Origin of the sequence: Clostridium folliculivorans (assembly GCF_024341905.1) — a bacterium.
Lineage (GTDB): Bacteria > Bacillota > Clostridia > Clostridiales > Clostridiaceae > Clostridium_AR > Clostridium_AR folliculivorans.
Map to the genome: position 1 here is coordinate 445,370 of NZ_BQXY01000001.1, position 461,373 is coordinate 906,742.

Here is a 461,373-nt window from a genome sequence, read left to right on the forward strand (position 1 = left end):
ACTTCAGGATTAGCGGCACAGACATTGGGCATAGCTGGTACATTTACTGGTACTGATGCAAGTGTATCTATTAAGGCTCCTGGTGAAGTAAATTTTACTCAAGTGACTAAGGGGTCAAATAGCTTTACTTTAGATAACATTACTTACAATTTGCAAAATGCTACAGCAGGAGATACTGTAAATCTTTCTGTTAAAGCAGATGCTTCGTCAGCAGTAGATAAATTTAAGAAGTTCATAGATAAGTATAATACCTTAATAGATAAAATAAATACTAGCATAACTCAAAAGAAAAACTATGATTATAAGCCTTTAACAGATACACAAAAGTCTTCAATGACTGCAGATCAAATAACTGCTTGGGAGACTAAGGCTAAGGAAGGTATATTAAGAAGAGATGATACATTAAGTAATCTGGTTTCAACTATGAGACAAGCGGTTTATGATACAGTTAATGGCGCAGGGTTAAATATAACTGATATTGGTATAACAACTACCTCTAATTACATGGATGGTGGTAAATTAACAATAGATGAAACTAAACTAAAGACTGCTATCGAGCAAAAAGGTGATTTAGTTAAAAACTTGTTTACTAAATCCGGTACAGCTAATACCGATAAAGGTATATTCGTAAGATTTAAAGATGCTTTAAATAATGTGGTAGGTACTGATGGTACTTTAATTAAAAAAGCTGGTTATATAAATTCTAGATGGGTAAGCGAAAATGATTTAACTAAGAGTATAGCTGAAAAAACTCAAAAGATTAAAGATATGCAGGATGCTATGAAAACAAAACAGCAACAGCTTTATAATATGTACTCTACTCTTGAGACTAATATGAATAAATTAAATTCTCAAAGCAGTTGGCTTTCATCGGCAATGAGCGGTTAAAACTTAGAAGATACTAAAGTATCTTCTTTTTTTTGTACTGTTAAGACACCGTGTTGAAATTAAGTGGCTATACATCCGACGATTTAATGAGCTTTCGCAAAGGATTAAATAAGTTTCTATAAAAAACTATAAAGTATTGTTTTATGATAACGATTACTATAGTATGAAGATAAAAAATATTAATAGACAGAAGTTGTTAATTAATGTAATTGTCTGAATTTTTATAAGATGTATAAAACCTTATAAAAATATTTTAAAAAGTAGTAAAGTACTACAGAAGAACAACGATAATATAGTATAAAGATAAAACATATTAACGAACAAGTATTGTTAGTTGGTGTAATTATCTGAAATTTTATAAGAAGCACAAAATCTTATAAAAATATTTTAAAAAAGCAGTAAAGTACCACAGAAATGAAACGATAATATAGTATGAAGATAAAACATATTAATGAACAAGGATTGTTAATTAATATAATTATCTGAAATTTTATAAGAAGTAACAAAATCTTATAAAAATATTTAAAAAAAGTAGTAAAGTATCACAAAAATTTAACGATAATAAAGTATAAGGGTGATAAAACACTACTTAAAAAATCTTAATAAGGTAGTAAGTTCAAAGAACTTAACTATAAATAAATTATTGGACATGGATGTCCGTTAAAAATCAGGGAGGGTTTTATAATGATAATCAATCACAATTTAGCAGCAAACAATGCAATTAGACAAATGAATACTAACTCAACAAATGCTAGCAAGGCTATGCAAAAACTTTCTTCAGGTCTTAGAATCAACAGTGCATCAGATGATGCTGCAGGATTAGCAATATCTGAAAAGATGAGAGGCCAAATAAGAGGTCTTGATCAAGCTTCAAGCAATGCTCAAGATGGTATATCACTAGTACAAACAGCTGAAGGTGCGTTAAATGAAACTACATCAATTCTTCAAAGAATGAGAGAGTTATCAACTCAAGCATCAAATGATACAAACACTGCTGATGACAGGGGTGCTATACAAAAAGAAGTATCACAATTAAATTCTGAAATAGACAGAATAGCAAACACAACTGAGTTTAATACTAAAAAGTTATTAACAGGAAATCTTGGTGTTTCAACTAATGATGGACAAAACATAACTAAAGCAGCTATGACTACTGATACTCAAGCCGGAACATTAAACTTAAGTGCTAACGGTACTTTAGCAACAGTTGCTAGTGCAACTTTAGCAACAGCAGCTGGTAAAACTACAGTTGCAACTTCTGATTCACTAACAGTTGTAGCTAACGGAAAGACATTTAACGTAGCAACTAGTGCTGGACAAACATATGATGATTTAGCAACTCAAATGTCTTCAATCACTGGATTAGATGTAAGTTTTAAATCAGGAACAGGATTTACATTTGCAACTAAGGATGCAAATGCTGACCAATCAGTATCTATTAAAGAAACTACTGCAAACGCATTAGATGGAGCTACTGACTTTACAACTGCAACTACTGGTGCAGGAACAAATGCAACTGGTTTAGCTGGTACAGGAAGCGATGGAGCAGCTGCATCATTCTCATACCAAGGAAACCAAGTTACAGTTACATCTGGAAGCCAAAAAGGTTTAACATTTACTTTAGCTGCTGACCAAGGAAGCACAACTACAGCTACAGTTTCTGGTAAGTCAATAACTGCAAGTGGACAATTACAATTACACATTGGTGCAAACCAAGGTCAAACAATGTCAGTAAGCATAAATGCAATGGATTCAAAGAATCTTGGAGTATCTGGTGTTGACGTAACAACTCAAAACGGAGCTGAAAATGCAATAACAAGTGTAGATAATGCTATACAAACAGTTTCAGCAGAAAGAGCTAAGCTTGGTGCTTACTCAAACAGATTAGAACATACAATCAATAACTTAGGAACTTCAAGTGAAAACTTAACATCAGCTGAATCAAGAATCAGAGATGTTGATATGGCTAAAGAAATGTCTACATTCTCTAAGAACAACATTCTTAGCCAGGCTGCTCAAGCTATGCTTGCTCAAGCTAACCAACAACCACAACAGGTTCTTCAATTATTAAGATAATAGAGTAAAGTATTTAGTTAGTTGTATATTTAAGAGTCAGAGATTTAGGTCTCTGACTCTATATTAAAAAAATATAAAAAACTTTAAAAAATTTTAAAAAAAGTATAAAGTTTATATTTAAGTGTACGAATAGATAAATATAAAGTAAAAATTGCATAAATACAATTAATAATCATGGATGATTAATAGACTTATCTCATTTTGCAGGAGGCAAAGGGTAGATAGGTATATTAATCATCCACTTTTTTGCGATTTCAAGGAGGAAGAATATGTTAGTATTAGGCAGGAAGCCAGGGGAATATGTAGTGATAGGTGATAACATCACTGTAAAGGTAGTAAAAAGTGAAAATGGAGATTTAAGACTTGCGATTGATGCTCCTAGAGATGTAAAGATCACAAGAGGTGAGGTTTGGGAACAGGAACATAAACAAGGACAAGCCATTTAGTTTTTAAAACTTAATAAATGTAAACTCAGGAGGAGTAATTTTTTTCTTATAAATCAGCAGGATGCTGGTGTCATAAGAAGAGATTACTCCTTTTTATTTTTTAAAATGTTAATAAATGATCTAGGTAGTAATGCCATAAAGGCTTTAACTATAAATAAATACAGTGGAAAAGGAAGTCCACTTTAAAAATCAGGGAGGGAATTTACTATGATAATTAATCACAATTTAGCAGCTAATAATGCTATCAGAAACATGAACACAAATTCAACAAATGCTAGTAAGTCAATGCAAAAACTTTCATCAGGTCTTAGAATCAACAGCGCATCAGATGATGCTGCAGGATTAGCAATATCTGAAAAGATGAGAGGCCAAATAAGAGGTCTTGATCAAGCATCAAGCAATGCTCAAGATGGTATATCATTAATTCAAACAGCTGAAGGTGCATTAAACGAAACTACATCAATTCTTCAAAGAATGAGAGAACTTTCTGTTCAAGGTTCAAATGACACAGCTACAGATGATGATAGAAAAGCAATGCAATCAGAAGTTGGACAATTAAAAGACGAAATAAATAGAATATCATCTACAACTGAATTCAATACAAAGAAATTGTTAAATGGAGATTTAGCTGCAGGACAAAATACTGCTTTAGCTACTAATCTAAATTCAGTAAAGTTAGAGACTACTGCTACTCAAGGTACTTCTACTGGTAAGAATGCTTTAGCAGCTCCAGTAAGTATTGTTACAGGAACAAATGATACATTTAAAATAGCTTTAGATGGTGGAGCAGCACAATCAGTAACGATAGCAGCTGGAACATATAACAATACTCAATTAGTTTCTGCAGTAAATACTGCTTTAGGAGCAGCATCAATAACAGGTGTAACAGCTCAGTTAACTACTGATGGAAAACTATCATTTGTAAGTTCAGCTGCAAATGCAACAAGTGCAGTTAATATTACATCTGGAGCTACTGATGCATTAGGAAGTTTAGGATATGATACAACACCTGCAAATAATGTTGAAACAACAGGTACTGCAGCAGCAACTAGCGTTGCTACTACAACTAACCTTATAGCTTTAGGTGATTCAAATGGTAATAATGTAGGCTTATCAGTTGGAAATCAAATTAACCTAAGTGCTATAGTTGGAGGACAACAAAAGACAGCTACATTAGCAGTATCAGCAAATACAACTGTTGCTGATTTAACATCTGCTGTACAAAGCATGATTGGTGGAACTGCACAAGTAACTCTTGATACTACAAATAATGAATTGAAAATAGTTGGACAAACTGGTTCTGCATATGAAATTTCAAACTTAAAATTAAGTGCTCAAAAATCAAGCACTGATTCTACTGTTGTAGCAAACAACTTTAATAACCAATTTAGTTCATTTACAGAAACTCAAGCTGCTAAGGATGTTAAAGCTGATGGTTCTTTAGCTTTCCAAATTGGTGCAAACCAAAACCAAACAATGAAAGTTGATATCAGTGACATGAGCGTACAAGCATTAGCTCTATCTTCAGTTGATGTGTCAACACAACAAGGAGCAGAAAGTGCTACAACTGTTATAGACAATGCTACTAAGGCTGTTTCAGCTGAAAGAGCAAAACTTGGTGCATTCCAAAACAGATTAGAACACACAATCAACAACTTAGGTACTTCATCTGAAAACTTAACTTCAGCTGAATCAAGAATCAGAGACGTTGATATGGCTAAAGAAATGTCTACATTCTCTAAGAACAACATTCTTAGCCAGGCTGCTCAAGCTATGCTTGCTCAAGCTAACCAACAACCACAACAAGTTCTTCAATTATTAAGATAATTGATAAACTTATAATAAGTAATTAAGAGTCAGAGTGAAAACTCTGGCTCTTTTTACTTATTGCAAAAGTTTATATGGTAATTAAAGCTAAAGTAATAATTTAAGAGGACGATAAAATACCATAGAATGATTGCATAGTAATAAAATGGATTGTGAGATGTTTGCTACTTGAATGTAGGCATTTAATATATTATATAATTTAAATGAAGTAGAGGTGAGCCCTATGTACAATGATGAATATATTGTTTTAAGAAAAGATGATGTTGAAAAAATAAAAAATAAACTCAATATATTGAAGCTTCTAGTAGAAGACCCTTATGAAAAAGAAAAGGTTGAAGAGGTGCTTCATATTATAAATACGGATCACACAAAGGGTGAAAATGAATCAATAGAGGAAGTTATTTATAATAAAATGAAAGAAACCAAAAGTACTAATCCAGAATTGAGTGCTGACTTATATATGATATATAGAAAGCTTCAACAGAAGAAGATAGATCCGGCAGAAGCGATACAATTATATAAAATCTACATAAGTGATTAGAGGATCTATAGAATTTTGAACATATATATTAGGAATATTAAATTTATGCTAAAGTAATCTAATAACTTAGACGATATAAAGATATATTAGTTTCGATAAAAGTATATTTAGTGATAGTTTGTAAATCGATTTTTAAGTATATGTTGACAAGTTTGTTATGATGAGGCATATTTTAAATAATTATAAAAAATAAGTACGGAGTGATGAAGATGAGGTTATATCATAATTTGGCGTCTTTAGATTTATACAGGAATTACAAGAAAAACTTAGTGGACCAAAATGCTGCTATGGGAAAAATATCTTCTGGTTCAAAACTAAATTCATCTAGAGAAAATCCTAATTCTATCGGCAGAAGTGAGCTTATTAGAATGCAGATAAGAGGTGCTGATGCAGCTAGTAAGAATGTACAGGACGGGGTGTCCATAATGCAGACGGTAGATGGTGCACTTGGTTCAGTTAGTGACTCTTTAGCTAGAATGAAAGAACTAACAGTGCAAGGTAGCAATGGAACTTTAAGCAACGAAGATAAACAGTCAATACAGAAAGAGATAGAACAGCTTAAACAACATATTAATGAAGTAGGTACTAATACTGAATTTAATGGATTGAAGATGCTTGGTAATAACTTTGTGACTGACAACAATAAGCCTTATATGCAGACAATGATGTCTGGTGCCAACGTAGGAGATAATATTGATATTCCGATGTATAATATAAGAGTTGATTTGCTTAAAAGCAGTAACGGAAGCGACATAAGTCAACTAGATGTTACTGACCCACTTAAAAGCAAAACCAATTTACAAACAATTGATGATGCTATTAATGAAGTTAATAGTATGAGAAGTAAGTACGGTGCACTACAAAACAGATTTGAAACTGCAGCAGATAATTTAAGCGGTAGCAGTGAAGTTTTGCAAAGAGCAGATAGCCAACTTAGAGATACAGATATAGCTCAAGAGATGATGGAGTTTTCGAAGAGCGGTATATTAGTTCAATCAGCTACAGCACTTATGGCTCAAACAAATAAGTTCCCACAAGATGTATTAAATATACTAAGCAGAGTAAAGTAGATACTACGAACAATGTAGTATCTACTTTTTCTTTAATTTAATTTAAGTATGGTAAGAAAATCTAAATTACTCAATAAAATTATAAATTATTTATGATGACAAAATTCGATATTTTATATATAATCAATTCATGGTGACGAACAATTCAAATTAGCTTGAATATTCTGAAAATTATAGCTAAGGTGTATCTTGTAAAAATTTAAATGCACAAATTTAATTATTTTTTACATTTAGTTAAAATTTAATCTAGAAAAATATGAGAAATTGAGATATAATTTTTAACATAAGTTGTTTTTTTACAAAAAAGCTTAGTTTATTACAAAAAAGTATAAAAAAAATACTTTATTTTTAAAATGTTAATAGTAAAATATAAATAAATAGAAAATGTTTTTAGAATTACAGTAAAAAATGTTCGAATGGTGGTGGAATATAATGACAATTAGTAGAGTTGATTCAGATAATTATACTTATAATCTTATTAAGAGAGGTTTAGATGTTTCTTCATTAAGATCTAAGGTAATCGCTAATAACATGGCAAATATAAATACTGCAGGATACAAAAGAAGTACAGTTTCTTTTGAAGATACACTTAAAGATGCATCAAGTGATATAGAAAATACAGGATACACTAATGTTGATGAAAATAGTTATGGACAAGTTAAATTGGACAAAGATACTTCTTCAAGTATGAGAACAGATGGAAACAATGTAGATTTAGAATCAGAAAAAGTAAATCAAGCAGCTAATACACTGCTTTACAATGCGTTGATAACTCAAGCTAATAATAAACTTAGTACGACTAGATATGTTATTACTGGTGGTGGGAGGTAATAGGTAATGGGAAGTTTGTTCAGTGCTCTAAGAATAAGTGCAAGTGGTTTATCTGCAGAAAGATTAAGATTAGATACAATATCTTCTAATATAGCTAATGCAAATACTACAAGAGGTGAAAATGGTAAGCCTTATGTTAGAAAAGTAGCTGTATTTCAAGAAAACTTAGACGGTGCATTAGGTATGAACGGGGTAAAGGCTGTTGGTATAGAAGAGGACAAGTCACCTCTAAAAAAAGAGTATGATCCTACTAATCCTGAAGCAGATAAAGATGGATACGTAACTATGCCAAACGTAAATATATTAAATGAAATGGCAGATATGATCGCAGCATCAAGATCATATGAAGCTAATGTTGATACTTTAAACGCAGGAAAAAGTATGTTTATGAAAGCTTTAGAAATAGGTAAATAAGGAGAATAAAATATGAGAATAAATAGTTTTGTACCAGATACAAAGGTCTTTGAAAAAGATATAACACAAAATACTCAAGACAATACTGCAAATGGTGGAGTAAGTTTTCTGGATACATTAAAAGAGAAGTTAAATGAGGTAAATGATCAACAGATACAAGCAAATGATCTAACTGATAAATTAGTAAAAGGCGACAATGTAGATGTACATCAAGTAATGTTATCTACTGAAGAAGCTAAAATGAGTTTAGAATTAGCAGTACAAGTTAGAAATAAGTTGTTAGATGCTTATCAAGAAATAAATAGAATGCAGTTGTAATAGATAGGAGTGCTACTAATGAATAAGCTATTAGAGAGCCTTAAAGGTTTTATGGAAAAAATTAAAGCTATGAGTAAAGGTAAAAAGATAGCTTTAGGTATCTCTCTTTTAGCTGTGGTGATCGCAATCATAAGTTATACTATTATATCCGGTAATAATAAGTACGGAATACTATTTTCTAATTTGGCTGCAGATGATGCTCAAGTTGTTACAACAAAGCTAAAGGCAGACAAAGTTGATATGAAGATATCAGGAAGTAGTATTCTCGTGCCTAAAACTCAAATCGATGAGTTGAGACTGGAACTTGCGCCACAGCTAACAGATGGGAGTAAAGGATACGAACTAATGGATAGTGGTAGCTCCTTCGGTATGACTGATGAGGAGTTTCAATTAAAGAAGTTAAGAATGCAGCAAGGAGAGCTAGAAAAGACAATCAAGAGCTTTAGTGAAATTGAAAGTGCAAGAGTACATATAACCCCTGCTGAAGATTCGGTTTTTGTAAAAGATAAGACACCAGGTAAGGCTGCTGTATATTTAAAACTTAAATCAGGAGCTAAATTATCAAATGATCAAGTTAAAGCTATGGTCTCTTTAGTGTCAGGTGCTACTGAAAACATACCTAAAGAAAACATAGAAGTTGTAGATGATAAAATGAACCTTTTATCAAAAGGATTATACGATACAAATGGTGATGAAGTATCGTCATCAAGCATTGAACAAAGACAAGGTTTACAAGCAGATTATGAAAAGAATCTAGAGAAGAATATAGTAGAACTTTTAGAACCTGTAATAGGTAAGGACAAGGTTAAGGCTAAAGTAAGTGCTACTTTAGATTTAGATTCAAAACAAAAGACTGTTATTACATATGACCCAAATAAAGTTGTAAATAAAGAACAAACAACTAAGCAAACAGGAACCGATAGTAATGGAACTACTTCACAAAGTCCAGTTGATAACAATTCCTCTAATACTATAGCTGCAACTACTGGAGGACAAAATATTAGTTCAAATGAATCTCAAAATGTTGAGTATTCAGTTGGAAGCACTGAAGAAAAAACAATAAGTGCTCCAGGAGAAGTTAAAAGAGTAACAGCATCTGTAATAGTTGATGGGAAAATGGATTCTGCAACACAAGACGCAATAAAAAATATAGTTTCAAGTGCTATTGGATTTGATCAAAATAGAGGAGATTCAATAAATGTCCTTGGAATGAGCTTTGATCCAACTGATAAGGCAGCAATTCAGAAAGAGATAGATCAAATGAATGCTGATGCAGCTAATGAAAAGAAAATGGCCCTTTATAAGACTTTAGGGGTAGCTGGAGCAGCAGCTTTAGTATTAATAGTTGGTATTATATTAGTAATTAGAAGGTTTAGAAAACCAGCTGAGGAAGAAAGACAACATATACTAGATGTAGTTGTGAATGATAGAATAGATCCAAAGGATATAGAGAGATTTGAACCAATTAACTTTGATGTTAATAATGAAAAGACTCATATGGAAAACGAAATCAAAAAATATGCTACTGATAAACCTGAACAAGTAGCTGAGATAATTAAGTCGTGGTTAGCAGAGAATGAGAGGGGATAGGTAATGCCAAGAGAAGGTACTAAATTAACTGGAATGCAAAAAGCAGCTATACTTTTTATCACTCTTGGTCCTGAAGCTTCTGCAGGAATCATTAAGAAGTTACCAGAGAGTGAGATACAAAAGATTACGTATGAGATAGCTAACATCACTTCAGTTAGTGCAGAACAAAGAGAAGAAATATTAAATGAATTTCTTGAAATGAATAAAGCAAGAGACTATATAGTTGAGGGTGGAATGGATTATGCAAGAGTCTTGTTATCAAAGGCTCTTGGACAGCAGAGAGCAGCAGAAATATTAGAGAAGGTGTCAGAAGTAACTCAGCAGTATAGACCGTTTTCTATTGCTAGAAAAGCTGATGCACATCAATTACTTAATGTTATTTCAAATGAACACCCTCAAACTATTGCCTTGATTTTATGTTATCTTCAAGCAGAAAAAGCAGCTCAAGTTATAGCAGAATTACCTGAGGAGCTTCAAAGTGATGTTGCATTTAGAATTGCAAGCATGAACAACACCTCACCTATGGTAATAAAAGAAATTGAGAAGGTTTTAGAAAGTAAATTATCATCTATAGTTAGAACAGAAGTAACCAGCTTAGGTGGAGTTGATACTTTAGTTGATATATTAAATCAAGTTGACAGAACAACTGAAAAGAATATAACTGAAAGCTTAGAAAGAGAAGATGCAGATCTTGCTGAAAAGATTAAGAGTAGTATGTTTGTATTTGAAGATATCATCACTCTTGATGATGTATCAATTCAAAGAATACTTAGAGAAACAGATGCTAAGGAATTGGCACTGGCACTTAAGGGATGTTCTGAAGAAGTGGCAAATGCTATATTTAAAAATCAATCTAAGAGAGCCGCTGCTTCATTAAAAGAAGATATGGAATTCTTAGGACCAGTAAGACTTATGGATGTTGAAAAAGCGCAACAAAAGATTGTTTCTATAATTAGAAGATTAGATGAAGCTGGAGAAATAATTCTAGCAAGAGGTGGAGAAGATGCAATCATCCTTTAGTGTTATTAAAAGTAATATTGTAACTTCAGGAAATAGTAAAAAGATAAATACTGATTATGAACAAAAGAGCCTTATGGAAGAGATGCTTTTAAACGATCCTGAAGAAGCTGCAAGAATGGTTGAGAGTTACAAAAATATTGGTGAAAATATAATAAAAAATGCCCAAAGACAAAAAGATGCAATGCTAGAAGCTGCGTATGTACAAGCTCAGGAATTAGAGCGAGAAGCCTATGAAAAAGGTTATAGGCAAGGTACTGAAAATGGCTATGAAGATGGCTATAAAGAAGCTTATGAAAAAAATATAGAATTAGCTAAAAATGAAGCTAATTCTATCATAAGCAATGCTAACAATATGCTGTTTTCTGCAAAGCAAGAATATGAAGCATATCTAGAAGACAAAAAGGAACAGATCATAAGATTATCAGTGGAAATGACTGAAAAGATATTAAAAGAGAAATTGGGAACAGAGCATGGTCTGGACTCTATAGTTGAGGATGTTATAGCTGAATCTAAAGGCACAAAAACTTTCGTTATTAAATGTAATTCTATACATATCGAATCTGTTAAGGCACAACTTGAACTATGGAAGAGTAGGTTTATTATACAAGGTGAGATTTTTGTTATAGAAGATTCTTCACTTAATCCAGGTAATGCAGTGATAGAGAAGGAAAATGGAACTGTAAAAGTAGGTATTGATATATCAATGGAAAAGTTAAGAGAGGCTCTTCTATAGATGTACCACTTCGAACCGAAATGTATTTTTAAAACTATCACGGCTTCTGGTGAGAGAATTTAAAAATAATAAGTTTTATTACGAAGTGGTACATCCTTATAACAGGAGGTATATGATGATCTCGATTGATTTTGAAGCAATAATCAATAATTTAGATGAAGTAAACTTCAATCATTATGAAGGTAGAGTCAAGAAGGTAATAGGTCTTACTATTGAAGTAGAGGGAATCAGGGCCTTTGTAGGAGAACTTTGTACCATATATAATGAAAGAAATAAACCAATAAAATGTGAAGTTGTAGGTTTTAGAGATGATTCAGTAATACTAATGCCCTTAGGTGAGCTCATAGGTATTTCACCAGGATGTAAGGTGGTACCTGAAGGCAGACCTTTAAGTGTTAGATGCAGTGATGAGCTTCTTGGTAAAATGTTAGACGGACTGGGAATGCCTTTTGATGGCAAAGAAATAAATAGTGGAGAATACTATCAGCTTGATAATTCGCCTCCTGATCCTATGAGAAGAAGAAGAATTAAGGATGTACTTCCAACTGGAGTAAGAGCAATTGATGGATTTTTAACTTGTGGTGATGGACAAAGAATTGGGATATTTGCAGGTAGTGGAGTTGGTAAAAGTACAACTTTAGGAATGATTGCAAGAGAAGCTGAAGCAGACGTAAATGTAATTGCATTGATAGGGGAAAGAGGAAGAGAAGTTCTAGACTTTATTGAAAAAGATCTTGGCCCTGAAGGTATGAAAAGATCAGTAGTAATATGTGCTACATCAGACCAGCCAGCTCTTGTAAGATTAAAAGGAGCCTTAACAGCAACTGCAATAGCTGAGTATTTTAGAGATAAAGGAAAAAAAGTTATTCTTATGATGGACTCGGTAACTAGATTTGCAATGGCACAAAGAGAAGTTGGTCTAGCGATTGGAGAGCCACCAGCTACTAAGGGATATACACCTTCTGTTTTCGCAATGCTACCTAAATTGATGGAACGTGCAGGTACCTCAGATAAAGGATCAATAACAGCTTTCTATACTGTACTTGTTGATGGTGATGATTTTAATGAACCAATTGCCGATGCTGTGAGAGGTATACTTGATGGACATATAGTGCTTTCTAGAGCATTAGCTCATAAAAACCACTATCCTGCTATAGATGTACTAAACTCCGTATCAAGACTTATGCCTACTATAGCTGAAGATGTTCATAAGGAAGTAAGTTCTTTTGCGAGAGATCTTTTAGCTACATATAAAGAATCAGAGGATTTGATAAATATAGGAGCTTACGTAAGAGGTAGTAACAGAAAAGTGGATATGGCAATTGATTATCATGACTTCATAATAAACTTTTTAAAACAAGGAATAGATGAAAAATCTACATACGAAGAAAGTAAAAATAGACTTATTTCAATGTTTAAAGGGTAGGATATCATGGCAAATGGATTTAAGTTTAGTCTTCAAAAGGTTCTAGATATTAGAGTAGAAAAAGAGGAAGAAAGTAAAAGACTTTTTCAAAATACTCAAAGAGAAAAGATAATAATTGAACAAAATATTAAAGAGATGAATGAAAGTTTTGAACAATATAAAAGCATAAAAAGTGGTGAATCAGCAGCTTATCAGAAGATAAAGAGAAATTACTTAAATGCTTTAAGTGTAGGAATACAAAATAAAGAAAAAGAACTTGCGAATAAAGACAAAGAATTGAACTACAGAAGAGAAGATCTTAAGAAGAAACAGATAGATAAGAAAACTGTTGAAATACTTAAGGAGAAAAGATATGAAGCTTTCATCAAAGAGCTTGATAGACAAGAGCAGATTACAAATGATGAATTTGCTTTATATGCTCACCTTAGGAACATTGAAAGGAGGTGAATAAAGTGAATATAAGTGGAATTAGTAATGTACTTGATTTAATGCAGGTTAGTTCAAGCAATCAAAGTAACCAAGCTGTAAATAGTAAAAATAATAGTAATCAAAGCGATTCAAAGTTTTCTTCAATTTTATCTAAAACAGCAGCAAATAAGACTGATGTAGATAATAAGGATTTAGATGATAAATCGGATGATAGCAAACTAGACAATACATTATCACAGCTTAAGCAAATTAAAGAACAGTTGGATAGCAAGGGCGATAGTCTACAAAAACAAGTATCTGAGATTTTTCCTGAGGAAAAACCTGAAGTAATAGCTTCGATAGTTGATTCTATAAAGCAGATTATTAAAGAAGCCTCTGCAGGAGATAAAGATATAAATAGTTTACTAGGGGCAGCTGTTAATACAACGCAAGATAAAACCGATGTAGATAATAGTAATTTCCAAGGAAATAATAAATCTGATAAAGATAATAAAGGAAATGATGTAGATAAACTTGTGGCAATTTTGGCTATGTTCTTGATGGGTAATAATGCTCAAGTAAATAATGAAACTACCACAGCAGATGCTGCTAATAATAAAGGTTCTGATTCTGAAGGCTTGTTATCAATAAAAGAAGCATTAAGCAATGTAAAACTTATGGATTTAGCTGTTAAGGATTTTGTGAGCAACAATGGTCAAAATATTGATTCTACTGCAAGTGCACAGACAAAATCATCAAGCATAGTTGCAGAAATTATGAATTTACTTGGAAAAGTTGATGATTCACAAACTCAAGGGACCTTACAATTAGATGATAAAACAAAGGAAAATTTACAAAATCTAATTGAAACTGTTGTAAATGACAAACCACAAGATGATAATTCATTAAAATCAAGTGCAGATACAAAAGATATTAAACAAGCTATTCTTGACTTAATTAATATGAAAAATGGTGTTAAGGAAAGTGATTTACAGCAAGATGGTACAAGTAAAGACAAAACATCAGCAAATGTAAATAACTTGTATGTAGCTACTAGCAGATTCAGATCAAATGAAAATAATGTATCTGTTGATAGTTCAGCAAAGAAGATAACTTCTGATTCTAATGATGGTGATAAATTACTTAAATCTATTATTGGTGATAAGGATAGCAATGTTCAGAGTAAGTTTTCGATGATGGTTGATCAGATGAAAAATAATACTCAAGCTGTTGCAACTCCAAATGAACAACCTGTTATTAATAGAAATACGATGATAAATGATATAGTTAAATCAATTAAGTACATGGAAAAGTTAGATGTAAAGGAATTAACTTTAAAAACTAACCCAGGAAATTTAGGAGAAATAACTATAAAACTAACTTTAGATACAAATAGTATGAAAGCTACATTAACAGCCAACACAAAAGAAGCATTTAGTCTTTTGAATGATAATCTGAAGGAACTACAAAAGAGTTTAAGCTCTAATGGGATAAAGATACCTGAAGTTGCTATCGAGCTTAGAAATGATAATTACAATAATCCAAACAGAGATCCAAACTCTCAAGCAGCGAACTTTGGATTTGGAAGTGAACAAAAAGAAAATAGAAATCAAGGAAATAGCAGTAGAGATGGCAGCAATATAGCAGAAGATGATATAAGTATTGAAGAAAATAGTAGACAGGCTACCTTAAATAACAATCTTAATTATTTAGTATAGGAGGTGTAATAATGGCAACTGATATAAATTCAACTAGCTCTGTGCAAAATTATGACGGATCAAGAGCTACTTCAAGAGGTACAACAATAATACAACCTGGTAAGGATATGGACAAGAATTCGTTTTTAAAGATTTTATCTGCAGAGTTGTCAAACCAAGATCCAGATAACGCAAAGGACAGTACACAGTACATATCACAGATGGCACAGTTCACTTCAATGGAACAAATGGCAAATTTAAATACTACAATGAGTTCTTTTGCATCTAATTCACTAGTGGGTAAAGGTGTTACTATGAAAGACCTTGACGAAACCGGAACTCCATATACAGGAGTAGTAAAGGCTGTAAGTACTAAGAATGGGGAAACTACAATCAGCGTAGCTGTAAATGTAAATGGACAAAATCAGTATAAAGATTTCTCGATGAGTAATATTGAATCTGTTTTGGATGTACCAGACAGTACTATAGCACCAATAACAAATATCAATGGAAATATGTCTTTCTTATCAGCTGCATCACTAATTGGTAAGCAAGCAGAATTCTCAGATAAAGATAGTGCTGGTAATGCTTACAAGGGAATTGTAAAGGGTGTATCAAAGGAAAATGGAGTTATAAACTTATCAGTTAAGGTTGATGGACAGGATACTCTAAAGACGTTCACTTACGATAAGCTTACAAAAGTAAATGCTGTAGAATAGGGTGGTAGGTGTGAGTTATAGGATAGTAAATGGTAAACCGTATTTAGTTGGTAACCTAACTGCACCTTTAGAAACAAAAAAAGAGAATACTGATGCTAGTAAGAAAAGCTTTAAAGATATATTAGATGAGAAAATAAGCTTAAAAGAATATGGATATAAGATTTCTAATCATGCATCGGAAAGATTAAAGGATATAAAATTCTCAAAAGCAGATTACATGGAAATTCAAAGAGGATTTGATTTAGCCAAGGAGAAGGGTGCAAAGAATACGGTCATGGTATACAAGGATGTGGCTTTGATTGCAAGTGTAGAGAATAATACAATCATAACTGCGGTAGAGAAGAATAGAGCTCAGGAAAATGTATTCACAAACGTAGATAGCGTAGTGATTTTATAAACAAGAGGCTGGACCTAAGATGGGGGCCTCACCTTGTGGAAGGATAGAAGCAAGGTATTTTAAATTAAAATTTTGGGAGGTCAATATATATGTTAAGATCAATGTATTCAGGAATTAGTGGAATGAAAGCAAACCAAACTAAGCTAGATGTTATAGGTAATAATATAGCCAACGTTGGAACTACAGGATTTAAATCTTCAACTGCAAGATTTCAAGATATGCTTAGCCAAAGTGTTAAGGATTCTATGGCACCAAATGCAAACCAAGGTGGTGTAAACTCAGCACAAGTTGGTCTTGGAGTTAAACTTGCGAGTATAGATTCAGTAATGAAGCAAGGTAACTTACAACCTACAGGAAGAGCTTTAGATATGGCTATCGATGGAGATGGATTCTTCATGGTTAGTAAAGGTTCAGCAGTATTTGGGGACAATCAGTTAGAAGTAAACCAAAGATCTGGTGCACATAATATAACTGCTCAATCAATGACAAATTCAGGTGCTCAACTTATGTATACAAGAGATGGAGCTTTTAGCTTGGATGAACAAGGAAATCTAATAACAGCAGATGGATACAGAGTTATGGGATATGCATTAAGTAATGATGATACATCAGTTGCTCCAAGTAGTCAAGCACCAAACAAAGTTAATTTAGATGGTTTAGATATTAAGTTTGGTCCTGGATCTGCTTTAAATGGCTATAAGGTTGTTGCTGGTCAAATAGGACCACAGACAGTTACGTCAGCTGTAGTAGACTCGGCAAATAAGCAAATTGTAGTTAATGGAGATTTTGCAACTACTGGAGCTCTAACAGGAGCACAGGTAGAATCTGCTATTAACAAGGCACTTGACTCAGCTGGAATAGCTCAGAGTGTAACAGTTGCAGGTAAAGCAGATGTAATTCCTAAGTTATCATCTGAAAAAGCTTTAGGAGGTCTAGATGATGCTGCACCAGGTAATGTAACTGCTGGAGGATTAACTTTCCAATTTGGTAATGGAAGTCAATTAGAAGGATATACTATAGAACTTGGTAAAATCGGAGCTAATACAACAACTGATGCTCACATCCAGACTACAGCTCCAAAGAAAATTATAGTAGATGTAGATATGGTAAATGGAAATGTAAGTAATGATGATATAAAGAATATCATAAATCAAAGATTAGGTGAGCAAAAGATTACTCAAACTGTAGACAAGATAACAGGATCACTTGCAAGCTTATCACAATCAAATGTTGCTACTGATAATCTTGGTTCTTATAAAGCTCAACCAGGAACTGTAGATGCAACAACTGGAGCTGCAAAAGCTAATATCGGCGGCTTAGCGTTTAATTTCACTAATGGTGGAAAACTAAATGGGTATACAATAAAATATGGTGATACAACTCCTACTTCAGCTGTTGGTGTAACTGTAGATAAATCAAACATGGTTATCACAATCACAGGAGATTATACTACAGCAGGAACTTTAGGTGCAAATCTTACTTCTTTACAAACTGCATTTAATAATGAATTAAGTAAGAATGGTATAAGTGCTCCACAATTAAGCAGCGTAACAGGAAGTGTAACAACTTCACCAGTAACAGACTTAGGAAAGATAGATAATGGTAGCGATGACAGCAAGCCATCAGATATTACAGTTGCAAACTTAAAGTTATCTTTCCCTGTGGGATCAGCTTACAATGGATATAGGTTCCAAATAGCTGACGTAGCACCAGCTACTCCAGGAGTAACTGCACAATGTGATGCTACAAATAAGATTATAACAATCTCAGGAGATTTCTTGAATCCAAATGGAGTAAGTTCAACACAATTACAGAATGCAATAAAATCTGCAATATTAAGTGCTTCTCCAGCAGTACAAACAAATGTTGCTACTGATCCAGTAGTAAATGCTGCAAATTATGATACTAACTATGCTATTACAGTAGGAAGCGGAACAGGAAAGACTTACACAAGCCTTGTATCAGACAATATCTCTGGAGGTTCAGATAAGCAAGCTCCTCAAATCAAAGGTGAAGTTTTAGGCTTAACTTTTGCAGCAGGTCCAGGAGCAGCCTTAAATGGATATACAGTACAAGTTGGTAAGGTTACCCAAGGAACTGATACAACAGTTGATGTTGATACTGTTAATAAAAAAATAATAATAAATGGAGATTTTGTAACACCAGGTATTGCTATAGATAGATTAAATAGAAAGTTAAATGATGCTTTAAGTAGTGCTCAAATAAATCAGACTCTTTCAGTACCAACTACTTCAACTGTAAGGAAATTAAGTGATTCACAAGCCTTTTCTGATATTTCAGATGGAGGTACTCCAGTTGAAAGCTTAGATGGTAATGGAGACGTTGCTTTTGTTGATGGAACTAAGGTTGTAAAGGCATATGACGGAGCTTTAAAAACTCTAAGAATACCAGAAAAGGTTAAAATACCTGGAACAGATACAGAACTTAGAATAAAAAGCTATACAATAGATAAAAATGGTATAATAAACGGAGTTCTTGAAGATGGAAAGGTAGCAGCACTTGGACAGGTAGCAATGGCTGGCTTTAAGAATGCATCAGGACTTACTAAACTTGGTGGTAACCTTTATTCTCAATCAGTAAACTCTGGAGAAGCTACTATAAAGAGTGGATCAAACACTAGAGATGATGATAATAGTAAGGGATTCGGAGATGCACTTCAAGGTATGCTTGAAATGTCAAATGTTGACCTTGCAGAACAATTTACTGATATGATAACTGCTACTAGAGCTTTCCAAGCAAGTAGTAAGATGATCAATACTGGTGATGAAATACTTCAAGATATAATCAACTTAAAGAGATAGTAAAAAATATATGGGACATCTAAATGATGTCCCATACAACTAATAGGAGGCTTTAATGATTAATGTTACTGGCATGAATAATCAGGAATTTGTTTTAAATGCTGAACATATAGAAAAAATTGAAGAAGTTCCAGAAACTATAATTACTCTTACTAATGGTAAGAAATATATTGTATTAGAAACTGTTGAAGAAGTAGTGGATAAAGTAATAAGATACAAGAATAAGATATTCACTCTAAAGTAATAGGAGGTAAGCTATGAAGAAGTTTGATTCGCTTACTGTAATAGGGTTAATAGCTGGAATAATCATGTTGGTTTTTGGTATGCACAATAGTGCAGGGTTTAAAATATTTTTTGATTTCCCGTCTATATTGATAGCAGTAGGGGGATCACTTTGTGCATTAATGGTAAATTATTCTTTAGATGAAATTAAGAATATTGGTAAAGTATTCATTTCAGCAACAAAGGATACTGAGATTTCAGGAAGTGAAATTGTGACTCAGTTCACCGATATATCAAAGAAAGCAAGAAGAGATGGACTACTTTCATTAGAAGATTATATAAACACCATGGAAGATGAATTTCTCAAGAACGGCTTAAGAATGGTTGTTGATGGAACAGAGCCAGAAATGATTAAGGAAATAATGGAACTAGAAATAGATGAAATGATAAATAGACATACTAAAGGAGCAAACATATTTAGGTCTTGGGGCAACTATGCGCCAGCTTTTGGTATGATAGGTACTTTAATTGGAATTATACAAATGCTTTCTAACTTAAATGATTCAGGTTCTTTAGCTTCAGGGATGGCAAAAGCCCTTGTAGCAACTCTTTATGGGGTTATATTAGCTAATGTAATACTTAATCCTGTTGCAGCTAATTTAGGAGTTAAAAATGACAAAGAAGTTGCAATTAGAGAGATGATAGTTGAAGGAGTTCTTTCAATACAATCTGGAGTAAACCCTAGAATAATAGAACAAAAACTTGTTAATTATCTTTCACCTCAAGAAAGATTGGAGTATTTAAAAAATACAAGCAGTCTAAAAGGGGCTGTATATAATGGCTAGAAGAAGGGTAAAGCAAGAACAAGTTAAAAATGACCAATGGCTAATACCTTTCTCAAGTACTACATTGGTTCTTTTGATACTTTTTATATTATTATATTCTTTTTCAACTATGGATGAGCAAAGTTTGTCTTCAATACCAACATCGCTACAGGGCATATTAACAGGACAAGGTGCAAAGGTTAAAGCACAGAGTACGGTTACTGTGGAGAATACTGCAAGCGACTTAGAAAAAAAGGCAAATATTAATGAAATATATGAGAAGTCTAAGAAATTTATAGAAGATAATAAACTTGGAGCATCAGTTGAATTAAAACAAGATGATAGAGGAGTTATACTACAGCTTAGAGATAGTGTGTTGTTTGAATCAGGCAAAGCTGATTTAATTCCAAATAGTAAAAATTTACTTGATAAACTTGGAAGTCTAATTAAAACTGTTCCCAATAATATAATTGTCGAAGGGCATACTGATAATGTGCCTATAAATACATATAGATTTCAGAGCAATTGGGATCTTTCTGCTTCGAGAGCAGTTAATGTTGTTAAATTTTTTATTGATCAAGAAAATGTGAATGCTGCTAGATTTACCGCTGCAGGATTTGGAGAATATAAACCTATAGTTGATAACTCCACAGCTGAAAATAGAGCTAAAAATAGAAGAATAAATATCTTGATAGTTGCAATAGAAAGGGAGAAGAAGTAATGGCTGAGAAGAAAGAAAAAAAAGAAAAAAAAGAGAAGGCAGAGAAAACCGGAGGGGGAAAGAGTAATCTTATCATAATAGTTTTACTTGTCTTAATCCTAGCTGGTATGGGCTTTTTTGGAGGATACTACGTTCTTTATGTAAAGGGAAAAGACAGTTCAAGTACCTCTAGTTCAAAAGTAGTTGCTAAAGTTTCAGAAGCTTATTTGGAGCTTGGAGAATACACAGTAAATCTTAACGATGATAAAGAAAAACATTATCTTAAAGCGAAGGTATCAGTTGGTTACGATAAAACTAATAAAAAACTTACAACAGAAACAACTGACGATTTAATTGCACTTCAATCAACAGCACTTGAATTTTTGCAATCAAAAAAAGCAGCTGATTTTAAATCAGAGAATTTAGAACAAGTTAAAAAAGAGTTAATTGATACATTAAATAAAAGAGTTACACAAGGTCAGTTTATAGAGGCATATTTTCAAGAACTTATAGTACAGTAAGGGATGATTAAATTATGGATTTATTTTTTCTAATTATAAAGTTAGTGTTTAGTTTTCTACTTATTCTATGTTTGGCACTAATTTCACTAAAACTTACTGGAAACAAGTATAATAGTCTCCAAAAAGGTAGATATATAAAAGTAATAGAAAAGATTCAGTTATCTAAAGAAATATCTATAGTGCTTCTTCAGATTGGCAGTAAAGGTGTTGTGATGAGTTGTTCTCAGAACAGCACAGAAAAACTTGAAGAAATTGATGAAGAGACTTTGAAAAACATATTAGAAAGTAAGGATCAGTTTCAACAGGATATGATGAAGAAGTACTCGGATATTATCGGAAATATTAAGGTAAAAGGATTTAAAGGAAAAATAAGATGAAATTGAAAAAGAAATACATATTTATTTTAATATTAGCTTTTGTCTTAATAGGACTTACTACATATAAAGCACAAGCGGCTCCACAGGACACCCCTGTACCTAATGTTAATATTACTGTGGGAAATACAACTAATCCTAAAGATTATGTGTCAAATATAAAACTATTGGTAATGTTAACACTAATTTCAGTACTACCATCCTTTCTGATCATGATGACCAGTTTTACTAGGATTGTAGTAGTTTTCTCTTTCCTTAAAAATGCAATAGGGGCACAACAGTCCATACCGAACCAAGTTTTGATTGGGTTGGCATTATTTTTGACTATATTTATTATGCAGCCAGTGTATAATGATATTAACGCCAATGCGCTGCAACCTTATATGGATAACAAAATAACTCAGCAGCAGGCGATTGATGTTGGTTCAAAGCCATTAAGGCAATTTATGTTGAAACAGACAAGACAAAAAGACTTAAAGCTTTTCATTGAAGCAGCAAAATTGGATGCAACTAAAATAGATCAAAATACAGTTCCTCTATATGTTGTGATTCCGGCTTTTGCAATTAGTGAATTAAAAACAGCTTTTCAAATTGGCTTTTTGATTTTTTTGCCTTTTTTGATAATAGATATGGTAGTTTCCAGTGTTCTAATGTCTATGGGTATGTTTATGTTACCGCCAGCTATGATTTCTCTACCATTTAAACTTCTTTTGTTTGTTTTGGTAGATGGATGGTACTTACTAGTGAAATCGTTAATTATGAGTTTTTCTTGAGGTGAGTTAATATGAGTGAACAATTAGTTATAGGAATAATAAAAGATGCATTAACAACTGCATTATATCTTTCAGCACCTTTTTTGGTGATTTCACTAGTGCTTGGTTTATTAATAAGTATTTTTCAGGCGTCTACTCAGATACAAGAGCAGACACTTACTTTTGTCCCAAAACTCATAGCAGTTGCAGCTGTTGGATTATTATTAGGTAGTTGGATGTTGACACAACTTATGTCTTTCACTGAGCGAATATTTCAAATGATCTCTAATATAGTACGTTAAAGGTGATAGACTTGATTGATACAGCGTACTTTCTAGCGATATTTTTTATCTTTTTAAGACTCATAACATTCTTTACAATAATACCTAATTTTTTTCCTTCAGGAACACCTGCAGCCTTTAAGATATCTCTAAATCTTATATTATCAATGATACTAGTAGGAACCATAGACATAAGTACGATTCAAAATATTCAAAGCAATTATACAATAATAATTTATGCATTTAATGAGGTTATGACAGGAATAACCTTGGGTTTCGTAACTTCTATTATATTCTATGTTATAGAAATGGCAGGAAGCCTTATGGATCAGCAGATAGGACTTGGTATGATATCTATGTTTGATCCAAACACAAAGTCTAACTCAAGTTTATTATCTAGACTTTTATATTGGGTAGCTATATTGATTTTCTTCATAGTAGATGGGCACCATATGCTCATCAAAGAGCTTTCTAGCAGTTATAAGATTGTAGGTATAGGTAAAAGCATTATATTTCAAAGCAGTATAATGACGATACTTAATTCTTTTACACAGTATTTTATAATAGGTTTGAAAATTGCAATACCAATAGTATTGATAATAATAATAACTGATTTAACTATGGGACTTATATCCAGAACAGTGCCACAGCTAAATATAATGATACTTGGAATGCCTATCAAGATGTTAGTTGGAATAGCTTCATTTATGATAGCACTTCCTATGATAATTAAAGCAATGGTAGCAGCTTTCAGTTATCTGCCAGATGTATATCAAAATATTTATAAGGCCTTACCCCTAGTATTCATATTCGCCTCAGAAGACAAAACAGAAGAGGCAACTCCTAAGAAAAAATCTGAAGCGAGAAAGAAAGGTCAAATACCTCGTAGTAAGGATGTAAACCTTGCAATGACTTTAGTGGCTTGCACACTTGTAATAGCTGCACTAGGTGGATATATAGGTAGTGATCTAAAATATAATCTTATATATTTCTTATCAAATAACTTTCACCAAGAAATCAATTTAGGTTATCTAAGTGGATTATCTTTAATGGTGACTTATAGGGTAATGAAGGATTTAATACCTATAGTGGTACCTATAATGGTTATTGGCATCGTATCTTCAGTTGCACAAAGTGGTTTCTTGTTTACAAGTGAACCGCTGAAACCATCCTTAGGAAAACTTAATCCACTAAAAGGAATAAAGAATATGTTCTCTAAGAAAAATTTCGTCGACTTAGGGAAAAACTTTATAGTAGTTTGCGTATTGTCATATATTGGCTATGACTTTGTAAAATCAAATTATTCAGACATTATAAATATTGGAAATGTTTATTTACCATCCTTAGGGGCAGAGTTCAAAAGATTATTACTTAACATCTTTATGAAAATTACTCTAGTGTTGGTGGTAATAGCTGCAGCAGATTATTTTATGCAGAGAAGAATGTTTAATAAAGAAATGAGGATGTCTAAACAAGAAGTAAAAGAAGAATTTAAGCAAATGGAAGGAGATCCTCAGATTAAAAATAGAATAAAACAAAGACAAAGAGAAATGGCAACTAAAAGAATGATGCAAGCTGTCCCAGATGCAACAGTAGTAATAACAAATCCTACTCATCTTGCGATAGCGATTAAATATCAAGAAGGAAATATGGAAGCACCAAAGGTAACTGCAAAGGGTGCTGATAATGTAGCCCTTCGAATAAAAGAGATAGCAAAGGAAAATGATATTCCGATATTAGAAAACAAACCTTTAGCAAGACTTATATATGAGCAGGTAGACGTAGATAGAGAGATACCAGCAGATATGTATCAAGCGGTAGCTGAGATACTAGCAATAGTTTTTAAGATGAAGAAAAAGTAGGAAAGGGATGAGATTAATTTATGGAAGGTAGCAGAAAGATAAGCTTGAAAAAGAATCTAGACGTAGTTGTTGCGTTAGGTGTAATAGGCATAATATTAATGATAATAATACCTTTCCCGGCAGCTATGCTAGATATACTAATAGCACTGAATATAACCTTATCAGTGGTTATAGCACTTATAACTATGTTTACAACTAATGTATTGCAATTATCTGTTTTTCCAACCTTATTGTTGGTTACAACGCTGTTTAGACTTGGACTTAACATATCTTCCACAAGACTTGTATTAACTGGTGGATATGCGGGGCAAGTAATAGATGCCTTTGGTGAGTTTGTTATCAGGGGTAACTATGTAGTAGGTATTATAATATTCTTAATCATAATGGTTGTTCAGTTCGTTGTAATAACTAACGGTTCTGGAAGAGTATCAGAAGTATCAGCTAGATTTACACTAGATGCGTTGCCAGGTAAACAAATGAGTATTGATGCTGATTTAAATGCAGGACTTATAGATGAAATGGGTGCTAAGAAAAGAAGAGCGGACCTACAGGCTGAGGTTGATTTCTATGGAGCCATGGATGGTGCTTCTAAGTTCGTTAAAGGAGATGCAATTGCAGCTATTATTATTACTTTAATAAATGCACTTGGAGGCATAATAATTGGTAGTGTTATGATGGGACTTCCTATAGCAGAAGCTGCACAAAAGTTTGTAAGACTTTCTATAGGTGATGGATTAGTGAGCCAGGTTCCAGCACTATTAATATCTACAGCTTCAGGTATATTGGTAACAAGATCTGGTAGTGCAGAGAACTTTGGTTCAATTGTATCAAAACAGCTTACAGGTTTCCCAATAGTTTTAGGACTTGCTTCAGTATTAATGTTATTCTTAGCGTTAATACCTGCAATGCCAAAGGTACCGTTCTTAATAATGGCTGTAGGCTTTGGAGCAGGAGCATATGCATTATATAAAGATGAACAAGAAAAGATTGTACGAGAGATTGTTCAAGAGGAAGAAGCCATTGCTGAAGTAGAAAGAAAAGAACCTGAAAATGTAATGACTCTTATACAGGTTGAGCCTATGGAAGTAGAAATAGGTTATGGACTTATTCCACTAGCTGATGAAAGTAATGGTGGAGATTTACTACAAAGAATTGCTTCAGTAAGAAGACAATGTGCTATAGAAATGGGAATAGTGGTTCAACCTATAAGAATTAGGGACAACCTTCAACTTAAAACAAATGAATATGTTATAAAGATTAGAGGAACAGTAGTAACAAGTTCAGAAATGATGCCAAACATGCTTTTATGTATGGATCCATCTGGTGAAAATGCAGATATACCAGGTATTAGAACAATAGAGCCGACCTTTGGACTTCCTGCTATGTGGATAAACAAGGATCAAAGAGAGGAAGCTGAAATTAAGGGGTTAACAGTTGTAGATCCAACTACTGTAATGGTTACTCATTTAACTGAAACAATAAAAGCACATTCTTATGAATTATTAGGAAGACAAGAAGTTAAACTAATAGTGGATAATACTAAAGAAAAATATGGTGCGGTTGTAGAGGAACTTATACCAGACTTAATGACAATCGGAGAATTACAAAAAGTATTACAAAGCTTATTAAGGGAGAAGGTTCCAATAAAAGATATGGTAACTATTATGGAATCTTTAGCAGATAACTCAAGAAATACGAAAGATATTGAGCTTCTCACTGAGTATGTTAGATTTGCATTATCAAGAACTATATGTAATCAGATAATTGATGAAAATAGAAGAGTATCTGTTGTAACATTGGATCCACAAATTGAGGAAGTGATAGTAAGCAACATCCAAAAGTCTATCAATGGTTCTTTCCCAGCAGTTGATCCAGATACTACTACTATAATATTTAATTCAATAAAGAACACTTTAGATTCTGTTTACTTTTTCAATAATCAAGCAGTTATTTTAGTATCACCAAATGTGAGAGCTCCTTTCAGAAAGCTAATTGAGATGGTATTTCCTCATGTTATGGTAATATCTCTAAATGAGATTCCTAATGATGTAGAGATTAGAACTGAAGGAGTAGTGACGTTTTAATGATTATTAAAAGATACATGGTTAAAAACATGAATGAGGCAATGACAAGAATCAGATATGAGCTTGGAAAAGATGCCGTTATAATAAGTCAAAGAAAAGTAAAGAAACCTGGATTCATTGGCATCTTTTCACCTAAAATGATAGAGGTAACAGCTGCGGTAGAAAATGCATCAAAAAAAGACGGAGCTGATAATAGAAAGAAAGAAGATACTTTGGAAGACTCCATTGAGAGTATAAAAAAGTTAATGAATGATCAGATATCTAGTAGCAAAAGTGGTATAAATTACAAAACAGATAGAGAAGATGATGGAAGTTCTACAGTCAGAGCAAGCTCTAACAGACTGATGAATGAGACATTAAAGGATTCTTATTCTCCAAATAATACACAAGACTATATAGTAAAAGAAATGAGAGAAATGAAAAGTTTAATTTCTAAGGTTATATCTGGTGAAGATGCTAAAGAAAAACCCTATGAAAATATCCGAAAAAGCCTTATAAATAATGATATAGAAGAAAATTTAGCGGAAACTTTAATTAAAGATATACCTTTATCTGCAGAGCATGATGATGAGGCTTTAGAAAATGTTATAGAAAAAAGAATTAAAGTCGAAAATGTAGATTTAAAAGGACCGGTTGTATTAGTAGGGCCCACCGGTGTCGGTAAAACAACTACAATAGCAAAGCTTGCAGGTAGAATGGCATTAATCGAAAAGAAAAAAGTAGGGCTTATAACAGTAGATACATATAGGATTGGCGCTGTAGATCAATTAAAGACATATGCAGAAATCATGAATTTAGAATTTAAAGTTGTTATAACAATCAAAGAGATGGAAGATGCAGTAAACTCTATGAAAGATTGTGATGTAATCCTTATAGATACTACAGGAAGAAGCAGTAAAAACTCAATGCAAATATCTGAACTAAGAGCCTTTGTACAAAAAGTTAATTCAGATAACATACATTTAGTTATAAGTGCTACTACAAAAAATCGTGATATAAAGTCAATAGTAGAGGGGTTTAAGATATTAAATTACAATCACGTGATAATAACCAAACTAGATGAGACTTCCGTATATGGATCCATTTTAAACATATTGCAATTGGCAGATAAACCAATAAGCTTTATGACAACAGGTCAAACAGTTCCGGATGACATAACTATTTTTACAAAAGAACAGATAGCTAAGCTCATTATGGGGGAGGATAATATATGTTAGATCAAGCTGAGAGCCTTAGAAAGCTTGCGCAGAGTAGCAATCCTTCTTTAACAAAAAAAGGGAAGATAATAACTATAACCTCAGGTAAAGGTGGAGTTGGAAAAAGCAACTTTGTAGTAAATCTAGGGATTCATTTGCAAAAGATGGGTAAAAAAGTATTAATCTTCGATGCTGACATAGGAATGGCGAATGATGATGTTTTAATGGGGATCTCTTCGAGGTATAATATATTTGATGTAATAAATAATAATAAAAATTTAAATGATGTTTTAGCGACAGGACCATTCGGTATAAAACTATTGCCAGGAGGCTCAGGGCTTAACAAGGTAGAAGATTTATCCGATGAAGAGCGAGAAGTGTTCTTAAGTAAAATTTCTGAGATAGAAGATTTCGATTATATATTTATGGATACTGGAGCAGGTATCAATAGAACTGTATTAGCATTTATATCTTGCTGTGATGAGCTTATCGTTATAACTACACCAGAACCTACTTCTTTGACAGATGCTTATAGTCTTCTGAAGGCTACAAGTCATTTTAAGATAAAAGATAGGGCAAATGTAGTAGTAAATAAAGCTCTTTCATATAAAGAAGGAGAAGAAACGTTTTCTAAATTTGAAAACGTAGTAAATAAGTTTTTAAGCATGAACTTAAAATACTATGGATGTGTGTTAGATGATAAGAAATTAGTTCAAGCTGTTAGAGAACAGATGCCTTTTATAGTAAGATATCCAGGCTCAGATGCTGCAGAATGTATTCAAAATATAGGAAATCATTTACTTGGGTCAGCTGAAAAAGAAAATGGAACTGGAGTTCAGGGATTGTTTAAAAAGATATTTAAGATATTTTCGTAGGAGTGAATTAGATGGGCAATTTAACTTTATTAGTAAACAACAGACTAGATGTATTGTTTGAAGAAAGAATATATAGATGTCAAATTCAAGACATAGGAGAAAATTTCTTTAACATAAATTTACCTGCAAGCGAGGGTCAATACCTAACTGTTCCAAGGGGATTAGATTTAGAATTTATGAGCTTTTGTGATGATGGAGATGTTTTCAAGTTTAAATCCACAATAATTTCTAGATCACAAGAGAATAATATACCTATGTATGTTATGACTAATCCATATGACATAGTAAAAATACAAAGAAGAGATTATGTAAGAGTTAAAGTTGCTCAAATAATAAGTTATATTACTGGGGATTATGCAGTAGAGGCTATAGAAAAGCTTAAACTTAATACTGCAATATTGCTAGATTTAAGTGGTGGAGGAATGAGAGTAAAACTTAAGGAAAAGTTATCAAAGGGTGATAGCATTATCTCTGAACTTAAATATAGTAATCAACAAGTATTAGTTAAGGGAATTATCGTAAGAGTAGAAACTACTGAAGATAAGCAGTGGGTCTATGGTGTGAATTTTGACAACATAGATGAAAGAACTAGAGATAAGATCATAAGAATGGTGTTTGATATAATGAGAAAACAAAGAGAATTACTCTAAGGGAGGAATTTATATGGCAGTACAAGGTGCTTTAGCGTATAGAGACAAAATAGTAGAAAAATACATACCATTAGTTAAGTATATAGCATCTAGAGTTATTCTTGGCAAAAGTAAATATGTTGAGTACGATGATCTAGTTGGTTATGGTATGGTTGGTCTCATGGACGCAATGAACAAGTTTGACGAGAGTAAAGGAATGAAGTTTTCGACTTATGCTTCTATAAGAATAAAAGGTGCAATGATTGATGAAATAAGAAGAAATAGCCCTATATCAAAAGGGGCTATGGATAAACTTAATAGATACAATGAAGTAATAGACTCTCTTCAAAAAAGCTTAGGTAAAGAACCAAGCAATGAGGAAATAGCTAAAGCACTTAATATGTCATTAGAGAGTGTAGGTGAAATTGAAAACTACATAAACTACATATCCATAGTATCATTAGAAAATATTATATTTTCAGATGATGATGATATTTCTATCATGGGCATAATAGAAGATAAGAACAGTCCTAGTCCTGAAAAAACCTTAGAAGAAAAAGAAGAGGTTGAGATGTTAAGTAAGGCTTTAGGATTATTGAATGAAAAAGATGGAATAGTATTAAGCTTATATTACTATGAAGGTCTTACACTTAAAGAAATAGGTAAGGTATTAGAAGTATCAGAGTCAAGAGTATGTCAATTACATAGTAGAGCAATAAGAAATCTAAGAGCAGCTATGAAGAAGCTTCATTACATATAAAGAGGTAGTTAAAATGCCATTTGTACTTATTATTATTGGAGTATTGCTTATTACAATAAATTATAGAGCTTTAAAAAAAGAAGACGGTTCCTTTGAGAAAATCCTTGAGCAAAGAGGAGAAAGAGTAGAGGAGCATGATATAGAAATTGGTAATCTAAGAAGAGAGTTCAGTGAGACTATATTAGAGCTTCAGTTAGAAATAGAAAGACTAAAAGCTATTAAGAATAGTGAAGAATCTGACGATAATAAAAGTGGTGCTATTGATTATCGTATAGATGACGAGGTTCCATATGAAGAGCCTGTTTCTGTGACTAAAAACTCAAACAAAAATATGATTTCTGATAAAGCAAGATCGGTGAAGGAACTTTTAGATAAGGGCTTCACTGATGACCAAATTTGTGAGGAACTTGCTATTGGAAAGGGGGAAGTACTATTAATAAAAGGATTATACAAAAAGTAAGAGAAATATTTCTATTTCTAGCTGATAAAAAAATATTACTTGGTATTGGTATAGGAATTTTAATAGGTACTTTCTGCATGTTTGGTTATCAATACAATGTAAGTATGTCAAGAGAAAGAATCGAAGAAAAAGCTAGAGGCTATGGAATGATATATCAGGATGAGAGTAAAGTAATATTTGATAAGGATGTGAAAAAGTGATTAGAGGTTTATATACAGCTGTAAATGCTATGGTGACTTTAGAAGCAAAGCAAGATGTTATCACGAACAATATGGCTAATGCTAATACTAATGGATATAAAGCTGACGATTTAAGGGTAAAAAAGTTTCAAGATGTGTTGATACAAAACAAAGATAAAGTTGTTGGCGGTCAAAACGTAAAAAACACAATAGGAAGTTTGAGTCTTGGAGCGAGTATTGATGGTACAGACGTAGAATTTACTCAAGGTACGCTTACAAGTACTGAGAATGATACAGATATGGCTATCGATGGAAGAGGTTTCTTTTCTGTAAAAAGAGGAGACAAAACATATTTCACAAGGGATGGCCAGTTTAGGATTAATACAGCTGGATATTTAGTAACTAGTGAAGGTGACAGTGTAATGGGACAAAATATAAAGACTGGTGCCTCTGAACCTATTTATGTTGGAAATGGTAAACTGACTGTTGATAATAATAACAATGTTATCGTAAATAATGTGCCTCAATACAAAATGCAGGTTGCTGATTTTAATGATTATAAAAATCTAAAAAAACTTGGAGATAATTTGTACCAATCAAGCGAGACTCCTAATTACAATGGACAAGTTTATGTGAAACAAAAGACACTTGAAAAATCAAATGTTAATATAGTAAATGAGATGGTAAATATGATGACTGTCATGAGAAGCTTTGAAACAACTCAAAAAGTAGTACAAACTATGGATGAGACTTTATCAAAAGCAGCTAATGAAATTGGATCAGTTAGATAATAGGAGGTAAGCATGTTTAGAGTTTTATGGAATGGAAAAAGCGCAATGCTTGCAAACCAAGAAAAGTTAGATTCAATATCTAATAACCTAGCAAATGTCGGCACCACAGGATATAAAAGAGTAGATGTATCCTTTAAAGATTTAATGCAGGAAAGTTTAGATAAGCAAGGATATCCTGTTAATGATAAAACTGCTTATACCGGTACAGGGGTAAGAACATCTTCATGGGTTAGAGATGACTCTCAGGGTCAATTGCAGGAAACAAAAAAATCATCTGATCTAGCTTTGGATGGTGAAGGATACTTTAGAGTTAAACAGGCAGATGGATCTGTAGCTTATAGTAGGGATGGGTCCTTTAAAGTTGACACAAATGGAAATTTAGTTGACTCTCAGGGAAACTTTTTAGATGTTGAATATGCAGCTGGATATAATAAGGATACTGTAGCATTACAGGATAAAATAAGTAGTGACAACTTCGCAATAGATAAACAAGGAACTATAACTTTAAAAGATAGTAATAAAGTTGTAGGACAAGTACCCGTATACACTGCTGTAGGAAATGATGCATTTACTTCCGTAGGTGACAATTTGTATGTTCCAAAGGCTGGTGCTCAAGTGGTAAAGAGTACTAATGTTGATGTCCTTCAAGGCTATGTAGAAAATGCAAATGTTGATATGGGTAAAGAATTTGCAGATATGATAGTAACGCAAAGAGCATTCCAATTAGGCTCAAAAGCAATAACTACTGCTGATGAGATGTGGGGAATGATAAATAACTTAAAATCAAGGTAAAGACTCGTCTTTACCTTGATTTTTTTATATTAAAGTTATATTAATTCTTTGCAAAGCTCATTAAAGTATTTGATGTAGGAATGCCTTAATTTAATCGGCTAAAATAACAAAAATCCAGCTAGAAGCTCTAGCTGGATTTTTGTTATAGATTTGATATTGCATTTGTTATAGGTGGAATAACTTGCTTCTTTCTTGAAAGAACACCAGGAAGATAAGCTGTGTTTTCACTTAAAGTTACTTTAAATGCTCTTTCAGCAATTTCAGGAAGTTTTCCTGCAACTAAAAGTTGAGAACCTTCATTTATAATGTCTGTTAAAAGAAGCATTACTACTTTTAAGCCTGATTCTTCAGCTTTTCTTTCCATGTATGCAAGCATTTTATCTTTTAGTGGCATAAAGCCTTCTATGTCCATTGTATTAACTTGTGCTACACCAACCTTTATTCCTTCTATAGTAAAAGGCTTAAAGTCTTGATTGAATATTTGTTCAACAGTCTTTCCTTTTAAAGATGTACCTGCTTTAAACATTTCCTTTGCATAAGATTCTGCATCAATACCAGCTATTTCAGCAAGCTTTAAGCAGATTTCTTTATCTACTGGAGTACAAGTTGGAGATCTAAATAGAAGAGTATCTGAAATTATTGCACTAGCAAGTAATCCAGCAGCTTCTTTAGAAGGAGTAAGTCCATTCTCAAAGAATCTCTTAGCTACTATAGTAGAGGTACTTCCAAGAGGCTCGTTTCTAAAGTAAATTGGATTTCCAGTTTGGATATCTGCAACTCTATGATGGTCTATTATTTCTAAAATTTCAGCATCTTCAAGACCATTTACTGATTGACCTCTCTCATTATGGTCTACTTGAATTACCTTTTTCTTATGGTTTGAAATCAAGTGGTATCTTGATATACTACCAACAACTTTATTTTCAGCATCCACTACTGGATAACTTCTGTATCTAGTTTCTGCCATAACGTGTTTTATATCATCAGATAATTCATCAGTTGAAAATGAAACTAAGTTTTCTGTAGCCATAACATATTCAACAGGAATTGATTGAACTATAAATCTTGAAGCAGTAAAGGAATCATAAGGAGTAGATATTACTGTAACTCCAGTAGTCTTCGCCTTTTCAAGTAGATCAGCATTCATTTTATGAGAACCAGTGATGATTATAAGTGAAGCTTTTAAATCTATAAGAGCTTCTTGAGTTTCAGCTCTATCACCGACTATAGCAATATCTCCAGCTGCAACAACTTGTTTCATGGAATCAGGTTGCATAGCTGCAACAACAATTTTACCAGCATAAGTAGTATTAGTAGGATTTATGTATAGTGCTTCACCAGAAAGTGCATCTAATATATTTTCGATAGGAGTATTGCTTTTTCCTAATATGCAATTATCCCATATATCCATATAGCTTGAAGTTAAGTTTGCTGTTGAAAGAATTCCTATTAAATGCTTATGGGAATCTACTACAGGTATAGACTTAACATTATTATCTTTCATAATATGCCAAGCTTGCTTTAATGAAATCTCAGGTGTAACTGACTCAATTCTATCAAATTCTAAATCCTCTACCTTTAATTTAACTGTTTCTAGGAATTTAGGCTTTTCTACTCCAAAATAGTTTAGTACAAATTGAGTTTCTTGGTTAGGCTCACCAAGTCTAACAGGTATAGCAGGAATGTCTCCGCTTTTGTTTTTAAATTCTGCGTATCCTATTGCAGCACATATTGAGTCTGAATCAGGATTTTTGTGACCAGTAACATATATAATGTCTTTCACTGAACGAATCCTCCTTTGTGATAATTTATTATACTAATATATTCTAATAGTTAGGATGTAAATTGTAAAGATTGTTACTGTAAACTTGTATAAACAAAATACAATGTTCTAACTAATAGCCTGTCTACATATATTATTATAGATGTTACAGAGAAAAGGGGGAACTAGAGTGATACAGGAAAAGGAACTTATAAGAGGGCTTTCTTCTTCAGAAGCAGAAAGAAGAACTAAGAATTTTGGCTTAAATGAGTTAAGTCATAAAAAGAGCATCTCTCCTGTGATATTATTCCTATCCCAATTCAATGATTTTATGGTTTGGGTTCTTATGGGAGCTACCATTGTATCAGGATTAATGGGAGAAAAGGCAGACGCAATCACTATATTAATAATTGTGATAATAAATGCCATATTAGGATTTGTTCAGGAGTTTAGAACAGAAAAGTCTTTAGAAGCGCTCAAATCTTTAGCTGCACCTACGTGTAAGGCGTATAGAGATGGAAATATAAAAGTTATTAATGCCAGATTTCTTACCCTTGGAGATATCGTAGTATTGGAATCAGGTGATAGGATTCCGGCTGATGGTGAAGTAGTAGAAAGTACAGCTTTGATGGTGGACGAGTCTCTTCTTACAGGAGAGTCAGTAGGAGTAAACAAAAGCATAAATAAAAAAGATTGTAATGTTTATATGGGTACAAATGTATTAAAAGGAAAAGCTTTTATTAAGGTAACTCAAATTGGTATGAACACTGAAATGGGTAAGATAGCTAATCTTCTTCAAAACATTGAGGAAGAAAAATCACCTTTAAAAGAACGATTAGAATCACTGGGAAGAGTATTAGTTATTTTATGTTTAGTAATATGTGCAGTAGTTACTGTAATGGGAATAATAAGAGGAAATGACTTAACTGAAATGTTCTTACTAGGAATAAGTTTAGCAGTAGCAGCTATACCTGAAGGTTTACCAGCTATTGTAACAGTTGCTCTTGCTTTAGGCGTATCTAGAATGCTAAAGAGAAATGCTTTAGTTAGAAAACTACCAGCAGTAGAAACTCTGGGATGTACGTCTATAATATGTAGTGATAAAACAGGTACCTTGACTCAAAATAACATGACTGTAAAAGAAGTATATATGAATGGAAAAATATACAGCTTAAATGAGGAGAAACTCCCTCCAAATCCAATGCTCACTAGATCATTTGTATTCTGCAATGACTGCAATTATAATTTTAGCGAGAAATATGTGGACAAGGCTCTTCATGGGGATCCAACAGAAACCGCACTTATAAAGCTTTATTTTAAAGAAGTTGGCGCTTTAAAGGGATTTTTGGCAGGTGGACATAGAATATTTGATATTCCTTTTGATTCTACAAGGAAAATGATGAGCGTAATAATGAAGGAAAATGGAAAAGAAATATGTTATGTAAAAGGGGCACCTGAAAGATTATTAGAGAGGTGTAACTATATTTATGAAGAAGGTAAAGTAAAACCTCTAACATATCAAAGAAAAAAGCAGATTGGAACTTTTGTTGATTCTATGTCAAACAAAGCTTTAAGATGTATTGGAGCTGCCTACAAGGATACCAATATTCAAAGAGATGACTCACTTGAGAGTAATTTGATATTCTTAGGAATTGCAGGCATAATAGATCCGCCAAGACTAGAAGTAAAAGATGCTGTATTAAGATGTAGATTAGCTGGTATAAAGCCTGTAATGATAACTGGTGACCACCAGAACACAGCTTTTGCTATAGCAAAAGATCTTAATATATGTTCAACTCCAGATCAAGTAATTACTGGAGAAGATATTGAAAAAATGACTGATAAAGAACTATATGAAAAAGTTCAGAAAATAAGAGTTTTTGCTAGAGTAAGTCCAAATCATAAATTAAGAATAGTAAAAGCATTCAAAAAGAATGGAAATATAGTAGCAATGACTGGAGATGGAGTAAATGATGCCCCTGCTATAAAGGAAGCAGATATAGGTATATCTATGGGTATATCAGGAACTGACGTTACAAAGGAAGCATCTTCTATGATATTAATGGATGACAATTTTGCAACTATCGTAGCTGCCGTAGAAGAGGGAAGAGTTATATATTCCAATATCAGAAAGTTCATAAGATATCTATTGTCTTGTAATATAGGTGAAGTATTAACTATGCTTCTAGCATCAATTTTTTATCTTCCAACTCCACTGGCACCAATCCAGATATTGTTTGTAAACTTGGCCACAGATGGACTTCCAGCCATAGCATTAGGAGTTGATCCAGCAGATAAAGATATAATGAAGCAAAGGCCTAGAGAAAAAAATGAAAGTGTTTTTTCAAGAGGTCTTACTGAAAAGATAGTTGTTAGAGGTACCCTTATAGGTATCTGTACATTGTTCTCATTTATGGTAGGGATATATTATGGATGGGATCTTAATACAAGTAGAACTCTAGCTTTAAGTACTTTAGTAATGTCACAGCTAATTCACGTTTTTGAGTGTAGATCAGAAAGACATTCTATATTTGAAATAAAGTTTTTGACAAACCCATATTTGGTTGGAGCGGTAAGTATTTCGGTAACAATGCTGTTATCCATACTTTATATACCTTTCTTACAGAGTATATTCCATACTACACCACTGACCATAGGACAATGGCTTATAGTATTGTTCTTCTCAGGAGTAATAGCATTTATAAACAGTGTTTACCTATATATAAAAGTAAAATAGTAAGTTTTTGTTTAATTTAAAGATTGAAATTTAGGTGTTCCTACAAGAGATACTATATTAATTCTTTTCGATGCTTATTAAAGTATCGGATGTAGGAATGCCTAAATTTCATAAATTACATTAAGGCTAAAACAAAAAAAGAATTGCGAGGATTCGCAATTCTTCTATTTTGTTCTAGTAACTTGTTGTTGTTTAGCTTTCTTTATTTGTGAATGATCAACTGGGAATAAATCCTTCTTCGTAGTGAAGTTTATAACATTCATTATCTGAATTACATCACCGGATGATTTAGATTTCTTATCACTCTTTAAACCTTGGATCATAACACTGTGACCTTGATTAACTGCTATAAATTCTGGCTTTTTAAACCATCTATTCTTTTTGTAAGAACATTTAATAACTGCCTTACTTCTTTCAGGTCTTATTATTAGGGTAGCTGCTATTGTATGAAATATCCAAAGAATAGTTTTTTCTTCAACCTTAGCTGAGATAACCGTTCCTTGAAATTGAGCCATTCTATCACCATACTTTTTTATGTATGAGTCAGTATAATATTTTGATAGTTTTTCCTTAAAACCCATAGTTAAAACTCCTTTTCATATTCAAATATTATAAGTCCATTTTAGTATTTTAACTTAAACAATTAACTAAGACTAGCTAATTTTTTATCCTAAATCTAATTCAATTTTTAAATCACTGTATATTAAGAACTGTGGTTGATATATAGACAAAAACCAATATTCACACACTAATCTCAATAAATGGGATGTATATAAATCTATAAAAAGCATATGTATATTTCAATTAATATTTATAATTTATTTAGTTTACAAAAAAATAATTAATTTCACATAATGCCAATTATATTTTTAAATAAAATAAGGATATGAATTAGAAATTCATCAAATAAAAAAGCACATCTGTCTATAGTTAAGTTTCAGTATAAAAACCTATAAAACATAATAAACAACTAGTATTATAGCATACAATTGATGTTAATAAAATAGCAAAGTAGAAAATCAACCTTATACTTTATTATAAGCAAAAACTTAACTAATAATCATAAATATAATTAACAACATTGTTACAATTTATTAATTGATATTATGGTGAATAAATAATACAATTATTATATGATATTTAATAACCCTTTAAGGGATAAGTAGGACTTAGAAAGAGGTAAAATTATGGACAACATAATTAAAAAGAATGTGGATTTAATGATAAATAATTATATAAAAAGTAAAAATAAATTGAAGTATGATGGAGATTTATTAAATCATTTTGCGGCACTAATACTTACAAACTCAGCAAAAGAATTAAATTATGAGAAAATAAGAGCTATAAGAAAATTTATAAAAGAGAGTACAAGCTGGTTTTCTACCTTTAGAGGAAACAATCTATACGTTATTTCAATATTATTATCTCTTGAAGAAGAGTGGCAGAAAAGATTTAGAAGAATACAGAAATGGGAAGAACATTTAAAAGATGCTGGTTTTGTTGAAAGCCCATATTTATCCATAGGTATATGGATTTTAACGGAGAATTTTAAGGATGAAGAGATGTATACGGTGTCAAAAAAAATGAGAGAAATATTTTTATTAATGAAAGAAGAATATTATAATGTAACATCTTCAGATGACTATATTATATGTGCGATTTTGGTAACACAAGGTTTGAGCAGTCATACATATATGGATATAACTAACAAAGCCTACGATGAGATAACTAATCATGATTTTACTACTAACAATGGTGCTCAAACTTTGGCAACAATATTATGTACTAATCCAAGTGAATGGAATAATAATTTAGAAAAAGCCATTGATATATGTAAATTAGTAAAGAGTAGTGTTGGAAGTATACAGCCTCAATATGTAGGGGTTATTGGTGTTGCGTCCACTGTTATAAAAGATGCTGATAGCTTTATAAGAGAAGTTTATAGTGTGGAAAAATACTTAAATGGACTTCCTGATTATCAATTTTTTATGGATAGAGGCTTTAGATTGATGATTTCTATGTTTATGGTTATACTTAGTAAGAAGAAACTCAAAACTAATTATTTAAATTCAATAATGGCTCTTATAATAAACTATAGTTTAGTGAGTCAGCAACAGGCAATAATATCTAGGGCTAACTAAGAGATAGATTACCTTTATTAATTTTAGAATATAATAATGTTTATATAATTTAAGAAGTATAAATTTGTTAAGAGGTGGTATACATAAGGTGTACCACTTTAACAGGGAGTAAAGATGAAAAATAATTTAAAGAATTATAGAGTAGTTTTCTTAACTATTCTCTTTTTGGAATGTTTTTTTATGAGTGGTGTTTATTTTTATAAACAGCTGAGTATACCAGTTTTATCAGCTATTATACCAACTGAAAGCCAAACTATAGTACTAAGTGCACTGTATGTTATAAAACTTATATTGCTTATCTTCGTAATATTTAAGATTAAAAGTACATATAAAATCTTTATATTAATAAGTATAATAATAGGTGTTTCCACTATATTATATGAGAAAATGAATCTGCTTTTCATCTTAGTTGAAGGAGTACTTTGCATAATAGGTATATTAAGTATATTATGCTCATTTGAAAAAATTAAAGTTCGTAAATAAAGGATTCCTATATTGAAACTTATGTTATACTTGTTCCATAATCTCGGCTTATGGGCTCATCAGATACGTATGACTTTATAGGTGAAGCTGGAATCATATAATTATTTGAGAATATAACATTTTTATATTTGTAGACTAAAAATATATATAAGATTATAATAAGTATGTGTTTCGAGATTTACTTCAATATTATATTTAAGCTGTACTAAGAATATACAACTTATAAAATAATTGTTGAAGTTAAAACTATGTGAAAAACTATGAAACATAAATTTCTTTTTATATTATAAAAATTTATTAAGACTTTTAATAAATAGGAGGAAGAGATGAATAAAGAACAATTAGCTAGAATGATCGATCATACTTTACTTAAACCAGAGGCTACAAAAGCTGGTGTTGAAAAACTTTGTAAGGAAGCACTTGAGTATAATTTTGCATCAGTATGTGTAAACCCTACCAATGTAGAATTGGCAGCAAAGTTACTAAGCGGAAGTGAAGTTAAGGTTTGTACTGTAATAGGATTTCCTTTAGGAGCTAATACCAAAGAGGTTAAAGCTTTTGAGACTAGTGATGCAATACTTAAAGGTGCAAATGAAGTAGATATGGTTATAAATATAGGGAAATTAAAAGATAAAGATTATGATTATGTAAAAGAAGATATAAAAGCAGTTGTAGATGCTGCTAAAGGGAAAGCGCTTACAAAGGTTATAATAGAAACTTGCTTATTAACTGATGAAGAGAAAGTAATTGCCTGCAAACTTTCTAAGGAAGTAGGAGCAGATTTTGTTAAAACTTCAACAGGTTTCTCAACTGGCGGAGCAACAGAAGCTGATATCAAGTTAATGAGAGAAACAGTTGGACCAGATTTAGGTGTTAAGGCTTCTGGTGGAGTTAGAAGTCAAGAAGGCGCTTTAAAAATGATTGAAAATGGTGCTACAAGAATTGGTGCATCAGCTTCTATAGAAATATGCGAAGGTAAGAAATCAGACTCTACTTATTAAGATATAGCTATATAACTTTAAAACTAAAGCTATTTTTAAAATTCTGCTTAAGTATAATCAGAGTATTAAAAAATAAATCTAATTATAAAATTGATTAAAAGGTATAGATTATGTGCAATAGTCTATACCTTTTTCGCATTTTGATGAAACTTGATGAAATATATTTAAAAATTTTATACCTAAAATTAAAAAAATAGAATATTAATATAGTAAATTACTTTATAGAGGAGGGAACTGCTCTAATAAATTGGGGAAAGATTAACTTTTGCAATTTTTGAGTGGGACGTTATGAAGAGAGAGTTAACTCCACAAGAGGTCGTTTATAATGTAGATTTTAATCGATTATCTAGAACAGAGGATAAGAAGTTTATACCAGAATATACTGAGGTCTATAAGAATATAGAAGCTGCTTTACACATCGAGAAAGAGGGATTTAACGTTTATCTTATAGATCTATTTTCTAAAGAAAAACTTGAAAATATAATTAGTTTTATTGAAGATAGCTTTAGTAGTAGGTCTTGTCCAAAGGATATTTGTTATGTAACACTAGAGGATCCTAGATATCCTGCTCCATTGTTTATCGCTAATGGTAAAGGAAAGAAATTTAAAGAGAGATTAGATGCAATCAAAAACTTTTATCTAGAGAAAATATTTAATTTTTATAACTCATCATCAAATAAGGAAAAAGAAACAATAATAGAGGAAATACAGAGAAAGAGAACTGATTATATTGAAGATCTTGTTCAAATGGCTAAGAATGAAGGATTCGATGTAAAAGCCACAACCAATGGATTTGCATTTATACCTCTAAAAGAGGGAGAAGCCATGACAGAAAAAGAATATGATGGGTTAGAACAAAATTCAAAGGAACAAATTGTAACAAAGGCAAGTAAACTTAAAACTGGAGCAGAAGATGTCTTGGAGCAGTTAAAGGATATTGAATTAAACTCTATAGATAAAATAAAGAGAATATTTAAAGGTTATTTGGATGAAGAGTCAAAAGATATAAAGGAAGATATATTTAAAGAGTTTATAGAAGAAAAGGAAGCTTTAGAATATTTAAATAATGTTTGCAGTTTAGTAGAAGAGGAAACTATTGAAAATTACTCCATGAACTATGAAGAGGATATGGAAAAGATAGAGGAAATAGTAAATAGAAATAATATCAATCTTCTAGTTGATAATAAGGATGTAAAGTATCCTAAAGTTATATTTGAAGAGGATCCAAGTGTAAATAACTTGATTGGAAGCATTGATTATGAAAATCATAATGGAGTATATTCAACAGATGTATCTCTTATCACAGCAGGTTCATTATTAAATGCCAATGAAGGGTGTTTAATAGTCAGAGCAAGTTCACTTCTAAATAATGCCGGAAGTTATTATTATCTTAGAAAAGCTCTCATGAGTAATAAAGTAAGCTATGATTATAATAGAGGCTATTTGGAATTTCTAGCTCTAAATGGTATGAAGCCAATACCAATTGATATAAATTTGAAGATTATAATAATAGGAGATAGTGAAACTTATGATACCTTATACACCTATGATGAAGATTTTAAGAATCTTTTCAAAATAAAAGCAGAGTATAACCCTTATGTAGTCATAAATGAAGAAGTGAAAAGTTCCTTATTTACTATGATTGATGAAATTAAAACAAAAAATAGCTTGCTAAATATAAGTAGTGAAGCAATTAATGAAATAGGAAAATTTCTATCAAGAAAAGCTCAAGATAAGCATAAGATATTTATCGATGATGAAGAGATAGGAAGAATACTTATACTAGCAAATAACTTTGCAAAGAAAATTGATAAAAGAGTAATAGGGCGTAAAGAAATAATTGCAGTAGCTTATAATGAACAATTGATAGAAAAAGATATTATTGAAATGTTTAAAGAAAGAAAAATGCTAATTGATGTAAAGTCAAAGGTAGTTGGAAGTATAAATGGGTTGTCGGTTTTAGATACGGGCTATTACAGTTTTGGTAAGCCTACTAGGATAACTTGTATATGTTATAAAGGTGTAGGAAGAATTGTAGATGTGCATAGAGAAAGCAATCTAAGCGGTAATATACATGCTAAATCTATTGATATTTTAAGAGGTCTATTGAATACTCTTATAGATCCTTATTCCAGAATTCCTGTTGATTTTCATGTGAGCTTTGAACAAACCTATGGCATGCTTGAAGGTGACAGTGCATCTATCGCTGAGTTAGTCTGCATGATTTCAGCTATTAGTAAAATTCCTATAAAACAATATATAGCTGTAACAGGCTCCTTAAACCAATTTGGAGAAGTACAGCCTATAGGTGGAGTTAATGAAAAGATAGAAGGATTTTATAAGGTATGTAAAAATATTGATACGGTTTTTGGTAAAGGGGTAATTATACCAGCATCTAATGTAAATGATATTATACTAAACAGTGAAGTGGAAAAGTCTATAGAAGATGGGGAATTTCACCTTTATGCCATAAATAATATAAATGATGCAATTCAAATTCTTATGGCTGATGATACTTGTACTTTAGAAGATATTTTGAGTTCAATAAAAAGTGAAATAGCATTGTATAATAAAGCTAAATAGCGATATATAATAAGTAAAAAAAGAGAGGTGAATTGCCTCTCTTTTTTTACTGTATAGAAAATATAAAGTTATTATTACCGTTAAACCTAGATATTTCAGTGATTTTAGAAAAATTTTATAGATATATAGTAAAAAGATAAGACTTATTCACCTGTTATATTTTTTACATGTACATTCAGAAAGTAGGGTACACAAAAAATTGCATTAATTAATTACTTATGTCTCCCAGTAGTGTAATTTATAGATACATTCACATTAAAAATACCATAATATAGAAATATATGATAAATATGTTTGACTTATTACAAATTTTTATGATAGAATTATGGAAAAAGAAGGAAACTAAATTGGCAAAATAGCTAAGGAGGTGAATTACTCTATTTTAGAGTAATATTTATGGATTTAAATTTTAAAAAAGTTGAAGATAATTTGATAGTGGCACTGACAGGTGAATTGGATCATCATAGTGCAGAGGAAATAAGAGTGAAAGTTGATGATAGAATTGATAGAGATGGAGTGAAAAGTCTTGTCTTTGATTTTTCTAGGGTGACTTTTATGGATAGTTCAGGAATAGGAATGGTTATAGGAAGATATAAAAGACTTTTAATGAGAAATGGTAAAGTAAGTGTAGTGGCAGCAAATAAAAATGTAAAGAGAGTATTTGAATTATCGGGTATGTTCAAAATTATTAATTCTTACGAAAGCATAGACGATGCTATTAAATGCATTTAACAAGGGGGAATTAACGTGGAAGGAAATAAAATGAAGATAGAATTTTTAAGTAAATCTCAAAATGAGGGTTTTGCAAGAGTTGCTGTAGCTGCCTTTATATCTCAACTTGACCCGACAATAGAAGAATTAAGTGATGTCAAAACTGCTGTATCAGAAGCTGTAACCAATTCAATAATTCATGGCTATGAAGAAAAGGAAGATGGAATAGTCAGCATAGAAACTATATTGGAGGGGAGTGAAGCTACCATCATAATTGAAGATAATGGAACTGGAATTAAAGACCTAAATGTGGCAATGCAACCACTGTATACTTCTAGACCTGATTTAGAAAGATCAGGTATGGGATTTACTGTTATGGAGACTTTTATGGACTCTTTAGAGGTGTTTAGCAATGGAGTAAAAGGAACTAAGATAGTAATGAAAAAGAAATTCAATTCTGTAGGTTAGGTGATAATCTATGGAGTATAATACTTTTAAAAGAGAAGAGTTCAATTATGATGACAATACAGAACTTATAAGGCAGGCAAAAAAAGGCAGCACAGAAGCGATGAATAGACTTATTGAGATTAATATGCCTTTAGTTTCATCTATAAGCAGAAAATTTCTTAATAGAGGCTATGATTATGAAGATATATTTCAGATAGGATCTATAGGGCTTGTAAAGGCTATCAATAATTTTGATGATTCCTTCAATGTAAAATTCTCAACATATGCTGTACCGATGATTATGGGAGAAATAAAGAGATTCTTAAGAGACGATGGTTTTATAAAAGTATCTAGAAATACAAAAACCTTGGCAAGAAAACTTCACTTCAGTAGGGAAGAGCTTTCGAAGAAGTTGGACAGAGAACCTACTATTGAAGAATTAGCAGAGTATTCAGGGGTAGAAAAGGAAGAAATTGTGTTTGCTTTAGAATCCGCTAATAGTATGCAATATCTGTATGATACAATACACCAAGATGATGGATCACCAGTATTACTAATCGATAAGATAGCTGAAAATGGTGAAGAAGATGAAGAAATGGTAGACAGGTTAGCTTTAAAGGAAGCCTTAAAGAGTTTAGAGCCGAAATCAAGGCAGATAATACTTCTTAGATATTTTAAAGATAAGACTCAGATACAGGTAGCAAAAATGCTTGGGATTAGTCAAGTACAAGTTTCGAGGATTGAGAAGAAAGTACTTCAGCAAATGCGAAAAAAATTATCTGAATTTTAAAAAACGGATGGATAACCACCGTTTTTTTTTGTTTAAATGATTTCAAAGTACTGTAATTAAATTAAATGGTTAATCATCCAATGTTTTAATAAGCTTGCGCAAAGAATTAATATGATTTTCTCATATTCCGTGGCTAAAACTGTAAACTCACTACGTTCGAACAGTACAGTTTATTAACGCCACTTCATCTGAAAAAATCATTTAATTCTAACTAGCTCGCTTATATAACATCTCCTGCTTAACCATTTAATTTAAAAAATAGATTTAATCATAAGCTTTTGCTTATATACTTTATTAATGATAAGCAAACTTGATACTGAAAGATCGCTAATGGAAATTGGCGGTTTTTATTTTTTGCATTTTTTAGAAACTAAATTTTGGTGCTTATAAATATTCCATAACTCCACAAAATATAACCATAATAATTGAGATTTGGTTTTAAAGTTAACATAACAATAAGTACATCATTATAAGGTTAAAGTTGATAGAAATATGTATCCAAAGTTAAAAAATATTTTTACAAGGAAGAAGGGGACATATGGAATCAAAAGAAGCACATATAAAGAAAAAATTTAATCAATTATCTAAAGAATCTGAACCTAAGCCAAAATTATTAAGAAACTGTATAAATGCTTTTATTGTAGGTGGTATTATTTGTGATATAGGTGAATTTTTTTCTAACACACTTACATCTTGGGGGGTTCCAAAAGATGATACAGCTACTTGGGTTGCTATAATAATGGTCTTTATAGGAGCACTGTTAACTGGTGTAGGAATATATGACAAAATAGCAGCATTTGCAGGAGCTGGCACTGTGGTTCCTATAACAGGATTCGCCAATTCTATAGTATCTCCAGCTATTGAATTTAAGAAAGAAGGTTTTATTTTCGGTCTTGCAGCAAAAATGTTTACTATAGCTGGTCCAGTACTAGTGTATGGAATAGGTACCTCTGTAATAGTAGGAATAGTCTACTATGTAATTGATTTGTTTTATTGAAAAATTAAACCTTTATAATCTAAGGGTTAAAGTCATAAAAAGTGAGGGATAGCTATGAAAAATGCACATAAGAAGGTAGGAAAGCAGACAGTAAAACTCGATAATCCACCTAAGATAATATGTACTACAAGTATTGTTGGACCTAAAGAAGGAGATGGACCATTAAAAGATTATTTTGACATAATACTCAGTGATGATACCAATGGTATGGAAACTTTTGAAAAGGCTGAAACATCGATGATGTACACTGCTATAAAAGAAACTATAGAAAAAGCGGGGTTAAAAGAAGAGGATATTGATTATCTTTTTGCAGGAGACCTACTTAATCAATTAGCCTCATCAAGTTTTGCAGCAAGAGATATAAATATCCCTTTTGTAGGATTGTATGGAGCTTGCTCAACAATGGCTGAATCTATTGGACTTGCATCACTAATTATGGATGGAGGATATGCAGAAAACGTAGTTGCAGCTACCTCTTCACATTTTAGTGCTGCAGAACGACAATTTAGATTTCCTCTTGAATATGGCTCACAAAGATCAGAGTTAGCACAATGGACTGTTACAGGTGCAGGAGCTATGTTACTATCCCACAGTGGAAACAAACCTGCAGTGACATATGTGACTACTGGATTAGTTAAGGATTACGGAATAAAAGATGCTTCAAATATGGGCGCTGCTATGGCACCAGCAGCAGTTGATACAATTTATAGACATTTTCAAGATACTGGACGCGCCCCTGAAGACTATGACATAATTGCTACTGGTGATTTAGGTCTTGTAGGCAAGGAAATAACAAGTAAACTATTACTAGAATATGGTTATGATATAAGCAATGTTTATGTGGATTGCGGATCTGTTATATATGATAATGAAAGACAAAAAACTAACTCTGGAGCTAGTGGATGTGGGTGTTCTGCAGTAGTAACCTGTGGATACTTTTATAAAAAGATGCTTAAAGGAGAAATAAAAAGGTTGCTGTTGGTTTCAACTGGAGCCCTTATGAGTACAACAACTTCCCTTCAGGGAGAGTCAATTCCAGGAATAGCTCATGCAGTAGCCATTGAGTATGACGATAAGCTACCTTGTGACAGTAATTAGGAGGAGATATAGCAATGAGTGAGTATATATATGCATTTGTAATTGGAGGAGCTATGTGTGTAATAGCTCAGATATTAATGGATAAGACAAAACTTACACCTGCGAGAATATTGGTAGCATTTGTTACTATTGGAGCTATACTAGGAGCGTTTAATGTGTATGACAAACTTATAGATATAGGAGGAGCTGGTGCGACTGTACCTTTACCAGGCTTTGGAAACTCACTATCTAAAGCTGCTATTAAAGAAGTTAAAGAAAAAGGAATAATAGGTGCTTTTACCGGAGGAATAAAAGGAACAGCTGGCGGAATAACTGCAGCAATATTCTTTGGTTATATAATGGGACTTATATTTAATCCTAAAACAAAATCTTAGTGATGAATCTAAGAAAAAATAAGTATGTTCACTAGAAATACTATCTCTGCTATAATGCTTATATAAACTGATTTGTTAATAAATTATTTACTATTATTACATATAGGTAATAAAGTGTCATAGTCTATTAAACGAAAATTAACTAGTAAATAAATGTGACAGGAGCAAAAATTGTGGAGAGATGGTATAACATACCTTGGAGTAAGGTGATTGATAAATTAGAAAGTGATTTAAATAAAGGATTAAGTATTGATGAAGTAAATAAGAGAAGAGAATTAAATGGAACAAACATAATGCCTATTTCAGTAGAGCAAACTTCAAGAACTATACTTCTAAAATTGCTGTTTAGACCGTGGTTTTTTATAATGTTGGCTACAACAGCAATTTTTATCTTTTTTCATTTCTTTCTACAAGCAGGTGTGATAATTTTATTAGCCATGGCAACAATGTCTATAAGATATTATGAAGTTATAAAAAGTAGGAAAGAACTAAATGTATTGAATGGATTAGATTATACATCGACTCGTGTTTTAAGAAATGGCATAAGGGGAGATATAAAATCTGAAGAATTAGTGGTTGGGGATATTGTGGTTCTTAAAAAGAATCAATTGGTACCAGCAGATATAAGAGTGATAGAAAGTGAAGAATTAAAAGTTAACGAGAAAAATATCACTGGAGAAGATTTTATAAGTGAAAAGTATGAGACTATGATAGAGGGCGCTGTTAACTCTTTATCTGAAATGAAGAATATAGTATTCAAAGGAAGTACAGTTGTTCATGGGGATGGATTAGGTATAGTTGTTGCTACAGGGGCTACTACACAACTAGGAAAAAATATGGCTTTACTAAACAGCTCTGGTATAAGAAAAAATACCTTAGGAATAGAATTGGAACAAAAACTTAACTCAATTACAATTTATGCTACATTAATCGCTGGAACTAGTGCTTTGCTTATTAATGCAATTTCTGGAAAGCGTCTGGATATTGATTTATTAATTTCTGAATTATATTCTGTTCAAACATTAGGATATGTAGTTATAGTAATACTTTTCATATATTTATATAAAAAATATCTAAAACAAGACGGAATTGAGGTAATAAACCTCTCAGTTTTAAGTGATCAAAAGAAGATAGATATAATATTTCTAGAAAAAATAGGAGCAATATCTATTAATAAGATGATCGTAAAGAAAATGTACACAGATGAAAAAGTCTATAACGAAGATGAAGGGGATAACAATGATATAAATCTACAAAGAATGATAAATATAGGGTTGCTAACTAACAATGCCATATACAATGTTAATGATGATACTGGTAAAGGTGATATAACAGAAATTGCTCTTCTAAGAATTGGGGCTAGCAGGGGAATTTATAAAGGTATGCTTATGACTAAGCAAAGAAGAATTTTTGAAATTCCATTTGATCTAGAAAGAAGAATGGTAACTACTCTAAATAAAGTAGAAAAAAATTATAGAGCTAATCTAAGAGGCGCTTTAGATGAAGTTTTAAGTAGATGTACTCATATCATGAAAGAAGGCGTAGAAAAGGAAATAACGGAAGAAGATATAGAAAATATAAAGAACTGTGATTATAACTTTTCTAATGAAGGTCTTATAACAATGGGATTTGCTTATCGAAGCTTTGGATATCAACCAACACCAGACGAAAATATTGAAAGTAACTTAGTTTTTGTAGGGACAATGGCATTTCTTAATCCAGTGGTTGATGAAAGTGATGATATAATAAAAACTTTGAAGAGAAACAACATTGCTCCTATGATTATAACAGAAGATAATAAAATAGCTGCGGCAAAGACTGCAAGTGATATATCTTTAATTAATAGTATAGATGAAGTTATATCAGGAGTTGAGCTAGATTCTCTTAGCGATGAAGAGATGATAAGTGTGCTTTCTAAAGTAAAAGTATTTTCAAGAATATCCTATGAAATGAAAAATAGAATAATAAATATGTTTATAAATGATGGATATAACGTGGCTGTAGTTGGAGATAATTTAACAGATCTTCCATCATTAAGTGCAGCTCAATTAGGAATATCTTATGGTGATAAGTGCTCTAGTTTGGTGAAGAAGTTATCCGATGTATATATAAAAGAAGAATGTTTACATAAGTTTTTAGAGCTAAAAAAGAAGCTTACTATATTGAGAAGAAATATATATATTGGTAGTAGCTTGCTAAAATATTTAATAGTATTGCAAATTTCATCAATAATAATCCCTGAAATATTAAATCTTAACTTTACAAAAGATATTTATTTGATAGCTGCAGAAAATCTAATAACAATTCCACTTTTAGCCGTTGGCCTTTTATTTAATGATAAGTATATAAAAAGAGAACCTAGTTCAACTTATCTAGTTGCTACAGCTTTAGGGGAAACATTCTTAATCGGGGTTATATGTAAGCTGGTAGCTGGTATGGATTATGGGCTTATGATAACAATTTGTTTCTACTTACTTTTACTTATAAAAGCAGTGTTTACTTTTGATATTAAGCTAAAAACATCTGAAAGAGTGAAAAGATTATTACTTTCAAGCCTTAGTATCTACATAGGAATAACTGCGGCAGCATTATTAATATCATATAAAGTAGATGTAAAAGGTATAGTAGTGTCAATTATATTTATAGCTTTATGTGTTATTGGTGAAATTTTTTCAAATAAGTGGAAAGAATATATGGTATAGCACTTATGTTATAAATTGACTGATTTGAAAGGAACAAGTATTATACATAGTTAAAATAGATTGGGTGATTTTTAGGTACGGGTACTTAAAACAAATAGAATTTTAATATTTAAGCTATTATATATAATACTTTTATTTGCAATGATAACTAAATTTATAAACAATGTAGAGATAAGTAGACCGGCAGTTAATATATTAATTTCTTGTATAGCAGGTATTATAACTTTCAATCTTATTCAAAAAAATATCTATGGTGCAGTGTTAGTTACTGCATCATTTTTTTTATTACATTTTATTATATACGGAAAAAAGTTCATGGTGGTTATTTGCATATTTTTTATAGCTTCATATATAAATTGCTTAATATACTATTCATTAGAAACTGAATATAAAACTGTATTCAAAGTCGTTGCAGTTAATCCTAAAAATAAAATTGTAGAGATAGGTAGGCAAAGTTTTAAAATTGATGGGATTAAAACTGAGCTTAAAGATGGAAGTAAGTATTTGATATATGGGAGTTTTAGGCGTGAAGCAGATATTGAAAAAGGTGTAGTAGGAACTATAAAGGTTGAAAAATATAATTTTTTAGAATATGGATTTAGCGGGATTGTTAATTCTAAGCAGGATTATTTTTATAATACCTTGAAAAAGTATGTAGGGGAAGAGGGCTCGGCATTAGTTTGTTCTGCAGCATTTGGATACACAAAATATATTAAAAATGAGCAAAATGTGCTTATGAGTAAATATGGAATCATCCATGTAGTGTCTGTTTCAGGCTTTCATATTGCAGTAATATATTCTATTATAGAAAAACTACTTGGCTTCAAATTTGCTTTAGTGTTTAGCTTTATATACACCTTATTTAGTGGCGGAAAGTCTTCAACTTGGAGAGCTTTTTTAATGATATTTATTCTTAAACTATCAAAGAAGTTGTATAGAAAGTATGATTCAATATCTGCACTAAGCTTTTCGGCTATACTGTTGTTGATTTATAAACCATACTTCATATATGATATAGGTTTTAATCTATCGTACCTGTCTACCCTGGGGATATTATTGTTTTATAATAAGTTGAAAATAAAGTTTTACAAATTACCACAAATACTAAGTGATACCTTCTGTATTTCAATAGCAGCACAAGTTTTCTCCTTTCCAGTAGCCACGTTAGCTTTAAATAACTTTTCTCCCAACTTTATATGGGGAAATCTTTTTCTATTACCTTTATTCACGCCTATCGTAATTTTAGGAAATATAGCCTTTATGCTAATGTGGAATGGAATGCTTCTTAAAATTACAGCTTATATAATAAAAATATTTATAATAGCCTTGCAAGGAGGCATAGCAGTTGTTGATAAATTTTCTTTGAATATAACCACAATAAATTCTAGTATTGTATATGGATATGTGTTGATGCTTATATGCTTTTACATGTACCAAAATGGTTATAAAAAAGCTAAACATGTTTTATGGATGGTTGTTTTTACTGTTATTTTATCAATGTACAAATTTGAAACTAAGGTAACTATTATAACAGATGGAAAAACAAAGGGAATACTTATGGAACAAGGTTTTCGTAGGGTATTAATCACAGAGGCTTTGTTAGGATATAATTATAATATCTTGAATAAAAACTACTATCCTACTGAAAGTATAGAATGGAAGAATAGAAAGTTGTATTCATATAACGGTATAACAATAATTCCTAATGATGAAGAAAAGGAAATAGTAATAGTAAGTAGCAAAAATAGTTATATTTTAACTATTAATAATCAACCTTATGTTTGTAATCAATCCTATGATATAATAAAAATTGATGAAAATAAAAGCTTTATATTAGATCAAAAGAATACTAGAGCTTTAAATGATAATATATTAGACTCTGAAGGTGATAACAGTGATTGATTTAGATGGATTAGATAACTCTATAAAAAAAGGAAAATTAGAAGGCTCATATGTTTTTGTTGGATTAGACGAAATGATAATAAATGAAAACATAGATAAAATAATTGATAAAACTGTGGATGGTCAATTCAAAGACTTAAATTATATAAAATTAGATGGGATGAAAGTAACTTTTGATGAAATGATGAATGCCTGTGAGACTCTGCCTTTCTTTAGTGAGAAAAAGGTAGTTGTAGTATTTAGAGCAAATTTTTTAAGAGATAAGACTGATGCTGCAGGAACTAAAGTTTATAGTCAGCTGGTGGAATATTTGAAAAATCCACCACCTCACTGTATATTAGTTCTTTATTATCTGCAAAACGATAAAAGAGAAAATCCTAATAGGAATAAGAAGTTAACCGCTTTAGAAAAAAGTGCTACTGTTGTGAAAGTAGATAAATTAAAAGGTGAAAAGTTATATAAAAAGGTTAACTCAATCTTTGAGGAAAAAGGTAAGATAATAGGTAAAGTAGAATTAAGATACTTTTGTGAAGCGGTAGAAAACAATTTTAATATAATTGAGAGAGAAATTGATAAACTAATAAGCTATACAGAAGGAAGAGATATTACACGGGAAGATATAATAAAGATGCTTCCTCATAAAAGTGAAGACGATGTTTTTGATTTAGTTGATTTTATAAGTCAAAAGAAATCAGAAAAATCTATAGATATAATGAATGAGCTTATAAATAAAGGTGAAAATTTAATGTTGATATTATCTCTTATACAAACTCAGTTTACCATGCTTTACAAAATAAAACTTGGAATAGATAAAGGCAAAAATAAGGATGATCTAGCAAAAGAAATAAGAAGACCAGCTTTTATTTGTGAAAAACTTATGTCCCAAAGTAGGAAGTTTTCATATAAGCAACTGTATAATTGTATGAAACTGTGCATAGATACAGAAAAAAAATTGAAAAGCACTGGGTTTGATAAAAAAACTGAGATGGAAATCATGATAATGAGTACCTTGATGGTTTAATAAAAAGTATTGTGTTAAAATTTAATGGTTATCCATCCAATGCTTTAATTTCAGTTGCTCGCTCATATAGCATCTCCTGTATAACCATTAAATTTTAATAATATTTTTTTTATATAACCTAAAATAAAAAAGAAGTTAGCATATACTAACTTCTTTTTTTGTTTGAGAACCAGCTTTTAACTATTAATTTATGGATGCTCGAAAACAATAACGTTGTTATTTTTGAACATGCATAAATTAAGTTTTTATTCTGGAACTAAAAAATAGATATTGAGAGAAATAAATAACCGGTCTTTAGACCGGTTTACAAGCTTATTATGCTATAGTGTTTAACTTAGCAGCTAATCTTGATTTCTTTCTAGCAGCCATATTCTTATGGATTACTCCTTTAGCAGCAGCCATATCTAAAGCTCTTGCCGCGTCCTTATAAGTAACCTTAGCTTCTTCAACATTGTTAGCGCCAGCAGCTACTTCAAACTTCTTTATAGCTGTTTTAAGAGCAGATTTTATAATCTTATTTCTTAAAGTCTTAGTTTCAATAACTTTAATTCTCTTTTTTGCTGATTTAATATTTGCCATTCATGTTCACCCCCTTCAATTTTATAGGGTCTCTGCAGTTTTGGGGAAATCTGCGTACGAGTTCATATTCAACAAGTGATATTATAGCATTGATAAATGGCTAATTCAAGTACTATTTTATTTTTTTAAGCCAACCAATCTAGTTTATTCCAGTTAATATTATACAAAAACTAATATTACGTATGTTATTTATTACATATTATTTGTTGTCAAAAAACATTAAAATTATACAAAAATTTTAAAATCAATTTATTAAACATACATTTATACTATTTTTAATGTAAAGTAATACAGAATCAGTTTTGATATATATAAAATTAATAATTATCACTTTTATGGGATAAAATATGTATAAAATATTTTGTATAGAGGTGACTATATGATAAACGTAAGAACAGATTTAGCTGTAGAAGCACGAGAGTTATATAAGCAAATAAATAAGAGAGAAGCTGACGGGATTATTTCTGAAGAAGAAGAAATAGATAATATAAAAGTAACAACTGTTACTATAGTGAATGAAGATGGTGCGGCTAAGATTGGAAAGCCTATAGGTACTTATATTACTATAGATATACCAGAATTCACCCATTATGATGGAGAAATAATGGATGATGTATCTGAAGTTTTAAACAATAGCATGCAAAAATTAATAGGTGTAAACACATCTAAGACTGCATTAGTTGTTGGACTTGGAAATTGGAACGTTACTCCCGATGCTTTAGGTCCAAAGGTTGTAGAAAAACTAATGATTACAAGACATCTAAAAGCTGTAATGCCAGACTCTATTGACGAATCAGTAAGACCAGTATGTGCCCTGGCTCCAGGAGTTCTAGGTATAACTGGTATAGAAACTGGTGAAATAATTAAAGCAGTAGCAGATAAAATAAAACCAGATATGGTTATATGCATAGATGCATTGGCGTCTAGAAGTATAAGAAGAGTTAACAGAACTATACAAATTGCCAATACTGGAATTTCTCCAGGAGCTGGAATTGGCAACAAGAGAATGGAGATTAATGAGGAAAACTTAGGTATTCCGGTTATTGCAATAGGTGTGCCTACCGTAGTTGATGCCGCTACAATAGTGAACGATGCTATGGATTTAGTTTTAGATGAAATGGTAAGTCAATCTACTGAAGGTGGAGAGTTTTATAAAATGCTTAGTAACATTGACAAAAATGAAAAGAGCCATTTAATAAAATCCTTATTAAATCCATATGTTGGAGATTTAATGGTTACTCCGAAAGAAGTTGATGTAGTTATAGATTCAGTTTCAAAAATAATATCAAATGGATTAAATATGGCATTACAATCTAATCTAGATATGGATGATATAAATAAATTCATGAGTTAATAAATTAGGACCTAGGTGAAATTAAATGGTTAGCATCTCCTGCATAACCATTTAATTTCAATAATACTTTTAAACGTAGCCTAAAGTTAAGTGATACAGTTATAACTAAAATCATATTTAAATTGTAAGTTAGGTTAACATAATCTATAGACTTGTCTCATATAAATATTTAATATGAGGAGGGGATATAGTGTATTATAATAGGAGGAGAGTAAAAGAGCATAATTCATTAAAAACTATGTTGCTTATGTGTGTCTGCTTAGTGATTGCTGTTGCTATGTTATTTACTAATGTAAGAACATCATTACTTAAGAATTCATATCTATATATCAAGGCCATTGAAACATCTATACCGTATTTTGGCGCAAGTGTACAAGCTGATAATAGTAGTTTTAAAAACATATCTTTGAGAGATAGTATTTATGACAAGATTAGCTCTGATCTAGTAAGTCCGTCTAAATTATTATCTGCTGAAATACCATTCTTAAATATTGGTAGTGATGAAAAAGAATATGAAGAGAATTTTGCTACAATAAATCCTTTTAATCTTTCAGATGCTGCTGTGGCTAAAATTAATCCAGAAGAGCTTCAGCAACAACAAGGACAACAGCCGAATAATCAAACTCCAGTGAAAGTATCGGCAGCATTTAACCCAAGTTTGAAAAAACAGCTAAATGAATCTAAGCCGGAAATCTTAATATATCATACTCATACAACTGAGGCATATAAGCCTGCCGGGGCTGATTCTACTGAGGAACAGTATAGTGTTGTAGGTGTTGGAACTCAATTAGAAAAAGAACTTGAGAATTATGGGATATCAGTTATCCATGATAAGACAATGCATAGCATGGTATATAATGATAGCTATTTAAGATCCGCTGAAACTGTAAAAAAATATCTCAATAAATATGGTAATAATTTTAAATTGATTATAGATCTTCATAGAGATTCTGCAGAAAGTAAAAGTGCAAGTACTATAAACTTAAATGGTGAAAATATATCAAAGATGATGTTCGTAACCGCGCAAAATACACCTTACTATGAGCAAAATAATGCTATAACTGAGAGTTTGAATGAAACAGCTAGAAAGCTTTTTCCTGGATTTTCGAAAGGAATACTATCGTATAAGAGAGGGATGAATTCCTTTAACCAAAATCTTAGTAATCACTCAATTTTAATAGAAATTGGTTCAGATATTAATTCAAGTCAAGAATCTCAAGGCTCTGCAAAGTATGTTGCTAGAGTTATTGCAGAATATTTAAATGGTAAAAAGTAATGTGAATTGGTATAAGTGAATATTTTTTCCAAAAAATGAACATCCTTATAGATATAAATCATATCTTGGGGGTGTTTTTTTGAGAAAGATAGCAAATATTATTATCGTAATGATGGTTATTTCCTTCGTACTGTGGGGAATTATAAATATAAATATTATAAATACAGCTTCTCTGAGTAAAAGTACTGATGGCGTAAGTTCCATATCACAGAATGATTATAAAGAGTTAAAAGATGAATTTGGACAGGATTTCTTAGGGCTTTTAGAAGATGACTGTGAGGTTAAGATTCATGATGAAGATGGAAGCTACAAGTTGGAGTTCAATGGTAAGTACTACAATATAGATTCCATAGGATCAAAACTGCAATCACTTGGCATAATAAAAGAAAAAGGAAATTGGGTTTTTAATAAAATTAGCAATGGTGTAGAATATTTTTATGAAAAAATTAGTAATAAGATTAGTGGTTAAATAACATAATTTTATAGTTATTGACAATCAAGCTGGATACTATGATATAATTTAACAAGATTTAATCTACATGGGGGTGAAAACTGTTCCAAGGATATTCCTTGAGGATGGGTTTATGAATATGCAAAGTAATAGACAGAAACACATAAGAAACTTTTCAATAGTTGCACATATCGATCATGGTAAGTCTACTTTAGCAGATAGACTTCTTGAAACAACAGGGACCTTAACACGAAGAGAAATGGAAGAACAAGTTTTAGATAATATGGAGCTTGAAAGAGAAAGAGGCATTACAATAAAGTCTCAGGCTGCAAGACTTGTTTATAGAAGAGAAGATGGAGAAGAGTTTATACTAAACTTGATAGATACTCCTGGGCACGTAGACTTTAATTACGAAGTATCTAGGAGTTTGGCTGCTTGTGAGGGTGCTGTTCTAGTAGTAGATGCAACACAAGGAATACAAGCGCAGACACTAGCAAACTGTTATTTAGCTTTAGATAATAATTTGGAAATTGTTCCAGTAATAAATAAGATTGACCTTCCTAGTGCGAGACCGGAAGAAATAAAGCAAGAGATAGAAGATGTTATAGGAATTGAATCTCATGATGCACCTCTTATATCAGCAAAAACTGGGCTTAACATAATTGATGTATTAAATTCAGTAATTGAAAAGGTTCCAGCACCAAGTGGAGATGAAGAGGCTCCTCTGCAAGCTCTTATATTTGACTCGTTTTATGATAGTTATAAGGGCGTAGTTTCCTATGTAAGAGTTAAAGAAGGTTCTGTTAAGGTTGGAACTAAAATAAAACTAATGGCTACAAACAAAGTTTATGAAGTTACAGAGGTAGGTGTATTTACTCCAGGATTTATGCCGATTTCAGAACTTAGAGCTGGTGATGTTGGATATGTTACTGGTTCGATAAAAAATGTTAGAGATGCTAGAGTAGGTGATACCATCACTGAAGCAGATCGTCCAACTAGCACTGCACTTCCAGGATACAAACCTGCTGTTCCTATGGTTTTCTCAGGTATATATCCTGTAGATGGAGCTAAGTATGAGGAACTTAAAGAAGCTTTAGAAAAGCTTCAAATAAATGATGCAGCACTTTCTTTTGAACCAGAAACTTCAGTTGCATTAGGTTTTGGATTTAGATGTGGATTCCTAGGGCTATTACATATGGAAATAATACAGGAAAGAATTGAAAGAGAATTCAATCTAGATATTATAACTACAGCACCATCCGTTATATATAAAGTTATAAAGACAGATGGTGAATTAATAGAACTTACAAATCCAACAAATCTTCCAGAGCCAACTGAAATTGACTATATGGAAGAACCTATAGTTAAGGCTTCTATAATAAGCCCAACAGAATATGTTGGACCAATAATGGACCTTTGCCAAGAGAGAAGAGGAAAATATATTGATATGGAATACATTGAGACAACAAGAGTTGTTATCAACTATGAGATTCCTCTTAATGAAATAGTTTATGATTTCTTTGATGCGCTAAAGTCAAGAACTAAGGGCTATGCATCGCTTGATTATGAACTAAAAGGCTATGAAACTTCAGAACTTGTTAAGTTAGATATTCTTCTAAATGGAGATACTGTTGACGCATTGTCAATGATAGTTCCTAAAGAAAGAGCATATCATAAGGGTAGGGGAATAGCCGAAAAGTTAAAGGAAATAATTCCAAGACAGTTATTTGAAATTCCAATACAGGCAGCAGTAGGATCTAAAATTATTGCAAGAGAAACAGTAAAGGCAATGAGAAAAGACGTACTTGCAAAATGTTATGGTGGAGATATATCCAGAAAGAAGAAACTTTTAGAAAAGCAAAAAGAAGGAAAGAAGAGGATGAGACAGGTTGGTTCTGTTGAAGTTCCACAAGAAGCATTTATGTCTGTTTTAAAAGTTGATTAAAGAGTTCCTATATCGAAACCTTAATTTTATACTTGTTTTAAAATCACTCCTTCAGGGGATTTTTAGGCAAGTATAAATTAATAGTTGAGTTAGGAACTCTATAAGGATAAAATAATTCAATCCTATGACTCAAAATAAAGATTTCGATGAATCTACGGATTTTTATTTTCATAAGTTTAAGTATGAATTAGTTCATTTAAAGATAGATTTGATTGGAGGTAACAGTATGGAAAAAATAGCGCTTTATGTGCATATACCATTCTGTAAACAAAAGTGTTTTTACTGTGATTTTCATTCATTTCAAGGTATGGAAGAAGCTATGGAGAGATATACTAAGGCTCTTATAGAAGAAATAAAAAGAAAAGCTCAAAAATATGAAATTACAAGTGTTTTTATAGGTGGGGGAACTCCCACCTATTTGTATTTACCTCTATTTGAAGAACTTTTAAAGTGTATAGGAAGCTTAAATCTTTCAAAAGACATTGAATACACTGTTGAATGTAATCCAGGAACCTTGAATGATGAAATCTTAGAAGTTATGAAAAAAAATAAAGTTAATAGACTTTCACTTGGGCTACAGGCATGTCAAGATAATCTGTTAACTGTGATTGGCAGAATACACAATTATAAGGAATTTGAAGAGAACTTTTATCTAGCTAGAAGCAAGGGATTTGATAACATAAATGTGGATCTTATGTACGGGCTTCCTGGTCAGAAGGTTGATCAATGGAAAGAAAGTCTAAGCAAGATAATAAAATTGAGTCCAGAGCATATATCGGCTTATAGCCTCATAGTAGAGGAAGATACGATTTTTTATAGATGGTATGAGCAGAATAAGCTTAATCTTCCAACAGAAGATCAAGAAAGAGAAATGAATGATTTGACTCATTCGTTATTAAAAGATAGTGGATACAATAGGTATGAGATTTCTAATTACGCTAAGGAAGGAAAAGAATGCAAGCACAACTTAGTATATTGGAATTTAGAAGACTATATAGCCTGCGGTACAGGAGCATCTGCATATATTGGTGGAGTAAGATATAAAAATCTATTAAATATGAACAAATATATGGAAGCAATTGAAAAGAGCTTGGAAGAATATGAAGAAGTAATAAAGAATTCATCGGAAGATAATATGGAAGAATTTATGTTTATGGGCCTAAGAAAATTAGAAGGAATATCAGAGGATAATTTTAAGAAAAGATTCAAAGTTTCCATAGATGATATTTTTAAGGCTGTCATAGATAAACATGTGAAAGATAGGCTTTTAGTAAGAGAAAATGGTATGATTTTCTTGAGTGAAAAAGGAATAGAATTATCAAACTATGTTATGAGTGATTTTATGTTGACTTAGATAAAAAATATAAAAGAATGTATGAATTCATATGCTAAATAAATTCATGCATTCTTTTGAATTTTGTGGAGAAAAGATGGGGAAACTAATTTAATTAGGAGTAGATAAGTTTTTATATTTAAGCAATACAATAGTAATTATATAAAAAATATAGACTAAAAGGTAAGAAGAGATTATATAAAAAATATCATTGATTTGTATAAAAAAAGGATTTAGAAGGAATCAAGAGAAATTGTGAGAATGTAAGAGAAAATTTATAAAAAATAGCTTAAATTAATTTAATCTATAGATTTATTAACTTAAATCAAATTGACAAAAAATTATATAAATAATATATTTAAATCGTAGTCATTAGCACTCAAGTTAAGTGAGTGCTAACAAAAGAGGTGATATTAGTGATAGATGAAAGAAAAATTAAAATTCTTCAGGCAATAATAAATGACTATATAATGACTGGAGAGCCAGTAGGATCAAGAACTATCGCTAAAAAATATGATTTAGGAATAAGTTCAGCTACAATCAGAAATGAAATGTCTGACTTAGAAGAGTTAGGATATCTTGAGCAACCTCACGCATCTGCTGGCAGAGTTCCATCAAGCAAAGGATACAGATTGTATGTAGATAAACTAATGGAATTTCAAGGTGTTAGTTTGGAAGAGGAACTTCTAATAAAAAAATATCTTATAGATTCTGCGCTTTTTGAAGTAGATAGAATGATAAAACAGGCAAGTACTCTTTTATCACAATTAACAAAGCTTACTTGTGTAGTAAATGCACCTTCTGTTAAGAAAAGTGTTATAAAGTCTATACAACTTATGATTGTAGATCAATTTAACCTTCTTTGTGTTATTGTTACTGATAGTGGAGCTATAAAAAACAGTCTTATTAAAGTAACTAACATACCAACATTAGAAACATTATCAAAGATAAATGATATATTGAACATAAGACTTAAAGATCTAACAATAGAACAAATAAATTTGGTTACTATAAACAAGTTAAAGAAAGATCTTTTGGGTTTTGATGAAATATTTAATGCATTGATACCAGCATTGTATGAAACCTTAAATACATCAGAAGGTGAAGTATTTATGGAGGGTACAACTAACATATTTAACTACCCTGAGTACAATGATATAGAAAAAGCTAAGGAGATATTATCTCTTCTTTATGATAAGGACAATGTTTCTAAATTGATAGTAAGTGAAGATAATATTTCTATAAGAATAGGTGATGAAAATTATCTTCCTGAGGCCAAAGATTGCAGCGTAATTTCTGCTGTGTATACCTTAGGTGGTAAAAATACTGGGACTATTGCTTTAATTGGTCCTACAAGAATCAACTATCCTAAAGTATTATCCATTATGGCTGAAGTTATGAAGGAACTTAATGAGTCACTTAAGAATCAGCGCTTGAAATAAATATAAATAATTATATTTTTATAGTATAAAGTAAAGAATAGCAAGGGGTTTCATATATTTAAAAAACCCTATTTCATAAAAAAGAGATGAGGTGTAGTAACAAGATATGAAAGAAGTGAATAACGAAAATATCAATGAAAAAGAAGAAGTAAATACTTCAGAAGTTGAAAATGAAAATTTGGAAGAAAAAGATAATCTAGAAGAAGTTTTAGAAGGTGAAATTTTAGAAGATATTGAATTTGAAAGTAGTAATGATAATGTTACATCTTTTAAAGATGAAATAACTAAACTTAAGAATGAAAACTCAAAATTAAATAATGAATTAGATACATTAAAAGAAAGAATTTTAAGATTAAATGCAGAGTATGACAACTTTAGAAAGAGAACTTCTAAAGAAAAGGAAGGTATTTATACTGAAGCTTGTGAGGACGTACTTAAAGAAATATTCCCAGTATTAGATAATCTTGAAAGAGCTGTAACTGTTGATGGAAGTGTCGATGACCTTAAAAAAGGAGTAGATATGACTATAAGACAGTTCAAAAATGCTTTTGAAAAAATAGGAGTAGAGGAAATAGAAGCTAACGGTGAATTTGACCCGAATTTACATCAAGCAGTAATGCATATAGAAGATGAAAATTTAGGTAACAACACCATAGCAGAGGTCTTTCAAAAAGGCTATAAAAAAGGTAGCAAAGTTCTTAGGTTCACTATGGTTAAAGTAGCAAACTAGTAAAAATACTTTTATTTGAATAAATTAATTAAATTCGTGATTAATGAGGAGGAAATAGCAAATGTCAAAGGTTATAGGTATCGATTTAGGAACAACCAATTCTTGTGTAGCTGTTATGGAAGGAGGAGAACCTGTAGTTATAGCAAACTCAGAAGGTGCAAGAACAACTCCATCAGTAGTATCTTTCCAAGCTAACGGAGAAAGATTAGTTGGTCAAGTAGCTAAAAGACAAGCGATTACAAATCCAGATAAAACAATAATATCAATAAAGAGACATATGGGAACTAACCATAAGACTACTATTGATGGTAAGGACTATACTCCACAAGAAATATCAGCTATGGTTCTTCAAAAGATAAAGGCTGATGCTGAAGCATACTTAGGAGAAACTGTAACTCAAGCAGTTATAACAGTTCCAGCATATTTCAATGACTCACAAAGACAAGCGACTAAAGATGCAGGTAAGATAGCTGGTCTTGAAGTTTTAAGAATAATAAACGAACCAACTGCAGCATCATTAGCTTATGGTCTTGATAAGACAGATCATAGCCATAAAATATTCGTTTATGACTTAGGTGGTGGTACTTTCGACGTATCAATACTTGAACTTGGAGATGGAGTATTTGAAGTTAAGGCAACAAACGGAGATACTCGCCTTGGTGGAGATGACTTTGACCAAAAGATTATAGATTATATAGCAGCTGATTTTAAATCACAACATGGAATTGATTTAAGAAATGATAAGATGGCTTTACAAAGACTTAAAGAAGCAGCTGAAAAAGCTAAGATAGAGCTTTCGTCTTCAACTCAGACTATAATAAATCTTCCATTTATAACAGCTGATGCTACAGGTCCAAAGCATATTGAATTAACTCTTACAAGAGCTAAATTCAATGAAATAACTAATGACTTAGTTGAAAGAACAATAGAGCCAATGAGAAAAGCGCTAGCTGACTCAGGATTAAGCTTAAATGATATAGATAAAATAGTTTTAGTTGGTGGTTCAACAAGAATTCCAGCGGTTCAAGAAGCTGTTAAGAAGTTCACAGGAAAAGAACCTTCAAAGGGAGTTAACCCAGATGAATGTGTTGCAGTAGGTGCTGCTATACAAGCTGGTGTATTAACTGGAGATGTTAAGGATGTATTACTTCTAGACGTAACTCCATTAAGTCTTGGTATAGAAACATTAGGAGGAGTAGCAACTCCATTAATAGAAAGAAATACAACTATACCTACAAGAAAGAGTCAAGTATTCTCAACTGCAGCAGATAATCAAACATCAGTTGAAATACATGTTGTTCAAGGTGAAAGACAAATGGCAGCTGACAACAAGACTCTTGGTAGATTCACACTATCAGGAATACTTCCAGCTAGAAGAGGAGTTCCTCAAATAGAAGTTACTTTTGATATAGATGCTAATGGTATCGTAAAGGTATCTGCGGTTGATAAAGGAACTGGAAAAGAAGCTAATATAACTATAACAGCTTCAACTAACTTAAGTGATGATGAAATTGATAAGGCAGTTAAGGAAGCTGAAAGATTTGCAGAAGAAGATAAGAAGAGAAAAGAATCAATAGAAGTTAAAAACAATGCAGATCAAGTTGTGTATCAAACAGAACAAACTTTAACTGAATTAGGTGATAAAGTTTCTGCTGAAGATAAGGCTAAGATACAAGCTAAACTTGAAGATGTTAAGAAGGTTAAAGATGGAGAAGATATAGAAGCTATAAAGAAAGCTACAGAAGAATTAACTCAAGAGTTCTATGCAATCTCATCAAAGATATATGGTGATGCAAACGCACAAGGTGGTGCTGGATTTGATCCAAATGCTGCTAATGCAGGCGGAGCAAACACAGGAGCTGCTCATGATGACAATGTAGTAGATGCTGACTTCAAGGTTGATGAAGATAAATAGTTGTAACAAAGCGAGTATTTAATATATAATATGACAGGGAAGGCAACTCGTCTTCCCTTTAATATTATAACTTAGGTGGTGGAAATAATTGGCAGGCAAAGACTTTTACAGTGTACTTGGACTTGAAAAAGGTGCAAGTGATGATGAAATAAAAAAAGCATTTAGAAAGCAAGCCCTAAAATATCATCCAGATAGAAACCCTGGTGATCATGAGGCTGAAGAAAAATTTAAAGAATTAAATGAAGCTTACCAAGTTTTAAGTGATCCTCAGAAGAAAGCTCAGTATGACCAATTTGGAACAACAGACTTTAATGCTGGTGGTGGCGCATCAGGTTTTGATGGATTTGATTTTGGTGGTGGATTTGGTGATATATTTGAAAGCATCTTTGGTGGAGGTTTTGGCGGTGGCGGTGGAGCCAGAAGAAACGGTCCGCAAAGAGGTAATGACATAGAATATACTCTTAATCTTTCTTTTGAAGAAGCCGTTTTTGGCATGGAAAAAGAGATATCTATAACTAGAAGTGAAAATTGTGAAACTTGTAGAGGTTCAGGAGCAAAACCAGGAACATCACCAAAGACATGTTCTAAATGTGGTGGTACTGGTCAAATAAGAGCACAAAGACAAACTCCTTTTGGTAACTTTGTTTCTCAATCAGCTTGTGACAAGTGTGGAGGAAAAGGTCATGTGATTGAAGATCCATGTCCAGAATGTAGAGGAAAAGGCAAAGTTAGAAAAACAAGAAAGATTAAAGTTAATGTTCCAGCAGGGGTTGATACAGGTAATGTAATGCCGCTAAGAGGACAAGGAGAACATGGTGATAACAATGGGGCTCCAGGAGATTTGTATTTAAGAATCAACGTAGCTCCTTCTAAAGTGTTCAAAAGACAAGGCTTTGATATTTACTTAGATTATCACTTAGATATGATAAGAGCAACAATGGGAACAGAAATAAAGGTGCCTACTGTTGACGGGGATGTTAAGTACACAGTACCAGCTGGTACACAGCCTGGAACTTTGTTTAGACTTAGAGGTAAAGGGGTTCCTAGAGTTAATTCATCAGGAAGAGGAGATCAATACGTTAATGTAATTGTTGATATTCCTAAAAACCTTAATGATAGGCAAAAAGAGGCTCTAAATATGTTCTTAGAAGCTTCTGGAGAAAAGATTCAGCAGGATTCTAATGAGAATAAAGATCATAAAGATCACAAAGACAAAGATAAAAAAGGTTTTATGGGAAAGATATTCGGATAAACAGCCTTTTGAAAAGCCAAGAATACAATTGAGTATTCTTGGCTTTTAGATTTTGGCTCTGGTAAAGTGTGTGTTGAAATTAAGTGGTCAGCTATCCGATGCTCCTACCTAACCACTTAATTTTAATAATATTTTTAAACATAGACTAAGATTTTAATGCAGTTATTTGAATAAGAAATAATTTGAACAATTAGTTTTAGAAATACTATGGGGATTATTATAAACTTATAGAAGAATAGTAGTATTTAATTCAGTTACTTCTAATTGATGCTTTAGTTTTAAGAATTCCATTTCTAAAACATCGATGTTTTTTTCGTATCTATCTTTATCAGCTGGATTTTTAGCATTAGCTAATAATTTTCCTAAATCAGACATCTTTGAATCAATTTCAATTATTCTTTTCATTGCTTCATAACAGTTCATGTTATCTACCACCTATTACTAAATATTTATTTGTTATGATATGCAAAAAGTTATATAAATGTGATTTGTTTTCTGGGGATATTTCGTTACGAAAAGGTTTAAATATGTGCTATTTCGTAACGAAACATATTTTGAAACCTCAAGTAATCTGGTTCCGAAATTATAAATATAAATTTGAATATGAAGTGGTTTATCAGTTTAGAGGAATAGATACCTCATTTTCACCATTTAAAAACATACCAATAATCTATTTAACTATTAATACTATTTTACTTGAAAAATACATTTTATTTGGAATTGGTATATCTATATATATATATTTACAGAAAGTATGGTAAAGTGTAAAATATATTAGTTGTGATAAGATAATATTTTGTATTAAAATATTACATGTGTTTTAATTGGACGGTATATGTTCAAGATTATAGTATAAGTATTTATTTAAGTAATACTTGTTGAATATTCTATATTTTAAGTACATTGTGTGTATTTTTAGGATAGAAAATATATTAACCAAAGCAAGAAAGGATTGAGTTGTATGAACGGAACATGGATAGAAATAAAGGTAATAAGCAAAAGTGAGGCTTTAGAGCCAGTTTCAGGTATATTCTATGGATTAGACTGCAAAGGAGTTGCTATTGAGGATCCGAATGACATATTAACAAGAGAGCAAGGACCTCTTACTTGGGATTTTGCAGATATAAATATATTAGAACACAAGGGTAAGGCAGCTGTAGTTAAAGGATATTTCTCTGACGAAGACAATATTGAAGACGTGGTTACATATATTAAAGAGAAACTTGTAGAACTTAAAGAGTCTGGAATAGATATTGGTGAGGGTGAAGTTATAGCAACTGAAATGAAAGAAGAAGACTGGGCTAATAACTGGAAACAATATTATAAGCCTACTAAAATAGGTGATAGAATAGTAATAAAGCCTATATGGGAACAGTATGAAAATACTGGTAATGACCTTGTGGTTGAAATAGATCCAGGAATGGCGTTCGGTACAGGAACGCATGAAACTACAAGAATGTGTGTTGAAGCACTTGAAAAGAATGTAAAGGAAAACTCAGTGGTTTTTGATATAGGTACAGGATCAGGAATACTTGCTATAGTTGCATCTATGCTTGGTGCAAAGCATGTTGTAGGTGTGGATCTCGATCCTGTAGCAGTAGACTCTGCAAAAGAAAATATTGGTTTTAATAGTTTAAATAATATTGAAATATTAGAAGGAAATCTTTTAGATGTAGTAAGCGGAAAAGCTGATATAGTTGTAGCAAACATAATAGCAGAGATAATATGTATACTTGTTGATGACGTTAAAAAAGCAATGAATCAAGGTGGATTATTTATAACTTCAGGAATAATCCATGATAGAAGACAAATGGTTATAGATAAATTAGAAGCCTCAGGTTTTGAAGTCGTTGAGGTGAATAAAGACGGAGAATGGAACTGTATTGTAGCTAGAGTAAAATAGACTTTTAAGGAGAATGTGGAATGCATAAATTTTTCACACCAAAGGAGACCTTTACTGATACACATGCTATTATTTCTGGAGATGATGTAAAACATATTTATAGAGTTTTGAGATTAGAAAACGGAGAAAAGGTATCTATAAATAATTTAGAAGGTAAAGAGTATCTTGGAGAAATTGAAGAGATCACAAAACAATACGTTAAAGTTAAAATCATTGAAGAATTAGGTTGTAATAATGAAAGTAATATAAATATCACATTGTTTCAAGGGTTACCCAAATCAACAAAGATGGATTTGATAGTTCAAAAGTGCACAGAATTAGGTGTAATAAAAATTACTCCTTTGATTACTAATAGAGTAGATGTAAAGTTGAAGGGCGAATTTAAAAAGCTTGATAGACTGCATAGAATCGCATTAGAGGCTTCTAAGCAATCTAAGAGAACAATTATACCTGATATAGATGAACCAGTTGAATTTGGACGGATGATTGATATGTTAAGTAGCATAGATATGATAGTAGTACCTTATGAGAATGCTACAGGCTATGGAATAAGAAATGCTATAAATGAAATAGGTGATAGGACTATTAAGAATATAGCTATTGTTATAGGGCCTGAAGGTGGATTTGAAGAATATGAAATAGATAATCTTAAGAAAAGTGGAGCTCATATTGTAACTTTAGGACCAAGAATCTTAAGAACAGAGACTGCTGGATTTACGGCAGTATCTCTGTTGCAATATGAACTTGGAGATATAGGAGGAAATAATCAATGAAGGTAGCTTTTTCTACATTAGGTTGTAGAGTAAATCAATATGAATCAGAAGCTATGGCAGAAAAGTTTATAAGAGAAGGATACGAAGTTGTTGATTTTGACACATTTGCTGACGTATATGTAATAAATACATGTACTGTTACTAATATGGGGGATAAAAAGTCAAGGCAGATAATAGGTAGAGCTAGACGTGAAAATGAAGCTGCTACAATTGCAGTTGTTGGTTGTTACTCTCAAATCGCTCCTAATGAAGTTGGAAATATAGAAGGGGTAGATGTCGTTCTTGGTACAAGAAACAAAGGAGAGATAGTTTACTGGGTAAATAAAGCTATTGATGAAGGTAAACAACAAGTTCAAGTTACGCCTGTACTAAAGAACAATGTGTTTGAGGATTTAGATATAGAAGAATACCAAGATAAAACTAGAGCATTTTTAAAAATACAAGATGGCTGTAATAGATTTTGTTCTTACTGCTTGATTCCATATGCAAGAGGGGCTGTTTGTTCTAAGGATCCTGAAAAAATAAAGGAAGAAGTACAAAAGCTTTCAGAGCATGGTTTTAAGGAAATAATACTATCAGGGATACACACTGCCTCATACGGAGTTGACCTAGAAGAAAAGGTTACTTTAATGGATATATTAGAGGTTATAGAAGCTATAGATGGTATTGAAAGAGTAAGAATAGGTTCGATAGACCCTACATTCTTTACTGAAGAAGTAGTAGCTCGTATATCAAAGCTAAAAAAACTATGCCATCATTTCCATCTATCATTACAAAGTGGTTCAGATGAAACTTTAAGAAGAATGAATAGAAAGTATACAGCTAAAGACTATAAGGATATAGTTAATATATTAAGAAATTCGTTTGCTGATGTATCTATAACTACAGATGTAATTGTTGGTTTCCCAGGTGAATCTGAGGAAGAGTTTAAAGAAACTTATGAATTCCTAAAAGATATTAAGCTAACAAAAACTCATGTATTCAAATACAGCCCAAGAAAAGGTACAAGGGCTGCAACAATGGAGAAACAAGTTGACGGAAATATCAAAGAAGAAAGAAGTAAACTTCTAATTGATTTAAATGAATATAACGAAGGTAAATTTACTGAAGGCTTAATAGGAACAGAGCAAAAGGTATTGTTTGAACAGGCAGTTCAATCGATGGAGGGCTATTATGAAGGATATACTGAAAATTATGTAAAAGTAATTGCAAAATTTGATTGTGATTCTGTAATAGGTAAGATAATGCCAACAAAGCTTTTAGAAAGTAAGAATGATTATGCTATCGGAGAAATAATATAGTTTTTATTTAGAATATTATGGTTAAATTACTGTTTTTAGTGGTAAGATATATATAGAATAGATATTTTGCTCTCAACAAAATTACTTTGAGATTGAATTTGAGTATAACTTAAAGTTAATTAAATTTAGTCGAATGAATCAAGTTAGAGAGTAAAAAGGAAATATGTTCGCCTGCCAGAATTTCTTTACATAAGTTTGGAAATGGCAGATACACAAAGAATTACAGATAGTAAATGTATTTGTGATTTTTAAAAGGAGGTGAACTATTATGGAAAATTGTATCTTTTGTAAAATAGCAAAAGGTGAGATACCTTCAAAAAAAATATACGAAGACGAAGATGTGATAGCTTTCAATGACATTAGTCCTGAGGCTCCAATTCACTTTCTAGTTATTCCTAAAAAACATATAGAAAGTGTTAACCATATTGATGATGAAAGCACTAAAGTGATTGCACATATATTCGGTGTTATTAATAAACTAGTAAGAGAGCTTAACATAGCAGATTCTGGATATAGAATTGTTAATAACTGTGGTAAGGATGGAGGACAAACAGTTAATCACATGCATTTTCATGTGTTAGGTGGAAGAGAATTAAAATGGCCTCCAGGTTAAAAAGTAGGTAAAATTAGCGATGAAATTCTTGACAGTATTGAAAGCTCTATTGTATAATATAGCGTGTGTTGTTAAGCCCACAGCTGTGATATATTAAAACAGTATATAGCTAGCGGAGGGAGGGAAAAAAGGAATGTCAGAAATTAGAGTTAGAGAAAACGAATCATTAGATCAAGCACTTAGAAGATTTAAAAGACAATGTGCTAGAGCGGGTGTTCTTTCTGAAGTTAGAAAAAGAGAACACTATGAAAAGCCAAGTGTAAAGAGAAAGAAGAAGTCAGAAGCTGCTAGAAAAAGAAAGTTTAAGTAAGAATTTCTTTGGAAGAAGGTAGAATGATGCCAACAATAAAAGAAAGACTTCAAGAAGACTGGAAGCAAGCCTTAAAGGCGAGAGATAAATTTAAAGCTGAAACATTAAGCACTGCTAGGTCTGCAGTACTTTTAGTTGAAAAAACTGAAGTAGTACAGCTTGAGGACGAACGAGTTATAGAAATTCTATCTAGAGAAGTCAAGCAAAGAAGAGAGTCTATGCTTGAATTCGAAAAGGGAAATAGACAAGATCTTGTAGACAAAGTAAATGCTGAAATCCAGATTTTGTTAAATTACCTTCCTCAGCAGTTAAGTGAAGACGAAATTTTAGAAATCATCAGAGAAGCAGCTATCGAAGTGGGCGCGAATAACATGAAAGACATGGGTAAGGTTATGTCAGCGGTAAGACCTAAAATAGTAGGTAGAGCTGATGGTAAACTTGTTAGTCAAATGGTAAAAGATTATTTAAATAAATAAGAAAGAACTCAATTTGAGTTCTTTTTTGTTTTTTATTCTTTTAAAATTATAATTAAATGAAATCTGTGATAAATATGCTTAACAGACTTAAAGTGAGATTTTTTATCTTTAAACTTTAAATAGTAATAGCATTTTATAAATTATATATGAGATGACTCCTAAGTATCTATATGCTAATAAACTAAATTTAATAATATTAAATAGTAATTAACACTTAACTAAACTCTATACCTTTTGATTATATTAGAGTAATCAAAAGGTATAGAGTTTTTTGACTTAGCATACATTTTAAAATCCAATATATAAAATTAGCATTTATGAAGCTTTTAACTCATAAACTAATATGAAAGTAATTATCGGGAGTTTTATGAATGGAGAGTAAAATAGATAAAGTTAAAGAAGGACTGGCAGAAAGGTTAGATTTGCCGCGTGATATCGTGCTTAATATTCCTAAGATAGTAATAACTGGTGATAATGAGATTATTATTGAAAATCACAAAGGGATAATATCCTTTGACAGTAGTGAAATAAAAATAAATTCTAAAGTAGGAACAATTACACTAGATGGAGTTAATCTAGAAATCTTATTTATAGGAGGGAATACAATAACTATAAGTGGTAAATTTAAATCTTTAATATATGAGGGGTTATGATGATATGGATTTTAAAAAGTACAGTAAAGGTATAGTGAAACTTGAGGTTAAGGTTTTATATCCTGAGAAATTTATAAATCTTCTATGGAAAAATGGTATACTTGCGAAAAATATTCAAAAGATAGATATTTCAACTATAACTATCGAGGTAGAATTGAATGATTATAATGCAGTTATAGAATGTGCAAAAAAAGTGAAGGCACGAGTTAAGGTAATAGGTAGAAAAGGAATTACATTTTTACTTTTAAGGATGAAAAAGAGAAGTACATTGATGGCGGGGGCAGTTCTATTTTTGGCAATATTGTTTTACCTTTCAACATACATATGGAGTATTCAAGTCGATACTGGTAAGTATTTATCGCCTTATGAAATAAGACAACAGTTGGCAAGGCTTGGCATTAAACCAGGGGTAAGGAAGTCTCTAGTAGATTTTAGAGATTTGGAAAAGAAACTTGAAGATGGAAATGGGGAGATAATGTGGGTGAGAGCCAGAATAGAAGGATCGACTTTGAAGGTTAAAGTTGAAGAAAAGATAAATCCTCCAGAGTTAGTGAAAAACGTTAATGAAAATGATGTCGTAGCAAAAATGGATGGAGAAGTGGTTAGAGTTTATACAACCTCTGGTACTGCAGCGGTTAATCAAGGAGAATTAGTAAAAAAGGGACAAGTTCTTATTAAGGGTATACAAGGAAAAGAAGGTGCCGAATATAAGGTAAATGCTGATGGAAAGGTTCTTGCAAACACTTTCTATGAGAAAATAATTGAGCTACAGGTAAGTGGAAATGTAGAAGAAAGAACAGGTAATAAACAGGAAGCTCTATATATTGAATTGTTCGGCAAGAAAATTTATATAAAAAAACCTACAAAAGAATTTAGTGACTATGATAAAATAGAAAATAAGGGTAAAATATTAAATAAAGTAGTATATTATGAAAAAAGTTCTAAACCAATAGGTGAAGACAAAGATAGTATAATAGAAAAAGCGTCAAATACACTATATGATGCTATAATGAAGGATATTGATAAGCAAGGTAAATTTGTAAAAAAACTAGTAAATACAGAGGATATTGGAGAGGGAAAGATTAGACTTAAAGTAGCTGTAGTCATTGAACAGAACATAGCTATGAAACCATAAACTAAAAAAGGATGTAAAGTGGTTAACTGAAAATAAGCCTAATAAGAAGGTGTGATTTTGAGCAGAGAAAGAAAATTTATTATTAAATTTATAAAAAACCCTAAAAGAATAATTATGTTTATATTAACCTTTATAATAGTATATCTATGCACTATATCTTCTCTTGTAACCAAAAAATATGATTTAAGAGAGGGCGATATTTCAAAAGTAGATATAAAAGCCCCAAGGGAGATAGTTGATCAAGATGCAACTGCAAAGAGGCAGCAAGCAGAGGCTGATAAGTATGGACAACAGTATACCTTAAAGACGGATATACAGAAAGATGCTGAAGATAATGTAAGGACTTTTTTTAATAAAATGAGTACGTTAAAAGATTCTGCTATACCTGATGCAGAAAAGATAAATCAAGTAAGTAAATTAACAGTCATTAAGCTTGATAATGATGAAATAGGTAGCTTAATAGCTTTACCTAAAGAAAATATAAAGTCAATATCTGATTTGGTAATATCAGGATTAGAGAAAGCTTATGAGAAGAATATACAAGAGGATCAGCCTTCAGACTTGCAGAATGCAAGGGGTATATTTGACAATGAAATATCAAATTCTAATTACAATAGAAATATAAAGGATATCTTGAAAAATATAGGTTATTATCAAATCAAAGCAAATTTGTTCTTTGACAAGGATAAGACTGAAGAGAAAAAAAAGGAAGCAATTAAAGAAGTTGCGCCTATTGTTATAAAAAAGAATCAGACTATCATAAAAGAAGGAGAGCCGGCAACAGAAGATCAGATAAAGATATTAGATTCGCTTGGTTTACTTAACAACTCAGGCATAAATATAATTATATATCTTTCTACAGCAGTATTTGTTGCAGCTATACTGTCTCTACAATATAGATATTTAAACAAATACTACAAAAATATATATGAGGATAATAGTAAGTTATTGCTTATTAATATAGTTAATATAACGTCGTTGATATTAGCTAGAACTTTAGCTATAATATCACCGTTTTTGATACCATTAGCTTGTGCTCCAATACTACTGACTTTACTTATAAACTATAAAGTATCCTTAGTATTAAGCTTGTTTAATTGTATACTTATAGCTGGAGCCGTGAACTTTAATCCAGAAGTTATAGTGTTAGCGGCTTTAAATTCAATTATTGGAGCTACATCCTTGAGAAAGATAGAACAAAGAAATGATATATTATATTCAACGTTATTCTTGTCAATTATTGTTGCTATAGTTTGCTTTACCCAAGGAATGATACTTTCAAATAATATATTAGATGTGTTATTAAAATCAGGTTTTGTTATAATAGGGTGCTTATTTTCAGGAGTTATGGCAGTTGGATTGTTACCTTTCTTTGAAAGTACTTTTGATGTAGTGACTACAGTTAAGCTTTTAGAACTTTCAAACCCTAACAATCCTCTCTTAAAGAAATTGCTTATGGAAGCTCCGGGAACGTACCATCATAGTATGATGGTTGCCAACTTATCTGAAGTAGCAGCAGAAGAGGTTGGTGGTAATCCTGTATTAGCTAGAATTGGGTCCTACTATCATGATGTAGGAAAAACAAGAAGACCGTATTTCTTTAAAGAGAATCAAATTGGTAAGGAAAATCCTCATGACAAAATAACTCCCAATTTGAGTACACTCATAATAATCTCGCATGTAAAGGATGGATTAGAGCTTGCGCGAGAATATAACCTTCCGCAGGTCATAAAGGATATAATTGAACAACATCATGGTACAACTTTAGTTAAATATTTTTATGTAACTATGAAAAATAATGCTGAAAACCCTGATGAAATAAAAGAAGAAGATTTTAGGTATCCAGGGCCCAAACCAGAGAGTAAGGAAGCGGGAATAATAATGCTTGCAGATAGTGTTGAAGCATCAGTTAGATCAATAGGTGACCCTACAAAGGGCAAGATAGAAGAAATGGTAAATAAGATAGTAAAAGATAAACTATACTCTGGAGAATTAGACAATTGTGATCTTACCCTTAAAGATATCAATAAGATTTCTAAGTGCTTTTTAAAAGTACTAAATGGAATATATCATCAGAGAATAGAATATCCAACAGAGAAAGATAAGCTTTAAGATACTATTAACTACGATATTGAAATTGAGGTGTCACTCCTCCGATACTTGGATGAGCTTCGCAAAGAATTAATATGATTTTGGTAGGATTACATAGCTAAAACTGCATAACTCACTACGTCCGAACAATGCAGTTTATTAACGCTATTCCACCTACAAAAATCATTTAATTCTAATAGTTTGCTCACATAGTATCTTCCGTAGTAAAACCTCAATTTCAATAGAAGCTTTAACTTAATATATTTAATATATGAAAAAGAATAAATAACTAGACTTAATATAAAGTGATTTACGGAGTGATAATATGATTTTTATAGATGATAGACAAGATAAGATGTCAGTAGACAGTGATTTTGAAAAAACAATTGAGGAAGTAATACTAACAGCTCTTAAAGAGGAATTGGTAGATAAAGCTTGTGAGATAAGCGTGATTTTTGTAGATAATGATTCTATTAAAGAAATAAACAAGGAAACTAGAGATATAGATAGAGAAACTGATGTACTTTCTTTTCCGATGTTAGATTATCCTAAGGGGAAAGTATACAAGGATGTTTACTTAAATTATAACTTTGATGCATCTTTTTTTAATGAAGGAGACCTAGTTTTAGGCGATGTGGTACTGTCTTTGGAGAAGGCAAAGGAACAAAGCGAAGATTTTAATCACTCCTTTACAAGAGAATGCTGCTATTTAGTAGTTCATTCTATTTTGCATCTTTTGGGATATGATCATATGGAAGAAGATGAAAAGAAGATTATGAGAGAAAGAGAAGAAAGCATACTTGGAAAATTAAATATAACTAGAGAGGTTTAATAGGGGAAAAGATGAAAGTAAGAAAATTGGTTGATAGCTTCAATTATGCAATTAACGGTATTATACATTCAGTAAGGACCCAAAGGAATATGAGGATTCATATAGCAGTAGCCCTTGTGGTTCTTACTGCTTGTTTTATATACGATATTAAGAAGTTTGAGTTCCTTGTTTTGGCCATAACAATAACTATGGTTATTGCAGCAGAGCTTATGAATACAGCCATAGAACATGTTGTTGATATGACGACAAATTATTACCATCCATTAGCGAAGTTGGCAAAAAATGCAGCTGCAGGTGGAGTGTTAGTTACGGCAATAAATGCTATTTTGGTCGGCTATGTGATATTCTGGGATAAACTTACCAATGTGACATATCATACAATCGGAATGATAAGGCAGTCGGAACCATACACTATTTTTATTGTTTTAGTAATAGTATGCCTAATGACAATAGCTGCTAAGGCATTTTTTGGAGAAGGTACTCCTCTTAAGGGAGGAATGCCTAGTGGGCATAGTGCATTGGCATTTTCCTTAGCAACTGCTATAGCATTAATAACTGAAGAACCTCTATGCATTATGCTAAGCTACTTAATGGCTTTTATAACTGCTCAAAGCAGAGTAGATTCAGAAGTTCATAGTATATGGGAAGTAATTGTGGGAGCAATATTTGGTACTTTTCTAACTTTAATTGTATTTAAACTTTTTAATTAAATTCCTGTAAGGAAATCAGCTAGCTTGTAAATAATATTAATAGTGCTATAATTTATTTTGCACCAAATAACAATTGGGGGTAATAAAAAATGTATGAAGAACTTATAAAAGCAGCTATAAATGCGAGAAGTAAGGCTTATGCGCCTTATTCAAACTTCCCAGTGGGAGCAGCTATAATGAGTGATGGGAAAATCTTTGAAGGATGCAATATTGAGAACGCTTCTTTTGGAGCTACTAACTGTGCTGAAAGAACTGCTATATTTAAGGCGGTTTCTGAAGGACATAAGATAATAGAGGCTGTGGCAGTTATTGGAGATGTAAATGCTTTTACATATCCTTGTGGAATATGCAGACAGGTTATTGCTGAATTTGCAAAAGATAAAGAAATCCCTATTATAATAATCAAAAATGAGAAAGAATATATAGTGAAGACTTTAGAGGACATACTACCAGGTATATTTTCAAAAGAAGACTTAAATAAATAACTAGGAGGACAAATGTTTAAATCAGGATATATAACTATAGTAGGTAGACCAAATGTGGGGAAATCTACGCTTTTAAATCACCTAATGGGGGAAAAATTATCAATAGTCTCCAATAAACCGCAAACAACTAGAAATAATATTAAGACTATATTAACAGCAGAGGATTATCAGATGATATTCGTTGATACTCCTGGAATGCATAAACCTAAACATAAGTTAGGTGAATATATGATGACTTCAGCTAAGGAATCTTTAAATGAGGTTGATTTAGTTTTATTTTTAATCACTCCAGATGTAGAAATTGGCAGAGGAGATTCATATATTATTGAAGGCTTGAAGGATATAAAGGCACCAGTTATTCTAGTTGTAAATAAGGTGGATGAAAACACAAAAGAAAGAGTTGCAGAGACTCTAAAAAATTATTCAGAAACAATGAGTTTTGCAGAGATAATACCAATATCAGCTCTTAAAGGAAAAAATACAAGTACGCTTTTGGATTTAATTGTAAAATACCTTCCTGAAGGACCTAAATTCTATCCAGAAGATATGATAACTGATGTACAAGAAAGATTTGTAATTTCTGAAATAGTTAGAGAAAAGGCACTTAGAACTTTAAATGAAGAAGTTCCACATGGTATAGCTGTTGATATAATACAAATGAAACAAAATGAACGAGGTTTGTATAATATAGAGGTTGACTTAATCTGCGAAAAAGATTCCCATAAAGGAATAATTATAGGCAAAAATGGTCAAACGCTAAAAAGAATAGGTGAAAGTGCTAGATACGAAATTGAGAAATTTTTAAGAGAAAGAGTAAACTTAAAGATTTGGGTTAAGGTAAGAAAAGAATGGAGAGATAACCCTTTATTTTTGAGAGAACTTGGATATAAGAAAAAATAAGTAGGAGATGAGGATTTCTGTCTATTTTTGAAACAAACGGCGTAGTAATTAAAGCTCAAGATTTTAAAGAAAATGATAAATTGATATGGTTATATACAGAAAAGTTAGGTAAGATAGCAGTTATCGCTAAAGGTGCAAAAAAAAGTAAAAGTAGACATTTATCTCTTACTCTCCCATTATGCTACGGTGAATTTGTAGTTTTTAAAGGGAAAAATCTGTACACTCTCTCAGAAGGGAGAATAACCAACTCTTTTCAAGGATTACTAAATAATTTAGAAAAACTTACATATTCAACATACATTTGTGAACTGATAGATATATGCGTAACGGATGAAGAGGATAACGGGAAGTTATTTAAGGATTTTGTTACCTGCCTATATTTATTAAATACTGATGCTCTTGACTATGAGCTTTTAATTAGGAGTTTTGAACTTAAAATATTAAAGGCTACAGGATATGGATTAAATCTAGATAATTGTGCATACTGTAAAAAAAGTATAAACTCTGCTGCATACATAAACATGTCTTTTTATGGAGGTGTGTGCGAAGAATGTCCAAAAGAATATGGCATATCTTTATCTAAAGGTGCATACAGTGCATTAAAGTATTTAAACACTGCACCAATGGATAAAATATATAGACTTAATATTAATAAGACAGTAAAAGATGAAATTGCAAAAATTACAGCATACATTATTAATTCTAATTATTCTAAAAAACCAAAAAGTTTAGAAATGCTAAATTATATTAAGGAGTGATAAAAATGAGTGAAGTTACTTTAGAAAAAGTTGACCAAGTAAGACAAAGAACAGGTGTTAGTTATGCTGAAGCAAAAAATGCTTTAGAAGTAAATAATGGAGAAGTTCTTGATGCTTTAATTTATATTGAAGAAGTAAAGAGTCATGATAAGAATGCTGAAAGTCAGTGGAAATCAGAAAAAGAAGAAGGCTCACAAAAGTACGAAACAATAGAAGAATTTAAAGCTTGGTTATCTGAATTAATTAAAAAGGGAAATGTATCTAGAATTAAAATAAAAAAAGATGAAAAAGTATTAATAGATGTACCGGTTAATGCTGGAATTGCTGCTGGAGTTATTGCTTTAGTATTACCGCAGTTATTAGCTATAGGTATAATTACAGCTATTGCTACTAAGATTACAATAGAGATAACTAAAGAAGATGGTTCAGTTGAAGTTGTAAATAAGGTGGTAAAAGAGACTGTTTCTGATGTAAAAGATATGGCTACTGATCTAAAGGATAAAGCAACAGATTTGGCTGAAAACTTAAAAGATAAGTTTAATTCAGTAAAAAATGAGAAGGCTACTAACAAAAATATTCATGTAGATAATGATTCACCAGTTTATACCTATACAGTTAAATTTGATGAAGTGGATAAAGAATAAGGAATTTAAAGAAAAATAAGAAAATTCAGATGAAATAAGAGGCAAATGAGGAATATTCAAAGAATTTGAAAGATTATTCAGAAAATTTGGCATAGTCAAACTTCGATATAGTGATATAATAGGTTATGTAAAACGTATACGGTTCTGAATAATCAGAATATTCCTCTATTAAAACGAAAGAGGGGAAGGACATTGAAGTTATCACCGCGTCAGGAAGAGATAATAAAGCTTGTAAAAGAGGGACAGCCTATTACCTCAGAAGCGCTGGCTTCAAAGCTTGGGGTTACGAGAGCAGCATTAAGGCCAGATTTAGCAGTACTTACTATGATTGGTGCCTTAGATGCAAGACCTAAGGTAGGTTATGTTTATACTGAAAAGCCAATGAATAACCTCTTGTATGATTACATCACCAATATAAAGGTTAAAGATATAATGTCTAAACCTGCATTTGTAAACGAAGAGACTATGGTATATGATGCGATAGTTAATCTTTTTCTAACAGATGTGGGAACATTATTTGTTGAAAGTGATGGATTTTTAATAGGTGCAGTTTCAAGAAAAGATTTCTTGAAGATAGCTATAGGCGGAACAGATATACATAAAGTTCCTGTAGGAGTCATAATGACTAGAATGCCTAATATAATATTTATAAGCAAAGAAGAAAGCGCATATACTGCAGCAAAGAAGATAATAGAGCATGAAATAGATTCTATTCCGGTGGTTGAAAAAGTTCTTGATGAGGAACAAAAGGATCAATATAAGATAATTGGAAAGATATCTAAAACAAATATAACAAAATTGTTTGTAAAAATGGGAAATGGTCAATAATTAAGGGTAAGTAATTCAGTCTATGGTTCACAGTTCAATTCGTCAGCTTTCGGAGCATTAGCTCTGTTAAGTATATATATATAAACATATTAATATAAATAGTATTGAACGGAGGAGTATTGAGATGGAGATCAAAAAATATGTTTACCTCTTCAAAGAAGGTAAGGCATCAATGAAAAATTTACTGGGAGGTAAAGGTGCTAATTTAGCTGAAATGACAACTTTGGGTATACCTGTTCCACAAGGATTTATAGTAACTACTGAAGCTTGTAATAAATACTATGAAGATGGAAGAAAGATTTCGCCAGAAATAATCAACCAAATTCATGAAAAATTAGCTCAGTTAGAAGAAATAACAGGTAAAAAGTTTGGTGATTTAAATAAACCTCTTTTAGTTTCAGTAAGATCTGGAGCAAGAGTTTCAATGCCAGGTATGATGGATACAATATTAAATCTTGGTTTAAATGATGCTGCTGTTGAAGCAATGGCAAGTCTTACAAACAATCCAAGATTTGCATATGATTCATATAGAAGATTTATTCAAATGTTCTCAGATGTTGTTATGGGGATTGAAAAGAGATTATTTGAAGCTAAAATCGATGAGATGAAAGAAGAAAAGGGTGTACATTTCGATACAGAGTTAACTGCTGATGATCTTAAAGAATTAGTTGTAAGATTTAAGGCACTTTATAAGAAAGAAAAAGGTGAGGACTTCCCACAAGATCCTAAAGATCAGCTTATAGAATCAATCACTGCTGTATTTAGATCATGGGATAACCCAAGAGCTATAGTTTATAGAAGACTTAATGATATACCTGGAGATTGGGGAACTGCTGTAAACGTTCAAGAGATGGTTTTCGGTAACAAAGGAGAAACATCAGGTACAGGAGTTGCGTTCTCAAGAGACCCATCCACAGGAGAAAATGCTATATATGGTGAGTACTTAATGAATGCTCAAGGTGAGGATGTTGTTGCTGGTATAAGAACTCCTCAACCAATTGCTAAATTACAGGAACAAAATCCTGAAATTTATAAGCAATTTGAAGACATAGTTAATACTTTAGAAAAACATTATAGAGATATGCAAGATATGGAGTTCACAATAGAAGAAGGAACTTTATATTTCTTACAAACTAGAAATGGTAAAAGAACTGCTCAATCAGCATTAAAGATTGCTGTAGATCTAGTTGAAGAAGGAATGCTTACAAAGGAAGAAGCACTTTTAAAAGTTGATCCAAAGCAATTAGATTCATTACTTCATCCAACTTTTGATCCTGCTGAAATGAAAAAGGTTGAAGTTGTAGCTAAGGGGTTACCAGCTTCACCAGGTGCTGCATGCGGAAAGATAGCATTCTCAGCTGAAGAAGCTAAAGAAAGAGCAGCAAATGGAGAAACTGTAGTTTTAGTAAGACTTGAAACATCTCCAGAAGATATAGAAGGTATGATAGCTGCAAGAGGTATCTTAACTGTAAGAGGTGGTATGACATCACATGCTGCAGTTGTTGCTAGAGGTATGGGAACTTGCTGTGTAGCGGGTTGTGGAGAATTAAAGGTTAGTGAAGCTAATAAGACATTAGAAGTTGCAGGTAAGACTTTAACTGCTAATGATTGGATATCAATAGATGGTTCAACTGGTAATATATATGCTCAAGCTATAAAGACAGTTTCACCTGAAATAAGCGGATATTTCGCAACATTTATGGGATGGGCTGATGAAACAAGAAAATTAAAGGTTAGAACAAACGCTGATACACCTAGAGATACAGTTCAAGCAGTAGAATTTGGTGCAGAAGGTATTGGACTATGTAGAACAGAGCATATGTTCTTTGCAGAAGACAGAATTGCTGCTGTTAGAGAAATGATAGTTGCTAAGACTGTAGAGCAAAGAAGAAAGGCTTTAGATAAACTTCTTCCAATGCAAAGAGGCGATTTTGCATCTATGTACGAGGCACTAGAAGGAAGACCAGCTACTATAAGATTCTTAGATCCACCACTACATGAATTCTTACCTCAAGCTGAAGAAGATATCATAGCTTTAGCTAAGGAGATGGATATAACTTATGAGGAGCTTAAAGCAACTTGTGAGGAATTGCATGAATTCAACCCAATGATGGGTCATAGAGGATGCCGTTTGGCTGTTTCATACCCAGAAATAGCTGAAATGCAAACAAGAGCTGTCATCGAAGCTGCTATTGAAGTTAGAAACAATAAAGGCTATGATGTAGTTCCTGAAATAATGATTCCATTAGTTGGAGAAATAAAAGAATTAAAGTATGTTAAAGATATAGTAGTAGAAACTGCTAAGACAGTTATGAGTGAAAAAGGTGTAGAAATACCTTTCAAAGTAGGTACAATGATAGAAATTCCTAGAGCTGCTTTAACTGCAGATACTATAGCTAAAGAAGCTGAATTCTTCTCATTTGGTACTAATGACTTAACTCAAATGACTTTTGGATTCTCAAGAGATGATGCTGCTAAGTTCTTAAAAGACTACTATGAAAAGAAGATCTACGAACAAGATCCATTTGCTAAGATTGACCAAACAGGTGTTGGTGAATTGATGAAGATAGCAGTTGAAAAAGGTAGATCCGAAAGAGCTGATATCAAACTTGGTATCTGTGGAGAACACGGTGGAGATCCTTCTTCAGTTGAATTCTGCCATGCATTAGGATTAGACTATGTATCATGTTCACCATTTAGAGTTCCAATAGCTAGATTAGCTGCTGCTCAAGCTCAAATTAAGAATCCAAGATAGTATTTAAATAAAAAGAAACCTAATGAAATTTAGGTTTCTTTTTTACTTCATAAAAAAACATAAAATTTTCAAGTTAGCTAAACCAGTCTATTTCAATGTGTTTAGAAGCTTTTATGGATATACAGTAAAAAATAAAACCCACAAATATATAGAAATGTAAATTTCAATATATTTGTGGGTTAGTTCATAGAAATAGATATTCGTTTCCATGATTTAAAAATATACCAATAATTATTTTATCTATTAATGGTAATTTCCCTGATAAATAGATTTCCGATTGAAGTGTGTCATCTTTATATATCTAATGAATAATGCTTTCTTAAATGATCAGTTAATTCGGAAATAAAATTAAGTTGGTAATCAGTTTTTTTAACTGTTTTTTCTAATAAGTTACAGAAGGAGTTCTTGTTGCATTTCTTTATGTTATTATAGTAATCTTTAGAAATTCTCCAGTATTTTTGAGGGAAGGATAAATATACTAAAATATATTTAATATCATCAATAGTTAGTTTGTTTATCTCGTTATAATTTTTTATACAATTAATAGCTATTTCTACATCCCATTTTGTATTGTCTCTTTTTAATAGTCGTCTTAGATAATAAGAAATATCATGTGCAATATAGTCATATGAGCACTTATCAAAGTCTATAATCCAAATTTCTTTTGACTTATCAAAGATAATATTCTTATTTACATAATCACCATGACACAGAGAGGATGTAAGATTATCATTATTAATTGTAGATGCAGTTTCTAATGCGAATTTTGCTAGATCTATGTTTTTATCAAAGCTATCCAAGAACATTTTAGAAAACTTATCTTTATACAGGTATGCAGAGTTTGAACATATCAAAAGTTTTTGAAAATGTTTATTGATGGATATGTATAAGTCATCATATCCTTTCTTTATTTTACTACCTGGTATAGGAAAAAAGTCTTTTGACGAATAATGCATTTTTGCTAAGTATTTTGAAGTTTCAACTATGTTATCTATGTCGTCATAATTACATTTTTCTCCATCAACCCATGGAGTAAGTACGAAAAGCATATCATTATAATTTACAAATCTACTTTTATTTACTGTGGGTAAAAATCTTGGGACATTAATACCATTCCTATAAAGCCATTCCATAGCAGAATAGACAAAGAGTAACTCTGATTCTGTATAATAAACTTTTTTTAAACAATAAGTTTTGTTGTTATAATCAATTTTATAAACAGCTCTCTGCTTTTCTGTGTTCTTCAACTTTATTTGCTCTATGGAGGCTTCGTTCAAATTGTAGTAAGGTAAGACGTGCTTTCCTACATTTGATTCAGATAATAAGCTGGCAGCAGTTGCATGCAATTCCTTTGGCATAAATACCTCCTTCACATAAAAATTCATATTATATTAATATTATGAAAATTATTACATTATACGTATGTTTTACAATTTTATTTTAATTGTTTGATTAGATGATGTTTCAGTAGTTTATATATACATGGAATAAACTGAGGTTGAAGGAGAATTGCTTTGTACTGCAATTAATTTAAAAAAAATCTTAATTTGAATAATAATTTTATATTAATAATTATAAAATTGTAATAGTTTGAAAAAAAATGCAAATGATAAATAGTAGCATAAATTTGAAGGATTTTAAGAAAATATATAGAATATCTATAAAAGGAGGTGATTATATGACTATAAGGGAAAAAATTGAGGGTTTTGAAAGTTTGACACTGATTAAAGAGGCTTCTTTTTCTAACAAAACGAAAGGAAGAGAAAAAAGTGAAGAACAAGATCATATAAGAACCTGTTATATGGTTGATAGAGACAGGATACTACATTGTAAATCTTTTAGAAGACTAAAGCATAAAACTCAAGTTTTTATAAAGACTTCTTCAGATCACTATAGAACTAGACTTACCCATACTTTAGAAGTTTCTCAAATAGCTAGGACAATAGCTGTTGGTATAGGACTAAATGAATATCTAGTTGAAGCAATAACACTTGGCCATGATTTAGGGCATGTAGCATTTGCACATATGGGTGAAGAAGTTTTAAATGAATTTTTAAAGAATGGTTTTAGGCATAACGAACAAAGCGTTAGAGTGGTGAAAAGGCTTGAAAAAGAAGGAAGAGGCTTAAATCTGTGCTTCGAAGTTATAGATGGTATAGAACATCACAGTGGCTTTACGAACGGTATTGCTAAGGCAGCAACCTTAGAAGGTCAAGTGGTGAGATATAGTGATAAGATGGCATATTTAAACCATGATATAGATGATTCTGTAAGAGCAGGGCTTCTTAGAGAGGATGAGGTTCCTAAAGATATAATTGATATATTAGGAAAAACTAATTCTGAAAGGATAAATATATTGGTAACGGATTGTATTGAAAATACACTTAACAACATAAAGAAAGGTGATATAAAGGTTTCTTTAAGTGACGAAGTAGGAGATGCAATGACCAAATTAAGAAGCTTTATGTTTAAAAAAGTGTATCTTGGGGATATATTAAAGATTGAAAGAGATAAAGCTAAGTTTGTATTAAGACATGTGATTGAATATTTTATGAAGCACCCTGAAGAGATGCCTAACATATATCAAGAAATTTCAGAACAAGAAGGTTTAGAAAGAGCTGTCGCTGATTATGCAGCTGGTATGAGTGATGATTATTGTCTTAATATGTTTAATAAAATATATGTACCTAAATTTGTGATTTATTAATAAATTAAGGACTAAAAGTTATATAATCATAAAAAGATGATAGTTATTTATATATAAGAAGGAAAATTAAAGAAAATAACGAATAATAAATATTACTTGAAATTATAAAGTTTAATAATAAATTTGAAAAAACGTAAAACAAAAAGAAGGATTTTATCAACTTATGTCGAATATTATAAAACTTGCAAAGAAATAAATTTATTTTAAGGTGGTTATGCTCCTTGAAAATATCAGAAGAACTTTTAGAAAAGATAAAAGAACAAAATGATATTGTGGATGTAATCTCAGAATCAGTTAGGCTTAAAAGGGCTGGAAGAAACTATACAGGACTATGTCCTTTTCATAGTGAAAAAACTCCATCTTTTTCAGTTACACAAGAAAAGCAGATATATAAGTGTTTTGGTTGTGGGGAAGCTGGTAATGTGATTACCTTCGTAATGAAAACTAGAAATTTATCTTACTTTGATGCAGCTAGATTTTTAGCAGAAAGAGCTAATATACCTCTAGAAAGTGAAAGTCCAGGTAATAGTAAGATAAATTGGAAGAAAGATTTACTTCATAAGATTAATACCGAAGCTGCAAGATATTTCTTTTCTAATCTTCAAAACGTCAAAATGCCAAAAGAGTATTTCCTACGAAGAGGTATTACTGAAAATACAATAAAAAAATTTGGATTGGGATACTCAGCGGATAGTTGGAATTCTTTGCTTAACTTCCTGAAAAGGAAGGGATATAAAGAAGATGTAATAATTGAATCTGGGCTAGCTGTAAAAAGTGAAAAAGGAAGAGTTTACGATAGATTTAGAAATAGAGTAATGTTCCCAGTATTTGATTATAAAGGAAAAGTTATAGGGTTTGGTGGAAGAGTGCTTGATGATTCTAAACCTAAGTATTTAAACTCTCCAGAAACCTTAGTATTTCAAAAGGGTACTAATTTATATGGTCTAAACTTTGCTATAAAAAAGGGAATACCAGAAAGATATTTTATTATGGTAGAGGGATATATGGACTGTATTTCACTTCACCAGTATGGGATAACAAATGTAGTGGCATCGCTAGGAACTGCATTAACTACAGGTCAGGCAAGACTTTTAAAAAGATATGCTGACAGAGTAATAATATCTTATGATGCAGATATAGCAGGTCAAAATGCTACTATAAGAGGATTGGAAATACTGAGAAGTGCTGGGTTTGATGTTAGAGTTCTGACAGTTCCTCAAGGAAAAGATCCAGATGAATACATAAGAAGCAATGGAAGAGAGGCATTTTTAAGGTTAATTGATTCATCACAGCCTCTAATAGAATATAGATTGTTTAGAGCTAGAGAAGGAATAAACTTTAATGATAATGAAGAGATTATAAAATATGGAGAAAGAGTTACAGAGATAATAGCAGACTTAAATCCTGTGGAAAAGGATGTGTATGTAAAAAAAATCGCTGAAGAAACAGGACTCCGTGAACAGTCATTGTACGACTTATTATCGAAAAAAATGACAAAAAACAATGAATCTTCTCTTAACATGAATAATAAGGAAGAATTTGGAACAAAATTATATGTAGAGCCAGCTTATATTAAGTCTGAAAGAAGTTTGCTTAAAATTATGTCAAATAAAGAATTCTATCAATATATAATTGGGCATATATCTAGAGAGGACTTAATTTTAGATTCTCATAAAAAAATATTTTCAATAATAACATCTCTATTTGAAGAAGGTAAAGAAGACATACATTCCCTAATAGAATTCAGATGTGATGATGGTGAAAGTTTAAAAGAGTGGATACTTATAAGAGAAATTGAGACGATGATTACAGAAAGTAATATGGAGAAAATCATCAATGATTATATAAAAGAAATCAAAAAGCAAAGTTTAGAAAATCACAAGAAGGAAATCTTGCATAAGCTGAAACTAAGTGATGAAAAAGGATTGTTTCGAGAAGCCATTGAGCTAGCAAGAGAAGCTAAAGAAGTAGACGAGAAACTTAAAAGATTAGAAAGGGGTTAAGTACGGATATGGCGGAAGGAGGTATTAACATGGAAACTATTGAAAAGGCAAATAAAGCGAAACCAACAAAGGATAAAGCAGTAGCCGCTAAAGTTGACACTAAAGATAAAAATGCTAAAATGGGGATTGTTAAGAAACTCATAGAAAAAGGTAAGAAGAGTGGTACTTTAACATATAAAGAAATTATGGATGAATTAGATGAAATAGATCTAAGTCCAGATCAAATAGAAAAAATCTATGAAGTTTTAGAATCCATGGGAATAGAAGTAATAGGTGAAATTGGTGAATCAGAGAATGTCGAAGAAGAACTAGATCTTTCTATACCAGAAGGGATAGCAATAGATGACCCTGTTAGAATGTATCTTAAAGAGATAGGTAAGGTTCCTTTGTTATCATCAGATGAAGAAATCAGACTTGCTGAAAGAATCGAAGAGGGAGATCAGTATGCAAAGAAAAAGCTTGCTGAGGCTAACTTAAGACTGGTTGTAAGTATAGCAAAAAGATATGTCGGAAGAGGAATGCTTTTCCTAGATCTTATCCAAGAAGGAAATTTGGGATTAATAAAAGCTGTTGAAAAGTTTGATTATAGAAAAGGCTTTAAATTCTCAACTTATGCTACTTGGTGGATAAGACAGGCGATTACTAGAGCCATAGCAGATCAGGCTAGAACTATAAGAATACCAGTTCATATGGTAGAAACTATAAATAAATTGATAAGAGTTCAAAGACAATTACTTCAAGAGCTTGGAAGAGATCCATTGCCTGAAGAGTTATCAAAGCATATGGATATGCCTGTTGATAAAGTAAGAGAAATATTGAAGATTGCTCAAGAGCCAGTTTCATTAGAAACACCTATCGGTGAAGAGGAAGATAGTCATTTAGGTGATTTTATACCAGATGATGAAGCACCAGCACCAGCAGAAGCAGCGGCATTTACTATGTTAAAAGAACAACTTATCAATGTGCTTGATACATTAACTCCAAGAGAAGAAAAAGTATTAAGACTTAGATTTGGTTTAGATGACGGAAGAGCAAGAACTCTTGAAGAAGTAGGTAAAGAGTTTAATGTAACTAGAGAAAGAATAAGACAAATAGAAGCTAAAGCATTAAGAAAGCTTAGACATCCAAGCAGAAGCAAAAAGCTAAAGGATTATCTAGACTAAAAGCACCTACACATGGTGCTTTTAATTTTAGATAGATTAAAATTTTTAACAATTTATAAACAATACCAAAATTTGGTGTTAACATTGTTAGGAAAGCTATAGATTTATGATATAATGACTTTGAGGTGGTAGGTTTGGAAAGTTATAAACCCCGTAGAGGGATTGCCATATATGAGCTGTTGTTTTTTATAATAGCTGTAAATACAATAATATATTTTGGAGTGCAATTTTTTAATACATATACAGAGGTAAGTCTTGTTAAGATTTTTTCTGTTGCCTTCTCCATATATTGTTTATTTTATGTACTACAAACAGTTACTCTAAGATACAAAGTACACTCAAATGGTATTGAAATAAATGCTCTTTGGGGTATAAAGAAAATTTTTATACCATATGAAAAAGTAGACGGATATAATGTTCAAACAGGAGCTATAAAGGGCATGAATCTTTCTGGAGTTGGTAGAACTATGTACAACTACGGAAGATCAGTAATAGAGGATGTTGGAACAAGCCATATGTTTGTTACTTCTAGCAAACAGGTATTATATATTCATACAGATGAAATAAGTTACGGTATTTCACCAAATGATATAGATTCATTTTTAGCTAAGTTCAAAGAAAAAGATATCAAGCCAAAAAAGTTTGAAATTAAATACAATAAAAACAGGGATTTGTTTAAAGAAAAAAGCTTTCTTTTCCCGTTTATGCTTGTAGCACTTATAATTGTATATATGACGCTTAACCCTTTTGTCCTTTATCTGATGAATAAGCTTCCGGATAATATGCCTCTATTTTTTGATGCAACCTTTAGACCGGTAGTGGAGGGAACAGGGAAACAGTTTGCTTTTAGACAAATGACCTATGGTGCGCTAAACATGATAATACTATTCTGTATGCATTATGCAGCATATTTTTGTGCTAAATATGACAAGAGATCTGCTTATAAATATATTTATATAGCTTTGCTGATTTCTTCAGTATTTTTAGCTATACAAATTAGAATACTACACTTATATCTATAATAAAAAAACTTGAAGTAGTATGTCTATATAGATGTACCACTTCAATACGAAAATTATTTTCAAAACTCATCTGGGTTCATTGAGAAGAATTTGAAAATATAAATTTAATTATGAAGTGGTATACCAATATATGAGATATAGTAGAAATTTTCATAAGCAAATGATAGATTTATAGAAAGGTGAACTTGATGGAACTTAGTAAAAGGTTACAAACCATAGTTAATAATATTGATAAATGTGACAGCATAGCTGATATTGGTACAGATCATGGATATGTACCAATTTATTGCGTAAAAAATGAAATTTGCAGTAAAGCTATAGCGTCTGATATAAATAAAGGACCTATTGAGAAAGCAAAATTCAATGTGGCGATGGATGGACTAGAGAAGAGCATAGAGTGTAGACTTGGACCAGGGCTTTCTACTTTAAAGGTAAATGAAGTAGAAGCAATAGTCATAGCAGGGATGGGAGGGAACTTAACTAGAGATATATTATTAGAAGATATAGACAAGATTAAGAAGTGCTCATTCATTATACTTCAGCCAGCTCAAAACCCTGAAGTGTTAAGAGAGTTTTTGTATACCAGTAAATTTGAAGTTCTTGATGAAGATATCTGCCTTGATGAAGGAAAATATTATGAATTGTTTAAAGTCAGGTTTAATGAACATAATAAACCTTTAGAGTTTGATGATTCTATATATTTTGAGATAAGCCCAGTAATTTTGAAAAAGAATAATGAAACTTTCATGAGTTTTATAAATTCAAAAATATCTAAATATGAAAGCATATTGAGTTTTATAAAAGAAGATACTATTCATGCAAAACAGAAGAGAACTGAGCTAGAAGTTAAAATTTCTAAACTTAAGGAGATATTGTAGTATGAAAGTATTTGAGATATCAAAAATAGTAGAAGAACTTGCACCTAAAGCCTTAAAAGAAGATTTTGACAATGTTGGGCTTATGGTTGGAGATAATAATGCAGAAGTTTCTACTATATTAGTTGCTTTAGATTGTACCCTAAGTGTAATAGAAGAGGCAAAGAAAATTGGTGCACAAATGATATTAACACATCACCCAATACTTTTCCTAAAGCCAAAGACAATTACAAAGGATACGTTATTAGGTAAAAAGCTTATAGAACTAATAAAAAGTGATATAAATGTGTACAGTGCTCATACTAACTTAGATTCTGCTAAAGAGGGTATGAATGATACTATAGTGAAAATATTAGGTTTTAATAGTGACAAAATCCTTGAAGTTTCTAATAACTCAAAGAATGGAGATGCTGGTATTGGTAGATTAGTGTCTTTAGATACTCCTATGGAATTATCAGAGTTAATAGATACAATAAAGAAGAAACTATCAATTCAAAACTTAAGATTTAGTGGTAGTTTAAATAAGAAAGTAAAGAAAATCGCTATAATAAATGGAAGCGGGCAGGATTTCTTTGCAATTTCTAAAAGATATGGTGCAGATTGTATCATAACAGGAGATACCACTTATCATTATGTAAGTGACTATACAGAAGAAGGAATTTCAATTTTAGATATAGGACATTTTGGCTCAGAATGGCCATTGTTTATAGATATATGTAATAGATTAACAGAAAAGTTTCTTTCTGCTGATAAAGATGTAAAAGTTGTGGTTTCAAAAACAAATAGAGATCCATATAATTTTATTTAATTTTAGATTTAGGCGCTGTTAAAGGACCGTGTTGAAATTAATTGGTTAATCATCCGACACTTTAATAAGCTTACGTAAAGAATTAATATGATTTTTTCATTTCCATGGCTAAAACTGTGATTGTAGAGTATGTGTAGCTTGAGTTTACATATAGGAAACCCATAAAACAGCTTAATAAAAATTAGGCTGTTTTTTCATTTACCGAAAGACAAAACTTGCTGACTAAGTGGTATAAAAATATATCCTCATAATAAATAATTCTGCATATGGAACAATAAATATATAAAGTAGCTACTATATTTTTAACATTAACTTATAAATAACTTAAAATTTTCTTAAGTTACTAAAAATATATTTTATTTGCACAAATTTTCAAATAGAATATTATTATAAACATATAAGGAGTGATTTTATTGTATTCACATGAAATAGACTACAAGATCTATGGAGATGATATGCAGTTCGTAGAAATAGAATTAGATCCAAATGAAACTGTATTTGCAGAAGCAGGTGCGATGATGATGATGGATCAAACTATGAAGATGGAAACAATCTTTGGTGACGGAACAAATGCAGGCAGTGGATTAATGGGTAAGTTGTTTTCAGCAGGAAAAAGAGTTGTAACTGGTGAAAGTTTATTTATGACTGCATTCACTAACACAGGTTATGGAAAGGCACAAGTTTCCTTTGCAGCTCCTTATCCTGGTAAGATAATACCTATGGATTTATCAAAACTAGGCGGAAAGCTTATCTGCCAAAAAGATGCTTTCTTATGTGCAGCAAAAGGAGTATCTATTGGAATTGACTTTAGAAGAAAATTAAGTGTAGGCTTCTTTGGTGGAGAAGGATTCATACTTGAAAAGCTTGAAGGAGATGGATTAGCTTTTGTTCATGCAGGTGGAACTATTACAAGGAAAGATCTTATGCCAGGTCAAACCTTAAAGATAGATACTGGATGTCTTGTAGCAATGACAAGAGATGTTCACTATGATATCGAATTTGTAGGAGGAATAAAGAATACTTTATTTGGTGGAGAAGGATTATTCTTAGCTACGTTAACAGGACCAGGCTCTGTATGGGTTCAAAGTTTACCATTCTCAAGATTAGCCTCTAGAGTATTTGCAGCTTCAGGGATGCATGGTGGCGGAAGAAAAGATGAAGGAAGTATATTAGGTTCATTAGGTAACTTTTTAGATGGTGATGGTTTCTAACAATTTTTGGGGTTGAGAGGTGTGTCAAAAAAGAAGAGTTATAAGCACTATGACTTTAATAGTACTGGCAAAAGTTATGATGATATAGGCGAAGATTTTAAAAAACTAGGTACTGATATTAAGAACATATATAAAAAGGTTGATTACAAAGTACCTATGAAATTCAAAAAAAGCACAAATCTATTAAAGTATCTTATAATATCAGCTATTATTGTATTACTTGTATTTACAAGAATAGGTATACCAATAGCGATACTAATGCTTATCGCTGCTTTGTATATGAGCAATAAGCATTAGAAGTTAAAGCTAATTATTAGAAATATATAAGCATATAATAAAGCTTTAAAGAATTAAAGTTGATATGGAATCTAAAAAAGATGACTCTTGCATTAAGCAGAGTCATTTTTTAGTTTAAAAATAATTTTTACATAAAAGATTGAAATAGTAGGTCTGTTGAGTTGAATAGATAACTAAGTTCCATAAATTTAAAATACATTAGAAGCGATTTTAACTATTAATGGTATCTTACTTGAAACTGATATATCTATAAGCTATTTATAGTCTATATAACCTTTCTTTTTGCTCTGCAGTAATAATAAAAAGTTTATAGTATAAAACCCAGTAAGCCCTAATATAACAAATATATTTTCAAGATTAAGCACAATTATTAAAAATCCATAGGCAATAAGATATATAGTATTTATAATAGCAAAGTTAAATTGTAAAGCTAAAAATTCATTTGATTTTACAACCTTTATTTTTGATCTTCGACTATAATAATTAAGCTTGTTTTTAAATAAAACAGAATATATTAAGTAGATTACTCCCATAAATACAGGTATTAAACCAATGAAATTCATTTCGATCCTTCCTTTCTGACTTAGAATAGAATCAAGTTGTTATATGTTTAATTATAACATAGACTACATTATTTGGGATTATAGTGCTTTAAATTTTTTGGTGATTTTAAAGTACCATGTTGAAATTAACTAGTTATCAATGTAACGCTTTAATGGAGATTAATATAAAAAGATTATTTGATTTTTAATAAGATGTTTATTATGCTTAAATAGTTACACATTATAAAAGTATTTAAGTTTTATAATGTATATAGAGTTATTAGCTCAACCATTAATTTATACATGCTAAAAGTCATAGGTGCGTGACTTTCGAACAAGTATAAATTAAGTTTCGATATAGGAAATCTTTAGTAGGAGTAGATATGGAAATTCGTCAATTGAAGTTTTTTATAAAAGTAGCAGAGCATAAAAATTTTACTATAGCAGCAGAAGAACTTTGTATATCTCAATCTGCCTTATCAAAACACATTAAGGCCTTGGAAAATGAACTAGGGGTAAGGCTTTTCGATAGGAGCAAGAGAAGGGTAAAGCTTACTGAAGCAGGTATAGAACTTTTAGATTATGCTAATATAATGATAAATACATATAATGAGATGCATATAGCAATGAATGAATATAAGGGAAGTAATAGAAATACTTTGACAATAGGTACGATTCCAGTTATGACTCAATATGGAATCCAATCACTAATTGCAAGCTTTGCTAAGAAGAACAATGATATTGATATCAACATTACTGAGGGCACTGGCCCAGAGGTCTTATCATTTCTTGATAATTCAAAAATAGATTTGGCATTAATTCGTACAGTTTCATTGTCAGAAGATATTTATAAAATAAATCCACTGATAGATGATGATTTAGTAATGATTGTTTCAAAGAATCACCAGTTTGCAAAAAAAGCTTCTGTTGATTTAGCTAAGGCATCTAAAGAAAATTTTATATTTTTAGATTCTGGGGTAGGGGTGTATAATATTAGCTTAAAAGCATGTAGAGAGTCAGGATTTGAACCTAAAGTTATATATAACTATAGCAGAATAGAAACCATAATTGGAATTGTAGCTGAGGGGATAGGCATATCATTATTAATGAGAAAAGTAGTAGAGTTTTTCAATAATAAGGATGTAGTAATGATTGAGTTAGACCAAAGAGTTACTACTACTTTGGCTTTAGTTGCCCAAACTCAGAAAAAGTCAACTGAAGCTATGAATAAGTTCTATTCCTATACAGATGAATGGCTTAAAGAGAATAAAGTGCAGAGGATAAATAAATAAGAGAACTTAAATAGTTAATAATCAAAGTAGAATTATTTTTAGAAGAATAGGATATTAGTTGGTTGAGGCGTATTAATATAGATTCTATTTAGAACTGGTTTATCTATAGATGTACCACTTCGAACCGAAATCTATTTTTAAAACTCTCACGGGTTCTGGTGAGAGGATTTAAAAATAATAAGTTTCATTACGAAGTGGTACATCCATATAGAAGATATATTCCAAATTGGAATATATCTTTTCTAATTCTGAATTGCTTAATAGTAATGGCCTAAATTATAATGAAATAAGACTTGGGCTAGAAGGTGTTTTGAATCCTTTTTAGTTATGAATTATATAAGTTAGTTAATGGAGGAGAATTAAAATGCCAATTGGAATAATAGTTAATGCATGTACAGTACTTTTTGGAGGGATAATAGGTGCAATTTTAGGTGAGAAAATACCAGTAAGATTAAGACGAGCTTTACCATTAACTTTTGGGGTAGCATCAATGGGAATGGGCGTGAATTATATAGTAAAAGTACACACTCTTCCTGCAGTAATACTAGCCTTAATACTTGGAAGCGCTATTGGTGAATTGATTAAGTTAGAGGAGATAATAGGAAAATGGGCTAAAAAAGCTAAAGAGCCTATTGAAAGATTATTTTATAGTAATAAAAACGATGTTTATGAAGAAGTTGCAGTCACATTAGAAAATCAAGATGCTTTTATGGAGAAGTTTGTTGGAATATTGATTTTATTTTGTGCCAGTGGAACTGGTATATTTGGTGCATTAAATGAGGGAATGACAGGAGATCATTCAATATTGATTACAAAGTCAATTCTAGACCTTTTTACTGCAGGAATATTTGCAGCTAGTCTTGGAATATTAGTAGGATTTATTTTTATTCCACAAATAATTATATTACTTACATTGTTCTTTGGAGCAACCTTTATATTGCCAATGACTACACCGAATATGATTGCTGATTTTACTGCATGTGGTGGCATAATAATGTTAGGAACAGGTTTTCGTATAAGTGAGATTAAGAATTTTCCAGTAGCCAATATGATACCAGCACTTATCTTAGTAATGCCTATATCGCATTTATGGGCTGTATTTATCCATTAATGTATGATTATTACTAAGTATGGATAGCTCTAAAGCTAAAAATATCTTTTTTAAATTTTTAAGTACTGATAAACGGTTTTTTTTATATAGTTTTGATTGTAGAGTTGACTATATGTAATGCAAATTTAATAAAGTTATAAACTGATAATAGAAAAATTTAGCCATATTATATTAAATATCCTATGAAAAATTATTTGCTTTATGTCGATTAGTATGATAAGATAAATCTTGCGAGTAAGCCAGACAATCGCTGCTGACGACAGTCAGGAGAGGAAAGTCCGAGCTCCGCAGGGCAGGGTGCTGGATAACGTCCAGTCGAGGCGACCCGAAGGAAAGTGCAACAGAGATATACCGCCAGAATTCTTTTTAAGAATGAGTATGATATTTATATCATCTGGTAAGGGTGGAAAGGCGAGGTAAGAGCTCACCAGCGTGATGGCGACTTCACGGCTCTGTAAACCCCACCTGGAGCAAGATCGAATAGAGAGGCATTATGGGATTGCCCGTCCCGCCTCTGGGTGTATCGCTGGAGCCCATCGGCAACGATGGGCCTAGATAGATGATTGTCAAATACAGAACTCGGCTTACAGACTTATCTCGCGCATTGAAAACACTAGGTTTTACCTAAGTGTTTTTTTATTTTGCCACCGATTTGCCACCGAGAATATTATTTAATTTTTCAGTAGCTTCTTTCTGCATTTCTTTATCTACATGAGAGTATATATTTGCTGTTGTAGACATCTCTCTATGGCCTAATCTTTCTTAAACGACTTTCATTGATACGCCTTGCTTCAGGAGTAGGGTTGCGTTGGTGTGTCTTAAATCATGGAATCTAATATTTTTTTCTATATTTGCAGCTTTAGTTAATTTCTTTAACTTATTCAAATAGTACATAGGATGAATAAACTTCCCAGTATCCCACAACATAATCAAGTCATAGCTTTTATCATTCCAGCTATTAGTTATATAAAATTCACCATATTGTAATTTACTTTTCTATTTACTTTTACATAACTTTCTAACCAATCAAGACTAAATTCAGTAATGGATCTTTAAGTTCAATACTTCAGATAAGACAACTGGACCTGTCAAGGTTTTGTAGACATGAAGTTAAGAGAATTTTATGAATTTTGTTTCTCAAATTGGGATGGAGAGAGATATCCCAATGAAGAATGTATTCTTTTCGTGTTGTAATATAATTCAATGTATTTAAAGATTTCTTTTTGAGCTTGTTCAGGTGTCGCATAGTGTGCTCCTTGAATGAGCTCTCTTTTTATTGTCCTGTAAAAAGACTCCATTACTGCATTATCATAAGGATTTCCTTTTCGACTATTGCTGTGTTTAGCTCCATGCTTTGAGAGAATAGCTCTAAAATTGCCGCCAGTATACTGAGAACCTTGATCGGTATGGACAATCAGTCCAGTCTCGGGGCGCTCCTTTCCATAAGCTTGTAAAAATGCCTCAATTACTAAATTATCTTTCATTCTGTTACCCATTGACCACCCAACAACTTTTCTAGAGAATAGGTCTACAAATACAGAAAGATATAGAGTACCTTTCTTAGTAGGAATATATGTAATGTCCCCAACCCAGATCTTGTTTTTGGCATCGGTTAAAAACATCTGATTTAACAAGTTAGGCCGTTCTTCGCCTCTATTTTTGAGATTATATTTTTTATAGTTATACCTGGTACCTTTCGGGCATAAATTCATTTCACGCATTAGTCTGGATATCCGTTTCCTGTTAGCATAAATTCCGCGCTCATTAAGAACTTTTCCAATGCGTATAGAACCGTAACGTCCTTTATGCTCATCGAATATTTCTTTAATAATTTCTTTCAAAGCTGCATTCTCAAGATCACGCTGGGAAGGTTTGTGATCTAGGTATTTATAGTAGCCTGATCTTGAAACTCCCAATGCTTTGCAGGCCTTCTTGATGTTTATATGATCTTGATTGTCTTTTATGAATTGGAATCTTATTTGTTCTTTCGCTTCAAGAAGGCCTGGTATTTTTTTAGCATATCTAATTCCTTTTTAAGTCCCTCATTCTCTTGTCTAAGCTTTTTTATCTCGTACTGACAAGAATAGAGTGCAGTCCCGTGACCTGGGAATGCACTCTCTCCATATTCTTCGTATTCATTGATCCAACGGTAGAGGGAGTTGTAGTGGATGTTTAAAGCTACGGCTGCCTCAGCGACAGACATGTCGTCATCCAAAACTAATTTTACCGCTGCAATCTTAAATTGTTTATCATATGAACGTCTCATAAAGTAGCCACCTTTCACTATTTTTTCTTAACTCTGTGTCTACTTTATTGTACCATGTCCAAATTTTTATTTTTTAATCTGTCTACTTTAAGGGGAGCATATCAAGTTTATATGGCTTTTATGGGGCAAGAAGAATAGTTAACTAAATTAAAGACCTAGAAGGAATATCCTTCTAGATCTTTTTTCTATTAGTTAATTTAAATGAACCAATAGAAAATTCTAAGTTAGAGATTTTTTGCAAGTTATTTTCTGATTGTATCGAGAAAGTTACATTGTTAGTATAACTTTTCCAATATTCCATTACATAAATCTTAATTGTACCATCTTTCTCTTCTTGAGGTTCAGAAATATCATATCCTATAAAATCTGATAAATTATTTCTATTATATGTATCGTCAATAGACCATTTCTTGCTTAAGAGATCCTTAGAAAGAATGTTTGAACTAAAGTATTTATCTGTAAATAAAGAAATATATTTTTCGGGATTTTTGTTTTTAATTCTGTAATCATAATAATTACTTATTAAATCAATAGACTTTAAATGAAGTGAATCATGCTTTTTTGATGAGTCAAATGCGTTATACTCTTCCATTTTTTTTGCATCATATATTTCAATAAAATCTATTTTATCTTTCGGTATATTTACTAATCTATTTGGAGCCGTAGTGAACCCGATAAAAAAGTCATTATTGTTATCTAAGTAATAATAGTCAGTAGAAACACCTTGGGAATGCACAATAGCCTTTTTCATTGTCCCATCTTTATCGTTCAATTTATTTAATTTAGTTTGAAACGAAAATGCACCGAACATATACGTTGAAAACGAAACATATATTATTAAAACAATACATAGGCAAGTTGCTTTTACAAAACTATCCCTAATTGTGTAAATATTATATAGTATGAATATAATAATAAATATATAGGAAGAGTAATATAAAGTCATAAATATGGTACCAACTTTATAAGTTAGTGGATTGGAAACACCTATAAATGTAAAATGCAATAGCAAACAAGCCAAGATTGAAAAGTACAGTTTATAAAAAAAATAATTACTGGTTCCATAAAACTTAAAAATTTTTAAGATTTCAACTTTAAAATCCTTTATTGTACGAATAACGGATTTTAAAGGCTGTATTTTTATATTAACAATAGAAGTTTTTATACACGCGAGGAAATTTTTTAATCTAGTAATTTTGGATAATTTAAATCTAATTCTAGCTAAAACTCTAATAAAAGGTTTAAATATAAATAATCCTAACAATATTATGCACATATCAATAAGAATACTTGGGAGTGAACTAAATAGATAGTTTAAGCCGTTTAATAAATATAATTCTTTTGAAAACATGGTAAAACCTAAGTAGCCACTTAAGAAGTTATTTAATGGTCCATCACTGGAGTTAAATGCCAATGTCAATCCGCTAGTGAATAGAAAACCAAGGTAAAACACTAATATCGGAAGCGCAACGGTATACTCTAATAAAGTCGAATATTTCATTAATTTGCTTACTGGACTTTCAGCTTTTTTAAATTTTTCATTACTGTTATACATAATTGCTCCTTTTTAAAAAACTTTATTCCTTAACATTTTTGCAAAATTTGTACATGTTGTAAAGAAAAGTCTAATTCAAAATAATAAGATTCATATATTGATTATAGAGTTCTTATATATTTGTAAAATGCTAGACTAGTATGGTTAATTATAAAAGAACAGTGGAGAGTTTATGGGGAAAAATAAATTATTAATAATATGTTGATTAACTGTATTTATAGGTGGCACTACTCTGCTATTGGAAAAATAAAAAGAGGTATACACTTTAGCTGCTGGATTGTTGGGGGTGGATACTTTTATGATTTGTTTAGAATCTCTACAAATGATAATATTATGGATTTGATAAATAAGAATGAGGAACAAAATAAAATTAAATCACAGGAGAGGAAAGAACTAGGGAAAAGATTAACTACAGGAAAATATGAAAGATTAGCACAATATAGGAGAGAAGGAATTCCATATTGTCCTAAGTGTCATTCTACAAGTTTATCAGCAAATCAAAAAGGATATGGATATGGTAAGGGATTTGTTGGAGCAGCAGTTGTTGGGCCAATAGGAGCATTTGCTGGAGGCATAGGTAGTAAGAAAGTAATGATAATTTGTTTAAATTGTGGCATAAGTTTAAACAAAAGAAAAGATTGTTTTAGTTATTAACCAGTAGACTAGAGGGAGAAACCCTTCTAGTTTTTTTATTTCTAATATATATTCTATATAAATAATTTATGAAAAGAAGAATAATGGCACATAAGAAAGCTATCTTCCTTATGTGCCATTACATATTTATAGTATATTTTTATCTTTTAGATGTTTAACTGCACTTATTATTGCATATTTTATTACAAAAAATAAAACTATAGGAAATATTATAATCCCAGCAAAAGCTTCAAATAATTGACTTGTTATTAAAAAAAAGTTATCCATAATATATTTATATCCTTAATATTAGCGCTTTGTCATGAACATATAGTATTTTGTTTCAAATACATTAAGCTCAAGAGTATATCCGCTAGTTTTTGTATAAAGACCACCAGCGCTAGACACTTGAGTCATTGAAGCATATGCAAGTGCTGGTTGTGTACCAGTTTGGACTGCACGAACTATTGTTGGTTGATTATATGTCCAAGTGCCATAACCCCAACCAGTAGTATCGTGTGCGTTATATATTGTAGAACCGCCGCCTCTATATTCAGTGAAAGAGGTTACAAATCCTGCATGGGATGTTCCGTAATTTCCTTCAATAAATTCGTCAACGTACTCAGTTGAATAATTGCTAGTGTACACATAATTAGGAGTTATCAAATTTTTATTTGCTATTGGTAAAGTTTTTTTAGCTATAGGCTTTGATGTTAATTTTATATAAGATCCATCTGGAAACTTGTACATTTTAGTTTTAGATGCTAGCAGTGCTTGTTTGCTAGTAGGTTTAGTAAAAGCAAAGAATTCCTTAGGAACTTTTGCTAGCTTTTCTGGGGTCTCAGCATCTAATACTTGTCCGTTTTTAAGCTTAGTTATACATCTTTCTATACTTGTATTGTCTAAACCATCTTTAGCAAATTGTTCTCTTATAAGCTTTTCCTCTTGATAAGTAATTAGAGATTTTGAATTGAAATAATTAGAATTAATTGATTGGCTTGTCTTAGGAGCATCTAAAGTTTTAGCATGTGCAATTGATGGTGTGAAAACTCCTATTGTTAAGCTTAATGATAATAATAATGCATAAATTTTTGTTCTTTTTTTCATGTAGAGCCTCCTTTAAATTACAATAAATTATTTTATATGTTATAATTTGTAAAGTGTTATCATTATAAGTTGCATAAGTTATATTGTCAACCAATATTTTGTAAAAAATAATATAAAATTCCAAGTAAATGTTTGATGAATTTATTGAAAGATGTTAAATTATTAAAGTTTGATATATCTAAGAGATACAAAAGAAGTGATTTGAAGTAAATTAGATATGGGATAAAGTATTTTTATTGGGGACATGAAATTTAATAGGGTAACTAAGAGGGGGAAAGCGAGATGTATAGCTACTACAAGAAAATTGATGTAGAAGAACAAATGCTATTTGATAGTGAAATAGCAAGGTTATTTAAAATATATTCAGTTGCTAACAAGAAAGATTTTGGTGAGGTTATAGGAAAACCACATTATGCTCTAGTTAAAGTTATCCTAGATGAATACATAAAAGAAAATAACATAGAGCTAGAGGAACTTTACTATCCAACTTATCTTGGAATGGGACAAGTTTATCCAGAGAGTGTATATAATCCTGCTATAGAAAGGTTCTTAGAAGAGCATTACTGGTATGACTTAACACAAACTTATACCAGCAAGGACGGAAAAGAATACAAATTTGTATGGGTTAAGAATCGAATTTAAGAGAGCAATTAAGCTCTCTTTTTATATTACTCTAATAATTATATATAATAAGTCAAAATAAGAAAATCAATGCTTTTAAATAATTACAAAAGGTTTTAATCACTCTAAAATTAAATTGATTGTTCACTCTTATCAATTAATGATGATCTATATAAAGTTTATTACTTATTATGTTGGTAATAATCAACAGATAGAGGTGATTATTATAGAAACAAATTATGATAAACTTAGAGAAATAATAAAAGAAGCTATTGAAGATTCTTTTATTAATATGTCAATAAATATATCTAAATCAAAACCTAATATTAGAGAAAGTATTACTACAAATAGTAATGAATTAAATAGTTTAGGTAGTTATAATAAGTTAACATTAACTATAGCTGAGGCAGCAGAACTTACTGGCATAGGGAAGGGGAAACTAATGGAGTTAGCACATAGTAAAAATTCAGATTTTCCTGTTTTTCGTGTTGGTTCAAAATTTTTAATTAATAGAGATAAGCTAATTGAATGGCTAAACAAGTTAAGTATTGAGCGTAGAATACTTTAATAATAGAATGGGTGGCAAAATATAAAAATGCCACCCATTTGCCACCGTAACTACAAAGTTTTTATTTTTATATATTTTTATACAATTATATATAACTCTACGTAAGTATAGTAATATCAATATGTTTAGAGTTTTTATTTGTATTTATTTATATATAAATTTACCGCTTGTTTCAAATACAGAACTCGGCTTACAGACTTATCTCGCGCATTGAAAACACTAGGTTTGACCTAAGTGTTTTTTTATTTGCATTCTAAAATTCTATTTACTTTTAAATAGCTTTCTAGTCACTGAAGACTAAATTCAGTTATTCTAATTTTTTAAATGTTTATTAAGTTAAGAACTTATAGCTAATTATAGGAAAAGATATTGTCTAGCAAATTTATTTAATAGAGTTAGATTATATGATATATTTTAAAATCATAGCTTATTTTAATAAAAAATATAACTGAAAAAAAGGGGTATAAATTATGATAAAACCAATTGTAAAAGATATATTGTTTTTAGGACAAAAATCAGAAGAGGCAACTAAAAATGATATAGCAGTAATTGATGATTTAATAGATACATTGAGAGCAAACTTAGAAAATTGTGTTGGATTGGCTGGTAATATGATTGGAGTTAAAAAGCGTATATTAGTATTTACTGCTGGCAACCTTATTGTGCCTATGATAAATCCAGTTATATTAAAGAAAGAAAAGCTTTATGAAACAGAAGAGAGTTGTTTATCTTTAATTGGCTTTAGAAAAACAAAGAGATATGAAATGATAGAGGTAGAATATCTTGATAGAAATTTTAAGAAGCAAAAGCAAGTGTTTACTGGATTTATAGCACAAATAATTCAACATGAAATGGATCATTTTGAAGGTGTAATAATCTAATTGAAAAACCTTCAAAGGATATTTTAAAAGAAGATAATCCTACTGATCGAAAGCAAAATATAGAAGCTGTTGTAAATCTTCTGATAAAAGGACTTAAAAATCCTAATAAATGAATCGTGTAAGAGATGGAAGCAAGCCCAGCCATCTAGCATTAGAGATAGAACTAGAATTTTCATAAGGGCTTACAAAACTCCAAATATCATGAGCTAAAGTTTTTAGCCCTTGACTTTCCTAATAGGATTGTTGAGGGCTTTATTTATATTCCAAGACCCTGACTAGGCTTAAAAAAGCATGGCTAAACTGAAAGTTGGAAGAACATTTTTCTATAAAATTTATTACAGGTTACATATTTTATGTATTGTAATCTGTAATAAGTCGTTGTATTATTAATATTATCAGTTACAGATTATAATAAGTGTAACTAATAATGTTAGTTCAGAACTTTTAAGGAGGATTTTTTTATGCGTGTTTTTGTAACAGGAGCAACAGGTTATATCGGTTCTGAGGTTGTCCGGGAACTCATTGATGCTGGACATGAAGTCATTGGTTTAACACGCTCAGATAATGGTGCATTAAAATTAAAAGCAGCTGGAGCCGAAGTGCACCAAGGCTCACTTGATGACCTAGATAGCCTTCGCAGTGGTGCTGCTATTGCAGATGGCGTTATTCATCTGGCATTTAAGCACGATTTCTCGGATTTTGCAGGTTCACTTGCTACAGATTTACAAGCAATCGAGGCGATAGGGGAAGTGCTTGAGGGAACTGGTAAACCATTTTTGACCACAGCTCATGCAAATGGTACAGCATCAGATGACGCAACTTTGGCGCTTGCAAAGCGTGGTGTAAGGGCGTCAGTCGTGTCGCTTTCAACATCTGTGCATGGGGATGGCGATAAGGGGTTTATTCCACGATTAATCAATATTGCCCGTGAAAAAGGTTTCTCTGCATACATCGGCGACGGGTCTAACCGATGGCCGGCTGTACATCGTTTAGATGCGGCACGACTTTTTCGTTTGGCTTTGGAATCTGCCCCAGCAGGATCAAAACTGGATGGGGTTGGAGATGAGGGTATACCGTTCCGTGATATAGCAGATGTAATCGGTAGCCAGCTGAACTTACCAGTAGTCAGTATTACAAGGGAGGAGGCAGAGGCTCACTTCGGTTTTCTAGGTCCTATTGCAGCTCTTGAGATCCCAAGATCCAGTACACCGACTCAAGAGCTCTTGAACTGGAGGCCAGTGCATCCTACTCTGATATCAGATCTCGAACAAGGGGATTACTTTAAAAAATGATCTAGTGCCAAATGCAACTACTGATGACCAACAAATTAAGTGGAATCTGAAGTAAGTCAGCAGCAAAGCTTTAGACTGAAGAACAGAAATTAAATATGATGCATATGCCTGTAGGTAGGTCTATAATAAATTTTAGGAGCTATAAAAGTCTATATGATTTTTATAGCTTTTTAGTTTAGAAAGAATTATGCTGAAAATTTGAATTTAAAAATAAGATTAAATATAATATATAAGAGGGAAATTTTGTTTTATGATGCAATGAACCTTATCATAAGTAACGGAGGTTTTCTTGTAGATAATGATTATATTAAAGTAATAACTCCGTTTCAAAGTTTAAGGGTGCTAAGTATAAATCCCTAGTTACTTGATGATATCATCAATAGGTATTAAAATTAAGGAATAACTAAAAAAATATAAGTGGGATGAGATAAGAAATGAAGATTCGAGTACCAGATTATTTTAAAGAATTCAAATGCATAGCCTCAGAGTGTGAAGATACATGCTGCGCTGGGTGGGAGATCGTAATTGATGATGAGACATATAATAAATATCAAAAGGTAGATGGAGAGTTTGGAAAAAGACTACATGATAAGATAGTGAATCGTGATGGAGAAAATATATTTGTATTAAAAGGTAATGACTGTGCATTTCTAAATGAAAACAAAATGTGTGATATATATACTGAGCTTGGGGCTGATACTCTTTGCTATACCTGCAGGCAGTATCCAAGATACACTGAAGAGTTTGGTGGCTTACGTGAAATAGGGCTATCACTGTCCTGTCCAGAAGCAGCAAGAATAATATTAAGAGGCAATAAAAAAGTAGAATTTGAAGTAAGTGAAATTGAAGAAGAAATAACTTCATATAATGATATTAATGCTATGCTTTTTATTTATCTTTTGCAAAGCAGAAAAATAGTTTTTGATATTCTTCAAAACAGTGATATTGTGCTAGAGGATAGAGTTTCTTTAATTCTCAAATTTACTAGTGAAGTTCAAGCGGTAATAGATGAAAATAATATAATGGGAATAAAAGCCGTTAATGAAAAATACGTAAACAATGACGTTAGAAATGAAATTGTTAATAGTTTTGATAAATATAAAGGTAATGGAATCATCAAATATAATAATATGCATGAGTTTTTTAAAGTGTTCAAAGAATTAAAACATATAAACTCAAATGATCCGTTAGGATTACATAAGGTATTAAACTATTTTTGGCAGTGTGATAGTGATGCAGAACTTTATTTAGATAAACATAAACAATTTAATGAGTATTATAAAGAAAAGATGTACAAGTTTGAAAATCTGCTAGTTTACTTTGTATTTAGATATTTTATGAAAGCTGTTTTTGATTATGATGTAGCGGCAAAAGTGAAAACAGCGGTGGTTAGTTACTTAATGATTAAGGAATTATTTTTATTTAGATGGATAGAAAGCGGACAACTTACAGATAAAGATGCAGTTGATATAATGCACATGTATTCTAAAGACGTTGAGCATTTAGAGGAAAATATAGAGAATTTAGCAGAGATATTTGAAACTAACAAGGTGTTTAACTTAAATGGATTTTTAAGCATATTGATGAACTAATAGCTTTATGATATCAACAGGTTGGTACAATAGTGGTTAGGTTTGATCTAGGCGTGACCACGTATTTGATGATGAAAATAGAAAAGAGTAACAATAAGTGGCTTTCATTGGAGTGTTAAAGTACTAAGTATAAGTGCAGGCCCATGAGTTATGAGTTGTTGTACAAAAGACTTACTGTAATAAAGCAAGTCTTTTATACATCAATTAATAAATTCAGGTCTGGAGTTGTCCATACTTAGTGCGTGACAAAAGTATAACTGTAAATATAATACATGCTGTTCCTAACCACTGAAGCATACCCAAAGGAGTATGTAGCCAAAATACAGATAAAAGAGCTGCAGATAAACGTTCAACATAGGATATTTCAATAATCAATAATGTTAAAAGATCGTGGTGCTAGTAAAAAAGTCATATCAGAAGTCAGGAATTTCAAATCAGAAAATGATTGGAAAACCTGGCTCTTTTTCATATTCTGATATCTGGAGACAAGGTGAAATTATTAAGTATAAAGAAATAATGAAGAGTGTTGACTAATGGAATTCGTAAAGATAGTGATACTTAAGTAAAAAAAATACAAACAATTTCAATACTTTCAGTTCTTATAAGAAAGCTCTCTTAGAATCAGCAAAATAACACAATTTAAAGTTTCTATTTTGTATTAATTATTTGCTATATATAATTTATATTTATATGTGTGTGTTTACAATAGTTTCACATGCATTCAATATACATAATAAATAGAATAGAAGCTAAATGGTAAACGTTATCTTTACAGTATTATTCTACTGGCTTCATTTCTATAATGCTGATTGTTATTCCTAATAGAACTATATATTGAGTATCCCAATAGGTTATTTAGAAAAAGTAATAGTCATTTTAGACTTTAATCAAAAGGAGGATTAAATACAAACGTAAGTTTCTTGAATTTGCAATAGTAAGGGGGGAGAAGTGATATTCTTATGAATTTAAATTTATAATGGCAGAAGTAATATATTAATTTAAGAAAACTTGTTGAAAATACTTATTATAATGGAGGGGGAAAATGATTAAAAGAGTGATTTCAAAAAAGGTTTCTCTGGCAGTAAGTGTATGCTTATTGCTTTCAACAGTTTTGCAAAATGGGATGATATATGCAGATGAGAAAGGTACAACCCTTGCTATAGAACAAAATCAAGTAAACGGCGAGGGTACTATTGACCTTACTAAGGATGGAAATGTTGACTGGATGCATTTAAAGGGAGATGGTTCTGGTAATATTACACAAATTAAGAAGGCAAGTACCCCCAGTGCTATTTCCTTTAATACATTATCAAACACAGGCACTGAGGGAAAAGTGGATAAGGGTGGAGACTCAGACTATCTATCATATAGCTGGAAAGATGGTATGTCAGGATATGAAACAGGTTCTAAGGATACAGGTTTTGGCGTTTTCTTCCCAAAAGATACAAGAAGTGCTGGTACCTGTAGTGGTAATGTTGGATGGAACTTTAATGTAGCAGCACAGCAAAAGGAAACCACTGTAGTATTTGGTTTGGGAGTTTGGCAGGCAAAAGTAGATGTAAAATTCTATATAGAAGGCGAAGCTACACCTGTTGAAATAAAATCAATACAGGCTGGTGGGACCTCTCAGGTATATAAGTTTCAAGTAACCATACCTGCAAATAAGGAACTAAAGGTTGAGGGTATGCAAACGGAGACATTATCGCAGTGGGGAAATTTTTCACTCTCAGGTATAGCAGTAGGATCTAACAAATTAAATATTGTACAAACACAAGTTAACGGTGTGTATACTTTTGACCTATCACAGGTTGGAAATGTTGATTGGATGCATTTAAAGGGCGATGGCTCAAATGGTATTATACAGATTAAGAAGGGAGCTTCACAAAATGCTATTTCCTTTGGCGCACTTCCCAATACTGTAACCGAAGGCAAAGAAACTAATGGTGATGCCAACCATGTAGCTAGCACCTGGAATAATGGCATGGCAGGATATGAAAAAGGTACTAACGATACTGGCTTTGGTGTTTTTTTACCATTAGCAGAGGATAGAGAAGCTGGTACCTGTAAAGATAATGTAGGTTGGAATTTTTCAGTAGCCTCACAACCTACCCCAACAACTGTAGTATTTACTGCTGGTCTTTGGCAGGCAAAGGTAGATGTGAATTTTTATTTAGATGATGTATATGTTGGTAAAAAGAGTATGGATGCAGGGGATACAGCTCAAATATACAAATATCAAGTGGATATACCTGCTAATACGGTGTTAAAGGTTAAGGGTGTACAGACATATAAAAATGCCCATGATGGTAATTCATCAGTATCAAGTATAGCAGTAAGCAATGGTGAAATTATTAATAAGCAACCTTTGCAAGATCTTTACAATGACTTTATGGGTATAACTCAAAGCTTTTTTACTGATGACTCTTGGAAGAAATTTGAGGATTCTAGAGCTGCTGCAAAAACAGTACTAGATAAAGTTGATGCTACACAAGCAGAGGTAGATAATGCAAAATCCGCCCTTGAGCAGGCTCAAAAAAATCTTGTAAGAAAAGATACAAATATAATGATCGACTATACGAGCAATCAAAAAGGGTTAAGTTATGCATTGGGGCATCTTACAGATCAACAGGATAGATATCAAACCTTTACATCTAATGTAAACTTTAATATGGGATATGTCCAAGTGGAACTAACAAAAGCATCAGATGATGGAAGTGATTTAGTAGTAAAGCTATATGCAACAGATAGTAATGGACTACCTAAGGGAGCTGCACTAACTCAAACTACCGTAAGTAAAAAGGACGTTGTAAGTGGTGGATTAACTACAGTTAAGCTTGGTTATGAAATAGTAGCTAATACAAGGTATGCAATTGATGTGACTCAGAGTACCCTTCAAAATAATGTATATTGCTGGACAGTTATGCCTAAGAATTATTATACGAAAGATGAAATTTTCGGTAAAACTGTTTCAGGAAGCTTTGTGCCTGAAGGACAACTTGGCACTGGAATACTAAAAGTTATAAAAGAAGTAAGTGTGAATAGAAGCATTCTAGAGGGTTTGGTATCGGAAGTAAGTGATTATAATAAGAATATATATACCGTTGAATCTTGGTTATCACTATGCGATGCTTTAACATCAGCAAAAAATTGTCTAAACAACTTTGATGCTACACAGGATGAAATTAATGTGGAAGTAAGCAAGCTTCAAGCTGCGAAGAACAAGTTAGTTATAAATATTGATATTGAAAAATTTGATAAAGTTATTAATAGTCTTGATAAAGTAGCAGTTAAAGGATATACTGACGCTTCTGTAGCCATATTGAATGATGCTATTGCAAAGGCAAAGTTATTAGGCAGAAGAGCTTCAGACAATGAGAAGCTACAGGCATATGCAGCTATCCTAAATGCTATTTCAAAGCTTCAGGTATCTGGAAAATATACATCTGAAACAGATGGTGGACTTACAGGTTCATTTGGTTTTGAAGGTGATATGAACGCTCCGATTGCATTTATTGATGGTTCCTTTAAGATAGTAAGTAGAGGAAATCTGATGGTTAGATTTGGTGTGACAGGCATCAAACAGAAAGGAGCTTCAATTCAGTGGTACAATAGAGACGGCTATTTGCCTTGCTATGTTAGCGAATATACAGTAGATGATGTTAACTATAAGATTGAAGAGTTTGCTAATAAGCATATAATTGATGGGAACCCAGTAGAAGTTGCTTATGTAAAAATGACTGCAACGAACCTCTCCCATGAAAAACGATTGCTTCCTGTTGTATCACAAGAATTATTGCCACTAAATGATGAAGCTGAATCTTCTTTAGTGATTAATAAAGGAGAAACAGTTGTAAGAGAATACGCAATTAAAACAGATAGATTTGAAAATGAGGGACATTCAGGTAACGGATATGATATATCACCTAAAGTTGAGTTCCCAACTGATCAGAAGATTATCGAAGCTGCAAAATCAACTGATAGAAAATGTAAATCTAGTGTGTTTGAAAATAACTATAAAGTCATGAGAACATATTGGGATAATAGACTTGCTGGAATAATTGATATAAGTCTGCCTAATAGTAAGGAAGCAAACGATAAGGATAGCTTGGTAAATGCTTATAAGGCAGGGTATATATATACCCTTATCATAAAAGATAACAAGTTTTTACATGTTGGTGAAAATGGTTATGATAGATTATTTTCACATGATACAATCGGAATTTTACAGTCACTTATTACAGCTGGTGATTTTAAGGATGCAAAAAACTATCTTGTAAGTGTGCCAATGACTGGTGGTATAAATATTGAAAACGGTAAAATAGATTCTGATTTGTATTGGGATGCAAACTGGAAACTACCATGGGCATACTCTGTGTACTTGAGCAAAACTGGAGATCTTGAATTTATAAAAGAAAAGTTTGAAAATGTTATAAAAACAACGGCACATTCAATTCATGATGATCGTACAGGCGCAGCACATGATGGTATCATGAAAAACACTTTGGCCATAGACGCCTATGGGCAATGGACTGTTGATGACCAAGCAGCATTAATGGGTCTTACAGCGTATAAATATATTTGTAGTGAATTGGCTAATAAGGAAAGTATTCAAAGTACTAAAGATTATTATTTATCAGAAGTTCAGTGGGCTAAAGCTGAGTATGACAGCTTGTTGAAAGTTGTTACGGATACACTTGAAAAGACCATTAGTAGCAATAACTTAAACTATATGCCAGCTTCACTTGTTGAGCCTAATACTAAAAACAGATGTGGTGATATTAGAGATGCAAACTGGGCATCAGCATTGTTGTTTGGTGGCTTTACTTGGGATGGATATCTATATGGTGCAGATCAAAGTAAAGCAGGAGCCAATATTAGCATGATAGACCAGACTTACGCATATGGAATTGATAGGCGTAAAAACTTACCAGAAGCATCTCCTTATAATTTTGGAGGATATCCTCATGGATGGTATTCCAGTGCATACAATGCAGGATATGGCATTGCGGCACTTCGTGGTAAAGACTATAGAGATATAGGAATAAAAGCTTATGAATATTCAATAAACAGTACTATGAGCTCGCCTTTTGGTTGGTGGGAAGGTATTGGACCAACAAATTATCCAGAACAAGATCCAACTTCTCCAGTATGGAAACACGATAATGCAGCATCCGGTGGAGGATCCAATCAGCATATGTGGGGACAGGCAACAGCCTCAAAAGTTCTATATGATTCACTTATAGCTGAAAAAATTTATAATGATAACAAAAACGTTGATTTTATTATAGGACGCGGTATTCCAAATGAATGGGTAGAACATGCCACAGCTGATAATAAAGTTATTGCTAGCGTGAAAAACTATCCTGTACTTCAAGGAGGCCGGGCAGGTTACAAAATCGAGAGAAAAGGTAATAAACTGAAAGTAACCTTTGATTTAAATAAAGAAAATTCAAAAGTTGCGAAAGGTACAAAAGAACAATGGAGTGTTCAACTCCCAATAATGGTAAACAATATAGTAGGCACAACTGTAGGTACAATTGATAACGCGAATGGTGTTGTGGAAGTTCCAGTTAATACCACTGAAGTAACAATTACACTAGGCAAAATAGGTTCTTCTGTAAGTGTAAATAGATGAGTATGGATAAAAAGATATTGTCCTTTCCAGTTGGTGGAATGAATTTGTGATTCAAAGGCTACATTTGAGCTTGTAGGTGTATAAAAAGTAATAAAGGTTACCTAATGTAGATATACTTAGGTAACCTTTTCTATTATAATATTATGATTTTTACTAAAATCTAGATTCCGTTGTTGGAGGCTAGAAATAGGCTATTAGAGAAATAAACTTGCTCTATATTCCTTTGGACTTACGCCAGTATACTTTATAAAAACATGAGTAAAATAAGCAGCATCTTCAATTCCTACAGAAAAAGCTACCTCAAAAATTTTTTTTGTAGGATCTTTTAATAGTTCCTTTGCTTTTTCTATTCTAAGCTTGTTTAAGGAATCTATTATTGACTCTCCAGTTTCTTTTTTGTAGAGTCTGCTAAGATAGCAACTATTAATGTGTATATTTTCGGCTATAGCTTTGAGATTTATATCTTTATTGTAATTTTTGCGAATGAATTTAATTGTTTCACTAATTAAATAATTATGCTGCTTTTCATTATTTGATAACAGCTCAGTTACTAGTTTTATAAACTTTGAAATTAATATATATAAACTATTTATCGTTTTACTAGATTGAATTTTTTTGTAGATATAATCTTCGTTTTCTAGTGAATTACTTAAGTTCAAGTTGTTATTGATAAGCATCCTAAAGCATAATGAAACTAAAAAGATACTTGAGACTTTTACGTACTCCACTGGCTCATTATCTTTCTTATATACCTCAAAAAGGTTAGATACAAGTAGCATAGCATCTTCATAATCACCACTATAAATTTTGCTAATAATATCATTATTGTATTTTTCAACTAGATTATAATTTTGTGTTTTACGTTTGTTTAAAGAGTAAGAATAAATATATACTTCGTTTAAATTATAGAAATTCATTGCAAGTGCATCTAAAGATTCATTATAGGCAGTGGTTATATGAGAAACATTATGAAGACAACTTATGCCTATAGAAACCCTCAGTTTCATAAAATTTTCTACCATAGCTAATATTTCATTACAGATTTTAAGTAATGATTGTATGCATTGTGAATAATCACTATTTTCAAAAGAAATAATTGTGCAGGCTAAATTACGGTTCATTAGGACATTGTAACTATGCTGATTTTTATAAGCAAGTTCTAAAAAATCTCTAAAAGCAAAAAAATATTTACTTTGGTCTTCAGTGTTAATATCTATCCCTTCATTATCAATAAAGTTAAATTCATAGGATATAACAAAGAAGTTACTTGGAGAGATTCCTATTTCTTGCAACTTAGTAGAAATAAACTCTTTCTCTGAAATAATACCGTTTAAGATATTTCGTACAAATGAATCATTTATTTCTAAAGAATTGTCTTTAATTTTTTTTTCAAGGAATTCTAATTTACTTTCTTTTTCATTTTCCAATCTTATTAGTTCCTTAACTTTATTTATAGCTTCAGGAATCTTTTCTGTAGGGTTATTTTTGGTAATATAATCAGCAACATTATATTTAATTGCGGATTGAGCATATGAAAAATCTGAGAAGGCAGTTAATAGTATAACTTTAACCTTATTAAAGTTTTCATAGATATATTTAGATAATTCAATTCCATCCATGCCTGGCATTTTTACATCACATATAACTATATGAACCTTATTCAATTGTAGGTATTGTTTTGCTTCAATGCCATTATTAGCTTCACAAACAACTTCACAGTTAAGGGAAGCCCAATCTATAAAGCATTTAAGTCCTTTTCTTATTGTAGGTTCATCATCAACAATCATTACATTATACATTTGTAAGTCCCCCTCTATCAATTGGAATATGAAGAGTTACGGTTGTCCCCTCATCTTTTTCAGATTTAATAGAAATCCCATATTGTTCTCCATACAATAGTTTAAGCCTTTTATCAGTATTAGAAAGACCGATACTATTATGATTTCTACTGGCTGATGGTGGCTCTGTATTATTTTGAAGAATATTTTTTGAGTCAAAGCCAACTCCATCATCTATGACCTCAAAGTAAATTGAGTCCTCTATACTTTTGATATTTATTGTAACATTTCCACTTCCAATTTTATTTTCTAAACCGTGAACCACAGCATTTTCCACTATTGGTTCTAAAGAAAGCTTTGGTAAGTAACAATCTAATAAAAAATCATCAGATATATTTATTGTATATGTTAACCTATCTTCAAAACGGGTCTTCTGAAGATACAGGTAGAACTCTACATATTGAAGTTCTTTACTGATTGGTATTTCAGTTTTACTATTAGAATAGATACTTGCTTGCAATAGTTCACTTAAAGATGTAATCATTTTATATATAGATTCATCTCCAGACATTCGGGACTTCCAACTAATAGTAGCTAAAACATTAAACAGAAAATGCGGATTCATTTGAGATTGAAGGAACTTCAATTCTGTGGACTTTAAAAGAAGTTGCTTCTCATACACCTGATTTATAAGATATTGTATTTCAGAGGTCATAGCATTGAAGGTAATACTTACTTGATTAAGCTCATGATCTTCGTAAATTGGTAACTTAGCAGTATAGTCTCCTTGATTTACTAACTTAACTGCATTCAAAAAGTCACTAACAATTTTAATGAACTTTTTATATATAAAAATACTTGCCAATATAGATAAACCAAATATAAATAGAACTATGATCAAAAAGTTATTTATACTTTTTGATAAGTTTAGTAAAATCTGATTTTGAGGAACTAAAATAGTAAAAGTAAGATTGGTGTTATCAATTTTTTTGGATGCAATAAAATATTTTTGTTTGGCATAGTATGTTACATTCATTTTTGCAGTTTTAACAAGATTAAGAAACTGAGCATCCATAGGCTTGCCTAAAAGTTTTTTATCAAGCGCGGAAAATATGACACCGTTTTCATCATAAATAAATGCTTTGGTTTCAGGGTATATCAAAATTGAGTTATAATCTTGAGATAATATATTTTCATCAATTGCTAATATCAATCTATAATATACTTTATTGTTATTTATATCAAAAATGTTTCTAAAACAATATATGGAATTATCATTATTTTGCGGTGGAATTAGTATTTTATCTTTTCCATTATAATATGAATAGCGATTATAGATATTTATATTATCTGAATTGACAGTTTGAATATTTTTTTTAGATCGTGAAACTGAGTAATAAAGTACACTATTGTCAAATAAATAAATTGAGTTTATTAAACCGTGATCCCAGGCCGGGTTAATGAGCAAGGTATATTTAAATGAGGATTGGAGATCATCGGGGCTTAATGCCGGCGAATAGAAGTTTGGGAAAGCATAAGAATTCATTGTATTTTTTAATACTATAGGATTAGAAACTAACTGTGATGTAGTAGTGTCAATACTATCAAAGGAAGCTTCTATATTTCTATTTGCGTCTTGTACGGCTTTAAGAAGTGCATCATTAGCAACTTTATTTAATACAGACGAAAAGCTTTCATAAAAATATACCACTGAAATAAGTAATGGTAACAGTGTTATTAGTATAATTACTATAAAAATTTTACGTTTGATAGATAACATATCATATAAAAATAGCTTACGTAGCTTACGCATTTGTTTACTCCTTTACTATTATACTAACATTCCATTGTGGGCAGAAATTAAAAAGCTTAATATTAAGTAACAGATATTTCAAATAATCAATTCTACATAATATTAGAAAATTCCTTTTTATATTTTATTAAGTGTTAAAAACATAACAAAAGTATAAAAAATACAATAAATTAGCTTGTGGTTTTATTAAAAGAAAAACAACCTTTAATTTTAGAAAAGAAACCACAAATTCAAGTATGTATTTTGCATTATCAATTATAAATTTTAATTATATAATTAACACATAAATTGAAAGATTTCAAAAATTAGGGGGGTCTCAAGAATGAAAAAAAATTTTGTGAAAAGTCTTATATTAGTGTCAATTATTACTGTAGTTTCATCCATAGGTGGATGTAGCAATTCAAGTACCAATACATCTTCAACAGCATCTAAAGAGCCAGTAACTATTACATTTCCGAATTTCTTTACAGGTACAAATGTAGGTGCTCCAGCTTTTCAGAAGAAGCTTGCAGCATTTAATGCAAAATATGGATCAGAAATTAAAGTTGAAATCGAAGATATACCTAGTGACGACGCTTATGTTAATAAAATAAAGTTACTTATGACTTCTGGACAAACACCTGACATTATCAATGGTAAGCAAGGATTATATGACCTAGCAGTTAAAAGTGGGATTGCCGTAGATTTGACTCCTTATATAGATGCTGATAAAGATTGGAAGGCTTCTATGACTGATGAGGCATTAGCAGCAAGAACTGTAAATGGAAAGCTTTATTCTATACCAGATTCAGTGGACGTTGTAGGTTATTTTTATAATAAAGATATGTTCGAAAAGGCTGGAATTACACCAGCAAAAACCTGGGATGAATGGTTCTCAAACTGTGATAAATTAAAGTCAAAGGGATTTACACCTTTAGCAATGATGACTGGTGAAAATTCATGGACAACTAATCTAATTCTTGCTTCCTTGATTGGAACAAGTGGAGACGCTGGTAATAAGTTTATGAACACAATGCATCCAAAAAACTATAATACACCTGAAGTAATCGATTCCTTAAAGCAAATTCAAAAAATGTTGCAAAACTATACTACTAGTGATGCTATAGGAGCAAAATATGCAGATGCAGCCAATAGCTTTACTAGTGAAAAAGCTGCAATTATTGCTAATGGCCCATGGATGATCTCAGACTTTTCAAATAAAGAGAAGTCTACAGCAGGTTTTGATAAAAAGGTTGGTTGTGCCGCTTATCCTAAATCAGGATTAATAACTTCTTTTAGAGAAGGATACTTAATCTGCTCAAAGGATAAGGCTCACCAGGATGCAGCAGCTAAATTTATTAAGTTTTTAACTGATAATACATCACAGCAAACTGATTTAGAAATGCTATCACAATTACCAATCTCAAAAAATGTAAAGATCTCTGATGATTTTAAAAATGCAAATCCTGTATTAAGTGACCTTGTAAATGCTAATTTTGACTCAAAGGTTAGATACCAATCACTAGATACAATTAATTATGCAAATGTAACTTCAGCTTTTTCTAATTTATATTCACAATTAGCTGCAAATAAGATAACTCCTGAGGAAATGGCAAAGAGCTTAAGTGATATTGCAGCGAAGAATGCAGATTAAGTAAGTAATTGATAAAAAGTTAATTATTCTCTTCTGAAGTTTAGTATTTCAGAAGAGAATAGTTTTAGGAGTTGATTATATGAAAAATAATAAATTAGGCATATTCTTGTTCTTGTTGCCTGTAATAATTTTATTTGCGTTAATATATGGGTGGTCAATTATATCACTTGTTTCAACATCATTTACAGATTGGCATCTTGTATCAAAATTAAAGTTTAACGGGTTAACGAACTACATAAATATGTTTAAGGATTTAGATTTTATTAAAGCTTTTACAAATACTGTAATATGGACCATTCTTCAAGGTGTTATACATGTTTCTATAGGAGTAACTGTAGCATTAATATTATCTAAAAAGGAGTTTTATTGGAAATTTGCTAGAACTGCTTATATGATACCAAATATTATATCTGCAGCAGCACTTGGAATGGTTTATTTATTCGTTTTTAATCCGAAATTCGGAGCATTGAATGCCTCTATTAGATTATTTGGAGTAAAGGATTTCACTCGAAATTGGTTTTTTGATTATAGTACATCTTTTCTTACCGTTACAATGACTTGGCTACCTTTTGCAGCACTTGTAACTATCCTAATTTTATCAGAGATATCTACAATTCCCAAATCAGTTTTTGAATCAGCGCAAATAGACGGAGCTACAGAACTACAAAAAAACTTTTACATTGTGCTTCCACTGTTAAGAAATATTATCGGTACATGTGTTATAGTTGCAGCAACCAGTATGTTGAAAAATTTTGATCTGATTTTTATGACAACCAATGGAGGCCCAGGGAATAACACATTAAATTTACCTCTTTATATTTACAAGACCTCAATGCTAGATAACAACTTTGGATACGCCAATGCAATAGGAACCGTGCTTATATTATTAGGTGTAGTGATTATTGTTGCAACTACTAAAGTTTTTAAAATGGGAAAGTCGGATTTATAAAATAAGAAGGAGGGGAAAATATGAAGTCAATGAAATATATACTAAATATAATGAAATATATCTTCTTGATAGTAATTGTGATTATATCTGTAATACCAATATTATGGGTCTTTGTGTCTTCGTTTAAAACAAATAGTGAAATATTAACGTCTGCATTTTCTTTACCTAAGTCTTTTAACTTAAGCAACTACTATTTTGCTTTTAAAACTTCGCCACTAGTAACTTTTTATTTAAATAGTGTAATAGTTAGTTGCGCGGCGACGATTTTAAATTTGATCATTATAGGTATGGCAGCATATGTATTAGCAAGATGGCAATTCAAGGGTAGTAATATTTTAATGCTATTACTTTCTGTCACACTTATGATACCTAACACAGCACTTTTGTTACCTTTATATCGTACGATTACAAAGATTGGATTATACAATAATATATTTGGACTTATTTTGGTATACACTGGATTTGGTATACCGATCACACTTTATGTGATGAGGAGTTATTTCTTAACTATTCCTAAAGAACTTGAAGAATCAGCGATGTTGGATGGAGCAAGTATGATAAGGACTTATATACAGATAATAGTACCTATTGCGAAACCGGCATTTTCTACAGCTGGCATTCTTCAATTTATAGCTTGTTGGAATGAATTTCAGTTTGCTATGGTACTGACTAGCGGCAATAAAAGTAGAACACTCCCAGTTGCATTAAATTATTTTACTTCCCAATTAGCTACAAATTATGGTGCGCTGTTTGCAGCTACTATGGTGATTTGTATCCCTACTATAGTTATATATTGTTTATTACAAGAGCAAGTTGTGTCTGGTTTAGCTGATGGAGCAGTTAAAGGATAATATTTACTTTTATAGAGCTCCTAGCTCAACTATTAATTTATACATGCTAAAATTCATAGGTGCGTGATTTTCGAACAAGTATAAATTAAGTTTCATAATAGGAACTCTTTAGTTATGTAGGAGGTTAAAATGAAATTTAATAAATTTGATAAATTATGGTGTATAAAAGAAGATCAATTTAATGTGAATAATAATAAGTATTATGAAGGTATTTTCACCCAAGGTAATGGGTTTATGTCCATTAGAGGTAGCTTTGAAGAGGGTATTAATGATGCACCTCAAGATGAAGAGTATATAAGAATGCCAGCTAATGTTACGCTAGAGACGGCAAGAAATCCAAGATCCAAATGGGGGACTTACGTTCCTGGAATAGTAGGAATACACCCTTTATTAAAGGAAGAGATAATAAACCTTCCATGTTTTTTGGAAGTGATACTATGTTTTGAAGATGAAAAACTTGATACGGAAAGATGTGAAATAGAAGAATATACAAGATGGTTAGACTTGAGAGATGCAACATTAAATAGAATTTTTATATGGAATACAAAATGTGGAGCAAAACTTGAATTAAAGTATAGTCGTTTTATAAGTTTAAATGACAAGAATATTTGTGCTCAACAGATAAAAATAAAGTTACTAAAAGGAAATGGTAAACTTAAAATCAATTCAGGTATCAATGGTAATGTGAGAACAAATGGGTATAACCACTTAAACAATATAGAAATGAGTTTTACTGATGAAAAAGATGTTTTAGTTAAGACAACTACAGACAAAGGAGATAGCATTACACAAATTTCTTCCACTCAGTCCATGAATGGTGAAGCATGGGATGAAAAACTAGGAACAAATGTAGCGTTTTTAGAAAGTAATGTTCCAATGAATGAAAATGAAGAAATCACTATAAATAAATATAATATTTTAATTACCGATAGAGACACTGAAAAAGATTTAATGTTAACTAAAGGAATGGAACTGTTAAAAAGGGCCAAAGAAAGCGGATTTGATAAACTTTATGAAGTTCATAAATTGAAGTGGGATGAAAAATGGGAAAATAGTGATATAAAAATAGGTGGTAATGATAATTTACAAATAGCAATTCGTATGTCAATATATCATCTTATAAGAAGTAATGCTGAAAAAGATTCTCGTGTAGCTATTTGTGCAAAAGGGTATGCTGGTGAAGCTTATTTTGGAAGGTATTTCTGGGATACAGAAATTTATATGCTTCCATATTATATATATACCAACCCTGAAGCAGCAAGAAACTTAATTCTATTTAGATACAATACATTAGAAGGTGCCAAAAAGAATGCTAAACACTATGGTTATAATGGTGCACGTTATCCATGGGAGTCATCAGTTACAGGAGAAGAACAGTGTCCACTTTGGCAGTATGCAGATCATGAGATACATGTGACTGCAGACATAGCTTATGCAATTTGGCATTATTATATGGCAACAAATGACGAGGAGTTTATGCAGAACTATGGCATAGATATACTTGTTGAGACATCTAGATATTGGATAGATAGAGTGGATAAAAATGAAAAAGGCTACTACGAACTTTTGGGAGTTATGGGACCAGATGAATACCTCCCACTAACGAGAAACAACTCTTATACAAACAGAATGGTTAAGTTTAACTTATCAAAGACAATAGAGTATATAGATAAAATAAAAAAATCTAACGTAGATTTTTATATAAGTATAGCACAAAGACTAAATTTGAGAGAATCAGAGATTGAGAATTTTAGTGAAGTGCAAGCAAAGTTAGTATTGTGCTATGATAAAGATACTGAAATTGTTCCTCAGTCAGAGGATTTTTATAAATATGCAGATTTAGACTTTTTGACAATATGGAAAGACAGGTCCAAGCCTTTTGGCCATTTTATATCTCAGGAAAAAAATTATCGTTCAAAGGCTCTGAAACAGGCAGATGTGTTGGAACTAATGGTTCTATTCCAAAAGGAATTTTCAAGGGAACAAATAATTAAAGCATATGAGTATTATGAACCTATAACTACTCATGATTCCTCGCTTTCAGCAGCAATACATAGTATTATCTGTTGTTGGATTGGTAAGGAGGAAGATACAGAAAAGTTTCTTAATAAAGCTATTGATATAGACATGTCTTTAGAAAAAAAAGGTGCAGAGGAAGGAATCCATATCGCAAACTGTGGAGGCCTTTGGCAACTAGTTGTATTTGGATTTGCTGGACTAAAAAGTCCAATGGATAGTGAAGAATTAAAATTTGAACCAAAGCTACCTAAAAGTATAAACAGTATGGATTTTTCGATTATATGGCATAACAAAAGTTATAATGTAAGTATTAATAAGGATGGCTATGAGGTAAAAGCAAAATAGAAATAATAAATGAGTTCAACCACACATGTACCACTTGTAAAGCATGAAGGAAATGCAGGATAAAGCCTGAATCTTCATGCTTTTTTCTTTTCAATCACCATAAGAATACATAGATACAAATACAATAATACACAAAAAAACATATGGATTTTTTGTGTATTATTGTACTTATTTGATTATAAACACCATGTTTTGTGAATTGATATAGCTTCTTTTATTCCTTGATTAAATCCTGCTTGTGCAGAAAATGGAGTGCGACTAGGATCATAAGGATTTTTTCCTATTGCTAAAATACTATCGTTATCAGGGATAATAAGAGATACAGCTGCTGTTTTTTGCATTTCTTCAGCATCTTCTTTAACACTAGGAACTAATCCATACTTTTGTGGCATAGGAGACAAAATTACCACTTTGTCATAAGAATCTGCCAAAAATGCATTGGTACTTGAAATCATACCACCATCAATCCAATCTCTATCATTAAAAGTTACGAAAGGCCATAGGCCTGGAACAGCGCCACTAGCATTCACTGCATTTACAAGTGAAGTACCTGAATCTTTATCAAATACATGCAGATCTCCTGTTTTCGCATCTACTGCAGTGACTTTCAATTTTGATGGCCAAATAGTTGTAGTAAGTCTTGATTCTACAATTGACTGACGTTCTTCTTTTGAGATTTTGGAAGGATACTTCTTTGCGATATCTCCAAACATCTTTCCAATATTCTTTTTATCATCTTTTCCATATATAAAGGCTTCAGCCCATAATTTCATAACTTCAGAGCTTACTGATACATTGACTTCTGATTTATTTGGGATGAATTGGGAATCGTAAAGTTTTTTCATATCATATCCACTTGCAAGTGCAGTGCCAACAAATGAACCTGCAGAGGTTCCAATAATTACATCAGCGTCTGATAAATCAATGCCTTCCTGTAACAAAGCTGTAATTATCCCAATCTCCCAAGCTATGCCAGTTACACCTCCACCGCCTAATACCACTGCTTTTGTTTTTTTATTTATGTTTTCCATTATAATCCTCTCCATTCTTTTAGTATTTGACTAATGAATTGCTCAAAATGTATTATAAACTATGAAGTAAGGTTTATAGTCAAGAAAAATTAGCGAGGTTTTTTATGAAAATAAATGAAGTAGCAAAAAAAGCAGGATTATCTATATCTACTATTAGATTTTACGAAAAACAAGATTTGATTCCTGAAAAATATGTTAGTAGAGACTCAAATAATTATCGTAATTATTCTGAAGATATAATAGAATACCTTTTAATGATAAAAACAGTTCATTCCGTAGGATTCTCTTTAGGAGAGATTAGAGAGATTCAAAAAAGCAATTCGGATCTAATTTCAATTGATACAAAGATTGAACTTTTACATAGAAAGATAGAAGAAGTGAAAATACAAAAAGAGAATCTAGATAAAACTGAGGCAATATTAGAAAAAATGCTTAAAAATAAATTAAATTCTAAGAATCATACTTACTAAGTTTTTTAATAGAAATCATGTTTAGCTTATATATTAAAAAATTGATAAATGATTTGCAAATAGATATAATTAATGCATGTGCTAGCTATGTTATTTTGTTATTTATACTATGAAAAAAAGTATTAACGAAGGATGTGAAAAAATGAGTAACGGATCAATTTTACTCAAGAATCTTACAGTTAAAGGATTCACTTTTGAGAACAGATATGCTTGTGCCCCTTTTGATATTGCAATGGCAACGGAGGATGGATTGATTACAGAGGAGCTATTATCAATCTACAAAAAGCGCACAGGGCCATCACTTATAGTTGTTGAACAGGCAGCTGTAGCGAGTGCCGGCCAGTATAGAGAGAAGCTTATATATGTTGATAGAGATGAATGTATCGAAGGATTAGCAAAGCTTGCAGATATTATACATAAAAATAACCAAGTTGGAATTGTTCAGATAAATCATGCAGGAAGTGCTGCTAACGTTGAACTCACAGGAATGGAAGCTGTGGCCCCATCAGCTGTAATAAACCCTGCCTTCAAACGCACAATGCCAAAGGCTTTGACTATTGAGGAGATTCAGCAAATAAAAGAAGATTTTGTAAAGGCTGCGATTAGAATTAAAAAGGCAGGCTTTGATGGTGTAGAAATACATAATTGCCACGGATTCTTATTGACTCAATTTTTGTCTCCCATAACTAATTTAAGAACTGATGAATACGGCGGAAGCCTGGAAAATAGAAGTCGTTTTCTTTTAGAGATAACAACAGAGGTGAGAAAGGCCATAGGTGATGACTTACTATTGCTCGTTCGTCTTGGACTAGATGACCTTCTTACAGGAGGACTAACCCTTGAAGAAGGATGTCAGGTAGCAGAAAAGCTCGTTGAAGCGGGAATAGATATTCTTGATACTTCATCAGGTATGCTTCCACCGCTTGTATTAAAAGGACCAGCAATGCTAAGAGATATGATTAAAACCGTAAAGTCAAGAGTTACAGTTCCTGTTATTGGTGCTGGCGATTTGGAAGATATTGAAATAGCTGCGGATATGGTTGAAAAGGGTGAGGTTGATTTTATAGCGCTTGGAAGGCCTATATTAAAACAGCCAAACTTTGTAGAAGGCTTATTGGAAAAGATAAAGAGTGAAGCATAATTAACAAAAATAAGGATTATTCTTAGCATTGATAAGAACAATCCTTATTTTAAATTTTAATGTTTTCTTAGATTTATTACATTGCCATGAATTAAATTTAGAGTAACTTAATTAGCTCTTCTAATTCTTCAGATAAAACTTTTGCAAGTTCAAAATCAGTAGCTTTTAAAGCCAATTCTATTTTTGTTTCAAGTAATTTTTTATTTTGTTCAATTTCTAAATAGTCTTTGCCGAAATGATTAGCATAAATCATTTTTTTAAATTTCCGCATATTCATTTTCCTAATAGTCTTATCTTCAATTATTAAAATAGAATCCATACAGTTTACTATAGTATAGAAATCATGAGAAATCATGAGAATCGAACCATTATAGTTTTTTATGGCTTTTTCTAAGGCTATTTGTGAATAGGTATCTAAATGACTTGTTGGTTCATCAAGAAGCAACAGATTTGCGTCACTAGCAGAAAGTTTAGCCAATTGAAGCATATTTTTTTCGCCACCAGATAAAGTTCCTATCTTTCTATTAATCATTTCTTCTTCAAAACCATAGTCTAAAATATGTGATTTAATATCTTCATAAGTTTTAAAACCAGCATCATAGAACTCTTGAAGGATAGTATTAGAAGCATTTAGTGTCTTATTTTGGATCTGAGATAAATAAGCTACTTTAGCTTTTTCATTTAGCTCAATAGAATCATGATTATTTTCAAAGATTTCTTGAAGTAAAGTGGTTTTTCCTGTACCATTTGAACCGATAATTGCTACCTTTTCAGTAGCTTTAACCTCAAAGTTAACATTTTCTAGAAGTACATCATCAAAGGAAACACTATAATTATTAACTTTTAAAGCAATGTCTTCTTTGATTTTATTACCTGTAACTAAACCGATATCCACTTCCTTAATATCTACAAAAGGTGCTTTAATTCTACGTTTTTCTAATCTTTCTTGAATTTTAACTCTAGCATTTAGAGTTCTCCCTCTAAAAGCTTCAGCGTTCTCAGTAGCAATAATTCTTAGTTTATTTATTAATATCTCGTTTCTCTCAATTTCTTCAGTATCAGCAGCAGCTAGTTCTTGTAATTCAATTTTAGTTTGAAGTAATGAGAAGTTATAATCAATATAGCTTCCATCAAATTCTTGGAGCTCCATGTTTTCAAGGTGAATAATTTTGTTGAAACAATGATTCAATAGATATCTATTGTGGGTAATAATTAACATTGTTCCTTTGTGTGAATTAATTAAATCTTTAAGAGAATTAAGGTTTCCGAAGTCTAAAAACACATCAGGTTCATCCATAATAATTAAGTCTGGATTATTTAGCATTGCTTTTATTACTTGGATAAGCTTGAATTCTCCACCACTAAGTTCAGATATCATTAAATCTTTATAACTCATTAAATTTGCAAGATTTAAATTTTTATTAATAGTGTCTTCGAAAAAATCCCCATCAATTGCATTAAATGCATCTAGAGCTTGTTGATATTTTTCTAGTAGAGTATCAATATCAGAAGATGTTTCCATTTCAGTACAAATAGCTGTTATTTCATTTTGTAGTTTAATAAAATCTTCTCCTATATATTCAAAAACTGTAGTGTCTTTTATCTTGTCCAGCTCTGAGAATTGACTTACATACCCAATTCTAGAATTTGGATACATCTCTAAGGTACCATCGAACATATATTTTTCTGGATCCCTAATTATATCTATTAGCGTACTTTTTCCACTGCCATTTGTTCCTATAAAAGCGCAATGTTGACCATATTCTAATGTGAATGAAATATTTTTATATAGATCCTTCTCCGGAAATGAGTAGGACAAATTATCGATTTTTAGCATAGTATACCTCGCTTTATAATTAAAAAAGAGCCTATAAAATAGGCGCCTTAATATGTATTTTAGTAATTGAAATTTTACATTTGATTTTTATCTAATAAATGCATTTTACTAAGTTTAATATTGAAAGCATAACATCTTTTTCGATTAAGTTCAATGATTTCTAGGGTTCCAACTTCAATTGGTAATTTATACATGTACAAAAATACTTAGATGTCAGGATTTTTGAGAAAGTATGGATTAAATTTCTTTAGAGGAATCCTATAATATAAGTAACAACAAATTGGAAAAACACCTTTAACTTCAAATACATCTTTAGTTAGTGCGGTATCCATAAGACTATTTACTTCATCTATTGGTACAAGATATTTTTCTAAAGAGAGTAATCCTGATAAAGAATTTTCAATAACAATGTTTACATATATAAACCCATCCTATTATATGTTACAATGTATTGATTGGTATTTAGGAAAAGGAGGGTTCAAATGCAAAATTATAAGATGATGATAGCCTATGACGGTAGAAAATATATAGGGTATAATAAATCCAAAGATAACGCGGAAAAGAGTATTGAAGGTAAGTTAGAATTGATATTATCAAAACTCTATGAAAAAGATATAGAGGTTATTGGTGCGGTTAATACTGATGCTGGGGTACATGCTAAAGGGCAAATTGTTAATTTTATAGCACCAGATAGTAGGTTAAGCGAAAAAGAAATTTTTGAGTATTTCGAAAAATATTTAACTGATGATATTATTGTATTATCGGTAGAAACTGTTGATGAAAGATTTCATAGTAGGTATTTAATGAAAAGTGCAACTTACGAATATCGATTATGGAAGAAAGATGCTCCTAATCGTCCGTTGTTTGAAAGACACTATGTTAATTTAATGAATCAAACAATAAATGTAGCTAAAAGTAGAGAAGCTGCAAAGTACATTTTAGGTGAACATGATTTCTTAGCTTTTACTACTAATAAGAAAGCAAAGAAATCAATTAAAAATATACTTTCTCTTGACGTAAAAGAAACTACAAATGAAATTATTATTACTATGACAGCAAATGGATTTTTATTAAATATGGAAAGACTAATTGTAGGTACATTAATCCAAGTGGGACTTGGTCAATTACCTATGAGTACAATTGAGAAAGCCTTTAAGTCTAGGGATATGAATGATGTAGGCCATAAAGCTAGTGCAGATGCGCTTTGTTTATTAAGTGTTCAATATTAGTACATATATTTTCTTAAGTTTATATTATATATGTTCGCTGCCTCATACCATAAATGCTATAGATTTGTTGTAATGAGAGCTATCACTGTTAAATTAGCTAAGGGTTATTATAATATAGCTGAATTAATAATTAGTGGATTTTAAAGAGCGTGCTTCGTCTCCATTATACATATTAAACCCTCTACAGAAATGTAGAGGGTTTTTACCTTTCTGTACTTGTTATAGAATTGTTGAAGATGAAATATATCATAACTTAAAAGGGCTTTCTGCTTTGAAATTTAAACATGTCTCAGAAATATTCTTATTATCAATCAGTGCTTTCAGTAAAATTCATATGAGGCTATAATTGTAGCATTAATGACTTATTAAAATAAAAAGACTGAAGTATATATTATTTATATTATTTGTAGTTAATGGAGTAGTGGCTATAGCAAGTTTATATACAGGCTGGTTTTTCTATATAAATAATGATAATTTATACTCTAGGGGAAGCATTTACTTGATACATATTATTTATTGTTATAGTTTATTGATATGCTCTATGTACTATGTATACAAATATAGGGAAAGGTTAGAAAAAAGACATTATTATTCAATGCTAGTATTCATATTACCCATAACAGTTGGAGCAACGATTCAAATATTATTTTTTGGGTGGGCGGTTGCTTGGTCTGGTATGGCAGTATCGCTTTTAATAATCTATTTTAATATACAAGACCGTAGTTTGACTACGGATTATCTTACAGGGTTATTCAATAGGAGACAGTTAGATAACTACCTAAGAATAAAGATTAAAGGTAGCACTGAGATTAAGTCATTTTCTGCAATGCTAATAGATTTAGATGGCTTTAAGAAAATCAACGATACTTATGGTCATGATGTTGGAGATGAAGCAATAAAAGATGCTGTGTATATAATAAAATGTTCTTTAGGAAAAGATGATTTTGTAGCAAGATATGGTGGAGATGAATTTTTTATAATATTTGACAGTGGAGATAAAGATATACTTGAAGCTGCAGTTGCAAGATTGAAAATCAATGTAGATAAATTCAATAGAGATACTGAAAAAGAATATAAGTTAAGTTTTGCAATATGTTATGATGTATATGATTATAACTCAAGCATGAAGTCAGATGAATTTTTTAAACATATAGATGCATTAATGTATAGTAATAAAGTGGGGAAACAGGAGACACAGGAAATGCCTCAATAATAGGCACACACAGGGGAATGGAGAAAGTCCCTGTTAGCTTAAAAGCTGATACAAATGGAAATGTTGAAGGATAAAAGTGAGTTACCGAAATAAATATAGAAAGTCTTAATTTTAAAATTAGTTCACTTTATTTTACGATTATCCATGACTTGTTGTAAAATTAAATTAAACTAATAAAAAATTCATAGTGGATTTGGCTGAATGTACTTTACACCAACCATAAACCTCTGAGCCCGCATTAATACTATATATTTATATAATTAAATAATTATTTGATTATAAAGTTTTATAATTATTTGATTTTTTAATCATATAAATTTTCAATTATCTCTTTATATGAATATGAGCTAAGCTGCTCATTACTGGAGAATTAAGTTATAAAAGATTGTGAAAGCTGCTCCTTAAAATATATGCTCATTTTTTACATATGGCTATAAGAGGTATCTTCATTTCCTGCTCAGTCATCCCAGCATGATTGGAGATAAATTGCTTTGATTTTTGAGAATATACAATCCCTTTGTCACTAATTGCTATTGCTAAATAATCTCCTATGAATTCTTCAAACTTAGGATGCATTTTTCCGAAACCAAAAATACTCTTTTCGATAACCTCTTCCTTTGAATACAATAAAAAGTCGTTGCCAAAATTATTATGGAATTCAATGGGAAAGTCATTCAAATATTCATCTTTTACATAGAAAGCTATGGCCCTTGTTTCCATAGAAGTTGGACGTTTTAACATAGTAATTAACTTAGGATAATCACTCAAAACATAGTGATTCAAATTACAATGTCCATGGTCTGCAGTAACTATAACCAATGTATTTGATAGTCTATTGCACATATCTGATACTTTTTCTTCTAGTTCTTTTATATTCTCGGTAATCAGACTGTTATAGCAACCAAACTCATGCATTAAGCTATCAGGATTTTCCCAATATCCATAAATGTATTTTTTCTCAGGAGTAGCACACAGCCGTTCCACTTCATGAGTTAATTCATCAAAGGTTTTTATTTTATTACTTCCGAATTTGGACACACTATATGCGTCAGCAATTCCGGCAACTCTTATTTTTCCATAAATACTTTTATACGGTATAAATTCGCTGGCAACATGATAATCCGCAGCCTGAATTTCTGTGTCTTTTTCCGTATTAATAAATGCGTTTACAATTTTATTTATTTCACTAAAATACAAACTCCATCCTAACCACCCATGTTCCAAAGGGGTTAAACCACTTTCAATAGAAGTCGTTGCTGATGTAGTGGTTGGAGGAAACACAGATGAATATTCCTTAATCATATTCTTTCGAAAAAAATCATTTTCTGATAAATGATATTGTAATGCATCAACGCCTAATCCATCTAATAGTAAGATAACTACGTTTTTATATTGATAGTCCAAAAGCTCATCCACTTCTTTTAGTGTACTATGTTCACTCTCAGCACCAAAATATTCTAAGATAGAGCAAGCAAGATTTACTATACTATTATTATAATCAACAAACATATTTTCCCCCTACTTTTATAAATTTTAGAACCAGAAGTGTAAAAGTTTATTTAAAAGCAAAACAATTAAAAGTAAAAAACTAGTATTAAAATAGTGCAACAAACTATAAGAATATAATTAGCCTTATTTTGTGTTTGTGGTTTTATATAATTTTCTTTGAATAATAGGATTATTATACCATATCTTTATATGATGTTTAAGAACGTTGACGCACTGCGCCAAGAATTAAGTTGGATTCACTACAGACTATTGATTAAAGTTGAAGAAAAAAGAGACTTTTAAATAGATGAAGGAGATATTACATTACAGTTTGTCTGTGATAATTGCGAAATTGCTTAAACTTAGGATGTTTTAGATGAAACAGAGGAGTAAATTTAATATATTAAATTGAAACTATGTGGCAGTTCTAAAAATGCTTATAAAAAAAGCAAAAGAATCTCAATAATCATTCTTTTGCATTTTTATAGGTTTCGTATGCATTGTCAAGCGCTTGAGCTGCCTGTTCCGCAGGCATATTTTTTAATAAAGATGCACACTTATTGCAAAGTACATTTCCTTTACCATTAAGAACATCATTACTTCTTATATCACTACATGGGTTGCGGAATATTGGTACATTGCATAGCTCGCATCTTTGATGTTTTTCATACTTGCCATGTGTTGCAGTACTACTTTGATCATTCATAAAATTACCTCCATAAAACTTAAGTCTATTATATATTATGCAAAATTAGATTTAATAATCTGGAAAAATACAACAAGTTAAGTAAAAATAAAAAACATTAAGACACAATACAAGAATATTGTTCATTAGCTATTTAATATTACTTTGTAAAAATAATGATTATTTTTATTAATGAAGAAGTTGCCATCCAAGCAATTCATATTATAAGATACTTGTTTCTTACTAATCTATTTTCTTTAGATAGATACTCTTCATCACTTAACTACTTGTAATTATACCATAAAAAAAGCCGATTAAACTCTTTATATACAATATAAATATCTAATTCGCCCATTAAATCATCTACACTAAGGCTAAAGGAACCCTCAAGAATTATGGCATCATTAGTTTGTTGATAAAAAGCATAACAAGACCTGTTGACTTCAGGTCTTGAGATTTATGGAATGGGGGCACAGAGTTGACCTGAGGCACTTGCTGAGTGTAGCAACCAAGTATGGGATATGATAAAACAAGGTAAATTAAGCATGGACATTATAAAGCTTTCACTTAAAGACATCGAAAAGGCCTGGGAACTTGAAGAACATGGAAAAAGGATAGTTATTACCCCATAGGGTGCATAATAAAAGGGGTTTTGTAATAAACAATTTAGCAAACCAACTTATACTTCTCGGCATGCTTAATTTTCACATTCTTTTTGTGTGGGTCATATTGTTGAACATGCAATAAAGATATTCAGAGCTTCAAGCTAACTATGAATAATAAATATAATAGAGCAGGTAATCCTACTATATCAGATAGTATTGTGACTAAAGTGACTATAAATTTTTATTGTTATTGTGGGGAGATAGAAGGAAAGATGATAACCTTTAAGTATGTTGAGTATGATCTTGATAAGCAGAAAGCATAAAAAAAAGAAGGCAAAGAGTATAAAGTCAGCCTCTACAAATCAACATGTTTTGTTTATTGTTTTAGAAGTTTTAGGAGTGGCTTCTTTAGTGTTTTTTAGCTTATACCTTATATTGGATGCATTTAAATCTTTGGTATCAAAAGACGAGAGCAAATAAATACAATTAATTGCTGGAAAAACAAATTAACTGGTTCATCTATATGTTTTTCCTACGATAATTATAATAGAAATACTTAATTAAACATCCAAGGAAGGAGTTTTATGTATGGCTGATGAAAAGAAAGTAGAAAGTATTATTTCAGTATCTAAAGTCCGTGTCATACAGAAAGAGTACAAGTTTAGGAATGTTCTTCTTAAAAAGAAGAAACAGTGGCGTAACAAGGATGGTAAAGCTACTGAGAGTAAAGATGAAGAGGACTATATGGCTCATAAGAGTTATGTAGAGGAAGTAAAGACAGCTTTAATGTATGGTGATGTTGGGCACGGTCTTCTATTAGATAAAAAAGTCTAGTAAGAGGAACATCATGTCAGGGCAGTTTGAAAAATACTAAGTATCTAAGCTGGTTTCTGTTTTAATGGAAACCAGTTTTTTTATGTATAGGAAAATGTGAAATTTTCAAGCTAGGTAAACCTAGTGATTTTAAATGTTTACCTTGATACTGAACCTACTTTATGATAATTTATTAAAGGTTGGGTTTATCCAATTTTATATTTAATTATGCTAAATTATCTTATAGAAAGTAGGTTTATACTAATGAAACTTGGCTACATTACGTCTATACTTTCAGCCATTTTATTTGGACTTGCAGGGATTCTTATTAAGCTCATATTTTCCTTTAATATAGATTCTATTGATCTTATAATCTTACAATATACATTTGTTGTGATTTTACTGTTTATCCCGTTATCAATATTCAATATTAAAATATTAAAAGTAGGAAGGACAGATTTTTTTAGGCTTATGATACTTGGTGTATTAGGTGACTGCTTTATGACCGTGTTTTATTATAAGTCGTTCTACTATCTTCCCGTAGGCATAGCTACAGTTCTTTTGTATACATCACCAATTTTTATTTATCTATATTCGGTGTTTTTTGAAAAGAATAAGTTTACTATTAAGAGCTTTATTTTACTTATTGCAATATTTATTGGATGTACAATGGTTATTGGGATTTTGCCTTTTTCATATTCAACCACAGGTATAGTTTACGGTATTTTAGCAGCAGTATGTTTCGGATTTATGAATGTATATTCCTCTAAAAAGCTTAAGGATATTAATTCAATAAGTTTAACATTTTATTCTATGTTATTTTCTTTGGTTTTTCTTTGTATATATAGACTGCCTACTAAGGGCTTAGAATTAAATCTGCCGATAAAGGCTTATGTTTATATAATGATATTATCTTTATTATGTGCTTTTTTACCTCTTATGCTATTTTATTATTCTATAAAACGTATTGGATCTTTTAATACCTCTGTCATCGGTAACTTAGAAGTGCCTACGGCTATTGTATCTGGGTTCCTTATCTTCAATGAGGAAATAGGAGTGATTCAATTGATAGGTACTTTTATAATATTACTAGGTGTGTACAATATAGAAAAACACAGTATCATTGAATAGGTGTATATCATATCGTTATATTAACGTATATTATTGATAGTGAGACTAAGTTTAGTAGGTGGTTAATAAAAATAACATATAAGTTAGACTATCTCCTATATTAATTTAGTTTTATGTGTTGACATTAGTTTCCTGTTGTGGTAATTTTAATACAACCTAAAATTAAAAAGCTATGATGAGAGAGAGTAGATATAAGCTGAAGTTACAGAGAGAAGAGGTAGGTGGAAATCTTCACGAAGGCTATATTGAAGCAGTCTCTGAGCTGTGGACCGAAAAGAGATATCTTAGTAGGCTTCTTCGGATTTTCTACCGTTAAAAGGAAACTAGTATCAGGTTGCATTTTAGCACCTCGTACTTGCAGAGTGCAGAGTTAATCTCTGAATTTAGGTGGTAACACGGATTGTATAGTTCGCCCTAGGCTGAAAGTTTATTCAGCTTAGGGCTTTTTGCATTTTTAAAAGTAAAGGAGAATTAAAATGAAAGCAAATGAATTAAGAAGAATGTATGTAGAGTTTTTTGAAAAGAGGGGGCACAAAGAAATAGGGTCAGCTTCCTTGTTTCCTGAAAATGATCCAAGTGTGCTTTTTACTACAGCAGGGATGCATCCACTTGTTCCATACCTGTTAGGAGAAAAACACCCACAGGGAAAGCGATTAGTTGATGTTCAAAAATGTGTTCGAACGGGTGACATTGATGAGGTAGGAGATGATACTCATCTAACCTTTTTTGAGATGCTTGGCAATTGGTCTCTAGGAGATTATTTTAAGAAAGAGTCTATTACAATGAGCTATTTATTTCTTACAGAGTATTTAAATATACCGGTAGAAAGACTTGCAGTCACTGTATTTGAAGGTGATTCTCTAGTGCCGAGGGATACAGAAGCAGCAGAAATATGGATTAAGAATGGAATAAAGGAAGAACAGATTTATTTTTATGGTAGAGATGAAAACTGGTGGGGGCCGGCAGGAAAAACTGGGCCATGTGGTCCTGATACAGAAATCTTCTATGATATGGGCAAAGAAAAATGTGGAGAAGATTGTGGACCTGCATGTAGCTGTGGAAAGTATGTGGAGATTTGGAATAATGTTTTTATGGAATACAATAAAAATGAAGATGGCACTTATTCAGAGCTTCTACAGAAAAATGTAGATACTGGAATGGGATTGGAGCGTATACTAACGATTTTTAATGGTTATAACAACGTGTATGGAACTGAACTATTTCAACCTATTATAGAAAATATAGAAAGTCTTACAGGTATAAAATATACAGAAGACAACAAAAAGACTTTCCGTATAATCAGCGATCATATGAGAGCAGCAACTTTTATCTTAGGAGACCCAAGGGGAGTCACTCCATCAAATTCTGAACAAGGATATATACTAAGAAGACTTATAAGGCGTACCATCAGGTTAGTAAAAAAATTTGGAGTAGATAGCAATATTATTTGTAGAATTGCTGAAGTAATTATTGAAAACTATGGGGAGATATATTCTGAATTAGTTAAAAATAAAGATTTTGTTTTACAGCAACTTGAAAAGGAATATGTATTATTTTCAAAAACTCTCGATAGTGGCTTGAAGATGGCTGAGAGATATTTTTCTAAATTAGAGGAGGGCAATAGCTTAAGTGGAGATTTGGCTTTCAAATTATATGATACCTTTGGTTTTCCAATTGAATTTACGGTTGAACTTGCCTCAGAACGAAAGATAAATGTAGATATGTTTGCATTTGAAGAAAAGTTTAGGGAACATCAAGAAAAGTCTAGAAAAGGTGCTGCTGAAAAGTTCAAAGGTGGACTTGCAGATAATAGTGAGAGAACAACTAAGCTTCATACAGCTACGCATCTATTAAATGCTGCACTTCGAAAAGTGCTAGGGGATAGTGTATACCAAAGGGGAAGCAATATTAATTCAGAGAGGCTGAGATTTGATTTTTCCTTTGACAGAAAGCTGACTAAGGAAGAGTTAGAGAAGGTACAAAAAATAGTGAATGAGGCTATAGAAAAAGGAATAGATGTTGTGTGCACTGAACAAACCTTAGAAGAAGCAAAGGCAGATGGAGCTATTGGAGTTTTTGAAAGCAAGTATGGTGAGATTGTAAAGGTGTATACCATTCGTGGATACTCGAAAGAGATATGTGGAGGACCACATGCTTCAAATACTGCTGAACTAAAGAGTTTCAAAATATTGAAGGAAGAAAGTTCGTCTTCTGGAGTAAGAAGAATTAAGGCTACTATAGGATAATGAAACACTGCTTAGTTTAAAAAAGTGAGATAAGTTTGAGACTATAAAAATAAAACAACCTCTATCTAAATTTTATAATTTTTCATAGAGGTTGTTTTTACTTTGCTTTAGCTTATTCTACTATTCCATGGGCTTCCAAGAAAACAGCAATGCCGTCATTGTCATTATCAGCAGTAATAAAATCAGCAACGGATTTAGATTTTTCACTTCCATTGGACATAACCACGCCGATGCCTGCATTTTCAATCATATCAGCATCATTATCTGCGTCTCCGAAAACAAGAAGATTGTCCAAGGTAATTCCGTGCAAGTTCATAACTTCTTTAAGACCATTTGTTTTGGTTACTCTTGGATCCATATATTCATAAAGAATACTTGCAGTTTTTAAACTTGCACATTTATAGTTTGGATTACTAAAAGTTTTGCTACGTTCTATTACCTTGTCCATATATTCAGGATTACAAATTATCATAACTTTACCCTGTGGAGTCTTTAACAGTTCATGAAAATCTACAACTTCATAAGGGAGTTTATCTAGCTTTGATAGTAATTTTATATATTCATCATCCTTATATCCAATCAAAATTCCATCCTTAGGTATACAAAAATTTAAATCCATATCCTCATAATGCTTGATGATTTCCCAAATCAATTCTCCATCGAGTGGAAAACTAGACTTTTGTATTCCAAGAGACATATCGTCAATTTCACTGCCACCCATTCCTACAATGCAGTCTACCAGCCCTTCGATATTCCATTCTTTCAATAAGTTTTGACAAGAGACAGCATCCCTGCCTGTTGAAAGACCAAAAAGGATTCCTTTTTCTTTAATTTGTTTAATTGCTTTTACTGTTTTTTCTGTTACATAACCTTCACTGCATAAAAGTGTTCCATCTACATCTGCCATAATTGCTTTAACTTTATCCATCCCCATATTGTTTCCTCCTATTTGAAATACTTAATTTATTTTATATTAATTTTGGTATTTGCTAAGCTTAGGTTGCTAGGAGCAAGCTTATTATGATTCAATCTGTTAATTAGATAGTTTTTTATTCAACCTTCAAACCTTTATAATAATAGATTTTGTCATCGTCATTAATTTCACGTAGTACTTTGCAAGGGTTCCCTGCAGCTATAGAATTAGCGGGTATATCCTTTGTTACTACACTTCCTGCCCCTATAACTGAATTTTTTCCAATAGTTACTCCAGGACAAATAATTGCGCCACTTCCAATCCAGACAAAATCTTCAATAGTTATTGGAAAGGCATACATTTCACCATTTTGACGGAGATCTGGATGTACAGGATGGCCTGTTACTGCTATGGTTACGTTTGGTGCAATAAGTACATTATTTCCAATGGTGATTTTATAATCATCTATAAGAGACAAATTGAAATTAGCATAAAAGTTATTTCCAATAGACACATTTTTTCCGTAACATAAATTAATAGGTGGTTCAATCCAGCAATTATTGCCTAAAGATCCGAACATTTCATTTATTAATTTGATTCGTTTCTCTATTTCTGAAGGCCTTGTATGATTAAATTCATAAGCTAACTCTTTTGCTTGCAATCTCTCTTCTGGTAAACCTTCACACATATCGGTAAAAAGCTTTCCTGTTACAATATTTTCTCTCTCACTCAATTGAAAGTCCTCCCTTTTAATGTATATGATAGCTATCCTGTTGCTATTTATAAATCTTCACTTATATTAATAATGCTGTAATTATAGTGCAAGGTAGATGTTTAATCTATAAGATTGCTCTATAAAAATATAACAATAGTATTTTTGTAGATTAAGTTCAACTAAGTTTTTTCTTTCTGTATTGAATTGGTGTAAAGCCGAAATTTTTATGGAATATTTCCGTAAAATAGCTGGAGCCGTTAAAGCCACATTGAAGTGCTATTTCAGTAACTGAAAGTGAAGGAATATTTAAAAGCTCGATGCTTTTTTCTAGTCTATATTCTGTTAGATAAGAGATTGGAGTCTTATGTAAAATTAATTGAAAAATCTCACAGCAACTACTACGGCATACATTTCCAGATGCAGCAATCTCATTTAGAGATATTTTTCTCTGATAATTCTTCTGTATAAAACCTATCATGTTATGCATAGCTTCCAGTTTTTTATTATCAGTATTTTCATTAGTAGATATATTGTTTTTCATATCTTGATAAAGTCTATAACATAATGAATGGAAAAGGCTCATCAGCTGTAGCTCAAAACCATCTTGTTCCTCATCACATAATTTATATATTTGTTCTAGCATGTCTATCAAGTTTCTTTGCCAAGATATTTCTTGAGTCAATATGAAAAATGGATGTGAAGCATCTGTACATATTGGAAGTACATAAGCGTCCCTAATTCTTTCAATAGTAGAAATCAGGTATGGGTGTATCAGTATGCAGATAAAATCACAGTCAGAACCATCTGCAGAAAAGCCATAATGCATCTGCTCGGAATTTACAAAAATACATTGACCCTCTTGAATTTCGTAGACTTTTCCGTTTACGTAATAAGACATTTTTCCTTTTAAAACTAGAGTGAATTCCCAATCCTTATGCCAATGATTTGCAGCAGTCATATTTGGGTAGTCTGAAAGTAAGGCTTGCTTTGCACGAATAGGAAAGTCAGTGAAATTATATGAAACAATTTCTGAATTATCACTTAATAATTGTATTTCCAACATAGATTTTCCTCCAAAGTTATAAGGTTTTAGGACGTGTTTAAAAATTTGCACTGTCCATTAGAACCTAAGCGGTATATCATTAATAGTTATACATCAATTTTAACTCATTGTATTAGTATAAATCTATATACGATTGTTATAAAAGTTAAAACTATTTTTATATAATTATCAAAGATTACAGAATATTATTATATTATGAGTTGAATATGAAAAAAAATTAAAGTATTTTGCTTGGGAGGTAGATTATTATTAAAAATAATAATATAAATATAAGAAAATATCGTTATGATGATAAACCTTATCTAAGGATTATATGTAAGGAAACTGCATGGGATGATTATAAGATAAATGACAACAAACTTGAGGGTGTATGTATTATGTTCAATGATTATTTCACAGAACAGGAGCCAGATCATATATGGGTGGCAGCTGATAAAGAGGATAAACCAGTAGGATATGTAATCTGCAATACGGATTATATACGATATAAACAAATGATGCATCAAATATACTATCCAAGACTAAAGGAGTTATCAGCAGAGGATATTCAGTTTTTTGAAAGCTTTTTATCTGATTTGGATAAAGTAGCATATAATCATCCAGCACATTTTCATATTGATATACTACCTGGCCATCAGAGGCAGGGGATTGGACACAAGCTATTAGACGCATTAGGTAAACAACTTATAAACGAAGAATTTGAAACAATGATGCTATATGCAAGTTCTAGAAATTCTGTGGGGTATCATTTTTATTTAAAATATGGATTTAAAGAAATTTATGATTATAAAAATGATGCAGTAGCATTAGTATACTATTTATAAAATAAGCAGATGAAGAAGGAGATGTTAAAGATGAGTTATATAGATTTGCACATGCATTCTTATTATAGTGATGATGGAGAATTTAAGCCTCAGATGCTAGTGGATTTTTGCTTAGATAAAAACATAAAATATTTTTCAATTGCAGACCATAACTCTGTAAGAGCAATAAAAGAAGCAAAAGAGTATTGCGCTAACAAAGATATTGAAGTTATTCCTGCCATAGAACTAGATTGTACTATTGATAAGGTCAACTTACATGTTTTAGGATATGGTATAGATTATAATAAAAAAATATTCCATAAAATTGAAGAAAGCATTATTACCCAAGAACAAATTGCTTCAAAAGAGCGCATGAGATTGGTTAGAGAACTGGGAATAGATTTTTCAGATGAAGTGATTGCTTCATTATCCAGAAATGGCGTGGTCAATGGTGAAATGATTGCTGAAGCTGCTATGATGTTTGATGAGAATCATGATAAACAACTCCTTAAGCCTTATTATGAGAATGGATCTAGAAGTGATAATCCATATGTGAATTTTTATTGGGATTACTGTGCGCAAGGTAAGCCTGCTTATGTTGAAGTAAAGTTCATAAGCTTGCAGGAAGCAATTAAAGTTATTGAGGAAAGTGGAGGCATACCAGTTTTAGCTCACCCGGGGAATAATGTTAAGGAAAAAGTAAATCTCTTAGCAGACATTATTGGTTGTGGGATTAAGGGAATAGAAGTTTATAGCAGTTATCATAATAAAGAACAAGTAGCTTTTTATAAAGAATTTGCATTGAAACATAAATTGCTTTTAACCTGTGGAAGTGATTTTCATGGGAAAACTAAACCTAGTATAGCTATTGGTGGAACAGATTGTGAAGATAACGAAGAGAAGATAATATCAGAATTAAAGACTGGTATTAATTTAAATTCATAAGGTAATTGGAATTAGTATTATATACTACACCTAAATCAGAAATGAAGAAATTTGTAAATAGATACAAAAGGAAATTGCATAATAACAGTAGAATTAATGAAAAAGAGCTGTACGAATACGGAGTAGATCACGTTGTTAAATTACAAGTTACTAAAAATAAGAGTATACTGGCAGAAAAGGAGAACTAAAAAATGAACCAAAAAGAAAGAATGTTAGCAGGATTGCCATATAAAGCTTGGTTAGATGGACTTTCAGAAGAAAGAATGGAAAATAAGCTGAAAATACATGAGTACAATTTATTGAGTCCAGATGAGAAAGATAAAATAGAGAAATTAATTAAAGACATACTAGGGAAAACTGGGGAGAACATTGTTGTAGAACAGCCATTTCACTGCGATTATGGTAAAAATATTGAGGTTGGTAATAACTTTTTTGCTAATTATAATCTAACAATATTAGATGTTGGTAAGGTAGTAATAGGGAAAAATGCACAATTTGCACCAAATGTTTCTCTATATACAGCAGGGCATCCAATACATCCTGATTCACGAAATTCAGGATATGAGTATGGTATAGGTATAACAATAGGAGATAATGTTTGGCTTGGAGGAAATGTTGTTGTAAATCCTGGAGTTAATATAGGAAATAATGTGGTTATTGGTTCAGGAAGTGTGGTGACAAAGGATATACCTGACAATGTTATTGCAGTAGGAAATCCATGTAAGGTTATTCGTGAGATTACAGAGGAAGATCGTAAATATTATTATAAAAATCATGAATTTGATGTTGAGGATTATAACGAGTAACTTGGTTTATAGATAAGCTAATTAATATTAAAATCTGTCCGAATAAGGATTCGTCTAACCATCGAAATCTTTATTTGGAGTTTAGGGGTTGAAGTAGTATACCTATAGTCTAGATACTTTGAAAATTGGGGATGTTTCTTAAAAAATAAGGTGTTCTAATGGACATCTTATTTTTATTTGTTTACATAAAACTTACAAAAAGAATCTAATAAATTAATTAGCAATATCAGATTTGACATAATAGTAAAATATTGTTATTGTAGTTGAAGAGAAAAGTTATTGTAAAATTTTAACAAATTTTATTTAGATATGGATAAATCAATTTCTATGTTATATGAGTATATTAAGTGAGGAGAGAACCAATATGAATAAAAGTATAATAAGAACAAGAGCGATTATTTCTATTCTAATTTGTATGATGATATTCACTGCTTATGGATGCAGTGCGAAAGATTCAAAAAAGAGCACTTCTTCTAATAGTAGTACAAGCCAGAATGATAAGGCAGCAGAAACGAAAGCGGATAATAAAACAGATACTACAACAGATACTAAAGCTAATAATACAACAGACACTAAAGTAAATGCGCCAACAGCACCTAAAGTAAATACTACCACTGGAACTAGTGATGCAGAAGATTTAATTAAAGTGCCAGATAAGATAGTGTATTTTAATAAAGGAAAACAGACAGTTATAGATAAAAAGAACAAGAAGTTTGATAAGATCGTAAAGCTAGTAAGAGCAAGGGTTACTAGTGCAAATGATATTTATAAAACTTCTATGACTAGTAGAGAAATAGAAAAACAGGAAAAAAGCAATAATGTTGTAGAATTTATATATACCAGTAAGGTAACAATGAACTGGAAGTATGGAAAAGACAATAAATCTGATTGTAAATTAGTATATAACTCTATAGTATTTCCTTTAGACGGTCAATATAGCAAGATGGCCATTTTTACTCCTACTTCAGCTGGTCCAATAGGACCTTTGAAAGATCCAAAAGAATTATTAAATTATATTAAAAATTAGAAGAGTGCTCTAAAATGGTAGATTTTAATATACTTTACTCATATGTATCTGTAAAGTCAGATAAGCAAAAAGCCGCTAAAGAATGTCACTTTAGCAGCTTTCGCACTGTAATTTATATATTTTTATATAAGAATGAATCATAGAATTATTTTTCAGTTTTAGAAACTTCATTATGAATTTTAAAGTAGAGGTTGTTATTATCAGTGCCTTTATCTCTAGCTATATTCATAGCATAATTTCTAAAAAAGCTGTCTGGTAAGTTTGACAATAACTTAAAGCCTTCCGACCCTATTACATCTTTTGAATTTAAGTTTTCAGTTCCTGCAAAATATCTTAGGTTCAAGGTTTTCATGGTCTCAGACATCAATTTCAGATCGTTGTCTGAGTAACTTTCTTGTAGTTCAAGCCTTTTTGAAATCATATCATAACCAAATTTACCAAAATAGTCTTCTGAGTACTTAGCAAAGTTATTAAGGTTTTTATCTTTTATTCCGTTACTCTTTGACCATCCATCCACATCTACTTTAGCAGTACTATATGTAAAACTTTTATCCTTAGATGAATATTTAAGCATTCCATATTGGTGAGGATATGCAGCTAAAGAGTTTGTGGCAATATCATAAAGTTCTGGATTATCCTTGTTGTCAGAAGCTATGTCCTGAATATGAATATGACCGCTTAGAACTAAATCTAATTTATTTTCCTTAAATATCTTAAGAGCTTCCTCATTGTTATCTAAAGTAAATCCTTTACGTACAACCTCGCTATGATCTAGTATATTATGGTGCATTACTGTTATTATATGAGCTCCTTTTTCTTTAGCAAAGTCACTACATTTCTTTATCCAATCTAAGGTTTTTTGAGAGAGCTCGCCACCTAATTGTGGAGCACCTAAGCTAATATTACTCTTATATTTATTAGTATCGAGCATTAAAAGCCACACATCTTCAGTTGGTGTAGCAAGATAACTCAATGTACCCTCATCTTTTGATATTGCCTCAGAATATCCAAAGTCGGCATAGATTTTGCTAAAATCTTTATCACTTATATTGTCGGTGACAAACTGTTTATCATCTTTAAAGCCTCTAGCATAAGGATTTAAAATATCATGATTGCCAGGTATTACGTATACGGAAGTACCATTCTCTTCGATAGTTTTTAATTTTTTTGCCAAATCAAGATGACTTTGCTTTTCACCGTTAGTGGTCAAATCTCCGCTAATGATAAGTACGTTCGGTTTTTTAGCTTTAACATTAGATGTAAATGCCTCTGTTATAGCATCAATGTACTGAAGATCCTTACCGTCACCAGAAGAAACAAATTTACTGAAAGCTTCTCCATTATCTGTGAGGCTTTTGGATAAATAGTGTAAGTCAGTAGTAACATAAAAGTTTATATCATGACCTGATTTTATTTTATAGTCCTCTTTTAGTTTTATTGAGGAACTGCTACAACCGACTAAAACAAGCATAAACGAAATTGATATTACTGCCTTGTATATTTTTGAGATACGCATTTGGTTTCCATCCTCATTTATATAATTTTAATAAAATTCTCGTATTTACATAGTTAGTTTTAGTGATAAATAGTATTTAAGGTTGCTTGTTCACTAATATACTACGGAACTCATTATATAGTTGCAATTAACAAAAATCAAATGAATTTATAAGGATTTTTATGCAAAGTCTAATATTCAATGTTCTAAAAGCACGCTATATTGTAATTGCGTTTTTTCTATACTTTTTTCATATACATTGATATACTGACATAAAAAGATGTATATTTATGGATAGAAAGGAGCTTAAAAAGCATGATATATTTATTTGCTTTTCTAATTTTATTATGTATAGCTATAGCATTATTTGTAAACCTAAATCCGGTTTTTGGCGGAAGACCGAATAAAGAACTTTACAAGCATTTTGATAATTATGTTAATGGAAAATTCGTTAATGAGAGTGAAATAAAAATGAGCATGAGATTGCCTGACATCTTTTCGATGCTTAGAGATTCTATAAAAGATAACAATGAACGGAATCCTGCTAATGAAATTCCTGTATCTGCTATTGATTGGGAGAAGATTAAAAGTGAAAAAGATAGCCTAACTTGGTTTGGTCATTCAGCTTTTTTACTTAGCATAGATAATAAAAAGTTGCTTTTGGATCCTATGCTAGGTCAAGTTGCTTCTCCAGTTTCTTTCGCTGGGAGTAAGAGATATAGATATAGTGAAAAAATGTCCAGTATCTTTGACGAAATGCCATTTATTGATGCTGTTTTTATTACTCATGATCATTACGATCATTTGGATTACCAGTCTATAATTAAATTAAAGAATAAGGTTGAACATTTTTTTGTACCTTTAGGGGTGGGCGCTCATTTGGTAAGATGGGGAGTTCAGAAAGAAAAAATTACGGAGCTTAATTGGTGGCAGGAAGCAAGATTCAAAGATATACCGGTGGCATTAATCCCTTCTAAACACTTTTCTGGTAGAGGGATTTTTAATAGAGACACCACATTGTGGGGAGGCTGGGCTATTTTTGGAACACATACAAGTTTTTATACTAGCGGGGATGGTGGATATGGTGAGCATTTTAAGAAAATAGGAGAAAAATACGGCCCTTTTGATATTACATTAATAGAAGGAGCTCAATATGACAGGCGGTGGTCTTCGGTACATATGATACCAGAAGAAGCTGTTCAAGCTCATGTAAATGTAAAGGGCAAAAATATGATGCTGATGCATTGGGGAGCTTTTACATTAGCATTTCATGGTTGGAAAGAACCAGTTGAGCGGGCAGTAGAAGAGGCGAAAAGATCTGGTGTAAATTTAATAGCCCCTAAAATTGGTGAAACTGTAATATTAGAATCAGATTTAAATAATCCATTTTCTTCATGGTGGGATTATTAAGTAGGGAGTTTTTTGATTTTTAGGAATTTATAGTTCAACTATATCTTTAGATAAATATGAGTAACGACTTAAAACATAATGTGATTTCAAACAATAAAAAAAGAAGAATATGTCGCCTGAAAGGTTTTCCTCATATGCATTGGGAGAGGCAGATGTGTTAAAAAAGCTCGCTGAAGAAGGTAGCTTCAGCGACTTTTTAGAGTTGCAATTTTTTTCCCATATAATAAAAATAAAACTTAACGGTTACTATATTTGGCAGAGTGATAAAAAGTCATATTCCTTAGTTATCTAAACTGCTCTTTTTTCTTTGTTTATCCTTGTACATATTTTTATCAGCAATAGTAATAAAGTCTCTTATAACCCCTATGGAAGTACCTGAAAAAGAATAGCCTATTGAAACTTTTACTTGAAAATCTATACTGTACTTATTTTGTTGTTCTATTGATTCACATAACTGGATATATAACTCTTTTACTTTATCAATAGAGGTGTTTTTTATAATTATTATAAATTCATCTCCACCTGCTCTAGCGATAACAGAGTTTTTTGTAAAAATTTCATTTAAAATATTGAAAGTTCTTTCTATTAATTTATCGCCCAAAGCATGACCGTAACTATCATTGGTTATTTTTAAATTATCGAGGTCACAGAATATAATTCCGATTGAAGTATCAGTCTCTGTATTCAAGATATGTATCTCTTTCTCAAGATAATGCTTATTGTAAGCGCCGGTTAAGCCGTCATGATAACTTAATCTTTCTAGTTTTTCTTCTAATTGCTTTTTATCAGTAATATTTCTACTAAAGCCTTCTATTGCTATAAGTGTACCATTATCATCATATATAGGTATGCAATAGTCATCTAGCCAGACGTAATGCCCATCTCTATGTTTATATCTAATAGCTAACGGTTTAGTAAAATCGATAGTATTAGTTAATTTTTTTGTAAGGATATGATAATCATCAGGATGAACAATCTCAAAAGGAATATTGGAATTTATTAAATGTTCTTCAGCAGTATATCCTAGTATTTCTTTTATTGAAGGGCTAATGTATGTAAATTTAAAATTTGGAATTAAGTCTGCTCTATAAATGATATCTTTGGAACGCTCAAACATCTTGTTGAGAGTCTTTTCACTTTCATCAAACTTTACGTATTGTGATATATCAATCAATGAAAATCTAAAGCCGATCATTTCATTATTTTCATTAAGTAATGGAGATCCTGCTAAATCTATTGGAATCAAGGGACCGGTTTTTGTTTTGGCAGATATCTTTATATTAGTAAATGGCTTATGGTTTTGAGGTGTTTTTGAAAGTATATCACTGATGCTTTTACCCAGTAGTTCTTGCACTGTATAGCCTAATAGACTAAAGCAGTTCGGACTAACAAAGGTTGTTATATAGTTATTATCAATTTCAATATAAACCTCTCTTAGAAAATTTGCTGCAATATTATAATGTGAAGAATTCATTTAATTTCTCCTTTGTAAAGTTATAAAAGTTTATCCATTTAATAATCTCATATTTTTTTTATAAAAGAAAGTACATGCCATCAGCTATTTATTAAATCCTAGTTATTAAGGCGAGTATTTAGCAAGAGTGTTGCAATTTCTTCCCTGTGTTATTAGAATAATACTTAACAGTTACTTTTGTTAAGTATGTATTATCAGAATGGGGAACAAATCAGTTTAAGAAGAGGTGTAAGAAATGTTAAAGGACAAAATAGTTTTTATAAGTGGAGCTAGCAGCGGTATAGGTGAAGCTGCAGCAATAAAATTTGCAAAAGAAGGAGCGATTCTTGTTCTTTGTGCAAGGAATGTAGAGAAACTTGATAATTTAAAAGATCAATTAGTGAAAGAGTATCAAACTGAGGTTCACACATATAAGTTAGATGTTCGTGATAAAAAGGCTATTGATAGTGTTTTTGAAAGTATGCCTGAAAATTTAAGAAATATAGATATATTAGTTAACAACGCTGGTCTTGCTCAAGGTCTTGAAAAGGTTCATGAAGAAAGCGTCGACGATTTTGATATTATGATAGACACTAATATAAAAGGTCTTCTTTATCTTACAAGAAAAATAGTTCCAATCATGATTGAGAATGGAAGAGGTCACGTAATAAATATAGGATCTACTGCTGGAATAGTTGCATATCCAGGAGGCACTGTTTATTGTGCTACAAAGGCTGCAGTAAAATTCATCAGTGACGGCTTAAGAATGGATGTAGTTGATACACCTATAAAAGTAACAAACATACAACCTGGTATGGTAGAGACAAACTTTAGTGTAATTAGATTCCATGGAGATCAGGAAAAAGCAGATGCTGTTTATAAAGGTATTAAACCATTAACAGCTGAAGATATAGCAGATGTAATACTTTATACTGCTTCTGTGCCTGCACATGTACAAATATGTGAAGTGACAGTAACACCAACTCATCAAGCTACTGCTGGAGTGGTTCATAAAGAGAAGGTATAATAATATTAATAAAATACTAACAGTTTGTTATTAGAAAAAGGCTTAGTGGATATCACTAGGCCTTTTTATTGTAGAAAATACAAAAAAATATTGACCAGTGACAGGTTGTCATTTATAATAAAAACATAAGTGACAACTTGTCATTTTGATTTTATTAATTATATTTTTCGATAAGTATAAAAGGAGTTAAGTATGCCTAAACAGTTGTTTTTTTCCTTATCAAGCGAAAAACAAAATAAAATAAAGGATTCAGCACTGGCTGAATTCTCTGAAAACCAATTCCATGAAGCATCAATCAATCAAATAATAAAGATAGCGGGTATTTCTAGAGGAAGTTTTTATCAGTACTTTGAGGATAAAGAGGATCTGTACTTTTATTTAATAAAGGATTTCTTGGAATCCAAATTAAGTGAATTCTCTAAAAGTTATGTAAAGGGTGAGTATAATAATGTATTTACAGTTTACAGGCAAATATTTTTATCCATGCTTTCAACAATTTCAGATGAAAAATATCAACCTTTTTTTAAAAACATGTTCTTATCTTTGAATTATGATCTTGAAAAAAAGCTTAGAGAGATTGTTGAGAAAATGCAAGAAGCGATACTATCAAATACATTTAAGAAAGCTATGATCAATATAGGTGATGAATTACCATATCTTAAAGAACTTTTACAAATTATTAGACTTATCAGCAATGATCTTTTTACACGAAAAGTCATAGAAAATCTTGATAATAAGCAAATAATAGAAATTTACGACATGAGAATGGAATTGCTTCGTAGCGTAAGAGAGATTAAGCAAATGAAATTAATGGGGGATTTGAAATGAGATTTTTTACTAAGTTTTCAATGAAAAATACTTTTGTAATATTATTAGCAGTTGTTCTTATAGCTGTAGGCGGAATATATTCTGGTGCAGGTATAAAAGAAGAGGCTATGCCAAATATTTCAATACCTGTAGTAACAATTTTTACTGTATATCCAGGTGCAGCACCAAACGATGTAGCGACCGAAATTACAAGACCAATTCAAAAATCAATGTCAGGAATACAAGGAATAACTGACATCAAAGGAATATCTAATGAGAATGTTTCTATTGTTGTAGCTGAATTCGATTATTCTGCAGATATTGATAAAGGTCTAAGGGATATTCAAGACTCCTTGAGTAAAGTGAATTTGCCTCAAAGTGCTCAAAAACCAAGTGTTTCAAAGGTGACTATGGGAAGCTTTGCTGCTATGACCTATTCTATAGAAAGTAGTAAAAGCATAAATGACTTAACACAGTTTGTAAATTCTAAACTTGAACCAGAGCTTAGCGGAGTATCTGGAGTCTCAAGCGTAGATGTAAAAGGGCTAAGAAGTAATGATGTTTACATAAAGTTAGACGAGCAAAAAATGAAGGATAATAATTTAAACTTCCAATCTGTTCAAAACTTTATAAATGCAAATAATATAGCTTATCCGGTAGGAGATACGGAAATAAATCAGAAAGACTTGGCTATAAGAGTTTCAAATCAATTAAAGACTATAGATGATATAAAGTCTATTCCAATAATTGTAGCACCAAATACATCACAGATATTGGCAGATAGCTCAAGTAAAATCACTGATGGTATGAATCAAATGGGTCAAGCTATCAATGAATTAGGTAAATCAATGGGAGAAATTGGGCAGTCGATGGGGCAGCTTGCACAGGGTGTAGGTTCAACAAGTAAATCTATGGGTGAAATGATAGGGAATAATACGCAAAGCATTGCTATATTAAGTGTCATACAACAGCAAGAGGGAATTATTCTTAAACAGCAGGCTGTGCTTACAAATCCTAAGGCAACTGCTGAGGAAAAAGCCAAGGCTAATGCTGATATCAGTCAAGCTAATGCTGTTATTCAAAGTTCTGCAAGTTCACTTCAACAGCTTTTACTTGACCAACAGAAAAAAGGGGAGGCATTAAGTCAAAGTGCATCAATTCCTCAAGCAAATTCAGATAATAAAAAAGCAAGTGCAAGCTCTAAGTCAGTTTCTTCAACTACAAGTAAATCTCCAAATGCTGACACCCAATTAAAAGTACTCTTCTTAAAGGATATTGCAGATATTAGTTCTGGTGAAGAAGGTGCCAAGTATTTTGCAAGATCTAATTACAAAGAAGGAATGGTACTTAATATTTACAAGACTGATGACTCCAATATGGTCCAATTAGCAAAGGATGTAGAAGAGAAAATAACTAATATTACAAAAGATAATAAAGACATAAAGTTAAATAAAATAAATGATTCGTCAATAACTGTAAAAGATTCGGTTACTGGTATGATGAATGAAGGAATAATTGGAGCAATTTTTGCTATGGTAGTAATAGCTTTATTTCTTAGAAATCTAAAATCTACTATTATTGCAGTTGTCTCCATACCTGTTTCAGTGCTTATAGCACTTATATTGCTTCCGAGGTTTAATATTACTTTAAACACAATGTCTTTAGGTGGAATTGCCATCGCCGTTGGAAGAATTGTTGATGATTCAATTGTTGTAATAGAAAATATATATAGAAGACTTAGCCTTTCAGATAGTTTAGGAGTGAATAAGACTGAATTGATTGAGGAAGCAACTCATGAAGTCGGTTCGGCTATAGCTGCATCAACTATAACAACAGTTGGAGTGTTTTTACCTTTAAGCTTTATCTCTGGTCTAATCGGAAAGGTATTTATTCCGTTTGCATATACTGTGGTAATATGTATACTTGCTTCACTTTTGGTGGCATTAACTGTTGTACCAGTTATGAGTAGATTTATGCTGTCAAGTAAGAAGGTGAAACATGTTGAGGAAGAAGGGATTCTTTCAAAAGGCTACAAAAAAATATTACATGTAGTCTTAAATCATAGAATTATAGTTTTAGGTTTATGTATAGTGACTTTATTAGTATCTTTAGGATTGCTAAGAAAAATAGGTATACAATTTATGCCTTCCTCAAATAGCAATATAATTAATGTAAAACTTACAATGCCTGTAGGAACTTCAACTGGTAAAACAAATGAAGAAGCGTTGAAGTTTGAGAACTATTTAAAGAATAGAAAAGATGTTCTAAACGTAGCTAGTATTATTGGTGATACAAGTAGCAGCGGTGGCAGTGCTATGTCAAACCAAAGCTCAAATGTTGGAGCTTTCACAGTAGTAATGAAGGATGATAAAAATTTAAATAAAGCTATTGATGAACTTAGAGAGGAAGCTAAAACCTTTAATAATGAAGGTGAATATATGACTATAACGCCTCAAAGCGTTACCGGTACACAATCGGATAATGTTCAGGTCATCATAAACGGGAATAATTTAGATGATATTACAAAAGCAGCTGGATTAATTACTGATAAACTTAAAACTATGGACACTTTAAGCAACGTAACAAACAACATTTCTGCAAGAAGACCTGAAATATCGATAAATGTTGATCCGCTAAAGGCTGCAAATGAGGGAATAACGCCTGCTACAGCTGCAGCAGTTGTGAAAAATTATCTAGGTTTTAATAAGATTACAACAATAGATAGTGGAGATGAAAATAATGACAGTTCAATTGATGTAATGATTGGATATAATGAGGATACTATTAATAGTTTAGATAAAATTAAAAATCTTGAATTGCAAGGGGCACAAAATACAGTTAAGCTTGGAGATATAGCTGTAGTTCAACAAATAGACGGTCCAGCAACAATATCAGAGCTTGATGGAAAGCAGTATGCATCTGTTAGTGCAGACATAAAAATAAGGGATACTAGTAAGGTTACAAAGGAAGCCCGAAGTGAAATAGATAGCTTAAAACAGTCAATGCCAATAGGTGTAACTTATGAGCTTCAAGGAAGTAATAAAAATATCAGTGAAGGCTTTTCTCAGATGGAAATGGCAATTGGAGTAGCTGTAGCACTGGTATATATTATAATGGTAATTACTTTTGGAGAACCGATAACTCCATTTGCGATTTTATTTTCACTACCTTTCGCTGTTGTTGGAGCTATTACAGCACTATTTATTGCAAATCAGCCTCTAACAGTATCAGGCATGATAGGCATACTTATGCTAATAGGTATAGTTGTTACTAATGCGATAGTGCTTCTTGATAGAGTAAAAACAAACAGATCAAAGGGAATGAACGTTAGAGAAGCTCTTATAGAAGCAGGCTCTGTAAGATTGAGGCCAATACTAATGACAGCTATTTCTACAGTTATGGCACTAGTACCATTAGCACTAGGATTCTCACATGGAAGTCTTATATCTCAAGGGCTTGGAATTGCAGTTATAGGAGGACTTGTATTCTCAACTATATTAACATTAATAATAGTGCCTGTTATGTATAGTTTATTGAATCATAGTAAATAGAAAAAGTATAAAACTGGTAGTAGCATCTAGCTACAACCAGTTTTTTTGTAACGTGTACTATACACTGCAATTTTATGAGAATACATTCGCCTCCTTTAGAGATAATATTATTGTTGTAATACAACTTTCATATTGGAGGACAATGTTATGGAAAAGAAAAAACAAGGATTGTCTGTAGGGCATCTTACTATGATGGCATTAGGGACTGTTATAGGAGGTTCATTTTTTCTTGGTTCAGCCGTAGCGATTAATGCTGCAGGACCTTCTATTGTAATATCTTATATATTGGCAGGAATATTAGTTTATTTTATACTTTATGCTTTATCTGAAATAACTGTAGCTAGTCCGCATTCTGGATCTTTTCATACCTTTGCAGGGAAGGTCTTAAGTCCTGGAGTTGGGTTCGTTGTTGGATGGATGTATTGGACTGGAATGATTTTGTCTATGTCCAGTGAGGCTACTGCTGTTTCAATCTTACTTAGCGAGTGGTTTCCTAATATATCTGTTTTATTCTTGGGGAGTTTTATAATAATAGCTGTTACACTTATTAATCTATTAGGTGCAGATAGATTAAGCAAAGTGGCAAGCGGCCTTTCAGCGATAAAATTGTTGGCTATAGTTTCATTTATTATTATGTCGGTATTACTAATATTAGGTGGAATTACTAAGATATCACCGGTGGGAGTAGGAGAGCTTAAAAGAGAGGCCTTTGCACCAGGTGGAATAAAGGGGATAGCAGGCAGTATGCTAATAGTTATGTTTGCTTATGCTGGTTTTGAAATAATTGGGTTGGCTGCTTCAGAAACCGCTGATCCTGGAAAAACAATTCCTAAGGCAATTAGAAATACAGTGTTTGGGCTGGTTGGACTATATGTATTATATACACTTGCACTTCTTCCACTGATTCCGACATCTGAGCTAAGTGAAAAAATCAGTCCTATGGTAGCTTCCCTTAATAGGTTTGGAATGGGCTGGGCTGGTTCTGTTATGAATTTAGTTCTTATTACAGCTATATTGTCAGCCTCTCTAGCAGCTATGTTTGGAATTGGTAGAATGATGAGATCTCTCGTAGATGAAGGGCAAGCACCAAAGTGGCTAAAGGATAAAACAGATGTACCATACCGTGCAATATTAATCTCAGGATTTTCAATGTTATTAGCATTGTGGCTGGGGCTTTTATTTCCGAGAATGTACTTGTTTTTGATAAGCTCAAGCAGCTTTGCACTTCTAGTTACTTATGTAGTAATTTTGGGTATCCAAATAAAGTTACGTGGAATCCATGGTTGTCCGCCAGAAGGAAAGTGCCAGATGCCTGGATATCCTTATACCTCTTGGATTACCTTAGTTAGTATGATTATTATCATCCTAAGCATGCCTTTTATCTCAGGGCAGGGATCCGGTCTTGTTGCTGGAATTGTAATGCTTATAATATATTCCGCTGCATATTTTGTAATAAAGTTTACTAGAAGTTCTGGAGTAGGAAAGGCAGAGGATGATAACATGAATATTAAAGCATATAGTAGAAAGGTTAGTGCAGAGTTAGGTGAAGAGTTGATAGAAGATAATGATTGTAAGGATGAAAATAGCACTGATTAGTAATTTTAAATATATAAAAATAGAGCAAAGGAGTCTTCTAAAATAGGTGAGAATTCTTTTGCTCTATATAAAGAATACTGTTTTTTTTGTTCTAGATTGAAGTGTTTTTGTGTACTAGCCCTGTTTATTATTCATGCTATGTTTTATGAATGTTACTGAAACTTAGTGCCAATAAAGCGTTAATGGATAAACATTTAATTTAAATATAAGGCTTTAACAGATTCGCTATTTAAGTTTATCAACAGCAGCTCTTTCGATAGGAAGTCCATTGGTGTAACGCTTCATGAACTCATCAAAGCCTTTTACATCATTAGCATCTGGATACATCTTGGTAACAACTTCTCCTGCAAATACTTTCTGCGATAGATAATCATCTAGGGTCTCGCTTTCAGCTTTGTTAAGCATATAGCCTGCAAGTACTGCAATTCCCCATGCTCCACCTTCTCCAGCGGTTTCCATGACAGATACAGGAGCATTTATAGCAGCAGCCATAATCTTTTGCCCAACACCTTTAGTCTTAAACAATCCGCCGTGACCAAGCATCTCATCAACCTTGACACCTTCTTCTTTAAGAAGAATATCTAGGCCTGTCTTTAGTGCGCCTAAAGAAGTAAATAAATGTACACGCATGAAGTTAGCTAAATTAAACTTACTTTCTGGAGTACGTACAAATAATGGACGACCTTCTTCAAAATTAGTTATATGTTCACCTGAAAAATAGTTATATGCAAGTAGACCACCACAGTCTGAATCTCCTTCAAGGGCTTTGTTATATAAGGTTGCAAACAGTTTATCCATGTTAACTTCCATACCCATTGCCTCAGAATATTCTTTAAATAATCCAACCCAGGCATTAAGATCTGATGTGCAGTTGTTACAGTGAACCATAGCTACTAGATTACCTGTAGGAGTTGTAACTAAATCTATCTCCTCATATGCCTTTGATAAATCTTTCTCCAGTACAATCATTGCAAAAACAGAAGTGCCTGCTGAAACATTACCCGTACGCTGTGCGATGCTGTTAGTCGCAACCATACCTGTTCCTGCATCGCCTTCTGGAGGACAAAGTGGAATGCCTGGTTTTAAGTTGCCAGTTACGTCTAAAAGTTTTGCGCCTTCTTCAGTAAGAACACCAGCATTTTCACCAGCTAATAAAACTTTTGGGAAAATATCTTTGAATTTCCATGAGAAATTTTTATGAGCAATTAATTCATCAAATTGTTCAACCATTTTTCCGTTGTAGTTCTTAGTTTCTATATCAATAGGGAACATTCCTGAAGCTTCTCCAATACCTATAACCTTTTCGCCTGTAAGTTTCCAATGTACATAGCCTTCTAAGGTTGTTTGGAAGGCTATATCAGCCACATGTTCTTCACCATTTAAGATGGCTTGATAAAGATGAGCTATACTCCATCTTTGAGGGATATGGTAGTTGAAGACTTTAGTCAACTCTTCTGAAGCTTTTTCAGTAATAGTGTTACGCCACGTACGGAAGGGCACTAAAAGGTCTCCTTTTTTATTGAAAACCATGTAACCATGCATCATGGCACTAAAACCAATTGCACCAATAGTTTGAAGTGGTACTCCATATTGCTCTTTTACGTTGTTAGCCATCTTTTGATAACTGTCCTGTAGACCTGTCCAAACTTCATCTAAGCTGTAGGTCCAGACGTTGTTTATATAACTGTTTTCCCAATCATGACTACCAGATGCTATTGGTGTGTTATTTTCGCCAAGTAAAACTGCTTTAATTCTAGTAGAACCAAGTTCAATGCCAAGTACTGTTTTTCCGTTGATAATGGAATTTTTAATATCATTCTTTGTAATACTCAATTTTTATTCCTCCATTAAAATATTGTAATATTAATATTTAAATAATTTGCAGTGGAAACTTCTTGAAGGGTACCTTTAAGAAATTCATCTTAAATCGTATACATAATGTACGTACAATTGTAGATGAAATTTTAGGATTAACATAATTTTTTATAGTGATAAATCATGTGCAATATTATCTAGTACTATATTAGTTATTTAGAATAAGGCTTAGTACATATGGTGCTGTAATTAAATAACATTCATACAAAAAAGACTTTTTGTACGTACAATTTATAGCATTATTGTACTATTAAAAAAACATTTAATCAATATGATTTTGGAAAGAATTAAAATTTTAATTCTTTAAGAGTATTGTTAAATTATAGATTAAGGCGAGTGGTTTTTTGTATGTCTGCAATTCTGTCAGAGGTGTAGGAACAAATTATAATATTCTTCTTTTTGATAGATTTAAGGAAGAGTTATCAGAAAGATACTCTATAGATTAGGCCATAGTAAATACTTATAAAGCAGCTGGTAAAACTATTATTTTCAGTATACTTACAGGGTTTATAGCACTTTGCATTATAATGCTTCCTGTATTTTTACCAGCGATGATCAGTCTTCCAAGTGCTATATGAAATTTATTCTTAAGAAATAAAAAAGAGATTGGCAAAGTTGATAAAGTAGCATAAGGATATTTATCATATTTAAACCATAAAATAGAAGCCTCTGCATCATGGATTTAATAATTCTATGTGTAGAAGCTTTTTGCATCTTAAATTTAATTTCTTTTGAAAGATGATTTAAGGTTATATAAATAACCGCACACTAACAATATTAGGTGTGCGGTTAAAATATTTTTAACAATAAGTTATATAATCTAGATTTAGATACTCTCAGTTAATTTTTAGAAATACATTTTTTAGGACAAGCAAGCTGACATGCGCCACAGTCAACACACCCAGACTGGTCAATTGATCTCTTTCTATCATCACCTTGAGTTATGCATCCAACGATACATACTCTTTGACATGTACCACAACCTACACATTCTGATTTGTCAATTTTTCTTGGCATAATAATGCCCCCTCTTGGTTATGTATTCTCTATAAAGTTTGTTTACAAGAGTCAACTGTTATTTCTAAAACTCTTGTTAAGAACGGATATTTTTCTTTCATCATATCGAAGTGTTCGCCGCTTTTTAAATATTTAGCAGCTCCTTCAAGTAAGAATCCAGTTCCCATATAGTTATAGCCCATTACCTCTTTTGATCCCATAGTTAATTTAACCTTAGGGTTGATATTAATATTTTCTTCTGTTTTGATCATTGCAGCTGCAGGTATCAATATTTTATTTCCCTCTACAACAACTAAATAGCTGTTCCAAGTATTACAAACATGAGCGTCATTATTTGCCCAAGATACTATAGATACTACACCTTCGTGATTTATTACTTCTAAAAACTTTTCTGTTAACATATTTGTTCCTCCTCTAATTACGGATAAGAATTATCGTCGACACATGTTGTCTATAATTAATATACAATAAGTTTTTCCTTTAGTCAACAGAGAAATTATGATTAATTTGTGTTATGAAACGAGTGTCTTGATTGAGAAGAAATAATAAGCTATCATAATAGGATATTAGAATATATTAAAGGAGAAGGAATGGAATGAAGTTTTCAGTAGGTGTTGAATATGCGTTGCATTGTTTATTATATATGGTAAATTTAGAGGAAGGCACATCAGTAGGAATAAGAGATTTGGCTACATTTCAAGGTGTTTCAGAAACTTATTTATCAAAGGTGTATGCCAGATTAAGTAAAGCAGGAATTATAAAATCTGTTCCTGGTGTAAAGGGCGGATATGCACTTGCACGTAAGGCAGATGAAATAACATTTTGGGATGTTGTTGAGGCTGTAGAAGGAAGCGAGCCGTTTTTTCAGTGTGCAGAAATAAGGCAAAATAATATATTGCTGGATAAAGATAATCTACCAGATACACATACAAAATGCCCTTGCTTAATAAAGGTAGTAATGTTGGATGCAGAAAATGAAATGAAGAGATATTTAACTAATAAGACCTTAGCATGGTTATATAACGAAGTATACGATAAGAAGCTTCCAAAAGAGGTAGAAAAGGAAACTATAGAATGGTTTGAAAATGCTAGAAAGAAGTAAAAAGCTATTTTACAATATAATTTAAAAGCATTATGGAAATTTGGCCGAAATGTTTCCTTTGGGTCTTAAAATTTGTCAGTTTGAGTGAAAATAATACATATGAAAGATTATAGCCACAGGTCATGCCTGTGGCTAATTTAATCGCAATTATTGATGCATTGATATATAATTATATTAATTTATTACTTAATAAGGTGTGACTCAAATTGAAGCGATACACCGTTATATAATCTACTAGAATAGGAGCAATTCCAATGAATATAGATGATTTAATTATATACAATAAAACCATACCTAAAAGAGAAGCAAAGTATGCAGATTTTCCAAGTAACTTATCACAGGAACTTTGTGGATATCTTTCTGAAAAAGGAATTGATAAACTATATTGTCATCAGGCAGAAATGTTTGAAAAGTCAATGGAACGAAACAATATTGTAATAACAACATCAACAGCAAGTGGAAAAACTCTTAGTTTTTTGCTGCCAGTTATTAATGAGATTTTATCAAATCCTCTTGCAAGAGCGGTTTTTATATATCCTACAAAAGCTCTAGCAAGTGATCAATACCGTGCCATCCTGCCTTACTTAGAATATTTCGGAGATAACAGGATTTCAGCAGGAGTATATGATGGAGATACCACTGTAAATGAAAGAAGCAGAATCAGAAAAAATGCCAACATTATATTAACAAATCCGGAAATGATAAATGCTGCATTTCTACCGAACCACAGTAAGTTTGGATTTGATTTTATATTTTCTAATCTAAAGTATGTAGTAATTGATGAACTTCATACATATAGAGGTGCCTTTGGATCACATGTTGCCAATGTATTTCGAAGACTAGGAAGAATATGCAGATATTATAATTCATCACCACAATATCTATGTAGTTCGGCAACTATAGCTAATCCTGTTGAACTGGCAGAAGAAATCTGCGGGCAAAAATTTATTAGAGTAGATAAGGATGGTTCACCAGCTGCAAAAAGGAAATATATGCTTGTACAACCGCCAAAGATTATGGGCAATGATAAAAAATATTATGGGCAAGTTCAGACAACTACAGTTGCTGCTGATTTAATACCTGACTTAGTAGAAAATGATAATAGTTTTATTGCCTTTGCGAAGTCAAGAAGAAACGTGGAAGTTGTATTAAAAGAATCAAGAGATAAATTAGAAACGGAAAATTTTTTTGGAGCGTCCTTAGCAGATAAGATATCTGGATATAGGGGAGGTTATACACCATTAGAGCGAAAAGAAATTGAAAACAAAATGATCACCGGAGTTTTACGAGGATTAATATCTACTAATGCTCTAGAACTAGGTATAGATATTGGGAAGATTGATACTACAGTGATTGTAGGATATCCGGGAACAAGAGCATCTTTCTGGCAGCAGACAGGGAGAGCTGGTAGAAGTGGAAGTGAATGCACCAATTATTTGATTCTTGATGGTCTACCTTTTGATCAGTACATAGGTGTTAATCCAGATTGGCTTTTTAAAAGCGGAAGTGAAAATGCAGTGATTGATAAAAATAATCTTCTGATAGAGTTAGCACACATACGTGCTGCGGCGGCTGAAATACCATTAACCTTGGATGATATTTCGATTTTTCCTGATCTCGGAGAAACAATTCCAGTTTTAATAAGAGCAAAGGAGTTGATAAATCAGAGTGGAAAGTTTGCATGGAGCGGTAATTCCTTCCCTGCAGGAGATTTTAGTTTAAGAAACATTGATAAGTTTCGATACAAACTTATTAATAAAGAAAATAATAAAGAAGTTACTGAAATGGATGAAATGCAGGCCTTTCGTGAAATTCATAATGGAGCGATTTACATGCATGATGGTATTCAGTATCAGGTTATCAAACTTGATTTGGAAAGTAAAACTGCATTTTGTATACCTTTTAATGGAAACTATTATACAATGCCAGGAGCCAATACAGATATCAGGATTATTCAAGGCAATAAGGAAATGGAGTATAGCCGTGTAAAGGTTGCTTTTGGTGATGTAAATGTTAATGAAGTAGTTTATATGTATAAGAAATTGCAGTTTCACAATCATCAGAACTTAGGTTTTGAACATTTAGAAAAACCATTATCTAAGGACTTTGATACGGAAAGTACTTGGATAAGAATTCCGGATAATGTTGTTATGGTGTATAGAAGATTGCTTCAGGAGAGTCAAAATGGCATGATCATAAGAAATAATCATTTTGAGGGTTTGTGTTATGCTGTTAAAAATGCAGCAATGATGTCTACTATGACAGAACAGGAAGATATGGGTGTTGTAATGTCTAACAATGCCATAGAAATAAGTGAAAATTTTAATGATGAAGTATATATGTTTGTTTATGATAAATATATAGGTGGACTAGGGTATGCGGAAAAAGTATTTGATTTAACTGCGCAGATTGTTGAAGCTGCAATTAAGATGGTGGGTGGATGCAAGTGTGAAGGTGGTTGCGCTGCGTGCATCGGTGATTATAAATTGGATAAAGCCATGGTTCTGTGGGGATTAAAGAATTTATTAGAAGAAATTGAAGCTCCGAAGGGTATTAAGCTGATTGAATACGCTCCATCAACATTTATTAAAAAACAATTTCAATTTAATGAGCTTAAGGAAAAATGGCAAGAGTTCTGTGAATATATGCAGGAAAATGGAGACTCATTTGCGAAGTTCTTAAGCACAATTACTGAGGTGGAGATAGATAATCGCACTTTAACTTTAGTTTTGCAGAATGCTTTTTATAAAGAATGGGCAATGGAAGAAACTAATAGAAAAAGTATAATAAACATTATCTCCTTTCATACAGATGCTCCCTCGGGCCTTCAATTAAAAGTAAGACTTGAAGACACAGCCGATGATAGAAAAAATGTAAAGAATAAATTGCAAAGAAGATATGAAGATCTTGTGGAATAGGAGGCTTTCATGCATTACCAAAAAGAAATAGATAGATTAAATGAATATCAAAAAGAAGCGGTTTTAGATGAAAGTGATGCATGTATTGTAAATGCAAACGTAGGAAGCGGAAAAACAACAGTACTTATTTCAAAGATTGTATATCTTCACTATGCAAAAAATATCAGTTATAAAGACATGATTGTATTAACCTTTACCAATAAAGCTGCAAATGAAATAAAAGAAAGGCTACTCGCTTTAGACGATAGTATTCAATTAGATGAATTAAAGGGATTTGGAACCTTTCATAGTGTTGCTCTTCATTTACTTAAAGACAGATTATCTGTTGAAAAGATAGGATATACAAAGGGTTTTTTAGTAATAGAGCCTGAAGAAGAGTTAGATATTGCTATGGAAATCATACAGGAAGAAAAGCTAACAATTAAGTATAAAAACAGACTGAAAAAACGATTGGAACAGGCAAATGCTATAGAGAGGGAAGAAGAAAAAATCTCTAAGTATAGCGACGATATATTTAAGCTGGTTCAGCTATTGATAGAAGAAAAAATAAAACAAAACAAAATGTCCTTTTCAGATATATTGGAAAGTGTAAATATTTTATTGGAGGATACTATAATAACTCCAAAGTGGATTATTATTGATGAGGTTCAAGACAGCGATAATAAGCAGCTTGAGTTTATTGATAGATTAAAAGGTTCAGATGCTAAATTGTTTGCAGTAGGTGACCCTAATCAGGTTATTTATAGTTGGCGCGGAAGTACGCTTAATGTATTTTATACATTAAAACATAGATATAAAGCTAAAGAACTATCTCTTCCAATTAATTACCGATCTAGTAGTTCTATCTTAGAAGCGGCTAGATGTTTTCTTCTAGATGGAAGTGAATTAAAAGGAATACGTGAATCGGGAAATAAGATCATAGTGAAAAATCAGTATAATTCATTTAATGAAGCTTGTTACCTTGTTGATAGAATTAAGGAAATACATAACTCTGGTGTAAGGTATAGTGACATTGCTATTTTTTACAGATTGCAGAATCAGTCTCAGGTTTTTGAAGGTGTGTTTTCGAAAAATAATATTCCTTATGAAGTATCTATGAAGAAAAATATACGTGATATTCCAGTACTTAACTGGATGATTAAACTATTTCGTTTTGCGGTAAATCCTAATGATTCATCATCTGGAGTATATGTTCTTAGCAATAAAGATTATGGTGAACGAATAAAAGAAGCTACAGCGAGAAAAATTGTGAGAGAGCAGAATATAGAAAAATCAGAACTATATATGAAAATGTATAAATTTCTTAACGAATGCTCGGAAATAATCAAATCTGAAGAGATATATGACTATTTTGAATTTGATAAATATATAAGGCCAACGGCTTCCACTTATAAAGAAGATAAAGAAGCTATTTGTACTTTGCTTAATATTATTATGACATATGTGCAAGAAAAGCAAATGAAATTTCTTGATGGACTTAGAGATTTCGTAAACTCTTCTGCTTTATATGGTGTTAATATACTGCAGAAGGATATAAGTAGTGATACGGATTCAATTAAGCTTATGACTTTGCATGCCTCTAAGGGGCTAGAGTTTTCGTATGTATTTATTACAGGTGTAAATTATGGATTGATTCCATTGAGTACAAGGGATATTGAAGAAGAAGAGGAAATGAGGTTGTTTTTTGTTGGTATTACGAGAGCAAAGGATTATCTAGAACTTTCCTATTATACAAATCCAGATTATCAAAGGGTAGCTTCAGGAGAAAGTAGATATATTCATATGATACCATCTAAACTTATAGAGAGTGAAGATGTTAAAAGTTCTAATGTTAATTTGAAAGAGCTTAAAAAGCAGATTCAGGAAGCAAAAAATGAATACAAGAAAGAAGAAGCAGCAAATGAAGCAGTAGTTCGAGAAGTAATGGAAGTAACTGAATCGGAAATTGAGGCGGCAGTTGGGATAGATATTGAAACAGTAAATGAAGAAGAAGTAAAACTTGCGCGTCATAAAAAATATGGCACAGGAAAAGTACTTAAAGAAGATGATATGATGATCGAAGTAGAGTTTGAGAATTACGGAGTGAAAGAATTTATAAAAGCTTTTAGTGAACTTGAATTTTTGTAAATATATTAAAACCTCAGCTTTCTAATGAGAGCAGGTTTTGAACATATAAGCTTTATTGTTATATACCGATTTTCTTAAATTATAATTACCTTAATTAAGGTCTCTGAAGAAGGTTGTTTCAGAGACCCTTTTATTGAATTATATGATTAGGAAAAATACAAAATATAATGTACTTACATAGATTTGCTGAATATTTTCAATAATCGTAAATAATGGTTTGCTTCACGCAATGTATGATCCGCAAGTAGTGGTATTATAATAGATTTAATTTTACATTCTAATAATCCATTGGTTCCTTGAGCTTTGAATTTACTAATTTCTAAAGTTGCATTAAGACTATCCTCTGTTACTTTTGCAATTGGAATTGTTTGTTCCATAGCCTCTTTTGCCTCAGAGGTCAATTGGTCAAACTCTTCTCCGAAGTTTTCTGCAGTTTTAATAAGTTCCTTTTCTGTTGGATCAAGAAGTCCGTGGATAAATTTAGAGTGTTCAGCCATAATTCTGTTCCAGAAAGTCTCTTGTATATAAGCTTCTTTTTCTAGATCAATTTCTTCGTGATTCTGTAGTTTTTGAATAATGTTAGAATAAAATTTGGCTTCTCTTAAAATATGGTCTATAAGTAAAGGATAATTACCTGTGAATATTTTGCAGGATAAGATGTCTGATAGTAGCATAGTTTTAAATTGTATTAAAGAATTTACTAAGGTCATAATTCTGTGATTAAGCGAGAATACTCTTTGTTCAAGAATGGAACTATCAATTTTGAAAGTGTCTCCTACTAAGTTGCCTTCTGCTTCAGTTAAGTTGACAGCGATATTTACTCCGGTGTAATATGCTGAGGCCCTTTCAGCTTTTAACGTAAATGGTGTGATTACTTCTCCAGAGCGTAATACTTCAGAGCTAACAACGCCATTAGACAATGAAATGGCTTCTGCTAGAAGTCTGTCAAATTCCATACGAAAGTTATCAGCGTGCATCAAATAATTAGAATCTTTTTGGGTGAAATTGATTTGCAAAAAGAATGAGTGTTCTTTCATGATACGTGTGAAAAAAAGATGTAACTCTAGTGATTGTCTTATGAAATCACCACGTGATAGCATATTAAAATCTCCTCTAATAATTTGCTTCAATATTATATTATTAAAGAATGATTAATATGATACTCCAAATAGAGGCTTTTTAAAGATATGAAAAAGTTATTCATTATATAATGTTGTAAGATAATTAAATTGTAAATAAATAACCGCACACTTCTTTATTTTGGTGTGCGGTTAAAATGATATGCTATAAATTGCATTGTGATATATTTGTGTTTTTATAAAGTATATTTTTTAGTATCATTACTTTCAAAGGATTTTACAAGGCCGTAGATTAAATTATCTTGCTCGATTCCTTCAAGATGCAATACATCTAAAACTTCTACAACCATACAATTGGTCGCATCATCTATCAATATTGCAGAATCGTTAACTGTATAGTTGATATTTGCGAATTTATCTGCATCATCAGAATGACTATTGCCAAGTGCATCAACTACATCTTGTTGGTTTTCATTTAATGCACTAACCCCAATGATATCGCCCTTGCTGATATTCTTTCCAGTTACACTTTGAGCACCTAGCAGCATTAGAACTTTATCGTAATCTGCCTGCATTGACCATGCACATATCATACCGTATTTCTTTTCATTTTTTATAAAGCTAATAGCATTAGCTCCGTAATTAAAAGCACTAAGATTCATTTTTTAGCTCCTTACAATTTTTTATTTATTATAATTATACCAATTTATATGGAAAAATACACATTGAGGTTTACTTATGGCGTTAAAGCTTCTTTTGATTTTAACACGTTGCTAGTCGATAGTGGTGCAAAGAAAGTTATGGATATCAGCAAAAAGCATATTATAAATCAGAATAAATTTGAATTTTCTATTAACTAGTAGAAGTCTTAAATAAGACTTGTTATACTTATATTTAAACATACCAAAAAATATGGAATAAAGTTAAAAATGTGAAATAAATACCTTGATTTTCCAATAAATTAAATATATAATAAAGGTGTAATAAAACATAAATATTGTAATAAAGTATTTTGTTTGATGTTGCATACACGGAAGGGAAGATAAATCAATGAGTAAGATTGTAGATTTGGATTTAGAAAGAAGCGATGAGTTGTACAACATAGCTAAAGCTTTAGCTTCTGAAGTTAGATTAGAAATAATAAAACTTTTGAATTATAACAGTCATAATGTAAACGAAATTGCTGAAAAGCTTAATATACCTACTTCAACTGCTGCACTAAATGTAAAAATTCTTGAGGATGCTGGTATTATTAATACAGAACTGCAACCTGGAGTAAGGGGATCTATGAAAGTATGCAGCAGGAAAATGGATAAAATAAACATACAACTTGATACCGTGAATCTGCATTCGCAAGATAATTCTTTCTATATTAATATGCCGCTTGGAAACTTTGTTGATTGTGAAGTTAGTCCTACATGTGGTATGGTGAATGAAAATGGATTTATAGATTCAGAAGACGATCCTAGAAGATTCTATAATCCAATGAGAACAACAGCTCAACTTATTTGGTTCTACAAAGGTTATATAGAATACCGTTTTCCGAATAATGTTCTTCAGCTAGGAAAAGAAAAATTATTTGAAGTATCCATGGAAATATGTTCTGAAGCGCCTAATTATAGAAACAACTGGCCTTCGGATATAACAATGTGGGTAAATGGAATAGAAGTCGGAACTTGGACTAGTCCAGGGGATTTTGGTGGTCGAAGAGGAAGATTAAATCCTGTATGGTGGTCTGATGGTTGTACTCAGTACGGAATGTTGAAAACCTGGAGAGTTAACAAGGAAGGATCTTTCATAGATGAAACTAGAATATCAAGTGTTAAAATTGAGGATTTAAAGCTTAAAGATGATAAATTTATAACTGTTCGAATTGGAATAAAGGAAGATGCTGAACATGTAGGTGGAGTAAATATCTTTGGTGAAAAGTTTGGCGATTACGAACAGAATATAGTTATGAGAATAGATTACAGTATGTAGGATATAGACGATATTTGAAAGTTTTTTAAGCTCTCACCATTTTTTGGTGAGAGTGGCAGAACTAGTATATTTAATTCAAAGTGGTACATGCGGAGAGAGGTTTGAGTAATAAAATGTAGTATTTTTTTACTTAATCCTACATAAAAATTATTATATTACAATAAATATGGTTTATATTGCTGTTTTTATGAAAAGTATATAGTAGGTAAACTTATAAAAACAATTTTAATGAAAACGATGTCAAAAGCTGATGGAGATAACGTTGATTGTGTTAAATTTACCAAGTTATAAAAACAAGAGGTGTACGATGGAAAGAAATTTTTCAATAGATATATTTAAAGGACTTCTGGTTATTGGGATGGTTTTGGTGCATATAATGCAATTTTTTTCAGATCCATCTATATCACCCTCGGTAGAATATGTAATTAATATAGGAAATGTAATCACTTTTTCTGGGTTTGTATTTTGCTTTGGGTATGTTGCTGAAATTTCTTATTTGGAAAAAGATTTGAAGAATGTATATAAAAAAATAATAAAAAACAGTATAAAAACATTAATAGCATTTTATGTTTCTGGCAGTGCATTTCAGTTATTTGTGGCAGGTAATCCAATTGAATGGAATACTTTTAAGGAAATCCTTCTATTAAATACTATGCCAGGATGGTCAGAATTTTTAGCTTCTTTTGCTTATTTTAGTTTTGTGACCTTAATACTTTTTGTTCCTTTTAAAAAAGTTCTAAGTAACAAAATTTTATTTTGGATAATTTTCTTTAGCTTATTTTCAACTTGTTTTATACCATATGAAAAGGTAACAATTAATCAATTAGGCGTACTTATTGGAACTAATAAATTTGCTGCTTTCCCTGTGCTGCAGTATATGCCTTTTTATATGTTAGGAATGTACTTTGAAAAATATGACATAAAGTTCAATTTAGCCTTTGCAGGAGGCGCGCTATTATTAAGTGTGTACCCTCTATACGAGATAATTGTTTTAAAAGCACCTCCTTGCAGATTCCCCCCTTCAGTATCATGGATAGTAGCACCTATGTTTATATTATATTTGTACTATCTGGCAGCTATCATGCTTGAAAGATTTGCTCTATATTTAAGTCCTATTATAGCTTTTGGACAAAATGTACTCTTTTGTTTAGTAGTAAGCAACATATTCATTTTCACTCTAGATTCAAAGTTCAATAAATTAACACTGAAGCCTTTACAATGCATATATATGGAGTTGATTTTTTTAGCTGTAGTATATTACTTAGTATCAATAGTATCAAAGGTAAAGAAATCATATGGTAATATTATTAAAACGTCTTAGTGGACAAGACTCTAACTAATTAGTAAATACAAATTTTTTTGCTTGTATACGTAAACCTTATCATAGATTTACGTTTAAATATACAATACATTATTTTTGGAGGAGATATTATGAATCGTAAAATTAAAACAATCCTTAGCGTTGTGCTTTCGACCTTAACTATTACCTCGTTATTTGCTGGATGCGGTAAAGGAGGCAGTTCTGCCACTTCAGCATCTACATCAAAGAATGAAATCGTACTTTGGACACCACTTACAGGCCCAGATGGTGACACAATGACTTCAATAATAGCTGAGTATAATAAGACAAATCCAAAATATAAAGTTAAACACGTACCTATAGAAGCAAATGATATGTATACAAAGATACCTAGTGTTGTAAGCTCAGGTAAAAATGTTCCTGATTTAACTATTGTACATGCTGAAAGAATTCCTTTATTTGTGAAAAATGATATGTTAGTTTCTTATGATGATGCTATATCTAAGGATGGAAATAACATTAAAGAAGAGAATTATCTAAAAGAGGGATGGAGAGTTGGAACTATAGATAACAAGAGATATGGTGTTCCACTAGATGTTCACTCATATATTACTTACTACAATCCAGATTTATTAGCTAAATATGGCCCTCATGTACTTGACGACGGAGTTATAACAATGGATGAAGTTAAAGAAGTAGGAGAAGCTGCTAAGAAGGATAAAATTGCAGCAATAGGCGTTGACTGGATGAGAGTTATGACATTAGCTTGGATAAAGCAATTAGGTGGAGATATAACTTCTGATGGAACAAAGCCAACTGTTAATACTCCTCAAGCTGAGAAAGCATTAACAACAATGAAGAGCTTTGTTACAGATAAGATTGCAACACAAGATGGTGATGATCCGCAACAATTATTTATGAATGGAAAATTAGTTTTCTGGCCAGAAGGAATTTGGATGCGTAATGGGTTAAAAGATGCAAAAGCACCTTGGAAAATGACTAATTTTATAACTTTTGACAAGAACAAGCTTGTTAACTGGTCATCTTCTCACAACTTTGTAATGTTTAAAAATCCAGCAAGAGATGCAGATAAGACACAGGGAATTTTAGACTTCTTAAAATGGCTACAAGCTAATTCATTAAAATGGGCTACTGATGCAGGTCAAAACCCAGCTTCAATGGCAGTTCAAACAAGTGCTGAATTTGCAAAGGAGCCACAAGCTTTCTTAGCTAAAGAACCAGAGGCTCTTCATGTATTCAACTATCAATACTACGGATATGTAGCTGAGTCCCTTGATAAGATTGTATTAGATACAGTTTTTGGCAAGATGGATATTAAGAAAGGACTAGAACAAGCGCAAAAGGAAACAGAAGACAGAATAGCTAGCGGCAAGTAGTTATAGTACTTAGTGAGTGTGTTGAAATTAAGGTATTCTCTTCTGTAGAACTATCTTAATTTCAACAATATTATTATAGATGTACCAGTTCGAACCGAAATCAATTTTTAAAACTTTCACGAGTTCTGGTGAGAGAATTTTAAAATATAAGTTTTATTACGAAGTGGTGCATCCATGAATAATATTTTTGGCTAGAAATATATTTTAAAAACTTCTTAAATACAACTCTATATTAGGTGAGGTGAAACAATGTAATGGAGAAAAGGAAGTACACACCATATGTGTTTATAGCGCCGCATTTGATTCTATTTATAGTTTTTTTTGGCATTCCAGCTATATTCGGAATATTAATTTCTTTTACTCAATGGAATCTTATGGGTACTCCTCAGTGGGTAGGACTTAAAAATTATGCTGAAATATTAGCTAATTCTAAGTCAACATTTTATACTCAATTTCATAATGGATTAAAGAACACTCTTACTTTTACTTTGTTCAGTGTGCCTTTTTGTGTAATAGTTCCGTTATTGTTGGCTGCAGCTCTTAATGCAAAGCCTAAGGGACATAAAATATTCCAATCTATATTTTACCTTCCAACCCTTTTTTCAATTTCATCAGTGATATTGGCTTGGGGATTTTTGTTTAATAAAAATTTTGGACCAATAAATAAGATTTTAGGTCAGTCCATCAATTGGGGTGGAATCCAACCATATGTATGGATTGCTATTATAACTATCACTGTTTGGTGGTATATAGGTGGAAATATGGTTATATATCAAGCAGCCATAGCAGGTGTACCGGCAGATTTATATGAAGCCGCGTCGCTTGATGGAGCTGGAGCTGTGATGAAGTTCCTAAAAATCACGTTACCTTCAATAAAAAATCAACTTGCGTATACTCTTGTTATGACAACTATAGCTCAGCTTAATATATATGGACAGCCTCTAATGTTCAGTAAGGGAGGACCTGCAGGTTCAACCTCTGTACTTTTGATGTATATAAGACAAACAGCATTTGGTACTGGTGAATCAATCGCTGGTATAGCATCTGCCATGGCAGTTATGCTTGGATTATGTATAGTTTTTGTCGCATCACTGCAATTCTACTTTCTTAGAGATAAAGATTAATTAAAGAGGTGATGAAGAATGATATGGATTAAAAAGAAGGGGCCAAAAGTTGCCGCGTTTATATTCCTTTTTGCAATGGCACTTATTTGGATACTTCCAGTCTTATATGCAGTATTATCTTCGTTTAAATCAAACGTGGAAATCAATTCAATAGGTTACAAATTACTTCCTCAGCAGTGGATTGTGGAAAACTATGTTAAGGTGTTAACTAATTTTGATAGTGCGCCTATAGTTAGATGGTTTTTGAACTCCTTACTTATAGCAGTATCTCAAACTGTTTTAGTTTTAATAATAGCTTCTTCTGCAGCTTATGCATACTCAAGGCTTAAGTTCAAAGGAAGGGATTTTATATTCTGGATTCTCTTAAGTACTATGATGTTTCCAAGTATAGTAAATCTTATTCCATTATACAAAATAGTAAGCATGTTTAACTGGATAGACACACCTCTTGCTATTATAGTTCCAGGTGTCTCAGGTGTATTTAACATATTTTTAATAAAGCAGTTTATGGTAAGCATACCTAAAGAATACGATGAATCAGCAAGAATAGATGGTGCTAGTGATTTTCAAATATATTTTAAAGTAATATTACCACTTATAAGACCTGTATTAACAGTGGTAGCGTTATTTACTTTTACTGGAGCTTGGAATGACTTTTTATGGCCATCAATTGTATACAATAATATTGAAAACTTGCCATTAACCCCTGCTTTACAGCTTTTTCAGGGGATGTATGTAACAGATTATGGTCGTCTAACTACTTCAGCAGTTATAGCCATAATACCAACATTTATCTTATATTTATTTACTCAAAAGTATTTCTTAGAAGGACTTAATTTATCATCTGGTATCAAGGGATAGAATAAAAACAAAACAACAATAGGAGGAACCGATATGGCAATAAATAATGTTAGAAATGAACATCCACGTCCAAGCTTTGAAAGGAAAACTTGGTTAAATTTAAATGGAGATTGGGATTTCGAATATGATGATAATGATTTAGGGTTAAAAAGTAAATGGTACCAAAATAAATCTTTTAGTAAAAAAATAGTGGTACCTTATGTGTTCCAAAGTGAGCTTTCTGGTATAAATGAACAAGCGGTTCATGACATTGTATGGTACTCAAGAGAGCTTAATATACCAGAAGAACTAAAAAATAAGAGAATAAATCTTCATTTTGGTGCTGTTGATTATAAAGCAGATGTGTGGGTAAATGGAAATCATGTTATAACTCACGAAGGAGGACATGTTCCTTTTTCTGTAGAAATTACTGATCTACTTAAAGATAGTGGAAATAAATTAGTGGTTAGGGTAGAAGATTATACTTATGATTTAGAACTTCCTAGAGGTAAGCAATACTGGAAAGAAAAATCAGAAGGAATATTTTATACTAGAACAACAGGAATATGGCAAACTGTATGGCTTGAGGCTGTTTCAGAAAATTATTTAAAGAATACGTGGATTACTCCGGACCTTGATAATAAAAAGGTGCATGTAGAGTATGAGTTAGATAGGGGTTCCAGTAACACATGTTTAGAGGTTACAATAACATTAAGAGGAAAAATTATTGTTCAAGATAGAATAAGTATAATAAATGGAAGAGGAAAAAGAGATTTCTGGCTAGATCAGAATATTACTATAGATTGGAATCATCAAGAATCCTGGGCTTGGACCCCTGAAAATCCAGTGCTTTTCGATATCAATTTCAAGGTTATAGTTGATGATGAATGTATTGATGAGGTTACATCTTACTTTGGACTCCGAAAAGTTTCTATAGTCTCAGGAAAGTTTATGTTAAATAATAGACCTTATTTTCAAAAGATGTTATTAGATCAAGGCTATTGGGAAAAGTCATTGTTGACTGCGCCTAGTGATGAAGATTTTGTGAAAGATATAAAGCTAAGCAAGGCTATGGGTTTTAACGGTGTTAGAAAACATCAGAAAATTGAAGATCCTAGATACCTTTATTGGGCAGATAAACTTGGTTTTCTTGTTTGGGGTGAGATAGCTAGTGCATATAATTATTCGAGAATATATGTTGAACGTATCACTAAAGAATGGATGGAAATGATAAAACGCGATTATAATCATCCTTGCATAGTGGCGTGGACTCCTTTAAATGAATCGTGGGGAGTTGAGGGGATAATGAATAATAAAGCTGAACAGGCTCATTCGGCATCTATGTATTGGTTAACCAAATCATTAGACCAAACAAGGCCAGTTATATCAAACGATGGATGGGATCATACCAAAACTGATCTTCTTACAATCCATGATTACGAATGGAAAAACGAAGTTTTGAAAGATAGGTATTCATCTTTAGATAGTATAATTAATTCTACACCATCAGGAAGGACTATACTTGCTCAAGGATGGGAATATGAAGGACAGCCAATTATCGTATCTGAAATGGGTGGAATATCTTATCAAAAGAGTGATTGGAAGGGATGGGGATACTCATCAGCATCTTCTGATGAAGATTATATTAAGAGATACTATGATGTCATATCTCCGCTACTTGAGTCTCCATTAGTGCAAGGATTTGTATATACCCAAATAACAGATGTAGAACAGGAGATAAATGGATTACTTACTTATAAAAGAGAGCCTAAGGTGGATGTAGATATAATAAAATCTATAAATGAAGGAAAATGGAAACCTAATTAATATTCCTTTGGTGCTGTAAAAGCACCGTGTTGAATTAAGTGGTTATACATCCGATGCTTTAATGAGCCTTAGCAGAGAATTAATATGATTTTGTCATATTCCATGGCTAAAACTGTAAACTCACTTCGTTCGAACAGTACAGTTTCTTAACGCCATCACATCTGAAAAAAACATTTAATTCTAATAGCTCGCTCATATAGCATCTCCTTTATAACTACTTAATTCCAACAATACTCTTAAACATAGCCCCAGTATAAGCATGGCCATCAATAAATCTTAAGCAGTAATCTATAAGGATATATGTAGATTGCTGCTTATGTACATATTGAAAATTGGAGGAGTATGTCTGTGGATAGAAAATTTGAAAAGATACTAGCTTATGTAGGTGGTTCATGGCAGATAATATCAGGATTAATCACTATAATTCCATACTCAACTATGATAAAAAGGCAAGGGTTTAATGTAACAGATGGTTCACAGTTATCTATAAATGCAACTCAGTCTGTTATTGATAGCATATATTCCTTCAGTACAACCATAGGAATATTGTTTGTTGGAATAGGACTGCTTAATTTATATCTATCAAAAAGATTAAAAAGCAGGGAAGTTGAAAAGAAGATTCCTACTTGGTTTATATGTTGCGGAATAATATCTTTATTTGTGATGGATTTCATAAGTTGTGTAGTTTTTGTTGCATCAGGTTTAGTTGCCATGGCTAGGAATAAGTCTATTAGAATAATAAACAATTAGAATGTAGAAAAAAATCATGATAGTCAATGAATAAATAATGTTTATAATCTCTTTAATAAAAATACCCCAAAACAGCGTTAGTACTATATGTGGAATATAGTACTAACGCTGTTTTGGGGTATAAATATTTTATATAATATAGTAAAAGTGAAAATATTTAATATTTAGGATAGGGCTGAAATAAACTTTGAAATAAGATATATGAGCATACCCCATTAAAGGAAAAAGTATTTTCGTATATATCAGCAAAAGAGTTTAGGTGAATATTTAATGTTTAGGATAGGAATAAAGTGAATTTTGAAATAACTATATAAACCTACCCCCTTAAATGGAAAAACGTTTTCGTATATATTAGCAAAAGAGTGTAGGAGAGGATGATATGAAAGGAAAAGTTATTGCATTATTAATAAGTACAGCATTCTTGTTAGTTGGATGTGGCAGTAAAGGGACTTCAAATAATGTTGTACAGGGAAACAAGGCTAGCAGTGCACAATCAAGCACTACTGAAAATAATAAAACCCAGTCAAGTTCAGCGCAAGCAAGTACTGCAACGCAAAACGGCACAAATGGACAAGTCGGATCTAGTGTTACTACAGATTCTAACTCTGCTAAGACTAAAAATGTAAAAGCTTTGACTCAAGATCAAAAATCAGCGGTAAATCAAAAAGTTGGAACAGCGATGAATAATATAAATGATGCATTACAATCAATACAAAATTTACCTGATGTAGATATAAGTGAAGCAAATAAATAGAAAAACAAAAATAGGAGGAATAAATTTATGAAAACAAATAAGGTAGTATCTTTAATTATTGCAGGATTAATGCTTATGCCAAGCACAATGGTGTATGCAAAAGGAAATGACCACCAATCACACGGAAAAAGTTCTCAAGTAAAGCAACAAGTTACTCAAGTTCAAGCTACACAAAGTGATTCCGCTGAAGTAACCCATGGAAAAGGAAATTCTCAATCACAAGATTCAAACGAAAATAGCTTGGGAGCTAGTAAAAAAGAAGAAGCACAATCTAATAGAGACAATAAGAAACAAGAAATAGCAGCATTTAAATCACAAATAAAATCATTACATACACAGATGACAGCTTTGAGACAGCAAATAATCCCTTTACAAAAGGAAGTAGGTCAAAAGAAAGAGCAACTACAGACAATATTACAACAATTGGAGTCTGGAGAAAAAACTTTACCTGCAGATATGTTAAATACTTTAATAACTGAATCTCAAAAGCTTCTTGGTGACGGAAAAGATTTAAAGGCTACTTCTGGAGTTACAAGCGATGCTACTGAGTCTGAAAATAACTTAAAAGGCGGCAAGTTTGGTAATGCTGTTACTTCATTGAACAATGTAATTGCAAAGTTTCAGGCAAGACTTACTGCACTTAAGCAACTTAATATAGACCTTGATGCAATGCTTGCAATAGCTAATCAAGCTACAACTCCAGCACCAACAGACTCAACACAACCATCTACATCAACTGGAGATACTTCAAATGCAACAACTACACAGCCTACAGATAGTACCACTACACAACCTGTAGATAACACAGCTACATCTACTACAGCTAATTAGTAATATAACCCAGTGAAAACAGGTAGATGATTTTTGTATAATATCAAAATATTATAGGTAGAAAAAAAGCAGTTAAGGATAATTAGTAGTTATTCTTAGCTGCTTTTTCATTATATGGGTTAATCCTGCTTGGGTGTACCTGAAGGAGCCTCAATAGGCTTTTTAAGATTAATAGGTTCGCCAAATTTAGGATAATCATTTTCCCAGGTGAATTTTTGAGCTCTAATACTTCGGCCATCCCATCCGCCATTAGCTGCTTCGCAAGCATGATACACAATCCAATCTTCACTGCCATCAGGTGATTTTACAAAGGATGCATGACCTGGACCATATGCAGTTTCGGTTTTAGAAAAAACAGGCCCTGATTTTTTCCAAGAAGAGGGGTTGAGTACATCTCCATCCGTATTAGTTAAAAGACCAAGGCAGTAATCTTCAGTCCAACTTCCGCTGGCAGAGTAAACTATATGGATGGTATTGCCTTTTTTTAATATCTCTGGACCTTCATTTACATAAGGTTGTCCGATTGTCTCCCAAGGTTCTTCAGGCTTAGATAGAAGTATTCTTTTTCCGGATATTGTATATGGATTGCTCATTTCTGCGATATATAAATTTTGGCTTACGTTTGTATCACCGTCCCATCCAGACCAAATAAAATACAATTTACCTTTGTTCTCTAGCACAGTTCCGTCTATGGCCCATTTGTTTGTATCGTCTCCTACTTTACCTTTAAAAATATATTCTCCTTGTGGCTCTTCAGTTTTGCTCTCCAATACATACATTCTATGATTTTCATTTTTTCCACCATCTGCTGCAAAATAGATATACCATTTATTATTTATTAAATGTAATTCAGGTGCCCAAGTTTCTTTTGAATACTCTTTGCCTAAAGGTGATGTCCAAACGTTTACAGGTGTTTCAACATCGATATCTTGAAGTCTCTTAGTTTTAGTTACAAAGATTTTATTGTTTCCATTTGAATAGCAGTAATAGTAATATCCATCTTTTTGTACAACCCAAGGGTCAGCACTTGGAGCAGATCTAATTGGATTTGTAAAAGTTTCTTTCATCTCTTTTTTACCTCCTGCGAAATTATAGGCTAATGTAATTGCTGAGATTAATAACACAGCAAAAATTAACATAAATGCAAACAGTCTAGATTTTTTCATAAAACACCTCCTTCGATACAGTTATATTATAATACATTCTATGGTAAAATATAACATAAATATTACATTAAAACCATAAATTTGGATGTATTTACATTATTAAATTAAAAAAGAGATTTGCATCGATATTGTTATAAAAAATATACGTTAAATGGCTTAATGGTTCAGTTTATATGCTGAATAAAATTGTTCTTTTGTCTAATATTTGAGCATAGAATTGTAGAAGAGCATAAGATTAAAAACTTAGTTTAATGTCCATTTTGAACAATAAATATGTAAATAAACATTTTTTAATTCTAACCAATAACTCATATAACATCTTTTGTGAAAACGCTTAATTTCAATAGTTTATTATTTATATAATCAGACAGTAATTTTTAAATAATGAAAGGAAGAGAGTTATGTATTTTGCTATTGAGAGAATAAAGAGGATTTTATCAGAACTTAAGGATTACATCTGCATTAATAGATTAGACATTGATAACTACAAAATGAAGTCTTGTGGATATAATGAATTTTCACTTCTAAATGAAGAGACAGATCAATGGGATGCTTTTGGAAAAGGACAATTATGGGGAGGTAGGAACAAACACTTTTGGTTTAAAAAAAAGATTATTATACCTAAAGAATATGAAGGGAAAACAGTTGTTTACGAGGTAACTACAGGTAAAGAGGGGGAGTGGGATGCTACAAATCCTCAATTTTTAGTATATGTAAATGGAAGCTTAGCTCAAGGCTTGGATGTTAATCACAGGCAGATTTTGCTGACTGACAATGCAAAGGCAGATGAAAGCTACGAGATTGCATTATATGCATATTCAGGAATGTTAGAAAGTTTAGTGGAGCTAAATACGTTTATTGCCATCCTTGAAAAAGAGACAGAGAAATTATACTATAACATAAAAGTACCGATAGAAGTAGCAGAACTGTTAGAGGAGGATGATAAAAGAAGGATCAATATATTGAGCTTTATGACAGAAGCTGTAAATATGTTGGATATCAGAATAGCTCTAAATGAAAGCTACTATAAGTCTATAGAAGAAGCCAATAAATATTTAGACGAAGAATTCTATAGCAAGTATTGTGGAAATGATGATGTTGTTGAAGTATGCGTTGGACACACTCATATTGATGTAGCTTGGTTGTGGACCTTAGCTCAAACAAGGGAAAAGGCAGCGAGAAGTTTTTCTACAGTTTTAAGATTAATGGAAAAATACCCAGAATATATTTTCATGTCCAGTCAACCTCAGCTATATAAGTTTGTTAAAGAAGATCATCCAGAAATATATGAACACATAAAAGACAAGGTTAAGGAAGGTCGCTGGGAGGTTGAAGGAGCCATGTGGTTGGAAGCTGATTGCAACTTAACCTCTGGAGAATCTTTGGTCAGGCAGATAATCCATGGTAAGAACTTTTTTAAGTGTGAGTTTGGAATAGATAGTAAGCTTTTATGGTTGCCGGATGTTTTTGGATATAGTGCAGCTCTCCCTCAAATTCTACAAAAGAGTGGAGTAAATTACTTTATGACAACAAAGATAAGCTGGAATGAATACAATAAGATGCCATATGATACTTTTACTTGGAGAGGAATAGATGGTTCAGAGGTTTTGACTCATTTTATATCTACAACTGATTATAAAAAAGATGGAAGACCTGGGACGGGCACTACCTACAATGGTAATACTAATGCGTCGCAGATTATGGGCTGCTATCAGAGATATCAGCAGAAGGAGATAAATAGTGAGGTTTTAAATTGCTTTGGATATGGAGATGGTGGTGGAGGTGCAACAAAGGAAATGCTAGAAATGGCAAAGCGTTTCGAAAAAGGTATACCAGGTGCTCCTAAGGTTAAGATGGGAAAAGCTTTAGATTTTTTTAATAACTTAAATGAAAATGTTAAAGAAAATAATAAGCTTCCTAAATGGGTAGGAGAGCTTTATCTTGAATATCATAGAGGAACCTATACTTCAATGGCCAGAAATAAGAGGTATAATAGAAAAACTGAATTCTTAAATTTAGAAGCAGAGATGCTTTCAACCTTGAGTAGTATTGAAGTTGGAACTAAATATCCTACTGATGAACTGAAAGGATGCTGGGAAACTACACTATTAAATCAGTTTCACGATATAATTCCAGGATCATCAATTAAGGAAGTATATGAGGATTCTAAAACACAATATGAAAAAATAAATGAAACCGCAAAGAGAATTATAAATACAGCAGTAGCTAATATCGCTTCAAAACTGGAACTATCAGAAACCTCTGTTGTAGTATTTAACCATTTAGGCTTTTCAAGAAATGATATAGCTGAGTTTGAACTTCCTAGAGGATGGAACAATGCTAAGGTATTTGATGGAGAGAGTCTTATTGAATCCCAGAAAATAGATGATAATAAGATTGTGTTTTATGCACAAAATATACCAGCAAAGGGGTACAAAACCTTTAGCATTAGGAAAACACAGGAAGTAGAGATTGAGGACTCTTTCATTAAAATTGGAACTAAAAACATAGAAACAGAGTTTTTCAAAATACAATTAGATGAGAAGGCCCATTTTATTTCAATATATGACAAGTTAAATGAAAGAGAAGTATTACAAGAAGGGCAAAGAGGAAATGTGATACAGGCTTTTGAAGATAAACCACATAACTGGGATGCTTGGGATATTAATATCTACTATCAAGAGAAGATGTGGGAGATAGATGATGTTTCTAGTATTAAGGTTATAGAAAAGGGAAATGTAAGGTCTTGTTTAGAGATTAGTAGAAAGTTCTTAAATTCCACATTGATTCAAAAGATTTATATATATAAAGACGTTCCAAGGATAGACTTTGAAAATGAAATAGATTGGAAGGAAAGACACATACTTTTGAAAGTAGCTTTTCCAGTAGATGTCCATGCAGATAAGGCCACCTATGAGATACAGTATGGAAATGTAGAAAGGCCTACTCATTGGAATACCAGCTGGGATTATGCTCGTTTTGAAGTATGCGCACACAAATGGGCTGATTTATCTGAGGGAGGATACGGTGTGAGTCTTTTGAACGATTGTAAGTATGGTCATGATATAAAAGATTCTGTGATGAGATTGTCACTTTTGAAATCTCCTTCATATCCTAATATTGATGCAGATAGAGAAATACACAAGTTTACCTACTCTCTTTATCCACATAGTGGAGACTTTAAGGAAGCTGGCACAGCTCAAATGGCATATAATCTTAATAGTCCTCTTACTACAAAAGTGGAGGAAGCTCATAGTGGGAAGTTACCGCTACAAATGTCACTTTTCAGTGTTGATAAAGAAAATGTAATTGTAGAGGTAGCAAAGCAAGCTGAGGGAAGCGAAGATGTTATAGTAAGAATGTACGAGTATCAAAATAAGAGGACAAAAGTAAAGTGTAGTACTTTAAATGTATTTAAAAGTATATTTGAGTGCGACTTGATGGAAAATGACCTTGAAGAAATTGGTATTGAGGATGGAAAGTTTAGTTTTGAAATAAAACCTTATGAGATAAAGACATTCAAGCTTAAGTAGAGAATATAAATTTAATTTACTTTATAGTAAGTACTTGGATGTCAGAATTTGATTGGATGTATTAATAAGGTATAGTTTTAAAAGTTATGCCAGCATCGATTAACGTTGATGCTGGTATGTTTTTTTACAAAAAGCTATAAATAATGATTGACGATATTACTAATTAGTAATATAATTCATAGCATGGATAAAAAAAAGATATCATATGGTAAACTCAATGACTTAAATTTAAAGGTTGTAATCGCGCTAAACAGAGCAACTCAACATGTACATAAAAAAGAACTAAAAATAATCAAAGAGGGAGGACTAACATTTTCTCAATTTGGTGTTCTTGAGCTCTTGTATCATAAAGGTGATTTAAGAATTTCTGAAATTCTTGAAAAAATTCTAGCTACTGGAGGTAATATGACTGTTGTCATAGATAATTTAGCTAAGGATGGACTTGTTACGAGATGTAGTGACCCAAATGACAGACGAGTTAATTTGATTAGTATTACAGAAAAAGGAAAGAAGCTTATGAGAGATCTTTTTCCTAAACATGTAGAAAATATAAATGAGATATTAAGTGAATTATCTCAAAGTGAAAAAGAAACTTTAATTAGTATATTAAAGAAATTGCAAGGTGTATAACAAGATACACCTTTTATTCTGAAGATATACTACTAATTAGTAATATACTATATAGTAACACTAAAAGCTTAATATACATAAGCATAATCGTTTTTATAACAAACTGAAACTATAAAAATTATAGAAGTTTAAAAAGAAACATTATTATAAGATATAAATTTAAATTTATATATAGCCAAATAGTACATTAAATTATTTTAAACATGGGAGATAAAACAATGATAAAATCATTAATTTCAAAATTCTTTAAATCTAAAGGGGAAGATAAAATGGAAAACAAAGTAGTGTGTGGATGTTATAACGTTACTGTACAAGATTTGAATAATGCAATTAAAAATGGAGCTAAATCCTTTGAAGAAGTACAAGACATTACAAAGGTAGGTACTGGTTGTGGTAAGTGTATTAATGGTAATAAAGAATTGGTAAATGAATTAATAATTAAAAAGAAAATAGATGAGAACCAAATTGTATGCGGATGCTTTAAGGTTACTGCACAAGATATAGTTGCGGCTGTAAAGAATGGTGCAAAATCTTTTGAAGAAGTACAAGCTGTTACTAAGATAGGTACTGGCTGTGGAGGATGTATTGAAGGTAATAAAGCATTAGTAAGTTATTTACTAAAAAAGTAATATTCTAAATTTATATAATATTAGAGACTATGATTGCGTCTAGCGGTTATAGTCTCTAATAAATTGTGAAGTTTAAGTAAATATTGGTTGAAGAAATTTTTATGTAAATAAGGTAACGCAAAGAAGGGGAATATAATATGGATTATTTAAATAATGTTGAAAAAAGTGTTAAAGAAATATGTAATGATTGCTGTCATAATGGAACTGACAAGTGTAACTATAGAATGTGTAATATTGGCTTTGTTGAGTATGTAGCAAAGAAAAGTAAAGATAATTCTATATATGCCACACCTGATGGAGAAAACTTAATACCTAAAAATGATTTCAAGTATTATGATGAAAAAGTCATTGCTAGTAGCATTGCTAATACATGTAGATTATGCAAGAATTGCAATGAAAATCACAATGAAAGTTGTGTTATATCCCTAATCAGACGTTCCTTGGAATATACAAAATTAGAAAATAAGGTTGTATATCCAGGTAATGTAATAATGTATTTAGCTGGAGTATCAAAGCAAAAGCCAGAGTTTGCTGAATTAATAAAAGAAGAATATATGAGAATTGGGTAATCTTAATGAAAAATTTTGAGCAAATATGCAAGGATAGAAGTTCAATTAGAAAATTTATTGACAAAGAGATAGAAAAAGAAAAACTTTATCAAGTATTAAATATCATTAAAACTGCACCTTCAGCTGGAAATTTGCAGGCTTATGAGGTGATAGTAATAAAATCTAGTGATTTAAAAGAAAAGCTGTGTGAGGCAGCCCTTAATCAAGATTTTATAACAAAGGCTCCAATAGTACTTGTATTTGTTGCAAAGAAAGCTGAATCTTTTATAAGATATGGGGAAAGAGGAAAAGTGCTTTATAGTATTCAAGATGCTACCATAGCGTGTACTTATGCAATGCTAGCTTGCGAAGCTATAGGAATCTCTTCAACTTGGGTTGGTGCATTCGATGAAGAGAAAGTAATAAAACTTCTTAATTGTAAAGAAGAAGAGACGCCGATTGCACTGCTCCCTATAGGATATACATTAGCTCCAAAAATTCCTCTTACGAGAAGAAAAGAGAGTAATGAACTATTTAGAGAGATATAATTTCTAAGAGGGGAAGACAATGGATAAAGAAATGAAAGACAAATTTAATAAACTTATCAAAATGGTTCCATACTTTGATGATGAATATTGGACTTACTTTGGATATGGGGAGAGTTGGGGAAACAAGTGCTCTAGATGTTATATTAAAACAAAATCATATAATTCTCCTAATATTGAATGTATAAACTGCTGGAAGTTTGAGATATGGGAAGATAACCTGACCAGTTTAGATGATGCTATATTATTTCTTCTGGAAGAAGCAGAGAAGGATCATAATCTTAGTGGAAAGGTGATGAAAAATAAAGCTTTAACTTATGAAGAAAAGGGAAAAAGGTTAGGATCTGGAATTAGTCATTCAATACCAGACAGTGCTAAACCTGATCGTTATTTAAGTGGTGAAATAACTTGTGACAGAGTAATATTGATATATAACCAGTCGATTGAAGAGAGAGATATGAGAATGGATAGAATACTATTAGGACTAAAAGAGAGCGGAATCTATAAAAAGGATAGTTTTCCTTATAGGAGAGGATGTATAGAGCCTCACGAAAAATTTTTTGGCCCTTGGGAGAATTGGTTTGAAATGAATAAAGACTACAAATAATATGAATTACTAAAGAAATTTAAATATAGCATGAAAATGGTAGCGTTAGCAAAAGAGTGAGGGTGTTCGTAAGAGCATCTTTTTTACTGTATAGGAAAATATAAAATTTTTTGGTAACTAAAACTAGCAATATCAAGAGGTTAGAACAGCTATTTAGGGTAAACAGTAAAAAATAAGATTATGTCGCCTGCCAGATTTTCCTCATATACATTCGGAAAGGCAGATGCGCAAAAAACTCACTGAAGAAGGTCACTTCAGCAACTTTTTTATTGTATAGAAAATTATATAACAATAACTAGGGGATGGGGGATAGAAGGATGAAAGGTATTTTTTAGATGTTAAAGTGTATAAAGAATTTTGAATAGTAAATAATAAAGTGGTGAAATATAGGAGAAAACATTAAAGGACGACTTATTACTTAGGAAATTAATAATATTAAAAAGGAGCTATAAATATGGAAAATGCAATGTTTTGTTACCAATGCGAGCAAACCTTTGGCGGTAAAGGATGTACTAAAAGTGGAGTATGCGGAAAAACACCAGAAATAGCAAACTTACAGGATTTACTTATTTATCAGATAAAAGGAATTTCTTGTTATGCAAAGCCTTTGATTGAACAAGGAAAGATTATAGATAAGGAAATAGTTAAGTTTGTAGAAAATGGACTTTTTACAACACTAACAAATGTAAATTTTGATGCAGAGGTGCACGTTAGATTGTTAAAGGAGTCACAAAAAATCAAAGAAGCGATGAGGGATGAGGCACCTGAAGGAAAATATCCAGATCAAGCTACATACAATCTTAGTGACACAAAAGAGGAAATGTTAAGGGACTCAGTGAAAGCTGGAATAATGTACGACAAGGACCTTGATGAAGATGTACGCTCTTTAAGATCAACAATTTTATATGGTTTGAAAGGTGTAAGTGCATATGGACATCAAGCAAGATTTATTGGATATAATAGTCAGCAAGTAGATAATATTTATTTTTTAGGATTAGAAGCTACTACAAATGACAATTTGACTGTTGAAGAGCTTATTCGTATGACTATGAGGGTAGGGGATATGAGTGTAGAGGTGATGAAAACTTTAGATGATGCCAATACCACTAGGTATAGTAATCCCTCACCTCATAAAGTTAATGTCAATATCGTAAAAGGACCATTTATTATAGTATCTGGACATGATTTAAGAGACTTAGAAATGCTTTTAGAGCAAACAGAAGGTAAAGGTATTAATATTTATACTCATGGTGAAATGCTTCCTTCACATGGATATAAAGAATTAAAAAAATATAAGCATTTAGTTGGTAATTATGGTTCTGCATGGCAAAATCAACAGAAAGAGTTTGATGGAATTCCTGGATGTATTCTAATGACTACTAATTGTTTGATGAGACCAAGAGAAACCTATAAAGATAGAATATTTAGCACAAGTGTTGTAGGTTGGGATGGAATAAAGCATATAGATATGAAAGAAGATGGAACTAAGGATTTCAGTGAAATAATAAATAAAGCATTGGAGCTTGGAGGCTTTAAAGAAAGTGAGGAAGAGAAACAAATACTTGTAGGCTTTGGTCATCATGCTACTTTATCACACGCTGAAACTATTGTTAATGCAGTTAAGGAAGGAAAGATAAGACATTTCTTCTTAATAGGTGGATGTGATGGAGCAAGACCAGGAAGAAACTATTATACTGAATTTGCAAAAATGGTTCCAGAAGATTGTGTGATACTTACATTAGCTTGCGGTAAATATAGATTTAATAAATTGGATTTTGGAACAGTAGCAGGGTTGCCTAGGTTATTAGATGTAGGGCAATGTAATGATGCATATTCAGCTGTTAAAATTGCTACAGCTTTAGCAGATGCGTTCGATACTAGTGTAAATTCACTACCTTTAACAATTGTACTTTCTTGGTATGAGCAAAAAGCTGTTGCTGATTTGTTAGCTTTATTATCACTTGGAATTAAAGGCATGTACTTAGGACCTAGTTTACCTGCATTTATATCTCCAAATGTATTGCAGTATTTAGTAGACACCTTTAACATAAAACCGATAAGCACGCCAGAAGATGATTTACATACTTCATTAAAGCAAGCTATGTGCTAGAAATATATATAATGATGTGCATTATATAAAGTAATGTTATTAACCTACATTTGTGTCTTGAATTTATTTACTTAGCTAGATAATCTAGCTAAGTTTTTTTACTGTGAAGGAAAGTGTGAAGTTTTTATGGCTACTAAAAATATAAATTTCAATGGCTATAGAAGGCAGCTTAATAGATTTTTTTATTTTGCAGAGAATGATAATAAATTAAAACCTACTAATAACCTTGTACAGGCTATATTGAAAATGTAATTCTGTGAAATTTAAAAATATAAAAAATAAATATTTATTGTAATCGTATTCCTTCCATAAATCTATCTTGACTACAATATACATGGTGATATAATTGTTTCGTGTACGAATTAATCGGTTCCGAATAATTACAATGCGAATTAATTCGTCTTAGAAATTGGGGGGAGGAAAATGTCTTTTAGCGATACAAACAGAGATATAACAAGGCTTTTTTTTGAAGTTAGTAAAACTATTCAACAAACCATGCGTAAGAATTTTGAAAAAGGCGAAGTAACTATGCCTCAGGGGATGGTTCTTCATATTTTATGTGAATATGGTGAAATGAAAATTAGTGATTTAAGCGATAAGGTACATCTATCTAAGAGTACTGTTTCTGGCATAGTTGATAGATTAGAAAATCATGGACTAGTTGAAAGAACAAGAAACTTAGAAGATAGAAGAACTGTTTACGTAAAAGTAACTAAGAAGTTTGAAGAACAGCATAAGGGGATACATAAAAAGGCAGAAGAAAGCTTTGAGGACTTACTTAGTTCTGCAACTCCCGAAGATAAGGAGAAAATAATTGATGGACTCAATACTCTGAAGAGAGTATTAATGGATAGAAAGGAGAGGTAGCTTTATGTTAAGACTTTATAAATTTTTAAAACCATTTACTGCTATGGTAATAGGAGTAGTGATTTTTGTAGCTTGCCAAGCTATCGGAGATCTTTATCTTCCTACTTTAATGTCAGACATAATAAATGATGGCGTTATGCAAGGAGATACAAGCAAGATTTTTCACATTGGAGGTGTAATGCTTCTAGTTGCTTTAGGAGGTGTTATTTGCTCAGTTTTAGCTAGTTTATTATCATCTAAATCTGCAGCAGGCCTTGGAGAAATAATTAGAAGCAAGGTATTCAGAAAAGTTGAAAGCTTTTCACTTCATGAATTTGATAAAATAGGTACAGCTACACTTATTACTAGAACAACAAATGATATAACTCAAATTCAAACAGTTACAGTTATGATAATGCGTATGATGATCAATGCGCCGATTATGTGTATTGGTGGTATCATAATGGCTTATAGAAAAGATGGATCTCTTACATGGGTATTAGGAGTTTCTATACCAGCACTTATAATTGTTATAGCAATACTAGCGACTAGAATGATGCCGCTTTTCAAGTTAGTACAAGTAAAGATTGATAGAATTAATCTTGTTCTACGTGAGAAACTTACAGGAATAAGAGTTATACGTGCTTTTAATACTGTAGATAGAGAAACAAAGCGTTTTAATGAAGCTAATGTTGATCTTACTGAAAACTATATTAAGGTAAATAAGATTATGGCATTCATGATGCCTTCAATCATGCTTATAATGAACTTTACTTCTTTATCAATTCTTTGGTTTGGTGGACTACGTATCAGTGAAGGAAGCATGGATTTAGGAGCGTTATCTGCATTTACTCAATATGCTATGCAAATCATGTTCTCAATGATTATGCTTGCAATGATGTTTATTATGGTTCCACGTGCTCAAGCTGCAGCAGTAAGAATCAACGAAGTACTTGATACTGTTCCAGAAATTACAGATAAAGAAACAGTGAGAGAAGATTTTGAAGGTAAAGGATATGTTGAGTTTAAGGATGTAAGCTTTAGCTATCATGGAGCTGAAGAACCAGCACTTAGAAACATTTCATTTGCAGCAAAACCAGGTGAAATTACAGCTATAATAGGAAGTACAGGGTCTGGTAAGTCTACATTAATAAACTTAATCACAAGATTCTATGATGTGCAGAGTGGAAATGTGCTAGTTGATGGTGTAGATGTTAGAGAAATTTCACAAGAAGCTCTTAGAAGTAAGATAGGTTTTGTTCCACAAAAGGCAGTATTATTCTCTGGAACAATAGCTGAAAATATTAAATTTGGAAATGATAAAGCAACTGATGAAGAGATTAGACATGCTGCTGAAGTTGCGCAGGCTGCTGACTTTATAGCTACTATGGATGGAGGCTATGATCACGAAATTGCTCAAGGTGGTACAAACGTATCTGGTGGTCAAAAGCAAAGACTTTCTATAGCAAGAGCTTTAGTAAGAAGACCTGAAGTATATATTTTCGATGATAGTTTCTCAGCACTAGACTTTAAGACAGATGCAAAACTTAGAGCTGCTCTTAAGAAAGAAACAAAGGAATCAACCGTAATTTTAGTTGCACAAAGAGTTGGTACAGTTATGGATGCAGATAGAATAATAGTTCTAGATGAAGGCTCTGTTGTAGGAATGGGAAATCATAAAGAATTATTACAAACATGTAATGTTTATCGTGAAATTGTATCCTCACAACTTTCAGAGGAGGAGTTAGCATGAGTGAAAACAGAGGAAATAGACCCGCTGGAGGCAGAAGAGGCGGCCCAATGGGCGGCATGGGAAGACCAGTAGAAAAAGCAAAAGACTTTAAAGGCTCACTTAAAAGACTTTTAAGATATTTAAAACCACATAGAATAAATTTAATAGTTGTTCTTATATTTGCTATTTTGAGTACATCCTTTACAATAGCAGCACCAAAAATAACAAGTAAAGCAATGAATAAATTGCAAAATGCATATATGGCTCGTAAGATGCTTTCCGAGATGTCAAAGGGTCAAAATGAAGCTATGGATCAAATGAACAGTAAAATGGGAGATGTCCAAACAGAGGTTTCAGGCAAAATTATTGACAAAATGGCTGATGGACAAAAAACTGCTGTAGATAAGATAACTACAAGTATGGGTGACGCTCAAGCTAAGGCTGTTGATGAAATCTATAAGAATGTAGCAATACAAATGTATCAAGGTATAGCTACAGGACAAAAGACTGCAGTTGATAAAATTACTGCTCAAATGGCTACAGCTCAAAAGACAATGGTAGCTCAAGTTCAACAACAAATGCAGCAAATGCAAAAGATGCAACAACAAGCGGCACAACAAGCAGCTCAAGGTGGAACAACAACTCAAAGCACAACTCAAGCTACACAAAGTGCAGCTCAACCGGATGCTCAAACTTTAGCTGCAATTCAAAGTTTAATGAAGCTTCCAATGATTGATGCAACAACAGATAGAGCAACAAGAGTTAAAACTACTCTTGATTTTATCAATATTCTTAAGGCTATGCCAGCTAATGGACAAATAGATAAAAATTCTTTAGCTACATTAGAAGAATTATTAAATATTCCAATGCTTGATAAAGCTAAGATTGGAAATGATAAAGTTAATGTAATGAAGAAATTCATGAGTGTTGCTAAGAAATTGCCTGGAGGCAGTTCATCATCAAGTTCAATGAGTCTTGATACAGCACAAATGAATGAAGTCTATAACAGAATAGCTAAGATGACAGACTTTACTGCAAAAGCTTCAAGTTCAACTACAAAGATGGATCAAAAAGCTACAGATGCAGTTCAAAAATTACTGAAGCTTCCATTAATAAATGATATTAAAGATGCTACAGAAAAGAAGAATAATTTAACTCAGCTTATTGATATATTTAAAGACATGCCAGATATGTCAAGTGACAGTAGTTCAACTTCTGGAACTCAAATAAATAAGTCAGATTTAGATACTGTTAAAGAGTTACTAGCTGCAGCTGATATAAGCACTATTAAAGATTCAAAAGAAAAGACTGCTGCTGCAGTAAAACTAGTTGATATATTCAGTAAAATGCCAAAAACTGATAGTACTACAACTACAGATACAATGAATCCAGATCAACTTAATAGTGTAAAGCAGTTATTAGCTTTGCCAGTGTTGAATTCAATAACTGACACTAACGAAAGAACTAAAGTTATAAGTCAGATGTTAGATATATTCAATAGTATGCCTGACATGGGAACAACTACCGATACAGATTCAAAAAACAAGATAGATACTAAGAGTATAAAATCAATTCAGAAGTTTATAGCTCTTCCTAAATTAGATACTTTAACAGATGCAAATCAAAGAGCAGAAGTATCTAGACAAATTATAGATTTAGGTAGTGAATTATCAAAGACAATGGACAATGCTCCTACAAGTCCTAAAGATAATGTAAAGTTTACTGATGATCAAATTAATTCAGTAATTACAGCAATAAAGGAAACAAATGGAGAATATGACTTTAAGTACATCGGAAACATAGCTCTAGTTCTTATTGGAATGTATATAATCAGTGCAATTTTCAGTTTAACAATGGGGCTTGTAATGTCAGGAGTTGCTCAGAAGACAGTTCGTGACTTAAGAAAAGAAGTTGATGAAAAGCTTTCAAGATTACCACTTAAGTATTTTGATATGCATTCTCATGGAGATATACTAAGTCGTGTTACTAATGATGTTGATACTATAGCAACTACATTACAGCAAAGTTTAACTCAGATAATTACATCTATTATAACTATAGTTGGTTATATAATAATGATGCTTACAATTAGTCCTATTTTAACACTTATTGTAATAGCAACATTACCTCTATACGTTATAGCTACTGCTACAATTGCAAAGAAATCTCAAAAGTACTTTGCAGCTCAACAAAAGGAAATTGGTTTATTGAGTGGACATGTAGAAGAAATGTATACTGGTCATAAGATAGTTAAAGCTTTTGGTCATGAAAAAGATTCTATAGAAGAATTTGAAGCTATTAACGGAAGACTTAAAAGTTCTGGATGGAAGGCTCAATTTGTTTCTGGTATAATGTTCCCTCTTATGAACTTTATAAGTAACTTAGGTTATGTTGGAATCAGTATGGTTGGTGGTATTTGGATCACAAAGAGTCTGTTAGGTCTAGGTGATATACTTGCCTTCATTCAGTACTCAAGATCATTTACTATGCCAATCGTTCAAACTGCAAATATAGCAAATGTTATTCAGTCAACTATAGCTTGTGCTGAACGTGTATTCCAAGTACTTGATGAAGAAGAAGAAATTCCAGACAGTGCTGATGCAATAGTATTAGAAAATGCTAAGGGAGAAGTTACTTTCGAACATGTTGATTTTAGATATGTAGAAGATGTACCTCTAATAGAAGATATGAACCTTGATGTTAAGCAAGGACATACTGTTGCTATTGTTGGACCTACTGGTGCAGGTAAGACAACACTTGTTAATCTTTTAATGCGTTTCTATGAAATAAATGCAGGTAAGATAAAAATTGATGGTGTTGATATAAATGACATTAAACGTAGTGAATTACGTAAGATGTTTGGTATGGTTCTTCAAGATACATGGCTATATAACGGATCTATTAAAGATAATATAGCATATGGAAAAGAAGATGCTACAATGGAAGAGATTGTTCGTGCAGCAAAAGCAGCACATGCTGACCACTTCATAAGAACACTGCCAGAAGGTTATGATACAGTTCTTAATGAAGAAGGAACAAATATTTCACAAGGTCAAAAACAACTTCTAACTATTGCCCGTGCAATACTTGCTGATCCTGCAATCTTGATTCTTGATGAAGCTACAAGTAGTGTTGATACAAGAACAGAAGTATTAATACAAAAGGCTATGAACAACTTAATGAATGGAAGAACAAGCTTTGTAATTGCTCACAGACTTTCTACTATTCGTGATGCTGAGTTAATATTAGTTATGAATAAAGGAACAATCATAGAAATGGGCAATCACAAGCAATTACTAGATAAAGGCGGCTTCTATGCTGATCTTTACAACAGTCAATTCTCAGGCGCAGACTTGGAAGTTGAGACTGTATAGTATAATATCAATTTTATAAAGAATTTTAAGTAGCCATATGTGGGAGGAATATTTACTCACATATGGCTATTTTTTACTGTATAAGGAAGTATAAAGTTTTTATGTGTAATAAAACTAGATATTTCAAGAGGGTTAGAAGTTTGTTACTGTAAAGGGACTTTACGATTTTTTTATCCAAGAACATAATTAAACATTAATGACATATGATCGAACATATACTGTAGTAAACGAAAAAAATTTAAAACCCATAATAATTACAGCAATATTATTTGTTGATTAAATAATATTTAGAAGAATATCAAGAATAAAAATAGAAGGGGTGGAACCTATGTCAAAGACAGAAAATATACTTATAGCTTACTTTTCATATTCAGAAAATAGTAGGAGGGTTGCTGAATTAATTCAAGAAAAGACAGGGGGAGATATTTTTAGGATAGAGACCGTAAATCCTTATCCAACTGATTATAATGCAGTTGTTGATCAGGCTAAAAGGGAGCAGGAATATGACTATAGACCGAAACTTGCAGCACAGGTTGATGATATGGTGGCATACGATGTAGTCTTTGTTGGTTATCCTAACTGGTGGATAACAATGCCTATGCCTGTATTTACTTTTTTTGAGCAATATGATTTTTCTGGAAAGATGGTTATACCTTTTTGCACACATAGGGGCACTGGATTAGGTCAAAGTGTAGACGATATCATGGAGCTCTGTCCAAATTCAACAATTATTGATGGACTAGAAATCATGGATGACGAAGAAGTTGATCAACAAATTGATATGTGGTTAGATAGAATACCTATTTCTAGTAGATTAAGTATAAACAATTCAAATTAATTTTATATATAAGGTCATTATAGGGATCGTTTAAAAATAGAGCCAGCTCAAATGAAGTGCGACCATTTGAGCTGGCTCTTGTTGTACTTTAAATTTCATTGGCTGTACCAATCTTTTTGATACAGCCAATGTATACTCTGATGTAACCAGTGAAGAAATTGTAGGAAGAGCTTTAAAGGATTACGCTAAAATTTATACATTTTGCCTTCTATAATTGTTAGGTGATATATTAAATAACTTTTTAAAGGCTTTGCTATAGTGAAATTCATCATAGAAGCCGAACATAATGGCTATTTCCTTTAATTTCATATGAGGATAAGAGATTAAAAAGTATTTTGAATTATTAAGTTTAAGTTCTAAATAATAGTCATGAATACTTTTTCCAGTACTAGTTTTAAAATGTTTTTGTAAAGTTCTAGGAGCAAAGTTTAGTGATTTAGATAAATCTTCAATAGTAATTTTATCTTGAAGATTTTCCTCTAATATTGAAATTATGTCTTTAGTAAGTTGATTATATTGAAGGTGGTCAGTTATATTAAATTGTAAATCAATTTCTGATAATATTCGAGAAAGAATAGAACTAGCTAATTTTGAATTTGATTCATTTCCCATATTACATAGTAAAGATAATTCATTGAAATAATAAAGCGATTTATGATTATCTCTCAAATTTAACTTTGATGGAATACAGTAATAAGATTCTATTATGTTATCTGGTTTTTTAAAAATAACATAATCTTTAATATCACAAGAAAAATGTATGTAATAACAGGAAGAATTTTTAAGATTATTGGAGTTAGGGTAATGGTGTTTATGGGCAGGTAAAAACATAATATCGCCTTCACGACTTTCTATTAGTTCATTTTCAACAATTACATTAAAACCTCCGCTTATAACATAAACTAAGTCATGAAAAGGTAAGGTCCTATCTGGATGGGCAATATTATCATTAAATGCTAGTTTACTGCACATATCAATTTTTCTAAAACAATTTGAATTTAAATTTGTATATAACATGTGCATTATTTTACATGAGGTCGTCATTTAAGTCAATGGATTGAACAAGTGGAATAAAGTTATAATCAACTTGTACCCGTGATATTACAAAATAATGATAAAAAGGAGGAGAATTTATGAGTAATAAAATTACTAAGGTTTTAACAAATAATATAAAGTTTAATAATGTTAACATTACAGATAGATTTTTTGGATACTATCAAAATTTAATAATTAATGAGGTTATACCATATCAATGGAAAGTATTAAATGATGAATTAGAAGATGTTGTAAAGAGTTCAGCTATAAAAAACTTTAAGATTGCAGCAAAAGAGGCAAAAGGTAACTTTTATGGGTTTGTTTTTCAAGATAGTGATGTCTATAAATGGTTAGAAGCAGTGGCTTATAGCTTACATTTAAAACAAAATAAAGAGTTAGAAAAATGTGCTGATGAAGTTATTGAGTTAATAGGAAGAGCTCAACAAGATGATGGATATCTTCATACTTATTTTATAATAGAAAGACCGGATATGAAGTTTAAGGACCTATGGGAATGTCATGAATTATATTGTGCAGGACACTTTTTTGAGGCTGCAACTGCCTATTATAATGCAACTGGTAAAGTAAAAGTAATTGAAATAGCAAAGAAGCTTGCGGATTGTATATATAATAATTTTGGCTATGAGGATGGCAAAATAAAGGGATATGATGGACATGAGGAAGTAGAGTTAGGTCTTATGGCTTTATATAGTGTAACAAAGGAAGAAAGGTATTTGCACTTAGCTAAGTTCTTTATTGATGAGAGAGGTCAGTCTCCACATTTCTTTGAAGTTGAATGGGAAGCAAGAGGGAAAACTAGCTATTGGAGTGGATGGAAGCAGTGTGAGTCGCCCAATGCTTCAAAAGAGTTTATTTCCTTCATAGGAGCTGAGTATAATCAGACGCATAAACCGGTAAGAAAACAAGATGAAGCTGTTGGACATGCAGTTAGAGTTGTTTATATGTTATGTGGAATGATTGATGTTGCAAAGGAATCAGGGGATGATAGTTTATTAGAGGCTTGCCAAAAGTTATGGGATAATATAGTGAATAAAAAGATGTATATAACAGGAGCAATAGGTTCAACGCATGTTGGAGAAGCATTTACAGGAAATTATGATTTGCCAAATGATTCTTTATATGGAGAGACTTGCGCTTCCATAGGGCTTGCTATGGCTGCTAAGAGAATGTTAAATACAGAAATTAATTCTAAGTATAGCGATATAATAGAAAAAGAAATATATAATGGAATAATTTCAGGGATCGCTATGGATGGAAAGTCTTTCTTTTACGTGAATCCGTTAGAAGTATACCCTAAGAACCATACTAACCCTGTTTTAGAACAAGTAAAGATTGAAAGACAAAAATGGTATCCTTGTGCATGCTGTCCACCAAATATATCTAGATTTTTGCTTAATATAGGAGATTATATATATTCTACTAATAATGATACAGTGTATATTCATCAATATATTGCAAATAATTCTAATTTTAATATTGGAGATTCCTATATAAGTTTAGAGATAGATTGTGATTTATTAAAATCCCAGGAGATACGAATTAAATTAAATTTTAGTGATTTATCGGATAATAAAGTAGCGTTAAGATTACCTAGTTGGAGCAAAGGATATTTAATAAATATATCTGATGATAAAGCAAAGTGCAGAGTTATTGATGGGTATATTTATTTAGATAATATTTCACAAAAAAAGATAGTTATAGATTTAACTCTTAAAGCTGAATTAATACTTATGAAGGCAGATAGAAGAGTAAGGTATGATGCAGGTAAGGCGGCTATAACATATGGACCGATAGTGTATTGTGCAGAAGAAATAGATAATGGTAGTATGTTATATAATTTATTCATTAAAGATTCAAAGAGCTTTAAAAGAGAACCATTTATGCATAAAGATTTGGAGTTATTTAAAGTAACTATTAATGGATACAAAGAGATAGATGATGATGACAGTTTATATCATGAAAACAATGTTCAGCTAGAAAATAAAGAAATAATTTTAGTTCCATATCACTATTGGGGCAATAGGGGATTGGGAGAAATGCAAGTTTGGGTTAGAGTTAAATAAAGTTTGATAATAAAAAATAGTTTATTATATCTTTATAGAGTAGAGAAATAATCTTAACTATATAAGTTTTGCAGGGGATGCAACTGCTTTTTTCCGTATGGTTGTTTTAGAGAAAACAAATTTATCCTCAGAAGAACTTGTAAAACTGGGATTGGTGATTGAAAAAAAATATGGTATTATATAAGTCTGTAAAAACTCTAATATATATTTTGGGTGGATTTTAAGTTTACGACTGCTAGTTGAAAATAGTTGTAAAGCTATCCATCTATTTAAGAATTAATAACAACAAATGGAGGAAATAAACTAATGAATAATTTGCCGAATTGTCCAAAATGTAATTCAGAATATACTTATGAAGATGGAGAGGTTCTAATTTGTCCAGAATGTTCTCATGAATGGGCTGAAGGATCAGCAAGTCAAAGTAATGAAGATGTTAAAGTTGTTAAAGACTCAAATGGAAATATCTTAAGCGATGGTGATTCTGTAACAATAATTAAAGATCTTAAAGTGAAGGGTGCTTCATCAGCATTAAAGAAAGGTACCAAAGTAAAAAATATACGTTTAGTTGATGGAGATCATAATATTGATTGTAAAATTGATGGATTTGGAGCTATGAGTTTAAAATCTGAATTCGTTAAAAAGATATAAAGAGAATTTAATGATTTATTTAAGTATTGAGGAGGACTAAGTCTAAAATAGATGAAGTTCTCCTTTTTTTACTTTTAAGCGGCTATTTTAATGACTTTTATTGGATTCAAAAAGCAAAACAAGTTATAATTGATAGTTCAATATTTGCGATATTTTTAAAAGAATATAACAAGAAATAGTTAAAATTAAAATGTATAATTAGTATATCAAAAGAAAAGATAATGAATTTTAGGAGGAATTGTATAATGAATATATTAAAAAGTTTTTCACTAGAAGATAAAATTGCATTTATTACAGGTGCATCATATGGTATAGGATTCGGTATTGCAAAGGCTTATGCAGAGGCTGGAGCAACAATAGTTTTTAATGATATTAATCAAGAATTAGTGGATAAAGGAATAAAAGCTTATGAAGCAGAAGGCATAAAAGCTTTTGGTTATGTATGTGATGTTACAGATGAAAATATGGTAAATGAGACAGTTGAGAAGATAGAAAAAGAGGTTGGAGTAATCGATATTCTTGTAAATAATGCTGGAATAATTAAGAGGATTCCAATGATTGAAATGAAAGCTGAAGATTTTAGAAAGGTTATAGATGTTGACTTAAATGCACCGTTTATAGTTTCTAAAGCTGTAATTCCTGGAATGATCAAGAAGGGACATGGAAAGATAATAAATATATGTTCAATGATGAGTGAATTAGGAAGAGAAACAGTTTCTGCTTATGCAGCTGCAAAAGGTGGACTTAAGATGTTAACTAAGAATATTGCTTCTGAATACGGTGAATACAATATTCAATGTAACGGACTTGGACCTGGATATATAGCAACACCTCAAACTGAACCGCTAAGAACAGAAGGACATCCTTTCAATAGCTTTATTATAGCTAAAACTCCTGCTGCACGTTGGGGAACACCAGAAGATTTAACTGGACCAGCTATATTCTTAGCATCTGATGCTTCGGATTTTGTAAATGGACATATTTTATATGTAGATGGAGGAATCTTAGCTTACATCGGAAAACAACCAGAATAGAAAGCATATAATTAAACCCACAAAAATCTAGAATTTAGATTTTTGTGGGTTATTTTAATATTACAAGTAAATAATAGCAAGGAATTGACTGTTAAATTGTAGAGTACAAATAGTATAGCTAATTGAAGTACAGTTTAATGTATTAAATATAAAAATAATACAATACTGGTAGAGACTTTTAGTAAATATTTAGTATAATATGTAATTGGGGTGATATTTTTGAAGGTTAATATTTTGTTTAGTTTTGTGTTAGTGGTATCAGCAATTGCACTTCTTTATGTGGGATACTTTTCCTGGAGAAGAGATAAAATATATGTTTCCATAGCGTTACTTCCAGTATCAATTTATTCGTTTGGATATGCTTTTGAAATATTATGTACAAGCGTTGAAAGGGTAAGTTTTTGGATTAAGGTGGAATATCTAGGGATAGCATTTCTACCTGTAGTTTGGTTATTATTTGCGCTTAAGTTTAATGGACATAAGGAGAAAATAAAAAAAAGTACAGTAGTACTATTATTTATCATCCCTGTTATAACACTGATACTAAATTATACAAATGATTTTCATCACCTTTTTTATAAAGAATTATACATGAACAATAATGGTATCTTTCCTATTGTAAATATTGTACGTGGCCCATGGTATTGGGTTAATATTATTTATACCTATTTATTAATGTTTATAGGTCTAATAATTTTTATATTTGCTTATTTTAAAGCAGTTTCCATTATAAGAAAACAAATCTTATTTTTAATAATAGCTTGGATAATTCCATGGATTTTAGATATTGCTTATATGCTGAGAGTGTTTCGCTTTGAGTTGGATTTATGTCCCCTTGCCTTTTCTGTTTCAGGAATAATTTCTAGTTATGCTATATTCAAATTTAAATTATTAAAAATTACTCCAATAGCGATAGAAAAAGTTTTTTCAAATATGCTGGATGGAGTTATAATACTAGATTCGGAAAATAATATAGTCAATTTTAATAATGCCTCAAAAAATATTATTTCGGAATTAAAGTATACAGAGGCCGGAGATAAAAAAATTGATGAGGTATTTAAGGAACACAAGACATTGCTAAAAGCTATAAATAACAAGTCTTATAATGAAAATTTAATTAGCATAAATGATAAGGGACAATCAAGATATTATAAGCTCAATATTAATAATATATATGAAACTTCAGGTGAAAGTATCGGTAAAATACTAACTTTAAATGATGTTACTGAATTTGAGTTACAGAGAGAAAAGTTATATAATAATTTGAATTTTGTTGAAACACTAATGGATGCTATTCCAAATCCTATATATTCTAAGGATGAATACGGTGTATATAATCATTGTAATAATGCATTTACAGAGTATTTAGGGATTACTAAAGAAGACCTTATTGGAAATACTGCATATGCGATATTTGAAGAAAAATTAGCGGAAGTCTATGATAAAGCAGATATGAGCTTGATGAAAGAAGAAGGAACTCAAGTTTATGAATCAAAACTTATACATAAAGATGGAACGGAACATGATGTGATTTTTAGTAAATCAGTTGTCGTAAATGAACAAGGGAATGACAAAGGAGTAGTTGGAGTTATATTAGATATTACAGAACAAAAAAGGAATAGGGCAAAAATAAATAAATTATCAACATTAAAAGAAGCTATGCTAAATATTGGTTATTCTATAAATGAAATATCAGATATTAATGATTTACTTCAATTAATACTAGATAAAGTTATTAATTGTGTTGACGAAAGAAACTGTGGTTCTATATTGCTTTTGGATGAGCATGAAAATTTAAAAATAGCTGTAGCAAAAGGCTATAATTTAGAAGAAATTAAGAAATTCTCAATTAAATTAGAAGATGCCTGGTTTAAGGATGGAGAAATTATAGATAAAACAGTGATTTTTAATGATATTGATAAGATGAATATTGCAAGTATGCTAGATACAGAAGAAGGGATAAAAATAAAATCGTTTATTAGCTCGCCAATTCTTATAGATGGTAAGTGCTATGGATTTTTAAATATTGATAGTATATTTAATAATATCTTTGACGAAGTAGATATAGAATTGATGGAATATATGACCAGTCAAACTTCCATAGCTATTACCAAGCATAAGCTTTACGAAGAAACTATATATTTGTCTAGATATGATAAATTAACCAATGTATATAATAGAAGTTATTTTGAACAATTACTTCACAATAATATATATAATGAAAATACAGATAAAAAAGAGTTTCTTACAGCTATTTTTGATTTAAATGGACTGAAATTTGTTAATGATAATTATGGACATTTAGCTGGAGATGAACTAATAAGAATATTTGCAAAAGGGCTAAAAAGTTTAGGCGGAGGTTCTGATATTATAGGAAGATTTGGAGGAGACGAATTTGTTGGAGTCTTTTTCAACGTTAATCTCCAAGAGTTAATTAATAAATTTGAACAATTGAGTGAACAGTTTAAAAGTAACCCGATAATCTTTGGGGAAAACAAAATAATTTGTAGCTATAGTTATGGAGTTGTAAATTTCCCAAGTGATGGAGTGGAGTTTGATCAACTTATAAAAATTGCTGATAAACGCATGTATGAATATAAAAATAAAGCGAAAAATAAAATTCATAGCTAATAAATAGATTTGTTAAGGTTTTAATTATATTATTGTGTGTAAAAGTATGGAGTTCCTTGACTTTTAAGGCAGTAAGTAGCATTATGTAGACATATGAAATAATGAATTACTGCCTTTAAAGTTAGATGACTTTAAACATACAATTATTTTCACCAACAAGAGGGTAATAAAATGGATTATATGCATTTAAATTATTTTACGAAAGATACTGACTTTCCTTTCTTTATACAAACAGGTGAGCATGATATGGGGATGCCTATACATTATCATGCTGATTTTTCTGAGTTAGTGATTGTATTAAACGGTACAGCTACTCATGTTGTAAACTCGGAAAAGTATTTTATAAAAAAAGGAGATGTATTTGTTATAAATGAAGATACCTCTCATGGATATGAAGAAACTTACAATCTTAAAATTTGCAACATTATGTATAAGTCAGAACATTTGCACCAGGTTGGTAATGACCTAAGAAAATCTTCAGGCTATGAGGCACTTTTTGTTATTGAGCCATTTTTAGCAAGAGAATACAGATTTAAGAGCAAACTTAAACTAACTCTTTCTGATTATGAGAAAGTAAAAGAAGTTATATTTGAGATGCTTAATGAATATCAAAATAAATATCAAGGATATCAGACTATGATATATTCTCGCTTTATGGAACTGGTGGTGTTTTTATCTAGGCAGTATGATATTATCAGTTTAGAATTTAAAGATAATGTGATAAATATAGCGAAAGCAGTATCCTATATGGAAAGTCATTTTAGAGAACATATCAATTTAAAGGATTTGGCTGACAAAGCAGAGCTTTCAGTTAGACATTTTAATAGAATTTTTAAAGAAAATTATAAGACAACCCCTATAAAGTATGTACTTAGGTTACGTATTCAGTATGCATGCCTACTATTAAGGAAGAGTAAGTTTACGATTTCAGATATAGCTTATGAAAGTGGATTTGATGATAGCAATTATTTCACAAGACAGTTCAAAAAAGTTATGGGTACGTCACCAAAAGAATACCGTTCCTATAGTGAAAAATTGTAGTTTTATATTGAAACACAATAAAAACCACCATGGTTGAATATGGTGGTTTTTGTATATCTGGATAGTATACTTTAATTTATTAGTTATTATATAGTGAGAAAGTTTCTGGCTCACCAGTAAAGGAAGAAATAGTAGCAGTTCCTTTAGTAAAGTATAAAACTGCGAAAATTCCATCTTCAATGCTGTACATTGATTTTAAGGATGGAATAGTTTCAAGCGCAAGTTCTTTTACTTCACGTCTATCATCATGTGCTACTTCTCCAGCTAAACGAATCCATTTTCCTTTATTCATAGCAGAGATTTCTACTTTAGGATTTTCTAACATTTGTTTAAAACATTCTTTTTTGTTATTTGTAACAATGTATAGCTTTCCCTCGTATTCAAAAACTGCGCCGAAAGGTCTCACTCTAGGTTGATCACCTTCAGTAGTTGCTAAATAAAAAGTACGACTTTCTTGTAAGAATTCTAATGCTTTTTTCATAATTATTGCTCCTCTCCATTATTCAGACTAAAATTGATGACATAGTAATAATATCATGTACAACTTAAATGACAAGTACGATTTTTATGTATTGTTAGGATAAAAAGTATATCATAGAAGGAGCTAATATGGAGAATAATATTGATATTTTTAGAATATATCCTTATTCTGAACTTAAAGTTTTTTTAGCAAAATGATATATATTGATTATGTATCATTTGAATGACGGAACACTACGTTACGGAGAGCTCCAAAGAAGAATTGGGGATAGCATACAAGCAACATTAACAAAATAACTGAGAATATTGAAAGATTATGCGTTGAAAAGTGAGAACATTGCACAAAAGTGTAGTGTTTTTTATTTTACAATAAATAAAGCTAAAAAATTTTCGCATAATAAATTTATATATATAGCTTAAAAATTAGAGAAAACGTTGTAAACACAACAATAACAAGAATAATTTTAAAGAATAATGATTGGCTGACACAAAAAAAACTTATATCAGTCTCTAGTAACTTTAAAAATTAAACTTTTGTAGATAGCTGCGATAGATTGAAAATCAGAAAAGTAAAGAGAGCTAGAAGGTATTAGTTTCTTATAATTAACTGTGACCATGCCAAAAAAAATTATACATCGCTTTTTGGCGATTTTTGTTTTTCATAAGAAGGGGACTATAATGAACCTACAAAGAATAGATAAGGATTTTAGGGGGAACTACACATGGGAAAAGATATTATTTTTATTGTTTTAATGATGGGTTTGTATTGCTCATTTAACTTACTAATAAGATTTTGTGATAATGCAATTACTTCAAATCAAATTGATGAATAACTGATAACAAAAAAAAGAAAATATAAGCTTATGCAATATTTAAATGCAATCAGGAGGTTAAGGTATGATCTTTTTAGGAATTTTAGTGGTAGCACTGTTTATTTATCTTGGGTATGCACTTCTTAATCCTGAGAAATTTTAAAAATGAAAGATTAAAAGTAATTTTGGAGGTTTATCATGGACATTTTACAAATAGTAATAACTTTAGTTTTATTTATACTATTAATTTTGCCAATGAGCAGATACTTATACAAGGTAGCAACTGGTGAAAAATCTTTTGTTGATCCTGTTTTGGACAAAGTAGATAATTTTATTTTCAAAATAACTGGCGTAAATAAAGAGGAGATGAATTGGAAAAAGTATGCGGCTACATTATTAATAAGTAATGGAATAATGGTTGCTATAGGATATGTAATTTTGAGAGTGCAGGGAATTGGACTTTTGAATCCTAATAAAATAGGAGGAATGGAACAAAGTCTCAGTTTCAATACTGCAATAAGTTTTATAACAAATACAAATCTTCAGGACTATAGTGGAGAGTCAGGACTTTCGTATCTTAGTCAAATGATTGTAATAATATTTTTGATGTTTACTTCTGCTGCTACAGGGTTTGCGGCTGCCTTAGCTTTTATAAGAGGACTTACAGGTAGAACAAAAACCGTTGGTAATTTCTTTGTGGATATTGTAAGAATAATAACAAGAGTTTTTATTCCACTTTCAATAGTAGTCTCAATTATTTTAATGTGGCAAGGGGTTCCTCAAACCTTATCACCTAACATCACGGTGAACACTATTGAAGGCAAATTGCAGGATATTGCTGTTGGTCCGGTTGCGGCGTTAGAAGCAATAAAACATATTGGGACAAACGGAGGAGGTTTTTTTGGAGCAAATTCAGCTCATCCTTTTGAGAATCCAACTCCAATAACAAATTTGATCGAAATTCTTTCAATGATGCTTTTACCTGGTTCTTTAGTACTGACCTTTGGACTAATGCTTAAGAATAAAAAACAGGGATGGACAATATTTGCTGCAATGTCATTATTATTTATTATTGTACTTCCAGTAGCTTATTTTGCTGAAAAGGCGGGAAATCCTGCACTTGCACATATTGGGTTATCGCAAGCTTTAGGAAATATGGAAGGAAAAGAAGTTAGATTTGGAATAGCTCAATCCTCATTATTCACTACGGTAACTACTGCTTTCACCACAGGAACAGTAAATAATATGCATGATTCACTTACTCCGCTAGGAGGTATGGTAGCACTTTGGAATATGATGATTAATGTAGTCTTTGGCGGTAAGGGTGTTGGCCTTATGGGTATGATAATGTATGCTATTTTGTCGGTATTCTTGTGTGGACTTATGATCGGAAGAACACCTGAATTTCTTAGAAAAAAAATTGAAGGAAAAGAAATGAAGCTAATCGCATTAGCAATAATAGTTCATCCCTTAATAATATTAATACCAACTGGATTAGCACTTGTAACTAAAAGTGGGCTTGCTGGCATCACCAATCCTGGGTATCATGGATTATCGCAAGTACTTTATCAATTTACATCTTCAGCAGCTAATAATGGTTCTGGATTTGAAGGCTTAGCGGATAATACAGTATTTTGGAATTCTATAACCGGATTTGTTATGCTTTTCGGAAGATATGTTTCAATGATATTACTATTAGCAGTTGCGGGTTCACTAGCACAAAAGCAACTCTTGCCAGAAAACGAAGCTTCTTTTAAGACAGATAATAAGATGTTCGTGTTTATATTAGTAGCGATAGTAATTATAATAGGTGCTTTAACATTCCTTCCAGCACTTGCTCTCGGACCTGTATCAGAGCATTTAACTCTAGGAAGGTAGGAATATCCTACTTAAGGTTACTTCATATATAGAATAAAGGAGTTAATTAAAATGAGTAAGAATGAAGGTAAAAAATTTATAAGTAAAGAAATAGCATTAAATGCTTTTAAAGATTCCTTTAAAAAATTAAATCCTAAGAGCATGGCAAAAAATCCAGTAATGTTTATTGTAGAGATAGGATTTATAATTTCTTTAATACTCACTGTATTTCCAGATGCCTTTGGAAAAAGTGGTGGAAATTTAAGGGTTTATAACGGTATTGTTTGTTTTGTACTATTTATCACTGTGTTATTTGCTAATTTTGCTGAAGCTGTAGCAGAGGGAAGAGGAAAAGCACAAGCAGAAACCTTAAAAAAGACTAGAAAAGATACAAAAGCAAAACTTTTGAGTAAAAATGGAGAAATAACTGAAATTAGTGCAAGTGATTTAAAAAAGGGAGACATCGTGCTAGTTGAAACTGGTGACCTAATTCCAAATGACGGTGTTGTAATTGAAGGTCTTGCATCAGTAGATGAATCTGCAATTACTGGTGAATCTGCTCCAGTGTTAAAGGAAGCTGGTGGTGATTTTAGTTCAGTAACAGGAGGCACTAAAGTTCAGAGTGACTGGCTTAAAGTCGAAATATCAGCATCTCCAGGTGAATCCTTTTTAGATAAGATGATAAGTTTGGTTGAAGGCGCATCAAGGCAAAAGAGTCCAAATGAAATTGCATTAAGTACAGTTCTTGTTAGTTTAACAATAATATTTTTAATTGTTATTGTTTCACTTTTACCTATGGCTAAATATTCAAAAGTTGATATTCCTATGTCTACACTTATAGCACTTTTGGTTTGTTTAATACCTACTACAATAGGGGGACTTTTATCTGCAATAGGAATTGCTGGAATGGATAGAGTTACAAGGTTTAATGTTATTGCAATGTCAGGTAAAGCAGTAGAAGCTTGTGGTGATGTAGATACAATGATCTTAGATAAGACAGGAACCATAACCTTTGGAAACAGAATGGCGGCTGAGTTTGTAGCTGTTGGTAAGCATACAGTAGAAGAAGTTACAAGATTTGCAGCACTTTCCTCAGTGAAGGATGGAACTCCTGAAGGAAGATCAATAGTAGAACTAGCAAAAAAGAATAATGTAATAATTGAGGAAAAAGAGTATAAAGATAGCGAGTTTATTGAGTTTACTGCTCAAACAAGAATGAGCGGAATGGATATAAGCGGAGGAGTAAAAATTAGAAAAGGAGCTACTGATGCAATTAAAGGTTTTGTTAAAGAATATGGTGGAGAAATTCCTGAAGAATTAGATAGTATAACAGAAAGAATTTCAAAGCTTGGAGGTACACCTTTAGTAGTTGCAGTTGATAAGCATATAGTTGGTGTTATATATCTAAAAGATACGGTAAAACCAGGTTTAGTTGAAAGATTTGCAAGGCTTAGAGAAATGGGAATAAAGACAGTAATGTGTACTGGAGATAACCCACTTACTGCTGCTACTATAGCAAAAGAAGCTGGAGTAGATGACTTTATAGCAGAATGTAAACCAGAAGATAAGATTTTTGTGATAAAGAAAGAACAATCACAAGGTAAAATTGTAGCAATGACTGGTGATGGTACAAATGATGCTCCTGCTTTAGCTCAAGCTGATGTTGGGCTAGCCATGAATAGTGGAACTCAATCAGCAAAAGAAGCTGCAAATATGGTTGATTTAGATTCAGATCCTACGAAAATTTTAGAAGTTGTAGAAATAGGAAAGCAGCTGCTTATAACAAGAGGTGCATTAACCACATTCAGTATAGCAAATGATATAGCTAAATATTTCGCAATAATCCCTGCTATATTTGCAGTTGCTATACCTGAAATGAATAAAATAAATATAATGGGACTTGCGACACCAACTAGTGCAGTTCTGTCAGCATTGATATTTAATGCAATTATAATACCGCTGCTAATACCTATAGCAATGAAAGGCGTAAAGTATAAGCCTATGAAAACTGAAAGAATGTTACTTAAAAATATAATGATTTATGGAGTAGGTGGAGTGATTGTACCCTTTGTAGGAATCAAATTAATTGATATATTAGTTTCACCACTTCTTAGAACACTAGGTATATAGCTATTGGAGGATATAAAATATGAAAAGTATAATAAAAAGTTCTTTATTGATGACTTTAGTGTTAATTGTGATATGTGGAGTTGCATATCCACTTCTTGTAACAGGTATAGGGCAAGTAGCCTTTAAAGATAAAGCTAATGGAAGTATAATTGAGTTTAATGGAAAGGCAACTGGTTCAAAGCTAATTGGTCAAAGCTTTACAGATCCAAGATTTTTTCAAGGAAGAGTATCAGCAGTTAACTATAATACCTATACTGAAGATGATAAAAAATTAGATAATAGCGGAAAAGCAGCTTATACTGGAGTAGCATCAGGTTCAGCGAATTTAGCACCTTCAAATCCAGCATTGACTGAAAGAGTAAAGAAAGATCTGGAAGCTTTCTTAAAAAGTCATCCAACTATTAAGCAAGAGGATATACCAGCGGATTTACTTACTAGCTCAGGCTCAGGTCTAGATCCAGAGATAAGCCCTCAAGCTGCAAGAATACAAATTGATGCGGTTTCAAAAGCTTCAGGCATTGATAAGAAGACATTAGAAGATATAGTAGTAAAGCATACAGAAGGAAGAAGTCTAGGAGTATTTGGAGATGAAAGAGTTAACGTATTGCTTATTAATCTAGATATTGCAGATATTTTAAAAGGTGAAGGAAAGCTGTAGGTTAAAATAGTTGATGATTTAAAAAGATATATTTAAAAATATAAATTTTATTACGAAATGGTACATCCATAAATATACCACTTCAGCGCTAAATATTCTTTAGGAGAGGAATATTTGGAAAGAGGTGGTGTGTTTTATATATTTATATCAAATTAGAGCATAAATTGGGTATTAATAAGCATTGAGAGGTGATTAGATGCTTTCAGAAGATTATTCAAAAGTAATTGGATTAAGTGAGTTTAAAGCAGAACCTTTGATGATTTTAGATAATAGATATAAAGTAAAGTATATAAACGATTCTTTCAAACAATATTTCAAGGTTGATGAGGGAAAGGCAATAGGTGAACATTTATTTAATATAATAAAAAATGTAGATTTCTATAATTTTATTTTTGATTCAGTAAAATATAATTTGGACAGAATTTATCAAATAAGTGTTATATTTAATAAAAGACTATATTACTTTAACGTATCAGTAAAATCAATAGTGGATGATAAATCTTTTATAATGGTGCTATTTACCAGATTAAATGAAACTGAGATAATTAATATTATAAATAAAGAAACGGTTAAATGTATTTATGAAGATTTAATTGAACCAGTAGCATCCCTAACATTAGCAGCGGATATACTTAATAATATGTTAGAAGGATTAACGGATAAACAAATTCAAGCAACTAATGTAATATGGGAAGAAGTTGAGAAGATAAATTGTATCATTAAAGGTTACGTTTGATTTTAGTTGAGGTGAAGGATTTGAAAACTATTAAAGGTAAATTGACGGTAGTGTATATTGCTTTAATAATGATTATATTAGTTGTCGGAGCGGTTTCAGTTTTAAATGTATATACTCTTGGTAAATCAATAGATGGATTGATTACAGATAATTATAAAAGTATAGATGCAGTAGATAAGATGAGAAGAGCTATTGATGCACAAGACAGGGGAATACTAAAATATCTTCAAGGTGAAAAAGAAGAGGCAGTAGAACTGTTTTATCAAAACAATGATCAATTTAATACGTGGTATTATTTTGAAAAATACAACATTACTGAAAATGGCGAAGAAGATATGGTTAAAAAAGTGAATACAAAATATGTTCAATTTAATAAAATGTTGTCTGAGCTTCAGGAAAAAGATAATGTGTCAGCTAATGATTTTTATAAAAAAGATATAACTCCTACACTTAATGAATTAAAAACAGATTTAGATGCATTGTCGGAATTAAATGAAAAAGCTATGTTTGATAAAAAACAACTTACAAGTAGCAGCGCTGAACATTCTATTTATATAATTTTTATAGTTTCTATAAGTGCAGCGGCAGTTGGACTTTTCTTATCTGTAATCTTTACTAATAAATTTATTAGACCTATATATCTTTTAATAAATGCAGTTAAGTCGGTTAAAGAAGGAGAAGTAAATAAGCAGGCGGCTATTGTGTATGATGATGAGATAGGTCTTTTAGCTAGAGAATTTAATAATATGACCTATCGATTATATGAATTTGAAAAAAGTACTAAAGGAACACTTTTAGCAGAAAAAAATAGATCTACAAGCATCATAAAAAGCATATCTGACCCATTGATGGTTCTTGATTCTAGCTTTAAGATTAAATTTGTAAATGATGCGTGTGAAAGTTTTTTTGGTATTGACGAAGAAAGTATTTTTAATAAACACTTTCTTCAAGTTGTTAAAAGAGTAGATTTATATGATTATGTATTTAAGGTAGTTAGTGAAGGCAATGAAGATGAGGGCGAAATAATTGATATAAAAAGAAATAATAAAACCTACTTTTTTAATGTTACTACTAGACCGATTAAAGATAAGGATCTAAAAATTGATGGTGTAATAGTATTGTTTAAAAATGTAACCGAATTAAAGCAACTAGAGATGTTAAAAACAGATTTTATTGGAACTGTTTCGCATGAATTAAAAACTCCACTTACATCTATAATGATGGGTGTAGGACTGTTAAAAAACAATAAAGTAGGAAGTTTAAACGAAAAGCAATTAAGAATAATTGAGACCTTTCAGGAAGATGTAGAAAAACTTAATGAATTAGTTTCGAATCTCTTAAAAATATCTAAATTAGAAACTGATAGAGCGGTTTTTGATATAGAACCATGTAATATATTAGATGTAATCAATAAATCAGTAGAAGGATATACAGAGCTACTACAAGAAAAACGATTGTCTGTTTATTATGAGTTATCAGAAAACTTGCCGAATGTAATGGCTGATCATGAGAAGGTAACTTGGGTTTTAAATAATATAATTTCAAATGCTATAAGATATACTGAAAAAGGTTATATAACTATAGGAGCTTATAGTGATGAAAATAAAGTATATATTTACGTTAAAGATACAGGAAGAGGAATACCATTTAAGTATCTAGAAAAAATATTTGATAAATTTGTTAGAGTTGAAGGTGTTCAGATAATGCCTGAAAGTACTGGACTTGGTCTCTCTATCGCAAAAGAAATAGTCGAAGCTCATGGAGGAGAAATATGGTGTGAAAGTAACGTTAATGAAGGTAGCAAATTTACTTTTACTTTACCAATAGAGAGTAGGGTTAATCAATAGAAGTTATACCAAATGATTACTTATGTAGTAATTCTCTCGGACATAATAAGCTGATTAATAATTCTATAAATATGCCAAATTAAAAGTGCTATTATCAGACATATGAAAGGAGTTTGTATGAAAAAGGTATTAATTATAGACGACACCAAGAATATTAGATCAATGCTAACAACTTGCCTTGAGATACGAGATTATGAGGTTATGGCAGCAGAAAACGGTATTGTAGCTCTAGAGATTCTAGATAAGCTTGGAAAAGAAATAGATTTGATTTTTTTAGATATTAGAATGCCAGGACTAAGTGGAACAGAAGTGTTGAAGATATTGAGAGAAAAAAATATAAATAGTGCAGTTATTATAATGACAGCTTTTGCAACAGTAAAAAATGCTATAGATTGCACAAAGCTTGGAGCTTTTGCATATCTTCAAAAACCTTTCTCACCAGATAGAGTTAATGCAATTATAGATGAAGTTGAAAATACGTATACTCCTAGTGAAGCAAAAGAGGAAAACTATAAAGAAAAAGCTTGTAATGATGAAACATATATAATTGAAGCAATGGAAAATATTGAATTAAACAAATACAAGGAAGCTTTTGAAGTCTTGAAAAAAGCTTTAGCTAGTAATCCTTATAATAAAGACGTTTATAAGCTGATTGGGAAGGTAAACGAATTAGAAGGAAACGAAGAAGAAGCAAACAGATTTTATGCAATTTCGGGATTGTTTTCGTGAGCATGAATTTGCTCATGTATAAAAATTAAATTTTATATGAGGTAAAGAGGTAAATATGAGTAATGAAACTGAAAGGGGAAAGCTTAAGATATTTTTAGGCTATGCACCTGGAGTTGGTAAAACTTATACAATGCTTAGAGAAGCAAATGAGATGCATGAAAATGGTGAGGATGTTGTTATCGGCTATCTAGAGACTCATGGAAGAGCTGAAACGGAACAGCAAATAGGCAATTTATTTATTGTGCCTAGAAAAGAAATAGAGTATAAAGGGAGAAGGCTTGAAGAACTTGATAAAGAAGCAGTATTAAAACTCTATCCTAAATTTGTTCTTATTGATGAATTGGCGCACACTAATATACCTGAATGTAAAAATACAAAAAGATACGAGGATGTAGTAGAGATATTAGAAGCGGGCATAAATGTAATATCTACATTAAACATTCAACATCTAGAGAGTATAAATGATGTTGTAGAGCGAATAACAGAAGTAAAAATTAGAGAAACAATTCCTGATAGTGTGTTAAGCTTGGCTGATGAGATAGTATTGGTTGACTTAACACCGGATGCGTTAATAAATAGGCTTTTAAGAGGCAAGATATATAAAAAAGACGTAATCACCAATGCATTAGAAAATTTTTTTAGAAAAGGAAATTTAACAGCTCTAAGAGAGATTGCTTTAATGGAAATGTCACTAGGAGCAAGCAAATTAGTACAAAATGTGGATGATGATTTTAATGTTACTCAATTTAGAGAAAATGAGTTCATTGTAGTTTGCGTTAGTTCAAATCCACTTGGGATAAATTTAATCAGAAGAGGATCAAGAATAGCTAAAACATATAAATGTAATTGGGTAGTAGTGGCTGTAGATTGTACTCATAGATTTGCTCCAACACCTTCAGAAAATGATAATAAGATTTTAGAAGGGCATAAAAAATTGGCATTATCTCTTGGGGGAGAATTTACAATGCTTAAAGGTAAAAGTATTTCTGGAGAACTTAGTAAATTTATAAAAACAAGTAATGCTACTCAAGTAATAATTGGAAAAAGCAGACGGACTAAATTACAAACTTTAGTAAGAGGATCAACTATATCCAAACTTTTAAAATTTACTAGAAATGTAGAGTATCACATAATTCCTTATTAAAGATGTATCATTCCTATGTGAAATTAATAAATTAAACACATTTTATTTTAATGAGGTAGTATAATGTCAAATAAATTCACAAGAACAAGTCCAGAGATGGCATTAAGAATAGCTTCTAAAGAAAAAAGAGGTAAGTTGAAGATTTTCTTAGGTTATGCACCTGGAGTTGGAAAAACTTATTCTATGCTCAATGAAGCTAAAAGAAGAATCAAATATGGGCAAAACGTGGTGATTGGTTATATAGAACCTCACTATAGAAAAGATACTGAAAAAAATAAGCAAGGTATAAAAGAAATCCCTTTAAAAGAGATAGCTTATAAAGGAAAGATATTCTATGAGCCGGATATCGAAAAAATCATAGAATATATGCCAGAAACAGTTCTCATAGATGAATTAGCACATTCTAATGCTCCAACTAGTAAAAATTATAAAAGATATGAAGATGTATTAGAAATATTATCAAAAGGTATTAATGTACTAACTACCCTAAATATTCAGCATATAGAGACCTTAAATTTCCTAGCTTATAACATAACTAGAGTTGATGTTTCTGAAATAGTACCTTACGAAGTAGTAGATAATGCTGATGAAGTAATAGTAGTTGATGTTTCTCCAGAAGAGTTAATAAAGAGATTACAGGAGGGTAAGATTTTTAACAATAATTATAAAAATGCAACGGAAAATTATTTTCAAAAAAATACTTTAAACGCCTTAAGATCTATTTGTTTAAAAGCTACAGCAGATGAGGTTGAGGATGATCTTTTTTCTTACATGCAACAAAAAAATATAACATTAAACTGGCATGTAGCTGAAAGGATAATGATATTTGTGGATTCAGAAGTTTCTTCCCAAAAATTAATAATAAGAGGAGAAAGGATGGCAAAGAAATTTAATTCTGATCTTTTTGTTGTTTACTTAAAAAGAGAAAGTTTTTTTGATTTTACAAATAGCCAAAATACATCAATCGAAGAACGGTTAAAAGAAGTCTCTGAGAGCCTTGGAGCTAAATATTTCGTTATTCAAGAAAAAGAATATATAAAAACTTTATACAATTTTATGAAGGCAAATTATATAACCTTTGTCCTTATAGGAAACAGCGAATCTATAAAGGGAAAATTCAAAAATTTCATTAAAATGTCTATGATAACAAAGCTGATTAAAAAGACCGATGGAGTAGAGTTTCATATTGTTCCTATTTAAAGCAATTATGAAATTACATTATGATATGGTATTTGTTTTGAATTTTCATCATTAAAAATTGCAGAGCTATGGATGTACCACTTCGTAATAAAACTTATTATTTTTAAATTCTCTCACCAGAAGCCGTGAGAGTTTTAAAAATAGATTTCGGTACGAAGTGGTACATCTATAAATAGAGAGGGTAATCTACGGTCCAATGAATTAAAAGACGAGTATGTATAAATAATAATTAATATACATACTCGTCTTTTGTTATACATATTAATTATTTAATGAAAATAAGTATTATTTGACAATTAAATACTAATCGATTATTATTATCAATAGATATTTTGTTGCGATTAAGTAATGCTAAAAAAGAAGGGCTATTTAATATTTATTAGTTGATAAAGGAAGGTTTTATATGAGTACAGTTTCTACTAAGACAGCTATCTGCGAGTCTCATAGTAAGTTGATTTTAGTTGGCGAGCATGCAGTTGTTTACGGCAAGCCTGCTATAGCTATTCCATTTCCGTTAAAGGTAAAGGTTATGATTCAGAAAGTAGTTGGCTTAATTATGATCGAATCTCCAATTTATACTGGTTCTATTGATGGCATACCACCTAAAATGGAAGGAATAAAGGCTTGTATAGAGGAAGCATTGAGATGCATAAATCAGCCTTTTGCAAATTTACGAATTAAAGTTGACTCATCTATACCACTAGGTCGTGGACTAGGGTCTAGTGCAGCAATTGCAATTGCTATTACAAGGAGCATATTTTCATTATTTGGGCAAAAACTTTCAGAGGAACATTTATTTTCTCTTGTTCAAATTGCTGAGACCTATGCACATGGAAAACCAAGTGGAATTGATACGGCTACAGAAATAAGCGAACACCCAATATGGTTTCAGAAGGAAAAACAGATAGTTCCTCTTGTTATAAGAAGACCTTTATATATAGTTGTTGCTGATACTGGCAGAAATGGTGATACACATACTGCTGTTGATAATGTCAGAAAGATGTACGGGTCTGAAACTGTAAAAGTTCAAAATTCATTGGATGAGATAGCGAGAATTTCAGAATTAGCAAGGGAAGCACTTCTTAAGGGGGATATTTATTTACTTGGAACCTTGCTTTATCGTAATCATGAAGAACTTAAAATTCTTGGTGTCAGTGATGATGAATTAAATCATTTAGTGGAGATAGCTAGAAATGCAGGTGCTTTGGGTGCAAAGCTTACAGGAGGAGGTCTAGGTGGATGTATGCTGGCTCTTGGGGAAAGTTTAGGGCATGCCAAAATTATAGCAACACAATTGATGAGTTCAGGAGCTTCTAATGTGTGGTATTTTTCAACTGAAGAAAATAGCTTGTATAATCCAGAGAAGTAAAAGGAGTGATTATGATGAAAGCTACGGCTGTAGCAAATACAAATATTGCACTAATTAAATATTGGGGAAAACGGGATGAAACACTTTTTTTACCTATGAATAGTAGTCTATCTATAACCTTAGATCGCTTTTTTACTTTAACAACTGTTGAGTTCAACGAAAGTTTTAATAAGGATATATTTTTTCTTAATAACATTCCAGCAAGTGAAAAAGAAGAAAATAAAGTTTTTAACTTCCTTAATAAAGTAAGGCAATTTGCGGGGACTAGCTTATATGCTAGGATTTACTCTGAAAATAGAGTCCCAACAGCAGCTGGTTTCGCTTCCTCTGCATCAGGCTTCGCAGCATTAGCGGCAGCATCAACAAGAGCTCTTGACTTACAATTAAGTGAAAAGGAGTTATCAACGATTGCACGTCAGGGCTCAGGCTCTGCTTGTAGGTCAATTTATGGAGGATTTGTGGAGTGGCAAATGGGGATGCAAATTGATGGAAGTGACTCATTTGCAAAACAGATTCTAAGTGAAGAAGCTTGGGATATTAGTGTCCTTTCTGTATTATTGGCTACGGAACAAAAAAAAGTATCAAGTACAGAAGGGATGAAACGAACTGTCGAAACTTCGCCTTTTTATCCTGGATGGCTTAGTACTGTTGAAAAAGATCTTATTGAAGTGAAAGAGGCAATAAGATATAGAGATTTTGAAAGGTTAGGAATTGTAGTCGAGTCAAATTCAATGAAAATGCATGCAACTATGCTCGGAGCAAATCCGCCAATTTTATATTGGCAAAGCGGAACCATTGATGTTATTCATCATATTCATAAGCTTAGATTATCAGGAACTTATGCTTACTTTACAATTGATGCAGGACCAAATGTTAAAGTTCTATGCTTACCTAAAGATGAAAAAAAAGTGTACGAATCACTGTTAAGCTTGGCAGATGTTCAAGAGGTTATCATATGCCATCCTGGTTCGGGTATTAAGTATTTAGAATAAAGTACATTTTCACTAGTTTATTGATTTTGAGTTAAAAGTGAATTATAGATTTTGTTTATATAAATTCAATAGGATATTAGTGATAAAGAAAATAGTTTGTATAAATTTGAGAAAGGATGTCCTAAAAATAAACTAAACTTATAAGCATTAAAAAAAGTATATAAAAGACTATAATCCTAATGTGTTTAGATTTAAGTATAGGATATTTAATATAGGAGTTGAGTATAATGGATAATTTTAATAAAAAAATAAAGAAATCATCTAATAATGATGATTCAAAAACTAATATTGAAGTGTGGGAGGATCTTGTTTCTATAAAAGAACTTGCTCTATCGCTTATTATTTGTAGTGTTACTGCATTTGGGGCATACTTTATCGCACCTAAAGAACGACCTAAACAATTATTATTAGGCTTAATTGGAGCAATAGTTGGATTTGTGATTTGTAGCATTATAATAAAGCCGAAAAGAACATTTATAGAAGCAACTCAGGAGGATTAGTATGACTATTACTTTAATTTTGCAAATGATTTTAGCGGCTGTTATTGCAGCGATTATATACACTATTATTGGTGCAGCACCAGGGACGGATGAAACTGCAACTATTGCGCCAGTAACGCTTGTATTGGTCTTATCAGGGCTACAGCCTGTAGTAATATTATCTTTCTTTATCTCGGCAATAGTAGCAAGTAAATTAACTGATGCCATACCAGTTTCTATAGCAGGAATCCCAGCAGGAGTTATGTCTACTCCAATGATTGAACATGCAATGGTGCTTAAGAAGTTTGGGCTAACTGATACAAGTATTAGAAAGATGGCTTCAGGTTCTATTATTGGTACAATTGTTTCAGTACCAGTTAGTTTATTACTTGCTCATGCATTAATCCCATTCGCCACTGTAATAAAGCAGTATGGAGATCCAGTTTTCTTTGTTGGAGCAATATTTTTAGCGTTGATGAGTAAAAATAAATGGGGAGCACTTGTGGCTATAGTACCATTTGCGTTGCTAATTCAGGGACTTCGTCATCTTTATTGGGGGATGGGTGTAGTTCCTAAAGGGACTAATGTATCTATTTCTTTTTTCTTAGGAATAACAATAGGACCTGTGATTTTAACTCTATTTGAACTTTTAAATAAAAATAAAAGAGATAGTCTTGAAAGATTTGATAAGAAGAAAATTTATTTCAAGAAGGCTGAAAAGATCAAAACAGTCCCTAATCCATTTAAGATTCTAACAAAAAAAGAGACTATTTATAGCGCTATAACCTCCATAATTGGCTCATTGACCTTTATATTAAGTCCTGTTGGATTAACAACTTTCTTAGGGGAGCTATTCTCTAGTCGAACTAAGGATCCGGTTGAAAAGGCTTCTCTTGCTATTTCCTGCATGGAGGCTTTAGCACATGCAACCTATATTTCAGGAACATTGATACCGCTTATTGCGCTGGGAATACCTCTATCGCCAATGTCACTTGGACCGGCAAATCCACTTTTTAATGCTCCACCAGTTTATACATTAAAGAATAATATGCACCACTTATTGTCTAATTCGGATTATGTATGGGCAACTCTTATCGGTGCTATAGTGGCATTATCAATCACATATTATATTACAGTAAAGTATTCTGAGAATATTTGTAGGTTTGTATTTACAAAAATACCACATGAGGCAATGTTAGGTCTATTCTTTAGTCTAGTATTATTGCTAGCTTATATGGATGCAGGTTTTATAAATGTTGCAGGAGTTCTATTAATAGGGATAGTTGGAGGTGTTCTATATCGACTAGGAATTAATTATGGGGTTCAATTTATGGTACTATACTCAGCACCATGGATCATAACTAAATTAGCAGGTATTTAGTAATAATATATTAAAAATGCATAACCTTAAACTAAAACTATGGTTAAAATCATGCTAGATTTTAAGCAGAGGATTTAAAAATATAAATTATAAATTTATTTATCTATATTTTAAGGGAGGAATTAAAAATGTCTTACCTAAGCTATAAAGTAAGAGTACCAGGTAAGCTTATGATTGCAGGTGAATATGCTGTACTGGAACCAAATCAGAAGTCTGTGGTAATTGCAGTCGATAGGTATGTAACAGCTTACATTGAACCATCTAAGCAAAACAAAATATCCCTGCCAAAACTAGGGTTAGAAGATATTGCTTGGGAAATAAATGAAGAGAAGGTTCGATTCAGTATTGCAGATCCACGGCTAAACTTTATAGAAAATTCAATCTCCGTAGTGAATCAATTTTTAGAGGAGAAATCAATTGAAATTATTCCATTTAAATTACAGATTAAAAGTGAGCTTGATGACCCTTTAACAGGTACAAAGTATGGGCTAGGTTCAAGTGCGGCAGTTGTAGTTGCTGCAATTTCAGCCATGTTAGCTCTACATAGTGATGGAAAAGAGCAGCCTTCGCTTTATCAAATCTTTAAACTTTCAGCAATAGCTCATCTAAAATCACAAAAGAGTGGTTCGGGAGCTGATATTGCTGCTGCTGTTTACGGAGGCTGGCTTGAATATTCAGCATTTATGGGAAAATGGGTATTAAGTCAATTAGATGAAGGGACAAAACTAACAGAAATAGTACAAAGGGATTGGCCAAACTTATCTATTAGAAAATTAACTCCTCCAACTTCTATTAAGTTGGCTGTTGGGTGGACAAAATCGGCAGTAGCAACAGCTCCTATGATTAAAAATATCCAAAGTTTTCGTGAGCATAATTTAGATGCTTATAACCAGTTTCTCATGGAAAGCTCTATTGGGGTGGAAAGAATAATAAAAGGGTTTGAGATGAATGATTGCGAAGAAGCAATTATTGGTCTTAAACAAAACCGTAAAGCACTTCAAAAGCTAGGTGAAAGGGCTGGAGTAGATATCGAAACAGAAAAACTAAAGGCTTTGTGTACAATTGCAGAAGAATATGGAAGTGGTAAATCATCGGGTGCAGGAGGAGGAGACTGCGGAATTGCTTTTCTAAAAGATGATTCCTATGTGAAAGCCTTGTATGAAGGATGGAAAGATATTGGGATTAGTCCTTTAGACTTAAAGGTATCTCAAGTGGGAGTTTTGTCCAGAATAAATGACACTGGATTGGGTTTATAGTTATGATATATATATAAGTTAAGACCATGAATATAACAGAAGTTTTTTCTGTTAATGCATGGTCTTTAACTTTGCAATACTTTAATTCACTTTAAATAATCTATTTAGTACATACAGTGTGAATATTATAAAAAACAAATTCATTATTGAAAGTAGTTAGAGAATTAAATATCTACATATTTAGAAGAAAAAGCTCATATTGTGAAGTGTTGTCTTTTGCATAAGTTATATTTAAACAAATTGGATATATTCCTTAAAATGTAAGTAATGATAATAATATTATTAAAATAATAATAAAAAAATAGAAAGAATACAAATAAATGCATGAAAAATAAATAAAATTGTCGAAAAATATCAAAAAACTATGTATTGCCCTCTAAACTATCTGAATAAATTACGATAATTAGATTAGGGAATAAAATAGATTAACGATTTTTTATTGAAGGGAGATTTTTATGAATACAACACAAAAGAAAAGCAAGAGTTCTATCAAGATAAAGTTACTTGCAATTATTATTCCACTTATGGCTATAGCTGTATCATTGCTCATTATTATATCATATACAAAATCTAAAACGATTATCACAAATTCAGCAAATGATCTTTTAGAGACGTCTAGCAAGAAGCAAGTCAATCAAATTGATTCTTGGCTAAATGAAAATTTAGCATCATTTAGTTCTATTAAGGCTTCAATTGAGAATACGCAACTAAATGACAGCCAATTACAAGGTTTATTAAATAATTCTTATGGATATAACAGCAATTATCCAGAAGGAATTTACATTGCTGATGAAAATGGAAAGTTATTAAAAGCGGCAAAGTCTACTAAGTCTGATAAAAATGTTTTAGATTCAACTTGGTACATACAGGGGCTTACAAGAATTAACATGGCGTTTGGTAAACCTTATAAGAATGCAGAAGGCAAAAATATTATTAGTGCGTCAGGTATATTGAATGATAAATCAGGTAAGATAAAGGTTCTTTCAGTAGATCTTTCTTTAGACAAGATATCAATAATAGTAAATTCATTGACTGATATGAAAAATTCAGAATCCTTATTGGTAGATAAAAATGATAAAACAATATTGGCGTATGGTGATAGTGCACTTATCTCAACTAAACTTGATTCAAATAATGATAATAAGTTTTTAAAGGAAGTTGCAGAAAAGCTAGAAAAAAGAGAATACAATTCGGTGGAACTAGAAAATAATATGGTTGCGTTTAACCAAGTGGAAGGAACTAACTGGGTACTTGTGTCTTATGTTCCAACAAAATCTATTTTAGCAGAGCTCTTAAAACTTCGTACTTTTATGATAATAATCGCTATTATATCTATAATAATATTAGCAGTTCTAGTTGAAAGAGTAGTACAGATTGTAATAAAACCAATTAAGAAACTTACAGATACTATTATTGCAATGACCCATGGTGATTTTACAGTTGATGTAGAGTTAAAGGGCAATGATGAAATTTCTGTTATGTTAGAAAGTGTAAAAGAATTTATAAAAGTTATGAGAGGTATGATAAATAACATTGGTATTATGTCGGCTGATTTAAGTGTGCAAGCTGAAGGAAGTAATGCGATTTCTAAAGAATTATATGATTCATCAAAGATTCAATCTCAGTCTATGGAGAGCTTAAATCTTACTGTAGAGCAATTAGCAACCTCGGTGAGTGAAGTAGCACAAAATACAACTACATTAGCTAATGTTGTATCTACAACAAGAGATGACAGTATTAATGTGGATGAAAAGATGAAGGAAACAATTGCTGTTTCAGAAAAAGGGCGACAAGATATGGAGAAGGTAAATGTAGCTATGGCAAACATAAGAGATTCAATAAGGTCGCTTGAAGGTGCTATAGGTAATGTAGGAAAATCTTCAAATGAAATAACTAATATTGTTAATGTCATCGGAAGCATTGCAGAGCAGACAAATTTATTATCATTAAATGCATCTATAGAGGCTGCGAGAGCAGGAGAAGCAGGAAAAGGTTTTGCAGTTGTTGCCATGGAAATTGGGAAATTAGCAAAAACAAGTTCAGATTCAGTTAAAGATATATCAGAGCTTGTAAGTGGGATAAATAAACTTGTTTCAGATACTGTAAGCCAAGCTCGTGAAAGTACAGATCATATAGCTGAGAGCAGTTATTTAATAAGTGGTACTGTAGATACCTTTGATAGTATTTTCGATATGATTAATGAAACAAATAAGTTAATCCAAGGTATGATTGATAAAATAGGAAATTTAGATGAAGTTGCTGCATCAGTAGCAGCTATAGCTGAAGAACAAGCAGCAAGTTCAGAAGAAATTTTGGCTACTTCAGAAGTAATGGTTACTCAGGCAAATAGTACTACTCAAAATAGTGAAAAGGTAGCAGCTGATGCCGAAATGTTAGCAGCTACAGCTGATAAGCTTGGTAAGCAAGTTAAGATATTTAAATTGTAAGAGTCAAAGATTGGTTGAAAAAGCCTGCATAATAAAATCAGGAGGAAAACATATGAGAAAAAAGATATCTTTAATGTTAATTATAATTATTAGTTTAGTTATATTTTCAGGTTGCAGCTCAAAGAATAATGCAGTTTCGAATAAGAAAGTTAAAATTTTATTCACCGTTTCAGATGCTTCAGATGCATATCGTAAGCTTCTAGTAGATGGTGCTAAGAGTTATGCTGAAAGTAAAGGAATTGACTTAGATGTCAAGGATGCAGCTGGAGTAATAGAAACTCAAGTAGCTCAAGTAAAAGAGGCCGTTTCTGGTGGCTATGATGTAATTATATGTGCTCCAGTAGATCCAACCACGGCGTTAGAGATTGAAAGAGTGGCTAAAGGAATACCTATAGTTTTTATGAATAGTGAACCAGATGGGAAGCTGTTAGAAAAGAATAAATATGTTTATGTTTCTTCAAATGAAGAAGTTGCTGGTCAGTATGAAGCTGAATATATCCTAAATTACTTGAACAATAAAAAGGATATTAAAGTTGTCTTATTAAAGGGAGAGAAAGGACATAGAGCTACAAAAGGGCGTACAGATGCAGTTAAGCAAACTTTTGCTGATAAAGGTATAAATGCTGAGTATGTATTTGAAGATAATGCGGATTGGAGCAGGGAAAAAGCTAAAGAAATGATTAAAGTATTTTTAACTACAGGAAAGAAGTTTGATTGCATAATTGCTAATAATGATAACATGGCACTTGGAGCTATGGATGCTTTAAGAGAGAGTAATATTAATCCTTCAACAGTTCCTATTTTAGGTGTTGATGCCACGATTGATGCATGTAAAGCTATAAAAGATGGAAGTATTAAGCTTTCAGTATACCAATCTGCAAAAGGACAAAGTATAAGTGCAGTAGAAGCTGCAGTTAGACTAGGAACAGGAAATAATTTATCTGGAATAGAAAACTTAACTAGTGATGGTAAATATATATGGATACCATTTGAAAAAGTTGATAAAACCAATGTTGATAAATATATGAATTAAAAAGTCAAACTATATTTTTTATTCTTTAGGAATTCATAACTCAGTTATATCTGTGTATAAATATGAGTAAGCACTTAAAAAATAATGTGATTTAAACAATAAAAAAATACAAATGTGTCGCCTGTAAGTTTCCAAATATACATTCGGAAAGGTAGATGCGTGAAAAAAAGCTCACTGAAGAAGGCCGCTTCTGCGACTTTTTTATACAATGAATATTACCCTTTCAAAAGGAAAAGCTATTTTTTGAAAGGAGTGAATGTTTATGGTTAAGTCTAAAGGCAATTTTAAAGAACAAAACAAGCAAAATACTAATACAGGAACTAAGAGAACTGAAAGTAGTGAAAGACAAGAAAAGAAAAACAAACCAAAGGGATAAGTAAGTAATTAATATATAATTTAGCGATAGAGTTTTAGTAGCAGTAATTATATGATTTTATTTTCTAAATAGACTATTGAAAAATTCAGAAAAGCCCTTTAGGTAAACAAAAGCCGTGCATAAAAGGTAAAAGAAAATTCCTTATATGCACGGCTGTTATTTATGAAAATCAATAAAAATTCGTATGCTTTGAAATAGTACCTTTAATGTAAGCTTAGAAGTCTTATAGATTTGCCTTTATTGCATCAATTATCTCTGCGTATTCTTTATCACTAAGCTTAAGATTATTTGCAAGATTCATTTCGAAAGTTCCGCCCCAGCTATAGCCGTCTTTATACTTTGGTACAACGTGGAAGTGAAGATGTGGAAGCTTGTCTGAGTAAGCTCCAAGATTCATCTTGTCAGCACCAAATGCTGTCTTAATTGCTTTTGCAGCAGTTGCAACGTCTTTCATAAATAGTGCAAGTTCACTTTCACTTATTTCAAATAATTCATTTACGTGATTATCATAAGCAACAACACATCTGCCTTTATATGTTTGTTCTTTGAATAAATATAGAGTTGAAACATTAAGTTTTGTAACCTTTAACATCAAGTTATCTAATCTTTCATCTTTTTCACAATAAAAACAAGTCTCTTTTTCCATCACTAACACCTCATTAAGTTTATTTGCACACGTGTGCAATTTTATGTATATTATAACTCTTTTTATATACGTTTACAACATCTTAATATAAAGATAATAATTGAGTTTATATTTTTTGTATTGAAACCTAGTTATGTATAAATTAATAATTAAAGTTGGAAATGTATATTATGATTTTAAAGTTCGTTAAAGGTTTATAAATGCGTAAACAAAATAAAAGCTCATATAGGAACTTTTTAAACAAAATGTTCCTATAAATAAGCTAATATTAATAGGTTGAATTTAGCTATATATTTATTCTGCTGATTATAAAGGGATTAATATCCTATAACTATAGAAGATTCATGGTTAAATATAATAACCAATAGTTAAATTAATATTTTTTTGTTACTAATGCGTAGTATTTATAACAAAGTAAAAGCGGAAAAGAATATGATAGAAGTGAAAAAAATATATTCCAATTATTAAAGTAAATAACTCTTCCTATCAATACACCGAAACCTTCAGCTGAAGTTAATAATAATGCACCTACTAGCATAGTTAAATAGGGATTAAAATTATATTTTTTACATATGTATATACAAGTACAAGGAAATGTACAAAATAAGCCTATATTAAATGGTGTGCCAGCAAGGTCTGATAATTCAAATGGATAGAAGTTCCAAAATAAATAAAAGCCAAAATCGTTAATAAGAAAAGCTAGCATGCTGGCGAATGGGGCTATAGTATAAATAATTTTTCGATCTTTAACAATAATCAATGTTACTATCCATGGTATGATAAAACCTAAAAAAATATTTATAAAAATAAAAATCACCTCTCAAATTAACTTTCAACAAGTTAACATTTATTATTAAGTGATGTATTTTAATTGATATATGTTTCTATAGTGTATCCAATTTAGGTAGTTAAAAATTGCTAAGAAGATTAATTAAATTGAATGCATGGTTTGGTATTCATTTAGTAAAAATAAGTAACATGTAAAATAACTTACTTATTGAATTATTCACTAGTATAAAAAATCTCATGATACTATTTTGTTTATAAAAAAAAGATATTATTCATTAATTTAATGTTTATAATGAATCATTAAATTAAGTTTAAGGAATATACTTTTTATGCACTGTTATTGAAATAGAGTTGCTGAGAGAAGTAATAATGACAATAGAATTTATATATTATTTTACTTATAATAAATGAAAAGGAGAGGTTTCCCTCTCCACAAATTACTAAGTCAATGGACTTTCAATTAATGTGGTAAATATAAATTTGTGACGATGACCATCATTAGTTGTTGTATATCCAGTAACTAAATGAACATGCTTACCATTTCCAACATCGATTGCCGGTCCAGTAGTCATGCTGATCACATGGAAATGATCGAAAAAGTCAGTGTTTACATACAATCTATGAACATGTGATCTTCCACATGGTATAGCTTGTCCTGTAACTCCGGCGAAACGATGATTGTGTCTTTCATCATTTTCTTCAGCAAGTCGTGTGCTCCCTAAGAATTCATGATCATGAAGTTGTTTGGTAGATGGATCAACATATATATTATTATTATAGTCATCAAGGTCAGTATAGTCATCATAAGGTCCTTTTGAGTGTTCATATGCCATATGAATCTCTCCTTTATCTTTAGTATCACTATATTATATGCAATAGATATTAAAGTGTTCATTTAACTTATTAGAATTATCTAGTAGTCTAGATAATTGAAAGAATTATTAATGAAATAATCATCAATACTAATAAAGCGTTAATCTGTATAAATACATACTATGTTTCAGCTTAGATTATTACGGAGGTAGAATAATGGCAGAATTAGAAGACTTATTAAAAGATATTGATAAATTAAGAGAAAGCCTACAGTCTCTAATTGAAAAGAAGCAGTGGAATTTAGTTGATGCCGAAGTTGTGGCAGCTAGTAAAGCTTTAAATTTTGCTTTAAATCAGTATAATAAATTTTTACAAGAAAAGATTGGTGAATAGTAGTATCAAACATAAACTGATAAAATATAATATAGTATAACAAAGGATTTAAATACTAATACAGCTTAATGTCATAAGATACAATGGTGTTGCAGATAATTTGAACTTCTGTACACTTTTTTTTTGAATATATAGGAGGGGTATAATGATTATTGGGCTTGTTAAAGAGATAAAAAATAATGAGAATAGAGTAGGACTTACACCTAGTGGGGTTTCAGTACTAGTAAAACGAGGGCATAAAGTTTTGGTTGAAAAATCAGCAGGAATAGGCAGTGGTTTTGAAGATGAGCAGTATGAAAAGGTTGGCGCAGATTTAATTCATGAAAAAGCTTCTGTATTTAATAATTCTGATGTGATTGTAAAAGTTAAGGAGCCGCTAGAAGAGGAATATGATCTATTCAAGGAAGGGCAAACGTTATATACCTACTTACATCTTGCAGCAAACTTAGAGCTTACTAGAGCCTTGTTAAAGAAAAAGGTGATAGGAATTGGATATGAAACTGTACAGTTGAAAAACGGAAGACTTCCGTTACTTATACCAATGAGTGAAATAGCTGGAAGAATGTCAGTGCAAATTGGAGCAAATCTACTTCAAAAGTATAATGGCGGATCTGGTATATTACTAGGAGGGGTTCCTGGTGTAATACCTGGTGAAGTAGTTATAATTGGTGGAGGTATAGTTGGAACAAATGCAGCTAAGATAGCTTGTGGATTAGGTGCAAAGGTAACTATACTTGATATTAATAGTGAAAGATTAGCTTATCTTGATGATATATTTTTTGGACGAGTTACTACTTTAACCTGTAATGAATATAATGTTGCTAAATCTGTAGAAAAAGCAGATTTGCTGATAGGAGCAGTTTTAGTTGCTGGAGCAAGTACACCTAAAATTGTTACGAAAGAAATGGTTAAATCAATGAAAAAAGGATCAGTCATTGTAGATGTAGCCATAGATCAAGGTGGCTCTATTGAGACTATCGATAGAGTTACAACACATGATAATCCATGTTATGATAAATATGGAGTTGTTCATTATTCTGTAGCAAATATGCCTGGTGCAGTTCCAAGAACTTCAACATTGGCTTTGGAAGCAGCTACGTTACCTTATTTAATAGAGTTAGTAGATAATGGCGTAAGAGAGGCTATGCTAAAGGATGAAGCACTTTTGCTTGGACTTAATACGTATCTAGGCTCAATAACTTGTGAAGCAGTTGCAGAAAGTTTAGAGCTTCCATATACAAATCCAGAAATTTTATTGAAATAAAGTCACAAAAATAGCATAATAAATGAAAATAGGAGTGATAATTTCATTATGAATTATCACTCCTATTTTATTTTAGAGATTTTATTTATTATATAATTAATTTCTAGATGAACCACTTTATAATTAAATTTATATTTTCAAATTCTCCTCTCAGAAACCAGAGGAGTTTTGAAAATAGATTTTTGATTGAAGTGATTCATCTTTAGCAGAGATGTTACCACTCATTAGGATAAGCTACTATATTAACAGTAATGCCTCTTCTTCCCCAAGAATTACATTCAGCTTCAGAATTAAAATATAAATCTACTATATTTCCTTGAATGGCACCTCCAGTATCTGCAGCAATAGCAGTACCGTATCCTGGAATAAATAATTTTGAACCAAGTGGTATTACTGAAGGATCCACTGCTACTGTACTAATACCTGAAGGCGAACGAAGTGGTTTTAATCCAATTGCAGTAACATAACCACCAGTATATGCAGTAGAACTCATACTGAATGTAGCTTTATATTGATCATTTGAGCCTCTTGATATAACTGTGTCAGAAGTAGACTTGCTAGCTATAATCGCTGATAACTTATCTTTGGCAATACTTAAGTATTTTTGTGCCTTAGACTTAACAGAGGAAGTACTTATTTGAGGTATCAAACCACTTAATGTACTGATAGCATTTCTTACATCTGTTTCTGACGAACTGTCAGAGTCTATTGCAGCTATGGAATGAGATATTAATTTTGTCTCATTAGCTTCAATTACTGCAGCTAAAGCCTCTTTTTGCAGTGAAAATTGTTTTGCTAACTGTTGTTGTTGCTGTTTTTTATCATCTAATGTTTTTAAACTTGCCTCAGTTTCCTTTTTCAATTCTTTAAGCTGCTGATTTTTCTTATTTAAATCTTCCATTGACTGATTTACAGTTTCTTTCTCAGAGTTAAGCTGATTTATTAATTGCTTATCCAATGAGATGATTTTTTCTACTGCAGATAATTTTGAAAAGAAATCGCCGAGGTCGGTAGAACTTAAAAGGATTGAAAGATAGTTGTTATCTAAACCACTCTTATACATACCTCTCAGTCTATTTCCCAAAGTGTTTTTATTTGCCTCGATTTCTTTCTTATATTGCTCTAATTTATTTTCAGTTAATTTTATTTCTTTTTCTGTTTGGGCTATATTCTGATTATCATCACTAAGTTTTTTATTTAGCTTGTCCATTTCTGAGTTAATTCCTGCCATTTCAGCATTAAGCTCTTTAATCTTGTCATCTAGTTGCTGAAAACTTTTTTTGCTCTCTGCTATGGTTTGCTCTGTATTATCTGAAGCTAGTACGTTAATACCGCAACTTAATGTAATAACAAATGCTAAAACCATATAAAAAATCTTTTTACACATAGCAAAATTCTCCTTTTATAATTACAGCGGCTTATTGATATTATAACATAATTTTTGAATATTCCAAATTTGTGTAATACAAACTTTGGGTATCATACTATAAACTACATTTATAAATTTATGTATTTAATACACAAAAACATTCAAGTTTTTTAAAAAATTTTTTATTAAATATAATTTTAATAGATTCCATAATAACTCGACACATTTTTATATACGTAAATAGTTATGTAAATTGAGTGGTACCAAGATGTATTATTATTTTAATAAATACTAAAAGATATAAGTGCTTAAATGCAAATCGAATTTTTCATCATATGCCTTCGAAAAAGCAGATGCGCAAAAAAATCACTGAAGTCAACACTTCAGTGATTTTCTTATATTCTTTTAAAGTATTGAGCCTAATAAAAACCAAGGTAATGGATTAAAACCAGGATTATAATAATATGGATTGTAGTATGGATATTTGTATCCATAATTATATCCGTAATGATAAGGATGACCATAACCGTGTCCGTACATATTATATGGTCTAGCAATTACTTGTTGTGAAGCATCTGATGTATCAGTCATTTCATTTGGGGAAGTACTTTGATTAGTTTGAGCGCCTATATTAGTTTGCCCCATTGAAGGCATAGGAGACATAGAGCTAGGGTTCATTTGTCCCATAGGAGTCATCTGTCCCATAGGAGCCATTGGAGACATAGAACCAGGAGCCATCTGTCCCATAGGAGCCATAGGTGACATAGAACCAGGAGCCATCTGTCCCATAGGAGTCATAGGAGACATAGAACCAGGAGCCATCTGTCCCATAGGAGTCATAGGAGACATAGAACCAGGAGCCATCTGTCCCATAGGAGTCATAGGAGACATAGAACCAGGAGTCATCTGTCCCATATGAGCCATATGATCCATAGAACCATGCATCATTTGTCCCATCATTCCATTTAGCTGAACATTTCCTTGATAGTATGGATTAGGTAAAAAAGGTAAGTTACATAAGTTGTTACTCCAATTAGTATAATCAGTTCCTGGTACTGTACCTTGCATTGAACCTTGATAGGTATAATTTGGTGTAGTTCCTTGAACATTAGAATTCATTTGAGATTCATCATTTCTTAATTCTTCATTTATTTCATATTGCTCGGTGTACATTGTTTCCTCCAAAAGAATATATCTTACACTTAATGTTATATGAAATACAATCCATTTTGTTCTTATTAATAACAAAAATTACCACAAATATATCTGAACTAGATAATGTTTTGATAAAAGTAATAAAGATGTACCGCTTTATTATGAAAGTTATTTATAAAATTGCGATAGATTTTGAGACGAGAATTTGAAAATAGTAATTTTAAAGTGAGGCGTTACATCTTTGTAGGATTTAGAACAATTAAATTGAAATTATTATTAATGAAAATATAATTTCAATAGAAAATCACTGATTAATAAGACTATAAGACCTATAATAACAGTTATTGTTACTTCTGGTGGTATAAGGCTTTTTATCTTCATATAGTTCACCTCTTCAATTTAATTATCACTTCCAAAATAAACAGGAAACATAGAAAAACGAATTTATCGCCTGCCAAATTGTTCTTATATGTATTCGGAAAGGCAGATGCGCTAAAAAAAGTTCGCTTCAGCGACTTTTTTATAAGGATTTCGAAAATAAAAAGTGGGAATAGGAAGTGCTTACTATTAGTATTGTCACTCTATAGCTAATTAATCTATTTAATATTATTTTGGAAATAAATATTTATTTTAATGAATAAAGTAGGGTTATATGGCGAACGATGTCGTAAAAAATATGTAATAAATTGGCAAGCAAAAAAAGGGAAATCATACTGATTATAGAATAATATAATTAATAATTTAGTTGCTTATAGAGGAGATGATTAATATATGGTAAGGAACAGCCAGCAGTTGTTAAGCCACTGGAATAGTAAGAATAATTCAGAAATGCTCCACGATTCGTTAAGCTATTTTATGAGGAACAATAAATTCTATGTTGATTTATTAGATGGGTTATTAGAAGCGGTTGTAATTCACAGAAATAATAAGATTGTCTTTGCCAACAGATTTGCATTAAAGATGTTTTCTATAAGCGCTTTTGATAAAATCATAGATAAAAACTTTACAGAATTCGTAGACAATTACTTCATTTCATATAGTGATTCAACTGAGGAGAATCAAGAAAGTAGTAATTATAACGCTAAGTTACTTGATGGTGGCTTTGAACGTGACGTAAAGATAAAAAATTCTAATATTACATTTGATTATGAGGAATATAATATTACATATATTCAACCAAGCTTTAAAATGCCGAACAATGATTCTAAACAACAGATTTTTCATAAAGAGATAGAAGAAAAAGGCAATTATGCTAATAATATAATGGAAGTAGTTGACGATGAAGAAAGTAATTGGGAGATAATTAATAAGTTAAAAAAGGGTATAGCTGTCTATAGAAGCTATAATAAGGGTAAAGATTTTTCAATAGTATTTATGAATGTAGTAGCGGAGGAATTGATAGATATCAAATATTCTGACTACATTAACAAAAATATAATTGAAGTATTTCCGAACTTAGTTAATAGTCGGTTCTTAAGAGTAATTAAGAGAGTATATACTACTGGAAATAATGAGAATGCATCATTTAAACTATATAAAGATAATAAGTATAAACTTTTTAATGGTAATTATTTTTTTAAATTGAAAAACGGAGATGTTGTTTCTGTATTTGAAAACATCAAGGAAGAGATGTTTTATGATTCAAAGTATAGAATGCTTTCTATGTTATTTGATAAATCGAAAGACATGATATTCTTCATAGGTAACGATGGAGAGATATTGGATGCAAATAAAGCTGCACTAAAACTTTATGGGTATACGAAAAGGGAAATTTTAAATAAAACAATATTCGATATATCGGCCTCAAAAGCAAAGGGAATAATAAATAAGCATATACAATTAGCTTCAAGAGGTGGAATTTTATACAATACAGTTCATAAGGATAAAGATGGTAGAGAATTTATTGTTGAAATAAGCTCCGTGGGAATAATGATTAATGAAAAGAAAGTAGTTTGTAGCATAATTAGAAATATTTCTAGTAGAAATACATCCTATATTGATATGGATGTGATAAGACAAAATGAGATAAATCAAAATAGATATGAAGATTATATTTCAAAGCTTATACCAATTTTAGCACATGAACTTAGAACTCCACTTAATGTACTAATGTGCTCGCTACAAGTATTAAATCTTTATATGAAGGATTCAAATACAATAGAAAATAATTTGTCGAAAATAAATTATAATTCCTCCGTAATGCAGCAAAGTAGTTATAGATTATTAAAGCTTATTAATAATATAATCGATTCAACTATAATCGATTCAAATGGGTTTAGACTCAATTATAAGCTATATGACATTGTAGAAATTATAGAGGATACAGTTTTCATTGTAAGCAATTATGTAAATGAGAATGTTAAGAGCAAAAATATTGAGATTAACTTTTTTACTAGTTTAAATTCTAAATATATATATCTAGATTTAGAAAGAGTTCAGAATATTTTGCTAAAAATATTATCAAATTCAGTTAAGTTTTCAGAAGATAAAAATAAAATATACATTTCTATAGGTGAAGATATGTCTGAGAACTTAGAAATAGTGATTTATAACATGGGAGCAACTATGGATGGTGAAGAGATTCAACATATATTTGATAAGTTCTCCTTCAATAAAAATAAGTTGGCAAAGAGTCATGAAGGCATGGGACTCGGATTATTTATAGTGAGAAATATTGTAGAATTACATGGGTGGAGTATTGAGGCTCGTAATTGTGTAGATATGTCTGGTAGTAAATTTGTATTAAAAATACCATATAATAAACATATGAAAATGGATGAGTTAGATAGACGGACTCAATACGATATTTTAGAAGAAGAATTAATTCAAAAGATAAGAATCGAATTTTCAGATATATAGCTTCATTTTTAACAATTTGATCATATACTAAGTGTATGATTGAATTGTTTTTTATTTATTAACATATTATTAATATTTTTATCATTTTAAGATTGAAGTATATAAAAAAACGTTTACTGGAAAGGGTTATTTATTAATTTATCAAAAACATAGCGCTTTATGTATATATTATATAATTTATAAACGTGAATTATGGATAATTATTAAAAAAATATGAAATTTGTTATTGATTTTTCATTGATTAATTGTTAATATAAATAAAAAGACATGTATAAAAAAGCGATGTATAAAAAGGGGGACTCAATTATGAAAAAGAAGATACTTGTAGCAACATTAGCAGTAGCTATGGTTGCTAGCTTATTTGTAGGTTGTAGCAGCAAAAAGGATGGAGAAGCAGGAACAAGTGGAGATGTTATTAAGATTGGTTCTATAGCACCACTTACTGGTAAAGTTGCAACTTATGGACAATCAGTTAAGGAAGGGGTTCAATTAGCTGAAAAGGAGATTAATGATAAGGGCGGTATCAACGGTAAGAAAGTCCAAGTTGTTTTTGAAGATGACCAAGCAGATCAAAATGCAGCAATTAATGCTTTCAATAAATTAGTTGATGACGAAAAAGTTTCAGCAGTAATCGGGGCGGTTACATCTGGAGCTACTCTAGCAGTTGCACCAAATGCAACTCAAGCTAAGATTCCTCTAATAACACCAACTGCAACTGAACCAACGATCACAAAGGTTGGAGGAGAGTATGTTTTTAGAAGTTGTTATGTTGATTCATACCAAGGTCAAGTTATGGCTAATTATGCAGCAACTGATCTTTCTAAGAAAACTGCAGCAGTCCTTTACAACGTTGGATCCGATTATTCAAAGGGTATAGCTGAAGCTTTCAAAAAACAATTTGAAGCAAAAGGTGGAAAAGTTGTCGAGTTCTCAACATACAACAATGATGATAAAGATTTTAATGCACAATTAACTAAGATAAAGGGAGCAAATCCAGATGTATTACTTTTACCAGACTACTACAATGTTGTTGGTCTTATAGCTAAGCAAGCTAAGGCAGTAGGAATAAGTTCTCAACTACTAGGGGTAGATGGATGGGATTCAGCAGACTTATATAAGATAGGTGGAGATGCGGTTAAGGGTGCTTTATTTATAAATCATTACTTCCCAGGTGATACAGCTAAAGAAGTTCAAGACTTTGTTGCGGCATATAAGAAAGACTACAATAAAGAACCGGATGCACTTGCTGCTCTAGGTTACGATGGAGCAAAATTATTGTTTAAGGCTATAGAAAATGCTAAGAGTACTGATGGAGATAAAATTAAAGATGCTCTTGCTAAGGTTGAATACACAGGAGTTACAGGAAAGTTACAATTTAACTCAGAGAGAACAGCTGTAAAAGGTGCTGCTATATTAAAGGTTGAGGGAGATAAGAATTCACTTGTAACAAAAGTTGATCCTGTTAAGTAAAAGATAATTAAGGATTAAAGATATATAGGGGGACTACTATGGAGTTACTACAGCAATTGATTAATGGACTATCACTTGGAAGCATATATGCTCTTCTAGCGTTAGGATATACTATGGTATATGGTATAATCCAGCTTATAAACTTTGCACACGGAGACATATATATGATTGGTGCCTTTGCAGGCTTCTTCGTGGCTACAAAGCTTAACCTATCATTCCTACCAACTTTGATAATAGCAATGATCGTATCAGCAGTTTTAGGAATAGTTATAGAAAAGGTAGCATACAAACCACTTAGAAAATCACCTAGAATTACGCTTCTAATCACAGCTATAGGTGTATCGTTATTACTAGAAAATGGAATGAGATTTATAGTGGGACCTTCTCCTCAGAGTTTCCCAAGTCTAATCGAATCTTCAAAAATTAATATAGGTTCCCTTCAAGTAACCAACATACAACTTATAACTTTAGGTGTTTCATTGCTCTTAGTTGTATTGCTCCAGTTTATAGTATATAGAACCAAAGTTGGTAAGGCTATGAGAGCAGCTTCTTTTGATATAGAAGCTGCATCCCTAATGGGAATAAACGTAAATAATACAATATCATTTACCTTTGCTTTAGGATCTGCACTTGCAGGTGCAGCTGGTGTTTTAGTAGCACTTGCTTGGACAACAATAGATCCTTATATGGGAATGATGCCTGGAATAAAAGCCTTCGTGGCAGCTGTACTTGGTGGAATAGGAGTTATTCCAGGAGCACTTATCGGTGGATTATTTATGGGAGTAGCTGAAACTTTAACTAAGGCATATATATCCACAAGACTTTCAGATGCAATAGCATTTTCAATATTAATTATAGTCCTACTTATCAAGCCTTCAGGTCTTTTAGGCAAGATAACTAGAGAGAAAGTGTAGGTGACAGCATGAAGAAGATAGTGAATTACTTAATATACGCAGTTCTAATAGTAGGCATTTTCTTTTTGCTTAATTATTTATTGCAAGAAAGAATTATAAACAGATTTTATGGTGGACTTATTACCTTAGTATGTATAAATATAATACTAGCAGTTTCCTTGAATCTTATAACTGGTTTTACAGGACAATTATGTTTAGGACATGCGGGATTTATGTCAATAGGTGCATATACCGCAGCTATCCTTACAGCAAAACTTCAGTATAACTTTCCAGTTGCACTAATTGTAGGTGGTCTACTTGCAGCAGTTGTGGCTTTAATTGTAGGTTTACCTACTCTTAAACTAAAAGGTGACTATTTTGCAATAACTACTTTAGGTGTAGGTGAAATTATAAGAGTTATTCTTACTAACATTGATTATACTGGCGGACCAAGAGGATTTACGGGTATACCTCCAAAGACAACTTTTACTTGGGCATATTTCGTAATGGTTGCTGTAGTTATAATTGTATTTAATATAATACACTCAGCTCAAGGTAGAAGTATGATAGCAGTAAGAGAAAATGAAATTGCAGCAGAAGCAATGGGAGTTAATACTGCAAGATACAAAGTAACTGCATTTGTAATAGCTGCATTTTTAGCTGGAGTTGGTGGTGGACTTTATGCCCATTACTCTAGGTTCCTAATACCAAGCTACTTTGACTTTATGAAGTCAATAGAAGTTTTAACTTTCGTAGTTTTTGGTGGTATGGGTTCTTTAACAGGATCGATAATAGCAAGTGGTATATTAACTTTCTTACCAGAACTATTAAGACCAATAAAGGATTTCAGAATGATTATATACTCAATTGCATTAATAGTTCTTATGATCTTTAGACCACAAGGATTACTTGGAACTAAAGAAATAAGCTTAAGTATATTCAGTAAGTTTTTAAAAAAGGAAAGTAAGGAAGGAGGGGTAGTGTAATGTTAAAAGTTGAAAACTTAACGATTCAATTTGGTGGACTTAAAGCAGTATCTGAGTTTGCACTAGAGATAAATGAAAGAGAAGTTGTGGGGCTTATAGGACCGAATGGGGCTGGAAAGACTACGGTATTTAATATGCTTACAGGAGTTTACTCTCCAACTGAAGGGTCAATATCTTATAAGGGTGAGAAGATACATGGATTAAAGCCATATTGCATTACTCAAAAGAAGATAGCAAGAACCTTCCAGAATATAAGACTTTTCAAAAGCCTTACTGTTTTAGATAATGTAAAAATATCTTTTGGTTACAGTGTTAAATATAATTTATTTCATGCAATTTTTAGGACTCCTAAGTTCTTTAAGATTGAAAAAGAGATTGAAGAAAAGTGTCTTGAACTTTTAGAGGCTTTTGGACTCCGAGATAAAGCTTTCGATTTAGCTAGCAACCTTTCCTATGGAGAGCAAAGAAGACTAGAGATAGCTAGAGCTTTAGCTGCTGGCCCAGAATTATTGCTTCTGGATGAGCCTGCAGCAGGAATGAATCCTCAAGAAACACAGGATTTAATGAGAATGATAAATTGGATTAAAGATAAATACGGAGTATCAGTACTTCTAATTGAACATGATATGAAATTAGTTATGGGTATTTGTGAAAAGATTGCCGTATTAGATTATGGTAAGAAAATTGCAGAAGGAACACCAGAACAAATTAAGAATAACCCAAGAGTTATTGAAGCTTATTTAGGTGAAGCTTATACAAGTGAGGAGGCTATATAGAATGCTTAAGGTTAACAATTTGAATGTTTACTACGATGGAATACACGCCCTTAAGGATATAAATATAGAAGTTAATGAAGGTGAAATAGTCACACTAATTGGAGCTAACGGAGCAGGAAAGACGTCTACACTTAGAGCTGTTTCTGGACTTACTCCTTACAAAACTGGTGATATTCAGTTCAATAATAAGACTATAAAGAGTGTTCAACCTCACAAGTTAGTAGGTTATGGAATAGGTCATGTACCAGAAGGAAGAAAGATTTTTGCGAATCTTTCAGTTAAGGAAAATCTTGAACTTGGTGCTTATCTTCGTAACGATAAAGATGGAATCAAAAAAGATTATGAAATGATATATGAGAAATTTCCTAGACTTAAAGAAAGAATTAACCAACTAGCTGGTACTCTTTCTGGTGGTGAGCAGCAAATGCTTGCTATAGGTAGAGCTCTTATGAATAGGCCAAAACTATTGCTTTTAGATGAGCCATCCATGGGACTTGCACCTATTGTAGTAAAGAATATTTTTGATACAATACAGGAAATAAATAAAGGCGGAACTACCATATTATTAGTTGAACAAAACGCTCATATGGCTTTATCTATTGCAAACAGGGCATATGTTTTAGAGACAGGAAACGTAGTTCTAAGTGGAAATGCTGATGCAGTTCTTAAAGATGAAAAGGTAAGAAGTGCATATCTAGGCGAATAGAAAGCTTAAGAATATCTCAATACTTTGAAACATGCTGTAGGCTAATAGTATATAGTAGAGAAGTAAAAAGTATTTTAATTGTATGATTAAGATACTTTTTTTGCTGTAAAAAAATATAAAATTTTTATGGCAATTAAACATATATGTTTCAATGGTTTTAGAAGTTTTTTATTTCATTATGTATTTTTGCGGTGTTGGTATATAAAAATATTACTTTTAGAGAAACATAATAATAAATACTAAGGGAGATGATAAAGTGATCTTAAGACTAGGCTATGTGGCTATTGCTTTAAAGTTGCCTAAGACAACATCATCAAGTACAGTTACTTACGCAACTTATAGTAAACTTACTAATGAAGAGAGTAAGATGAATAAGCTAAAAGCAACCACACTTTCAAACTTAGATAATCTATATAAAATACTTCAGTACAATGTTGAAAACCAGTTGCATTTTTATAGAATAACCTCTGCGTTGATACCGCTTGCTACTCATCCGGAAGTTATGTGGAAATATAGAGAGATGTTTTCTAAAGATTTTAAAAGAATCGGAGATTTAGTTAGAAAAAATCAAATGAGAGTAGATACTCACCCAGATGAATTTAATGTTATTAATTCTCTTAGAGAGGATGTAGTGGTTGCAACAGAAAGAAATTTATGGCCTCATGTACATCTGTTTGAAGATATGAACTACCCAGAAGGAAAGATGGTGCTTCATGTTGGAAGTAGTGCAGGTGGAAAAGAAGAGGCGCTAGAGCGGTTTAAAGTTAACTTTAAAAGGTTTCCTAAGGAAATAACTTCAAGGCTTATGATAGAAAATGATGATAAAACCTTTAATGTAAGAGAAGTGCTTTCGCTGTGCAAGGATATAAATGCACCAATGGTATTAGATGCTCATCACCATCTGTGCAATAATGATGGAGAAGAACTTAAAGATTACATAAGTGATATTTTTGATACATGGGAAGAGCAGAGTCTTCCTGCAAAGTTTCATTTTTCTTCTCCAAAAGAAAGTGAAAGAGATAGAAAACATGCTGATTTCATCGATCCTCAAGCTTTTATAAGATTTATCGAATTATGTAGAGACGTAAATAAGGATATGGACGTTATGCTTGAAGCAAAACAAAAAGACCTTGCAGTATATCAGCTAGCTGATGATATAGAAAAAATAAAACCAGAATGGAAAAGAATTGATGTTAGTACCTTTGAGATAAAATAAAGGAATTGTCATATAACCGTTGTGAAATTAATTGGTTAGTCATCCGATGCTTTAATGAGCACACAAAAAGAATTAATTTCAATGATACGCTTAAACATACCCTAATATAAAATAAATATATTGTTATTTGTCACTGCGGATTTTATAATATAAATAAAGTATATGGAAAAAGGTGATGTTATGGCAAGTAACTATATTAAGTTTTATACCTTTTTTGACATCTTAAGTAAGCACAGTGATAATAAGAATATGTTATCTATGAAAAAAATACTACAAGTAATGGAAGAACGAACTGGAGATAAAATTGACAGAAGGACTATATATGAGTACATAAAAAATTTAAAGGAACTAGGTTTTGACATAAGTGACTATTCAGAAAACAAGAGAGGGTATTTTTTGAAACCGGTGGCGGTTAGTTCAAACAATACTGCTAATAAATTCACTAATTATAAAAGCCAAACTAAAACAGATATCACAATTGAATTTGATAATGACCTGAAGCATGAACTTATGAGTGAATTTAAAGAAAATATTAATTTAATGAGAGAAATGGATACAACCTTTCTAGCCGTAGTTCATATGGTGTACGATAAGTCTGTTATTGGATGGATCCTAAGCTTTGGTAGCAAAGCAAAAGTTGTGGAACCACCTGAATTAAAATATGAAATCAAGGAAGAAATTAATAAATTAAATGAAATATATTGCTAGGAAAGTATAAAGCACTATCAGAGATTAAGATTTAATTACTATGATAGTGCTTTTATTATTTGATGCTGTTATAGTTTTGTGCTGAAATTATTCATAATATTACAGTGCTATAAAAATAAAATACCTACACCAACTATTGTTATTAAAGCACCTATCACTTCTTTTACAGTAGTCTTTTCTTTGAAAATTACAATTGAAGCAGGTATAATCAATATTCTTGAAATTGATGTTATGGTAGAAGAAATTCCTGTTGTAGTATATTGTACTGATAAAAGCGATAGTGAGACTCCTAAGAATGGGCCGAATAATGAACCTATTGTTATGTTTTTCATGGCATTAGCATCCTTGCAAGCTTTAAAAAGGTTCTTCCATCCTTTAGCAAAGGTTATAACTATGCCAAAACCTATTAGGGCAGCAATTATACGTATTTGAGTAGCTGCAAAAGGGTCATAGTTTCCCATTCCGAATTTGCTGAAAATCAAACCAAATGCTTGTCCAAAAGCTCCTATTAGTGCGTATATTAATCCTTTTATAGGATGAGAAAGCTTTATCTTTTTCTCTCCTGAATCTTTAACTAATATAACTAAAGCTATACCACCTAAAGTTATGAACATACCAAACAAATCTTTTAAAGACAAAGTTTCACCTAAAATTAGAAAACCTGCTAAAGCTGAGATTGGTGGGACAGTAGCCATAATTAAAGTTGATAATCTAGATCCTATTTCTACATAAGCTTGAAATAAGAAAAGATCACCTATAACAAATCCTATAAGTCCAGAAATAAAAAGCCATGTCCAATTCTGCATTGAAGCATCAAAAGGAAGAAACATACCTCTTGTTACTAAAGTATAAATACCAATAAAAATGAACGCCAATATCAATCTTATGTAATTTACAGATAGAGAACCTACCTTTTTGCCAGCTGTTTCAAAAGCTATTGGTGAAACAGTCCAACATACAGCTGTGGCTAAAGCTGCTATTTCTCCTATGTTTGAATGAAACAATTTGTCCACCTCCGAAGTTGATAAAAAAATTTTCACGTACAATTTATATTAACACAGTATAGTATTAAATTACTACATCAATTTATAAATTTGTGTCACTGAGAGGTGAAAAACATAAGCTAATATAGAGAAATATTAAGGAGAACGAAATGAATAAATTTCATAGAGCTTTAAACCGTTTATTCAAGAGACAAACTCAACCAAAGATAGTGGAGGTAAACTACAAATGGGCAACTCCATTGCAATTTACAATGAAGCCTCAAATGTTAGTGTATCATCATACTGTAGAGATTGGTAAAACTCCTCAGGAAATACATCAACTTCATGTCAATAGAGGGTGGGCTGGAATAGGGTATCACTTCTATATAAGAAAAGATGGAACAATTTATAGAGGAAGACCTGAAAATGCAGTTGGGTCTCATGCACCAGGATTTAATAATATAGCTTTAGGAATAGCTCTTGAAGGAAACTTTATGGTAGAAAAACCAACACAACAGCAACTAGACTCGGCTATAATACTATCTAAATACTTAGTAAAGAAGTACGGAATAAAAGATCTTAGAAGGCATAAAGATGTAAAACCAACTACTGAGTGCCCAGGAATTAACTTCCCGTTTGATTATATTAAATCACAGGTTATAGGGGGAGGCAGTAGAGCCTTATAGATATATGTAGATTTGTGTGAAGTATAGGTACTGTATACAAATTTAATAAACTATATCATTGAAGCAGTGTTCAGTGATATAGTTTTATTTTTTTCAGTAATTAAGGTCGCTTCAGCGATTTTTTGACATAAGAGCAATAGACTACTTTTTCTTTTGGCCTAGATTTTTAGGTGTAGATTTTTTCTTTTTATTAGGACTAGACTGATAATTATCATGCTTAAGATCTTTTGCTTCATCTAACTCCAATATTTCTCCCTTATAGATGTCTTTTTGTGCCATCTTAATATTGAATGTGTTTTCAAATTTATGTATTGTTGGTAGTTCTCTATCAGTAACTATTGATATAGCTGTTCCACTTTGACCAGCTCTACCAGTTCTACCTACTCTATGCAAATATTCTTTAGGATCCTCTGGGAGGTCTAAATTAAAGATATGAGTAATACCCTTTACATCAAGTCCTCTAGCAGCAATATCTGATGCTACTAATACTTGATATTTACCATTTCTAAAGCCTTCTAAAGCTTTCTTTCTTTCTTCCTTAGTACTAGTGCCATATATTCCATAAGCTTTTACTTTGTGGTACTGAAGCTTTAGTGTAGTGTCTTCTGTTTCTTCGCTTTTATTTATAAAGACAATTGCTTTTTTTGTACCGGAAGCATGGATTAATTTTCTCAGTACTTCCATTTTGTCTCTACGTTCAGTTACAACAAATAGATGATCTATAGTTGAACTTACGCTATTATCTTCATCTAACTTAATTAATATAGGCTCCTTCATTATTTCCTTTGCTGCCTTTTCACTTTCTGGAGTTATGGTAGCAGAGAAAATCATTATTTGCCTATCTCTAAGCGTAGACTTAATTATATCTTTTACTGGAGCAATATTCTTATCATTTAATAATCTGTCACCTTCATCAATAACGATGGTTTTAACAGTATGTGCGCTAATTTTTTTTAGCTTAATTAATTCTAATACTCTGCCAGGGGTACCTACAACTATATGTGGTTTCACTTTCAAATTTTCTATCTGTCTTTTTATATTAACTTCACCAATTATAGAAGTTGAGTTTACTGGTAAGGTGGAATTCGTAGCTAGAAGTTTTATCTCTCTATCTATCTGCATTACTAGTTCATGAGTAGGGGCCAATATAATTGCCTGCATTTCTCTTTTTGAAGAATCTATTTTGTTAAAGATAGGTAGTAAGTAAGCTAAGGTTTTTCCGCTTCCAGTCTGGGATTTACCTATAATATCTTTATTTTCTAATGCAATTGGAATAACCTTTTCTTGAATTTCAGTAGGGGTTGATATTTGTGACTTCGCTAATCCCTCAATAAGAGTTACAGGAAGTGATAGTTTTTCGAATGAGCTCACAATAATAATCTCCTTTATTATACGATTTAAGTATGAATCATAACTAATATTATTTACAAGATATAAAATGATGTACAACAAATTAAATTATGGTTGCTAAAAAGTTGTGTACATATGCCTTTAAGTATACACTAAGTTGATATTTAAGGTTACAATCTTATATTGAAATATTAATTTAATTATTTAATTATTTATCATAGATATACAGTTAATAAGTATAGTAAAAAAACTCACATAAGTCTACACATAGTATAGTAATTTGCCAAATATAACTTTTTTTATTCTTTAGGGATTTATAATACAATATGATCTGTGGATAAGTGTGCGTAGCAAACTTAAAATATAGGAGCTGCTGAAACATCGTGTTAAAAATAGCCAAAGCATAATAGAAGTTAAAGTATAAAAACCACTGGCAGTATTAAGATATCTGTCCAGTGGTTTATATTATAAATAATTATTTTAGTTCTTGAAGCTATGGATAGGTGCAGGCATTCTACCGCCTCTTTTTATAAAAGCTTCAGAAGAATATTTGCTTACAGCCATTATTGGAGCAGTTCCTAGAAGTCCTCCAAATTCAACTTCATCACCTAAAGTTTTTCCGTATACAGGGATGATTCTTACTCCAGTAGTCTTGTTATTTATAACTCCTATAGCAGCTTCATCAGCTATTATGCCTGAAATTGTAGAAGCTGGAGTGTCACCTGGTATAGCAACCATGTCAAGACCAACAGAACATACACAAGTCATTGCTTCCAATTTATCTATGCTTAAAGAACCATTCTTTACTGCTGCTATCATCCCTTCATCTTCGCTTATAGGAATGAAAGCACCACTTAATCCACCTACATGATAAGAAGCCATTACGCCTCCTTTTTTTACTGCATCATTTAGCATTGCTAGTGCAGCAGTTGTTCCGTGACAACCGCAGCTCTCTAAGCCCATCTCTTCTAATATTCTTGCAACTGAATCACCAACAGCTGGAGTAGGAGCTAAAGATAAATCGATGATACCAAAAGGAGTATCTAGTCTTCTTGAAGCTTCATGAGCTATAAGCTGACCGGCTCTTGTGATCTTAAAAGCAGTTTTCTTAATTGTTTCTGCCAAAACATCAAAGGATTCGCCCCTAACTGATTCTAAAGCTGCTTTAACAACTCCAGGACCACTGATACCTAAATTTATTATTGCTTCTGCTTCACCTACACCGTGATATGCTCCTGCCATAAATGGATTGTCATCAACTGCATTTGCAAACACAACTAGTTTAGCGCATCCAATAGAGTCTCTATCTCTTGTTAAATAAGCAGCTTGCTTTATTATTTCTCCCATGTGGGCAACTGCATCCATATTTATTCCTGATTTAGTGCAACCAACATTTATAGAAGCACATACTTTGTCAGTAACAGCTAGTGCTTCCGGTATTGAATCAATTAGTATTCTATCACCCTTAGAATATCCTTTTTGAACTAGAGCAGAAAAACCGCCGATAAAGTTGACACCAACTTCTTTTGCAGCTTTATCAAGAATTTTAGCGTATTCAACATAATTAGTATCACTAGAACTTTGAGCTATCAAAGATATAGGTGTAACTGCTATTCTCTTATTTATAATAGGAATACCGAACTCAGCCTCAAGCTGATTTCCTACCTTAACAAGATTTTCAGCTCTTTTAGTGATCTTATCATATATAAGTTGTCTTGATATCTTTCCATCGCTATGACAACAATCTAAAAGAGAAATTCCCATAGTTATAGTTCTAATATCAAGTTTTTCTTTTTCAATCATGTTAATGGTTTCAAGTATGTTTTGAGTATTTATCAAAATTAATTCCTCCAGTATGATGATATTTAGATTTGTTAGATAGTGTGCATTGAGTTGAAAAGAGCTTCTTGTTGAATTCTTATTGATACATCCAAATTAGTTCCTAAAGTATCCAAAGCTTTCTTTAGTTCTGAAAAATCCATAGTTGCTTTTGAAAGATCTGCAAGCATTACCATTGTAAAGAATCCATCAAGCAAAGTTTGAGTTATATCTAAAACATTAACATTACTTTCTTTTAATACAGAAGTAACCTCATATATTATTCCTACTTTATCCTTTCCTATAACAGTTATTAGTGATCTCATTGAATCATCTCTCCTTAATAAATTTATTTTGTATTAATTACAGGTTTTATGTACGAAAGGCAGATGTATAAACTTTGCGTCTTTACTGTACAACTTAAAAAGTTAGAAAAGTAATTAAATTTGGTAAATTTAAAACGTAAAAGAGTTATCTACTTTTCTATATAGTAAAAAAGAGCCTAATATTAGTATTAGCCTCTGAAGATCGAATATTAAAAAGGATTATACACAAAAAAAGTGCATAAACTTTCCTAATGCTCTGTCCTTTTACCTGAGAGTTTCACCATAAAAATGGTTTTCCCCTTCGGTGCTCAAAAAAGAGTCTCTCCAGAGTTCCGTCCAATAGCGGTTTAAAATATATCCCGCTACCTTCTACCGGAATTATTAAATTAATAAAATTATATCATAAATATTTATATTTTCAATAAGTAAAACTAATTTATATTAATTATTGACTAAATACTGCCTAAAGTGCTACGATTTATGTGATTTTCTGCTTTATATTATGCATAGCCAATTATAGGTAGACCAGCTCCAAATAAGTAATTTAGTATTCATTAATAATTAATAGAATCAGCAATTAAATTTTGTAGAGTAGAACTGGGTATATATGTATAATTATAATATTGGCGTTGTATGTCATTATGAAGCTAAGATTAGGAATTCATTAAATAATCATAATAAGAATAAGGAAGTACAGTTTATGGTAAGTATATGTATAGCATTAATAGTTGATTTTATTTTAGGAGATCCATACTGGTTTCCCCATCCGGTAAGACTTATAGGTAAGTACATAAGCATGTTTCAAAACTTAATAAAGAAGATGGAACTAAAGGATATGACTTTAAAGTTTGCAGGTATTGTTTTAACTTTTACAACAGTGATGTTATGCTTTGGAGTAACCTACTTTATACTTGAAATTAGTAAAAGCGTTTCGATTTATTTATATATAGTAGTCAATATTTTTATAATGTGGACAACTATCGCAGCAAAATGTTTGGCAAGTGAAGGTCTTAAAATATACAGGATACTAAAGCAAGGAAACATAGTTGAAGCAAGGAAACAACTTTCTTATATAGTTGGAAGAGATACGGAAAATCTAAACGAGAAACAGATTGCAAAGGCAGTTATAGAGACAATCTCAGAAAACTGCTCGGATGGTATAATAGCTCCTTTATTTTATCTGTTTATAGGTGGAGCACCTTTGGCAATGGCCTATAAGGCTGTAAATACTTTGGATTCAATGGTTGGATATAAAGAAGGAATGTTTTTAAATTTTGGATGGGCATCTGCCAAATTTGATGATATTGTGAATTTTATACCGGCTAGAATAACAGGAATAATGATGGTGGCTGCTGCATTTATATTAAGATATGATTATAAAAACAGTGCGATTATTTTTATGAAAGATAGAAAAAAGCACTCAAGTCCCAATTCAGCTCACCCAGAAGCTGCTGTAGCTGGAGCCTTAGGAATTGAACTAGGGGGAACTAACTATTATTTTGGGAAACCAGTGGAGAAGCCTACTATTGGATTCAACAAAGAGGACTTACAAGTTGATTATATAAAAGATTCAATTAAACTAATGTATGGATCTTATATATTATCAACTGCAGCATTTTTTGTAATAAAAGGAGTGATTATAAGTGGAATATCATGGTGGTAATATATATGAATATAATAAAGCTATAATTGATTTTAGCAGCAATATAAATCCGTTAGGGGTGCCTCAGTGTTTTAAACGTGCATTGCTTGAAGGCATTGCAGATTTTTCAGTTTATCCAGATAGAGAGTATAAAAAGTTAAGACAAAATATTGTAAGGTATATTGGTAATGTATCTATTGAAAATATAATTCCAGGTAATGGTGCAGTGGATATAATATATAGAGCCTTGGAAGCAATTGAATACAACAACTTATATATATCAACGCCAACCTTCTCTGAATATAAGAGAGCAGGGGAAAAGGTAAAAATGGAAGTACAAGAAATTGACTTATATAAGCATGAGTATGAAGGGATAAACTTAGGATGTTTAATAGAAAATATTAAGGAACAATCTGTTGTTTTACTATGCAACCCCAATAATCCAACTGGTACTTTAATAAAAAAATCAGAGTTTTTAGAACTACTGAAAAATCTTCAAGAAGCTAAGTCGTTTCTCATAATAGATGAAGCTTTTATAGAGTTTGCACCTAAGTTTAAAGATGCATCTATGGTCGAATATATAAGCCAATATGATAATTTACTTATAATAAGAGCAGCTACAAAGTTTTTTGGTATGCCAGGAATTAGACTTGGATATGGAATCACAAGCAATGCTGAGCTCATAAAGAGTATTGAAAGAAATATGGAACCGTGGAGTGTAAATACAGCTGCTGAAATAGCTGCTAGTTGTATTTTTGATGATCATGAGTATATAAAAGCAACCTTGGATTGGATAAATTCAGAAAGAAGTTATTTATTTGAAAAGCTTAGTGAACTAAATGGATTAAAGGTCTATAATTCAAGTTCAAACTTTCTATTTTTAGAGCTTTTAGATGAAAAGATGGATGCTTATGAGTTGCAGAAAAAGCTTCTTGAATATAATATTTTGATAAGACTTCCAAAGGGTTTTAACGGAGTAAGTAGATATAACTTCAGAATTGCTATAAAAGATAGGATAAATAATGATATTTTAATTAGTTCATTAAAAAAAATAATAGAAATAAATAAAATATAAGTTACTTTATTATAGTAGATTGTATAAAAATATTTGCTTTACTTTTGTACAGAAAGAGATATAATAGATTATATGAATAAATTGCTACTATATACCAAACAATAGTTAAGTATACAGTTTAATTTAGTGTTTATAAAACTATAGTACAAGTTAAAGAGCAATTTTTATGAAATTATATAGTATTTAGGAGGCAAATAAAATGAGTGAGGCAATAAAAGTTTTATTAAACAGAAGAAGTACAAGAGTTTTTAAAGATGAGCAAATCAAAGATGAAGAATTAGAAACAATATTAGAAGCTGGAAAGTTCGCACCAAGCGCTATAAACCAACAATCATGGCATTTTACTGTAATTCAAAATAAGGAAGTTATAGATTTACTTGCTGAAACATTTAAGGAAGTACTTTTAAACTCAAATCAAGAAGCTATGGTTAAGAGAGCTCAAAGTGCAAACTTTAAGCCATACTATAATGCGCCAACACTTATAATAGTTTCAGGTGATAAGAGTGCTGTAGCTCCAAAGGCTGATTGTGGTGCTGCTACTGAAAACTTACTGCTTGCAGCAGAAGCAATAGGAATAGGGTCTTGCTGGCTTGGAAGCTCAGATTACATATTCAATTCCCCTAAAGCAGCTGAACTTAAAGAAAAATTAGGAATACCTGAAACACATGAACCATTATATTCAGCTATTTTTGGATATAAGGCTAATGACAATGCTAAAGCAGCTCCAAGAAAAGAAAATACAGTTAACTATATAAGATAACAACAAGCTATTATTTTAAGAATATTGAAAGAGACATATAAACCCATTTTTTCATGGATTTATATGTCTTTTGCTTTTTTAACTTGGATTACTGTTAATTACGATATAGTGATTAATTATACTGTTAGTAAAAACATTATGATATAAAGAATAAAGTCACTTCAGAGATACAAGCATTTGTAGTAAGTTGAATTCTGATAGATTATACGGGTATAATCAAAGATGTAACAATTCAATGAGAAATCTATTATTAAAACTTTAGAACCTTTTCACAAGAAGATTTGATGATATAAATTTAGTTGGGATTGATACAATTAAGTATTAATAATAAGATGTATAATTTTTATATGACTGAGGGTGATTAATTGAATAAGACAATTGGACTATTGGCTCATGTTGATGCAGGAAAAACAACTTTTGCAGAGCAGGTACTGTTTACGACTAATAGTATAAAGAATAAAGGAAGAGTGGATTATAAGAATTCCTTTTTAGACAACCATAGCATAGAAAGGGAAAGAGGTATAACCATATTTTCTGAACAAGCGAATTTTCAATACAATGGATCAAAGTATTATTTAATAGATACTCCAGGGCATATAGATTTTTCTCCTGAGATGGAAAGAGCTTTAAAAGTCATGGATTATGCTATACTTATAATTAGTGCCGTGGAAGGAATTCAAGCCTACACAGAGACTTTGTGGCATTTACTAAGAATGCATAACATACCAACATTTATTTTCATAAATAAAATAGATAGGGTTGGCTCTGATTTAGAAAAATTGATACTTGAAATTAGAAAACAGTTTACAGTAGACATATTTTATGTTGATGATGTACTAAGAACTGAAGGCTTAAGGGAGCATCAGATAGAATTTATTGCTGATAGAGATGAAAATATACTGGAAGCTTACTTTAATGGTACATATACAGTTGAAGGGTGTGTTGATTCATTAAGATTCTTGATAAAGCAAAATAAGCTGTTTCCGATATTTAGTGGATCTGCCCTGCAAGATATTGGAGTTAAGGCGTTTTTAGATAACTTAGACTATCTAACGTATACTGATTATTCTGAGATAGATGAGTTTAGTGGTAGAGTGTATAAAGTTAAATATGATGAGCGAGGGAGCCGAATAAGTTATATCAAAGCTACAGCTGGTGTCTTAAAGGTTAAAGATCAAATTAAAGTTTCTGATGAAGAGGATGCAGTTGAAAAGATAAATCAAATAAGAATTTATAATGGAAATAAATATATAACAACTGATAAAGTTGTTGCTGGTGAAATATTTGGAGTCACTGGATTAACAAGATTTAATGCCGGTGATGTGATAGGAGAAGTCGGTGAAAAATCCACTTATGACATGGTGCCTACTCTTAAATCGAAGGTGATTTTTGACAAGCTGCTAAATGAGAAAGAAGTATTAAGTTATTTTAAAATACTTGAAGATGAAGATCCTTCGTTGAATGTAGTATGGGATGATAGCTTAAAAGAGATACAAATACATGTTATGGGGACTATTCAGTTAGAAGTATTAAAAAAGGTAGTGGAAGAGAGATTTAAAATAGATATAGAGTTTGGGCCGTGTGAAATTTTATATAAAGAAACTATTCAATCAGAAACTGTTGGATATGGCCACTTTGAACCATTAAAGCATTATGCGGAAGTACACATAAAACTAGAGCCAGGAGAAAGGAATCAAGGAATTAAGTTTGAAAACTTATGTCATGTAGATGACTTGATAGTAGGGCATCAAAATTTAATAAAGGCTCATATTTTTGAAAAAGATCATAAGGGGATACTTATTGGGGCACCGATTACTGATATAAAAATTTCATTGCTTAATGGGCGTGCTCATAACAAGCATACTAGTGGAGGAGATTTTAGAGAAGCTACACTAAGAGCACTAAGACAAGGGCTTGAAAAAGCAAACAGCAGAATACTAGAGCCTTATTATAGATTTAGGATAGAAGTTCAACTTGAACAAATGGGAAGAATAATTTCTGATATGGAAAAGCTAAGTTCGCAATGTGAGCCCCCTATAATTGAGGGAGATAAAGTAATTATATTTGGTAGAGGTCCTGTATCTAAACTTATGAATTATGGAATGGAATTTATCAATATAAGCAATGGAAGAGGTCGAATTAACTTTATTTTTGATGGATATGATCTCTGTCATAACGAAGAAGAAGTAATATCTAAAAGTGCATATGATAAAAAAGCTGATATTGAGTATACTTCTTCATCGGTATTTTGTTCCAAGGGACAGAGTTTCATAGTTGATGGAAGTAAAGCAGAGAGTTATATGCACTGCTTACACTAACAAATTAAGAAACTAAAAACCTAAAGCTTAGTTTAGCGTGTAGTTACTCTATAAAAGGCTATAGAAAGGTTTATTAATGTAAATGAGAATAAACATGATTCTAATATGTAAGTGCACAATAGGCTGCTGACTTTATGTCAGTAGCTTTTTGTAATAAACATAACTTATGAACTTATGCTATAACTGAATTAATTAAGTTAGATGCCTCTGCTTCAGTTATATTTTTGATTAAAGATATTTCACCAACTAAAAGTTTTTTTGCGGTGTTTAACATTTGTTTTTCACTAGAATTAAGCGGCTTCTTACTATTTAATAGTAGTAAATCACGAACTACTTCTGAACCTTCTTTCAAATCACCACTTTTAACTTTTCTTAAGTTTGTTTGATATCTCTCTTTATAGTTAAGAGCATCACCTAATTGTGCATCATCAGTACTAAAACTTTGTAATACTAGCTCAAGTGTTTCTTCATCTGATACAGGTCTTATACCGGAAGTTGATATTTTATCTTGAGGAATCATAACCTGCATAGTGTTGTTTACCATATTTATTATAAAATAGTTACACTTAACTTGAGAAATTTCTTTTTCCTCAACTCTGTCTATTATACCTGCACCTTGCATAGGATAAATAATTTTATCACCAATTTTAAACAATAGAACACCTCCATGTGAATAGTCTGCTTAATTCATTATAATATATTAATGAAAAAATAGCAAATTTTAATGATATCACAAGAGATGTCCACATGTCAATAATTTCCCTAAGGAAATATTTTAAAAGAAAAATTAAGTATAAATTTATAGAAGAAGCCTATAAGCTCACAAGCTTATAGGCTTCTTCTATAAATTTGATTAACTAATAATCAATCTATTTATTTAGCAGTTTTTGGAGAAAGAATTATAAACATATTTCTTCCTTCGAATTGAGCAGATTTTTCTACTACACCTAAATCACCAATTTTGTTAATAAAAATCTCAAGAATCTTAGAGCCGATGCCAGTAGTGTTATTTTGTCTTCCTCTAAACCTAACTGATACTTTTACTTTATTCCCACTAGATAAAAACTTTTTAGCATTATTACATTTTATATCTATGTCATGCTCTTCGATAGTAGGACTTAATCTTACTTCTTTTAGTTCTACTACTTTCTGATTCTTTTTAGCTTCTTTTTGTTTTTTTGATTGCTCATATAAATGCTTGCTGTAATCCATTATTCTGCATACAGGTGGAACAGCAGTGGGAGAAATCATAACCAAATCAAGATTTTGTTCTCTTGCTAATCTTAAAGCATCTTCGGTTTTCATAATCTGACTATTCTCACCAGACAATCTTATTTCCTTACTTCTTATATTTTCATTTAAATCTAAATTTTTATTAATATACAACACCTCCAAAATAATAAGCATTTAGCTCATTATTTAATAGTATAACGTTAATCCATTTTATGCAAGAATTAAATTGATTTCTTACATTATTTTTTCATTTATTTCTATTAATATTCAGTTTATATCACTCTAAAAAATATATTTTCTGAAAATAAGATCATTTTCAAGTTAAATATGGTCAAGAATACAATAAAACATCCGATAAATACAATAATATTATTTAGATTAGGAGTGTTTATTTATGGCAAAAACAAAAATTGTTATAGTTGACGATTCACCATTTTCTATTGCTATTATTAGAGATATGCTTACCGATAATGGTTTTGAAGTTGTTGGAGAGGCTGGGTCATTAGAAGAAACTATTGAAGTTGTTGGGAAGGTGAAACCTGATCTTGTAACCATGGATATGACTATTCCTGGAACAGATGGATTAGAGTGTACTAGAGCTATTCACGATATTGATGCTAATATAAAAGTTATTATAATAAGCTCTATGATGGATGAAGAAATTGTAAGAAAAGCAAAGAAAGCTAAAGTATCAGGTTATATACAAAAGCCTGCAGATCCAGAGGAAGTCACTTTACTTATTAATAGAATAATGGCCAGTGAAGAACTTTATGGTGAACTTTTGAATTTGTACTATCCATGCTATAAAGAAGCATTTATGGATACTTTTAATAAAGTTGCCAAGACTATTCCTGATTTCAAAAAAGAATATAATGAAAATATTGAACAGATATCCAAAGGAATTTCAGTTGTAATAGGAATAATTGGTAAGTACTCTGGAAGAATAATATTTGATATGTCTCATGAAACAGCAGAAAATATTGCAAAAACAGTGTTGAAGAGAGAACCTAAAGGTTTAGAAGAAGTAATAAATATGATGAGTGAGTTAAATAATATAATATCTGGACAAGGATGCTCTATGATTAATAGAAAAAACAAGCTGTTTGGATTGAGAGTGGCACCACCGGCTATATTCCATGGGGAATCAATAAATATATCTAAATCGGAACTTGATACAGTTACCTCGTCTATGGTAGATACTATATTTGGAGAAATTTATATGAGTGTTGGTTTTAAAAAGGAGGATGGAGAATGGATGTCAAATATATAAATCCTTTTCTTGATGCATTTTCTAACATATTTCCTCAATTAGGAATTAATGAAATAAGGAAAGGGGCCGTAAGCATAAAAGAAGCCTCTGTAGAAAGTCCAGGAGTAATAATTATTTTAGGCATAATAGGTGACGTTAAGGGCAATGTTATATATACTACAACAATAGAAGCAGCAAAAAATATTGCGCAGATTATGATGATGGGAATGCCTGTGCCTGAACTAAATGAAATGGCGCAAAGCGCTATATCAGAACTTACCAATATGCTTACAGCTAATGCATGTATGAGCTTTGAACGTGAAGGAATTAATATAGATATATCAACTCCTACATTAATGTATGGAAAGTTCACAGCCAAGGCTAGCTCTAACAAGGTATTGTGTATTGAAATGTTTGTTAATAATATGCCTTTTGAAGTAAATATAGCCTTAGATAAAATATTATAAAATCAAAATGAAGTAAATTGGAAAACGTAGATGCGCAAAAGAATCGCTAAAAAGATAAATTTAGCGGTTCTTTTATTCTTTAAGAAAATATAAAAATTAAATATTTCAGCAATATTTTGATATATTACTTATTTTTGTCCTAATTACTTATGTGTTGTTTATCTATAAAATTAATTTGATATGTAAATAATAAAAATGATATAATTTATTCAATAATCTATAACATAAGAGAATGGAGTGCTTAAGATGAAAGTAGAATATATTAATCCTATCGTAGAAGCAGGTAAAAATGTTATAAATCAAATTACTGGATTTAATCCTAGTTTAGGTCAAATCTACAAAAAGACCGTTCCATATTCAGTTGATTCTGTTGTGGTACTCATAGGACTAACAGGACAGATTCAAGGGAGTGTTAACGTTTCACTAAGTAAAAATTTAGCATTGAAAATTGTATCTGCTATGATGGGTGGTATGGAAGTAAAAGAGTTAGATGAGATAGCAAAGAGCGCCATATCTGAGTTGTGCAATATGATGCTAGGTAATGCAGCAACAATATTCTACTCAAACAATATAAGCATTGATATAACTCCTCCTATCATAATGACAGGCACAAATATAGAACTTAGTCAGGCAAATTCAGTTGTAATAAGTATTCCATTAATTTTTGACAATGGAGATAAGTTAGAATTAGATATTTCTTATAAAGAAAAGTAATTTTGCTATTTAGGGATTAGGAGTGAAGTAATGACAAAAGAAATGAAGGCAGATCTATATCTTATAACAGTTACGGCCTTTTGGGGGCTTAGTTTTCCAATAATGAGCGTAGCTCTTAAAACAATTCCTCCATATAGTTATATTGCTATAAGGTATACATTAGGAGCAGTAATTTTAACAGCTTTTTTTCATAAAAAGTTTAAAACCATAAAACCAAGAGATTTAAAAATAGCGGCTTTAATAGGAGTGGCACTCCTAATAGGTATTATATTTCAAGTAGTTGGGCTTACATATACAACTTCAAGCAAATCTGCCTTTATTACAGGTTTGAACGTAGTCTTTGTGCCAATTATGTTGGCAGTTATTTATAAAAAGATTCCTGATATAAAAACAATTATAGGAATTATACTATCCTTAATAGGACTTTACATATTATCTGCAAAAGGAGCTTCAGGAATTAATTTTGGAGACTTTTTGACCCTTTTAGGGTCAATCGCTTTTGCTGCTCAAATAATACTTGTGGACAAGTATGCAAGAGAAGTAGATTCTGGGCTTTTAACATCTTTAGAACTTTTTATAGTTGGGATATTTAGTTTTATACCAGCTATTGGAATTGAAAAGCTACACTTTGAGTTTACAAGGACTGTAGTCATAGCACTCTTAGTAACAACAATACTTTGTACTGTTATAGCAATGTGGGTTCAAAATGAAATGCAACCATATACTAATCCTACTCATGCAGCTATAATTTATTTAGGAGAACCTGTTTTTGGCGCTATATTCTCTATATTTATTGGGGACAAACTAACTGGCAATAGTCTTGTTGGGTCGCTGTTAATTTTAATTGGGATGATCGCAATAAACTTAAATATAGGAACTACACAACAGAAGAGTGAAGAGTTCTAATCTACCTGTTAGAAATGGAAGAAGTCGGTATATAGAGTAGTAATGCATCAGTGAATATTCACTGATGCATTACTACTCTTAAAACCTTGTTGGCTTTTTAGTTAAGGCTTAAAAATTTAATTATAAAGTGATAATTGTTAAAGTTCTATTACATATGTATTAGTGCTGAGTTTTCTATATAAAAATAATGGTGTATTATATAATTAACTATTAATGCTAATAGACTACTTCAATCCTTAAACTAGGGATAAAGATTTCGATGGTTCTACGAATCTTTATTTGCATAGATTTCAATAGAAAGTAGTTTGTTTATATAAATATAGATGAAAGGAAGAGTTAAAGATGATTAAAGATAAGGATGTTCTAAATAAGGAAATCATAAATGATATAAATCTGATAGGGATGTTTTTAGCCAAAAGAGATTTAAATCAGCTAAGTTGTGATGAATTACATAACAAGTACGGAATTATGAAAGCTGATATAATTCTTCTCCTCGGAAACAGTATAACTAATACTATTGAAGTAGTTCAAAGAACTTTTAAGGATGGTATAGCCAATAAAATTATGGTAGTAGGGGGAATAGGCCATTCTACTTCATACCTAATAAACAATGTTAAAAATAATAATAAATATAAAGCTATAGAAACTAAAGACAAAGCAGAAGCAGAGATTATAAATGAAATACTTATTAATATATATGGAATAAGTGATGATGATATAATTATAGAAAATCAATCAACTAATTGTGGAGATAATGCATATAAGGCCTTTGACATGTTAAGAGAGTTGAATATAGAAGCTAGATCGATTATATTGATTCAGGATCCTACAATGCAACTTAGAAGTGATGCATCTTTTAGAAAAGTATGGAGTGATGAGGATAAAGTGAAATTTATAAACTATGCACCATTTTTGCCTAAAGTAAAACTTTTTAAGAATCAGATTAAGTTTGAGAATACAAACATAGAGGGAATATGGGAAGTAGATAGATACTTATCACTAATAATGGGGGAAATACCGAGACTAAAAGATGACGAGTATGGGTATGGACCAAAAGGAAAGTACTTTATAGAACATGTTGATATACCAGAAGTAATAATTGAAGCATATTTAAGAATTGAACCTATACTTAAGAAATATTTGGATATGAGAAAAATAGTGTGATATAGAAAATTAAATAACATATTTAGATTGGAAAGCCATTTTATTGGGATATTAGTAATTTTTAAAAAACCAGTAGATTGGTTTTTATTTAGTATTTATGGTTGACTAGTCAACTATGTGGTGTTAGTATAATATTTGGCTAAAAAAACTATACACAAATTATTTCATAAATAAAATGTGTATTTTTGATTTAGTATATTAAAGGCAGGAGAATTTCAAGAGGAATCTTGTAGATTAAAATAATATATCTTAATATGTGTAGTTTATCAATATAATGCATATTTACAGATTGCATAAAAAAATAAAAGATTTTTAAAAGAAGGTGAAGCAGATGGATGATGGTAGAACTAGCCTGATTAAACTTGTAAGCAAATTATACAGACTTACCCAGGCTCAATTAGATGTTTCTTTAGAAAGATTTAATCTTACAAGTGGAATGTATCCTTATATCTTAATTCTTTATAATCATGAGGGAATAAGTCAAAACTGTATAAGTAAAAAGCTTAATGTTGATAAAGCAATGTCTGCTAGAACTATAAAGAGGCTTATAGAACTTGATTACATAAGGAAAGAAGCTGATCAAGAAGATTCAAGAGCATATAGGTTATTTTTGACTGAAAAGTCAAGAAAGATCATTCCTGAAATAAAACAGGAAATCCAGAATTGGATTGATATAATTTCCTTAGGATCACATGATCAAGATATAGATAAAGTGATTCTTTTTTTGAATAATGCATTAGAGAATGCAAAAAACTATAAGATGAGTACAGAAGAGGGGGACAAAAATAATGGAGAATATAAATGATAGGATCTATAAAAACAGATGGCTTATATTATTTAATGTTGTACTGATGACTTTTATGTCATGCTTAGATAGCAGTATTGTAAATGTAGCGCTTCCTGTAATGTCAAAAAAGCTTAATGTTAATATGGCTTCAATAGAGTGGGTAGTAACAAGCTATTTGATAACTATTTCATCTATAATTCTTATATTTGGAAGATTGGGTGACATAAAAGGTAAAACTAAGGTGTTTAGCTTTGGAATAATTATGTTTACTTTAGGATCATTGATGTGTGGATTATCTAATTCATTATGGTTTTTAGTAGCTGCTAGAATTATACAAGCAATTGGTGCTTCTGCCACTATGTCAACAAGCCAAGGGATAATAACAAGTGTTTTTCCACCAAATGAAAGAGGAAAAGCTTTGGGAATGTCAGGTACAGCAGTAGCTTTAGGTACTATGGTTGGACCGCCATTAGGAGGATTTATAGTTTATTTAGTAAGTTGGAAGTATATATTCTTGATAAATGTTCCTATAGGATTAATAACCTTTGTAATGTCATATAAGATTCTTCCTAAGTCTAAGGGAAATATATCAAATGAAAGGCTTGATTTAAAAGGAGCTGTTTTATTTACTATAGCTATTGTGATGATGTTTGTATCTATTATGAAAGGACAACAATTGGGATATGGAAATCCAATTATTTTAGGTAGCTTACTAATCGCTATAATATCATTCACAGCTTTCATTTATGTTGAAAAAAGAGTTAAGGAGCCTATGTTAGAGCTTTCGATATTTAAGAATAAGTTATTTTCTCTCAGTGTTTTTTGTGGGTTTATATCTTTTGTTGCCATCAGTTGCTCTAATATAATTCAGCCATTTTATCTACAGGATGTTATGAAGCTATCATCTTCAGTTACAGGACTATTTATGATGGTTTCACCTTTGATATTAGCGTTCATAGCGCCGATAAGTGGTCATATGTCAGATAAAATTGGATCAGAAGTACTAACTTTTATAGGTCTTATAGCTTCAAGCTTTGGATTAATGTTAATGTCAACTTTGAATCAAACTTCTTCAATGATAATTTTAATTGCATTTATGGCGGTACTATCGATAGGGAATGGAATGTTTCAATCACCTAATAATTCTCTAATAATGTCAACTGTCCCTAAGAGTAAATTAGGTATAGCAGGAAGTGTCAATGCATTAGTTAGAAATCTAGGTATGAATTTTGGTATCTCTTTATCAACTGCTCTATTATATAATAGAATGAGTTATAAGATTGGATATCAAGTTGCTAACTTCATTCCAGGTAGAGAGGATGTATTTGTATATGGAATGAGATACTCATACTTAGCGGCTAGCCTTATATGTGCAATAGGGGCTATATTAACAGCAATGAGATTGTATACTAGAAAGAAATCGCAAAAAAGAGTTGAAGATATAGTTGAAAAAATAAGTTAGAGATATAAAGCTGTACCTATAGGTGAAAATCTGTTAGGTATAGCTTTTTTGCTGTATGAGATAGTAAAAAAATTTAAGCTAGATAAGACTAGTAATTTTAACTGTTTTGAACATATTTAGGAGTTTGAAAATTAAGAATAGTATAGTGATACTATAGCAGTGTTTTATATAATATTTCATAGGAAGTTGACTAAGAATAGTTTTGTCTATAGAATTAGATAATGTAAAAGTGGAAACATAATTAAGTAGCATTAACTTGGTAAATCTAATAACATAAAAACAATAAATTATATTAATAAAATAAAGTTTTACAAAACTTAATATATCTATGTATTTTTTAAGTATTAAGCGAAGAATAAAATTACTTATAGATTAAGGAAAAAGTTTACGGAAAGGATGAAGCTTATGAAGAATTCAAAGGATAATAGCAAAAAGGCGGATCTTTACGAAAGTAGTTTGAAAAAAGAAATAGGGTTACCTGAAGCAATAACAATGGTGATAGGAATAGTTATAGGGTCAGGTATTTTCTTTAAAGCAACGATAGTATTTGGTAATGCAGGAAGTTCATTGTTAGGCATATGCGCATGGATAGCTGGAGGTATAATAACAATGGCATCTGCTTTGACTGTTGCGGAAATAGCAGCAGTTATACCTAAAACTGGAGGAGTATTTGCTTATTTGAGGGAGCTATATGGAGAACAGTGGGCCTTTTTATTTGGATGGGTTCAAACTGTTATATATGTACCAGGAGTAGTAGCTGCATTATCTATAGTTTTTGCAACACAAGCTACATATTTTGTAGATATATCTAAAACAGGGCAAAAGATACTTGGAATCTTTATTATATTATTTATTATGACTATTAATATATTATCGACAAAACTAGGTAGTAAGGTTCAGTTTGTTGCTACACTTGCTAAACTTATTCCTATTATAGTAATAATAGGTTTTGGTTTGATAAACGGTGGAGAACATAACTTTATTAATTCAAATGTAGTAAAAGGCGGCTCTTCAGGATTAGCTGGCTTTGGCGCAGCTATCTTAGGGACTTTATGGGCATATGACGGATGGATAAGTGTTGGTAATATGGCAGGTGAACTAAAAAAACCAAAAAAGGACCTGCCTAGATCGATAATTATAGGTCTTACTATAATTATTGCCGTATATATTTTAGTAAATATAGCGTTATTAAAAGTTATGCCTTTAGGGGATATAATTGCATCCAATAAGCCAGCATCTGATGCAGCAGTAATACTGTTTGGAAATAATGGGGCTGCTTTAATTGCAGGTGGTATAATGATATCTATTTTTGGAGCCCTTAATGGTTATTTGATGACTGGAGTTAGAATTCCATATGCTATGGCTCAAGAAAAATTAATGCCTTTTTCAAAATTCTTCGGTAAAGTTGACGAGAGATTTAACACACCTATGAATGCATTTATATTTGAAGTGTTTTTGGCTATATTGTATGTAATTTCAGGATCTTTCGATACACTTACAAACTTAGCTGTTTTCGTAATGTGGATATTCTTTGTAATGACGGTAGCGGGTATATTTATATTAAGAACAAAACATAAAGATATAAAAAGGGAATATTCAGTTCCGTTGTATCCAGTTATTCCTCTAATAGGAATAGTTGGAGGGGCATACATCATAATAAGTACAATGATAACTGATAAGTATAATGCTTTATATGGGGTTTGCATAACTCTAATAGGAATTCCGATATATCTATATATTAAAAGAAAAAATAATTATCATTAGACCAATAAAAAAATAAAAGCTATACTTAAATTTTGCGATTTAAGTATAGCTTAATTTATTCATTATCAAAATTTATAAAAGTCTGATTTTATAGAAAATCAGAATAAGCAACACATCTAATTAGTTCTTTGAGTAAAATTCTATTATCTTTGGGAATTTTACATCTACAGGGATGTCTTCTATGTTTGGCATGTTTTTTATAGTACCACTTAAGGATTCAAGATCCTTTTCTATATAGTTTACAGAAGGTAATATAGAATTAAAGTTTTCAACAAACATATCAGTCTTCTTGGAAGCTTCTTTAAGTGAAATTACGTCACCTACTTTTAGCTTATAAGAAGGGATGTCCACTTTTTGACCATTAACTCTTATGTGTCCATGAGTTACCATTTGTCTTGATTGTCTTAAGGTTGAACCAAAGCCCATTCTGTAGACTATATTATCTAATCTCATTTCTAATCTTTGGATTAGAACTATTTCAGATTTTTCTTTTGAACTCATTGCCTCAAATACATATCTTCTAAACTGTTTTTCTAGTACACCATAATATGCCTTTAGTTTTTGTTTTTCTAAAAGTTGTTCTCCATATTCGGATAACTTTTGTTTCTTTATACCCCTATTTAATGCTTTAGGGTGATTAAATACATTTACACCAAGTCGTCTTGCAACCTTAAATCTTGGTCCCATTGATCTTGCCATTTGAATCCTCCAATAAAATATATTTTCGCGGTTTCAAATTTTTTACCAGACAGCCAAGAAGAATTATATCATAGTTGAAGAAGAATGTAAATGATATTCATTATCTTTTGTATTCCTTTTATGGAATATTTTATTCTTTATGGATTTTAGATTTAATAATTTCTGTAGTTATGAATGCGTAACGGGTTTAGAATGTAATATAAAGTAAAAGAGTAAAAAAATAAAATTTATTCTCCTGCCAGATTTTCCTCATATACATTCGGAAAGGCAGATGCGTAAAAAAAATTCACTGAAGAAAATCGCTTCAGTGAATTTTTTATTAAACTAATAATTCTGATATCCTAGTTTTTAACTCAGATATTTTGCTTTCATAATCTATAACTGTTATTTCATATAAAGCTTTTACATCTTTAAAAAAGTTAAGGAAAGAAGTTTGTTTACCTTCATTGATGTTAAATGTATTAGCAATTTTAGATAAAAATGCAGTTTCTTCTTCGGAGTACAAGCCGTCTACAAGAGCAAGTCCAACTAATTCAAAATATATTATATTTTGAATTCTTGAAGTAGAAGAAGTTAAAGCCTTTAGGGTTTCATCAAAGGGTAATGAATCTACCTCTGAGCTGTTTAAAGAAAGTTCTTCTAAATAATCAGATATTAATTGTTCCTCTTTTTCTGAAAATACTTTGTCTACATTTGCTAGATTCTTAACTAGGTTAATAAATAGTATTGATTCTTTCTTTGATAATTCGTTTAAAAACATTATATTACCTCCCAAATTAAATGATTTATATATTTATTGAAAACTTAATAGCAATTAGTTTGTCATACATGAATATATAAAAATAATTGTATAATTATAATCATATGATTATATTTTAATTTGTTTGTATATAATTCTTAAAATTATTAATTTAATAGTACAACTTAACAGAATACTTGTAAATATATGCCTGGAATTAAACAAGTGTATTTTAGAAATTATAATTAGAAATTCAGTATATACTATTTAATTAAAATGTGATTTAGAAACGTGTATCTTCATATCAGTTAAGATAAAAAATAAAAAATGAGAGGTAATTAAAATGTTAGATGTAGCATTTTTAGGATGTGGCGGAACTATGCCTATGCCTGAACGTTTTCTGGCTTCAATGTTGCTAAAATATAACGGCAGAAAGATACTTGTTGATTGTGGTGAAGGAACTCAGGTATCAATGAGAAGGCTAGGATGGGGATTTAAATCAATAGATATAATTTGTATAACTCATTTTCATGGAGATCATATACTTGGATTACCAGGACTTTTAGCAACTATAAGTAATAGTGGTAGAGAAGAACCTATTTATATAATAGGGCCTGAAGGTTTATATGAAGTTATGAATGGATTAAAAGTAGTTATCCCTTACTTAGCTTTTGAAATTTTCATAATTGAAAATCCTAAAGGTTCTATACTAGTAGATTTTGAAAAAGATAAAGCAGTTCTATTTGAAAATTATATAAATACATTAGCAGAAGGAAAACAAGAACTTAAAGCACAACTAGAAATAAGTACATCGGAACTAGATCATTCCAGTCCATGTATTGGTTATAGTTTTTATATTCGAAGATCTCCTAAGTTTGCTGTAGAGAAGGCAATTAAAAATCAAGTCCCTAAAGTACTATGGAGTAAATTACAAAAAAATGAGGTTCAAGATTTTGAAGGAAAGACATATACCCCTTCTATGGTTTTAGCGGAAGAGAGGAAAGGGTTAAAGATAAGCTATATAACAGATACAAGACCAATAGAAAGCATAAGAGAATTTGTAGAAGGTAGTGACTTATTAGTATGTGAAGGTACTTACGGAGCTGATGAGGATATAGAAAAAGCTATGAAAAATAAACACATGACCTTTAGAGAAAGCGCAACTATTGCCAAGGAAGCCAATGTTGATGAGCTTATTATAACTCATTATAGTCCTGCTATGATGAATCCAGGAGAATATATTGAGAATGCTGCTAATGTTTTTAAGAATACATCATTGGCTTATGATGGAGCAGTAAAAACAATAAACTTTAAAGAAAATTGAAGCTATAGCCTATTTATAAGGATAATCTGCCAATTTATATTTGTTAAAATAGCGAAGTAGGTTGTATAATTATAGTAGATTATAATTAGTAATTGTTTAGGCGGTGTATTTATGAAAAGTTTAAAATGGGCTATATTAGGACCAGGGCTTATTGCAAAGGACTTTGCAGCAGCAATAAAAGAAGTTAATGGAGAAATATATGCAGTAGGTTCTCGTTCCTATGATAGAGCTGAAGCCTTTGCTAATCAATATGGAATAAGCAAGGCGTATGGAAATTATGAAGAGATGTTAAGGGATGAATCTATAGATGTAGTTTATATATCTACTCCACATAGCAATCATTATGAATATATCATGATGGCTTTACAATATAATAAACATGTACTTTGTGAGAAGGCAATAGTACTAAATGGAAATCAGTTGGACAACATTATTGCTTTAGCAAATGAGAAAAATCTAGTTGTAGCAGAAGCTATGACCATATATCATATGCCTATATTCAGAAAATTAAAAAGTTTAATAAATGAAGGCGCAATTGGTCAATTAAAGATGATAAATGTCTCATTTGGAAGCTGTAAGGAATATGATGTTACAAATAGATTTTTTAATAAGGAATTGGCTGGCGGAGCTTTATTTGATATTGGAAGTTATGCATTATCACTTACAAGAATGTTTTTATCAGTACAACCTGATGAGGTGATGACAACAGTTAAAAAATTTGAGACTGGTGTAGATGAACAGTCCGGGATAATTTTAAAGAATCCAAATGATGAGATGGCTGTAGTTACGCTGACAATGAGAGCTAAGTTACCTAAGAGAGCAATTATTGCGGGTGATCTAGGATATATAGCAGTCGAGGATTATCCAAGAGCTGATGAAGCTGTTATAACATATCTAAATGGAACTGTAGAGAAGATAAGTTGCGGTGATAAGAATAAAGCATTATTATATGAAGTAGAAGATATGAATAATAGTATTTTAAATTTAAATAAGGCTGATGATTTAAATAGCTTAAATCTTTCTAAGGATGTTATGAGTATAATGGATGAAATCAGGAAACAATGGGGTATATCCTATGGTAAATCAGATGAAGTTTAAGATATCATACATATTTATAGAATAATTAGTATTTTTAAGACAATCATGGTGTTATGTAGACATCAGAGGAGGATACCAATGATACAGTTCAAAACATTAGAGCTTAGTGATAAGGATATATTTCAGAAATATTTAAAAGATTATAAGTTTTCAACTTATGAATATTCGTATTTGACATTATATTTATGGAAAAATCTATTTAAAGTTGAATTTGGTTTTTTCGATGGAGCATTGATCATAAAGAAGACTGAGAAACATACGGGCACATATTTTATGGAGCCTATTGGTTATACAAATGATAACCTGAGGTCTATAATAAATGAATTAATAAATATAAAGAAAGAAGATTCTAATATTAAGACTCTTTTTAGAGATATTGAGGAAAACTTTCTAATAAAATTGAAAGAATTATATGGTGAAGAGCTCAATATAGAAGAAGATGAGGATAATTTTGACTATATATATGAAACTGAAAAGTTAGCTACCTTATCAGGAAAAAAACTTCATAGCAAAAAAAACAAATATAATCAATTTATAAAAAGTTATAGCTATGAAATAAGAGATATAAGAGATGAGAAGGTAGTCGAAGATTGCATAGCCTTTGAAACAAATTGGAATATAGAAAAAGATCAATTAGACGAGCAGTTAGTAATAGAAGAACAAGGAGTTAAAGAGGTACTAGAAAATCTTGAATCCTTAAACGCTATAGGGATAGCTGCATATGTTGATAATGTTATTGCTGGATTTACTATTGGAGAGATAGTAAATGATGATATGGCAATAATACACATAGAAAAAGGTAATATAGATTATCAAGGGATTTACGCTTTTATAAATAGATCTTTTGTGAATGAGTATTTAGGTAATATAAAATATATAAACAGGGAAGAAGATAGAGGTATTGAAGGACTTAGAAAGGCAAAGCTAGCTTATCAACCAATAAGACTTGAAAGGAAATATATTGTTAATATATAGAGGTGCTATCTTATGAAAGTGCTACTTAAAGGTGAAAATGTAAAGCTTGGGTCAATTAAAGATGAGGATTTTGCTTGTATTAATTCATGGTATGATGATTCGGATTTCTTGAGATATTACGACATGGTTCCGGCAATTCCAAAGGGACAAAAAGAGGTCCAGGAAGTATTTGAAGAATTTAAAGAAACACAGGAGCGAATGATATTCGCAATAAGGGACGTTTCTTCAAACGAGATAATTGGTGTGATAGGCTTTGATGATATACTATGGAGTAATAGAGTGGCAACACTGTTTATAGGTATAGGAAATATGAAATATAGAAATAAAGGTCTTGGAAAAGAAGCTATAAGGCTTTTAATAGATTTTGGATTTGCAGAGCTTAATCTTCATAGGATTCAATTAGATGTATTGGCTTACAATACTAGTGCCATAAAGTTATATGAATCTGTTGGGTTTAAGAGAGAGGGAGAATATAGAGAGTTTATACTAAGAGATTACAAAAGATACTCTATGTACCTATACGGTTTATTAAAAGATGAGTGGATAGAGAAAATTAAAGTTTAATAATAAGAAGTAAACACTGAATCTATCAATATTCCATTGATAGATTCAGTGTTTTTTACTGTCCAAGAATCACTGATGAAGGTTGCTTCAGCAACTTTTTTGTATGTCTATTTGTTGTCATGTTATTATGTGGAATAAAAAAGCTTATAGATGTATATAGATAGAGTACAGAAAAAAACTGGAAATAGCTGTTATTTAATCTTGACAGTGAAACTTAAGCCACGTGAATGCTGATTGATAATTAGCAATATTAACAAAAATATAAGTAAACTTAACAAAAAGATCATTTACATATAAAATAATATATAGTATTATATTATATAAAGAGTTATTTAATACTGTTTAATATGGAGGGCGTTATGAATTCGTTAATTGCAGATAGAACTAACTTAATGATCGATAATTTTCATAAATTAAAGCACGGGTTTAGATGGGAATCTAACTTAGTTAAGCACTTCATAGCAATGTCGCTTGCTATAGACAATAGAAAATCTGAAATGGACAATTTACTAATGATAAGAGATTGTATAAGGACACATACTAGCTGGGGATCATATTTTAGAGGTACAAATGAACTGATTTTTGTAAACTTATTATCGAGTGAAGAAAATTATGCAGATACGTTCAGCAATGTTCAGTCTGTATATGAACTTATGAAACATAGTGGTTTTAGAAGTAGTCCATATCTGCCTATGGCAGCTTATACAATTGCGTCTAGTTCTGAGAAAACTCAGTGGAACAAAAGTATTGAAAGAATGGGAAGATTTTATGATGGAATGAAGAAAAACCACTTTTGGATAACATCGTCTGATGACTATGTTTATGCTGCAATATTAGCAACTACAGACTTTGATATTGAAGAGACTTTAAATAAAATAGAAAAGTATTATGATGTGTTGAGTAAGGATGGATTTTACAAAGGAAATGCCTTGCAGACATTATCTCATATACTTGCCTTAAGTGAAGGTGACGTACAAGAAAACTGCAGGAGAACTGTGGCTTTATATGAAAAACTAAAAGGTGAAAAGTGTAAGCTTAGATATGATGCGTTAGCAACTTTAGGGCTTCTTGCATTATTGTCTACTGATGTTGATACACTAGTCTCTGAAATAAAAGAGGTTTACGAATATATACATTCGGTAGATGGATATGGATTTTGGAGCTTGGATACATCAAATAGAACTATGATTGCAGCAAGTATAGTATCAAGTTATTATATAGATAATATAAAGAATGGTATTTTACAGATATCAATAGGAAATAGTATACATGCTATATTGATAGCTCAGCAACAAGCAGCAGCTGCTGCAGCTTGCGCAGCCGCAGCTAGTGCATCAGCAGCATCTAGCTAAATATACTAAATAACTACATTAAAAAAGTTTTTGTAGGAGCGTAGACTAAATGGACTATGCTCTTTTTACTGTAAATGAAAGATTATAATAAATTCTACTTTAAAGAATCTATTTAAGTGATTTTGTGTAAACTATTATTTCAAGAATATTAAAAAAACTCTTTACAATTATGAAGATTAGAAATAAAATTTAAAAAAGACTAGAAAAATATGGTGAGCAAAACTATAGATAATTTTTAAGTTGTGATTAATTATCTTAATGAAATTAAACATAGCTTAGTTATCGAGGGTTGTAAATATAACTATCATAAAGATAGTGATTATAGAAGGATGTAGGAGGCAACGAGATGATGAGCTTAAGTGATGTAACAGTAGAAAGGTTGAGTATTAATGGTCATATATGCGGTGAATATGTAGAGTTCACATTATCTCAATCATTTAAGAATAATACTGGAAAAACAATAGACGGAGAATACGCTTTTCCAATGACAGAAACCGGTGTGTTAACTGGATTAGAAGTTAGAATAGGGGATAGAATTTTAGAGTCAGTTGTTGAAGGAAAAGCTGATGTAGAGAAAATTTATAGTGATGCACTTCTGGATGGGATTAACCCCCTCAAATTAGAGAGTTATGAGAATAATTTATATAAACTAACTATAAAAGATATATTACCGAGTGAACTTGTGAAAATAAAGGTATCTTATATGGATCATATGCCATATGAGGATGATGGGTATAGCTTAGTGCTTCCTAAAATAATAACCAATGGAGTAATCCCTAATAAGTTTTATTTTAGTATCATAGTTAAATCCATGGGGGAGATGCTTATAGAATCGTCTTCACATAAGATAAATATAGAGAGAGAAGATGAAACTTTATGTAAGATAACTCTTGAAGATGGAGAACTCTTAGATAGAGATTTTGTACTTGATCTAACAGAAAAATGTCCTATAGAAGCAAGTGGTATGTATTATACGGTTGATGAAGAAAAAGAAGAGTCAATACTTTACTTAAGTATTTTTCCAAAGTTGGATGAAGAAATAAATGATAGTGGAAATAATTATATGTTTATTTTAGATAAATCAAACTCTATGATGGGAGAAAAGCTTGAGCAAGGAAAGAATGCCCTTCAGCTTTGCTTAAGAAATCTAGATGACAATGATACCTTTAATATTATAGCATTTGATGAGGAAATTTTGATTTTTTCAGAACAAGGGAAAGTACCATACACTCAGGGAAACTTAATAAAAGCTAGTGAATTTATTAATTCCCTTTCACCAAGCAGCGAGGAAGAAAACCTGATTGAAGCTTTAAAGATAGCTTTAAAAGAGAAAAATAAGCAAGGTGATTCTACGATTCTGTTATTTACAGATGATAATGTAGAGGATGAAGAAGAAGATATCATCTTAAATTATGTAAAAGAAAATATTGGTGATAACAGAATATTCCCATTTGGTATGGACACATCAGTAAATAGTTACTTTATAAACAAAATTGCTGAGATAGGGTATGGAAAGCCAGAATTTATTTATTATGATGAAAAAATTGAAGATTTGGTAGTAAGACAATTTAGTAGAATCAATAGTCCTCAGATAGATGTATTAAAAATTGATTGGGGAAATTTAGAGGTTTTAAGAACTTATCCAAGAAGTATTGAGTATCTATACGATAGAGAACAATTTTCTATATTCGCACTTGTTAAGGGAGCTATTGAAGGTAATATAAGCATAATAGGGAAAGTTGGAGAAGAGGATTATAGCGTTACTATTAATATGGACTCTTTTGACTTAGAAGAAAACGTAGATCTTATCAGAAAAGCTTGGAGTAGAATGCGTATAGAATCTATAAGTGAGAGAATGAGAGGCGAGCGTGGAGAAATTGCTGAGTCCATGAAGAACAAGATAATAGAAATATCTAAAGAGAGCGGAATATTAAGTGAAGAGACGGAACTTCTTATGGTAGAAAGCTTCCAAGAACCAGTTTTAGGGGCAACAATTACGAAAACAGTTCCTCTTATAGTTTCTGAAGAAGCTCTGAAAGATTTTGCAAGTGGATATTTCATAGATTCACCACGATTCCTTTATAATACATCTGAAAAGTTGAATAAAAATAAACCTAAATTAGAAGCAAATAAAGAAGTTTCAAGAGATCAGCTTTTAAAACTTATAGCTAGAAATCAATTTGCAGAGGGTTCATTTGACAATTCAGAGGAAAGTACCTTATATGATAGAATAGAAAATACTTGTTTGTCATTGATTGCTTTTGGATTAGGCAAGGAAGATTTAAATCTTTATAACAAGCAGATTGATAAAGGTATAAGATATGTAGCTAGAACCTTAACTGATGTTGAAGAGTTATTAGATGAGAATCTTTGTATTCTTACATTATGTACCTTTAAGGCTGTTGAGAAAAAAGGATTATTAAGATCAAAGACAGAACAAGATGTAGTTGAAGCTATTAACGTAATCAAGGATGTCATAAAATATAACGAGTATGCTGCATTAGAGGGATTAATGATGCTAAATAGGTTTGATATAATTACCGAAATAGCAATAAAATTTATAAAATCAGAGGCTATTGATAATCAGCACTTGCTTGAAAACATGCAATATGATTTAAAAGGAAATATAAGAGATGCGGCTAAATATGCCATATTAAAGTTAATGTAAGATTTTATAAATGCTTGTAAAAGATATCTTTTACAAGCATTTATAAGTTATATAGTAGTAGGAATTATTTGTATTAATTTATATAAAAGAGTATAATTTTAGGCAAAGAATCTTACTGGAGGTAATCATCTTGAGTATAAAAATAATAACAGACAGTACCTCATATATACCTGAGGACTTAATTAAAAAATATGATATTTCTGTATGTCCATTAAATGTAATATTTCAAGGTCAAAGTTATAATGAAACGACTATGGATAGGGAGGCTTTTTATGAAGAAATATTAATATCTAATGAAATACCAACATCTTCTCAACCAGGGTTGGAAGATCTTTATAAAATTTTTGAAAAAGAAGTTTTGAAGAAGAACTCGGTAGTAGGTGTATTTTTATCAGCTGAGATGAGTGGTACATATTCAAGTGCTAATCTTGTGAAAGAAATGATATTGGACAAATATCCTGATGGTAAAATAGAGATCATAGATTCTGAGTCAAATTGTATGCAGATGGGATATGCAGTACTTGCGGCAGCAAAAGCTTCTCATGAGGGAAAATCAATAGAGGAGATAGTAGCTGCAGTAGAGAATATGAAGCGCAGAAGTAGATTTTTATTTGTTCCTAATACCTTAGATTATCTAAAAAAAGGTGGCAGAATAGGTGGAGCATCTGCGTTAATAGGAGCTTTTTTGAAGATACGTCCTATACTTACTGTTGAGCATGGAAAAACTTCAATATTCGCAAAAGTAAGGACAAAGAAGAGAGCTATAGATACCATTGTTGAAGCCTTTAAAAAAGATATTGATAAAAATAATTTAGGTGAGGTAGTTGTTCATCATATAAATTCAGAAGTAGAAGGAAAAGAGCTGGCAAAAATCATAGAAGAAATAGTAAAAACAAAAGTACAGTTATGCGATATAGGTCCGGTAATAGGATTACATGTAGGTCCAGCAACAGTAGGGCTGGCTTATTATACTGAGAATCCTCTTAGATAAATTAGTTTAAATAAAAATACTATATAAAGATGTACCACTTCGTAATAAAATTTCTATTTTTAAATTATCTCACCAGGAAATGTGAGATAATTTAAAAATAGATTTCGTCGCGAACTGGTACATCTTTATCTATTAAGTAAACTTTACTTGTACTTATTTGAAAATCGTGAGTTTTGGAGGAGGGATGTATGAATTATTGGTTTAATCTGGAGAGTATAACAATGTAACATTTTGAGTAAAAAGCCATGGATTTTTTCACAATGTATTTGCTGATTAAAGATAAGATTGAGAAGAATTTTCTAATATAATGAAAATTTCACGTAAAGTGAGTTAAAAAAATAACAAAGTTTTCTGTTGACAATTCCGACAATATTGCTAAACTTTAACTAAGTGAAGTCGTTGCGTTAATTTTCCAATTTTCAGACTAATTAAATCGTTAAAAAAACATAGGTTTTTTTGATAAAAATAAAAATTTTTCATAATAGAGCATCTGTAAACGTTTTTATGAGAAAAAAATAAATTTAATTTAAAATATTACATAGGATTTTCTTTAACAATCTGCTAAAATATAAATGCACATTATGATTTTGATTATAAGAAGTACAAGATGTAGGGGGAAGCCTTACTAAAGTCGCATTTATTGAAATGATATTTTAATCAGAGGTGAAAGAATGAAAAATATAATATTAAACGGTAATGCTGTACAAGTAAATGAAGATATGACAATCCTAAAACTTGCTAGAGATAACGGAATAGATGTATCAACACTTTGCTTTTTAAAAGATTGTAACGATGTTGGTAATTGTGGAGTATGTGTAGTTGAAATCGAAGGAAGAGATGAACTAGCAACTTCTTGTAATACATATGTAGAAGACGGAATGGTTATAACAACTAATTCTGAAAGGGTTCAAAACCACATAAAAGAAAGAGTATCAACTATGCTTGATAGACATGAATTCAAGTGTGGACCATGTAAGAGAAGAGAAAACTGTGAGTTTTTAAAGTTAGTAATCAAGACTAAAGCAAAAGCATCTAAGCCATTCGTAGTGGCTGATAAGTCAGAATACGTTGATGATAGAAGTGCTTCACTTGTAATTGACAGAACTAAATGTGTACTTTGCGGTAGATGTGTTGCTAAGTGTGAAAAGAAGACTGGAACAAGCTCAATAAAGTTTGTTGAAAAAGATGGACAAAAGGTTATAGGAAATGAAAGCGGTAAATGCTTTGATGACACTAACTGCTTATTATGTGGACAATGTATTATAGCTTGCCCAGTAGATGCATTATCAGAAAAACTTCATATTGATAGAGTTAAAGAAGCTTTAGCTGATCCAGAAAAGCACGTTATAGTTGCTATGGCTCCATCTGTAAGAACTTCTTTAGGTGAGTTGTTCAATATGGGATTTGGTGTAGATGTAACAGGAAAAGCTTATACAGCTTTAAGAAACTTAGGTTTTGATAAAGTATTTGATATCAATTTTGGAGCTGACATGACTATCATGGAAGAAGCTACAGAATTAATTCAAAGAATAGAAGCTAACGGTCCATTCCCAATGTTTACTTCTTGCTGCCCAGGTTGGGTTAGACAAGTTGAGAACTATTTCCCAGAAATGCTTGGAAATCTTTCATCAGCTAAGTCACCACAACAAATTTTTGGTACAGCAACTAAGACATATTATCCAGAAATAGCAGGCTTAGATCCTAAGAATATATTTACTGTAACTGTTATGCCATGTACATCAAAGAAAGCTGAAGCTGATAGACCAGAAATGGAAATCAACGGTCTTAGACAAATAGATGCAGTTTTAACTGTAAGAGAAATTGCTAAGATGATAAAAGAAGTTAAGATGAACTTCGCAGCACTTGAAGATGGCATAGCTGATCCAGCTATGGGAGAATACACTGGTGCTGGTACTATATTCGGAGCAACAGGCGGAGTTATGGAAGCAGCATTAAGAACTGCTAAGGACTTTGTTGAAAAGAAAGATCTTGAAAATGTTGATTACGAAATGGTAAGAGGCTTAAAGGGAATAAAAGAAGCTACTGTTGAAATAGGCGGAAACAACTATAATGTTGCTGTTGTAAATGGAGCTGCTAATTTATTTGAATTTATGAACTCTAACAGAATGAAAGAAAAAGAATACCACTTCATCGAAGTTATGGCATGTGAAGGTGGTTGTGTAAATGGTGGTGGACAACCTCACGTTAACTCAGCTACATTAGAAACAGTTGATATAAAGGCTGTAAGAGCATCTGTACTTTACAATGAAGATAAGGGAATGAAGAAGAGAAAGTCTCATGAAAATGCTGCATTATTAAAGATGTATGAAACTTACATGGGAACTCCAGGTGAAGGTAGAGCACATCATTTACTTCACCACAAATATACACCTAAAACAAAGTAAAATAATTAAAAGAGTTTGAGATTTCTCGAACTCTTTTTTGCTATATAAGAAATTATAAAGTTTTCAAGCTAACTAAACTTAGATATTGCAATGGGCTTGCAAGTCTTTTGTGGCTATGCAGTGAAAAAATAAAAATTGTTTGACTGTAAGTTTAATAGTGATTTTTAAGTGAATTTTTAAATTTAAATATTTATAAAATCATAAAATCATAAAATCATATAATTATAAAATCATAAAATTATATAAATATATAGTGTTTTCAAGGGTTTCAGCCTATACTATATGGATGTAGCACTTCGTAATAAAACTTATTATTTTTAAATTCTCTCACTAGAACCGGTGAGAGTTTTAAAAATAGATTTCGGTTTGAAGTGGTACAACCGCATAAAGTAAATTGAGAATTGAAATATTATATCTCTTTATCGAGAATATCTTGAGGTAAAGAAGCTAATGCATCTCTTAATAGAATACTTTTAGTTCCTAGTGAAGGAGTTGAAAGCAATCTCTTCCACAAAGAGCTTCCAGGCTGATTTTGAAATAGACCTAAAGTATGCGATAAGGCCAGGTGTGCATTTTCACCCTTGCTTTCCAAATCCTCAATATAAGGGAGCAAATCTTCAATAATTGTCCTTCTAGTTAATGTCATAGAGTCTTGTGGGTTATATAATGAATCAAATCTAGCCATAAAAGCAGGGTTTGAATATGCTTCTCTCCCAATCATAACACTATCTACATGTGTTAAATGCTCATGTATCTCGTCTAAGGTTTTGATTCCTCCATTTATCTCAATAATAGAATTCGGGAACTGCTTTTTTAGATTATATACCATGTCGTAGTCTAGAGGGGGAATGTCTCTATTTTCCTTAGGACTTAGTCCTTCTAAAATAGCGATTCTAGCATGAATTATATTTCTATCTGGTGCTGCTTTATTTATTATGATCATGAAGTCTGAAAGATGTCCCAAATCATTAAAGAATCCGTAAGGCATAAATGAAGAAGTTACTTTAGAACTACTAATTCCTATTCGATGCTTTACTGTAACAGGCTTTTTAGTAGCGCTTTTCATTGAAGAAATCATTTCGGCTATTAACTCTGGATAAGCCATAAGTGATGCACCCATCATGTTTCCTGAAACTCTATCTGAAGGACAACCTGCGTTTAAGTTTATCTCATCGTAATTCCAATCCTCTGCAATTTTAACTGCTTTGTATAGCTCATCAGGATTAGATGCGGCTATTTGAAGAGCTACTGGATTTTCAGTAGGATTAAAATCTAAAAGTTTTTTTCTATCCCCATGAATTATTGCCTGAGATGTAATCATTTCAGTATATAGTAAAGTCTTTTTTGTTAATAGTCTAGCAAAGTATCTAAAATGCCTATCGGTCTTATCTACCATTGGCGCAATACTTATCATATGGTTAAAAGAATTGTTCATATATATTCTCCTTAATTGGGTAATAATAATTAATTAATAATTATTATAAATAATAGTGAGCAAAAAATGCAATCTAAATCTTTTGTAAATTAACCATCAAGTGGTAGTGTTAGAATGATTTATTATAAGACTTAACAGATTAAGATGCAATTAATAGAAGGATAATGAATAAATATACTTTTTATATACATTGCACATAAATATATTTAATGAGAAAGATATTTTAATATGTTTAATTTAGGTATTGAAAAGTGTTTAATAATATGTTAGCATAAAGTGAACTTAATATTATCTAAAGAAACCTAGGGTAGAGGTGCTGGATGTTAAAAGTACTCATGAGTAGCTGGCAAGCGATGATTCATGAAGAAAGGAACAACAGCCGAAGAGAGTGTACAGCGAATATATTCTCTGGCTATGCGTATAAGATATGTATAGTTGTCACTTGAATTTATAAGTGGAGAGCTACAAGGTGACACGAGATGCGTATTTAATATATTTGTATTTTTATGCAGCTAAGGTGTACCTTGGCTGCATTTATTTTTTGTTTTTTATTACTCAATATTTATTTAACTTTTAATTCTTTATCTAACTTGTAAAAATAAAGCGTATTTCTATGACAAAATATCTACATAGGTTCAGAAATGGCAGATGGGCAGAAAAGGTTACTAATGAAATCTGCATTAGCAAATTTCATTATAAGGGAAAAGGGGGCTTCTAGATGAAGACAGTAGTACAAAAATATGGTGGAAGTTCAGTGGCTACAGCTGAAAAAATACAAAGAGTAGCAGATACACTTATTAAGAAGAAAAATGAAGGGAATAACGTAGTTGCAGTTGTATCAGCTATGGGGGATACAACTGATGACCTAATCAATCTTGCAATGTCAGTTAGCGAAAATCCTGACAAGAGAGAGATGGATGCGTTAATTTCTACAGGTGAAATTATATCGGCTTCACTTTTAGCAATGGCGCTAAAGAATAAAGGGTATGATGCTATAAGCTATACAGCATATCAAATCGGAATAAAGACTTCGGGTATTTATGGAAAGTCTCTAATTGATGATATTGACGTAAAGAAGATAAAAAGTAGTCTTAACGAAGGAAAGATCGTTATTGTTGCAGGATTTCAAGGAGTAAATGAAATTGGGGACATTACAACCCTTGGAAGAGGTGGGTCTGACACTTCTGCAGTGGCACTGGCGGTAAAGCTTAAAGGAGAATGTGAAATATATACTGATGTAGATGGTATATATAGCTGTGATCCAAGAAAGTTTAATGAAGCTAAGAAACTTGATTTTATAGATTATGAAGAGATGCTTGAACTTGCCAGTCTTGGAGCTCAGGTAATGCACTCTAGAAGTGTAGAACTCGCACAAAAATATGATATTCCTATATATGTAGGACTTAGTTGTAGTGATATTAAAGGAACAGTAATTAAGGGGGTAAAGGATATGAATTTAGAGAGTAAACCAGTAACAGGTCTTGCAACTAGCGATGAGGATGTTTCAGTAACAGTACAAAATTTATCTTCTAATATAAATATTTTATCAGATTTATTTGAGGCTATTGCAAATAGAAAAATTAATATAGATATGATTTCTCAAACAGCTCCTATGGATAACTTAGTAAATGTATCATTCACAATACCTAAGAATGAAATAAGTGAGTGCATGGAAATATTAACTGATTTTTCAAATAAGGATAATATACTAATAGACGAAGATATAACAAAATTTTCATTAGTAGGGTTAGGAATGAAAAATACCACTGGGGTTGCTGCAAGACTATTCAAAGTATTTTCAGATGCAAATATAGAAGTTAAAATGATTACAACGTCAGAAATCAGAATCACCTGTGCAATAAAGCAAGAATATAAGATTAAAGCAATTGAAACGGCGGCTAAGCATTTTAACTTGTAATAAAAAGTCAGCTTACAGAATACTTGTAAGCTGACCTTTTTTTACTATATAGAAAATGATAAAATTCAATATCCAGCTAAACCTAGATATTTCAATGGGTTTGTAAGTTTTATATGGCTATGGAGTAAAAAATAAAACTTATTCGCCTGCCATATTTTCCTCATATACATTCGGAAAGGCAGATGCGCAAAAAAATCACTGAAGAAAGTCTCTTCAGCGATTTTTTAACAGATTTATCTTGAGCTCTACAGCTTTCTTAATGAATTAATAGAAAGCTATAGAGCTTGTTTTCTAAATTAGATAGTAATAAAAGTATTTAATTAGGCAAAAAAGGAATATATCATAGGTATTATTATGGCAGGAAGTAGGTTCGCTACCTTAATTTTAGTAATACCTAGCATATTAAAGCTTAAACCAATAATGAGCAAGCTTCCCACTGCTGTCATACTGTTTATTACTGTAGTTGTTAAGATTCCCTGGATCAGCGTAGCAAGTAGCGTTATTGATCCTTGATATATCAATACTGCAAAGGCAGAAAATATAACGCCAATACCAAGTGATGAAGCAAAAACTATAGATGAAATACCATCTAAAATAGATTTGTTAAACAAAACCGTATGATTTCCCTCTAGACCACTTTGTAGGGAACCAACTATTGCCATAGCTCCAACACAAAATAATAAAGATGAAGTAACGAATCCCTCAGCAATAGGAGAATTCTTAGTAATTTTCTTAAACTTTTCCTCGATAAATACCCCGAATTTGCTTAGTAAGTTATCAATATCAATAAGTTCACCAATTAATGCTCCTACTGCAATTGATATAATTATTAATAATGGATTATCTCCTTTTAAGGCACCAGATATACCAATATACAAAACACACAAAGCAAGACCATTCATAATAGTTTTGCTTAATCTTTCTGGAATGCCTCCTTTTAGGAGTAATCCCAATATGCCTCCAATGACAATAGCCCCAAAGTTTACTAAAGTACCTAACAAAACTTTTCCCCCCAATAAAAAATAAAATTTGATTACGCGTTTAAAACATAGTTTACAAGAGTATATATACCATAATATAATGCTTCGAATGATCCATCAAAGTTGGGTGAATGTAGTGGTGATTCACCTTTAGAACCATCAGATATACCAAGCCTAAAATGTACTGATGGAACTTTCTCACAATAGAAAGAAAAATCCTCTGCTGTAAAAGTTTTTTCCAGTGGTCTAACATTATTTTCACCTAGTGCTTTTTTACTGATCTTAGTAAATTTCTCTGTCAAAGCTTCATCGCTTATAACAGGTGGATAATATACATTGTAATGGGATGATACTGAACAATTATACTTTTTGCCTATATCTTCAGCTTCCGCTAAAATTTGATTTTGAAGCTTCTTCTTAAAAGCCATATCAAAGGTTCTTACAGTTCCTTTTACCACTGATTCCTCGGCTATAACATTACCGACTGTACCACATTGCAAAGTAGTGAATGTAAGAATGTGAGGATCTAATGGATTGTTTTCTATTTTTGTTTTTATAGTCATAGTATTTATAAAATCCATTGCTGGGTATAATGGATTTATACAAATATAAGGCATTGCTGCATGACCACCTTTTCCTTTAAAGGTAATGATAAAATCATCAACTGAAGCCATAGATGGGCCAGGTGAAACTTCAATAGTTCCTACAGGAACCTTTGGCCATACATGAAAGCCAATCATTTCAGTTACTTCAGGATTTTTTAGAACACCTTCCTCAATCATAACTTTTGCGCCACCAATTGCTTCTTCGGCTGGCTGAAATAAGAATTTAACTGTCTTTTTCACACCTAATTTCTTTAAAACTAGAGCAGTGCCTAGTACTGTTGACATATGAAAATCGTGTCCGCAGGAGTGACGAGGACCTGCTACGTTTATGGCATCTATATCTGTCCTTATGCCAATTGCTTTGGAATCATCTCCTAGTACAGCAACTAATCCAGTTTTAGCAATCTTCTTACTCTCATAGCCCATAGAATTCAAAAACTCAAGAAGCAGTTCTTGTGTTTTATATTCCTCGAATGAAAGTTCAGGAGTAGCATGAAGCTTATGCCACATACTAATTACTTCGTCTAAGTTTTCTTGTACTACTTTTTTTATAATATCCATATAATCAACCCTCTTTTCTAAAATAAAATTAGTATTTATTATAAGGATATGAAAATAAGAGACTTATGTCAATTAAATATAAAAAAGTGTCCAAATTGAGCGTAAATGAATTTTTACAGTGATGTAAGGAAATGTTTTACTGTGCTATAATTTTATAGTTGAAAATGTAAGAGAATTATTAAGTGAACTCATACTTATATTTATTCGAAAATCCTAGAATTATAGGATTTTTCTGCTTTAATATAGATATGCTACTTCTTATTGGAATTTATCGAAATATATACCAACAATCATTTTAATTATTGTAGGTATTTTACTTGATAAATAGACTTTATTTGAAAGTGGTACATCCATATAAATCAATAATTGAAGTTTTAACATAATAATAAAACGGAGGAATAACATGACTAAGAAATTAAATCTAATAGTAGCTTTATTTCTAATTATTAGTTTGTCATTATTCGGATGCAGTAAGAGTAATGATAACAATAAAACTAATAAGGAGGATATATTAAATCAATTAAATAAGGTTTATTCCGAAAAGAAGTATCCGGAGTCAGTATCAAAATATGCTGAATTTATATCTGCCGGAGGAGATGTGAAAGAATTTGGTAAGTTAGATGAACTTATGATGAACTTTATAAAAGAAAAGTTTGCTAAAGATAAATCTTGGACAACCATCGCGGATATGAATAAAGATGGATATGCTTTTGGTGATTTGGATAATGACAAGATTCCTGAAATATATATTATTCCATATAATAGCAAGGGAGAGAAAAAATCTCCTGTGAAGGTTTATCTATATAGTAAAGACAAATATCATGACTCAAGTGATAGTGTAGGTCCTTCTAACACTGCTTTTCCAGGTGAGTTAGTAGTAGGCAAGATAAATGATGGAACTTACGGATTAATAGATAACTCAGAGGTATCTAAAGATTCAAATATCGATGTATATATAATGAATAAAGGTAAGCTTGAAAGACTTATAAATAGCACTGTAAGCGGCTTAAAGAAATATGCACAGGATATTGATGGAGATGGTATCTTAGAAATACCGCAGTTAAATGATGATAAGAAACTTACATGGTATAAGTTTGATAAGGATTTAAAACCCATAGCGGTTAAAGAAGAGAAAATAAATACAAGTGATAATTCACAAGTTGCAACAAAGCAAAATAAGGACACAGAAAATAATATTGCTTCAAATGACACAAAAAAGCCAGTTGATAATACTGCAATTGTAAAATCTTTAAAAGATGATGAGATTCTAAGCAAGCTAATAGTAGGGAGAAATTTCGAGATTAGCAGACTGATGGGATTAGGAGATAGTAATCAAACCATTACGATAGATAGTTTAAGTTATGCAGTTATAAAAGATCAGAATACAAATGTAGAGAATGAAATTAAATCATTTAATCAATATTTTTCCAAAGCTTTCGTTAATAATCACGTTAGAAACTTTTTTAAAGAAAGTGATGGAAAGAAGTATGTTCTTTTTGGTCAAGGATTAAGCAATGGGGAAACTTTTACGAAAGTAATAAGTAGTGATCAGGGGTCGAATAAGATTAATGCAAGAGTTGAGTATGTAGACGGAGATGTTTCAGATGTTTGTAATGTAGAGCTAGTATATGAAGATAATGCTTGGAAGATTAACGATGGAACATTATTAATAAAATAAAACATAAAAAGAATAATATATAGACTGCCAGAATTTCCGCATATGCATTCCGAAAGGCAGACGCGTTAAAAAAGCTCACTGAAATTACGTTCTCAGTGAGCTTTTTTATAAGCTAAGGCAGCTAAAAGTATATGTGAAAGTTTTTTGAGGTATTAGACTACTAATAATAATTGAAAGATAGTTTAAAAAAACAAAATAAATTTTAGAAATATATCCACAAATTATAAAATAAAAGCATAAATTAGATAAAAGTGACTTAAACTTCCTAATAAGACGAAAATATGAAACAATTCATGGAATCCAAATTTGGAAGATATATTTGGGGCTTTTAATGCATATATTACTCCTCCAATGGTATATAATACTCCGCCGATTATGAGCCAAATGAAACCAGGCATTAGCAGTGTTCTATATAAAGGTGCGCTGAAGGTTAAGGCTAACCAACCCATTATTATGTAAAATGCGGTATATAGCCATCTTGGACAATCGAACCAAAATATCTTTAGAAAGATTCCTGCGATTGCTAAAGTCCATACAGTGGATAAAACAAATACTTTTAAAAATCCGTTTAAAACGCCTAGACATATTGGTGTATAAGTACCTGCAATGAGAACAAAAATCATTGCATGATCTAATTTTCTTAGAATAAGCAGTTTATTTGCAGATGACCTTGACCAATGATATATAGAACTTGCACTATATAGAAAAATTAACGATAGCCCAAAGATAATGGCTCCTGTAAGTCTTGAAGGTAAAGAGTCATTTACATCAATTGCTTTCAAGATCATAAAAACTAATCCGACTAAGGATGCTATAGCACCAAAAAAGTGAGTTAAACTATTAACTGGTTCTCTTATATATTTTATCATAACATCAACTCCTATAAATATTATGTGAAGTAGTTAACGTAACTACTTGTTATCTTTATTACAGTATACGACATAGTGGATTGTTTATGCAATATTTATTATAAATGAAATTTCAATATTTATTCATCATAACTATAAAATTCTTGTATTATCTAGTATTTTCTATTAATATTAAAATAAGTGGTTTTAAAAACTACTTATTGTTTTTGAAAACTAGGGAGGAAGATATGAATAACGCAGATTTAGAATTAGATTTAAATAACCTTAAAATGATCTTTGAAGATTTACATTTTGACAATGAAATACAACCTGAGCAAATACCTAATTTGGATTTATATATGGACCAAGTAATAACACTATTTGAAAGTAATCTATTTGAAACCAAAAGAAGTGTGGAAGATAAATTACTTACTAAAACAATGATAAATAATTATACTAAAGATAAATTACTTATGGCAGCAAAGAAAAAGAAGTATACTAGAGATCATGTAATTCTTATGATTATAATCTACAATTTAAAGCAAAGCTTAGCCATTAATGATATTAAGAATATATTAAAGCCTATAGTTGAAAAGATAGAGAACGATGAAAAAGTGGATATAAATTCATTATATAATAAGTACTTGCTAATAAAAACTAATAATTCTGAAGAAATAAAAGCTTCAGCTGAGCAAAAGCTAAAAGAAGTTAAGGACGAAGATGGGGATGTTTTGTTATATATTCTTTCTATAATTGATATGGCAAATGGATATAGAAAAATTGCAGAAAAGCTAATTGATAAGTTTTTTTTGGATACGAATGAAAAATAATAATACAATCATGTTTATGGAGGGATTCCATGAAAAGTTTTTTAGGTAATGATTTTTCAGATATAAACTTTAATATGGTTAAAAGAGAGTTTTACTTTGTTGCAGATCAGATGAGTAGAATTGTATATATAGAAGAGGGAATTGAAACCTTATTAGAACATAAATCTGAAGAATTGATTGGTAAGAATCTCTCAGATATTATAGGAGAGCAAAAGGTACTAATACAATTTAAAGAAGTGGCTGATAGAGAAAATACTATTGCTATTCCAGTTTTGACGAAGAGTAAAGTCATTACACATATAAATATATTATATAGATCTCATTATGTTGATGGAATACATAAAGGATATTATGGCTCTATTATAAATATTACAAAAGAAAAAGACCTAGAATACAGGCATCAGTTATTAACAAGGATACTGGATAACTCAAAAGATGTAATATACTATTTTAGAGTAGAACCTAAGGGGTTTGAATACATAAGTAGATCAATTGAAAAGGTACTTGGATATACTCCAGAAGATTATTATAATGACCCGGAATTAGTTTTTAGTACTGCACATCCAGATTATCTTCAAGAATTAATAGATAAAGCAGAAGGAAATGCAGATTATTCAAAACCTATTGTAACAAGGTGGAGAGATAGGGATGATGTGTATCATTGTATTGAAGATTATTCAATACCTGAATACAATATGTTTGGAGAGCTTATTGGAGTTTTTGGAGTTTGTAGAGACGTAACTAATAATTTAAAATAATAAATTTTAGAATTCCTTTATAAGATGAAGCATACATTTACAGTAAAACGATAAAAGAGGGTTAATATGGAGGATATAAGAGCACAATCATTTTATCAACATATGAGTTTTACTGGTAGAAAAAATGTAGAAGATTTAATAAAATCACTTAAATTATCAAAGGATATGAAAAAAATTAGAGGAGTTATGTATTCAGCTATAGTACTTGTAGGGACAGTAGAATTGTATTTGAATTTTAAAGAATCTATAAATATGGTGTTTATACCTTTGGCTACTTTATTAGGTATTGAAGTTGTAGAAAAGATTACAGCTTCACCAATAAAAAAGCCTGAAGATATAAGAAAATCTATTATGGCTAGTCTGAAAAATCATTGTTTTGCTTGCGATGGTAAGTGTGATTGCGATGAGGAATTTAAAGAATATATGCTCCTCAAACATAAGGTTAAGTTATTCTAGCAAATAAAAGGCAGGAGTTCATTAATGGATTCCTGTCTTTCTATTTGAAAAATTTACATGTAAATAGAGTTAAGAAGTTTCTTGCCAGAACAGGTTTTGAAAATCTTTTCTTCTATTACAGCAATATTATCTTTAGGTATTTCATCTTCATATATGTTAACTAAAAAATCAGCTTCCACTAAAATTTGAAAGTCCACAGAATCTATTTTATCGTAACTATGATGATTGCCTATAAGATAACAAACTCTATCAACTATAGATGCATCTAGATTGAAACTACTTAATAGTTCTTTTGCTACAGGGGGACCCTCTATTTCTTGATACTTGCCATTTGATGAATTATATTTTTGTTCACTTATCTTAATACCTATATCATGCAATATTGCGGAAATTTCTATAATAAAAAGTTCGTCTTTAGCCACTTGTTCTAGTTCACCAATAATTTTTGCAAAGGAATATACCTTTAATGCATGATTTATTCTTTTGATGTCTCCATCAAAGTATTTGATCATTATATTTGTAATATTAGAAATTATCATATATAAGCCTCCTATTTTTAAAATTAATATACGTGAAAAGATGAAATGCATCAATCTGATAATCTAAAGAAATTTCATATTGATTAATCAATACCATAAGTTTTGTTTTTGGAACTTGATATTAATTGAAAGAGATTGTTGTAGGTGATTTATAAATAGTATAACTAAGTATTAAGTTTTTTTCTATACTGACAAATATTAAAGTTTAGTTATACATTCAGTTTTAGAAGGCTATGTCATATTTTTTAAAACTAGAATATTCCTGTACACATATTGAGAATAATAAGAACAAAATTACGTCTATATAGTGATAAAAAGGCGGATGAGGCTTAGTATTGCGTAAATAAAAGGAGGAATATGAATGAAAGTAACCAATTCGGAAGAATTGAGCCAAAGAATATCTAAAGTAAGGGAAGCACAAAGGATTTACTCAACTTATACTCAAGAGCAGGTTGATGAAATATTTAGGCAGGCAGCTATGGCGGCGAACAATTCTAGAATAGCTCTTGCAAAGTTAGCTGCTGAAGAAACTGGTATGGGGGTAGTGGAAGACAAGGTTATAAAAAATCACTTTGCATCTGAATACATTTATAATAAATATAAAAATGATAGAACCTGTGGATTATTAGATTACGATGAATCCTTTGGTATAGCAAGAGTGGCAGAACCAATCGGAGTAGTAGCAGCTATAATCCCTACAACTAATCCAACTTCAACGGCTATCTTTAAGGCACTTATATCACTTAAAACAAGAAATGGAATAATATTTTCACCGCATCCAAGAGCAAAGGCTTCAACTATAGCAGCTGCAAAGATAGTGTTAGATGCGGCAGTTAAAGCCGGAGCACCTGAAGATATAATAGGATGGATAGATGAGCCATCAGTTGAGCTATCACAGATGGTTATGAGAGAGGCAGACATAATACTTGCTACTGGTGGACCAGCGATGGTAAAAGCGGCTTATTCGTCAGGAAAACCAGCTTTAGGAGTGGGGTCAGGTAATACTCCAGTAATTATTGATGAAACCGCTCATATAAAGACAGCGGTAAGTTCAATACTTTTATCAAAGACTTTCGATAATGGAATGATATGTGCATCAGAGCAAGCTTTAGTTGTGCTAGAAGAAATATATGATGAGGTTAGAAAAGAACTTCATGACAGAGGTGCTTATATACTAAATGAAGAAGAGAGAGAAAAGGTAAGGAAGATTATACTAAATAATAAAGGCGGACTAAACTCAGACATAGTAGGTCAGTCAGCATATAAGATAGCAGAATTGGCAGGTGTTGAGGTGCCAAGATATTCAAAGGTATTAGTTGGAGAGGTAGAGTCAGTTGAGCTAGAAGAACCGTTCTCTCATGAAAAACTTTCACCGGTATTAGCGATGTATCAAGTTAAAACTTTTGATGAAGCTTTGATCAAAGCTTCAAGACTAGTTGAATTAGGGGGATTTGGGCATACATCGGTATTATACACAGATCAGTCAAAAAGTGCAGATAGAATAGGGAAGTTTGGTGCAGCTATGAAGACTGCTAGGACAATAGTAAATATGCCTGCATCACAAGGAGCAATTGGAGATATCTATAATTTTAAACTTGCTCCATCTCTAACTTTAGGCTGTGGATCTTGGGGAGGAAACTCTGTATCTGAAAATGTTGGTCCAAAACATTTGTTGAATATAAAGAATGTTGCAGAGAGGAGAGAAAATATGCTTTGGTTCAGAGTACCGGAGAAAATATACTTTAAGTATGGATCTCTTGCTGTAGCGTTAAGAGAGCTAGTAGACATGGGCAAAAAGAGAGCGTTTATTGTAACTGATAAAGTTTTATATGATTTAGGTTATGCAGATATGGCTATAAAGGTCTTGGAAGAAGGGCATGTTGACTTTAGAGTGTTTTATGATGTAGAACCAGACCCAACTTTAGCTACTGCTAAAAATGGAGCAGATCAAATGGATAAGTTTAATCCAGATGTAATAATAGCGTTAGGTGGTGGGTCACCTATGGACTGCGCTAAAATAATGTGGGTTATGTATGAACATCCAGAGGTAAGGTTTGAAGATTTAGCAATGAGATTTATGGATATAAGGAAGAGAGTATATACATTCCCAGAGCTAGGACAAAAAGCTATGATGGTATCTATACCAACATCAGCAGGAACTGGTTCTGAGGTAACTCCATTTGCTGTAATTACAGACGAAAAAACAGGAATAAAATATCCTTTAGCAGATTATGAGCTTACTCCAGACATGGCAATAATCGATGCTGAACTTATGATGAATATGCCGAAAAGCTTAACTGCAGCATCTGGAATAGATGCCTTAACTCATGCAATTGAAGCTTATGTGTCAGTCTTGGCGTCAGAATACACAAATGGCTTAGCATTAGAAGCGATAAGACTTATATTTAAATATCTACCACAGGCTTACGATGAAGGCACTACTAATATAAAAGCCAGAGAAAAAATGGCGCATGCAGCTACAATAGCAGGAATGTCCTTTGCAAATGCATTTTTAGGAGTATGTCATTCAATGGCACATAAGTTAGGCTCAATGCATCATGTACCTCATGGAGTAGCAAATGCGTTGTTAATAGATGAAGTTATAAGATTTAATGCAGTAGATGATCCAAGAAAACAGACAGCATTTCCTCAATATAGGTATCCGAATGCAAAATGGAGGTATACAGTTATTGCTGACTATCTAAAGCTTGGAGGAAGCACTGAGGAAGAAAAGATTGAAAACCTTATAAAAGCTATAGATGATTTGAAGGCTAGAGTTGGAATGCCAAGAACTATAGCAGAATGGGGTGTTTCTAAAGAAAAGTTCTATTCTTCATTAGATGAAATGGTAGAGCAAGCTTTTGATGATCAATGTACTGGAGCAAATCCAAGATATCCACTTATGGGAGAGATTAGACAGATGTATATAAACGCCTTTGAGGGACATAATGTAGGAGTTTGAATTTAGTGAATATAAATTAAAATAAAAAACATTTTTATAGGAAAAAAACATCACTAATATTTGCTAATATTAGTGATGTTTTTTACTTGTCAATGTTAAATTGCATGGTTGAAATTAAGTGGTTATCCATACGATGCTTTAATGAGCTTACGCAAAGAATTAATATGATTTCGTCATATTAATTCTAATAGCTCGCTCATATAGCATCTCCGGTATAACCACTTAATTTCAAATCATTATAACTTAGAGATTTTCCTAAATAATTCTATAGTTTATGCAATAACACTCTTAGTGTAATTAAGAAATTTATCATAACTAGCCACTTCTTCTTCAAAATCTTTATTGTCTGTAAGCGATGTTAACTTCAATGAATCACTAAGGTTTGCTGAAGAGGAGTATACATATGAACCATTGCCTATAAATCTTATCTTGTAATTGTTTTTATCATCTTTATTAACATATATCTTTATCATACCACCATCATTATATATGTTAAGTTCTTTACAGTATAAATTAGGATTGTTTAAGCAATAGGCAGCACTAGAAGCAGTCATACCTGTACCGCAGGATTTTGTTAGACCTACACCACGTTCATAAGTAGTAACATATATACTGTTTTCCTCAAGAACTTTCACGAAATTAGCATTTACACCTTGTGGGAAAACAGATTTATTTGTATTACCTTCTTTACCTATTCTAATTATTTCATCTCTGCTTAACTGATTAATAAATGTAACTATATGTGGGTTTGTTATACTTACAGCAGTAAAAAGTAAGTTGTCAGATAAAGCAGGGATTTTTTCATTTATTAAGGTATCTTTTGAATGGTTTAAAGGAAGAGAATTCACGTTAAAATTAACTGTATCTATTTCTATTTCAACTGTTCTAACTCCCTCAAAGATTTCTGAAACAGCCTTTACATCATATTTAGCTTTCATTGTTTCCACAGTAATAAAATCTTTTTTAAGAACATCAATTAAATATCTTCCTACACACCTTAAACCATTTCCGCACATCTCAGGCTCTGTGCCATCAGCATTAAATATTCTCATTTTTCCATCACAGAAAGAACTGTTTTGAACAAATAATATTCCATCAGCCCCTATTTTTCCAGTTCTATCGCATAGTTCAATGGCTAAGCTTTTTCTATTTTCTTCGGTTAAATTAAGAGACTTATTTAACTCATCTATTAATATGAAGTCATTACCTGAACCATGGCATTTTATAAAGTCTATTTTCATTTATATTCCCCCAATACAATATATATGGATATATCATTTTTAGAAAAAGCACCATTAATAGTTAAAATGATTAGTCGTATATTTTTAAATCATAGAAATGACATATCTATTCATCTGAACAGATAAACTACTTCACATTGAAATTTCTGCATTTAAAGCTTTAATGAAAAATATATTAGAACTTTAAGCGATATATCTTAGATTGAAGCAATTCATCTTATTTAATTACTCTATTATAGCAAAGTGATTATATTGTAGCAACCATATCTTGCTGTCTAGGAAAGTATAAAAACTTTTGATATCTAAACCTAGCAATATCAAGGAGTTAGAACAGCTATTTAGGGTGAACAGTAAAAAATAAAATTATGTATTCTGTAAGATTCTTCATATACGTTTAGAAAAGGAAGATAGGTACTATTTATTGAAAATAAATGGTAAATTGCTATTGTATAACTATTTTATTTTATCGTATAATACTATAGATAAATTACATTGCAAATCAAATTTTTAAAACCTAATTAGGAAGTTTTTTATTTTGCGCTTAATATAAGATATTTTATGCTTTTGTATGTAAAATATCTCGTAGATGTTGATATAATTGGTATAATATAGTTATAACAATTATTTATATTTAATATTTGAGTGAATTTTGCTTTCTATAGATAGATCAGATCTAAAAAAATAACTAAGTAGTTTTCATTAACAGTTACTATAATCAGTAACTAAGTCTTGCACACTAGAACTTGAGTGTCTATAGTAAAGTATTATAAAGAAGGAAGTGTACTTATGGGTGACTTAACAGTTAATGATATAATAGCAGATAGACCTTGTGGCAGTATTACTCCATTAGTAGTTGGGCTTGAGGATACGTTATATCCAATTATTATAATAAAGGAAATGAAAGAGGATCTATTGAGTATTGGCGTAGATACACCCATGGGAGTAAAAAGTACATCTATTGGTGATAAAAAAGCTAATGTATATGCCATAATATTAAAATTTGGCGAGAATTTTGAAAATATATATGATATTTGGTTTAATTATGGAGATGAAAATCATCAAGATTTTTTAAAGCTGCTAAGAGATCAACATAGGATTGTGATTGATTTTAGAGATGAAAATAACGAGAGATATTTAACTTTAGAGTTTGAAAATACTGTAAGAGAACATATAGATGATTATATTGAAAAATGTTCTGAAAAGATGCTTGTTAGAAGTGAAAAAGACAATAATTTAATTAAATTAGATTCACTAGAAAAGTATAATGTGTGGAATGATGATGATATTGATAACTTGATGGATAAAATATTTACTGACTATCCATCAATAGAAGAATTATGGGAAGATTTATAAAAGGGTGGAAGTTCTTTCTTTGTTAATATGTTGCAGGTATAGGCTATAAAAAAGTACTAATACTAATATCGTGTAGATTAGTATTACTATAGTAGTTTTAAGGAGTGATATACCTATGTCTCATAAAAATAATAAGAACAGCAAAAATAACAAAAAGTCTAATCCTAAAACAAAGAAAGAATTAGAGAAAATGAAAATAGAAACTGCAAATGAGATTGGATACTCAAAGGAATCAAGAAAGTTAGGGAAAAATAAGCCTAGACCAGTGCAGACTGATACTAATGAATAGACTGTTTTTAACAGTCTATTTTTTTCGGCTAGAATATGTGTAAATAGCGAAATCTATTGACAAATTTTTAAAATATGATATATTTTATTTGTACTTAATATTAATAAACTCTTGGTTTAGTAAAAGTAAACTTTATTAAACCAAGAGTTTAGTTGAGGTTAGAGGATAAAAAGGTAAATATTTATATTAAATTTTAATATTTGAATATTAGTTTTTTTAATATTAGGAGGGGTTATAATGAAAATTGAGCAACTTGGAAGACATATATTGGTAGAGTATTACAATTGTGACAAGGATATAATAAGTAATCATAGCTTAATTGAAGAGTATATGAATGAAGCAGCAAGAAGATCAGGTGCAACTATAGTTACAAGTTGTTTTCATACCTTTAATCCATGGGGAGTTAGCGGAGCTGTAATTATACAAGAATCACATTTAACAATTCACACATGGCCTGAATATGGGTATGCTTCTGTTGACTTATATACTTGTGGTGATAGTGTTAATCCATGGAAAGCATTTAACTATTTAGAGGATATGCTTAAGGCTGAAAGAAGTGAATCAACTGAGGTATCAAGAGGAATAATTGAAAAGATAAAGAACTATTCTGATGGTCAATATGATAATATAGATGTTACACATAAACCAATGAATGAATAGTGTTTGGAGGAATAGAAATGGAATTGTGGTATACAGAAAATCAGACGCCTAACGTAAAGTTTTCAATGAAGGTAAAGAGTCATCTCTATGCGGAAAAGAGTCCGTTCCAAGAGATAGAAGTAATTGATACTTATGAATTTGGAAGAGTCTTGGTAATAGATGGTTGGACTATGGTTACTGAAAAAGATGAGTTCATTTATCATGAAATGATTACTCACGTGGCACTTTCTACAAACCCTGATATAAAAAGAGTTTTAGTAATAGGTGCTGGTGATGGTGGAACTGTAAGAGAATTAACTAGATATGAGACTATAGAAAAGATAGACATGGTAGAAATAGATGAAGTAGTTGTTAAAGCTTCTAAAGAATTTTTACCTTTCACTGCATGTAAACTTGATGATCCAAGAGTTAATCTGTACTTTGAAGATGGAATAAAGTTTGTTGAAGGAAAGATAGCTGAGTATGACCTTATAATAGTTGACTCTACAGATCCTATCGGACCAGGAGAAGGATTATTTACAGTAGATTTCTATAACAACTGCTTTAAGGCTCTTACTGACAAAGGAATATTAGTTAACCAAGGTGAAAGTCCTTATTATCCTAATAATTCAAGAGAAATGAAAAGAGCATACTCGAAGCTTAAGAAGATATTCCCAATATGTGAGGCATATCAATACCATATGCCGACTTATGCATCTGGACATTGGTTATTTGGGTTTGCATCAAAGGCACTTCATCCTATAAAGGACTTTAAAGAAGCGAACTTTGAGAAACGTGGATTAAAAACTAAGTACTATAACAAGAACATACATGTAGGTGCTTTTGCACTTCCGAATTATGTTATAGAAGAGCTTAATTCGGAAGAATAGTTATAACTTATAATTGCGTCATGATATAATAGCTGTTAACTTATGACGTAACTAAACTTGTAAAAAAGTAATAATGTTAGATATTTAAAAAAGTATAGTCCTTGCCTTATTGTAAATAGGCAAAGACTATACTTTTTGTGCTCTAAACAATCCTAAAAGATTTTTCTTTTTCAAGTGAAGGAAGTTCTTCTACCTTACATTCAATAACTCTTGAAAATCCATTTCCTCTCTTAACCCTAGCTAAAAAAGCGTCTACGTGTTCGTTATCACCCTGAGCAAAAATCTCTACATCGCCATTGTCAAGATTTGTGGCAGTACCAGTTATGTTAAGTAAAGAGGCTGTATATTGAACGAAGTATCTAAACCCTACTCCTTGAACCCTTCCCTGGACAATGATATGATATCTTATCATACTCATTCCTCCTCAAGATTTATTTAATAGAATTATAACAGATTTTTGTGAACCTTAACAATTGAAAATATAACCTAAAGATTGATGTGGTATAATGTTATTTATATTATCGTAAAAATTATAATTATATTTATGTTTATTTTTTATGAAAATGAGCAAAAATTACAATGGTGGAGTAATTTTAAAAATATTTACAATACAGTCTTTGGTAAGTATAATAAGGTTAGAAAACATTTACAGGAGGTGAAGGTAATGGATATAGAAAAAAGTTTGGTTCTTATAAAGCCTGATGCAGTAGAGCGACACGTAACAGGAAAAATAATCGATCTATACGAAAGTAATGGGCTCAGGGTAATTGCACTTAAAATGGTTAAAATTAATGAAGAATTGGCCAGGGTACATTATGCAGAGCATGACGGTAAAGTATTTTTTGATGAATTATTAAAATATATTACAAGAAGCCCATTAGTTGCTATGATACTGGAAGGACAAGGGGCTATAGAAAAGGTAAGAAAGATAAACGGTAACACAAATCCTGAAATGGCTGAGTATGGAACTATAAGAAAAAAGTTTGGTGTAAACAAAACTGAAAACTCAGTGCATGCCTCTGACTGTAGTGAAAGTGCTCAAAAAGAAATCAATCTATGGTTTCCTGAATTTGAACAATAAAAAAAGCCTATAAAGGCTTTTTTTAGTTTGATTTAACTTGTAACCAAGCGTCATCATATTTTTTTAGATTTTCTCCAAGATCAACGAAAACTTCACACTTCTTCAGAATATCTTCAGAAGGATAAGCTGTAGGATCACTCTTTATTTTATCATCTAATAGTTCTAAAGCAGCTTTATTTGGAGTAGAGTAACCAATGTACTCTGTGTTTTGTTTGGATACTTCAGGGTCTAGTAGGAAGTTTATAAATTGCTCCGCTTCAGCTTTATGTTTAGCATTCTTTGGTATGCATAAAGTATCAAACCATTTATTGCTTCCTTCCTTTGGAATAACATACTGTAGGTTTGCGTTTTTTTGTTTCATTGTTACAGCATCACCTGAATAAACTACTGCAAGAGCAGCCTCTTCTGCAACCATTCTATCTTTTACTTCATCATTTACGTATGCAAGGACTAGTGGTTTTTGTTTTATCAATTCTTCTTTAGCTTTATTTATCTCGTCATCCTTAGTTGTGTTAAGTGAATAACCTAATCTTCGAAGGGACACTCCTATAGAATCTCTTATAGATTCTATCATAAAAATTTGTCCTTTATACTTTGGGTTCCAAAGTATGTTCCAACTATCCACTGGATCTTTAACTAATTTTTTGTTGTATATAATTCCGTAAGTTCCCCACATATAAGGAACAGAGTATTCATTTTTTGGATCATAAGAAAGATTTTTAAACTTTTCATCTATATTCTTGTAGTTTTCAACTTTAGTAAAGTCTATTTTCTCAAGCATATCTTCCTTGATCATTTTTTCAACCATGTAATCAGAAGGAACAACTATATCATAACTAGAGTTTCCTCCTTTTAATTTCTGATACATAATTTCGTTTGTATCATAGGTCTCATAATTAACCTTTATTCCGGTTTTATCTTCAAATTGCTTTAATAAATCCTCATCTATGTAATCACCAACATTATATACATTTAATACTTTTTTACCTGATTCGTTAGATTTACTGTTACACCCAGCAAATAATGAAGTGCAAACTACAATTGTAGCAAGTAGTGGAATTATTTTTTTTATTTTAATCAATTTAATCACCTCTTATTAAAGATTCTTTTTTATTAACTATCAATAATAAAGTTAAAACTACAATGAACATCAATGTAGACAAGGCATTTATTTCAGGTTTTATTCCTCTCTTAGCCATAGAGTATACCTCTATTGAAAGATTAGTAACGCCTGATCCAGTAGTGAAAAAACTTATTACAAAATCATCGATTGACATAGTAAAAGCTATTAAAAAGCCAGATATTATTCCAGGTTTGATTTGTGGTAGTATAACCTTTCTAAGTGTGTAGCTTGGAGTAGCACCGAGATCCATAGCTGCTTCTTCAATATTATTTGGTAACTGCTTAAGTTTAGGTAGCACTGATAATATTACATATGGTAAGTTAAAGGTTATATGTGCTAAAAGCATAGTAGTAAATCCAAATTTAAAACTAAAGAAAGCAAATAGACTCATCAAAGCAATTCCTGTAACAATATCAGGATTTAAAACTGGAAGATAGTTTACGTTAAGAATTATTTTTTTACTCAATCCTCTCATCTTAAATATGCCAATGGAACTTAGAGTTCCAACAACAGTTGATATTGTTGCTGATATAATAGCTACACTTAAAGTATAGTAAAGTGCTGTTAAAATTCTATCATCACTTATAAGCTCTTTATACCACTTAAAAGTGAAACCTTCCCATACGGCCATAGACTTTGAATTGTTAAATGAAAATATAATCAATACAATTATTGGAGCGTATAAGAATAAAAAAACTAAGGATAAATAAAATTTAGCTCCTAATTTTTTTACCATACTTGTCCACCACCTTCTTTATTTTCATCTCCATCAAATTTAGTCATAATGGCCATTGATAGCAATATAATAAGCATCATAAATATAGAAATAGCAGAACCAAAATTCCAATCGCCTATATTAGTAAATTGCTGCTCTATAAGATTTCCTAGAAGCATATACTGACCGCCGCCAAGAAGTCGTGAAATTACAAAGGTCGTTACTGCAGGCATAAATACCATAGTTATCCCAGATATAACCCCTGGTACAGTAAGCGGAAATATTACCTTGCCAAAAACTTGAGCTTTATTTGCACCTAAATCATGTGCTGCATTTATAAGGTTTTCATCTATTTTTATGATTACAGTGTATATTGGAAGCACCATATAAGGAAGAAAATTGTACACCATACCTAAAAGTACAGCTGCATCTGTGTATAATAAAGTTATAGATGGAAGACCTATCTTGACTAATAGGGTGTTTATAAAACCATTTTTTCCAAGTATGGACATCCAAGCATATGTTCTTAGAAGAAAATTCATCCACATTGGTAAAATAAATAATAGTATAAAGAGATTTCTTCTTTTTAAATTTATTTTTGAAATAAAGTATGCGGCAGGATATCCTATTACAAGGCATAATAAAGTAGAAATAAAAGCAAGATAAATAGATCGCCAAAAAACCTTTAAATATATTGGATTAATAAGTTTATGATAGTTGTCCATAGAAAATATAAAGGAATTGTCAATTTTTTTTGTGAAGCTAAAGAATAAGACCATAAAAAGGGGGATTACAATAAAAAGTACACTCCAAATAAAATATGGGTAAGCAGCATAGGAACGCTTTTTCACTATGTAGTTATCCTTTTTTTCATTATATGTATATCTTCAGGGTGAATACTTAGACCTATCATTGAGCCAATTGGAGCACTTTTTGTATTGTGTATCAGCCATTTTCTATCCTGTTCTAGAACTTCCAGTTCGTAATGAACTCCTTTAAAAATAACTGAAGTGATTTTTCCCTTAAGCATTCCTTTTTCGGAATCAACTATCTTTATATCTTCTGGTCTTATAACAACATCTACATTCTCATTATTTGAAAAACCTTTGTCAACACATTCGAATTCACTATCACAAAACTTAACTCTAAAGTCTTTTAACATAACGCCATCAATTATATTGCTTTCTCCAATAAACTTAGCCACAAATGAGTTTATTGGTTCGTTATAGATATCTTCAGGCGTACCCATTTGCTGTACTATTCCTTTATCCATCACAACAATAGTATCAGACATGGTAAGTGCCTCTTCTTGGTCATGGGTTACAAAAACAAAAGTAATACCTAGTTTTTGTTGTATGTTTTTTAATTCCAACTGCATTTCTTTTCTTAGTTTAAGATCTAGAGCTCCCAGTGGTTCGTCTAATAGTAGCACCTTAGGTTCATTTACTAAAGCTCTAGCAATTGCTACTCTTTGTTGCTGGCCTCCACTTAGAGAATCTATATCTCTTTTTTCGAAGCCTTCTAAAGCAACTAATTTCAGAATTGATGTAACTTTTTCTTTAATTGTAGATTTAGAGAGCTTTTTTATTTTAAGACCAAAAGCAATATTGTCATAAACGTTTAGATGAGGAAAAAGAGCGTAATTCTGAAATACAGTATTAATTTGTCTATTATAGGGCGGAATATTATTAATGTCATTTCCTTCAAAGGATATTGTTCCAACATCAACACTTTCAAAACCCGCTAACATTTTTAGAGTAGTTGTTTTGCCACAACCACTTGGACCAAGAAGCGTCAAGAATTCATTTTTTTTAATAAATAGATTTAAATCATCAATTATCTTTATATTATTGAAGCTTTTTGACACATTTTTAATTTCAATAATGTTATCATCCAAAATAAACACCTCTCTTATATTAGAATGAAGGAGGAGTACTTACCCAAATAACCTTAGCTTCTGTTTTACCACAATTTGAGATGAAATGATTAGCCTTAGGTTTGAAGTAAAAGCTCTCGCCCTTTTTTAACTTTACTTTTCTGTCACCTAGGTGAAGATTTATAGTTCCGCATAAAACGAAACCAAATTCTTCTCCTTCATGGGGTTCTTCTTCTACATATCTCCCACCAGGATCAAGAGTTATCATTATTGGTTCCATGGCATTTTTCTGTGCATTAGGAATTAGCCACATAAGCTTATATTTTAGTTCTTCGCTTTCAGTTTCAAACATGTCATCATATGTGAAGGTGATTTTTTCATTTGAATCATCACTGAAAAATTCTGTTAGATTCGTACCGAGAATTTCTAGAATATCCATTAGCGTCGCAATTGAAGGGGATGTTAGGTCGTTTTCCAGCTGAGATATAAAACCTTTTGAAAGCTCACATCTATTCGCAAGTTCTTCTTGTGTAAGTTGTTTTTCAATTCTTAATCTTCGAATCTTTTCTCCAATTTGCATGCTGCATATCCTCCATTTTTATAATAGGTAAAAAATTACACATACGTATTACTAAACAAATTGTTTATAATTACTAAACAAACAAGGTTATTATATTAATTTTTGCTAACTAAATCAATACTTTTAAGAAAAAAAGTAAAATTTGTTTAATTTTCAGAATGAAGGTAAAATAGGCGCTGTTAAACACTGCGTTGAAATTAAGCGGTTATCAATCCGATGCTTTAATGAGCTTGCGCAAAGAATTAATATGATTTTGTCATATTCCATGGCTAAAACTGTAAACTCACTACGTTCGAACAGTACAGTTTTTTAACGCCATTCCATCTGAAAAAATCATTTAATTCTAATAGCTCGCTCATATAGCAGCTCCTTTATAACCACTTAATTTCAACAATATTCTTAAACGTAGCAAAAAAATATTACACTTATAGAGTAAATAGTCTGAACTCATTATTTTTTGATCAGGTCTAAATTATGTTTCATGTAAGAATTTTGTAGTCAAAATAATGGTGATAATGTAAAGATTCTTATATAAAAAGTGGTGTTATTGAGATATAATTAATTTATGAAAATATTAGAAATATAAGTTTTAAATATGGAAATTGGGTGATTTTTTATGAAGATTAGTGATTTATATAGAAGAGATGGAAAATTAGTTTATATAAAACAACCAAAGTTTGAAGAATTAAATTATGTAAAGAAGTTATGGTGTGATTATGAAACCATGAAGGATATAGGGGGAGTGTTTGCATTCCAAGAAGATAAATGGGGAAATTTCTATAAGAAAATGGTCATGCCTACAGATGGGAAAAACTTTTATTGTCTGATTTTTAATAAGGAAGATGTACCTGTTGGGGAAGTAAGCTTTCATGGTTATGATTCAGCTACAAAGATAGCTAGATTTAATTTGAAAGTAGAGTCTAGTCATAGGGGACAAGGTTATGGAGCTGAAGCGACAAAGCTTATTCTAGAGTACTTTTTCTATGAGTTTGGGGGCCTTGTTATTATGGATACAGTCTCAAACAAGAAATCTCAGGAATCATTTTTAAAGTTAGGTTTTGAAGCTGTTGCAAGGCATGGAAATGATATAACTTTTAAATTAACGAAAGAAAAGTTTCTTGTGGAAGAAAGTTGTGAGAATAAAAACGTATCTATTATAGTTTTGGAAGGTGCAGATTTACTAAGTATAAGTGGACCGATTGAGATATTTTCTTTAGCTAATAAAATACACGACAAAGATATATTTTATATTAATACAATTGGAATCGAAGAGGGTATGGTAGAAACTTCTAGCGGGTTTAAGCTTTCTGCAAACTCAGCTTTTTCTCAAAGCGAATGCCCAAACATACTTATTATACCGAGTGGAAAATATAACGAAGATATTTTGAATAATCAAAAACTAAGTGATTTTTTGAAGAGATGTTATTATGAATGCGAGATGGTTTTAGTAATAGATTCTGGTATAATGTTACTTGCAAAGTCGAATTTGATAAAAGATATGCCTATAGCTGTGCACTCTAAGTTAAGAGGTAAAATTCAAGAGATTTGTCCGAAGGTTAAGATTGTTAACAAATCAATGGTTGATAACGGAAGAGTAATGATAGGCTCAAGTATAATGAGTAGTTTAGATATTTGCATCAATGCAATAAAAAAGTTGTTAGGTGAAGAAAAAGTAGTGGAGATAATAAATCATATGGAAAATAAATAGAAGGTATTAGAGAAACACTTAAAGGTATATTTGATGACTATAGTATGTTAGTAATCTTAAACAATAGATTTAACATTCTGTAGCCAATTTATTTTTAGGAGGGATATTTTGAAGCTTGAACTTACGACACCAGCATTACTTTTTACAGCGATTTCTCTTCTTATATCAGCTTATACTAGCAGGTTTGCTACATTAGCCCAGCTGCTTAGACAACTAGACCTACATTATAGAAAGACACCAGAAAAGCGGATTTTGGCGCAAATAAAGAATCTAAATAAAAGGATAAGACTTATTAAATACATGCAGACTATGGGGGTATTTAGTTTCTTTTTATGTGTTTTATCTATGCTAGCATTATTTTTAAATAAACAAGTTATAGGGCAGATAACTTTTGGTATAAGCTTGGTAGCACTTCTAATATCATTACTACTTTCACTGTTAGAATTACAGATATCAGTAAATGCTATAGTATATCAATTGGAAGATTTGACTGAAATGAGTAATAAACTTGAGGATAAAAATAAAACTAAATAGAGTTTGAATAAAATGACACTTTTACAAATGAGAAGGATGAATATAATGATTGGAATTAAAATTGAAAAAAATAAAACTGGAAACTTAATTCTGAGAGCACACATAAAAGATGAATTTAAAGAAAATTCCATAGTGAGAAGGTGTTTATTGGATAGCAAGAAGTTAAAGGGTAAGAGTATGTACCCTTATGTGATTCCTTTGAAATACCTCGCGATAATAGTAAATAATTTGGATAAGAATTTGTTGAAAATACATAAGAATAGCATAAACAGTTTTTTAGAATTTTCTGATGAATATGATGAATGCTATTATTATGAAGTGGAAGCCAATGCGAAATATATGAAAAAGTGGAGAGAAGTAGGATGTCCTAAAATATATAGGATAAATATTGATATAGATAACAAATGCTTAGAAAAGGAAATTGCTTTTCAAAGAATGATGTAAAAAAGGTAGCTCGTATGAGCTACCTTTTTTTAGTGATTACCGTTATTGGCGTTACCAGCTGGAGTCCAAGGATTATTATTCGTACTGTTATTATTAGAATTTGAGTTATTATTAGAATTTGAATTAGTATTATTTGAACCATTAGTTACTTCTGTATTTCCATTGGTTGCTCCACCGTTATTATTAGTGTTAGTATTATTTCCAGTTGTATTGTTATCTATAACTGGTAGAGTTGGCTTTGTATCATCCTGCTCAGTCGGTAATCCAATTCCTGCCTGAGTTGAATTTTTAACAAATACTCTTTCTTCAATTAGATTTGCAGGAGTATTGTCTGTGGCAAGTTTGCCATTAGCCTTGTTTATCTTAGCAGTTACGTGAACATCACAGAGTGCTGTTGGTTGAGTACCATCTATAAATATATCTTGAACAACTCTGTTGCCTCTAGGATCTTTATTACATAAATCAGTAGGGGATTTTCCAGAGTCTATGCAAACTGAAGCTTTGACAATTCCTGAAGGCATTTCTATCTCTTTAGTTTGCAATCCTTGATGAGCTACAGCCATAATTTTACCCCAAATTGGTGAAACTGCAGATCCACTAAAACCTTTAAGAGTAGTTGGTTGGTCGTAACCTACCCATACAGCTCCAGATAGGTAAGGTGTTAATCCTGAGAACCACAAATCCTTATTATCAGTAGTAGTACCTGTCTTACCTGCAACTGGTATATCTCCAAACTTTGCTGGAGCAGAGGACCAGCTAACAGGGCCTTTTAGTAAATCATACATCACATATGCAGATTGAGGTGATAATATCTTTTTTGTTTCAGGTGTCTTATCAAGAATAACCTTGCCAGTAGCATCTTTAACTGTAGTATATAAAATTGGTTCAGTATATACACCTGAATTACCAAAGGTTCCATATGCTGCAGCCATTATATAGCTGTTTCCACCGTCTCTATCTTTCGGATCATTGTTAAACTGACCTAAAGCCAGAGTTGCTATACTTGATTTTGAGGCTTTGTTGTATTTAAGACCAAATTTTTCACCATAAGAGAGACCGACATTAGTTCCTATAGCATCTTCTATTTTTACAGCTACAGGGTTTCTTGAGTATTTAAGTGCATCTCTTAAAGATATAGTTCCTTTATAAGTACCATCTTCATTCTTAGGGTTCCAAAGCTGGCCCTTGTCGTCTCTAGGATACTTTTTACTTATCTCTTCAGGTAAAGGAGTATCTTCCTCAGGACTAGCAGGCGTCATTAATTTCATGTCTATTGCAGGACCATATACAGTTAGTGGTTTTGTTGCAGAACCTACTGAACGAAGTCCTGAAGTACTATAAGCTCTGTTTATACTCATAGGAGGCTGATTACCTCTACCGCCAACCATGGCTTTAACTTGACCAGTTTTGTAATCCATTATAGTAGCAGAAGCTTGAAGTTTAGGCCATTTGTAACTTCCAGATTCATAATATTCGTTTTTATTGTTTGATAAATTAAAGTTATTGCTGTCATCAAGTATTTGCTGAGTAGCTTGTTGAAGATCTCTATCCATAGTAGTGTATATTTTCAAACCACCATTAGTCAGCATTTTTGAAGCTTCAGCCTCAGAATATTTATATTTTTGCATCAAATCATTCTTTACTTGTTGTATAACAGGTCTTGAGAACCATTCAAAATTCATTTTCTCAGTAACACTTGTTTTTTGTTGGAATCCAAAGTTTCCTGCATCAACATCTTTTATAGCCTGATCATACTGCGCTTGAGTTATTGTTTGTCTTTCTAGCATCTTAGATAGAACGGTCTTCGTTCTATTACGATAAGATGTTGGATTCTTTTGGTTTTGTGGTGAAAATGCATCGTAGTATGAAGGTGCTTGATTCATACCAGCGAGATATGCACACTGTACTATAGTTAGCTTTTTGTCTTTTACACTTTGACCAAAATATTTAAGTGAAGCAGCCTCAACTCCGTACACCTGTCCACCTAATGGGATTGTGTTTAGATAGGCTTCTAGTATTTGTTGCTTAGTTAAAAGCCCTTCTAATTTTAATGCTAAATACATTTCAGTTATTTTTCTTTGTGATGTAATATCATTAGTTAAGATAGTGTTCTTAAGTAATTGTTGTGTTAAAGTCGATGCACCATGAAGTCCTTTTTTTCCTGTTAGTATATTTTTAGCGTCAATATAGATAGCTCCAAGTATTCTTTGGGCATCAATTCCTTTGTGTTCATAAAATCTTTCATCTTCAATAGAGACAAAAGCATCCTTAAGTGACTGAGGAATGTCATCGGAAGATACAACGATACGTTGAACGTCGGTTTGAACATTATCCATTAACTGTTCCTTATTATCATATATACGGGATTGTTGACTAAGCGAAAGAACATTATTTACGTTTAATTCAGGTGCGTTCTTAATGATTGCATAAACGTAACCACCACCAACTACAAATGCCGATAATATTAAAAATAAAAATGAAAATAGAAATATTCTAAGTACTTTCCTAGACTTCTTCTTCTTTTTACGTTTGTTATTTATATTCTTTTTCTTCTTCTCTGCCATCGCATCCTCCTAAAATTTAATTTCAAGCAGGAAATAAAAATATTCTACAATATTATAGCATATTAATAAGATGAATACACTATGATAAGTAGGTGAAAAAAATTAGGACAAGCAAATATAAAAAATTAAAAATAATAATTATTTCATGTTCACTTGTAATCATATCCACTTTTACCGGTTTTATATACTATTTTGATAAAATTATTACTCCAACAGTCATGGTAGTGGCAAATGCTGAAATGAGATCTAAAGCTACGGAGATAATAAACCAGAATATATTAGAGGTCTATTCAGAAAAATTTAATTATGATGACATAATAAGAGTGGACAAGGATAAAGAAGGGAATATTGTAATGCTAAAGGCCGACACTGTAAAGATGAGTGCTATTGCTTCTGAGGTTGCTTTAAAGTCACAAAAAGAACTTAATTCCATCGGATCAGTTGGCATAAAACTACCACTAGGCTATATAACTAAAAGTAACATAATGTCATATTGGGGACCAAAAATTACAGTGAAAATGGAACCTTTGGGAAGAATAGAAACAAAATACTCTTCAGACTTTGAAACAGCGGGCATAAATCAGACAAGACACAAAATTTATATTGAAGTTTATACTAAGATGAAAGTAATAATTCCTTTAGAAAATGATGAGGTAGAAGTAAAGAATCAAATACCTATAGCTGAAACAGTAATAGTAGGAAAAATTCCAAGAACATCTATAGATTTAAACATGGACGGAATAAAAAAATAAAACACACAAAGTGTGTTTTATTTTTCTTCCCAGTTAAATACGTAAGGAATATTTCTATAGTAATCTCCGTAGTTTAGTCCATAACCAACTACAAAAACATCTTCAATTTGGAAACAACAGTAATTTGGCTCTATAGATACCTTTCTTCTTGAAGGTTTATCTAATAGTACACAAGTCTTTACAGATGAAGCGCCAAACTTCTTAACATGATTTACAACGAAATCCATAGTGATACCTGAATCCACTATATCATCAACAATTAATACATCATAGCCTTCTATGTTATCAGGAATATCATTAACTACTCTTACTACACCAGTAGTTTCTTCTGAATGTCCATAGCTTGAAGTAGTCATAAAACCTATTTTTGCATTTGTATCTATATTTCTAACTAAATCAGCAGCAAATATAAAGCTACCTCTTAATAAAGATAATACATATAGGTTCTTACCTTTATAATCTTCTGTTATAACTTTACCTATTTCTTTTATTCTAGCTGAAATTTGTTCTTCACTAAAAAGTATATTACGGTTTTTATCCTCCATGATGATCCTCCATCAAAATTAAATTATATAATTATATGTTTTTTTATTGTTGGATTTATATGTTTTAAAAAGAATTGAGATATCTTTAGTTTTTATCAACAATAAAAAAATATATTTTATTCGTATAGTAGTAGTTAACGGAAATTTAACTAATTAACATTAACCAAAATTAATTTACAAATAAATTAATTTTTATTTATAAATAGAATCTTTATAAAACGCTCAAAATAAGATAGCAACATTTACAAAGTTGTTTTTATAATATAAAATAATATGAAAGTTGTCAAGTAAGGATATACCTTAAAGGAGGTGCTTATATTATGATATATGGAAACGTTGAAGGCGTAAAAAATAGTATATTAAATGAACTAGAGAGTATTTATGACTATAAGGTGCCTAAGTACTCTGTTTGTATAGAAGAAATAGTAAGTAAAATAGCAGAAATTACTACTACATTAGAAAGAGAAGTAAGTGTTGCTATTGATAGAAAAGGATCAGTTGTAAGTGTAGCAATCGGGGATAGTACATCTGTTGAGATGCCGCTAATTGATATAAGTGAAAAAAAGTTATCCGGGGTAAGAATAATACATACTCATCCAAACGGTGTATCGAATCTATCGGCGTTAGATTTATCTGCTTTGCTTAAGTTAAAACTTGATTGTATAGTAGCAATAGGAGTATCTGAAGGAAAAGTTACTGATCTATCCTTAGGTTTTTGTTTTGTTGAGAACGATAAGCTGATAACCGAAGAAGAAACAAACCTATCAGTGGAAACTGTTTTGAACATGAATATATTAGATAGAATTAATCATATAGAAGATATTATTAAGTCTAATAATGTAATAGAAGATTATACAGAAAAGGCTATTATTGTTGGTTGTGATAGTGAAGATAGTCTAGATGAACTTGAAGAATTAACTAAGGCATGTGACATCCCTGTTATAACTAGGGTTTTCCAAAATAGAAACAAAATAGACGCTGCATATTATATCGGTAGTGGAAAAGTGGCTGAAATTGCTATGTTAAGGCAGACTTACAGAGCTAATTTAATAATATTTGATGATGAACTTTCTGGATCTCAAGTTAGAAATCTTGAGGAAGCCATAGGAACTAAGGTGATAGATAGAACCACTCTTATATTAGAGATATTTGCTAGAAGAGCTAAAACAAGGGAAGCAAAAATCCAAGTAGAATTGGCTCAACTTAAATATAGACTTACAAGGCTTGGAGGATTAGGTACAGTTTTATCTAGAACTGGTGGAGGTATTGGTACTAGAGGACCTGGAGAGAAGAAGTTGGAGACTGATAGAAGACATATAAGGGAAGAAATTTATGATCTATCAAGTGAGCTTAAAAAAATTAAGAAAAATAGAGAAACTCAAAGAGAAAAGAGAAACAAGCAAAATATACCTCAAATTTCCTTAGTAGGATATACTAATGCTGGAAAATCAACTCTTAGAAATTCTCTTTGTGATTTAGCTTCTTCCAGAGATACACTGAATAAAGAAAAGGTATTTGAAGCTGATATGCTTTTTGCAACCTTAGACACCACAACAAGGGCTATTACACTCTTAGATAATAGAATAGCTACCCTTACTGATACAGTAGGGTTTGTAAGAAAGCTACCTCATGATTTGGTGGAAGCCTTCAAATCTACTTTAGAAGAAGTTATATTTTCAGATATATTGTGTCATATAGTTGATGCAGCATCTTCCTATGCACAGGAGCAAATTTATGCAGTTGAAGAAGTACTTGCAGAACTTGGTGTACGGGATAAACCAATAATATTAGTATTGAATAAGATTGATAAAACAACAAATGATGTAGTAGAGGAATTAAGAAAAAATAACTCTCAATATGAAATAATAGAAATATCAGCTAGGAATAAGATTAATTTAGATAGTCTTTTAAAAGAAATAGGCAAACAGTTACCAAGTAAAATGAGAGATATAGAAGTTCTAGTTCCTTACTCTGATCAACATATGGTAGCATTTCTTCATAGAAATGGAAAGGTTCTTGAAGAGGAATATAAAGAAGATGGTACCTATATAAAAGCTACAGTGGATGAAGAGATTTACAATAAGAGTAAGAGTTACGAACTGCAACATTAACTTTCCCTATTATTGAATAAAATAACTCCTTTTCTAATATAAATATATATGACTAATATCGAGAGTTGAAGATCAATATGGATGAAAAGGATAAAGGGTTTCAGGAAGAAAATAATTCTAATGATGAGAAAACAGAAGAAAATGATGAATCGAAGGACAATGGTGATAGATTTATTAATCAAGGTGTAGGAGCATACCCGGGTAGTGGTCAGGGACCAAATCCAAATAGTGCTCTATATCAATTACAAACAAGTTCTGATAAACTGAAACAATCAGGGGCCACATCATCAGATAATTTAACTACTGCTGGAAAGTACTTGTTAGCTGGAGATGTAATTGCAAAAACAGATGAGCTAAAGACTGCTACACAATCACTACAGGTTAATGAGCTAGAAAAGATATACTTTGATAGAAAGGTTAGACCTTTAGTTGATACAATTTACGAGTTAAGTACCGTAGCTCAAAATTTTGCTGGTATGTCAAACCTTATTCAAGCTAATAATTATGGTAAAAAAAGAGATGTTAAAAAAGCACTGGATTTAGCAGTAAGTATACTAGATGAGGCTGATGAACTATGGGGTTTAGTCAGAGCAAGAGTAAGATTTTTTGAAAAGAATATTGATCCTTATGAATAACCCTCCAAAATTAAGGTTTATATTATAGTATAAACGTTTGGAGGGATTTATTATGGAAAGAATTTGTCCTTTATGTAACAGTTTGTCTAATATTAAAATTACATGCTCAGAATGTGGTGGGGAAATGGAGGATAAAGGAAGAGTGCAGGAGTTTAGAGACTCTTATGCCCCTGAAGATGAGCTAGAATATGAAAATGGCGATTGTAGACATGTGTTTCAATGCTCTAAATGTAAGCAATTAAAGAATGTTGGAATAAAAAGCTTGTACATATAACAATTTATGGTGTCACTTTATTATGGTGAAGTTTTATGTTTCATAGTATAATAAGTACTGAAATAATTTAAATATTTATAAATGAAATATGTTTAAAAATTATATATTGGGGGCTAATATATGACAAATGAAATTTTGAGATATCAGAAAGTTTTTAATTCTGTTATTGAAAGATTAAGAAAAAATGAGGATATTTTAGCTGTTATGGCTTTTGGAAGTATGGTAACAGGGGACCTTTGGGAAGGATCGGATATTGATATATTCGTTATTTTGAAGGAACAACAAGAGAGCATAAGAAATATTTATACTGAAGAAAACGGTATTTCAGTACATATGAAACTGTTAAGTAAGGAAAACTTTTTGAATTTTTATGAGAATAATGTTATAGGCGGATATATGCATAGAATACTAATATCCTCTAAGTTAATATTTTCTAAGGACGAGCACATAACAAATGTTTTCAATAGCTTTAGATATATAAACGATAGTGAAAGAGAAAAATGGAACTTAGTTTATTTAGGAGATATACTAAAAGATATAAGTCACTGTAAGAAATTAATTGCTAATAACAATATAAAGTCAGCTTATTTAGCTTGCATGAGAACAGTTGAGAATTTTGCAAGCTTATTTCTGAATTTTAATGGTTACTTAGTAAGTAAAGATGTTGTAAGCGTTGCTATAAATTTAGATGATAACTTTCACTTTATATTAGATAAACTTGTTAATACATCTGATGATTTGGAAGAGACCATATATAGTACTTTAAATTTCGTTGAAAATTTTTTGGAAAAAAATATGAGAAGCTGCTGTAGTGCATTAATAAAATACTTTAGAGAACATAAAGACTTCATGAGCGCTGAAGAGATAAAATTAGATGCGTTCTTTAAAGGATTTAATATACATATGGAAGATATATTAAAAGAATTATCTTGTAGAAAAATTATTAGAAAAGATTTTAGAAGTATAAAAAGTATTTCTGGAAACTTAATAGGTGAGGAAAATGTATATTGCTAAAGGTGGAAATATACATTTTAGAGTTGTCTTATAATCAAGTATGATTTTTAGTTTTATATTACATTAAAAAATGAAATTTAAAGTGGTGTATTATATATAGGTATACCTCTTAGTTTAGGTGAATATTATGGATAAATATAGATTAAGGTTTAGTGATGAGTTTAATAAATATATTCAGTTATATGCACATATAAAAAGTTTAATTGATAAAAATCAAATTAAAGATGGCGAGAAGCTGCCATCGATAAGAGAATTAGCAGATTTTTTAAAATTGAATAAAGTTACTATAATTAATGCTTATAAAAAATTGCAAGCAGAAGGTTATGCTAATCAAAAAATTGGTAGTGGGACTTATGCAAAAAGAAGAGATAGTATACGAGGATTTAAGAAGAGTTATTCAATTACTTTCAAAAAGCTTAGTAGTGGGAGATTGAATGAAGTTATAGATTTTACTGGAGAGACAACCTCAGCAGATTTTTTTCCTGTAGCTGACTTGAAGGCCGTTTTAAATGATGTTCTTGATAGAGATGGTGCGGAAGCATTAATATATCAAGATGCTTTAGGATACGAAAGGTTAAGAGAGAGAATAAATGAAAAGTTTTGGAATAATAAGTTAGATTTTGATGATATACTTATAGTTTCTGGGGCACAGCAAGGAATAGATATAGTTTCAAAAGCACTTATCAATGTAAATGATAATATCATTGTTGAAAAACCTACCTATAGTGGAGCTCTTTCTGTATTTAAATCAAGAAAAGCAAATATTTTTGAAGTTCCAATAGAGAAAGATGGTGTAGATCTAGAGGCATTGAAAAAAATACTTAAAAAGAATAAGATAAAATGTTTTTATTTTATGAGTTACTTTCAAAACCCTTCTACTGTAAGCTATTCCGATTATAAAAAAGAAGAACTACTGAAGCTGGCGGAGGAACATGATTTCTATATTATTGAAGATGATTATCTAGCAGAACTCATATATGATAAAAATACTAAATATTCTTCAATGAAATCTTATGATAAAAATGATCGTGTAATATATATAAAGAGTTTTTCTAAGATATTTCTACCAGGAATAAGAATTGGTTATTTAGTATGTCCTAGAATATTTAAGGATTCAGTTCAAAACTCAAAGGTCAATACAGATATATCTACTTCTTCGCTTATGCAAAGAGCACTTGAAATGTATATGGAAAGAGAGTATTGGGTTGAACATATTAAACTTCTAAATGTGAAATATAAAGAACGATATGACTTTATGAGCACTGAAATTCAAAATAAATTAAACGATAAAGTAGAGTTTAATCCTCCAGGGGGAGGATTACACTTCTATCTTAAACTTAGCGATAGTATACAAATAAATTCTATTGAATTGTTTTATAAGCTAAGAGAAAACGGGGTGCTAATAACCCCAGGTGTTATGTTTTATAAACATTCCAATGAAGGAGAAAGATATTTTAAAATAGGGTTTTCTCAAACTGACTGTGATAAGATAAGAAAGGGTATAGATATAATTTCTAGTGTACTATCAGAGGAGGCTAAGGTTTATGGCGTACCTAACAATTAAAGGTTACGGAGAAGATAGCTTTGACGAAAAAAAATCAGAGTTTATTGGATACATTAAAAGAACGGAATCAGAAGAAGAAGCCAAGGCTTTTGTAGCTGAAATAAAGAATAAGCATAAGACTGCTACCCATAATTGTTATGCTTATATAGTTGGACAAAATATGAATATACAAAGATATAGTGATGATGGAGAACCTCAAGGAACAGCTGGAATTCCTATTCTTGAAGTTATAAAGAAAAATGAAATTACAGATTGTACTGTAGTGGTAACTCGATATTTTGGAGGAATACTCTTAGGTGCAGGAGGACTCACAAGAGCTTATACAAAAGGAGCTGCAATTGCTATAAAAGCAGCTGGAATAGTAGATAAGGTACTAGGTGTAAGAATTAATATTACATTAGAGTATGATCTATTGGGAAAGGTTCAGTATATATGTGGACAGAATCAATTGCATATCGAGAATATAGTTTACACAGATGTAGTAGACTTGTATATTTTAGCTGAGAAGCAAGAAAGTGAGAAGATTAAACAAAGTATTACAGAACAAACTAACGGAAAAGCAATCCTTTATGAAGATGAAGAAGGGTTATATTTTAAGCAGGATAATAGGCTTTATAAAGAAATATAAGTTAATAATTAATTGGTTTAAATATTATTAACTTAATGTAGCGCCAAATGTTTAAATTGGCTTAAATGAGTATATTTAGCATTAGTCGATAGTTTGATAAGTTGAATATGAAAAATGGCTATGATATAATATTTAGGAATTTATTGTATTCATATGATGGTTAGGAGGAACAATAATGTCAGGACATTCAAAATGGCATAATATACAAGCAAAAAAAGGTAAAGTTGATTCTAAAAGAGGTAAGGTTTTTACTAAAATAGGTAAAGAGCTTGCCATGGCAATCAAAAATGGTGGAGCAAATCTTGATACAAATTCGAAGCTTAGAGATGTTGTGGCTAAAGCAAAAGCTGCAAATATGCCTAATGATAATATACAAAGAGCAATAAAGAAAGCTGCTGGTGAAGCAGATACAGTTACATATGAAGAAATAGTTTATGAAGGATATGGTCCATCAGGAATAGCTGTTATAGTTGAAACATTAACTGACAACAAGAACAGAACTGCTGGTAACGTAAGACACGCTTTCACAAAGCAAGGTGGAAACATGGGAGCTTTAGGATGCGTAAGCTTTATGTTCCAAAAGAAGGGTGAAATAGTAATAGAAAAATCTGATTCAGTAGATGAAGATGAATTGATGATGATGGCACTAGATGCAGGTGCTGAAGATTTTTCATCTGAAGATGAAGTGTTTGTTATAATGACTACACCTGAAGATTTTGGTTCTGTAAGAGAAACTTTAGAGACTAATGGTTTAGAGTTCTTAGAAGCTGATATTAAAGCAGTTGCAGATACATACACAGCGATAGATGAAGAAACAGCAGTTAAGTTCCAAAAGATGCTTGATCAATTAGAAGATGATGATGACGTTCAGAATGTTTATCACAATGCTGAGTTCCCTGAAGGATGGGAAGGATAGTAGGTCTTAAGTAAGCATTTGCAATGAGATAGAAGATTTTTTATTATTTGAAAAGTGAGTTTTGGCTGTGATATATGTCAAAACTCACTTAGTTATGATATATGTAATATTATTTATGGCTTTATACGTAAAAGCACTCTTAAAAGTTGTATTAAAACAACTATAGGAGTGTTTTTTTAGTATATATTTTAAAATGATAGAGTATACGACCTATTGAATATAGGTGATGTTTATTGATAATCTTAGAATTTTTTATCCTAGAAAGTGTAAAATTATTCAAGTAGAATAGAGAGAGTTTATAAAGAAAAAAATAAGGGGGGACACTGCGTGTAGCGGTGTCCAGGTAAGGTTAGGAGAAAGAACACAACAATCCAAGTGTTCTTGTGTATAATTATAAACTATGTTAACATTAATATCAAGCTTTTGTAACAAAAATAATTAATTAATGTGAATATATCGAAGCTGTTTGGTTTTAAAGCGATGATTAAGTTTTAGCTCAAAATTAGGTTTGATATTGTGAAAAATATGAGTTGTATTATTAAATAAGTATAACTTTATTTATATTTTTGTTTAAAATTGAATTAAACGGTTAAAGACACTAATCAAGTAAAATTAAACTTGGTTAGTGTATTTAACCGTAATACAAATTTATAAAGTCAAACTCATAGTATTATTTTAATTAATAAAACTAGCTGTCTGATTTTTTCCTCTTTTCTTTGCAAGATATAGAGCATCATCGGCTTTGTTTATAAATTCATTTATAGTTAATTCAGTACTTGGAACAAGTGAAGTTATTCCAATGGATAATGTTACTTTATCAGATACTGAGGAGAATTTATGTGGAATATTTGCCATAGCCACTTTTCGCCTTAAGCTTTCACCAAAGTCTAAAGCTCTGTCTAGCTGATATTCAGGTAATACAACTACAAATTCATCTCCACCATATCTTGCAGGAAAATAATTTTCATCTTTAACGCTTGATAGAATATTAGCGATGGTAACAATACACCTATCACCGGCTATATGACCATAGTTATCATTATATTCTTTAAAGTTATCTATATCGAAAATTATTAAAGATAAAACTTTTTTCTCTTGTACATGCTTTTCCCAAAGCTCATATAGATATTTGTCAAGTTTTCTTCTATTAGGAATTTTAGTCATACTATCATTTTCAGAAAGAAATAATAATTTTTCATTTAATCTCTTAAGTTCAAATTGAACAGTATGTGTTTTCTCTATCTCCATCTCCAATTGTTTTGATTTTATAGCGTTATTTATAGCAATTGCAGCATATGAGGAAAGTGATTTAACCATTTCTACATGATAAGATGTAAAAGAGTTTTTTTTCTCACTTTGTATGGACATGACACCAATTATATTAGAGTTTACCTTAAGAGGACAGAAGATTAAAGATTGTAACTCATATTGATCTTTATTCATAACGGCTTTGTATGTTTCGCTATCCATGTATTTTGAAAATTCTTTATTCATATCATTAATGATTACAAAGTCTTCGGTTTCAATACATATGCTAGTAAAGTTTGAATGGTTTTTGACATTAGTGCTTTTCTTTTTTTTCTTTTTTCCGTGCTCAATTACATCTAAATAGTTAACTACTGAGTTTTCATCATCGTATAGACCTATGCTTAAATACGTTAAATCCATAAAGTTTTTTATACTTGAATAAAGAATATCAATAATAGAGTCTAAATCTAAACTCGAAGTGATCTTTTGTCCTAATTCACTTATTATAGATAATTTCTCTACAACCATTTGAAGAGATTCCGATTTTCTTTGCAGATTTTCATTATTATCTATAATTTCCTTTTTTTCTATCTCAATTTTTTTGATTTTTTTACTTATATTCAAGTTGTTTATTCTATGCTTATTTAAATATGCAGCATTAATTCTTTCATTTTCTAAATGCATGTTAAAATAATTAAAAGCAGTTTGAAAATCTTTAAGTTCAGCATAAAATATTGATAGAATAGAAGCGGTCTCAGATATTTTTTCTACAAAATTGTTTTTTATAGATAGATCATAAGCTTTATGAAGAATAGTTAAAGATTTTTCAAGATCATTTCTATCCTTAAGATATTGATAATAGTTTACATATACATCTATTTCATTATAGGGCGAACTTTGAGCACCAATTCTATCTATTGTGATATTGAAATACTCATCCGCCTTATCAAAATCATTCTTCTTCCAATATGTAAGGGCTGCAAGTTTATAACATTCTGGTTGACCTAATGTATAGTTATATTTTTTGAAATATTCAAGTGCTCTAAAGGATAAGATATTTGCTTTATCATACTCATGAAGTAAATAATATAATTCTCCTAAGCTAAGAATTGTTACACCTTTAGAGAATTGAAAATCATAATTTTTATCAATATAATAGGCTCTATTACAATATTCTAATGACTCATCGTAAGCTTTGAGAAGTTTATAGTTTTCAGCAATATTATTTAATGTACGAACCATTGCTTTTTCTTTAGATGAGTTAGTATCGAACTTTTTTCCCTCATCGATTAAATATGCGACTTCTTCAGCATTATTGTAGAAATCCATACCTCTTTCATAATCACCAAGCTCACTAAAAGTGTTGCCTAGTAAATTGTAGGAGCTCCATTGGAGATCATATATGTTTTCTTTAATAAAAAAATCTAGAGAGTCAAAAGTCAAAGTTATAGCTTCTTCATAATTTCCTATAGTATAGTAACAGCTAGATATCATATGCTTTGATGCTGCTGCGCCTAAATCATAGTTTATACTTTCTGATAGGGATAGGGCTTCTAATGAAAGCTTTATGGCTTTTTCAGGATTATTATATCTAACTTCATTTATCTTTAAGAGAAGCATGTCTATTTCATTTATATTATTTTCAGTATTCATAAGAACTCCCCATTTAATTTATAAAACTTTTAATTTTATTTATAAATATACCATAAACCTACATTGAATCCAACAAAATTATAATAATATGTCAAATTTTAATTAAATAATAATATTAAGGTAAAATTATTTTACTAGTTTAACCAATTATAAATATTTAATGAAAATAAAAAGGAATTCTCTAAAAAATTAGGAATCCCTTTTTTATTTATAATTAAGATGTTAAAGTTATTCAGTTTTAATAGCTTCATTTAAAGTATGCCATGCCAGTACAGCACATTTTACTCTTGCAGGCATATTAGATATATTTTTGAATATTAGAGCATCTTCAAGCTTTTCTAAATATTCATCATCGGTTATGTCTTTTTTGATCATTGATATAAAGGTATTTACAAGCTCTAATGCTTCGGTTTTTCTTTTTCCTTTAATAAGGTCTATCATTATAGAAGTAGATGCTTGTGAAATAGCACAACCTGTACCTGTGAAAGCGGCATCTTTTATATAATCACCATCAAATTTTACTTCTAGTTGTATTTCATCACCGCAGCTTGGATTGTGTCCTTTTTCAACTCTATCTAATTCTTCTAGGTGACGCTTGTTTCTAGTTGAGTTGTTATGCTCCATTATTAGTTGAGTGTATATATTACTGAGATCCATAACCAAATAACCTCCTAGCATACTCAAGTGCAGTTACTAGAGTATCTATATCTTGTTTATTATTGTAGACTGAAACGCTTAGTCTACAAGTAGAATTTATATTTAGATATCGCATAAGTGGTTGAGCACAGTGATTACCTGCTCTTACACATACTCCTTTTGAGTCTAGTATTGTAGCTAAGTCATGAGGGTGTATACCATCAATGGTAAATGATAAGACAGAGCCTAACAAATCTTTATTGCTTGTAGTATAAATCTTCACAAAACCAAGTTCGCTTAACTTATCGTAGGCATATGAAATGATTTCGTGCTCGTGCTTAATTATATTGTCTATCCCTATTGAATCTATAAAGTCAATAGCCTCTGATAGGCCGATAACGCCTTCAACGTTTTGAGTACCGCCTTCAAATTTGTGAGGTAGTTCAGCGAAGGTGGTCTCTTGCTCGTAAACATATTCTACCATATCACCACCATATAAGAATGGAGGCATTTCTTCTAGTAATTCTTGCTTTCCGTATAGTACGCCTATGCCCATAGGTGCAAACATTTTATGACCTGAAAACACCAAAAAATCAGCATCTAATTTTTGGACATCTACTTTTCTGTGGGCTATGCTCTGTGCGGCGTCGATAACAACCTTAGCTCCAACTTCATGGGCTTTATGAATTACATATTCTACAGGATTCAAGGTTCCAAGGACGTTAGAAGCATGACCTATTGCTACTAGTTTGGTCTTGTGTGTTATTTTTTTATCTATCTCATCCATTGTGTATTCATAGTTAGAGTCAATATATAAATAATTTAGTTTGCAGCCTTTTGCAATAGCTATTTGCTGCCAAGGAATAAGATTTGAGTGATGCTCTGTAATTCCTATAACTATTTCATCATCTTTATTTAATTTTAAGTTACCGTAAGAATATGCTATTAAATTTAGAGCTTCAGTAGTTCCTTTAGTAAAAATTATTTCTTTTGATGATTTGGCGTTTATAAAATCTTTTACTTTTTCTCTACCTTGTTCAAAACTATCAGTTGCTTTAACACTTAAAGTATAAGCCCCTCTATGAGGATTTGCATTTATTTCCTTATAATATTTATTCAAAGCTTCTATAACAGATAATGGCTTTTGAGTGGTGGCAGCACTATCAAGATATACCACTGGCAAGTCATTAAAACTTTGATTTAAAATAGGAAAAAGTTCTTTTAGGTTATTCATTTTTCAGTCTATCCTTAACTGAGTTCATTAATTGCTGCCTTAAATCATCTACTGGTATTTTATCTATAATAGGTGTTAGATATCCTTCTATCATAAGCTTTTTGGCATTAAGTTCACTTATACCTCTGCTCATAAGATAGAATAATGCATCTTCATCGATTTTTCCTGCTGATGCAGCATGCTGACCTTCAACGTCATGTTCACTACAAAGAAGTAGAGGAATTGAGTTGTTTCGTGCATTTTTGGATAGAAGCATAACATATTCTTCCTCAGAACCTTTTGACTTAGAAGAACCTGTCTTGAAATCCAATGTTCCTCTAAAAGTCTTTTTAGACTTATCAGCTAAAACACCTTTTACATCTATATTGCTAGAGGTCTTCTTGCCGATATGAGTCATTTTAAAGTTTATATCTATCAATCTATCTGCATCTCCATAGTAAACGGAACTAATAGTGCTTTCGCTATTATCACCTACAAGATCAGATGAATAGTTTGTTATAGCTTTTTTAGCACCCAATTCTATAGGAATAAGATTGATTTTTGCCCCTTCTTCTACTTTAGAAAAAAGAGAATTAAAGTGATTAGTATTGTAGTTTAGATTTTGTACAATAAAAATATTTACAGTGGAATCTTTTTTTGCATGTATTTTAGTAAAGCCATTGTGATAGTAAATACTTTCATCAGCAGATGTATATTTTATTAAAACATTAACTGTACTTTTTTCTCCTAAAACAATTAGGTTCTTATCTACAACCTTAGGATTTTCAGAATTTAATTCATAATCAATATAAATTAAGTCTTCAATGGTTCTATTAGCTTTTACCTCTAGTGAAAATCCACAATTATTTGAATCAATGGTTTCATCCAATTGTAATCTCGAAACACCTTCAAAATTATCTGTACTAAATGAACTAGCTAAAGTATTATATTTTTCTATTGGATGAAGAGAGTAGTCTGAAGTCTCTTTGAACTTGCAGTATTCTCTTTCGTAATTAACGCTTGGAATGTCTATCTCTTCATTTAAAGATATATTATTTACTTTAAGCCACCTAAATGTGCTTACTGGTATTGTATTTAAGTCCTTTAATATTTTGTTTTCCAATCTTCATCCCTCCTTATCCAATAGTACCTTCAAGTTCTATATTTATTAAGTTGTTCATTTCTACAGCATATTCAAGAGGTAATTCCTTTGTGATAGGATCAACAAAGCCTCTTACTATCATAGCTTTGGCTTCTTCTTCATCAATACCTCTACTCATTAAATAGAAAATTGCATCATCGCTGATTCTTCCTATTTTAGCTTCGTGTCCGATATCTACTTCATCATTTTCTATCTGAATTACTGGTATAGTATCTGATTTTGATTTACTGTCTAACATCAAGGATTCACAAGATACATAAGATTTAGAATTTACTGCATTACTGTTAATCTTTACTACACCTCTATAGATAGCAGTTCCACCATCTTTAGATATTGATTTTGAATGTATAGTAGAAGAAGTGTTTGGTGCCGCATGAACTACCTTTGTACCTGTATCTAGGGTTTGACCGCTTGATGCAAAAGTTATCCCGGTAAATTCTGATTTTGCTCCTTCGCCTTTTAGTATGCTCATTGGATAAAGCATAGAAACTTTAGAACCAAAAGATCCTGATACCCATTCGATTGTACCGTTTTTTTCTACAACACATCTTTTGGTGTTTAAGTTAAGCATGTTTCTTGACCAGTTTTCTATAGTTGAATATCTAAGCTTTGCATCTTCTCTTACAAAGAGCTCTACGCATCCAGCATGTAGATTTGTTACACTATATTTAGGTGCAGAACAACCTTCTATAAAATGGAGCTTTGCTCCTTTTTCTACAATTATTAGTGTGTGTTCAAATTGACCTGATCCAGGAGAGTTTAGTCTGAAATAACTTTGCAGTGGAATGTCTACTTGAACTCCTTCTGGTACATATACAAAAGAACCACCTGACCACACAGCACCGTGAAGTGCAGCGAACTTATGATCGCTTGGAGGAACGAGTTTCATAAAATGTTCCCTTACTATATCCTCATATTCTCTTACAGCTGTCTCCATATCAGTATACACAACGCCTTGTTTAACCAATTCTTCCTTAACATTGTGATAAACTACTTCAGAGTCGTATTGAGCTCCAACCCCTGCAAGGGATTCTCTTTCAGCTTGAGGGATACCAAGTCTTTCAAAAGTGCTCTTTATATCTTCAGGAACCTTATCCCAAGAGCCTGTCATTGGAGTATCTGGCTTAACATAAGTTACTATGTTGTCCATATCAAGTTCACTTATATCTGGGCCCCAGCTAGGCACAGATATAGAATTATATATTTTTAATGATTTAAGTCTAAAGTTTAACATCCATTCTGGCTCATTTTTTTCTTTAGATATATTAATTATTATGTCTTCTGTTAATCCTTTTTCAGACTTATAGCTAAAGTTATCTTCATTATAGATATCATAAATACCTCTATCTATGTCATCAACATATGTTTTACTCATGTTATCACCTACTTATTTATCTCACTTAGAAATTTTTCGAAACCATTATTGTTTATTTCTTCTACTAAAGATGCGCCGCCTGTATGAATTATCTTGCCATCAACTAACACGTGGACAAAATCTGGACTGATATGCTCCAGTATTTTTGTATTATGAGTTATTATAAGCATTGAGTTCTCATTGTTCTTATACATGCTAACACCTTGGGATACAAGTTTAACTGCATCTACATCCAAACCGGAATCTGTTTCATCAAGAATAGCTAGTTTAGGTTCTAAAAGTATCATTTGAAGAATTTCGTTTTTCTTCTTTTCTCCACCAGAGAAACCTACATTTAAATATCTTTCAGCGTATTCTTTATTTATTTTTAATAAGTCCATTTTCTTTTGAAGCTTCATGTTAAAGCTCAAATAACTTATCTGTTTATCTTCAATATTTGATTTTGCTGTTCTTATAAAGTTCTCAACTGTTATACCAGGTACTTCCTCAGGGGCTTGGAAGGATAAGAATATTCCTTTTTTAGCTCTTATATCTGGTTTGAGATCATTTATATTTTCACCTTCGAATAAAATATCTCCATTCACAACAGTATATTTAGGATGGCCCATTATTGTATTGGCAAGAGTTGATTTTCCGGCACCATTTGGTCCCATTACAACATGCACTTCACCTTTATTTATTTTAAGGTTTAAACCTTTTAAAATTTCCTTATCATCGACCTTTGTTTTAAGGTCATTAATTTCCAAAAGTAAATCTTTCATTATCATTGCACCTCAATTTCTTAATGTAGAGTGTTTTACTCTGAATTATATTTAAATAATAGCACCATGTGCCAATTAAGTCAATATTGGATGAATCTATATAATTCAATTATATTGTTTACAAAACTTAAAGTTTAAATACTATTGATTACAAAATTATGTATATTATTTTTGTTAACAGTCAAAAATATCCAATAGAGGTGATTATATGAAGAAAAATTTATTAAAAATATCAATTCTTATATTTATTTCTTCCATGGTATTTTTACTGAGCTATTATATTACTAAATCATACTTAGCAGATAAAAAAACGAGTGGAAGCAATGTCGTATATAATTCAGAAAATGGTTATTTAAAAGACAGTTTGAAGTTGATACTTAAAACTAAAAATCAAGGGTCAAACGAATTTGTTATTGATGGAGAGTATACTGTAAAGGAATTAAAAAAAGACTTAGGAGTAGAACAAGGACTAAATAAGGAACAGTTAGAAAAACATTTCAACTCTCTAAATTATACTATAGAGAGCATGAATGATTCTCAAATAGTTCTTAGCAGATCGTTTATAAGCAAACTTCAGCCTAAAAAATATTATTTAGGAGAGAAAAATGATTTCTTTGCTGTATACAAAACAGATGATAAAGGGATACCTTATATAGAAAATCCAGCTTCGGATATATATACAGATAAAAAGAAGGTAAGCACATTACCAGAACAAGATAAAAAGGATATAGTAAATTTTAAAAAGCAATTTAATACCAGAGATGATGCTGAAGAAGCAGCAAGTGGATACTTTTAATAATTGCTTTAGAGTTTAACAAGATGTTTATATTTTCTGGTGAAATTGAGGTATTGTAGTCAAAGATGATATATTAATTCTTTGAGAAATTTATTAAAGCATAGAAGAAGTGTTATTTGGATTTTATCGCAACACTTAAAAAAAATCTGGTTTTATAATAATAAAAAATAAATTATAGGCTTAGTAGGCAAAGAGTTTTAATATAATTTTCTACTGAGCCTTTGATTTTTGTATTGTACCTATAGGGTTCCGTTACGAAAACTTAAGTTATGCATGTTCGAAAATTGTGGCTCCTGAAGATTTTAGAGGTATGCATAACTTAATAGTTGAGATAGGAATCCTATATTTATATACTACTTCATTATAAAATTTGTATTTCTAAATTAATTTCTCAGAACCTAGAGAGTTTTTAAAATAGTTTTAAGATTGAAGTGGTACATCCGTATATATATCACTTCCAAATAAGATCTATTTATCAAGCGAAATAGCATTAATAGTTAAAATGATTGTTGATATGATTTTGAATCATATAAATGGGATATCTATAAAATAGCTGATTAAATATTAGAAGTACTAAAGATAGTGAACTGTGATTTTTTTTTGAGTCTTGAAAGTAGACTGTCATAAAATTCAATATCAATAAATAGATTTCCTCTGTTGATAAAAATAAGGTAAAATGTTAAAGTAATATGTAGGTTTAAAACTGTTTGATAGGCATTTGGAGGTATTTTAATGTACGAATACATAATAGGTAAATATAAAGGTATAAATAAAGATTATGCCGTTTTGGAAAATAGCGGAATTGGATATAAAGTTTTTACATCAGGAAGTACACTTGCAAAAATGCCTAAAGTTGATGAGGAAGTAAAGCTGTTTTTAGAACAGATAGTTAGGGAAGATTTTATAGGTCTATACGGTTTTCTAACAAAGGAAGAATTAGAATTATTTAAATTATTACTAACTATTAATGGTGTTGGGGCAAAAGCAGCATTGTCATTACTATCCATAAGCTCACCTTTAAATTTAAAGTATGCCATAATGACTGGCGATGAAAAACATATTACAAGAGCGCCTGGAGTAGGCAAGAAGACTGCTCAAAGAATAATACTTGAACTTAGGGATAAGCTTAAGCCTAATGAAGATTTAATGCCAAGTGATTTCGAGAAAAATCTCTCTGAAGATGACACTAGTTACGCTTCAAATATATCTGAAGCTTTAGCCGCATTATTAGCGTTAGGATATACTGAGAAGGAAGCTCAGAGAGCTCTTGGTAGTGTTAAACAAAATGATAGTTTAGAGAATATAGTTAAAAACTGTTTAAAAGTACTTATGAATTAAGAGGTGAACGTATTTGGAAGATAGAATAACATCATCTAATAAGAATGAAGAAGAATTTAATTCTGAATATAGCTTGAGACCTCAGAAATTGAGTGAATACATAGGGCAGGATAAGGTGAAAGAAAGACTGAGCATTTTTATACAAGCTGCCAAAAATAGAGGAGAAGCACTGGATCATGTTTTGTTTTATGGTCCACCAGGACTCGGAAAAACAACTTTAGCAAATATTATAGCAAAAGAAATGAGTGGTAATTTAAAAGTTACCTCTGGGCCTGCAATTGAAAGAGCTGGGGATCTTGCTGCTATACTTACAACTCTAAATGATAATGACGTGCTTTTTATCGATGAAATCCATAGACTTAACAGGAGCGTTGAAGAGATACTGTATCCTGCTATGGAAGATTATGCTTTGGATATAGTTATAGGAAAAGGTGCATCAGCTAAATCTATTAGAATAGACTTGCCTAAGTTTACGTTGATAGGGGCTACTACTAGAATTGGAATGTTAACTGCACCTCTTCGTGATAGATTTGGAGTGCTTTGCTCTATGGAGTACTATACCGATATACAATTAAAAGAGATCATAGTGAGATCGGCTAGTATACTTGATTGCGATATGACAGAGGAAGGTGCTTTTGAGATAGCAAGAAGATCTAGGGGAACCCCTAGAATCGCTAACAGACTTCTAAAAAGGGTTAGAGATTATTCTGAGGTTAAGGGCAATAATATTGTGGATATATATGCTGCAAGGGCTGCTCTAGAGTTGTTAGAAGTTGATAGCCAAGGCTTTGACAGAATTGATAATGGTATACTAGAAGCTATTATCGATAATTTTAACGGAGGTCCTGTTGGAATTGAAACCTTAGCTTACTTTATAGGGGAAGAATTTGATACTATAGAGGATGTATATGAACCATATCTCCTTCAAAGGGGATTTATAGTTAGGACACCAAGGGGGAGAGTTGCTACTGATAAGGCATACAAGCACTTGGGGAGAAGCAAAACAAAGAATAATGGAGATGTTAGACAATCTAGCTTATTTGACAAGTAGGAGAGGATAAAATGAAAGCAAGTGATTTTTATTTTGATTTACCAGAAGAACTTATAGCACAGATTCCTTTAGAAGAAAGAGATTCTTCAAGGCTTATGGTTCTTGATAAGGATAGTGGAGAAATAGAACATAAGATATTTCACGATGTTTTAGATTACTTTAATGAAGGAGATACTTTAGTGCTTAATAATACTAGAGTGCTTCCTGCAAGGCTTATAGGTGAAAAAGAGGCCTCTAAAGGTAAGATTGAGTTTTTACTTCTTAAAAGAGTAGACAATGATAGATGGGAATGTCTTGCTAAGCCTGGTAAAAGAGCCAAGGTGGGCACAAAGTTTACATTTGGAGATGGTAAACTAACGGCTGTGGTTAAAGATATAGCAGAAGAAGGAAATAGAATTATTGAGTTTAGCTATGACGGTATATTTGAGCAAGTTTTGGATGAATTAGGACAAATGCCTCTTCCTCCATATATACATGAGAAGTTAGAAGATAAAGAAAGATATCAAACGGTATATTCAAAGGAAAAGGGATCTGCAGCAGCACCTACAGCAGGTCTACATTTTACAAAGGAATTACTTGAAGAGATAAAGCAAAGAGGTGTAAATGTAGTGTATCTTACTCTTCATGTTGGTCTTGGAACATTTAGACCAGTTAAGGTTGAAGATGTAGAAAATCATAATATGCACTCAGAGTTTTATCAGCTTTCTAAAGAAACTGCTGAGATTATAAACAATACAAAAAAAGCAGGGAAAAGGGTAATAGCAGTTGGAACTACTTCTACTAGGACATTGGAAACTATAGCTGATAGCGAAGGTGTTTTAAAAGAATCTAGTGGTTGGACTGATATATTTATATATCCTGGATACGAATACAAGGTAGTAGATGCTTTGATAACGAATTTTCATCTGCCAGAATCTACTCTTATAATGCTTGTAAGTGCATTGGCAGGTAAAGAAAATATACTAAATGCTTATAATATAGCTGTTAAAGAAGGCTATAGATTTTTCTCCTTTGGAGATGCTATGTTTATACATTAAAAGTTAGATAAGGAAGTGGAACTTTGACTAAGAGATATACTTTACTAAAAAAAGATGGAAAAGCAAGAAGAGGGCAATTTGATACTCCTCATGGAACTATACAAACACCTGTATTTATGAATGTTGGGACATTAGCAGCTATTAAAGGTGCTGTATCTTCAATGGACTTGAAGGAAATAAACTGTCAAGTAGAACTTTCTAATACATACCATCTACATTTAAGACCGAGTGATAAGGTTGTTAAAAAGATGGGTGGACTACATAAATTTATGAATTGGGATAGACCAATTCTTACTGATTCAGGTGGGTTTCAAGTTTTCTCTTTATCAAGTATGAGGAAGATTAAGGAGGAAGGGGTTTATTTTAACTCACATCTAGATGGAAGAAAGATTTTTATGGGGCCAGAAGAAAGTATGCAGATACAGAGTAATCTTGCATCAACTATTGCTATGGCTTTCGATGAATGTGTTTCTAATCCTTCACCTAGAGAATACGTGGAAGCATCTGTAGAACGAACTACAAGATGGCTTGAAAGATGCGTAAAAGAAATGAAAAGACTTAATTCTTTAGAAGATACAATAAATAAAGAACAACTTCTATTTGGAATAAACCAAGGTGGAGTTTATGATGATATAAGAATTGAGCATGCAAAAACAATAGCAAAGATGGATTTGGATGGTTATGCTATTGGAGGTCTAGCTGTTGGAGAAACTCATGAGGAAATGTATAGAATTATTGATGCCGTAGTTCCTCATCTGCCAGAAGATAAACCGATATATCTTATGGGAGTTGGATTGCCAAGTAATATACTTGAAGCGGTTGAAAGAGGAGTGGACTTTTTCGATTGTGTACTTCCTGCTAGAAATGGAAGGCATGGACATGTGTTTACTAAAAATGGTAAGATAAATATAATGAATGCTCAATTTGAGACGGATTCAAGACCTATAGACGAGGGTTGCCAATGTCCAACTTGCAAGAATTATACAAGGGCATATATAAGACATTTATTTAAGGCTAAAGAAATGCTTGCGATGAGATTATGTGTACTCCATAATTTATATTTCTATAATACTCTAATGCAAGATATAAGAGATGCTATTGATGGCGGATATTTCGCAGACTTCAAGAAACAAAAACTTGAGGAATGGGGAGGAAGAGCCTAATATAATTAATTTACTTATAAAGGAGGATTCATATGCAATACATTATTCAACTTTTACCGTTAATAGTAGTATTCGTAATTTTTTATGCTTTACTAATAATACCGGAAAGAAAAAGAAAAAAACAATTTCAAGCAATGCTAAATGATTTAAAAATTAATGATGAGATCATTAGTAAAGGTGGTATCATCGGTAAAGTAGTAAATCTTCAAGATGATTACATAATATTAGAGAGTGGTCCTGATAGAGCTAGAATAAAGCTTTCAAGACAAGGTATAGCTAATGTTATAAATACAAAAGAAGATAATAAATAGGTTATATTACACCCCTTGTCCACATAGAATTTAGTGGATAGGGGGTGTTTATTTTGGAGTGGAGCAGGTATTTTGCAAATGTTGCAAAAGGAGTCTTGAGAGCGCTTATTGCTACTATGATTTTTGTTGTAATAATTAGTATAGTAATGAGCTTTAGTTTACTAAGTCTTAAAGCCTTAAGCGTGATGTGGGTAGTTGTCACTTGCTTGAGTATTTTGCTAGGTGCTATATACTCTTCCCGTAAAAACGGAGAAAAGGGTTGGCTTGTAGGATTTGGTGTTGGTCTTTGTTACTTTATAATTGTTTTAATTATCTCCGCTGTGTTAAAAGGTAATGTTGTTTTGTCAATAAATGACCTTTGGAGAGCTCTACTTGCCTTGGCAGTAGGGGCATTATCTGGAATGTTAGGAATAAATCTATAAAAAGTCTTTATTATACCTATTTTATGTGATATAATAACGTGGTAATCGAATAGAATGGAGGAGTATGAAATGAAGCATATTAAAACAATAAACAGATCAAGCCTTAAGAACAGTCTTTGTAAGCCAGGATGTAAGGAATGTGCTAATTCATGCCAATCAGCTTGTAAGACTTCATGTACAGTAGCGAACTTAGCGTGTGAAAATTAATTATAAAATAATGAAGTAGTGGCAGTAACTTTTAAGTTACTGCCATAAATCTAGTTAGGAGGAATTTAAATTGGCATTAATCCACAAATTTACTAAAGGTAATGAATATTATGTGATTGATGTAAATTCTGGCAGCGTTCATATAGTTGACAAGCTTATTTATGATCTTATAGATGATGAGAAGTTAAGAGATAGAGAACAATTAATAAATGATTTTTCAGGAATTTACACAAAAGAAGAAATAGAAGAAGCTTTTTATGATATAAATGAATTGATTGAGGAAGGTATGTTATATTCTGAGGATTTATATGAGGATATAGCAATGAGTGATAGAGATGATAGCTACATAAAAGCACTTTGCTTAAATGTAGTGCATGACTGTAATCTAAGATGCAAATACTGCTTTGCAGATGAAGGTGAGTACAAAGGTTGTAGAAAACCTATGAGTGCAGAAACAGGTAAAAAGGCAATAGATTGGGTTATAAAGAAATCAGGTCCAAGAAGAAATATAGAAGTGGATCTTTTTGGTGGCGAACCACTTATGGTATTCGATACTATTAAGGAAATAGTTGATTATGCTAGAGTACAAGAAAAGATACACAAAAAGAATATTCGATTTACAATGACAACAAATGCAACATTATTAAATGATGAAATAATGGAATATATTGATAAAAACATGGGAAATATAATACTGTCTATAGATGGTAGAAAAAATATCAATGATGCTGTAAGAGTAAGGGTAGATGGAAGCGGCAGTTATGATAGAATATTGCCTAGAATAAAGCAAATGGTTGATAAGAGAGATAAATCTAAGCAATATTATGCTAGAGGTACTTTTACAAGAAATAATACAGATTTCTTTGAGGATGTAATGGCTTTAGCTAATGAAGGGTTTAAAGAAATATCCATAGAGCCAGTTGTTCTTCCAGATGAACATGAACTTTCACTCAGAAGAGAGGATTTACCGGTTATATTTGATCAATATGATAAACTTTATGATGAAATGGTTAAGAGATATAAAGAAGGAAAAGACCAATTTACATTCTATCATTTTAATATTGATTTAAACGGTGGTCCATGTGTATATAAGAGAATATCTGGATGTGGTGCAGGTCATGAATATGTTGCTATAACTCCTGATGGAGAAATATATCCATGTCATCAATTTGTAGGAAACAAAGATTTCCTAATCGGTAATTTAGATACATTAGAAATTGATAGCGATTTAGAACAAGAATTTAAAACTGCCCATATTTATAATAAACCAAAATGTAAAGAATGCTGGGCGAGATTTTATTGCAGCGGGGGCTGTCAAGCAAACAACTTTAACTTCAATGGTGACATACATGTACCATATGAGATAGGTTGTGAGATGCAAAAAAAGAGAATTGAGTGTGCGATTGCTCTTAAAGCTGTTACAATGGAATAGAAACCTCCCATTTATTGACATAATGTGGGGCAGGTATTATAATTTACTGTATGAGAATTAACAGAGGGGGATAAAAATGAAAACAAAAGGCAAAGGCAAAAGTATTACACTTTTTACTCTCTGCGTTGTAGGAATATTTTTTCTAGCATTCGCAGGCTTTCATGGTCTTGTTGTCGGTTCTGGTTCAAACCAGTGGGAATTCAAATCATTTGAAAAGTCAATTACAAAAGGATTGGATTTGCAAGGTGGAGTATCTGTGCTTATGGAGATTCAGTCAGATAAAACAGTTAGCAAAGATGATCTTAACAAAACTAAAGAAATGCTTTCTCTTAGAGTTAACAAAGCGGGTGTTGCCGAAACGGTTGTTACAACAGAGGGTAACAAAAGAATTAGGATTGATATTCCAGGACAATACGATTCTAAGAGTATTGTAGACAGCTTAAGTAAAACTGGAGAATTAAGCTTTAAAGATCCTGACGGAAATGTATTATTAACTGGTAAGGATGTTAAAAAGGCAACTTCAGGAACAGATCAACAAACAGGTCAAATAATTGTTTCACTTGAATTTAATGATGCAGGAAAGAAAAAATTTGCAGATGCAACTACAAAGCTTATTGGAAAGCAAATCTCAATATCTATGGATGAAGATGTGCTTACAAGCCCAGTGGTTCAAAATGCAATTATAGATGGAAAAGCTCAAATTACAGGAAATAAAACAGCTGAAGAAGCTAATAAAATAGCTGCAATAATAAATGCAGGTGCACTTCCTATGCCTGTAAAGGCAGTATCTACTCAAACTGTAGGCGCTCAGCTTGGTGCGAATGCATTGCCTAATGCATTAAAAGCAGGAGCTGTAGGTATATGTATCATATTTGTATTTATGCTTCTATATTATAGAGGACCAGGATTAATTGCCTGTCTTGGATTAACTTTATTTATATCACTTGTTTTATTCACCTTTATTGGTGTTGGTGTTACGCTTACATTACCTGGTATAGCTGCACTTTTACTTACTATAGGTATGGCGGTTGATGCAAATGTACTTATGTTTGAAAGAATAAGAGAAGAGTTAAGAACTGGAAAATCGGTAAAAACATCAGTTAAAGCTGGTTTCCACAATGCGATGTCATCAATAATTGACTCGAATTTAACTACTATAATATCATCACTTGTATTATATTTCCTAGGATCAGGACCTGTAAAAGGCTTTGCTCTTACACTTTTAATAGGTGTTATCTTAAGTATGTTTACTGCTATAGTGATAGTTAGATTATTGATGAACTTAGCTGTAAATGCTGGATTCTTAAGCAAACCATCGTTATTCAGGGTGAAAAGGGGGTAAAGCAGATGTTTAAGATTATTGAGAAAACAAAAATATGGTTTATTTCCTCTTTGTTGATAATAGCGATTGGTATTGGCTTTATGATATATAGAGGCGGACTAAACTTTGGAATTGACTTTAGAGGTGGTACGCAAATAACTATAGATTTTAAAAAAGACTTTAATAAAGCTGAAGTTGATACAATAATAAAGAAATATTTAGATGATGCTGTTTCAAATACTGTTAATAATACTCAGTTAGAACTAAAAACAAAATACATGGATACTACAAAAGTTGGTAACTTGACAAAGGACTTGAAAGATAAGTACAAGATTGAAGATAAAGATTTTACTAAACAAGAAATAGGTCAGTCAATAGGTAGTGAGCTTACTAAAAATTCTTTTATTGCATTAGGAATATCTTTAATAGTAATTCTATTATATATTGCAGTAAGATTTGAATTTAATTTTGGTATAGCATCCATTGCAGCGTTGGTACATGACGTGCTAATAACTTTAACTGTATACTCTGTGTTTAACATACCAGTTAACACACCGTTTATAGCAGCAATTCTTACTATAATAGGTTATTCAATGAGTGATACAATAGTAATTTTTGATAGAATAAGAGAAAATACTAAGAAATATAGAAGAATGCATTATGTTGAACTTGCCAATAGAAGTATAACACAAACTTTTGCGAGATCAATTAATACTGCTTTGACAACATTAATTACAACAAGTGCAGTTTATTTCTTTGTGCCTTCTGTAAGAGATTTTGCTTTTCCTCTTATAATAGGAATAGTTTCTGGAGCTTATTCATCAATCTTTATAGCAAGTCCAATTTGGGTTATGCTTAAAAATAGAAAAGAAAAAGCTAAAGTAAAAACAGCTTAAAAGTGTTTTTTTTATCAGATAATTTGACAAAAAGTTGCAGACCTTCACGTAAATTGTGGAGGTCTGTCATATTTTCTCCAAAAGTGTTTGTCAAAACTACAAATTTAAATTATAATATAGTTGTTTTCTATTTTTGGAGGAGTTAGTCATGGAAAAATTTTGGGAGAGCATTTATCGCCCTAGCTATATAACTGGATACAATCCATTTATAATAAAAAATATGAATAAGGCCATAGAAAGATTGGTTAAAGCAATAAACCTAAGAGAAAAGATCGTTATATACTCAGGTTGCGATGTTGATGGTTTGTGCGGCTTAGCCTCCCTTTTACTTGTTTTGAAATACTTAAATGCAGATGTTGAGTATTATGTAAGTGATGAAAAGAACAATTCGCACAATTTAGAGACTGAAACTCTAAAAAATCACATACATTTTTTAGGAGCAGAGCTTCTTATAACTGTAGGCTGTGGGATAGAATCGAAAGAACAAGAAATTCTTTGCAACAATTTAGGTATCGATTTGATTATTACAGAAAATAGAAAGTTAAAACCTGATTTTAGAGCAATTTATATAAATCCAAGCCAAGATGGCTGTTCATATAGATATAAAAGTTTATCTGCTTCAGGAGTAACTTTTAAATTGATGCAAGCAATTGCAATATATTATAATATGAAGAGTATAAATAGATATTTGGATTTAATTTTAATTGGTACTATTTCATCTGAAGCAGAGGATAAAGGAGAAAACTCTGTTTTTATTAAGGAAGGAGCTAACTTTCTTAATAACACCAATAACTATGGATTAAGAGCTATAATGGAATTCTATAATATTGTTGAATTTAATTATGATAGAATAAGAAAAATAATAGATGTTATAACTCCTGCAATTGGGGCTGTGGACAAGAAGGATAATGCTAGAATCGTTGTGGAACTTTTAACGACTAATGATATATCAAGGGCAAGACAAATAACAAAATACTTATATAATGAAAAGATTAGATAAGGTTACATAATCAATTAATAATTATTGGAGGAGTAAAAATGGATATAAAAAGTAAGATTAGAATAATTGATAACTTTCCTAAGGAAGGAATAAGCTTTAAGGATATTACAACTTTAATAGGTGATGGAGAAGGTTTGAGAGCTTCAATTGATGAAATTGCTAACTATCTAAAAGAAAAGCAAATTGATGTTGTGGTAGGACCTGAAGCAAGAGGGTTTATTTTTGGAGTTCCAGTTGCGTATGCATTAGGAGTTGGTTTTGTTCCAGTTAGAAAAAAGGGTAAGCTTCCTTTTGATACAGTAGCAGTAGAGTATGAATTAGAGTATGGTAAGGATTGCTTGGAGATTCATAAGGATTCTATAAAGCCAGGCGCAAGAGTTGCTATTGTAGACGATTTATTAGCTACAGGTGGTACTATCGGTGCTGTTGCAAAGCTTATAGAACAGGTTGGTGGTGAAGTAGTATCACTTGCTTTTGCTATAGAGCTTACTGAACTTAACGGAAGAGATAAACTTAAGAATTATGATATAACATCATTAGTTCAATATGATTTGTAAAAAAAATCATTAAATATGTAATGCTGAGAAAAATATATATAATAACAAAACATACATCTATATATTCATTGAAAAATCGATATATATATAATATAATGGTAGATATATTTGGCTGGTTAATAAACCAGCCTTTGACTTTAGATACGGAATTTAACAATTATGAACGAGGAGTGTAATTCGTATGCTTGATATTTTAATTGATAAAGTTAAATATAACTGTAATAACGTAGATCTAGCACTTATAGAAAAAGCATATAATTTGGCTGCAGATGCACACAAATCCCAAAAAAGAGAATCTGGTGAACCGTACATAATTCATCCTGAGAGTGTAGCTTCAATACTAGCAGAGTTAGGTATGGATACAAATACTATAGCTGCAGGGCTTTTGCATGATGTTATAGAAGATACGAATTATACTTATAATGATATAAAAAACATGTTCAATGAGGAAGTAGCTAATCTTGTTGAAGGTGTAACTAAGCTTGATATGATTAGGTATAAGACAAAAGAGGAACAGCAGGCTGATAATGTAAGAAAAATGCTTCTTGCAATGGCAAAAGACATAAGAGTGATTATTATAAAGCTAGCGGATAGGCTTCATAATATGAGAACTTTAAAGTTTATGCCTGAAGAAAAACAAAAAGAAAAAGCTAAGGAAACCTTAGATATTTTTGCACCTCTCGCACATAGACTAGGTATGTCTAAAATAAAATGGGAACTTGAGGATTTAGCATTTAGATATCTACATTCAGAAGAATATTATGATTTAGTAAAACAAATTGCTGAAAAAAGAGCAGAGAGAGAAAATTATATTGAAAGCATAATAAATGAACTTACCGAAAATCTAGAAAATGCAGGTATAGACTCAGATATTGATGGAAGACCAAAACATTTTTATAGTATATATAGAAAGATGGTAAATAAGAACAAGAATATAGAGCAAATCTTTGATCTTACTGCTATAAGGATCTTAGTAAATTCTGTTAAGGATTGTTATGCAGCTTTAGGTATAGTTCATACAATTTATAAGCCATTACCAGGTAGATTTAAGGATTATATAGCTATGCCTAAACCTAACATGTATCAATCTCTTCATACTACTGTAATAGGTCATCAAGGCAAAACTTTTGAAATCCAAATAAGAACTTTTGAAATGCATAAAACTGCTGAATATGGTATAGCTGCACACTGGAAGTATAAAGAAGGGGCTGCTGAAAGTAGAGAAGATTCCTTTGAAACTAAGCTATCGTGGCTTAGAGATATGCTTGAATGGCAGAAGGACACTGCAGATGCAGAAGAATTCATGGAAGGCTTCAAACTGGATTTATTTTCAGATGAAATATTCGTATTTACACCAAAAGGAATTGTTATAAGTTTACCAAATGACGCAACGCCAATTGATTTTGCATATAAGATACATACTGATGTAGGCAATAAGTGTGTAGGATCAAAAGTAAATGGTAAAATGGTTCCTTTGGATTATAGATTAAAAACTGGTGAAATAGTTGAGATACTTACATCATCAGTTGCTAAAGGACCTAATATTGATTGGCTTAATATTGCTGCAAGTAATCAAGCTAAGAGCAAGATAAAACAGTGGTTCAAGAGAGCAAAGAGAGAAGAAAATATTGATAAAGGTAAAGACCTTATAGAGCGTGAATCAAAAAAACAACTTGTGAATTTTGTAGACCTTTTAAAAGGTGAAGGGTATGAGAAGCTCTTAAAGAAGTATAACAACCTTAGAAATATAGATGATATATATGCTGCTGTTGGCATTGGAATGGTATCTGCATCTACAATAATATCTAGGTTGAAAGAATATAGTGTTAATGATAAGGTAGTACAGTCTAATGAACAAATAACAAAGAACATAGAAGAACATATATCAAAAGGTGAAAGAGTACATAAAAAAGATATTAATTACGGAATAACTGTAAAAGGTGAAAGTAATTTAATGGTTCGTTTTGCTAAGTGCTGTAATCCAGTGCCAGGTGATGAAGTTGTTGGATTTATTACAAGAGGTAGAGGAATTTCAGTACATAGAAAAGATTGCACTAACTTTAAAACTATAATGAATGAAGAACCAGAAAAGATAGTTGAAGTAAATTGGGGTGGTGCAAAAGGTGCTTATACCGCTGAAATTCAAGTTAGGTCAGAAGATAGAGATGGACTTCTTGCTGATATCATGACTGTGATTACAGAATCAAAGCTTCCTTTAAATGGGCTGAATGCAAATTCCACTAAGACTAATACAGCTTTAATAAATATTAAGGTTAAGATAGATAATGTAGAACAACTTAAAGAGCTAATGAGAAAGATAAGAAAGCTTAAAGGAGTTCTAGATGTATATAGAATGAATAGTTAAGATTGTACCAATATTTTTTATATATTAATTATGTTTAAATGCAGTGTTGAAATTGAGGTGTCATTACTTCGATATTTCAAGGAACTTCGATAGTAATATCTTAATTTCAACAATAATATTAAACAAGGTAAAAAATGAATTTGAGTATGTTTTGGTACAGCTATAAGAATAATAATAGGATGTGATGGAATGAGAGCAGTTGTTCAAAGAGTAAGGAGCTCTTCTGTTACTGTTGATAATAATATTGTTGGTGAAATAGCTATTGGTTTTAACGTACTTTTAGGTATAAGTAAAGATGATAATATTGATGACCTAAAGTACATAAAGGACAAAATCATAAATCTTAGAGTATTTGAAGATGAAAACGGAAAAATGAATAAATCTCTTCAAGATGTAAATGGTGAACTTCTCTTGATATCTCAGTTTACTTTGTATGGTGACTGTAGAAAAGGAAGAAGACCTAATTTCATGGAAGCGCTTGGAGGAGAAGAGGCAAAAAAACTTTATGATATGTTTGTTGACATGTGTAAAAGTGAAGATATAAAAGTTGAAACAGGAATATTTGGAGCAGATATGAAGGTTCAGATATTAAATGATGGACCAGTAACTTTAATACTTGATAGTAAAAAGAATTTTTAAGGAGGTCTTGATATGAATATAGCTAGAATTCCAGTTGGTTCAAATCTTGAAAATTGCTATATTGTTGTAAATGACGAGACTAATGAAGGGATTATTGTAGATCCAGGCGCAGATAGTGAAAAGATAATAGATTTTATAGATTCTAAAAATATAAAGCCAGTAGTTATTCTAATAACCCATGGACACTTTGATCATGTTGGTGCAGTAGTAGATATTATGGATAAGTATGGAGTGGAGTTTTATATAAACGAAATTGAAGAAGAACTTATACTGAAAAATACTTATGTTTTTGGTAACTTACCAAAGGCTAACCACTATCTTACAGATGATCAAGAGTTAGAATTTGCAGGGATTAAGATTAAGTGCATACACACACCAGGTCATACACCAGGTGGAATGTGTCTATTAATAGGGGATATACTTATCGCTGGTGATACTTTGTTTCAGCAGTCAATAGGAAGAACTGACTTTACAGGTGGAGATTTTGCAACGCTAATAAATAGCATAACTGAAAAACTTATGGTTTTAGATGATTCTGTAAGAGTATTACCTGGTCATGGTGATACTACTACTATTGGATTCGAAAGAAGTAATAATCCATTTTTGGAATAGTTTATACCTTTATGTTAGGAGCACATATGGAAATTAAGATAAAACTAAATGATGAAAAGTATAGATATGATGTATATCAAATGTTTAATATTTTCTTCACCTTTCAAGACATTTCTTTTGTTAAGGAGGGTGAAGATTTCTGCGTGTCTATAAACGGTGATTATATGGAATTACTTAAAGACCAAGAAATTCTTTTTAAAGGAAATATAAAAGACGGTAAAAAAGAGGAAATAAAGAAGAGTATTTTTACTACTTTATCAAACCTTACTGGAGAGAAATACCCGTGGGGAACAATGATTGGTATAAGGCCTAGTAAGAGAGCACTGAAGCTTATAAACGAAGGCGTTTCAGAAGAGGAAATAGTAAAACATTATTCTGATGAGTTTTTGGTAGAGAAAGAAAAGGCTCAACTTTGTATCGAAGTGGCTAAATACGAGGAGAAGTTTGTAAATAAACATTCAAAAACCATTAGTATATATGTTGGGATGCCATTTTGTCCTACAAGATGTTTGTATTGTTCTTTTGCATCCAATCCAATAGGTGGATGTAAGAAGCAAGTTGATCCTTATCTAGAGGCTCTTTCAAAAGAGATTTCTTTAATTAAAGATTATGTTAAAAGCAAAGAGTTGATCATTGAAACTGTATATTTTGGTGGGGGTACGCCTACAGCAGTAGATGATGAACAATTTGAGGATATAATGAGGAAAGTTTATGAAAGCTTTGTTTTAGATAACAATATTAAAGAGTTTACAGTAGAGTGTGGAAGACCCGATAGCATAACTGCTAAGAAACTTCAATCAATGAAGAAATATTCAGTAGACAGAATAAGCATAAACCCTCAATCTATGAATGATCTTACTTTAAAAGAAATCGGTAGAAATCATACTGTGGCAGATGTGATTGATAAATTTAATCTTGCAAGAAGCACAGGTTTTGATAATATAAATATGGATATAATTGTGGGGCTTCCCAACGAGGGATTAGAACAAGTAGAAAATACCTATAGAAGAATTCTTGAATTGAATCCAGAGAGTTTGACTGTACATGGAATGTCTATAAAAAGAAGTTCTAGACTGCACGAGAATCTAGTTTTAAAACAGACTATTCATATTCCAAGGCAAGAAGAGCTTAATAAAATGTACAATGAAACAAAAAAGTTGGCTGAAGATTTAGGGATGCACCCATACTATATGTATAGGCAAAAAAATATGGTAGGAAATATGGAGAATGTGGGATATTCAAAAGTTGATAAAGAATGTATATATAACATTCAAATGATTGAAGATAGCCAAACCATAATAGCCTTAGGGGCAGATGCTGTCTCAAAAGTGGTGTTTTTGGATGAAAATAGAATAGAGCGCTTTGGAAATGTTAAGGATGTTAAAGAATATATAAATAGAATTGACGAAATGATAGAAGGTAAAATAGCCTTATTTAACACATTATATTAGTTTTGGAGGTAGTAACATGTCATCAATACAGGCACCTAAAGGAACCAAGGATATGCTGCCAAGTGACGCATATAAATGGCACTATGTAGAAGAAAAGTTTAGAAAATTATCAAAAGAATATGGTATAAGAGAAATAAGAACTCCTATGTTTGAACATACAGAATTATTCTTAAGAGGGGTTGGAGAGACTACTGATATCGTTCAAAAGGAAATGTACACTTTTGAAGATAAAGGTGGAAGAAGTGTAACTTTAAAGCCAGAAGGAACTGCACCAGCAGTTAGAGCTTTTATTGAAAGCAGCCTGTATGCAGATGCACAGCCTACAAAGCTTTATTATTTTACTCCTGCATTTAGATATGAAAATGTTCAAAAGGGAAGACTAAGACAATTTCATCAATATGGCATAGAAGTATTTGGATCTAAAGAAGCATCAATAGATGCTGAAATCATATCACTTGCTATGAGAGCTTTAGGGGAGTTTGGACTAAATGACCTTAGTTTAAATATAAACAGTTTAGGCTGTCCACACTGTAGAGAAAAGTTTAATAATGCACTTAAAGAGTATCTTAAGGAAAATCACGACAATCTTTGTGCGACCTGTAAAACTAGATTTGAAAGAAATCCTATGAGAATACTTGACTGTAAAGAACATAAGTGTAAGGGAATTACTGAAAAAGCTCCAGTTATACTAGATTTTATTTGTGAAGAGTGCAATACTCATTTTGATAATTTGAAAGGGTACTTAGATGCATTAGGAATAAAATATAATGTTGATCCTAAAATCGTAAGAGGCTTAGATTATTATACAAAAACAGTTTTTGAAATAATCCATGATGGATTAACAGTTTGCGGTGGAGGAAGATATGATAAGCTGATTGAAGAAATTGGTGGACCTTCAATGCCAGCCTTTGGATTTGGATTAGGGCTTGAAAGACTTCTTATGATAATAGAAAATCAAGGTGTAGAAATTCCAAAACCAATATATATAGACTTGTTTGTTGGTTCAATTGGGGAAAAATCTAATTTTGAAGCATTAAAATTGATTTGCGATTTAAGGAAATATGGAATATACTGTGAATGTGATCATATGAAGAAGAGCGTTAAAGCTCAAATGAAATATGCTAATAAAATAGGAGCAAGATTCACTTTAATATTAGGTGAAGATGAAATTGCTAATAAGTCAGCAAAACTTAAAAATATGAGTAATGGCGAAGAAAGTATAGTAAATCTTACTGATTTAGATTTTTTAGCTAAATTAATAAAAGAGCAATAGGAGGATACACCATGGGTGAAGCATTACAAGGATTAAAAAGAACCATAATGTGTGGTGAAGTAAGAGAAAGTAATATAGGCGAAAACATAACAGTAATGGGATGGGTTCAAAGAAGAAGAAATTTAGGTGGATTAGAATTTGTAGATTTAAGAGATAGAACAGGAATACTTCAAGTTGTTTTTGGAGACGAGATAAACAGTGAAGCATTTAACAAAGCTGGTAGCATAAGATCAGAATACTGTATTGCTGTTACTGGTGAGGTAGTAAAAAGAGAAGCTCCAAACAACAATATTCCAACTGGTATGGTAGAACTTAAGGCTGAGTACATAAAGATATTATCTGAGTCTGAAACTCCACCTATATATATAAAAGAAAATTTAGATGCAGCTGAAAATATAAGATTAAAATATAGATATCTTGATCTAAGAAGACCAGATATGCAAAATATATTCAAGATAAGACACAGAGCTACTAAAGCAATAAGAGATTTTCTTGATAATAATGGTTTCTTAGAAGTTGAGACTCCAATACTTACAAAATCTACTCCAGAAGGAGCTAGAGACTATCTAGTGCCTTCAAGAAATTATCCAGGAATGTTTTATGCATTACCTCAATCACCACAGTTGTTTAAGCAACTTTTAATGGTTTCAGGATTTGATAAATACTTCCAAATAGCTAAATGCTTTAGAGATGAGGATTTAAGAGCTAACAGACAACCTGAGTTTACTCAAGTTGACCTTGAGATGAGCTTCGTTGAAGCTGATGATGTAATGGCATTAAATGAGGGATTAATAGCTCATGTATTTAAAGAAGTTTTAGGTGTAGAAGTTAAACTTCCAATAAAGAGAATGACTTTTAAAGAAGGTATGGAAAAGTACGGCTCTGATAAACCAGATTTAAGATTTGGTATGGAGATTACTGATCTTACTGAAGTTGTTAAATTTGCAGAATTTAAAGTGTTTGCTGATGCAATAGCAAATAACGGATCTGTTAGAGCTCTTAACTTAAAAGGTGGAGCTTCCATGGGAAGAAAAGATATAGATAGATTAGGTGAATTCGTTAAGACGTTCAAAGCTAAAGGATTAGCTTGGATACAACTTAAAGAAGGCGAAGTGAAATCTCCAATAGCTAAGTTCTTAAAGGAAGATGAACTTAAAAATATTATAAATACAATGAATGCAGAAGATGGAGATTTAATTTTAATCGTTGCAGATAAAAACTCTGTAGTTTTCCAAAGCTTAGGTCAACTAAGATTAGAATTGGCTAAAAAGTTTGATTTAATAAAGGATAAAAATGAATTTAACTTTACTTGGATTACTGAGTTCCCACTTTTCGAGTATGATGAAGAAGAAGGAAGATACTTTGCAGCACATCATCCGTTCACAATGCCAATGGATGAAGATATAGATTTCTTAACATCTGATCCTGGAAAAGTAAGAGCTAAGGCTTATGACTTAGTTCTAAATGGAGAAGAACTTGGTGGAGGATCTATAAGAATCCACGATACTAAGCTTCAAGAAAAGATGTTTGAAGCTCTAGGATTTACAACTGAATCAGCTTGGGAAAAGTTTGGATTCTTACTTGAAGCATTTAAGTTTGGACCACCACCTCACGGCGGATTAGCATTTGGCTTAGATAGAATGATAATGTTCTTAGCAGGTACTGATAACATAAAAGATGTTATCACATTCCCTAAGAATCAAAATGCGTTCTGTTATTTAACTGAAGCTCCTAATGTTGTGGATGAAAAACAATTAACAGAGCTTGGAATTGCAACTGTAAAAAGTGAAAAATAGATTGCTATAAACTAAGGCAGTTATTGATATGAAAAATAACTTCAATATTTATTATTGGAGTTATTTTTTACTATATAGAAAAATATAAAATTTTTATGCTAGCTAAATCTAGAAATTTCAAGTGCATAGGCTAACATTATAACTATAAATTCAACTATTCAAGAGCGATTGTTTGTAATAAAGAAGTTATTTATTGTATAAAAGAAGCACAGATGATACAATATATACCGTATACTGGTATACTAACAGGAGTGATATATTATGGATGAAATAATTGATGATATTGTTGATGAAAAAAGCGAAAAACTTAAGAAAGATATATTAGTAAGGCTAAGAAGAATAGAAGGTCAAGTAAAAGGCATTCATGGAATGATAGATAAAAACGTATGTTGTCCTGATGTTCTTGTACAAATAGCAGCTATTAGAGCGGCTATAAATAAAGTTGGAGCATTAATTATAGAAGATTATGCTAGAAATTGTATGGGCATTCCCCACGATTCAGAAGCAGAAGAAGGTCTACAGCAATTAATTAAGACAATCAATACCTTTATGAAGTAATTTGATTTAATAAACATCAACATTAATTTAAAAAATAGGCATCTCCTTAGGGGGTGCCTATTTTGGTGATTAAAATCAATAAGGTCTTCTATTCTTATCAACTATCTCCATATAACGATGTCTAGCAGAACTAATCAATCTTGTAATTGTTGAAACAAATATTACGCCAAGTGCTAATGTTCCAGCACTTGCTAAAGTGGTAGCTAAAGTCTGAAAAGATTTATTCATATCCCCTCTAATAGCTTCATACATCGTATAATACATTCCACCGCCTGGTACTAGAGGTATAAGAGCACAAATAACTATTGTAGTAACTGGGGTTTTTAGTATTCTAGCACATGCTTCTGAATACGCACTGAATACAATTGATGAAATAAATAAACCAGCTATATCTGAACCTGTTTTCTGTAAAGCAAGCTTATAAATTATCCAGCTTATCATACCACCAATAGAAGAAAAAATTAAGTTTTTTCCTTTTATATTAAAGATTATACCAAATCCGAAGGTAGCAATGAAAGCAGCTATAGTTTCTTTAAACAACATATTATATACCTCCAAACTTATTAAACCAAAGAATAAGAACAACACCGGTACCAACAGCGATAGAAATAGCTATTAAGAATGCTTCAGCAGCTCTTGTAAGTCCAGAAACTAGATCGCCAGCAATAGTATCCCGTATAGCGTTTGTTATGGCTAGACCTGGGACTAGAAGCATTACTGAACCTATTATAACTTTATCTACGTTAGAACCTATACCCTCTCTAACTAAAATTAGAGCCATACCAGCCACAATAGAGCCGCTTATACTATTTATAAAAAAGTCGTTTATGCTAAGTTCACTGCAGAGATTGGAAAATAACATTATAATAACTCCAATTATAAATGCAGAAACAAAATCCTTAATATTGCCGCCAAATAATATGGAAAATGCTGCAGCACCTAAGGCAGAGAAAAATATGGTTATAGGAGCGCTATATCTTTTCCCATTCTCAATATTAATAAGCTCGTTATAAAATTGATCAACTGTAAGATCTAAAGTTTTTATATTACGAGATAAGTCATTCACTCTAGAAATTTTTTCTAGGTTTACAGTTCTTCTATGTATTCTCTTTATAAGAGAGGTAGTCTTATGATTTTCATCGGAAACAGAAGACATTATACCCGTTGGCGTAACAAAACTTTCAGCGTATTCCACTCCGAAAGCTTTGCATATTCTCCAAATGGTTTCTTCAACTCTATAAGTTTCACCACCGCTCTCTAGTATAATTTGGCCAGCGAAAGTGGCAACATGTAAAATTTTATTTATGTCCATAATAACCTCATTGAAATTCTATAATTGATTATTAGTAATATTTTAATAGTAGCAGTTTTATAGTAACCCTTTAACAGGGGGCTTATTAAAATTTAATTTTTATTTGATCTTAAAATATTATTTACTATCAGTTTCAGACCAATATAATTGACGCTAAAACCATGAAATAATTATGTTAAAATCACACCAGTTGTATTATAACATAATTATTGAAGGAACTTAATTATTTACCAAAGATTTAAATAATAATTAACCATGAGCCAATTTAATTATAAAATATTTAATATTTATCATGGTTTGGGTAGAAAAATTAGAAATACCTAAAATAGCATTAATGAGATATTTTAACAATATTTATACCTGAAAATGTTTTCATTACGATTTTTATTAAGTGGTTATATTGATTAAATTCTTATTAAAACATATAATCAATATAAACGAAAGAAATTGGGGTGATTGAATGGATTTTAATAATTTAAGAAACAATGACAAAGACATATATGATCTTGTAGAAAAAGAACTACATAGACAACAAAATGGAATAGAACTTATAGCTTCCGAAAATTTTACTAGTGAAGCAGTTATGGAAGCCATGGGATCATATTTAACTAACAAATACGCTGAAGGATATCCAAGCAAAAGATACTATGGTGGATGTCACGTAGTAGATGAAGTAGAAGACATAGCAAGAGAAAGAGCAAAAAAACTTTTTGGAGCTGAACATGCTAATGTACAACCACATTCAGGTTCTCAAGCAAACATGGCAGTCTATTTTTCAGTATTAAATCCTGGAGATACAGTTTTAGGGATGGATCTTAGCAATGGAGGACATCTAACTCACGGATCACCTGTGAATTTTTCTGGAAAGTTATTTAAATTTGTATCTTATAAGGTAGATAAAACTACTGAAACAATAGATTATGAAGAAGTTAGAAAGATTGCTTTAGACTGTAAGCCAAAAATGATAGTTGCTGGAGCAAGCGCATATTCAAGAACTCTTGATTTCGAAAAATTCAGAGCTATTGCTGATGAAGTTGGAGCATACTTAATGGTGGATATGGCTCACATTGCTGGACTTGTAGCTACAGGAAATCATCCATCACCGGTTCCATATGCTGATTTTGTTACTTCAACAACTCATAAGACTTTAAGAGGTCCAAGAGGTGGGCTAATCCTTTGTAAGGAAAAGTATGCAAAGGATATTGATAAAACTATTTTCCCTGGAATGCAAGGTGGACCACTTATGCATATAATTGCAGGTAAAGCTGTTTGCTTTAAGGAAGCATTAGAGCCTTCATTTAAGGAATATACAACTCAAGTTATAAAGAATGCTAAAGTTCTTGGTGAAGAATTAATAGCTAGAGGGTTTAAATTAGTATCTAACGGTACTGACAATCATTTATTACTTGTAGATTTAAGCAATAAAGATATAACAGGTAAAGAAGCAGAAATACTTCTTGATACTATAGGAATAACAGTAAATAAGAATACAGTGCCAAATGAAACTAGAAGCCCATTTGTAACTAGTGGGGTAAGAATAGGAACTCCTGCAGTTACAACAAGAGGTTTTGTTGAAGCTGATATGAAAGAAATTGCTGAAATAATTGACTTCGTAATAACTAATAAGGATGGGGATCTTTCTTTTGCAAAGGAAAAAGTAAAAGTACTTTGTGATAAATATCCATTATATAAGTAAGTCTCATTAGGCTGATGAATGAACCATTGTAGTTCAATATCCACATAGTCCTCTAAAGTTGTAGAGAGGCTCATGTGATTAATTGGAGCTGCAGTGGTTCATATTTATTTATGAATATGTTTAGTAATGAGTTGAAATTAAATTATCACTATTTATATTTTAATGGGTGCGTAAGAGAATTAATAGGAGCAGGTACATCTTTAGCTTTAAAGTGATAAAATAGTATAAAAGGGAGTGATTGTATGAATTTTATTGATTTACATTGCGATACAGCGCTGAAGTTATTTAGTGATAGAGACGCTAAGTTAAGAGAAAATCAGTTTTCTGTCGACATTATGAAATTAAAAGCTGGTAATGCTAAAGCTCAATTCTTTGCATTATTCTTAGAAAAAGATCAATGTGGTGATTTAAAAAATGATTGTATTGATATGTATAAAAGATTAGTTAGTGAATTAGATGAAAATAAATCTGATATAGCTTTAGTTAGAAATTATGATCAGTACTTAAGATGTCAAAATGAAAATAAGCTAGGAGCTTTTATAACTATAGAGGAAGGCGGAGCAATAGCTGGGGATATAAATAATCTGCAAGAATTCTATGATATGGGTATTAGATTAATAACCTTGACTTGGAATTTTGAAAATGAAATTGGCTATCCACATTGCAAAAAAGAATATGCAGATAAGGGATTGAAACCATTTGGTATAGAAGTGGTTAAAAAAATGAATGAACTCGGAATAATTATCGATGTATCCCATCTATCTGATGGTGGATTTTTTGATGTAGCTAAGTGCTCAACAAAACCTTTTGTTGCGTCTCATTCAAATTCTAGAGCTATAAGAAACCATACTAGAAATTTAACAGATGAGATGATTAAAATATTAAGCACTGCAGGTGGAGTAATGGGAATAAACTTCTGCAGCGGTTTTGTAGGTAAGAGTAAGACTACCAAAATAGATGATATGGTAGAGCATATTAATCACATAAGAAAAATTGGTGGAATAGATTGTATAGCTTTAGGTAGTGACTTTGATGGTATAGAAAACGAAGTTGAAATAAAAGATGCAAGTGAGATGGGAAAATTAGCAGATGCTCTTGTAAAAAATAATTTCTCTTATGATGATGTTGAAAAGATATTCTATAAAAATGCGGAAAGAATTATAAGAGAAGTATTGTAGTGAAATATAAGCAACTTTGCAAAAATTAAGGATATATAAATTTAGTAGGTGAATAATTTATGAATGATTTAAACGGAAGAGTAGTTATAGTAACTGGCGCTTCAAAAGGAATAGGAAAAGACATAGCGATGAATCTAGCTTCTAAAGGAGCTTCAATAGTTGTTAACTATAATAAAGACCTTGAAGGGGCAGAGGAAGTTGTTAGTTATATAAAAGAGAATGGCGGTTATGCAGTAGCATTTCAAAGCAATGTAGGAATATATTCAGAAGCTCAAAGGTTGATAGAATTTACGTACGAAACTTTTGGAAAAATTGATATTCTTATAAATAATGCAGGCGTTTCTCATATTGGATTATTGATGGATATGAATGAAAATGAAATAGATAGGCTGATAGATACTAACATCAAAGGTGTAATGTATACATCAAAGTTTGCAATTCCATATTTCTTAAATAAAGGAAAAGGTATTATTATCAATATATCTTCAATATGGGGGCAGTCAGGTGCGGCTTGTGAGGCTATTTATAGTGCTACTAAGGGAGCTGTAAACAGTTTTACAAAAGCCTTAGCGAAGGAACTTGCGCCATCTAAGATAAGAGTCAATGGTGTAGCGCCAGGCGTTATAAATACATCGATGAATAAGTGGCTCTCAGAAGAAGAAAAGAGCATGCTCATAGATGAGATACCAATGTGCAGATTTGGTGAAGGAAATGAGGTTGCTGAAGTTGTAAGTTTTCTATGCTCAGAACAATCCTCTTACCTAACAGGTCAAATACTCACAGTGGATGGCGGAATGATTTAATATACATCTATAGAATACCAGGTCCAAATGAAATGTATTTATCAAGTAAAATACCATTAATAGTTAAATAGATTATTGGTACATCTATATATAAAAGCCATACATAAATGAGAAAAGGTATCTCATAATATGTATGGCTTCATATCTATAAAGTATCGATGTTTTGTTAAGTATGAGTTATGTTACTATTGTCTAAACTTAAGTCAAAGAAAAATTCAACTCCATTTGAGGTGTTTCTTACTCCGAAGGTACTGTTATGTTGTGTAAGTATCTGCTTAACAATCGCAAGGCCAAGGCCACTACTTCCTTCAGAACGGCTTCTCGCCTTATCAACTCTATAAAATTGAACCCAAACCTTTTCTAAATCATCCTTTTGCAAGAATGCTCCGGTGTTTTCTATGGAGAATAAAGCTTTTGTGTTATCAACACCTATAAATATGTTTATACTTTCATTTTCATTAGTGTACTTTATAGCATTAGTTATAAAGTTAGTTATAACACCCTCAATTTTAAATTCATCCCCAACCACCATGATAATATTTTCATCTGAATAAGATTTGTTTATTTTTAAGTTTTTTTCTGCAAAACTGTGTGAGTATTTAAAAAGTATTTCGTTAGTAAGTGATACTATATCAAAAGAGTTTATTTGAAGTTTATTACTATCTGATTCAAGTCTTGAAAGTTCAAGCATATCCATAACTAACTTATTCATTTTATTAGATTCATCAATTATTATGTCTAGGTATATATCCTTAGCTTCACCATCAACAATATTATCCTTTAGCCCTTCGGCATATCCTTCGATAATTCCTATAGGAGTCTTCAATTCATGTGAAACTCCTGCAATAAACTCTTTACGTATCTTTTCAAGCTTACGCTCTTTTTCTATATCAGCCTGCAATTTTTGATTTTTTGTTCTCAAGTCAGTTAAAGCTGTAGATAAATTTTCTGATAAAAAGTTAAGTGTTTTAGCAAGTTCACCTATCTCATCTTCCCTATCTGAGATACATTGCTCAGTAAAGTCCATAGAAGACATCTTACGAGCAACCTTATTAAGCCTTTTTAATGGTTTTGATATTAAATCTGAGTATATAAAAGACAGTATAAGGCCTATAAAAATCAATGCAACAAATATATATTTATAAAACTGTCCTATTATTGAAGATGCTTCTTTAATGCTTTGGAAAGAATAAACTGTTATTAATATTGAATCATTTTTCGTATTAATAGACATAGGCGTTATGACTACTATATGTTTTATATTGTGCTTTTTATCGTCATAAACTTGGCTTAGAGTTTTTCCTGAACTAAAAATATCAGAAATATTGTCTGGGCTAATAAGCGAATTAAAAATACTACTTGTTACATCTAAACTTTGATCTGAACCAAACATAGGAAGACCATTTGATGAATAAATACCTGCCTGAGCACTAGCACTATACTGTAAATTGTTTAATCCACTGATTATTGCGTTTCTATTAGTGGTACCTGAGTATGAATCTTTAAAGCTTTCTACACTAGCTACCAGTAGATTCGTTTTTTTATCAGTATAAAAGCGCTCAAAGAAAAACATCTGAAACAAAGCAGCAGCAACCATTAAAGCTATTATTAGACCAAAGGTGATTACGAAAATTCTCTTTGATATACTTTGCTTCATTCTTTCACCTCAAACTTATAACCACTTCCTCTAACAGTAGTTATGAATTCAGATTTATCCAAAAGTTTTTCTCTTAATCTTTTAATATTCGTATCTACAGTTCTTAGATCGCCATAATAATCAATTCCCCATACACTATCTAATATCTGATCTCTTGTCAGAGCAATACCTTCATTGGAAACTAAATAAATCAATAGATCAAATTCTTTTGGTGATAGGTTTATAGTTTTATCGTATACCATAACCTCATGGGAAATTTTATTTATCTTAAGACCATCGTAGTCCATTATGTTAGTATCGGTTTTATTGCTAGTTCTTTTTAAAAGTGCTTTTGTTTTGGCTACTAAAACCTTTGGACTAAAAGGTTTGGTTACATAATCATCTGCACCAAGCTCGTATCCTAATAATTTATCATCTTCTTCACTTCGAGCTGTAAGCATTATTATAGGAGTTGTAGAAACTTCTCGTATTTTTTTGCATACTTCAAACCCATTAAGTTCTGGCATCATTATATCTAGTATCACTAAATCAATTTTTTCTTCAGAATATATGTTCAATGCTTCTTTACCGTTCTTTGCTTCAAATATTTTAAAGTTTTCTTTTAGGAAATAGTCCCTTAAAAGAAATCGGATTCTTATTTCATCTTCGACAATAAGTAATGTTAAACCCATAATTAAACCTCCTTGAAACTTTTACAATTTCATTATACCTAAGAAATGTGTCAATATATAGACAACGAATATAATTATTCAAATAATATTATAATTGAGTTTATATTGATATTATTATAAAATGTATAGATAAAGAGTTCTTGAGGCAATCCTTAAAATATACTTGTTTAAGAATATCGATTTAATGTAGTTTTGGGCATGTATAGATTGAAAGTTGTATTTTGAACTGTATAAATTTGTACCACTTAAATAGAAAATAAATTTTATAATTTTTTTAGAATTACAAAATAGATTTTGAAAATTCAAATTTGCTGGAAATAGGTACATGTATACTTAAATATAAACTTGAGCGTAATAAGAAATGGAGATTTTTAATGTATAAATTGAATTTAGATAGTAAGGCTACAAAGCTTAGTAATGGGCTTAATGTGATAACAATAAAAAAAGATACACAACTTGCTTCTATAAATGTAGGGGTTAAGGCTGGCTCATTAAATGAGGGAGTTAATGAAAAAGGGGTAGCTCATTTTATTGAGCATATGTTGTTTAAAGGAACTAAGACAAGAGATAATAAAACTTTGAATGACGAGTTGGAGTTTTTAGGTGGAGAATATAATGCATACACTGATTTTTGTTCCACTGTCTATAGTGTGACTTGTCTTCAGGAGGAGATTGAGAAAGCAATAGAACTGCTTGGAGATATGGTTATAGAATCAACCTTTGATAAAAATGAACTGGAAAAGGAAAGAGGGGTCATTTTAGCTGAAATAAAAACCAGTAAAGATGATATAGAAGATTTGAGTTTCAAGAGAATCAATGAAATTGCTTTTGAGTATAGTCCTTTAAGATATGAGATAAGTGGAGATGAAGAAAGTGTAAGTAGGTTTACTAAAGGTGATTTACTGAGTTTTTATAAGAAATTCTACACCCCAGATAATACTACAATAACAATTGTTTCATCTTATGATCATGGAGAGGCTATATCACTTATTTCTAAATTCTTTGGTGCATGGAATGGCACTTTAAGTCATAGAGATGAGATAGAACTTGAAAAAAATAAGGAAGTTACAGTAACTACGTATAAAAGGGATATAGAGTTAAGTACAATAACTTATTTGTATACTTTAGACAATATAGATAAGGATGAAGAATTAGCACTAAAGATTCTTAATCACAAATTTGGTGAGAGTGCTAATTCTATACTTTTTAGAGAGCTTAGGGAGGAAAGAGGCCTCGCATATGATATATATACTAATTTAGACTTAGGAAATGATATTAGAACTCTATATATATTTACTTCAGTTGAGGATGAGAATATAGAGGAAGCTCTTAATGCTATAAATGACTGTATAGAAAAGATAAAAACAGAGGAAATTCCGTTTCCAAAGAGTACAATTGAGCTCATGAAAAAGGTGCACAAAACTGCAGTGGTATCTACTCTTGATGATAGTTCAGAACTCTCTAATTATGTGCTTAATCAAATTCTTGAAGAAGAACCAATAGATGAGTTTATACATGATATGGAAAGACTTAACCATATAGAAAATGTAGATTTATATGATATTGCAAGAAAGGTTTTCAATAACCCTACAATTCATATTTTAAGATCAGACGCAGATAAGGAAGCAGAGGATATAGATGAGCAAAATCACTAATATAGAAGTGCAAAAAAAGAATCCTAAGAGAGTAAATGTATTTATTGATGAAGAATTTTCTTTCGGCTGTGATGCAGAATTAATCTATAGATATGGACTTAGAAAAGATGAAAAAGTTGATGTAGAGAAAATCAAAACAATAATCGAAGAAGAAGATTTTATTAAATGTAAAAATGCTGCATTAAGGACAATTGAAAGAAATTATAAAACTGAGAAAGAGATAAGAGATAAACTTATAGCAAAAGCTTTTCCAGAAAACTTGATTAAAAGAACATTAGATTTCTTAAAAGAGTATAATTTTTTAGATGATAAATTATATACTGAAATGTATTTAAAAGATAAGATTGGAAATCAGGGAAAGAATAAAATTTATTATAGTTTATTAAGAAAAGGTGTTTCAGAGGAACTATTGAAGGATAAAATAAATAATATAGATACAAAAAGAGAAGAAGAAGGTGCCTATTCACTATGCAAGAAAAAGTACGATTCTTTAATAAAGAGAGAATCAGATACATTAAAAATATCTCAAAAACTATTTAGGTTTATGGCATCAAAGGGATATGATTTTGAAATGATTAATAGATTGATAAAGCAAGTAATAAAAAGTGATCAATTTATGGAGTAGATGATTATGAATTTTAATACTACAAATCTTATACTTATAGTTGTGTTTATGATACCTATAATAGCAGGTTTCGTGAACAAATTTAGTTCAGAAGATGCTATGGAAGAAATTCTTGATATAGAAAAAAGTATTGCTCTATTTTTATCAATAGTTCTTGCTGTAGTTTATTGTTCTAAACAAGAATTATTACCTAAAATAGTAGATTATTTAAGTAGCTTATCAGATTACTTGGATAATATATTAAATGGATATAGGCAGATAAGTTATTATGCTGTGTTTTTGCTTATAATTTATTTAGTATATAATATAATATTTATTATAATAAGGATATTTAATAAGCTCACTGTACAACCATTTATAGATATTTTAAATAGGTATTCTCAGAAAAAAGGAAACGTATTTAGGGGATTTATAGGAGCTATATTTGCATTACCAAGAGCTATTATTTTTTTAATAGTTATTTGTATATCTTTGAATTTTATCAACTACCTTAACTTTCCTAGTGAAGTAAAAAAATCAATTAACGGAAGCGCTATATACAAGACTATAAGCAAGAATGTAATTAACCCGATTACAACTTCTCCTATAGTGAAAGAAATACCAAGAGTTTTAAATGACTCTCTTAAAATAAAGGTAGTAAGAGTTGATGAAAATCAAAATAGTAAAAATAGTAGTAAGAGCACAAATGCAAGAGAAGTAGTTTATTATAATGGTGTAACATTAGAGCAGGGCATTAAATCAAATGAAACAATAAATCAGGAGGCCTTAAAACTTACTAGATTTAAAAGCAGTGACAAAGAGAAAGCCAAGTCTTTGTATGCTTGGATTGGTACAAATATAGAATATGATGATAATAAAGCTAATGAAATACTTAGCAATAACTTTAGAGTACAGTCCGGAGCTATACCTACTTATGAAACAAGGACAGGGATTTGCTTTGATTACTCATGTCTTTATGTTGCAATGGCAAGAGCTGCTAATCTTAAAGTTAGATTAGTTATAGGTCAAGGATATAATGGGGAACAATGGGTAAATCATGCTTGGAATGAAGTTTATATAAAAGAAGAAAATCGCTGGATTACAGTAGATACTACTTTCTATAAAGCTGGAAATTATTTTGATTCTAAAAGATTTTATAATGATCATAAAATAGAGAAGATTGCAGGAGAATGGTAAAAAGCACCTAACTTTAAGGTGCTTTTTTGTATTTATTAACAATTAAATTAATTGCTTTTTCACAATCCTTGTCGCTGTTATCTAGTGCCCAAGCCATATTGAAATAACGTAGTGCTTTTTGAGGACTATTAATCATAGAATAACAATAAGCTAAGTTAAAAAAATATTTTGCATCTAAATTTAAATCAATGGCTTTACTAAGCATATCGATTGCCCTTGAGAAATCCTTGAGTTTAATATAACAAACACTTGCATTATAGTAGGAATAAGGCTCGTTGTCCTTTTCTTCTATAGCTTTGATATAATAGGAGAGGGCTTCCCCATAATTTTTATTGTTATAAAGTTCATTGCCTTTAACAAAACTACTCATAAAAATCCTCCAATACTTTTACAACAAATGTAATTATTCTCTTTAATAATTATTGACATAGGATATAAGAATATTCATGTAAAAAAATATTACTTACATAATTAACAAAAATATTTTATAATATAATAATGATATTATTTATATTTACTTATTATTATTAGTTTGGAGATGAGAATATGACAAAGTTTCATATGGGACTTGATGTTGGTTCTACAACTGTTAAGATGGTGTTGCTTGATAACAGAGATAACATAGTCTATAGCAAGTATAAGAGGCATTTTTCAGATATAAGAAGTACTATAATAGCACTTATAAGAGATGGCTATAAGCATGTAAAAGATGTCGACGTTACTGTAAATGTAACCGGTTCTGGTGGACTTTCAGTTTCCAAATGGCTTGATATAACTTTTATACAAGAAGTAATTGCATGTACTAAAACTGTAGAAAGCTACATTCCAGAGACAGATGTTGTAATTGAGCTTGGTGGAGAAGATGCTAAGATAACATATTTTGATGGTAATTTGGAACAGAGAATGAATGGAAGTTGTGCTGGTGGAACAGGTGCTTTTATAGATCAAATGGCATCACTGCTTAAAACTGATGCAAGCGGTTTAAATGATATGGCCAAACATCACTCTGTTATATATCCAATAGCAGCAAGATGTGGAGTTTTTGCAAAAACAGATGTACAACCATTATTGAATGAAGGTGCTAGAAAAGAAGACATAGCAGCTTCAATTTTCCAGGCGGTAGTTACTCAAACTATTAGTGGACTTGCTTGTGGAAAACCAATAAGAGGAAAGGTGGCATTCTTAGGAGGCCCCTTGTACTTTTTATCAGAGCTTAGACAAAGATTTATAGAAACTTTAAATCTAACTGAAGAACAGATAATATTCCCTGAAAATTCGCAGTTATTCGTTGCTATGGGAGCAGCTTTATCATCTAAGGAAGATAAGCTAATATCTTATAAAAGATTGTTAGAAAAGGTTAGTGAAATCAAGACTATGCAATCTACTGAAATAGAAAGATTAGCACCACTTTTTGCAGATAAAAAAGATTATGATGAGTTTAAAGCAAGACATGATAAGGCTACAGCAAAGAGAAGAGATTTGGATAGTTACTCTGGTAAGGCTTATCTAGGAATTGATGCGGGATCAACAACTACTAAAGTGGTATTGATTAGTGAAGATAATGAGATACTTTATTCATATTACGGAAGTAATCAAGGAAGTCCTTTAAATAGAGTTATAGGTATATTAAATGAACTGTATTCAAAGCTTCCAGCAGATGTTGAGATTGCGAACTCTACTGTTACAGGCTATGGAGAAAGCCTAATTAAGGCAGCTCTTCATATTGATATAGGTGAAATAGAAACAATAGCTCACTATAAGGCTGCAGAACATTTCTTACCAGGTGTTGATTTTATATTAGACATTGGTGGACAGGATATGAAATGTTTTAAGATAAAGAACGGGGTAATAGATAGTATCCTGCTTAATGAAGCTTGTTCTTCAGGTTGTGGATCTTTTATAGAAACTTTTGCTAACTCCTTAAATATGGAAATAGCTGATTTTGCTAAGGAAGCTGTTTTATCTGAACAGCCTGTAGATCTTGGTTCAAGATGTACAGTATTTATGAACTCAAGGGTTAAACAAGCACAAAAAGAAGGTGCTTTAGTTGGAGATATATCTGCTGGACTTTCTTATTCAGTAATTAAAAATGCGGTTTTCAAAGTTATAAAGATAAGAGATCCTAAGGAATTAGGAAAGAAAATAATTGTTCAAGGTGGTACTTTCTATAATGACGCAGTACTTAGAGGTTTTGAGCTTCTATCAGAAAGAGAAGCTGTAAGACCTGATATAGCTGGTCTTATGGGAGCTTTTGGAGCTGCTATAATAGCTAAGGAAAGATTAGAAGAAGGAAGAAAAACAACACTTCTTGAAAAAGAACAATTAGAAAGTTTTACTATAGACACCGACTTAAGAAGATGTGGACTTTGTGGAAATAACTGTCTTTTAACTATCAATAAGTTCTCTACTGATGAAGAATACATATCAGGTAATAGATGTGAAAGACCATTAGGGAAAGATAGAAAGAAGAATGATATACCAAACTTATATGATTATAAACTTAAGAGAACCTTTAGCTACAGACCACTTAAGAAGGATGAAGCAAAGAGAGGTACTATAGGAGTTCCTAGGGTACTAAATTTCTACGAAAATTATCCGTTTTGGTTTACGATGCTCACAAAGCTTGGATTTAGGGTTGAGCTATCACCAATTTCATCAAAGAAAATTTATGAGATGGGTATAGAATCAATACCTTCAGAATCAGCTTGTTATCCAGCTAAGATAGTTCATGGACATATAGAGTCATTAATAGAAAGAGGAATAAAGAATATATTCTATCCAAGTGTTGCCTTTGAACAAAAAGAGTTTAAAGAAGCTAACAACAATTATAATTGTCCTATAGTTACTTCATATCCAGAAGTTATAAAAAACAATATGGACGTTATTAAGGAAAAAGATATAAACTATATGAATCCTTTCTTCTCACTGAACAATAAAGAAAGACTTTATAAGAGAATTGAGGACGAATTTAAGAGTTTTGGAGTAACAGCTGCTGAAGCAAAAGAAGCTATCGATGCTGCTTGGGAAGAAAGAGAGCAGTATAAGAGAGATATTCAAGCCAAGGGTGAAGAAGTACTAGAATACTTACAGAAGACTGGTAAGAAAGGAATAGTACTTGCTGGTAGGCCATACCACATAGACCCTGAAATAAATCACGGTATACCGGATGTTATTACAAGCTTTGGAATGGCTGTACTTACTGAAGATAGTGTAAGTCATCTAGGAAAAGTTCAAAGACCTCTTAGGGTTGTAGATCAGTGGGTTTATCATTCAAGACTATATTCAGCAGCAAGCTTTGTAGCTACTCAAGAAAATCTTGAATTAATCCAACTTAATTCTTTTGGCTGTGGACTAGATGCTGTAACCACTGACCAAGTTCAAGAGATTTTGGCAAGTGACGGTAAGATATATACAGTATTAAAGATAGATGAAGGAAATAATTTAGGAGCTATTAAGATAAGAATAAGATCTTTAAAAGCGGCTTTAGAGGAAAGAGAAAGAAATGGGTATGTTCCACACAAAGAGGATACGAGCTATCATACAGTTCCTTTCACTAAAGAAATGAGAAAAACTCATACAATTTTAGCTCCACAAATGTCACCAATACATTTTGAAATAGTGCAAGAAGCTTTCAAAGCTAGTGGATATAATATGGAAGTACTTCCTTCTACAGATAAACAAGCTGTTGAAGAAGGATTAAAGTTTGTAAATAATGATGCTTGTTATCCATCAATAATAGTTGTAGGTCAGATGATCCATGCTCTTAAATCTGGAAAATATGATCCAAACAATACTTCAGTTATAATAACTCAAACTGGTGGTGGATGTAGAGCAACTAACTATGTTGGTTTCTTAAAGAAAGCATTAAGAGAAGCCGGTTATCAAGGAATTCCTGTAATATCTCTAAATGCAGTAGGATTAGAACCACAGCCTGGCTTTAAGATAACTCCAAAGCTTCTAGATAAAGCACTTATGGCATTAGTTTACGGTGATCTTTTAATGAGAGTACTATATAAAGTTAGACCATATGAAAAAGTTAAGGGGTCGGCTAATGCTTTATATGAGAAGTGGAATAATCTAGCTAAGGAAAATGTTATAAAAGGTGGACATAGATTATTTAAGAACAATGTTAAGAATATAATAAGTGAATTTGATAATTTAGAAATAACTGATGTAGTTAAGCCTAAGGTAGGAGTTGTTGGAGAAATTCTTGTTAAATTCCATCCAACAGCAAACAATGATGTAGTTAATCTTCTTGAAGAAGAAGGAGCTGAAGCTGTTGTACCTGATTTACTTGATTTCTTCTTCTACTCAGCTTATGATCAAGACTTTAAGTCTAAGTACTTATCCTTTGGTAAGATGGGAAGAGAAATATCTAATGCAGCTATATGGTTTATGGAGAGATATAGAAACACGATGAAGGAAGAACTTTTAAGAAGTAAGAGATTTTCTCCTCCAAAGCATATTAAAGAATTAGGAGAACTTGCATCAACAATATTATCTCTTGGACATCAAACAGGAGAAGGATGGTTCCTAACAGCTGAAATGCTTGAACTTATAGAGAGTGGAGTTAATAATGTAATCTGTATGCAACCATTTGCTTGCCTGCCAAACCACGTTACAGGTAAAGGTATGATAAAGGCTATAAGACATAAGTACCCTATGTCAAATATAACTGCGATAGATTATGACCCAGGTGCTTCAGAAGTTAATCAGTTAAACAGAATTAAATTAATGCTTTCTGTAGCTTTTAAAAATCTTAAAGAAAATGAAGAAATAAAGAAAGAAGCCTTTGAAGAAGTTGCAACAAGTAAAAAATAATATCTCAATAGTTGACAAAATTTGATGTTGTAATATAATATTACTATAATTTATATGAAACGTTATTGTTTAGTATTGTGTCTAAATTAATGGGTCGCTACAGCTAATAGTTCATGTAATATACTGTAGAACAATTTAATTTCAATAATAATATAAACATAACTATATGTAAAAGCTTTGAAAAAGAGGAGTAAAGGCATAGAACATAATAAGAGAGAAAAATCCGTAGGCTGTAAGGTTTTTCATATGGTGTGCTTTGAAGGTAGCTTTTGAGCTTCTCTGCTGAATAAGGGGAATTAAATAAATGCTAGGTTATAGTTTTATATGTACTGTAGTAGATATAAACAATTTTGGTAGCTTGCATATAATTCCTAAAGTAGGTAGAGACGGTAGCGATATCGTTAAAGGTTAAAGAGCTCTTAACTTAGGTTGAGAGAAAAAAGGTGGTACCGCGAGTCTTCGTCCTTTTATGGATGAAGGCTCTTTTTTTATTGTTCAAAAGTTATAGAAATTATAAGCTTTTAGTGATAAAATGTTTTATTTATTTTGCTGATTTCTATAACAGCAATAAAAAATAGTATTCGCCTGTGAGATTCATCACAACTATATAACTGTTAAGAAACATGTATATATTAAAACTTAAATGTGGAAGTCCATATCAGGCGATAAATCTTTAGGAAAAACACATTTAGAAAAATTATTTACCGGGAAATTAAGGAGGAACTTAGATGCTAGAAGAAAAAAATATTTCAACTACCTATAATCCAAAAGAATTTGAAGAAAGACTATATAAGACTTGGGAGGAAAAGAAATACTTTACACCTGAAGTTGATAAAAATAAAAAGCCATATACAATAATAATGCCGCCACCAAATATAACAGGTAAGCTTCACTTAGGCCATGCGCTTGATAATACTCTTCAAGATATGCTTATAAGATTTAAGAGAATGCAAGGCTTTAGTACCTTGTGGCTTCCAGGAGAAGACCATGCAAGTATAGCTACTGAAGTTAAAGTAGAGAATGAATTATTAAAGCAAGGCCTTAAGAAAAAGGAAATGGGAAGAGAAGCTTTCCTTGAAAAAGTTTGGGAGTGGACTGACGAATACAGAGAAAGAATAAGAACTCAGCTTAAGAAGATGGGATGTTCTGCTGACTTTACAAGAGAAGCTTTTACAATGGATGAAAATCTAAATAAAGCTGTAAAGCATGTATTCGTAAAGTTACATAACGAAGGTCTTATATATCAAGGTAATAGAATAACTAACTGGTGTCCAAAATGTCAAACTGCATTATCTGATGCTGAAATAGAATATGAAGAGCAAGAAGGAAACTTCTGGCACATTAAATACCCAGTTAAAGATTCAAATGAATTTTTAGAAATTGCCACTACAAGACCAGAAACACTACTAGGAGATACAGCTGTTGCAGTAAATCCTAATGATGAAAGATTTAAGCATTTAATAGGAAAAACTTTAATATTACCATTGGTAGGAAGAGAAATACCAGTAGTAGCAGATGACTATGTTGATATAGAGTTTGGAACTGGAGCAGTTAAGATAACTCCAGCACATGATCCTAACGACTATGAAGTAGGAAAGAGACATAACCTTCCACAAATAAGAGTTATGGATGATAAAGGTACTATAAATGAATTAGGTGGTAAATACCAAGGTTTAGATAGATATGATGCTAGAAATCAAATGGTTAAAGACTTAGATGAACAAGGTCTTTTAGTAAAAATTAAGCCTCATACCCACAATGTAGGAACTCATGATAGATGTAGCACAGTTATAGAACCAATAATATCAAAACAATGGTATGTTAAGATGGAATCTTTAGCAAAGCCAGCGGTAGATGCTGTAAAGGAAAAGAAGACAAAGTTCATACCTGAAAGATTTGAAAAGACATACTTTAACTGGATGGAAAACATTCAAGATTGGTGTATATCAAGACAGTTATGGTGGGGACATAGAATTCCAGTTTGGTACTGTAAGGATTGTGGTGAGATAATAGTTTCTGAAGGAACTCCAACAACATGTTCAAAATGTAATTCAGAAAGTCTTTATCAAGAAACAGACGTGCTTGATACTTGGTTCTCATCAGCGTTATGGCCTTTCTCAACACTTGGATGGCCAGATAAAACTGATGATTTAAAATACTTCTATCCAACAAGTACTTTAGTTACAGGTTACGATATAATATTCTTCTGGGTAGCAAGAATGATATTCTCAGGTATTCATAACATGGGAGAAGTTCCATTTGAAAATGTATTAATCCACGGAATCATAAGAGATTCTGAAGGTAAGAAGATGAGTAAATCTCTTGGAAATGGTGTAGATCCACTAGATGTAATCGAAACTTACGGTGCAGATGCTTTAAGATTTATGCTTGTAAATGGTAATGCACCAGGAAATGATATAAGATTCTTCCCAGAAAAAGTTGAATCAGCAAGAAACTTTGCAAATAAGATCTGGAATGCTTCAAGATTTGTTATGATGAACCTTGATAGAGATCTTATGGATAAGTATAAAGATTGCACTGAATACAGCTTAGCAGATAAATATATTCTTTCAAAGCTTAATACCATAGTAAAAGAAGTAACTGATAACATAGAAAACTTTGAACTTGGTATTGCTCTTCAAAAGATATATGACTTTATGTGGACTGAACTTTGTGATTGGTATATAGAGCTTGCAAAACCAGTTTTATATGGTAATGATGAAAAGTCAAAGGGTGTTGTATACAATGTATTATTTAAGGTACTTACAACTGGATTACAACTTTTACACCCAGTAATGCCTTTTATAACTGAAGAAATATACACTCACTTAGATGCAGAATATGAATCAATAACAATATCAAAGTGGCCAGTATATGAAGAAAATCTTCATGATGAAATAGCAGAAAAAGATATGACTTTGATAATTGAGGCTATAAAGGCTCTAAGAAATGTAAGAGCAGAAATGAATGTACCACCATCAAGAAAAGCTAAAGTTATCGCATATATTGCTGATGAAAGTAAAAGAGCTTTTGAAAATGGAAGATCATATATAGAAAAGTTAGCTTCTGCTTCAGAAGTAGCGTTTATTACAGATAAACAAGAAGTTCCTGAAAATGCTGTATCAGTTGTAGTTCAAGGTGGAGAATTATTCATGCCTCTACTTGATCTAGTTGATAGAGAAAAGGAGCTAGACAGACTTAACAAAGAAAAGACTAAGCTTGAAGGTGAAATACTAAGAGTTGAAAAGAAAGTAAATAATCCTGGCTTTGTAAATAAGGCACCAAAGGAAGTTGTTGATGCTGAAAGAGCTAAGGGAGAAAAATATAAAGAAATGTTAGAAGCAGTTCTTGCAAGAATTAGTTCATTATAATAGGTGGCGTTCTTATGAATTATGATGAAGCTATAAAATATATAACTGAAACTGCAAAGTTTGGAAGTAATTATGGTTTAGAAAGAACTGAGAAGCTTTTAGAGCTTCTTGGTTCTCCTCATAAAAAGTTAAAAGCAATCCATATAGCAGGAACAAACGGAAAAGGATCAACCACATCAATGATAACTTCAATCCTCATGGAGGCTGGGTATAAGGTAGGAATGTACACTTCCCCATATATCGAGGAATTTGAAGAGAGAATTCAGATTAATAAAAATAATATACCTAAATCTGATTTAGCAAAAGTAGTTACTGATGTTAAAGTGGCTGTGGATGAAGTGGTTAGACTTGGTTATGATAGCCCCACAGAATTTGAAATAATAACAGCAGCTATGTTTAAGTATTTTTATGATGAAAATGTAGATTATGCTGTAGTAGAGGTTGGTCTTGGTGGAAGGTTAGATTCTACCAATGTTGTGACTCCGATACTTTCTGTAATAACTTCAATAAGTTTTGATCATATGAATATTTTAGGAGATATCTTAGAAAAGATAGCTTATGAAAAGGCTGGCATAATAAAAGAAAATATCCCTGTAGTTGTTTATCCATTAGTGGATGAGGCTATGAAAGTTATAGAAAAAGTTGCTAGTGAGAGAAATGCTAAGATATATAAGGTAAATAATCAATGGGCAGTGATTACAGAACCAAAAGCAGGAAATAACTCTCAAAGAATTTTAATTACAACAGATGAAGAATCTTATAATATTAAACTTTCTCTGCTTGGTAAACACCAATTATTAAATTGTACTGTAGCTATAAAGGCTATTGAAGTACTTAAAGAAATTGGTGTTTCTATAGAGAAGCAGCATGTATTAAGTGCATTAGCAAAAGTAATCTGGAGTGGGAGAATGGAAGTTATGAATGCTTCCCCTCTAGTTGTAATTGATGGGGCTCACAACATAGATGGAATTACCAAACTTGTTGAAAGTATAAACACATATTTTAATTATGATAAGATCAAAGTTATAGTTGGTATACTAGCTGACAAACAAGTAGAGGCTATGATAGATAAGATAAGCACTATAGCTGACTCTGCCATAGTAACTACCCCTCATAATTATAGAGCTGAGGCGTCTACTGTTATCAAAGAATTACTTGATAAAAATGGAGTACAGACAGAAATTGTAGAGGATTATAGAGAATCTTTTATTAAGGCCTTTAGTTCTTCGCAAAAAGAGGATTTAATACTTGTTTGTGGATCCTTATATATGATAGGTGATATGAGAAAAACTATAAGATCAGTTTTAAAGGAAGTACTCTAAGAGAGTGCTTCTTTTTTTCTTTATAATCATTGAAAATATTGTAAAAATTAAATGGCTATACAGGAGATGCTATATGAGAAAATCATATTAATTCTTTGCGTAAGCTCATTAAAGCATTGGATGTATAACCATTTAATTTCTATACGATACTTTAATATAACTTTTTAAAATTAAAATTTAAGAATTGGTTAAGATTTTGTTAAAATTTTGTTCATAGACAAAATTTTTAACCATGTTATAATTAAAGGGTTCAATTACGAAAATTTAAAATTAAATACTAACTCTTGATTCAATCCTAATTTGGAGGTTACTATATGTTAAATTACGAAAGACCTATTAAAAGAAGAACACCAGGAGAAATAATAAAAAAAGCTGCTTTAACTATAAAGGAAAGCTATTTTTTTTGGTATTGTTTTGCGGCTATATTAGTAAAATCATTGTTGTTCATTGCATTAATATCAGATGATAAAGCTAATGGGATTGTTCCGATGAGAGTTTTTTATTCAATGCCGCCTTTCCTTGTTTATTTCAGTTTTATTTGTTTGGTTTTATCCTTTGGATTTTTGTTTAGAAATAAAGGACAAACTATTGCTTTCTTTGTAATAAATACAATAATAAGTGTTCTGTATATTGGGGACTTATGGTATTTTAGAAGCAATAGCTCATTTTTAAGTTTACATATGTTCAGTATGACATCAAACTTAGATAATTTGAGTAGTAGTGTAATTTCTATGATAAGAATAGTGGATATTATATTCATCATAGATTTGATAATTCAAATAGCACTTATGATCAGAAGACGTTCAAAGGCAAAGTATCATAAGAGAAGTGTTATTGCTTTTTTGATGTTATTAATTGTTCCAACCCTATATTTAACTTATGCTCATTATAAGATAGATAATTTTAATAAGGGATTTACTAATCAGATGATTTTTAGGAAAAGTTGGTCTCCTAATCAAACTATGTCAAACCTTACACCAATAGGGTACCATATATTCGATTCCTACAATTTTTATGTAGAGAGTAAGCCATATGTTATATCTAGCTCAGAACAAAAAAATGTACAAAAATGGTTTGATGATAAAAAAGAAAATCTTCCTGACAATGAATATAAGGGAATGTTTAAGGGAAAGAATCTATTGGTAATACAATGGGAATCCTTAGAAAACTTTGTTATAAATCAAAAGGTAAATAATCAAGAAATCACACCAACTCTAAATAAGATTTTATCAAACAGTATATACTTCAATAATTTTTATGAACAGACTTATAACGGTACAAGCTCAGATGGTGAGCTTATAACCCAGGCTTCAGTATTTCCTGTTAGAGAAGGAGCAACTTTTTTTAGATATCCAACTAATACCTATGAATATTCATTACCTAACGTAATGAAGGGTTTAGGATATAATACATTAGCATCACATCCTGATAAAGGATCTTATTGGAATTGGATGCCAGCACTTAAGTCTATAGGATTTGAGAAGGCTATTGATTCTACAAATTATAATGTTGATGAAGTTATAAACTTAGGTATAAGCGATAAGAGTTATTTGAAACAGCTACCAAAAAAGATAGAAGCTCTTAAATCTCCATTTTATGCTTATACAGTTACTTTAACTAGTCATGCTCCATTTGATATACCAGATAAATATAGAGAAATCAAATTACCGAAAGAACTTGAAGGTACAAAGCTCGGAGGTTACTTCCAAAGTATCCAATATACAGATAAGTATATTGGACAAATGCTAGAAGAATTAGATAAATCAGGAGTATTGGATAACACTGTAGTAGTTTTTTATGGTGATCACGAAGGGGTTCATAAGTTCTATGATGATGAACTTAAGAATATTTCGTATGAAGGTGATTGGTGGAAAGAAAACAATAGAAGAGTTCCTCTTATTATATATTCAAAAGGATATAAAGGTAAAGCTATATCAACCTATGGCGGTCAATGTGACACACTACCTACTTTAGCTTATCTTTTTGGTGCTGATGTTAATGCTATGGAAGATAAGATATTTGGAAGAAATCTTTTAAATACAAAAAAGAATTATACCGTTTTATCAACTAGACAGTTCTTAGGTACTGAAAGCTATCCGGGTGAAAAGGACAGAATGCTTGAAAGCATTGATCTAGGTGACAAGCTTATCAGAGCAGATTATTTTAAGAAGTAGGTGAAGGTTACTGTGGAAAATAATATTTTAGAAAAAGAAGTCGTAAATGATACAGAAATGAAACTGACTAAAAGAAGTAAACTTCTATATATTATACCATTATTGAGTCTAATTTTTCCCATAGTGTCTATTGAGGGGTTAGTACCTTGGACAGTAGCTATATACTTTTGTTATAAGGGAATTAGTTCTATAAATAAATACGAGAAACCTCTTAAAAAATGTATAAGCTATTTGGTTCTTAGTGGAGTTATAATAGCTCTGTATAATATACTAGTTTACTTTGTGAGCAATTACCTTGTTAAATTATTAATGTAATACTATAAAGACATGCTAGTTTATCTGTTCAGAGTAATAGATAATCCAGTTCTATCTAATAAAACTAGTAGATACTTCTAGTAACTAATTGTGGTAATAGAGTTATCAACAATATGTTCTATTTTGAACTGATATGTCTATAATTAAGTGAAGATTTGATCATGAAGTGAAACTATATAAAAAAGCAGCTTTAAAGAATCCCTAAATGACATTCTTAAAGCTGTTTTTTTCGTTTTTAGTAGATTAAGTTTTAATATCAGTAAATGTTTAAGAATATTGTTTAAATTAAGTGGTTATGCAGGAGATGCTATATGAGCGAGCAATTAGAATTAAATGATTTTTCCAGATGGAATGGCTCTAAAAAATCGCTAATTGTTCTTTATTAGTGATTTTTTTACGCATCTGCCTTTTCTGAACGTATGTGAAGAAATTCTGGCAGGCGATATATTTTTACTTTTTACTTTTAATCAAATAGCCTTTTTATTTTATTAAATTTAAGGTATGAAACATTTATAAAATGTATTGATTATTAAAAAGTAAAACTGTATTGTCCGAACGTAGTGAGTTATACAGTTTTAGCTATTTCATTGGAGAAAATCATATTAATTCTTTGAGAAGCTCATTTGAGTATCGGAGTAGTGACACATTAATTTCAATGCTATAACTAATAATACCTAATAGCACATTTTATTTAACTTCAGTGAGATGCGACCAATATCTTTTAGGCATATGTTGTCTTCGTAGTTTTTCATTTTTTCTTTCCTCTATATTAACTGAGTTATAAAAGGTTTTCCAAAGCTTTTCAAAGTCAGAATCAACTTTAAGATTTTCTAATTTTAAACCATCTTCTTTAGAAAAATCGATTATGGTTGCTTCTTTTTTATCGTAAAAGATAGCTATTTCACGTTTTATATCATGGATTATAAAATTCTGATCTGAAAATCTAGCACTAAAATGATTTATTAAAAGTGGCAGTATGTTATGGTCTGGGTCAATAGAAGCGTAATAGGTTAAAGCACCTATCTCTTTAAATCTAACAAAGCCTTTAAATCTATGAGCCTCATAAGAGACTCTTTGATTGTATTTGTCTACTTTCATGATGATATCATTATTTTTTGCTAGATTTACTTTTATGCCGTATGTAAAACACAATTTTAAATATTCTACAATCAAATCTTCACTATCTTTATATTCACTAAGGTATAGAGTGTATATATTTTCTAGTGTATCGGAGTTAAGTTTACGCTCTATTGAAGTATATACTCTATCATATTTATCTTCCTCAGTAATGACATCTACATTTTCAGCAAGAAGACTTGGCGTGTAGTTAATATTTTTTTTAATTGTGCATTCCTGCTTACAAGAAAATGCATAAAATATTGCGGTAAGTAAACCTTCGAAGGTACCATCGTAGATAAATTCCTTCATGGAACAGCCCTCCCTATATTTCACCAGTTAACGAAGTAGATTTATCGCTAAGCAGTAAAAGCTTTTTACTTGAATCAATTGTACTAAAATCCTTGGGAAGTAAGAACTTTTTATCAATATGATCAAATAAGTTCAATTGTTCTCCTTCCTGCTCTATAATATTTAAGTCAAATTTAGGAGTAAGTACACTTTTTATCCTTTCCTCGTCAAGAGGAACAGAACCAAAATACTTTCCTTTACAAGTTATAAAATATTGTGCTCTTTTTAATACAACTCCAAGTTTCTTTAAGTCGTGGAAATCAAGCGAATTTATTTTTCTCGCACTCATTATTTTTTGCGCACCTCTTATTCCGATCCCAGGAATTCTAATGAGCATTTCATATGGAGCTCTATTAATTTCTATCGGAAACAGATGGATGTTATTTAAAGCCCAAAAAGTCTTTGGATCAAAGTTTATATCAAAGTTAGGATTCCTATCAGATAATAGCTCGTCAGCTTTGAAACCATAAAGTCTTAGAAGCCAATCACCTTGATAAAGTCTATGTTCTCTTAAAGTAGGTGGAGTTCTTAATTCAGGTAGGTTATTCCCCGTATTTACTGGAACATAGGCAGAGTAATAAACTCTTTTTAAAGAATATTTATTATAAAGGCCTTCAGAAAGATTAAGTATATTTAAATCACTTTCTTTCGTAGCACCTACTATAAGTTGTGTACTTTGTCCACCAGGAACAAATAATGGAGCTTTTTTAAAGAATCCATTTTCTGTTTTACTTATTTGGATATTATTTTTAATTAGTTTCATTGGCTGAAGAATAGTTTCCTTTGTTTTTTCTGGTGCTAGAAGCTTTAAGGATTGTGAAGATGGAAGCTCTAGATTTACACTCATTCTGTCAGCAAAAGAACCAGCCTTTTTTATAAGAGCATCATCAGCTCCAGGAATAGCCTTTAGGTGTATGTACCCTTTAAAGCCATGCTCAACTCTAAGCTTCTCCACTACTCTTGTTAAAGTCTCCATAGTAAAATTGGCATCTTTAAAAACTGCAGAACTTAAGAATAATCCTTCTATGTAATTTCTTCTGTAAAAATTCATCGTTAGTTCTACAACTTCATCTGCAGTAAATGCAGCTCTTTCAACATCGTTACTTCTACGGTTTATGCAGTAAGCACAATCATAAATGCAGTAGTTGGTTAAAAGTATCTTGAGCAGAGAAATACATCTACCATCAGGAGTAAAGCTATGACATATTCCACTGCTAGCTACAGAGCCTAAGTCACCTTTTTTTGAAGATCTATTTGAACCTGAAGATGAGCAAGATACATCATATTTTGCTGCACCACTTAGGATTCTAAGTTTTTCATTTATATCCATATAATCACCATCTTTATGTTAATAAATATATTATAATCAATTAGAGAGAATAGAACAAGTGTTCTTTTTGCATTATTGCATTTAGATAATTATTGTATTCATATTTGCGTTTAAGTAAGAGAAGTTTTTTTGCAATAAGAAGTGCAATGTTTCTAGTAATTAAGAAATATTATGTGTGGTTATTGAAATTAAATTTATTAGAATAGTTTTCTTTTTAAATTAATGGAAATACTATAAATTATTAAATTATTTAATCGTTTAATCTTTTAGAGGAAATTAATAGCTTTAAAGATCACTATAACTTTCTATTAACAGGAGGGTAAATTAATGAGGATTTTAATAACAACAGATACGTATTTCCCAATGGTAAATGGTGTTATCACTTCGGTGAACAATTTATATAATGAATTGAAAAAAATGGGGCATAATGTTAAGATTTTAACGCTATCTCATAGTGGTAATGAAGAAATACATGGGGATGTATACTATCTTAAATCTTTTGGAGTAGGGGTTTATCCTGATGCTAGAATTAAATTTCCTTTGCATAATAAATTAGTAAGTGAAATTATAAGATGGAATCCGGATATTATTCATTCACAAACAGAATTTTCTATGATGATGGTATCGAAATATATTTCAAATAAATTGGATATTCCACATATACATACTTATCATACGATGTATGAAGATTATCTATGTTATTTATTAGGTGGAAAACTTATAAATAAGAATACTTCTGCTAAGATAATAAAGATGTTGTTAAATAGTTTAGATAGTATTATAGCGCCAACGGAAAAAGCTAAAAGATCACTACTGAACTATGGAATTAATAAGCCGATTTACGTTATTCCAACGGGAATAGACTTAAGTAAGTTTAGACAGCAAGTATCTGCAGAAGAAAAACAGCAAATTATTGATATGCTTAATCTTAAAAAAGAAGATAGAATTATAGCATATATAGGTAGGATTGGACAGGAAAAGAATATAAGTGAAATAATTTCGCTTATGCCTAATGTAGTAAAGAGGAATAATAACTTAAAACTCTTAATTGTAGGCGGAGGGCCATATCTAGATAACTTAAAAAATCAAGTAATTAGTGAAAATATAGAGGATAAAGTTATATTTACTGGAATGGTGAATTCCAACGAAGTGTATAAATACTATAAAATAGCTGAAATATTTGTTACAGCATCAACTAGCGAAACTCAAGGATTAACTTATCTTGAATCATTAAGTAGTGGATGTCCTGTAGTATGCAAGTATGACCACTGTATAGATGGAGTGATTGATCAAGGGAAAAATGGTTATACATATAAGAATGAATTAGAATTTGAAAAATATATTAATATAATTTTAAAAGATGATTCACTAAGATATAATATGAGTAAATATGCTGAAATAAAAGCCAATGAATATTCAAGTAAAATCTTTGCAAATAAAGTTTTAGAAAAGTATGTTATAACAATAAGTAGAAGTGAAGAAATAGGGCTAGATTTAGGTGCACTGATAAATCATAAAACTTAATATAATAAATTCTTTAAGTTAAATAAATATCTGAAAACAATCTTAGAATTTATAGAGTAGAATCACTTTATAGAGGAGGTTGTATAAAGTGTAATTCTATAAATAAAAACTAGTATAATTGTTGCATTATACTAGTTTTTATTTGATTTTTTATTTAGCTTGCTGCTGGGCAGTAGTAAAGTAAATATACTGCCAATTGCAATTGAAGAGTAGTATGTTATTAATCTCCATAAGAAAATAGCTGTGATAATGGTACCTGATTTAAAAAACAAACCATACATAAGGTAAAAGCCACCTTCTGCACCACCTTCGGCTCCTGGAAGGGGGATTATTGCCATGAAGTTAATTAAGAAAATTTGAGCTGCTATCATTGTAAATATATCTACATAATTAAATCCAAAACTCCTATAAATGCAATAAGGTATGGTAAAGTATGATAACCATTGCAGAAATGTAAAAATAGATGCATAAATGCACAATTTTTTATATTTTATAATTATAGAAGCAGTTTTATGAAATGTTTCTAATTCAACTTCAAGCTGTCTATAAGTTTCTTCTGGATTCTTCATTAATTTTATTTTCTTTAGTATATTTAAGCAAAAATTTAATATGGTTCGAGTTAGCTTTTTACTTATTAAGAACAATGTTGCGATTATCATAATTATTACATGTACTACAAGACCAGATATACAAAAATATAAAAAATATGGCACTCTTGAATAGAAATATTTAGACTTAAATATTATTGCTAAGACTAAAATAATAATATTTATAACTTGATGTAGCATAAACTTAGTCATCAAAATAGAAACGCCAGTGCCAGCAGGAATTCCGCTTTCATTCATTTCATATAATTGGGCAGGATGACTAGCAGCAGCAAAAGGAGTAATTGCTCCAAAAAATTGACCAATTACTTCAAATCTTAAGCATTTGAAGAATAAGTTATCAATTTTATAAAATTGTTTAATTATTACGTATAATACCAACATCTCGAAAAACAAAAACATAATCATCATAAGTACTGATAATATAATCCAGCCTGCCCTTAAGTTTGTTATCTCACGTATTAATGTATTAAGACCTTTAGTAAAAAGAAAAAATGATAGAAAAATACAAGCTGAAACTATCACAACGATTATATTTAATATCTTATTTTTCATTTATTTTCTCCTGAGTTTCTTATTATAGATTTCATCATAAAACTGTTTCCACTTTTGTAATACATAATCTTTAGAATAGAAATCATGGCATTTAGATGAATTATCACACCAAAGCTTATAATTTTCACCCTTATCTTGGATAGACCTTATTATATCAGCGAATTCTACATTACTATTTCCTTTTAGATAACTATCAAATAAGATATTTTTATATATATCTAAATTTCGTAGAAGTATAGGTGTTTTTAATGCCATAGCCTCTAGAATTGACATAGGGAAAAGCTCGTTATATGATGGTAAGAACATTAAATCACAAATATTATAAATAGCATTCATTTCACTTCTTTCGATGATACCTAAAAATTTTACATTAGAAGGTGGATTTTCAATGACTTTTCTTAATTCTTTATAACCATCGGTGATAGCACCAAATGAAAAACCACCAGCCCATATAAATTGTACATCAGGAAGAGTTTTAGCAACTTCAATAAAATCCATTACACCTTTTCTGGTTTGAACTTGACCAACTCCTAAAACTACAAATTTATCTAAAGGAATTTCATAATTATTCTTTATAGCGTTGATCATAGAAATATCATATCTATAAAAATTATCTTCTGATACAAAGTTAGGTATATAGGTTACTTTATGTTCGTCTATTTTATAGCTTTTTAAAACATCTATAAAATAAGGGTTTACTACAACTAAATGATCAACACTTCTATAGAACCAAATCATATACTTATAAAAAACTTTTTTTATAAATGTAGGGAGTTTTAAGCTTTCTTCAATTGTTTCTGGTACAAAATGAACATAGGCTACACTTGTTCCTAAAAGTTTTGTTAGTGGAATGCTTAAAAAAAATTTAAAATCAATGGTATGGTAGTGCATTATATCACATAAGAATATATTATTTACCTTAATTTTATAGTTATCTGTGAGACCTTCCTTAACCAGATTTACTTGTTCAATATAGGCAGACATCACTCCTTGGCCTTTTACTTTTTCAGCAGAGGAGAGCATATTAATAGTAGGCATGAAAATTCCTCCTTTAAAAGTTATTAAATTACTTTCATGCTTAGTTTTTGTAAATTTCAATTACATATTCTTAATTACAACATTTAATATAAAAAATATAGAAAAACTACATTAACTATTAGGTGTTACATCTTTATAGAATATAAATGTGCTATTTTAAAACATGAACAGCTTGAGTTTTCGTAAAGAGTATCATTATATGAATAGAAAACTTGAATACAAAATAAATAAAAAAACTGCTCATGATATGCTAATATATCATGGGCAGTTTTTAGATGGATTATTTATTTAAGTAAAATATGCTAATCTTATTATGTCCTTAGGTCTCCTGTTATTCCAAAGCAAATCTAAATCGATTTCGTGAAATTCTCCATAAGTTGAAACGGAAATATAATACTTATTATTATTTGGCTGAAAGCGTAGATTTGTTATTGTCATCCAATGCCAAGTATAATCTTCTAGTTCTTTTACTGGATGTTTAAGCACTAATATAGCAACTGGAAGCTTTAGGTGAAGGGCTTCTAAGATAAAGTCCATAGCCTCTTGCATGTTTGCTTGTTCGTCCAATATATGGGGAACCAATGATACGCCTCTGCTTTCGCAAAAAGCTAATATGTTATCGCTAAATTGAGTTACAGAAGTAAGTCCAAACATTCCTGGAACTACAAATTTTCGAATTTCAATCATATGTTCTATAAAATCTTGCTTATTTATATTATCCTTATATGGGTAAAGTGTACTAAACTTATCTGGAACTAACTTGGATAAGTAAGCAGTTATATTAGCTGCAGCAACAGGTCCACAACCACTTAATTGGTGACTTTTTTTAGGAAACCAATACTGACTTCCACCATAATGTATGTTGTCAGTGTCGTGAATTGAAAGTTTGATTTCTATAGGATAAGTATTATTTTGTGCATTAAAGTCTTCCATTGCTACCACCTTTCTGCATAATCTTCCTTAATTTTTAAAATAATATAAGCATCTAAAGCATGTAACAATAAAATTACAGCAATCAAGTGTCCATAAAAGCTCATATTAAATTTAAAATATAAATTAGCTAGTATTATTACTATACTATATTTTTATAGTATAGTAAATTAGATAAATATGTTATAAAGGTCTTTAATATGAAAAAAGCATGAATGATATAAATATCTTTTCATGCTTTTATTTAGACGACTATATAATTATACAGTTTTACTTAAGTATTCTTCCAAAGCCCTTGATAATTGGTCTGGACATGAAGTTTCCTTTGTTCCGCAAGTAATACCTCTTAATCTGTTCATAGCATCATTAACTTCCATACCTTCAATAAGTGAAGATATTCCTTTTAGGTTACCATTACATCCGCCTACAAAGTTTACGCTAGATATTTTGTTGTCAACTATTTCAAAACTGACTTCTTTTGCACACACATTAGATGTTTTGTATGAGTTCATTTAAGTCTTCCCCCTCTTAATATTGATTTTGTATTGGACATAACCTTTAGAGATTATATACAAGTCCATTCTAAAGTAATTATACTACATTACTAGGTTTTATTAAAGTAGCATTAATGACAAGCGTGATAAAGGTGAACCACTTCGATCCCTATATATATTTTTATAAGCTTTTATGCGCATCTGCCTTCCAGGATGTATACGATGAAAATTTGTCAGGCGAATAAGTTTTGTTTTTTTTATTTTTAGCAACAAATAACTTTTAAAGCCATTGAAATTTCTAGGTTTAGTTAGTTTTAAAATCTTTTCATTTACCGCAAAAAAAATATACATGCGTAAGAACAATCTTAATAAGATAGCTTTTAGCATGCATTTTACGTGTATCAAGTTTCTTAATTATCTTCTATGAGTACGTTGATTATATTATTGTAGATTAGTGAAGGATTTTCTTTCCACTTACTACATAATGCAACGGCTTGTTTTTTTGAAGCTACACTTACCTTTAAATCCATCAACAAACTATCATCTTCCACTGCTTTTAAATTAACTACAAAGGTATTATCTTGGTCTGGTGTATAATCTGCAGATATAGTGAGTTCTCTTTTTATTTTTTCTATGCTTGATTTTAGATAATCATCTATTACGTTTAATCTTTGAGAAGAAATTCTATCCTTGAATAAAGTTAAAACTTTATTTCCTACATCCGTAATATATAACAGTTTCTTTTCATTTGTATCTTCATATTTAATAAAACCTGAAGAGATAAGCTCTGTAATATACTGTTGAAGGAAAAAGTAATTAATGAAACTATTTTCTAAAACAATTTCAGTTAATTGGGCATTAGATATTGGATATTTAATAGATTTAATTATATATAAAAGCAGAAGCTTGTTTTCCGCTAGTTCTAATGTGTTGTCGTTCATACGTTTATCCTCCCACTCACCAGTATAGCTTTATTATAGCATAAAACTTAACTATTTCTCTATGAAAATTTTTATTGTCATTATTTAATAACTTGCTGAATATTATTTTAAAGAGACTTCATTGTGGAGGAATTCATTTGAGGAAGAATAAAATAATTGTATTTTTGATTGTAGTGCTAATTTTTGTCGCAACAGCTGTTGCCTCAAGAGTAGTAAATGCTTGGATGGTAAAAAAATCTCTGCCTATATATTCTGTTGATACTAAGGAAAAGAAAATATCTATAACCTTTGATATCAATTGGACAGATGATGACAACCTTGGAAGTATATTAGACATAATGAAGGAATATAATGTAAAAGGTACATTTTTTATCATGGGAGGCTGGGTAAATTCAAATGAAGAAAATGTAGAGAAACTAAAAAAAATAAAAGAAGGGGGGAATGAAATAGCCAATCATAGCTATATACATCCAGATTTCACTAAGATATCAACTGATAGAATGGCTTCAGAGATAAAGAAAACTGAAGATATTATATACAATAATACTGGGTATAAGACCAAGCTTTTTAGGTGTCCAAGCGGTTCTTATAATGATGCCGTGGTAAATACAGTTAAAAAAATGGGGTATTATTGCATACAGTGGGATGTTGATAGTGTCGATTGGAAAAACAAAGGAGCAGATGAAGAGTATGAAAGGGTAATTAAAAATGTAAAACCAGGATCCATACTGCTTTTCCATAATAATGGGAAGTATACTCCTGAAAATCTTAAAAGAATTTTTCAGAAGTTAAAGGGTGAAGGGTACGAATTTGTGCCTGTAAGTGACCTTATTTATAAAGATAATTTTGATGTAGACAACGATGGTAAACAACATAAAGTTAACCAATAAAAAAACATATTGTAAAAAAGGCATTAAATGTATTATAATGGAAATAAGTTATTTTCTAATTTATACTTTATAACAAAAAATAAAAATTTTAAAAAACGAGGGAGAGAGGGGTTTAAATGGATAATTTAATGTTAAATAATAAAATTTACCTTGAGGGAACTGTTGCTTCAGGATTGGATTTTAGCCACGAGATGTATGGGGAGAAGTTCCTTACTTTTTCTTTAGAGGTAATGAGACTAAGTGATTCAAAGGATATGTTAAACATTACAATATCTGAAAGATTACTTACTAGTTTTGATTTAAGCATAGGTACTGATATAATTGTTGAAGGACAATTGAGGTCTTATAATAAATTTGTAGATGGAGCTAATAAGCTTATATTAACAGTTTTTGCTCGTGACATTAGACCATGCGATGAAAGAAGCAAAAACCCAAATGAAATTTTTTTAGACGGGTATATATGTAAGGAACCAGTATATAGGACAACTCCTTTTGGCAGAGAGATTGCTGATGTATTGCTTGCTGTAAACAGAGCTTACAACAAATCTGACTATATACCTACAATAGCATGGGGAAGAAACTCTAGATTCTGCCAGACTTTAAGCGTTGGAGACAATATTAGAATATGGGGAAGACTTCAAAGCAGAGAGTATCAAAAAAAGGTTTCTGATGAAGAAGTTATTAGAAAAGTAGCTTATGAAGTTTCAATTTCAAAGATGGAAAGAGTAAATGGGGAAAATGAATTAGTAGATGATGATCAAATAGGTGCAGTTTAAAAGCTGATTTGAACATATTAAAAGGGCGAATAATTCGCCCTTATTTTTTTACAGTCTAGGAAAATATAAAGTTTTTATTCCAGTTAGACATAGATATTTCAATGGTTTTACAAGTTTTTTATGGCTACACAGTAAAAAATAAAACTTATTCGCTGCCAAGTTTTCCTTATATAAATTCGGAAAGGCAGATGCGTTAAAAAAGCTCGCTGAAGAATTTCACTTCAGCGAGCTTTTTAATTACTTTCTTAAATCGTCAAGTATTTTAGTCTTGTCTTTTGTCTTATCATCCACTCTTTTTATTATCTTTGCAGGAGTTCCAGCAACAACAACTCCGGCTGGAACATCGTCTACAACAACAGATCCAGCTGCAACAACTGATCCAGCTCCAACTTTTACTCCTTCAAGAATAACTGAGTTTGCACCGATAAGAACATCATCTTCGATTATACAAGGTGTTTTACTAGGCGGTTCTAGAACACCAGCTACAACAGCTCCAGCACCAAGATGAACTCTCTTTCCTAGCTTTCCTCTAGCGCCAACTACAGCGTTCATATCAACCATAGTTGCTTCGCCTATTTCAGCTCCTATATTTATTACAGCACCCATCATTATTACAGCGTTCTTTTCTATTGTAACCTTATCTCTTATAATAGCACCTGGTTCAATTCTTGCATCTATATCAAGTAAGTTTAGCATAGGGATTGCTGAGTTTCTTCTATCATTTTCAAATCTAAAATGTTTTACTTTATGTTTATTATCAAGAATTACTTTTGTTATGTCATCACTTTCTCCGAAAAGTACGTAGAAATTATCAGAGCCGTACCATTCGATATTCTTCATGTCGCTATCTTTTAAATCTCCATTAACGTAAACTTTTACTGGAGTTGATTTCTTTGACTCTTTTATAAATCTAGCTATTTCATATGGATCAGTAAAATTATAACTCATTGTATCATCCTTTCCTCTATTGCTTAGTTATGTAATATGCAATAAGATAATTATAATAAAACTTGATTAATTATGAAAGGGGTAAGGCGAAAAAATTCATTTTTTATAAAATATTATGGCGAATTTGCCTCAGTTTATGTAAAATATAGTTTGTAATATTTTATATGAGAAATATATTTTTTTTATCGATTTATTAGTATAGTATGATTGTATATAAGATATTAATAATAGATAAATCCTTGGCTAATTGCTGATTACAATGGTATGTCTAAGTTTTTTGTATGAGTAAAACTTAAATAAACATATTAGTGGTTATTAGTAGATATATTTAGTATGATTTTCTTATGAAAAATTATATATATGAAATTATATGCATTTTTATGCAATAAAACAGAATAAATATGTATAAAAATGAGATGTAAGATGAACTAAATAATAAGCTTAATTATCTTTAAATAAATGTGAAAAAGGAGTGGTAACTTATGGCGAAGCTAGAAAAAGGTTATATTCAGATATATACAGGAAATGGTAAAGGGAAGACTACGGCTGCATTAGGATTAGCTTTCAGAGCCGTGGGAGATGGAATGAAAGTAATAATGGTTCAGTTTTTGAAGAGTAATAAAACTGGTGAACTTAATTCTTCAGAGTTCTATGCACCTAATTTTAAGATATATAGATTTGAAAAAAGAAGAGGTTTTGTTTGGACTTTAAATGATCAAGAGAAACTTGAGCTGAAGAGTGAAATAATGGAAGCATACTCTTTTGTTAAAGAGGTAATAAAAGAAAGAAAATGTGATATATTGATCTTAGACGAGGTAATGGCTGTTATTTACAATAACTTTTTAGAAGTTTCAATGGTTACAGATCTGATAGACAGCAAGCCGGAAGATATGGAATTAATTTTGACAGGCAGAAATGCTCCAAAAGAATTGATTGAAAGAGCTGATTTAGTAACAGAAATGAAAGATATTAAGCACTATTATGAAAAAGGCGTAGCAGCAAGAGAGGGGATAGAATATTAATATGAATGGTAATGTAAATAAAATAGAGCTTTCAGGTATAAGAAAATTTTCTAATAAGGTTGCGAAAATACAAGGCGCTATATCACTTACTCTTGGACAGCCTGATTTTCCAGTGCCTAAGAGGATTAAAGAAGCGATGATAGAAGCTTTGGAGCAAGGCAAAACTACTTATACATCAAATGCAGGTTTAGAGCAATTAAGAGCTGAGATAAGCAAATATTTAGGCAGCTTTGGAATCGAATATGACAAAGAAGAAATTTGTGTAACAGCAGGAGGTAGTGAAGCACTTTTTACTGTGTTTACCACACTGATAGATAGAGGCGAAAAAGTACTGATTCCAACTCCTGCATATCCTGCATATGAAAACTGTGTTAAGCTTGTAGGCGGAGAAGTAGTTAACTATAAGTTGAATAAAGATTTCACTCTAAATATAGATTTTTTAGAAGAAGCTGTACGAGATAGCGGTTCAAGATATCTTTTGTTATCTTTTCCTACAAATCCGACAGGTGCAATACTTGAGGAAAAGCAGCTAAGTGAGCTTAAAGATCTTATATTAAAATATGATCTAACTGTAATAACAGACGAAATGTACAGTGCACTTTGCTACGATGAATATCACTCTATAGGTCAAGTTAAGAAGCTTAAAGATAGAGTGATATTCATAGGTGGATTTTCTAAAATCTTTTCAATGACTGGATTAAGATTAGGTTACTTCTGCTTAAATAAAGATCTAATGGATGATTTTATGAAGGTGCATCAATATAATGTTTCTTGTGCTACATCAATATCTCAATATGGTGCTTACGTGGGACTTAGAGAGTGTCTTAATGATGTTGAATATATGAAAACTCAATTTATTAAAAGAAGAGATTATGTATATAATAGACTTAAGAACATGGGATTTGAAGTGGAATTACCTAAGGGAGCATTCTATATATTCCCATCAATAAAAAAGTTTAATATAAGTTCTGAAGAGTTTTGTGAATTACTATTAGAGAAAAAGAAAGTAGCATGTGTTCCAGGTAGTGCTTTTGGTCAAGGCGGAGAAGGCTTTATGAGAATTTCTTATTGTTATAGTACTGAAGAATTAGAAAAAGCTTTAGATTTGATTGAAGAGTTTATAAATGAACTTCAGAAATAAAGTGACCATAAAACTTGTGTTTTGAAAATATTAAAAGGCTGTAGTAGATTATTCGTCTACTGCAGCCTTTTTAATATTTAACTTGGAAAAGTAATATTTTAGAATGATAGATTTAATACATCTTCCATATCATAATGTCCTGGTTTTGAGACTTTTCCCATATAAGCACTTGCTTTTAAAGCACCTACAGCGAAAACCTCTCTAGATATAGCTTTATGAGTTATTTCGATAACTTCACCATCTCCGGCAAAAATAACATCATGATCGCCAACTATGCTTCCGCCACGTATTGCGTGGATACCAATCTCTTTATGATCTCTCTTTGCAAATCCTTCTCTTCCATATACGAAGTGTGTATCTTCTTCAATTGAGTTCTTTATGGTTTCAGCAAGCATAACAGCTGTACCAGAAGGTGCATCCACTTTTTGATTATGATGTTTTTCTATAACTTCAATATCAAAGTTTTCATATAGAACTGGTGATATTTTTCTAAGAAGCATGTTTACAAGGTTTACTCCAACACTCATGTTAGCAGATCTGAACAGTGGAAGCACTTTTGATTTTTCTTCAATTAAAGCCAAATCTTCTGTAGTGTATCCAGTAGAACAAAGAACCACTGGTTTGCTATTCTTTTCTGAAAAAGCTAATATAGGTCTTAGAGAGTCAGGTCTTGAAAAATCAAGTAATACATCGTATTCTATAGTGCACTCATTCAAATCGCTAAAAATAGGATAGCTTCTTTCACCTTTTGGAAACTTATCTATTCCAGCCACTATTTGAAGATTTTCATCTTTTTCTACAAGATTTGAAATAACAGTTCCCATCTTTCCACAGCAACCGTTTAATATTATTTTTGTCATAGTTTTACCTCCATTACTTTATAAGATTATGCTTTCTTAAAACATTGCTTAATTTTTCAAGATTTTCGCCTTCCATTTTGTAAAGAGGTAATCTTAAAGGTCCAACATTGCAATTCATTAAATTTAAAGCTGTTTTTACTGGAATTGGATTAGGTTCAACAAATAAAGTGTTTGCTAAGTCTAAAGTTCCTATTTGAATGTCTAACGCTTCCTTTGTCTTTCCGGCTAAGAAAAGTTCACACATATCATGAACTTCTTTAGGAATAACATTTGCAAGTACTGATATTACACCTATCCCACCTAAAGATAATATAGGAATTATTTGATCATCATTTCCAGAGTAGATATCTATTTTATCGCCACAAAGAGCCTTTATTTTTGCTATTTGGCTTAAATCTCCGCTTGCTTCTTTAACTGCTACTACATTTTTTAATTCGGTGAGTTTTAAAAGAACATCTGGACTTATATTTACATTTGTTCTAGCTGGTACATTATAAAGTATAATTGGTGTATTTACAGCATTATCTATAGCTTTAAAATGTTCTATTAATCCTCTTTGAGATGTCTTATTATAGTAAGGGGTTATTATTAAAAGCCCATCAACTCCTATACTTTCAGCCCATTTGCTCATTTCGATAGAGTAAGCAGTATTATTAGTTCCAGTACCTGCAATTACTGGTATTCTCTTTTTAACTACATCTACAGTAAACTTTATAGTTTCCTTCTTTTCATTTTCAGTCATAGTTGAAGCCTCACCTGTAGTGCCACATACAACTATAGCATCAGTTTTATTTTCTATATGCCATTCAAGAAGTTCTTCTAATTTTTTAAAATCAACTCCGTTTTCCGTAAAAGGAGTAACTATAGCAACACCAGACCCTTTAAACAAAGACATAATTATACCTCCATGCCTAATAAATTTGAAAATATTTTATCTTATAATTATTTGTTTTTAATCATTATTTCAGCAATTTGTACTGCATTTAAAGCAGCACCTTTTCTTATGTTATCAGCAACAACCCAAAGATTCAAACCGTTATCTAAACTAAAGTCTCTTCTGATTCTACCAACATAAACATCATCCTTGCCATCTACGTATAATGGGGTTGGATACTTTATATTCTTAATATCATCATATACAATTACACCTTGAGAGTTTCCAAGTAAAGTAAGAACATCTTCAAGATTAAATTCTTTTAAAAGTTCTACATTAATGCTTTCACTATGGCTGTTTAATACTGGAACTCTTGCTGTTGTAGCGGTGATTTTTAAATCATCATTGTGGAGAATTTTCCTGGTTTCAAGTATCATTTTTATTTCTTCCTTAGTGTATCCATCTTCAGTGAATACATCGATATGAGGAAGGATATTTCCTGCTATAGGATAAGGGAATTTCTTTGGTGCTTCTCCTTTAACTCCATCTTGAAGATCTAATATACCTTGAAGTCCTGCACCTGACACAGCTTGATAAGTGGAATATACAATTCTCTTTATACCATACTTATCATAAAGTGGCTTTAAGGCAACCACTGCTTGAATAGTAGAGCAGTTAGGATTTGCGATTATTCCATTATGCCAAGATATATCTTCTGGATTAACTTCAGGAACTACAAGAGGAACTTTAGGATCCATTCTCCAAGCACTGCTATTATCTATAACAACTGCACCTATCTCTGCAAATTTAGGAGCAAACTGAAGGCTTGCATCCCCGCCAGCAGAAAATAATGCAAAATCAATTTTTTTAGAATTAATATTCTCATCACATAATTCTTCAACTACATAATCAATATCTTTAAATTTCATAGTCTTGCCTGCAGATCTTTTTGATGCAAACAAGTACAGGTCTTTAATTGGAAAATTCCTTTCTGCGAGTATTTCGATGAACTTTCTTCCAACATTACCTGTTGCCCCAACAATTGCTACATTAAACAAAACAATCCCTCCTAAGTTTTTTTAAAATTTATGCATAAATATAAATAAGGTCTATTATATCACAACCCTAATGTTACATTAAATTAATTATACACTATAATTTATGCTGCAGATGAAATTTTTTGAATTTTAAATTTTAATTTTCGCATAATATATGAATGTAGCATCATAATAAAAAGTATACTTTCAAATAGTATGCAATGGTGACATTCAAAATATTAAGATATGAATGAATAATGGCGGTTTATACCAAAGGCAGATACGCAAAAAAATCACTGAAGAAAATCGATTCAGCGATTTTTTCATATATTAATAATTAACTCATCAAATGTAATTATTGTATTCAGCTAAATAATAGTAGGGGTATAACTGTAAATTGATATGGCAATAATAGAAAAAAATAAGAAAAAGGAGACTTTCTTATGAGTAAAACACCATTAAAAAAAATAATAAAATCTAAAATCAAATCAAATAGAGAACTGTCTGATGCCGAAAAGCTTAGAGAGTCTATGAAATATGAAATTGCAGAAGAATTAGGACTTAAAGACAAAGTTGATTCAGAAGGCTGGGGGGGACTTACAGCAGAAGAAACTGGAAGAATAGGCGGTATAATGACCAAAAGAAAAAAGAATCTTAAAATACCGAGCAATGATGAAATTTTAGGAAGAAAGTAAAAAATATAGGGTTGCATTAAGAAAACTTGATTTATACTTGTTAGAAATTCACGTACCTAGGACTTTTACAATGTATAAATTAATAATTGGAACTGTAAAAAGATGTACTACTTCAATCAGAAAACTATTTTCAAACTCTCTCACCAAAACTTGTGAGAGTTTGAAAAATAGATTTCGGTTCGAACTGGTACATCTTTATATATAGATAAACCAGTTCCAAATAAAATTTATAAGTCAAGTCATATACCATTAATAGTTAAATTGGTATCTAATATATTTTTAATTTATAGAACTGGGATATCTATAACAACAAATTAGAAAACATGCTTTTAATTAGTGAATACACATCATTTTAGCGAATAAAAGGGAAAGATAAACATATATCATTGACTTAGCAGAAAATTAATAATATATTATTTAGTAGATTTAGTGTGGGGGATTATTATTAAATGGACAGCTATAATAAATTTGCAAATCTTTATGATCAATTGATATATGAAGATATTAACTATAACAGCATAAGTGACTTCATTCTGAATTTATGTAAAGACAACAACATAAATTATGAATATTACTTAGACTTAGCTTGTGGAACAGGAAATGTAGCAGCGATCTTAGGGAAAAACTTTAAAAACATATTTTTAGTTGATTCATCAGATAGTATGCTTATAAATGCAGATAAAAAGTTTAGAGATGAAAGAATGAAATGTAAGATAGTATGTCAGGATATGAGTGAATTATCGCTTAATAGAAAGTTTGATTTAGTGACTTGTGTTTTGGATTCAACTAATTACATATTAGATACTGAAGATTTAAAAAACTATTTTCTTTCTGTAAAGAGGCATATGAGTGAAAACGGAATTTTTGTTTTTGATATAAATTCCTATTATAAATTAAGTGAAATTCTTGGTAATAATATTTTTACATATAATTCTGAAGAGATTTTTTACACTTGGGAGAATATATTTGAAGATGAAATAGTGGAGATGAATCTGACCTTTTTCGTAAAGGAAGGAGATCTCTATGAAAGATTTGAGGAAATCCATGAAGAAAGAGCTTACAAAGAAGATTTTATAGAGTCAATGGTGAAGGACGCAGGTTTCGAAATAATTGGAAAGTACGATGGATACAAAAATAGCGGCGTAGAACAAGATAGTGAAAGAATAGTATATGTACTTAAGAATTTGGAGGTAAATTAATTATGAATGATAAGATTATAAGAGCTACGGCTAAGGATGGAATGGTTAGAATTATAGCTGGAATAACTACTAATTTGGTTGATGAAGGAACAAAAATACATGAATGCAGTACTACAGCGGCTGCAGCTTTTGGAAGAATGCTCACTGCAGGAACTCTAATGGGAGCAATGCTGAAATCTGAAAAAGAAATTTTGACTCTTCAAATTAATGGTGGTGGAGAAGCAAAAGGTATTACTGTAACTGCATATCCAGATTGTACAGTTAAGGGATATATAGGAAACCCTGCAGTTGAACTTCCTTTAAATATTAAAGGAAAACTTGATGTAGGTGGAGCTATAGGAAAGAATGGTAACCTAACTGTTATAAGAGATTTAGGTCTAAAAGATCCATACGTAGGACAAGTGCCAATTTATACTGGTGAAGTAGCAGAAGATTTGGCATATTACTTTACAGCATCCGAGCAAACACCATCAGCTGTTGCACTTGGAGTTTTAGTTAATAATGATTTATCAATTAAAGCTGCTGGTGGATTTATAATCCAAATGATGCCAGGAGCTGACGAACTCTTAGCAGATCTTCTATCATATAGAATGGAAGAAATACCACCTGTGACAACTATGATATCTGAAGGAAAAACTATTGAAGAAATAGTTGAATATATATTTGATGGAATGGATTTAAAAATCAATGATAGCATTGAGCCACTATATAAATGTGATTGCTCAAGAGAAAAAGTAGAAAGAGCCTTTATAAGTATTGGTCTAAAAGATCTTACTGAAATATATGAAGAAGGAAAAGAAGAAGAATTAAAATGCCACTTCTGCAATAAGGCTTATAAATTCACTAATGAACAGATTGGAGAATTAATAAATACTTTGACGAAATAATTTATTGACAAAGTCTTCTAAAGTTCATATAATATAATACGTGGACGATAGAAGTACTTGTGGCTCAGTAGCTCAGTTGGTTAGAGTGCCGGCCTGTCACGCCGGAGGTCGAGGGTTCGAGCCCCTTCTGAGTCGCCACGTGGCTAGATAGCTCAGTCGGTAGAGCAGAGGACTGAAAATCCTCGTGTCCCTGGTTCGATTCCTGGTCTGGCCACCATTTATTTTTAATTTAATTTGGCGCTATAGCCAAGCGGTAAGGTCAAGGTCTGCAAAACCTTTATGCCCCGGTTCAAATCCGGGTGGCGCCTCCAAATTGATATTAATAGAAGATGACCTGCATTATAACTTGTTAAAAGTTATAATGCAGGTCATTTTTTACTTTATAAAAAGCATATAAATTTATTTTAGTTAAATATAATGAGTTCAATTTCTTTACTGGTGTTTACGGTAAAAGGGAAAATCTTCACCTGACAAAAATTGATGAATACATCTCTAATGTATTTTTAAAGGTAAAATTTTTTAAAATTACAACTTGGAGATCTTACTTTAAAATATAAGTTTTACGGAATATTGTGCTATAATATCTATAAAATGTAAGATAGGAGGGGGATTTTAATGTGGAAGGATTTAAATTATGCCTGGCAGGAAGCGTTATCTTTAGCTTGGGAATCTTTTAAGAAAGATACTATTCCAATTGGTGCTGTTATAGTTGATGAGAATGGAAAGATAATATCTAGAGGTAGAAATAGAATTTTTGATACTACAAGTAATAATCCATTGGCTGGCACAGGTATGGCCCATGCGGAAACTACTGCTATGTTAAATTTAAAAAGAGAAGAACATCTAAATATAAAAAAATACACATTGTATACCACTATGGAGCCGTGTCCAATGTGTTTTGGGGCTATGGTCATGGTGGGAATAAGAAACATAAAATATGCAGCGAGAGATGGTTATGCCGGAGCAACGGAACTAAATGATAAGACGAAATATATAAATAGCAAAAATATGAATTTTAGCAGAGAAAATGAGGAGTTGGAGGCGTTTCAGATTTGCCTTCAATCAGCTTACGAATATAAAAGACAACATATAGCACAAGCCGTACTAGATTCTTGGAGTGAGTATTGCAGTGATGGAGTATTATTAGCAAAGGGGTTAAATGAAGAAGGATATTTTCGAAATGCTTTAAGTATGCAAAAGCCAATTGAGGAAATATATGATGAGATAATTAGCAGGTTATCTAAGGGAGAAAGATTTGAAAAGATTATCTAAAATGCAAAAATTAATACTTTGCTACTTGGGATTAGCAATAATGTTTGTATTAGCAGGAAATAGCAATAATACAAAAGATATATTTTTAGAAAGAATATTTAAACCCCTTAGAGGAGATAATTGGGTGTTTCATTATGCTGGATTAATACTTATAGTAGGAATATATTTTTGTTTGAAAAAGCTTAATGAAATAAGAGAAAAAGCACTACTTAAGACAGCCTTCAAAAGAGTAATAGTAACAATAGTATTGATTAGTGTTTTTCCTGCAATGTGGGTTTATTGTATTCAATTTTATAAAGGATTTTATAAGGATTTAAATTCAATATATCTGGATAGGGAGAAAACTTCAGTGAATTTTAGCAAAAATAATGACAAACTAACTGTAAGTGGAGGTATAGCGATAATTAATTGTAGTAATGATATACAAAAGTTTTACGTAAAAATTAAGGCTCCATCCTTAGTGAAAGAAGATATAAAGGAAGAGGATATTACTTTGAAAAATGAATTTATAGTACATCCAAAAGAAGAAAAAAGGTTGTTATTAGATGAAGAGTTGAGTTTTGATAAAGAAGCCCAGTATTCAGGATATAGTTCAAAGGCCTTTGGATATATATTATTTAATGATAAAGATGAAGTTGTTTTTCAAGGGATGTCAGAAATAAATTAAACAGAGCACTATGATTTATAAAAATATATCGTTAAATATAAGCTTTCTTGATGATTAGCTAGATTATTATTTTGTGTATTGACTAAAGCAATAAGTTAGAATATTATATAAGTAAATAAGCAAATGCTAATGTTGTTTATTGTATTTTTAGTAAATATGGGAAAAATATAAAAGATATTTTTGCTAAATCAAAGGAGGAGTTATATGTTTCCGTTCATAAAAAGAGGAAATTTTAGAGCAATAAGTGTTCATGATGTTGATGATGTTATAAATAAAATAAATCTAATAGATATAAGAGAGCCGTATGAGTACGAAGATGGGCATATTCCTAAAGCAATGAATATACCTATGGGAACGATACTTAGAGATCCAGAAAAATATTTAGATAAAGAAAAAGAATATCATATAATATGTCAATCTGGAGGTAGAAGTGCAAAGACTTGTAGTGAACTTAGTACAAGGGGATACAAGGTAGTAAATGTATCTGGAGGAACTGGCTCATATTTAAGACCTCTTGAGAAATAGGGTATAAATCTACAAAAATGCTTGAGTATAAAGTCAAATATAATATTAAAGTGTATTATATAAGTATGATGTAAATAAAAACAAGGACCTATTTAGTAAATTGGATTGACCTATATAAGTTGAAGGATAGGAGAGGCAGGGATATAATGCTAGATAAAGCTAAAGAAGTTTCAGAGGTTTTAAAGGTACTTGCAAATGAAAATAGACTACTGTTAGTATGTCATTTACTAGAAAAACCTATGACAGTAAGTGAACTGAATGAGAGTTTGAGTAATTTGACTCAATCTGCTATTTCTCAGCATTTAGCTATGCTAAAAGCACACAAGATAGTTGATTATAACAAAAAAGGATTAACAAGCACTTACTTTATTTTAGATCAAAGAGTAAGTAAGCTAGTAGAAGTACTAAGAGATAATTACTGTTAAATAATTTCACGGAAAGTCCTATCAATGCTTAATGTTTTGATAGGATTTTTGTATTATATATATAGACAATTAAGAAAATGAGTCAATAGCTGAAAATTGAATTTTACGGTGGGGGAATAAATGAGTAAAATTGAGTTAACCAATATGTGCATGATTTACGATAATATAAATAACAAGGTCTTAGTTCAGAATCGGATTAAATCGTGGAAAGGAATATCATTTCCAGGAGGCCATATAGAAGATGGTGAAAGCATAGTAGAATCAACTATCAGGGAGATAAGAGAAGAAACAGGTCTTACAGTATATGATTTGGAGGCTTGCGGAGTTATATATTGGTACAATGACGAAACTAAAGAAAAATATTTTGTGTTTAATTTTAGAACAGATAATTTTAGTGGAAATCTCATAGAAAAGACAGATGAAGGGGAGGTATTCTGGGTAGATAAAGATAGTTTGCAAGAACTTGATCTTGCTGAGGGATTTAAAGAGCGATTACCTATGTTTTTCGAAAATACTTATTCAGAGGGATTTGGTATATGGAACAAACATACTTCAAGTAAATTAAGATTGCTGTAGAGTTTAGCTAGTACAAGCTATTGGTAAGTGGTATAATTTAACTTTAAATGATTTTTATATTACTTTGAGAGTGAGGATGTTGTAATGGATAAAGAAACAGCGCTATTAATTGTAGATGTACAAGTTGCTATGTATTCCTATGAGGATCAATCCTTATATAACGGTGAGAGGGTTCTGGATAATATCTATCTTTTACTTCAAAAAGCTAGAAATTCAGGTACTCCAGTAATATACATTCAACATACTAGTGAAGATGATGACGAATATAATAGAGCAAAACCAACATGGCAGATTCATCCTAAGATAGCTCCATTGGACAACGAAACTGTAATAGAGAAGACAACTTGGGATTCTTTTTATAAAACAAGTTTAGATGCTACCCTGAAAGAAAGAGGAATTAAAAGACTTGTTATAGTAGGAATGCAGACAGAGTTTTGCTTGGACACTACTTGTAGATGCGCTTATAGTTTAGGGTATCATGAGAATGTATTGGTTAGAGATGCAAACAGTACTTTTGACGGACCTGTACTAACTTCAAAGCAAATAGTTGAGCATCATAACACTCTTTTGGGTGGAAGATTTGTTAAGTCTATGTATACAGATGAAATCGAGTTTGATTAAGGCGTTCCTGTGTCGAAACTTAATTTATACTTGCTCGAAAATCGTGGCTTTGTGATTTTCGAGTATGTTTAAATTAATAGTTGAACTAGGAACCATATAAGTTAGTATTGTATAGAAATCTAAGTTTTTATATGTAGAAGCATGCTGTATAGTTTAATTTAAAGCATACAGCATGTTTTTAATTCTAGAATTTATTGTAAAAGACAGTCTCAGAAATTTCTCTTCTTTTTTCATGATTTGAATTTGGTTTTGAATCATTGCTTGGATATCCTAATGGAAAGATGCATATAGGAACAAAGTTTTCGGGAATATTGAAGGCTTTTATGACAGCCGTAGGATCAAAGTGACCAACCCATGTTGTACCTAGGCCAAGTTCAGCAGATTGAAGCATCATATGAGTTGCAACAATACTGCCATCTATATCAGTATGAACTTTTTCATCGTATTTACGTTTCCAAGCTTCATTTTTATCAGCGCATACTATTAGTGCCATAGGAGCATTAAAAGAATAGATTGTGCAATCTTTTAACTTAGCAACAGCCTCATCACTTTCAACCACCAAGATTCTTTGAGGTTGAAGGTTAGCTGCAGTAGGTGCTATTCTGCCAGCTTCTAATATTAAATCAAGTTTCTCTTTTTCTACTTTTCTAGAATCAAAATTTCTTACAGAGTATCTTTCTTTAGCAAGTTCTATAAAATTCATAAAAATACCTCCTAATAATAAAACATATAATTTCAACACGGTGCTTTAACAGCGCCATAATTTAAAATTATATATCAACATGATAGACAATGTAAGCATGCACATATATGTTATTTACTAACCTTTCAGTAAGTATAGGAATTCTATTTTATTTAACGGATTATTTAAAATATTAATTTAGATATTCTAAGATACAATAAGTTTATGATTTTGAAAGGATTAAAGCCTAAGCTGACTTGTTTTGTTAATTTATAAAATACAGTTTTAATATCATAATCTATCTAAATAGTGATTACAAAAATAAGAGTAAGCTAACTGCCATCACAGCCATTCCTGAGATAAGGCCGTATATGTAGAGATTTTGATCGCCATAGTCCCTTGCTGCTGGGATTAATTCATTCAAAGATATAAATACCATAATTCCAGCCACTGCCGCAAATATAATACCAAAGGTAAGGTTATTTATAAAAGGCATAAGTACTAGATAGCCAATTATTGCACCTAAAGGTTCGGAAAGACCTGAAAAGAAAGAGTAAAGAAAGGCTTTTTTTCTGTCTCCGGTTGCATAATAGATCGGAACTGATACTGAAATACCTTCTGGTATATTGTGAATAGCAATAGCAATAGCAATTGGAACCGCTATTGAAGGACTATGTATTGCAGAAATAAATGTTGCAATTCCCTCAGGAAAGTTATGGATTGCAATAGCAAGAGCAGTTAATAGTCCTATTCTAAGTAACTTTACATCAGAATATCCATTACTAAACTTAATGCTGTATGCAGCTGTGGAGCTCTCTTCATTTGGAATAAAGGTGTCAATGAGGTATATGAGAAGAATACCACAGAAAAAAGAGATTACAGTAAGCCAAGATCCATCTCTTACTCCAAGCTCAGCAGTTAAAGAATCTTTTGCATTTACAAAGATTTCAACAAGTGAAACGTAAATCATAACTCCTGCTGAGAAGCCAAGACTTAATGAAAGAAATTTAGTGTTTGTCTTTTTTGTAAAAAAGGCTAAAGTGCTTCCTATACCTGTAGATAAACCTGCTAAAAGGCTTAATCCAAAGGCAAATAATACATTATTCATCTAACATCCTCCTTTAAAAACGTAAAGCTTCAATAAGAAAATATCTGAAAAATAAACATAAACCACATGCTTGTCCAATAATTTATTAAATAATTAAAAGACAAAGTTTGATATATACCAATTATCATATGAATATTGAAGCTGTAAATTCGCTATACTTTGATAAATATGATTTTCATTAGGAGATTATGATTAATATCGCTATTGGCTACATACAATTATTCTATTAAATATACAAATTACTGAATTAAGCTGATAATATATAGATATCAGATCAAGTTTTCTATATATAATATGGCTATATTAATTTAGGTATATATAAGAATTCTTTGATGTGAGGATTTTTAATAAGCATAGATTTAAGTATATGGATGTACCACTTCGTAATAAAACTTATTATTTTTAAAACTCCTCTGGGTTATGATAGTAGAATTTAAAAATATAAATTTAAAGATGAAGTTGTTGATGTGTACATAGAAGAAAAATAGATAAAATAAGGGGAATAGATGAGATGAATGAAGTTTTAGAACAAATAAAATCAAGAAAATCAATGAGGGTATTTGAAGACAGGAAAATCGAAAATCATATTAAGAAAGAAATATTGCAGGCGGCTTTTGAAGCTCCAACTGCAGGAGCAATGATGCTTTATAGCCTAATAGATATAACTGATGAAACACTAAAAGAAAGACTATCAGTACTTTGTGATAATCAACCGTTTATTGCAAATGCCCCAATGGTAGCGATATTTCTTGCTGATTATCAAAGATGGTATGATTCATTTGTTTATACAAATTGTAACCCTAGAAAACCTGGGGAAGGAGATATTTTACTAGCCATGGCAGATGCGATGGTTGCAGCCCAAAATACAGTGGTTGCAGCGCAGTCGCTCGGGGTGGGATCTTGCTATATTGGTGATATAATTGAAAACTGTGAGCAGATTAGAGAAATATTGGAATTGCCTGAGTATGTTATACCTGCTTGCATGTTAGTCTATGGCCATCCTGTTGAGGCTCAAAAGAATAGAAAGAAACCAGTGAGATTTGAGAAGCAATATATAGTTTCTGAAAATAAATATCATAGACTTTCCGAGGAAGAACATATAGAGATGCATAAAGTGAAAAATGAAGGTTCTGGCCTAAAGAATAAAAATATTAAAGAGCAAGTGCAAGCTTTCTGTAAAAGAAAGTATATGTCTGAATTCGCTAATGAGATGAATAGGTCTGCATCAAGTTACCTTGACAAGTTTAGAAATAAGTAAAATGAATTTTTATAAGAATATTCTATAGCTATCAAAATTTTAGAATGATAGCTATTTTTTTGTAACTATAGCTTCTTATGTGATGGAGTAAATCACATACATTAAAATTAATTAATAAACTGTCTGTGGATGTACCACTTCATAGTAAAACTTATTATTTTTAAAAACTCTCACCAGAACCCGTGAGAGTTTTAAAAATAGATTTCAGATTGAAGAGGTACATCTATAGATAAACTACTTCATATTAGAATATATCCTAAGAGTTTAATGATCGAAGTAGTTTATCAGTTCAGATGAATAGATAATCCAGTTCTATCTAATAAAACTAGGTAATACTTCTGTTAACTATTAATGGTAGTAGGATTATCAAATATAGATTCTATTTAGAACTGGCTTATCTATATAAACCAAATATTTGTATGTAAATAATTATTTATAGGTGGCTCAATATATAAAAAGTATTGCTAATGAACATGCTGTATACATAAAACTGGCTTAGATTGATAATAAATAATTATAGATTAGGTGGAAAATTAGGTAATCAGATATGCATTTAGCTTAATTAGTTAAAGGGCACCTTATCGCTTATTATAAAAAAGGAGAATGGTTATGAAAAAATACCGTGGTCTAATATTAATTATATTAACTTTTGTTATTACTTATATTTTTTGGATTCCTGAAGAGCAGGCTAGTACTATGGCTTCCAACAGGCAGTATTCTCAGCTTATCGCCTCAATTGCCTTAGTTTCATTTGCATGGATAAATTATATTTCTAGTAGGCATAAGCTTGTGGATAGGATTTTTAATGGGTTGGATAAGTCTTATGCTTATCATAAATATCTAAGTATAATATCAATCTTACTTATTTGGGCTCATAAATTCACCTTAAAAACAGGAGGTGGAGGCAGGCCGGAAGGCTTTAAACCTGTTGGAGAGGGATTTAAGCGAACTAGTGAGTTCGCTGGACAAAGTGGATCAAGTTTACTCCATATGCTTTTGGGGTAGCTCATTACTATTTAAGTTCTTCATACCAAGTTTTTGACTTAAGTGCTTTTAGTATATGGATGAATATAATCAATGTTATAGGTATACTATCTGCAATTTATAGTATATGTATTTACGAATTTACGGCCTTTAAATATCGATATAAGGTCAGTAAGATTAGGGAAATAGCAAAAGATACCCTTGAAATTACAGGCATATCTAGTGGAAAAGTAATGGATTATACAGCTGGACAATTTGCGTTTATGAAAGTAGTTGGAAGCAAGAAGGTATTTCCTTCACACCCATTTACCATGAGTCAATCACAGAATAATAGTGAAATTCAATTTGGCATTAAGGTTTTAGGGGATCATACTGGAAAATTGAAGGAAGGTTTAAAGGTTGGAGATACAATTGCTGTTTCAGGTCCTTATGGCAGATTTAATTATAGAAAAGCGGAAAAGCGCCAAGTTTGGATTGCTGGCGGAATAGGAATAACTCCATTCAGAAGTTTTCTTCAATCTGATATACCAACAGATTATAATATAGATTTTTTTTATGCATATAATAATGAACAGGATGCGCCATATGTAGATGAGTTGAAGGGTATAAAAGATAGAAATAACTTAAGGATACATTTAATAGATAGTTCAAAAAGTGGTTTTTTAGGTGTTGAGCATATCGATAAGTATGTAAATAGAGATGAACAATTTGAAGTGTTCTTTTGTGGTCCAAAACCAATGAGAAATAAGATGAAGAATGAGCTAAAGAAAGAAAATTATAAAGTGAAAGAATTTCATTATGAACAGTTTCAATTTAAATAGATTACAAAATAAAAGAAGCTTATGGGCTTCTTTTATTTTTATAGTAAAGAAAGTATAAAATTTTTATGTCTGTTAAATCTAGATATTTCAATGATACCTATGGATGTGCCACTTCGTAATAAAATTTATTATAATGTGCTTTTTAAACAATGGAAATTGGCTATGTATATGACTATAAAGTTTTAAAATTAAACAATATATTATAAATTTTCATGGCTAGGACAGTATAATATCAAATTATGTAGTTTGAATAAGAAAAAAGTGATAATATTTCGGAAAATGAATTAAAAGTGAAAAAAATAGAAAACGGTAATTTCCAATATATGGTTGTAAACGTATTTAAAACATGTTATATTTAATTTGTAATAATTGGAAACGGTACCGACAACGGTACCAATGATTAATTATTTATTCATCAATAGATATTGATGATGACTTTACAAATAATTATAGGGGAGAGGAAATTATTATGAAAAAGAAGTTACTAGGTCTTGTAATGTGTGTGGCTATGGGGTCTACTTTATTCGCAGGGTGCGGAAATAGTGGGAAAACATCAACATCAGCAACAAAGGAAATTTATTTCTTAAATTTCAAACCTGAAATTGCTCAAGTATATGACAATATTGCAAAGGATTATGAGAAAGAGAAGGGTGTTAAGGTAAAAGTTGTTACAGCAGCAAGTGGTACTTATGAAACAACTTTAAAATCAGAGATAGCAAAATCCGATGCACCAACAATATTCCAGATTAATGGTCCTGTAGGATATCAAAATTGGAAGGATTATACTTTAGACTTAAAGAACACAAAACTTTATAGTTATTTAACAGATAAATCCTTAGCAGTAAAGAGTGGTGACGGAATTTATGGAATTCCTTATGCTATAGAAGGATATGGAATAATTTATAACGAAGCAATTATGAAAAAGTATTTTGCGCTTACTGATAAAGCTGTATCAATAAATTCTACAACTGAAATAACTAATTATGATACTTTAAAGAAAGTTGTTGAAGATATGACTAAACATAAAGATCAACTTGGTATAAAGGGTGTATTCGCATCAACTTCCTTGAAATCAGGAGAACAATGGAGATGGCAGACTCATTTAGCAAATCTACCTTTCTATTATGAATTTAAAGAAAATACTAAATATGACAATACAATTTTAGCAGGTCTTTCCGCAGATAAAATTGACTTTAAGTATGCAAATAATTATAAAAATATCTTTGACCTATATATTAATAACTCATCAACAGATAAAAAATTATTAGGAAGTAAATCTGTAGATGATTCAATGGCTGATTTTGCTCTTGGTAATGCAGCAATGGTTCAAAATGGTAACTGGGCTTGGAATCAAATAAAGGGTGTTAGCGGAAATAAGGTACAAGAATCAGATATTAAATTCTTACCAATATACACAGGGGTAGCTGGTGAAGAAAAGCAAGGTTTATGCATAGGTACAGAAAACTTCTTTTCAGTTAACAGTAAGGTTTCAAAAGAAAAGCAAGATGAATCAATTGCATTCCTTGAATGGTTATTCTCAAGTGACACAGGTAAAAAGTATGTAACAAAGGATTTAGGACTTATAGCTCCATTTAATACCTTCAGTGATAGTGAAAAGCCAACAGACCCATTAGCTAAGGAAATCTTAAACTGGAACAGCAAGGGTGGTAATAACGTAGCTTGGACTTTTGCTTCTTTCCCAAGTGAAAACTTTAAGAACACATTTGGTGATGCTTTGTTAGAATATAGCCAAGGTAATAAATCTTGGGATGATGTAGTAAAGACAGTTAAAGAATCATGGCAAACAGAAAAAGCAAATAAGAAGTAGTTAAAATGTAATTAGTATGTGTGAAATTAATTGGTCACCCATCCGATACTTCAATGAGCTTCACAAAGAATTAATATGATTTTCTCCGATGTAATAGCTAAAACTGTATAACTCACTACGTTCGGACAATACAGTTTTTTAACGCTAGTACATCTCCGAAAATCATTTAATTCTAGCTGTTCGCTCATATAGTATCTCCTGTGTAACCAATTAATTTCAATGATATTTTTAAACGTAAATATAACTTAAAATAATTAACTAATGGTGAGAATAGAGAATAACTCTAACTCACCATTTTAAAATTAAGAGTAGGAGAAGATAACGTGGAAAAGATATTAAAAAAATATTTTCATATATTTTTACTTCCAACTTTGATAGCCTTTTTAATAGCTTTTTTTGTGCCATTCGTATTAGGAATGTATTTATCTTTTACAGAGTTTACAACAGTAACTAATTCTAAGTTTGTAGGATTAAGCAATTATGTAAAAGCTATTCATAATAAAGATTTTATGAATGCGTTAATTTTTACCGCTAAGTTTACTGTGATATCAGTGATAACAATAAATATATTTGCTTTTATACTAGCACTATTGCTTACAAGAGGGAAAAAGGGTTCAAATATTTTTAGATCTGCATTTTTTATGCCTAATTTAATAGGTGGGATAGTTCTCGGATATATATGGCAGCTTATTATAAATGGTGTTTTATACAAATTTGGTGTTACTATGACCTATGATCCTAAGTTTGGTTTCTATGGTCTTGTTGTTTTAATGAATTGGCAGCTTATAGGCTATATGATGATTATATATATTGCCGGAATTCAAAATGTTCCTGAGGATCTTGTAGAAGCAGCAAAGATAGATGGGGCAAGCTCTTTTAGAATACTTAGAAATATAAAAATACCTATGATTATGCCTTCTATAACAATATGTTTATTTCTAACTATATCAAACTCTTTCAAGTTATTTGACCAGAACTTAGCATTGACTGCAGGTGCACCTGCAAAGAAAACAGCTATGCTAGCATTAGATATTTACAATACTTTCTATGGCTCTGTTGGCTGGGAAGGCGTAGGTCAAGCAAAAGCAGTTCTTTTCTTTTTACTAGTTGGATTATTTGCGTTTGCACAGCTTATATTTACAAGAAGTAAGGAGGTAGAAAGTTAATGAAGGACTCAAAGGTTAAAGATAGTGTAATATTTGTGATATTACTTGTACTTGCTATAGCATTTTTAGTTCCTATTCTAATAGTATTAATGAATTCCTTTAAAGGAAAATTCTTTATCAGTGATACTCCTTTCGTTTTTCCAACAAAACAAACCTTTACTGGATTACAAAACTATACTAATGGTTTAATAAAGATTGGATTTTTAAAAGCCTTTGGATACTCACTTTTTATTACGGTATCTTCTGTGGTTGCTATAGTGTTATTCACTTCAATGACAGGTTGGTATATAACTAGAGTTAAAACAAAAATTACAAATTCTATGTATTATTTATTTGTATTTTCAATGATTGTACCATTTCAAATGGTAATGTTTACTACAACTAAGGTAGCTAATATGCTCCATTTAGATAATCCAATTGGAATTATTGTCATATATCTAGGATTTGCTTCAGGGTTATCTGTATTCATGTTCTCTGGTTTTGTAAAGTCCATTCCTCTAGAAATTGAAGAAGCAGCACTTATTGATGGATGCAATCCAATTCAAACCTTTTTTAAAGTCGTATTTCCAATTTTAAAACCTATATCTATAACTGTTTCAATACTTAATACAATGTGGATATGGAATGACTATCTACTGCCATATTTGCTTATCGGAAACGAATATAAGACTATACCAATTGCAATTCAATACCTAAAAGGTGGATATGGTTCTATAGATATGGGAGCTATGATGGCTATGCTAGTATTAGCTATTGTACCAATTGTAATATTCTATTTTACCTGTCAAAAACACATTATTAAAGGTATAGCAGCAGGAGCTGTTAAGGGATAAGGTGAATATAATATAAAATATACTTTAAAGGAGGAGAGTTATGAGAGCCAGTGGTGTATTGTTGCCTATATCAAGTTTGCCAGGAAAATATGGCATAGGGACTTTTTCAAAAGATGCATATGATTTTATAGATAAGCTTAAAGCATCAGGTCAAAAATTCTGGCAGATACTGCCTCTAGGACCAACTGGGTATGGTGATTCACCTTACCAATCATTTTCTACTTTTGCTGGGAATCCATATTTTATTGATTTAGAAGCTTTGATTTATGAGGGGTATTTGACAAAGGAAGAATGTGAAAATTATGATTTTGGAAATAGTGACAGATATATTGATTACGAGAAGATATACCTATCTAGATTTAAGATATTAAGAACTGCATATGAGAGAAGTAATATTACTAATAATAGCGAATTTAATGAATTCATAAAAGAAAATTCTTATTGGTTAGAAGATTATTCTCTTTATATGGCTGTTAAAAATGCTTATGGCGGTATGAGTTGGAGTGAATGGGATGATGACATAAAACTTAGGGAGCCGTCTTCCGTAGAAAAATACAATAATCAATATGCAGACGAAATATCATTTTATAAATTTCAGCAGTTTATGTTTATAAAGCAGTGGCTAAAGCTAAAAGCTTATGCAAATCAACAAGGTATAAAGATAATAGGTGATATTCCAATATATGTAGCATTTGATAGTGCCGATGCTTGGGCTAATCCAGAGTTGTTTCAATTTGACTCAAACAGGCGTCCGATTTCTGTAGCAGGATGTCCACCTGATGCTTTTTCTGCAACTGGTCAGCTATGGGGGAATCCGTTATATGATTGGGAATATCATAAGAGAACTTCATATACTTGGTGGATACAGAGAATTGCTTATTCTTTTAAACTATATGATGTTGTTCGTGTTGATCATTTTAGAGGATTTGATGAATATTATTCAATTCCTTTTGGTGCTACCACAGCACAAACAGGACAATGGAGGAAAGGGCCAGGTTATGATATTTTTAATGCTATAAAAAATGCTCTTGGAGATTTAGATATAATTGCTGAAGACCTAGGATTCCTTACTGAAAGCGTGCTGGAGCTTGTTAGAAGAACAGGTTATCCAGGTATGAAGGTACTAGAGTTTGCTTTTGACTCAAGGGAAGCAGGAGACTATATGCCACATAATTACAATAGAAACTCTATCGTATACACAGGAACTCACGATAATGAGACTATTTCAGAATGGTATCATAAACTTAACTCAGAAGATAAAAAATTAGCAAATGATTATTTAGATATTGATGAAGATAATATAAAGGATGTTCATTGGAAATTTATAAGGCTAGCTTTTTCAACAGTATCAGATCTAGCAGTTATTCCAATTCAAGATTATTTAGGTCTTGGTAGCGAAGGTAGGATAAACATACCTTCTACTTTAGGAGCAAATTGGAAGTGGAGGCTCTTAGATAACGAAATTACGACAGAATTAGTAGATAGGATAAGGAAAATTACCAAGTTATACGGAAGGTAAGCCATGAAATCCCCAATTAATTGTTGGGGATTTCAAAATTCGTTGAAAACCCCATTACATTTACAAGTTTTTGATATTATAATAATATTATACATAAAATATTAAATTTTAACATATTTTGTTAGGTTTGGGGAATGAGAAGGATGATGAATATGGAGATAATTACAATAAAGGATATTGCAAGATTATGTGGGGTGGGAGTGAGTACCGTTTCTAGAGCTATAAATAATCACCCTGATATTAATGAGGAAACTAAGGCGATGATTATGCAAGTTATTAGAGAAAATAACTATGTGCCTAATAACAGTGCTCGTAACCTTAAAAGAACTGATTCTAAAGCTATTGCGGTTCTTATAAAAGGTATTACAAATCCTTTCTTCAGTAATATGATTAAAATATTTGAAAAAAAGATAAAAGAAAAGAAGTATTCCTTCATTCTTCAGCATGTTGATAATAAAGAAAATGAAGTAGATATAGCTATTGAACTTATAAAAGAAAAAAAGCTTAAAGGTATTGTGTTTTTAGGCGGTCACTTTTCTCATCCAGACGAAAAACTAAGAATGATAAATGTGCCCTTCGTTTTAAGTACAATTGCAACTATGGACAATTTAGATAAATCCATCTGTTCTTCGGTATCAGTTGATGATTTTAAGGAAAGTTATAAAGTTGTAGATTATTTATGTAAACAAGGTCATAAAAAAATAGCAATAATAACTGCTCCTATGGATGATGAAAGTATTGGTATGCTTAGATTCAATGGATATACCAGCGCCTTAAAAGATAATGGGATTGAAATAAATGAAAATTTAATTGGCATAATGAAAGATGAGCTTGAAAGTTATTCTATGGAAAATGGTTACGCTGTTGCTACAGAACTTTTGCACAAAAATGAGGATTTTACTGCAATTTATGCTATTTGCGATAGCATGGCTATAGGTGCCTGTAAGGCTATTTTTGATATGGGTAAAACTGTTCCGGAAGATTATTCAGTAGCAGGATTTGATGGTCTTGATATTGCTAGTTATTATAACCCGTCCATAACAACTATTAGGCAACCAGTTGAAGAAATAGCTGAAGAAACCATAAAGATTTTGTTCAATGTAATTGGTAAGAAAATCTTAGTGGAACATAAGACTTTTCAAGGGGAACTTATTGTAGGACAATCTACTAAGAATATATATATAGGGAATTCTAAAAACTAAATAAAATTTAAGTGGACTAAAGTAGATAGGTTTGCCATAAGGGTTGCAAACCTATCTTTTTTTATGTACTCACTAACTAATTGATTTTATTACTGGCTAACTTATGCTCAGTATAGTAAGAACAGTAATTAGTGCTATGAAAAATATAGAAAGTACCTTTCCAGGCCTAGCACCGATATGATGAGGATATTTAATTCCAATGAAAAGAGAAATTATAAATAATATTATAGAAACAATTGATGTTGCTCCATAGATATTCATTGAATTCAATACTACAGCACCTACGGATCTTCTTCCATCGCCAATGTATGTGAATGAGCACATTATAGCAGTTATCGAAAATATCAATGATAGCGTTCCTTTACCTAAAGATTTACGCTTAGATCTTAAACGGTCCATAAAGACCTCCTTACTATAAAATTTTAAGTTGTGTAATTATAATTCTTTAAGTAAATATCAACAAATCTCTTATTTTCATGCCACCAATGCATTTGATAGGTCTCAACACTTTTAAAACCTAATTTTTTTGCTAAATTTTTAGATTCTTCATTTCCATTATCGCAATCCCATATTGAATTTATATTATGTTTTATACAATATCTTATAAAAGCTGTGCAGGTCATAAGGGCAAAGCATTGATTCCTAAAGCTATTTTGAGTAATAATATCAATTTCAGCTGAGCCATCTTTTACGTAGTAAGTATTGCATACACTAACAAATTCGGTGTCTTTTAATATACAAAAACCAAAACCATTTCTTATGAAGTTTTCTGCAGTTCCCCATAAATTAAAATAAGAGTCATCAATTTCGTTAGCATATTTAATAAATAAGTCTTCATCTAATTATATGGATAATTATAGGATATTAGAAAAAATAAACCATCTATTAAAGTATAAAAAAGTGCAAAAAACAGTTGACAAAAAATAGAATAAAGCATATTATAAAAACATAATATCAAATTGATATTATCTAAAAGATAATAAGTTGGAGAGTGCAAAACTTGGATAAACATTTTATAGATAACGAAGCAGAATTTCTTAAAAACTATGATGTAAATCAATATGAAAGACCTAGTGTAACAAACGATGTAATAATATTTACTACTGATGATATAAAAGAAGCTAACCAAAGAAAGGTTCCTAAAAAAGGTATGCAGGTCCTTTTGGTTAAAAGAGATGAGTATCCTGATAAGGGTAAGTGGTCCATACCAGGCGGTTTTATTGATATAAATGAAGGTCTCAAAGAGGGAGCTAAAAGAAAACTAAGAGAAAAAACCGGAGTAGAGGATGTTTATATTGAGCAGCTTTATACCTTTGGGGACATAAATAGAGATAAGAGAACTAGGGTTATCAGTATTGGAAACATGGCTTTAATTGAAAAAGAAATTATAAGGTTTGAAGAAACAAATGAATTGAAAGAAAGTAAATGGTTTTGGATAGATAAAGTTCTTGTTGAAACTAATAAGAGTGACAGGTATATAGAAAATAATCATATACTAACTCTAAAATCTGAAGATGATAAGGTTGAAGTAAAATATCAAGTAATAGAAAAGATTGATAGAAATATATATAGAAGAAAAGAAATTAACTATATTCGGTTAGATGAATCAACAGAAAATTTAGCTTTTGACCACTATAAGATTTTAGATTATGCAGTTGATAGATTAAGAAATAAAGTTGAGTATACTCCAATCGCATTTAATCTGCTTCCAAGATTATTTACAGTAAAAGAACTGCAAAATGTCTATGAAGCTATCATGGGAAGAGAAATACTTAATTTTAGACGAAAAATGGAAGATATGATAATTGAAACTGATGAAAAGATAGAAGGAAAGCCTTTTAGACCTGCAAAAGTATTCAAATTCAATGAAAACTGGGAACATAACTTTTAAAATATGACTAGGTTTATGTTGAAATTAACATAAATATGTGTGATTTATAAAATATGGAGGGAAGTTTTTATGATATATCTAAATAATAAAAAAGTACAAATTAAGAAGTTTCCTAATGGGGAAGCATTAATTGATAGTGAGAGTTTAGTTATTAATAGTTATGATAATGAAATAAAGATAAAGTTTGAAAGCGATGAAGATATAACTCATTTGATATTTTTAAAAGGACATTTAGATGAACTAAATAAAAAATGTAGTCTTATAATCCCTTATATGCCTTATTCAAGAATGGATAGAACAGAGGGGATGACAGTTTTTACTCTCAAACATCTTTGTAGACTTATAAATAGCTTAAATTTTGAAAGAGTTACTGTATATGAGCCACATTCAGAGGTATCTGTTGCATTGTTAGATAGAGTTAAGGTTGTAAATATGTCTCAAGCCTTAACAAAAGAACTTTTGAAAAATCTTAATAGTGAAGATGACATATATTTAGTTTATCCAGATGCAGGGGCTGCAAAAAGATATGAAAAGCAGATAGAGCATGAAATGGTGCTTACAGCAAATAAAGAAAGAGATTTTAAAACAGGACGTATTAAAAGTCTTAAGATAAATGGAGAGGTTTCATCGAAAGCTTTTAAAGCAGTAATTGTTGATGATTTATGTTCAAAAGGTGGAACATTTATATTAACTGCTGAGGAACTTAAAAAGCTTGGTGCTAAGGAGATATATCTAGTTGTAACCCACTGTGAAGATACCATTTTTGAAGGTGATATATTGAAGACTGATTTGATTCAAGAAGTATTTACAACTAATAGTATATTAAGTAAATCTCACGAAAAAATTAGGATACATGAAATATAGGAGGCGATATTATGAGAAAGTTGTTAGTAGTGGTTGATTATCAAAAGGATTTTGTAGATGGAGCATTAGGCTTTGAGAAGGCTGTAGAGCTTGAGAAACCTATATATGATAAAGTTAAGAAGTATCTAGATGAAGGCGAAAAGGTTCTATTTACCTATGATACTCATCATGAAAATTACCTAGAAACAAGAGAAGGAAAAAACTTACCTGTTATACATTGTATTGAAGGATCACAAGGACATGAGCTTTATGGAAGCCTTAAGGAATTTAAGAATGTGAAAAACGCCTATCATTATAATAAAGGAAGTTTTGGAATAAGTCCTGCTGATATGATTAAGATAACTGAGGATCTAGGTGAGGAAATAGGGACTATTGAGCTTATAGGTGTAGTTACAAATATGTGTGTTGTAAGTAATGTGGTAACCTTTCAGTCTCAGTATACTAATGCTGACATAAGTGTTGATGGTGCATTATGCGGAAGCTTTGATGAAGCCCTTCATGATAAAGTATTAGATGTAATTGAAAGCTTGCAAGTGAAGGTAATGAGATAAAAAGGTACTGATATATAAATATTTGACTTAAATAAATATAGTTATAGAGAATAAAAGGGGAATAATTATGAATCCAATATTGCTTACAGATTTTTACAAAACAATTCACCATATATGTTATGCAGAAGGAATGACTAAGCTTGTTAGTTATTGGACTCCGAGAATGTCTAGAAAAGAAAACATGAACAAGGTTGTAATGTTTGGACTTCAATCTTTTATAAAGAAATATTTGATTGAGTATTTTAATGAGAATTTCTTTAATGCTTCAAAAGAAGAAATAGTATCAGAATACAAAAGAATTATATCTAGAACAATGGGAGATATAGCTGCGGATACAAAGCATATTGAAGCACTATATGATCTAGGATATCTACCAATACAAATTAAGGCTATACAAGAAGGAGAGAGAGTTAATATAAAGACTCCTATGATTGAAATTACTAATACCCATGAGGACTTTGCTTGGCTTGTAAATTACTTAGAAACCTTCATGAGTTGTAATATATGGCAACCTATGACTAGTGCAACTATAGCCTATAGATATAGAGAGATAGTAGAATGTTATTACAATAAAACCGTAGATAATGGAGATGTTAGAAGAGCTTGTGGTGATTTCAGCATGAGGGGGTTCAGTTCCATAGAAAGTGCTCAATCTAGTAGTTCAGGCCATTTACTTTCTTTCGTAGGTACCGCAACAATACCAGCAATTGATTATTTAGAAAAATATTATAACTGTAATATTGATGAAGAAGTAGTTGCTGTGGGAACTCCGTCAACAGAGCATAGTGTTATGTGTAGTTATGGAGATGATGAAATCGGTGCATATAAAACTCTTATAAATGATAAGTTTCCAAAGGGAAATCTAAGCATAGTATCAGACACCTATGATTACTGGAATGTTATAACCTCCATAATTCCAAAACTAAAAGAAGATATCTTAAATAGAGATGGTAAAATAATAATAAGAGGGGATAGTGGAGATCCTGTTAAGATAATCTGCGGAGATAAGGAGGCTTTAAAGGAAAGTCCAGAATATAAAGGGACCGTTGAACTTTTATACGAAATCTTTGGCGGTCATATAAATGCTAAAGGTTATAAGGTGTTAAATGAAAAAATAGGAACTATTTATGGTGATAGCATTACAGTTGAAAGATGTGAAGAGATATGTAAGGGTCTAGAGGAGAAAGGTTTTGCAGTAAGTAACTGTACACTGGGTATAGGCTCTTATACTTATCAGTATAACACAAGAGATACCTTTGGATTTGCGCTAAAAGCTACTCATGCGATAATAAATGGAACAGAAAAATTTATATTTAAGGATCCAAAAACAGATACAGACAACTTTAAAAAATCTCAAAAAGGCATGTGTTATGTTTATAGGGATGGACAAGATGTTTTGTATAAGGATGAATTAACTTTAAGTGAACAAGAAAAACTAAATGATAATCTTTTAAAGACTGTATTTAGAGATGGAAAGCTTGTAAGAGACTTTTCTCTAAAAGAAATAAGAGATAGATTACATTTAAATAGATTTTAAGATATGAAAAGTTCAGCATTAATTTACTTAATGTTGAACTTTTTTTTATTGTAAAAGGATATAAAATTTTCAAGTTAGCTGAAACTAGATATTTAAATGTTTGCAGAAGTTTTTTTATTTATCAAATTTAAATACAACTGCATATTAATAATTATATGACTGAAATTAAATATTCATTTATAAGTTTAGGAATGGGGTGTTAGAATAATATATTTTTTATAATACGTGCAACTTGGTATTAGTTAGTATTTACATTAAATATAAATAGATATAATGGGAAATTCACGAAGTTAATCTATAAGTAGTTTATTTTGATGTTTGAATTTCAAATTTGAGAAAAGAAGATTAAGATAACAAGAATTTGATGAAGGAGATATTAATATGTTATTTTCAAAAGATCCACTTAAAGAGAAAGACAAAACTTTTGCAGAAGGGCTTAATTTTTATAAGCTAGTGTGGATTTTCTTTATTGGCAGCATATTAGGAGTTTTGGTGGAAACCGTATGGTGTTTCTTGACTCTACATAGAATAGAGAGCAGAAGTGGTTTGATTTATGGGCCATTTAATCTGGTTTATGGTTTTGGATCAATGGCAATAACTCTAAGTTTATATTGGCTTCGTAAAAAAGACAGCATATACGTTTTTATAGGTGGATTTTTAGTTGGCGGAATCTTCGAATATATTTGTAGTTGGATACAAGAAGTGATATTTGGCACGGTGTCATGGGAGTACAGCGGAATTTTACTTAACATTCAAGGAAGAACCAACTTCTTTTACTGTATATTTTGGGGGATTTTATCTGTCATTTGGATTAAAGTAGTTTACCCAGGTATGTCTGCAATTATTGAAAAAATACCATATAAAAAGGGAATAATCATCACCTGGGTTATAGTAGGATTTATGACCTTCAACTCTAGTATTTCAGCTATGGCAGTATTTAGAGGAACTGAGAGACACAGTGGATTACCAGCTTCTAACTCTATTGAGAGATTTTTAGACAAACACTATCCGGACGAAAAGTTAAAAAAAGTTTATCCTAATATGATTTATGTTCAGAATAAAGCAAAGTAAGTGTAAAGATAATATTATATAGTGTGGAAATATTAACTGTGAATTGAATGTAATTGAGTTTTTGTAGGATTAAAAGATGGTTAAACCATTTCTTTTATTTATAAAAATCTTCCAATGAATGAAGCGTAATATTAACTAATTCAGATAAAGTTCCTTTATTCTTATATTTCAGATGGTAATATAACTATAGGGTTCCTAGCTCAAACCTTAAGTTATGAATTTTGCTTGCAATAGATTTTGCAAGACTTCTGCGGTGAGTATAATTTAATCTTTAACCTGAGATACCTATAAAGAGTTCCTATATCGAAACTTAATTTATACTTGTTCGAAAATCGTGGCTCCTGAGGATTTTCGAACAAGTATAAATTAATAGTTGAGCTAGGAACTCTTTATTTAGCACCATAAAATTATAAAATTATAAGAATATAAAATTATATAAATATAAAATTATATAAATATAAAATTATATAAATATATAGGAAATATGCGGCTTCACAGGTGGTATTGATCCTTTTGAAGAGCAAAAATAACCCTATCTTCAAACAAAGCAGTTTTGAAATTAAAAGAAATACCTTTTATCAAAAGTTCTTCCTTAAAGCCGAGTTTAACAACTAAATGTATGGAACGTTTATTGTCAGGATTAATAGAAGCTTCTACTTTTGTTAGCTTTATTATATTAAAGGCAAAATCTAATACTTTTATTGCACACTCAGTCATTATATTTTGATTTAAATATTTGCTGTTCAGCATATAACCTATTTCTGATTTGAAATTAAAAATGTCAAAGCTATGCAAAGATATTAACCCAACCACTTTGTCAGTTAATTTATCTGAAATGCACCAACGGATAAAGTTTTTATTTGAATATCCTTTAAGAAAAGCTATAACTGTTTTCTTCGCCTGCTCCATATCACTCATAGTTTCACTTTGTTGATACTTGACGGCAAGTGGATCAGAGTACAATTCATATAAATCTTTAGAATCTTTAGCGGTTACCTGTCTTAATATAAATCTCTCTGTTTCTAGTTCAGGAAAATTTATAAAAATGGAATCTATTGAATTCATTTAAGCTCCTTTATTAAAGATACCTTATTTCTTTTATAGTAAATACAAAAATATTTTATCATAAATTACAGATTTTGTGTGACAGGTTACACATTCTTCTTTTTTTATTCTTTAGCATATATTATTTTTTTAAGATGCTAATCATACTTGTTCATATTGCTTACGTAAGATATTTCCTAAATAATAAAAACTTAGCTGTATACACAGCTAAGTAATAAATATGTAGTAATAAAAATTGAAAAATATTAATTACCTTAAGATTATTTGGACATGCCCATGAACATACCGATAAAATATGGAATCAGCCAAACTAGCCATACAAAAATACTAAACTTATGAAATACTTTTTTCTTTTCAGCATCATTAGAGTATATAACATAAGTAGCCCAAAGTGCATGGAAAGCCATAAGTAAAATTGCTAAAGCTCCAGTTATACCATGTATATTTTGAGCTAGGCCTGATCTTACAGAATTACCTTCCTTTGAAATCATAGTCATTAGACTAGTTCCTATTGTATCGAATAAAAAGCCAGTCCAAAAAATGCATACTTGATACTTTGTTAAAATCTTTGTCTTTCTTTCCCAAAATACACCTATAGTGTAAAATACTAATGCTAATGTTATTGAGATTATAGCAATTATTAATTTAAAATCCATTGTAGTTCCCCCTTTAGTTCAATAATGGATATTATATAACTGGTTTGTGGTCTAAACATGACCAAATTTTATTAAAACAACATATTTGAACATTTCATAATTAAATTTATATTTTAATTTTGATATTGTATTTAAAACATTACGCACAATACTACTTTATACAACTACTTGTTGTTTTTTGTTTGGGGAATTATAAATTTTTTTGACGTAAATAGAAAGTATTTATTATATGCATATCTATCAACATTTATTCATTGTAAGCGTAAAATATATGGATTAGGCAGAAAAAAACATTAAGCTGCCCCTATCAACTAATGGGGTATCACTAAGGAAAATAGGTTTAACTTGATACTTATCTAAAAAACTTAGTACTAGTTCACCATATTTATAATTTTTTAAATTACCATAAAAAATAATTTCTTTTTTAGAAAGTAAACCACAGGTTCCGCCGATAAAACCATAATTTAACCCAGGTAAATCAATATGACCAGGTGGAAGAAGCAAAACATCAAAGTCTTTTGCAATTAGTTCGTTATGTATTTTTATATCAGAAGTTATTATAGCTTTATCGCTTACAATTGCACATGAACATTTAGTGTATCCTTGAGTTACGTTAATAAGCCTTTTGTGCTCAATATATTTTAGTAGCATTTTATCTGTGAAATTTATATTGTGTATAAAAGTATCTTTTAGATTAACAGCATTTAATATTATATCTTCAGGATACTTTGAAGATAAGCTTTTATCTGAAAAGACTGGATTTAATCCAAGGTTTTTTAATTCAGCTATAAAGTTTGCAGACATATCTTTTTGAACTAAAACGGTATTATTATCCAATATATTAAGCTGTATATCTGGATGACCATCTATAGCAGGATATAAGTTTTGACATCTGGGTACTTTAATGATATTAACGTTTAAAGATCTTAACTTTTTTTCTTCGTCCGGTAAGATTCTATAATCAACAAAGCAATAATTCAATATATCACTCCTTAAATTTTAATTGGCACATTGTACATAATATATTTTAAACACTAATATAAAAAATTTACTTTGTCCTACAAGGTCAATTCTATAAAAAAATAAATTTTTTAAATTAAAATACAGTGAGTTTAAAGTGTGTTAACCCTAGTAAAGTAAGTGTAATAGATAAAAACTCATTATGCAATGTCGATTTGTGAATGTTTAATTTCTGTATATAGGAGAAATTTTAATACATACTATATTTAAGAAAGGAGTGAGCGGAATGTTATTGCTGAAGCTTGCTTACGAAGGAGAACAGTACTTCATAGAAGATATACAGAATATCAGAAATATGCTAAAAGAAAAAAATATAACAATTGGTATTTCTGAAAGTTTAGAAAATAATACCCACTTCGTAAAGATATTTTGTGATGATGATGACTATAATGATAGATTGAAATCAATAATATATCTCTATATAAGCAACATATTATATAGAGTTGTAATAGATGTATTTAAGAAAAGAGAAATGTTTGAATATCTCACAGACACATATTTTTTCTTGAAGCATGATGAACTTCTAGAAGTTGAAGAAGATATAATGAATGTACTAAACATGCAAGAAGCCATTTCTGATGAAAGCAGTGTTTACTGTATGAATAGAATTAATTCTATAATTGAAGTAATAAGAGCTTGTATAGAGGAAAATGAGGAAATTAATATAAACGGTTTTATTACGTTTAGAATGAAAGAATTAATAGGGGAAATAGAGAGGATAATTGATAAAGTAGTAGAAAAATATATGGTGGAGAAGGAATACAAAGAATTTATAAAGCTTCTTAAATACTTTGTTGATATACAGGAAAGCAGAATAGAAGAAGTAAATCTAATTATAGAAGATGACGGTGGATATAAGATAACTAACAGTGAGGGCAAAGATATATTTCAAGATTTTATAAGTGACTTAAGTGAATGCAAGCTTGGTGCTGGAGTTAATGTAGAAGATGTTATAATAAGTGGTCTTATAACTAATTGTCCTGAAAAGATAATTATTCACAATAGGGAGTTATGCCTAAATAGAGAGTTTTTAGATACCATATCAAATGTGTTTGAGGAAAGAGTAGCCTACTGCGATGATTGCAAAATTTGTGGAAAAAATAAAATAAAAATTTAATATAGTATTGACAGTAATTACTGCAAATGATATATTATTTATTGTGTCAAGAAGAAACAGCCGTTTCTCACCTTACAGCAAAGCTAGTAAGGTTATGAATTACTTACGATTTTTTTCGGTGAATGTGGTAATTGAGGGCGGCTTATGCCGCCCTTTTATTATTTATATAAAGGTGTTCTTTTCTACCGGAGGTGAACAAATATTAATAAAGATTTTGCAATCAATGAAGAAATTAGACAAAAAGAATTGAGAGTTCTTTCTGATGATGGTAGCCAGTTAGGCATAATGGCTACAAAAGAAGCTTTAAAACTAGCGGAGGAAAAGGAACTTGATTTGGTTTTGATTTCCCCAACTGCTAATCCACCTGTAGGTAGGATTATGGATTTTGGGAAATTCATATACGAACAGTCTAAAAAAGAAAAGGAAGCCAAGAAAAAGCAAAAAGTTATTAGTGTTAAAGAAATCAGATTTAGCCCTAACATTGAAGAACACGATGTTGAAATCAAAGCAAATAATGCCAAGAAATTTCTTGAAGATGGAGACAAGGTTAAGGTAACTGTAAGGTTTAGAGGTAGAGAGGCTGATTATGCACACGTAGGATATAAGATACTTGAAAACTTTTTAGCTAGAGTATCAGAATTATGCGTGGTTGAGAAGCCTGCTAAACTAGAGGGCAGAAATATGATTATGATTTTGGCTCCTAAAAAAGCATAACTTGAGAGGAGGAAACTATAATGCCAAAAATGAAAACTCATAGAGGTGCAGCAAAGAGATTTAAAAAGACAGGATCAGGTAAGTTGAAGAGAGCTAAAGCTTTCAAGAGCCATATATTAACTAAGAAGAGCTCTAAGAGAAAGAGAAATCTTAGAAAAACTGCTTACGTTTCAACTGCACAAGAAAAAGCAATGAAGAAATTATTACCATATCTATAAGAATACGGAGTAGGAGGTTTGTAATATGGCAAGAGTTAAAAGAGCCGTAAACGCTCGTAAAAATCATAAAAAGGTATTGAAGCTTGCAAAAGGTTACTACGGTGGAAAGAGCAAGTTATTCAAGACAGCAAACGAATCAGTAGTAAGAGCATTAAGAAATGCTTATGTTGGTAGAAGATTAAAGAAGAGAGATTACAGAAAACTTTGGATAGCAAGAATAAATGCTGCTACAAGAGTTAATGGTCTTTCATATTCAAGATTCATGAATGGAATCAAATTAGCTGGTGTTGATATAAACAGAAAGATGCTTTCAGAAATCGCTATAAACGATGCAAAAGCATTCACTGATTTAGTTGAATTAGCAAAGAAGCACTTAAACGCTTAATATAAAAATGCGACCTATGTCGCATTTTTTTTTACTTTTTTCGTTTTTTTAATTTCCTTTTTTTACAATGCAAATTATTGTATAATAGATATAAATATTTGTTTACATTATTCATTAAGGCATAATACTGTATTTTTTGAATAAATTAGTAATTATAAAAATATTATGATAGATTCAAGTTTAAGGTTTTTTAAAGGTGTACAAGTTTAATGTGAAATATACTTTTAAAACCGCTTTGCATTCTATAGATAAACTAGTTCCGAATGAGATCTATATCAGATAATCCTGTTACCATTAATCGTTAACAGAGGTATCACTTAGTTTTATTAGATAGAACTAGATTATCTATAAAAAGAGAAGTTGAAAATATGTAACTTATTATGGAGTATCAAAGATATTATGTAAAAAGCTTGTAAGAGGTAGAGGTGAAATTGATGAATATAACTTTAAGACATAAATTTAAGTTTAATGCTGTTCAGACTCTTTCTTTAGGGTTTGCCATTGTAATTCTCATAGGAGGAATTCTGTTAAGTTTACCTATATCGTCACAAGATGGTGCAGCCACAGATTTTATAGATAGTCTGTTTACTTCTACTACAGCAGTTTGTGTTACAGGACTGGTAACATTAGATACTGGTACTCATTGGAATTATTTCGGCAAGACTGTTATAATGATATTAATACAAGTTGGGGGACTAGGGTTCATGTCCTTTGCCACTTTACTAGCCATTATTATAGGTAAAAAGATAACTCTTAAAGAAAGACTAGTAATGCAAGAAGCCATGAATACATTTGGTATTCAAGGGTTAGTTAAAATGGTTAGGTATATATTGATTTTTACATTTTCAGTAGAGGGTCTTGGTGCACTTCTATATTCTACACAATTTATTCCTGAATTTGGTTTGGCAAAAGGTATATACTATAGTATTTTTCATTCGGTTTCTGCTTTTTGTAATGCGGGAATAGATTTATTAGGGGATTTTAGAAGTTTGACTATATATTATAATAATTCAGTAATCATTCTAACTACAGCAGCATTAATAATAATCGGTGGTCTTGGATTTACAGTTTGGATGGAGATATATAACTTTAAAGGTATTAAAAAATTATCTTTTCATTCAAAAATGGTAATTCTAATTACAACAGTATTAGTATTTGGTGGAGCATTTTTAATGTTTATATTTGAATTTAATAACCCTGGAACTATGAGAAGTATGAATTTAAAAGATAAGCTTGTAAATTCATTTTTTGCATCAGTAACACCTAGAACCGCAGGGTTTAATTCTGTATCCACTGCAGATATGACTCCTGCAGGTAAACTGCTTACTATAATTTTAATGTTTATAGGAGGATCCTCAGGTTCTACTGCTGGGGGAATAAAAACAACTACCTTCGGTATATTAATCTTTACATTAATATCAACCATAAAGGGTAGAGAAGATACAGAAGTGTTTAAGAGAAGAGTATCAAAAGAGACTGTATATAAATCTTTTGCTATATTTAGTATTGCATTGGCTTTAGTTTTGTCAGTAACTATGGTGCTATCAATTACTGAAGTATCTGCACCTTTTGAATACTTATTATATGAAGCGACTTCTGCATTTGGAACAGTTGGGTTAACTCTAGGGTTAACACCTAAATTAAGCCTGATTGGAAAGATGATTATAATATTAACTATGTATCTAGGAAGAGTTGGTCCTCTTACTGTGGCAGTTGCTATGACAAAAGCAAAGAAAAAGCAAAATTATAAATATCCAGAGGATAAAATATTAGTAGGGTAGGAGGAATTTATATGAGTAATAAACAATTTGTTGTTATTGGACTTGGAAGATTCGGTACTTCTGTTGCAAAAACCCTTTATGATTTAGGAAATGATGTTTTGGCTATTGATGTAGATGAAGATCTTGTTCAGGAAATTTCTGATAGTGTGACTCATGCAGTTCAAATGGATGCTACAGATGAAAGTGCTTTAAAGACTCTAGGAGTTAGAAATTTTGATGTAGCTGTAATAACCATAGGTGAAAATATTCAAGCCAGTGTTATGGTTACACTTTTGGTTAAGGAATTAGGTGTGAAATATATTGTGGCCAAAGGTCATAGCGATCTTCATGCAAAGGTTTTATATAAAATTGGAGCTGATAGAGTAATACTTCCTGAAAAAGATATGGGAGTTAGAGTAGCGCATAATTTAGTTTCTTCGACTATATTAGATTATATAGATCTTTCACCTGACTATAGTATAATTGAAATAGAAAGTCCGAAAGAGTGGCATAATAATAGTCTAAGGGATTTGAGTCTTAGAACAAGATTTGGTATAAACGTAATGGCTATAAAAAAGGAACATGATATAAATATAACTCCAAACGCTGAAGAGGTAATTGAGGCTGGTGATATACTAGTTGCTATTGGCTCAACAGAAGACTTAGGTAAGCTTGAATCATTTATATCAAGAAAATAATTCAGAGGTGTAGGCAGTGCATTTAATTGAAAGTAACGATAATAAGCATTTTAAAGAACTAAAGAAGCTAAAAGAAAAGAAATATAGAAAGCAGCTTGGGTTATATATAATAGAAGGATTAAGATTTGTTGAAGAAGCAGTAAAAGCTGATGCTGCTATAGATGAGATTATTATCGATGAAGCAAAGCAAGAAAAATTTGAAGATATATGCGTAAAAGTTAATGATGATAAAATTACAATTCTAAAGTCATCATTATTTAATCAATTATCAAGTACAGAAAACCCACAGGGGATTATAGCGGTTATAAAAATTAGCAATAGTGAGAATAATTATAAGGGTAGCTTTTATGTGCTTTTAGATAAACTACAAGATCCAGGAAATGTTGGCACTATAATAAGAACTGCTCATGCAGCAGCAGTTGATGGAATTATTGTTAGAGATGGGACTGTTGATATATATAATGATAAAACTCTTAGGAGCACAATGGGATCCATATTCTACACTAACATAATAGAAGATAAGAATCTTGAAGTAGTGCAAAAGTTTAAGGAAGATGGTTTTAAGCTATTAGCAAGTTCATTAGATACTGATTTTAACTATTATGAAGTGGATTTAAGCGATAAAATTATTTTAGTGGTAGGCAACGAAGGAAATGGAGTATCTGATGAGATTTATGAGCTTTGTGACTTGAAAGCTAAGATACCTATGCCGGGAAATGCAGAGTCTTTGAACGCTTCAGTGGCTGCTTCTATAATGATTTATGAAAAAGTTAGACAAAACTTAAGTAAATAGTATTGAACTAACATGGATTAATATGTATAATAGGCTATAGAATTGAATATGAAAAAACTGTGAATGAGAGAGTAAGAATATTTTAGCTTTACAGGGAGAAGAGATCAAAGACTGGAAGTCTCTTTATTGATATATATTCTGAAGTTCACTCAGGAGTTCTAACTGTGAAATAAAGTAGTAGTTAGCGGGGAACCGTTATATATATAAGAGAGTATTAAGCTAATTAGGGTGGTACCGCGGAACCTCCGTCCCTTTGTAGGGGCGGTTTTTATTTTGCAAAAAAATGCAGTTTTACTTTTTGAAAGGAGAAAACAATATGAAAGAAAAACTTTTAGAAATCAAGGATAGCGCATTAAAAGTTCTTGAAGATGTAAAAAACAGCAGTGAGATTGAAAATATTAGAGTTAAATATTTAGGAAAAAAAGGTGAATTAACTTCAATATTAAGAGGTATGGGAGGTCTTACTAATGAAGAAAGACCAATCATAGGTAAGCTTGCAAACGAAGTAAGAGCAGAAATTGAAAATAGATTAGAAGAGATTTCCACGGAAATAAAGAATATTGAAAAGAAAAAGAAACTAGAAGGTGAAGTTATAGATATAACTATGCCTGGTAGAAAGAACCTAGTAGGCAAGAGACATCCACTAGATTTAACTCTAGAGCACATGAAGGAAATATTCATATCAATGGGCTTTACTATAGAGGAAGGGCCTGAAATAGAAAAAGATTATTACAACTTCGAAGCACTTAATATACCAAAGAATCATCCAGCAAGAAGTGAACAAGATACATTCTATATAAATGATAATGTAGTTCTAAGAACTCAAACTTCACCAGTACAAATTAGAGTTATGGAAAAACAAAAACCACCTATTAAGATGATCTCTCCAGGTAAAGTATTTAGATCAGATGCAGCGGATGCTACACATTCACCAATATTTTATCAAATGGAAGGCTTAGTAATTGATAAGGGGATAACTTTTGCTGATTTAAAAGGAACGCTAGAATTATTCGCTAAAAAGATGTTTGGAGAAAATGTTAAAACTAAGTTCAGACCACATCACTTCCCATTCACTGAACCTTCAGCAGAAATGGATGCAACTTGCTTCGTTTGCGGAGGAGAAGGTTGTAGAGTATGTAAAGGTAGCGGTTGGATAGAACTTTACGGATGCGGTATGGTACATCCACAAGTTCTTAGAAACTGTGGTATAGATCCAGAAGAATATAGCGGATTTGCTTTCGGTATGGGCGTAGACAGAATGGTAATGCTTAAGTACGGCATTGATGATATAAGACAACTATATGAAAGTGACATGAGATTTTTAAATCAGTTTTAGGAGGAATTTAATATGAAAGTACCATATTTATGGCTAAAAGACTATGTAAATATAGATATAGATGCAAAAGAACTAGCTGATAGACTTACTCTATCAGGATCAAAGGTTGAGGAAGTAATAACTTCAGGAGAAGATATTACAAATGTTGTAACTGGTAAGCTTCTTAAGATAGAGCCACATCCAGATGCTGAAAAACTTGTTATATGCCAAGTTGAAGTAGGGCAAGAAGAACCTGTTCAAATAGTTACAGGTGCTAAAAACATGAAGGAAAATGATATAGTTCCAGTTGCTCTTCATGGTTCAACTCTACCAAATGGATTAAAGATAAAGAAGGGTAAACTTAGAGGCGTTGTTTCAAATGGAATGATGTGTTCTGAAGAAGAACTAGGAATAGCTGGAGATGAACCAGTTCATGGTCTTATGATATTACCTGAAAATACACCACTTGGTAAGGATATAAAAGATGTATTAGGACTAAATAAGGCTGTAATAGATTTTGAAATAACTTCTAACAGACCAGATTGCTTAAGTGTACTTGGAATAGCTAGAGAAACTGCTGCTACTTTAGGGATAGAATACAAAAATCCTTCAGTAGAATATAAGACTAGTGGAACTGGCAATGTAGAAGACGTAGTTAAGGTTGAAGTAAGAGATGCTTTATGCAAAAGATATATGGCTAGAGCTGTAAAAGACATAAAGATAGAGCCATCACCAACATGGATGCAGGAAAGACTTCTAGAAGCAGGAGTTAGACCAATAAACAATGTAGTTGACATAACTAACTTTGTTATGTTAGAGCTTGGTCAACCAATGCATGCTTTCGATAAAAGAGAAATTAAGTCTAACAAGATAGTAGTAGAGAGAGCAAAGGAAAATGAAAAATTTGTAACTCTTGATGAAATAGAAAGAAATCTAGATACAGAAGTTCTTTGTATAAAAGATGGAGAAGAAACTATAGGTCTTGCTGGAATAATGGGTGGTCTACAATCTGGCATTAAAGATGATACAACTGAGATAATCTTTGAAAGTGCTAGTTTTGATGGAACCAATATCCGTGTAAATTCTAAAAAACTTAACCTTAGAACAGAAGCTTCTTCAAGATTTGAAAAGGATATTGATCCAAACTTAACTGAACTTGCATTAAATAGAGCTTGTGCACTTATAGAGGAACTTAAGGTTGGAACAATAGTAGAGGGGACTATCGATATATATAATGAAAGAAAAGAACCTCATACTATGACGGTAGATTCTAACTGGGTGAACAAGTTCTTAGGAACAGATATTTCAAAGGAACAAATGAAAGAATATCTAGATAGATTAGAGCTTAAAACAACTATTGAAAATGATAATTTAGTTATAGATGTACCAACATTCAGAATTGACATTGCAATAAAAGAAGATATAGCAGAAGAAGTTGCAAGAATATACGGTTATAACAACGTACCTATGACAGTAATTGGTGCTAACTCTCCAAAGGATGCTAAGAATAAAAAGTTAAAATTAGATGATTTAGTTATAAATACAATGATTTCAAGTGGATTAAATCAATCTATTTCTTACTCTTTCGTAAGTCCAAAGGTATTTGATATGATAAACTTACCTTCAGATAGTGAACTTAGAAATGTTGTAAAGATTAAGAATCCATTGGGAGAAGATTATAGCTTAATGAGAACCTCAACTCTTCCTTCAATGATGGAGTGTCTTGGAAGAAATTATTCAAGAAGCAATGAGTTTGCAAGGCTATTTGAACTTGGTAAGGTTTATATTCCAAAGGCTGATGAAAATCAATTACCTAACGAAAAGAATATACTTACAATAGGTCTATATGGAGCTGTTGATTATTTAGATCTAAAGGGAGTAGTAGAAAACCTTATAGATGCATTAGCAATAAAAAATCCATCATTTAAGAGACAAAGTGAAAATGTAAGTTACCATCCAGGAAAAACTGCTGAATTATTTATAGGAAAAGAAAAAGTAGGAGTTCTGGGTGAAATACATCCTGATGTAGCTGATAATTATGGAATAGATACAAATGCTTATGTGGCAGAACTTGATTTAGATATACTTTATGCAAATTCTAACACAGAGAAAAAGTATAAACCATTACCAAAATATCCTGCTGTAACAAGGGATATAGCACTGCTTGTTGAAGATGCTATATTAGTTCAAGAAATTGAAGAAACTATAAGAAAAGCTGGTGGAAACTTAGTAGAAACTGTAAAGTTATTTGACGTATATAAAGGACAGCAAATACCAGAGGGTAAAAAGAGCATAGCTTATGCTATTTCTTATAGAGATGAAAATAAGACTTTAACTGATAATGAAGTTAATAAGGTGCATGATAAGATATTACGTTCATTAGAATATAAAATTGGAGCACAATTAAGATAAAATAATCAATAATTACTTTATTGATAAAATAAGAATCAATCCCTCTGAATTAACATGTCTTTATGTATCAAGGGATTGATTCTTTTTTACTGTAAAGAAAAGTATATAGTTTTTATTCCTATACAGTAAAAAATAAAACTTATTAGCTTGCTATATTTTCATGGTATGCATTTGGAAGGGCATATACGCAAAAAAAATAATGAATTATGCTTTGCAACATAAAAGGTAAAAATATACAATTTGAATTATGGATAATTAAGTAAAATTAAAGTTTTATAAATAAACTTTGAAATTATATATATTTATATGATAACATTAAAGAAAGATATTGATTGTTAAGAGGTGTTGTTATGGGTTCCGTAACTGTAAGAATAAATGGAATTGATTATAATCTAAAGGGAAAAGATGACGAAGAATACTTAAACTATATAGCTAATTATGTTGATGAAAAGGTGAAGGAGATACTAAGTAAAAATAATAAACTTAGTTCTGTTGCGGCTACTGTTCTTGCAGCTATAAATATATCAGATGAACTTTTTAAAGTTAATAATGATTATAATGATCTTTTGGGGAATTTTGAAAGTCTTCAAAAAGAAAATGATAAACTTAAGCAAAGTTTAGAGGATGTAGAGCGGAAAGAAGACGAAGAAAAAGAAGAATATGTATCTATGATGCAAGCTATAGAAGATTTAAAGCTAGAGAAGCTTTCTTTAGAAGAAAAAAATTCATCATTATTAGAAGTATTAAATTCTAAAAATAATGAATTAGAGGAATTAAAGAATGTACAATTAGATGAAGGACAAGAAGAAGATTTAAGTGAGCAAATAACTGAACTTGAGTCAGCTGCAAAGAAACTTTTAGAAGAAAATAACTCTTTGAAATTAGTAAATAGAGAAATGAAATTTGAACTTCAAAGCTCAAAATATAAAGTTATGGACTTAGAAAAGAAATATTTGGATAGTCAAATTAAATTGGCAACTGAAATAAAGAAAAGAGAGCCTTATTTAAAGGTGAAGGATAATAAATAGAATTATGTACTCAAAAGCTTACTTGCATGACAAGTAAGCTTTTCTTCTGATATAATAGTATGGTACGATTTTTATAAAAAATTGTATATCTATATAGATAATCCAGTTCTATCTAATAAAACTAAGTGATACTTCTGTTAACTATTAATGATAATAGGATTATCAAATATAGATTCTATTTGGAACTGGTTTATCTATAGTTTTGGATTATAAAATATTAGAAGGATAGCAGTTTATACTGCATTATCATAGGAGAGATGAACTGATGAATAAAATTGAGCTTTTGGCACCAGCAGGAAGTAAAGAAAGTTTATATGCAGCAATAAATAAAGGTGCAGATGCTGTTTATCTAGGTGGAAGTAAGTTTTCTGCAAGAGCATATGCTTCAAATTTTAACGATGAACAATTAGAAGAAGTGCTAGATTATGCTCATATGTATGGTGTCAAAGTATATATAACTATAAATACATTAATAAAAGAAAATGAATTTGATGAAGCTTTAAGTTATATAGATTTTCTGTATAGAATTGGTGTAGATGGCCTAATAATACAAGATTTAGGCTTGTTTAATGAAACTAAGAAAAAATATACACAAATTGAACTTCACGGGTCTACACAAATGACTGTGCACAATGGTGATGGTGCTTTATTCTTTAAAGATAGTGGTTTTAAGAGAATAGTACTTTCAAGAGAGTTATCTCTTAAAGAAATTGAATATATATCAAAAGAACTTGATATCGAAACAGAGATATTTGTTCATGGCGCTTTGTGTGTATGTTATTCAGGGCAATGTCTTATGAGCAGCATGATAGGTGGGAGAAGCGGAAACAGAGGTAGATGTGCTCAATCTTGCAGACTTCCTTATAATATTATAAGGATAGGAGATAAAACAAAAAAAGAGGGATATTTGTTAAGTCCAAAAGACATGTGTACAATAGAAGATGTGGAACAGATTGTAAATACTGGAACTTCATCTTTAAAGATTGAAGGGAGAATGAAAAGACCTGAGTATGTGGCTGGAGTAGTGGAATCTTATAGAAATGCAGTAGATAGTGTAATTGATAAAAATAAGGATTTTAATGTAAAGGCTTCAAAGGATACACTTATGCAATTGTTTAATAGAGAGGGATTTTCTAAGGCTTATCTATATAAAAATGAAGGAAAAGACATGATGGCCTTTAAGAATCCTAAAAACACTGGAGTATATATAGGTTCTGTAAATAGCAAAGGTGAAGTGCTTTTAGAAAAAAGTATTTCGGTAGGAGATGGAATAAGCTGTGGTAAAGATGGATTTACCATAAGTAAGATACTTTCAGGTAAGAATAGCTTAGAAAATGCGGATGAAGGCATGAGTGTGAAGCTATTACCAGCAAGATATAAGAATAATGATAAGTTATATAAGACTTTAGATGTAGAACTTATGGATAAGTATAAAACATCTTACTTAAATCCTTATGAAAATAAGATTGAAATTAAGGCTTCAATGATTTTTAAAGTTGGAGAGCCTATGATTATTGCTTTAACTTATAATGATAAAGACTATGAGGTAAAGGGTGAAGTAGTTCAAACGGCTCTTAAAAAACCTCTATCTAAAGATAAGGTTGAAGAAAATATAATGAAATCTGGGGAAACTCCTTATAAGATAAGTTCTATAGAATTCTTAAGTTTTGAACAAGGATTTGTACCGGTATCATCGATAAATTCTTTAAGAAGAGAGATAATTGAAGCCATTGAAGCAAATGAAATAAAGAAATTTAAAAGAGAAGTTAGTAATGAAGACTATGATAAATCAAACTATAACAAGAGGGATGCTAAAGAATTTAAGGGCGTTTTATATACAGTAAGAACTAAACAACAGTTAAAAGCTGTTGTTGAAAATAACTGTGAGAATTATGCAATAGATATTTTCGGAAAGAGTTTGAATTCTTTGTTAGAAAAAGATATAGAAAATATAGATTTATCAAAAGTATATTTTAAGGTTCCTAATATAATAAAAGATGAGTATCAATATGTTTGTTCAGTTATTGATAAATACATTGATAATATTAAAGGAATTGTAACTGCTAATGCAGGAATTATATATAGATATAATAGTAAAACTAGTATAATTGGGGATTATAAACTTAATATATTTAACAGTAAAGCTGTAGAGTTTTACGAAAAATCTATAGACGTTTTACCTATAAGTGTTGAACTTAATAGAAGTGAAATGATTTCTGTAACGAAAGGGAAAAAATCTTCATATCAAGCTTTAATTTATGGAAGAGTTGAAATGATGGTTAGCGAGTATTGCCCGATAGGCAGTACTTTTGGACAGAAAAGTTCTAATAATAATTGCAATCAAAGCTGTGTAAAAGATGATTTTATATTAGAAGATAGAATGAAGGAAAAGTTTGTAATGACTACTGACAGGTTCTGTAGATCACATATATATAATAGCGTTCCTTTAAATCTTATAGATGAGATGGATAGAATGGAACAGATTGGCATAAGCAGCTTTAGAGTGGATTTTATTGATGAGGATTATAATGAAGTCAGCCGTATTATAAGGGTGATTAAAAAAGAAGAAGAAGACAACAAAAATATTAATTATACAAAAGGTCATTATAAAAGAGGAGTAGAATAAAGGAGAAATCTTATGAATGAGAAGGCATTAAGAATTCTAGAATTTAATAAAGTAAAAGAAGAGATAAAAAAATATGCACTTACAGGTGCTTCAAAGGATACTATAGATGAGTTAGCTCCATATGAAAATATACATGAAGTAAAGGAACATCTTCAAGAAACCAAAGAAGCTCTTACACTGCTTCAAAAGAAGGGAGCACCGCCTTTTGAAGGTTTATACGATGTAAGAGAAGCTATAACAAGGGCTGGAAAAGGTGGTACATTAAATCCAGGGCAACTACTTAAAATAGGTAACATGGTGAGATGTGCTAGAAGGTTTATAGATTTTATAAAAAGAAAAGATGAAGAACAATCTTATAATATATTAGAAGATATATGTGCAGGTTTGACACCAATAAGAAAGTTAGAGGATACAATCTTCAATGCAATAATAGGTGAAGAAGAAATATCTGATAAAGCTAGTCAAACTCTTAATAATATAAGAAGATCCCTTAAAGAAAAAAATTCTTCAGTTAGAGATAAAGTGAATTCTATATTAAGGGAAAATTCAAAGTTTTTACAGGATAACCTTTATACCATGAGAGGTGATAGATATGTTATCCCTGTAAAGGCAGAGCATAAAGGCTCAGTGCCAGGACTTATTCATGATCAAAGTTCAACAGGAGCAACTCTTTTTATAGAACCTATGAGCTTGGTTAAGATAAACAATGAAATCAAAGAGCTTATGTTAAAAGAAAAAGCTGAGATAGAGAGAATACTTCAGGAGTTGTCTGGTTTTGTTTATGATGAAATTATAGCAGTTAGAAATAATGCTAATATTTTAAATGAATTGGACTTTATATTTGCAAAGGCTAAATACGCAAGTGCTATTGATGGAATATGTCCTGCGGTTAATGGAAATGGAATAGTGGATTTAGTTCAAGCTAAACATCCGCTTATAGATCCTAAAAGGGTTGTAGCATCAGATATATATTTAGGAAGAGAATTCACAAGTCTTGTTGTAACAGGTCCAAATACTGGTGGTAAGACAGTAACTTTAAAGACTGTTGGTCTACTTCATATAATGGCTATGAGTGGTGTTTTAATACCGGCTAGGGAAAACTCTACGGTGAGTTTCTTTAGAGAAATATATGCTGATATAGGTGATGAACAAAGTATTGAACAAAGTTTATCTACTTTTTCTTCTCATATGACTAACATAGTATCAATAATGGAAGAAGCGGATAATGAGTCACTTATTTTATTTGACGAATTAGGTGCAGGTACAGATCCTACTGAAGGTGCTGCGCTTGCAGTAGCTATACTTGAAACACTTAGACATAGAAACTGTAAGATAGTTGCTACAACTCATTATAGTGAGCTAAAAGGGTATGCATTAAGAACTATAGGCGTTGAAAATGCATCAGTAGAATTTGATGTGGAAACATTGAGACCAACCTATAAGCTTTTGATAGGTATACCAGGTAAATCAAATGCATTTGAGATATCAAGAAGATTGGGGTTAAGTGGGGATGTAATAGATAAATCGAAAGAATTGATCTCTAGTGAGTCCCTTCAATTTGAAGATTTAATACAAAGTCTTCAAGAAAAGAGTATGAAAGCAGAGAGGGATGCCAGAGAAGCTGAAATGTTAAAGCTGGATGCTAGAAAGCTCAGAGAAAAATATGAAGTAAAACTAGAAAATCTAGAGAAGACTAGAGAAAATGCTTTTGGAGAGGCAAGAAGAGAAGCTAAACAAATTCTTAGAGAAGCCAAAGAAGAAGCAGATCAAATTCTTAAGAATATGAGAGAACTTGAGAGGTTAGGATATGACTCTGATGCAAGAAGAAAGTTAGAAGAGCAGAGAAGTAAACTAAGAGATAAGCTCGATAAAACAGAGACTGTAATAAACAAGGCTGAAAAGGATAATGGTGAAACAATTGAAGTGGTTAAGCCAGGAATGGAAGCTTTTTTACCTTCTTTAAATCAGAAAGTAATTATACTAACAATGCCAGATTCAAAAGGCGATGTTCAAGTTGAAGCTGGTATAATGAAAGTAAATGTTAAGCTAAAAGACCTAAGAAAATCTAAAGAGACTAAGGAAACTAAGAAAAAGGTGAAACGTGAAGTTAATCTAAATACTAAATCGGTAGCTAGTTCTGTTGATTTAAGAGGGCTTGATGCAGAGGAAGCTTGCTATAACGCTGATAAGTACTTGGATGAGGCATATATGGCTGGCCTTGGAGAAGTATCTTTAATTCACGGAAAAGGAACAGGAATTCTTAGGAAAAGCATAAATGATATGTTAAGGAGCCATCCGCATGTTAAGTCTTATAGGCTAGGTGAATATGGAGAAGGCGGAACTGGAGTTACTGTAGTTCAGCTAAAGTAGTATTATTGATAGTAAGTTAAGGATTTCTTATGTGGTGAAAAATATAAGTTAATAGCTTAATGAAAATGATTTTGAGGTTTTGGAATATCTATAGTGTTCCATTACGAAAACTTAAGTTATACATGTTCGAAAATCATGCACCTATGAATTTTAGGCATGCATAACTTAATAGTTGAAGTTGGAATCCTATATTAACTTATAAGAACACCTTATATAAGGTAGGGGTGGAGTAGAGTTGATTATAATAAGTGCGTGTTTATGTGGTTGCAACTGTAAGTATAATGGCGGTAATAATTATAATGAAGACATAAAGAAAATCTATGATGAGGGTGAAGCTATACTAGTTTGCCCTGAAGAGATGGGAGGACTTAGCACACCTAGAGAACCAGTAGAAATACAAGGTGGAAGCGGAGTGGATGTTTTAGAAGGTAGAGCTAAAGTCTTATCGGCTAGAGGTACAGATGTTACTGAGGAGTTTATTAAAGGTGCGAGTAAAGTATTGGAGATAGCTGTTAAGAATAATGTTAAGAAAGCAATTCTAAAATCTAAGAGTCCTTCCTGTGGAGCTAGAAAGATATATGATGGTACATTTTCCGGTAAGACTGTTGAAGGTAATGGCGTAACAGCAGAACTTTTAAAGTTAAATGGAATAGAAGTATTGAGTGAAGAAGAATTTTAAAAAGTACAAAATATAATATAAGCTAAAGAATAAAAAGAAGAATATGTCGCCTGCCAGATTTTCCTCATGTACATTCGGAAAGGCAGATGCGCAAAAAAAATCACTGAAGAAATACACTTCAGTGATTTTTTATTCTTTAGAAAGTTATATTTCAGATATATTTATGGATGAATACGTATAGTAAACTTAAAATATAATATAAGCTAAAGAATAAAAAGAAGAATATGTCGCCTGCCAGATTTTCCTCATATACATTCGGAAAGGCAGATGCGCAAAAAAAATCACTGAAGAAATACACTTCAGTGATTTTTTTATATTAAAGATTATTTTGAAACAACTTTAATATATTCAACTTTTGAGTCTTCGGTACCTTGTACGTAAAGACCAACCTCTTTTAGTTCTTCAACATATTTTATGATTTCTTCTGTTATTATCTCACCAGGGCAAAGAAGTGGAATACCAGGTGGATATGCAAGTAAGAATTCACCACTTACTTTTCCGATACTATCTCTAAGTAGTATTGATTCTTTCTTGCTATTAAAAGCATCTCTAGGAATAAGAACACTCTCAGGAATAGATGGTATATCTAAAAAGTCAGGTCTTACCTTTCCTTTAGAAGAATATTCATCAGATATCTCTCTTAATGCGTGTAATAATTTATCTATACTTTCCTTTGTATCTCCAAAAGAACCTACAGCAAGCACGCTATATAAATCAGAAAGTTCCATCTGAATATGATATTTGTTTGATAATATCATATCTAATTCATATCCTGTAATTCCTAAGTCTCTACAAGTTATAGTAATCTTTGTTGGATCTAAAGCTACTACACCAGGTCTTCCTAGTATTTCTTCTCCAAAACAGTAGAAACCATTAATTTTATTTATTTCATTTCTAGCGTAATTAGCTAAATCAATAGCGTTATTTAAAAGTTCTTCTCCGTTTAAAGCAATTTGTCTTCTAGCACAATCTAAACTTGCCATCAAAATATAAGATGGTGAAGTTGTCTGAAGTAAGTTCAGAACTTGTTGAACTCTTGCAGGATCAATGTAATTGCTTTTAACTTGAAGTAAAGAACACTGAGTCAATGCTCCAATTATTTTATGAGTGCTTTGTGCACAGATATCAGCACCTGCTTCCATTGCAGACATAGGAAGTTTTTCGTTAAAACGTAGATGAGGACCATGAGCTTCATCTACTATTAAAGGAATATCGTAACTGTGAACAATGTCAGCAATTTCCTTGATTGCGGTTGCAACACCATAGTACGTAGGGTTTATTATTAATACAGCCTTAGCATCTTTATTTTCTTCTAAAACTCTTTTTACTGTTGCAGGGGTAACACCGTGAGCGATACCTAACTTTTTATCAAGCTCTGGTTGCATAAACACAGGAACTGCCCCACTAAGTATTATTCCAGCAGTAATTGATTTGTGGACATTTCTTGGGACAATTATCTTGTCACCTTGACTTACCACAGACATAATCATGGCTTGAATTGCGCCTGATGTTCCGTGGATTGAGAAAAATGAAGCATCTGAACCATATGCATCAGCAGCAAGTTCTTGTGCTTTTTTTATTGGGCCTGTTGGATGATGTAGACTATCAACTAATTTAAACACCGTTACGTCTATCTTAAATGGGTTTTCACCTATAAAGTTTTTGAATTCCTCATCTATTCCTACGCCTTTCTTATGACCGGGAACGTGAAATGGAATTGTATCTCTATCTACATATTCCATTAGGGCATCAAACAAAGGAGTTTCATTTTGGTCAAATCTGTACACTTTGATACCGCACCTTCTTTCAACAAATAAATATCTTTTATGAAAAACAATATAATTATATGTTATGAGTAACTGTAATGCAATAAAAAAATTGATATGAATAATATTTATTTCTTCTGACAATACTATAAGGCAGGAGGGATTAAAGTGGAAAATATTAAATTGAACAGTAGAAGTAACAAAATAGGTAAAACAGCCAATAAAGTAAGAAGAGCAGGAAGAGTTCCAGGCATTGTATATGGAAAAGGAATGCAGAACTTTATGTTCGAAATAGGTGAATTAGAATTAAATCAAATTATCATTGAACATGGAGAGCATGGTGTAATAGATATCGACTTAGCAGAACAAAATAAGAAGGTACTAATTAAAGAGCTTCAAAGAGATCCTGTTACACATAAAATAATTCACTTAGATTTGGAAACTATAGATAAAGACCAAAAAATTACTACAACGGTACCAGTTCACTTTAAAGGAGAGGGAGTAATAAATTCCTACGGAGCTATAATTCAGAAAGAAAAGTCAGCAGTAAAGGTAAGCTGTACTCCAGATAAGTTACCTAAATTCTTAGAAATAGATGTTTCGAAATCTACAATAGGAAGCACCTATAAAGTATGTGATTTGGAAGTGGGAGCAGAAATATCAATAATTGATGACTTAAATACTGTCCTTGGTTCTGTGAGCTATGAGCAAAAGGTAGTGGAGGCTGTAGAGCCAGAAGAGAAAAAAGGATAACTAAGCCCTATGACTACATAGGGTTTATTTTTAGTCATTAGAAAAATGCAATATACATGAATTGGATGATAGTTCTATAATGTAACAATTTAGAATGTTTATTGACTATAGAATGAAAAAAGAAGAACAAATATAAAGTTAGAGTTTTCTTACATTTGTTATGGAAATAATATTGTAAAAAAAGTAAACTATAAAAAGCGCATTAATAATATATATCTATAATTCATATAATTTCATAAATTTGTACATAAAAGTTTTAATTGTCCATTTTTTAGTGTATAATATTTTATGTTAAATTATAAGGAGGGGTAATAATGACATACAGAGAAAAATACCAACAATGGATACAATCACCTACTATTAATGAAGATATAAAGAATGAATTAAGAAGTATAACTGATGAAAAGGAAATTGAAGATAGATTTTATAAAGAATTAGATTTTGGTACAGGTGGTCTAAGGGGCGTTATTGGTGCTGGAACTAACAGAATGAATATATATACTGTGGGAAAGGCAACTCAAGGGCTTGCTGATTATATAAATGAAACATATACAGAAGGAAAATCAGCTGCAATTGCATATGATTCAAGAAATATGTCAAGGGAGTTTGCTAAGGCTGCTGCTTTAACTTTATGTGCAAATAATATAAAAGTATATCTATTTGAAGATTTAAGACCAACTCCAATGTTATCATATACAGTTAGAAAGTTAAACTGTAAATCTGGTATTGTAATAACAGCATCTCATAATCCTAAGCAATATAATGGATATAAGGTATATGGTGATGATGGTGGACAAGTTACAGATGAACCAGCAAAGAAGATAATAGGATATGTAAATGCTATATCTGATTATGCGGATATTAAATCATTAAGTGAGGAAGAAGCATTAGAAAAAGGACTGCTTGAATATATAGGCGAAAATATAGATAAGACTTATATAGATGCGGTTAAAGCTTTGACAATAAGAAAAGAGTTAGTTGATTTAAATGCTAAAGATTTAAAGGTGATTTACACTCCGATCCATGGGTCAGGTAATATTCCTGTGAGAAGAGTTTTAAATGAGTTAGGCTATAAGAATTTACATGTTGTAAAAGAACAAGAAAAACCAGATGGAAACTTCCCGACTGCATCATACCCTAATCCGGAAGAACCAGCTGTATTTAAGTTGGCTTTAGAGCTAGCAAAAAAAGTTCAACCAGATATAATATTTGGAACAGACCCAGACTGTGATAGAATTGGTGTCGTTGTTAAGGATAATGAAGGTGAGTATAGGGTTTTAACAGGAAATCAAACTGGAATGCTTTTAACTCATTACGTATTAGATGCACTTAAAGACACAAATAGTTTACCAAGTAACGGTGCAGTAATTAAGACCATTGTAACAACAGAAGCGGTAAGAAAGATGGCAGCTCACTACAATGTTACATTGATTGATGTATTGACAGGATTCAAATATATTGGAGAAAAAATCAGAGAGTTTGAAGAAACAGGAAGTCATAAATATCTTTTTGGTTTTGAAGAAAGTTATGGATACCTAGCAGGAGAATTTGTAAGAGATAAGGATGCCGTTATTGCATCAATGTTAATTGCAGAAATGACACTTTATTATAAATCCAAAGGTAAGACATTATATGATGGATTAATAGAAATTTATAATGAATATGGGTTCTATAAAGAAAATCTAGTTTCTCTTGAGTTAAAAGGAAAAGAAGGCCAAGAAAAGATAGCAAGTTGCATAGATAATATGAGAAATAATCCAGTATCTGATGTAAATGGTGTTAAGATAGTTAAGAGATTTGATTATAAGAAGAGTGAAGAAGTAGATGTTGTAAGCAATTCTGTAAATTCTATAGATTTGCCAAAATCAAATGTTCTTAAGTATATATTAGAAGATGATTCTTGGTTTGTAGTAAGACCTTCTGGTACTGAACCAAAGATGAAGGTATACTTATCCATTGTTGGCAACAGCTTAGTAGATGCAGAAAACAGGATAAAGAAGTATACTGAAGAAGTGATGAAAATTATAAATGAGAAATTAAGTTAAATTTGAAAATATGATTAAGGATAAACAAGTTATTTAATAATGATATATTTTGGGTTTCTATTTGGAGATTTTACCAATAAAATTAAAAAGATATAGATTTATTAAAAACTAGTTTGTCTAAAAATTACCACTTCAAGCTGCAAACTATTTTCAAAACTCCCCTAGTTTCTGAGAGGAGTTTTGAAAATATAGATTCTAAAATGAAGTGGTATAGTTATATGTAATATATTTTGTTACTTGACGTACATATGAAGAATAGTATTAATTATTTTAAAATATTAAAAAAGAATTAAACAATAGGGGTGAATGTATTGGACTATAATTCACTTTTTAAGGATAAGCTATCTAAATTATTATTTTTAGAAATAAGAAATATTGAGGCTTTTTTAAAAAAGATAAGTGATAAACAAACAAAATTAAAAAATAAAGAGTTATTTATTCCAGTGAGTATGGAATTTTTAGCTGAAAAAGTAAAACAGAATCAAGAACTTAAGGATATACCTTTATATGAATTCATTGAAGGAATGTTCTATGCCCTAGGTGCAGATGAGAACTTTTCCTATAATGAAGATTACAAGAATATATTGGCCTCAATAAGTAATTCAAAAGAAGCTATTAAAGGAATAATTGCTACAAAAGTAAAGCAAGGAAATTACAATGATAGTTATGTGCTTTTAAGAGGATTGTGTCGATTGTACGGGGAAGAGGAAATCTTTGAAAAGTTATTAGTAGTAGGAAGCACTATAAGAGAAGATAATAAAGATTTTAAAAATTTGCATATGGAAGATATAGAAAATTATAAAAAGGTTTATCCTAAGAGCGCTCTGCCATATATGTATGAGGCACTGACATTTAAAGATGAGGAAGAATATTCAAAAGTCTTAATGTCTCTTAATGAATACATAAGGCTTGGTGGAGAAAGGACAGCTGATATTGAACAACTTTTCTTAGAAGTTTCTGATATAGTCGCATATGAAAAAGGAAAAGAGCAAATTGATGAGAATCCTTTGGAAGCCATAAAAAAGCTTTTGCCTCTATTAGACAAATTTGAAGATAATCCACTTATATATTATTATATTGGTTTATCATATAGAAAGCTTGATAATTACGAAAAAGCAATATATTATTTAAATGAGAGTTTAGGAATAGATAGTTCTATTGTAGAAACTGTAAATGAATTGGGAATAAATTATGCTGCTATCGGAGATTTTGAAAATGCAATAATGTATTTTAGAAAAGCTTTTGAAGCAACTAAAGATGTTGAGATATGCACTAATCTAGTGATGTGCTATTATAATATTGGAAAAATGGATGATGCAAAAATTCATTTAGATATAGCTAACAAACTTGAACCAAATGATGAAATTGTTAAACAGTTAAATAAAGTAATAGGGGGATAATTAATGGAATTAAAAGAATACTTAAACATTGTAAGAAAAAGACTATTATTGGTTATTTTGATAACATTGAGTTGTACTTTGATAAGTGCAGTAGTGAGCTACTTTGTAATAAAACCAGCTTATAAAGCTGATATATCTGTACTGATTGGACAAAATCAAAAGAGTGATTCTGCTACAAAGGAAAACTATAACGATGTGATGATGTATCAAAAGATGGTTAAAACCTATAGTATTTTTGTTCAGACTAAAACCGTTGCAAATGATGTAATAAATGAGTTGAATTTAGATATGAATGCAGATCAGTTAATTAAGATGATTTCTGTTGCACCAAAAGGTGATACTGAATTTTTAACTATTACAGTAAAATCAAAGGACAAGAGTCAAGTTGCTAAGATTGCAAATCAAATTGCTAAATCCTTAAAAAAGGAATCAATTGAAATTTACAATCAAGACAATATTAAGTTAGTTGATGATGCTGTAGAGCCAACAAGCCCAGATAGTCCAAGACCACTTTTAAATATTGCAGTAGCACTATTTGTTGGTCTTATGTTATCTATAGGTATTGTTTTCTTAATAGAATATCTTGACAATACAGTTAAAGATGAAGAAGAATTAACAAGATTACTTGGGGTTCCTGTAATAGGTGTAATTCCTACAATTGAAGAATAATGGAGGAAGCCAATGGATAAGAATTTAATTTCTTTAGTTAATAATAAATCTAGAGGGGCTGAGGCCTTTAGAACTCTAAGAACAAACATACAATACTCTTCTCTTGATGAAGAAATGCGTGTAATTGTAGTAACTTCGTCAAGTCCTTCAGAAGGTAAGAGTACTGTTATATCCAATTTAGCTACTTCAATGTCTCAAGCAGGCAAAAAGGTATTGCTTATAGACTGTGATTTTAGAAGACCTACTGTTCATAAAAAATTTGGTATTCCAAACTCAAAGGGATTAGCAAATATAATAATAGGTGAAAACAAAATAGAAGAATGTTTAAAGACTACAGAGATAAAGAATCTTTATATACTAACATGTGGTACTTTGCCACCTAATCCATCGGAGCTTTTGGGTAGCAAGGCAATGACTAAATATCTTAATGAATTTAAGGAAATATTTGATATAGTTTTAATAGATGCACCTCCAGTTTTAGCAGTTACTGATGCTCAAATACTTTCTGTTAATGCTGATGGAACATTACTTGTAGCTTCTTACGGAAAGACAGAAAAGAAAGCAATTGTAAAATCAAAGGAAATGTTGGACAAGGTAGGCGGAAAATTAGTTGGGGTAGTATTAAATATGGTTCCTACTAAAGCAAACGAGTATTACTATAGTAAGTATTATGGTTATTATGAAAAAGAGTAGGTGATATGATGATAGATTTTCATAGTCATATAATACCTAATATAGATGATGGATCACAGTCTTTTGATATAACAAAAGATATGCTCAAGAATTCTGCTCAGGAGGGTACAACCCATATTTGTGCTACTTCTCACTATATACCTGGTGAATTTGAGCAGCAAAAAGATACTTATGATAGTGCTTTTGTAAAGGTTAAGGAAATGGGACAAGATATGGGCATAAATGTTATTAAAGGTTTAGAGGTTTATATAACTCCTAACCTTTTGGAACTTTATAACAATGGTTTGATCTGGTGTCTGAATGACAGAAAATATATGCTTATAGAGCTTCCTATGAGAGAATTTCCACTTTATACTGAAGATGTATTTTATGAACTAAGGCTAAAAGGTGTTACTCCAATATTAGCTCACCCAGAACGAAACTTTAAGATTGCAAATAATCCAGAAATATTAAAAAATCTTGTTGAGCAAGGGAATCTTGCTCAGGTTAATGCAGGAAGCTTAACTGGTGCTTATGGAAATACAATAAAGGAAGCGGCAGAGCAATTAGTTAAGAGAAATTTAGTGCATATGGTTGGAAGCGATGGACATAACAATGAGAGAAGAAACACCTTTGTAAAAAAAGCCCTATCTAATATAAAAGAACTTAACCCTGAATTACATAAGTGGATTAAAGAAAATGAAATTAATATTTTAAACGGGGAAGATGTTTCTCCGTTGCCAGTAAGAGAATTAAAGAAAGCAAGTTTGTTTTCTAGGCTATTTAGTAAGAAGTGATTAGTATATCTAATTGCTTCTTTTTTTGATGTAAAGGAAATGAAATTTTATTACTTCTAAACTTAGATATTTCAACACTTTCAGAAGTTTTTTATCACTAACAGTAAAAAATAAAACTTGTTCGCATGCCAAATTTTCCTCGCATGTATCCGGAAAGGCAGATGCGTTAAAAAAGTTTGCTAAAGAAGGCCGCTTCAGCGACTTTCTTATTATTCTATATATAATTTGACTTTAAAATATATTGAGTGTAAAATTATTAAGAGTTTAAAAGTTTTAGAGGTGACTTATGAAGAGAAACAATATAGTTACAGAGTTTTTTAAATTTGGTACTTATTTTATAGATGCAGTTTTAGTTGTTTTTTCAGTTTATCTGTCTTTTTTAATACAGTTTAAGTCTACCCCACCAGATTACAACTTTAATCCATTTATTAACATAATACCTTTTATAGTTATAGCTTATTTAATATATATGTATGTATTTGGTCTTGGTGACCTACTAAAAAAGAGTGTTACAGAAACTATATATTCAATAGGGTTAACAGTTGCAGCGTTGTTTATAACAACAGCAGGAATAACTTTCTTCGCACGTGGGTTTGCTTATCCTAGAATGGTTCTTGTTATAAGTACGATTGTGCAGTTTGTAATTTTATCCGTTTGGAGAACTTTTGTGTGGAAGATAAACAGATCTTTTCATGGCGTAAAAGAATGTTTAGTTATAGGAGAAAGTTCGTTAGAATATTTAACTAAGAAGATATTGTTAAAGCAAAGAGATTTATATAAAATAAAATATATATGTGGTAGTAAGAGTAAAAATATTGACAACTACTTAGATAACGTAGATGTAGTTTTTATTTGTAATGATGTAGAGTTAAATGTTAAAAAGAAAATAGTAGACAGTTGTCTTGCAAGTAGAAAAAGTATATATATAATTCCTGATATATACGAGATTGCAATACTTAACTCAAAGCTGAACAGAGCAGATGATATCCCAATGTTTAAAGTTCAAAAGTTAGGATTAACCTTAGAAGCAAGATTTTTTAAGCGCTTACTTGATATAATTGTATCCTTGGTTGGAATAATACTTTCTAGCCCTATTATGCTTATTGTAATAGCAGCAATAAAGTTATCTGATGGAGGAACAATATTCTACAAGCAAGAAAGAGTTACTATAGATGAAAAAAATTTCTTTGTGTTGAAGTTTAGGACTATGGTAATGAATGCTGAAAAACTTACTGGTCCAGTGCTTGCTGGAGAGTCCGATCCTAGAATAACTAAGCTAGGAAGAATTCTAAGAGCTACAAGGCTTGATGAACTGCCACAATTCTTTAATATACTTTTAGGGGATATGAGTGTAGTTGGTCCTAGACCAGAAAGACCATTCTTCGTAGAACAGTTCAAAGATGAAATACCGGATTATAAATATAGAACCATTGTAAAAGCAGGGCTTACAGGACTTGCTCAAGTCCTAGGTAAATATTCAACTACGCCAGAAGATAAGGTAAGATATGATATATTATATATCAAGAATTACAGTATACTTCTTGATTTAAAACTAATCTTACAGACTATAAAAATAATGTTTATGAAAGAAAGTTCAGAGGGCTTAAAGGATGATATGCCTTTGACAAAGCTTATAAAGACTACTAATGCTGAAATAACTATAGATAAAATCGAAGACTAATTACCAAATAGGAGGCTTTTTAGTCTCCTATTATTATAGGGGGAAATACAATAATGAAAGATTTAGCAAATATCTTATTCTGTATTTATATATTTTTAATACCATTGATTCCTTCAGAGATAAATGGGAAGAATTATAGTAATCTCACACAAATAGTATTATTTTTAACAGTTATTCTGTATATCTTTCAAATAATAAAAACAAAAAAGGTATATAAAATAAAGCAGAATATTATGGAATTCATAACAAACAAAATTTATATATCATTAATAATATTCCTAGGAATAATGGTTTTATCAGCTATATACGCTTCTGATAAATCTCTTGCAATAAAGGAGAGTATTAGATTCTTTACTTATATTGTAACAATGTATTTGGTTAGCCAATGTTTTGATGAAAGGGAAAAAGAAAGAGTTATATTCACATTTATAATTACTACTTTTGTAATTTCGGTTTTAGGAATAATACAATACTTCACTGGAATTGGAGCAGATATGCATATATATTCATCTGCAAGACCTAGAATACAAGCAACGTTAGATAATCCGAATACCTTGGGAGCCTTTCAGGTTCTTATGTTGTTCCCTTTATTATCTTTGATGAGAGTAAAACAAAAAAACATCACTTTGAAAATATTTATAATAATAACAACTGTTCTTTGTTTTTCTAATATAGTTATATCGATGTCAAGAAGTGCATTGATAGGTCTTGGTGTAGGATTAATATTGTTAATATTTATTTTCGGCAAGAAGATATTGATATTAATAGTGCCTGTTGGTGCAGTTGTACTTGCCATGCCAAGTGCTTTAAGTAGAATAAAACAAATTACTGACAAAACTCAAAACGATTCAAGAATAAAGATATGGAATGTAGCAGCAAAAATGATGAAAGATCATCCTATAGGTGGAGTAGGGAATGGTAACTTTATAACTAACTATCCTAAGTATGTAAAAATGTATCCTCAGTTTAAAGAAGAAGGTGTAGATGTTTTTCCGAGTCACAATTCATATTTAAAGGTTGGGAGCGAACTTGGGGTTATTGGAGAGCTAAGTTTTATCGTAATTCTTCTATTGATTTTAAGAGAAGCCTTTTATTTTATAAAAAATAAAGGTGAATCCCTAAACTCATATTTTATAGAAGGCTTTGTTGTTGTCATTATCCCTTTTCTAGTTATGAATTGCTTTGATAACATTCTATTTGTTCCAAAGGTAGCAACATATTTTTGGATAATGGTGGCAATGCTTTTTTCCTTTAGGAAGAAAAAAAGTACTTTTTAGGAGCGTGAGGAAATGTCATATAAAGTAGCTCAAATAATTACTCAAGCAGAAATGGGCGGAGCTCAAAAACATCTTTTGATTTTAAGTGACGAATTAAAGAAATTGGGCAATGAGGTTAAGGTATATGCAGGAGAAGGTACAGGTCTAGAACTTCAACTAGAGAAACTGAATATAAGTTTTGAAAGAGTAGAAAATTTGAAAAGAGAGATCTCTTTAGTTTATGATTTAAAAGCTATAGTAAGCTTTATAAAGATATTTAAAAAAGAAAAGTTTGATGTAGTGCACTGTCACAGTTCTAAAGCTGGTTTGGTTGGTAGAATTGCAGCAAGAATTGCAGGTGTAAAGATTGTAACTTATACAGCCCATGGCTTTGTGTTTAATGAACCTATGAGTAGTCTTAAAAGAAAAATATACATAGCTATTGAAAAAATAGGTGCGATTTTTGGAAATAGACTGATAGCTGTTTCGAAAAAAGATTATCAGTGTGCAATTGATTATAAATTAGGACGTAAGAAAAACATTTATTATATACCTAATGCTGTAAATGAAGTTGATAGAAAATCTCTTAAGAACTGTGATGTTTTAAAGCAGCAGCTTGAAGTGGAAAATGATTTTGTATTAGGGGTTGCTGCTAATTTTTATGAAACAAAGGGGCATCGTTATTTGATAGATGCGTTGATTAAGTTGACAAATGAAGGCTATAAATTTTCTTGTCTTCTAATTGGAGATGGAAAGACTAAAGAAGAAATGATGAAAAAGGCAGAAGGGTATAATAACATAAAGTTTTTAGGTTTTAGAAAAGATAACTATGATTTAATAAACTGTATGGATTTGTTTGTACTTCCTTCGGTAAAAGAAGGTATGCCTTATGCAATCTTAGAGGCTATGACTTTGGCAAAGCCTATACTATGTACAAAAGTTGGTGCACTTACTGATATGATAGAAGATGGAAATAACGGCTTTATAGTAGATCCGGAAAGTGTAGAACAGCTATATGAAAAGCTTAAATATATATTAGATAATAAAGATGTGCTTATTAATGTAGGAAAAAGTGGGTATAATTATTATAAGAAGAACTTTACAGTAGATTTATTTATTAAAGATGTACTTAAAGTCTATGATGAAACAATGGAGAGTAGATAAAGTGTTCAGTAATATACTTGGATATAAGGTTTTTAATCAGAGTAAGAATAAATTAATAGAATTGGTTTTTGCTAAGAAAAAGATATGCATAATATCAGGTAATCCAGAAGTTTTGCTTAACGGTATGAGCAATAAAGATCTTTTTGATAGATTTAACAGTGATGATTTTATAATAATCCCTGACGGTGTTGGAACTGTTGTTTCGGCTAAAATTGCTGGACAACCAGTTCAAGAAAAGATTGCAGGTATCGAGGTAATGGATGAACTTTTAAATTTATCAAATGAAAAAGGATATAAAGTTTACCTATTAGGAGCTTCGGAGGATATAATTCAAAGATGTAAAAGCAATATCATTAACAAATACAAGAATATTGATATATGTGGTTGCAGAAATGGATATTTTAAAGTTGACGAAATGAATGAAATTGTAGAAGATATAAAAGTTTCTAAGGCTAATATTTTGTTTGTAGCATTGGGATCGCCAAAACAAGAAAATTTTATCATTGAAAATATGTCACAATTACCATGTAATATATATATGCCAGTAGGAGGAAGCTTTGACGTTTTTGCTGGAAAAGTAAATAGAGCTCCTAAAATTATGATAAAATTAGGCCTTGAGTGGCTATACAGAGTTTGGAAGGAGCCTTTTAGAATAAAAAGATTGGGGAAAATCCCTAAGTTTATATTTATTGTTTTCCTAAATAGAATAGGTCTGTTTAAAAAGGCTGAAAGCAAGTAATTGTGATAGCTGTTAAGCACTATAATGAAATTAAAGATAACCTTAATTTAATAAGAATAAAGCCATGCATAATAGAGAAAGTAGCTCTCTATTTATACATGGCTTTTGTATTGTTTAGGACATTTATATACTTTGTAATAGCTATTTTTACTTTGATATATAAAACTTTATTAATACTTAAACTTAAGGTTTTACCTTATAGTTTCTCATAAACTAAAGTCATTATTACTTTTTTAAGTTCTTCAGCTTTCTTTAATAGATTGCTGCAATCTTCTTTTATTTGGTTAGTATCATCGCTTTCTATAAACTTTAAGTTTACCATTACATTTAATATTGAACTTTCTATTGATGCATAGGCAAGTATAGCAGAAACACCAGCATCTGAAATCACATTTGTATTTCCATACATAGCTGCAGTTTTGATATGTTCCATTACAGCTACTAGTTCTTTTGCAAGGTTTAAGGGAACTAACATTGCATTTTGAAGACCGGATTGAATTTGTTCTTGTCTTATTGTAAGATTTTCTTCTGTATCTTTAGGCAATTTATAAGCTAACATTAAACTTGAAAAAGCTTCTCCATCCTTATCTATAAAGCTTAGAAAATCCTCGGTTTTTTTCTTGCAGTATTCCATTGCAGCAAATACTGTATCCTTTTCATTTTCACTAACACTGGCAAAAGCTTTTTTATTTACCGTAAGATTAAATACCATATTGCTTAGTGCTGTTGACAGTGAAGCTGATACTGCAGCGGCACCACCACCACCTGGTACCGGGCTACTTGAACTTAATTCATCTATAAAATCATTAATACTCTTATCTTTAAAATGCATATAAAAAACCTCCTAAACTTTTGTACATGTGAAATTTAAATTCAGTACTTTAATAAAGTGTAATTATCTAAAGAATTGATCAACTTCTTCCATATCTATCTTATTAGTATCAGCTCTTAATCCTGCTAAATAAGTTTTAAAAATAGATATAGGTTCTTTTTTTATAACCATTCTTCCTACAGTTTCTATGAGAATATAAAGAGAAAAAATTATCTTATGATAGAATTTTGCGTTTCTTCTCATAAATAGGATTCTGTTTCTATTTAAGAAGAAGTAGCTTAACCCTTTGTACTTAGAAATTGTAGCAGATTGCTTATGATAAATTTTGCTGTCAGTAACACAAATAAGATCGAATCCAGATCTTTTAGCTTTTAAGCAAAATTCAGTTTCTTCAAAGAACAGAAAATACATTTCAGGTATTAATCCTATTTCTTTAAAGATATCTTTTCTAGCAATGAAGCATGCGCCACCAAGATAATCAACTGATAAAGTTTTATCTGTTAAGGAACTGTAAGGGGCGTTTTTTCCTTTTGCTTGTGCGAGGCCCGTGAATAAGTTTATGTTTGCTCCCATGGATTGTATTTTATCTCTTTCGTTAAAATCACAGATACATGGTCCAGCTATTCCGGCGCCCTTGTTTGTTTCCATGTAAGAGATTACTTTTGATAGAAAATCTTTTTCTACCTCTACATCATTATTTAAAATACACACGTAATCAGGATCCTGTTTCAGTGAATATTCTATTCCTATATTGTTGCCATGAGCATATCCTAAGTTTGCAGTATTAGTTAATAGTGTGAACTTGTTAGAACTTTGACTTAATACTTCAACCGAGTTGTCACTTGAATTGTTGTCTACAACAATAACTTTATAATTATCATAATCTATGTTTAGTACACTATCTAAACACCTAAGAGTTTCTTTATAAGAATTAAAATTTAATATTACTATAAATACTAAAGGTTTCTTGTTCATAAAATCTCCTTGCTATTTGTAATTTCATTATATAGATTCATTACTATTTTATCCCAATCATAGTTTTCTTGTATGAGATTTACATTGTTTGATGAAAATCTTTCAATATCTTCATTGGAAATGTAATAAGATAGCTTATTTGCCAAATCTTCAACGTTAGAATCTTTTATTAGACTTCCTCCATTACCTACAACTAGTTCATCTGCAATTCCAACATTAGTAGAAACGATTATATTGCCAAGAGCAGCTGCTTCTATAAGCACAATTCCAAAGCTTTCAAAGTGAGAAGTTAAACAGAAAATTTTTGACTTTCCATAGATATCTATAAGTTCTTTTCTGTCAGATATTGGACCAGTAAGTTTAATTTTATTTATCAAACTTGGATGTTTTTGAATGCAGTTTTCAACAAACTCAGTAAACTTCTCAGTACTCTCGCCCACAAGTATTAAATTCCAAGGTAATTCATTATTATTTTCATTTAATTTAACGAACGCTTCAACTAACATTTCTGAGTTTTTTTCCTCTGCACCCAGTCTTCCAACATGAAGAATATTATTTTCTTTATACTCAAATTTAATGTTTTTTGATTTAAATAAATCGTAGTCTATGCCATTAGGTATGTATTTAAATTTATCTTTAAATTTAGGTAGCAATTGTTGGATTTCATTGAAAAGCTTCTTTTGTTCTACTCCGATTATATCAACTTTCTTAAAAAAGTAATTGAAAAATTTACGCCCTGCAGTACTTAGAGATTTTATTTTGTTTAGTAAATTTTCAGTACAGTCTAATTTAAGAAAGATTTTTCCGTTCCTATTATAATGTTTATAAACTATGGCATATACTACAGATCTCATTGTTACATGAAATAGTTGCAGTACGTCTATGGTTTTAGCATTTTTTCTTATATATAAGGAGCCATCAATAATATCATTATTATGCTTTTTGCTTATAAAATCTAGCTTTAGACCTTTTAAGTCACCATCTATGTAATCATATCTATCATTATTGTAGCAGGCTACATAACTTTCAACAGAATATAATTTATGAAGTTTGTAGGCAATCATTCCTACATCTTTGATTAAATGCACATTTTTTGCTTGGGGAAATAAAACACAATATTTCAAAATTTTCACCTTCTTGTACACAAAATAATTGAGTTATTTACAATTATAATATATATATTACATAATTAAAACTATATTTGGAATGAGAAGAGTTGAGGTGGAAAATTAAAAGTAGCTCTTATGTAGAAAATTATATTAACCATTTGCGAAACTCATTAAAGTACTGGAGTAGTAACTTGTTAATTTCAACATAGTGTTTAAGAGTAGTCAAATTAAATAAACTACTTCTCAATCGGCTTTTTTATTAAAAGCAAATATATTGAAGTAGTTTATCTATAGATGTACCACTTCGAACCGAAATCCATTTTTAAAACTCTCACGGCTTCTGGTGAGAGAATTTAAAAATAATAAGTTTTATTACGAAGTGATACATCCATATAATATTGAAGTGCTAGATAAACTTATAGTCTAATGTAGTATTGAATGAAAAATTTATTTTAAATCATCCAAAGATTTAAACTCATATCCTTGGGACTTCCATTCTTTTAATAGTTCATCTAGTATTTTTGCATTTGTATTTGAAACCGCATGTAAAAGTACTATACACCCATCACTTGTTCTTTCTAAAATTCTTTTCTTAGCAGCTACAGGGTCGGGCTGCTGATCAACTAACCAATCTTTATATGCAAAACTCCAAAATACTGTTTTATAACCTAAATCCTTAGTCTTTGCTAAAGAGGCTTCGCTATATCTACCCATTGGTGGTCTAAAATATAAAGGCATTTTCTTGCCTGTGAGCTTCTCGTACTCCTCTTCAACGTCAGTGAATTCCTTTTTGAATTTTTCAGGATCTGTTACTGAAGCCATAGAAGGATGGTGAGAAGAATGATTGCAAACAAGATGACCTTCTGACTCCATGCGTTTTATTAAATCCGGATTTTGAAGTATATAAGGTTTTACAACGAAAAAAGCTGCAGGAACTTTGTTTTCTTTTAATATATCTAATATTTTACCTGTATTTCCATTTTCGTAACCTTCATCAAAAGTTATATATAATACTTTCTTAGAGGTATCTCCGATATAGTAGCTATCATAATTAAATACAAAGTTTTTAGTTTCTTTCGGAGCGTCAGGGGTGGAATTTTTATTCCATATATAATACCAACTGTATTCTTTGTTACTCAAAGAATGTTCTGTATGAGTATTAAATTTGAAAAAATCGAATTTGCTAAGATCAAAGTTAATATTTGTGGTAGCTATGGATGTAATCAGTGAAATATTTATTAAAGTGTTTTTTAAAAAAGAAAAATTCATTTAAATCACCTCAATTATATTCTTTTCATAAAATTTATAAGGATACTGGTGTTATATAGCCATTAATTCCACATAATATAACTTGTTGAAATGTTGTCTTTACTAAGGTATAATCTTATAAGTGTTATTTAATAGATTAAAGTTACCACTTTATTTCAATTTTGAATTTAATGCCTTATTATTTATGAAATAAAAAACTTCAAATATTTTTAATTAAGGCTTTTCAATATTTAAAACTATTACGTGGTATTAAAGTTAGAAAGGATGTACATAAATGAAATTAGGTATTGTTGGATTACCAAACGTAGGGAAAAGTACTTTGTTTAATGCTATTACTAAAGCAGGAGCTGAATCGGCAAATTATCCATTTTGTACTATAGAACCTAACGTAGGTGTTGTTAGTGTTCCGGATAAAAGATTAGATGTACTACAAGAAATGTATAATTCTAAAAAGAAAGTTTTTACTTCAGTGGAGTTTTATGATATTGCAGGACTAGTAAGAGGAGCAAGTAAAGGTGAAGGACTTGGAAATAAGTTTCTATCTCATATAAGAGAAGTTGAAGCAATTTGTCATGTTGTTAGATGCTTTAATGATGATAATGTTGTTCACGTTGAAGGTTCAGTAGATCCTATAAGAGATATAGAAACAATAAACTTAGAACTTATATTTTCTGATCTAGAAATTCTTGAAAGAAGAATGGAAAAGGCAATGAAACTTGTAAGATCAGGTGATAAAAAAGCAAAAGAAGAATATGCTTTAATGGAAAGAATGAAGGCTCATTTAGAATCAAATAAGCCAGTTAGAACATTAGAAGTTACTGAAGAGGAAAATGAATTTGTTCAATCATTATTTCTAATCAGCTCGAAATCTGTTCTATATGTCTGCAACATATCAGAAGATGATATGATGGAAGGTAACCTTGACAATGAGTATGTGAAGATTGTTAAAGAGCATGCTGCTGGAGAAAATGCAGAAGTAGTTGTTATCTGTGCAAAACTAGAAGAAGAGCTTTCGTCATTAGAAGATGATGAAAAGAAAGAATTATTAGAAGAATACGGTTTAGATCAGGCTGGTTTAGATAAGCTAATAAATGTAAGTTACAGACTACTTGGACTTATTAGTTACTTGACAGCAGGTCCACAAGAAATAAGAGCTTGGACTATTACAACAGGAATGAAGGCACCACAAGCAGCTGGTAAGATACACTCAGATATAGAAAGAGGATTTATCAGAGCTGAAGTGATAGCATTCAATGATTTGGTTAGCTGTGGATCAGAATCGGCAGCTAAAGAAAAAGGACTATACAGATTAGAAGGTAAAGAATATATAGTAAAAGATGGAGACGTTATATTATTTAGATTTAATGTTTAGTCTTGTTTAGTAAACTATAAATTATTTTCCTTATTAATTTTATTATAAAGATTTTGAGTATCTATTAAAGATACCTTAGTTTATAAGTAAAGGGTTCCTTTATTTAAAACTTAAGGTGTCTTTTTTTTATGTTGTTTATGATATCTTTTAAGGGGATAAAGTAAAAAGACAAAATTTATTAGCCTGTGAGTTTTCTCGTATGGATTCGTAAAGGTAGATGCGTAAAAAAACTCGTTAAAGAAGATTGCTTGAATGTTTTTTCTTGTTCCATATTATGGAGGTAAAGGGATGAATAATGTTATAAATGTTGCTTTTTTACCAATAGCATGATAAATAACCAAAAAAAGGATTATATCTGTGACCAAATATTAATTTTATTTTGAAAAAAATTAAAAAATCTATAAAAAAGGAGGGATTTTTAATTTTTTATAGAATAATAGAGTTAAAGTGGTGAAAAGTGGTGTAAAGTGGTGACACTTTCTACATTTATACCTAGTTTGAGGTGTGGGATGTTTATAGGAGAATACCAACATGGATTGGATAATAAAAACAGAATAATCATGCCTTCTAAATTTAGAGAAGAACTAGGCAGTAAATTCATCATGACTAAAGGACTAGATGGATGCTTATACGTTTATCCATTAACAGAGTGGAAGGTGTTAGAAGAAAAACTAAAAAGTCTTCCTCTAACTAATAAAGATGCTAGAGCCTTTGTGCGTTTCTTTTTCTCAGGAGCAACTGAGATTGAAACTGATAAGCAGGGAAGAGGTGTCATTCCTCAAAATCTTATTGAATATGCAGCAATAAATAAGGAAATAGTAAGTATTGGGGTTTTAACTAGAATTGAAATATGGGGAAAAGAAAAGTGGGTAGACTACAATAATTCTGATATAGATTTTGATGCTATAGCGGAAAAGATGAGCGACTTAGGGATATAAGGAGAAACGATATGGAATTTAAGCATGTGTCAGTATTATTAAATGAATGTATAGAAGCTTTAAATATAAAGGAAGATGGAATTTATGTAGATTGTACCTTAGGTGGTGCTGGGCATTCTTCTGAAATAGTAAAAAGATTATCTAGTAAAGGAAGACTTATAGGCATTGATCAAGATAAAGATGCTTTAAGTGCCGCAGGGAAGAGAGTTGAAGAATATGGTGATAGAGTTACACTAGTGCACGATAACTTCTATAACATAGATTCTATACTAACTACTTTAAATATAGAAAAAGTTGATGGAATACTTATGGACTTAGGGGTTTCATCATATCAGCTAGACGCTGGTGAGAGAGGCTTTAGTTATATGCAAGATGCTCCTCTTGATATGAGGATGAATAGAGAAAATAAATTTTCAGCTTATGAAGTAATAAATGGGTATAGCAGTGAGGAATTATTTAAAGTAATAAAAAGATATGGCGAAGAAAATTTTGCTAGTAGAATTGCTAACTTTATTGTAAGAGAGAGGGAGAAGGGGCCTATAGAAACAACATTTCAGTTAGTTGACATAATAAAAGCAGCAATACCTGCTAAGGCTAGAAGAGAAGGGCCTCATCCAGCAAAGAGAACTTTCCAAGCTATAAGAATCGAGGTAAATAAGGAGTTATTTATTCTTGATAAAGCAATTACAGATGGTGTAAGAAGATTAAATGATGGTGGCAGAATGGCTATAATAACTTTCCATTCTCTTGAAGATAGAATAGTAAAAACTGTTTTTAAAGAACTTGAAAATCCATGTACATGTCCTAAGGAATTTCCTATTTGTGTGTGTGGAAAGATTTCAGAGGTGAAAGTATTAACTAGAAAACCTATTGAACCATCAGATGTTGAAGTTGAAGAAAATCCTAGAAGTAGAAGTGCTAAATTAAGGGTTGTACAAAAAAAGTAAAAAAATAGTTATATTATGGTAGGGATGTGAATAAGTTGGTAGTGAAGGAATTCGATTATGTTAACGGTAATACAGCGTTAAATCCGAAAAGAAAGGTCAATGACCCACAAAGAGATAAACAATATGAGGATCTTAAAAAGTCTAAAATCGATAGAGATAGAAGACTGAAGGAAAGACAAAAAAGAAATAGAAGAGCTGCCACTCAGGTTATTGTGATGCTTTTTGTTTTAGGAATTGCAACAATTTGGAGAGATGTGAAGGTCTATACTGTTCAAGCTCAGTTAACTCAAGTAAACTCAGATATAAAGGAGATTGGTGCTGAGAATGAATCGTTAAAGGCTGAAATACTTAAATCTTCTTCGTTAGATACAATTAAAACTACAGCTGAAAGTAAATTAGGAATGATTATCCCAGGGGATGGGGACATCTTAAAAACAAATTCTAACGAAAATTATTTTGCTGCAAACGTAAAGGACAAGCAGGCTACTAATAATGATTGGAGTCTTCTAGCTAAGATTAAAGAATTTTTATTCTAGTAGGATGTACTAATCTAAGCTGTGTTAGGATGTTTAATTTGTTCTTTGAATTTTTAAAATCCATGCTAGATATTTTTGTATAAAATTAGGGTTAATTTATCATCTAAATTAATCTTGGTATATTATATGTTTTGGTAAACTACTTCAAGCGTTAATTGAGTAAGATAGAAATTTTTATAAAGTTTCCTATCTTACTTTAATGATTGAAGTAGTTTATGTTCAAAATAAAAGATTGCTTAATACAAAGAATATTTGAAAGCAGTGTTTATTTGTAAGGGGATATATTTACTAATAAATAATGCAACTGGAAAAATAAAGTTCAATAGAATAGTCAAATGTTAGATAAGTTAATATTAAAGAATGACTTTATTTCTGAATGATCGAGCAATGTTTTGGAGGTATAGTTATTGATTGAGCATAATTACAGGGATAAAGCTACCACTAAGAAGAGAATGTGGATAACAGTAGTTTTTTTAACTATATTATTCTTTGGATTAACTTTAAGATTAGCGTATGTAATGATAGTTAAGAGTAACGAATATTCAACTAAAGCTGTTGAACAATGGACAAGTAAAGTACAAATAGATGCTGTAAGAGGAAAAATTTTAGATCGTAATGGCTCTGAACTGGCTGTTAGCGGTAACGTCTATAGAGTAGACTTTGACTTAAATGCTATTAGAGAGTACTTAAAGAAGCATAAACTTACAAGCCAGGATATTGCTCCTAAAATAGCAACTGCATTAGGGCTTACTGAAAAAGAAATACTAGATAAACTAAATACTAAGCTGCCTAGCGGAGCAGATGCTGGAGCGGCGCATGTGGTTAGAAGAATAGAAAAGGATATTGCTGATAAAGTTAAAGCGCTACAAATAAATGGAGTAATGGTATCTCCTGATACAAAGAGATATTACCCTAACAATAATCTATTATCTCATGTTTTAGGAAATACAAATTCTGATGGTAAAGGACTTAATGGAGTAGAACTTCAATATGACAAAGACCTTTCAGGAACACCAGGAGTGAGAATAGCAGAAATTAACAGGAAGAGTGAAGATTTACCATATACTATTTCAAGTTTCACCGCTCCAATTCCAGGTAAGGATGTAGAGTTAACTATAGATAGGCAAATACAAATGTTTGCAGATAAAGCTGCAGCGCAAGCTTTAAGCGACAATAAAGCAAAGGCAGTAAGTGTTATAGTTATGGATCCTAAAACAGGAGAAGTATTAGCTATGGCAAACAAGCCGGATTTCAATCCTAATACTCCTTACGAAGGAGCTGAAAACTTTGATGGAGCAACAGCTACAGACAAGCTACAGAAAATGTGGAGAAATAGAGCTGTTAGTGACTCCTTTGAACCTGGATCTATATTTAAGGTTTTTACAGCAATAGCTGCTATGGAGGAAGGTGTCGCTGATAAAGGGGAGACATACTCCTGTGCAGGTAGTGTTAGAGTATTAAATAGAATTATAAAGTGTTGGAAAAGAAGTGGACATGGAACAGAGACTTTTGGAGAGATAATAAAAAATTCATGTAATATTGGATTTATAGAAGTAGGTAAGAAGTTAGGTAAGGAAAAATTAGCTGAATATATAAAGAAGTTTGGTTTTGGAGCAAAATCAGGAGTAGACCTTCCTGGTGAGGCTAAGGGCATAACTAAATCAGCTGCAACAATAACTGATATTGACCTTGCAACTATTTCTTTTGGACAAACTAACACAGTAAATCCTATACAATTCATGGCTGCATTTAATGCAATTGCTAACAATGGTACATGGATTCAACCTCATGTGATGAAAGAAATCAGTCATGTGGATGATCAAGGTAAGCAAGTAATTGATAGAAAGTTTAATCCTAAGACACAACAAGTAGCAAGTGCAGAAAAAACAACAAAATTAAGAGATTATCTTGAAAAAGTTGTTTCTGAAGGATCTGGAAAGAGGACATATATTGAAGGTTATCATATTGCCGGTAAAACTGGAACAGCTCAAAAGGTAAATCCAACCAATGGTACTTATGAAAGCGGAAAATATATTTCGTCCTTTGTAGGAATGGCACCAGCTAATGATCCAAAGCTTACTGTTATGGTTTCTATTGATGAAGCTAGTGCAGGGGAGTATTATGGTGGTGTTATAGCTGTACCAGTAGCAAAGATAGTATTTAATGATATATTTAATTATTTAGATCCTTCTGCTATATCAAAGGATACCAGCAGCATTGTAAGTGCTCCTGATGTAATTGTTCCTGAAGTTAGAGGTATGAAAATAGATGAAGCCAAGAAAAAACTTAAAGAAGTAAAGCTAGATTTTGATATAGAGGGACAGGGGGAGTATGTGACAGATATCAAGCCTACACCTGGTTATACAGTAAAGGAAGGCAGTAAGGTCAATCTTTACAGTGGAAGTTCAGGAAATTATAATAAAGATGTTATTGTTCCTGACATAAAAGGCTATACTAAAGAGGGAGCTACTAAAATTCTTGAAAAAGTGGGTCTGAAAGGTAATTTCTCTGGTGAAGGTCTTATGGTTGATGAACAAAGTATTCAGCCAGGAGAAGTTGCGAAAAAAGGAGATTCTATTAGACTTACCTTAAGTGATGATGTAGATGATTAATTAGCATGTGGCTTCTAGCCACATGCTAGTATTTTGTTATATTGCTACGATGTTTGTAGAAGTAGCTTTTAATAAATATTAATTAATATTTGATACTTTAGTATCAGAATGTATATCTATATATCATTTAGGAGGATTTAATAGCATATTATTTAAGGAGATGAGTGGACAATGCTTCTAAGAAACTTATTAAATGAAATAGACTTTGAACTTATAAAAGGAAGTTTGGATCAAAATGTAAATAAGATTACCTATGATAATAGGAAAACTGAAGATGGAGATATATTCTTCTGTATTAAAGGGTTTGCAAGTGATGGACATAAGTTTGCAGACAGTGCTGTAAAAAATGGAGCTAAGGTAGTATTTTGTATGGATGATTTAAGTATTAGTGAAGATATTACTGTGCTTAAGGTAAAAGATACAAGAAAGACCATGGCATTGGTGGCTTCAAATTATTACGAAAAACCTACAGAAAAACTGAAGGTAATCGGCATAACTGGAACAAATGGTAAGACAACCTCTGCTTTTATGACAAAAAAGATTCTTGAAGAAAGTGGTTATAAAGTTGGATTAATAGGAACTATAGCGAACTATATCGGAGATAGAGTGATTAAGACAGAAAGAACTACTCCAGAATCCTTAGAACTTCAAGAGCTTTTCAATGAAATGGTTCGAGAGAAGGTTGAGTATTGTGTTATGGAAGTTTCATCACATGCGTTGGAGCTTGATAGAGTATATGGAGTAAGATTCGCAGGTGCAATATTTTCAAACTTAACAAGAGATCATCTGGATTTTCACAAGACCTTCGAGAATTATTATAATGCTAAATTTAAGCTATTTGAGAGAACAGATAAGGCAGTAATAAATTTAGATGATAATTATGGAAAAAATATAATTGCAGATTTGGAAAGTAAAAATATAAAAACAGATATATTTACCTATGGTATTCATGATAATGCTGATATTAAAGCAAAGGATATTGTTAACTCATCAAAGGGCGTTAAGTTTAATGTAACTTTAGATAATCAAGAATATGAATTTAATCTTCAGATGCCTGGTTTATATAATGTTTATAATGCACTTTCAGTAATAACTTTAACTAAACACTTAGGTATCGAATTGAAATCAATAGTTAAGGGCCTAAATAAGGCAGTTGTTCCAGGAAGATGTGAGAGAACAGCTATTGAATATGATATTCCATATGAAGTAATAATTGATTACGCTCATACTCCAGATGGATTAGAGAACATACTTAAAACTGCTAGAGAGTTTACTACCAGTAGGCTAATATCTGTATTTGGTTGTGGCGGGGATAGAGATAAGGTTAAGAGACCTATGATGGGTAAGATTGGCACAGAACTAAGCGATATCGCTATTGTTACTTCTGATAATCCTAGAAGTGAGGAACCTATATCAATAATAAATGACATTATAGCTGATTTGGATACCACTAGTTATAAAGTTGTTGAAAATAGGAGAGAGGCTATCAAAACTGCACTTGAGATTGGTAAGGCTGGAGATGTAATAGTAATTGCAGGTAAAGGACACGAAAATTATCAAATTTTAAAAGATAAAACCATTCATTTTGATGAGAGGGAAGTAGTGATAGAAATATTAGAGCAATTAGGAGTGAAAAAATGTTAGACTTAACCTTAGAAGAAATCATAAAAGCTGTAGATGGTAATTTTATCACAACAAATAAAAATGAACATTTTGAAAAAGTTAGTACAGATACAAGAAAAATTGAAAAAGATAGTATATTCTTTGCACTTAGAGGCGAGAATTTTAATGGTAATAACTATATAAAAGAAGCAATTGATAAAGGCGCAAGTGTTTGCATAGTAGATGAAAATAAAGAAGAATTTTTAGGCTACGAAGCAAATGTTATAAAAGTAGAAGATTCAAAAAAGGCTCTTCAAAAACTTGCAAAATATTATAGAGAAAAATTAGGACTAAAGGTTATTGGGATTACTGGCTCAAATGGTAAGACATCAAGTAAAGATATCTTAGCGGCGATACTAGGTGAAAAGTACTCTGTATTTAAGACTAAAGGTAATTTTAATAATGATATAGGATTGCCACTTATGATACTTGAACTTGATAGAACTGTGGATGTTGCAGTGTTAGAGATGGGGATGAGTAATCTAAATGAAATTCACCTTCTTGCAGATATAGCGAGACCTGATATTGCAATAATAACTAATATAGGATTGTCGCATATAGAAAACCTCAAGACTAGAGAAAACATTTTAAAAGCAAAGATGGAAATAGTTGATTATTTCAATGAGGAAAATACTTTAATTATTAATGGTGATGATGATCTTCTAAATGGTGTAACTAGCAATATATATAAAGTTGTTAAAACAGGTTTAGATGATTCTAACAACATCACTGCTGTTAATGTAGTTTTATTAAAAAATCATAGTGAATTTGAAGTGAACTTTCAAGGACAAAAAGGCTCATTTGATTTACCAATGCTTGGAAAACATAGCGTACAAAATTGCTTGCTTTGCATTGCAGCAGGAAACTTACTTGGTTTGTCGCTAGATGAAATGAATAATGGATTAAGAAATATACAATCAACTTCAATGAGGTTGGAGATAATTGAAACAAATAAAATTACTATTGTTAATGATTGCTATAATGCAAGCCCATCATCTATGAAAGCCGCTATAGATGTTATGAAAAACATAGATGGATGTAGAAAGATTGCTATACTTGGAACTATGAGAGAGCTTGGCGATGAATCACTAAATGCGCATATAGATACTGGAGTGTATGCAAAAAATAATGGAATTGACCTACTATTATGTTGCGGTGATTACTCAGATGGTTTTAAAACAGGTTTTTCAGATGAAGGGTGTATAGTTTTTCAATCAAAGGAACAATTAATTAAAGCGTTGGAAGAATTAATTAAAGAAAAAGATGTTGTTCTTGTAAAAGCATCGAGAAGTATGAAGTTTGAAGAAATAGTCAACGAGCTTAAAAAAATGAATCTATAACCAAGGAGGTGAGCTGTCTAATATAGACGGCAATATATGGGAAATTTAGCTAATACAGCGTTAATAATATCGATTTTAATAAGTTTTATTGTGGCATCAATAATAGGTCCAGTTATAATACCTCTTTTACATAGGCTTAAATTTGGACAAAATATAAGAGAAGATGGTCCGAGAAGTCATTTGAAAAAGGCAGGAACACCAACAATTGGAGGAATAATATTTATATTAGCCACATTAATTACCATGCTTGTCATGATACCTAGTTTTACTGATGAGTCTATGGTAGTGTTATATGCATTCATCGCCTTTGGTTTTGTAGGCTTTTTGGATGACCTATTGAAGATTATTCATAGGAATAACTTAGGATTAAGAGCGTGGCAGAAGATGGTGCTGCTTCTTATAGTTTCTGGTGCATTAGCTTATTATGCGTATGTAAGCATAGGAACTTCAATAAATGTACCATTTTCTAGACAACAATGGGAGATGGGATGGTTATTCATACCTTTTATAATAATATATTTTGCAGCAACGACTAATGCAGTAAATCTTACAGATGGATTGGATGGACTAGCAACTTCAATAACTATATTAGTAATGACTTTCCTATCTATCTTAAGTTTAAATATGGGGCATTATAGACTTTCTATATTCTGTGTTGCGCTAGCTGGAGCTTTACTTGGATTTTTAAGATTCAATGCATTTCCGGCCAGAATATTTATGGGAGATACAGGTTCTCTTGCTTTAGGAGGGGCTGTAGCTGCTATAGCAATGATGCTTAAAATGGAACTTGTTATAATAATTGTAGGTGGAATTTATGTTTTAGAAACTCTTTCCGTTATAATTCAGGTTGCATCTTTTAAGCTAACTGGAAAAAGAGTATTTAAGATGGCTCCGATTCATCATCACTTTGAGCAGTTAGGATGGAGTGAAACAAAGATTGTTTCAGCATTCTCAATTTGCACCCTTTTACTTTGTCTTATTGCCTTTTTGTCTTTGTAGTAATAATAGGAGGAATTTGAATGAAAAAAAACAAGCCTAAAATGGGACAAATCGATTATGTAATGTTTTATACGATTTTCTTCCTGTTGGCGATTGGTGTAGTAATGGTATATAGTGCTAGCTCATACTATGCAATGTATAAGAATAATGATAGTATGTTCTTTTTAAAGAAGCAACTACAGTGGTCTGTTCTAGGCATCGCAGTTATGTTTTTTATGATGTCTGTTGATTATCATAAGATTAAGAAATATACAAGAATAATGATGATTATATCTTTACCTTTGCTAGTAGCTGTATTTTTCTCACCAGATGTAAATGGTGCAAAAAGATGGATACAACTAGGGCCACTAGGGCAGTTTCAGCCTTCGGAGTTGGTTAAGTATGTTGTTGTTCTGTTTATGGCAACCAGTATGGAGAAAAAAGGAGAGAAGATGAAAAACTTCAAAGAAGGTGTGTTGCCTTACTTGATAGTATCAGGTTTCTTTGCAGGAATGATTCTTTTAGAGAAGAACCTAAGTATCGCATCTGTAATAATGATAGTTACGCTTATAGTAATGTTCGTTGCAGGTGCAAAATCTACTACCCTTGGATTTGGAGTAGTGCCAGCTATGTTTGCGGCAGCGACATTCTTTATATTTAGTGAAGATTATAGAAAGAGAAGACTTCTAAACTTCCTGAATCCATGGCAAGATCCTGCTGGTGATGGCTATCAGCTAATTCAATCCTTTTATGCACTTGGTGCAGGGGGAGTTACTGGACTTGGCATTGGTCAATCAAGACAAAAGACTTTGTATATGCCTGAACCACATAATGACTTTATATTTGCTATAATAGGAGAAGAGTTAGGACTTATAGGCTGTGCACTAATAATACTTCTATTCATTATCTTTGTATTTAGAGGAATCAGAATTGCTATGAGTGCTAAAGATGCCTTTGGAACTTTGTTAGCAACAGGAATAACTTCTATAGTTGCAGTTCAGGCTATAATCAATATAGCTGTTGTAACTGGATCAATGCCTGTTACTGGAGTGCCATTACCGTTCATAAGTTATGGAGGAAGTTCTCTGGTCATTAATATGGCCGCCATGGGGGTACTGCTGAATATATCGAGACAAGTAGAGAAAAAGAGAGCAATATAAATTTGTTATGAATTGGTGCATCTGGGGATGTGTCAATTTAAACAGAAACAATTTTCAAAATTCTCACGGCTTTTTGTGAAAAAAATTGAAAATATAAATTTATTATGAAATATCACATCAATAAATAGACAAATTAAATTGAATAATATAAAATAAAATAGCTGAGCCTATGAACGGCCAGCTTTTTGTTTTGATATATTAATTTTGAAATGTACCACTTCAATTTGAAAATATAAATTTTAATATGAAGTGGTACATCCATATTAATTAATTGAAAAATCACACGATAATAAAAATAAAGTTTATACTTATTTAAAACAATTAAGAGTAATATATTTACATAATAAACAATATCTTTTAATAATTTTGTAATGAAAAAGCAAAGATATAATGTTATTATATAAAATGTAATATAACCATATTTTTAGTAATTATATCAAAAGTTAAGAAGGTATAATATGAATAATGAAATAAATGAATATATAAAAAAACACAAAAGGAAAAAAGTTAGAAAAAAATTAGTTTTATTTTTTATTTTCTTCTTTTCTATAACTATTCTTATATTATTGAAGGCTCCATTTTTTAATATAGCTGATATTAAAGTTGAAAATAATAAGATAATAGATAGCAAAGATATTATAAGTAGATCAGAGTTATTCGGGAAAAATATTTTTTACATAAACCAAAAAGATGTTAGTTACAAAATCACAGAAAATCCTTATATAGAGCAAGTTAATCTGAAAAGAGTATTTCCCAATGGAATCATTATAAATGTGGTCGAAAGAAAAGCGGTATATTTTGTAAAGAGTTCAGATGGGATATATGTACTAAATCATGAACTGAAGATTCTAGAAAAAAGAGCTAGTATAGATGGATTAAATCTTACTGAACTTACAGGGGTTTCTCCAACCTCTACAGATGTAGGGACGTACTTGACTAGTGATGAGAAAATAAAAAGAATAGCAACCAATATAGGAAAACTTCTAGAAGAAAATAAGAGTGATGTAAAATTTAATTTAGCGAATTTAGAAAGTACCACTTCATTATATATGTTAGTAGGAGACGTAAAGTTGCTGTTAGGTAATGACGAAAATCTAGAAACAAAATTAAATAATTGTATAGGAATATTAAAGGATAGTAGTAAGGGACTTACAAAAGGCTATATAGATGTTAGTTTTAATGGAGATCCAGTATATAAAAATGAATAAGGAGGAAGTACAATGAAAAAGGTAACTTCGCAGATAGTTGTTGCTATTGTATGTGCATTGTTAGGATTTTTATTGGCGTATCAGTTTAAATTGATAAATAATAAAGAAAGTGCCGTTAAAGATACCGTAGATAAAACAGATATCACAGCTGAAATAGATGCTCTTAAGAAAGAAAAAGATGAACTTGTAAAGCAGAATAACTCTTTAACTGAAGATTTGAAGAAAATAGAAGAATCAGCAGCTAAAAAAGGAGATGTAAATACAGAAGTAAAGCAACAGCTTGATAAAACCAGAATGATATTAGGTACTGTTGATGTAAAGGGCCAAGGAGTGATTTTTTATCTTACACCAAAGTCTTCTATCTTTTCTAACAATAACGCAGATTATATATCTGAAAACGAACTTATTCATATAGTTAATATTTTAAATTTTTCTGGTGCAGAAGCAATATCTATAAACGAGAAAAGAGTTACATCTCAGACTGGTATAAAAAATGCAAGTAATTTTATTTGGATTGGCTCAAATGAAAGAATATCACCTAGCGATAAAATAGTTATAAAGGCAATAGGTGATAAAGCAAAACTAGATGCAGGCTTAACTTTTCAAGGTGCTTTAGATTATGGGGTTCTATCCAATTATGAAAGAAAAATAGAGAAAAGCAATGAAGTAGTTATACCTAAATCATCTCAAGTTATTCATAATGATTTTATTAAACCTGTACAATAGGAGTGATTATTAAATGATAGCATTCATAGGACTTTTGATTGGAATTATAGTTGGAATAGTCTGGAAGGTAGATATACCTGAAAAATTTTCTCCATATATGTCTGTTGCTATACTAGCTTGCTTAGATTCGGTTTTTGGAGCTGTTAGAGCTAGTTTATCAAAGAATTTTCAAGCGGATATTTTTATTTCAGGCTTTTTTGGAAATGCCGCACTTGCAGTAGCTTTAGCTTATTTAGGAGATAAACTTGGAATTCCTATTTATATAGCTGCAGTAATAGTTTTTGGTGGAAGAATTTTTGATAATTTTGCTATAGTGAGAAGGCTTTTGATTGAGAAAGCAAGATCCCGATAAAGGGGTGTATATATGAGAAATAACGAAGCGTCAATATTTGTTTTTATAGCTTCAATTATAATAGGAATTCTTATAGCTCTTAATATAAATTTAAAAGGAACCACGAGAAGTTTCCAAATGAGTGCAAAACAGTATCAAGATGCATATAATCAGAAAAATAAGTTATATGGAGAAGTTTCTAACCTTAGGGATTCTAATTCTAAAATGACCGAAAAGATGAATAAATATAAATACGATGACACTAAGAGTGAGAAAATAACTCAGGACATTAACGATGAATCTAATAGCAATAAAATGGCTGCAGGATTGAGCGCAGCAAAAGGTAATGGAGTAAAGATAACCTTAAGGGATGGTACAATTGATACAACAGACGGATATGAAGATGGAAATTACCAACTTACAATGCTAAGAACAATACACGATGATGATATGATAAGAGTTGTAAATGAATTAAGAGTTGCTGGTGCTGAAGCAATATCTATTGGTGGACAGAGAGTTCTTCCTAACACCGCGATTTTGTGTAACTGGGCTTTTTTAAATATTAATGGAGTTCAGATACCAGGACCTTCTTTTGAAGTGTATGCTATTGGAGATCCAGACACCCTTGACAGTATACTAAAAAGAGATGATGGTTTCATAAGATCCCTAATGAATAGGGGAGTTGAAATATCTATAGAAAAGAAAGATAATATAAATATAGATCCTTATTTAGGAGATGCTAATTTTAATAATCTTACACCTAAAACAAAATAGGTGTAAGATTTAAATATTTTGAAGGATTTTTTAAGTTTATGAAGAATATATATTTAAGGAAGTGGAGGCATGATTATTTTGAGTATAAAAAAGAATATAGAGCAGATAAAAGAATCTATGCCGGAAGATGTGACTTTAGTTGCTGTTTCCAAGACTAAGCCTATTGAGTTTCTGGAGGAAGCTTACACGGCAGGAATTAGAGACTTTGGTGAAAATAAAGTTCAAGAACTAACAGAAAAATTTGAACTTTTTCATAAGGACGTAAGATGGCACTTTATAGGGCATCTGCAGACAAATAAGGTAAAGTATATAGTCGATAAGGCTTTTCTTATTCATTCTTTAGACAGCACAAAACTTCTTAAGGAGCTTGAAGGACAATGCTCTAAAAACCAAATACAGATAAATACACTTATACAAATTAATATCGGCAAGGAAGATACCAAATATGGTTTTTACGAAGAACAGCTAAATGAGGTCTTAAATGAGGTAGGAAAATGTAATTATGTAAAAATTAAAGGAATAATGGTTATAATTCCTAAAGGTAATGAAGAAAGTAACCGATATTATTTTAAAAGAACAAAAAATATTTTTGAAAATATTAAGAAACAGAAATACCAAAATGTAACTATGGAAATACTATCTATGGGAATGACTCATGACTATGAAATTGCAATAGAAGAAGGAGCCACTCTTGTTAGGATAGGTGAGGGGATTTTTGGTAAGAGAATATAAATAGGAGGAATAACTATGGCTGCAAAAATGTTTAACAAGATGAAAGAGATTTTAGGCTTTGAGGAATACGATGAAGAGTACGATGAATTTGATGAAGAAGAAGAATTAGCTGCAGATGAGAACCTTGAACCAGTATTATCAGGTAAGAAAAACAATAAGGTTGTAAACATTCATACTGCTGCATCAGCTAAAGTTATGATAACAAAACCATCTGCTTATGAGGATGCAACTGAAATTTGCGATGCACTTAAGAGTAGAAAGATTGTAGTTGTAAATACAAGTAACTTAGAAAACAAGATAGCTCAAAGACTTTTAGACTTTATAAGTGGTGCTTGTTTTGCACTTGCTGGTGAATTGCAAGAAGTTGAGAGAGGCGTATATATACTATCGCCATCTAATGTAGAAGTTACTAGTGAACTTAAGAGTGAACTTTCAACTAAAGGACTATTTAACTGGTCAAAGTAAAGATGTGCCTGTTCAATTCTTAAAAAATTCTCAAAACTCTCTTATTAATTAAGAGGAAATTTGAAAATAAAAAATCAATTATGAAGTGGTACATCTATGAATCGGAGGAGATTTATATACCTTTAATAGAAGAAATTTTAACGTTGTTATTTGACTTTATACAGTTTATGATTTTTGTGGATGTTATACTTTCTCTTGTTTTCATGGGGAAAGAAAATAAATTAACTTATTATATTAAAATAATTACTGATCCAATATTGTCACCTTTTCAAAAGTTACAAAGGAAAATCGTACCTAATTCTCCTTTGGATTTTTCACCAATACTAGCTATAGTTACGTTGTCTATTATTCAAACTATAGTTTTTGCTATAATATAGTATGAATAAAAAAGAATTCATTTCAATACTAGAATTAGATGATATAGGTGAGTATAGCAACTTATATAATAAGCTAACAACTTCCATTGAGAGAGAGATTCCTATTGTAACTAATGAGTTTTACGCCCCTATTATATGGAATAGACTACAAGAATATTTTAAAGGAGTAGGGGTAAGTGTTCTTGTTGAAGGTGGCTTTGAAGATAGTGAACGCAGAATGATAGCAGTTAATTCTTTTAATATTGATTGGCCTTATGAAATTCTTCAAATAAACTATAACGGTAAGTTTGGAACTTTAGGTCATAGAGACTTTTTGGGAGCTATACTATCTCTAGGAATAAAGAGAGAAAAAATTGGCGACTTAAGAGTAAAAGATTTCAGTTGTTTTGTTTCTGTACATAGGGATGTGTATGAATATATTACTTCCAATCTAACGAAGATAGGAAGACATAGCATAAACATAAAAACTATTAAGGATTTAGAAATAGTACCTAAAGTTGATTTCGAAGAAGTAAATATACAAGTCGCTTCTATGAGATTAGATGCCATAGTTGCGTCAATAAGCCGAAAATCAAGAAATGATGCTATGGATTTGATTTCTAATGGGAGTGTACTTTTAAACTACAAGGAAAATAGGAATAAGAGTACAGAAATAAAGTTGAAGAGTACAATAACAATAAGAGGCATAGGTAAATTTATAATTGAAGATATAGTCGGTAAAACGAAAAGTGACAACTTAAAACTAATGGTAAAAAAATATAAATAGCAGAGGTGATTCACATGAAACTGACTCCCATGGAAATAAACAACAAAGAATTTAAAAGAGGTCTAAGAGGATATAGTTCTGATGAAGTAGATGAATTTTTAGAAAAAGTAGTGGAAGATTACGAAGATTTATACAAAGAAAATTCATTGTTAAAAGAAAAGCTGGCTTCAGTAGGAGAAAAAGTTGAGCATTATGCAAAAATAGAAAATACTATACAAAATACTTTATTATTAGCTCAAAATACAGCTGAACAAGCAAAATTGAACGCTCAAAAAGAAGCTGAATTAGTTGTAAGCAGTGCTAATGAGACTGCTCAAAAGATACTTGATAAGGCTCACAATGATGTAATTCAGATTAATGATGAATATGATAGAGTAAAGCAAGAATTTGTAAAGTTCCGTGCTCAGTTTAGAAATTTCATGAAGACTCAGCTAGAAACTTTTGATGATCTTGAAAAGAGCTTTATCAAAACCTTTAACATATCTCACCCAATTGAAGAAATAAGTGAAAAAGATATACATAATGGACTAGAAGAAAATGCAATAAGTAATTATAAAAACGAACAAGTAGAAAAAGATGATATGGAAGAAATAAAGAGCTTTTTCGCTAGCAGATAGTTTTACAGCTGATTTTAAGAATCCATTGGTTATTTTCTATGATAACCACTTCATTAATTAATATTTCAAACTTGTACCAAGAAAGACTTTTGGAGTTTGATTATATTAAATGAGTGAGGTGGTTTATTTTTATTTTAAAAGTATTATAGAGTTGCCAATTCAACTATTAATTTATACATTCCAAAATTCATAGGTAGGTGATTTTTGGACATGCATAACTTAAGTTTTAATAATGAAAACCTATAAATAAAACTTATATTATCTTTTTTCAATCATATTATATTTATAACTTTGTTATAAAAAATCTATCTTTTGAAAGAATAATAATAGATAAATCACTTTTGAAAACCAATTCTTTTGAAAGGAAGCGATAATATGGATAGAAAGGATTATGATAGATATCGTATTAAATTAAATAAGGAAAAAGAGAGGGTTCTCAGCTTAATAAAACAACTAAAAGAAAATGAAGCTGTAGATTCTTATTCAGAAATGGCTTCAGAACTTTCTTTTTATGATAACCACCCATCAGATTTGGCTACAGAAACTTTCGATTTTGAAAGAGGCAAGGCACTAAAAGGTAATGAACGTGAGATACTTAGTAAGATTGATGAAAGTTTACAATCATTAGATCAAGGGAAATATGGTGTATGTAAAAGATGCGGTGTAGAAATAAGTAAGGAAAGACTTGACTTTCTTCCATACGCGCAATATTGTATTAAGTGTCAAACTGTTATAGGTTCAATAAAGGAATATAGAAGCAACAGAAGACCAATAGAAGAAGATGTTATAGGAAATCCTTTTGGTTATGGCTATAATGATTATAACGAATATGAAAAGGTAGGCTTTGATGCCGAAGATTCTTTTCAGGCTGTTGATAGCTTTAATAGATTACAAAATAGATTTGACATATATGATGATGATGACATGTATGTGGAGCCGGTAGAAAAAGTAAGTAACGAACAGTATAAGAATCAATTGCCAGATTAATGATAAGGGATGGGGGAAGTTTTTTATATACTATGGATGAGTTAATTTTTAAAATAAGTTCAGAAGAAAAAGATATAAGAATAGATAAATTTTTATCAGAAAAGATAACAGATAGGTCTAGATCTCATATCCAGAATCTAATAGACAATGAGGCAGTACTTGTTAATAATAAAATAATAAAAAGTAACTATAAATTAAAGGAAAATGATGTTATTATTTTAAATATACCTGAGCCGGAGATATTAAGTGTAGAACCAGAAAATTTGGACATAGATATTATATACGAAGATGATGATGTGGTTGTTGTCAATAAAAAACAAGGGATGGTTGTTCATCCTGCCCCAGGTAATTATAATGGAACACTAGTAAATGCTCTTTTATACCATTGTAAGGATTTATCTGGTATAAATGGAGTGATAAGACCTGGAATAGTTCATCGAATTGACAAAGATACATCAGGAATTTTGGTAGTAGCAAAAAATGATTTTGCTCACAGTAAATTAACAGAACAATTTAAAGTTCACTCTATAAAAAGAGAATATTATGCACTTACAGAAGGTGTATTTAAAAATGATAGTGGCATTGTTGATAAGCCTATAGCTAGGCATCCACAGGACAGAATAAAAATGGCTATAGTTGAAGGTGGAAGAAGAGCAGTTACGCATTATGAAGTAATAGAGAGATTTAAGAGTAACACATTGGTTAAATGCAGCTTGGAAACAGGTAGAACACATCAGATAAGAGTGCATATGGCTTATTTAGGCCATCCTTTAGTAGGAGACCCAGTATACGGATTTAAAAAACAAAAATTTAAGCTAGAAGGACAAATGCTCCATGCAAAGACACTTGGCTTTATTCATCCAACTAAAAATACCTATATGGAGTTTACGTCTGAGCTACCACCATATTTTTTAGAGGTTTTAAATAAACTTTAGTAGATGTTTAACTACCATCGCTAAATTAATTGCTTATTCATCCGATGCTTTAATGAGCTTACGCAAAGAATTAATATGATTTTGTCATATTACATGGCTAAAACTGTAAACTCACTACGTTCGAACAGTACAGTTTTACTCTTTAATAATCCATACTTTTTATAAGTCTTTGATATCTTAAATTAAAAAATAGAAAGATTATTTAATTAAAGAGTAAAAAGTGAGAATATATCGCCTGCCAGAATTTCTTCACATACGTTCAGAAAAGGCAGATGCGTAAAAAAATCACTAATAAAGAACGATTAGCGATTTTTTAGAGCCATTACATCTGCTAAAATCATTTAATTCTAATAGCTTGCTCATATAGCATTTCATGTATAACCAATTAATTTCGATGATGGTCTTTAACTTATTGAAACATTGAGGTAATAATAGAGAAGTAATTAATTTGGAGGAGAGTATAATATGAATCTAAAGGCAATACTTTTAGATGAAGAAGCTATAAGAAGAAGTTTAGTGAGAATAGCTCACGAAATAATTGAAAAGAACAAAGGTGTTGACGATATTGTCCTTATAGGTATAAAAAGAAGAGGATATCCTATAGCTAAGAGAATATCTGCTCTTATTGAAAAATTTGAGGGGATAAAAGTTCCTGTAGGAAGTGTAGATATCACTCTGTATAGAGATGATTTAACTGATATTGGGGACAAACCAACTGTTAAGGAATCTGATATTGGTGTTTCAGTAAAAAATAAGAAAGTTATTATTGTTGATGATGTGCTTTATACATGTAGAACTGTAAGAGCTGCTATAGAAGCAATTATGGATTCAGGAAGACCTGAAACTATACAATTAGCAGTCCTAATAGATAGAGGTCATAAAGAACTTCCTATACGAGCTGATTTTGTAGGTAAAAATGTACCAACATCGAAATTGGAGAATATAGGAGTAGAGATATTAGAAATTGATGGAACTGATTCCGTTAAGATATATGAAAGATAAACTTAGAGATAAGAATAGGAGTTTTTAAATGGATTATGATTTAATAGCCACCAGTACATTTGGAATAGAATCTATTACAGCAAAAGAATTAAAAAAGCTTGGATATGAAGATTTGACTATTGAGAATGGAAAAGTTACTTTTTCTGGCGATGAAATGGATATAGCTATAACCAATACTTGGCTTAGAACAGCAGACAGAATTTTAATAAAAATGGCTGAATTTAAAGCTATAACTTTTGAAGAACTTTTTCAAGGAACACTTGCAGTTGATTGGGGAAGTATAATTCCTGCAAACGGAAAAATGCATGTTGTGGGAAAATCAATAAAATCTACATTGTTTAGTGTACCTGATTGCCAGTCTATTGTTAAAAAAGCAGTAGTTAAAAGTATGCAAAGTAAGTATAATACTGAATGGTTCCCAGAAGATGGACCAGTATATAAAATAGAGGTTGCTCTTTTAAAAGACGTTGTTACTTTAACTATTGATACAACAGGTCCTGGGTTGCATAAAAGAGGCTACAGAGAAAATGCAGGTGAAGCACCACTTAAAGAAACCTTGGCAGCAAGCTTAGTGCTCATTTCAAGATGGTCAAATGAAAATTTATTAATAGACCCATTCTGTGGTTCAGGTACTATATTAATTGAAGCAGCGATGATAGGTGCAAATCAAGCACCAGGACTATATAGGAAATTTGAATGTGAAAATTGGCCTACAATGGATAAAGAAATCTTCGATCAAGTTAGAGAAGGTGCTTTAAGCTCAATTAAGAATTTTGATATGAAACTTATAGGATACGATATAAATGGTCCTGTTCTTAGAAAAGCAAGAGAGAATGCTCAGAAGGCAAAGGTTGATAAGTATATAGACTTTCAAAAGCTAGATTTTTATGAGTTTTCCTCAAAAAAGAAATATGGCTTCATTATAACTAATCCACCATATGGCCAAAGAATTGGTGAAATAAATGAAGTAAAGAGTCTTTATAGGAAATTAGGAGAGCTGTATAACAATCTTCCAACTTGGGATATGAATGTGCTTACATCTTTTGAGGGCTTTGAAGACATCTTTGGTGAAAAGTCTTCGAAGAACAGAAAGTTATATAACGGTAAGATAAAGTGCTACTACTATCAGTATCTGGCTAAGTAAGAGATAGTGTTTTTATATTTTATGAAGTATAAACAAAAAAGAGTGTGATTACACTCTTTTTATTTTTGGTTCTTCTGGGGTTATATATAATGTTTTATTTGTATAATAAATTACCATTCCTGGTTTTGCTCCAGAAGGTTTCTTTACATTTTTTACGATAGTATAGTCTATAGGAATTTTTGTTGAATCTTTTCCTTTACTATAATATGCAGCTAAGTTAGCAGCTTCAAGAAGAGTTGTATCAGTAAAATCTCTTCCTTTTATAATTACATGTGATCCAGGAATAACCTTTGTATGAAGCCAAGTGTCATTTTTGTCGGCAAATTTTAAAGTTAAGTAGTCGTTTTGTATATTATTTTTACCAACATAAATGTCAACGCCTTCTGAAGAAACAAAGTGTATAGGTTTAGAAGGCTTTGGTGCCTTTCCGCTGGACTTCCTAAATTTTATATATCCTTCAGTTATAAGTTCTGACTTTATATCTTCAATTTCAGTGTAATTCTCAGCATTTAGAAGATTTGTATGCACAGAATTTAAGTATTTTAACTCATCCTCATTTTTTTCTAATTGAAGTACAGCGGCTTCTTCAGACTTTTTCATTTTGTTGTACTTTTTATAATAAAATTGAATGTTTTCTGAAGGAGTCTTATTTGCATCTAAGGATATTGTGATATCATCACCGTCTTCGCTATAGAAATTTGATAGTGTGACTTTATCAAGTCCTTTAGAAATACTATAAATATATGCTGATAATATATCACCTTTGATTTTATAGTCATTTTTTTCGGAACACTCTTTTAAGTTTTCCTCAAGGATTCTTTTCTTCTTTTCACATCTATCTATATTTGTAGTAATAAGTTTTTGAAGATCCTGTGATTTTGAATGAAGTCTATCTTGTTTATCTTTAGCGTGGTAAAAGCTCTCTAAAAGAGTTGAAGGATCATCGTAAGATACCATTTCGTAATCGTCATATAAATCTAACTTCAAACAATAGAAATCTTTTAATGTTTTAGATTCTTTATCAATGTAGGAGATAAACTTCTTGTTATCATCAAGTGATTCGAAAAATTCTTTTACAAATTGGTATAAATTATTAATATCAAATATATACTTTTTTGTAAACATATTATATAATTCTTTTGATAAAATTTTACTAACACCAGTTAAGAGCTTAGAAAAGAAATTTTCATTAAATTCAATTTTGTTTTCTGATAGATAATGTTCTAATTCAATTTTTTCAAAGGAAAAAGGATTTATTTTATTACTGTCTGGGGGAAGTACATACTGAACTCCAGGATAAAGTACTCTGTAACTATTTATATCAGGAGTTATATGTTTAATTGATTCCATAACTTTGTTATCTCTTTTTCTTATGAGGGTTATATTGCTGTGTCTTCCCATTATTTCGACCATCAATGTATAGACACTGTCAAAACCCAATTCATCAGTGGATTCGAAATCAATTACAACTATTCTATCGCCTTTGTATTGATATATATCTAAGATTTTGCTTCCTAGCAAGTATTTTCTTAGAACCATACAAAACATAGGAGGTTGATTTGGATTCTCCTTTGAAATTTTTGTGAATTGTATTCTTGGATTATTGGCACTTGCTGAAATAAGTAGTTTTAAGCGATTTGAGCCTCTAATTGTTAGAATAACCTCATCCTTTTCAGGTTGATTGACTTTATCTATTTTGCAATTTAATAAGTTTTCTTTTAAACTCTTTATTAGGGTTGATAAAAATACTCCGTCTAAAGCCATAATATCTTCCTTTCATACTTAACTAAAAATAGTATAACATTTTTCACCATTTTATATCAATAAAATGAGCTGGTGATAAAAATGAAAAAAATTATAGTTGCCTTAATGGTAATTATGTGTGTAATTTTATTTGGCTGCAATGATGAAAAGCCAGAACAGGTCAATGATGCAAAAAGCAATGTTCAGTGGTCGCAGCATATGATAATGTACTCCAATGGAGATAACTATACTTATTATAGCATAAATGATGAAAGTATAAGGAAGTCAGAGCCTTTAGTATCAGGAAATATATTATATATTAATTCTGATAAACAGTTAGTGCTATATCAAGATATAGAGAGTAAATTATACTATTTAAGTAAGGATGGGAACAAACTAAAATTAAATATAAAAGAGCAGATAAAAAAGTGTCAAGTTAGTCCAGATGGTGAAAAAATACTTTATAGTGTAGAAAAAGAAGATGGCTCAGTAAGTTACTATCTTTATTTAGTAGAAAAGAATGTTGCTTCAGAACTAGTTGATTTAATAATTTCTGGTGATATGTATTTTTGGAAGGATAAAGACAGCGTAATATTTTATGGGATTGATGGAGAAAACAAAGGAGGAATATTTGAGTATAATTCAGATACTAAAAAAATTAATAAGAGTCTAATCATAAAAGGTATAGTTGAAAAATTCGTTGAAGACAATGGAGCTTTTGTTTACATTGTAAACAATAATGATAAAAGAAAAACCTATATGCTAGACCCAAATGAGTTTAAAGAAAAATTGGTGTCTGATAAAATACAGAAAATTGGTGATATTTATTACAACGGAAAAGAGTTGTATTTTACAGGGTTAGTAAAGGATAATTTATATAGTTTATATAGAACACCTTTAAATCAAGGCAATCCCGTAAGATTGATATATGATTTCCCAAACGGAGTTGTTGAAGATAAGAAGATACTGGGCTTAGGAAATACAATAATTTTAGTAGGACATGATGAGGATAAAAATGAATTAGTAGCACGATATAATATAAAGGAAAAGGCTATTGAAATATTAGTTGATAATCAAGGGCAATATGATATTTTATTTTAAACATGTATTTAAATTTACAATTAAATTTAAATACATGTTTTTTATTTTGCTGCTGTAAAAGTACTGTGGTATCAAACTAAAAATTGCCTCCATTTTTAATAGGATAGCATTTTTGCCTAAGCCTCCCCTCTAATAAGTGGAAAGCAAAACTATGGATAGATTAGAAGAGCGTAATTTATATCTGTTTGTAACTATTATTTTGATTAAAGTTACAAAGGTGTGGACATAATACTGTTAGGGAGGGATAGTATGGTTGATATAAAGGAAATTAATATAGATACACTTAAGAAAGTACCTAGAAATGCTGCAGTAGCTATGAAGGTACTACCGTATAAAGAAGATAAGGAAGCGGTATATGCATTATGTGTAACTAATACTATTGAGAGTAGTGAATATTTAAGTTTTGTATTTGAAAAGAATATAAATTACAGCAAAGTTTCACAAGAGCAGTTTAATCAATTTATCAACAAGTTTTATTTAGCTATTAGTAATAAAGATAATAAATTAAATAAAGATGTTATAGTAGCAGATATCATGCAGGAGTATATATCTCACTCAATTGACAAAGGTGCTAGCGATATTCACATTGAACCTATGGAAAACCAAGCTATAATCCGTATAAGAGTAGACGGAAAGCTTCTTATATTTAGAAAAACAGATAAAGTGATATATAATTCACTGCTTACTAGAATGAAGCTTTTAGCTAATATGGATATTACTGAAAAGAGGAAGCCTCAGGATGGGAAAATACTATTCTCTCGTAAAAATAAAAAATATGATATTAGAGTTTCGTCAATTCCAACTGTTTACGGGGAAAAACTTGTTTTAAGAATACTGTACAATCAAATATTTCCTTTTGAGATTCATAATCTTAGTTATAATGAGAAACAAATTGAGGACATAAACAAACTAATTGAGCTTAAACATGGATTGATATTAATATGCGGTCCTACTGGAAGTGGAAAATCAACAACTCTTTACTCAATTTTAAAGAGTATTAACAGAAATGATATAAATATTACAACCATCGAGGATCCAGTTGAAATATTTATAGATGGTATAAGTCAAATAAATGTAAACGAAAAAGCTGGAATAACATTTTCAAGTGGATTACGTAGTGTTTTGAGACAAGATCCTGATGTGATAATGGTAGGTGAGATAAGGGATGAAGAAACTGCAAAGATAGCGCTAAGAGCATCTATAACAGGACATAAAGTATATTCTACTATACATACTAACTCTGCTATAGAAGTGTTTTCAAGACTGAAAGATATGGGAGCAGAGGAGTATTTACTTCTTGATGCTATCAAGGGAGTTATATCTCAAAGACTAGTTCGAAGATTATGCGATTGCAAAATGGAATATATGGCAGGTGAATATGAAAAAAAATATGGTGAAGTACAAAGTGGAATTAAGTTGTACAAACCAAAAGGGTGTAAAAAGTGCAATGAAACAGGCTATTCAGGAAGAATCTTAATAAGTGAGGTTCTGCTTGTTGATAGAAATAATAGAGATAAAATTAATTCGTTCATTAAGAGCCAGAAAAATATAGATGCTCAAAGAGAGTTGAAAAATCAATGTAAGATACTTCTTAAAAACGGAGTCATCTCTTTTGCGGATTACTTAGAATTTGTGGAGGGGGAAGCTTTTTGACAAGAAATAAAGTTAAAGATGATTGTATTATTAGAATAAGTTCAGATCTTTCTATGCTTTTAGAGTCAGGCATATCTATTTTTAATGCTTTTAAGATTCTCTCAAGTTCTGTTAGTGATAAGAAATATAAAATTATCTTAAACAAAATAGTTGGAAAGATTAATGGAGGGAGTTCTTTGGCAGATGCGTTCCAAGAATATACTGAGTACTTTCCAGAACTATACATACAAATGATACATATTGGAGAGGCTAGCGGAAATCTTTCTACTGTGCTGGAGGAGCTAGGCAGTTATTATACTATTAAAAGAGATGTTAAGAAGAAGATTATTAACGTTTCTATATATCCAATTATTTTAATGTTTACTTTGGTAGCTATGCTGGTATTCTATGTACAAGTTATTACCCCAGCAATTGGAGAGTTTGTGCAAGGGTCGGGTGGTAATATTCCTTGGTATACGAAAAATATTCTTTCCATCTGCAATTTTATAAGAGAAAACAACTTTCTTGTTATTTTATCTTTTGTTTCCTGGAGTAGTGTAATAATCTTATTATTCAATCTTATATTAAAAAATAAAAGGTTTGTCAGAATAATAAGTAAAAATAAGCTCGCGAGAAATTTTAGAGAAGTTTTAGAGATAGAAGCTTTGCTTTTAATAACTAAATGTGGGCTTCCATTGGTTCTTGGACTTGAGATTTTAATTGATATATTTAATAAGAGCAAAGTTCAATATTGCTTTAATGATATAAAAATATCAATAAATAATGGTATGAATTTAAGTACAGCTTTTTATAATATTGGCACATTTTCAGAACTTAGCTTAAACATGATAACTATAGGCGAAGAATCTGGAAAATTAGATTATGCTTTAGAAAAGCTAAAATCTATGTTAGTTAGCAATATGCAAAAAAATATAGAAACACTTACTTCGTTCATACAACCTATATTAATTTTAGTGATAGGAGTATTAGTATGTCTTCTAATATTAATAATGATGGTTCCGATTTATTCAAGTATGAACATCTAAGAAGAACTAAAGGAGTCACCTTAATAGAACTAATAATTTATATTTCAATTTTATTAATATTTATATCAGTATTTTGGGTGTCCTATAAAAACCTTTCTAAAATATATGAAGATAATTACAAGGATGATCTAAAAAAAGAGGCACATAGCTTAATAACCTTTTCTACGTATTCATGCAAAAACATGAAGCATGATGGTAAAGTGATTTTTAATACAGATCAAGTGGTATTTAAAATAGGTGATACTGTAAAAAAACAAATAAATTTAAGAAAGGGATATGCAATAAGTTTTAATACAGGTACTGTGGATAATTTATTGTTGATA

General features: G+C 31.2%; 411 protein-coding genes, 3 tRNA genes, 1 other RNA gene, 1 pseudogene, 2 riboswitches and 4 other annotated features (2 of these 422 only partly in view). Of the genes and pseudogenes, 323 read left to right on the top strand and 93 right to left on the bottom strand.

Going from position 1 to position 461,373, the window contains the following annotated elements; translation table 11 throughout:
- From fliD to OCU55_RS02110, 35 genes are all read left to right on the top strand, one after another.
- On the top strand, positions 1 to 888 hold the end of the coding sequence (gene fliD, locus OCU55_RS01940; protein WP_261850633.1) for a flagellar filament capping protein FliD. 1,008 nt of this gene lie to the left of the window's left edge; the window shows 888 of its 1,896 coding nt (coding positions 1,009-1,896); the start codon falls outside the window, past its left edge; it ends in the stop codon at positions 886 to 888.
- 684 nt (positions 889 to 1,572) lie between these two features.
- Positions 1,573 to 2,964, top strand: coding sequence for a flagellin N-terminal helical domain-containing protein (locus tag OCU55_RS01945; protein ID WP_261850634.1), 1,392 nt, complete (start codon positions 1,573 to 1,575; stop codon positions 2,962 to 2,964).
- A 269-nt stretch (positions 2,965 to 3,233) separates the two neighbouring features.
- On the top strand, positions 3,234 to 3,410 hold the full coding sequence (locus tag OCU55_RS01950) for a carbon storage regulator (RefSeq protein ID WP_261850635.1): 177 nt from the start codon (positions 3,234 to 3,236) through the stop codon (positions 3,408 to 3,410).
- A gap of 207 nt (positions 3,411 to 3,617) precedes the next feature.
- Positions 3,618 to 5,237 (top strand): flagellin N-terminal helical domain-containing protein, encoded by a 1,620-nt coding sequence (locus OCU55_RS01955; protein WP_261850636.1) that lies wholly within the window; start codon positions 3,618 to 3,620, stop codon positions 5,235 to 5,237.
- Positions 5,238 to 5,460: 223 nt separating this feature from the next.
- Complete coding sequence (locus tag OCU55_RS01960) at positions 5,461 to 5,778, top strand: hypothetical protein (RefSeq protein WP_261850637.1); 318 nt, start codon at positions 5,461 to 5,463, stop codon at positions 5,776 to 5,778.
- A 209-nt stretch (positions 5,779 to 5,987) separates the two neighbouring features.
- Entirely contained in the window at positions 5,988 to 6,848 is an 861-nt protein-coding gene (locus OCU55_RS01965) for a flagellin N-terminal helical domain-containing protein (RefSeq protein ID WP_261850638.1), read from the top strand.
- A 432-nt stretch (positions 6,849 to 7,280) separates the two neighbouring features.
- Positions 7,281 to 7,679 carry a flagellar basal body rod protein FlgB gene (gene flgB, locus OCU55_RS01970; protein ID WP_261850639.1) on the top strand — a complete coding sequence of 133 codons (399 nt, stop codon included), beginning with the start codon at positions 7,281 to 7,283 and terminating at the stop codon, positions 7,677 to 7,679.
- A gap of 6 nt (positions 7,680 to 7,685) precedes the next feature.
- Positions 7,686 to 8,093, top strand: a complete 408-nt coding sequence (flgC, locus tag OCU55_RS01975; protein WP_206869060.1) for a flagellar basal body rod protein FlgC — start codon at positions 7,686 to 7,688, stop codon at positions 8,091 to 8,093.
- A gap of 12 nt (positions 8,094 to 8,105) precedes the next feature.
- Entirely contained in the window at positions 8,106 to 8,411 is a 306-nt protein-coding gene (gene fliE, locus OCU55_RS01980; protein ID WP_183278487.1) for a flagellar hook-basal body complex protein FliE, read from the top strand.
- An 18-nt stretch (positions 8,412 to 8,429) separates the two neighbouring features.
- Complete coding sequence (gene fliF, locus OCU55_RS01985; protein ID WP_261850640.1) at positions 8,430 to 10,001, top strand: flagellar basal-body MS-ring/collar protein FliF; 1,572 nt, start codon at positions 8,430 to 8,432, stop codon at positions 9,999 to 10,001.
- A gap of 3 nt (positions 10,002 to 10,004) precedes the next feature.
- Positions 10,005 to 11,021 carry a flagellar motor switch protein FliG gene (gene fliG / locus OCU55_RS01990; RefSeq protein WP_261850641.1) on the top strand — a complete coding sequence of 339 codons (1,017 nt, stop codon included), beginning with the start codon at positions 10,005 to 10,007 and terminating at the stop codon, positions 11,019 to 11,021.
- Positions 11,005 to 11,754 carry a FliH/SctL family protein gene (locus tag OCU55_RS01995; RefSeq protein ID WP_261850642.1) on the top strand — a complete coding sequence of 250 codons (750 nt, stop codon included), beginning with the start codon at positions 11,005 to 11,007 and terminating at the stop codon, positions 11,752 to 11,754. The genes fliG and OCU55_RS01995 overlap by 17 nt, the downstream gene beginning before the upstream one ends.
- 115 nt (positions 11,755 to 11,869) lie before the next feature.
- Complete coding sequence (gene fliI, locus OCU55_RS02000) at positions 11,870 to 13,180, top strand: flagellar protein export ATPase FliI (RefSeq protein ID WP_280923789.1); 1,311 nt, start codon at positions 11,870 to 11,872, stop codon at positions 13,178 to 13,180.
- Positions 13,181 to 13,186: 6 nt separating this feature from the next.
- Positions 13,187 to 13,627 (top strand): flagellar export protein FliJ, encoded by a 441-nt coding sequence (gene fliJ, locus OCU55_RS02005; RefSeq protein WP_261850644.1) that lies wholly within the window; start codon positions 13,187 to 13,189, stop codon positions 13,625 to 13,627.
- Between the two features lie 5 nt (positions 13,628 to 13,632).
- The gene (locus OCU55_RS02010) at positions 13,633 to 15,306 is read left to right on the top strand and encodes a flagellar hook-length control protein FliK (RefSeq protein ID WP_261850645.1); all 1,674 of its coding nucleotides are present in this window, start codon (positions 13,633 to 13,635) and stop codon (positions 15,304 to 15,306) included.
- An 11-nt stretch (positions 15,307 to 15,317) separates the two neighbouring features.
- Positions 15,318 to 16,004: a flagellar hook capping FlgD N-terminal domain-containing protein gene (locus OCU55_RS02015; protein ID WP_261850646.1), complete on the top strand. Its 687-nt coding sequence runs from the start codon at positions 15,318 to 15,320 to the stop codon at positions 16,002 to 16,004.
- A 10-nt stretch (positions 16,005 to 16,014) separates the two neighbouring features.
- Entirely contained in the window at positions 16,015 to 16,401 is a 387-nt protein-coding gene (locus OCU55_RS02020; protein ID WP_261850647.1) for a TIGR02530 family flagellar biosynthesis protein, read from the top strand.
- Positions 16,402 to 16,490: 89 nt separating this feature from the next.
- Positions 16,491 to 19,223 carry a flagellar hook-basal body complex protein gene (locus OCU55_RS02025; protein ID WP_261850648.1) on the top strand — a complete coding sequence of 911 codons (2,733 nt, stop codon included), beginning with the start codon at positions 16,491 to 16,493 and terminating at the stop codon, positions 19,221 to 19,223.
- Positions 19,224 to 19,278: 55 nt separating this feature from the next.
- On the top strand, positions 19,279 to 19,467 hold the full coding sequence (locus tag OCU55_RS02030) for a flagellar FlbD family protein (RefSeq protein WP_261850649.1): 189 nt from the start codon (positions 19,279 to 19,281) through the stop codon (positions 19,465 to 19,467).
- A 13-nt stretch (positions 19,468 to 19,480) separates the two neighbouring features.
- A complete protein-coding gene (locus OCU55_RS02035) occupies positions 19,481 to 20,290 on the top strand; it encodes a motility protein A (RefSeq protein ID WP_261850650.1) in 810 nt (269 codons plus the stop codon).
- On the top strand, positions 20,283 to 20,990 hold the full coding sequence (locus OCU55_RS02040; protein WP_261850651.1) for an OmpA family protein: 708 nt from the start codon (positions 20,283 to 20,285) through the stop codon (positions 20,988 to 20,990). Before OCU55_RS02035 ends, OCU55_RS02040 begins: the two co-directional genes overlap by 8 nt.
- Complete coding sequence (locus OCU55_RS02045; RefSeq protein ID WP_261850652.1) at positions 20,990 to 21,490, top strand: flagellar basal body-associated FliL family protein; 501 nt, start codon at positions 20,990 to 20,992, stop codon at positions 21,488 to 21,490. Before OCU55_RS02040 ends, OCU55_RS02045 begins: the two co-directional genes overlap by 1 nt.
- Positions 21,491 to 21,504: 14 nt before the next feature.
- A complete protein-coding gene (locus OCU55_RS02050; RefSeq protein WP_261850653.1) occupies positions 21,505 to 21,867 on the top strand; it encodes a flagellar biosynthetic protein FliO in 363 nt (120 codons plus the stop codon).
- A complete protein-coding gene (gene fliP / locus OCU55_RS02055) occupies positions 21,864 to 22,637 on the top strand; it encodes a flagellar type III secretion system pore protein FliP (protein ID WP_261850654.1) in 774 nt (257 codons plus the stop codon). Before OCU55_RS02050 ends, fliP begins: the two co-directional genes overlap by 4 nt.
- A gap of 11 nt (positions 22,638 to 22,648) precedes the next feature.
- Positions 22,649 to 22,918, top strand: coding sequence for a flagellar biosynthesis protein FliQ (gene fliQ / locus OCU55_RS02060; RefSeq protein WP_261850655.1), 270 nt, complete (start codon positions 22,649 to 22,651; stop codon positions 22,916 to 22,918).
- Positions 22,919 to 22,929: 11 nt separating this feature from the next.
- The gene (locus tag OCU55_RS02065) at positions 22,930 to 24,759 is read left to right on the top strand and encodes a fused FliR family export protein/FlhB family type III secretion system protein (protein WP_261850656.1); all 1,830 of its coding nucleotides are present in this window, start codon (positions 22,930 to 22,932) and stop codon (positions 24,757 to 24,759) included.
- A gap of 20 nt (positions 24,760 to 24,779) precedes the next feature.
- On the top strand, positions 24,780 to 26,843 hold the full coding sequence (gene flhA / locus OCU55_RS02070; protein WP_261850657.1) for a flagellar biosynthesis protein FlhA: 2,064 nt from the start codon (positions 24,780 to 24,782) through the stop codon (positions 26,841 to 26,843).
- Entirely contained in the window at positions 26,843 to 28,060 is a 1,218-nt protein-coding gene (gene flhF, locus OCU55_RS02075) for a flagellar biosynthesis GTPase FlhF (RefSeq protein ID WP_261850658.1), read from the top strand. The genes flhA and flhF overlap by 1 nt, the downstream gene beginning before the upstream one ends.
- On the top strand, positions 28,054 to 28,914 hold the full coding sequence (locus OCU55_RS02080; RefSeq protein ID WP_261850659.1) for a MinD/ParA family protein: 861 nt from the start codon (positions 28,054 to 28,056) through the stop codon (positions 28,912 to 28,914). The genes flhF and OCU55_RS02080 overlap by 7 nt, the downstream gene beginning before the upstream one ends.
- Positions 28,915 to 28,925: 11 nt before the next feature.
- On the top strand, positions 28,926 to 29,564 hold the full coding sequence (locus OCU55_RS02085) for a flagellar brake protein (RefSeq protein WP_261850660.1): 639 nt from the start codon (positions 28,926 to 28,928) through the stop codon (positions 29,562 to 29,564).
- 13 nt (positions 29,565 to 29,577) lie between these two features.
- On the top strand, positions 29,578 to 30,303 hold the full coding sequence (locus OCU55_RS02090; RefSeq protein WP_183278465.1) for a FliA/WhiG family RNA polymerase sigma factor: 726 nt from the start codon (positions 29,578 to 29,580) through the stop codon (positions 30,301 to 30,303).
- Positions 30,304 to 30,316: 13 nt separating this feature from the next.
- On the top strand, positions 30,317 to 30,763 hold the full coding sequence (locus tag OCU55_RS02095; RefSeq protein ID WP_261850661.1) for a hypothetical protein: 447 nt from the start codon (positions 30,317 to 30,319) through the stop codon (positions 30,761 to 30,763).
- A gap of 77 nt (positions 30,764 to 30,840) precedes the next feature.
- Positions 30,841 to 30,963: a hypothetical protein gene (locus OCU55_RS02100; protein WP_261850662.1), complete on the top strand. Its 123-nt coding sequence runs from the start codon at positions 30,841 to 30,843 to the stop codon at positions 30,961 to 30,963.
- Complete coding sequence (locus tag OCU55_RS02105) at positions 30,960 to 31,733, top strand: flagellar hook-basal body complex protein (RefSeq protein WP_261850663.1); 774 nt, start codon at positions 30,960 to 30,962, stop codon at positions 31,731 to 31,733. Before OCU55_RS02100 ends, OCU55_RS02105 begins: the two co-directional genes overlap by 4 nt.
- 12 nt (positions 31,734 to 31,745) lie before the next feature.
- A complete protein-coding gene (locus tag OCU55_RS02110; RefSeq protein ID WP_261850664.1) occupies positions 31,746 to 32,525 on the top strand; it encodes a flagellar basal-body rod protein FlgG in 780 nt (259 codons plus the stop codon).
- Positions 32,526 to 32,667: 142 nt separating this feature from the next.
- Here OCU55_RS02110 and OCU55_RS02115 read toward each other — a convergent pair whose 3' ends face one another.
- The gene (locus OCU55_RS02115; protein ID WP_261850665.1) at positions 32,668 to 34,308 is read right to left on the bottom strand and encodes a putative manganese-dependent inorganic diphosphatase; all 1,641 of its coding nucleotides are present in this window, start codon (positions 34,306 to 34,308) and stop codon (positions 32,668 to 32,670) included.
- A gap of 169 nt (positions 34,309 to 34,477) precedes the next feature.
- Between OCU55_RS02115 and OCU55_RS02120 the strand changes: the two genes are divergently transcribed.
- A complete protein-coding gene (locus OCU55_RS02120; RefSeq protein WP_261850666.1) occupies positions 34,478 to 37,024 on the top strand; it encodes a calcium-translocating P-type ATPase, SERCA-type in 2,547 nt (848 codons plus the stop codon).
- 164 nt (positions 37,025 to 37,188) lie between these two features.
- Here OCU55_RS02120 and OCU55_RS02125 read toward each other — a convergent pair whose 3' ends face one another.
- The gene (locus OCU55_RS02125; protein ID WP_261850667.1) at positions 37,189 to 37,605 is read right to left on the bottom strand and encodes a hypothetical protein; all 417 of its coding nucleotides are present in this window, start codon (positions 37,603 to 37,605) and stop codon (positions 37,189 to 37,191) included.
- A gap of 606 nt (positions 37,606 to 38,211) precedes the next feature.
- Here OCU55_RS02125 and OCU55_RS02130 point away from each other — a divergent pair.
- From OCU55_RS02130 to holA, 13 genes are all read left to right on the top strand, one after another.
- Positions 38,212 to 39,165: a DUF4003 domain-containing protein gene (locus OCU55_RS02130; RefSeq protein WP_261850668.1), complete on the top strand. Its 954-nt coding sequence runs from the start codon at positions 38,212 to 38,214 to the stop codon at positions 39,163 to 39,165.
- Between the two features lie 114 nt (positions 39,166 to 39,279).
- On the top strand, positions 39,280 to 39,648 hold the full coding sequence (locus tag OCU55_RS02135; RefSeq protein ID WP_261850669.1) for a hypothetical protein: 369 nt from the start codon (positions 39,280 to 39,282) through the stop codon (positions 39,646 to 39,648).
- Positions 39,649 to 39,974: 326 nt separating this feature from the next.
- Entirely contained in the window at positions 39,975 to 40,649 is a 675-nt protein-coding gene (deoC, locus tag OCU55_RS02140; protein ID WP_261850670.1) for a deoxyribose-phosphate aldolase, read from the top strand.
- 288 nt (positions 40,650 to 40,937) lie between these two features.
- Complete coding sequence (locus tag OCU55_RS02145) at positions 40,938 to 43,232, top strand: AAA family ATPase (protein WP_261850671.1); 2,295 nt, start codon at positions 40,938 to 40,940, stop codon at positions 43,230 to 43,232.
- Positions 43,233 to 43,628: 396 nt separating this feature from the next.
- Entirely contained in the window at positions 43,629 to 43,964 is a 336-nt protein-coding gene (gene spoIIAA, locus OCU55_RS02150) for an anti-sigma F factor antagonist (RefSeq protein ID WP_200272515.1), read from the top strand.
- Between the two features lie 30 nt (positions 43,965 to 43,994).
- Positions 43,995 to 44,411, top strand: coding sequence for an anti-sigma F factor (gene spoIIAB, locus OCU55_RS02155; protein WP_427847031.1), 417 nt, complete (start codon positions 43,995 to 43,997; stop codon positions 44,409 to 44,411).
- A gap of 10 nt (positions 44,412 to 44,421) precedes the next feature.
- Positions 44,422 to 45,180 carry an RNA polymerase sporulation sigma factor SigF gene (sigF, locus tag OCU55_RS02160; RefSeq protein WP_261850673.1) on the top strand — a complete coding sequence of 253 codons (759 nt, stop codon included), beginning with the start codon at positions 44,422 to 44,424 and terminating at the stop codon, positions 45,178 to 45,180.
- Positions 45,181 to 45,718: 538 nt separating this feature from the next.
- Positions 45,719 to 46,177, top strand: a complete 459-nt coding sequence (gene spoVAC / locus OCU55_RS02165; RefSeq protein ID WP_261850674.1) for a stage V sporulation protein AC — start codon at positions 45,719 to 45,721, stop codon at positions 46,175 to 46,177.
- A gap of 54 nt (positions 46,178 to 46,231) precedes the next feature.
- Positions 46,232 to 47,275 (top strand): stage V sporulation protein AD, encoded by a 1,044-nt coding sequence (gene spoVAD, locus OCU55_RS02170; RefSeq protein WP_261850675.1) that lies wholly within the window; start codon positions 46,232 to 46,234, stop codon positions 47,273 to 47,275.
- 14 nt (positions 47,276 to 47,289) lie between these two features.
- Positions 47,290 to 47,649 (top strand): stage V sporulation protein AE, encoded by a 360-nt coding sequence (gene spoVAE / locus OCU55_RS02175; RefSeq protein WP_261850676.1) that lies wholly within the window; start codon positions 47,290 to 47,292, stop codon positions 47,647 to 47,649.
- 173 nt (positions 47,650 to 47,822) lie between these two features.
- Positions 47,823 to 50,351, top strand: a complete 2,529-nt coding sequence (locus OCU55_RS02180) for a P-type ATPase actuator domain-containing protein (RefSeq protein ID WP_261850677.1) — start codon at positions 47,823 to 47,825, stop codon at positions 50,349 to 50,351.
- A 141-nt stretch (positions 50,352 to 50,492) separates the two neighbouring features.
- Positions 50,493 to 52,253, top strand: a complete 1,761-nt coding sequence (locus tag OCU55_RS02185; RefSeq protein WP_261850678.1) for a ComEC/Rec2 family competence protein — start codon at positions 50,493 to 50,495, stop codon at positions 52,251 to 52,253.
- Entirely contained in the window at positions 52,246 to 53,274 is a 1,029-nt protein-coding gene (gene holA, locus OCU55_RS02190; protein WP_261850679.1) for a DNA polymerase III subunit delta, read from the top strand. Before OCU55_RS02185 ends, holA begins: the two co-directional genes overlap by 8 nt.
- 315 nt (positions 53,275 to 53,589) lie before the next feature.
- Here holA and rpsT read toward each other — a convergent pair whose 3' ends face one another.
- The gene (gene rpsT / locus OCU55_RS02195; protein WP_128212528.1) at positions 53,590 to 53,853 is read right to left on the bottom strand and encodes a 30S ribosomal protein S20; all 264 of its coding nucleotides are present in this window, start codon (positions 53,851 to 53,853) and stop codon (positions 53,590 to 53,592) included.
- 379 nt (positions 53,854 to 54,232) lie between these two features.
- On the opposite strand from rpsT, the gene gpr reads away from it, so the two are divergent.
- The 9 genes from gpr (at position 54,233) to dnaJ (ending at position 65,551) form a co-directional block, all read left to right on the top strand.
- Positions 54,233 to 55,207 carry a GPR endopeptidase gene (gene gpr / locus OCU55_RS02200; protein ID WP_261850680.1) on the top strand — a complete coding sequence of 325 codons (975 nt, stop codon included), beginning with the start codon at positions 54,233 to 54,235 and terminating at the stop codon, positions 55,205 to 55,207.
- 190 nt (positions 55,208 to 55,397) lie between these two features.
- On the top strand, positions 55,398 to 56,483 hold the full coding sequence (locus OCU55_RS02205; RefSeq protein WP_261850681.1) for a stage II sporulation protein P: 1,086 nt from the start codon (positions 55,398 to 55,400) through the stop codon (positions 56,481 to 56,483).
- Between the two features lie 79 nt (positions 56,484 to 56,562).
- Entirely contained in the window at positions 56,563 to 56,952 is a 390-nt protein-coding gene (locus OCU55_RS02210; RefSeq protein WP_261850682.1) for a hypothetical protein, read from the top strand.
- Positions 56,953 to 57,073: 121 nt separating this feature from the next.
- On the top strand, positions 57,074 to 58,879 hold the full coding sequence (gene lepA, locus OCU55_RS02215) for a translation elongation factor 4 (RefSeq protein ID WP_280923792.1): 1,806 nt from the start codon (positions 57,074 to 57,076) through the stop codon (positions 58,877 to 58,879).
- 226 nt (positions 58,880 to 59,105) lie between these two features.
- A complete protein-coding gene (gene hemW / locus OCU55_RS02220; RefSeq protein ID WP_261850684.1) occupies positions 59,106 to 60,233 on the top strand; it encodes a radical SAM family heme chaperone HemW in 1,128 nt (375 codons plus the stop codon).
- 395 nt (positions 60,234 to 60,628) lie between these two features.
- Positions 60,629 to 61,654 (top strand): heat-inducible transcriptional repressor HrcA, encoded by a 1,026-nt coding sequence (hrcA, locus tag OCU55_RS02225; RefSeq protein ID WP_427847021.1) that lies wholly within the window; start codon positions 60,629 to 60,631, stop codon positions 61,652 to 61,654.
- A gap of 106 nt (positions 61,655 to 61,760) precedes the next feature.
- Complete coding sequence (gene grpE / locus OCU55_RS02230; protein ID WP_261850685.1) at positions 61,761 to 62,384, top strand: nucleotide exchange factor GrpE; 624 nt, start codon at positions 61,761 to 61,763, stop codon at positions 62,382 to 62,384.
- A 61-nt stretch (positions 62,385 to 62,445) separates the two neighbouring features.
- Complete coding sequence (dnaK, locus tag OCU55_RS02235; protein ID WP_261850686.1) at positions 62,446 to 64,299, top strand: molecular chaperone DnaK; 1,854 nt, start codon at positions 62,446 to 62,448, stop codon at positions 64,297 to 64,299.
- Between the two features lie 88 nt (positions 64,300 to 64,387).
- Positions 64,388 to 65,551: a molecular chaperone DnaJ gene (gene dnaJ / locus OCU55_RS02240; protein ID WP_261850687.1), complete on the top strand. Its 1,164-nt coding sequence runs from the start codon at positions 64,388 to 64,390 to the stop codon at positions 65,549 to 65,551.
- 225 nt (positions 65,552 to 65,776) lie between these two features.
- Here dnaJ and OCU55_RS02245 read toward each other — a convergent pair whose 3' ends face one another.
- A complete protein-coding gene (locus OCU55_RS02245) occupies positions 65,777 to 65,974 on the bottom strand; it encodes a hypothetical protein (protein ID WP_261850688.1) in 198 nt (65 codons plus the stop codon).
- 538 nt (positions 65,975 to 66,512) lie between these two features.
- Between OCU55_RS02245 and prmA the strand changes: the two genes are divergently transcribed.
- From prmA to ppdK, 17 genes are all read left to right on the top strand, one after another.
- Positions 66,513 to 67,454 carry a 50S ribosomal protein L11 methyltransferase gene (prmA, locus tag OCU55_RS02250; protein WP_261850689.1) on the top strand — a complete coding sequence of 314 codons (942 nt, stop codon included), beginning with the start codon at positions 66,513 to 66,515 and terminating at the stop codon, positions 67,452 to 67,454.
- Between the two features lie 20 nt (positions 67,455 to 67,474).
- Entirely contained in the window at positions 67,475 to 68,227 is a 753-nt protein-coding gene (locus OCU55_RS02255) for a 16S rRNA (uracil(1498)-N(3))-methyltransferase (protein WP_261850690.1), read from the top strand.
- A complete protein-coding gene (gene mtaB, locus OCU55_RS02260; RefSeq protein WP_261850691.1) occupies positions 68,224 to 69,528 on the top strand; it encodes a tRNA (N(6)-L-threonylcarbamoyladenosine(37)-C(2))-methylthiotransferase MtaB in 1,305 nt (434 codons plus the stop codon). Before OCU55_RS02255 ends, mtaB begins: the two co-directional genes overlap by 4 nt.
- Before the next feature lie 268 nt (positions 69,529 to 69,796).
- Complete coding sequence (locus OCU55_RS02265; RefSeq protein WP_261850692.1) at positions 69,797 to 70,141, top strand: histidine triad nucleotide-binding protein; 345 nt, start codon at positions 69,797 to 69,799, stop codon at positions 70,139 to 70,141.
- A 133-nt stretch (positions 70,142 to 70,274) separates the two neighbouring features.
- A complete protein-coding gene (gene rpsU / locus OCU55_RS02270; RefSeq protein WP_072897356.1) occupies positions 70,275 to 70,451 on the top strand; it encodes a 30S ribosomal protein S21 in 177 nt (58 codons plus the stop codon).
- A 26-nt stretch (positions 70,452 to 70,477) separates the two neighbouring features.
- Positions 70,478 to 70,927 (top strand): GatB/YqeY domain-containing protein, encoded by a 450-nt coding sequence (locus tag OCU55_RS02275; protein ID WP_206868995.1) that lies wholly within the window; start codon positions 70,478 to 70,480, stop codon positions 70,925 to 70,927.
- 371 nt (positions 70,928 to 71,298) lie between these two features.
- Positions 71,299 to 71,580, top strand: coding sequence for a sporulation protein YqfC (gene yqfC, locus OCU55_RS02280; RefSeq protein WP_261850693.1), 282 nt, complete (start codon positions 71,299 to 71,301; stop codon positions 71,578 to 71,580).
- Between the two features lie 4 nt (positions 71,581 to 71,584).
- Positions 71,585 to 72,715: a sporulation protein YqfD gene (gene yqfD / locus OCU55_RS02285; protein WP_261850694.1), complete on the top strand. Its 1,131-nt coding sequence runs from the start codon at positions 71,585 to 71,587 to the stop codon at positions 72,713 to 72,715.
- Between the two features lie 57 nt (positions 72,716 to 72,772).
- Entirely contained in the window at positions 72,773 to 74,827 is a 2,055-nt protein-coding gene (locus OCU55_RS02290; protein ID WP_427847022.1) for an HD family phosphohydrolase, read from the top strand.
- A gap of 304 nt (positions 74,828 to 75,131) precedes the next feature.
- Complete coding sequence (ybeY, locus tag OCU55_RS02295; protein WP_261850695.1) at positions 75,132 to 75,638, top strand: rRNA maturation RNase YbeY; 507 nt, start codon at positions 75,132 to 75,134, stop codon at positions 75,636 to 75,638.
- 11 nt (positions 75,639 to 75,649) lie between these two features.
- Positions 75,650 to 76,348 (top strand): diacylglycerol kinase, encoded by a 699-nt coding sequence (locus OCU55_RS02300; protein WP_261850696.1) that lies wholly within the window; start codon positions 75,650 to 75,652, stop codon positions 76,346 to 76,348.
- A gap of 89 nt (positions 76,349 to 76,437) precedes the next feature.
- Positions 76,438 to 76,833 (top strand): cytidine deaminase, encoded by a 396-nt coding sequence (locus tag OCU55_RS02305; protein ID WP_261850697.1) that lies wholly within the window; start codon positions 76,438 to 76,440, stop codon positions 76,831 to 76,833.
- A gap of 12 nt (positions 76,834 to 76,845) precedes the next feature.
- Positions 76,846 to 77,733, top strand: a complete 888-nt coding sequence (era, locus tag OCU55_RS02310) for a GTPase Era (RefSeq protein ID WP_183278427.1) — start codon at positions 76,846 to 76,848, stop codon at positions 77,731 to 77,733.
- A 17-nt stretch (positions 77,734 to 77,750) separates the two neighbouring features.
- Positions 77,751 to 78,491, top strand: coding sequence for a DNA repair protein RecO (gene recO / locus OCU55_RS02315; RefSeq protein ID WP_261851497.1), 741 nt, complete (start codon positions 77,751 to 77,753; stop codon positions 78,489 to 78,491).
- A 5-nt stretch (positions 78,492 to 78,496) separates the two neighbouring features.
- Positions 78,497 to 79,135 carry a DUF4342 domain-containing protein gene (locus tag OCU55_RS02320; RefSeq protein ID WP_261850698.1) on the top strand — a complete coding sequence of 213 codons (639 nt, stop codon included), beginning with the start codon at positions 78,497 to 78,499 and terminating at the stop codon, positions 79,133 to 79,135.
- A gap of 192 nt (positions 79,136 to 79,327) precedes the next feature.
- Positions 79,328 to 79,963: a transcriptional regulator CcpN gene (gene ccpN / locus OCU55_RS02325; protein ID WP_261850699.1), complete on the top strand. Its 636-nt coding sequence runs from the start codon at positions 79,328 to 79,330 to the stop codon at positions 79,961 to 79,963.
- A 124-nt stretch (positions 79,964 to 80,087) separates the two neighbouring features.
- Positions 80,088 to 82,718, top strand: a complete 2,631-nt coding sequence (gene ppdK, locus OCU55_RS02330; protein ID WP_261850700.1) for a pyruvate, phosphate dikinase — start codon at positions 80,088 to 80,090, stop codon at positions 82,716 to 82,718.
- A 293-nt stretch (positions 82,719 to 83,011) separates the two neighbouring features.
- Here the strand turns inward: ppdK and OCU55_RS02335 are convergent, their stop codons facing one another.
- Complete coding sequence (locus OCU55_RS02335; protein ID WP_261850701.1) at positions 83,012 to 84,076, bottom strand: CotS family spore coat protein; 1,065 nt, start codon at positions 84,074 to 84,076, stop codon at positions 83,012 to 83,014.
- Positions 84,077 to 84,396: 320 nt separating this feature from the next.
- On the opposite strand from OCU55_RS02335, the gene OCU55_RS02340 reads away from it, so the two are divergent.
- The 8 genes from OCU55_RS02340 to OCU55_RS02375 all read left to right on the top strand — a co-directional run bounded on the left by OCU55_RS02340 (position 84,397) and on the right by OCU55_RS02375 (position 92,804).
- A complete protein-coding gene (locus OCU55_RS02340; protein WP_261850702.1) occupies positions 84,397 to 85,425 on the top strand; it encodes a deoxyguanosinetriphosphate triphosphohydrolase in 1,029 nt (342 codons plus the stop codon).
- A 221-nt stretch (positions 85,426 to 85,646) separates the two neighbouring features.
- On the top strand, positions 85,647 to 87,428 hold the full coding sequence (dnaG, locus tag OCU55_RS02345; protein ID WP_261850703.1) for a DNA primase: 1,782 nt from the start codon (positions 85,647 to 85,649) through the stop codon (positions 87,426 to 87,428).
- Between the two features lie 8 nt (positions 87,429 to 87,436).
- Entirely contained in the window at positions 87,437 to 88,591 is a 1,155-nt protein-coding gene (gene rpoD / locus OCU55_RS02350; protein WP_261850704.1) for an RNA polymerase sigma factor RpoD, read from the top strand.
- Positions 88,592 to 88,725: 134 nt separating this feature from the next.
- Positions 88,726 to 89,613 carry a PH domain-containing protein gene (locus OCU55_RS02355; protein ID WP_261850705.1) on the top strand — a complete coding sequence of 296 codons (888 nt, stop codon included), beginning with the start codon at positions 88,726 to 88,728 and terminating at the stop codon, positions 89,611 to 89,613.
- A 188-nt stretch (positions 89,614 to 89,801) separates the two neighbouring features.
- On the top strand, positions 89,802 to 90,491 hold the full coding sequence (locus OCU55_RS02360; protein WP_261850706.1) for a tRNA (adenine(22)-N(1))-methyltransferase: 690 nt from the start codon (positions 89,802 to 89,804) through the stop codon (positions 90,489 to 90,491).
- A 1-nt stretch (position 90,492) separates the two neighbouring features.
- The gene (locus OCU55_RS02365) at positions 90,493 to 91,296 is read left to right on the top strand and encodes a Nif3-like dinuclear metal center hexameric protein (protein WP_261850707.1); all 804 of its coding nucleotides are present in this window, start codon (positions 90,493 to 90,495) and stop codon (positions 91,294 to 91,296) included.
- A gap of 413 nt (positions 91,297 to 91,709) precedes the next feature.
- The gene (locus tag OCU55_RS02370) at positions 91,710 to 92,507 is read left to right on the top strand and encodes a TIGR00266 family protein (RefSeq protein WP_261850708.1); all 798 of its coding nucleotides are present in this window, start codon (positions 91,710 to 91,712) and stop codon (positions 92,505 to 92,507) included.
- A gap of 21 nt (positions 92,508 to 92,528) precedes the next feature.
- On the top strand, positions 92,529 to 92,804 hold the full coding sequence (locus OCU55_RS02375; protein WP_261850709.1) for a hypothetical protein: 276 nt from the start codon (positions 92,529 to 92,531) through the stop codon (positions 92,802 to 92,804).
- A 254-nt stretch (positions 92,805 to 93,058) separates the two neighbouring features.
- On the opposite strand, the gene OCU55_RS02380 is transcribed toward OCU55_RS02375, so the two are convergent.
- Positions 93,059 to 93,367 carry a hypothetical protein gene (locus OCU55_RS02380; RefSeq protein WP_261850710.1) on the bottom strand — a complete coding sequence of 103 codons (309 nt, stop codon included), beginning with the start codon at positions 93,365 to 93,367 and terminating at the stop codon, positions 93,059 to 93,061.
- A gap of 362 nt (positions 93,368 to 93,729) precedes the next feature.
- Between OCU55_RS02380 and OCU55_RS02385 the strand changes: the two genes are divergently transcribed.
- The 3 genes from OCU55_RS02385 (at position 93,730) to rnpB (ending at position 96,353) form a co-directional block, all read left to right on the top strand.
- Entirely contained in the window at positions 93,730 to 94,638 is a 909-nt protein-coding gene (locus OCU55_RS02385) for a LysR family transcriptional regulator (protein WP_261850711.1), read from the top strand.
- 364 nt (positions 94,639 to 95,002) lie between these two features.
- Positions 95,003 to 95,749 (top strand): DUF554 domain-containing protein, encoded by a 747-nt coding sequence (locus OCU55_RS02390; protein ID WP_261850712.1) that lies wholly within the window; start codon positions 95,003 to 95,005, stop codon positions 95,747 to 95,749.
- Positions 95,750 to 95,980: 231 nt separating this feature from the next.
- An RNA gene (gene rnpB / locus OCU55_RS02395) (RNase P RNA component class A) lies at positions 95,981 to 96,353 on the top strand.
- Positions 96,354 to 96,511: 158 nt separating this feature from the next.
- On the opposite strand, the gene OCU55_RS02400 is transcribed toward rnpB, so the two are convergent.
- The 3 genes from OCU55_RS02400 to OCU55_RS02410 form a co-directional block, all read right to left on the bottom strand.
- Positions 96,512 to 96,715: a tyrosine-type recombinase/integrase gene (locus OCU55_RS02400; RefSeq protein ID WP_345795581.1), complete on the bottom strand. Its 204-nt coding sequence runs from the start codon at positions 96,713 to 96,715 to the stop codon at positions 96,512 to 96,514.
- A 155-nt stretch (positions 96,716 to 96,870) separates the two neighbouring features.
- Positions 96,871 to 98,015 (bottom strand): IS3 family transposase gene (locus tag OCU55_RS02405; RefSeq protein WP_261850714.1). Its coding sequence is split into 2 segments (ribosomal slippage): positions 96,871 to 97,757 and positions 97,757 to 98,015, totalling 1,146 coding nucleotides; the frame shifts between segments, so codons are not numbered across the junction.
- Positions 98,016 to 98,187: 172 nt separating this feature from the next.
- Complete coding sequence (locus tag OCU55_RS02410; RefSeq protein ID WP_261850715.1) at positions 98,188 to 99,570, bottom strand: hypothetical protein; 1,383 nt, start codon at positions 99,568 to 99,570, stop codon at positions 98,188 to 98,190.
- Positions 99,571 to 99,873: 303 nt separating this feature from the next.
- Between OCU55_RS02410 and OCU55_RS02415 the strand changes: the two genes are divergently transcribed.
- Positions 99,874 to 100,224: a hypothetical protein gene (locus OCU55_RS02415; RefSeq protein ID WP_261850716.1), complete on the top strand. Its 351-nt coding sequence runs from the start codon at positions 99,874 to 99,876 to the stop codon at positions 100,222 to 100,224.
- A gap of 126 nt (positions 100,225 to 100,350) precedes the next feature.
- On the opposite strand, the gene OCU55_RS02420 is transcribed toward OCU55_RS02415, so the two are convergent.
- Positions 100,351 to 100,491 carry a hypothetical protein gene (locus OCU55_RS02420; RefSeq protein WP_261850717.1) on the bottom strand — a complete coding sequence of 47 codons (141 nt, stop codon included), beginning with the start codon at positions 100,489 to 100,491 and terminating at the stop codon, positions 100,351 to 100,353.
- Between the two features lie 21 nt (positions 100,492 to 100,512).
- Positions 100,513 to 101,310 (bottom strand): hypothetical protein, encoded by a 798-nt coding sequence (locus OCU55_RS02425; RefSeq protein WP_261850718.1) that lies wholly within the window; start codon positions 101,308 to 101,310, stop codon positions 100,513 to 100,515.
- Between the two features lie 282 nt (positions 101,311 to 101,592).
- Here OCU55_RS02425 and OCU55_RS02430 point away from each other — a divergent pair, with 282 nt between their 5' ends.
- The 6 genes from OCU55_RS02430 (at position 101,593) to OCU55_RS02455 (ending at position 111,899) form a co-directional block, all read left to right on the top strand.
- On the top strand, positions 101,593 to 101,952 hold the full coding sequence (locus OCU55_RS02430; protein ID WP_261850719.1) for a hypothetical protein: 360 nt from the start codon (positions 101,593 to 101,595) through the stop codon (positions 101,950 to 101,952).
- Positions 101,953 to 102,148: 196 nt separating this feature from the next.
- Complete coding sequence (locus tag OCU55_RS02435; RefSeq protein ID WP_261850720.1) at positions 102,149 to 102,499, top strand: excisionase family DNA-binding protein; 351 nt, start codon at positions 102,149 to 102,151, stop codon at positions 102,497 to 102,499.
- A 470-nt stretch (positions 102,500 to 102,969) separates the two neighbouring features.
- Positions 102,970 to 103,380, top strand: a complete 411-nt coding sequence (locus OCU55_RS02440) for a peptide deformylase (protein ID WP_261850721.1) — start codon at positions 102,970 to 102,972, stop codon at positions 103,378 to 103,380.
- A gap of 461 nt (positions 103,381 to 103,841) precedes the next feature.
- The gene (locus OCU55_RS02445; RefSeq protein ID WP_261850722.1) at positions 103,842 to 104,672 is read left to right on the top strand and encodes an SDR family oxidoreductase; all 831 of its coding nucleotides are present in this window, start codon (positions 103,842 to 103,844) and stop codon (positions 104,670 to 104,672) included.
- Positions 104,673 to 105,106: 434 nt separating this feature from the next.
- Entirely contained in the window at positions 105,107 to 106,264 is a 1,158-nt protein-coding gene (fliB, locus tag OCU55_RS02450; protein WP_261850723.1) for a flagellin lysine-N-methylase, read from the top strand.
- A 1,042-nt stretch (positions 106,265 to 107,306) separates the two neighbouring features.
- Positions 107,307 to 111,899 carry an FIVAR domain-containing protein gene (locus tag OCU55_RS02455; protein WP_261850724.1) on the top strand — a complete coding sequence of 1,531 codons (4,593 nt, stop codon included), beginning with the start codon at positions 107,307 to 107,309 and terminating at the stop codon, positions 111,897 to 111,899.
- 194 nt (positions 111,900 to 112,093) lie between these two features.
- Here OCU55_RS02455 and OCU55_RS02460 read toward each other — a convergent pair whose 3' ends face one another.
- Together OCU55_RS02460 and OCU55_RS02465 are read right to left on the bottom strand one after the other, a co-directional pair.
- Complete coding sequence (locus OCU55_RS02460; RefSeq protein ID WP_261850725.1) at positions 112,094 to 113,698, bottom strand: response regulator transcription factor; 1,605 nt, start codon at positions 113,696 to 113,698, stop codon at positions 112,094 to 112,096.
- On the bottom strand, positions 113,691 to 115,490 hold the full coding sequence (locus OCU55_RS02465; RefSeq protein ID WP_261850726.1) for a sensor histidine kinase: 1,800 nt from the start codon (positions 115,488 to 115,490) through the stop codon (positions 113,691 to 113,693). The genes OCU55_RS02460 and OCU55_RS02465 overlap by 8 nt, the downstream gene beginning before the upstream one ends.
- Before the next feature lie 322 nt (positions 115,491 to 115,812).
- On the opposite strand from OCU55_RS02465, the gene OCU55_RS02470 reads away from it, so the two are divergent.
- From OCU55_RS02470 to OCU55_RS02485, 4 genes are all read left to right on the top strand, one after another.
- Positions 115,813 to 117,123, top strand: a complete 1,311-nt coding sequence (locus OCU55_RS02470; protein WP_261850727.1) for an ABC transporter substrate-binding protein — start codon at positions 115,813 to 115,815, stop codon at positions 117,121 to 117,123.
- A 79-nt stretch (positions 117,124 to 117,202) separates the two neighbouring features.
- Entirely contained in the window at positions 117,203 to 118,072 is an 870-nt protein-coding gene (locus OCU55_RS02475; RefSeq protein WP_261850728.1) for a carbohydrate ABC transporter permease, read from the top strand.
- Between the two features lie 20 nt (positions 118,073 to 118,092).
- Complete coding sequence (locus OCU55_RS02480; protein WP_261850729.1) at positions 118,093 to 118,923, top strand: carbohydrate ABC transporter permease; 831 nt, start codon at positions 118,093 to 118,095, stop codon at positions 118,921 to 118,923.
- Positions 118,924 to 119,052: 129 nt separating this feature from the next.
- The gene (locus OCU55_RS02485; protein WP_261850730.1) at positions 119,053 to 121,287 is read left to right on the top strand and encodes a glycoside hydrolase family 65 protein; all 2,235 of its coding nucleotides are present in this window, start codon (positions 119,053 to 119,055) and stop codon (positions 121,285 to 121,287) included.
- A gap of 176 nt (positions 121,288 to 121,463) precedes the next feature.
- Here the strand turns inward: OCU55_RS02485 and OCU55_RS02490 are convergent, their stop codons facing one another.
- Positions 121,464 to 122,318: a patatin-like phospholipase family protein gene (locus OCU55_RS02490; protein ID WP_261850731.1), complete on the bottom strand. Its 855-nt coding sequence runs from the start codon at positions 122,316 to 122,318 to the stop codon at positions 121,464 to 121,466.
- 104 nt (positions 122,319 to 122,422) lie between these two features.
- On the opposite strand from OCU55_RS02490, the gene OCU55_RS02495 reads away from it, so the two are divergent.
- Both OCU55_RS02495 and OCU55_RS02500 read left to right on the top strand, forming a co-directional pair.
- The gene (locus OCU55_RS02495) at positions 122,423 to 122,788 is read left to right on the top strand and encodes a MerR family transcriptional regulator (protein WP_261850732.1); all 366 of its coding nucleotides are present in this window, start codon (positions 122,423 to 122,425) and stop codon (positions 122,786 to 122,788) included.
- A gap of 142 nt (positions 122,789 to 122,930) precedes the next feature.
- On the top strand, positions 122,931 to 123,929 hold the full coding sequence (locus OCU55_RS02500; RefSeq protein WP_261850733.1) for an oxidoreductase: 999 nt from the start codon (positions 122,931 to 122,933) through the stop codon (positions 123,927 to 123,929).
- Between the two features lie 97 nt (positions 123,930 to 124,026).
- On the opposite strand, the gene OCU55_RS02505 is transcribed toward OCU55_RS02500, so the two are convergent.
- Positions 124,027 to 125,766, bottom strand: coding sequence for an ABC-F family ATP-binding cassette domain-containing protein (locus OCU55_RS02505; protein WP_261850734.1), 1,740 nt, complete (start codon positions 125,764 to 125,766; stop codon positions 124,027 to 124,029).
- 482 nt (positions 125,767 to 126,248) lie between these two features.
- On the opposite strand from OCU55_RS02505, the gene truA reads away from it, so the two are divergent.
- Positions 126,249 to 126,995, top strand: a complete 747-nt coding sequence (truA, locus tag OCU55_RS02510) for a tRNA pseudouridine(38-40) synthase TruA (protein WP_261850735.1) — start codon at positions 126,249 to 126,251, stop codon at positions 126,993 to 126,995.
- A 499-nt stretch (positions 126,996 to 127,494) separates the two neighbouring features.
- Positions 127,495 to 128,208 carry a GGDEF domain-containing protein gene (locus OCU55_RS02515; RefSeq protein ID WP_261850736.1) on the top strand — a complete coding sequence of 238 codons (714 nt, stop codon included), beginning with the start codon at positions 127,495 to 127,497 and terminating at the stop codon, positions 128,206 to 128,208.
- Between the two features lie 414 nt (positions 128,209 to 128,622).
- On the opposite strand, the gene OCU55_RS02520 is transcribed toward OCU55_RS02515, so the two are convergent.
- The 3 genes from OCU55_RS02520 to OCU55_RS23995 form a co-directional block, all read right to left on the bottom strand.
- Positions 128,623 to 129,717, bottom strand: a complete 1,095-nt coding sequence (locus OCU55_RS02520; protein ID WP_261850737.1) for an alkaline phosphatase family protein — start codon at positions 129,715 to 129,717, stop codon at positions 128,623 to 128,625.
- A 445-nt stretch (positions 129,718 to 130,162) separates the two neighbouring features.
- A complete protein-coding gene (locus tag OCU55_RS02525) occupies positions 130,163 to 130,402 on the bottom strand; it encodes a hypothetical protein (protein WP_261850738.1) in 240 nt (79 codons plus the stop codon).
- 262 nt (positions 130,403 to 130,664) lie between these two features.
- On the bottom strand, positions 130,665 to 130,838 hold the full coding sequence (locus OCU55_RS23995) for a DUF4275 family protein (protein ID WP_427847032.1): 174 nt from the start codon (positions 130,836 to 130,838) through the stop codon (positions 130,665 to 130,667).
- Positions 130,839 to 131,153: 315 nt separating this feature from the next.
- Here OCU55_RS23995 and OCU55_RS02530 point away from each other — a divergent pair, with 315 nt between their 5' ends.
- The 4 genes from OCU55_RS02530 (at position 131,154) to OCU55_RS02545 (ending at position 135,176) form a co-directional block, all read left to right on the top strand.
- Positions 131,154 to 131,309: a hypothetical protein gene (locus OCU55_RS02530; RefSeq protein ID WP_261850739.1), complete on the top strand. Its 156-nt coding sequence runs from the start codon at positions 131,154 to 131,156 to the stop codon at positions 131,307 to 131,309.
- A gap of 265 nt (positions 131,310 to 131,574) precedes the next feature.
- Positions 131,575 to 131,820 (top strand): hypothetical protein, encoded by a 246-nt coding sequence (locus OCU55_RS02535; RefSeq protein WP_261850740.1) that lies wholly within the window; start codon positions 131,575 to 131,577, stop codon positions 131,818 to 131,820.
- 243 nt (positions 131,821 to 132,063) lie between these two features.
- On the top strand, positions 132,064 to 132,930 hold the full coding sequence (locus OCU55_RS02540; RefSeq protein WP_261850741.1) for a DMT family transporter: 867 nt from the start codon (positions 132,064 to 132,066) through the stop codon (positions 132,928 to 132,930).
- Positions 132,931 to 133,093: 163 nt separating this feature from the next.
- Positions 133,094 to 133,350: a binding site (T-box leader), on the top strand.
- 56 nt (positions 133,351 to 133,406) lie between these two features.
- The gene (locus OCU55_RS02545; protein WP_261850742.1) at positions 133,407 to 135,176 is read left to right on the top strand and encodes an alanine--tRNA ligase; all 1,770 of its coding nucleotides are present in this window, start codon (positions 133,407 to 133,409) and stop codon (positions 135,174 to 135,176) included.
- Positions 135,177 to 135,288: 112 nt separating this feature from the next.
- On the opposite strand, the gene OCU55_RS02550 is transcribed toward OCU55_RS02545, so the two are convergent.
- The 3 genes from OCU55_RS02550 to OCU55_RS02560 form a co-directional block, all read right to left on the bottom strand.
- Positions 135,289 to 136,110 (bottom strand): Cof-type HAD-IIB family hydrolase, encoded by an 822-nt coding sequence (locus OCU55_RS02550; protein ID WP_261850743.1) that lies wholly within the window; start codon positions 136,108 to 136,110, stop codon positions 135,289 to 135,291.
- Between the two features lie 115 nt (positions 136,111 to 136,225).
- Positions 136,226 to 136,822 carry a maltose acetyltransferase domain-containing protein gene (locus OCU55_RS02555; protein WP_261850744.1) on the bottom strand — a complete coding sequence of 199 codons (597 nt, stop codon included), beginning with the start codon at positions 136,820 to 136,822 and terminating at the stop codon, positions 136,226 to 136,228.
- A gap of 157 nt (positions 136,823 to 136,979) precedes the next feature.
- Entirely contained in the window at positions 136,980 to 137,867 is an 888-nt protein-coding gene (locus OCU55_RS02560; protein WP_261850745.1) for an AraC family transcriptional regulator, read from the bottom strand.
- Positions 137,868 to 138,244: 377 nt separating this feature from the next.
- Between OCU55_RS02560 and OCU55_RS02565 the strand changes: the two genes are divergently transcribed.
- The 4 genes from OCU55_RS02565 to OCU55_RS02580 all read left to right on the top strand — a co-directional run bounded on the left by OCU55_RS02565 (position 138,245) and on the right by OCU55_RS02580 (position 141,448).
- Entirely contained in the window at positions 138,245 to 138,691 is a 447-nt protein-coding gene (locus OCU55_RS02565; protein WP_261850746.1) for a GNAT family N-acetyltransferase, read from the top strand.
- A 30-nt stretch (positions 138,692 to 138,721) separates the two neighbouring features.
- Positions 138,722 to 139,615: a PHP domain-containing protein gene (locus OCU55_RS02570; RefSeq protein WP_261850747.1), complete on the top strand. Its 894-nt coding sequence runs from the start codon at positions 138,722 to 138,724 to the stop codon at positions 139,613 to 139,615.
- A gap of 191 nt (positions 139,616 to 139,806) precedes the next feature.
- Positions 139,807 to 140,421 (top strand): sugar O-acetyltransferase, encoded by a 615-nt coding sequence (locus OCU55_RS02575; protein ID WP_261850748.1) that lies wholly within the window; start codon positions 139,807 to 139,809, stop codon positions 140,419 to 140,421.
- A 364-nt stretch (positions 140,422 to 140,785) separates the two neighbouring features.
- Entirely contained in the window at positions 140,786 to 141,448 is a 663-nt protein-coding gene (locus OCU55_RS02580; RefSeq protein WP_261850749.1) for a hypothetical protein, read from the top strand.
- Positions 141,449 to 141,593: 145 nt separating this feature from the next.
- On the opposite strand, the gene OCU55_RS02585 is transcribed toward OCU55_RS02580, so the two are convergent.
- The gene (locus tag OCU55_RS02585; RefSeq protein WP_261850750.1) at positions 141,594 to 142,964 is read right to left on the bottom strand and encodes a metallophosphoesterase; all 1,371 of its coding nucleotides are present in this window, start codon (positions 142,962 to 142,964) and stop codon (positions 141,594 to 141,596) included.
- A 294-nt stretch (positions 142,965 to 143,258) separates the two neighbouring features.
- On the opposite strand from OCU55_RS02585, the gene OCU55_RS02590 reads away from it, so the two are divergent.
- Positions 143,259 to 144,353: an MBL fold metallo-hydrolase gene (locus tag OCU55_RS02590; RefSeq protein ID WP_261850751.1), complete on the top strand. Its 1,095-nt coding sequence runs from the start codon at positions 143,259 to 143,261 to the stop codon at positions 144,351 to 144,353.
- 280 nt (positions 144,354 to 144,633) lie between these two features.
- On the opposite strand, the gene OCU55_RS02595 is transcribed toward OCU55_RS02590, so the two are convergent.
- Positions 144,634 to 145,827, bottom strand: coding sequence for a sensor domain-containing diguanylate cyclase (locus tag OCU55_RS02595; protein ID WP_261850752.1), 1,194 nt, complete (start codon positions 145,825 to 145,827; stop codon positions 144,634 to 144,636).
- Between the two features lie 235 nt (positions 145,828 to 146,062).
- Between OCU55_RS02595 and OCU55_RS02600 the strand changes: the two genes are divergently transcribed.
- From OCU55_RS02600 to OCU55_RS02615, 4 genes are all read left to right on the top strand, one after another.
- Positions 146,063 to 146,833: an SDR family NAD(P)-dependent oxidoreductase gene (locus tag OCU55_RS02600; protein WP_261850753.1), complete on the top strand. Its 771-nt coding sequence runs from the start codon at positions 146,063 to 146,065 to the stop codon at positions 146,831 to 146,833.
- 192 nt (positions 146,834 to 147,025) lie between these two features.
- Entirely contained in the window at positions 147,026 to 147,661 is a 636-nt protein-coding gene (locus OCU55_RS02605; RefSeq protein ID WP_261850754.1) for a TetR/AcrR family transcriptional regulator, read from the top strand.
- On the top strand, positions 147,658 to 151,191 hold the full coding sequence (locus tag OCU55_RS02610; RefSeq protein WP_261850755.1) for an efflux RND transporter permease subunit: 3,534 nt from the start codon (positions 147,658 to 147,660) through the stop codon (positions 151,189 to 151,191). Before OCU55_RS02605 ends, OCU55_RS02610 begins: the two co-directional genes overlap by 4 nt.
- Positions 151,192 to 151,338: 147 nt before the next feature.
- A complete protein-coding gene (locus tag OCU55_RS02615; protein ID WP_261850756.1) occupies positions 151,339 to 152,787 on the top strand; it encodes an amino acid permease in 1,449 nt (482 codons plus the stop codon).
- 225 nt (positions 152,788 to 153,012) lie between these two features.
- Here the strand turns inward: OCU55_RS02615 and OCU55_RS02620 are convergent, their stop codons facing one another.
- The 3 genes from OCU55_RS02620 to OCU55_RS02630 form a co-directional block, all read right to left on the bottom strand.
- A complete protein-coding gene (locus tag OCU55_RS02620; protein WP_261850757.1) occupies positions 153,013 to 154,620 on the bottom strand; it encodes a xylulokinase in 1,608 nt (535 codons plus the stop codon).
- 882 nt (positions 154,621 to 155,502) lie between these two features.
- Positions 155,503 to 155,679 carry a 4Fe-4S binding protein gene (locus tag OCU55_RS02625; RefSeq protein ID WP_261850758.1) on the bottom strand — a complete coding sequence of 59 codons (177 nt, stop codon included), beginning with the start codon at positions 155,677 to 155,679 and terminating at the stop codon, positions 155,503 to 155,505.
- 29 nt (positions 155,680 to 155,708) lie between these two features.
- Positions 155,709 to 156,080 carry a pyridoxamine 5'-phosphate oxidase family protein gene (locus OCU55_RS02630; protein WP_261850759.1) on the bottom strand — a complete coding sequence of 124 codons (372 nt, stop codon included), beginning with the start codon at positions 156,078 to 156,080 and terminating at the stop codon, positions 155,709 to 155,711.
- Between the two features lie 194 nt (positions 156,081 to 156,274).
- On the opposite strand from OCU55_RS02630, the gene OCU55_RS02635 reads away from it, so the two are divergent.
- The 3 genes from OCU55_RS02635 (at position 156,275) to OCU55_RS02645 (ending at position 161,826) form a co-directional block, all read left to right on the top strand.
- The gene (locus OCU55_RS02635) at positions 156,275 to 156,781 is read left to right on the top strand and encodes an RrF2 family transcriptional regulator (protein ID WP_261850760.1); all 507 of its coding nucleotides are present in this window, start codon (positions 156,275 to 156,277) and stop codon (positions 156,779 to 156,781) included.
- A gap of 254 nt (positions 156,782 to 157,035) precedes the next feature.
- Positions 157,036 to 159,699: a DEAD/DEAH box helicase gene (locus OCU55_RS02640; protein ID WP_261850761.1), complete on the top strand. Its 2,664-nt coding sequence runs from the start codon at positions 157,036 to 157,038 to the stop codon at positions 159,697 to 159,699.
- Positions 159,700 to 159,708: 9 nt separating this feature from the next.
- Positions 159,709 to 161,826 carry an ATP-dependent helicase gene (locus tag OCU55_RS02645; protein ID WP_261850762.1) on the top strand — a complete coding sequence of 706 codons (2,118 nt, stop codon included), beginning with the start codon at positions 159,709 to 159,711 and terminating at the stop codon, positions 161,824 to 161,826.
- Positions 161,827 to 161,999: 173 nt separating this feature from the next.
- On the opposite strand, the gene OCU55_RS02650 is transcribed toward OCU55_RS02645, so the two are convergent.
- Together OCU55_RS02650 and OCU55_RS02655 are read right to left on the bottom strand one after the other, a co-directional pair.
- Positions 162,000 to 162,926 (bottom strand): DUF2935 domain-containing protein, encoded by a 927-nt coding sequence (locus tag OCU55_RS02650; RefSeq protein WP_261850763.1) that lies wholly within the window; start codon positions 162,924 to 162,926, stop codon positions 162,000 to 162,002.
- A 215-nt stretch (positions 162,927 to 163,141) separates the two neighbouring features.
- Positions 163,142 to 163,567, bottom strand: coding sequence for a flavin reductase (locus tag OCU55_RS02655; RefSeq protein WP_261850764.1), 426 nt, complete (start codon positions 163,565 to 163,567; stop codon positions 163,142 to 163,144).
- Positions 163,568 to 163,955: 388 nt separating this feature from the next.
- Between OCU55_RS02655 and OCU55_RS02660 the strand changes: the two genes are divergently transcribed.
- The 9 genes from OCU55_RS02660 (at position 163,956) to OCU55_RS02700 (ending at position 173,708) form a co-directional block, all read left to right on the top strand.
- A complete protein-coding gene (locus tag OCU55_RS02660; RefSeq protein WP_261850765.1) occupies positions 163,956 to 164,885 on the top strand; it encodes an ArsR/SmtB family transcription factor in 930 nt (309 codons plus the stop codon).
- A gap of 307 nt (positions 164,886 to 165,192) precedes the next feature.
- On the top strand, positions 165,193 to 166,206 hold the full coding sequence (locus tag OCU55_RS02665; RefSeq protein ID WP_261850766.1) for an acyltransferase family protein: 1,014 nt from the start codon (positions 165,193 to 165,195) through the stop codon (positions 166,204 to 166,206).
- 110 nt (positions 166,207 to 166,316) lie between these two features.
- Positions 166,317 to 167,582, top strand: coding sequence for an extracellular solute-binding protein (locus OCU55_RS02670; RefSeq protein WP_261850767.1), 1,266 nt, complete (start codon positions 166,317 to 166,319; stop codon positions 167,580 to 167,582).
- 254 nt (positions 167,583 to 167,836) lie between these two features.
- Positions 167,837 to 168,706, top strand: coding sequence for a carbohydrate ABC transporter permease (locus OCU55_RS02675; RefSeq protein WP_261850768.1), 870 nt, complete (start codon positions 167,837 to 167,839; stop codon positions 168,704 to 168,706).
- 18 nt (positions 168,707 to 168,724) lie between these two features.
- Complete coding sequence (locus OCU55_RS02680) at positions 168,725 to 169,567, top strand: carbohydrate ABC transporter permease (protein WP_261850769.1); 843 nt, start codon at positions 168,725 to 168,727, stop codon at positions 169,565 to 169,567.
- A gap of 33 nt (positions 169,568 to 169,600) precedes the next feature.
- Complete coding sequence (locus OCU55_RS02685; protein WP_261850770.1) at positions 169,601 to 171,373, top strand: glycoside hydrolase family 2 protein; 1,773 nt, start codon at positions 169,601 to 169,603, stop codon at positions 171,371 to 171,373.
- Positions 171,374 to 171,721: 348 nt separating this feature from the next.
- Positions 171,722 to 172,123: a hypothetical protein gene (locus OCU55_RS02690; protein ID WP_261850771.1), complete on the top strand. Its 402-nt coding sequence runs from the start codon at positions 171,722 to 171,724 to the stop codon at positions 172,121 to 172,123.
- Positions 172,124 to 172,502: 379 nt separating this feature from the next.
- Complete coding sequence (locus OCU55_RS02695; protein WP_261850772.1) at positions 172,503 to 172,877, top strand: hypothetical protein; 375 nt, start codon at positions 172,503 to 172,505, stop codon at positions 172,875 to 172,877.
- Between the two features lie 27 nt (positions 172,878 to 172,904).
- Positions 172,905 to 173,708: a coiled-coil domain-containing protein gene (locus OCU55_RS02700; protein ID WP_261850773.1), complete on the top strand. Its 804-nt coding sequence runs from the start codon at positions 172,905 to 172,907 to the stop codon at positions 173,706 to 173,708.
- Between the two features lie 119 nt (positions 173,709 to 173,827).
- Here the strand turns inward: OCU55_RS02700 and OCU55_RS02705 are convergent, their stop codons facing one another.
- Positions 173,828 to 174,874 carry a glycoside hydrolase family 43 protein gene (locus OCU55_RS02705; protein WP_261850774.1) on the bottom strand — a complete coding sequence of 349 codons (1,047 nt, stop codon included), beginning with the start codon at positions 174,872 to 174,874 and terminating at the stop codon, positions 173,828 to 173,830.
- Between the two features lie 401 nt (positions 174,875 to 175,275).
- Here OCU55_RS02705 and OCU55_RS02710 point away from each other — a divergent pair, with 401 nt between their 5' ends.
- From OCU55_RS02710 to OCU55_RS24000, 12 genes are all read left to right on the top strand, one after another.
- Positions 175,276 to 178,407 (top strand): alpha-mannosidase, encoded by a 3,132-nt coding sequence (locus OCU55_RS02710; RefSeq protein WP_261850775.1) that lies wholly within the window; start codon positions 175,276 to 175,278, stop codon positions 178,405 to 178,407.
- Between the two features lie 183 nt (positions 178,408 to 178,590).
- Complete coding sequence (locus OCU55_RS02715) at positions 178,591 to 179,037, top strand: MarR family winged helix-turn-helix transcriptional regulator (protein WP_261850776.1); 447 nt, start codon at positions 178,591 to 178,593, stop codon at positions 179,035 to 179,037.
- Between the two features lie 218 nt (positions 179,038 to 179,255).
- Complete coding sequence (locus OCU55_RS02720) at positions 179,256 to 179,666, top strand: (2Fe-2S)-binding protein (protein WP_261850777.1); 411 nt, start codon at positions 179,256 to 179,258, stop codon at positions 179,664 to 179,666.
- A gap of 137 nt (positions 179,667 to 179,803) precedes the next feature.
- Entirely contained in the window at positions 179,804 to 180,235 is a 432-nt protein-coding gene (locus OCU55_RS02725) for a hypothetical protein (protein WP_261850778.1), read from the top strand.
- A gap of 5 nt (positions 180,236 to 180,240) precedes the next feature.
- Positions 180,241 to 180,762 (top strand): nitroreductase family protein, encoded by a 522-nt coding sequence (locus OCU55_RS02730; protein ID WP_261850779.1) that lies wholly within the window; start codon positions 180,241 to 180,243, stop codon positions 180,760 to 180,762.
- A 19-nt stretch (positions 180,763 to 180,781) separates the two neighbouring features.
- Positions 180,782 to 181,366: a hypothetical protein gene (locus OCU55_RS02735; RefSeq protein WP_261850780.1), complete on the top strand. Its 585-nt coding sequence runs from the start codon at positions 180,782 to 180,784 to the stop codon at positions 181,364 to 181,366.
- Between the two features lie 454 nt (positions 181,367 to 181,820).
- Positions 181,821 to 183,476 carry a hydroxylamine reductase gene (hcp, locus tag OCU55_RS02740; RefSeq protein WP_261850781.1) on the top strand — a complete coding sequence of 552 codons (1,656 nt, stop codon included), beginning with the start codon at positions 181,821 to 181,823 and terminating at the stop codon, positions 183,474 to 183,476.
- Between the two features lie 423 nt (positions 183,477 to 183,899).
- Entirely contained in the window at positions 183,900 to 184,343 is a 444-nt protein-coding gene (locus OCU55_RS02745; protein ID WP_261850782.1) for a MarR family winged helix-turn-helix transcriptional regulator, read from the top strand.
- A gap of 4 nt (positions 184,344 to 184,347) precedes the next feature.
- Complete coding sequence (locus OCU55_RS02750; protein ID WP_261850783.1) at positions 184,348 to 186,075, top strand: ABC transporter ATP-binding protein; 1,728 nt, start codon at positions 184,348 to 184,350, stop codon at positions 186,073 to 186,075.
- Positions 186,076 to 187,565: 1,490 nt separating this feature from the next.
- Positions 187,566 to 189,428 carry an ABC transporter ATP-binding protein gene (locus tag OCU55_RS23955; protein ID WP_345795582.1) on the top strand — a complete coding sequence of 621 codons (1,863 nt, stop codon included), beginning with the start codon at positions 187,566 to 187,568 and terminating at the stop codon, positions 189,426 to 189,428.
- 328 nt (positions 189,429 to 189,756) lie between these two features.
- On the top strand, positions 189,757 to 190,266 hold the full coding sequence (locus tag OCU55_RS02760; protein ID WP_261850785.1) for a flavodoxin: 510 nt from the start codon (positions 189,757 to 189,759) through the stop codon (positions 190,264 to 190,266).
- A 97-nt stretch (positions 190,267 to 190,363) separates the two neighbouring features.
- The gene (locus OCU55_RS24000) at positions 190,364 to 190,480 is read left to right on the top strand and encodes an aldo/keto reductase (protein ID WP_427847033.1); all 117 of its coding nucleotides are present in this window, start codon (positions 190,364 to 190,366) and stop codon (positions 190,478 to 190,480) included.
- Here the strand turns inward: OCU55_RS24000 and OCU55_RS02765 are convergent.
- Positions 190,459 to 191,238 (bottom strand): AraC family transcriptional regulator, encoded by a 780-nt coding sequence (locus OCU55_RS02765; RefSeq protein ID WP_261850786.1) that lies wholly within the window; start codon positions 191,236 to 191,238, stop codon positions 190,459 to 190,461. The genes OCU55_RS24000 and OCU55_RS02765 overlap by 22 nt on opposite strands.
- 161 nt (positions 191,239 to 191,399) lie before the next feature.
- Between OCU55_RS02765 and OCU55_RS02770 the strand changes: the two genes are divergently transcribed.
- The 5 genes from OCU55_RS02770 (at position 191,400) to OCU55_RS02790 (ending at position 198,739) form a co-directional block, all read left to right on the top strand.
- A complete protein-coding gene (locus tag OCU55_RS02770; protein WP_261850787.1) occupies positions 191,400 to 193,385 on the top strand; it encodes a glycoside hydrolase family 127 protein in 1,986 nt (661 codons plus the stop codon).
- Between the two features lie 306 nt (positions 193,386 to 193,691).
- Complete coding sequence (locus tag OCU55_RS02775; protein ID WP_261850788.1) at positions 193,692 to 194,033, top strand: zinc ribbon domain-containing protein YjdM; 342 nt, start codon at positions 193,692 to 193,694, stop codon at positions 194,031 to 194,033.
- A gap of 245 nt (positions 194,034 to 194,278) precedes the next feature.
- Positions 194,279 to 195,067 carry a gluconate 5-dehydrogenase gene (locus OCU55_RS02780; protein ID WP_261850789.1) on the top strand — a complete coding sequence of 263 codons (789 nt, stop codon included), beginning with the start codon at positions 194,279 to 194,281 and terminating at the stop codon, positions 195,065 to 195,067.
- Between the two features lie 219 nt (positions 195,068 to 195,286).
- The gene (locus OCU55_RS02785) at positions 195,287 to 197,698 is read left to right on the top strand and encodes a histidine kinase N-terminal 7TM domain-containing protein (RefSeq protein ID WP_261850790.1); all 2,412 of its coding nucleotides are present in this window, start codon (positions 195,287 to 195,289) and stop codon (positions 197,696 to 197,698) included.
- A gap of 171 nt (positions 197,699 to 197,869) precedes the next feature.
- Entirely contained in the window at positions 197,870 to 198,739 is an 870-nt protein-coding gene (locus tag OCU55_RS02790) for a helix-turn-helix domain-containing protein (protein WP_261850791.1), read from the top strand.
- Positions 198,740 to 198,818: 79 nt separating this feature from the next.
- Here the strand turns inward: OCU55_RS02790 and OCU55_RS02795 are convergent, their stop codons facing one another.
- The gene (locus OCU55_RS02795) at positions 198,819 to 199,220 is read right to left on the bottom strand and encodes a pyridoxamine 5'-phosphate oxidase family protein (protein WP_261850792.1); all 402 of its coding nucleotides are present in this window, start codon (positions 199,218 to 199,220) and stop codon (positions 198,819 to 198,821) included.
- Between the two features lie 209 nt (positions 199,221 to 199,429).
- On the opposite strand from OCU55_RS02795, the gene OCU55_RS23960 reads away from it, so the two are divergent.
- The 17 genes from OCU55_RS23960 (at position 199,430) to OCU55_RS02870 (ending at position 219,289) form a co-directional block, all read left to right on the top strand.
- Positions 199,430 to 199,516 (top strand): hypothetical protein, encoded by an 87-nt coding sequence (locus tag OCU55_RS23960; RefSeq protein WP_345795583.1) that lies wholly within the window; start codon positions 199,430 to 199,432, stop codon positions 199,514 to 199,516.
- 600 nt (positions 199,517 to 200,116) lie between these two features.
- A complete protein-coding gene (gene kdpF / locus OCU55_RS24005) occupies positions 200,117 to 200,194 on the top strand; it encodes a K(+)-transporting ATPase subunit F (RefSeq protein WP_206869679.1) in 78 nt (25 codons plus the stop codon).
- Between the two features lie 35 nt (positions 200,195 to 200,229).
- Positions 200,230 to 201,909, top strand: coding sequence for a potassium-transporting ATPase subunit KdpA (kdpA, locus tag OCU55_RS02800; protein ID WP_261850793.1), 1,680 nt, complete (start codon positions 200,230 to 200,232; stop codon positions 201,907 to 201,909).
- 51 nt (positions 201,910 to 201,960) lie between these two features.
- Positions 201,961 to 204,018 carry a potassium-transporting ATPase subunit KdpB gene (gene kdpB, locus OCU55_RS02805; RefSeq protein WP_261850794.1) on the top strand — a complete coding sequence of 686 codons (2,058 nt, stop codon included), beginning with the start codon at positions 201,961 to 201,963 and terminating at the stop codon, positions 204,016 to 204,018.
- Positions 204,019 to 204,037: 19 nt separating this feature from the next.
- Positions 204,038 to 204,676, top strand: a complete 639-nt coding sequence (locus OCU55_RS02810; RefSeq protein ID WP_261850795.1) for a K(+)-transporting ATPase subunit C — start codon at positions 204,038 to 204,040, stop codon at positions 204,674 to 204,676.
- 196 nt (positions 204,677 to 204,872) lie between these two features.
- Entirely contained in the window at positions 204,873 to 205,412 is a 540-nt protein-coding gene (locus OCU55_RS02815) for a transcriptional regulator (RefSeq protein ID WP_261850796.1), read from the top strand.
- A gap of 20 nt (positions 205,413 to 205,432) precedes the next feature.
- Complete coding sequence (locus tag OCU55_RS02820) at positions 205,433 to 207,259, top strand: ATP-binding protein (RefSeq protein WP_261850797.1); 1,827 nt, start codon at positions 205,433 to 205,435, stop codon at positions 207,257 to 207,259.
- A gap of 117 nt (positions 207,260 to 207,376) precedes the next feature.
- The gene (locus tag OCU55_RS02825) at positions 207,377 to 207,988 is read left to right on the top strand and encodes a response regulator (protein WP_261850798.1); all 612 of its coding nucleotides are present in this window, start codon (positions 207,377 to 207,379) and stop codon (positions 207,986 to 207,988) included.
- A 55-nt stretch (positions 207,989 to 208,043) separates the two neighbouring features.
- Positions 208,044 to 209,132, top strand: coding sequence for a sensor histidine kinase KdpD (locus OCU55_RS23925; RefSeq protein WP_280923790.1), 1,089 nt, complete (start codon positions 208,044 to 208,046; stop codon positions 209,130 to 209,132).
- A gap of 63 nt (positions 209,133 to 209,195) precedes the next feature.
- The gene (locus OCU55_RS02835) at positions 209,196 to 210,332 is read left to right on the top strand and encodes a sensor histidine kinase KdpD (protein WP_261850799.1); all 1,137 of its coding nucleotides are present in this window, start codon (positions 209,196 to 209,198) and stop codon (positions 210,330 to 210,332) included.
- Positions 210,333 to 210,735: 403 nt separating this feature from the next.
- Positions 210,736 to 211,701 carry a mevalonate kinase gene (gene mvk / locus OCU55_RS02840; protein ID WP_261850800.1) on the top strand — a complete coding sequence of 322 codons (966 nt, stop codon included), beginning with the start codon at positions 210,736 to 210,738 and terminating at the stop codon, positions 211,699 to 211,701.
- Positions 211,702 to 211,712: 11 nt separating this feature from the next.
- Positions 211,713 to 212,693, top strand: coding sequence for a diphosphomevalonate decarboxylase (mvaD, locus tag OCU55_RS02845; protein WP_261850801.1), 981 nt, complete (start codon positions 211,713 to 211,715; stop codon positions 212,691 to 212,693).
- Between the two features lie 227 nt (positions 212,694 to 212,920).
- Entirely contained in the window at positions 212,921 to 213,193 is a 273-nt protein-coding gene (locus tag OCU55_RS02850) for a Bax inhibitor 1 family protein (protein WP_261850802.1), read from the top strand.
- Position 213,194: 1 nt separating this feature from the next.
- Positions 213,195 to 214,553, top strand: a complete 1,359-nt coding sequence (locus OCU55_RS02855) for a tripartite tricarboxylate transporter permease (RefSeq protein WP_261850803.1) — start codon at positions 213,195 to 213,197, stop codon at positions 214,551 to 214,553.
- A gap of 128 nt (positions 214,554 to 214,681) precedes the next feature.
- A complete protein-coding gene (locus OCU55_RS02860) occupies positions 214,682 to 215,809 on the top strand; it encodes a phosphomevalonate kinase (RefSeq protein WP_261850804.1) in 1,128 nt (375 codons plus the stop codon).
- 455 nt (positions 215,810 to 216,264) lie between these two features.
- The gene (locus tag OCU55_RS02865; protein WP_261850805.1) at positions 216,265 to 218,256 is read left to right on the top strand and encodes a methyl-accepting chemotaxis protein; all 1,992 of its coding nucleotides are present in this window, start codon (positions 216,265 to 216,267) and stop codon (positions 218,254 to 218,256) included.
- A 52-nt stretch (positions 218,257 to 218,308) separates the two neighbouring features.
- Positions 218,309 to 219,289, top strand: a complete 981-nt coding sequence (locus OCU55_RS02870) for a substrate-binding domain-containing protein (RefSeq protein ID WP_261850806.1) — start codon at positions 218,309 to 218,311, stop codon at positions 219,287 to 219,289.
- 599 nt (positions 219,290 to 219,888) lie between these two features.
- On the opposite strand, the gene OCU55_RS02875 is transcribed toward OCU55_RS02870, so the two are convergent.
- A complete protein-coding gene (locus OCU55_RS02875) occupies positions 219,889 to 220,311 on the bottom strand; it encodes an HIT family protein (protein ID WP_261850807.1) in 423 nt (140 codons plus the stop codon).
- A gap of 1,229 nt (positions 220,312 to 221,540) precedes the next feature.
- Positions 221,541 to 221,933 (bottom strand): YmaF family protein, encoded by a 393-nt coding sequence (locus tag OCU55_RS02880; protein ID WP_261850808.1) that lies wholly within the window; start codon positions 221,931 to 221,933, stop codon positions 221,541 to 221,543.
- Positions 221,934 to 222,129: 196 nt separating this feature from the next.
- Here OCU55_RS02880 and OCU55_RS02885 point away from each other — a divergent pair, with 196 nt between their 5' ends.
- Positions 222,130 to 222,306, top strand: coding sequence for an aspartyl-phosphate phosphatase Spo0E family protein (locus OCU55_RS02885; protein ID WP_261850809.1), 177 nt, complete (start codon positions 222,130 to 222,132; stop codon positions 222,304 to 222,306).
- A 145-nt stretch (positions 222,307 to 222,451) separates the two neighbouring features.
- Positions 222,452 to 223,570 (top strand): alanine dehydrogenase, encoded by a 1,119-nt coding sequence (gene ald, locus OCU55_RS02890; protein ID WP_261850810.1) that lies wholly within the window; start codon positions 222,452 to 222,454, stop codon positions 223,568 to 223,570.
- Positions 223,571 to 223,784: 214 nt separating this feature from the next.
- On the opposite strand, the gene OCU55_RS02895 is transcribed toward ald, so the two are convergent.
- Both OCU55_RS02895 and OCU55_RS02900 read right to left on the bottom strand, forming a co-directional pair.
- On the bottom strand, positions 223,785 to 224,957 hold the full coding sequence (locus tag OCU55_RS02895) for a 3D domain-containing protein (RefSeq protein WP_261850811.1): 1,173 nt from the start codon (positions 224,955 to 224,957) through the stop codon (positions 223,785 to 223,787).
- 387 nt (positions 224,958 to 225,344) lie between these two features.
- Entirely contained in the window at positions 225,345 to 226,112 is a 768-nt protein-coding gene (locus OCU55_RS02900) for a hypothetical protein (protein ID WP_261850812.1), read from the bottom strand.
- A gap of 753 nt (positions 226,113 to 226,865) precedes the next feature.
- Here OCU55_RS02900 and OCU55_RS02905 point away from each other — a divergent pair.
- The 8 genes from OCU55_RS02905 (at position 226,866) to OCU55_RS02940 (ending at position 235,708) form a co-directional block, all read left to right on the top strand.
- Entirely contained in the window at positions 226,866 to 228,953 is a 2,088-nt protein-coding gene (locus OCU55_RS02905) for a PAS domain-containing sensor histidine kinase (RefSeq protein ID WP_261850813.1), read from the top strand.
- Positions 228,954 to 229,259: 306 nt separating this feature from the next.
- Positions 229,260 to 230,423 (top strand): ABC transporter substrate-binding protein, encoded by a 1,164-nt coding sequence (locus OCU55_RS02910; RefSeq protein ID WP_261850814.1) that lies wholly within the window; start codon positions 229,260 to 229,262, stop codon positions 230,421 to 230,423.
- 38 nt (positions 230,424 to 230,461) lie between these two features.
- The gene (locus OCU55_RS02915) at positions 230,462 to 231,337 is read left to right on the top strand and encodes a branched-chain amino acid ABC transporter permease (RefSeq protein WP_261850815.1); all 876 of its coding nucleotides are present in this window, start codon (positions 230,462 to 230,464) and stop codon (positions 231,335 to 231,337) included.
- 8 nt (positions 231,338 to 231,345) lie between these two features.
- Complete coding sequence (locus tag OCU55_RS02920; RefSeq protein WP_261850816.1) at positions 231,346 to 232,302, top strand: branched-chain amino acid ABC transporter permease; 957 nt, start codon at positions 231,346 to 231,348, stop codon at positions 232,300 to 232,302.
- Positions 232,302 to 233,078 carry an ABC transporter ATP-binding protein gene (locus OCU55_RS02925; protein WP_261850817.1) on the top strand — a complete coding sequence of 259 codons (777 nt, stop codon included), beginning with the start codon at positions 232,302 to 232,304 and terminating at the stop codon, positions 233,076 to 233,078. Before OCU55_RS02920 ends, OCU55_RS02925 begins: the two co-directional genes overlap by 1 nt.
- Before the next feature lies 1 nt (position 233,079).
- Entirely contained in the window at positions 233,080 to 233,784 is a 705-nt protein-coding gene (locus tag OCU55_RS02930) for an ABC transporter ATP-binding protein (RefSeq protein WP_261850818.1), read from the top strand.
- A 256-nt stretch (positions 233,785 to 234,040) separates the two neighbouring features.
- On the top strand, positions 234,041 to 235,000 hold the full coding sequence (uvsE, locus tag OCU55_RS02935) for a UV DNA damage repair endonuclease UvsE (RefSeq protein ID WP_261850819.1): 960 nt from the start codon (positions 234,041 to 234,043) through the stop codon (positions 234,998 to 235,000).
- A gap of 180 nt (positions 235,001 to 235,180) precedes the next feature.
- The gene (locus OCU55_RS02940; RefSeq protein ID WP_261850820.1) at positions 235,181 to 235,708 is read left to right on the top strand and encodes a WYL domain-containing protein; all 528 of its coding nucleotides are present in this window, start codon (positions 235,181 to 235,183) and stop codon (positions 235,706 to 235,708) included.
- Positions 235,709 to 235,815: 107 nt separating this feature from the next.
- Here OCU55_RS02940 and OCU55_RS02945 read toward each other — a convergent pair whose 3' ends face one another.
- Complete coding sequence (locus OCU55_RS02945; protein WP_261851498.1) at positions 235,816 to 236,721, bottom strand: DMT family transporter; 906 nt, start codon at positions 236,719 to 236,721, stop codon at positions 235,816 to 235,818.
- A 140-nt stretch (positions 236,722 to 236,861) separates the two neighbouring features.
- Between OCU55_RS02945 and OCU55_RS02950 the strand changes: the two genes are divergently transcribed.
- Positions 236,862 to 237,377: a peptidoglycan recognition protein family protein gene (locus tag OCU55_RS02950; RefSeq protein ID WP_261850821.1), complete on the top strand. Its 516-nt coding sequence runs from the start codon at positions 236,862 to 236,864 to the stop codon at positions 237,375 to 237,377.
- A 141-nt stretch (positions 237,378 to 237,518) separates the two neighbouring features.
- On the opposite strand, the gene OCU55_RS02955 is transcribed toward OCU55_RS02950, so the two are convergent.
- The 3 genes from OCU55_RS02955 to OCU55_RS02965 all read right to left on the bottom strand — a co-directional run bounded on the left by OCU55_RS02955 (position 237,519) and on the right by OCU55_RS02965 (position 240,871).
- Positions 237,519 to 238,751 carry a DEAD/DEAH box helicase gene (locus OCU55_RS02955; protein WP_261851499.1) on the bottom strand — a complete coding sequence of 411 codons (1,233 nt, stop codon included), beginning with the start codon at positions 238,749 to 238,751 and terminating at the stop codon, positions 237,519 to 237,521.
- A 456-nt stretch (positions 238,752 to 239,207) separates the two neighbouring features.
- Positions 239,208 to 240,566, bottom strand: a complete 1,359-nt coding sequence (locus OCU55_RS02960) for a PFL family protein (RefSeq protein ID WP_261850822.1) — start codon at positions 240,564 to 240,566, stop codon at positions 239,208 to 239,210.
- A 35-nt stretch (positions 240,567 to 240,601) separates the two neighbouring features.
- On the bottom strand, positions 240,602 to 240,871 hold the full coding sequence (locus OCU55_RS02965) for an ACT domain-containing protein (protein ID WP_261850823.1): 270 nt from the start codon (positions 240,869 to 240,871) through the stop codon (positions 240,602 to 240,604).
- Positions 240,872 to 241,117: 246 nt separating this feature from the next.
- A riboswitch (glycine riboswitch) is annotated at positions 241,118 to 241,209 on the bottom strand.
- A gap of 362 nt (positions 241,210 to 241,571) precedes the next feature.
- On the opposite strand from OCU55_RS02965, the gene cbiB reads away from it, so the two are divergent.
- The 4 genes from cbiB to OCU55_RS02985 all read left to right on the top strand — a co-directional run bounded on the left by cbiB (position 241,572) and on the right by OCU55_RS02985 (position 246,666).
- Complete coding sequence (gene cbiB / locus OCU55_RS02970) at positions 241,572 to 242,534, top strand: adenosylcobinamide-phosphate synthase CbiB (RefSeq protein ID WP_261850824.1); 963 nt, start codon at positions 241,572 to 241,574, stop codon at positions 242,532 to 242,534.
- Positions 242,515 to 243,588 carry a pyridoxal phosphate-dependent aminotransferase gene (locus OCU55_RS02975; RefSeq protein WP_261850825.1) on the top strand — a complete coding sequence of 358 codons (1,074 nt, stop codon included), beginning with the start codon at positions 242,515 to 242,517 and terminating at the stop codon, positions 243,586 to 243,588. The genes cbiB and OCU55_RS02975 overlap by 20 nt, the downstream gene beginning before the upstream one ends.
- Before the next feature lie 199 nt (positions 243,589 to 243,787).
- Positions 243,788 to 244,348, top strand: a complete 561-nt coding sequence (locus OCU55_RS02980; protein ID WP_261850826.1) for a nitroreductase family protein — start codon at positions 243,788 to 243,790, stop codon at positions 244,346 to 244,348.
- 365 nt (positions 244,349 to 244,713) lie between these two features.
- Positions 244,714 to 246,666 (top strand): GTP-binding protein, encoded by a 1,953-nt coding sequence (locus OCU55_RS02985; RefSeq protein ID WP_261850827.1) that lies wholly within the window; start codon positions 244,714 to 244,716, stop codon positions 246,664 to 246,666.
- A 172-nt stretch (positions 246,667 to 246,838) separates the two neighbouring features.
- Here OCU55_RS02985 and OCU55_RS02990 read toward each other — a convergent pair whose 3' ends face one another.
- Positions 246,839 to 247,321 (bottom strand): CarD family transcriptional regulator, encoded by a 483-nt coding sequence (locus OCU55_RS02990; RefSeq protein WP_261850828.1) that lies wholly within the window; start codon positions 247,319 to 247,321, stop codon positions 246,839 to 246,841.
- A gap of 218 nt (positions 247,322 to 247,539) precedes the next feature.
- Positions 247,540 to 248,073, bottom strand: a complete 534-nt coding sequence (infC, locus tag OCU55_RS02995; protein ID WP_427847023.1) for a translation initiation factor IF-3 — start codon at positions 248,071 to 248,073, stop codon at positions 247,540 to 247,542.
- Positions 248,074 to 248,293: 220 nt separating this feature from the next.
- Between infC (OCU55_RS02995) and OCU55_RS03000 the strand changes: the two genes are divergently transcribed.
- From OCU55_RS03000 to OCU55_RS03035, 8 genes are all read left to right on the top strand, one after another.
- On the top strand, positions 248,294 to 249,169 hold the full coding sequence (locus OCU55_RS03000) for a response regulator (protein WP_261850829.1): 876 nt from the start codon (positions 248,294 to 248,296) through the stop codon (positions 249,167 to 249,169).
- On the top strand, positions 249,151 to 249,615 hold the full coding sequence (locus OCU55_RS03005; RefSeq protein WP_261850830.1) for a chemotaxis protein CheX: 465 nt from the start codon (positions 249,151 to 249,153) through the stop codon (positions 249,613 to 249,615). The genes OCU55_RS03000 and OCU55_RS03005 overlap by 19 nt, the downstream gene beginning before the upstream one ends.
- Before the next feature lie 246 nt (positions 249,616 to 249,861).
- Positions 249,862 to 250,329 carry a chemotaxis protein CheX gene (locus OCU55_RS03010; RefSeq protein ID WP_261850831.1) on the top strand — a complete coding sequence of 156 codons (468 nt, stop codon included), beginning with the start codon at positions 249,862 to 249,864 and terminating at the stop codon, positions 250,327 to 250,329.
- 30 nt (positions 250,330 to 250,359) lie between these two features.
- On the top strand, positions 250,360 to 251,235 hold the full coding sequence (locus OCU55_RS03015; protein WP_261850832.1) for a DMT family transporter: 876 nt from the start codon (positions 250,360 to 250,362) through the stop codon (positions 251,233 to 251,235).
- A gap of 342 nt (positions 251,236 to 251,577) precedes the next feature.
- The gene (locus OCU55_RS03020) at positions 251,578 to 252,399 is read left to right on the top strand and encodes a YdcF family protein (protein ID WP_261850833.1); all 822 of its coding nucleotides are present in this window, start codon (positions 251,578 to 251,580) and stop codon (positions 252,397 to 252,399) included.
- Positions 252,400 to 252,730: 331 nt separating this feature from the next.
- A complete protein-coding gene (locus OCU55_RS03025; RefSeq protein WP_261850834.1) occupies positions 252,731 to 253,204 on the top strand; it encodes a MarR family winged helix-turn-helix transcriptional regulator in 474 nt (157 codons plus the stop codon).
- Positions 253,188 to 254,648: an MFS transporter gene (locus tag OCU55_RS03030; protein ID WP_261850835.1), complete on the top strand. Its 1,461-nt coding sequence runs from the start codon at positions 253,188 to 253,190 to the stop codon at positions 254,646 to 254,648. Before OCU55_RS03025 ends, OCU55_RS03030 begins: the two co-directional genes overlap by 17 nt.
- Positions 254,649 to 255,053: 405 nt before the next feature.
- The gene (locus tag OCU55_RS03035) at positions 255,054 to 256,412 is read left to right on the top strand and encodes an APC family permease (RefSeq protein WP_261850836.1); all 1,359 of its coding nucleotides are present in this window, start codon (positions 255,054 to 255,056) and stop codon (positions 256,410 to 256,412) included.
- 120 nt (positions 256,413 to 256,532) lie between these two features.
- Here the strand turns inward: OCU55_RS03035 and rpsD are convergent, their stop codons facing one another.
- Positions 256,533 to 257,111: a 30S ribosomal protein S4 gene (gene rpsD / locus OCU55_RS03040; RefSeq protein ID WP_261850837.1), complete on the bottom strand. Its 579-nt coding sequence runs from the start codon at positions 257,109 to 257,111 to the stop codon at positions 256,533 to 256,535.
- Positions 257,112 to 257,430: 319 nt separating this feature from the next.
- Complete coding sequence (locus tag OCU55_RS03045) at positions 257,431 to 257,871, bottom strand: tellurite resistance TerB family protein (RefSeq protein WP_261850838.1); 441 nt, start codon at positions 257,869 to 257,871, stop codon at positions 257,431 to 257,433.
- 322 nt (positions 257,872 to 258,193) lie between these two features.
- Between OCU55_RS03045 and OCU55_RS03050 the strand changes: the two genes are divergently transcribed.
- The 8 genes from OCU55_RS03050 to OCU55_RS03085 all read left to right on the top strand — a co-directional run bounded on the left by OCU55_RS03050 (position 258,194) and on the right by OCU55_RS03085 (position 269,227).
- Positions 258,194 to 259,174, top strand: coding sequence for a ribonuclease Z (locus tag OCU55_RS03050; protein WP_261850839.1), 981 nt, complete (start codon positions 258,194 to 258,196; stop codon positions 259,172 to 259,174).
- Between the two features lie 111 nt (positions 259,175 to 259,285).
- Positions 259,286 to 260,272 carry a Gfo/Idh/MocA family protein gene (locus OCU55_RS03055; protein ID WP_261850840.1) on the top strand — a complete coding sequence of 329 codons (987 nt, stop codon included), beginning with the start codon at positions 259,286 to 259,288 and terminating at the stop codon, positions 260,270 to 260,272.
- A 78-nt stretch (positions 260,273 to 260,350) separates the two neighbouring features.
- Positions 260,351 to 261,247 (top strand): DUF2156 domain-containing protein, encoded by an 897-nt coding sequence (locus tag OCU55_RS03060; RefSeq protein ID WP_261850841.1) that lies wholly within the window; start codon positions 260,351 to 260,353, stop codon positions 261,245 to 261,247.
- A 12-nt stretch (positions 261,248 to 261,259) separates the two neighbouring features.
- Positions 261,260 to 261,811 carry a GNAT family N-acetyltransferase gene (locus OCU55_RS03065; protein WP_261850842.1) on the top strand — a complete coding sequence of 184 codons (552 nt, stop codon included), beginning with the start codon at positions 261,260 to 261,262 and terminating at the stop codon, positions 261,809 to 261,811.
- 359 nt (positions 261,812 to 262,170) lie between these two features.
- A complete protein-coding gene (locus OCU55_RS03070) occupies positions 262,171 to 263,163 on the top strand; it encodes a DUF4003 domain-containing protein (RefSeq protein WP_261850843.1) in 993 nt (330 codons plus the stop codon).
- 346 nt (positions 263,164 to 263,509) lie between these two features.
- Positions 263,510 to 265,831 carry a VIT and vWA domain-containing protein gene (locus tag OCU55_RS03075; RefSeq protein ID WP_261850844.1) on the top strand — a complete coding sequence of 774 codons (2,322 nt, stop codon included), beginning with the start codon at positions 263,510 to 263,512 and terminating at the stop codon, positions 265,829 to 265,831.
- 130 nt (positions 265,832 to 265,961) lie between these two features.
- On the top strand, positions 265,962 to 266,822 hold the full coding sequence (locus tag OCU55_RS03080; RefSeq protein WP_261850845.1) for a DegV family protein: 861 nt from the start codon (positions 265,962 to 265,964) through the stop codon (positions 266,820 to 266,822).
- A gap of 671 nt (positions 266,823 to 267,493) precedes the next feature.
- Entirely contained in the window at positions 267,494 to 269,227 is a 1,734-nt protein-coding gene (locus tag OCU55_RS03085; RefSeq protein ID WP_261850846.1) for a ferredoxin hydrogenase, read from the top strand.
- A gap of 409 nt (positions 269,228 to 269,636) precedes the next feature.
- Here the strand turns inward: OCU55_RS03085 and dusA are convergent, their stop codons facing one another.
- Positions 269,637 to 270,662, bottom strand: a complete 1,026-nt coding sequence (gene dusA / locus OCU55_RS03090; protein WP_261850847.1) for a tRNA dihydrouridine(20/20a) synthase DusA — start codon at positions 270,660 to 270,662, stop codon at positions 269,637 to 269,639.
- 300 nt (positions 270,663 to 270,962) lie between these two features.
- A riboswitch (Lysine riboswitch) is annotated at positions 270,963 to 271,135 on the top strand.
- Positions 271,136 to 271,380: 245 nt separating this feature from the next.
- Between dusA and OCU55_RS03095 the strand changes: the two genes are divergently transcribed.
- The gene (locus OCU55_RS03095; protein WP_261850848.1) at positions 271,381 to 272,580 is read left to right on the top strand and encodes an aspartate kinase; all 1,200 of its coding nucleotides are present in this window, start codon (positions 271,381 to 271,383) and stop codon (positions 272,578 to 272,580) included.
- A 320-nt stretch (positions 272,581 to 272,900) separates the two neighbouring features.
- Here OCU55_RS03095 and OCU55_RS03100 read toward each other — a convergent pair whose 3' ends face one another.
- Both OCU55_RS03100 and OCU55_RS03105 read right to left on the bottom strand, forming a co-directional pair.
- The gene (locus OCU55_RS03100; protein WP_261850849.1) at positions 272,901 to 273,581 is read right to left on the bottom strand and encodes a DUF554 domain-containing protein; all 681 of its coding nucleotides are present in this window, start codon (positions 273,579 to 273,581) and stop codon (positions 272,901 to 272,903) included.
- Between the two features lie 32 nt (positions 273,582 to 273,613).
- Complete coding sequence (locus OCU55_RS03105; RefSeq protein WP_261850850.1) at positions 273,614 to 274,726, bottom strand: M20 metallopeptidase family protein; 1,113 nt, start codon at positions 274,724 to 274,726, stop codon at positions 273,614 to 273,616.
- A 403-nt stretch (positions 274,727 to 275,129) separates the two neighbouring features.
- On the opposite strand from OCU55_RS03105, the gene OCU55_RS03110 reads away from it, so the two are divergent.
- Positions 275,130 to 276,404, top strand: a complete 1,275-nt coding sequence (locus tag OCU55_RS03110) for a DL-endopeptidase inhibitor IseA family protein (protein ID WP_261850851.1) — start codon at positions 275,130 to 275,132, stop codon at positions 276,402 to 276,404.
- Between the two features lie 221 nt (positions 276,405 to 276,625).
- Here OCU55_RS03110 and trhA read toward each other — a convergent pair whose 3' ends face one another.
- Positions 276,626 to 277,273, bottom strand: a complete 648-nt coding sequence (gene trhA / locus OCU55_RS03115) for a PAQR family membrane homeostasis protein TrhA (RefSeq protein WP_261850852.1) — start codon at positions 277,271 to 277,273, stop codon at positions 276,626 to 276,628.
- A 227-nt stretch (positions 277,274 to 277,500) separates the two neighbouring features.
- Between trhA and OCU55_RS03120 the strand changes: the two genes are divergently transcribed.
- From OCU55_RS03120 to OCU55_RS03130, 3 genes are all read left to right on the top strand, one after another.
- Entirely contained in the window at positions 277,501 to 278,082 is a 582-nt protein-coding gene (locus tag OCU55_RS03120; protein WP_261850853.1) for a DUF1836 domain-containing protein, read from the top strand.
- 29 nt (positions 278,083 to 278,111) lie between these two features.
- Complete coding sequence (locus tag OCU55_RS03125) at positions 278,112 to 278,840, top strand: PAS domain-containing protein (protein WP_261850854.1); 729 nt, start codon at positions 278,112 to 278,114, stop codon at positions 278,838 to 278,840.
- 66 nt (positions 278,841 to 278,906) lie between these two features.
- Positions 278,907 to 279,296, top strand: a complete 390-nt coding sequence (locus tag OCU55_RS03130; protein WP_261850855.1) for a hypothetical protein — start codon at positions 278,907 to 278,909, stop codon at positions 279,294 to 279,296.
- Positions 279,297 to 279,349: 53 nt separating this feature from the next.
- Here the strand turns inward: OCU55_RS03130 and OCU55_RS03135 are convergent, their stop codons facing one another.
- The gene (locus tag OCU55_RS03135; protein ID WP_261850856.1) at positions 279,350 to 279,835 is read right to left on the bottom strand and encodes an HD domain-containing protein; all 486 of its coding nucleotides are present in this window, start codon (positions 279,833 to 279,835) and stop codon (positions 279,350 to 279,352) included.
- Between the two features lie 361 nt (positions 279,836 to 280,196).
- Here OCU55_RS03135 and adhE point away from each other — a divergent pair, with 361 nt between their 5' ends.
- Complete coding sequence (adhE, locus tag OCU55_RS03140; protein ID WP_261850857.1) at positions 280,197 to 282,797, top strand: bifunctional acetaldehyde-CoA/alcohol dehydrogenase; 2,601 nt, start codon at positions 280,197 to 280,199, stop codon at positions 282,795 to 282,797.
- A gap of 272 nt (positions 282,798 to 283,069) precedes the next feature.
- Here the strand turns inward: adhE and dapF are convergent, their stop codons facing one another.
- Positions 283,070 to 284,038 (bottom strand): diaminopimelate epimerase, encoded by a 969-nt coding sequence (dapF, locus tag OCU55_RS03145; RefSeq protein ID WP_261850858.1) that lies wholly within the window; start codon positions 284,036 to 284,038, stop codon positions 283,070 to 283,072.
- A 786-nt stretch (positions 284,039 to 284,824) separates the two neighbouring features.
- Between dapF and OCU55_RS03150 the strand changes: the two genes are divergently transcribed.
- The 4 genes from OCU55_RS03150 to speE all read left to right on the top strand — a co-directional run bounded on the left by OCU55_RS03150 (position 284,825) and on the right by speE (position 287,209).
- Positions 284,825 to 285,391 (top strand): hypothetical protein, encoded by a 567-nt coding sequence (locus OCU55_RS03150; RefSeq protein WP_261850859.1) that lies wholly within the window; start codon positions 284,825 to 284,827, stop codon positions 285,389 to 285,391.
- 115 nt (positions 285,392 to 285,506) lie between these two features.
- Positions 285,507 to 285,680 (top strand): small, acid-soluble spore protein, alpha/beta type, encoded by a 174-nt coding sequence (locus OCU55_RS03155; protein WP_183278290.1) that lies wholly within the window; start codon positions 285,507 to 285,509, stop codon positions 285,678 to 285,680.
- Between the two features lie 243 nt (positions 285,681 to 285,923).
- Positions 285,924 to 286,340 carry an adenosylmethionine decarboxylase gene (gene speD / locus OCU55_RS03160; protein ID WP_280923793.1) on the top strand — a complete coding sequence of 139 codons (417 nt, stop codon included), beginning with the start codon at positions 285,924 to 285,926 and terminating at the stop codon, positions 286,338 to 286,340.
- A 17-nt stretch (positions 286,341 to 286,357) separates the two neighbouring features.
- Complete coding sequence (gene speE, locus OCU55_RS03165; RefSeq protein ID WP_261850861.1) at positions 286,358 to 287,209, top strand: polyamine aminopropyltransferase; 852 nt, start codon at positions 286,358 to 286,360, stop codon at positions 287,207 to 287,209.
- A 142-nt stretch (positions 287,210 to 287,351) separates the two neighbouring features.
- Here the strand turns inward: speE and OCU55_RS03170 are convergent, their stop codons facing one another.
- Positions 287,352 to 287,621 (bottom strand): acylphosphatase, encoded by a 270-nt coding sequence (locus OCU55_RS03170; RefSeq protein ID WP_261850862.1) that lies wholly within the window; start codon positions 287,619 to 287,621, stop codon positions 287,352 to 287,354.
- A gap of 252 nt (positions 287,622 to 287,873) precedes the next feature.
- On the opposite strand from OCU55_RS03170, the gene ndk reads away from it, so the two are divergent.
- On the top strand, positions 287,874 to 288,290 hold the full coding sequence (gene ndk, locus OCU55_RS03175; RefSeq protein WP_261850863.1) for a nucleoside-diphosphate kinase: 417 nt from the start codon (positions 287,874 to 287,876) through the stop codon (positions 288,288 to 288,290).
- Positions 288,291 to 288,312: 22 nt separating this feature from the next.
- On the opposite strand, the gene OCU55_RS03180 is transcribed toward ndk, so the two are convergent.
- The 5 genes from OCU55_RS03180 to OCU55_RS03200 are packed head-to-tail and all read right to left on the bottom strand — an operon-like array spanning position 288,313 to position 292,584.
- Positions 288,313 to 289,368: an ABC transporter substrate-binding protein gene (locus OCU55_RS03180; RefSeq protein ID WP_261851501.1), complete on the bottom strand. Its 1,056-nt coding sequence runs from the start codon at positions 289,366 to 289,368 to the stop codon at positions 288,313 to 288,315.
- 4 nt (positions 289,369 to 289,372) lie between these two features.
- Entirely contained in the window at positions 289,373 to 290,149 is a 777-nt protein-coding gene (locus OCU55_RS03185) for an ABC transporter permease (protein ID WP_261850864.1), read from the bottom strand.
- Positions 290,143 to 290,982: an ABC transporter permease gene (locus tag OCU55_RS03190; RefSeq protein WP_427847034.1), complete on the bottom strand. Its 840-nt coding sequence runs from the start codon at positions 290,980 to 290,982 to the stop codon at positions 290,143 to 290,145. The genes OCU55_RS03185 and OCU55_RS03190 overlap by 7 nt, the downstream gene beginning before the upstream one ends.
- Positions 290,979 to 292,028: a spermidine/putrescine ABC transporter ATP-binding protein gene (gene potA / locus OCU55_RS03195; RefSeq protein WP_345795585.1), complete on the bottom strand. Its 1,050-nt coding sequence runs from the start codon at positions 292,026 to 292,028 to the stop codon at positions 290,979 to 290,981. Before potA ends, OCU55_RS03190 begins: the two co-directional genes overlap by 4 nt.
- A 16-nt stretch (positions 292,029 to 292,044) precedes the next feature.
- Positions 292,045 to 292,584 carry a helix-turn-helix domain-containing protein gene (locus OCU55_RS03200; RefSeq protein WP_261850867.1) on the bottom strand — a complete coding sequence of 180 codons (540 nt, stop codon included), beginning with the start codon at positions 292,582 to 292,584 and terminating at the stop codon, positions 292,045 to 292,047.
- A gap of 616 nt (positions 292,585 to 293,200) precedes the next feature.
- Between OCU55_RS03200 and OCU55_RS03205 the strand changes: the two genes are divergently transcribed.
- The 3 genes from OCU55_RS03205 to OCU55_RS03215 all read left to right on the top strand — a co-directional run bounded on the left by OCU55_RS03205 (position 293,201) and on the right by OCU55_RS03215 (position 295,270).
- Positions 293,201 to 294,292, top strand: coding sequence for a GNAT family N-acetyltransferase (locus OCU55_RS03205; RefSeq protein WP_261850868.1), 1,092 nt, complete (start codon positions 293,201 to 293,203; stop codon positions 294,290 to 294,292).
- A gap of 108 nt (positions 294,293 to 294,400) precedes the next feature.
- Positions 294,401 to 294,826 carry a DUF2721 domain-containing protein gene (locus tag OCU55_RS03210; RefSeq protein ID WP_261850869.1) on the top strand — a complete coding sequence of 142 codons (426 nt, stop codon included), beginning with the start codon at positions 294,401 to 294,403 and terminating at the stop codon, positions 294,824 to 294,826.
- 45 nt (positions 294,827 to 294,871) lie between these two features.
- On the top strand, positions 294,872 to 295,270 hold the full coding sequence (locus OCU55_RS03215) for a hypothetical protein (protein WP_261850870.1): 399 nt from the start codon (positions 294,872 to 294,874) through the stop codon (positions 295,268 to 295,270).
- Between the two features lie 29 nt (positions 295,271 to 295,299).
- Here the strand turns inward: OCU55_RS03215 and OCU55_RS03220 are convergent, their stop codons facing one another.
- Positions 295,300 to 297,834, bottom strand: a complete 2,535-nt coding sequence (locus OCU55_RS03220) for a transglycosylase domain-containing protein (RefSeq protein ID WP_261850871.1) — start codon at positions 297,832 to 297,834, stop codon at positions 295,300 to 295,302.
- A gap of 92 nt (positions 297,835 to 297,926) precedes the next feature.
- Here OCU55_RS03220 and yunB point away from each other — a divergent pair, with 92 nt between their 5' ends.
- Entirely contained in the window at positions 297,927 to 298,586 is a 660-nt protein-coding gene (gene yunB / locus OCU55_RS03225) for a sporulation protein YunB (protein ID WP_261850872.1), read from the top strand.
- Between the two features lie 17 nt (positions 298,587 to 298,603).
- Here the strand turns inward: yunB and hpt are convergent, their stop codons facing one another.
- The gene (gene hpt / locus OCU55_RS03230; protein WP_261850873.1) at positions 298,604 to 299,131 is read right to left on the bottom strand and encodes a hypoxanthine phosphoribosyltransferase; all 528 of its coding nucleotides are present in this window, start codon (positions 299,129 to 299,131) and stop codon (positions 298,604 to 298,606) included.
- A 320-nt stretch (positions 299,132 to 299,451) separates the two neighbouring features.
- Here hpt and hflX point away from each other — a divergent pair, with 320 nt between their 5' ends.
- From hflX to OCU55_RS03265, 7 genes are all read left to right on the top strand, one after another.
- Positions 299,452 to 301,242 (top strand): GTPase HflX, encoded by a 1,791-nt coding sequence (gene hflX, locus OCU55_RS03235; protein WP_261850874.1) that lies wholly within the window; start codon positions 299,452 to 299,454, stop codon positions 301,240 to 301,242.
- Positions 301,243 to 301,319: 77 nt separating this feature from the next.
- Positions 301,320 to 301,877, top strand: coding sequence for a hypothetical protein (locus OCU55_RS03240; RefSeq protein WP_261850875.1), 558 nt, complete (start codon positions 301,320 to 301,322; stop codon positions 301,875 to 301,877).
- Between the two features lie 52 nt (positions 301,878 to 301,929).
- A complete protein-coding gene (locus OCU55_RS03245) occupies positions 301,930 to 302,151 on the top strand; it encodes a hypothetical protein (protein WP_261850876.1) in 222 nt (73 codons plus the stop codon).
- Between the two features lie 120 nt (positions 302,152 to 302,271).
- Positions 302,272 to 303,165, top strand: coding sequence for a nucleotidyltransferase domain-containing protein (locus OCU55_RS03250; RefSeq protein WP_261850877.1), 894 nt, complete (start codon positions 302,272 to 302,274; stop codon positions 303,163 to 303,165).
- Positions 303,166 to 303,292: 127 nt separating this feature from the next.
- Positions 303,293 to 304,729: a MocR-like pyridoxine biosynthesis transcription factor PdxR gene (gene pdxR, locus OCU55_RS03255; protein WP_261850878.1), complete on the top strand. Its 1,437-nt coding sequence runs from the start codon at positions 303,293 to 303,295 to the stop codon at positions 304,727 to 304,729.
- Positions 304,710 to 305,357 carry a YigZ family protein gene (locus OCU55_RS03260; protein WP_261850879.1) on the top strand — a complete coding sequence of 216 codons (648 nt, stop codon included), beginning with the start codon at positions 304,710 to 304,712 and terminating at the stop codon, positions 305,355 to 305,357. The genes pdxR and OCU55_RS03260 overlap by 20 nt, the downstream gene beginning before the upstream one ends.
- A gap of 175 nt (positions 305,358 to 305,532) precedes the next feature.
- A complete protein-coding gene (locus tag OCU55_RS03265; RefSeq protein ID WP_261850880.1) occupies positions 305,533 to 306,273 on the top strand; it encodes a YebC/PmpR family DNA-binding transcriptional regulator in 741 nt (246 codons plus the stop codon).
- 675 nt (positions 306,274 to 306,948) lie between these two features.
- Here OCU55_RS03265 and OCU55_RS03270 read toward each other — a convergent pair.
- From OCU55_RS03270 to sufC, 6 genes are all read right to left on the bottom strand, one after another.
- Positions 306,949 to 309,174, bottom strand: coding sequence for a sensor domain-containing diguanylate cyclase (locus OCU55_RS03270; RefSeq protein ID WP_261850881.1), 2,226 nt, complete (start codon positions 309,172 to 309,174; stop codon positions 306,949 to 306,951).
- Positions 309,175 to 309,402: 228 nt separating this feature from the next.
- Positions 309,403 to 309,831 (bottom strand): Fe-S cluster assembly sulfur transfer protein SufU, encoded by a 429-nt coding sequence (gene sufU / locus OCU55_RS03275; RefSeq protein ID WP_261850882.1) that lies wholly within the window; start codon positions 309,829 to 309,831, stop codon positions 309,403 to 309,405.
- A complete protein-coding gene (locus OCU55_RS03280) occupies positions 309,818 to 311,044 on the bottom strand; it encodes a cysteine desulfurase (protein WP_261850883.1) in 1,227 nt (408 codons plus the stop codon). The genes sufU and OCU55_RS03280 overlap by 14 nt, the downstream gene beginning before the upstream one ends.
- Positions 311,037 to 312,146: a Fe-S cluster assembly protein SufD gene (gene sufD, locus OCU55_RS03285; RefSeq protein WP_261850884.1), complete on the bottom strand. Its 1,110-nt coding sequence runs from the start codon at positions 312,144 to 312,146 to the stop codon at positions 311,037 to 311,039. The genes OCU55_RS03280 and sufD overlap by 8 nt, the downstream gene beginning before the upstream one ends.
- A gap of 13 nt (positions 312,147 to 312,159) precedes the next feature.
- Positions 312,160 to 313,560 (bottom strand): Fe-S cluster assembly protein SufB, encoded by a 1,401-nt coding sequence (sufB, locus tag OCU55_RS03290; RefSeq protein WP_261850885.1) that lies wholly within the window; start codon positions 313,558 to 313,560, stop codon positions 312,160 to 312,162.
- An 8-nt stretch (positions 313,561 to 313,568) separates the two neighbouring features.
- Complete coding sequence (gene sufC / locus OCU55_RS03295) at positions 313,569 to 314,321, bottom strand: Fe-S cluster assembly ATPase SufC (RefSeq protein ID WP_261850886.1); 753 nt, start codon at positions 314,319 to 314,321, stop codon at positions 313,569 to 313,571.
- 208 nt (positions 314,322 to 314,529) lie between these two features.
- Between sufC and OCU55_RS03300 the strand changes: the two genes are divergently transcribed.
- The 20 genes from OCU55_RS03300 (at position 314,530) to OCU55_RS03395 (ending at position 334,546) form a co-directional block, all read left to right on the top strand.
- The gene (locus tag OCU55_RS03300; protein WP_261850887.1) at positions 314,530 to 315,117 is read left to right on the top strand and encodes a hypothetical protein; all 588 of its coding nucleotides are present in this window, start codon (positions 314,530 to 314,532) and stop codon (positions 315,115 to 315,117) included.
- 732 nt (positions 315,118 to 315,849) lie between these two features.
- Positions 315,850 to 316,455 carry a Holliday junction branch migration protein RuvA gene (ruvA, locus tag OCU55_RS03305; RefSeq protein WP_261850888.1) on the top strand — a complete coding sequence of 202 codons (606 nt, stop codon included), beginning with the start codon at positions 315,850 to 315,852 and terminating at the stop codon, positions 316,453 to 316,455.
- 13 nt (positions 316,456 to 316,468) lie between these two features.
- The gene (gene ruvB, locus OCU55_RS03310; RefSeq protein WP_261850889.1) at positions 316,469 to 317,506 is read left to right on the top strand and encodes a Holliday junction branch migration DNA helicase RuvB; all 1,038 of its coding nucleotides are present in this window, start codon (positions 316,469 to 316,471) and stop codon (positions 317,504 to 317,506) included.
- An 11-nt stretch (positions 317,507 to 317,517) separates the two neighbouring features.
- Positions 317,518 to 318,543: a tRNA preQ1(34) S-adenosylmethionine ribosyltransferase-isomerase QueA gene (gene queA, locus OCU55_RS03315; RefSeq protein WP_261850890.1), complete on the top strand. Its 1,026-nt coding sequence runs from the start codon at positions 317,518 to 317,520 to the stop codon at positions 318,541 to 318,543.
- 23 nt (positions 318,544 to 318,566) lie between these two features.
- Positions 318,567 to 319,706: a tRNA guanosine(34) transglycosylase Tgt gene (gene tgt, locus OCU55_RS03320; RefSeq protein WP_261850891.1), complete on the top strand. Its 1,140-nt coding sequence runs from the start codon at positions 318,567 to 318,569 to the stop codon at positions 319,704 to 319,706.
- Between the two features lie 32 nt (positions 319,707 to 319,738).
- Complete coding sequence (yajC, locus tag OCU55_RS03325) at positions 319,739 to 320,017, top strand: preprotein translocase subunit YajC (RefSeq protein ID WP_261850892.1); 279 nt, start codon at positions 319,739 to 319,741, stop codon at positions 320,015 to 320,017.
- Between the two features lie 53 nt (positions 320,018 to 320,070).
- The gene (locus OCU55_RS03330; protein ID WP_261850893.1) at positions 320,071 to 320,439 is read left to right on the top strand and encodes a TIGR04086 family membrane protein; all 369 of its coding nucleotides are present in this window, start codon (positions 320,071 to 320,073) and stop codon (positions 320,437 to 320,439) included.
- Between the two features lie 69 nt (positions 320,440 to 320,508).
- Positions 320,509 to 320,646, top strand: coding sequence for a six-cysteine ranthipeptide SCIFF (scfA, locus tag OCU55_RS03335; protein WP_128212712.1), 138 nt, complete (start codon positions 320,509 to 320,511; stop codon positions 320,644 to 320,646).
- 70 nt (positions 320,647 to 320,716) lie between these two features.
- Complete coding sequence (scfB, locus tag OCU55_RS03340) at positions 320,717 to 322,078, top strand: thioether cross-link-forming SCIFF peptide maturase (protein WP_261850894.1); 1,362 nt, start codon at positions 320,717 to 320,719, stop codon at positions 322,076 to 322,078.
- 76 nt (positions 322,079 to 322,154) lie between these two features.
- Positions 322,155 to 323,420 (top strand): protein translocase subunit SecD, encoded by a 1,266-nt coding sequence (secD, locus tag OCU55_RS03345; RefSeq protein WP_261850895.1) that lies wholly within the window; start codon positions 322,155 to 322,157, stop codon positions 323,418 to 323,420.
- A gap of 5 nt (positions 323,421 to 323,425) precedes the next feature.
- Positions 323,426 to 324,295, top strand: coding sequence for a protein translocase subunit SecF (secF, locus tag OCU55_RS03350; RefSeq protein WP_261850896.1), 870 nt, complete (start codon positions 323,426 to 323,428; stop codon positions 324,293 to 324,295).
- A 148-nt stretch (positions 324,296 to 324,443) separates the two neighbouring features.
- Positions 324,444 to 325,295, top strand: a complete 852-nt coding sequence (locus OCU55_RS03355) for a DHH family phosphoesterase (RefSeq protein ID WP_261850897.1) — start codon at positions 324,444 to 324,446, stop codon at positions 325,293 to 325,295.
- A 38-nt stretch (positions 325,296 to 325,333) separates the two neighbouring features.
- The gene (locus OCU55_RS03360) at positions 325,334 to 325,852 is read left to right on the top strand and encodes an adenine phosphoribosyltransferase (RefSeq protein WP_206868621.1); all 519 of its coding nucleotides are present in this window, start codon (positions 325,334 to 325,336) and stop codon (positions 325,850 to 325,852) included.
- A gap of 181 nt (positions 325,853 to 326,033) precedes the next feature.
- Positions 326,034 to 328,217: a RelA/SpoT family protein gene (locus OCU55_RS03365; protein ID WP_261850898.1), complete on the top strand. Its 2,184-nt coding sequence runs from the start codon at positions 326,034 to 326,036 to the stop codon at positions 328,215 to 328,217.
- A 189-nt stretch (positions 328,218 to 328,406) separates the two neighbouring features.
- Entirely contained in the window at positions 328,407 to 328,856 is a 450-nt protein-coding gene (gene dtd, locus OCU55_RS03370; RefSeq protein ID WP_261850899.1) for a D-aminoacyl-tRNA deacylase, read from the top strand.
- A 12-nt stretch (positions 328,857 to 328,868) separates the two neighbouring features.
- Entirely contained in the window at positions 328,869 to 329,468 is a 600-nt protein-coding gene (locus tag OCU55_RS03375) for an MBL fold metallo-hydrolase (RefSeq protein WP_261850900.1), read from the top strand.
- A gap of 26 nt (positions 329,469 to 329,494) precedes the next feature.
- The gene (locus OCU55_RS03380) at positions 329,495 to 330,919 is read left to right on the top strand and encodes a coproporphyrinogen III oxidase (RefSeq protein WP_261850901.1); all 1,425 of its coding nucleotides are present in this window, start codon (positions 329,495 to 329,497) and stop codon (positions 330,917 to 330,919) included.
- Positions 330,920 to 330,935: 16 nt separating this feature from the next.
- The gene (gene hisS / locus OCU55_RS03385) at positions 330,936 to 332,192 is read left to right on the top strand and encodes a histidine--tRNA ligase (protein WP_261850902.1); all 1,257 of its coding nucleotides are present in this window, start codon (positions 330,936 to 330,938) and stop codon (positions 332,190 to 332,192) included.
- A gap of 11 nt (positions 332,193 to 332,203) precedes the next feature.
- Complete coding sequence (aspS, locus tag OCU55_RS03390; protein ID WP_261850903.1) at positions 332,204 to 333,988, top strand: aspartate--tRNA ligase; 1,785 nt, start codon at positions 332,204 to 332,206, stop codon at positions 333,986 to 333,988.
- Positions 333,989 to 334,249: 261 nt separating this feature from the next.
- Entirely contained in the window at positions 334,250 to 334,546 is a 297-nt protein-coding gene (locus OCU55_RS03395) for a metal-sensitive transcriptional regulator (RefSeq protein WP_261850904.1), read from the top strand.
- A 75-nt stretch (positions 334,547 to 334,621) separates the two neighbouring features.
- Here the strand turns inward: OCU55_RS03395 and OCU55_RS03400 are convergent, their stop codons facing one another.
- Both OCU55_RS03400 and OCU55_RS03405 read right to left on the bottom strand, forming a co-directional pair.
- Complete coding sequence (locus OCU55_RS03400) at positions 334,622 to 335,089, bottom strand: threonine/serine exporter family protein (protein WP_261850905.1); 468 nt, start codon at positions 335,087 to 335,089, stop codon at positions 334,622 to 334,624.
- Position 335,090: 1 nt separating this feature from the next.
- The gene (locus tag OCU55_RS03405; RefSeq protein WP_261850906.1) at positions 335,091 to 335,858 is read right to left on the bottom strand and encodes a threonine/serine exporter family protein; all 768 of its coding nucleotides are present in this window, start codon (positions 335,856 to 335,858) and stop codon (positions 335,091 to 335,093) included.
- Positions 335,859 to 336,318: 460 nt separating this feature from the next.
- Between OCU55_RS03405 and glyA the strand changes: the two genes are divergently transcribed.
- The 3 genes from glyA (at position 336,319) to ymfI (ending at position 339,535) form a co-directional block, all read left to right on the top strand.
- Positions 336,319 to 337,554: a serine hydroxymethyltransferase gene (glyA, locus tag OCU55_RS03410; RefSeq protein WP_261850907.1), complete on the top strand. Its 1,236-nt coding sequence runs from the start codon at positions 336,319 to 336,321 to the stop codon at positions 337,552 to 337,554.
- Between the two features lie 242 nt (positions 337,555 to 337,796).
- Positions 337,797 to 338,732, top strand: a complete 936-nt coding sequence (locus tag OCU55_RS03415; protein ID WP_261850908.1) for a dipeptidase — start codon at positions 337,797 to 337,799, stop codon at positions 338,730 to 338,732.
- A 59-nt stretch (positions 338,733 to 338,791) separates the two neighbouring features.
- Entirely contained in the window at positions 338,792 to 339,535 is a 744-nt protein-coding gene (gene ymfI / locus OCU55_RS03420; RefSeq protein WP_261850909.1) for an elongation factor P 5-aminopentanone reductase, read from the top strand.
- 166 nt (positions 339,536 to 339,701) lie between these two features.
- Here the strand turns inward: ymfI and OCU55_RS03425 are convergent, their stop codons facing one another.
- Both OCU55_RS03425 and OCU55_RS03430 read right to left on the bottom strand, forming a co-directional pair.
- The gene (locus OCU55_RS03425; protein WP_261850910.1) at positions 339,702 to 341,192 is read right to left on the bottom strand and encodes a sensor histidine kinase; all 1,491 of its coding nucleotides are present in this window, start codon (positions 341,190 to 341,192) and stop codon (positions 339,702 to 339,704) included.
- Entirely contained in the window at positions 341,189 to 341,863 is a 675-nt protein-coding gene (locus OCU55_RS03430) for a response regulator (RefSeq protein ID WP_261850911.1), read from the bottom strand. Before OCU55_RS03430 ends, OCU55_RS03425 begins: the two co-directional genes overlap by 4 nt.
- A gap of 374 nt (positions 341,864 to 342,237) precedes the next feature.
- Here OCU55_RS03430 and OCU55_RS03435 point away from each other — a divergent pair, with 374 nt between their 5' ends.
- From OCU55_RS03435 to OCU55_RS03445, 3 genes are read left to right on the top strand one after another with little or no spacing between them, the layout of a single operon-like run.
- Complete coding sequence (locus tag OCU55_RS03435) at positions 342,238 to 343,518, top strand: M16 family metallopeptidase (RefSeq protein ID WP_261850912.1); 1,281 nt, start codon at positions 342,238 to 342,240, stop codon at positions 343,516 to 343,518.
- The gene (recX, locus tag OCU55_RS03440) at positions 343,502 to 344,143 is read left to right on the top strand and encodes a recombination regulator RecX (protein WP_261850913.1); all 642 of its coding nucleotides are present in this window, start codon (positions 343,502 to 343,504) and stop codon (positions 344,141 to 344,143) included. The genes OCU55_RS03435 and recX overlap by 17 nt, the downstream gene beginning before the upstream one ends.
- 6 nt (positions 344,144 to 344,149) lie before the next feature.
- Positions 344,150 to 345,319: a transglutaminase-like domain-containing protein gene (locus tag OCU55_RS03445; protein ID WP_261850914.1), complete on the top strand. Its 1,170-nt coding sequence runs from the start codon at positions 344,150 to 344,152 to the stop codon at positions 345,317 to 345,319.
- Positions 345,320 to 345,332: 13 nt separating this feature from the next.
- Here the strand turns inward: OCU55_RS03445 and OCU55_RS03450 are convergent, their stop codons facing one another.
- On the bottom strand, positions 345,333 to 345,689 hold the full coding sequence (locus OCU55_RS03450) for a tetratricopeptide repeat protein (protein ID WP_206868601.1): 357 nt from the start codon (positions 345,687 to 345,689) through the stop codon (positions 345,333 to 345,335).
- 176 nt (positions 345,690 to 345,865) lie between these two features.
- On the opposite strand from OCU55_RS03450, the gene OCU55_RS03455 reads away from it, so the two are divergent.
- The 5 genes from OCU55_RS03455 to OCU55_RS03475 all read left to right on the top strand — a co-directional run bounded on the left by OCU55_RS03455 (position 345,866) and on the right by OCU55_RS03475 (position 357,322).
- Positions 345,866 to 350,140, top strand: coding sequence for a 2-hydroxyacyl-CoA dehydratase (locus tag OCU55_RS03455; RefSeq protein WP_261850915.1), 4,275 nt, complete (start codon positions 345,866 to 345,868; stop codon positions 350,138 to 350,140).
- A gap of 168 nt (positions 350,141 to 350,308) precedes the next feature.
- Positions 350,309 to 350,610, top strand: a binding site (T-box leader).
- 258 nt (positions 350,611 to 350,868) lie between these two features.
- Complete coding sequence (locus tag OCU55_RS03460) at positions 350,869 to 353,511, top strand: valine--tRNA ligase (protein WP_261850916.1); 2,643 nt, start codon at positions 350,869 to 350,871, stop codon at positions 353,509 to 353,511.
- 14 nt (positions 353,512 to 353,525) lie between these two features.
- Complete coding sequence (locus tag OCU55_RS03465) at positions 353,526 to 354,833, top strand: bifunctional folylpolyglutamate synthase/dihydrofolate synthase (protein WP_261850917.1); 1,308 nt, start codon at positions 353,526 to 353,528, stop codon at positions 354,831 to 354,833.
- Between the two features lie 314 nt (positions 354,834 to 355,147).
- Positions 355,148 to 357,007, top strand: a complete 1,860-nt coding sequence (locus OCU55_RS03470) for an LTA synthase family protein (RefSeq protein ID WP_261850918.1) — start codon at positions 355,148 to 355,150, stop codon at positions 357,005 to 357,007.
- Between the two features lie 12 nt (positions 357,008 to 357,019).
- Positions 357,020 to 357,322 carry a hypothetical protein gene (locus OCU55_RS03475; RefSeq protein WP_261850919.1) on the top strand — a complete coding sequence of 101 codons (303 nt, stop codon included), beginning with the start codon at positions 357,020 to 357,022 and terminating at the stop codon, positions 357,320 to 357,322.
- A 687-nt stretch (positions 357,323 to 358,009) separates the two neighbouring features.
- On the opposite strand, the gene OCU55_RS03480 is transcribed toward OCU55_RS03475, so the two are convergent.
- Positions 358,010 to 358,750: a TIGR03915 family putative DNA repair protein gene (locus OCU55_RS03480; protein WP_261850920.1), complete on the bottom strand. Its 741-nt coding sequence runs from the start codon at positions 358,748 to 358,750 to the stop codon at positions 358,010 to 358,012.
- A gap of 13 nt (positions 358,751 to 358,763) precedes the next feature.
- On the bottom strand, positions 358,764 to 360,119 hold the full coding sequence (locus OCU55_RS03485) for a putative DNA modification/repair radical SAM protein (RefSeq protein WP_261850921.1): 1,356 nt from the start codon (positions 360,117 to 360,119) through the stop codon (positions 358,764 to 358,766).
- A 327-nt stretch (positions 360,120 to 360,446) separates the two neighbouring features.
- Here OCU55_RS03485 and OCU55_RS03490 point away from each other — a divergent pair, with 327 nt between their 5' ends.
- Complete coding sequence (locus OCU55_RS03490) at positions 360,447 to 361,643, top strand: glycosyltransferase family 4 protein (protein WP_261850922.1); 1,197 nt, start codon at positions 360,447 to 360,449, stop codon at positions 361,641 to 361,643.
- 131 nt (positions 361,644 to 361,774) lie between these two features.
- Here OCU55_RS03490 and OCU55_RS03495 read toward each other — a convergent pair whose 3' ends face one another.
- The 5 genes from OCU55_RS03495 to OCU55_RS03515 all read right to left on the bottom strand — a co-directional run bounded on the left by OCU55_RS03495 (position 361,775) and on the right by OCU55_RS03515 (position 366,206).
- On the bottom strand, positions 361,775 to 362,803 hold the full coding sequence (locus OCU55_RS03495; protein WP_261850923.1) for a lysylphosphatidylglycerol synthase transmembrane domain-containing protein: 1,029 nt from the start codon (positions 362,801 to 362,803) through the stop codon (positions 361,775 to 361,777).
- On the bottom strand, positions 362,804 to 363,841 hold the full coding sequence (locus OCU55_RS03500; RefSeq protein ID WP_261850924.1) for a glycosyltransferase family 4 protein: 1,038 nt from the start codon (positions 363,839 to 363,841) through the stop codon (positions 362,804 to 362,806).
- Positions 363,842 to 364,129: 288 nt separating this feature from the next.
- On the bottom strand, positions 364,130 to 364,774 hold the full coding sequence (locus OCU55_RS03505) for a hypothetical protein (protein WP_261850925.1): 645 nt from the start codon (positions 364,772 to 364,774) through the stop codon (positions 364,130 to 364,132).
- Positions 364,775 to 365,031: 257 nt separating this feature from the next.
- Entirely contained in the window at positions 365,032 to 365,283 is a 252-nt protein-coding gene (locus OCU55_RS03510; protein ID WP_261850926.1) for a TIGR03905 family TSCPD domain-containing protein, read from the bottom strand.
- Between the two features lie 392 nt (positions 365,284 to 365,675).
- The gene (locus OCU55_RS03515; RefSeq protein ID WP_261850927.1) at positions 365,676 to 366,206 is read right to left on the bottom strand and encodes a DUF4364 family protein; all 531 of its coding nucleotides are present in this window, start codon (positions 366,204 to 366,206) and stop codon (positions 365,676 to 365,678) included.
- A gap of 131 nt (positions 366,207 to 366,337) precedes the next feature.
- On the opposite strand from OCU55_RS03515, the gene OCU55_RS03520 reads away from it, so the two are divergent.
- Positions 366,338 to 367,096 carry a polysaccharide deacetylase family protein gene (locus OCU55_RS03520; RefSeq protein ID WP_261851502.1) on the top strand — a complete coding sequence of 253 codons (759 nt, stop codon included), beginning with the start codon at positions 366,338 to 366,340 and terminating at the stop codon, positions 367,094 to 367,096.
- 116 nt (positions 367,097 to 367,212) lie between these two features.
- On the top strand, positions 367,213 to 367,872 hold the full coding sequence (locus OCU55_RS03525; protein WP_183278219.1) for a single-stranded DNA-binding protein: 660 nt from the start codon (positions 367,213 to 367,215) through the stop codon (positions 367,870 to 367,872).
- A 237-nt stretch (positions 367,873 to 368,109) separates the two neighbouring features.
- Here OCU55_RS03525 and dapD read toward each other — a convergent pair whose 3' ends face one another.
- Positions 368,110 to 368,820 (bottom strand): 2,3,4,5-tetrahydropyridine-2,6-dicarboxylate N-acetyltransferase, encoded by a 711-nt coding sequence (dapD, locus tag OCU55_RS03530; protein ID WP_261850928.1) that lies wholly within the window; start codon positions 368,818 to 368,820, stop codon positions 368,110 to 368,112.
- Between the two features lie 482 nt (positions 368,821 to 369,302).
- Here dapD and cobO point away from each other — a divergent pair, with 482 nt between their 5' ends.
- Positions 369,303 to 369,842 carry a cob(I)yrinic acid a,c-diamide adenosyltransferase gene (gene cobO, locus OCU55_RS03535; protein ID WP_261850929.1) on the top strand — a complete coding sequence of 180 codons (540 nt, stop codon included), beginning with the start codon at positions 369,303 to 369,305 and terminating at the stop codon, positions 369,840 to 369,842.
- Between the two features lies 1 nt (position 369,843).
- On the top strand, positions 369,844 to 370,983 hold the full coding sequence (locus tag OCU55_RS03540; protein WP_261850930.1) for a pyridoxal phosphate-dependent aminotransferase: 1,140 nt from the start codon (positions 369,844 to 369,846) through the stop codon (positions 370,981 to 370,983).
- 98 nt (positions 370,984 to 371,081) lie between these two features.
- On the opposite strand, the gene dapB is transcribed toward OCU55_RS03540, so the two are convergent.
- From dapB to OCU55_RS03555, 3 genes are read right to left on the bottom strand one after another with little or no spacing between them, the layout of a single operon-like run.
- A complete protein-coding gene (gene dapB / locus OCU55_RS03545) occupies positions 371,082 to 371,843 on the bottom strand; it encodes a 4-hydroxy-tetrahydrodipicolinate reductase (RefSeq protein WP_261850931.1) in 762 nt (253 codons plus the stop codon).
- 13 nt (positions 371,844 to 371,856) lie between these two features.
- Positions 371,857 to 372,738: a 4-hydroxy-tetrahydrodipicolinate synthase gene (dapA, locus tag OCU55_RS03550; protein ID WP_261850932.1), complete on the bottom strand. Its 882-nt coding sequence runs from the start codon at positions 372,736 to 372,738 to the stop codon at positions 371,857 to 371,859.
- A 47-nt stretch (positions 372,739 to 372,785) separates the two neighbouring features.
- Entirely contained in the window at positions 372,786 to 373,775 is a 990-nt protein-coding gene (locus tag OCU55_RS03555) for an aspartate-semialdehyde dehydrogenase (protein WP_261850933.1), read from the bottom strand.
- Between the two features lie 422 nt (positions 373,776 to 374,197).
- Between OCU55_RS03555 and OCU55_RS03560 the strand changes: the two genes are divergently transcribed.
- The 12 genes from OCU55_RS03560 to OCU55_RS03615 all read left to right on the top strand — a co-directional run bounded on the left by OCU55_RS03560 (position 374,198) and on the right by OCU55_RS03615 (position 380,621).
- Entirely contained in the window at positions 374,198 to 374,449 is a 252-nt protein-coding gene (locus OCU55_RS03560; RefSeq protein WP_183278212.1) for an alpha/beta-type small acid-soluble spore protein, read from the top strand.
- A 449-nt stretch (positions 374,450 to 374,898) separates the two neighbouring features.
- Positions 374,899 to 375,648, top strand: coding sequence for a class I SAM-dependent DNA methyltransferase (locus OCU55_RS03565; protein WP_261850934.1), 750 nt, complete (start codon positions 374,899 to 374,901; stop codon positions 375,646 to 375,648).
- Positions 375,649 to 375,650: 2 nt separating this feature from the next.
- Positions 375,651 to 376,535 carry an Hsp33 family molecular chaperone HslO gene (gene hslO / locus OCU55_RS03570; protein WP_261850935.1) on the top strand — a complete coding sequence of 295 codons (885 nt, stop codon included), beginning with the start codon at positions 375,651 to 375,653 and terminating at the stop codon, positions 376,533 to 376,535.
- 61 nt (positions 376,536 to 376,596) lie between these two features.
- A tRNA-Asp gene (locus OCU55_RS03575) sits at positions 376,597 to 376,673 on the top strand.
- Between the two features lie 3 nt (positions 376,674 to 376,676).
- Positions 376,677 to 376,752, top strand: a tRNA-Phe gene (locus OCU55_RS03580).
- Positions 376,753 to 376,771: 19 nt separating this feature from the next.
- Positions 376,772 to 376,846 (top strand) — tRNA-Cys (locus OCU55_RS03585).
- Positions 376,847 to 377,150: 304 nt separating this feature from the next.
- Entirely contained in the window at positions 377,151 to 377,807 is a 657-nt protein-coding gene (locus OCU55_RS03590; protein WP_261850936.1) for a nucleoside deaminase, read from the top strand.
- Positions 377,791 to 378,474, top strand: coding sequence for a hypothetical protein (locus OCU55_RS03595; RefSeq protein ID WP_261850937.1), 684 nt, complete (start codon positions 377,791 to 377,793; stop codon positions 378,472 to 378,474). The genes OCU55_RS03590 and OCU55_RS03595 overlap by 17 nt, the downstream gene beginning before the upstream one ends.
- Before the next feature lie 204 nt (positions 378,475 to 378,678).
- Positions 378,679 to 378,999: a rhodanese-like domain-containing protein gene (locus OCU55_RS03600; RefSeq protein ID WP_261850938.1), complete on the top strand. Its 321-nt coding sequence runs from the start codon at positions 378,679 to 378,681 to the stop codon at positions 378,997 to 378,999.
- Between the two features lie 146 nt (positions 379,000 to 379,145).
- Positions 379,146 to 379,424 carry an ArsR/SmtB family transcription factor gene (locus OCU55_RS03605; protein WP_183278206.1) on the top strand — a complete coding sequence of 93 codons (279 nt, stop codon included), beginning with the start codon at positions 379,146 to 379,148 and terminating at the stop codon, positions 379,422 to 379,424.
- Positions 379,425 to 379,544: 120 nt separating this feature from the next.
- Positions 379,545 to 380,000 (top strand): 8-oxo-dGTP diphosphatase, encoded by a 456-nt coding sequence (locus tag OCU55_RS03610; protein WP_261850939.1) that lies wholly within the window; start codon positions 379,545 to 379,547, stop codon positions 379,998 to 380,000.
- Between the two features lie 84 nt (positions 380,001 to 380,084).
- Positions 380,085 to 380,621 (top strand): cysteine hydrolase family protein, encoded by a 537-nt coding sequence (locus OCU55_RS03615; protein ID WP_261850940.1) that lies wholly within the window; start codon positions 380,085 to 380,087, stop codon positions 380,619 to 380,621.
- Between the two features lie 184 nt (positions 380,622 to 380,805).
- Here OCU55_RS03615 and OCU55_RS03620 read toward each other — a convergent pair whose 3' ends face one another.
- Both OCU55_RS03620 and zupT read right to left on the bottom strand, forming a co-directional pair.
- Positions 380,806 to 381,324 carry a nitroreductase family protein gene (locus OCU55_RS03620; protein ID WP_261850941.1) on the bottom strand — a complete coding sequence of 173 codons (519 nt, stop codon included), beginning with the start codon at positions 381,322 to 381,324 and terminating at the stop codon, positions 380,806 to 380,808.
- Between the two features lie 292 nt (positions 381,325 to 381,616).
- Positions 381,617 to 382,411, bottom strand: coding sequence for a zinc transporter ZupT (gene zupT / locus OCU55_RS03625; RefSeq protein WP_261850942.1), 795 nt, complete (start codon positions 382,409 to 382,411; stop codon positions 381,617 to 381,619).
- A 511-nt stretch (positions 382,412 to 382,922) separates the two neighbouring features.
- On the opposite strand from zupT, the gene OCU55_RS03630 reads away from it, so the two are divergent.
- The 4 genes from OCU55_RS03630 to OCU55_RS03640 all read left to right on the top strand — a co-directional run bounded on the left by OCU55_RS03630 (position 382,923) and on the right by OCU55_RS03640 (position 387,302).
- Positions 382,923 to 383,669: a nitroreductase family protein gene (locus OCU55_RS03630; protein WP_261850943.1), complete on the top strand. Its 747-nt coding sequence runs from the start codon at positions 382,923 to 382,925 to the stop codon at positions 383,667 to 383,669.
- Between the two features lie 609 nt (positions 383,670 to 384,278).
- A complete protein-coding gene (locus tag OCU55_RS23965; protein WP_345795579.1) occupies positions 384,279 to 384,674 on the top strand; it encodes a ferric reductase-like transmembrane domain-containing protein in 396 nt (131 codons plus the stop codon).
- A gap of 59 nt (positions 384,675 to 384,733) precedes the next feature.
- A complete protein-coding gene (locus OCU55_RS23970) occupies positions 384,734 to 385,474 on the top strand; it encodes a ferredoxin reductase family protein (RefSeq protein WP_345795580.1) in 741 nt (246 codons plus the stop codon).
- Positions 385,475 to 385,943: 469 nt separating this feature from the next.
- Positions 385,944 to 387,302: an ABC transporter substrate-binding protein gene (locus OCU55_RS03640; RefSeq protein ID WP_261850944.1), complete on the top strand. Its 1,359-nt coding sequence runs from the start codon at positions 385,944 to 385,946 to the stop codon at positions 387,300 to 387,302.
- A gap of 50 nt (positions 387,303 to 387,352) precedes the next feature.
- Here the strand turns inward: OCU55_RS03640 and OCU55_RS03645 are convergent, their stop codons facing one another.
- A complete protein-coding gene (locus OCU55_RS03645) occupies positions 387,353 to 387,490 on the bottom strand; it encodes a hypothetical protein (protein ID WP_261850945.1) in 138 nt (45 codons plus the stop codon).
- A gap of 135 nt (positions 387,491 to 387,625) precedes the next feature.
- On the opposite strand from OCU55_RS03645, the gene OCU55_RS03650 reads away from it, so the two are divergent.
- The 4 genes from OCU55_RS03650 (at position 387,626) to OCU55_RS03665 (ending at position 392,022) form a co-directional block, all read left to right on the top strand.
- Complete coding sequence (locus tag OCU55_RS03650) at positions 387,626 to 388,468, top strand: carbohydrate ABC transporter permease (RefSeq protein WP_261850946.1); 843 nt, start codon at positions 387,626 to 387,628, stop codon at positions 388,466 to 388,468.
- Positions 388,468 to 389,301, top strand: a complete 834-nt coding sequence (locus tag OCU55_RS03655; protein WP_261850947.1) for a carbohydrate ABC transporter permease — start codon at positions 388,468 to 388,470, stop codon at positions 389,299 to 389,301. Before OCU55_RS03650 ends, OCU55_RS03655 begins: the two co-directional genes overlap by 1 nt.
- A gap of 40 nt (positions 389,302 to 389,341) precedes the next feature.
- Positions 389,342 to 390,820, top strand: a complete 1,479-nt coding sequence (gene malQ / locus OCU55_RS03660) for a 4-alpha-glucanotransferase (RefSeq protein ID WP_261850948.1) — start codon at positions 389,342 to 389,344, stop codon at positions 390,818 to 390,820.
- Positions 390,821 to 390,972: 152 nt separating this feature from the next.
- Entirely contained in the window at positions 390,973 to 392,022 is a 1,050-nt protein-coding gene (locus OCU55_RS03665; RefSeq protein WP_261850949.1) for a LacI family DNA-binding transcriptional regulator, read from the top strand.
- Positions 392,023 to 392,118: 96 nt separating this feature from the next.
- Here the strand turns inward: OCU55_RS03665 and OCU55_RS03670 are convergent, their stop codons facing one another.
- A complete protein-coding gene (locus tag OCU55_RS03670; RefSeq protein ID WP_261850950.1) occupies positions 392,119 to 392,421 on the bottom strand; it encodes a hypothetical protein in 303 nt (100 codons plus the stop codon).
- Between the two features lie 23 nt (positions 392,422 to 392,444).
- Positions 392,445 to 392,849 (bottom strand): annotated as a pseudogene (locus OCU55_RS24010) (GNAT family N-acetyltransferase); the annotation flags it as partial.
- A gap of 173 nt (positions 392,850 to 393,022) precedes the next feature.
- Here OCU55_RS24010 and OCU55_RS03675 point away from each other — a divergent pair.
- The 5 genes from OCU55_RS03675 to OCU55_RS03695 all read left to right on the top strand — a co-directional run bounded on the left by OCU55_RS03675 (position 393,023) and on the right by OCU55_RS03695 (position 397,936).
- The gene (locus OCU55_RS03675) at positions 393,023 to 393,913 is read left to right on the top strand and encodes an NUDIX hydrolase (protein ID WP_261850951.1); all 891 of its coding nucleotides are present in this window, start codon (positions 393,023 to 393,025) and stop codon (positions 393,911 to 393,913) included.
- Positions 393,914 to 393,982: 69 nt separating this feature from the next.
- Positions 393,983 to 394,777 (top strand): ribose-phosphate diphosphokinase, encoded by a 795-nt coding sequence (gene prs, locus OCU55_RS03680; RefSeq protein WP_261850952.1) that lies wholly within the window; start codon positions 393,983 to 393,985, stop codon positions 394,775 to 394,777.
- An 11-nt stretch (positions 394,778 to 394,788) separates the two neighbouring features.
- A complete protein-coding gene (locus OCU55_RS03685) occupies positions 394,789 to 395,328 on the top strand; it encodes a cysteine hydrolase family protein (RefSeq protein WP_261850953.1) in 540 nt (179 codons plus the stop codon).
- A 64-nt stretch (positions 395,329 to 395,392) separates the two neighbouring features.
- Positions 395,393 to 396,865 (top strand): nicotinate phosphoribosyltransferase, encoded by a 1,473-nt coding sequence (locus tag OCU55_RS03690; RefSeq protein WP_261851503.1) that lies wholly within the window; start codon positions 395,393 to 395,395, stop codon positions 396,863 to 396,865.
- A gap of 381 nt (positions 396,866 to 397,246) precedes the next feature.
- Positions 397,247 to 397,936, top strand: coding sequence for a putative ABC transporter permease (locus tag OCU55_RS03695; RefSeq protein ID WP_261850954.1), 690 nt, complete (start codon positions 397,247 to 397,249; stop codon positions 397,934 to 397,936).
- A 492-nt stretch (positions 397,937 to 398,428) separates the two neighbouring features.
- Here the strand turns inward: OCU55_RS03695 and OCU55_RS03700 are convergent, their stop codons facing one another.
- The 3 genes from OCU55_RS03700 to OCU55_RS03710 all read right to left on the bottom strand — a co-directional run bounded on the left by OCU55_RS03700 (position 398,429) and on the right by OCU55_RS03710 (position 400,638).
- Positions 398,429 to 399,001, bottom strand: coding sequence for a GNAT family N-acetyltransferase (locus OCU55_RS03700; protein ID WP_261850955.1), 573 nt, complete (start codon positions 398,999 to 399,001; stop codon positions 398,429 to 398,431).
- Positions 399,002 to 399,261: 260 nt separating this feature from the next.
- Entirely contained in the window at positions 399,262 to 399,657 is a 396-nt protein-coding gene (locus OCU55_RS03705) for an HsmA family protein (protein WP_261850956.1), read from the bottom strand.
- Between the two features lie 276 nt (positions 399,658 to 399,933).
- Positions 399,934 to 400,638, bottom strand: coding sequence for a DUF6873 family GME fold protein (locus tag OCU55_RS03710; protein WP_261850957.1), 705 nt, complete (start codon positions 400,636 to 400,638; stop codon positions 399,934 to 399,936).
- Between the two features lie 265 nt (positions 400,639 to 400,903).
- Between OCU55_RS03710 and ytxC the strand changes: the two genes are divergently transcribed.
- The 13 genes from ytxC to OCU55_RS03775 all read left to right on the top strand — a co-directional run bounded on the left by ytxC (position 400,904) and on the right by OCU55_RS03775 (position 416,792).
- Positions 400,904 to 401,794, top strand: a complete 891-nt coding sequence (gene ytxC, locus OCU55_RS03715; protein WP_261850958.1) for a putative sporulation protein YtxC — start codon at positions 400,904 to 400,906, stop codon at positions 401,792 to 401,794.
- A 42-nt stretch (positions 401,795 to 401,836) separates the two neighbouring features.
- Positions 401,837 to 401,959 (top strand) — a sequence feature (ribosomal protein L20 leader region).
- Positions 401,960 to 401,995: 36 nt separating this feature from the next.
- On the top strand, positions 401,996 to 402,508 hold the full coding sequence (gene infC, locus OCU55_RS03720; protein WP_261851504.1) for a translation initiation factor IF-3: 513 nt from the start codon (positions 401,996 to 401,998) through the stop codon (positions 402,506 to 402,508).
- A 20-nt stretch (positions 402,509 to 402,528) separates the two neighbouring features.
- Positions 402,529 to 402,726 (top strand): 50S ribosomal protein L35, encoded by a 198-nt coding sequence (gene rpmI / locus OCU55_RS03725; protein WP_183278181.1) that lies wholly within the window; start codon positions 402,529 to 402,531, stop codon positions 402,724 to 402,726.
- Positions 402,727 to 402,751: 25 nt separating this feature from the next.
- Positions 402,752 to 403,111, top strand: coding sequence for a 50S ribosomal protein L20 (gene rplT / locus OCU55_RS03730; RefSeq protein ID WP_183278180.1), 360 nt, complete (start codon positions 402,752 to 402,754; stop codon positions 403,109 to 403,111).
- Positions 403,112 to 403,545: 434 nt separating this feature from the next.
- The gene (locus OCU55_RS03735; protein WP_261850959.1) at positions 403,546 to 404,892 is read left to right on the top strand and encodes a TrkH family potassium uptake protein; all 1,347 of its coding nucleotides are present in this window, start codon (positions 403,546 to 403,548) and stop codon (positions 404,890 to 404,892) included.
- Between the two features lie 11 nt (positions 404,893 to 404,903).
- Positions 404,904 to 405,569, top strand: a complete 666-nt coding sequence (locus tag OCU55_RS03740; RefSeq protein WP_261850960.1) for a potassium channel family protein — start codon at positions 404,904 to 404,906, stop codon at positions 405,567 to 405,569.
- Positions 405,570 to 405,585: 16 nt separating this feature from the next.
- A complete protein-coding gene (locus OCU55_RS03745) occupies positions 405,586 to 406,362 on the top strand; it encodes a TrmH family RNA methyltransferase (protein ID WP_261850961.1) in 777 nt (258 codons plus the stop codon).
- A 50-nt stretch (positions 406,363 to 406,412) separates the two neighbouring features.
- Positions 406,413 to 406,618, top strand: a binding site (T-box leader).
- 60 nt (positions 406,619 to 406,678) lie between these two features.
- On the top strand, positions 406,679 to 407,698 hold the full coding sequence (gene pheS, locus OCU55_RS03750; protein WP_261850962.1) for a phenylalanine--tRNA ligase subunit alpha: 1,020 nt from the start codon (positions 406,679 to 406,681) through the stop codon (positions 407,696 to 407,698).
- Between the two features lie 12 nt (positions 407,699 to 407,710).
- Complete coding sequence (gene pheT, locus OCU55_RS03755; protein ID WP_261850963.1) at positions 407,711 to 410,089, top strand: phenylalanine--tRNA ligase subunit beta; 2,379 nt, start codon at positions 407,711 to 407,713, stop codon at positions 410,087 to 410,089.
- Between the two features lie 350 nt (positions 410,090 to 410,439).
- Positions 410,440 to 411,117 (top strand): cell division protein ZapA, encoded by a 678-nt coding sequence (locus OCU55_RS03760; RefSeq protein WP_261850964.1) that lies wholly within the window; start codon positions 410,440 to 410,442, stop codon positions 411,115 to 411,117.
- Positions 411,118 to 411,382: 265 nt separating this feature from the next.
- Positions 411,383 to 413,743, top strand: a complete 2,361-nt coding sequence (locus OCU55_RS03765) for a U32 family peptidase (RefSeq protein WP_261850965.1) — start codon at positions 411,383 to 411,385, stop codon at positions 413,741 to 413,743.
- Positions 413,744 to 413,755: 12 nt separating this feature from the next.
- Positions 413,756 to 416,113, top strand: a complete 2,358-nt coding sequence (locus OCU55_RS03770) for an endonuclease MutS2 (protein ID WP_261850966.1) — start codon at positions 413,756 to 413,758, stop codon at positions 416,111 to 416,113.
- 235 nt (positions 416,114 to 416,348) lie between these two features.
- Entirely contained in the window at positions 416,349 to 416,792 is a 444-nt protein-coding gene (locus OCU55_RS03775; RefSeq protein ID WP_261850967.1) for a 2-thiouracil desulfurase family protein, read from the top strand.
- 323 nt (positions 416,793 to 417,115) lie between these two features.
- On the opposite strand, the gene OCU55_RS03780 is transcribed toward OCU55_RS03775, so the two are convergent.
- On the bottom strand, positions 417,116 to 418,579 hold the full coding sequence (locus tag OCU55_RS03780) for an aminotransferase class I/II-fold pyridoxal phosphate-dependent enzyme (RefSeq protein WP_261850968.1): 1,464 nt from the start codon (positions 418,577 to 418,579) through the stop codon (positions 417,116 to 417,118).
- A gap of 147 nt (positions 418,580 to 418,726) precedes the next feature.
- Between OCU55_RS03780 and OCU55_RS03785 the strand changes: the two genes are divergently transcribed.
- From OCU55_RS03785 to OCU55_RS03830, 10 genes are all read left to right on the top strand, one after another.
- Complete coding sequence (locus OCU55_RS03785; RefSeq protein WP_261850969.1) at positions 418,727 to 419,311, top strand: 50S ribosomal protein L25; 585 nt, start codon at positions 418,727 to 418,729, stop codon at positions 419,309 to 419,311.
- Positions 419,312 to 419,625: 314 nt separating this feature from the next.
- Positions 419,626 to 421,356 (top strand): phospho-sugar mutase, encoded by a 1,731-nt coding sequence (locus OCU55_RS03790; protein WP_261850970.1) that lies wholly within the window; start codon positions 419,626 to 419,628, stop codon positions 421,354 to 421,356.
- Between the two features lie 311 nt (positions 421,357 to 421,667).
- Positions 421,668 to 422,756: a tetratricopeptide repeat protein gene (locus tag OCU55_RS03795; RefSeq protein ID WP_261850971.1), complete on the top strand. Its 1,089-nt coding sequence runs from the start codon at positions 421,668 to 421,670 to the stop codon at positions 422,754 to 422,756.
- A gap of 3 nt (positions 422,757 to 422,759) precedes the next feature.
- The gene (locus OCU55_RS03800; RefSeq protein WP_261850972.1) at positions 422,760 to 423,425 is read left to right on the top strand and encodes a YveK family protein; all 666 of its coding nucleotides are present in this window, start codon (positions 422,760 to 422,762) and stop codon (positions 423,423 to 423,425) included.
- A 12-nt stretch (positions 423,426 to 423,437) separates the two neighbouring features.
- Positions 423,438 to 424,118 (top strand): CpsD/CapB family tyrosine-protein kinase, encoded by a 681-nt coding sequence (locus OCU55_RS03805; RefSeq protein ID WP_261850973.1) that lies wholly within the window; start codon positions 423,438 to 423,440, stop codon positions 424,116 to 424,118.
- A 5-nt stretch (positions 424,119 to 424,123) separates the two neighbouring features.
- Positions 424,124 to 424,894, top strand: coding sequence for a tyrosine-protein phosphatase (locus OCU55_RS03810; protein ID WP_261850974.1), 771 nt, complete (start codon positions 424,124 to 424,126; stop codon positions 424,892 to 424,894).
- A gap of 286 nt (positions 424,895 to 425,180) precedes the next feature.
- The gene (locus OCU55_RS03815) at positions 425,181 to 426,575 is read left to right on the top strand and encodes a sugar transferase (protein ID WP_261850975.1); all 1,395 of its coding nucleotides are present in this window, start codon (positions 425,181 to 425,183) and stop codon (positions 426,573 to 426,575) included.
- A gap of 53 nt (positions 426,576 to 426,628) precedes the next feature.
- Entirely contained in the window at positions 426,629 to 427,852 is a 1,224-nt protein-coding gene (locus OCU55_RS03820; RefSeq protein WP_261850976.1) for an O-antigen ligase family protein, read from the top strand.
- A 12-nt stretch (positions 427,853 to 427,864) separates the two neighbouring features.
- Positions 427,865 to 428,995: a glycosyltransferase family 4 protein gene (locus tag OCU55_RS03825; protein WP_261850977.1), complete on the top strand. Its 1,131-nt coding sequence runs from the start codon at positions 427,865 to 427,867 to the stop codon at positions 428,993 to 428,995.
- Position 428,996: 1 nt separating this feature from the next.
- A complete protein-coding gene (locus OCU55_RS03830) occupies positions 428,997 to 429,734 on the top strand; it encodes a WecB/TagA/CpsF family glycosyltransferase (protein WP_261850978.1) in 738 nt (245 codons plus the stop codon).
- 196 nt (positions 429,735 to 429,930) lie between these two features.
- On the opposite strand, the gene OCU55_RS03835 is transcribed toward OCU55_RS03830, so the two are convergent.
- The 4 genes from OCU55_RS03835 to pdaA form a co-directional block, all read right to left on the bottom strand.
- Positions 429,931 to 430,566, bottom strand: a complete 636-nt coding sequence (locus OCU55_RS03835; protein WP_261850979.1) for a cyclodeaminase/cyclohydrolase family protein — start codon at positions 430,564 to 430,566, stop codon at positions 429,931 to 429,933.
- 63 nt (positions 430,567 to 430,629) lie between these two features.
- The gene (locus OCU55_RS03840) at positions 430,630 to 431,541 is read right to left on the bottom strand and encodes a glycosyltransferase family 2 protein (protein ID WP_261850980.1); all 912 of its coding nucleotides are present in this window, start codon (positions 431,539 to 431,541) and stop codon (positions 430,630 to 430,632) included.
- Positions 431,538 to 432,665, bottom strand: coding sequence for a glycosyltransferase family 4 protein (locus tag OCU55_RS03845; protein WP_261850981.1), 1,128 nt, complete (start codon positions 432,663 to 432,665; stop codon positions 431,538 to 431,540). The genes OCU55_RS03840 and OCU55_RS03845 overlap by 4 nt, the downstream gene beginning before the upstream one ends.
- Positions 432,666 to 433,097: 432 nt before the next feature.
- Entirely contained in the window at positions 433,098 to 433,919 is an 822-nt protein-coding gene (gene pdaA / locus OCU55_RS03850) for a delta-lactam-biosynthetic de-N-acetylase (RefSeq protein ID WP_261850982.1), read from the bottom strand.
- A gap of 274 nt (positions 433,920 to 434,193) precedes the next feature.
- Between pdaA and ychF the strand changes: the two genes are divergently transcribed.
- The 22 genes from ychF (at position 434,194) to OCU55_RS03955 (ending at position 455,528) form a co-directional block, all read left to right on the top strand.
- Positions 434,194 to 435,291: a redox-regulated ATPase YchF gene (ychF, locus tag OCU55_RS03855; RefSeq protein ID WP_261850983.1), complete on the top strand. Its 1,098-nt coding sequence runs from the start codon at positions 434,194 to 434,196 to the stop codon at positions 435,289 to 435,291.
- A gap of 509 nt (positions 435,292 to 435,800) precedes the next feature.
- Positions 435,801 to 436,229 carry a division/cell wall cluster transcriptional repressor MraZ gene (gene mraZ / locus OCU55_RS03860; RefSeq protein ID WP_261850984.1) on the top strand — a complete coding sequence of 143 codons (429 nt, stop codon included), beginning with the start codon at positions 435,801 to 435,803 and terminating at the stop codon, positions 436,227 to 436,229.
- Positions 436,230 to 436,240: 11 nt separating this feature from the next.
- Positions 436,241 to 437,176 carry a 16S rRNA (cytosine(1402)-N(4))-methyltransferase RsmH gene (gene rsmH / locus OCU55_RS03865; protein ID WP_261850985.1) on the top strand — a complete coding sequence of 312 codons (936 nt, stop codon included), beginning with the start codon at positions 436,241 to 436,243 and terminating at the stop codon, positions 437,174 to 437,176.
- Between the two features lie 41 nt (positions 437,177 to 437,217).
- Positions 437,218 to 437,712, top strand: a complete 495-nt coding sequence (locus tag OCU55_RS03870; protein ID WP_261851505.1) for a septum formation initiator family protein — start codon at positions 437,218 to 437,220, stop codon at positions 437,710 to 437,712.
- Positions 437,713 to 438,119: 407 nt separating this feature from the next.
- The gene (locus OCU55_RS03875) at positions 438,120 to 440,324 is read left to right on the top strand and encodes a stage V sporulation protein D (RefSeq protein ID WP_261850986.1); all 2,205 of its coding nucleotides are present in this window, start codon (positions 438,120 to 438,122) and stop codon (positions 440,322 to 440,324) included.
- Between the two features lie 171 nt (positions 440,325 to 440,495).
- Positions 440,496 to 441,968, top strand: coding sequence for a UDP-N-acetylmuramoyl-L-alanyl-D-glutamate--2,6-diaminopimelate ligase (locus OCU55_RS03880; protein WP_261850987.1), 1,473 nt, complete (start codon positions 440,496 to 440,498; stop codon positions 441,966 to 441,968).
- Entirely contained in the window at positions 441,962 to 443,326 is a 1,365-nt protein-coding gene (locus OCU55_RS03885) for a UDP-N-acetylmuramoyl-tripeptide--D-alanyl-D-alanine ligase (protein ID WP_261850988.1), read from the top strand. The genes OCU55_RS03880 and OCU55_RS03885 overlap by 7 nt, the downstream gene beginning before the upstream one ends.
- A 36-nt stretch (positions 443,327 to 443,362) precedes the next feature.
- Positions 443,363 to 444,325, top strand: a complete 963-nt coding sequence (gene mraY, locus OCU55_RS03890; RefSeq protein ID WP_261850989.1) for a phospho-N-acetylmuramoyl-pentapeptide-transferase — start codon at positions 443,363 to 443,365, stop codon at positions 444,323 to 444,325.
- Positions 444,326 to 444,345: 20 nt separating this feature from the next.
- Positions 444,346 to 445,464, top strand: a complete 1,119-nt coding sequence (gene spoVE / locus OCU55_RS03895; protein ID WP_261850990.1) for a stage V sporulation protein E — start codon at positions 444,346 to 444,348, stop codon at positions 445,462 to 445,464.
- 458 nt (positions 445,465 to 445,922) lie between these two features.
- Positions 445,923 to 446,672, top strand: a complete 750-nt coding sequence (locus tag OCU55_RS03900) for a cell division protein FtsQ/DivIB (protein ID WP_261850991.1) — start codon at positions 445,923 to 445,925, stop codon at positions 446,670 to 446,672.
- A 12-nt stretch (positions 446,673 to 446,684) separates the two neighbouring features.
- Positions 446,685 to 447,398, top strand: a complete 714-nt coding sequence (locus tag OCU55_RS03905; protein ID WP_261850992.1) for a DUF881 domain-containing protein — start codon at positions 446,685 to 446,687, stop codon at positions 447,396 to 447,398.
- A gap of 13 nt (positions 447,399 to 447,411) precedes the next feature.
- Positions 447,412 to 447,750, top strand: a complete 339-nt coding sequence (locus OCU55_RS03910) for a small basic family protein (protein WP_261850993.1) — start codon at positions 447,412 to 447,414, stop codon at positions 447,748 to 447,750.
- 12 nt (positions 447,751 to 447,762) lie between these two features.
- The gene (locus tag OCU55_RS03915; RefSeq protein WP_261850994.1) at positions 447,763 to 448,503 is read left to right on the top strand and encodes a DUF881 domain-containing protein; all 741 of its coding nucleotides are present in this window, start codon (positions 447,763 to 447,765) and stop codon (positions 448,501 to 448,503) included.
- A 78-nt stretch (positions 448,504 to 448,581) separates the two neighbouring features.
- Positions 448,582 to 449,235: a YggS family pyridoxal phosphate-dependent enzyme gene (locus OCU55_RS03920; protein WP_261850995.1), complete on the top strand. Its 654-nt coding sequence runs from the start codon at positions 448,582 to 448,584 to the stop codon at positions 449,233 to 449,235.
- Between the two features lie 15 nt (positions 449,236 to 449,250).
- The gene (locus tag OCU55_RS03925; RefSeq protein WP_261850996.1) at positions 449,251 to 449,700 is read left to right on the top strand and encodes a cell division protein SepF; all 450 of its coding nucleotides are present in this window, start codon (positions 449,251 to 449,253) and stop codon (positions 449,698 to 449,700) included.
- Positions 449,701 to 449,780: 80 nt separating this feature from the next.
- Entirely contained in the window at positions 449,781 to 450,077 is a 297-nt protein-coding gene (locus OCU55_RS24015; RefSeq protein WP_261856417.1) for a YggT family protein, read from the top strand.
- A gap of 1 nt (position 450,078) precedes the next feature.
- Entirely contained in the window at positions 450,079 to 450,843 is a 765-nt protein-coding gene (locus OCU55_RS03930) for a YlmH family RNA-binding protein (RefSeq protein WP_261850997.1), read from the top strand.
- 14 nt (positions 450,844 to 450,857) lie between these two features.
- Positions 450,858 to 451,460, top strand: coding sequence for a DivIVA domain-containing protein (locus OCU55_RS03935; RefSeq protein ID WP_261850998.1), 603 nt, complete (start codon positions 450,858 to 450,860; stop codon positions 451,458 to 451,460).
- A gap of 375 nt (positions 451,461 to 451,835) precedes the next feature.
- Positions 451,836 to 452,447 (top strand): TraR/DksA C4-type zinc finger protein, encoded by a 612-nt coding sequence (locus OCU55_RS03940; RefSeq protein WP_261850999.1) that lies wholly within the window; start codon positions 451,836 to 451,838, stop codon positions 452,445 to 452,447.
- 32 nt (positions 452,448 to 452,479) lie between these two features.
- Positions 452,480 to 453,382 carry an RluA family pseudouridine synthase gene (locus tag OCU55_RS03945; protein ID WP_261851000.1) on the top strand — a complete coding sequence of 301 codons (903 nt, stop codon included), beginning with the start codon at positions 452,480 to 452,482 and terminating at the stop codon, positions 453,380 to 453,382.
- A 465-nt stretch (positions 453,383 to 453,847) separates the two neighbouring features.
- The gene (gene pyrR, locus OCU55_RS03950) at positions 453,848 to 454,384 is read left to right on the top strand and encodes a bifunctional pyr operon transcriptional regulator/uracil phosphoribosyltransferase PyrR (protein ID WP_261851001.1); all 537 of its coding nucleotides are present in this window, start codon (positions 453,848 to 453,850) and stop codon (positions 454,382 to 454,384) included.
- Positions 454,385 to 454,412: 28 nt separating this feature from the next.
- The gene (locus tag OCU55_RS03955) at positions 454,413 to 455,528 is read left to right on the top strand and encodes a THUMP domain-containing class I SAM-dependent RNA methyltransferase (RefSeq protein WP_261851002.1); all 1,116 of its coding nucleotides are present in this window, start codon (positions 454,413 to 454,415) and stop codon (positions 455,526 to 455,528) included.
- Between the two features lie 48 nt (positions 455,529 to 455,576).
- Here OCU55_RS03955 and OCU55_RS03960 read toward each other — a convergent pair whose 3' ends face one another.
- Positions 455,577 to 457,292, bottom strand: a complete 1,716-nt coding sequence (locus OCU55_RS03960) for an Rqc2 family fibronectin-binding protein (RefSeq protein WP_261851003.1) — start codon at positions 457,290 to 457,292, stop codon at positions 455,577 to 455,579.
- 81 nt (positions 457,293 to 457,373) lie between these two features.
- Between OCU55_RS03960 and OCU55_RS03965 the strand changes: the two genes are divergently transcribed.
- The 4 genes from OCU55_RS03965 to OCU55_RS03980 all read left to right on the top strand — a co-directional run.
- Complete coding sequence (locus OCU55_RS03965) at positions 457,374 to 458,372, top strand: hypothetical protein (RefSeq protein ID WP_261851004.1); 999 nt, start codon at positions 457,374 to 457,376, stop codon at positions 458,370 to 458,372.
- Between the two features lie 249 nt (positions 458,373 to 458,621).
- A complete protein-coding gene (locus tag OCU55_RS03970; protein ID WP_261851005.1) occupies positions 458,622 to 460,025 on the top strand; it encodes a GspE/PulE family protein in 1,404 nt (467 codons plus the stop codon).
- Positions 460,022 to 461,050 carry a type II secretion system F family protein gene (locus OCU55_RS03975; protein ID WP_261851006.1) on the top strand — a complete coding sequence of 343 codons (1,029 nt, stop codon included), beginning with the start codon at positions 460,022 to 460,024 and terminating at the stop codon, positions 461,048 to 461,050. The genes OCU55_RS03970 and OCU55_RS03975 overlap by 4 nt, the downstream gene beginning before the upstream one ends.
- A protein-coding gene (locus tag OCU55_RS03980) for a prepilin-type N-terminal cleavage/methylation domain-containing protein (RefSeq protein WP_261851007.1) crosses the window boundary here: on the top strand, positions 460,996 to 461,373 show its 5' portion. The gene runs 111 nt beyond the window's last position; the window shows 378 of its 489 coding nt (coding positions 1-378); the start codon lies at positions 460,996 to 460,998; its stop codon lies off the right edge, out of view. The genes OCU55_RS03975 and OCU55_RS03980 overlap by 55 nt, the downstream gene beginning before the upstream one ends.

Excerpts from the sequence above, each read along its gene's own strand:
- OCU55_RS02715 (WP_261850776.1), top strand. The coding sequence starts at position 178,591 with ATGGATAAAAAAAAGATATCATATGGTAAACTCAATGACTTAAATTTA.
- secD (WP_261850895.1), top strand. The coding sequence starts at position 322,155 with ATGAAAACAAAAGGCAAAGGCAAAAGTATTACACTTTTTACTCTCTGC.
- OCU55_RS23970 (WP_345795580.1), top strand. The coding sequence starts at position 384,734 with ATGAATATAATCAATGTTATAGGTATACTATCTGCAATTTATAGTATA.
- OCU55_RS03970 (WP_261851005.1), top strand. The coding sequence starts at position 458,622 with ATGGTTGATATAAAGGAAATTAATATAGATACACTTAAGAAAGTACCT.
- OCU55_RS02130 (WP_261850668.1), top strand. The coding sequence starts at position 38,212 with ATGGACAACATAATTAAAAAGAATGTGGATTTAATGATAAATAATTAT.
- OCU55_RS02390 (WP_261850712.1), top strand. The coding sequence starts at position 95,003 with ATGCCAATTGGAATAATAGTTAATGCATGTACAGTACTTTTTGGAGGG.
- sufB (WP_261850885.1), bottom strand. The coding sequence starts at position 313,560 with ATGAGTAAAACATATGTTGATGACATAGATAGAGGTATTTATGATATC.
- ruvA (WP_261850888.1), top strand. The coding sequence starts at position 315,850 with ATGTACGAATACATAATAGGTAAATATAAAGGTATAAATAAAGATTAT.
- OCU55_RS02320 (WP_261850698.1), top strand. The coding sequence starts at position 78,497 with ATGAGTGAAGTTACTTTAGAAAAAGTTGACCAAGTAAGACAAAGAACA.
- OCU55_RS02910 (WP_261850814.1), top strand. The coding sequence starts at position 229,260 with ATGAAAAAGAAGATACTTGTAGCAACATTAGCAGTAGCTATGGTTGCT.
- OCU55_RS03110 (WP_261850851.1), top strand. The coding sequence starts at position 275,130 with ATGACTAAGAAATTAAATCTAATAGTAGCTTTATTTCTAATTATTAGT.
- OCU55_RS03525 (WP_183278219.1), top strand. The coding sequence starts at position 367,213 with ATGGATAATTTAATGTTAAATAATAAAATTTACCTTGAGGGAACTGTT.
- OCU55_RS02610 (WP_261850755.1), top strand. The coding sequence starts at position 147,658 with ATGAGATTTTTTACTAAGTTTTCAATGAAAAATACTTTTGTAATATTA.
- OCU55_RS02530 (WP_261850739.1), top strand. The coding sequence starts at position 131,154 with ATGAATAATAAATATAATAGAGCAGGTAATCCTACTATATCAGATAGT.
- OCU55_RS03205 (WP_261850868.1), top strand. The coding sequence starts at position 293,201 with ATGAAGATTAGTGATTTATATAGAAGAGATGGAAAATTAGTTTATATA.
- OCU55_RS02365 (WP_261850707.1), top strand. The coding sequence starts at position 90,493 with ATGAAAGTATTTGAGATATCAAAAATAGTAGAAGAACTTGCACCTAAA.
- OCU55_RS03955 (WP_261851002.1), top strand. The coding sequence starts at position 454,413 with ATGGATTATGATTTAATAGCCACCAGTACATTTGGAATAGAATCTATT.
- OCU55_RS02580 (WP_261850749.1), top strand. The coding sequence starts at position 140,786 with ATGAATAAAAGTATAATAAGAACAAGAGCGATTATTTCTATTCTAATT.
- OCU55_RS03065 (WP_261850842.1), top strand. The coding sequence starts at position 261,260 with ATGAAAGTGCTACTTAAAGGTGAAAATGTAAAGCTTGGGTCAATTAAA.
- yajC (WP_261850892.1), top strand. The coding sequence starts at position 319,739 with ATGCAATACATTATTCAACTTTTACCGTTAATAGTAGTATTCGTAATT.
- OCU55_RS03820 (WP_261850976.1), top strand. The coding sequence starts at position 426,629 with ATGAAAGATTTAGCAAATATCTTATTCTGTATTTATATATTTTTAATA.
- OCU55_RS03705 (WP_261850956.1), bottom strand. The coding sequence starts at position 399,657 with ATGGATTTTAAATTAATAATTGCTATAATCTCAATAACATTAGCATTA.
- OCU55_RS03120 (WP_261850853.1), top strand. The coding sequence starts at position 277,501 with ATGAATAACGCAGATTTAGAATTAGATTTAAATAACCTTAAAATGATC.
- OCU55_RS02825 (WP_261850798.1), top strand. The coding sequence starts at position 207,377 with ATGAAAAAGGTATTAATTATAGACGACACCAAGAATATTAGATCAATG.
- OCU55_RS02050 (WP_261850653.1), top strand. The coding sequence starts at position 21,505 with ATGGATTTATTTTTTCTAATTATAAAGTTAGTGTTTAGTTTTCTACTT.
- OCU55_RS02045 (WP_261850652.1), top strand. The coding sequence starts at position 20,990 with ATGGCTGAGAAGAAAGAAAAAAAAGAAAAAAAAGAGAAGGCAGAGAAA.
- sufU (WP_261850882.1), bottom strand. The coding sequence starts at position 309,831 with ATGGATCTCAGTAATATATACACTCAACTAATAATGGAGCATAACAAC.
- OCU55_RS03620 (WP_261850941.1), bottom strand. The coding sequence starts at position 381,324 with ATGAATTTTATAGAACTTGCTAAAGAAAGATACTCTGTAAGAAATTTT.
- OCU55_RS02860 (WP_261850804.1), top strand. The coding sequence starts at position 214,682 with ATGTCTTACCTAAGCTATAAAGTAAGAGTACCAGGTAAGCTTATGATT.
- OCU55_RS01960 (WP_261850637.1), top strand. The coding sequence starts at position 5,461 with ATGTACAATGATGAATATATTGTTTTAAGAAAAGATGATGTTGAAAAA.
- OCU55_RS24015 (WP_261856417.1), top strand. The coding sequence starts at position 449,781 with ATGAAGTGGTACATCTATGAATCGGAGGAGATTTATATACCTTTAATA.
- fliP (WP_261850654.1), top strand. The coding sequence starts at position 21,864 with ATGAAATTGAAAAAGAAATACATATTTATTTTAATATTAGCTTTTGTC.
- OCU55_RS03075 (WP_261850844.1), top strand. The coding sequence starts at position 263,510 with ATGATGAGCTTAAGTGATGTAACAGTAGAAAGGTTGAGTATTAATGGT.
- OCU55_RS03240 (WP_261850875.1), top strand. The coding sequence starts at position 301,320 with ATGGATGAAAAGGATAAAGGGTTTCAGGAAGAAAATAATTCTAATGAT.
- ald (WP_261850810.1), top strand. The coding sequence starts at position 222,452 with ATGATTATTGGGCTTGTTAAAGAGATAAAAAATAATGAGAATAGAGTA.
- rpsU (WP_072897356.1), top strand. The coding sequence starts at position 70,275 with ATGTCAGAAATTAGAGTTAGAGAAAACGAATCATTAGATCAAGCACTT.
- mraZ (WP_261850984.1), top strand. The coding sequence starts at position 435,801 with ATGTTTATAGGAGAATACCAACATGGATTGGATAATAAAAACAGAATA.
- OCU55_RS03260 (WP_261850879.1), top strand. The coding sequence starts at position 304,710 with ATGGCGTACCTAACAATTAAAGGTTACGGAGAAGATAGCTTTGACGAA.
- OCU55_RS03945 (WP_261851000.1), top strand. The coding sequence starts at position 452,480 with ATGGATGAGTTAATTTTTAAAATAAGTTCAGAAGAAAAAGATATAAGA.
- prmA (WP_261850689.1), top strand. The coding sequence starts at position 66,513 with ATGAACGGAACATGGATAGAAATAAAGGTAATAAGCAAAAGTGAGGCT.
- OCU55_RS03565 (WP_261850934.1), top strand. The coding sequence starts at position 374,899 with ATGGACAGCTATAATAAATTTGCAAATCTTTATGATCAATTGATATAT.
- OCU55_RS03810 (WP_261850974.1), top strand. The coding sequence starts at position 424,124 with ATGATGATAGATTTTCATAGTCATATAATACCTAATATAGATGATGGA.
- OCU55_RS02525 (WP_261850738.1), bottom strand. The coding sequence starts at position 130,402 with ATGAATGATCAAAGTAGTACTGCAACACATGGCAAGTATGAAAAACAT.
- OCU55_RS02480 (WP_261850729.1), top strand. The coding sequence starts at position 118,093 with ATGAAGTCAATGAAATATATACTAAATATAATGAAATATATCTTCTTG.
- OCU55_RS02675 (WP_261850768.1), top strand. The coding sequence starts at position 167,837 with ATGGAGAAAAGGAAGTACACACCATATGTGTTTATAGCGCCGCATTTG.
- OCU55_RS03005 (WP_261850830.1), top strand. The coding sequence starts at position 249,151 with ATGGATGTCAAATATATAAATCCTTTTCTTGATGCATTTTCTAACATA.
- OCU55_RS03665 (WP_261850949.1), top strand. The coding sequence starts at position 390,973 with ATGGAGATAATTACAATAAAGGATATTGCAAGATTATGTGGGGTGGGA.
- OCU55_RS03135 (WP_261850856.1), bottom strand. The coding sequence starts at position 279,835 with ATGATAATTTCTAATATTACAAATATAATGATCAAATACTTTGATGGA.
- OCU55_RS02595 (WP_261850752.1), bottom strand. The coding sequence starts at position 145,827 with ATGAATTCTTCACATTATAATATTGCAGCAAATTTTCTAAGAGAGGTT.
- OCU55_RS03405 (WP_261850906.1), bottom strand. The coding sequence starts at position 335,858 with ATGGACATAAATAAAATTTTACATGTTGCCACTTTCGCTGGCCAAATT.
- dusA (WP_261850847.1), bottom strand. The coding sequence starts at position 270,662 with ATGAACAATTCTTTTAACCATATGATAAGTATTGCGCCAATGGTAGAT.
- rpsT (WP_128212528.1), bottom strand. The coding sequence starts at position 53,853 with ATGGCAAATATTAAATCAGCAAAAAAGAGAATTAAAGTTATTGAAACT.
- OCU55_RS03170 (WP_261850862.1), bottom strand. The coding sequence starts at position 287,621 with ATGATAAGATATCATATCATTGTCCAGGGAAGGGTTCAAGGAGTAGGG.
- OCU55_RS02575 (WP_261850748.1), top strand. The coding sequence starts at position 139,807 with ATGAACCAAAAAGAAAGAATGTTAGCAGGATTGCCATATAAAGCTTGG.
- OCU55_RS03515 (WP_261850927.1), bottom strand. The coding sequence starts at position 366,206 with ATGAACGACAACACATTAGAACTAGCGGAAAACAAGCTTCTGCTTTTA.
- OCU55_RS02655 (WP_261850764.1), bottom strand. The coding sequence starts at position 163,567 with ATGAATCTTAGTGCTTTTAATTACGGAGCTAATGCTATTAGCTTTATA.
- OCU55_RS03590 (WP_261850936.1), top strand. The coding sequence starts at position 377,151 with ATGTGGAAGGATTTAAATTATGCCTGGCAGGAAGCGTTATCTTTAGCT.
- OCU55_RS02770 (WP_261850787.1), top strand. The coding sequence starts at position 191,400 with ATGAGTAATAAAATTACTAAGGTTTTAACAAATAATATAAAGTTTAAT.
- OCU55_RS02025 (WP_261850648.1), top strand. The coding sequence starts at position 16,491 with ATGTTAAGATCAATGTATTCAGGAATTAGTGGAATGAAAGCAAACCAA.
- secF (WP_261850896.1), top strand. The coding sequence starts at position 323,426 with ATGTTTAAGATTATTGAGAAAACAAAAATATGGTTTATTTCCTCTTTG.
- rpoD (WP_261850704.1), top strand. The coding sequence starts at position 87,437 with ATGGCGGAAGGAGGTATTAACATGGAAACTATTGAAAAGGCAAATAAA.
- OCU55_RS03960 (WP_261851003.1), bottom strand. The coding sequence starts at position 457,292 with ATGGCTTTAGACGGAGTATTTTTATCAACCCTAATAAAGAGTTTAAAA.
- OCU55_RS03615 (WP_261850940.1), top strand. The coding sequence starts at position 380,085 with ATGGATAAAGAAACAGCGCTATTAATTGTAGATGTACAAGTTGCTATG.
- OCU55_RS03030 (WP_261850835.1), top strand. The coding sequence starts at position 253,188 with ATGGAGAATATAAATGATAGGATCTATAAAAACAGATGGCTTATATTA.
- OCU55_RS03480 (WP_261850920.1), bottom strand. The coding sequence starts at position 358,750 with ATGAAGGAATTTATCTACGATGGTACCTTCGAAGGTTTACTTACCGCA.
- spoVAD (WP_261850675.1), top strand. The coding sequence starts at position 46,232 with ATGAAAAATGCACATAAGAAGGTAGGAAAGCAGACAGTAAAACTCGAT.
- OCU55_RS02705 (WP_261850774.1), bottom strand. The coding sequence starts at position 174,874 with ATGAAAAAATCTAGACTGTTTGCATTTATGTTAATTTTTGCTGTGTTA.
- OCU55_RS02085 (WP_261850660.1), top strand. The coding sequence starts at position 28,926 with ATGGGCAATTTAACTTTATTAGTAAACAACAGACTAGATGTATTGTTT.
- OCU55_RS02385 (WP_261850711.1), top strand. The coding sequence starts at position 93,730 with ATGGAAATTCGTCAATTGAAGTTTTTTATAAAAGTAGCAGAGCATAAA.
- OCU55_RS02300 (WP_261850696.1), top strand. The coding sequence starts at position 75,650 with ATGAAAGTAAGAAAATTGGTTGATAGCTTCAATTATGCAATTAACGGT.
- OCU55_RS03790 (WP_261850970.1), top strand. The coding sequence starts at position 419,626 with ATGACATACAGAGAAAAATACCAACAATGGATACAATCACCTACTATT.
- OCU55_RS03445 (WP_261850914.1), top strand. The coding sequence starts at position 344,150 with ATGAATTTTAATACTACAAATCTTATACTTATAGTTGTGTTTATGATA.
- OCU55_RS03685 (WP_261850953.1), top strand. The coding sequence starts at position 394,789 with ATGAGAAAGTTGTTAGTAGTGGTTGATTATCAAAAGGATTTTGTAGAT.
- OCU55_RS02815 (WP_261850796.1), top strand. The coding sequence starts at position 204,873 with ATGCTTTCAGAAGATTATTCAAAAGTAATTGGATTAAGTGAGTTTAAA.
- OCU55_RS03055 (WP_261850840.1), top strand. The coding sequence starts at position 259,286 with ATGAAAAGTTTAAAATGGGCTATATTAGGACCAGGGCTTATTGCAAAG.
- fliE (WP_183278487.1), top strand. The coding sequence starts at position 8,106 with ATGAGAATAAATAGTTTTGTACCAGATACAAAGGTCTTTGAAAAAGAT.
- OCU55_RS23960 (WP_345795583.1), top strand. The coding sequence starts at position 199,430 with ATGTATCATTTGAATGACGGAACACTACGTTACGGAGAGCTCCAAAGA.
- OCU55_RS02585 (WP_261850750.1), bottom strand. The coding sequence starts at position 142,964 with ATGCGTATCTCAAAAATATACAAGGCAGTAATATCAATTTCGTTTATG.
- OCU55_RS02145 (WP_261850671.1), top strand. The coding sequence starts at position 40,938 with ATGAAGAGAGAGTTAACTCCACAAGAGGTCGTTTATAATGTAGATTTT.
- OCU55_RS03215 (WP_261850870.1), top strand. The coding sequence starts at position 294,872 with ATGATTGGAATTAAAATTGAAAAAAATAAAACTGGAAACTTAATTCTG.
- spoVAC (WP_261850674.1), top strand. The coding sequence starts at position 45,719 with ATGGAATCAAAAGAAGCACATATAAAGAAAAAATTTAATCAATTATCT.
- OCU55_RS02495 (WP_261850732.1), top strand. The coding sequence starts at position 122,423 with ATGAAAATAAATGAAGTAGCAAAAAAAGCAGGATTATCTATATCTACT.
- OCU55_RS02735 (WP_261850780.1), top strand. The coding sequence starts at position 180,782 with ATGGATAAAGAAATGAAAGACAAATTTAATAAACTTATCAAAATGGTT.
- OCU55_RS02600 (WP_261850753.1), top strand. The coding sequence starts at position 146,063 with ATGTTAAAGGACAAAATAGTTTTTATAAGTGGAGCTAGCAGCGGTATA.
- OCU55_RS02540 (WP_261850741.1), top strand. The coding sequence starts at position 132,064 with ATGAAACTTGGCTACATTACGTCTATACTTTCAGCCATTTTATTTGGA.
- OCU55_RS03495 (WP_261850923.1), bottom strand. The coding sequence starts at position 362,803 with ATGAAAAATAAGATATTAAATATAATCGTTGTGATAGTTTCAGCTTGT.
- OCU55_RS02720 (WP_261850777.1), top strand. The coding sequence starts at position 179,256 with ATGATAAAATCATTAATTTCAAAATTCTTTAAATCTAAAGGGGAAGAT.
- OCU55_RS03155 (WP_183278290.1), top strand. The coding sequence starts at position 285,507 with ATGTCTCATAAAAATAATAAGAACAGCAAAAATAACAAAAAGTCTAAT.
- recX (WP_261850913.1), top strand. The coding sequence starts at position 343,502 with ATGAGCAAAATCACTAATATAGAAGTGCAAAAAAAGAATCCTAAGAGA.
- OCU55_RS02100 (WP_261850662.1), top strand. The coding sequence starts at position 30,841 with ATGTTTGGTTATCAATACAATGTAAGTATGTCAAGAGAAAGAATCGAA.
- OCU55_RS02465 (WP_261850726.1), bottom strand. The coding sequence starts at position 115,490 with ATGCGTAAGCTACGTAAGCTATTTTTATATGATATGTTATCTATCAAA.
- OCU55_RS02030 (WP_261850649.1), top strand. The coding sequence starts at position 19,279 with ATGATTAATGTTACTGGCATGAATAATCAGGAATTTGTTTTAAATGCT.
- OCU55_RS03630 (WP_261850943.1), top strand. The coding sequence starts at position 382,923 with ATGAATGAAGTTTTAGAACAAATAAAATCAAGAAAATCAATGAGGGTA.
- OCU55_RS03695 (WP_261850954.1), top strand. The coding sequence starts at position 397,247 with ATGTTATTTTCAAAAGATCCACTTAAAGAGAAAGACAAAACTTTTGCA.
- mraY (WP_261850989.1), top strand. The coding sequence starts at position 443,363 with ATGGGAAATTTAGCTAATACAGCGTTAATAATATCGATTTTAATAAGT.
- OCU55_RS02570 (WP_261850747.1), top strand. The coding sequence starts at position 138,722 with ATGAGTTATATAGATTTGCACATGCATTCTTATTATAGTGATGATGGA.
- OCU55_RS01995 (WP_261850642.1), top strand. The coding sequence starts at position 11,005 with ATGCAATCATCCTTTAGTGTTATTAAAAGTAATATTGTAACTTCAGGA.
- pheT (WP_261850963.1), top strand. The coding sequence starts at position 407,711 with ATGAAAGTACCATATTTATGGCTAAAAGACTATGTAAATATAGATATA.
- rpsD (WP_261850837.1), bottom strand. The coding sequence starts at position 257,111 with ATGGCAAGATCAATGGGACCAAGATTTAAGGTTGCAAGACGACTTGGT.
- OCU55_RS02760 (WP_261850785.1), top strand. The coding sequence starts at position 189,757 with ATGTCAAAGACAGAAAATATACTTATAGCTTACTTTTCATATTCAGAA.
- OCU55_RS02695 (WP_261850772.1), top strand. The coding sequence starts at position 172,503 with ATGAAAGGAAAAGTTATTGCATTATTAATAAGTACAGCATTCTTGTTA.
- OCU55_RS02950 (WP_261850821.1), top strand. The coding sequence starts at position 236,862 with ATGAATAAATTTCATAGAGCTTTAAACCGTTTATTCAAGAGACAAACT.
- OCU55_RS02780 (WP_261850789.1), top strand. The coding sequence starts at position 194,279 with ATGAATATATTAAAAAGTTTTTCACTAGAAGATAAAATTGCATTTATT.
- OCU55_RS03965 (WP_261851004.1), top strand. The coding sequence starts at position 457,374 with ATGAAAAAAATTATAGTTGCCTTAATGGTAATTATGTGTGTAATTTTA.
- OCU55_RS02040 (WP_261850651.1), top strand. The coding sequence starts at position 20,283 with ATGGCTAGAAGAAGGGTAAAGCAAGAACAAGTTAAAAATGACCAATGG.
- OCU55_RS23965 (WP_345795579.1), top strand. The coding sequence starts at position 384,279 with ATGAAAAAATACCGTGGTCTAATATTAATTATATTAACTTTTGTTATT.
- OCU55_RS03150 (WP_261850859.1), top strand. The coding sequence starts at position 284,825 with ATGGGTGACTTAACAGTTAATGATATAATAGCAGATAGACCTTGTGGC.
- OCU55_RS03900 (WP_261850991.1), top strand. The coding sequence starts at position 445,923 with ATGAATAATGAAATAAATGAATATATAAAAAAACACAAAAGGAAAAAA.
- OCU55_RS03485 (WP_261850921.1), bottom strand. The coding sequence starts at position 360,119 with ATGGATATAAATGAAAAACTTAGAATCCTAAGTGGTGCAGCAAAATAT.
- glyA (WP_261850907.1), top strand. The coding sequence starts at position 336,319 with ATGGATTTTAATAATTTAAGAAACAATGACAAAGACATATATGATCTT.
- hcp (WP_261850781.1), top strand. The coding sequence starts at position 181,821 with ATGGAAAATGCAATGTTTTGTTACCAATGCGAGCAAACCTTTGGCGGT.
- OCU55_RS02460 (WP_261850725.1), bottom strand. The coding sequence starts at position 113,698 with ATGTATAATGTAATGATTGTTGATGATGAACCTACAATAAGAAAAGGA.
- OCU55_RS03425 (WP_261850910.1), bottom strand. The coding sequence starts at position 341,192 with ATGAAGCAAAGTATATCAAAGAGAATTTTCGTAATCACCTTTGGTCTA.
- mvk (WP_261850800.1), top strand. The coding sequence starts at position 210,736 with ATGAGTACAGTTTCTACTAAGACAGCTATCTGCGAGTCTCATAGTAAG.
- OCU55_RS02470 (WP_261850727.1), top strand. The coding sequence starts at position 115,813 with ATGAAAAAAAATTTTGTGAAAAGTCTTATATTAGTGTCAATTATTACT.
- malQ (WP_261850948.1), top strand. The coding sequence starts at position 389,342 with ATGAGAGCCAGTGGTGTATTGTTGCCTATATCAAGTTTGCCAGGAAAA.
- OCU55_RS02550 (WP_261850743.1), bottom strand. The coding sequence starts at position 136,110 with ATGGGGATGGATAAAGTTAAAGCAATTATGGCAGATGTAGATGGAACA.
- pdaA (WP_261850982.1), bottom strand. The coding sequence starts at position 433,919 with ATGAATTTTTCTTTTTTAAAAAACACTTTAATAAATATTTCACTGATT.
- OCU55_RS03490 (WP_261850922.1), top strand. The coding sequence starts at position 360,447 with ATGAGGATTTTAATAACAACAGATACGTATTTCCCAATGGTAAATGGT.
- ychF (WP_261850983.1), top strand. The coding sequence starts at position 434,194 with ATGAAATTAGGTATTGTTGGATTACCAAACGTAGGGAAAAGTACTTTG.
- OCU55_RS03270 (WP_261850881.1), bottom strand. The coding sequence starts at position 309,174 with ATGAATACTGAAAATAATATAAATGAAATAGACATGCTTCTCTTAAAG.
- OCU55_RS02305 (WP_261850697.1), top strand. The coding sequence starts at position 76,438 with ATGTATGAAGAACTTATAAAAGCAGCTATAAATGCGAGAAGTAAGGCT.
- OCU55_RS02650 (WP_261850763.1), bottom strand. The coding sequence starts at position 162,926 with ATGCTATCACGTGGTGATTTCATAAGACAATCACTAGAGTTACATCTT.
- OCU55_RS03375 (WP_261850900.1), top strand. The coding sequence starts at position 328,869 with ATGAATATAGCTAGAATTCCAGTTGGTTCAAATCTTGAAAATTGCTAT.
- OCU55_RS03880 (WP_261850987.1), top strand. The coding sequence starts at position 440,496 with ATGCTTCTAAGAAACTTATTAAATGAAATAGACTTTGAACTTATAAAA.
- gpr (WP_261850680.1), top strand. The coding sequence starts at position 54,233 with ATGATAAACGTAAGAACAGATTTAGCTGTAGAAGCACGAGAGTTATAT.
- OCU55_RS02255 (WP_261850690.1), top strand. The coding sequence starts at position 67,475 with ATGCATAAATTTTTCACACCAAAGGAGACCTTTACTGATACACATGCT.
- OCU55_RS02505 (WP_261850734.1), bottom strand. The coding sequence starts at position 125,766 with ATGCTAAAAATCGATAATTTGTCCTACTCATTTCCGGAGAAGGATCTA.
- OCU55_RS03200 (WP_261850867.1), bottom strand. The coding sequence starts at position 292,584 with ATGCAAATTGGAGAAAAGATTCGAAGATTAAGAATTGAAAAACAACTT.
- OCU55_RS02685 (WP_261850770.1), top strand. The coding sequence starts at position 169,601 with ATGGCAATAAATAATGTTAGAAATGAACATCCACGTCCAAGCTTTGAA.
- flgB (WP_261850639.1), top strand. The coding sequence starts at position 7,281 with ATGACAATTAGTAGAGTTGATTCAGATAATTATACTTATAATCTTATT.
- rplT (WP_183278180.1), top strand. The coding sequence starts at position 402,752 with ATGGCAAGAGTTAAAAGAGCCGTAAACGCTCGTAAAAATCATAAAAAG.
- OCU55_RS02925 (WP_261850817.1), top strand. The coding sequence starts at position 232,302 with ATGTTAAAAGTTGAAAACTTAACGATTCAATTTGGTGGACTTAAAGCA.
- OCU55_RS02870 (WP_261850806.1), top strand. The coding sequence starts at position 218,309 with ATGAGAAAAAAGATATCTTTAATGTTAATTATAATTATTAGTTTAGTT.
- OCU55_RS02445 (WP_261850722.1), top strand. The coding sequence starts at position 103,842 with ATGCGTGTTTTTGTAACAGGAGCAACAGGTTATATCGGTTCTGAGGTT.
- OCU55_RS03185 (WP_261850864.1), bottom strand. The coding sequence starts at position 290,149 with ATGGTAAAAAAATTAGGAGCTAAATTTTATTTATCCTTAGTTTTTTTA.
- OCU55_RS02730 (WP_261850779.1), top strand. The coding sequence starts at position 180,241 with ATGAAAAATTTTGAGCAAATATGCAAGGATAGAAGTTCAATTAGAAAA.
- hslO (WP_261850935.1), top strand. The coding sequence starts at position 375,651 with ATGAATGATAAGATTATAAGAGCTACGGCTAAGGATGGAATGGTTAGA.
- OCU55_RS02590 (WP_261850751.1), top strand. The coding sequence starts at position 143,259 with ATGATATATTTATTTGCTTTTCTAATTTTATTATGTATAGCTATAGCA.
- OCU55_RS03510 (WP_261850926.1), bottom strand. The coding sequence starts at position 365,283 with ATGAACTCATACAAAACATCTAATGTGTGTGCAAAAGAAGTCAGTTTT.
- fliB (WP_261850723.1), top strand. The coding sequence starts at position 105,107 with ATGAAGATTCGAGTACCAGATTATTTTAAAGAATTCAAATGCATAGCC.
- trhA (WP_261850852.1), bottom strand. The coding sequence starts at position 277,273 with ATGATAAAATATATAAGAGAACCAGTTAATAGTTTAACTCACTTTTTT.
- OCU55_RS02645 (WP_261850762.1), top strand. The coding sequence starts at position 159,709 with ATGCATTACCAAAAAGAAATAGATAGATTAAATGAATATCAAAAAGAA.
- OCU55_RS02710 (WP_261850775.1), top strand. The coding sequence starts at position 175,276 with ATGTATTTTGCTATTGAGAGAATAAAGAGGATTTTATCAGAACTTAAG.
- OCU55_RS02635 (WP_261850760.1), top strand. The coding sequence starts at position 156,275 with ATGAAGTTTTCAGTAGGTGTTGAATATGCGTTGCATTGTTTATTATAT.
- OCU55_RS03605 (WP_183278206.1), top strand. The coding sequence starts at position 379,146 with ATGCTAGATAAAGCTAAAGAAGTTTCAGAGGTTTTAAAGGTACTTGCA.
- OCU55_RS03770 (WP_261850966.1), top strand. The coding sequence starts at position 413,756 with ATGAATGAGAAGGCATTAAGAATTCTAGAATTTAATAAAGTAAAAGAA.
- OCU55_RS02920 (WP_261850816.1), top strand. The coding sequence starts at position 231,346 with ATGAAGAAGATAGTGAATTACTTAATATACGCAGTTCTAATAGTAGGC.
- OCU55_RS03465 (WP_261850917.1), top strand. The coding sequence starts at position 353,526 with ATGAATTATGATGAAGCTATAAAATATATAACTGAAACTGCAAAGTTT.
- OCU55_RS03540 (WP_261850930.1), top strand. The coding sequence starts at position 369,844 with ATGAATGGTAATGTAAATAAAATAGAGCTTTCAGGTATAAGAAAATTT.
- OCU55_RS02430 (WP_261850719.1), top strand. The coding sequence starts at position 101,593 with ATGTATAGCTACTACAAGAAAATTGATGTAGAAGAACAAATGCTATTT.
- OCU55_RS03365 (WP_261850898.1), top strand. The coding sequence starts at position 326,034 with ATGCTTGATATTTTAATTGATAAAGTTAAATATAACTGTAATAACGTA.
- OCU55_RS03500 (WP_261850924.1), bottom strand. The coding sequence starts at position 363,841 with ATGCCTACTATTAATATGCTCTCCTCTGCTGAAAAAGTAAAAGGCCAA.
- OCU55_RS03450 (WP_206868601.1), bottom strand. The coding sequence starts at position 345,689 with ATGAGTAGTTTTGTTAAAGGCAATGAACTTTATAACAATAAAAATTAT.
- OCU55_RS03300 (WP_261850887.1), top strand. The coding sequence starts at position 314,530 with ATGAAGAAAAATTTATTAAAAATATCAATTCTTATATTTATTTCTTCC.
- OCU55_RS03655 (WP_261850947.1), top strand. The coding sequence starts at position 388,468 with ATGAAGGACTCAAAGGTTAAAGATAGTGTAATATTTGTGATATTACTT.
- OCU55_RS02015 (WP_261850646.1), top strand. The coding sequence starts at position 15,318 with ATGGCAACTGATATAAATTCAACTAGCTCTGTGCAAAATTATGACGGA.
- rsmH (WP_261850985.1), top strand. The coding sequence starts at position 436,241 with ATGGAATTTAAGCATGTGTCAGTATTATTAAATGAATGTATAGAAGCT.
- OCU55_RS02810 (WP_261850795.1), top strand. The coding sequence starts at position 204,038 with ATGAAAAGTATAATAAAAAGTTCTTTATTGATGACTTTAGTGTTAATT.
- OCU55_RS03245 (WP_261850876.1), top strand. The coding sequence starts at position 301,930 with ATGGAAAGAATTTGTCCTTTATGTAACAGTTTGTCTAATATTAAAATT.
- grpE (WP_261850685.1), top strand. The coding sequence starts at position 61,761 with ATGAAAGAAGTGAATAACGAAAATATCAATGAAAAAGAAGAAGTAAAT.
- OCU55_RS02835 (WP_261850799.1), top strand. The coding sequence starts at position 209,196 with ATGTCAAATAAATTCACAAGAACAAGTCCAGAGATGGCATTAAGAATA.
- OCU55_RS03470 (WP_261850918.1), top strand. The coding sequence starts at position 355,148 with ATGTTAAATTACGAAAGACCTATTAAAAGAAGAACACCAGGAGAAATA.
- sigF (WP_261850673.1), top strand. The coding sequence starts at position 44,422 with ATGGAGTATAATACTTTTAAAAGAGAAGAGTTCAATTATGATGACAAT.
- yqfC (WP_261850693.1), top strand. The coding sequence starts at position 71,299 with ATGGAGAGTAAAATAGATAAAGTTAAAGAAGGACTGGCAGAAAGGTTA.
- OCU55_RS02520 (WP_261850737.1), bottom strand. The coding sequence starts at position 129,717 with ATGTTTGTTGATTATAATAATAGTATAGTAAATCTTGCTTGCTCTATC.
- OCU55_RS03670 (WP_261850950.1), bottom strand. The coding sequence starts at position 392,421 with ATGGACCGTTTAAGATCTAAGCGTAAATCTTTAGGTAAAGGAACGCTA.
- OCU55_RS02410 (WP_261850715.1), bottom strand. The coding sequence starts at position 99,570 with ATGTATAACAGTAATGAAAAATTTAAAAAAGCTGAAAGTCCAGTAAGC.
- prs (WP_261850952.1), top strand. The coding sequence starts at position 393,983 with ATGATATATCTAAATAATAAAAAAGTACAAATTAAGAAGTTTCCTAAT.
- OCU55_RS03815 (WP_261850975.1), top strand. The coding sequence starts at position 425,181 with ATGAAGAGAAACAATATAGTTACAGAGTTTTTTAAATTTGGTACTTAT.
- truA (WP_261850735.1), top strand. The coding sequence starts at position 126,249 with ATGCAAAATTATAAGATGATGATAGCCTATGACGGTAGAAAATATATA.
- OCU55_RS02625 (WP_261850758.1), bottom strand. The coding sequence starts at position 155,679 with ATGCCAAGAAAAATTGACAAATCAGAATGTGTAGGTTGTGGTACATGT.
- aspS (WP_261850903.1), top strand. The coding sequence starts at position 332,204 with ATGGGTGAAGCATTACAAGGATTAAAAAGAACCATAATGTGTGGTGAA.
- hisS (WP_261850902.1), top strand. The coding sequence starts at position 330,936 with ATGTCATCAATACAGGCACCTAAAGGAACCAAGGATATGCTGCCAAGT.
- infC (WP_427847023.1), bottom strand. The coding sequence starts at position 248,073 with ATGCTTATTATTTTGGAGGTGTTGTATATTAATAAAAATTTAGATTTA.
- OCU55_RS02880 (WP_261850808.1), bottom strand. The coding sequence starts at position 221,933 with ATGGCATATGAACACTCAAAAGGACCTTATGATGACTATACTGACCTT.
- OCU55_RS03015 (WP_261850832.1), top strand. The coding sequence starts at position 250,360 with ATGACAAAAGAAATGAAGGCAGATCTATATCTTATAACAGTTACGGCC.
- OCU55_RS02275 (WP_206868995.1), top strand. The coding sequence starts at position 70,478 with ATGCCAACAATAAAAGAAAGACTTCAAGAAGACTGGAAGCAAGCCTTA.
- OCU55_RS02630 (WP_261850759.1), bottom strand. The coding sequence starts at position 156,080 with ATGTTAACAGAAAAGTTTTTAGAAGTAATAAATCACGAAGGTGTAGTA.
- OCU55_RS03560 (WP_183278212.1), top strand. The coding sequence starts at position 374,198 with ATGAGTAAAACACCATTAAAAAAAATAATAAAATCTAAAATCAAATCA.
- OCU55_RS03035 (WP_261850836.1), top strand. The coding sequence starts at position 255,054 with ATGAAGAATTCAAAGGATAATAGCAAAAAGGCGGATCTTTACGAAAGT.
- OCU55_RS03125 (WP_261850854.1), top strand. The coding sequence starts at position 278,112 with ATGAAAAGTTTTTTAGGTAATGATTTTTCAGATATAAACTTTAATATG.
- OCU55_RS02565 (WP_261850746.1), top strand. The coding sequence starts at position 138,245 with ATGTTCAATGATTATTTCACAGAACAGGAGCCAGATCATATATGGGTG.
- OCU55_RS03250 (WP_261850877.1), top strand. The coding sequence starts at position 302,272 with ATGACAAATGAAATTTTGAGATATCAGAAAGTTTTTAATTCTGTTATT.
- OCU55_RS03395 (WP_261850904.1), top strand. The coding sequence starts at position 334,250 with ATGGATGAAATAATTGATGATATTGTTGATGAAAAAAGCGAAAAACTT.
- OCU55_RS02665 (WP_261850766.1), top strand. The coding sequence starts at position 165,193 with ATGGAAAGAAATTTTTCAATAGATATATTTAAAGGACTTCTGGTTATT.
- OCU55_RS02110 (WP_261850664.1), top strand. The coding sequence starts at position 31,746 with ATGTTTAGAGTTTTATGGAATGGAAAAAGCGCAATGCTTGCAAACCAA.
- OCU55_RS03700 (WP_261850955.1), bottom strand. The coding sequence starts at position 399,001 with ATGAATTCAATAGATTCCATTTTTATAAATTTTCCTGAACTAGAAACA.
- OCU55_RS03825 (WP_261850977.1), top strand. The coding sequence starts at position 427,865 with ATGTCATATAAAGTAGCTCAAATAATTACTCAAGCAGAAATGGGCGGA.
- speE (WP_261850861.1), top strand. The coding sequence starts at position 286,358 with ATGGAATTGTGGTATACAGAAAATCAGACGCCTAACGTAAAGTTTTCA.
- OCU55_RS03610 (WP_261850939.1), top strand. The coding sequence starts at position 379,545 with ATGAGTAAAATTGAGTTAACCAATATGTGCATGATTTACGATAATATA.
- ybeY (WP_261850695.1), top strand. The coding sequence starts at position 75,132 with ATGATTTTTATAGATGATAGACAAGATAAGATGTCAGTAGACAGTGAT.
- pyrR (WP_261851001.1), top strand. The coding sequence starts at position 453,848 with ATGAATCTAAAGGCAATACTTTTAGATGAAGAAGCTATAAGAAGAAGT.
- OCU55_RS02905 (WP_261850813.1), top strand. The coding sequence starts at position 226,866 with ATGGTAAGGAACAGCCAGCAGTTGTTAAGCCACTGGAATAGTAAGAAT.
- fliQ (WP_261850655.1), top strand. The coding sequence starts at position 22,649 with ATGAGTGAACAATTAGTTATAGGAATAATAAAAGATGCATTAACAACT.
- OCU55_RS02535 (WP_261850740.1), top strand. The coding sequence starts at position 131,575 with ATGGCTGATGAAAAGAAAGTAGAAAGTATTATTTCAGTATCTAAAGTC.
- OCU55_RS03905 (WP_261850992.1), top strand. The coding sequence starts at position 446,685 with ATGAAAAAGGTAACTTCGCAGATAGTTGTTGCTATTGTATGTGCATTG.
- dapA (WP_261850932.1), bottom strand. The coding sequence starts at position 372,738 with ATGTCTTTGTTTAAAGGGTCTGGTGTTGCTATAGTTACTCCTTTTACG.
- OCU55_RS02095 (WP_261850661.1), top strand. The coding sequence starts at position 30,317 with ATGCCATTTGTACTTATTATTATTGGAGTATTGCTTATTACAATAAAT.
- OCU55_RS02855 (WP_261850803.1), top strand. The coding sequence starts at position 213,195 with ATGACTATTACTTTAATTTTGCAAATGATTTTAGCGGCTGTTATTGCA.
- mvaD (WP_261850801.1), top strand. The coding sequence starts at position 211,713 with ATGATGAAAGCTACGGCTGTAGCAAATACAAATATTGCACTAATTAAA.
- OCU55_RS03740 (WP_261850960.1), top strand. The coding sequence starts at position 404,904 with ATGAGTAATAAACAATTTGTTGTTATTGGACTTGGAAGATTCGGTACT.
- OCU55_RS03940 (WP_261850999.1), top strand. The coding sequence starts at position 451,836 with ATGGATAGAAAGGATTATGATAGATATCGTATTAAATTAAATAAGGAA.
- OCU55_RS02080 (WP_261850659.1), top strand. The coding sequence starts at position 28,054 with ATGTTAGATCAAGCTGAGAGCCTTAGAAAGCTTGCGCAGAGTAGCAAT.
- OCU55_RS03505 (WP_261850925.1), bottom strand. The coding sequence starts at position 364,774 with ATGGAAGACTTTAATGCACAAAATAATACTTATCCTATAGAAATCAAA.
- OCU55_RS02490 (WP_261850731.1), bottom strand. The coding sequence starts at position 122,318 with ATGGAAAACATAAATAAAAAAACAAAAGCAGTGGTATTAGGCGGTGGA.
- OCU55_RS03095 (WP_261850848.1), top strand. The coding sequence starts at position 271,381 with ATGAAGACAGTAGTACAAAAATATGGTGGAAGTTCAGTGGCTACAGCT.
- OCU55_RS02090 (WP_183278465.1), top strand. The coding sequence starts at position 29,578 with ATGGCAGTACAAGGTGCTTTAGCGTATAGAGACAAAATAGTAGAAAAA.
- dapF (WP_261850858.1), bottom strand. The coding sequence starts at position 284,038 with ATGAAAATAGACTTTATAAAATGCCATGGTTCAGGTAATGACTTCATA.
- OCU55_RS02560 (WP_261850745.1), bottom strand. The coding sequence starts at position 137,867 with ATGTTGGAAATACAATTATTAAGTGATAATTCAGAAATTGTTTCATAT.
- OCU55_RS02940 (WP_261850820.1), top strand. The coding sequence starts at position 235,181 with ATGGCAAGTAACTATATTAAGTTTTATACCTTTTTTGACATCTTAAGT.
- OCU55_RS02915 (WP_261850815.1), top strand. The coding sequence starts at position 230,462 with ATGGAGTTACTACAGCAATTGATTAATGGACTATCACTTGGAAGCATA.
- OCU55_RS02335 (WP_261850701.1), bottom strand. The coding sequence starts at position 84,076 with ATGCCAAAGGAATTGCATGCAACTGCTGCCAGCTTATTATCTGAATCA.
- OCU55_RS03835 (WP_261850979.1), bottom strand. The coding sequence starts at position 430,566 with ATGCATTTTAAAGATAAGAGTATTAATGATTTTATAGATGAATTAAGT.
- OCU55_RS02750 (WP_261850783.1), top strand. The coding sequence starts at position 184,348 with ATGTTAAGACTTTATAAATTTTTAAAACCATTTACTGCTATGGTAATA.
- OCU55_RS02360 (WP_261850706.1), top strand. The coding sequence starts at position 89,802 with ATGGAACTTAGTAAAAGGTTACAAACCATAGTTAATAATATTGATAAA.
- sufC (WP_261850886.1), bottom strand. The coding sequence starts at position 314,321 with ATGAAAGATTTACTTTTGGAAATTAATGACCTTAAAACAAAGGTCGAT.
- OCU55_RS03380 (WP_261850901.1), top strand. The coding sequence starts at position 329,495 with ATGGAAATTAAGATAAAACTAAATGATGAAAAGTATAGATATGATGTA.
- fliG (WP_261850641.1), top strand. The coding sequence starts at position 10,005 with ATGCCAAGAGAAGGTACTAAATTAACTGGAATGCAAAAAGCAGCTATA.
- OCU55_RS03935 (WP_261850998.1), top strand. The coding sequence starts at position 450,858 with ATGAAACTGACTCCCATGGAAATAAACAACAAAGAATTTAAAAGAGGT.
- OCU55_RS03765 (WP_261850965.1), top strand. The coding sequence starts at position 411,383 with ATGAATAAAATTGAGCTTTTGGCACCAGCAGGAAGTAAAGAAAGTTTA.
- OCU55_RS03805 (WP_261850973.1), top strand. The coding sequence starts at position 423,438 with ATGGATAAGAATTTAATTTCTTTAGTTAATAATAAATCTAGAGGGGCT.
- hflX (WP_261850874.1), top strand. The coding sequence starts at position 299,452 with ATGATATATGGAAACGTTGAAGGCGTAAAAAATAGTATATTAAATGAA.
- ppdK (WP_261850700.1), top strand. The coding sequence starts at position 80,088 with ATGGAGATCAAAAAATATGTTTACCTCTTCAAAGAAGGTAAGGCATCA.
- OCU55_RS03130 (WP_261850855.1), top strand. The coding sequence starts at position 278,907 with ATGGAGGATATAAGAGCACAATCATTTTATCAACATATGAGTTTTACT.
- OCU55_RS02700 (WP_261850773.1), top strand. The coding sequence starts at position 172,905 with ATGAAAACAAATAAGGTAGTATCTTTAATTATTGCAGGATTAATGCTT.
- OCU55_RS03800 (WP_261850972.1), top strand. The coding sequence starts at position 422,760 with ATGGAATTAAAAGAATACTTAAACATTGTAAGAAAAAGACTATTATTG.
- kdpF (WP_206869679.1), top strand. The coding sequence starts at position 200,117 with ATGATCTTTTTAGGAATTTTAGTGGTAGCACTGTTTATTTATCTTGGG.
- OCU55_RS02265 (WP_261850692.1), top strand. The coding sequence starts at position 69,797 with ATGGAAAATTGTATCTTTTGTAAAATAGCAAAAGGTGAGATACCTTCA.
- OCU55_RS02930 (WP_261850818.1), top strand. The coding sequence starts at position 233,080 with ATGCTTAAGGTTAACAATTTGAATGTTTACTACGATGGAATACACGCC.
- OCU55_RS02865 (WP_261850805.1), top strand. The coding sequence starts at position 216,265 with ATGAATACAACACAAAAGAAAAGCAAGAGTTCTATCAAGATAAAGTTA.
- OCU55_RS02125 (WP_261850667.1), bottom strand. The coding sequence starts at position 37,605 with ATGGGTTTTAAGGAAAAACTATCAAAATATTATACTGACTCATACATA.
- queA (WP_261850890.1), top strand. The coding sequence starts at position 317,518 with ATGAAAGCAAGTGATTTTTATTTTGATTTACCAGAAGAACTTATAGCA.
- OCU55_RS02725 (WP_261850778.1), top strand. The coding sequence starts at position 179,804 with ATGGATTATTTAAATAATGTTGAAAAAAGTGTTAAAGAAATATGTAAT.
- OCU55_RS02455 (WP_261850724.1), top strand. The coding sequence starts at position 107,307 with ATGATTAAAAGAGTGATTTCAAAAAAGGTTTCTCTGGCAGTAAGTGTA.
- OCU55_RS03415 (WP_261850908.1), top strand. The coding sequence starts at position 337,797 with ATGAATTTTATTGATTTACATTGCGATACAGCGCTGAAGTTATTTAGT.
- OCU55_RS02980 (WP_261850826.1), top strand. The coding sequence starts at position 243,788 with ATGAGTGAGGCAATAAAAGTTTTATTAAACAGAAGAAGTACAAGAGTT.
- dtd (WP_261850899.1), top strand. The coding sequence starts at position 328,407 with ATGAGAGCAGTTGTTCAAAGAGTAAGGAGCTCTTCTGTTACTGTTGAT.
- hemW (WP_261850684.1), top strand. The coding sequence starts at position 59,106 with ATGGAAAAAATAGCGCTTTATGTGCATATACCATTCTGTAAACAAAAG.
- OCU55_RS02765 (WP_261850786.1), bottom strand. The coding sequence starts at position 191,238 with ATGTGCAGTAAACTAGCATTTAATGATAATATTGCCCATCCAGATAGG.
- OCU55_RS02420 (WP_261850717.1), bottom strand. The coding sequence starts at position 100,491 with ATGGATAACTTTTTTTTAATAACAAGTCAATTATTTGAAGCTTTTGCT.
- era (WP_183278427.1), top strand. The coding sequence starts at position 76,846 with ATGTTTAAATCAGGATATATAACTATAGTAGGTAGACCAAATGTGGGG.
- OCU55_RS03930 (WP_261850997.1), top strand. The coding sequence starts at position 450,079 with ATGAATAAAAAAGAATTCATTTCAATACTAGAATTAGATGATATAGGT.
- OCU55_RS02440 (WP_261850721.1), top strand. The coding sequence starts at position 102,970 with ATGATAAAACCAATTGTAAAAGATATATTGTTTTTAGGACAAAAATCA.
- OCU55_RS03105 (WP_261850850.1), bottom strand. The coding sequence starts at position 274,726 with ATGGATATTATAAAAAAAGTAGTACAAGAAAACTTAGACGAAGTAATT.
- OCU55_RS03085 (WP_261850846.1), top strand. The coding sequence starts at position 267,494 with ATGAAAAATATAATATTAAACGGTAATGCTGTACAAGTAAATGAAGAT.
- OCU55_RS02035 (WP_261850650.1), top strand. The coding sequence starts at position 19,481 with ATGAAGAAGTTTGATTCGCTTACTGTAATAGGGTTAATAGCTGGAATA.
- fliF (WP_261850640.1), top strand. The coding sequence starts at position 8,430 with ATGAATAAGCTATTAGAGAGCCTTAAAGGTTTTATGGAAAAAATTAAA.
- OCU55_RS23925 (WP_280923790.1), top strand. The coding sequence starts at position 208,044 with ATGAGTAATGAAACTGAAAGGGGAAAGCTTAAGATATTTTTAGGCTAT.
- OCU55_RS03280 (WP_261850883.1), bottom strand. The coding sequence starts at position 311,044 with ATGAATAACCTAAAAGAACTTTTTCCTATTTTAAATCAAAGTTTTAAT.
- OCU55_RS02875 (WP_261850807.1), bottom strand. The coding sequence starts at position 220,311 with ATGGAAAAAGAGACTTGTTTTTATTGTGAAAAAGATGAAAGATTAGAT.
- OCU55_RS02680 (WP_261850769.1), top strand. The coding sequence starts at position 168,725 with ATGATATGGATTAAAAAGAAGGGGCCAAAAGTTGCCGCGTTTATATTC.
- OCU55_RS02790 (WP_261850791.1), top strand. The coding sequence starts at position 197,870 with ATGGATTATATGCATTTAAATTATTTTACGAAAGATACTGACTTTCCT.
- cbiB (WP_261850824.1), top strand. The coding sequence starts at position 241,572 with ATGGTAAGTATATGTATAGCATTAATAGTTGATTTTATTTTAGGAGAT.
- OCU55_RS03025 (WP_261850834.1), top strand. The coding sequence starts at position 252,731 with ATGGATGATGGTAGAACTAGCCTGATTAAACTTGTAAGCAAATTATAC.
- OCU55_RS01950 (WP_261850635.1), top strand. The coding sequence starts at position 3,234 with ATGTTAGTATTAGGCAGGAAGCCAGGGGAATATGTAGTGATAGGTGAT.
- OCU55_RS02965 (WP_261850823.1), bottom strand. The coding sequence starts at position 240,871 with ATGAGATCACTAATAACTGTTATAGGAAAGGATAAAGTAGGAATAATA.
- OCU55_RS01965 (WP_261850638.1), top strand. The coding sequence starts at position 5,988 with ATGAGGTTATATCATAATTTGGCGTCTTTAGATTTATACAGGAATTAC.
- OCU55_RS02500 (WP_261850733.1), top strand. The coding sequence starts at position 122,931 with ATGAGTAACGGATCAATTTTACTCAAGAATCTTACAGTTAAAGGATTC.
- OCU55_RS03600 (WP_261850938.1), top strand. The coding sequence starts at position 378,679 with ATGTTTCCGTTCATAAAAAGAGGAAATTTTAGAGCAATAAGTGTTCAT.
- ymfI (WP_261850909.1), top strand. The coding sequence starts at position 338,792 with ATGAATGATTTAAACGGAAGAGTAGTTATAGTAACTGGCGCTTCAAAA.
- OCU55_RS02850 (WP_261850802.1), top strand. The coding sequence starts at position 212,921 with ATGGATAATTTTAATAAAAAAATAAAGAAATCATCTAATAATGATGAT.
- ytxC (WP_261850958.1), top strand. The coding sequence starts at position 400,904 with ATGTTATTGCTGAAGCTTGCTTACGAAGGAGAACAGTACTTCATAGAA.
- rpmI (WP_183278181.1), top strand. The coding sequence starts at position 402,529 with ATGCCAAAAATGAAAACTCATAGAGGTGCAGCAAAGAGATTTAAAAAG.
- fliI (WP_280923789.1), top strand. The coding sequence starts at position 11,870 with ATGATCTCGATTGATTTTGAAGCAATAATCAATAATTTAGATGAAGTA.
- ndk (WP_261850863.1), top strand. The coding sequence starts at position 287,874 with ATGGATATAGAAAAAAGTTTGGTTCTTATAAAGCCTGATGCAGTAGAG.
- OCU55_RS03640 (WP_261850944.1), top strand. The coding sequence starts at position 385,944 with ATGAAAAAGAAGTTACTAGGTCTTGTAATGTGTGTGGCTATGGGGTCT.
- OCU55_RS03840 (WP_261850980.1), bottom strand. The coding sequence starts at position 431,541 with ATGAACAAGAAACCTTTAGTATTTATAGTAATATTAAATTTTAATTCT.
- kdpB (WP_261850794.1), top strand. The coding sequence starts at position 201,961 with ATGAGTAAGAATGAAGGTAAAAAATTTATAAGTAAAGAAATAGCATTA.
- OCU55_RS03455 (WP_261850915.1), top strand. The coding sequence starts at position 345,866 with ATGACAAAGTTTCATATGGGACTTGATGTTGGTTCTACAACTGTTAAG.
- OCU55_RS02775 (WP_261850788.1), top strand. The coding sequence starts at position 193,692 with ATGAATAATTTGCCGAATTGTCCAAAATGTAATTCAGAATATACTTAT.
- mtaB (WP_261850691.1), top strand. The coding sequence starts at position 68,224 with ATGAAGGTAGCTTTTTCTACATTAGGTTGTAGAGTAAATCAATATGAA.
- pheS (WP_261850962.1), top strand. The coding sequence starts at position 406,679 with ATGAAAGAAAAACTTTTAGAAATCAAGGATAGCGCATTAAAAGTTCTT.
- OCU55_RS02745 (WP_261850782.1), top strand. The coding sequence starts at position 183,900 with ATGTCTTTTAGCGATACAAACAGAGATATAACAAGGCTTTTTTTTGAA.
- OCU55_RS03050 (WP_261850839.1), top strand. The coding sequence starts at position 258,194 with ATGTTAGATGTAGCATTTTTAGGATGTGGCGGAACTATGCCTATGCCT.
- OCU55_RS03220 (WP_261850871.1), bottom strand. The coding sequence starts at position 297,834 with ATGGCAGAGAAGAAGAAAAAGAATATAAATAACAAACGTAAAAAGAAG.
- OCU55_RS03020 (WP_261850833.1), top strand. The coding sequence starts at position 251,578 with ATGATTAAAGATAAGGATGTTCTAAATAAGGAAATCATAAATGATATA.
- scfA (WP_128212712.1), top strand. The coding sequence starts at position 320,509 with ATGAAGCATATTAAAACAATAAACAGATCAAGCCTTAAGAACAGTCTT.
- zupT (WP_261850942.1), bottom strand. The coding sequence starts at position 382,411 with ATGAATAATGTATTATTTGCCTTTGGATTAAGCCTTTTAGCAGGTTTA.
- OCU55_RS02340 (WP_261850702.1), top strand. The coding sequence starts at position 84,397 with ATGACTATAAGGGAAAAAATTGAGGGTTTTGAAAGTTTGACACTGATT.
- spoVE (WP_261850990.1), top strand. The coding sequence starts at position 444,346 with ATGAAAAAAAACAAGCCTAAAATGGGACAAATCGATTATGTAATGTTT.
- kdpA (WP_261850793.1), top strand. The coding sequence starts at position 200,230 with ATGGACATTTTACAAATAGTAATAACTTTAGTTTTATTTATACTATTA.
- OCU55_RS02135 (WP_261850669.1), top strand. The coding sequence starts at position 39,280 with ATGAAAAATAATTTAAAGAATTATAGAGTAGTTTTCTTAACTATTCTC.
- OCU55_RS02485 (WP_261850730.1), top strand. The coding sequence starts at position 119,053 with ATGAAATTTAATAAATTTGATAAATTATGGTGTATAAAAGAAGATCAA.
- OCU55_RS02795 (WP_261850792.1), bottom strand. The coding sequence starts at position 199,220 with ATGAAAAAAGCATTAGAATTCTTACAAGAAAGTCGTACTTTTTATTTA.
- cobO (WP_261850929.1), top strand. The coding sequence starts at position 369,303 with ATGGCGAAGCTAGAAAAAGGTTATATTCAGATATATACAGGAAATGGT.
- OCU55_RS02185 (WP_261850678.1), top strand. The coding sequence starts at position 50,493 with ATGATAACTAAATTTATAAACAATGTAGAGATAAGTAGACCGGCAGTT.
- OCU55_RS02545 (WP_261850742.1), top strand. The coding sequence starts at position 133,407 with ATGAAAGCAAATGAATTAAGAAGAATGTATGTAGAGTTTTTTGAAAAG.
- OCU55_RS03060 (WP_261850841.1), top strand. The coding sequence starts at position 260,351 with ATGATACAGTTCAAAACATTAGAGCTTAGTGATAAGGATATATTTCAG.
- OCU55_RS03000 (WP_261850829.1), top strand. The coding sequence starts at position 248,294 with ATGGCAAAAACAAAAATTGTTATAGTTGACGATTCACCATTTTCTATT.
- OCU55_RS02900 (WP_261850812.1), bottom strand. The coding sequence starts at position 226,112 with ATGTACACCGAGCAATATGAAATAAATGAAGAATTAAGAAATGATGAA.
- OCU55_RS03910 (WP_261850993.1), top strand. The coding sequence starts at position 447,412 with ATGATAGCATTCATAGGACTTTTGATTGGAATTATAGTTGGAATAGTC.
- OCU55_RS03070 (WP_261850843.1), top strand. The coding sequence starts at position 262,171 with ATGAATTCGTTAATTGCAGATAGAACTAACTTAATGATCGATAATTTT.
- OCU55_RS03760 (WP_261850964.1), top strand. The coding sequence starts at position 410,440 with ATGGGTTCCGTAACTGTAAGAATAAATGGAATTGATTATAATCTAAAG.
- OCU55_RS03925 (WP_261850996.1), top strand. The coding sequence starts at position 449,251 with ATGGCTGCAAAAATGTTTAACAAGATGAAAGAGATTTTAGGCTTTGAG.
- OCU55_RS02245 (WP_261850688.1), bottom strand. The coding sequence starts at position 65,974 with ATGAACTGTTATGAAGCAATGAAAAGAATAATTGAAATTGATTCAAAG.
- spoVAE (WP_261850676.1), top strand. The coding sequence starts at position 47,290 with ATGAGTGAGTATATATATGCATTTGTAATTGGAGGAGCTATGTGTGTA.
- adhE (WP_261850857.1), top strand. The coding sequence starts at position 280,197 with ATGAAAGTAACCAATTCGGAAGAATTGAGCCAAAGAATATCTAAAGTA.
- dnaK (WP_261850686.1), top strand. The coding sequence starts at position 62,446 with ATGTCAAAGGTTATAGGTATCGATTTAGGAACAACCAATTCTTGTGTA.
- OCU55_RS02895 (WP_261850811.1), bottom strand. The coding sequence starts at position 224,957 with ATGTGTAAAAAGATTTTTTATATGGTTTTAGCATTTGTTATTACATTA.
- OCU55_RS01945 (WP_261850634.1), top strand. The coding sequence starts at position 1,573 with ATGATAATCAATCACAATTTAGCAGCAAACAATGCAATTAGACAAATG.
- OCU55_RS03430 (WP_261850911.1), bottom strand. The coding sequence starts at position 341,863 with ATGGGTTTAACATTACTTATTGTCGAAGATGAAATAAGAATCCGATTT.
- OCU55_RS03885 (WP_261850988.1), top strand. The coding sequence starts at position 441,962 with ATGTTAGACTTAACCTTAGAAGAAATCATAAAAGCTGTAGATGGTAAT.
- flhF (WP_261850658.1), top strand. The coding sequence starts at position 26,843 with ATGATTATTAAAAGATACATGGTTAAAAACATGAATGAGGCAATGACA.
- OCU55_RS03045 (WP_261850838.1), bottom strand. The coding sequence starts at position 257,871 with ATGTTTTTAAACGAATTATCAAAGAAAGAATCAATACTATTTATTAAC.
- OCU55_RS23955 (WP_345795582.1), top strand. The coding sequence starts at position 187,566 with ATGGGAACAACTACCGATACAGATTCAAAAAACAAGATAGATACTAAG.
- OCU55_RS02885 (WP_261850809.1), top strand. The coding sequence starts at position 222,130 with ATGGCAGAATTAGAAGACTTATTAAAAGATATTGATAAATTAAGAGAA.
- spoIIAA (WP_200272515.1), top strand. The coding sequence starts at position 43,629 with ATGGATTTAAATTTTAAAAAAGTTGAAGATAATTTGATAGTGGCACTG.
- OCU55_RS01955 (WP_261850636.1), top strand. The coding sequence starts at position 3,618 with ATGATAATTAATCACAATTTAGCAGCTAATAATGCTATCAGAAACATG.
- deoC (WP_261850670.1), top strand. The coding sequence starts at position 39,975 with ATGAATAAAGAACAATTAGCTAGAATGATCGATCATACTTTACTTAAA.
- lepA (WP_280923792.1), top strand. The coding sequence starts at position 57,074 with ATGCAAAGTAATAGACAGAAACACATAAGAAACTTTTCAATAGTTGCA.
- dapB (WP_261850931.1), bottom strand. The coding sequence starts at position 371,843 with ATGACAAAAATAATATTAAACGGTTGCTGTGGAAAGATGGGAACTGTT.
- OCU55_RS03355 (WP_261850897.1), top strand. The coding sequence starts at position 324,444 with ATGGAAAAATTTTGGGAGAGCATTTATCGCCCTAGCTATATAACTGGA.
- OCU55_RS02380 (WP_261850710.1), bottom strand. The coding sequence starts at position 93,367 with ATGAATTTCATTGGTTTAATACCTGTATTTATGGGAGTAATCTACTTA.
- OCU55_RS02605 (WP_261850754.1), top strand. The coding sequence starts at position 147,026 with ATGCCTAAACAGTTGTTTTTTTCCTTATCAAGCGAAAAACAAAATAAA.
- OCU55_RS03360 (WP_206868621.1), top strand. The coding sequence starts at position 325,334 with ATGGATATAAAAAGTAAGATTAGAATAATTGATAACTTTCCTAAGGAA.
- OCU55_RS03915 (WP_261850994.1), top strand. The coding sequence starts at position 447,763 with ATGAGAAATAACGAAGCGTCAATATTTGTTTTTATAGCTTCAATTATA.
- spoIIAB (WP_427847031.1), top strand. The coding sequence starts at position 43,995 with ATGAAGATAGAATTTTTAAGTAAATCTCAAAATGAGGGTTTTGCAAGA.
- fliJ (WP_261850644.1), top strand. The coding sequence starts at position 13,187 with ATGGCAAATGGATTTAAGTTTAGTCTTCAAAAGGTTCTAGATATTAGA.
- OCU55_RS02425 (WP_261850718.1), bottom strand. The coding sequence starts at position 101,310 with ATGAAAAAAAGAACAAAAATTTATGCATTATTATTATCATTAAGCTTA.
- OCU55_RS03460 (WP_261850916.1), top strand. The coding sequence starts at position 350,869 with ATGCTAGAAGAAAAAAATATTTCAACTACCTATAATCCAAAAGAATTT.
- yqfD (WP_261850694.1), top strand. The coding sequence starts at position 71,585 with ATGGATTTTAAAAAGTACAGTAAAGGTATAGTGAAACTTGAGGTTAAG.
- dapD (WP_261850928.1), bottom strand. The coding sequence starts at position 368,820 with ATGAGTTATAATTTTACTGATCCATATGAAATAGCTAGATTTATAAAA.
- hpt (WP_261850873.1), bottom strand. The coding sequence starts at position 299,131 with ATGGAGGATAAAAACCGTAATATACTTTTTAGTGAAGAACAAATTTCA.
- OCU55_RS03645 (WP_261850945.1), bottom strand. The coding sequence starts at position 387,490 with ATGAGCGAACAGCTAGAATTAAATGATTTTCGGAGATGTACTAGCGTT.
- OCU55_RS02660 (WP_261850765.1), top strand. The coding sequence starts at position 163,956 with ATGAGTAAGATTGTAGATTTGGATTTAGAAAGAAGCGATGAGTTGTAC.
- OCU55_RS03010 (WP_261850831.1), top strand. The coding sequence starts at position 249,862 with ATGAAAGTAGAATATATTAATCCTATCGTAGAAGCAGGTAAAAATGTT.
- OCU55_RS02670 (WP_261850767.1), top strand. The coding sequence starts at position 166,317 with ATGAATCGTAAAATTAAAACAATCCTTAGCGTTGTGCTTTCGACCTTA.
- OCU55_RS02475 (WP_261850728.1), top strand. The coding sequence starts at position 117,203 with ATGAAAAATAATAAATTAGGCATATTCTTGTTCTTGTTGCCTGTAATA.
- OCU55_RS03400 (WP_261850905.1), bottom strand. The coding sequence starts at position 335,089 with ATGTTGTTTAAAGAAACTATAGCTGCTTTCATTGCTACCTTCGGATTT.
- flgC (WP_206869060.1), top strand. The coding sequence starts at position 7,686 with ATGGGAAGTTTGTTCAGTGCTCTAAGAATAAGTGCAAGTGGTTTATCT.
- flhA (WP_261850657.1), top strand. The coding sequence starts at position 24,780 with ATGGAAGGTAGCAGAAAGATAAGCTTGAAAAAGAATCTAGACGTAGTT.
- OCU55_RS03265 (WP_261850880.1), top strand. The coding sequence starts at position 305,533 with ATGTCAGGACATTCAAAATGGCATAATATACAAGCAAAAAAAGGTAAA.
- OCU55_RS02640 (WP_261850761.1), top strand. The coding sequence starts at position 157,036 with ATGAATATAGATGATTTAATTATATACAATAAAACCATACCTAAAAGA.
- OCU55_RS02615 (WP_261850756.1), top strand. The coding sequence starts at position 151,339 with ATGGAAAAGAAAAAACAAGGATTGTCTGTAGGGCATCTTACTATGATG.
- OCU55_RS03735 (WP_261850959.1), top strand. The coding sequence starts at position 403,546 with ATGAATATAACTTTAAGACATAAATTTAAGTTTAATGCTGTTCAGACT.
- pdxR (WP_261850878.1), top strand. The coding sequence starts at position 303,293 with ATGGATAAATATAGATTAAGGTTTAGTGATGAGTTTAATAAATATATT.
- OCU55_RS03435 (WP_261850912.1), top strand. The coding sequence starts at position 342,238 with ATGTATAAATTGAATTTAGATAGTAAGGCTACAAAGCTTAGTAATGGG.